The sequence below is a fragment of the Lysobacter silvisoli genome (genome assembly GCF_003382365.1).
Classification (GTDB): Bacteria; Pseudomonadota; Gammaproteobacteria; order Xanthomonadales; family Xanthomonadaceae; genus Lysobacter; species Lysobacter silvisoli.
Genome location: NZ_QTSU01000003.1, coordinates 228712 through 623154 on the forward strand (window position 1 = coordinate 228712; position 394443 = coordinate 623154).

The following is a 394443-nucleotide window of genomic DNA, read 5'->3' on the forward strand; positions in this document are numbered from 1 at the left end:
CTTCCACGAATGCGGATCGATGTCGTACAGGTGGACCTCGCCCAGGTGCCCAGGCTGCGACTGCACGCGCGCGATCCAGGCGCGGAACTGCGGATACGGCGCCAAGTCCAGACCCGCGTCCTCGGCGCGGCCGGCATAGGCGTACAGCGCGATGTCGGCGATGCCGTAGTCCTCGCCGGCCGCGAACGGGCGCAGGCCGAACTCGCGCTCCAGGATCGCCAGCGACTTCAGCGCGCCGTTACGCTTGGCTTCCACCAGTGCCGGATTGCGCTGCGGCAGCTTGCCGGTCAGGGTCCAGTAGCGCAGCGAACCGATGGTCATCTCCACGTACTGCTGCTCGAACGACAGCCACTGCCGCACCTTGGCCTGGCCGTAGGCATCGGCCGGCAGATAGGCCGTGCCCTGCGCCAGGTAGTCGAGAATCGCGTTGGACTCGGCCAGCGTGCGGCCGTCGTCCAGTTCGATCGCCGGCACCGCGCCGGTGGGGTTGATGCGGCGGTACTCCTCGCGCCGGCCCTCGCCCTCGAAGATGCTGACGATCCGGCTGCGGTAGGGCCGCTGCAGGTGGGCCAGCAGCTGGCGGATCTTCCAGGCGTTGCGCGAAGGCAGGTAGTCGTAAAGCGTGATCATGGTGCGGACCGTTGCGGCGGGAAGCGCAGTCTCCGCCGCCGCGCCGGGCGCCGATATCCGATCCTTGCGCATGCCGACGGCGCGCCGGCCGCATAGGCGTAAAATGCGCGCATGACCCAAGAACTGCCGCTCGGCCGCCACGTCGACTACCCGCGCCACTACGACCCGGCGCTGCTGTTCCCGATCGCCCGCGCGCTGGGCCGCTCGCACATCGGCCTGTCCGACCGGGCCCTGCCCTTCGTCGGCGTGGACCGCTGGCATGCCTACGAACTGAGCTGGCTGGACGGCCGCGGCAAGCCGCGCATGGCCACCGCCACCCTGACCGTGCCGGCGCACTCGCCCCACCTGGTCGAATCCAAGTCGCTGAAGCTGTACCTGAACTCCTACAACGCCTCGCGCTACGACAGCGACGAGGCCGTGCGCACGCAGATCGCCGCCGACCTCAGCGCCGCCGCCGGCGCGCCGGTCGAGGTCGCCTTCGGCCTGCCGCCGGTGCAGGGCAGCGCCGCGCTGTCGCTGGACGAACAGGACCTGACGGTGGACGACTACGGCCCACCCAACGCCGCCCACCTGGCCGCCGACCCAACCGTGGTCGTCGAGGAAACCCTGAGCAGCGGCCTGCTCAAGTCCAACTGCCCGGTCACCGGCCAGCCCGACTGGGCGCGCGTGGACATCGCCTACCGCGGCCCGCGCCTGGACCGCGCCGGCTTGCTGCGCTACCTGGTCTCGTTCCGCGACCACGCCGAGTTCCACGAGCAATGCGTGGAACGGATCTTCGCCGACCTGATGCGCGTGGCCGCGCCGCAGTCGCTATCGGTGGAAGCGCGCTACACCCGCCGCGGCGGCCTGGACATCAACCCCTGGCGCGCCACGGCAGATTTTTTGCGCCCCCTGGCACACCGCGACGAGCGCCAGTAAATCCCCGCGCCGGCGTTCACGCCGGCGCAATACGATTTTAACAATCGGCATGTCATCGTGAATCCGCCAATGATTGGCAGGAGCACGCTAACCCATGACTACCCCGGACAAGAAAGCCGATTTCTCCGACGTGCAGAGCAACGTCGACAGCACCGAACAGGTAACGAAGCGGGCCGATTTCAGCGACGTGCAATCTTCGGTCAGCTCCACCGAAGAGATCACGGCGTCGACCGCGCCCACCGATCAGACCTACACGGTGGAAAAGGGCGACACGCTGTCGCATATCGCCAAGCAGTTCTACGGCAAGGCGAACAAGTGGAATACGATCTTCGAAGCCAACCGCGACCAGCTCGACGATCCCGACAAGATCAAGCCGGGCCAGGTGCTGAAGATCCCCGCGATCAACGATTGACCCCAACCACGGGAGCCGCCGCCTGCGCTGCGCCGACGGCCGCGCTCCAACGCCTGTTCGCACGTCTTCCAGGAGAAACACCATGATGATCCGCAACCGCATGCACTACGTTCTGGCCGCCGCCCTGGTCGCTTCCATCGGACTGGTCGGCTGCAAGAAGAAAGAAGAGCCCGTAGCCACCCCGGCGCCGGCGCCGACCCCGGTCGAGCCGGTCGCACCGACCCCGCCGCCGGCGGCCGCCACCGCCAGCGTCACCGCCGTGGACCTGGGCAGCGCCGTGGGCGCCGACAAGAAGGTCACCACCGCCACCACCACCTTCAAGCCCAAGGACACGATCTACGTCGCCATCAGCACCAGCACCTCCGACGCGGCCGCGACCGTGCCGGCCAAGCTGGGCGCGAAGTGGACCTTCCAGGACGGCCAAACCGTGAAGGACGACAGCGCCGACGCGCAGCTGATGGGCGCGGGCGTGACCAACTTCAGCATCAACAGCCCCAAGGGCTTCCCGACCGGCAAGTACAAGGTCGACGTCTCCCTGGACGGCAACGTGGTGCAGTCGAAGGAATTCGAGGTCAAGTAAACGACTCTCTCCCCGCCTGTTGGGCGGGCAAGCCCGGGCGCGGTTCTCCAGGACCGCGCCCTTTTTTTGTCCGTGCGATGCGTGCGCGCGGTTGCGTAAGCGCGCGGCGGCTCAGCCGTTCGGGAAGCTTCCGTCCAGGTAGGTCCAGCGGCCGTGCTCGCGCAGGAAGCGGCTGAGTTCGTGCAGCCGCACCGCCGAGCCGCCGCCCACGCGGTAGCGGGCCACGAACTCCACCGTCGCGCGATCGCCCTGCGGCCGGTGCGCGCGCACCTCCAGGCCCAGCCAGCGCGTGGCGCCAGGCGCGCCCAGCTCCAGCGTTTCCGGCCGGGTGCTGGGGTGCCAGCTGGCCAGCACGTAGTCGGCCAGGCCCAGGGCATAGGCGCTGTAGCGCGAGCGCATCAGGGCCTCGGCGTCGGCCGCGGGCGCGCCCTGGTGCAGGCGGCCGCAGCAGTCGGCGTAGCGTCGGGCGGGGTCGCAGGGGCAGGCGGTCATGGGGTCGGAGGCCGGGGTCGGAAGGCGAATTCTCGGCGAGCGCACGCCGCTGCGACTACCATGCGCGTCCCGACCCGCCACGCGACCGCCCATGAAAGCCCCCGCCTACCTAGACGACGCCCAGATCGAACGCCTGGCCGACCTGCTCGACCAGCGCGCCGTTCCCCACAAGGGCTTCAACCTGGAGGCGCTGGACGGCTTCCTCTCGGCCCTGGCGGTGGCGCCGGAGACGGTGCCGGCCGAGGAATGGCAGCCCGTGGTCTGGGGCGGCCGCCCGCCGCGCTGGAGCGACGAAGCCGAGGCGCAGCAGGTCGACGCCCTGCTGCAGGGTCACTGGAACATGGCCAGCGCGCGCGTGCGCCACGGCGACGACGACCTGCCCGACCACCTGGCGCCGCTGCTGTGGCTGCCCGAGGACGTGGAAGTGGACCAGGGCGACGACCTGGACGTGGGCCGCGACTGGGCCTTCGGCTTCTTCCGCGCCGTGGAGCTGCGCGAAGCCGCCTGGGACACCTGGCTGGACGAAAACGAGTGGATCGACGAGATCTTCGTGCTGTTCGACCGCCTGGCCAGCGGCGAGATCATGGGCGAGGACCCGGAAGCGCCGGGCACCCCGGTCAGCTACCGCGAGCGCCTGGAGATCGTCTCCGGCCTGCCCGGCATGCTCGCCGACCTGCACCACCACCGCATCGACGCGCTGACCCCGCGCGAACCGCGCCGCGTGGCCGCGGCACCCGACCGCAACGGCCCCTGTCCTTGCGGCAGCGGCAAGAAGTACAAGAAGTGCTGCGGCGCCGCCTGAGCGGCGCCGCTTCCCTTCGTTAGCTACTCCGCAATCGGCGATGACGGCTCATCCCTGCCAGCAGTGCGGCGCCTGCTGCGCCCACTTCCGCGTCGCCTTCCATTGGAGCGAAACCGACGCGGCCACGCCGGCCGGCACGCCGGTGGCGGCGACCGAAGTCCTGGACCCGCACCGCGTGGCCATGCGCGGCACCTACGGCGGAGCGGCGCTGCGTTGCCAGCAGCTGCATGGCGAGATCGGCACCGCCGCGCACTGCGCCATCTACGCGCAACGCCCCTCGCCTTGCCGCGAGCTGCGGGCCGCCTGGGAACACGGACAGCCGAGCCCGCAATGCGACCGCGCACGCGCCGCGTACGGCCTGGCACCGCTGACGCCGCAGACGTGGGACATCGCCTAACCGCTGCCGCGTTTCTGGGGGTAGGAGCGGCGCAAGCCGCGACCACGCCAACACGATCCACCGCGCAGCGTCGGTCACTGTGAAGGCGATCCAAGGCGTCGCCGACACCGTCGTGGGGTAGGAGCGGCGTGAGCCGCGACCGCCATGCCCCGGCTGTCGGCGTTGACACGGCCGCTCGCTTTGTCGCGTCGCGGCTCACGCCGCTCCTACCCCACAGCCATCGGCGCCGCGCGCGCGGAAAACATCATTCCATCCCGCGCCCCCGTCATGCCCCCGCGGCCTTTGCCTCCCCCGGCCCGAACCGCGACAATGGCCGGCCGGGCCGCAGCGATGCCGCGTCCCGCCAGCACCCTGCTTCGCGCCCATGCGCCCGCGCACGGGACGGCCCCACTGGAGACCGTAATGACCGAGTTCGTAGCGACGCCGCCCGCAGGCGGCGCCAAGATCACCAAGACCCCGACCGGCCTGAACGTGCCGGATCGCCCGATCATCCCCTTCATCGAAGGCGACGGCACCGGCCCGGACATCTGGCGCGCTTCGGTGCGCGTGCTCGACGCCGCGGTGGCCAAGGCCTACGGCGGCCAGAAGAAGATCGAGTGGATGGAGGTCTACGCCGGCGAGAAAGCCAACAACACCTACGGCACCTGGCTGCCCGACGGCACCGTGCAGGCCTGCCGCGATTATCTGGTGAGCATCAAGGGCCCGCTGACCACGCCGGTCGGCGGCGGCATCCGCTCGCTCAACGTCGCCCTGCGCCAGATGCTGGACCTGTACGTCTGCCTGCGCCCGGTGCGCTGGTTCGAAGGCGTGCCCTCGCCGGTGAAGAAGCCCGGCGACGTGGACATGGTGATCTTCCGCGAGAACACCGAGGACATCTACGCCGGCATCGAATGGGCCGGCGGCAGCGCCGACGCGCAGAAGGTGCTGGACTTCCTCAATAAGGAATTCCCGCAGGCCTTCGACAAGATCCGTTTCGGCACCGCCGAGAAGAACGCGGCGTGGCTGAAGGAACTGCAGGCCATCGGCGCGCCGGCGCGCGAGCTGCCGGTGGAAGTCGGCATCGGCATCAAGCCGGTCAGCCGCCTGGGCACCGAGCGCCTGGTGCACAGCGCCATCGCTTACGCGATCGAGAACAAGCGTAAGTCGGTGACCCTGGTGCACAAGGGCAACATCATGAAGTTCACCGAAGGCGGCTTCCGCGACTGGGGCTACCAGGTGGCGCGCGACTTCTTCGGCGCGGTCGAACTCGACGGCGGCCCCTGGCACGTGATCCCGGAAGGCAAGCCGGGCGCGGGCATCGTCATCAAGGACGCCATCGCCGACGCCTTCCTGCAGCAGATCCTGCTGCGCCCGAAGGAATACGACGTCTCGGCCACGCTCAACCTCAACGGCGACTACCTGTCCGACGCCCTGGCCGCGCAGGTCGGCGGCATCGGCATCGCGCCGGGCGCCAACATCAACTACGTGACCGGCCACGCCGTGTTCGAGGCCACCCACGGCACCGCGCCGAAGTACGCGGACCTGGACAAGGTCAACCCGGGCTCGGTGATCCTGTCGGGCGAGATGATGCTGCGTTACATGGGCTGGACCGAAGCCGCCGATGCGATCATCGCTGCGATGGACAAGGCCATCGGCTCCAAGCGCGTGACCTACGATTTCGCCCGCCTGATGGACGGCGCGACCGAGGTGAAGTGCTCGGAGTTCGCCGACGAGATCATCAAGCATCTCTAAGGCGGCCTGGCCCACCAGGTACGACGGACGAAGGGCGCTGCGGCGCCCTTCGTTTTTTGGCGGGCCGGAAGTCGCGCATTCAGGCCGGTGAAACCGCGGCCGGCGCGGGGCTCACTTGATAGCTCCACGGAAAGCTGGCAGTTTCCTGGCGACCAGCGCACAGGAAAGGATTTCCGATGGCCGACCCCGTCCAGCCCACGCCGCTACTGCCCTTCGACGCGGCCCACCCCGATCACGCCCGTTACCAGAAGGTGTTCGATGGCGTGAAAGCCACCGGGCAGTGGAACGACGCCGAGTCGCGCAACGTCGCCGCCGGCCTCTACGACCAGCTCCGGCGCAACCCGCAAATGGGCGACTTCGACCGCATCGTGGTCGGCAAACCCGACGCCGCGGTGCCCTCGGTGTTCGCGATGAAAGGCGCCGGCAACCCGCCCGACGCGCAGCCCTGGGTCAGCGTGCCCACGGCCATGAGCAAGACCGGCGCCGACCAAACCCTGGCCGCCTACGCGCACACGCCGCAGGTGGGCAAGGACGGTTACCTGGTCGATCCCGACATCACCAGGAAGCCGATCCCGGCGCTGGAGAAGGGGCCGCTCAAGGACATCAACGCGGTCGTCATGCACCGCACCGAGGGCTCCAGCGCGCAAGGCGCGTTCAACTCCTTCAAGACCGGTACCGGCACCCACTTCCTGATCGACAAGGACGGCACGATCTACCAGACCGCCAGCCTCAACGAGCACACGCAGCACGTGGGCAAGATCCGCGGCCGTTGCATGGAGGAAGGCACCTGCTCGAAAGAGGAAAAGGCCTTCTTCGACAAGACCGGCTGGAACCCCAAGGCCATCCACGACCACGAGAAGGCCAAGCCCTACCCCGAACGCTTCCCGATGAATTCCGACAGCGTCGGCATCGAGGTGGTCGGCAGCTACAACGCCAAGACCAAGACCTGGGACGCGCCGACACCCGAGCAGACCGCGTCGATCAACAAGCTGGTGGGCATCTTGCAGAAGGAATACGGGCTCAATGACAAAGACGTCTACAAACACGATGCCATCTCGTACAAGACCCAGGGCGAAGGCGCGGATCTGTACGTGCCTAACCGCACTCCCCCTGCTCCTGTCGTGCAGCCATCCGGGCCCAGCCGCTGATCCCCAGGCCGGCGCGGGCACCGCGATCGCGGTCGTCCGCGTCGACCGCGCCGTGTTCGACGCCGCCGCCGGCAAGGACGCCGCGCTCAAGCCCACCTGCGAAGCCTGGAACCTGACCCCGCAACAGGTCGAGCGCTATTTCACCGCCGCCCGCGAATATCCCGACGGCACCCGCGACGCCTATTACTGGGTGCCCTGCTCGATCAAGGGCCGCCTGCGCACGCAGGGACAGGATTGGGAGTTCGAGATCAACGGAGCTTCCACCGCCACCTGGACCAGCGGCGATACCGTGCGCAAGTGGGGCTGCGATGCGAAGGTGTGCGAGTCGCTGGTGTTGATGATGCCGGATGGCAACGATCCCTGACCGCACCATCGCCTTCAATGCGTAATCCGATGATGTGGCTGACCCCGCATCCTTATCTGCTGGGCTACGGATTTACTCCTGTGAACAAGCCCGCCGCATCGTCGGCATAAAACTTCAGCAGGTACGACAGCGACATCGCAGCCCGCTCCTAGTCTTTGATGGGTGGGTTTTGTGGACTCTTGGGTACCGTGAAATGGCGAACGCCTACGATCACCCACTTTCCGTCCACGTACTTCATGTCCGTGATGGTGACCGTGCAGGTATCTGCACCGAGCGCACAGTTGATGATACGTGTGCCATGGGTATTCCCCCTCCCGATTTGCAAGCGCATTCTGCGCCTGCGCACATAAAATAACGGCCATCATTGCTGCCATGATGAGAACCCATCCAAAGCCGCACTTTGCCCCGGCGACGGCATTTTCGTCAGAGTAGGGTGGAAACGACGAACATCTTCGCGCCTCCGTAAGGTTGCTCAGTCCCGTAGATGCGTAGCCGCCGCATACGGAGCGGAGCAGCTGCGCAGCACTCTTTCAGGGAGCGAGCAAGGGAAGGCTGATTGTAGGTCCCTGTTCTGCGTTAGGCGGGACATCAGCTGTACGTACCCTGCGATCAACTGCGAGACAGGAAGACGTCAGCCAAAGTTGGACCGTGCTTCTCGACTGTGCTCAAAGCCGCGCTTGGCAGGTGGAGTGACGCCCGATCATAGTCATCCAGGGAGATAGGGGGGGACGCCGAGTCGGGAACCAAGCGCATCACGCGCTCGGCCCCCAACAAAAGCTTCGCTTGACCGAGCGCGTTCTGGGATTGGAATGCGATTGCACCGTCGATGACAGTTCGCCAGGAAAACAGGCCTCCCCAGCGCATCATGGCATCAGACACTTTGTAAGGCTCATCTCCGCAGCCAAGGCTAAGGACACGAATGCGATGACGGTCAATGTCGAAGGCCGTCATCGCGTCCACAACCCCCACCATGATAGGATTGTTGGCCCAGATGCCCCCATCAACGAAGCGATATCCGCCCGCCGGCAACGGCTGGAAAAATGTGGGTGCAGCAGCCGTAGCCATCGCAACCGTTGTCATCGGCTGGACCGCATCCTTGACGAAGTCAGGATGGTGCGGTGTCTTGAAGATGTAGACGTCACCAAACGTGCCGTCACACGAAGGAATACACAGCCGACTTGTAGTCTGGCCGAAGCGGGTGTCCCCGAAGGTTTCCGCAAGCAAGCTGGCAAGTGCGGCGCGGTCGTAGCGATGGTAGGCAAGGTTGCGCATACGAGCCCATGCGCGACCCAGTTTGCCAAACCGAGGCTCAGGAAAGATTGTCTTACCGTGATCGAGATAGAGGTTCGCCATCTCACGGGCCCGGATGCGCATGGACAGACCGAGCGCGATGATCCCGCCGGTAGACGTGCCGGTAATCATGTCGAAGTGGTCGGCAATCGACTCGCCACCGAGATGCTGTTCTTCTAGCTCGGCCAGGACGCTGGCCGGATAGATGCCCTTAATGCCACCGCCGTCGATGGACAGGATCTTGAACTCACGGTCTGCGGGCCAAGGCTGCGGCACGCGACGGCGCGTCAACGCGCCCCGGGAGCGTGGCTCGACGTCCATGGTCATTTGGCCACCACCGGATGACGCCCGCCGCCGGTCCAGATGCCCGTGGCCCGCCAGCCTTCGTAGCTCGCTAGCCAGTCAATCGTCCAAGGGATGATGGTATCGGCCAAGGCCATGTTGCGTGTCCATTCATCGGTGGCTGGGTCGAACAGGCAAAGGCGGGACTTAGTCGGCGTGTTCTGGCTCCAGTAGAGATGGGGCGTTGACTCGCCGGGCGCAAAATCGCTGGTCAATTCGAGCTCGGGCGCGACGAGCGTTACCTGGGCACCGCAGGTGCCAAGAACGCGCAGGTTGTCGATCTGTCGCGGCTCCACCGCATTGACGCGCACCCAGTAAGTGCGCGCCAGCGGCCGGAGGGGTCCTTCCCACACCACATGCCAGCCGCCGTTGAAGACGACCTCAAACGCCGGGAACTGCTGGTGCATCCGACGAATCTGCTCGCTCATGTGCATCATGCGCAGGGCTCATCGCCGAAGTGCGTGTGCTTGGGGGTGGCGCGCACGATGCCGGGCACCGCCGCCACGCCAAGGGCGGCAACTTCGGCTGCGGTGGGCAGCACGATACGGCCGCTGCCGGGGGTATGGCGCGACTGCCCGTAGACAATCTGCTGGCCAGTGCGCTCGTTGAACTGCTTGACCGCCTCGATGGTGGCCCGCTCGCCGAACATTGTCGCCAAGGTCGCCTGCATCTGCACCAGGTCGACATCGCCACGCAGCTGCTGCAGCTTCTCGATGAACTCGTCCAGGTCACCGATGAACACCTGTTGTGCCATCAGCGTGTCCGGCCAGCGGTCGGTAAATACGTCCGGCGCACAGGCTGGATTGGCTACGATGACCGTGCGCCCCCGGTCCTGAGCCTCCTGCAGCACACCCCGCAGCTGACCGGCTTGCAGCAGCAGTTCTTCCGAGAGCGTGCCCGTATGGCCCGCGTTGTCCGCAACCACTTTGGCCATCATCACCGACGGCGGGCACCGGACATCACGTTGGTCGTAACGCACATTGCGGTAGCGTTTGAGCAGCTGCAGCGCGATGACTGCCATGGACTTGGCATGCATGGGTTCCTGCTCGGGCACTTGCTCCACCTCCGCCTGTGCCTCAACCAATAGGTGCGCCGTCTCGAACTCGCGCGCGCGAGCCATGAAGGCCGCCTCGAACAGTACATCCTTGGGCGTGTGCTCGATGAAGTGCTGGGCGAAGCCCCAAGGATTTGCAACGATCTTGGTGTCATCGTCCGTGGCGTGCCTTTTGGGTGCGTGATAGATGTACCCGCACTTTTCCGGCATGGTCTCGATGCGCACCATGGGGGTGACGTCCAGATGCATCCCATCGGCATACTGGACTTGGACGCAGCGGGTGCACCGGGTGGTCTTGCCGTAGTAGCGCGAACCCGGCTCGCCAGCGATGGCTTCTTCCAGCAGGTCGAGCATGCGGTGCGGCGGCGTGTCAGACGGCAGGTCGAGCGTGGCGATTAGGTCGATATCGAACTCATCGTTCTCCAGCTTCGAGGAAATGGTCGCGCCGATGGCCATCGACCCCTGGGCATAGACCAAGGTGACCAAGTCATGCAGCGGGCTGTCCTCGCGCTGGATGTATTCCTGGATGGCGTGGAAGCGGGCGACCGCCTTCTTGTAGTTGCTCTCGCTCAACTGCACGCGAATGGCGATGTCGGCCAACAGGGCGTCCAACGGTTCGGCGAAGGGGGGTGGGAGGGACTGCAGATGCTTCATTTCTGTCTCCGGGAGCGGGACCGCATCGCGGCCGGCACGGGGGTACCGGCCGCGACGGGGCTTACTTGGTCTTGGTGGGGTCCACCAAGGTGTAGGTCTGGCCCGGCTTGGGCGTGGGCGGCATGGGCTCGTCGCGGACGACCGTCCGCTCCGGACCCTGGCCACCACGCGGGCCGTTGATCTGGTACTGGCCGGACTTCGGGGCCGGCTGCCCGGGCTTGAGCCCGCTCGTCTTGCTGGTCATGCGTGTAGTTCTCCGAATGAACCCAGGGCCAGGGACCCCGGGCAGGTTGCCGCCCCGTGCGACGCCGCCCAATCGGCACCTGCAACCGATCAGTTAAGTTAGTTTAGCCAAGTTATACTACATGTCAAGTAACTAATGGTGTGATAGGCTTGCCGCTGTCCCTACAGGTCGCCCCATGGACGCCCCCTCTTCCTCCCCCACCACGTCCCCGCGCTGGGGGCAGGTCCGTCGCCTGGCCTTCATCGACCTGCGCCTGCAGTACGACGGGAAGATCAACCGGACCGATCTGACGACCTTCTTTGACGTGTCGTCTCCCCAGGCCTCAGCCGACTTACGCCTCTACGACGACATGGCCAAGGGCAACATGTCCTATGACGCCAGCGCGAAGGCTTACGTGGCGCAGCCTGGTTTCACGCCGCAGTTTGGACAGGCCTCTGCGACCAGTTACCTGAACGAGCTCTACCGACTTGCATGTGGCGTCATCAAGCGCGATGAGAGCTTTGTGGGCTTCGTTCCCCCCACCGGTATCGTCGCGACGCCGGCGCGCAAGATCTCCTCGCCTGAGGTTGCGTCGTGGGTTCAGGCCATCCGCGATAGACGGGCCGTGGCTGTTGAATATCAGTCAATGGAGCAGGACACGCCGGCGGCGTTGATCCTCAGCGCGCACGCAGTGGGCTTCGATGGGCTGCGCTGGCACATACGTGCTTGGTGCCACAAGCGCCTAGCCTTCCGGGACTTCGCGATCGGTCGTTTAGTGGTCGTCGATGATGATGTTGCCGCACCCCAGATAGACCCGAGCAATGACTTGGGCTGGGAGACCAAGGTCAATTTACACTTAGTGCCGCACCCTGGCTTGACGCCGAGCCAGCGCGAAGTCGTCATGAAGGACTACAACATGGACGATGGGAAATTGGTTCTTCCCTGCAGACAGGCCATGCTGTTCTACACGCTTCGCCATCTCAACCTGCTCTCCCTAGAACAGGAGAAAGATCCAGCGCGTCAGCATGTGGTCGTGGACAATCCAGACCAAGTGCGCGAGTGGCTCAAGCAAGATCGCAAGGCTTAACTAGAATCAGGCCCGTTCAGGTCAGTGTGTTGTCCAAGTGGCTGGGGAAGGAGCCGACGATGACGCGCTTATCTTCGTGCCAATGGAAGTAGAGACGGAAATGGAATCTGGGATTCTTATCCGTTCCGCGCTTCACGTGCATGTCTAGCGTGACGCGGCGATTCATATACGTCGTTGTGTAACTGTCTTTAAAGCGTCGATGTTCCGCGCCCAGGCCGACTTCGGATATAGCAATGCGAAGGCGCGCCTTCTCTGCCTCAAGTGTGGCGTTATCTACCTCGCCGCGCCGACAGGGTACGTACGTTGAAGCCAGAAAGTGCAGCACCTCATAGGCGAAGGAGACATCCTCGAATTCTGAGTCACGAGCGGCACGGATGGCCTTAGGCGTTACGACAACGGCGTCACCAAGGTAGTCTGCGCACCAGCTCTCCAAGTCATCCCAGCTATTTGGAAAAGGCACCGTCGTGAGCGGGACGTTGTCACTGTGTTGCAACGCGCTAATGCGGCTCTGCAGTCGAAAGCTTTGTGCCTTGAGCTGATCTCGCTCATCGCGCAGAGCATCGCGCTCGCGACGCGCCTGCTTCAATTGCTGGTCCAGCGAATGGCTTTCGCCTTCAAACATCTGGCGTAGCGACTCTTCATCAGCCAACTGCTTGCGCAGCGCCTGCACGATCTCCTCGCTGTGCATGCCTGCTCTGGAGGCCTGCGACTGCGCAATGGCTCTGGCGTCATCGATCTGCCGGCGCAAAACGCGCTCGCGAATTCGATCGAACGGTGGAACCGCATCCTCACGATCTTGCGCTTGCAGTGAGGCGTATGCCGCCTCCCGAAGGAGGTACTGCTCGATCAAGTTGAGGGTCAGACCCTCGGACTTGAGCGTCGAAGGTTCCCAAACAGGGTGGTGCTCAGGTGGGTCGTCCGCTGAAAACCCGGGGCGGAACAGGCGCACGCATGCACCTGCCACAGCGAAGCGTTTGCTAAGTGCGTCGGTCAGGCGCCAGCTCATTTCCCGAGAGATGACGTAAACCTTGGCCAGGCCGCGTAATCGCTTAAGCCTGGCAGGGTCCAGGAAGGTGACGGGCCGATTGTCGCGCAGATAGGTCGACAAGACGATCGCAGGCCGGTGACGGCGTGGAGATTCCAGCGTTTCCAACATCGCCTTCAGCGCCGAAACGCTGTCGACCATCGTTGCCTCGGAGAACAACTGCTCGTTTGTCTCTGGATCCAGGAGTCCAACGTCGGCTAGTAGATCCGACACCAGACCGGGCACGCTGATTGGCGGAGGCGGTTGGTCCGCCGGCGAGATGGCAGTGAGACGGATAGCGACGCCTGGTGTAGGTTGGGCTTGCACCAACACCATTTCCACGCGCCAACGACGCCCCGGAAGGACGTTGTCAGCGGTTTCGACTTGCAGGGCCCAGATGCCGGCCCATGCCACTGCAATTGCGGTGTTCTTGCCGTCGTTGGAGCGGGCCTCAAAGCCGTCTTGTCCGTTGCCCGGAACCTTTATCCCTTTCCGGACAAGCCACTTCATCGCAACGGTGCGCGCCCGCTCAAAGCTGTCTGGCAATGCCAAGCGCCCTTCAAGTGCCATCACCGGATCGGCGCGCGTCGAGTGAGTCGCGGCGAGGGACGTGGGAGGCAGCTTGCGCCAGCTTGCCTTCCTGGTTGCCGGCGCGGTAGGCAGCGCTTTAGTGATGCCTGCGGGGATCTCGTCACCCGCCTCTATCGGCTCAGACGCCGGCTCAAGCCGCAGCCGCAGTGCAGGCGCGGACGTCTGCACCAATCCTTGGATCGCATGAGCCAGTGGATGCCGAGCGAACTTGACCGCATCGGCGGTGTCGGCCGACGCCGGGCTATAGATGCCTTCCCACAGCGTGCGATCCAACCTTAGGCGACGCCGGGCGTGGCGTGTCTGTCGCAGCTGCAATTGGAACCGCTGCAGACGCCTAAGCAGTGAGCTCTTGCCGTTCCAGGGTACGTTTCGAATACGCTGGGCGAGCTGAACTGACTGGTGGGCCCACTGCTTGATCGTCGCCTCCGTGGGAGGAAGCGCCGAAGATTCCCGATCGAAGTGCGCAATGAGCTCGTCCAGCTCGCGCGTCAGTGCAGCCTTAGCCGCCTTGGGGTCGGCGGCGTTAGGGACAATCTCCAAGGCCTCGCGCCCTCGCCAGTGACTGGTATCACAAGATCATAGTTGCTTCCGGGCCTTGTATCTAAGTATTTTGTCTCGCGCTGCATTGAGACGCGCCTTGGCAAGCGCCAGCAATGTAGATGAATGCCGCACACCCCACACGATGCTGAGCGGCGACAACCGTCGAAGAGTCGGACCCAGTATCGAGGGAAGGGCCCAATAGCCCTCTTGTCTCGTCTTAGCGCCATGTTGGCGAACTACACGGCCCGCTGCTCTCAGGTTTGTAGTCGTTTGCGGATTGAGAGACGCAATGCAGGATAGAGATCACGCGTAATAGCAACTTTACCTCCCTTGGCCACAAACGCCATGGGTTCACTAGTTGAACACCACCGTCCTTGCGATTGCCTTAAACAAAGCAGCAGGTTTCTCGTCAGATGGTTATGACCAAATAGACGATCTACTCGCCAAGCGCTTCTAGGCGCTATCGACTCTGGATGAACCCACACCTCATGCAAGGATAGTGCTCGGTCTATGGCGGCGAGGTCGCCTCGCATTACTTCGATTTATTCAGCCAAGCTAGATGCCCGAAATGCCGATGCTTTAGCCTCTTTAGCATCTCGCTCAAGGTCGTAAGCTAGCCTTGCACGACGGTCCACCAGCTACTTTAATGAGGGAGGGATCTTGGTTCGCATGACCCAATCCTAGCCATTGGCGCACCTACCTTCATTGGGCAGGTGCGCCTTCATGGCGCATTGAAATAAAAAGGGCGCCCTGTAGGCGCTCTTTTTATTGCCTTGGATGATGCGGGTCCGACTCAAGGTTTGGCGCTCTTCGCGACCGGCGGCGCGGTCGGCGGCCCGCCCGCCAACACCTGCGCGTCGCCGTACGGGCCGCGGCCGAGCTTGCCGGTCTTGATCCAGTCCAGCTGCATGCGGAAGTAGCCGTCGGCGATGCGGATCGGGGTGCGGCTGCCGTCGGCGGCGGTTTCGAACTTGAGGATGCCGTGGTCGGTCTCGGGGAAGACCGCCACGCTCAGCGGACGGCCGGCGGCGACCACCGACATCAGGCGATCGCGGGTTTCCTCCGGCGGCGCCTCGGCGTCGGCGCCGGCCAGCATCCACAGCTGCGGCTGCTTGAGTTCGCGCAGCACCGGCATGGGGTCGTAGTCCCAGGTGGTGCCCTGCTCCAGCTCGGCCTGCTTGGCCCTGAGCTGGTCGGGCGTGTGCGAGACCACCAGGCCGGTGAACTCGCCCTTCATCGCCTTCCACCACGGCTCCTCGCCGTACTTCTGGCGCACGGCGGTGAGCGCGTCCCAGCCGTCCTTGCCGCGCGAGGCGACGATGGTGCCGGTGGCGTCGGTGACTTCGCGCGCCTTGGCCTGCACGTCTTCGCCGTAGCCGGCGTTCTTCAGGTCCAGCGCGACCTGGCTGGCGTCCTCGCCCAGCGGGCTGATCGCCATGCCGTAGCCGACCACGACGAAAGCCGCCTCGGGGGTCTTGCTCGCCGCCAGCGGCGCGACCCAGCCGGCCTGGCTGCCGCCGAGGTAGCCGATGCGGCTGGCGCGCTTGCCGGCCAGGCGCTTGGCTTCGCGCAACGCGGCGCTGGCGTCGTCGGACAGCAGGTAGAAGTCCTGGGTGTACTTGCCGCCGGACTCGCCGGTGCCGCGCTTGTCGTAGACGAACACGCCCACGCCGTTGGCCGGGTACAGGTTCTGCATGTGGTAGCGGTCGACGCCGGAATAGCTCTCCGAGCCGTGCACGGTGACGATCACCGGCACCGGGCCGGCGCCGCGCGGCATGACCAGGCGGCCGCGCAGGTTGACGCCGTTGCCTTCGAAGCGGGTCTCGGTGATGTCGAACTGCAGCTTGCGGCCGTTGACGCCTTCGAAGCTGATCTTGTCCTGCTGGCAGCTGCCGAAGCTGACCTTGACGTTGTCGGGGCGGTCGGTCCAACCCAGGGTGCTGGTCCACGCGCCGTCGCGCTCGCTGAGGCGGCCGGTGCGGCCGTCGATCAGGCGCCAGCGCAGCGCGCCCTTGTCGGCGTTGGCCAAGTCGACCATGCGGCCGTCGTCGAGCTTGTAGGCGCCGGCGTAGCAGCTGTTGGAATCGGTGGCGTTGGAGGCCAGCGCCATGGGGCTGATCAGCGCGGCGGTCAGGGCCAGGACGAGCGGAAGACGGGCGTGAGGCATGGTGCGGTCTCGGTGGGTGCGGCGGATGCCGGTGGCGGTCCTAGGGGTCGATGCGCTGGCGCGGCCTGGGGTTGCATTGCCGATGCTGCACTGCTGCGCTCTCCTGCTTCAAGCGGCGGAACGGCGCGTCTTGCTCGATGCGAAAAGCAAATCCTCCCCAGCCCTCCATTTTTCAAAGGAGGGAGCAGAGCATATCTTGCCGGCGCGCGCGGCGCCGGGGCCTGGGTCACGCGCGCCGCGGCGGCGGCGTCAGTGCGCGGCGGCGTCGGGCGCAGCTTGCGCCTTGGCCTGCTCGGTGGCGATGTAGCGACGCATCTCCCGCTCCATCACCGGCAGCGGCACCGAGCCCAGGTTGAGCAGGGCGGTGTGGAACGGCGCGGGGTTGAAGCGCTCGCCCAGCGCGGTCTCCGCTTCGCTGCGCAGCCCGCGGATGCTGCGATAGCCCAAGTAGTAGGCCAGCGCCTGGCCGGGCCAGCTGATGTAGCGGTCGATCTCGGTGCGGATATCGTGCGGCGCCAGCGCGGTGTGCTGCGACAGATAATCGATGGCCTGCTGCCGGGTCCAGCCGTATTCGTGCAGGCCGGTGTCGATGACCAGGCGCGCGGCGCGCCACATTTCGAAACTGAGCCGGCCGAAATCCTCGTACGGGGTTTCGTATACGCCCAACTCGATGCCCAGCCATTCGGTGTACAGGCCCCAGCCTTCGCCGTAGCCGGAGAAATAGGTCTGGCGGCGGAAGTCGGGGCGGTCCGGCGCCTCCAGCGCCATCGCCGCCTGGTGGCTGTGGCCGGGCACGCATTCGTGCAGGGTCAGCGCGGCCAGCGTGTACAGCGGGCGCGAGGGCAGGTCGTAGGTATTCATCAGGCACGAGTCCAGCCCGCCGCGGCCGGAGGTGTAGATCGGCGCGATGTCGGCCGGCACCGCCAGGATGGTGAAGCGCTTGCGCGGCAACTGGGTGAACAGGTCCTCGAGCCGGCCATCGACCTTCTTGGTCACGTAGGCCGAGTACGACAGCAGCTCGCGTGGGGTCTTGGCGTAGAACTGCGGATCGCTGCGCAGATAGGCCAGGAACTCGGCGAAGCTGCCCTTGAAACCGGCCTTGCGCATGACCTCGTGCATTTCCGCCGAGATCCGCGCGACTTCCTGCTTGCCGATCTCGTGGATCTGCGCAGCGCTCAACGGCAGCGTGGTGTATTCCAGGATCTGGCTGCGATAGAACGCCTGGCCGTCGGGCAGGTCGCGCGCGGCGGTGCTGGTGCGCGCCTGCGGCAGGTATTCCTCGCGCATGAAGCGCAGCAGCTTGGCGTAGGCCGGCGCCACCTCGTCGCGGATGGTGCGCTCGGCCTCGGCCTGCAGCGCGCGGCGGGTGTCTTCGCCCAGGTGCGCGGGAATGGCGGCGAAGGTGGCCGAAAACGGGTTGTCGGCGCCGGGCTTGGCGTAGGGCTCGATGGTCTTGTCGCGGCCTTCGATGGCCACGCGCGGCACGCTGTAGCCGCGCTTGAGACCGGCGCGCATGTTGGCGATGTTCTCGTCGAAGTAGCGCGGCAGGTCGTGCAGGCGGCCGAGCAGGCGGCGGTACTCTTCGGCCTTCTGGTACGGACGGCGCGGGTTCAGTCCGCCCCAGAAGAAGGTGTCGCTGTTGAACGGCGCTTCATAGGTGCGGAAGCGCGCGTTGTTGAGCTGGGCCGCGACCGACGTGCGGAACACGGCGGCGTTGATGCGCTCCTCGTCCGACAGCTCGGCCTCGGGGATCGCGTCCAGGCCGGCCATCGCCTTTTCCCAATAGGCGATGCGCGCCTGCCAGGCCTGCGGCGTGACGCTGGGCATGCGGTCGCCGTCTTCCCAGCGCCCGTCGGGCTCGCGCACCTGCACGAACTCGCGCTGGCGCCACTGCCACTCCGCTTCGTACAGCGCGCGCAGGCGCTGGGTGGCGGCGTTGGGCGCCGGCCGGGCGGCCGCCTCGGTTTGTGCCGGTGCCGCCGCATGCGCGACGGGCAGCAGGGCGAGCAGGACGGACAGGCTCAGCGCACCGAATTTCATGCGGGGTTCCTAGGCAGCGGCGGAAGACCGAAGGATACGGGCGCGCGCGCCGGCCGGCATCTGCCGCTCAGGCACGCGCCACGTCGGCGACGGTCCACACGCCGTCGATGCAGCGCTGCACTTTGCCGGGATTGGCGTCGCGCAGTTCCGCCGGCAGGCGGTCGTCGCGCACCTGGTCGTAGCTGTGCAGTTGCGCGTAGCGGCGGATCGCCGCGGGCATGCCCACCGAGGTGAAGCCGGCGTGGCTGGTGCTCGGGTAGGGGCCGCCGTGCTGCATGGCCGGACTGACCGCCACGCCGGTGGGCCATTTGTCGTCGATCAGGCGGCCCACGCGCGGGCGCAACGCGGCGGCGATGCGCGCGTAGGCCGCGTCGTCGCTGCCGTCGGCGGCCGAGTGCAGGCTGCCGGTGAGGTTGCCGTCGAAGGCGCGGGCGACCGCCACGGCTTCGGTGGTGTCGCGGTAGCGCACCAGCAGCGACACCGGCCCGAAGGCTTCTTCCTGCAACGCGTCGGCCGCCGCTACGAATGAGTCGGTATCCACCGTCAGCAGCGTGGGCGCGTAGCGCGCGCCCGGACCGGCGCTTTGCGCGGCGCCCGCGACCACCTGCGCGCCGGCCGCACGCAGGCGCTCTACCGCGTCGGCCAGGTGGCGCTGCACGCCCTGCGAGAACAGCACCGCGGGCGCGGCGTCGGCGAACCGCTGCGCGGCCGCCGCGACGAAGGCATCGCCGTCGGCGCCTGCGGACACCGCGACCACACCGGGATTGGTGCAGAACTGGCCGCTGCCCAGCGTGCACGAGGCGAAGAACTCCTGGGCCAAAGCGTCGCCGCGTTCGCGCAACGCGCCGGGCAGCAGGAACACCGGGTTCACGCTGGACATCTCGGCGTAGATCGGAATGCCGGCGCGGTCGGCGGCGGCTTTCAGCGCCATGCCGCCGGCACGGCTGCCGGTGAAGCCGATCGCGCCCAGGCGGCGGTCGCCGGCCAGCCGCAGACCCCGTTCGCTGTCGAAGTCGTACAGCAGCTGCACGGCGGCGGCCGGCAGGTCGTTGGCCAGCAATGCGGCATGCGCGATGCGCGCGAGCAACGCGCTGGTGGCCGGGTGCGAGGGATGCGCCTTGGCGATGACCGGATTGCGCGCGGCCAGGCTGCTGGCGAAATCGCTGCCGGCCACCGCGTTGAAGGCAAACGGAAAGTTGTTGGGACCGAAGATCAGCACCGGCTTGTGCAGAGGCGCGTAATGCGCGCGCAGGCCGGCCTGGGTGTCGATGACAGGATGGGTCCAGGCGTAGGCACGGACCGCGGCGGCGGCCTGTCGCAGCTGGTTGCAGGTACGCGGCAGTTCCACCGCCGACAGGCGCGGCGCGGTGGGCAAGGCGGTTTCGGCGTGGGCGGTGGCGACCAGCGCGTCCGCTGCGGCTTCGATGCCGGTGGCGTAGGCGTCGAGGAAGTCGGCGATGCGGGCGGGAGCGGCGGCGGCCAGTTCGTCGGCGATGGCGCTGGCGGCGGCTAGCGCGGCTTCCAGGTCTTGCGGACCCGAGCGCGGGAACTCCGGACCGATGGCTTCGCCGCTGCCGGGCGCGACGGCGCGGAAGCCGCCCACTGGGTCGCGGCTGGGTTGCCATTGGCCGGCGATTAGGATCGGTTCCATGGGCAAGTTCTCCTACTGATTCGAGGCGGCGCTGGCGGCCTGGATCCCCGCGTTCGCGGGGATGACGGTGTTGGAAGTCGCGACGCAACTTGGCCCGTGATCCCCGCGAACGCGGGGATCCAGGGCTTTCGTGCGAACGACTCTCAACACCTCGACCCGTCGGCCTTAAAGCTTCGGCCGCGTAGCGATCGCATGATCGATCACCGCCAAGGCCTGCGCCCGCTCCTCGCCTTCCACCACCAGGCGCGGCGCGCGCACGCGCTCGTTGCCCATGTCCACGCGCTGCTGCATCAGTTTGATCAGCTGCACGAACTTGGGCACGGTGTCCATGCGCAGCAGCGGCAGCAGCCAGGCGTAGAGTTCCATCGCCGCCTTGGCGCCGCCGTCGCGGGCCTGTTCGAACACGCGCACCGATTCGGCCGGGAAGGCGTTGACCACGCCGGCGATCCAGCCCACCGCGCCCATGCACACGCCTTCGACGATCGCATCGTCCATACCCACCATCAGCTCCAGGCGATCGCCGAGCAGGGCCTTGATCGCGGCGAAGCGGCGGATGTCGCAGGACGATTCCTTGACCGCCTGCAGGTTCGGGTAGGCCGCGGCGAGTTCGGCGATGCGCTCGGGCACGAAGTCGGTCTTGTACGCGACCGGGTTGTTGTACAGCAGCACCGGCAGGTCGGTGGCTTCCAGGATCGCGCGCATGTGCGCGCCCATCTCGCGCCAGTCGGTGGAATAGACGTAAGGCGGCAGCGCCATCAGGCCGCGCGCGCCCAGGCGCTGCGCTTCCTGGGCCAGGCGCACGGCCTCGGCGGTGGACAGCGCGGCGATGCCGGGGATCACCGGCGCGCGATCGCCCAGCGCCTCGACCAGGGTGGCGATGATCGCGCGCTTCTCGTCGAAGCTCAGCGTCGCGCCTTCGCCCAGCGAGCCCAGCGGCACGATGCCGGTGCAGCCGACGTCGATGAGCTGGCGCGCGTGCTGGGCCAGGAAGGCATGGTCGACCGTGCCGTCGGCGGCGAACGGCGTGGTGATGGCGGGCACGACTCCGCGCCAGAAGGCGGCATTGCTCATGGACGGTTCCTGTATCGAAGCGTTGAAAGAAGAGGGGGCGGCGGCCTATTCCGGCCGCACGCCCCAGGCAAAGGGGTCGTCTTGCTCGATCAGCAGCCGGCCTTCGGCCATCAGGTGCGCGCGGCCGGCGATGCGCGGACGGATGCGGCCGGCGTCACCGGCTTGGTAACTGCCTTCGAACACGCTGCCCAGCACGCTCTCCATGCGCGTGACCGCGCCGGGTGCGAGCGCGCCGTCGGCGGCCAGGCAGGCGAGCTTGGCCGAGAAGCCGGTGCCGCAGGGCGAGCGGTCGTAGGCCAGGCCCGGGCAGAGCACGAAGTTGCGCGCGTCCACGCCCGGCGTGGCCGATTCGCCGTTGAGTTCGATGTGGTCGATTTCGGCGCCGTCGGCGCCGCAGATGCCGGCGCTCTGCAGCGCGCGGCGGATCGCCTCGGTGTAGGCGGTCAGCTCGCGCCAGTGCGCCACCGTCAGCGCAATCGCGCAGTCGCGGCTGATGAAGAACCAGTTGCCGCCCCAGGCCACGTCGCCACGCACCAGGCCGTGGCCGGGCACCTGCACCGTCACGCCCGCGGCGTGACGATAGCTGTCGACGTTGTCGATCGACACCAGGCCGTCGTCGTGCAGTTGCGCGATCACCGTGCCCACCGGCGTGTCGATGGCGTGGCGCCCGGCCTGGATGCGGCCCAGGTGCGCGAGCGTGCGCACCAGGCCGATGGTGCCGTGGCCGCACATGCCCAGGGTGCCGACGTTGTTGAAGAAGATCGTCGCCGCGACCGAGCCGGCGTTGTGCGGCGGCAGCAGCAGCGCGCCGACCATGGCCTCGGAGCCGCGCGGTTCGCAGGCCACCGCGCTGCGCCAGCGGTCGTGCTGCGCGGCGAACGTCGCGCGCTGCTGCGCCAGGTCGCCCGCGCCCAGCTCGGGCAGGCCGGACAGCACCACCCGCGTGGGTTCGCCGCCGGTATGGCTATCGATGTAGTCGATGCTGCGCATGGGGCTCATCGTCCGCTCGGGCGCCGCGACGGGTCTAGCCGGCATGCGTCCGACTCGATGCGGAAATCGGCACAAACGCGGCGATCGTGTCCATAATCCGGCGATGCCTTCCGCGCCGCACACCCTGGTGGATGCCGACCTGTTGCAGGGCCTGTTCGATCGCCTGCCGGACGTGGTGTTCTTCATCAAGGACCAGCAGGGCCGCTACACCCACGCCAACCAGACCCTGGTGCAGCGCCTGGGTCTGGGCGAGCGCGAAGCGGTGATCGGGCGCAGCGCCAGCGAACTGTTCCCGCCGCGGCTGGGCGCGAGCTACGCCGCGCAGGACCGGCGCGTGCTGGCCGGCGCGCGCATCGAGGACCAGTTGGAAGTGCACGTGTTCCAGAACCGCGCCGCCGGCTGGTGCCTGACCAGCAAGCAGCCGCTGTGGCGCGAGGGCGCGATCCACGGCCTGATCGGCATCTCGCGCGACCTGGCCCAGCCCGACGGCCGCCATCCGGGCTATGCGCGCCTGCGCCGCGTGCTCGACCACATGGAAGCGCATTACGGCGAAGCCGTGCGCATGCAGGCGCTGGCGCAGCTGGCCGGACTGTCGCTGTCGCAGCTGGAGCGGCAGTTCCGCCGCGTGTTCCAGCTCACGCCGCAGCAATGGCTGACCCGCCTGCGCATCGAGGCGGCCATGCAGCGCCTGCACGGCGAGGACACCATCGCCGCGATCGGCCACGCCTGCGGCTTCACCGACCAGAGCGCGTTCAGCCGCCAATTCAAGGCCAGCGTGGGGCTGACCCCGCGCGATTACCGCCGGCTCAAGCCCGCGGCGCCCGACGCGCGGACATGAGCATCTGCGCGGCGGCGACCAGCACCACCGCCACCACCAGCCAGCGCAACCATTCCAGCGGCAGCGATTTGACGATGAAGGCCGCCACCAACACGCCGGGAATGCCGCCCACGGCCAGGCCCAGCGCCGCGCGCAGGTCGTAGCGTCCGGAGCGCACGAAGGCGCCGCCGCCGACCGGCATCAGGAAGGCGCAGGCGCCCATCATCACCGGGAACGCGGCGATCGGGTTCATGCCCAACAGGCTGACCAGGATCAGGCAGGGCGCGTACAAGCCGATGCCCAGCATCATCAACGCGCCCAGCAGCAGGTTCACCGCGATGGCGAAGGCCAGGGTGCCGCCGCGCAGGCCCAATGCTCCGCCGCCGCCGGGCAACCAGTTCAAGTTCGCGGCCAGGAACAGACCCGCCGCCACCAGCAAGGCCACGCCCATGCCGATCTGGATCGCGCGCCGCGGCAGGCGCGCGACCACGCGCACGCCCAGCCAGGCGCCGAGCACGGCCGCGGCGATCATGCCCAGCAAAGTGGCCAGGTCCACTTCGACCACGGCGATGAAGATCAGCGCCTGCGCCACCGTCGGCAGCGCATGGCCCACGTTCAAGGTGCCGGGAATGCGGTCGTCGTCGATGCGGCCGCGCAGTTTGAACATGGCCGTGGTGGTGGCGAAGGAGCCGATGCCCAGGGTGTCGAAGAAATTGGCGATGAAGCCGGTGAGCAGGTCCGGCGCGCCGGGCCGGCGCGGCGCGGTGTCGGCGGCGGCGCGGCGGCGTTCGATCGCCCACCAGCGCCAGGCGTAAGCCAGCGCCAGCAGCGTCAAGGCGGACAGCAGCAGGGTGGTGCCGGCCTGGGTCGCGTTCATCGCCCGTCTCCGTCGCGCCTGAGGCGCCGCTGCGGCGATGGTCGGCGCGATGCGCACGCCCGGGCTTGTGCCGCTTCCGCGCGGCGGATGCGGATTATTGCGTAGTCGCCCTCGGTCGCCCGCGCCTAGCATCGTGGCATCACCGTCCCCGCAGGCGCGTTCGTGACTTCCAGCTCCGGTTCCAGCGTGCTCGTGATCGGCGGCGGCGTGATCGGCCACGCCTGCGCGCTGGCGCTGCAGGCGCGCGGCTGGCGGGTGCGGCTGACCGATCCGGACCGCGAGGGCATCGCGCCGTCCTGGGGCAATGCCGGCCACATCGCCACCGAGCAGGCGCAGCCGCTGGCCTCGCCGGCCACCTTGCGTTCGGCGCCGCGGCGGCTGTACGCCTTCGGCGGCCCGCTGGACTTGCGCGATCCGCTGCGCATCGCGCCCTGGGTGTTGCGCTATCTACGCGCCTGCACGCCGGGTCGCTACGAACACGGGCGGCTGGCGCTGCGCGGTCTGCTCGCGCAGGCGCTGCCGGCCTGGCGGCGCTTGGCGGACGCGTTGCAACAACCGCAGCTGCTGCGCGAGGACGGCCACTGGCTGTGCTGGGAGTCGGCGGCCAGCGCTGCGCGCGGCCGCGCCGCCTGGGCCGGCACCGACATCGGCGACACGCGTTACCACCCCTTGAATGCCGCGCACCTGGCCGATCTGCGCGCAACGCTGCGCGCGCCGGTGTCCGGTGCGATCGCGTTCTCCGGCACCGCGCAGATCGCCGATCCCTATGCCTTGGCCGCGGCACTGCGGTCGCGCTTCGCCGAGGGCGGCGGGCAGCGCTTCCACCACCGCATCGACGCGTTGCAGGCCGAAGGCGACGAATTGTTCGCGCGCACCGACGACGGCCAGGTCCTGCGCGCCGACCGCGTGCTGGTCTGCGCCGGCGTGCGTTCGCGCGCGCTGATGGCCTCGCTGGGCCTGCACGCGCCGCTGGTGGCCGAACGCGGCTACCACCTGCAATGGCGCGAGCACGATTGGCCGCAGCGGCCGCCGCTGGTGTTCGAGGACCGCTCGATGATCGTGACCCGCTTCGACGGCGGCCTGCGCGCGGCCGGCTTCGTCGAATACGCGCACGCCGATTCGCCGCCCGACCCGGGCAAATGGCGGCGCTTGCGCCAGCATGCGGCCGAGCTCGGCCTGCCGGTGCGCGGCGAACCGCGTGCCTGGTTCGGCGCGCGCCCCACCCTGCCCGACTACCTGCCTGCGCTGGGTCGCTGCCCACGCCATCCCAGCCTGTATTACGCCTTCGGCCATCAGCACCTGGGCCTGACCCTGGCCGCGGTCACCGGCGAGCGCATGGCCGCGACCATCGACGAAGGCGGCGAAGCGCCGGAGCTGGCTGCGTTCGACCTGCGCCGCTTCGCGCGCTGAGCGGCCCACTTCGTCGCCCACCCACAGTCCATCATTCCGGCGCAAGCCGGAACCCTTTTGACGCTCCGCTGTCATCCCTCGGCACACCTGGAGCCGAAAGCCGAGATCAACATGGGTTCCGGCTTGCGCCGGAATGACGGGATTGGGTAGCTCACGACACAAGTGCCACGCGCCGCGCTTAGACTGCAGCCATGGCCGCCCTAGCCGCCCCCACCGCCGACGCCGTCGCCGCGCAGATCCGCGATGCCTTCGCCGACTACCACGCGCGCTTCGCCGCGATCACCCGTCGCGCCAAACGCCGCTTCGAAACCTGCGACTGGAGCGGCGCGCGCGAGGACGCGGTCGAACGCATCGCCCTGTACGACCGCTGCGTGGCCGAATGCAGCCAGGCGCTGGAAGCGCGCCTGGGCGAAGCCGCGCACGAGCGCGCGCTGTGGACCGCGATCCGCGCCGGTTACGAGCAGGCGATCGATCCTCTGCTGGACCGTGAGCTCTACAAGACCTTCTTCAACACCCTGACCCGGCGCTTCTTCAAGACCCGCGGCGTGGACGCGGCGGTGGAGTTCGTGGCCCTGGACATCGAGCCCACCGACGCCATCACCCACCCGGTGGCGCGGCACAGCTACGCGGTGTCCGGCGACCGCCTCACCGAAACCCTGATGCGGGTGCTGGACGACTACCCCTTCGCCGTGCCCTACGCCCACCGCACGCGCTGCGCGGCCGGCATCGCGGTGCGCCTGCAGGACGATCTGCACCACTGGGGCCCCAATCCGGTGCGCGCGATCGAATTGCTGGACACGGTGTTCTACCGCGAGCGCCGCGCCTACCTGGTGGGGCGCGTGTTCGGCGAGCGCGCGTTCTCGCCCTGCGTGATCGCCCTGGTCAACGACGGCGGCGCGCTACGCGTGGACGCGGTGCTGACCCTGCGCGCGGACGTGGTCCAGCTCTTCAGCTATTCGCGCAGCTATTTCCACGCCGACCTGGCCACGGTGGGCGACGCGGTGGTGTTCCTGCGCACCCTGCTGCCGGGCAAGCCCATCGACGAGCTCTACACCGTGCTCGGCCGCGCCAAGCAGGGCAAGACCGAGCGCTATCGCACCTTCTTCCGCCAGTTCGCCGCGCAATCCGGCGAGCCACTGGTGCGCGCCGATGGCGAGCGCGGCATGGTCATGGCGGTGTTCACCCTGCCCAGCTACCCGCTGGTGTTCAAGCTGATCCGCGACCGCTTCGCCTATCCCAAGGAGATCGCACGCGGCGAGGTCGAGGCCAAGTACGCGCTGGTGTTCCACCACGACCGCGTCGGCCGCCTGGTCGACGCGCAGCCCTTCCGCTTCCTGCGCTTCCCGCGCGCGCGCTTCGCGCCCGAACTGCTGCAGGAACTGCTGGACACCTGCGCCGGCAGCATCACCCAGGACGGCGACGATCTGGTGCTGCACCTGTGTTACGTCGAGCGCCGCCTGCGGCCCTTGAACCTGTACCTGCGCGAGCAGCCGATGGAGACCGCGCGCGCGGCGGCCATCGACTACGGCCAGGCGATCAAGGACCTGGCCCTGGCCAATATTTTTCCCGGCGACCTGCTGCTGAAGAACTTCGGCGTCTCCCGCCATGGCCGCGCCGTGTTCTACGACTACGACGAGCTGTGCCTGGTCACCGACTGCCGCTTCCGCGATCTGCCGCCGGCGCGCAATCACGAAGAAGAGATGGAAGCCGGCGCCTGGTTCTACGCGGCCGGCAACGACGTGTTCCCCGAACAGTTCCCTCGCTTTTTGGGCTTGAGCCCGCCGCTGCTGGGCGCGCTGCTGCATGCGCATCCGGAGATCTTCCAGGTGCAATGGTGGCAGCGGGTGCAGGCGGCGATTCGAGAGGGGCGGTATACGGATGTGGCGCCGTATCCGGTGGATCGGCGGCTGCCGTAGGGCGGTCGGCTTCGACAGCGGATGCTTGCCGGTGTCTGTTGTTCCGCGTGCCCTCACCCCAACCCACGCCCCAGCCCGACCGCTAGCGGTTGGGCGTTCAGTGCAGCGCGAGCCAATGGCTCGCAAGCGCTGCCCTTCACCCCGCAAGCGGGAGAGGGGCTAAAGCAGCAAGCGGCGCCGTCGAATGTATTCCCTCTCCCGCGTGCGGGAGAGGGCTAGGGTGAGGGGGTGAGCGCGAAGCGCGAATGCTCTTGCTCCTCGCTCGGGTGCCGAACACGCCGTCACAAATGAAGACCCGGAGGGCGGCGCACAGGATGTGCGCCGTTTTTCGCTGGCACAGGATGTGCCATCGAAAAATCCCAGCACGCGCATCGCGCTCGCACGGGAGCTTTGGTGAAGCGTTTTTCTTTGGTGACTTTCTCTTGACGCTTATCAAAAGAAAGTTACCCGGCCGCTTGCGGACGGAAGCTGTTGCTGTTGCTTCTGAAGACACCCAAAGACCTTCGCGAGTTCGGAGCGGATCGCGGCTCACGCCGCTCCTACAGAGAGCATAGATCCCACAGAAACCGAAGCCTTCGCCGCAGGTGCGGTTTCGCGCTCGCAGCTTGCGCAGCTCCTACAGGGGTAGTCGTGGCATTCGTCGTGGTTGTGGATTCGCGGTCGCGGCTTACCCCGCTCCTACCCCGCAGCGGTGCGCGCGAGCGCTCAGCGCCAGCTCGACGGATCGACCGGCAGGTCCATACGCGGATCGTGCACCAGCAAGCGGTCGTCGGCGCCGAGCAGGTCCGGGTAGACCACCAGGTTCAGCCCGCCGATGCGGCGCGTGGACGGGAACACGATCGCCGCCAGGCCGGCCGCGCGCACGTCGTCGGCGATCACCCAGCTCGGCGGCTCGATCTCGTCCAGGAACGCCAGCCGCTTCCAGTTGCAGGACAGCTCCTGCCACAGCGGCGGCCAATGCGCGGGGTCGTAGCCGGCACGGAAATCCGCCACCTGCGCCAGCGTGATGCGATAGGCCACCAGGGTGCCCGGCCGCACCAGCGGATCGTCCTGGCGGAATTCCTCGATCGCCGTTTCCGGTTCCAGCGCCAGATACAGCGCATCGATGCCGGGCCGGTTGAGGCGGCCGCCGGAAATGGCCGCGCCGGCGCCGCTGAGCGGCTGGAACGACCAGCGCGGGGTGTGCATGCGGTACGCCGGGAGCTCCGGTCCCAAGCCCGCGACGATCATCCGGTGGCGCCGCCTTCCAGCGTGGCCAGATAACGGATCACCGCTTCGGACTTGCCGTCGCGCACCAAGTCGGCCGCGGTCTGGTAACCGAACTCGGCGATCGGGTGGTTGATGAACCAGAACAGGGTGCGCTCGCGGTCGTCGTTGACCCGATAGGCCGCGGCCAACACCTTGACGATGTCGCGCAAGGCGCCCTGCAGCTGCGAGGACTCCGGGTTGCCGGTGACCGTATTGCGGTGCACGCGGGCCAGGCCGGCCAGATCGCCCACGCCCATGTGCAGGGCCTGGGCCATGCGCACCGGCGACAGGGTCGGGCGCGAGGGTTCGCGCAGGGTTTCCAGGAAGGTGTCGAAGGCGGCAGCGGACACGGCGGCGCTCCAGGTGGGGCGTGACCATAATACGCCTATATTTTGCACAATCAACGCACGCAGGCGCCGGCCGCCCAAAAAGAAGGCCCGGACCAGCCGGGCCTTCAGCGGGGAGAGGGGGTGGCCCGGGGCCTCATGCGCAGCAGGCGCCCTGGGTGCAGGCCGAGGCGGCGCGGGCCTGGGCCGCCAGCAGCGGCTTGGGCCAGTCGCGAGCGGGCGCTTGGGCTTCGGGTGCCGCGACCGGGGCCGGGGGGTCGAAGAACCGGTCGTCGGTCAGATAGCCCTGCATGAACAGCAGGTCTTTGAAGATGCTCATGACGTGCTCCTTGGGTTCGGCGCCGGGCCCGGAATGGGCTGGCCACTTGAGTGATTCACAAGTTACGCTTAGCCCAGGTGTTGAAAAAGCGACATTTCTGCAAGCCAGACTTGAACTGGATTCAATATGAGCCGCCCACCCTTGCACGCCCTGCTGGGCTTCGCCGCCGCCGCCCGCAGCGGCAACCTGACCCGCGCGGCGGCGTCCATGCACCTCACCGTCAGCGCCCTGAGTCACCAGATCCGTGCCTTGGAGGAACGCCTGGGCCGGCGTTTGTTCGAACGCGGGCCGCGCGGGGTCAAGCTCACTGCCGACGGCGAGCGGCTGATGAACCGCATCGCCCCGCACCTGGAAGCGCTGGACCACGCGCTGCGCCCCTACGCGCCCTGCCGCGACGAGGTGCTGACCCTGAGCCTGATGGCCTCGATGGCCTCGGCCTGGCTGGTGCCGCGGCTGGGCGACTTCCTCGCCCTGCACCCGCAGCTCGAGCTCAACCTGCTGTCCAGTTCCAACCTGGTCGACTTCGGCCGCGAGACCAATGTCGACGCCGCCCTGCGCGGCGGTTACGGCGGCTGGCCGGGCGTGGTGATCGAGCACCTGTTCGACGAAACCCTGACCCCGGTGGCCAGTCCCAAATTGATCGCGCGCATGGGCGGGCTGCCCGCCCTGGAAGACCTGCAGCGCTGGCCGCTGCTCGGCGATCCGGCCGACCACTGGCGCGACTGGTTCGAGCATTACGGCGGCCGCGAGCCCAACCGCTACGTCGCCCACTTCGACGACTCGGAAACCATGCACCGCGCCGCGGTCGAAGGCATGGGCGTGGCGCTGGCGCGCATGGCGCGCACGCGCCTGCTGATCGAGAACGGGCAGCTGGTATCGCTGCGCCCGGAGCGCCTGCGCACCGACTACGCGCATTACCTGGTGTACCCGCAGCGCTCGGCCGATCACAGCGGCCTGCTCGCGTTCCGCGATTGGGTGCATGCGCAGGCGCGCGACTACGTGGCGCGCATGGAGCCGCTGCCCGACGACGACGGACCGCGCAAGGTGCGCAAGCACTCGCAGACCTGAGCGCCGGCGCGAACCCGGACGACCGGCACTGGCCAGTCATCGGGCGCGGGTTAGGCTGGGCGCCCCAACCCGTTCCGAGGCCGACGCATGACCGCCACTCCCCTGCACCGCCCGCTGCTGATCGCCGCCCTCGCCGCCGCGCTGAGCCTGGGCGCCGCCGCGCAGGCGGCCACGCCGGCCAAGTCCAAGCAGGCCGCGCCGGCCGCCACCTCCGCCGCGCTCGACGCCGCCGTCGCCGGCCAGTGGCGCGATCCCAAGAACCGCGCGCGCGACGGCTACCGCCATCCGGCGCAGACGCTGGGCTTCTTCGGTGTCAAACCGAACCAGACCGTCATCGAAATCACTCCGGGCGGCGGCTGGTACAGCGAGATCCTCGCGCCCTACCTCAAGGCCGACGGCCGCTACGTCGCCGCGGTGTGGGACGACGCGATTCCCGACCAGCCCAAGTACCGTTACAGCCTGAATACCGCGCTGCGCGCCAAGTTCGCGGGCAACGCCACGGTGTACGGCAGCCCCGACGTGCGCGTGTTCGATCCCAAGGCACCGGTGTTCGGCCCGGCTGGCGGCGCCGACGCGGTGCTGACCTTCCGCAATGCCCACAACTGGGTCGAAGAAGGCACCGCGCCGGCCTACTTCAAGGCCTTCTTCGACGCGCTCAAGCCTGGCGGCGTGCTCGGCGTGGTCGACCACCGCGCCAAGCCCGGCACCGACCTGGAGAAGATGAAGAGCTCCGGCTACCTGACCGAGGCGCTGGTGATCGAACTGGCCCAGAACGCCGGCTTCGTGCTGGACGAGAAGAGCGAGATCAACGCCAACCCCAAGGACACCGCCGACCATCCCAACGGCGTGTGGACCCTGCCGCCGAGCAACCGCCACGACGCGGCCGACGCCGCCAAGTACAAGGCCATCGGCGAAAGCGACCGCATGACCCTGCGCTTCAAGAAGCCGGGCTGAGCCTGGCCGCAGCGCGCCGTCGCGATCGCGGCGGCGCGCTACAGGGCGCGGCGTCTGGCTGCGCCCGCGTGCCTGCGCGATCATGCGCGCATGCTGATCGCGTTCAACAAACCCTATGGCGTGCTGTGCCAGTTCACCGACCGCAGCGTCCCGCCACGGCCGACCCTGGCCGGCTTCGGCCTGCCGCCGGACGTGTACGCCGCCGGCCGCCTGGACCACGACAGCGAAGGCCTGCTGCTGCTCACCGACGACGGCGGCCTGGCCCACCGCCTCACCGATCCGCGCCATAAGCAGCCCAAGACGTATTGGGTGCAGGTGGAAGGCCAGCCCGACGACGCGCAACTGCAGGCGTTGCGCGACGGCGTGGAACTCAACGACGGACTCACCCGCCCCGCGCGCGTGGAACGCCTGGATACGCCTACGCTTTGGCCGCGCGATCCGCCGGTGCGCTATCGCAAGACGGTGCCCGATGCCTGGCTCGCGCTGACGATTAGCGAGGGGCGCAATCGGCAGGTGCGGCGTATGACGGCTGCCGTGGGTTTGCCGACGTTGCGATTGGTGCGTGTGGCGATAGGAGCGCATCGCATCGACGGTTTGGCGCCGGGGGAGTGGCGGGAGGTTTAGGGTGGATGGCGTCGCGAGTTGCGGTTTCGCGTGCCCTCACCCCAACCCCTCTCCCGCGAGCGGGAGAGGGGCTAAAGCAAAGCGGCGTCGAATGCATCCCCTCTCCCGCTTGCGGGAGAGGGTTAGGGTGAGGGGGTGAGCGCAAAGCGCGAATGCTCTTGATCCTCGCTCGAGCGCCGAACTCGCCGTCCCAACAGTAGACCCGGAGGGCGGCGCACAGGACGTGCGCCGTTTTCCGCTCGGGCAGGAGGCCCGATCGGAAAATCCCCGCGCAAACTCCGATCTCGCACGGGAGCTCTGTCCAAGGACAGCGTTTTTCTTTGGTGACTTTCTTTTGACGCTTATCAAAAGAAAGTTACCCGGCCGCTTGCGGACGGAAGCTGTTGCTGTTGCTTAAGAGCAAAAGCAAATCCCCCTCAATCCCCCTTTTTCAAAGGGGGAAGACAAGCAGGGGCAGAAGTCGCGCAGTAGATGAGGATTCGCGGTCGCGGCTCACGCCGCTCCTACCCCAAGGCAGCGGTCAAGAGCGCGGGATCGGGACCGAGTTCGCGCCTGGGCGGGTCAGGATCAGCACGCCGCCCAGCACCACCGCGGTGCCGAGCACCTGAGTGACCGTGATCGCCTCGCCCAGCACCCAGCCGCCCAGGAACACCAGCGACACCGGCCCCAGCACCGACAACTGCGCTGCCGTGCCCGCCCCCAGGCGCGCCACCGCCGCCATGGTGAACGTCACCGGCAGGAACGTGCAGAACACCGCGTTGGCCGCGGCCAGCCCGTAGACCTGCCACGGCAGTTGCAGCAGCGGCGCGAAATCGCGCGCCAGCGCGTAGTGCAGCAGGGTCGCCGCGGTCGACACCATCATCGCGTAGGCGACCAGGCGCAACGACCCCACGCGCTGGATCAGCTGGCCCGACATGGCCAGGTACAGCGCGTAGCAGAACGCCGCCATCAGCACCAAGGCGCTGCCCAGCAGCACGTGCTCGCCTTCCACACGCAGGTTCTCGGCCATCACCAGGGCCACGCCGGCGTAGCTCACCGCCATCGCCACCCATTCCTTGCGCGCGACCTTGCGACCGAACGCGAACACGCCCAGCAGCAGCACGAAGGTGGGATTGAGGAACAGGATCAGCCGCTCCAGCGACACCGGCACGTATTCCAAACCCCAGAAGTCGAACAGGCTGGAGGCGTAATAGCCCAGCACGCCCAGCACCACGATCAGGCCCAGCTCGCGCCGGCTCAGCGCCTGCCCGCCGCCGCGCGCGCGTCGGGTCTCGCGCCAGCCCAGCAGCGCGAACAGCGGCAGCGACAGGCCCATGCGCAGCGCCATCACGTCCAGCGCGTCGATGCCGTAGCGGTACTGCAGCTTGGCCAGGATGGCCTTGGCCGAAAACAGGATCGCGCCGGCCGCGGCCAGCGCCAGGCCGATGCGCCGCGAGGCGGGGTCGTGGGAGGGGGTCACGGGGGGCTACGCCGACGGGGATTGCGGGTCCATGATAACGAGCGCCCGGTCTCCTACGCAGCCATGATGAATGGTTCAGACTAGGGCCGCCCTCAGGGCATTCCCCCAGTAAGGATTCTGTTAATTTGCCGCTTCACATGCACAGCGCCGACGTCTCCGAACCACAACCGGCCCCGCCGCAAGGCGACGCGACCGCGTCGTCGGACAAACCCGTGGCGCATGCCGGGCCGGCCAACCCGGACGCGTCCATGGGCCGGGTGCTGGTGGTCGACGACCAGGCCGCCAACCTGCGCGTGGTCGGCACCCTGCTGCAGCGCCAGGGCTACGAGGTCATCCCCGCCTCCAGCGGCGACGAGGCCCTGGCCCGCTACGCCGAATCCGAACCCGACCTGATCCTGCTCGACGTGATGATGCCGGGCATGGACGGCTTCGAGGTCATGGAGGCGCTGCGCGCCAAGGCGCCGCTGCGCGTGCCGGTGGTGTTCGTCACCGCCGCCCACGACCGCGACCTGCTGCTGCGCGCCTTCGACGCCGGCGTGGTCGACTACGTGACCAAGCCTTTCCTGCCCGAAGAATTGTTGGCGCGGGTCAACGCGCACATCGGCCTCAAGCTCACCCGCGACCGCCTGGAACGCGTGGCGCGCGAGCGCGAGGAACTGGTCAACCTGGTCGCGCACGATCTGAAGAACCCACTGACCAGCGTGCTGTTCGCCAGCGACATGCTGCGCAGCGACGGCTGCCGCCCCGAGCGCGTGCCGCGCTACCTGCAGATGATCCACGAGAGCGCGGACGACGCGCTGGGCTACATCCGCCACTACCTGGAAAGCAGCAGCGAAGGCCGCCGCCGCCACGGCGGCGAGCGCGCCGACCTGGCCCAGACCCTGGAATGGCTGGTGCATCGTTACGAAATGCAGTTGGACGCACGCGGCATCCGCATCGAAGTGGCGCCGCCGCTGGGCCGCGCCGAAGTGGCCATCGACACGCGCGTGCTGCGCCAGGTCAGCGAGAACCTGGTCACCAACGCCATGAAGTACGCGCCGGGCAGCGAGCTGCTGCTGGCCGCACGCCCGGGCGCGCCCGGCTATTGGCAGTTGATCGTGGCCGATCGCGGCCCCGGCATCGCACCGGGGCGGCAACGCGAACTGTTCAAGCCCTTCGTGCGCCTGCACGAGGCCGACCTGGACGACGGCCTGTCCAGCGGCCTGGGCCTGTCGCTGGCACGGCGCATCGTGGCCAACGTCGGCGGCCAGCTCTGGTACGAGGACCGCCGCCGCGGCGGCGCGCGCTTCGTGCTAGAACTGCCGGAAGCGCCGCCGGGCGACTGAGCGCACTACCGCCTTGTCTCAGCGCTTACTTCCCCCTTTGAAAAAGGGGGACCGAGGGGGAATGGCTCTTCGGCGCCACGACTAGCGCCGCGACCACCTCATTCATTCGCTAGCCGTCTCACCACCGTTCTGCGCACGCGCCCGGCTGCGCCGGCGCGGCGCGCCTTCGCCGCGGCGCGCGTCGATGCGCTTGGCGCTGCCTTCGATGGGCGCCTCGGCGCGCGCCTTGGCGCGGTGCCGCGCCGCCAGCCACAGCAGGCCGGCGCCGGCCACCGCAGCCACCGCAATCGCCGGGTTGCGGCGCACGAAACCGCCGGCCACGCGCGCGCCGGTCTTGACCGCGCCCAGGACCACGCCGGCCTCGAGCAACTTGCCGGCGCTGCCGGGCGCCTGTTTGAGACTCTCGCCCACCGCGCTGACGAGTTCCATGGCGCGTTCGGGCAGCGAATTGAGCTTGCTCATCGGATCCGATCCTGGGCTGGAATGCGGCGTCCAGTCTCTCTGCCGGATCGTTGAAACTGCGTGATCGGCACCGCGTATTGCCGGCCCGGGGCTGAATGCCGATCATGGCGGCACCGCGCCACCGACCCGCCGCCATGATCCGAGTGCTGTCCAATGTGCTCACCCCCGCCGAGCTGCAGGCGGTGCGTGAGCTGCTGCCGCAGGTGCGCTTCGGCGACGGCCGCGTCACCAACCCCGATTCCACGGTCAAGCAGAACCTGCAGGCGCCGCAGGAAGACCCGGCCAACGCGCGCATCGCCCAGATCGCGCGCGACGCCTTCATGCGCCACGCCGACCTGCGCATCTACGCCCAGCCCAAGCAGATGGCGCGGACCACGGTGGTGCGTTACGAGCCGGGCATGACCTACGGCTGGCACGTGGACGAGGCGCTGTTCCCGTCCAACCCGCCGCTGCGCAGCGACCTGTCGTGCACCTTGTTCCTCAATCCGCCGCAGGAATACGACGGCGGCGAGCTGACGATCGAACTGGGCGCGCAGCTGCTGACGTACAAGCTGGAGCCGGGCAGCGCGATCCTGTACCCGTCGACCACCATTCACCGGGTCAGCCCGGTCACCCGCGGCGTGCGCCTGGCCGCGATCACCTGGCTGCAAAGCTGGATCGCCGACGGCGCGCGGCGCGAGCTGATGGTGCAGTTGGACGAGGCGCGCGCGATCGCCGCGGCCCAGCCCGGCGGCCCGGACCTGCGCATGCAGGTGCTGCTGGAATCGCTGCGCACCAACCTGTTCCGGATGTGGGCCGATACCTGAGCCCGCGACGCGCAGCCGGGACCGCCTAGGCGCCCGTTACCGCCTGCAGCGCCGGCTCGCGGCGCAACGCTGCTTCCACCCAGGCCTCGCCTTCGGCGATATCGGCGCCGTGCCGTTGCAACGCGAGCGTGAGGTCGTGGGCGCGGTCGTTGCGGCTGTAGTCGTGGCTCTGCGCCTTGGAATAGCGGCCCCAGGCCGGTGAGGACAGCGCGCGCGGCACGCCGGCCGGGTCCAGCGACAGGTGCGCGGCGATCACGTGCAACGTGGCTTCCGGCTGTGCGAGCAAGGTTTCGAAATCCACGCGCAGCACGCGCGCGCCCTGCGCGCCGGCGGCGTGCGCGGCGTAGCGCACGCGCTCGGCCAGCCAGCCCATCGCGCATTGCTGCGGCAGGCTCAGCGCATGCAGGGCCACGCCCTGGGCGTGGCCGCGCGCCTGCAGGTCGCGCAGGCGTTCGCCGGCGGCGCTGGCGGCGTCGAGCACCGAATTCGGCGATTTCAGCAAGGTCGCCAGGTAGGGGCGCAGCGGCATGTCCAGCAGCAGTGCGCGCAACTGGGTGTGCGCGAGCAGCGGCGCGATCAGGCCGTTGCAGTTGCTGGTGGCCTTGACCACGCTGCGCCGCCACGGCAGTAGCGCGCGGCTCCAGTTCGACCACAGCGCGCGCAGCAGTTGCGGCGCCTCGGCTTCGGACAGGCGCGACTCGGCGCGGCCCAACTGCGGCCAGGCCTCGGCCAGGCTGCGCAGCGGCAGCGGTTCGCGCAGGCCCTGCAGCTCGGGCCAGGCACCGAGCACGCGGCTGAGCAAGGTGGAGCCGCAGTGGCCGATGTGGAAGATCGCATCGGCGGCGTCGTCGTGCGGCACCTCCGCCGGCAAGGAGGCCAGCGGCATCCAGCCGCCTTCGGCGTTGGCCGGCACGGCGCGGTCGTCGAGAAAGGCGGCCTCTTCGCGTTGTTGCGCGCTCAGGCGCAGCCACAGCACGCGGCGGCCGACCAGATCGAGCTTGAACGGCAGGAACTCGGGCAGGTCGGCGGGGCTGGCGCTCATGCGCGGCGGATCGGCGGGGACAGCGGGCAGTGTAGGCGATGCGGTGCGGGGGCTGGTGGGGCGTTAGCAGCGAAACAACGCAGGCGCTCTGGATCCCCGCCTACGCGGGGATGACGAGCAAAAGCCTCGCGAACCGCGACAACGCACATGGCCCGCGTAACCACACAACGTCATCCCCGCGAACGCGGGGATCCAGCATGCCGGCGTAGTGTCACGGCCGCAGGCCGGCAAGAACGTTGCCCTTGCCCACCTACCGCGCCGCTCACGTCCCCCGCGGCTTGGCCCGATGCGTCGCCGTCGCCGTCCACGGATCGTCCGGCCAGGGATGCTTGGGATAGCGCCCCTTCATTTCCTTTTTCACTTCCGGGTAGGTGCGCTCCCAGAAGCCCTTGAGGTCCTGGGTGACCTGCAGTGGACGGCCCGCGGGCGAGAGCAGGTGCAAGGTCAGCGGCACGCGGCCGTCGGCGATGCGCGGGGTGTCGGCCAGGCCGAACAGTTCCTGCAGCTTCACCGCCAGCACCGGCGCGGCCGCGCCGCTTTCCTCGTCGAAACCATAGTCGATGCCGCGCTCCATGCCGGAGGGCACCACGATGCGCAGCGGCGCCAGCGCGTCGATGCGCTGGCGCTGCGACCACTCCAGGCGCGAGCGCAGCGCCTCGCCCAGCTCGCTTTCGCTGAGCGCATCCAGCCGGCTCTTGCCGCTGAGCGCGGGCTTGAGCCAGTCGTCCAGCGTGGCCAGCAGCTGCGCATCGGACAGCTCGGGCAGGCCGTCGTCGCCGGCCAGTTCCGGCAGCCAGGCGCGCAGGCTGCGCACGCGCGCGCGCCACTGCCGCAGCGCGGGCGTCCACGGCAGCGCGTCCAGGCCGAGCTGGCGCACGGCATCGACCAGGGCGTCGGCGTAGCGCGCCGGGTCCGGCCGCGCCAGCGCGCGGCTGTCGAGCACGATGCGATCGAACCGGCGTTCGCGCACCGCGGCGATCGCGCGCGCGCCGGCATCCCAGACCACGCGGTCTTCGCTGACGAAGCGCTGCGGGAACTCGCGCTCCAGCCGCGCCTCGTCCAGCGGCGCGGCGCGCAGCACGCGCGCATCGCGCGGGTCGTCGCGCAGTTCGCTGATCGCCAGCCAGGGTTCGCCGTACAGCGCGCTGTCGTCGAACAGGCGCGCGCTGCGGCCGTTGGCCAGCTGGTAGCGATACGGATCGCTGGGGTGCTGGCGGGCGATGCGATCGGGAAAGGCGTGCAACAGCAGATCGCCCAGCGCGTGCGCGGGCGCCTGGGTGGGCGGCGCGGCGTCCACGCGCAGACGGCGCCGCCACTGCTTGCTGGCCTGGTCCAACGCGGCCAGCGCCGAACGCGAGGCCTCGGCCGGCGCGCGGCCGGCGCGGAACGCGGCCAGCGCCTGCCAGCGCGCGGCCAGCGCATCGCCGCCCATGCGCAGCGGATCGCGCGCTTCCAGCAAGGCGGCCAGGTCGCAGGCCAGCGCGCGCTCGCCGGGATCGCTGGGCGCGAGCAGCATCGCCGCCAAGCGCGGGTGCGTGCCCAGCGCCAGCATGCGCCGGCCGAACGGGGTGATCGCGCGGCCGTCCAGCGCGCCCAGGCGTTGCAGCAGTTCGCGTGCCGCGGCCAGCGCGCCGCTGGGCGGCGGGTCGGGGAAGCGCAGCGGCGCATCGCCCCAGGCCGCGAGTTCCAGCGCCAGTCCGGCCAATTCCACTTGCGCGATCTCGGGCCGGCGCTGCGGTTCCAGCCGCTGCGACTCGGGCCACAGGCGATAAGCCCAGCCTTCGGCGACACGGCCGGCGCGGCCGGCGCGCTGGTCGGCCGAGGCCTGGGCGATGGCGACCACGTCCAGGCGGGCGAAGCCGCTGTTGGGGTCGTAACGCGGTTCGCGCGCCAGGCCGGCGTCGACCACCGCGCGCACGCCCGGCAAGGTCACGCTGGATTCGGCGACGTTGGTGGCCAGCACCACGCGGCGGCGGCCGTCGGGATCGGGCTGCAGCACGCGCGATTGCTGCTCCACCGGCAGCTCGCCGTGCAGCGCGAGCACGTCGACGCCGCGCACCGCCTCGCTGCCGGCGAGCGCGGCGTCGGCGCGCGCGATCTCGCGCTGGCCGGGCAGGAACACCAGCACGTCGCCGGGGTGCTGGCTCAGCGCATGCTCGACCGCGCGGCGGGTGTGGTGTTCGAGCTTCTCGTCGCGGCGCGCGGGGTAATGGGCGATCGACACCGGATAGCTGCGGCCCGCGCTGCTCAGGCGCGGCGCGTCCAGGAACTGGGCCAGGCGCTCGCCGTCCAGGGTGGCCGACATCACCACGATGCGCAGGTCCTCGCGCAGCGAGGCCTGCACGTCCAGCGCCAGCGCCAGGCCCAGGTCGGCGGCCAGGTGGCGTTCGTGGAATTCGTCGAACAGCAGCGCGCCCACGCCGTCCAGGGTCGGGTCGTCCTGGATCATGCGGGTCAGGATGCCTTCGGTGACCACCTCGATGCGGGTGCGCGCGGAGACCAGGTTTTCGAAGCGGATGCGGTAGCCCACGGTCTGGCCGGCGGCTTCGCCGCGCTGGCGCGCCATGAACTGCGCGGCCGCGCGCGCGGCCACACGGCGCGGTTCCAGCATCACGATCTTGCGGCCGGCGAGCCAGGGTTCGTCGAGCAGGGCCGGCGGCACCTGGGTGGTCTTGCCGGCGCCGGGCGGCGCTTCCAGCACCAGGCGCGGGTGCGCGGCGAGGCTGTCGCGGATGCGCGGCAGCAGGGCGTCGATGGGGAAGGCGGGGGTGCTCACGCGGGTAAGGATACGCGGGCGGGGTTGGGGCAGATGCGGATCTTCGTTGGAAGTGCAAGGCGATCTTGGGGTCATCGCGGCTTACGCCGCTCCACAAAACACCGCTTCCGTGGCTCTTGCTCAGCCGACGGATGGCGGCTTGCTAAACTGCGCGCTTTGCAACTCGGCAAGCCGCTCATGCAACTGATCGACATCGGCGCCAACCTCACCCACGACAGCTTCGACCACGACCGCGACGCCGTGCTGCAGCGCGCGCGCGAGGCCGGCGTGAGCCAGCTGGTGGTGACCGGCGCCAGCCGCGAGCATTCGCCCAAGGCGCTGGCGCTGGCGCGCAAGCACCCCGGCCTGCTCTACGCCACCGCCGGCGTGCATCCGCATCACGCCACCGAATACACCGCCGAATGCGACGCCGAAATGCGCGCCCTGCTGTCGCACAGCGAGGTGGTGGCGGTGGGCGAATGCGGGCTGGACTACTTTCGCGATTTCTCGCCGCGGCCGGCGCAGCGGCGCGCGTTCGAGCAGCAGCTGCAGATCGCCGTGGACACCCGCAAGCCGCTGTTCCTGCACCAGCGCGACGCGCATGCCGACTTCATGTCCACCATGCGCAACTTCGACGGCCGCCTGGGCGCGGCGGTGGTGCATTGCTTCACCGGCACGCGCGAGGAACTGTTCGATTACCTGGACCAGGACTGGCACATCGGCATCACCGGCTGGCTCTGCGACGAGCGCCGCGGCCAGCACCTGCGCGAACTGGTCAGGAACATTCCGGCCGACCGGCTGATGATCGAGACCGACGCGCCCTACCTGCTGCCGCGCACGGTCAAGCCGGCGCCTTCGCACCGCCGCAACGAGCCTATGTACCTGGCCCACATCGTCGAGGAACTCGCGCGCGACCGCGGCGAGGACGTGGCCGTCACCGCCGCCAACAGCAGCGCCACTGCGCGCGCGTTCTTCCGCCTGCCGGCGGCCTGAGCCGCTCGCCGCTTCAGCGCAGCGCCTGCGCTTCCGGCCGCGGCGCGGTCGGCGCGATGCGGCTGTGCGTCTGGGTCTGGGCGACGCCCCGGTGCTCGCGCGCCGACGCCGCGGTGGCGGCGTTGTTCAAGGCCACCACCACCGCCAGATCGATGGCCGGATCGTAGGCCGACGGCGCCGGCGGCAGGCCCAGGCCGGCCAGCGCGAACGCGGCCAGCCCCAGCCAGGGCACGCGCCGCGACGGCGCGGCTTCAGCGCTGGTCGAAGTCACCGCAGCCGTACCAGTTGGCGGTCTTGGCCGCGCCCGCGATCAGGGCGTAGTCGTGCGGCTTGCCGGCCGAATCCAGGCAGGGCTGGCCGGCCGGGGCCTTGGCGATGCGCACCACCAGCTCGCGCGCCTGGCCGCCGACGTTGACGCGCCCGATCAAGGCGTGGCGTCCGAGCTTCGGCTCGACCTGCGGGTCCGGCGCCAGGCTGCCGTAGGCCACGCCGACCAGTTGCGGCACCACCAGGTCGTAGCGCAGCGGCGAGCTGCGGGTGTCCACCACCAGGCCCCAGCCGGCGTTGCCGCCGCGGAACACCGGCGCCGGGTAGCCGCTGCTGCCCGGACCGGCGGAACGTACGTTTGCCGGCCAGGCGGCTGACACGGCGGCCAGGGCCACGGCGGCGGCCGCAACGGAGTAAGCGCGCATGGACGGCTCCTGCAGACGGCGACGGCGGTTTGCCGTCTATCGCTACAACGCGCGAGCGCGGCCGGCGTGAAGTCGCCTTCGTGACATCCGCCGTAGTGAATCCGGCCGGCCGGCGCTCAGGCCAGCGCGGGGGCGTCCAGCGCGGCCAGCTTGTCCGGGTTGCGCATGATGTAGATGCGGCTCAGGCGGCCGTGTTCGTCGTAGGCGAACGACAGCGCGGCCTCGACCTGGCCGTCGTGCTCCAGGATCGCCCCGCGCGCGCCGTTGAGGTCGGCCGGGCGCCAGTGGTACTCGCCCCAGAACTGGCGCAGCGCGCCCATGACGAAGTCCAGCACCTGCTCGCGCCCGCGCATCACGTCCAGGCGCGTGGGCACCTTGCCGCCGCTGTCGGCGCGCAGTTCGATGTCGTCGGCCAGCAACGCGGCGAAATCCTCGGTGCGGCCGCTGGCGATCGCGCGCTCGAACGCGCCCAGCAGTTCGTCCTGGCGCTGCAGCGGCGTGGCGTGACGCACGCCGGCGCGTTCCACGTGCGCCTTCGCGCGCGAGACCAGCTTGCGGCAGGCCGGCTCCTGCATGTCCAGGGTGCTGGCGATCTGCGGGTACGGCAGGTCGAAGATCTCGTGCAGCAGGTAGGCCGCACGCTCCTTCGGCGTCAGCCGTTCCAGCAGCAGCAGGAAGGCCGTGCTCAGCGAGGATGCCAGCGACAGCGCCGCTTCGGGATGGTCCTCGCTGGCGCTGTGGATGGGCTCGGGCAGCCACGAACCCACATAGTCCACGCGGCTGCGGTGGGCCGAGCGCAGCAGGTCGATGCTGCGCCGGGTGCACAGGGTGGTCAGCCACGCGGCCGGGTTGTCGATGGCGGCGTGGTCGGCCTCGCGCCATTTCAGGTAAGTGTCCTGCACCGCGTCCTCGGCATCGGCACGCGAGCCGAGGATGCGGTAGGCCAGCCCGGTCAGCAGGCCGCGCTGGCTTTCGAACACGGCCGCGGCCTGCTGGGTGTCGGCGACTTTGGCCATCAGTGCCTCGACACCTGGATCCGGTTCCACAGATTGATCATCGCCACGTTCGACGTCAGCGCACCGATTTCATTATCGTTGAAGTGCTGGCGCAGGCGCGCGCGCAGCGAGCCCAGCTCGGTGCCGGGCTGCAGCCGGGTCAGGGCTTCGGTCCAGGCCAGCGCCGCTGCTTCGCGTTGACTGAACTCGGTGCAGGCGTCCCAGCCGGCCAGCGCCTGCAGGCGCTGTTCGCTCTCGCCGTCTTCCAGCGCTTCGCGGGTGTGCAGCTTGATGCAGTAGTCGCAGCCGTTGAGCTGCGAGGCGCGCAGCTGCACCAGGTGGCGCAGGCCGCGCTCCAGGCCGTGGTCGTCGATCACCCGGTGCACGCCGCCCAGGGCCTGCAGCACGTCGGGGATTTCGCGCTGGTAGTTGATCGGACGCGCGGCGGTGGCGGTGTCGTTCATGTCGGTCTCCGGGGCTGACGGATCATTCCGTCTTACCGGGTCGACGATCCGGCCCGCGGCGCTGTGACATGCCGCGGACTCAGGCCTCAATACACCGCCAGGTCGCCGCAGCCCTGCAGCACGTCCATGCCTTCCACCAACACGCGCACGCTGTGCTGATGCGGGCGGTCGGCGTCGTCGATGCAGTCCTTGCGCGCGATCTCCACGGTCATGGACTTGGCGCCCTGGGCGGTCTCCAGGCTGCCGTTGAGCAGGATCAGCGAGCTGGGCGCGTCGGCCGGCTGACCCAGGTAACGCGCATGGCCGCTGGCGCGGTGGCTGCCGCTGCCCCAGACCAGGGCCACCGTGTGGTCGTCGTCGCCGGTGGCCTGGATCTCCACCGACCAGTGCTCGCCGTAGCCCTTGAACGCCGGCACCGGGCTGACCTTACCGACCTGGCCCGGCGCGATCTTGGCCGACGGGCCTTCGCTGCTGGCCACCGGCTTGGGATCGGCCGGCGGCGCGACCTTGTCGGCGTCGGTGGCGGCGCAGGCCGCCAGGCTCAGGCTGAGGACGGCGGTGCTGAGGACTGGACGCATGCGCGGGCTCCGTTCGCGGATCGGGGCGCCCAGTAGACCGCAGCTTGGGTGGCCGCTGGATTAACGCGCGGCGACCGGCGGCGCGGCGGCCGCCGCCGGCTGCGACACGATGCGCACTTGTTGTGTCCCGGTGCGCTGGCAGGCGCGCGCGGCCTGCGCCATCAGCCGGCTGCGCACGGCATAGGCCTGGCCGAGGTTGTCGATCCCGGTCAGCTGCGCCAGCGCCTGCTGGCGCGGCAGCGCGGGGCGCTGGCAATCGACGGTGAGCGCGGCCGGCGGCGCGGCCAGGGCAGGCAGCGCGGCCAGGGTCAGCACTAGTAGCGGGGCGAGGGTACGCAGGTTCATGGCGTGGGGCCGGTGGCGCCGGACGTCCCGGCGCGCCCAGGCTCGCGCCGCCGCCGCCGCCGGTCTTGAGGCCCCCATGAGGAAGGTCACTGGGAAGGCTGAGGACGCAAACCTAAGCTTGGGAAACGCTTAGGCCGGGTCATCGCCGGCTGCGCGTAACCGTTAATGGCCCGTCCCCCCACCGGTCCCCGCCCGCCGCATGAACTCCGACGCCCCCGCGCCGATCGCCTTCGGCGACATCCTGATCGATCGCAGCGGCCGCCGCCTGCTGCGCGGCGGCCAGGTGCAGGCGCTGGAACCCAAGGCCTACGCGGTGCTGGCACTGCTGGCCGAGTCGCCGGGGCGGGTCTACGCGCGCGACGAGATCCTGGACGCGGTCTGGGGCCACCGCCACGTCACTCCCGGGGTGTTGAACCGGGTCATGACCTTGCTGCGCCATGCCCTGGGCGAGGACGCGCAGTCGCCGCGTTACCTGCATACGGTGCATGGCTATGGGTACCGCTTCGATCTGCCGGAGGGGGCCGATACGCCGGCCGACCCGGCGCCCATGGCCGACCCGCCGCTGCGCCGCGAAAACCACCCGACCCCGGCGCGATCCGGCGTCCGCCGCCAGTGGCTGATGGCTGCCCTTGCGGCGCTGGTGCTGGCCGCCGGCGCCCTGGCCTGGTGGCGCTACGGCGGCAGCGCCACCACGCCGCGCGTGGCCGATCCCGCATTGCGCAGCGAAGCCATGCCGGTGCTCGCGGTGCTGCCGCTGCGCGCATTGGGCGAGGACCGCCGCAGCCAGGATTTCGCCGACGGCCTGAGCGAGGAACTGATCGGCCTGCTCGCGCGCATCGACGGCCTGCGCGTGACCTCGCACACCTCCACCGTGCAGTTCCGCGACACCCGCCTGCCGCTGGCCGAAGTCGCGCGCCGCCTGCGCGCCACGCACGTGCTGGAAGGCAGCGTGCGCCAGGACGGCGAGCGCCTGCGCATCAGCCTACGCCTGGTCGAAGCGGCCAGCGACCGCACCCTGTGGACGCAGGACCTGGACCGCGAGTTCCGCGACATCTTCGTGATCCAGCGCAACATCGCCTACGCCATCGGCAACGCCATGCAGCGTCAGCTGAGCCAGCCGCCGCCGTCGCCGCCGGCCGACGAGGACCCGGCGCTGTACCAGCGCTACCTCATTGCGCGCAACGCCTCGCCCGGCGGCCTGCGCAACACCAACGCCGCTAGCCTGCCGTCGGAAACCGCGCTGCGCGCCTTGCTGCGCGAACACCCGGACTACGCCCGCGCCTGGGGCGCGCTGGCGGCCAAGCTGTGGCTGCGCTCGCTGGCCACCGAGCCCGGCCGCGAAGCCTTGCGCAGCGAGGCCGAGCAGATGGCCGCCACCGCCCTGCGCCTGGACCCGCAGCAACCCGACGCCCTGGCGGTGATGGCCAACCGCGCCTGCCGCCAGCAGCGCTGGCAAGACTGCCTGAGCCTGTCGCAGCGCTCGATCGCGCTGACCCGTTCGGAAGTGGGCTGGCGCGGCGCGCACGCGCAGCGGCTGGCGACCATGGGCTACGTGGACCAGGCCCTGCGCGAGATCGACGACACCCTGCTGATCGCGCCCTACGAGCCCTCGCTGCATTTCTGGCGCGGCCGCCTGCTCGACACCCTGGGCCGGCACGAGGAAGCACAGTCGCACCTGGCCATGGCCGACCCGGTGATGGCCCAGACCGCGCGCTACTTCAACGCGGTCTGGCGCCGCGACTACGCCACCGCCGCGCGCGTGGCCGAGTCCCTGCCCTCGGACCTGCCCTGGCGCGGCTCGGAAATCGCCGCCGCCGCGGCGCTGCGCGACCCCGCGCTGTGGCCCGCGGTACAGCCGGCCATCGACTACGCCGAACGCAACCCACGCTACGGCCAGGTCCATTACGACTTCACCCGCCTGCTGCTGCCCGTGCGCGATTACCCGCGCGATATCGCCGGCTTGGACGCGGTGCAGCGCGAAGGTTACGCGTCCTATCAGTGGGTGCTGTGGCAGCCCGAGTCGCGCGAGCTGCGCCAGAATCCGGCGTTCGCGCAGTACCTGCAGCGCAGCGGCCTGCTGGCGTTCTGGCGCGAGCACGGGTGGCCGCGGCTGTGCAGGGCGGAGGGGCGGGAGGGGGTGGTGTGCGATTAGGGCTCGCGGCGATTTGCGGCTTCGCGTGCCCTCACCCCAACCCCTCTCCCGTAAACGGGAGAGGGGCTAAAGCAGCAGCAGCGTCGGATGTGTTCCCTCTCCCGCCTGCGGGAGAGGGCTAGGGTGAGGGAGTGAGCGCGCAGCGCGAATGCTCTTGATCCTCACGCATACACCGAGCTCGCCGTCCCAAAAGAAGACCCGGAGGGCGACGCACAGGATGTGCGCCGTTTTTCGCTCGGGCAGGGATGCCCGATCGGAAAATCCCCGCGCACGCATCGATCTCGCACGGGAGCTCTGGTCAAGCGTTTTTCTTTGGTTACTTTCTTTTGACGCTTATCAAAAGAAAGTGACCCGGCCGCTTGCGGACGGAAGCTGTTGTTGTTGCTTCAACCAGCACACCCACACACCTTCGCGAGTTCGGAGCTAATCGCGGCTTACGCCGCTCCTACCCCAAGGCTGAAGAGGGAACTAGCTGCGCAGGCCTACGCCGCGCTTGAGCAGCCACAGCCCCAGCGCCGCCAGCGCCGCCACGAAACCCAGCATCAGCGAGTACGCCACCCACAGCGGCACGTCGCTGCTGCCCAGCAGCCCGTAGCGGAACGCGTTGACCATGTAGAAGATCGGATTGGCGTGGGTCAGCGTCTCCGCCCACGGCGGCAGCAGCTTGACCGAATAGAACACGCCGCCCAAATAGGTCAGCGGGGTCAGGATGAAGGTCGGCACGATCGCCACGTCGTCGAACTTCTTGGCGTAGACCGCATTGACGAAGCCGGCCAGCGAGAAGATCGTCGCGCCCAGCAGCACCGTGGTCAGCGTCACCAGCGGATGCGGCACCGCGACCTTGGTGAAGCACATCGCGATCAGCAGCACGATCGCGCCCACCATCAGACCGCGCAGCACCGCGCCGGCCACGTAGCCCCACAGGATCACCCAGTTCGGCATCGGGCTGACCAGCAGCTCTTCCACATGGCGGCCGAACTTGGCGCCGAAGAAGCTGGAGGAAATGTTGCCGTAGCTGTTCTGGATCACGCTCATCATCACCAGGCCGGGGACGATGAACTCCATGTAGCTGACCCCGCCCATGTCGCGGATCTGCGAGCCGATCAGGCCGCCGAAGATCAGGAAGTACAGGGTCATGGTGATCGCCGGCGGCACCAGGGTCTGGCCCCAGATGCGCAGGATGCGCGCGACCTCGCGGCGGACGATGGTGCCGAACGCGGTCAGGTTGCGCTGCGCGTTGGACGGCGCCGGGGCGTTGACGGCGGTGTCGCTCATGCGCTTTGCTCCGGTTGCGCGGGCACGCTGTTGCCCAGCGGGCCCTTGTCGGCGTTGTCGCTGGTCAGGCGCACGAACAGCTCTTCCAGGCGGTTGGACTTGGTGCGCATGGAGCGCACGCGGATGCCGGCCTGGCCCAGCACCGCGAACACGCGGTTGAGGTCCATCTCGCGCGGCATCTCCAGGTCCAGGGTATGGTCGTCGGTGGCGCTGAGCGTGGCGCCTTCGATCGTCGGCAGCGTCGCCGGCAGCACGCCGTCGATATCGAACAGGAAACCTTCCACGTCCAGCTTGGCCAGCAGCGCCTTCATCGGGCCCTGCTCGACGATGCGGCCGTGGTCGATGATGGCCAGGTTGCGGCAGAGGCTTTCGGCCTCTTCCAGGTAGTGCGTGGTCAGGATGATGGTGGTGCCGGCGGCGTTGATCTCGCGCAGGGTCTTCCACATGCCGCGGCGGATCTCGATGTCCACGCCGGCGGTGGGTTCGTCCAGGATCAGCAGCTGCGGCCGGGTCATCATCGCGCGGGCGATCATCAGCCGGCGCTTCATGCCGCCCGACAGCGTGCGGCTCATCATGCCGGCCTTGTCCCAGAGCTGGGCGCGCTTGAGCTCCTCTTCGGCGCGCTCGATCGCCACCGACCGCGGCACGCCGTAGAAGCCGGCGTAGTTGACCAGGATGTCGAGCGGCTTCTCGAACATGTTGAAGTTCAGTTCCTGCGGCACCAGGCCGATCAGGCGCATCGCGTCGTCGCGGCGCGTGGCCAGGTCGGTGCCGAAGATCCGCACCTGGCCTGCGCTGAGGTTCACCAGCGAGCTGACGATGCCGATCAGGGTCGACTTGCCGGCGCCGTTGGGGCCCAGCAGGGCGAAGAAGTCGCCCGGGGCCACGTCCAGGGACACGCCCTTGAGCGCTTCGACGCGGTTGTCGTAGGTCTTGCGCAGGTCGCGCACGGACAGCGCCGGCACCGGGCCGGCGCCGTCGGCCGCCGCCGGCGTTGCCGCGGCGGCCGTTCCAGCTAGGTTCTGGGTCATGGGGTCGGGTATCGGCGGTGGGCCTGCGCCGCGAGCCGCGCGGCGATAACCGGTAGTATAGGCGTCCCCGTGGCCGCGCTTGAGCCACAGACTGTTGCAGGTTTGTCGGTAACCGTGGCCATCCAGCATTTTCCCCTCAAGCTCGTCTCGCGCCGCATGCTGGCCCCCACCGTGGGCCATTACGCCTTCGTCCGCGACGACGGCCAACCGCTGGACTACATCCCGGGCCAGTTCATCCAGGTCCATTTCCAGTACGCCGACGGCACCGCGACCAAGCGCAGCTATTCGCTGGCGACCATCCACGACCACGCCCTGGGCGCGGGCGAAGAGGTCGAGATCGCGGTCAGCTACGTGCCCGGCGGCGCCGCCACCGCGCTGTTCGAGAGCCTGGCCGAAGGCGGCACGATCAACGCCAGCGGCCCGTTCGGCCGCTTCTGCCTGGCCCCGAACGACGCCAACCGCCGCTATCTGCTGATCGCCACCGGCACCGGCGTGACCCCGTACCGGGCCATGCTGCCGCAGCTGGAAGCGCAGATCCGCGATCGCGGCATCGAGGTGGTGCTGCTGTTCGGCGCGCGCACGCCGGAAGAGCTGCTCTACGGCGACGAGTTCCGCGCCTTCGCCGATCGCGTGCCCGGCTTCCGCTTCGTGCCCTGCTTCTCGCGCGAGCTGCCCGCCGACCCGCACCCGGACGTGCGCCACGGCTACGTGCAGCAGTTCCTGGCCGAATTCTCGCCCGACGGCGCGAACGATATCGCCTACCTGTGCGGCAACCCGAACATGGTCGATGCCTGCTTCGAGTCGCTGAAGGAATACGGCCTGCCGGTGCCGGCGATCCGCCGCGAGAAGTACGTCAGCAGCAAGTGAGCGTGGCGGTGCCTCAACGGGCCGGCGCGAGATAGAACTCGGCGATCTTCGGCACGAACCGCTGCGGCTGGGCGCCGGCCAGATTGGTCAGCACGATCACCGCCAAGTCCTGATCCGGATACACCACGAACGCCGCACGCGCGCCGCCGATACCGGCGACCTGGCGCTGCGGCGCGGCTTGCAGCACGGGCCAGCCCAGACCCCACTCGCCTGCGGAGCCGTCGTTCAGTCGCTCCGGCGTCCACATGGCGCGCAAGGCCGGGGCGCCGATCAAGCGTCCCTCCGACAGCGCGATCAGCCAGCGCGCCAGTTCGTCGGCCGTGGTCTGGATGCCGCCGCCGGCCCACAGGCTGTAGGGAATCTCGTAGGCCCAATGCGACAGGCGCGTGGTTTCGCCGTTGCTCAGCGGCTGGCGCGGCGTGTACGCGTAGACCGTGGCCGCGCCGGCGATCAGCTCGTAGCTGTCGCCGAAGCTGGTGCGCGGCATGCCAACCGCGGAGAACTGATGGTCGCTCAGATAACGCTCGTAGCTGTGGCCCGTGACCTTGGCGACGATCTGTGCGAGCAGGCCGTAGTTGGTCTGGTTGTAGGCGAATCGGTCGCCGGGACCCGCGGTCGCCGGCAGCGCCTTGACCGCCTGCCAGGCGTCGGCTTCGCCGCTTCTGATCATCGCGCCGTTCGCATCGACGATATCGGGCAGACCCGAGGTGTGCGCCAGCAGCTGGCGCACGCGGATGCCGCGCCAGGCCTCGGGCAAGTCGCTCAAGTACCGCGAAACCGGCGCGTCCAGTTCCACCTGCCCGGCTTCGACCAGCTGCATCAGCGCCACGCCGGTGAAGGCCTTGGTCGCGGAGTTGATCGGGAATCGCGTTTGCGCGGTGACCGGCACGCGGTTCTCGACGTTGGCCCAGCCATAGCTTTCGCTGAGCACCACGCGGCCGTTGCGCACCACCGCGACCTGCAGGCCGGGGATGCGCTGCTGCTCCAGGGTTTGCTGCACGAACTGCCGCGCGCGCGCGTTGGCTCGCAGCAGCGCCCGGTCATCGCCCGCGGCGCAGGGAAACGACAGCAACGCGGCGAGCGCTACGGCGGCGGTACGGAGCTTGGACCATCGCATGCGACCTCCAGGAACGGATGACGGAGCCGAGCGTCTGTGATGCGCCCTGCACCGCCGAGGTTTAATCCCCGCAGCGCTCTGCACCTGGGCTCCACGCCGATGCCGCCACCATGACCCTCCCGCCATCTTGGGAACGGTCATGAGCATGCAAGCCGGGTTCACTCGCCTCGCCAAGGCGGCCGCGCGCTTCACCGGGCGGCCGCTGTGCTTCGCCATCGCCTCCGGGCTGGTTCTGGTGTGGCTGATCAGCGGACCCTTGTTCGGTTTCAGCGACACCTGGCAGCTGGTCATCAACACCGGCACCACCATCATCACCTTCCTGATGGTGTTCCTGATCCAGAACACCCAGAACCGCGACACCGAGGCCATGCAGATCAAGCTCGACGAACTGATCCGGGCCACGCGCGAGGCACACAACGCTCTGCTCGATCTGGAGGAGTTGGACGAGGCCGCCCTGGATAAGTACCGCGGCCGCTACCAGGCCTTGGCCAAGTCGGCGCGCGACCGCGGCGAAAGCGAAGACCTGGAGCCGCCGGATCGCTAGCCCCCGGGGGAGGAGCTGCGCAAGCTGCGACCGCGAATCCGCAGCTACGCCGAAACCCTGTTACAACAACAACAGCTTCCGCCTGCTGCGCATGCGGGTCACTTTCTCTTGCTTGCCCAAGAGAAAGTAACCAAAGAGAAGGGCAATGTTATTTCGACGCCGTGCGCGGCGAGTTTGGAGCTTGCGCGGTGATTTTTCGATAGGCCATCCGTGGCCTAGCGAAAAACGGCGCACATCCTGTGCGCCGCCCTTCGGGTCTTCCGATTAGGACCGCGAGGGCGATAACGGCGTTTTAGGTCAAGAGCATTCGCGCTTTGCGCTCACTCCCTCACCCTAACCCTCTCTCGTAAACGGGGTGCGGGTTGGGGTGAGGGCGAGCGCAGCGACAAGCTGCCGCCGTCAAAACAAGCCGCCCTCCTCCGCGTTCTCATATCCGAGAACGCAGCAGCCACTGCCTACCCCCTCTTCGGTCACATTTTTCCGCCAGCCCCCGTCTGTCATCCTGAAGGCGCATCGCCTTAGGACGAGAGGGATTCATGCGTATCACCCCACCCCTGGTGGCCGCGCTGGCGGCTGCCGTGTTGCTGGCCGGTTGCGGGCGCGAGCCGGCGGCGCCGGCCGAGGCCGGTGTCGGCCAGCGCCTGTACGGCCGCATCGCGTTCAAACCCTGTTCGCTGACCAGCCCGTTCGCGGCCGATTCCATCGCCGCGCAGTGCGCGCGTTTCGCCGTGCCCGAGAACCCGGCCCAGCCCAAGGGTCGCCAGGTCCAGCTCAACATCGCCTGGCTGCCGGCCACCGATCAGGCCGACATCGCCGCCGACCCGGTGTTCTTCCTGGCCGGCGGCCCCGGCCAGGCCGCGACCGAGGTCTGGCCGACCCTGGACGCGGCCTTCCGCGAGGTGCGCAAGCACCGCCACGTGATCCTGGTCGACCAGCGCGGCACCGGCCAGTCCAACCCGCTGATCTGCCGCAACGCCAAGGGCGACAGCGCGGTGATGGAGGACGAGGCCACCAGCACCGAGGCGGTGGTCAAGTTCGCCGCCGACTGCGCGGCCAAGCTGCAGGCCGATCCGCGCTACTACACCACCACCGACGCGGTGCGCGACCTGGACAGCGTGCGCGCGGCGCTGGGCGCGGCGCAGATCGACGTGGTCGGCGGCTCCTACGGCACCCGCGTGGCGCAACAGTATGCGGCGCGCTATCCGCAGCACACCCGCGCGGTGGTCATCGACGGCGTGGTGCCCAACGAACTGGTGCTGGGCTCCGAACACGCGCGCAACCTGGACGCGTCGCTGGCGCTGCAGTTCGAGCAGTGCCGCAAGAACCCGACCTGCCGCCAGCGCTTCGGCGACGACCCGCGCGCGCAGTTGCGCAAGCTGATGGCGCGGCTGAAGGAACAGCCGGTGGAAGTCGAGTACCGCGACCCGACCACCGGCGAGCTCAAGCGCGACACCGCCACCGCCGGCGCGGTGGCCGGCCTGACCCGCATGTTCGCCTACGCGCCGCAGGCCGCCGCCCTGCTGCCGCTGGTGCTCAACGAAGCCGACCAGGGCCGCTACGCGCCGCTGATGTCGCTGGCGCAGCTGATCCAGGGCCAGGTCAGCGAACAGATCATGCACGGCATGCAGCTGTCGGTGATCTGCGCCGAGGACGCCGACCTGCTCAAGGACGATCCGGCCGATGCCGACACCGTGATGGGCAGCGACCTGTCCACGGTGCTGGTGGCGCAGTGCAAGGTCTGGCCGACCGGCAAGCGCCCGGCCGACTTCCACGCACCGTTCCGATCGCAGCTGCCGACCCTGGTGCTGTCGGGCGAGTTCGACCCGGTCACGCCGCCGCGCTACGGCGAGCAGGTGCTCAAGGGCCTGCCCAACGGCCGGCACCTGGTGCTGCGCGGCCAGGGCCACGGCAGCTTCGCCTCGGGCTGCATGCCCAAGCTCATGGGCCAGTTCCTGGAGAGCGCCGACGCCAAGTCGCTGAACGCCAAATGCCTGGACTCGCTGGGCTACGTGCCGCCGTTCGTGTCCTTCAACGGTTGGGAGCCGTAGGTACTGGGGACGAACTGCGACGGTCAACATCGCCTCGATCCGTCATCCCCGCGAAGGCGGGGATCCAGGGCTTTATCCAGACAGGACGCTGAAGTTTCTGGATCCCCGCTTTCGCGGGGATGACGAGCAAAAACACGATCCGCATCGTTTAGCCATTCTTGAGCCCAATCACCATGATCACCGCTAACGATCTGCACAAGAGCTTCAAAACCAAGACCGGCGTGGTCCACGCCGTCGAGGGCGTCGATTTCGAGGCCCGCGACGGCCAGATCACCGGCCTGCTCGGCCCCAACGGCGCCGGCAAGACCACCACCCTGCGCATGCTCTACACCCTGATGCAGCCCGACCGCGGCGAGATCCGCATCGACGGCATCGACGCGCGCCGCGATCCGGCCGCGGTGCGCCGCGCGCTGGGCGTGCTGCCCGACGCGCGCGGCGTGTACAAGCGCCTGACCGCGCGCGAGAACATCGCCTACTTCGGCGAGCTGCACGGCCTGTCGCGCGCGGCCATCGAAGAGCGCACGCGTGCGCTGGCCGCGGCGCTGGACATGGACGACATCCTCGACCGCCAGACCGAAGGCTTCTCGCAGGGCCAGCGCACCAAGACCGCGATCGCGCGCGCCCTGGTCCACGACCCGCGCAACGTGATCCTGGACGAACCCACCAACGGCTTGGACGTGATGACCACGCGCGCCATGCGCGGCTTCCTGCGCAAGCTGCGCGACGAGGGCCGCTGCGTGATCTTCTCCAGCCACATCATGCAAGAGGTCGCCGCGCTGTGCGACCGCATCGTGATCGTGGCCAAGGGCAAGGTGGTGGCCGCCGGCAGCGCCGACGAACTGCGCGCGCAGACCGGCGAGGCCAACCTGGAAGACGCCTTCGTGCGCGTCATCGGCAGCGACGAGGGCCTGCACGCATGAAGACCTCCCCGAAGACCTCCTGGATGACCGCCACCTGGGCGGTGGTGCGCAAGGAATTGCGCGACATCGGCCGCGACCGCCGCACCCTGGCGCTGGCGCTGCTGCTGGGCCCGCTGCTGTATCCGCTGCTGATGCTGGGCATGGGCTCGCTGGCCGAGAAGCGGGCCAAGACCCAGTTGGACCAGACCCTGGAAGTGCCGGTGCTCGGCGCCGAGCGCGCGCCCAACCTGGTGGCCTACCTGGCCACGCGCGGCATCGTCGCGACCCAACCGCCGGCCGACCTGGACCAGGCGATCGCGCGCCAGGACGTGGACGTGGCCCTGCAGATCGGCGCCGACTACGGCAAGCAATGGAAGGAGGGCCAGCCGGCGCTGGTGGAGATCGTGCAGGACAGCACGCGACGCGACGCCGAGATTCCCAGCGCGCGCCTGCGTTCGGCGCTGGAGGCCTACAGCCAGCAGGTCGGCGCGCTGCGCCTGCTCGCGCGCGGCCTGTCGCCTGCGATCGCGCGCCCGGTCAATGTGGGTACGCGCGACCTGGCCACGCCCGAGGCCAAGCGCGGGCTGATGCTGTCCTTCATGCTGCCGTACCTGCTGATCTTCTCGTCCTTCATCGGCGGCGCGGCCCTGATCCTGGACGCGACCGCGGGCGAGCGCGAACGCCAGTCGCTGGAACCGCTGCTGGCCACGCCGGCCGCACGCGGCGCCATCGTCAGCGGCAAGATCGCCGCCGCCTGCCTGCTCGGCCTGACCTCGCTGCTGCTCACGCTGCTGGCGTTCAAGCTCAGCGCGCAGATGGGCGGCGGCACCATGCGCATGCTGGACGTGAGCTTCATGGCGATCGGCAAGATGCTGCTGATCCTGCTGCCGATGCTGTTCATCGGCACCGCCCTGCTCACCTACCTGGCCGCCGGCGCCAAGAGCATCAAGGAAGCGCAGAGCCACATGACCTGGCTGATGCTGATGCCGATGGTGCCCACGGTGATCCTGATGGTGAACCCGCTCAAGACCCAGCTGTGGCAGTTCATGGTGCCGTTCCTGGCGCAGAACCAGCTGCTGCTGAAGGTGATCCGCGGCGAGTTCATCACCATGCAGGTGTGGATGATCTATCTCAGCGCGGGCTTCGCATTGGCAGCGCTGCTTTGGTACGCGGCGGTGCGGCGCTATCACAATGAGCGCTTGGCGATTTCGGGTTGAGGGATCGCCGCTATCGTGCAATACGAAAAGCCCGGCCTGGTGCCGGGCTTTTCTTTGACGGGGCGGGTGTATCGGTGCGTTCGCGGTCATTCGGTTTTCGCGTGCCCTCACCCCAACCCCTCTCCCGCAAGCGGGAGAGGGGCTAAAGCACAAGCAGCGGCGTCGGATGTGTTCCCTCTCCCGCTTGCGGGAGAGGGCTAGGGTGAGGGGGTGAGCGCAGCGAATGCTCTTGACCCTCGCTCGGGCACCGAACTCGCCGTCCCAATAGAAGACCCCGAGGGCGGCGCACAGGAGGTGCGCCGTTTTTCGCTGGCACAGGATGTGCCATCGAAAAATCCCCGCGCCAACTCCGCTCTCGCACGGGAGCTCTGGCCAAGCGTTTTTCTTTGGTTACTTTCTTTTGACGCTTATCAAAAGAAAGTAACCCGGCCGCTTGCGGACGGAAGCTGTTGCTGTTGCTTCAACCACCCCACCCACACACCTTCGCGGGTTCGGAGCAATCGCGGCTCACGCCGCTCCTACCCCAGAGCGGGCGGCGACGGATTCCACAAACGACAACGCCCGGCCGGAGCCGGGCGTCGCGTTGGCTGCGGCGGGTCCCCTGTGCGCGTGCGCACTCCCGCCGGGTCCGGGCTTAGCCGCCCGGATTGAAGCCGATGGTGCGGCGCGTGGTGACCGGCGAAGCCACCGGCTGGAAGCGCCACTTGCGCACCGCGTTGACCGCTTCGCGGTCGAAGATGCGCGCCGGGTTGGAGCGCACCACGCGCGCGGCGGTGACCGAACCGTCGGTGCCCACCGTGAACTCCACCTGCACCTCGCCCGACTGGCCGGCGCGCAGCGCCTCCGGCGGGTAGCGCGGGGCCGGCGTCGACACCGCGCGCAGGTCGGCGCCTGCGGTCGGCGTGGCGGACGCGGCCTGGCGGGCCTCGGCGGCACGCTGGTCGGCGGCGCGCTGATCGGCCGCACGCTGGTCCGCGGCGCGCTGGTCGGCCGCACGCTGCTCGGCCTCGCGGGTCGCCGCCGCCTGCCGCTCGGCGGCCTGCGAGGCGGCCAGCTGGGCGGCGGCCTGCTTCTGCTGCTGTTCCTGCTGGGCCAGGCGCTGCTTCTCGAGCTCGGCCTGCTTCTTGACCTGTTCTTCGGCGGTCAGCGCCTGCTGCTCGGTGCGCTTGGCCACTTCCTGCTGCTTGGCGGTGATGCTGGCCTTCAGGCGCGCGAGCGCCGGGTGCTGGGCATCGGCCTTTTCCAGCAGCGCGGACAGGCGCTGGGCTTCGGCGAAGTCCTCGCGGCCCACGCTCTGTTCGGTCGCGATGACCGTCATCGGCAGCAGGTCGGTCAGCGCGCTGGACACCGCGGCGTCGGCCGGGGCCTTGTCGCGCAGGGCCAGGTAGTACTCGACCGCGTTGTCTTCGGCCGGGGCGTACAGACGGTTCTCGGCGTAGGCCTTACGGGCGGCCTCGCGGAGCTGGTCGGCGGACAAGGCCGAGACCTTGGCCGAAACGGCGGTTTCCGGCGTCACCGCCGGCGCGGCGGTGGCCGTGGCGTCGGCGGCCGGGTCTTGGGCGGCGGGATCCTTGCCGCCGCATGCGGCCAGGGCGCCGGCCAAGGCCAGAACCAGAGCGGCATGCGAAACGATGGATAGCCGGCGTGTACGCCGGTCGTTTTGATTCACAGTCATTGGTTAAAACTCCCCTGAAGTGCGCCGTAGCGAGCACACGCCGGATAGGACGCGCTAGCGAGCCGCGTTTGTCAAGCGCCGGGCCGCAAAAAACGGGCCAGGCCGGCTGAACCGGGGATTGTGACCGATCGCGGCCGCAACGGTTCCCGGCAGGCGCTTGGTTTGCCGATCCTACTTGCCGATGCAGAAGCTGGAGAAGATGTGGCCCAGCAGGTCGTCGGCGCGCACCCGGCCGGTGATCTCGCCCAAGGCGTCGTGGCCCTGGCGCAGGGATTCGGCGGCCAGGTCCAGGGCTTCGCGGCCGATCTGCACGCGCGCATCGGCCAGTTCGGCCTGTGCCCGGCGCAGGGCGTCGACGTGGCGGGCCCGGGCGGTGAAGGCGCCCTCGGCCGCGTCGCCGGCCTCGCCCTGGGCCAGCGCGCGCAGGCGCGCGTGCAGGGCATCCAGACCCTGGCCGGTGCGGGCGGACAGGGTTAGGCGGTCCTCGCCGTCGGCTACGGCGGCTGGCGCGTCCAGCAGATCGGCCTTGTTATGCAGCCACAGCCGCTGCGGCACCGCGGCGATGGCGTCGGCGACCGCGGCGCGGCCGCCGTCGGGGTCGCGCGCGTCCAGCACCACGATGGCCAGGTCGGCCCGGGCCAGTTCCTCGCGGGCGCGGCGCATGCCCTCGCGCTCGATCGCGTCGCCGCCGTCGCGCAGGCCGGCGGTATCGACCAGGGTCAGCTCGACGCCGTCGGCGCGGATGGTCTCGTGCAGCAGGTCGCGGGTGGTGCCGGCGATGTCGGTGACGATGGCGCGGTCGCTGCCGGCCAGGGCGTTGAGCAGGGAGCTCTTGCCGGCATTGGGCGGACCCACGATCACCGCATGCAGGCCGTCGCGCAGGCGGCGGCCGCGCTCGGTCGCCGCCAGCAGCGCATCCAGGGCCAGGCTGAGCGCGTCGAAACGCTGGCGCAGGGCGGCGCCGCCCAGGGTGTCCAGCGGTTCGTCGGCGAAGTCGATGGCCGCTTCCACGTGCACGCGCACCGCCAGCAGGTCGTCGGCCAGCGCATCCACGCGGCGCGAGAACTCGCCGTCCAGCGCGCGCCGCGCCGCCCGCGCCGCGCGCGCGTCGGCGGCGGCGATCAGGTCGGCCACGGCCTCGGCCTGAGCCAGGTCCAGGCGCCCTTCCAGGAACGCGCGCTCGCTGAATTCGCCCGGCCGCGCGCGCCGCGCGCCCAGCGCGCCGCAGCGTTCGACCAGGGCCTGCAGCACCGCGGGGCTGCCGTGCGCCTGCAGCTCGACCACGTCCTCGCCGGTGTAGCTGGCCGGCGCGGCGAAATACAGGGCGATGCCGTCGTCGATGGCCGCACCGTCGCCGTCGACGAAGCGCACGTGATGCGCGCGCCGCGCCTGCAGACGCCGTGCGGCGATGCCTTCGCCGATCTCCCGCGCCCGCGGCCCGGACAGGCGCACGATGCCGACGCCGCCCGCGCCGGGCGCGGTGGCGATCGCGGCGATGGTGTCGCGGTCGGGGGTGGGGGCGTGGGTCATGTGGGGGGTGCGGGTTGGGGAGTGTCAGGGTAGCGCGGGATTGTGGGGTTGCGCCGTGGGTTGCTGCTTGCGCGTGCCCTCACCCCAACCCCTCTCCCGCAAGCGGGAGAGGGGCTAAAGCAACAGCGGCGTCGAATATGTTCCCTATCCCGTTTACGGGAGAGGGCTAGGGTGAGGAGGTGAGCGCGCAGCGCGAATGCTCTTAGCCACCACAAAAAAAGAAGCCCGCCTTGCGGCGGGCTTCGTCGTGTTCGGTGAGAACCGATCAGCTCTTGGCCGCGGCCGGCGCCTCGGCGTAGCGCTTGGTCATCCACCACTGCTGCAACAGGCCCAGGCCGCTGTTGGTGATCCAGTACAGCACCAGGCCGGCCGGGAAGAAGGCGAACATCACGCCGAACACCAGCGGCATCAGCTGCATCATCTTCTTCTGCATCGGGTCCATGCCCGGCGTCGGCGTCAGCTTCTGCGTCGCCCACATCACCGCGATGTTGATCAGCGGCAGCACGAAGAACGGATCGCGCGCGGTCAGGTCGTGTATCCACAGCATCCACGGCGCGTGGCGCAGCTCCACCGACTCCAGCAGCACCCAGTACAGCGCCAGGAACACCGGCATCTGCACCAGGATCGGCAGACAGCCGCCGACCGGGTTGATCTTCTCCTTCTTGTACAGCTCCATCATCGCCATCTGGAACTTCTGCTTGTCGTCCCCGTAGCGCTCCTTGAGCTGCTCGATGCGCGGCTGGAACTTGCGCATGCGCGCCATCGAGCGGTACTGCGCCGCCGACAGCGGGTACATGGCCAGCTTGATCAGCACCACCAGGCCGATGATCGACCAGCCCCAGTTGCCGAACAGGCCGTGCAGTTTTTCCAGCAGCCAGAAGATCGCGTTGGCCATCGTCGCCATGACGCTGTAGCTGCTCCAGTCCACCGCGCGCTCCAGGCCCGGCACCTGCTCGGCCTTCATCGACTCGACCAGCTTGGGGCCGATCCACAAACGCGCCGTGGTCTGCGCCTTCGCGCCGGGGGCGACGGTCACGCCGGGGCCCACATCGCGGATCAGGTATTGAGTGGCGCCGCCAGCGGCGCTGGCGGTGGCCAGCGAGAACGTGCCCGGATCCTTCGCGCCCGGAATCCAGGCGGCGAAGAAGTGGTGCTGCAGCATCGCAATCCAGCCACCGGTGGCCTTCTGGTCCAGCGTGCCGTCTTCGACGAACGCGTCGTACTTGCGCTTGTCGTACTTCTCGGCGTCCGTGTACCAAGCCGCGCCCTGGAAGCTGTACTGCTCGGCGTTCATCGGGCCGCTGCGGGTCAGCGCGCGCGGCACGCGCGCAAGCTGGCGGTAAATGGTGCCCTGCCACGGCGCGGCGCCGGCGTTGATCACTTCGTCGCGCACGGTGACGGCATAGCCACTGTGCTGGAACACGTAGGTGCGGCGGATGGTCAGGCCGTTAGGGCCGGTCCAAACGAAGGGCACCGCGATTTCCTTGGCGCCCTGGGCCAGCACGTAGTCGCGCTGCGCGGTCTCGGGGACGAAACCCGATTCATGCGTCGGCGTGGCGCCGCTCTGGCTGACCCAGCCGCTCTGGGCGACGAAGTAGTTGTTGGCGTCTTCGGCCAGCAGGCGCACCGGCGCGCTGTCGTCGGCCGCCTCGCTGGGGTACTTGAGCAGGTCGGCACGGTGCAGGGTGCCGCCGTCGAGCACGACCTTGAGCACGTCGGTGGTGACGGTGACCGTGGCGGCTGCGCCGGAGGCGGCCGGCGCGGCAACCGCGGCGGTGCCCGGCATGGCCGGTGCGCTGGGCACCACGCCCGGCGCGGCGGCGCTGGCCGCGGCGGCGGCGTTGGGCACGGTGCTGCCGGTGGCCGTGGCGGTCACGGCCGGCGCCGGCGGCGGCGCGGCTTGTTCCTTGCCCCACTCCATCCACAACAGTGCCGCCACCATCAGCCAGGCGAAGATCAGGAATATGCGGGTCTGGTTCATGGGCAGCAGGCGGGCTCAGCCGGGACCGGAGTCCGGCAGTGGTTTAAGGAAGGGGATCGGCCGGCATTGTGCCGGGCACCGCAGGTGCGGGCAACGCGCCGGCACGCTTGAGCAGACCCAGAAAGGCCTGATCGAGTTCCGCGCGCGTGCAGCGCGCGGCGCCGGGGCGGGCGACCACGACGTAATCGCCGGGCGCCAGCTCGGTGCGCAGCTTGCGGAAGGTGTCGCGCAGGGCGCGCTTGATGCGGTTGCGGCCGACGGCGTGCGGGTCAACCTTGCGCGAGACCGCCAGGCCCAGGCGCGGGTCCTGCTCGGCGGACTGCCAATGCAGGGCCATCACCGGCAGCGCCACGCGGCGGCCATGCTGGAAGATGCGGTCGAAGTCCGAACGCGCGCGTACCCGCGCGGTGCGCGGGAAGCGGGTCGACGTCATGGGGTCGGTACCGGCGAGTGCCGGACGGCCGCCCGGTTCCGCGTCAGCGGAGGGCGGCCGGGGCGACGCTTAGGCGCAAAGACGCTTGCGGCCCTTGGCACGACGACGGGCGAGGACCTTACGGCCATCGGCGGTCTTCATGCGGGCACGGAAGCCGTGGTCGCGCTTACGCTTGAGGTTGCTGGGCTGATAGGTGCGCTTGGTGGCCATGGTCCGGCTCTGCGTGATTACGGCGGAAAAGACCGGAGACTATAGCGGCCCTTCGGCGGGCGGGTCAAGTCGGGGGTGCATGGGGAATCGAGGGCGCGCGGTAGGCGCGGGGTCGCGGCCGCAGCTCACGCAGCGCCTGGATGGGGGGTACGAAAGCAGCGCGTCGTTTGTGGATTCGCGGCGGTGGCGCGTGCGCTCGTGGCCCCGGAAAGCCCGTCAGCATTGACGCGCAAGCCGTCGCGGCCGGCGGCGCTAACCGGCCCGCGCCTGTGGACTACCTGTGTCCAGGCTTGTGGACAAGTCCTGTTCCGGACCCGGTCGCGGTGATAGTCTGGCCGACCCCCCAGCCCCGTTCGCCGCGACCCACCCCTCGCGCGGCCGGTGGCGTTTCGCCCGCCGCAGCGACGCGGCGGCATCAGTAGACCGCTGCATTCAAAGACCCGCCGACCCGATGGAAGCCTGGCCCCGCTGCCTCGAACGCCTCGAAGCCGAATACCCGATCGAGGATGTACACACCTGGCTGAAGCCGCTGCAAGCGGCGCAGCGCGACGACGTGACGGTGCTGTACGCGCCCAACGCCTTCGTCGTGGAACACGTGCGCGAGCGCTACCTGGGCCGCATCCGCGAGCTGCTGACCTATTACGCCGGCAGCGCCGAGGTCAGCCTGGAGATCGGTTCGCTGCCACGCGCCGCCGCGCCGCGCGAGGAGGCCCCGGTGGCCGCGCGCCCGGTCGCCGCGGTGCCGGCCGAGCCCTTCCAGGGCAACCTGGACACCCATTACACCTTCGACAACTTCGTCGAGGGCCGCAGCAACCAGCTCGGCCGCGCCGCCGCCTGGCAGGCCGCGCAGAAGCCCGGCGAACGCGCGCACAACCCGCTGCTGCTGTACGGGGGCACCGGCCTGGGCAAGACCCACCTGATGTTCGCGGCCGGCAACGCCATGCGCGAGGCCAACCCGGCCATGCGGGTGATGTACCTGCGTTCGGAGCAGTTCTTCAGCGCGATGATGAAGTCGCTGCAGGACAAGACCATGGACCAGTTCAAGCGCCAGTTCCAGCGCGTGGACGCCCTGCTGATCGACGACATCCAGTTCTTCGCCGGCAAGGACCGCACCCAGGAAGAGTTCTTCCACACCTTCAACGCGCTGTTCGACGGCAAGCAGCAGATCATCCTGACCTGCGACCGCTACCCGCGCGAGGTCGAGGGCCTGGAGCCGCGGCTGAAGTCGCGCCTGGCCTGGGGCTTGTCGGTGGCGATCGAGCCGCCGGACTTCGAGACCCGCGCCCAGATCGTGATCTCCAAGGCCAAGGAACGCGGCGCCGCGATCCCCGAGGAAGTGGCCTTCCTGCTGGCCAAGAAGATGCGCTCGAACGTGCGCGATCTGGAAGGCGCGCTCAACACCCTGACCGCGCGCGCCAACTTCACCGGCCGCCCGATCACCGCCGAGTTCGCCCAGGAAACCCTGCGCGACCTGCTGCGCGCGCAGCAGCAGGCGATCGGCATTCCCAACATCCAGAAGGTGGTGGCCGATTACTACGGCCTGCAGATCAAGGATCTGTTGTCCAAGCGCCGCACCCGCTCGCTGGCCCGCCCGCGCCAGGTGGCGATGGCGCTGACCAAGGAACTCACCGAGCACAGCCTGCCGGAGATCGGCGACGCCTTCGCCGGCCGCGACCACACCACGGTGCTGCACGCCTGCCGGCAGATCCGCACCCTGATGGAGACCGACGGCAAGCTGCGCGAGGACTGGGACAAGCTGATCCGCAAGCTCAGCGAGTGAGCCGCGCGAGCCCGCACCACGCGACGAACGGCGCCGGTGCGGGTACTCTTCGAACAAAGCCGTGCATGACGCGGGCACAAGCTGTGGACAGATTCGCTCCGGCACCCGGCCGCGAAACTTATCCACAGCTTCTACCGCAGCTCCCGGGGCGGTTCTACCGGGGTTTGCTCTGGCAATAAATCTTTACGAATCAAAGCGTTAGTAGTGTTTTCCCGGCTTTTCGGCGCTACCACCGCCACTAGGCTTTTGATTTATTCCACTCTTTTGTATTGGGCGTTGCCGCCCGAACCGATTAGGGGCTAAGGGGTCCGCATGCGTTTCAGCCTGCAACGAGAAGTGTTTCTCAAGCCGTTGGCGCAAGTCGTCAACGTGGTCGAACGCCGGCAGACCTTGCCGGTGCTGGCCAACCTGCTGGTGCAGGTCCGGGACGGGCAGCTGTCGCTGACCGGTACCGACCTGGAAGTGGAAATGGTCTCGCGCATCCTGGTCGAGGACGGCAAGGACGGCGAAACCACCATTCCGGCGCGCAAGCTGTTCGAGATCGTTCGCGCCCTCCCCGACGGCAGCAAGGTCACCGTGACCCAGACGGCCGAGAAGATCACCGTGCAGGCGGGGCGTTCGCGCTTCACCCTGGCCAGCCTGCCGGCCAACGACTTCCCGTCCATCGACGAGGTCGAAGCCACCGAGCGCGTGCGCATTCCGGAAGCGTCCTTGAAGGAGCTGATCGAACGCACCGCGTTCGCGATGGCGCAGCAGGACGTGCGCTACTACCTCAATGGCCTGCTGTTCGACCTGCGCGAAAGCAGCCTGCGCTGCGTGGCCACCGACGGCCACCGCCTGGCCCTGTGCGAGACCGCCTACGAAGGCGGCGGCCAGACCAAGCGCCAGATCATCGTGCCGCGCAAGGGCGTGCAGGAACTACAGCGCCTGCTGGAAGGCGGCGACCGCGAGATCGAGATCGAGATGGGCCGCGGCCACATCCGGGTCAAGCGCGACGATGTGACCTTCACCAGCAAGCTCATCGACGGGCGCTTCCCCGATTACGAAGCGGTGATTCCGATCGGCGCCGACCGCGAAGTGCGGATCGAACGCGAGATTCTGCGTGCGGCCCTGCAGCGCGCGGCGATCCTGTCGAACGAGAAGTACCGCGGCGTGCGCATCGAGGTGTCGCCGGGCCAGCTGAAGATCAGTGCGCACAATCCGGAACAGGAAGAGGCGCAGGAAGAGGTCGAGGCCGACACCAAGGTCGACGACCTGGCCGTGGGTTTCAACGTGAACTACCTGCTGGACGCCCTGACCGCGTTGCGCGACGAGCATGTGATCCTGGCCCTGCGCGACGCCAACTCCTCGGCCCTGGTGCGCGAGGCGGCGAACCAGAAGTGCCGCCACGTGGTGATGCCGTTGCGGCTTTGAGCGGCGGCGGTTTCACGTGGAACACGAACGCCCGGCTTGCCGGGCGTTTCGTTTTGAAGGCTTTTAGACCCCGCCTTTGCTCTGCTCCCTCCTTTGAAAAAGGGCGAGGGCGTGCGCTTGCGAACCGCAGGTTCGCGCACGAACGAACGCCGGCAAGCTGTGCTTGCCGGCTGGGCGGGCTGGGGAGGATTTGCTTTTGGCTGGCTGCACAGCGCAATTGGCCCCAAAAGCAAATCCCCCTCAATCCCCCTCAACAAAGGGGGGAAGCCGTAACTCCCGTCCTATCCCCCTCCCCCACCCTCCTGCCATTATTCCCCCATGCACGTAACCCGCCTGGACGCGCGCGGCCTGCGCCGTTTCGCCGATGTCAGCCTGTCGCCTGCGCCCGGGATCAACCTGATCACCGGCGACAACGGCGCGGGCAAGACCAGCCTGCTCGAGGCCCTGCATCTGATGGCCTACGGCCGCAGCTTCCGCGGCCGGGTCCGGGACGGGCTGGTCCGGGCCGGCGACGCCGCGCTGGAGGTCTTCGTCGAATGGCAAGAGCGTCCCGCCGGCACCCGCGTGGCCGAAGGCCCGGGCCGCAGCCGCAAGGCCGGGCTGCGCCATAGCGGCCAGGAATGGACCGGCCGGCTGGATGGCGGGCCCGTGGCCCAGCTGGGCGAGCTGTGCGCGGCACTGGCCGTGGTCAGCTTCGAACCGGGCAGCCATGCCCTGATCACCGGGGGCGCCGAAGCCCGCCGCCGTTACCTGGATTGGGGCCTGTTCCACGTGGAACCGGATTTCATGGGCTTGTGGCGCCGCTACACCCGGGCCCTGAAGCAGCGCAACGCCCTGCTCAAGGCCAGGGCGCGCGACGGTCAGCTCGATGCCTGGGATCGGGAGCTGGCCGAGGCCGGCGAACCCCTGAGCCGCCGCCGCCAGCATTACCTGGAAGATCTGCAGCCTACCTTCGCCGCGCTGGCCGACGACCTGGCCCCCGCCCTGGGCGGCACCCAGCTCGAATACCAGCCCGGCTGGCGCCGCGACGAACTGCCCCTGGCCGATGCCCTGCTCCTGGCCCGCGACCGCGACCAGCTCGCGGGCTACACCTCGGTGGGCCCGCACCGGGCCGATTGGCGCATCCGCTACGGCGCCCTGCCCGGGCGCGAGGCCCTGTCGCGCGGCCAGGCCAAACTCACCGCCCTGGCCGCCTTGCTCGGCCAGGCCGAGCACCACGCCCAGGCCCGCGGCGAATGGCCGGTGATCGCCCTGGACGATCTGGCCTCCGAACTGGACCGCCAGCACCAGCGCCGGGTGCTGGAACGCCTGATCGCCAGCGGTGCCCAGGTCTTCATCACCGGCACCGAGGCGCCGCCCGCCCTGGCCGGCCTGGACGCCGACATCACCAGGTTCCACGTGGAACAAGGCGAGTTGCGCGCCGGCTAAATGTTCCACGTGGAACATCCGGTGCCACCCTGCCGCAACCGAATGCCGCCGTGTCGCAGCCAGCGCTGCGATATCTGGTCGGCGCCAGGTACGCTTACGGCGACAACGGCCTGGTCGACAGCATCAAATATTCCAAGCCGCCGCCGGTGGCGCCGGGCGAGGTCACCGTGGCCGCGCTGCTGCAGGCCCCGCTGGCCACCGGCGCTCCGATGAACTACGACGCCCGGCGCGAGCACCGCGCTGTGCCGATCGCGCCCACGTCCAAGCCGCCCGCGCCCCGGTTCAATGACGCCGGCCACCCCGGCCCGGGTTCTACAGCCAGGCCCTGGCCGGCCCGAAGCAATCGCCCAACATCTCGCCCGGCACCCTCAGCGGCCGCGAACTGGTCCAGGCCGCCGCCAGCGTGGCCACCCAGCCAGCCCCCGCCCGGCGGCAAGCTCGGGCGCATCGACCGGGTGATCCACAGTCGCGACCAGGACAGCCTGCTCGCGGTCCAGGGCCGCCTCGACGCCCCGGCCGGCCGCAGCCCGGCCGCGGTGCCCGCGGCCCGGGCCCCGGCGACCGCGCTGGAGACCTCTTCCCCGGCCCTGCAGGGCTATCGCACGCCCGAGCCGGCACCACCCCGGGGCCTGGCCCGGGAACCGCAGCGCAGCGCGGCTCCGGCGCGGTTCTGAGCGCCGGCCAACGGCGCCCCGGCGGGGGGCGCCCGGGCGAGGTATAATCGGCCTCAGTCCCTAACAGCTAATGTGTCGCGTCCACCGGCCCCCGCGGCCGGCCCGCGGCGGCCTACAGCGCATGTCCGAAAACAACGACTCGTCCCCCGGCCAGACCCCCGCCCAGAACTACGATGCCAACAGCATCACCGCGCTGGAGGGCCTGGAAGCCGTCCGCAAGCGCCCGGGCATGTACATCGGCAACGTCAACGACGGTTCCGGTCTGCATCACATGGTGTTCGAGGTGGTCGACAACGGCGTCGATGAAGCGCTGGCCGGCCATGCCGATGCGGTGCGGGTGATCATCCACGACGACGGTTCGGTGTCGGTGTGGGACAACGGCCGCGGCATTCCGGTCGGTCGCCACTCCAAGGAAAGCGAAAAGCAGGGCCGCGACGTCTCCGCCGCCGAGGTGGTGATGACGGTGCTGCACGCCGGCGGCAAGTTCGACGACAACAGCTACAAGGTGTCCGGCGGCCTGCACGGCGTCGGCGTGAGCGTGGTCAACGCGCTGTCGGAAAAACTCCTGCTCGACATCTGGCGCGACGGCCACCACTTCCAGCAGGAATACCGTCACGGCGAGCCGGTCTATCCGCTCAAGCAGCTCGAGGCCTCCGACAAGCGCGGCACCGAGGTGCGCTTCTGGCCGTCGGCGGTGGCGTTCAACGACAACGTCGAATTCCATTACGACATCCTGGCGCGGCGCCTGCGCGAACTGAGCTTCCTCAACTCCGGCGTGCGCATCGAACTGATCGACGAGCGCCCGGACGGCAAGCGCGACATCTTCGAATACGAAGGCGGCATCCGCAGCTTCGTCGAGCACCTGGCCCAGCTGAAGACCCCGCTGCACCCCAACGTGATCTCGATTTCCGGCGAGCAGGACGACATCGTCGTCGACTGCGCGGTGCAGTGGAGCGATTCCTATCAGGAAACGATGTACTGCTTCACCAACAACATCCCGCAGAAGGACGGCGGCACCCACCTCACCGGTTTCCGCGCCGCGCTGACCCGCACGCTCACGCGCTACATCGAGCAGAGCGGCATCGCCAAGCAGGCCAAGGTCGCGCTGTCCGGCGACGACATGCGCGAAGGCATGATCGCGGTGCTGTCGGTCAAGGTGCCCGATCCGGGCTTCTCCTCGCAGACCAAGGAAAAGCTGGTCACCGAGCCGGTGCGCGCGGTGGTGGATGCGGTGTTCGCCGCCAAGCTCGAGGAATTCCTGCAGGAAAACCCGAACGAGGCCCGCGCGATCGCCAGCAAGATCGTCGACGCCGCGCGCGCGCGCGAAGCCGCGCGCAAGGCCCGCGACCTGACCCGGCGCAAGGGCGCGCTGGACATCGCCGGCCTGCCCGGCAAGCTCGCCGACTGCCAGGAAAAAGACCCGGCGCTGTCGGAACTGTTCATCGTCGAGGGCGACTCCGCAGGCGGCTCGGCCAAGCAGGGCCGCAACCGCAAGACCCAGGCGATCCTGCCGCTCAAGGGCAAGATCCTCAACGTCGAGCGCGCGCGCTTCGACCGCATGCTCGGCAGCGCCGAAGTCGGCACCCTGATCACCGCGCTGGGCACCGGCATCGGCAAGGACGAGTACAACCCGGACAAGCTGCGCTACCACCGCATCATCCTGATGACCGACGCCGACGTCGACGGCTCGCACATCCGCACCCTGCTGCTGACCTTCTTCTACCGGCAGATGCCGGAGCTGATCGAGCGCGGCCACATCTACATCGGCCTGCCGCCGCTGTACAAGATCAAGCAGGGCAAGAACGAGATCTACCTCAAGGACGACGCGGCGCTGGACGCCTACCTGGCCGGCAACGCGGTCGAAGGCGCGGCGCTGATTCCCGCCAACGGCGAGCCGCCGATCAGCGGCACCGGGCTGGAGGAGCTGCTGCTGGCCTACGCCCGCGCGCGCGAAACCATCGCCCGCAACGCCCACCGCTACGACCCGGCGGTGCTGGAAGCGCTGATCGACTTCACCCCGCTGGACACCGCGCACCTGCTGGCCAACGTGGACGAGCGCGCCGAGCTGGACGAACTGGAACGCCGCCTCAACCGCGGCGGCCTGGGCAAGCCGCGCTACGCGCTGCGCCTGCACCCGGCCACCGAGGCGCGCCAGGCCGCGCTGCTGGTCACGCGCACGCACATGGGCCAGGAACTGACCCAGGTGCTGCCGCTGTCGGCGTTCGAAGGCGGCGAACTGCGCGCCCTGCGCGAGGCCGCCTCGCTGCTGCACGGCCTGGTCCGCGAAGGCGCGCAGATCGTGCGCGGCAACCGCGCCCAGCCGGTGGAGAGCTTCGCCCAGGCGCAGACCTGGCTGCTCGACGAAGCCAAGAAGGGCCGTTTGATCCAGCGCTTCAAGGGCCTGGGCGAAATGAACCCCGAGCAGCTGTGGGACACCACGGTCAATCCCGAAACCCGCCGCCTGCTGCAGGTGCGCATCGAGGACGCCGTGGCCGCTGACCAGATCTTCTCCACCCTGATGGGCGACGTGGTCGAACCGCGCCGCGACTTCATCGAAGAGAACGCGCTCAAGGTCGCCAACCTCGACGTCTGAGCGCGGCGCCGTGTCGGCCCTGGACCCCGCCGTCGCACCTGCGCCCTTGCCGCGGCCGCGCACCGCGGCCGTGGTCGCGCACTCGCTGCTGGACCTGATCCTGGCCGCGGCGCTGATGCTGGCGCTGAGCCTGGCCGGCATGCTGGCGTGGAGCTTCTGGCGCGGCCTGGACGTGGCCATGCGCCAGCCCGGTCTGGCGCCCGAACGCGTCGCCGCCGCCATCGGCCAGCCCGGCCCGCTGGCGCAGATCCTGGTCTCGCTGCTGGCCATGGGCGGCGCCGCCGTCGCGGTCTACCTGTTGCGCCGCCGCGCCAACCGCGAACAGCGCGCCGCCGCCTGGCAGGCGCTGCGCCGCCCCGCCACCTGGGGCTGGGCGCTGGGCACCGGCCTGGCCACCTTCGGCCTCAGCGCGGCGCTGAGCGAACTGGGCCGCGCGCTCGGCGCCGAACCGGTGCCGACCAACGTCGAAATGATCCAGGCCGCGCTGCGCAGCCATCCCCTGCTCACCCTGCTGTTCGCCGTCGCCCTGGCGCCGGCCTACGAGGAACTGCTGTTCCGGCGCGTGCTGTTCGGCCGCTACTGGGCCGCCGGCCTGCCCTGGCTGGGCATCGCCTTCAGCAGCCTGGCCTTCGCCCTGCTCCACGAGCTTCCCGGCATCAGCCAGAACGGCCCCGGCGCCATCGTCCTGCTGTGGCTGACCTACGCCGCCATCGGCGCGGCCTTCGCCTGGGTTTACCGCCGCACCGGCAGCCTGTGGGCGGCGGTGCTGGCCCATGGCACCAACAACCTGCTGGCCTGCGCATTGCTGCAGTGGCAAGGCTGAACGGTCCGGTCCGGACTTTGCCGTGTTTGACGAAACATTAATCCGAACAAGGCTAAAACGCGTTCATAGTCCTGGGGAAACCGCAACGTGAAACCGCTCCTGCTCGGTCTGGCCACGGCCCTGGCCCTGGTCGCCTGCGCCACCACCACCTCGCCCACCGGGCGTCGCCAGAGCGTGGGTGCGGTGTCGCAGGAACAGCTCAACCAGATGGGCGCGCAGGCCTTCGTCGACGCCAAGTCCAAGGGCAAGCTCAGCGCCGACGCGCGTCAGAACGGCTATGTGCGCTGCGTGGTCGACAGCGTGACCCGGCAGCTGCCCGCCGGCTGGCAGGCGCAATGGGACGTGGCCGTGTTCGTCGACAGTTCGCCCAACGCCTTCGCCCTGCCCGGCGGCAAGGTCGGCGTGAACACCGGCATCTTCACCGTGGCCAAGAACCAGGACCAGCTGGCCGCGGTGATCGCGCACGAAATCGGCCACGTGGTCTCGCGCCACCACGACGAGCGCATCACCCGCCAGATCACCGCGCAGACCGGCTTGAGCATCGCCGGCGCGCTGCTGGGTTCGCGCTACGGCGAAGGCGCGGCCAACGCCACCAACCAGTTCGGCGGCGCCGCGGTGCAGGGCCTGTTCCTGCTGCCCGGCTCGCGTACCCAGGAAACCGAAGCCGACGTGGTCGGCCAGCAACTCATGGCGCAGGCCGGTTTCGATCCGCAGCAAGCGGTCAATCTGTGGCAGAACATGATCGCCGCCAGCAGCAGCGGCAGCCGTCCGCCGCAATGGCTGTCCACCCACCCGGACCCGCAGTCGCGCATCCAGGAACTGCGCGCTCGCGCCGGTGGGCTGATGCCGGCCTACCAGCAGGCCCGGGCCGCCGGCCGTACGCCCAAGTGTGGATGAACGAGAAGCATTAACCGCAGCCAAACCCCGTATCGCGCCGCCCCGCGTTTCTGTTAGCGTGACGGCCCCCCGGCCCCTAGCGGCCATCGTCCCGACCGCTAGCGCGGCCCCGACCGAGGTGACCATGATCAAGCTCAGCTTTCGCCACCGCACCGTGCTGACGGCCGCCATCGGCGCCGTGCTCGCGCTGGGCACCGTCGCCCAGGTCCATGCGCAGTCGGCGATGGACCGGGCCGAAGAGCGTCGCCAGCGTCACGCCCAGAAGGGCGAGGACAAGAAGTCCTCCTCCAGCACCGCCTCCAAGAACGACTACCCCAACGCCACGCGCAAGTCGCCCGACGCCAAGGCCTCGGCCAAGGTCACGCCGAAGCTGAAGAAGATGATGGACTTCTACGACGACGATAAGGGCGCCGAAGCGCGCGCCGTCGCCGACGAGATCATCGCCAACCCGGCCGCCAACGCCTACGACCACGCCTTCGCCGCGCAGATCGCCGCCCAGCTGGCCTACGACGCCGACGACTCCGCCGCCGCCGTGGCCTACCTGAAGAAGGCGCTGGAATTCGACGGCCTGGACAACAACGGCCACTACGGCGCCATGTTCATGATGGCCCAGCTGCAGCTGCAGGAAGACCAGTACGCCGAGTCCCTGGCCACCATGGACCGGTTCCTGGGCGAAACCAAGAGCACCAAGCCCGAGCACCTGATCGTCAAGGGCAACGCCCTGTACCGCCTGGAGCGCTACAAGGAAGCCGCGCCGATCATCAAGCAGGCCATCGACGCCTCGCCCGAGCCCAAGACCGACTGGCAGCAGCTGCTGATGGCCGCCTACGCCGAGTCCGGCCAGGGCGGCGAAGCGATCAAGATGGCCGAGGCCGTCGCCTCCAAGAATCCCAGCGACAAGCGCGCCCAGATGAACCTGGTCGCCGTGTACCTGCAGGCCGACCAGTACGACAAGGCGGCCGCGGTCATGGAAAAGCTGCGTTCGGCCAACCAGCTGGGCGAGGACAAGGATTACCGCCAGCTGTACTCCACCTACCTCAATATCGACGGCCAGGAGAAGAAGGCCGCCGAGGTCATCAACGACGGCCTGGCCAAGGGCGTGTTGAAGCCGGACTTCCAGGCCTACCTGGCCCTGGCCCAGTCCTACTACTTCTCCGACCAGATCAATCCCGCGATCGACGCTTACAAGAAGGCGGCGCCGCTCGCACCCGATGGTGAGACCTACCTCAATCTCGCCCGTGTCTTGTGGCAGGAAGACCGCATCCCCGAGGCTAAGGAAGCCGCCAAGCAGGCGATCGCCAAGGGCGTTAAAAAGCCCGACGACGCCAAGAAGATTCTCGCGCTGCCGGGCAAGTAACGGCGCTCGAAATGCAAGCTGCGGCCTTGGAACCAGGGGCGCAGTTTGGTATATGCTAGGAGGTTCCCGCGACTGGAAACGGTTGCAGGAACCGAACGACGGCCCGCGGCGCCCTTGCGTCCGGAAACACTTCCCGAGCTGACGGCATGACGCAAGACCTCGAACTCCACGCTAAGAAAGATGACGACCGCGAAGGGCTGAACTGGGCGCGCATCGCCGGTATCTCCTCCGCGATCGCCGTGCATGTCGCGGCGCTGCTCTTGCTGCTGGCACCCATGACGCCTCCTCCGACCGAAAAGGCGGAAGAGCAGGTCACGGTGGTGAACCTCATCAAGCCGCCGCCGCCGCCTCCCCCGCCGCCGCCGCCGCCGCCGGAACCGCCGCCGCCGCAGCAGATCCGCCAGCTGGCCGCGCCGCAGCCCACCCCGCTGCCGCCGCCGCCGGAAGAGCCGCCGGTGGTGTTCGACGAACCCAGCCCGGTCGATACCCAGGTCGAGCCGCCGTCGCCGTCGCCGGAACCGCCGGCCACGACGATCAGCTCCAGCGTCGACCCGTCGTCGCGCCGTCTGAATCCGCCCAAGTACCCGCCGACCGAGGCGCGTCAGGGCATCGGCGGTACGGTGGTGCTGATCATCACCATCGACGGCGAAGGCAACGTACAGGACGTGGCCGTCGAGAAGTCCAGCCGTAACCGCAACCTCGACCGCGCCGCCATGGATGCCGCACGGAAGTGGAAGTTCAATCCGGAAATGCGCAACGGCGTGGGCGTGCCCAGCAAGGTTCGCGTTCCGGTCGATTTCAAGCCGCCGACCTGATCGGGGTCACGGCTCGATAGTCCGCACCACGTAATACCTCTTTCCTTATCCACGACATTCAAAGGTAAGCGTCATGCTGCAGGAAACCACCACCGCTGCTACTGCCGGGGGCTCCAACGCCGAAGCCCTTCAGCAGATGAGCTTTGCGCATCTGTTGACCAACTTCGACATCGTCGGCTGGGTCGTGTTCATCACCCTGGCTGTGATGTCGGTCCTGTCGGTCTACTGGATCGTCGTCAACTTCGTGAAGAACGTGCGCCTGCGCGCCAGTTCGGACCGCGTCGTCAGCACGTTCTGGGAAACCCCGAACGCGCAGGACGCCATCCGCTACATGGAAGAGCAGGGTCGTAGCGAGCCGTTCTCCAAGATCGCGCTCGACGCCGCCCAGGCCGCCGCCCACCACCAGCGCCACGAAGGTTCGCGCCTGGTCGAGTCGCTGAACCGTTCCGAGTTCGTGGACCGCGCCCTGCGTCAGGCCGTGACCCGCGAGAGCTCGCGTCTGGAAAGCGGCCTGACCGTGCTCGCCACCGTCGGCTCGACCGCTCCGTTCGTCGGTCTGCTCGGCACCGTGTGGGGCATCTACCACGCCCTGATCCGCATCGGCGCCACCGGCCAGGCCTCGATCGACGCCGTCGCCGGTCCGGTGGGCGAAGCGCTGATCATGACCGCCATCGGTCTGTTCGTCGCGATCCCGGCCGTGCTGGCTTACAACTTCTTCGTGCGCCTGAACCGCGTCACGAACAGCAAGTTCGACACCTTTGCGCACGACCTGCACGACTTCTTCGCTACCGGTTCGCGCGTCGGCGAACTGGCCGCTAAGCGCTAAGTCGCGTTTGAACGACGTCTTCACTTTCTTGCAGTAGTTGGAGTTCGGACATGGCCTTCAGTGCAAACAGCGAAAGCGGCGGCCCTATGGCCGAAATCAACGTCACGCCCCTCGTGGACGTGATGCTGGTGCTGCTGATCATCTTCATGATCACGGCGCCTTTGATGTCGCATAAGGTCAAGGTTGACTTGCCCGAGGCTAGCCTCAACAAGCAGCCCAACACTCCGCTCCCGACCCCGCCGATCACTCTGGCGGTCCGGGAAGACGGTTCGCTGTTCTGGAACGACGAACCGATCACCAAGGACCTGCTCGAAAGCCGCCTCTCCATCGAGGCGCAGAAGACGCCGCAACCGCAGATCAACGTGCGTGGCGACAAGACGACCAAGTACCGCATCGTCCAGGACGTGGTGAAAATCGCACAGGGCCAGGGCATGCGCAAGGTCGGCTTCGTCGCGATCAAAGAACGCTAAGGCAACCGGAGACTACTTATGGCATTCAGTTCTGGCTCCGGCGCAGGCGCTCCGATGGCTGACATCAACGTCACGCCCCTGGTGGACGTGATGTTGGTGCTGCTGATCATCTTCATGGTGACGGCGCCCGTGATGTCTTATCCGATCGACGTGAATCTGCCGCAGCGCACGACCACGCCGCCGCCCCCGACTCCGCCGAAGGAGCCCGTGCGCCTGCGCGTGGACGCCTCCGGTCAAATCTTCTGGAACGACACGCCGCAACCGATCACGGCGCTCCAGAGCATGATGGAAGTCGAAGTGCAGCGTGATCCGTCCAATCAGCCGATGCTGGAAATCGACGTCAGTTCCGACGCCGACTACGGCATCCTCGCCAAGGTGCTGGCGAAGGCCAAGAACGCCAATATGGAAAAGATCGGCTTCGTGCAGAACGAGTGACCGATTCAATAGCTTGACGCTTACCGTCGTGAAAACGCCGCCCCCGGGCGGCGTTTTTTTTGCGCCCTTGCCAACCGCCCCGTTCCGGGTTTAGCGTGAAACCGGACCAACCGAGCAGGGGGTAGTGCAATGGCCGTCTCCGCGTATTTCGAGTCCTCCCGGCGCAACGCCGGCCCCGTCGCCGAAATGAACATCACCCCCTTGGTGGACGTGATGCTGGTGCTGCTGGTGATCTTCATGGTCGCCGCGCCGGCGATGACCGGCACCCTGAACTTGAAGCTGCCCGGTCCCAGCAAGGCCGAACCGCAGCCGGCGCCACGCTCGCAGCTGTCGGTACAGATGGACGGAAGTTACGTGCTCGATGGGCGCGCGATCGCCGCCGGTTCGCTGCAGGACGCCTTGGACACCCTGGCCGGCGACGCTCCGCGCACGGTCCTGCAGATCGATTCCAACGCCGACGCCGACTACCAGGGCTTTGCCCGCGCGGTCGCCGCGGCGCAGGAGTCGGGCCTGAAGAACATCGCGCTCCAGTAAGCCAGCGAGGGCAGGGCGGGGTGGTCGCGCGATCGCCCCGCCGCATCTGATCGCGCTGGCGCAATGCGGCACCTGCCCTCAGGCGCACCAACCGCTTGCGTGCGTGGCGGCGTAAGCTCTCGGCCAGCAGCGGCGCCGCCGCCAGCCCAGGCCAGGACGCCGCCGCCATGAACCCGACCTTCGCTTTGCTGTTCGCGCTCGCGGCGGCGGCGCCCCAGGAGCCCGCGGTGCCGCCTCACGACGATCACTACAAGCCCGGCGAAACCTTCGAAGAGCACTTCTGCGGCGAAGCCATGGGCGTCCACCTGCCCAAGCCGCAAGGCACGCCCGCGCCCAACATCGAGCTGTTGAACTTCCAGTACCACAGCCCCGACGACCGCTGCGGCCGCAACGTCGAGACCGACGAACTGATGCGCCTGCACGCGGGCGTCAAATCGGCCGCCGCGGCGACGCTGGCCGACAGCAGCGGCGCCTACTCGGTGATGGTGCGCTACACGCTCACTCCGGACCGTCCCGCCGAGTTCGACATGAAAGTCAAAGACGCCAGCGACGCCGACGACGCGCGCCTGACCGCGTTCTACCACGCCTCCGCCGCGCTCAAGGACTATCACTCCCGCAGCGGCACGACCTACGTGGTGTTCCAGTACCGGGTGTCGCCGCAGGCACCCGCCGAGCCGGCGAAGTGAAGTGGCTTTGAGCAACGCACGATATCGAGGCACGTGATGAGCGACTCACTCCTGGACTGCCAGGGATCGACGATCCGCGCAGGCGACAGCGTGCGCGTGATCGGCGTGCCCGACCTGTCCGGCATGGCCCAGCCTTATCGCGAACAATCGCTGCGCGTGTTCCAGCACATCGTCGGCAGCTACAAGACCGTGGCCGAGATCGACGAGGACGGCCAAGTCTGGCTGCGCTTCGGTATCCGCAAGGGCCCGCTCAGCGGCTGGCATTCGCTGGGCATCGAGCTGCATTTGCTGCGATTACGGCGCTCGCGAACCGTATCGGCAAATTGAATCCCCACATCGACGCAAGCCCGACATGACCCGGCCCGGAGACGCCACATGCGAAGTGACTGCTGCAGCTTTTTGATGTTGGTTTTGCTGATGTTCTCCGGCGCAGCCAGCGCGCATAGTTGTGTGTTGCCACTACCCGACGGCGGCGAAGATCATCCGTCACCGCCTTCGCTGAAGGGAAAGATCCTGAGCGCGTCGCCAAAGCAGGTCGTTATCCAGACGACAGACGATCGCGTGCCCAGGCCAGTGAACATCGCTCTCGACACTGAGTTGTACACCGTCTACGGAGGCGGCTTCGAGCCGGAGGCGTTGCGTGCCGGACAGCATGCGATCATCTGGTTCCGCGGTTGCACCAAGCCGAAAGAGGGCACCCCAGTGGCCGCGGTGCTACAGCTGTGTTCGCTCGCAGCCGAACCCTGCTCAAGTTGAAGCTAGCGCGTCGTAGGGTGTGGTGAGCCTCAAGCGAACCGCACCATCGCGGCCTCCATGCATGCGCGCCGGTGCGGTTGGCACCGCACCCTACCTCGAGCTGAAGTTTCACCGTCATTATCGAGCCGTATTTACTGCTATTGCGGCGTGTCTGTAGGTCTTGGAGGAGTCCGCGTGCAATCCGAAACGCCCGATTTGAGCCGTCGTAGTTTTATCGCGGCGCTGCCGCGTACGACGGTGGCGCGCGTACTGATCGCGCTGGCCCTGACCGGTGTGTTGTATCTCGCACTGAGCGCCTTGTGGCACGGTCGCGAGTTGATCGCCGTGGTTGCCATCCTGGCCTTGGCGTACGTGGGCCTGGACGCTCTCATAGCGATCGCACCGCTTTCGGAGGCGACGCGTGCGGCTATGGCGAAACGCCAGGCGTTGAACGAACTCTACCCGTCGCACCGTTACCGCTCGCTGCTATGGCTGGGGCTGGGCGTGTTTGCGAACAAACTGGTGCAGGCTTACCTAGGCGACGGCCTGGGTCCGCGCGATTTCATCGTGCCGATGCTGTTCGTGGTTTCCGGCCTGATAGCGATGCTGGTCTGGCGTTACCGCGATCGCAAGCGTGCGGGTGAGCCCTAAGACACGGGAGCCGCTAAGGGTGTGGTGAGCCGCAGGCCAACGCACCATCGCGGCTCTCGAGTGCTCGCGCCGGTGCGGTGGTAGTTGCCGCACCTACCCTGGAAACGAAGTTTCACCGTCATTCCGGCGAACGCCGGAACCCATCTTGATCTTCGCGGTTGAGCGGATAGGCAGCGAAGCAAAAGCAACATGGGTTCCGGCGTCCGCCGGAATGACGGATACGCGGGAGCCAAGACTGCGGACCGGCGCCTAGAGCAAGCGCAAGTACGCCTTCACCGTGGCGTCCAATCCGTCGTACAGGGCCTCGCTGATCAGCGCATGGCCGATCGACACTTCCAACACGTTCGGCACCGCGCGCAGGAACGCGGTCAGGTTGTCCTGGCTTAGGTCGTGGCCTGCATTCACACCTAAACCAACAGCCTGCGCGCGACGCGCGGCCTGCGCGAACAAGGCCAACGCCGCATCGGCGTCACCGGCGGCATGCGCCTCCGCGTAAGGACCGGTGTAGAGCTCGATGCGATCCGCACCGATAGCCGCGGCCTGTTCCAAACTGTCCGAACCCGCATCGGCGAACAGACTCACGCGACAGCCCAGCGCCTTGAGCTGCGCCACCAACGGCCGCAGTGCCTGCGCGTCGCGGGCGAAATCGAAACCGTGATCCGACGTCAGCTGCCCATCGCCATCGGGCACCAGGGTGACCTGCGCCGGCCGCGTGTTCACGCACAGTTGGATCAGGCCCGGATAACCCTCGCGCGGCGGCGCGAAGGGATTGCCTTCGATGTTGAACTCCACGCCGCGCTCGCGCGTGAGGTCGGACAGCGCGAGCACGTCGTAGTCGCGGATGTGGCGGCCGTCGGGGCGCGGATGCACGGTGATGCCGTGCGCGCCGGCCTTCAGGCACGCGTGCGCGGCGCGCAGCACATCGGGTTCCGCGCCGCCGCGCGAGTTGCGCAGCACCGCGATCTTGTTGACGTTGACGCTCAGTACGGTCATGCGTGCAGTTTAACAGGCCGCCGCCAGCGGCCCGTGCGCACGGCTAGCGCCTCAGCGCTGGGTGTCGGCCGACTGCGAGGCGGCCAGCTTGCGCGCTTCGGCCTGCTCGCGCAGGCGGCGCAGTTCGGCCGGGTCCAGCATCATGCCTTCGTCGCGGCTGCGGCTGCCGATGCGCGCCGACAGCAGGCCCAGCACCCAGGCCACGAAGCAACCCAGCGACGCCAGCAGGCAGATCAGCAGCACCAGGGTCGAGGAGGTCTTGAACGCGATCACGAGCGCGGCCAGGGCCAGCAGCAGAAACAGCCAGTACATCGCGGCGGTGCTCCGGGTTAGGGGGATGCTTTCGGCGCGAGTGTAGCGCGGCGGCCGGGCCGCGCGCCCCCGGCGGCGGCGCCGCGGCGACCGCCCGTCGCGAGCGCCGTGACCGGCTGCGCGGTTTCCGGGCCGCGCCTACAGCAGCGGCGAAACCAGCCGCGCCAGCGCCTCGGGCAGGCGCTGGCGCCACAGCGGCTGGGCCCGGTCGGCGCGTACGCGCGGGGCGTAACTGCATTCGGCCTGGATCAGCTGGGCCAGTTCGGCCGCCAGCGGGCGGTCGTGGAAGATCACCGAGATCTCGAAATTCAGGCGGAAGCTGCGGTGGTCGAAGTTGGCGCTGCCGACGATGGCCAGATCGTCGTCGCACAGCAGCGCCTTGGTGTGCAGCATGCGCGGGCCGTACTCGTGGATCTTCACCCCGGCCTCGAGCAGCTCGTCGAAGTAGGAGCGCGCGGCCAGGGTCACCAGCAGGCTGTCGCTGCGCTTGGGCACCAGCAGGCGCACGTCCAGCCCGCCCAGCGCGGCCGAGGTCAGCGCCATGCGCGCGGCCTCGCCGGGCACGAAGTAGGGCGTGACCAGCCACACCCGTTCGCGCGCGGCGTGGATCGCGCCCACGTGCACGCGATGGATCGCTTCCCAGGACGAGTCCGGCCCCGACACCAGCACCTGCGAGGCGATCGTGCCCGGCTGCGGCGCCGGGTGCGCCAGCTTCAGCGGCGGCTGGCCGGTGGCGTAGGCCCAGTCCTCCACGAACACCAGCTGCAACTCGCGCACGATGTCGCCTTCCAGGCGCAGGTGCAGGTCGCGGTAGGCGTCCTTGCGGATGCGCTCGTCTTCCTCGTCGGTGATGTTGATGCCGCCGGTGAAGCCGACGGTGCCGTCGATGACCACGATCTTGCGGTGGGTGCGCAGGTTCAGCCACGGCCGCTTCCACAGCCAGCGCAGCTTCATCGGGTGGAACCAGGCGACCTCGCCGCCGGCGTCGAGCAGCGGCTGCAGGAAGCGCCGCGAGGTCGAACCCGAACCCACCGCGTCCAGCAGCAGCCGTACCTGCACGCCGGCGCGCGCGCGCTCGACCAGCGCGTCGCGCAGCGCGCTGCCGCAGCCGTCGGGCTGGTAGATGTAGTACTCCAGGTGCACATGCTCGCGCGCCTGCGCGATCGCCTCCAGCAAGGCGGCGTACTTGGCGCCGCCGTCGATCAGCAGGTCGGCGCGCGTGGCCGTGGTCGGCGGCAGCCCGGTGGTGGCCTGGCCCAGCCGCGCCAGCTCGATCGCCTCGGCCGTGGGCGCCAGCCCGGGCGGCGGCGGCGGCAGCGCGGCGCGTGCGCGTACCCGGCGCAGGCGCTGGCGGTGGATGCGCTGCGGCCCGAACACGTAGTAGATGAAAAACCCCAGGTAGGGCAGGGCGGCCAGGCTGACCAGCCAGCTGATCGTGGCCACCGGTTCGCGCTTCTGCAGCACGATCCACAGGCCCAGGCCGATCAGATAGGCGGCCCAGCCCAGGGTCAGGTACAGGCCCAGATGGGGGATCGCGGTCAGCGCGTCCCAGGCCTGGGCTAGAGTGTCGGTCATCGTGATCTTCGCGGTCGCCGCCGCAGGTCGCAGCGCGCGTTGGGCCTAGCCTAAGTCGCAAACGGCGCATCGCAAAGCCGCACCGCTCTGGCGCATGCCGGCACGGACCCGCGCCGCTTTCTCGCGCTGCGCGACGCGGTCGGGCGACCATAATGGCTCCTCCGATACACAAGGATGCGTCCGATGAACCGCTGCTACCGAGTGCTGTGGAACTCAGCCACCGGAACCTGGGTGGTGACCTGCGACCTGGCGCGCGCGCGCGGCAAGCGCGGCGGCGGCCCCCGGCCGCGCGCCTTGGCCGTGCTGCTGGGCGCGGCCCTGCTGAGCGCCGGTGGCCATGCCGCGGCGCAGCAGCGCAGCCATTGGGACGGCGACGGCGCGGGCAACGCCGGCAACGGCCAGGTCGATGGCGGCAGCGGCACCTGGTCGGCGACGTCCACGAATTGGACCGGCGCGGATGGCGCGAGCAACGGCGCGCGTTCGCCGCTGCCCGGCGTACCGGTGTTCCAGGGCGCGGGCGGCACGGTCGCCGTGGACAACGGCCAGGGCGCCATCGACGTTGCCGGCATGAGTTTCAACGCCGACGGTTACCGGCTGCAGGGCGGCAGCATCGGTCTGGCCGATCCGCAGAGCCTGTTCCGCGTGGGCGGTGGCTACACCGCCACCCTCGCCACCGCGCTGACCGGCAGCGGCGGCCTGGTCAAGGCCGATGCGGGCACGCTGGCGCTCACCGGCGCCAACAGCTACACCGGCGGCACCACCATCCAGCAGGGCACCGTCGCCATCGGCGGTGCGGTCGGCGCCAACGGTCAGAGCAGCGCGTTCGGCAGCGGCCTGGTGCGCATGGCCGGCGGCACGGCGCTGCACTACGACGTCAGCGGCGGTTTCGTGAACTACCGCTTGAACAATGCGCTGGCCCTGGACGGCAACATCCAGGTGCGCGCGCTGGGCGGCAACGGGGGCGGAGTCACCTTCACCGGGCCGGTGTCGCTGGGCGACGGCCGGCGCAGCATCGACGCCGGTAACGGCCGCATCGCGTTCAACGGCGTGGTCAGCGGCAACGGCGGCCTGGACATCGTCGGCGGCACCGTCGAGTTCGGCGGACAGACCGCCATGGACAACACCTATACCGGCAGCGTGACCGTGCACAGCGGCGCGGTGGGCGATTTCCGCCGCGCGGGTTCGGTGGTGGTGACCGGCGACCTGCTGGTGCGCTCGGGCGGCGAAGCCATCGCCGACACGCTGTACGCCACGCCCGGGCCGTTCTTCCATTCGCCGCTCAGCCGCATTTTCGGCGCTAACTCCACCGTCACCATCGAGGCCGGCGGGCAGCTCACCATCGGCACGGGCGGCCCGGTCATTCCCAACCTGCGCGGCGACGGCCTGGTCGTGCTCAACGATCGCCGGCCGATCGCCGGCGCGGGCTTCGTGGTCGAAAGCGGCGATTTCGCAGGCAGCATCGTCGGCCGCGGCGGGGTGGTCAAACGTGGCGCGGGCACGCTGATCCTGCGCGGCAGGAACACGTATTCGTCCTCCTTCTTCAACGACGACCTGCGCATCGAGGAGGGCACGGTACTGGTCGAAGGCTCGGTGTCCAGCGGTGTACTCGCGCGCGGCGCAGGCTCGGTGATCGGCGGCAACGGCCGTGTCGGCAATCTGAGCGTGGCGGGGGGCGCCGCGGTCGCGCCGGGCAGCGGCCCCGGATCGATCGGCACGTTGACCGTCGATCTCAGGCTGGGTTTTGCGCCCGAAGGCCGCTACATCGTCGACATCGACGCCAGCGGCCGTTCTGATCTGTTGAACCTGGGCTATCTGGCCACGCTCGACGGTACCCTGCAGGTCGAAAAAGCGGCCAACCAGCGCTACCGCCCGGGCACCCGCTACACCATCCTCACCGCCGTCGCCGGCGTGTCCGGCCAGTTCCACACGCTGATCCAGAACTCGCCTTTCATCAATCTGGCCCTGAGCTACGATCCCAAGAATGTCTACCTGGACGTGCTGCGTAGCGCGATCGCATTTCCGGACGTAGGCACCACCGCCAACCAGATCGCCACGGCCACGGCTACCGAAGCGCTGGGCGAGGGCCATGCGGTGTACGACACCGTGCTCGGCCTGGACGAAGCGCAGGCGCGCGATGCGTTCGAACAGCTCAGCGGCGAAGTCCACGCCAGCCTGCAGAGCGCGCTGCTCGACGACAGCCGTTTCGTCCGCGATGCCTATAACGCACGCCTGCGCGATCCTGCCGGCGAAGGCCGGGTGCTGTGGGCGCAGGCCTACGGGTCCTGGGGCGGCTACGACGGCGACGGCAACGCGCGTGGCGTCGATCGTTCCCTGGGCGGCGTGCTGTTGGGCGCGGACACCGAGCTCGACGGCGGCTGGCGCCTGGGCCTGGGTGGCGGCGCCGGCCGCACCCAGCTGTCCACGCCGCAGCGTCATGCGCGCGCGGACGCCGACAGCTATCACCTGGGCGCATACGCCGGCTGGCGCAACGGCGGCTTCGGCCTGCGCTTCGGCGCGGCCTACAGCCGTCACGACGTCGACAGCGACCGCCGCGTGCAATTTCCCGACTACGCCGACCGCCTGGGCGCGCGCTACGACGCGTCCACCGCCCAGGTCTACGCCGAGGCGGGCTACGCGTTCGAGCGCGGCGCGCTGACGCTGGAGCCCTACCTCAACACCGCCTGGGTGCGCGTGCGCAACGAGGACTACGCCGAACACGGCGGCGACGCGGCCCTGCGTGTACGCAGCGGCGACGCCGAGGCCGGTTACGCCACCCTGGGCCTGCGCCTGGGCACCCACCTGGGGCCGCAACATGCGCCACTGCATTTCCGCGCCGGCCTGGGCTGGCGCCACGCCTTCGGCGACGGCGCGGCGCGCACGGTGATGGCCTATGCCAGCGGCAGTCCGGACTTCGCCGTGCAGGGCGTGCCGCTGGCGGGCGATGCGGCCGTGCTGGAGGCCGGCATCGCCGGCCCGCTGGGCGACCGCGTCACCCTGGGGGTGGGCTACCAGGGCCTGATCGGCGATGGGCTGGACGATCACGGCCTGCGCGGCGAACTGAGCTGGCGCTTCTGACCCTCCGCCCTGGCGCCGGACCTGCTTGATAATTAGTAGTAATACTAATAATCTGGCCTCCGGCGCCGTACGACGGCATCCCCAGCGCCGGCGGCCCGGCCGGTCCGGTGTCGTCGCGCCACCGGCCCATGGAAGACGCACGCAAACCCACCTCGCCGATCAAAGGCCGCGGCGCCGCCTCGCAGGTCCCGGGCCGCTATGCGGTCACCGTCGCCCAGGGCAGCGACGACGGCTGGGGCTCGGTGTACGAGGCGCTGGCCGAGGCGCCGCGGCCGCAGACCCAGGTCACCGAGGAACAGGCGCGCAGCATCGTCAGCCACAACGATTCGCCGGACGTGGGCTTCTCCAGTTCGGTCAATCCGTATCGTGGCTGCGAGCACGGCTGCGTCTACTGCTTCGCCCGGCCCTCGCACGCCTACCTGGACCTGTCGCCGGGCCTGGATTTCGAAACCCGGTTGTTCGCCAAGACCAATGCGGCCGAACGGTTGCGCGCCGAACTCGCGCGCCCGTCCTACCGCTGCACGCCGATCGCGCTGGGCATCAACACCGACGCCTACCAGCCGATCGAACGCCGCTACCGCATCACCCGCGCCTGCCTGGAAGTGCTGGCCGAAACCGGCCACCCGCTAAGCCTGATCACCAAGAACGCATTGATCGAACGCGACGTGGACCTGCTGGCGGCGATGGCGCGACGGCGCCTGGTCAGCGTGTACTTCTCGGTGACCACGCTGGACAACCGCTTGGCGGCGAAGATGGAACCGCGCGCCGCCGCGCCGCATGCGCGCCTGCGCGCGATGAAGCTGCTGGCCGAGGCCGGCGTGCCGGTCGGCGTGATGGTGGCGCCGGTGATACCGATGATCAACGACCGTGAACTGGAGCACATTCTGGCCGCGGCGCAGGAGCACGGCGCGCGCTCGGCCGGCTATGCAGTGCTGCGCCTGCCGCACGAGCTGTCCACGCTCTGGCGCGAGTGGCTGCAGCTGCACTACCCCGACCGCGCCGAGCACGTGATGAGCCTGATCCGGCAGATGCGCGGCGGCAAGGACTACGACAGCCGCTACGGCACGCGCATGCGCGGCGAAGGTCCGTTCGCGCAGCTGATCCAGCAACGCTTCGCCCAGGCCTGGCGCCGCCACGGCTACGGCCGCCTGCCGGCGCTGGACGTGAGCCAGTTCGTGCCGCCGCGCCCGCAGTCGCCGCAGGGCGAATTGTTCTAGCGGGGCAGGGCGCCCCGGCCGCCCGGGACTACCTGCACTGCGCCGTCACGGCCGCAACGGCTAAACTCACGCGTCCGTGACGCTCTTGAGCCCGTACCCGATGATCGACCCCGCAACGCCGGAGACGGGCGACGACCGCTTTCGTTTGGCGATGCAAGCCTCCGCCATCGGCATGGCGCTGGCCGATCTGCAGGGGCGCTGGATCGAGGTAAATCCCGCGTTCGAGCGCCTGCTGGGCTACAGCAACGCGGAAATGGCCGGCCGCAGCGCCGCCGAATTCACCCACCCCGACGACGTCGAACCCTCGCGCAGCCTGCTCGAAGGCCTGGCCGATGGCGCGTTTCCCTCGCTGGAAGCGCGCAAGCGTTATGTGCGCCGCGATGGCCAGGCGGTGTGGACCCACGTCAACGTGGCCCTGATCCGCGGCGCCGACGGCGCGCCGCGCTGCCTGGTGCTGCAACTGCGCGACATTGCCGAGCAGATGGCCGCCGAAGCGCAGGCACGCAACGCCGATCAGGCCGCGCTGGCGCTGGACGCGTCCAACCGCCACCTGCAGCTGTTCGCCGACGCCGTGGCCCACGATCTGCGCGCGCCGCTGCGTTCGATCGAGAGCTTCTCCGGGTTGCTCGCCGACCGCGCCAGCGAACGCCTGGACGACACCGACCGCGACTACCTGGACCGCATCCGCGCCGCCGCCGCGCGCATGACCGCGCTGCTGGCCGCGCTCAACGACCTGTCCCACGTCACCCGCACCGCCATGCGCGAAGCGCCGGTGGACCTGAGCCTGCTGGCCGACTGGGTCGGCGCCGAGCTGCTCGACGCCGACCCGCACCGCCGCGCCGACATCCGCGTGCAGCCGGGCCTGGCGGTGCAGGGCGACGAACGCCTGCTCAAGCTCATGCTCAGCCAGGTCATGGGCAACGCCTGGAAATTCTCGCGCGAGCGCGACCCGATCCGCATCGAGATCGAGGGCGAACGCGACGAGGACCGCCTGCGCGTGACCGTGCGCGACTACGGCAGCGGCTTCGACATGCGCTACGCGCACAAACTCTTCGAACCCTTCCAGCGCCTGCACGGCCCGGACCAGGGCGGTGGCCATGGCCTGGGGCTGGCGATCGCCAAGCGCATCGTCGAGCGCCACCGCGGCCAGATCCGCGCCCGCTCCGAGACCGACGTGGGCAGCACTTTCATCATCGAACTGCCCGCCGCCGCGGCAGGCGAGGAACTACCGCATGCATAAGGTCATCCTGCTGGTCGAAGACAACCCCGACGACGTCGAGCTGACGCGGCTCGCGTTCGAGGAGGCCAAGGTCGCCAACAAGCTGGTGGTGGTCGGCGACGGCGCCGAGGCGCTGGACTACCTGTTCGCGCGCGGCCGTTACGCCGACCGCGATGCCGGCGACCTGCCGTCGATCGTGCTGCTGGACCTCAACTTGCCCAAGGTGGACGGCCGCGAAGTGCTACAGGCCATCCGCGCCAACGAAGCCACCCGCACCCTGCCGGTGGTGGTGCTGACCACCAGCACCGAGCCCTTCGACGTGGAAGCCAGTTACGCGCTGGGCGTGAACAGCTACATCCAGAAGCCCGTGGACTTCGAGCAGTTCGTATGGGCGGTGAAGCAGGTGGGTTTGTATTGGCTGGTGTTGAATCATCCGCGTACGCCGTGACGGCGAGCGGAGCTTGCGCGGCGATTTGCTGCCCCGCGCGCCCTCACCCCAACCCACGCCCCAGCCCGACCGCTAGTGGTCGGGCGTTCAGTGCAGCGCGAGCCAATGGCTCGCAAGCGCTGCCCTTCACCCCGCAAGCGGGAGAGGGGCTAAAGCACAAGCGGCGCCGGATCAGTCCCCTCTCCCGCTTGCGGGAGAGGGCTAGGGTGAGGGGGTGAGCGCGAAGCGCGAATGCTCTTGATCCTCGCTCGGGCACCGAACTCGCAGCCCCAACAGAAGACCCGGAGGGCGGCGCACAGGATGTGCGCCGTTTTTCGCTGGCACAGGGATGTGCCAGCGAAAAATCCCCGCGCCTACTCCGATCTCGCACGGGAGCTCTGGCGAAGCGCTTTTCTTTGGTTACTTTCTTTTGACGCTTATCAAAAGAAAGTAACCCGGCCGCTTGCGGACGGAAGCTGTTGCTGTTGCTCCTAAAAAAGCACACCCACACACCTTCGCGAGTTCGGCGCTGATCGCGGCTCACGCCGCTCCTACCCCAAGGCGCCAGAGCAGACCCGACGCCGACCGAGGGCTTCGTCGTAGCTGCGGATTCGCGGTCGCAGCTTGCGCAGCTCCTACAGGAGTGGGCGCAGCGTTCGTCGTGGTTGTGGATTCGTGGCCGCGGCTCACGCCGCTCCTACCCCAAGGCGCCAGAGCAGACCCGACGCCGACCGAGAGCTTCGTCGTAGCTGCGGATTCGCGGTCGCAGCTTGCGCAGCTCCTACAGGGGTGGGCGCAGCGTTCGTCGTGGTTGTGGATTCGTGGTCGCGGCTTACGCCGCTCCTACCCCGAGGCCCTACTTGGCGCCGTACAGGCGCTCGGCGCGCTGAAACAGGATCCAGCTGGTCGCGATGTACTTGTCGCCGCCCTTAGGCCGGTTACCGCGATGCGTATGCGTGAACGCCGCCGGCGCGATCAGCAGATCGCCCGCGCGCGGCGCGATCTTGCGCTGCTGGTAGAGGAACTCGGTCTCGCCTTCCTCGAAGCCGTCGTTGAGGTAGATCGTCCACAACAGGTGCCGGTGCAGCGTTTCCGCGTGCGCATCGCGCGGGAACAGCTCGCAGTGCCAGTACGGATAGCCACCGCGGTTGGCGGTGTAGCGCTGCAGATTGATCGCGCCCGGCCGCAGCACCGCCTGCACCACGCCGGCCAGGGTCGCGTCGTCCATCGCCGCCACGCGTTCGGCCGTGAGCCGGTGCCGGCCTTGGCCGTCGGGGCCGGGCACTTCCAGCATCAGCGGCGCGATCAGGGTGTGCGGGTAACGGCGCAAGTAGCGCAGCAACCCGGCGAACACCGCGTTGTTCAACAGCGCCTCCACATCGCGCCAGGCCTCGCGCCCGCTCAGGGTCAGATCGCGGCTGTCCTTGAGCTCGGGCATCACCCCGCCGCCCACGCGCCCGGGTTCGGTCTCGGCGCTGGCGTCGAAGCGCTGCAGCAAGGCCGCGCAGGTCGCGCGGTCCAGCGCCTGCGGATAGACCTCGATGAAATCGTGGCGGGCGTCGTCGCTCATGCGGCCTGATGCGGATTCATGGAACGGGCCGCCATCCTCGCATGGCGGCGGACGTTGCATAAACGCAACAGCGCGCAAAACACCCCCGCCGTGGGCGCGTGCACGCGGTGTGAGTGGGCCCGCCTGCCGCGTATCCACATTCAGTGTGCCCCGCCGGTGTTCACGCCACCCGACGCATGTCTGGAGGCGTTGCAGCGGCGCAACGTTTACACCGCATTAACACCGCCGCGCCGCCCAACGGAAGCAAAAACTCATCCGCAGACAAGCACTTAGAAAGTTGGCACGGACTTCGCTTCGTCCCCTACGTCCGCCGCGCACCACGCCCGGCCGGACCGTCCCCCGACGGAGCTCCTCGCCATGCCTGCCCCTGCCCACGCCGCCGTCCGATCCTTGCCTGCGCGCTTGCTGCGCGCGGCGCTGGCCACCGCGCTCACCGCTGCGGCGCTGCTGGCCGGCAGCGCGCGCGCGCAACAGGCGTCGGAGCCCGGCGCGGACGAAGACCCCAACCTGATCGTCGCGCGCACCGTGCAGCCGCGCATCGCCTATCGCGGTATTCCCACCGAAGACAACCCGGTGATGGTGCGCGCGACCACGTTCCCCGCGCAGATCTTCCACGGCACCCTCAACGGCACGCTGGATCAGTTGCTCGGCGACGGCGATCTCGGTCAGCGCGGTTCCGCCGGCATGGCGGTCCACGCCGCGACCCAGGCGCTGACCGGACCCGCGCTGGGCAACAACGTCCTGCTCGGCCCCGGCGGCAGCGCCGGTGCGCCGCCGATGGGCCCCGGCGCGTCGGTCGGCGGCGCGATCGGCGCCGCCACCGCCGGCCTGGGCGATCTGATCACCCACAGCGTGATGCAAGCCGTCGCGCCGGCGGCCAACGGAGGCGGCAAGTGAACATCCGCCTGCGCGCCGCGGCGCTGCTGCTCACGATCGCGGCCGCCGTGCCGGCGCACGCGCAGGAGGCGGAGTCGGTGCCGCCGCCGCCGCCGTCGCTGGACCAGGCGCGTGCGGCCGACCGCGCCGCTCAGGGCGCGGTCGGCCGCACCGCGGTCAACCAGGCCGCCGGCCGCGGCAACGCCCAGGTCAACCTCGCGGTCATCGCGCTGTCGGCGCAAGGCCCGGGCCTGGCCGATGCGCGCAGCCGCCAGAGCGCCGGCGCCGGCGAGCGCCAGCGCGATGCGGTGGCGCGCATCGAAGGCCAGGCCTTCTCCGCCAGCAACGGCCTGCTGTCGCTGAACCAGGCCGCCGGCAGCGGCAACACCCAGGCCAACGTGTTCGTGCTCGGCAACGGTGGCGCGCTGCCGCTGGCCGTGTTCGACGGCGGCAAAGCGGCGCTGGACGACGACGCGCTCGCGTCGGTCGCCGGCACCCAACCCCTCGACGGACCTGCGGCCGCGCCGCGGTTGCGCCAGGCGCTGATCGCGGACGACGCGCTGCGCGGCGGACAAGGCGTGGTCCAGGTCAACCAAACGGCGGGCGTCGGCAATGCGACGACGAACGCGATCGTGCTCCGGTTGCCGGGGGGCACTCCTTAGCAAGCGCAAGGCAAGCGGCAAACCACAGCGGTACACACACCACCAGGAGAGAGAGTCATGAAAGTCCAGTACAGCCTGATCGCGATCGCCCTCGGCACCCTGTTCGCCACCTCCGCCTTCGCCCAGGGCGACGATGCCGACATCTACAGCAATACCTACATCAGCAACGACATCGACGTGTCCGGCAGCGTCAAGGTCAAGGGCAAGATCCGCGTGGCCAGCGAATCGGCCGCCGTCGTCGACCAGGATCAGGTCACCGAAGACAACTGGTCGCTGGGCGACGGCGATCACGATGCCGACCTGACCGACAACGCGCTCAACGCCGCGCAGGGCAACATCGGCGCCAACGTCGCCGCCGGTGTGGGCAACGCCCAGGCCAACGACACCGCGCTGTCCTCGGTGGACGGCGAGAAGGTGTTCGCCTCGGCGATGGTGTTCAGCAACCAGGCCTCGTACAACAACTTCGCCACGTCCAGCCAGCAGGACACCTACTACTCGGCCAACCTCGACGGCGACGCGCTCGCCGACGCCAAGGGCAACATCGGCGTGAACGTGGCCGCCGGCGTGGGCAATGGCCAGACCAATGCCATGGCTGCCTCGGTCAACAGCTCCGGCACCATCGCCAAGGCCACCGCCGACAGCGAGCAGGACGCCTGGTTGAACACCCTGGCCGCCGACTGCGACCTGGACACCTTCGCCACCCTGGGCGGCAACGCGCTGTCCAACGCGCAGGGCAACATCGGCGCCAACGTCGCCGCCGGCGTGGGCAACCTGCAGCACAACGGCCTGTCGATCGCGACCGCGTCCTGCGGCACCTGCGACTGAACACCGCCAACCAGGCCAGCGCCGCCGCCTGGCGGCGCTGGACCCTCCCGGGGAGCAAGCACATGAAACTGCACACCACTTTGCTGGCGATCGCCCTGTCGGCCGCCGTCGCACTGCCCGCGCTCGCGCAGGGCGACGATGCCGCGATCTACAGCAACACTTACATCAGCAACGACATCGACGTGTCCGGCAAGGTCCGGGTCAAGGGCAAGATTCGCGTCAGCAGCGAATCCTCGGCCGTGGTCGATCAGGACCAGACCACCCTGGCCAACCAATCGCTGGGCGACGGCGACCACGACGCCAGCCTGGGCGACGACGCGCTGTCCAACGCGCAAGGCAACATCGGCGTGAACGTCGCCGCCGGCGTGGGCAACGCCCAGGCCAACGACACCGCGCTGTCCTCGGTGGACGGCGAGAAGGTGTTCGCCTCGGCGATGGTGTTCAGCCATCAACAGTCGCTGGGCAACTACGCCACCACCAACACCGACCACACCTACTACGAGGCCAGCCTGGACGGCAACGCCTTGTCCGACGCCAAGGGCAACATCGGCGTCAACGTGGCCGCCGGTGTCGGCAACGCGCAGAGCAATGCCATGGCCGCTTCGGTCAACAGCTCCGGCACCATCGCCAAGGCCAGCGCCGACGCCGATCAGTACGCGTACTACAACACGCTGGACAGCGAAGGCCGCCGTATCAGCCTGGATCTGTACGCCACCTTGAGCGGCAATGCGCTGTCCAACGCGCAGGGCAACATCGGCGTGAACGTGGCGTCGGGCGTAGGCAACCTGCAGCACAACGGCCTGTCGATCGCGACGGCCGCGTGCCAGCTGTGCGCCCCGCCGCCGCCGCCGTGCTCCGGCGGTTGCAGCGACTGAGCCGCCGCGCCGCGGTGGCCATCCTGGTCCGGCCATCGCGGCGCCTTCCGTCCACCCCAGCGAATCAGCGGAACCGCCATGACTTGCCTGCGCACTTTGCCGACCGCCATCGCCATCGCCTGCTTATGGCTGGGCGCGGCGGTGTGCGAAGTACGCGCGCAGCAGGCGCAGAGCTCGGTGGACCTGACCCGCCTGACCGGACCGGGCACCACACCCGGACGCAAGACCCTGCGCTCGATGCGCGACCTGCGCTACCAGGACCTGATGCGGCAGCGCTACGACTTCAGCTGCGGCTCCTCCGCGTTGGCCAGCCTGCTGCATTACGGCTACGGCCTGGACGTGAGCGAGCCGGAGCTGATCAAGAAGATGATGGTCGGCGTGGACCCGCGCGAGGTGGTGAAGAACGGCTTCTCCATGCTCGACATGAAGCGCTACGTGGAAAGCATCGGCATGCGCGGCCACGGATTCCGCGTCGACGCCGATGCGTTGTACCGGCTGCAGATGCCGGTGATCGCGTTGCTGGATCTGCGCGGTTACAAGCATTTCGTGGTGGTGAAAGGCGCAGCCAACGGGCGCGTCTTCGTCGCCGACCCTGCGCTCGGGCATCGGGTGATGCTGGAGCGCGATTTCGTCAAAGGCTGGAACGGCATCATCCTGGCGGTGGTCGCCGACCGGCCGATGCGCACCGATTCCTATCTGGTCAGCAACCGCAGCTCGCCCGCGTTGCAGCGCCGCGTGGAGGCGCTGGACCGTGCCACCACGCCGCCGCGGGTGGTCGAGTTCGGCCTGGTGATCACCGACCTGTTCTGAACACCGCGGGCCAGGAACGGCCCGCGCCGCATCGAGGTGCCCGATGAACCGACAACCACTCCCCCGTGCCCTGTTCTCGGCCCTCGTGGCAGCGGCGGCCGCGGCGCAACCCGCGGCCGCCCTGCCCCCTCTCAAGGCGGAAATCGTCGACGACAGCACCTTGGCCACGCTCAGCGGAAAGTTCTACGGCGCCAACATGCTGGTCGGTTTGCGCATCGATCTGGTCTCGACCATGACCCTGCCCGATCAGAGCAGCGCCAGCGCCAGCGGCGCGCTGTCGATCCGGCGCGTGGGCAACGGCTTCGACGTGCGCGTGGACACGCGCGCCGACGCCAGCGCCGGCAGCGGCGGCTACGTGCCGCCGGACAACACCAGCGCCAGCGGCGGCGACAGCCTGCGCGTGAACGGCATCGGCCAGATCAGCCAGGTCGCCGGCGACGGCAACCGCCTGTCCAACCTCACCTCGATCAGCTTCGTTTCGGACCTGGGCAATGGCGCCTTCAATGGCCGCAGCGCGGCGCAGGCCAGCGCGGGCCCGGTCACGGCGCAGGTCACCTTCCTCGACGGCGGCGCGCGCATGGACATCAACGCGCCGGGCGCCCTGCTCAGCCAGCGTTTCAACGCCGGCAGCAACGGCGCCGACGGCCGCATCCTGCAGGTGGCACAGATCGCCGGCAACGACCTGGTCGGCGCCAATCGCATGCATCTGCAACTGATGACCGAATCGATGACGCAACAGATGCAACAGCAACTCGGCATCCAGCAAGTGCTGGCCGGGCTGCGCGCGTTGCCGCGTTGATCACAACACTGCGTCGTTCCGCTTCGGGGATAGATCCACATGCGCCTGGTCGCCACTCCGCTCTGCCTCGCCATCGCCCTGGTCCTGAGCGGCAAGGCGCACGCCGCCGGTACCGACGAAGCGGTGCTGGAACAACTGCGCAAGCTCAGCGAGCAGGTCGCCGCGCAGCAGGCCGAGATCGAACGCCTGCGCGGCCAGGTGCAGGAGCTGGAGCTGGCCGAACGCGGCCGCGGCCTGAGCGCGCCGCACGGCGCCGACGACCAGGACGACGCCCAGCGCCTGGCGCGCGACGCCAACCAGCAGGCCACCGACCAGCGCGCCAGCCAGGACGCGCGCGAGGAAGAGGAACGCCGGCAGCGCCAGGGCGACGCCACCGTGCAGATCGGCGAGAGCGGGCGCAAGGAAGAGGCGCAGCGCCGCGAACAGGAGAAGGCGCTGGTGGTGCGCGAGCACGCGCCCCTGTTCGAGCGCAAGTTCACCCTCGACGCGGGTTTCAGCTACAGCTACTACGACCGCCGCCAGCTGGCGCTGTCGGGCTTCCTGGCGCTGGACGCGATCTTCCTGGGCAGCATCAACCTGGACCAGACCAAGGCCACCGTCGGCACCCTGGACATCACCGGCCGCTACGGCCTGACCGACCGCTTCAGCGTCGAGGCCAGCCTGCCCTATGTCTACCGCGACACCCGTTTCGTCAGCGGCGGTGCGGGCGGCGCGTCCAGCATCGTGAGCGAAGTGCAGACGCGATCCAGCGGCATGGGCGACGCCTCGGTCGCGGCCTACTACCAGTGGGTCAAGGAATCGCAGCGCTGGCCCGACATCGTCACCAGCGTGCGCGTGCGTGCGCCCACGGGGCGCCACCCGTTCGGCCTGAAGCTGATCCAGCCCGACGCGGAGAACAACAACCTCAACGTGCCGGAGAACCTGCCCACGGGGTCGGGCATCTGGAGCGCGACCTTCAACGTGTCGGCGCTACGCACCTACGATCCGGTGATCCTGTTCGGCAACCTGGGCTACACCTACAATCAGCCGCGCAGCTTCGACGACATTTCGCCGGTACTGGATCAGATCTCGCCGGCCAAGGTCGCGCTGGGCAACACGGTGCAGCTCAGCGGCGGCATCGCGATCGCGCTCAACGACCGCTCGGCGGTGAGTTTCAGCGTGGCGGCGGCGGTGTCGGGCGCCACGCATACCACCGCGCCCGGCGAGAAGAAGCAACGCGTGCCCGGCAGTTCCAGCAACAGCACCACGCTCAACATCGGCGGCAGCTACGTGCTGCCCTCGGGCTGGACCATGAACGGTCAACTCGCCGCCGGCCTGACCCCCGACGCCCCCAACTTCGTCTTCGCCCTGCGCGCGTCCAAGTCCTTCTAACCCCCCGCTTCGGGGTAGGAGCGGCGTGAGCCGCGACCGCGAATCCGCAAGCACGACGAATGCCGCGACTCCCCTGTAGGAGCTGCGCAAGCTGCGACCGCGAATCCACAGTTGCGACTAAGCCCTCGGTCGGCGGGGGGCTGCACTGAAGCCTTGGGGTAGAAGCGGCGTGAGCCGCGATCCGCTCCGAACTCGCGCAGGTGTTTGGGTGTGCTGCTTTGACGCAACAGCAACAGCTTCCGTCCGCAAGCGGCCGGGTAACTTTCTTTTGATAAGCGTCAAAAGAAAGTAACCAAAGAAAAACGCTTGGCCAGAGCTCCCGTGCGAGAGCGGTGCGTGCGCGGGGATTTTTCGATGGCACATCCCTGTGCCAGCGAAAAACGGCGCACGTCCTGTGCGCCGCCCTCCGGGTCTTCTATTGGGTCTGCGAGTTCGGGGCCCGAGCGAGGATCAAGAGCATTCGCTGCGCTCATCCCCTCACCCTAGCCCTCTCCCGCAGGCGGGAGAGGGGATGCATCCGACGCCGCTTTGCTTTAGCCCCTCTCCCGCTTGCGGGAGAGGGGTTGGGGTGAGGGCAGCCGCCCCCCGAACCCGGATCAAGCCGCACTAAACCCATCCTCCATCTCCCCCACGCGCAGATCGTGCCGCAGCATCAGCCGGTACAAGGTCACCCGCGACACCGCCAACTCCCGTGCCGCATCCACCAGGCGCCCGCGATTGCGCTGCAAGGCGCGCACGATCGCGTCCCTGGTCGCCGCATCGCGCACTTCATCCAACGTCGGCGGCGGCGTGCTATCGGCATGGTCGATATGCAGATCGCCGGCGGTGATCAAACGGCCCTCGGCCATGACCACCGCCTGCCGCACCCGGTTGATGAGCTCGCGCACGTTGCCGGGCCAGGGGTGCCCATGCATGGCCTGGCGCGCGCAAGGCGAGAAGCCCTTGAGCGTGCGCTGGCCTTCCTGCGAATAGCGCCGCAGCGCGTGTTCGGCCAACCGGTCGATGTCGCCGCCGCGCTCGCGCAGCGGCGGCTGTTGCAGCCGCAGCACGCACAGGCGGTGGTAGAGATCGGCGCGGAAGCGGCCGTCGGCGATGGCGCTGTCCAGGTCGTGATGGGTGGCCGAGATGATGCGCACGTCGATGCGGACCTGCTCGTGCCCGCCCAGGCGTTCGATGCAGCCCTGCTGCAGGAAGCGCAGCAAGGACGCCTGGCTTTCCAGCGGCAGGTCGCCGATCTCGTCCAGGAACAGAGTGCCGCCGTTGGCGGTTTCGATCCGTCCCAGCTTGCGCTGCAGCGCGCCGGTGAATGCGCCGCGTTCGTAGCCGAACAGTTCCGACTGCACCAGGCTGTGCGGAATCGCGCCGCAGTTGATCGCCACGAACGGATGCGCGCTGCGCCGCGAATGCCGGTGCACCGCCATCGCCGCCAGTTCCTTGCCGGTGCCGGTTTCGCCGGCGATGAACACCGGCGCGTCGGTCAGCGCGGCCTTGCGCAGGGTGCGGAACAGCGCGCGCATCGCCGCGCTCTGGCCGATCATGCCGTCGAAGTCGGCCCCGCCCTCGTCCTCGCCGCGCTCGCAGGCCAGCCGCGCCATGCCGTGGGCGTGGCCGACCACCGTGTCCAGCACCGCCTCGGGGCAGGGCAGGGTCACGTAGTCGTAGCAATAGTCGCGGATCAGCTGGCGCACCGGCTCCTGATCGAGCTGCGATGCATCCACGCCCGCCACCCAGCCGGCGTTGGCCGCCGACAGCGCGCCGCCGAATTCGGCCAGATCGTGATGATCGAAGCCCTCGCGCAGGTCCAGCAGGGCGGCGTGCGGCTGGCGCGCATCGCGCTGCAGCAGGCGCAGGGCGCCGCGCGCATCGCTGACGCGGCGCAGGTTCCAACCCAGGGGTTGCAAGCGGGCCAACGGCAATTCGCGCCCGTGGCCGCCGCGGGCAACATAGATCAGTTCTCGCGACCCATAGGGCCTGGACGGGGCGTCGTGCATGGCCGCGTCCGTGCCTGCCGGGTCGCACTTGCCCGCGCCAGGAGCCTGCGGCTCGCGCGGTCCACCGTTGGCCATGTCCGCTCCCCGCCCTGGACGCATAGCGCGTCCGTGCCGATGGGCAGAATTAACTACGTCGCGGGTGACCGAAAGCGGACACCGCGATGACGACGATCGCGGTGTTGGGACGAACTGCCGGCCGTGGCGGAGCCGCCTGCCGGCGACTCACCTGGATGAATACGCGGTACGCGGCGGCCAGCGGCCAGTTCAGCCGCGGGCGTCGTGCTCGGTGTGGTAACGCACGGCCGTCTCGACCTCGCGCTTGCTGCCCAGGAACACCGGCACGCGCTGGTGCAGGCCGGTGGGCTGCACTTCCAGCATGCGCTGGCGGCCGGTGCTGGCCGCGCCGCCGGCCTGTTCGACCAGCAGGCTCATCGGGTTGGCCTCGTACATCAGCCGCAGCTTGCCGCCCTTGTCGGCGCACTTGGCGTCCAGCGGATAGCTGAAGATGCCGCCGCGGGTCAGGATGCGGTGCACGTCGGCCACCATCGACGCCACCCAGCGCATGTTGAAGTCCTTGCCGCGCGGGCCTTCTTTGCCGGCCAGCAGATCGGCCACGTAGGCCTGCATCGGCGGCTCCCAGTAGCGCTGGTTGGACATGTTGACCGCGAATTCCTTGGTCTCTTCCGGAATCGTCATGCCGCGCGTGGTCAGCACGAAACTGCCGACCTCGCGGTCCAGGGTGAAGGCGTGGGTGCCGTTGCCGATGGTCAGCACCAGCATGGTGCTGGGGCCGTAAGTGGTATAGCCGGCGCAGACCTGCTCGGTGCCCGGCTGCAGGAAGTCCTTGTCCTCGGCCTGGGTCACCCCGTCGGGCGCGCGCAGCACCGAGAAGATCGTGCCCACGGAAATGTTGACGTCGATGTTGGACGAGCCGTCCAGCGGATCGAACAGCAGCAGGTAGTTGCCGCGCGGGTACACGTCCGGAATCGGATGCGAGGTGTCCATCTCCTCCGACGCCAGCCCGGCCAGATGGCCGCCCCAGGCGTTGGCTTCGAGCAGGATCTCGTTGCTGAGCACATCCAGCTTCTTCTGCGCCTCGCCCTGAATGTTGCCGGTACCCGCATCGCCCAACACGCCGCCCAGCGCACCCTTGCCCACCGCGATCGAGATCGACTTGCAGGCCCGCGCCACCACCTCGATCAGCAGGCGCAGATCGGGACTGATGCGCCCGGCGCGCTGCTCCTCGATGAGGTAGCGGGTGAGGGAAATGGAGGTACTGGCGCTGGGGGCCTGGGTCATGGGGGCGGGGCGGGCGGTGGCGAAGCGGCCATTATCGCCGATGGGGCCCGTGCGGGCATGCGCAAAGCCCCGTGTCTGCCGTCAATACGCGGTATGTATCGACAATACCCAGACGAACAGTGCCGCCGCTCCCAGGCTGGCCACCGTGCGCACATGGTTCCACCGCGTCCACTGCCGCAGATAGCGCTGCCACACCGGCAGTGCCGCCTCGCCCGCGCCCTGCGCTGCCTGCAGCGCATTGTTCAGCGGCACGTTGAAGACCACGGTGCAGACGAACATGCCGACCAAGTAGAGCGTGCCGCCGGCCAGCATGGCGCCGGCGCCGGGGCCGCCGCGGGTCAGGGCCAGGCCGGCCAGGGCCAGCGCGGCCAGGGTGGTCGCCCAGAATAAGGGCATGAACAGCGAACGCAGGATCACGCGGTTGATCGCGTTCATCGCGGCGATGCCTGCGGAGGGGTCGATGCTGGCGAAGGCGCGCATGATGAAGGCGCTGAAGGCGAAGTAGAGGCCGCCGATCAGGGCGCAGCCGAGCGCGGCGAACCAGAGCAGGGCGACGGTCAGGGTGTCGAGCATGCGCAGCCTCCGATGATCGCGGCGGCCGGTTCCTAGCGCGGCGTGCGCTCCAGGACGTAGTCCACCGCATACAAATCCATGCCCAGCGCATCCGAGCGCCGCGCCGAGTACAGCAGGCGCGAGGGCCGCGACCAGTCGAGCATGGCGCCGTAGCTGTCCTGGCGCTCGTGGTTGATCGGCGCGGGCAGGCGGACGCCGGCGCCATAGTGCCCCTTGTGCGGCACGGCCACAAACAGGTCCACGCGCGATTGGCCGAAGTCGGCGGCGCGTGCGAACACGATGCTGCGGCCGTCGGCCAGGAAGGTGGGATCGAACTCCTGGGCGGCGGTGTTGAGTGCGCCCGGCAGGCGCTGCGCGCTGTCGAAGCGGCCGGCGCGCCAGCGCGCCGTGTACAGGTCATGCCCACCCGCGCCGCCGGGACGGTCGCTGGAGTACAGCAGCAGGCGGCCGTCGGGCGAGAGCATGGGCGCGAATTCGTTGCTCGTGCTGTTCACCGCCGCGCCCAGGGATTCGACCGGGCCGTAGCCCTGCGCCAGCACCGCGACGCGATACAGGTCGTCGCCGCCGAGACCACCGGGGCGGTCGGAGCAGAAATACAGGTAACGGCCATCGGCGGAATAGGCGGGGTCGAAGTCGCGGCCCGCGGAGTTGAACGGCAGCGGTGCGGCCGGTCCCCAGCCGTCGACGCTGCGGCGCGAGATCCACAAGTCGTAACCGCCAGCGCCGCCGGGGCGGTTGCGGCTGAACCAGACCGCGCTGCGGCCGTCGGGGCTAAGGGTGAGGCGGATCTCGGCGTATTGGGTGGAGGCGATGTCCGGTGCGAACAGCGTCGGTTCGCCCGACGCGCGCAGCGTCACCGTGTCATCGCCGGCAACGGCCGGTGCGCATGCGCTCGCGGCGATCAACGCCGCAAGGCTCAGATTGAGCGTACGTAAAGTCATGCGCGGGTCCGGCAGGGAGCGATCCCAGCATCATCGCGCCGCCCAACGCCGCCGACCACGCGAAGATCGCGCGCGAGGGCAAGCCAGACTTAGCCTGCGCTCAGCGGCAGCGCAGATGCCGTTCGGTCACGCCGAAGTCCTGCGCGACCTGGCGCAGGTGGGCGCCGCCGCGCATGGCCGAGCGCATGGCGATGCGGCGCAGGGCGATGAACACGCCCCAGGCCGAGGGCACTTCGACCGTGCCCGCGGCGCTGGCGTGCGCGAGCAGGCGCGCGTGCGACTCCGGCCCCAGCGCCACGCCCAGGCGTTGCTCGAAGCCCTGACGGTCGCGCGGCACGTACAGCCGGCGTCCGCCCAAGGCGCGTACGAAGCGCAGCATGGCGGCGAAGCCGTCGTGGCCGGCGATCTCCGCCGCCACCCAGGGCAGCGCGGCCAGCACCGCCACGCGGTGCTGTTCGCAGAACTCGCACAGCGCGTCGAAGGCCGCCGTGTCCGGCGGCGGCAGGCCCAGGAACAGGGCGGTCGGCGCCGCCGCGCTGGGCGGTGCGGCGGCGGCAAGGGACGGCGGCGCCAAGGTCGTGTGCATACCGACTAGAACGCCGCCACCGCGGCGCCGTGAAGGCCGCGCGCGTGAAGCCCCGGCGGCTGCGTGCGGCTTCCGCATGCCGCCGCGCGCGGCGGAAGCCTACAAGGACCACTCCAGCCCACCGTAGGAGCAGACCATGCCGTACACGATCAACGCCGGCGCCAATGCACTGGCCATCGCCGAGCGCGAATGGGCCGCAGCGGCCAACGTCGCCGCCGTCAACGGCGACACCCAGCCGACCATCCAGTTCACCGCCTTCACCTCCTGCATCGGCATCGCCGCGCGCAATGTCGCCGCCACCCAGGTCATCGGCATCCACCTGTCGATCTACGACGGCAACACCATCTTCACCGCGGCCGACGTGCCCAACGTGATCGCGATCCTGACCGCGCAGAACTACGACGCCAACAACGTCTTCATCATCGGTCAGACCTCGGCCTGGGAGGCCTCGGTCAACGCCGCCTACGCGGCCCTGGTCGCGGCGCTGCCCAACGCGCAGATCTACACCCTTGGCGACGGCACCTATGGCGCCGGCATCAGCGCCGGCGGCGCCTTGGAACCCACCTACTGAACCCTGTCAGCGGAGAACCCCGTATGCGCACGATCGCCGTATTCGCCGCCGCGTGGCTGGCCCTGTGGGTCCTGCCGGCGCGCGCCGAGGTCTGCACCAACCTGGTCACGGTGCAGATGAGCGCCATCCCCGAAATGAACGGCCAGAGCGGCGGCCATCTGGCCGCGCACGTACCCAACGTGACTCCGCCGCAGGGCTGGACCCAGCAGGGACGCACGCTGTTCTGGGACCGCCAGGCCTGGGAAGAGGCCTACGACCAGCTCGCCCGCCAGCAGGTGCCGCTGTACTGCGCCGACAACGCGCCCAACGGCTCGGAGGCGGCGCGCACGATCTATCGCCAGTACTTCGCCCATCAGTGCACGGCCGCCAACGGCCAGGGCGTGTGCACCCGCGCCAACGACGTGCAGGTGAATGCGGTGCAGATCGTGATGCGCCGGATCAACGACCGTTGGGTGGTGTACACGGCGTATCCGACGCCGAACTGAGCGGGTTGCTGGTGTAGTTCCCCCCCTTTGAAAAAGGGGGCTAGGGGGGATTTGCTTTCCGTCACTCGTGCGAGAAAAAGCAAATCCCCCGCGTAGCTGCGAAGTACAGACCTCGCGAGTTCGTCCAGCGCCGCCCCCTTTTTCAAAGGGGGCAATGGATCCGACGCCGAATCGAGCGGTTGCTGTTGCAGTTCCCCCCTTTGAAAAAGGGGGGCAGGGGGGATTTGCTTTCCGCCACGTGTGCGAGAAGAAGCAAATCCCCCGCGTAGCTGCGAAGTACAGGCTCCGCGAGTTCGCCCAGCGCCGCCCCCTTTTCCAAAGGGGGCAATGGAGATTCGTCGCACCACCGGGACTAGGGCGCGACCCGCTGCGCGCGCTAGCATGCGGCCACCCCACCGCGGCGCCGCCCGTGTCCGTCCCCAACCGCAAAGTCCTGCATGTCGACATGGACGCGTTCTACGCGTCGGTCGAGCAGCGCGACGATCCCGCGCTGCGCGGCGTGCCGGTGGTGGTGGCCTGGCGCGGCGCGCGTTCGGTGGTGTGCGCGGCCAGTTACGAGGCGCGCAAGTTCGGCGTGCGCTCGGCGATGCCGGCGGTGCGCGCCGAACGCCTGTGCCCGCACGCGGTCTTCGTGCCGCCGGATTTCGTGCGCTACAAGGCGGTCTCGCGCCAGGTGCGCGAGATCTTCTCCCGCCACACGGACCTGATCGAACCGCTGTCGTTGGACGAGGCCTACCTGGACGTCACCGCGACCAAGACCGGCCTGCCCAGCGCCACCGCCACGGCCGAGGCGATTCGCGCGGCGATCCGCGAGGAGACCCAGCTCACCGCCTCGGCCGGCGTGGCGCCGAACAAGTTCCTGGCCAAGATCGCCTCGGACTGGCGCAAGCCCGACGGCTTGTTCGTGATCCGCCCGCAGCAGATCGAGGCCTTCCTGGCGCCTTTGCCGGTGGGCCGCCTGCCCGGTGTGGGCAAGGTGATGGAGGCCAAGCTGGCCGAGCTGGGCGTGCAGGTGGTGGCCGACCTGCGCGCGCTGGGCGAGCAGGCGCTGGAACGGCGCTTCGGCCGTTGGGGCCGGCGCCTGCACGAGTTGTCGCTGGGCATCGACGAGCGCGCGGTGGAGCCGGAGCGGCCGACCCTGCAGATCTCGGCCGAGGACACCTTCGAAACCGACCTGCGCCTGGACGAGATCGAACCGCACATCCGCCGCCTGGCGTCCAAGACCTGGGCCGGCTATCAGCGCGAACCGGGGCGGCTGGCGCGCACCGTGGTGCTCAAGCTCAAGACCGCCGACTTCCGCGTGCTCACCCGCAGCTTGACCCAGCCGATGCCGCCGGGCAGCGAGCGCGAGCTGGCCGACATCGCCTGCGCCTTGCGCGCGCGGGTGGAGCATGCGCCGGACACCTTGTACCGCTTGGTCGGCGTGGGGCTGTCGGGGTTCGTGGATGAGGACGGGTATCGGGCGCAGACGGATTTGTTCGCGTCTGAGGAAGCATCGCTGCCCCCCGATCGACTTCCCCCTTTGGAAAAGGGGGATTGAGGGGGATTTGCTCTTAGGGGCATTGGGAGCAAAAGCAAATCCCCTAGCCCCCCCATTTTCAAAGAGGGGAACAGAAACAAAGGGGGATCGACGCGACGGAGATCAACGCGACGCCGTGCGCCACCACGCTGCGGTCGGCGGCGGCGCGTGCAGGTCCACCGTCTGGCCCATCACCGGCGTCAGCGTGGCCACGTCGGCCGCTTGCGCCAGCGCGGTGATGCGCTCCATCGGGTCGGTCCAGGCGTGCATGGCCAGGTCGAAGGTGCCGTTGTGGATCGGCAGCAGGCGGCGGCCGCGCAGGTCCAGGTGCGCCTGCAGGGTCTGCTCGGGCAGCATGTGCACGCCCGCCCATTGCGGGTTGTAGGCGCCGCATTCCAGCAGGGTCAGATCGAAGGGGCCGTACTTCTCGCCGATCGCCTTGAAGCCGTCGAAGTAGCCGGTGTCGCCGCTGAAATACAGATTCAGCGACGGGCTGCGGATCACCCACGAGGTCCACAGCGTGGGGTTGTCGGCGAACATCGCGCGACCGGAGAAGTGCTGCGAGGGCGTGGCGACGAAGTGCATGTTGCCGATCTCGGCGCTCTGCCACCAATCCAACTGCTTGACCTTCGCCGCGTCCACGCCCCATTCCACCAGCAGGTCGCCCACGCCCAGCGGCGCGAGGAAATGCTCGGTCTTGTCCGCCAGCGCCAGCACCGCGGCCTTGTCCAGGTGATCGTAATGGTCGTGCGAGAGGATCACGCCCTTGATCGGCGGCAGTTCCTCGATGCGCATGGGCGGGGCGTGGAAGCGCTTGGGTCCGGCCCACTGCACCGGCGAGGCGCGTTCGGAAAACACCGGATCGGTCAGCCAGAACGCGCCGTCGAGCTTGAGCAGCACGGTGGAATGGCCGAAGCGCACCAGGGTGCCCTCCGGTGCGGCCAGCAACTGCGCCTGGGTCAGCGCCGACACCGGCGGCGCGGTGCTGGGCACGGTGTCGGCGGGCTTGTCGAACAGGAAGCGCCACAGCATGGCCGGCATTTCGCGCCAGCCCACGGTCTTAGGTTCGACCGGGTTGCGGAAGCCGCCGTCGCGGTATTGCGGCGAGTCGGGATAGGGGAGGGAGCGGCAGGCGCTCAGGGCGGTGGCGGTCATCAGCAGGCTAGTCGTCATCAGTAGGAACAGCGCGCGTCTCGCGCGCGGGCGGCGCGTCGCTCGCGCCGGGGAGGGCACGCGCACGGCGGTGCCGGGGATGGGATCGTGAGCGGCCATGGTTCAATGCGCGTCGTCGGCCAGCGGCAGCACGTAGCGCAGCGATTCGATCCGGGTCGCGCGCCGCGGCAGATCCAGCGCGCGCGCCGCCTCGCTCCAGGCCGGCGCATGCCATTGCAGGTTGGCGCAGCCGAAGCGGCGCGCGGCGGCCAGCGCCTGTTCGAACAGCAGCGCTTCCACCGCGCGCTCGCGCCAGTCGGGGCGCACGTACAGGCCGTCCAGGCTGAGGTGGTAGGCGCGTTCCAGCAGCGACAGGCCGACGCTGGCGCTGGCATAGCCCACCGGCTCCTCGCCGGCGTAGGCAATCCAGGCCCAGGCGCGCAGCGGCGGCTCGAACAGCGCTTCCTCCAGCTCCAGCAGGGTGTCGCGCGCGGGGCCGTAGGGCAGGCGTTCGAATGCGGCCTGGCCGGCGTGCTCGTCGCACAGGCGCAGCAGCGCGGGCAGGTCCTCGCGGCGCACCGCGCGGGCGATGGTCGCGGCCTGGCGCGAACGCACCGGGGCGATGGCTGGTGCGCTGTGCAGGGCGGGCGCGTTCATACCTCGGCCCCCAGGTCGACCGCGCCGGCATCGGACGGCGCGCAGCCCAGTGCGCTGCGGCGCTCGCGCACCAGCTGCAGGCGCCGCTCGGCCTCGTTCAGCGCCGAACCGGCGGCGGCGTAGCGCACGCCCATGGCCATCGGCAGCACCGCCTTCCAGGCCGACTTGCGTGCGTTGCGCGCGGCGTCGCGGCTGCGCTCGTTCAGGACCTGCTCCTGCGCCAGGCGCTCGCAATCCAGCTCGGCGAGTACGGCGATCGGGGTCTGGCTGCGCGGGATAGACGCGCAGCCGGCGAGCAGGGACGGGGTTAGGATCAGGACCAAGGCGGGATGGGGCGGGGCGTGCATGCGCTCTCCGTTCGGTCCGGCCCGTGGGGGAGGGCCGGCAACACGATGCTGCGCGGCGGGTTTTAAGAAGTTTTTAAACGCTTTAAGAACTTCTTAATCGCCTGCGCGCATGCTGTTTCCATGCCCTGCTCGCTTCAGCTCAGAACGCCCCGCTCATCACGCACGCACCGGTTGCCGCAATGAACATCCTGCTGGTCGAAGACGACACCATGCTCGCCGAAGCCGTGCGCGACGGACTGCGCCGCAACGGCTTCGAGGTCGACTGGGTCGGCGATGCCGCGCGTGCCAAGACCGCGCTGGTGGATCACCACTACGCCGCGGTGCTGCTGGACCTGGGCCTGCCCGGCAGCTCAGGCCTGAGCGTGCTGTCGACCCTGCGCGGCCGTTATGACGCCACGCCGGTGCTGATCCTGACCGCGCGCGACAAGCTCAGCGACCGCATCGTGGGCCTGGACGCGGGCGCCGACGACTACATCGTCAAACCGTTCCAGCCCGACGAGCTGTACGCGCGGTTGCGCGCGGTGATGCGCCGCAGCCAGGGCCGGGTGTCGCCGGTGCTCAGTTACGCCAACCTGGTGCTGGACCCGGCGCGACGCGAGGTCACCCGCGACGGCGAGGCGGTGGCTCTGAGCGCGCACGAGTTCCGCACCCTGATGCTGCTGATGGAGCGCCAGGGCCGCGTGGTCACCCGCGAGCAGTTGGAGGAAGCGGTGTACGGCAGTTCCGGCACCATCGAGAGCAACACCATCGCCGTGTACATCCACCAGCTGCGGCGCAAGCTCGGCGAGCACGTGATCGCCACCGTGCACGGCTACGGCTACCGCATCGGCGGGACCACGGCATGAGGACGCGGTCGCTGCGCTGGCGCCTGACCTGGGTGCTGCTCAAGGCCGTGTCGGTGGCCTGGCTGGTGTGGATGAGCTGCCAGATGTGGCAGCAGCGCAGCGAGCGCACCGGGCTGTGGGATGCGTCCTTGCACGTGATCGCCGACCAGATCCTGGGCTCCATGCCCGATGGCCTGGAGCGCCTGCCCGCGCCCGCGCCGCGCGCGCCGCAGCCGGGCACGCGCGACTGGAAAATGAGCTTCCAGGTCTGGGTGGGCGGGCGCAACGTGGTGCATTCGGCGGCGGCGCCGGCCGAGGCGCTCAAGCCCGACTTCCGCGACGGCTTCGCCACCCGCGAGATCGGCGGCGAGCGCTGGCGCGTGTACAGCCTGACCGATCCCAAGCGCGGCATCGTGGTCCAGGTCGGCCGTTCCAAGTACCAGATCATCGACGAAATGCGCGGCTGGATGGCCTGGAGCGCGATGGCCGCGGCGCTGCTGTTCGTGCTGTTCGGCATCGCCGTGTGGGTGGTGATCGGGCGCTCGCTGCGGCCGCTGACCGCGCTGCGCAAGACCATGCTGGAGCGCAAGCCGCTGGACCTGACCCCGTTGCAGGCGCCGGGCCTGCCCAGCGAATTCCGGCCGCTGGTGGATGCCTTCAATGCCCAGCTCGAGCGCGTGGACGCGGCCGTGCAGCACGAGCGCCGCTTCATCGCCGACGCCGCGCACGAGCTGCGCACGCCGCTGGCGGTGCTGACCGCGCATGCCGACCTGGCCCTGCGCGCGGATACGATCGAGGAAAAGAACGCGGCGCTGCAGCGCCTGAGCGCGGGCGTGCAGCGCAGCGCGCGCCTGTCGGAACAGCTGCTGGATCTGGCGCGCCTGGACGCGGGCGCCGACATTCCCACGCTGCGGCCGGTGCTGCTGTCGGAGCTGGTGGTGCTGGTGGTGCGCGACTTCGAAACCCTGGCCCGCGACCGCCGCCAGCGCGTGAGCCTGCTGTCGCAGCCCAGCACCATCCTGGGCGACGTCGACCAGCTCGGCATCCTGCTGCGCAACCTGATCGACAACGCGGTGCGCTACGCCGGCGAAGACGGCCAGGTGTCGGTGTCCTGCCTGCCCGCGCAACGCGACGGTGTGCACGGGGTGGAGCTGCGCGTGGCCGATAACGGCCCCGGGGTGGCCGCCGACGACCGCGGCCGCATCTTCGACCGCTTCTTCCGCGTGCCGGGCCAGTCTGCGCCGGGCCGCGCCGAAAGCGGCAGCGGCATCGGCCTGTCGCTGGTGGCGCGCATCGCCCAGATCCACGGCGCGCGCATCGAGCCCTGCGACGGCATCGACGGCCGCGGCTTCTGCATCGCGGTGTTCTTCCCGGCCGCGCCCGATCCGGGGGCGTGAGCCCGACCCAGGCGAAATCGCAATCCAGGCTACTGACAGGGCGCTGTCAGCAGCGCCCGCGCAGTCTGTGCCGGTGCGAACGGCACGGGCGGAGCGCGACATGGACCGGCAACGACGACGAATCCTGCAGTGGTCGCTGGCGGCCCAGGCGACGGCGTTGGCCGCCGCGCTGCCCGGCTGGCCGGCGCACGCCCACGAGCCCACTAACGGATCTACGCCCATGCCCAACGCACGCGACGGACGCCACGATTTCGACTTCTACCACGGCCGCTGGCAGGTCAAGAACCGGCGCCTGAGCCAGCGCCTGGCCGGCAGCGACGAGTGGATCGAGTTCGACGCCATCGACGAATGCAAGCCGGTGCTGGGCGGGCTGGGCAGCATCGACCGCTACACCACCGACTGGGGCGGCGGCATCGTCGGCATGGCCCTGCGCCTGTACCGGCCGCAGACCCGGCAATGGCATGTGTACTGGGCCAGCGATCGCGACGGCGTGCTGGAGCCGCCGCTGGTCGGCGCCTTCCACGACGGCGTCGGCGTGTTCGAAGGCCGCGAAGCGCACGAAGGCCGCCTGTTGCCCTCGCGCGCGGTGTGGTCGCAGATCACCCCCACCAGCCTGCGCTGGGAACAGGCGCTGTCGCCCGACGAGGGCAAGACCTGGGAAACCAACTGGGTCATGCACATGACCCGCCTGGCCTGAAGCCGCACCGCAGCGAGCCGCACGCATCCCCACCCCCGCGCCCGCCCGGGCGCAGCGAGAGACGTCATGAACGACAACCGCGCCAACGATGGCCGTCACGACTTCGATTTCTTCCACGGCCGCTGGCTGCTGCGCAACGAACGCCTGCGCCAGCGCCTGGTCGGTTCCGACGACTGGGAAACCTTCGCCGCCACCCAGAGCTGCGAACCGATCCTGGGCGGCCTGGGCAACCTGGACGACTTCGTCACCGACTGGGGCCGTCCGGGCCAGGGCGAGAAGTTCCTGGGCATGACTCTGCGCCTGTTCAATCCCGAAACCCGGCAATGGAGCCTGTACTGGGCCGGCAACCACGACGGCGTGCTGGAGCCGCCGGTGGTGGGCGCGTTCAAGGACGGCGTGGGCACTTTCGTCGGCGCCGCCGAGCACGAGGGCCGGCCGGTGCTGGCGCGTTTCACCTGGGACCGCATCAGCGCCAACACCGCGCACTGGCACCAGGCGTTTTCCGCCGACGGCGGCAAGACCTGGGAGACCAATTGGCACATGTGGATGCGGCGCATGGACGAGCACGATCGCCTGGTCCACGACGACGCGGTGATCGAGCTGCGCCAGTACACCCTGCAGCCCGGTCGTCGCGAGGAACTGGAGCGCTTGTTCGACCGCGAGTTCGTCGAGCCGCAGGAAATGGTCGGCATGCACGTGATCGGCCAGTTCCGCGATCTGGACGACGACGACCGCTACGTCTGGCTGCGCGGCTTCCCGAGCATGGCCGCGCGCGCGGCCTCGCTGGACGCGTTCTACACCGGCCCGGTCTGGCAGCGCCACCGCGACGCGGCCAACGCGACCATGATCGACAGCGACAACGTGCTGCTGCTGCGCCCGGCGCGCGCGGGCTCCGGCTTCCGCGCGGCGCCGGCGGCGCGCGCGGCGGTGGACGGGGCGCGCAACCAGCGTTCGCTGTACGTGGCCGGCATCTGCTCGCTGAACTCGCCGGCGGAGGAAGGCTTCACCGACCTGTTCGACACCGCGTTCGCGCCGCTGCTGCGCGCCTCGGGCGCGGAGCTGGTGGCCACCTACCTTACCGACCCCAGCCCCAACACCTTCCCGCGCCTGCCGGTGCGCGAGGGCGAGCGGGTGTTCGTGTGGTTCGCGCGCTATGCCGACGAGGACCATTGGGCCCGGGCCACGCGCGCGCTGAACGAAGATCCGCGTTGGCGCGACACCCTGGTGGAGGCGATGTTGGGCGATCTCACGGCCGCGCCGACGATGCTGCGGCTGGGGCCGACGGTGCGGTCGGAGTTGGGCGATGCGGGACGCGTAGGCGCCACCACCGATGCTGGCCGCGACAATGACGCGGAGGCGGAGCTGGCCTACGCGGTGTGACTCGCATGCTTCGGGGTAGGAGCTGCGTGAGCTGCGACTGCGAATCCGCAGCTACGGCGCGACATCAAGAGCATTCGCGCTACGCGCTCACCCCCTCACCCTGACCCTCTCCCGTAAACGGGAGAGGGGACGCATCCGAAGCCGCTGCTTTAAAGTCCTCTCCCGCTTGCGGGAGAGGGGTCGGGGTGAGGGCCGCCCCGCCGCACCTCCACTCAAGCAAGGCCACCATGCCGACCACCCGCCATCGCCAGAACCCCGCCCCGCTTGAGACCCACCCCCGGGCGCGGGATCATGCGGCATGCGCCGCGCCGACCGACTGTTCCTGCTGATCCATGCCCTGCGCGGACGCCGTCAAGCGATCACCGCCCAGCAGCTCGCGCAGACGCTGGAGGTCTCGCTGCGCACGGTCTACCGCGACGTGGCCGATCTGCAGCGCTCCGGCGTGCCCATCGAAGGCGAGGCCGGCGTGGGCTACGTGCTGCGCAAGGGCTCGGACATCCCGCCGCTGATGTTCAGTCCCGACGAACTCGAAGCCCTGGTGGTCGGCACGCGCTTCGTCCGCGCCTTCGGCGGCGAGCGCCTGGGCGCAGGCGCCACCGCGGCCCTGCTCAAGATCGAGGCGGTGCTGCCGCCGGAGCTCAAGGAGCGCAGCCGCCGCACCCGGATCTTCGCGCCCAAGCTCGGCGACCGGATCGAAGCCAGCGGCCTGATCGACGTCCTGCACGAGGCGATTTCCGAAGGCCGGGTGCTGCGCATGACCTACCGCGACGGCGAATCGCGCAGCAGCCAGCGCGAGATCGAACCGCTGTGCCTGTCGTTCTGGGGCGGCAGCTGGACCTTGGGCGCCTGGTGCCGCCTGCGCGGGGATTTCCGCAACTTCCGCCCCGACCGCATCGTCGATCACGCCGCCACCGGCGAGCGCTTCCAGGACGGCGCCGAACGCGGCCTGACCGCCTACCTGCGCTCGGTCGGCGCCGATCCGGCCGCCGCCGAGCAGGTCTGAGCGCGGCGAACGAGCGTGGCGGCGAACGCGATTCGACAGTAGAACCGTGTTCGCCGGCGCACCGTTCCGCCGCACGCTGCGGCCCCAAAAGCCCGGTTTCCGCCACCGGTTGCTGTATGAAAGCGAAAAAAAGCGCTTTTTCGACCTTCCGACGCTTGGCGTGGCCGCGATGTTGCCCTACATTCCGCCTTGCCGAGGGGGTTTCCTGGCAACCCATCCATTCAATCGAGTACCACCGGGACATATATGGCGACGAAGAAGAAAGCTGTTGCGAAGAAGAAGGCCGCTCCGAAGGCTGCTGCCAAGCCGGCCGCCCCGAAGCCGATCAAGGAAGCCCTGAGCAAGTCGGGCCTGGTCGCGCATCTGGCCGAAACCACCGGCGTGGTCGCCAAGGACGTGCGCGCGATCCTGGGCGCGCTGGAAGGCGCCGTGCACGCTTCGATCAACAAGAAGGGCGCCGGCGCGTTCACCCTGCCGGGCCTGCTGAAGATCACGGCCGTCAACGTGCCGGCCAAGCCGAAGCGTAAGGGCATCAACCCCTTCACCAAGGAAGAGCAGTGGTTCGCCGCCAAGCCGGCGTCGGTGAAGGTCAAGGTGCGTCCGCTCAAGAAGCTCAAGGACGCCGCGGCCTGATCGCTGCGACACCTTGCGCGGAGCGCGGCGCCAGCCGCCTCCGCAGCACAAACGGGCCGCCTCTGCGGCCCGTTTGTTTTTGCGGCCCTGCCCCCAATCGGTGCCGCCTCGATCGCCCCTTGTAGGAGCGGCGCAAGCCGCGACCGCGCCAATGCGATCCACCGCGCCAGCCCGGCAGCCGAGACATCACGGTCGCGGCTCACGCCGCTCCTACCCCAAAGCCCGCGTCTCAATTCATCCGCAGCGTGATCGCCTTCAGCCGGCCGTGGACCTGCCGCATTTGCTCCCTGTAGGAGCGGCGCAAGCCGCGACCGCGCCAATGCGATCCACCGCGCCACTGCAGCCGGCCGAGACATCACGGTCGCGGCTCACGCCGCTCCTACCCCAAAGCCCGCGTCTCACTCATCCGCAGCGTGATCGCCTTCAGCCGGCCGTGGACCTGCCGCGTTTGCTCCCTGTAGGAGCGGCGCGAGCCGCGACCGCGCCAATGCGATCCACCGCGCCAGCGCCGCCGGCCGAGACATCACGGTCGCGGCTCACGCCGCTCCTACCCCGAAGCCCCGGCTCAAATCACCCGCAGCGTGATCGCCTTCAGCACCGCGCGCGTGCGGTCGCGGGTGTCCAGCTTCTCCAGGATCACCGACACGTAGTTCTTGACCGTGCCTTCGGCCAGGAACATGGCGCGGGCGATCTCCTTGTTGGAGTAGCCGCCGGCCATCAGCCGCAGCACCGAGACCTCGCGTTCGCTGAACAGCGCGCGCGGCGCGTCGTCGGCGTGGTAGCGGTAGCGCGCGCGCACCGGCTCGGTGCTGACCGGCTGCAACAGGGTGTCGCCGCCGGCCACGCGCACGATCGCCTCGTGCAGGTCTTCCGGCGCGGCGTCCTTGAGCAGGAAGCCCTGGGCGCCGGCCTCGGTCGCGCGCAGCAGCAGCTCGCTGTCGTCGAAGGTGGTCAGCAGCAGCACCGGGGTGCGGTCGCCGCGCTCGCGTAGCCGCTCCAGCGCGGCGATGCCGTCCACGCCGGGCATGCGGATGTCGCTGAGCACCACGTCCACCGGCGTGTCCTGCAAACGGTCCAGCAGGGCCTGGCCATCGTCGGCCTCGAACGCGATTTCCACGCCCTGGCGTTCCAGCAGCGCGCGCAGGCCGGCGCGGACCAGGGCCTGATCGTCGGCCAGGGCGATGCGCAGCGCGCTCATGCCGGCAGCTCCGCTTCGATGCGCAGCGCACCGTGCACCGTGCTGCTCAGCGCCAGGCGGCCGCCGGCGGCGGCCACGCGCTCGCGCATGCCGGCCAGGCCGTTGCCCTCGCGCAGCGGTCCGCGCAGGCGGCCGTCGTCTTCCACGCTCACGCGCAGCAGGCGGCCGTCGCGAACCACGGCCACCTGCACACGCTCGGCGTCGGCGTGGCGCGCGCTGTTGGTCAGCGCCTCCTGCACCAGGCGCAGGAGGGTCTCGGCCAAGGCCGGATCGGTGAGGTGCACGTCCTCGGCAATGGACAGCTCCAGCCGCGGCCGCGGCAGCGGCGCGGCCAGCGCGCGCAGGGCGGTGGCCAGGTCCAGGCCGCGCGAGTCGCGCATGGCCTGCACCACGTTGCGGATGTCGCCCAACAGTTCGGACGACAGGCGTTGGGCGATGGCGATTTCCGGCCGCTTGGCATAGTCGGGATCGGCAGCCAGCGCGCGCAGGTTCAGGGTCATCGCGGTGAGCTTGTGTCCGGCCACGTCGTGCAGCTCGCGCGCCACGCGCAGGCGCTCGGCGTCGCGCGCGCTGTCGGCCAGCAAGGCGCGCGTGGCCAGCAGATCGGCGTTGACGCGAGCGAGCTGGTCGCGCGCATCCTCGGCGCTGCGCGCATAACGCGCGACCAGCGCGGCGAAGGATTGGAAGCCGGCGAAGATCAGCACCACGATCAACGCCGCCCGGTGTTCGCCGGCGCGCAGCACCAGGTACAGGCCCAGGTCGATGGCCAGCACCGCGGCCACGGTCCAGCGCGCCGGATAGACCATGGCCAGCTGCGCGGCCAGGATCACCAGCAGCGCCGGCGCGGTGCCCGCGCGCGGCGCCAGTCCGGCCACGACCAGGGCGCTCACGGCCTGAGTCGCGAGCAGCAGAGCGCGCGCGGTGTGCTGCGCCGGGCGCAGGAAATCGCCGATCAGGAACGCCGCGGCGAAGCCGGCCATGGCCAGCCACACCGCCGGGGTGCCGCGGCTCTGCTCGAAATTCAGCGACAGCGCCACGGCCAGCCAGGTCAGCAGCGCGGGCAGGTTCAGCGGTTGGAACAGCACGCGCAGCACCGGCTGGCCGGCGGCGACGCGGCCCATGACGGAAAAGGATTCGGGGAGGGGCATGCGGCCATGCTGCGGCGCGCCGGCGTCCGCTGGCAACGGCCGCGCAGCGAAAAGTGACTTCCGGCAGGTCGCGGCGGTGACCGCGGGCACTGCGCTGCTCCGGCGTCGAAGCGGAGCCTGTGCTCATCCCAGCCGGAGCCGCCGCCATGACCGCCTACCAGACCCTAGTCGCCGTGCACGGTGCCGTCGGCACCCTGGCCCTGGCCACGTTCTGGACCGCCGCCGCCGCGCGCAAGGGCAGCGCGCTGCACCGTCGCGCCGGCCAGATCTATCTGCTGGCGATGGTCGGCATCCTGCTCACCGCCGTGCCGATGGCGCTGTGGCGCTACAGCCGGGGCGACGTCTACACCGCCGCATTCCTGGGCTATCTGACCGCGATCACCGCCAACGGCGTGTGGGCGGCGTGGCGCGCGATCCGCGACAAGCACGACGTGGTGCGTTACACCGGGCCCGTATACGTGGCCTCGGGCCTGCTCGCCTTGGCCGCCGGCATCGGCGTGCTCGCGCTGGGCCTGAAGGACGGCTCGCCGCTGTTCATCGGCTTCTCGTCCATCGGCCTGTACGTCGGCTACGACACCTTGAGCAAACGCCTGCGCCGCGAGCGCCTGGCCGCGCGCCCGCGCTGGTGGATGACCGAGCATTACAGCGCGATGCTGGGCAACGGCATCGCCACCCATATCGCCTTCCTCGCCATCGGCTTGCCGCGCCTGCTGCCGGCGGCGAACGGCACCACGCTGCATTATTTCGCCTGGTTCGGCCCGCTGCTGGTGGCGGTGATCGCCAAGCTGATGCTGGACCGCAAGTACGCCGCACCTCGACGTGCGTCGCCGGCGGCCGTCGTCGCTGCGCGTTCGACCGCGGTTTGATCGCGGACCTTTTCCTGCTACTCACAGAGCACCGATGCCATGAATCCGATCCAGATCCTGCAAGGCACGCCCGCGTGGGTGTTCGCATTGTTCGCTGTCCTGGCCTGGCTGGGCGCGCGCCGGCTCAAGCCGCAGACCCTGCCGCTGGCGCGTGTGTGGCTGGTGCCCGCGATCTTCGTGATCTGGGGGCTGGCCGGCTTGTTCGGCCATCGCGCCGCGCCTTGGGACACGCTCGCGTTCTGGCCGCTGGGCGCGGTCTTGGGCGCCGCGCTGGGCGCCAGCCTGGCGGTGCCGCTGCAAGTCGACCGCCAGCATGGCCTGGTGCGCCAACCCGGCAGCGTCGTGCCCTTGCTGCGCAATCTGGGCTTCTTCGGCGCGCACTACGTGCTGCAGGTGGCGATGGCGGTGCGGCCGGACTGGCGCGACCGCCTGCTCGGTTGGGACCTGGCGGTGTCGGGCTTCAGCCTGGGCTACTTCGCGGCGTGGTCGGCGCGCTTCGTGCAAGGCCTGCGCCGCGCGCCGCACAGCGACCTGCTGGTGCCGGCCTCATAACCTTGCGCTATGAGGGTCTGAAACTTGGTTGGGTGCCGCTCACGCGCCGCTAACCCCGGCTTTACCAATGCCCGCATCCGATCCACTAGAACAGAGCCTCCCCCCACGGAGGCGAGCGCATGCGGATCACGATCATCGGTGCCGGCTTCAGCGGCAGCGCCCTGGCGACCGAACTGGCGGCGCAAGCCGGACCCGGCCACGACCTGACCCTGGTCGGCGTGGCTGAGAGCTACGGCCGCGGTGTGGCCTACGGCGAGGCGCGGCCGGAACACCTGCTCAACGTGCGCGCGCGCGACCTGGGCGCCACGCCGGACTATCCCGGCGAATTCGCCGACTGGCTCAACCTGACCGAACGCGCGCGCCAGAGTTTCCTGCCGCGGCTGATGTACGGCGAATACCTGCACGCGCGCCTGCGCGCGGCCGCCGATACCAGCGACGCCGCGCTCAACCTGGTGGAACACGAAGCGATCGCGGTCGAGCGCAGTCCCGGCGGCTTTCGTGTGCACCTGGCCGACGGCAGCGACTTCTTCAGCGAACGCGTGGTGCTGACGCTGGGCGCATTGCCGCCGCAGCCATTGGCCGGCGTGGGTCCGCGCCTGGCCGTGCACTCCAGCTATCTGGGCTGGCCCTGGCAGGACGGTGCGATAGACCGCATCGATCCCGATGCGCGCCTGCTCGTGGTCGGCACCGGCCTGACCATGGCCGATGTGGTCGCGACCCTGCGCCGGCGCGGCCACCGCGGCCCCATCGACGCGTTGTCGCGCCACGGCCTGCTGCCGCGACGCCATCTGGACGAGGCCTGCGTGCCGGTGGCGCTACCGCCCACGGTGCTGCAGGCGCTGAACGCGCACGACCTGGGCCAGCTGCTGCGCGCGCTGCGTTCGCTGCTGCCGATCGTGTCGGACTGGCGCGCGCTGATCGACGCGCTGCGACCGTATCTGCAGGGCTACTGGCGCGGTCTGCCCGAGGCGCAGCGAGGTCGCTTCCTGCGCCACCTGCGCTCGCATTGGGAAAGCGTGCGCCACCGCCTGGCGCCGCAGGTCGCGGCCGAGCTGGACCTGCTCCAGGTCAGCGGCCAACTGCGCGTGCGCGCCGGCCGGCTGTTGCGCGCACGCCGCGGCGCCGACGCGGTGGAAGCGCTGATCCGCGAGCGCGGCCAAAGCCAGGTGCGCAGCGAGAGCTACGACGTGCTGATTCGCGCCACCGGTTTCGACACCGACATCGAATGCACCACCCACCCGCTGGTCGCGCACCTGCGCGAATCGGGCCTGATCAGCGCCGACCCGCTGGGTCTGGGCCTCAATACCTCGGAGCGCTACGAAGCGCTGGACGCCAACGGCGCGCCGGTGCGCGGCTTGTACTGCCTGGGCCCGCTGCTGCGCGGCCGTTTGTGGGAAATCACCGCGGTGCCCGAGTTGCGCGTGGCCGCGCGCGCCCTGTCGCGGCAGCTGCTGGCGGCGCCGGCGCAACGCGAGGACGAAGTGTCGCGATGGGCGGCCCGGGCCTGAGCCCGGGCTACTGCGGCGTCGGGCTCAGACGTCGCCGTCGTTGAGCCAGCCCTCGCCGGTGCCGCGCTGGTACACGCGGTCGCCGGCGAGCACTTCGCCGGCCGGCACCGAGCCTTGCGCGGCGAGCTGCGCGTACAGCGGGGTGAAGTCCGGCGAGGTCGCGTCCATCAACTGCTCGAAGCTGTCGATGACGAAGTAGGTCTTCTGGTAGGTGTCGATGCGGTAGCGCGTGCGCATGATCCGCTGCAGATCGAAACCGATGCGGTTGGGCGCGTCCGATTCCAGGCTGTAGATCGACTCGCCCTTGGACGAGACGATGCCGCTGCCGTAGATGCGCAGGCCGTCGGCCTGCCTGATCAGGCCGAACTCCACCGTGTACCAGTACAGCCGGGTCAGGTTGACCAGCGCCTCGGGCCCGATCGCGTGCGCCTTCACGCCGCCGCGGCCGTAGGCCTGCATGTAGTCGGCGAACACCGGGTTCATCAGCAGCGGCACGTGGCCGAACAGGTCGTGGAACAGGTCCGGCTCGCTGAGGTAGTCGATCTGCTCGGGCTTGCGGATCCACCAGGTCACCGGGAAGCGGCGGTTGGCCAGATGGTCGAAGAAGGTCAGCTCCGGCAGCAGGCCTTCCACGCCGATCAGCTCCCAGCCCGTGGCCGCGCGCAGCACCCGGTTGAGTTCGTCGAACTTGGGGATGCGGTCGGGCGACATGTGCATGGCGCGCTGGGCGATCAGGAACTCGTCGCTGGCGCGGCCGACCAGGATCTTCTGCTGGCGCTCGAACAGCTGCGCCCACACCGCATGGTCGGTGTCGCTATACGACGCCCACGGCTGCTCGATCACGGCCGTGGTGTAGACCGGCACGTAGCCCTTGTCGGTGAGCTGGTGTTCGACGCGCTGCGGCGTGGTGGCGTTCATGGCGGCGGCTGCGGAGCGGGGGTGATCCGTGACTGTAGCCCCGCAGCCGCGCAAGAAGCTTGCGTTGTTGCGTCCATTATGGGATTTGGCGCAATATTCTTGCGTTACGGTTGAAACTATTGCACGAATATGACCGCCATCCAGCTCGATCGCACCGACCTGTTGCTGCTGGCCGAACTCCAGCGCAGCGGCCGTCTGACCAATGCCGAGCTCGCCGAACGCGTGCACCTGTCGGCCTCGGCCTGCCTGCGCCGGGTGCAGCGGCTGGAACGCGAGGGCGCGATCGCCGGCTACCGCGCCGAGGTCGACGCCGAGCGTGTGGGCCTGGGCCTGCAGGCTTTCGTGCGCGTGCAGCTCAACCGCCACGATGCCGAGGCGGTGGCCGACTTCAGCCGCTTCGTCAACGACTGGGACGAGGTGGTGACCTGTCACGCGCTCACCGGCGACATGGACTACCTGCTGCTGGTGGCGGTGCGCGACCTGGAGCACTTCTCGCGCTTCCTGCTCGACCGCCTGCTCAACCAGGCCGGCGTGGCCGACGTGAATTCCAGCTTCGTGCTGCGCACGGTCAAGGCCTTCCGCGGGTTGCCGTTGCCGGGACGGTAGCGCGCGGTTAGCCGATCGACGCCAGTGCCGCCGCGCGCGCATGCAGCGCGGTGGTATCGAACGCCGGCACCTCCACGTCCTGCGGTCCGATCAGCAGGCCGATCTCGGTGCAGCCCAGGATCACGCCCTGCGCGCCGCGCGCGACCAGGCCGGCGATGATCCGTTGGTACTCGCGGCGCGATTCCTCGCGCACCGTACCCAGGCACAACTCGTCGTAGATCACCCGGTGCACGCGCTCGCGCCCGTCGGCGTCGGGCACCAGCACCTCCAGGCCATGCCGCTCCTGCAGGCGCTGGCGGTAGAAATCCTGTTCCATGGTGAAGCGCGTGCCCAGCAGGGCCACGCGCTGCAGCCCAGCGGCGAGTATGGCCTCGCCGGTGGGATCGGCGATGTGCAGCAGCGGCAGTCCGGACAAGGCCTGCACCGTGTCGGCCACCTTGTGCATGGTGTTGGTGCAGATCACCAGCAGCTCGGCGCCGCCCGCGCGCAGGCCGCGCGCGGCCTCGCCGAGCACGCGCCCGGCCTGCTCCCAGTCGCCGGCGTGCTGCAGGCGCTCGATCTCGGCGAAGTCCACGCTGTACAGCAGCAGCCGCGCCGAGTGCAGTCCGCCCAGCCGCTCCTTCACGGTCTGGTTGATCAGCCGGTAATAGGGAACCGTGGATTCCCAGCTCATGCCGCCTAGCAGGCCTAGGGTTTTCATAGGGTGAGTATAGGTGCGCGGGCGCAGCCTAAAACCGCGACGCGCCTGAGCAGCAGTTCTCCGGCACGGCGTAAGGACGCAGCAACCTGGCCCCCAGGCGCGAGCGCAGCGCGGGCTGCAAGGAGCGGAACAGATCCGACAGCTCGGCTTGGTCCACATCGCAGTCGATCGAGATGAACCGCCGCAGCGTCATCTGCGTCGTCGTGCCTGCGCTTTGCAGGTCGAACTCGGCCGTGACCGCGCAGTCGTGCCAGCGGAATACGAACGGGTAGCGTTCCGGATCGGCCAGTTCGCGGTCGCCGTCCGGATTGGAGTGCAACAGCAGTTGATCCGGCGCCAACGGCGCCAGGTAGACGACCGCTTCCTTGGGGACATTCACCATGAGCGGTGCCTTGCTGGTCGCGGTGAAGGCGATCAGCGAGATCGCCGCGACGCTCAGCGCCGGCCAGGCCGCAGCGCCTTGCGCCACGGGTTCCGACGAGCGCCGCAGCAGGTGCAGCGATACCGGCAGCACGACCAGGGCCCACAAGTCGCCGTAGTCGACCACACGCGCCACGTCGAACCACGGCAGCGCATTCCAAACCTCGATCGCGGCCGACGACCACGGCGACTTCCACCACACGAACGCGACGGCCACGGCGACATGAATCGCCAGCCGTGCGCGCCCGATCACCACCGACCAGAACCAGGCGAACGCGAACACGCCGGCGAAGTCCGACAACTTGCCGGTGAAGGCGTTGTGCCAGGCGGCCTTCAACACCGCGTCGTTGAGCATCAGCAGGCCCAACGCGAGCAGGAAGGGCCAGCGCAGCAACAGGCGACAACGATCGCGCGGATCAGGGCGCACGCGAGGGCTCCGCTTGCTTGATGGGGGCGGCAACGCCATAGCGCTGCCCGAAAAAGTCGCCCGCGTTCCAGGTAGGCGGCTGCGGTGCCTGCGCGATCAGCTCGGCCAGGCGCGCGTTGAGCCGCGCCAGGCGGGCGGCGTCGGCGTATTGGATGGGCTGGTCGGCGTCGTCGCTGGGCTGGTGGTAGCGCTGGCGCAGGTAGTCGCGTTGCGCGGCGAGCGGGTCGTCGCCGAAGCCGGCGCCGATCACGCCGGCGTTGAGGTAGGCGGCCGGCACCCCGGCTTGGACGAAGGCGTACTGGTCGCTGCGCACGAACATCACTTCCTGCGGCGCCGGGTCCGGCGACAGGGTGAGGCCGGTGTCGCGTGCGGCCTGCCGCGCCAGCGGCGCCAGGCTGGAATGCTCGATGCCCACGGCCACCGCGTCGCGGGTGGGCGCGAGCAGCAGCGGCATGTCCAGGTTGAGGTTGGCCACCAGGGTGCCGGGCGCGACGCTGGGATGGCGCGCGAACCAGCGCGCGCCGAGCAGGCCGTGCTCCTCGCCGGTCACCGCGACGAACAGCAGCGAGCGCCGCGGCTGCGGCCCGGCGGCCAGCGCGCGTGCGGCTTCCAGCATCACCGCCACGCCCAGCGCGTTGTCGACCGCGCCGTTGTAGAGGCTGTCGCCGTCCACGGCCGCGCCGGTGCCGATGTGATCCAGGTGCGCGCTGAACACCACGTGCTCGCTGCCGCGTTCGCCGCCGGGCAGGCGGGCGACCAGATTGTGCGACTCCAGCGCCGCGATGCGCTGGCGCGAGCTCAGGCTCAGCGTGCCGGGCAGGACGAAGCCGCGCAGGCGGCCGGCGTCGGTGTCGCGGTAGAGCCCGGCGGCGCTGCGGCCGTCGCCGGCGAGCAGGATGTCGGCGGCTTCGGCGCTGACCCGTGCGACCACGCGCAGCGAGCCGCGGCGCTCCAGCGGACCGCCGTCGGCGCCGCGCAAACTCAGGCCCGGGCGCTGCCACTGCGCGGCCGAGCGCGCCCACGGGTAGGTTTCCTCGTCGCCGGCGGTGGCCACGAACACCGCGCCCACCGCGCCGCGTTCGGCCAGCGCGCGCAGCTTCTCGTCGGTGCTGGCGTAATGCGCGCGCTGGTCCGGCGGAAAGCGCGCCGGTGCGCCGCCGAACAGCACCGCGACCTTGCCGCGCACGTCCAGGCCGGCGAAATCGTCCTGCTTGAGCTCCGGCGCGTGCACGGCCTGGGCCACGAACACCGCCGGCGCCGCCACCTGCGCCTGTTCGGTTTCGAAGTCCAGCAACGGCAGGAACTGCTCACGAAAACGCAGCGCCACCGTGGCGCCGTTGCGCTCCACCACCAGGGTGTTGCCCTCGGCCAGGCGCTGCGCGCGCAGCAGCGGCACGCGCTGGCGGTAGCCGCCATCCTCGCCGGCCGGCCGCAGGCCGATCGCCTGCATGCGCGCGATCGTGTACCGCGCGGCGCGCTCGTAGCCGGCGCTGCCGGTCTCGCGGCCCTGCATGCGGTCGTCGGCCAGCGCGCGCAGGTCGGCCTCGATGCGGCGCGCGGCCGCCGCGTCCTCGGGCGGGACGGCGCGCTGGCAGGCGGCCAGCGCCAGCAGCGCGGCCGCGGCTAGAACGAGGCGCATGGTCGATCCGGTAGGGGGGAACGCTGGCGACGCTAGCACGTGCGCGCCCGCGCCTGCACCGCCGCACCGCGCTTTGGGGTGGGTGCGGCGTGAGCCGCGACCGCGCCATCACGCCGGCCGGCGTTATCGCGACTCACGTCGCTCCCACAGAAAGCGGTGCTTGGCCGTTTGCGGGAGCGGCGTAAGCCGCGATTCGATCGGCGATCAGTCTCGTGCCGCAGCGGCCGCTCAGCCGCTGAGCTTGCGCCGCAGCTGCTCGGCGCGAACGCGCTGCACCGCGCCCGGCGGCAGGCCGGCGTCGTAGGCGGCGGTGGCGTGCTCGAGCAGCTCGCGCGCGGACCGGCGTTCGCCGCGCGCATGGGCGATCTCGGCGGCCATCAGCTGCACGTTGGCGATCATCAGCGGGTCGTAGGCGGGGCTGGCCGCGGCGGCGTCCAACGCCTGCCTGACCCGTTGCGAGGCCAGGGCCAGGTCGCCGCGTTTGAACGCCAGGTCGGCCTTGAGGGCGAGCAGGCCGGGGACGAAGTTCTTGTGTTCGGCAGGGCCTTTGGCGACCCGGTCTTCGGCCTCGTCCAGCAGTTGCTGCGCGCGCTCGTAGCGGCGCTCGCGAATCAGTGGGCGGACCATGCGCAGCTGGATGCTGATCAGTTGCTTGGAATCGGCGTGGTCGCGCGCCAGCGCCATGGCCGCTTCGTAGTCCGGCAGCGCGGCGGCGTCGCGCTTGAGCGTGACCAGGGACATGGCCCGCGCGCTGAGTGCGCGCATCCGCCACGGTTGCACGTCGGGCTCGTCGCCGTAGCCCTGCAGCCATTGCAGGGCCTGGTCCAGCAGTTCGATCGCGCGCTCGGGCTGGCCCATGCTTTCGCCGTACACCGAGGCCAGGTCGATCTGCAGCTTGGCCAGCAGGCGCGGGTCCAGACCCAGGTCGACGCCGATGCGCAGGGCGCGCTCGGAATGCTCCACCGCTTCGGGCAGCCGGCCCATCTGGTGGTAGATGCCGCCCAGTTCGTTCTCCATTTCCATGGTGTTGCGGCTGCGCTCGCCGAACGCGGTGCGGGCGATGCGCAGGCCTTCCTGGACTTCGCGCAGGGCTTGGTCATGGCGCAGCTGGCTGCCGCGCAACTGCCCGGCCAGGCGGTGCAGGATGAGACGGCCGGGATGATCGGCCGGCCATACCGGCGCGGCCATGGCGCGGGCGCGCAGCAGGTGGCGCTCGGCGCGCGGCAGGTCGCCGACGGCCAGCGCCGGCGAAATCTCGGCGATGGCCAGCTCCAGGCGCAGTTCCGGCGCCGCTTCGCCGGCGGCGTCCAGCACGGCGGTCGCGCGTTGGATCGCGCGCTCGACTTCCTGATCCTGGTTGGCTTGTATGGCCGAGGCGATGTACTGCACGTAGGCGCGGCCCAGGGTCGTCGCATCGGCGCCCTGACGCTGGCGCAGCGTCAGCAGTTCGCGATGCGCGGCCATGGCCTGCTCCGGCCGCTCCATGCCCTGCAGCGCCGAGCCGCGTGCGCCGAGCAAGCGTGCGCGCAACTCGGGGTCATCGGGGTCCAGTTGCGCCATCGCGGCGGTGGCCGCATCTACGGCGCGCAGGCTGGCCTGGGGGTCGCGGATGGCGTCTTGCACCTCGGCGATGGTCAGCCACGCGATCGCGCGGGTGCGCGGGTCCTGCCGGGTGTCGGCTTGCAGTTCGTCCGCGGCGCGCGCGAGCAGCGCCGACACGCTCACCGGCGCGCCGCGCACCTCGTCGGGCGCGGTTTCGGCCAGCACCGACTCCAGGAACTTGCGCGAGGCCTGGGTGTACTGCGTTTCCTGTTCGGCGCGCTCGCGTGCGGCCTGCGCGGTGCGCTCGGCTACCACGGCACGCTCGCGCTCGTCGTTCAAACGCCAGACGAAACCGCTGGCCATCAGCACCGCCAGCACGCTGGCGGCGGTGGCCAGGCGATGGCGGCCGATGAACTTGCGCAGGCGGTAGACGGTGCCGCCGTGCGCGGCCAGCACGGGCTGGCCGTCGAGGTGGCGCCGCACGTCGTCGGCGAGTGCGGCCACGCTGGGATAGCGCTCTCCGGGCGCTTCGGCGCAGGCGGTCGACACGATGCGGTCCAGGTCGCCGCGCAGGGTGCGCCGCAGCGCGCCGGCTTCGACGCTAGCGCTGGGTACCGGCACCGCAGCATCGCGGCCGCGCAGTTCCGACAGGCGCCGGCCGGTGACCAGGTCGAACAACAGGGCGCCCAGGCCGAACACGTCGGTGGCGGTGGTCGCGGCCTCGCCACGGCGCTGCTCGGGCGCGCTATAGCCGGGGGTGAAGGCCACGGTCACGGTGCGCGCGGGCCCGTCGTCGGCGTCGATCAGGGTGGCGATGCCGAAGTCCAGCAGCACCGGTGCACCGTCGCCGCGCACGATCACGTTGGAGGGCTTGAGATCGCGATGCAGCACCAGCCGCCGGTGCGCATGGTCGACCGCCTCGCACAAGCGCAGGAACAGCTGCAGACGCTCGCGCAGGCCGCCGGGCGCCTGCGTCAGATGCTCGTGCAGCGATGCGCCGTCGATGTAGTCCATGACCAGATAGGGCTGGCCCTGCTCGCTGGTGCCGCCGTCGATGTGCCGCGCGATCAGCGGATGGTCCAGGCTGGCCAGCAGGCCGCGCTCGCGCGCCATGCGTCGCTGCGCGGTATCGCCGGAGGGGCCGTGCAGCAGCTTCAAGGCCACTCGCTGCACGCCGTCGCCGGCCGCGCGTTCGGCCAGGTACACCGTGCCCATGCCGCCGCTGCCGAGTTCGCGCAGCAGGCGGTAGGCGCCGATGGTCTGCGGCAACGGCGTTTGCGGCGCTGCGGCCATGGCCCGCAGCGCTTCGGCCATGCGATCGCGCAAGGGATCGGACGGATCTTGCGTTGCGCAGTGCGCGAGCAACCGCTCCACCGCCGCGCGCACCTGCGGGTCGGGTTCGCTGCGCTGGAGAAACTCCGAGCGCTGATCGGCGGTCAGGGTCAGCGCCTCCTGGAAGCGCTGTTCGATGCGGGCGTGCTGTTCCGGCGTCATCGGGCTAGCTCCTCGCGCAGCCAGGCTTTGGCGAAGCGCAGGTCGCGCTCCACCGTGCGCACGTTGACCGCCAGCGCGTCGGCGATCTCGTGCTGTTTCAGGCCCACCAGATAGGCCAGCTCGAGGGTGCGGCACTGGCGCGGATACGGGCCCTCGAACGCGGCCAGCGCCGCTTCCACCTCCAGCCAGCGCTGATCGGGCATCGCGCCGTCCTGGGCCTGCTCCAGCGCTTCGTCGAAGCGGGTGATGATCGCGCCGCCGCCGCGCTTCTCGGCCTGGCGCTGGCGGATCAGGTCGATCAGGGTGTAGCGGATCGCGGTGGCGGCGATGCGGAAGAAATGCTGGCGGTTTTGCGCGTCGATGCGGTCGCCGAGCAGGCGCAGCAGCGCTTCGTTGACCAGTTCGGTCGGGTCCACGATCTGCCGGCCCATCGTCGCCAGGTGGCGCAGCGCGATGCCTTTGAGTTCGCCGTAGACCAAGCGGTACAGCGCGTCGCCGGCATCGCCGTCGCCCGCGCGCGAGGCCTGCAGCAGGGCGGTGACCTCGCCCTGGGTCTGCGGATCCGTCATCGCGCCCCCGTACCTGTCCTTGGTGGCGGCCAGCATACGCCGGTCGCCCGGCGCAGTCGCATGCCGATGTCGGGTTTGCGCCCCGGCTTACGAACTAGGGGTCACGGTCCGGCGATCGACGCCGCGCCCGCGATCACCCCCCTAGGAGACAAGGCGATGCAGGTACTGCAACCGCAACAACGGGCGGCCGTCGGCGGCGGCCGCGGCGTGGACGAACAGGGACGCGACTGCACCGATCCCAGCCACCTGCTCAAGCCCGTGCCGCGCGACGGCGGCACGCCTGGGCCCACCCCTCCGGCGTCGACGGCGCTGAGCGCGCGCTGACGCCGGATCGGCCGCGGACGCAGGGACGCGACCCGGTCATTCCCCGCAAGGAACGCAACCATCCCTACAGGAGTTAGCCATGCACACCTTGGACCAGCAGCAGCTGCAGCAAGTCGCCGGCGGCGGCGATCAGGACACCGTCCGCATCACCAAGCCGCAGACCCCGCCGCCCACGGACACGATCCGTCTGCCGGAAGTGATCATCATCGACCAGAAGCCGAAGAAGTAAGGGACGCGGCCATGAAGGAACTCGATCGCAAGGACATCGACGCCGTCGCCGGCGGCGTGATCACCGACCCGGCCACCGGCGGTACCTGCACCGAACCGCGTCCGCCGTTCCCGTACCCGCCCACCCAGCCGCTGCCGTTCCCGCAGCCGCCGACCAAGCCCGGCCCGCTGTACTGAGCCTGCGCGCAACGGGCGGCCTTCGCGGCCGCCCGTTGCGATTTTCGTCCGTTGCCCGAATTGCGCAGGCCCTTGCGTGAACGCTACGCGCGCCATCGTCCAATCCGAAGCCGCCGAATGCGGCCTGGCCTGCCTGGCGATGATCGCCGCGCATCACGGCCAGGCGATCGGCCTGCGCGAACTGCGCCGGCGTTACCCCATGTCGCTCAAGGGCGCGCACCTGGGCCAGCTGATCGATACCGCCGCGCAACTGGGCCTGCAGGGCCGGCCGCTGCGATTGGAACTGGACGAGCTGGAGCAGCTGCGCACGCCCTGCATCCTGCATTGGGACCTCAATCATTTCGTGGTGCTCACGCGCGTGCGCGGCGAGCGGGTGAGCATGCTCGACCCCGCGGTCGGCGAGCGCCGCCTCAGCCGCGCGGAAGTCTCGCGCCACTTCACCGGCGTGGCGCTGGAGCTGGCGCCCTGCGAGGGCTTCGAGCGCGCGCCGCCGCCGCCCGCGCTGCCGCTGCGCCAGCTGGTCGGCCGCGTGCGCGGCTTGTGGCGCTCGCTGGCGCTGCTGTTCGGTTTGTCCGCGGCGCTGCAGGTCTTCGTGCTGGTCGCGCCGTTCTTCATGCAGGGCGTGATCGATCAGGTGCTGGTCGCCTCCGACCGCGATCTGCTTGCGGTGCTGGGCCTGGCTTTCGCCGCCAGCGTGGTGTTCCAGGCCGCCATCGGTGTGCTGCGCGGCTGGGCCGTGGTGCACCTGTCCACCGCGTTGGGCCTGCAGTGGAACGGCAACGTGTTCCGCCATCTGCTGCGCCTGCCGATGGGCTTCTTCGGCAAGCGCCACCTGGGCGACGTCGTTTCGCGCATGGGCTCGGTGCACAGCATCCAGCATGCGCTGTCGACCAGCTTCGTCGAGGCCTTCATCGACGGGCTGATGGCCGCGGTCACCCTGGTCATGCTGCTGGTCTACAGCTGGAAGCTCGCCCTGGTCACGCTGTGCGCGGTCGCCGCCTACCTGGCCCTGCGCACCGCGGCGTTCGCGGCGATGCGCGACGGCACCGAGCGCCAACTGATCGCCGCCGCGCGCCAGCAGAGCTACCTGCTCGAATCGGTGCGCGGCCTGCAGTCGCTGAAGCTGGCCGGCCGCGAGGCCGCGCGCGAGGCCGGCTACGCCAACCTGATGCACGAGACCAGCAACCGCGAGGTCTGGCTGGCGCGGCTGGGCCTGGGCTTCAACGGCGTCAACCAGCTGCTGTTCGGCTTCGAGCGCGTGCTGGTGATCTGGCTGGGCGCGGGCATGGCCATGGACAACGTGTTCTCGGTGGGCATGCTGATCGCCTACCTCAGCTACAAGGACCAATTTTCCGGTCGCGTGGCCGCGCTGATCGACAAGGGCGTGGAGCTGCGCATGCTGCGCCTGCACGGCGAGCGCCTGGCCGACATCGTGCTGGAGCCGCCCGAGCGCGAGGCGCCGGCGCGCGCGCAGCGGGCGCTCCCTGCCGATGCGTCGATCGAAGTGCAGGGTCTGAGCTACCGCTACGCCGAGGGCGAGCCCTGGGTGTTGCGCGATTGCGCGTTGCGCATCGCCGCCGGCGAGTCGGTGGCCATCGTCGGCGCCTCGGGCTGCGGCAAGACCACCCTGGTCAGGCTGATGCTGGGACTGGCCGTACCGCAGGAAGGCGCGGTGCGCGTGGGTGGCCAGGACATCGCCGCGATCGGCCTGCGCGCGTACCGGGCGATGCTGGGCGTGGTGATGCAGGACGACCAGCTGTTCGCCGGCAGCATCGCCGACAACATCGCGTTCGACGAGGACGCCGATGCCGCGCGCGTGGAAGAAGCCGCGCGCCTGGCCTGCGTGCACGAGGACATCGCGGCCATGCCGATGGGCTACCACAGCCTGATCGGCGACATGGGCAGCAGCCTGTCCGGCGGCCAGAAGCAGCGCATCGTGCTGGCGCGCGCGCTGTACCGGCGCCCTGCGATCCTGTTCCTGGACGAAGCCACCAGCCACCTGGACGTGCGCAGCGAGCGCCTGGTCAACCAGGCCATCGCCGGCCTGGCGCTAACCCGCGTGGTGATCGCGCACCGCCCGGAAACCATCGCCAGCGCCGACCGCGTGCTGGTGATGGACGGCGGGCGCATCGTCGAGGAGTACCGGCCGCAGGAGCGCGTGCTGGCCTTGGCCGAACGGCGCGAGCCGGCCACCGCGGGAGCGCCGCGATGAGCGCGCCCGGGCTGTTCCGCGAGGAAGCGCTGCAGGCGCAGCGGGTGAGCTGGCTGGGCACGGTGTCGCTGTCGCAGCCGTTGCGCTTGTGGTCGCTGGCGGTGCTCGCCGTGGTCGTGGCGGCGGCGATCCTCGCCTTCCTGATCTTGGGCCAGTACACGCGCCGCGCCACCGTCAGCGGCGAGCTGGTGCCGGACCTGGGCCTGTCCACGGTGCTGGCGCCGGCCGACGGCGTGCTCGCGCGTTCGTTCCCGCAGGAAGGCGAGCGCGTGGCCGCGGGCGGCGCGCTGGCGCTGGTGCAGATTCCGCGCGCGACCGCCGCCGGCGCCGACCTGCATGCCGCCGCCGATGCCGGGATCGCCCAGCGTCTGGACGGACTGGATCGTCTGGACGCGGCGCAGGACGCGCAGGTCCAGGCGCAACGCGCGGGCCTGCTGCGGCAGATCCAGGCCCTGCGCCAGGAACAGGCGCAGACCGCCGCCGAACTGGCCACGCGCGCCGAGCAGGTGCGGATCGGCCGCGACACCGTCGGCCGCTATCGCGCGGTGGTGGAGCAGCGCTACGCCAGCGAACTGCAGCTGCGCCAGCAGGAACAGGCGCTGCTGGAACTGGTCGGCCAGCAGCAGGCGATGCAGCGCCAGGCCAGCCAGTCGCAGCGCGCGCTGGCGCAGCTGCAGCAGAGCCTGCTGGAATTGCCGGCGCAGCGCGCGCAGCAACGCGCCGAGCACCAGCGGCTGATGGCGCAGCTGCGGCAGGAGCGGCTGCAGCAGGACGCCAGCGGCGAATTGCTGGTCAAGGCGCCGGTGCCCGGCCTGGTCGCCAGCCGCTTGGTCGAACCGGGGCAGGCGGTGAAGGCGGGACAGCCGCTGATGAGTTTGCTGCCCAGCGGTTCGCAGCTGCAGGCGCAGCTGTGGGTGCCCAGTTCGGCGATCGGCTTCATCGCGCCCGGCGACCGCGTGCTGCTGCGTTACCGCGCGTTTCCGTACCAGAAGTTCGGCCAGCACCGCGGCCGCGTGCTGCGCGTCTCGCGCAGCGCGGTCGCCGCCGGCGCGGATGCGGCGCAGGGCGAGAACGCCTACCGCGTGGTCGTCGCGCTGGAGCGGCAGTCGATCCTGGCCTACGGCCGAGCCGAGGCGCTGCGTCCGGGCATGCGTCTGGACGCGGACATCCTGGGCGAGCGCCGCCGCCTGTACGAATGGTTGCTGGAGCCGCTGTATTCGGTGCGCGGGCGCATCGGCGCCTGAGCGCGCAAGCGCCGTGTCGGGTTCTTGCTCGCCGCTACGAACTGAATAACGGCCGATGTCGCCGGCGCGGCCAGCGCCGTGCTCGCGAACCAGGCCGCGTCGCGCAGGGTTGCGCGGCCGCTACCACTCAACGACAAGGATTACACCGATGAAGTCCATCGCCACGCAGGACCTGCGCCGCATCGCCGGCGGCCAGGGCATCGACACCACCATCCAAAAGCCCAAGCCCCCGGTCGACACCACCATCCGTCCGACGCCGCCGCCGCCGCTGCCCAACCCGATCCCCGCGCCCCCCGGGCCGGACAAGGAAACCGAAATCCTGAAGTAAGCCGCCGCGGGGTCGCCCGAGGTCCGCGCCGCACGTCCACGGGCGTGCGGCGCAATGACGTCCGGCCCACGCGGAACGCAGGTTTGCGCGTGCCGGCTGGGATCTTAGCGCTGCGACCCGCGCGCGGCCGCCCGCTCCACCCGATCGAACTGGATCTGCGCGCTGTCCACCGCGCGGATCGGCACGCCGAAGCTGACGATGTCCGACAAAGTCGCGTTGTGGTGCTCGCGGATGCGTGCGGCGGTCAGGTGCGGCTTGTCGTGGGTGGTGTGGGCGTCGGCGGCCAGCACCACCGGGTAGCCCAGCGCGGCGGCGCGGCGGGTGGTGGTGTCGACGCAGAAATCGCTGGCGTAGCCGCCGATCACCAACTGCTCCACGTTCAAGCTCACCAGCAGCGGCTCCAGCGCGGTGCGCAGGAAGGCGTCGGGCGAGGTCTTGCCCACGATGAGGTCGTCGTCGTGCACGTCCAGCTGGGCCTGGAACGCCCAGCCCGGCGCGCCGGGCTCCAGTGCGGTGCCGGGGCGTTCGTGGCGGACGAAGATCACCGGCGCGCCGGCATCGCGCGCGCGCGCGATCAGCGCGTTGAGACGCGCGATCACCGCGTCGGCGTCGTCCGGGCGGGGATCGCCGTCGAACAGGCCGCTTTGCACGTCGATCACCAGCAGGGCGGAAATCATCCGGGTCTCTCTAGGCCGTTGCCGTCAGGGCGCGCGCCAACTGCCGCCGGCGCTTTCGCAGCTGCTCCGGGTCACGGCCAGTTCCTGAGTGCTGCGAGCGTAATAGTACGTGCGCACCTGTCGTCCCATCGGGTTCACGCAGCTGCCCTGCGCACCGCTGGGGCAGGCCGCCGATACCGTCGCGCTGGCGCTACCCCCGGCGGACCGGATCGAGGCGATGTTGGATTCGCACTGCGCCTTGTAGTCGCTGTCGGGGCGGGCCGCGTCGACCTCGCTGCAGTCCTTGAACTTGGCGCCGTACAGCTCGCCCTGGATCAGGCAGGCACCCTTGGCGGCGGCTGGCGGGCTGGCCAGCGCGAACGCGAGCGGCAGCAGGGCGAGGGCGGCGGGGCGCATAGGCATCCAGAGCATGAGGCTGGACCTCACTCTAGCCTGTGCGGGCGCAACGGTTAAGCCGCGGCGTTCACGGTTCCCGGCGCGGCGGGAACTGCAGGACCACGCCATGCTCCGGATCGGGGCGGTTCCACAGCACCGGCACCTCGCGCGGGCTGGGCGGTTCCAGCTCGGCGTCCAGCGCGGCGATCTGCTCCTCTTCGTCCTCCCAGCTGTAGCGCTTGCGCGGCGGCAGCGGGTCGCTGAGACGGAACAGGAAGGCGGCGATCACGCCGGCCACCGCGCCGCCCAGGTGCGCCTGCCAGGACACGCCCGGCTCGCGCGGCAGGATGGTCAGCAGCATGCCGCCGTAGAACATGAACGCGATCATGGCCGCGGCGATGGAAGGCCGGTCGCGGCGCAGCAGGCCGAGCACGAACACCAGGAACATCAGGCCGTGGGTCAGGCCGCTGGCGCCCAGGTGGTGGCTGCCGGCGCTGCCCAGCAGCCAGGCGCCCAGGCCCGAGCCGATCCAGATCAGCGGCAGCGCGCGCAGGGTGGCGCGCGGGTAGACCGCGCCGGCCAGGGTGCCCAGGAACAGCAAGGAGATCGCATTGGTGGCCAGGTGCTCGATCGAGCCGTGCAGCAGCGGCGCGGTCAGCAGGCCGATCAGGCCTTCCAGCGACCAGGGCGTGACCGTCCAGGCCGACACGTCGAACTGGCCCTGCGCGCTGTAGACGGCCGCCAGCGCCAGCACGAAGGCCAGGCTGGCGTTGAGCGCGCGCATCAGCCGGCCGCGGTCGGCCTTGCGCTGGGCGGGGGTGTCGGGCGGGGCTTCGGGCGTGGGCAGGTGCATGGGAACCAGATTGGCACCGCCCGGAACGAATACAAGCCGGGAATCCCGGGCCGGTTTGTCCCGCCGATGGGACAGGACCCGGTTTTGCGCCCGGGCCGCGTAAAATGCGCGGATGAACAACGATCTGCCCACCGTACGCCTCAAGAACGCCTGGAAATCCACCCACCCCTGGATCTTCCAGCGCCTGGTCGACAAGCCCGCGCAGCGGCCCAAGCCCGGTTCCATCGTCAACGTCGTCGGCGTGGACGGCGAATGGATCGGCCTGGGCTTCTACAACGGCCATTCGCGCATCGCCCTGCGCATGCTCGAAAGCGACCCCGACGTGGCGGTGGACGCGGACTGGTTCGCGCGCAAGATCGCCGCGGCGGTGTCGCTGCGCCGCGACGTGCTCAAGCTGGACCAGGTCAGCGATGCCTGGCGCGTGGTGCACAGCGAGGGCGACGGCCTCAGCGGCCTGGTCGTGGACCGCTACGGCGACCTGCTGGTGGTCGAATACTTCAGCGCCGGCGCGTTCCGCCACCGCGAATGGATCTACGACGCGCTGCGCGCGCAGTTCCCCGGCTGCCGCTTCTACGCCTTCGCCGACGAGCACGTGCAGAAGCAGGAGAGCTTCGACTTCCGCGGCACCGAGCCGGTGTCGCCGGCGATCATCACCGAATACGGCATCCGCTTCCGCGCCGACCCGGCCGGCGCGCACAAGACCGGCTTCTTCGCCGACCAGCGCGACAACCGCGAATGGCTGTCGCAGCAGGTCGCCGGCAAGCGGGTGCTGGACTTGTGCTGCAACACCGGCGGCTTCGGCGTGTACGCCAAGGCGCGCGGCGCCGAGGAAGTGATCGGCGTGGACATCGACGCCGACGTGATCAACATCGCCAAGGGCAACGCCAAGCTCAACGGCGCGCACGTGAAGTTCGTCCAGGCCGACATCTTTCCCTACCTGCGCGACCTGGGTAACGCGGGCGAGCGTTTCGACGTGGTGATCCTGGACCCGGCCAAGATGACCCGCGACCGCGAGCAGGTGATTCCGGCGCTGAAGAAATACCTGGACATGAACAAGCTGGCGCTGAGCGTGGTCAAGCCCGGCGGCCTGTTCGCGACCTTCTCCTGCACCGGCCTGGTCAGCGAGGAACAGTTCCTGGACATGCTGCGCCGCGCCGCGTTCTACGCCGGCCGCACCGTGCAGGTGCTGCGCGTGTCCGGCGCGGGCGCCGATCACCCGTGGTTGGCGCAGGTGTCGGAGTCGCGTTATCTCAAGGCGGTGTTCTGCCGCGTGGTGGATTGAGCCGGCGCAGCGGGGATTCCAAAACGTCGCTGCTTTGGGGTAGGAGCGGCGTAAGCCGCGACCGCAGGCTGCCGATCTCGCGCCAGCAACCGCGGTATCTCGGTCGCGGCTTACGCCGCTCCTACCCCAAGGCACATGGCGCTCAGCGCAGCGCGAGCGCCGCCGCAGCGATGGCCAGCGCCACGCCCGCCGTCGCCAACGCCGCCAGGCTGACCGCACGCGCGCGGCGCAGGCGCTGCTCCAGCGCCATCGACGCTTCCTGCAAACCGGTTAGCGTCTTTTGCATCTCCGCCGCCAGGATCTTGATCGACTCGGCATTCTGCGCCGCCGCGTCCTGCAATTCGCCGATCTGCACCGCGACGATGTTCGCAGGCGGCAGCGCCTGCTGCGGCGCCTTGGTGAAGTAAGGCCGCGCCTGGCGCAGGATTTCGGGGATCAGCGGTGCGACTACGGTGAACCAGGCGGCCATGACGACTCCGGGCGGCGGTGCGAGGGCCGCGGCGATAACGGGGAAGACGTCACTGTAGCTTGCTGTGTGGGTTGCGGCGCGAGTATGTGTCTGCGCGTGCCCTCACCCCAACCCCTCTCCCGCGAGCGGGAGAGGGGCTAAAGCACAAGCGGCGGCGTCGGATGTGTTCCCTCTCCCGCTTGCGGGAGAGGGCTAGGGTGAGGGGGTGAGCGCAACGCGCGAATGCTCTTGATCCCCGCTCGGGCACCGAACTCGCAGTACCAATAGCAGACCCGAAGGGCGGCGCACAGGACGTGCGCCGTTTTCCGCTCGGGCAGGAGGCTCGATCGGAAAATCCCGGCGCCCGCACCGCTCTCGCACGGGAGCTCTGGCCAAGCGTTTTTCTTTGGTTACTTTCTTTTGACGCTTATCAAAAGAAAGTAACCCGGCCGCTTGCGGACGGAAGCTTTTGCTGTTGCTTGTAAGCAACAAGAGCAAAAGCAAATCCCCCTCAATCCCCCTTTTCCAAAGGGGGAAGACAAGCAACGGGGGAAGGGTGGGAGCGTAGGAAGCCAGCGGCGACGTCTGCATCGCCGCCAAAGACCCTTACTGCTTCGGCGCCACCATGCGCTGGTGGTAATCGATCCCCTGCCCCCAAGCGCCGCCATGCTGCTGCGCGATCGCCGTCACCTGCGCCGCGGTGCGCGCATCGGCCCAATCGCCCTGCCATTCCAGCATCACCGCCATCCAGGTCACCGGCACCGCGCCGGCCTGGATCATGCGCTGCACCGCCATCTCGTGCGATTCGCGGTTGACGTCGCCGCTGGCGTCCACCACCACGTAGACCTCGTAGCCGTCCTTCAGCGCCGACAGCACCGGCAAGGTCACGCAGCTGTCGGTCCACAGACCGCTGACCAGCAGCTTCTTGCGGCCGCTGCGCGCCACCGCCTCGCGCACGCGCGGGTCGCGCCAGGCGTCGATGCGGCTGCGGTCGAACGGCACCAGCGCCGGCTGCGCCTGGCCGAGCTGGCGGAAGAACGGGCCGCCGAAGCGCTCGGCGCTGATCGAGGTGTAGACGGTCGGCACCTCGAAGGCCTTGGCGGCCTTGCTCAGGCCTTCGGCGTTGTTGATCAGCTCCACCACCGGGATCGACTGCACCGAGAACACGAACTGCGGCTGGTAGTCGACCATCAGCAACACGCTGTTGTCGCGGGTCAGCGGTTCGCGCAGGTCGGCCTGCGCGGCGGGAACGAAGGACAGGGCGATCAGGGCGGTAAAGGCATAGCGGGCGAACTTGCGCATAACGGGTGGTTCCGTGGGTGAGGGAAGGAAGGGGAGCGGCAGGAATCAGCGCGCGGCGACCAGCGCGGAGGGAACGGCGACCGCGGCGGGGGCGGCGCGGCGGTTGGCCAGCACGATGCCGGCGAACACCAGCGCCACCGCCGGCACGAAGCTCCAGCCCAGGCGCTCGCCGAACAGCACCGCGCCCCAGACCACGCCGGTCAGCGCGATCACATAGCCGATCTGGCTGTAGGCCACGGAGTCGGCGATGCGCTGCAGCGCGGCGGCGGCGACGTTGGCGGCCAGGGTGACCAGCACCATCGCCAGCAGCAGCGGCCAGGCCGCGCCCAGTTCGGCGGCGCTGGCGCTTTGGCCGCTGACCGCGAGCAGCGGCAGCACCGCCAGGGTCTGTACCAGCATGGTCCCGGCGGTGGACATGGGCGCGCTAAGGCCGCTGGGCCAGTGACGGCTGCGGTAGACGTTGCCGATCGCCAGCAGCACCGGCACGCCCACGGCCACGCCCAGGGCCAGCGCCTGTTCGGCTTCCACCGAACGCGCGCGCGGCACCAGCACCAGCAGCACGCCGGCCAGGCCCAGGGCGGTGCCGGCCAGGGCGGTGGCGCTGGGCCAGCGGCGCTCGGCCAGGGCGTTGAACAGCGAGGTGAACATCGGCGACAGGGTGACCACCACGGTGTAGATGCCGGCCGGAATGCGCGCCAGCACCCAGTTGCCGAGCAGGGCCGAGCCGGCCACGGCGATCAGCCCGGCGACCAGGTAGAAGCGGCGGTCGGCCGCGGTCAGCGACAGGCGCTGGCCGCGCGCGGCCAACACCGACAGCAGCACCGCGCTGGCGCCGCCGGTCTGGATCAGGGAAACAATCAGCGGGCTGAGGCCGCGGCCCAGCAGCAGCTTGCCGATCACGAAGATGGCGCCGACCAGGCTGCCGGCGATCAGGGTCAGGGCTAGGCGGCGTGCGGTGGGGCTCATGGCGGCGGTCCGGAGTGGGAGGCGACGCGGCCAAGATACGGAGGCGGGCGCCGCGGATAATCGGCCCCGGGGTGGTTAAACTGTTTCCCTATGTCAACAATGCAGCAGGGCCGACTGCCCGTTCCCGACCTACCCGGCCTGCTCGCCTTCGTCCGCGTGGCCGAGCTGGGCAGCTTCGTCCGCGCCGCCGAGGCCCTGGGCCTGTCCAAGGCCGCGGTCAGCAAGCAGGTCTCGGCGCTGGAGCGGCGCCTGGGCGCGCGCCTGCTGCACCGGACCACGCGCCGGCTCAGCCTGACCGAGGCCGGCCAGGCCTACCTGCGCCATGCCCAATCGGCCTTCGCCGAAGCGCGTGCGGCCGAGGACGCCGTGGCCGGCACCGGCGGCGCGGTGCAGGGACGGCTGCGGGTGTCGGTGCCGATGACCTTCGGCGTGATGCACGTGGCGCCCTACCTCGGCCCGTTCCTGGCGCAGCACCCGCAGGTCGACCTGGACCTGCAGCTGGACGACCGCCCCACCGACCTGGTCATGGAAAGCCAGGACCTGGCGATCCGCCTGGGCCGGCTGGACGCGTCCAGCCTGGTCGCGCGCAGCATCGCCCACAGCCGGGTGTGGCTGTGCGCCTCGTCGGCCTATCTGGACCGCCGCGGCCGCCCGCAGCGCCCCGACGAACTGGGCGGCCACGACTGCCTGCACTTCAGCCTGGCCGCCACCGGCCGCACCTGGGAACTACGCCAGGGCGAAGCCGTGGTGCGCGTAGCGTTGGGCGCGCGTTTGGACGCCAATTCCTCCCTGGCGCTGAAGGCCGCGGTGCTGGCCGGCGCCGGCATCGCGCGCATTCCCGAATTCGCCATCGCCCAGGAGATCCGCGACGGCCGCATGGAGCGCGTGCTGCCGCAGTGGCAGCTGTCCGGCCTGGACGTGCACGCGGTCATGCCCGAGCGCCGCTACGTGCCGGCCAAGGTGCGCGCGTTCGTGGCGTTTTTGGAGCGTTGCTGGCAGGCCGATCCGGGTTGGCTGGGCGCCGGTGCGCATCGCGCTTGAGCGCGCTCAGTCCTTGCGCTCGTAACGCTCGCGCACGTGACGGCTGATGTAACCGCTCAAGCCGCGTCCGGCCACGGCCAGGCGCTGCATCTGCGCGACATGGCGCGCGCCGGCGCTGCGCTGCGTGTACAGGTAGCGCGCGCCGTCGACGAAGACCACCGCGATGCGGTCGTCGCCCAGTTCGTAGGCGGCCACGCCGGAGCGGCCGCTGAGGTTGCGATAGCGCTCCATCGGCCGCATGCGCAAAGCGGGGAATGCCGACGCTACGCCCGCCGCCGTGATGCGGCCGTTCTCATGGCTTGAGACGCCGCGGGCTACACTGCGCGCATGACCGAACCCACCCTGCTGCTGAGCCTGCTGCTGGTCGCCGTGATCGTGGCCGTCGTGCTGCTGGTGGTGCTGTTGCTGCGCAAGCCCGACGGCCGCCTGGAGCAGTCCCTGCGCGAGGAACAACGCGAGGGCCGCGGCGAGCTGCGCCAGCAGCTGGACAGTCTGTCGGCCGCGCAGGAGCACCGCATCAACAATTTCGGCGGCCGCCTGACCGACCTGGCCGAGCGCACCGACCAGCGCCTGGACGTGCTGCGCGAGGCGCTGACCGAGGACGCGCGCAAGGCGCGCGGCGAGGCCGCCGAGCAGCAGCTGCGTTTCGCCGAAGGCCTGGGCCAGCGCCTGAGCGAACTGACCCAGCGCAACGAGCAGCGCATCGGCGAGATGCGCGCCACCCTCGAGCAGCGCCTGCGCGAGCTGCAGGCCGACAACACCGCCAAGCTCGAGCAGATGCGCGCCACCGTCGACGAGAAGCTGCAGACCACGCTGGAAACGCGCCTGGGCGAATCCTTCCGCCTGGTCTCCGAGCGCCTGGAGCAGGTCCAGCGCGGCCTGGGCGAGATGCAGCAGCTGGCCAGCGGCGTGGGCGATCTCAAGCGCGTGCTGACCAACGTCAAGACCCGCGGCACCTTCGGCGAAGTGCAGCTGGGCGCGCTGCTGGAGCAGGTGCTGACCATCGACCGCTACGACAGCAACGTGGCCACCGTGCCCGGCAGCAGCGAGCGGGTGGAATACGCGGTGCGCCTGCCCGGCGCGGCGCCGGAGCAGCCGATCCGGCTGCCGATCGACGCCAAGTTCCCGCGCGAGGACTACGAGCGCATGCTCGACGCGCACGAGCGCGCCGACGCCGACGCGGTGGCGCAGGCGGCCGCGGCGCTGGAGCGCCAGGTCAAGGTCGAAGCCAAGCGCATCAGCAGCAAGTACCTGTCGCCGCCGCACACCACCGACTTCGCCCTGCTGTTCCTGCCCACCGAAGGCCTGTACGCCGAGGTGCTGCGCCGGCCCGGCCTGTTCGAGGCGCTGCAGCGCGACTACCGCGTGACCCTGGTCGGTCCGACCACGCTGCTGGCCTTGCTCAACAGCTTGCAGATGGGCTTCCGCACCTTGGCTATCGAGCAGCGTTCCAGCGAAGTCTGGCAGCTGCTGGGCGCGGTCAAGAACGAATTCGGCAAGTTCGCCGGCGTGCTGGAAAAGACCCGCAGCCAGCTGGACACGGTGCGCAACAGCATCGACGCCGCCGGCGTGCGCACGCGCGCGATCGAGCGCCAGCTCAAGGGCGTGGAGGCGCTGCCGGCCGAGGAGGCACGGCGGTTGTTGGGCGCGGAGTTGGATGCGGCGGGGGATGATGAGGATTGAGGCGGGCTGACCTCGCGTCGGCCCTCACCCCAACCCCTCTCCCGTAAACGGGAGAGGGGCTTCAGAGCGCAGCATCAAAACTTCTCCACCCGGCTTTAGCCCCTCTCCCGCTTGCGGGAGAGGGGTTGGGGTGAGGGCCGCCTCAGCGCTGGTAGTTCGCATCCGTAGGCATCAGCGGCATCGCATCGGCCGGCACGCTGGGGTTGCTGTCGTCGCGCAGGTAGTCCGGCAGGCCCTGGTCCTCGGCGTCCATGCGGTCGCCGAAGATCTGGTAGTCGCGGCGCTGCATCCACGAATCGCGGACCAGGGTGTAGTCGTCCTCGGCGCCTTCGCGCAGCGCGTCGGTGGGCATCAGCTGGGCGCGCACGTCGACCAGTTGCAGGCCCTGCAGCGGGATGCGGATGCGGTCGCTTTCGACCTGGCGCAGCGGGCTCAGCGGTGCGTCGCCGACCGCGCCGAAGGCATCGCGCACGGTGCGCGGGCCGAACAGCGGCAGCTCGAGGTAGCGCGAGCGCTTCCAGCCCCACACGCCCAGGGTCTGGCCGAAGTCCTCGCTGCGGTTGGGCAGCTTGGCGTCGCTGGCCGGATCGAAGATGCCGCCGATGCCGACCGTGGTGTTGAGGGCGAAGCGGCCCAGCGCCTGCGCGGCCTGCTTGGGCTTGCCCTGCAGCAGCGCGTTGACCGCGCTGACCGGCTGGCCCAGGTTGTTGAAGAAGTTGCTCACGCCTAGGCGCACCGGCCGCGGCACCACGCGCACGTAGGCGCGCGCCAGCGGCTTGGCGATGCCGCGGTCCACCGCGTTGTTGAAGCGGTGCATCTTGCGGTTGTAGCGCTCCCACGGGTCGTAGATCACCGGCACCGTGGCCGGCGCCGGCAGGGTGGAATCGGCGACCGGGTCGTACTGCGGCTCGCCGGTGCCGTAGAGCGCGTCGAAATCGCGCTCGGCTTCGGTGCGCGGATCGTCGCTGGGCACGGGCTCGGCCTGCGCGGCCGCGGCATCGGCCGGCGGCGTTTGCGCGGCGTCGCTGGCGGCTTGCACGGCCTGCGCAGGCTCGGCCGCCTGCGCCGCCGCTTCGGCGGCCAAGGCCGGCAGCGCGGCCAGCGCGGTGCCCGCATCGGTGCCGGTGACGGCCGGGGCCAGGCTCGCGGCCGCGGCGCTCAGCAGCGCCGGGTCGATGAGCAGATCGTCGCCGGCCAGGGCTTGCGCCTGGGCCGGAGCGGTGGCGGTCAGCAGGGCCAGGGCCAGGCCGACGGCGTAGGGGAGTGCGTGGGGGCGCATGGTCGCAGTCTATTCGCTAAGGGCGGCCTGGCCACACGCGCAAGGCGATGGCGACCGCAACGGTGTGTTCGGGATCAGCCGGCGTAGCCCAATCCCTCGTTCAAACGGTAGGCCGCACGCAGTTCGCCCAGGCCCGGCGGCGCGCCGACGACAGCGGCGCCAGCGCGTTCGGCCAGCTCGGCCAGCAAGGCCAGCCCGGCGCTGTCGACCGCCTCCACCGCGCCCAGCTCCAGGCGCCGCGCGCCGGCCAGCAGCGGCTGCGCCTGGCGCCACAGCGCCGCCACCGACGTGCGTTCCAGCGCGCCGGCGAACACCAGCGCCTCGCCCTCGCGGCGGACCGAGGCGGCCATGCTCAGTTGGCCTGCGCCTGCAGCTTGCCGGCCTTGATGTCGGCCGCCACCTGGGCGATCGACTTCTGCTTGAGCGGGGTGTCGAACTGGTTGCGGAAGGTCTGCACGAAGCTCACGCCTTCCACCATCACGTCGAACACCTTCCACTGCGAGCCGACCTTGCGCATCAGGTAATCCACCGGCACCGGCTCGCCGCCCTGGCGCAGGTATTCGCTGGACACCTTGACGATGGCGCCGCCGCGCAGCGGGGTTTCGGACTTGATCCGCACCTGCAGCTTGGCGTTGAAGTCCAGCAGCGAGGAACCGTAGCGCTGCATCAGGCTGGTGGTCAGCGCGTCGGCGAACAGCTTGACGTCGGCGTCGGAGGCGCCGCGGCCGTGCGTGCCCAGCACCAGGCGCGCCGCGTACTCGCGGTCGAAGGTCTGGTTGAACTCGCTGGCGATGAACTGGCTGAGCGCGGCGCGGTTCTTGCTGAACTCGGCGCGGCGCGACTCCAGCGTGCTCAGGATGCGGGTGCTGTTGGTGAGCACCATCTGGCTGGGCGAGCCGGCCTGCACCGTGGCGGCCGGAGCCGACTGCGCCAGCACCGCGGCCGGCGCGGCGGCCAGCAGCGCCGAGGCGATCAGGAGGGAGACGAGGTTGCGCTTCATGGCTTGCTCTCTTCTTGGGTGGGGGCGGCGTCTTGCGCGGCATCGCCTTGCAAATACGCCGGAACGTCGTTGGCAGGCGCGGCGGCGTCCTTCTTGTCGCCGCTCGCGGCGCCACCGCCGCTGAACATGTATTTGCCGACCAGCTGGATCAGGTCCACCGCCGGCTGGGTCAGGAAGATCTCGTCGCCGGGCTTGAGCGACTCCGGATCGCCGCCGGGGGTCAGGCCAACGTAGCTCTCGCCGAGCAGACCGCTGGTGAAGATGCCGGCCGAGGTGTCGGCGGGCAGGTCGCGGTACTGGCCGTTGATGGCCAGGGTGACCACCGAATCGAACTTCTTCGGATCCAGGCTGATGTCGGCGACCTGGCCCACGGCCACGCCGCCGATCTTCACCGGCGCGTTCGGGCGCAGCGCGCCGATGGTGCTGAAGCGCGCCTTCAGCGGGTAGCTGTCGCCGCCGAAGCCCCACTTGCCGTTGGTGGAGGCGATGGCCAGCACCAGCAGCGAGGCCAGGGCGAGCAACAGGAACGCGCCGACGGCGAATTCGATGCGGGGACTGCGGACGGACATGGGATGGGTCTCCGAAACTCGCTGCGTGCGCGTTACTTGAACAACAAGGCGGACAGGACGAAGTTGAACATCAGCACCAGCAGCGAGGCGTTCACCACCGCCTTGGTGGTGGCCACCGACGTGCCTTCGATCGTGGGTTCGGCGTGGTAGCCCACGTAGGCGGCGACCAGGGCCGAGATCGCGCCGAACACGCCGGACTTCAACAGCGCCACGCAGAAGTCGTCGACGAAATCGACGTTGTCCTTCAGCGCCGGCCAGAAGTAGCCCGGGTCCAGGCCGATCACGTGCACCGCCTCCAGGTAGCTGGCGGCGATGGCGAAACTGCAGAAGAAGCCGGTCAGCAGCGGCACGCTCAGCACCGCCGCCCAGAACCGCGGCGCCACCGCCTTGCCGACCGGGTCGATGGCCATCAGGCCCAGCGCGGTGATCTGGTCGGTGGCGCGCATCAGGCCCAGTTCGGCCGCGATCGAGCTGCCGGCGCGGCCGACGAACAGCAGCGCGGTCAGCACCGGGCCCAGCTCGCGGTACAGCGACAGGCCCAGCAGGGTGCTCAGCGAGTTGCTGGCGCCGAAGGTGGCGAGCGTGCGGTAGCCCTGCAGGGTCAACACCAGGCCCACGAACGCGCCGCCAACGGCGATGATCGGCAGCGAACGTGCGCCGATCTTGTAGATTTCGCGAATCAGCTCGCGGAAGAAATCCGGGGTTGGCTTGGACGCTCGGAACACCGACAGGGTGAACAGACCGGCGCGGCCGATCTCACGGGTGGCGGCGGCGAAGGGCATCAGGCCACCTCCGTGGCGCGCGGGGCGGCGTCGAACGCGATGGGGCCGTCGGGCTGGCCGCGCAGGAACTGCTGCACCAGCGGGTCGGCGCTGGCTTCCAGCTGCTCCGGCGTGCCGGAGAAGACGATGCCGCCGTTGGCGATGACGATGGCGTGGTCGGCCACCGGCAGGGTTTCGTGGACGTGGTGGGTCACCACGATGCTGGTCAGGCCCAGGGTGTCGTTGAGGCGGCGCACCAGGCTCATCACCACGCCCGAGGCGATCGGGTCCAGGCCGGTCAGCGGTTCGTCGTAGATCATCAGCGGCGGGTCCAGCGCCAGCGCGCGCGCCAGGGCCACGCGCCGGGCCATGCCGCCGGACAGCTCGCGCGGGTAGGCGTCGGCGGCCGCGCGCAGGCCCACCGCGTGCAGCTTCATCAGCACCAGCCGGCGGATCACCGCATCGGGCAGGTCGGTGTGCGCGCGCAGCGGCAGCGCAACGTTCTCGGCCGCGGTCAGGTCGGTGAGCAGGCCGTTGCCCTGCAGCAGCACGCCCAGGCCCTTGCGCAGCTCCAGCAGGGCGCGCGAGCGCTGCGGTACGTCGCGGCCCAGCACTTCGACCCGGCCCGAGGCCGGCGCGAGTTCGCCGGTCAGCGCCGACAGCAGGGTGGACTTGCCGCTGCCCGAGGGGCCGAGCACGGCGACGATGCTGCCGCGCGGAACGGTCAGGTGGATGCCGCGCAGCACGTCGCGCCCGCCGCGCGACAGGCGCAGGTCGGTCAGACGGACGATGGGCGTATCGGAGCTCATGCGTAGGCGGAGTCGGGTAGGGGCGGGCGGCCGAACGCGGCCGCAAGTTTCAGCAGCTTGGCGGGGTGAGGCTGAACGGGGGTGCAGCGCCATTGTCGCAGGTTAGGCAGACGGCCCGCGCAGTGTGGCGTCGCAGTGTCGCGATGCTGTCGGGTTGGGATTAAAACCTTTTTAAGGCGCGCGCCGGGTACGCGCCGGGTGCGGCAAGATGTCGCGATGCCCGGCCGTTCCGACTTCCGCCTCTACTACTCCAACGCCCTGGACGTGCTGGCCGGACTGCTCGCCGACGAGTTGCGCCGGCCCGCGCCCGGGCAGGCGGCGCTGGCGCCGGACACGGTGCTGATCCCGCAGGTGGCGATGCGGCGCTGGCTGCAGGCCGGCCTGGCCCAGACCTACGGCATCGCCGCCAACCTGGAATTCCTGACCCCGGGCGAATTCGTCCAGCGCGCGCTCGACGCCAACGTGCCCGGTGCCGAGGACGACGTGGGCGCCGACGCGCTGCGCTGGCGTCTTTACGCCGAGCTCTCGCAGCCGGCGCAGCTGCGCGACCCGGCGCTGGCGCCGCTGCGCGGCTACCTGGCCGGCGACGATCCGCTCAAGTCCTGGTCGTTGGCCGGCGAGCTGGCGGCGGTGTTCGAGAAGTACCAGGCCTGGCGCCGCGACTGGCTGATCGCCTGGGACCGCGGCCAGGACCGCTACGACGCCCAGGCCGCGCTGTGGCGCCGCGTCGCCGGCGGCCGCCGCTACCGCGCGCTGCGCATCGAGGATTACCTGGCGCGCCACGGCGGCGACGACACGCCGCCGCCGCAGGGGCTGCCGCCGCGGCTGTTCGCCTTCGCCACGGTCAACGTGTCGCCCGACGTGCTGCGGGTGATCGCCACCCAGGCACGCGCCGGCACCCTGCATTTCTATCTGCCCACGCCCACGCGCAAGTACTGGGGCGACGTGGCCGCGCATGCGCGGCGCTGGCGCCCGGGCGAGGCCGACCCGCAGGCCGACGACAACCCGCTGCTGCGCGCCTGGGGCGCGGCCGGCGGCGACTTCATCGCCGTGCTCGGCGGTTACGAAGTGGTCCACCCCTCCGGCGAGATCGAGGCCTACGCCGACCCCGAGGCCGATCCGGCCGACGAGCCCGCGCGCGACCGCCTGCTGCGCCGACTGCAGCGCGACCTGCTGCACCGGCGCGCCGCGCCGGCCGCGCCGTGGCGCGCGCAGGTCGAGCGCGACGATCCCAGCCTGCAGGTGCACGCCTGCCACACCCGCCTGCGCGAAGTGCAGGTGCTGCACGACCAGCTGCGCGGCCTGCTCGAAGACCCGCGCTTCGATCCGCCGCTGCAGCCACGCGAGATCGCGGTGCTGGCGCCGGACATCGATCCCTATGCGCCGCACATCGCCGCGGTGTTCGGCGGGCTGGCCGGGCGGCCGGGCTACATTCCCTATGCCCTGGCCGATGTCAGCCCCCTCGCCGCCGAGCCGCTGGCCGACGTGTTCCTGCGCCTGCTGGCGTTGCCGATCTCGCGCTTCGGCCTGAGCGAAGTGCTGGATCTGCTGGCCACTCCCGCCATCGCCGACGGCGCCGGCCTGGACGCGCCGGCGATCGAGCGCCTGCACGCCTGGCTGCACGAGGCCGGCGTGCGCTGGGGCCTGGACGACAGGCACCGCGCGCGCCACGACGCGCCCGCCGACGACGCCTACACCTGGCGCTTCGCCCTGGACCGGCTGCTGCTGGGCCATGCCGGCGGCGACGACGCCGAGCCCATCGCCGGCGTCGCGCCCTACAGCGAACTGGAAGGCAGCGCGCTGGATGCGCTGGATGCCTTGCTGCGTCTGCTGCGCGTGCTCGCACGTTACGAACGCGCGCTGGCCGAGGCGCTGACGCCCGCGCAATGGCGCGAGCGCCTGTCGGCGCTGTTGCAGGCACTGCTGCCGCGGCGCCCGCGCGAGTCCGCCGACCAGCGCACCCTGGAACGCCTGCGCATCGCCCTGGACGCGTTCGCGCGCGAGGCCGAGCAGGCCGGCTTCGACGCGCCGGTGCCGGCCGAAGTGGTGCGCGCGCATTTCCGCGCGGTGCTGACCGACGCCGACACCCGCGCGCCGCTGCTCACCGGCGGCGTCAGCTTCGGCCGCATGGTGCCGATGCGCTTGATTCCGTTCCGCGCGATCTGCCTGCTGGGCATGAACGACGGCGACTACCCGCGCCGCGATCCGGCCGGCGGCCTCAACCGCCTAGCCGCCGAGCTGGGCACGCGCGCGCGCCGCGCCGGCGACCGTTCGTTGCGCGAAGACGACCGCTTCCTGTTCCTGCAACTGTTCGCCGCCGCCGGCGAAGTGCTGTACCTGAGCTACCTGGGCGCCGACCCGCGCGACGGCAGCGAACGCGCGCCTTCGCCGCTGGTGGCCGAACTGCTGGACGCCGCCGCGCGTTACCACGCCGACGCCGACGCCGCGCGCGCGGCCCTGATCGTGCACGAGCCGCTGCAGCCGTTCGCGCCGGCCGCGTTCGGCGCCGGCGATGAACCCGGCGACGGCGACGAGCCGCGCCGCTACAGCTACCGCGAGCAATGGCGCCCGGCGGCGCAGGCCGGCGCCGAACCGCGGCGCGAGATCGGCGCCTGGGTGGACGCGCCCTTGCCGCCCGCGCCGGAACCGCAGCGCCTGGCCCTGGCCGAGCTGCGCGCGTTCCTGCGCGATCCGCCGCAGGCCTTCCTGCGCCAGCGCCTGCAGCTGCGTTTGCCCGAGGCCGAGGACGGCGCGGGCGCGCAGGCCGATGTCGAACCGTTGCTGTTGCCGCGCGCCGGCCTGCAACGTCATCAACTGCAGACCGCCGTGTTCGAGGCGCTGCTCGCCGACGCGGGCGCGGCACCGGCGCAACTGCAGCAGCGATTGCGCGCGCAGGCGTTGCTGCCCAGCGGCGCGCTGGGGCGGCGCCAACTCGATGCCTTGCTGGCGCAGGTGCGGCCCTATGCCGATGCGTTCGCGCGCTGGCGCGGGGTCGAGGCGCCACAGTCGCGCGCGTTCGAGCTGAACCTGGGCGCGACCGTGCTGCACGGTCGCATCGAGGAGCTGTATCCGGCCGGCCTGGCGCGGCTGCGCTTCGGCACACTGCACGGTCCGGCGCAGATCGCCCACGGCCTGGACTGGCTGGTGCTGTCGGCGCTGGCCGACGCAAGGCCGCTGGTGCAGTTCGCCCAGGACGGCGCCGACGTGGGCCCGGCCCTGCGCGCGCCGGTCGCGCCCGCGCAAGCCGCGGCGGCGCTGCGCGGCCTGCTGCGCCTGCGCGCGCACGGTCTGCGCGAACCGCTGCCGTTCCTGCCGCGCGCCGGCTGGGACTGGTATGCCGCCCAGGCCGGAGGCCGCGACGGCTGGTACGCGGCGGCGCAACGTTGGCACGGCGGCAGCCACGCCTGGGGCGAGGGCGAAGCCGGCGCCGCGCGCCTGGCGCTGCGCGGGCGCGATCCTTTCGCCGATGCCGAGCGCGGCGATGAATTCCGCGCGATCGCGAGCTTGGTGTTCGACGCCGTGGTGTTGGGCCGCAGCGACGAGGACGCGCAATGAGCCCGCACACCGGCGACCTGTTCGACGCCCCGCCGCCGCCCGCGCCGGTCGACGACGCCTACCTGAGCGTGCCGCTGCAGGGCTTGCGCCTGATCGAGGCCAGCGCCGGCACCGGCAAGACCTACACTCTGGCCACCCTGGTCGCGCGGCTGGTGATCGAGCGCGGCCTGCGCATGAGCCAGATCCTGGCCGTGACGTTCACCGATGCGGCCACCCAGGAACTGCGCGAGCGTTTGCGCAAACGCATGGTGCTGGCCCGGGACCTGATCGAAGGCGACCCAGACGCACCGGTCGACAACGACGGCGAACGCGCTTCCACGCGCGCGTTGATCCAGGCCCGCCTGCAAGAAGAATCGCGCGACTCGCTGCGCGCGCGTCTGCGCGATGCCGCGCTCGACATCGACCTGGCCGCGGTGGTCACCATCCACGGCTTCTGCGCGCGCGTGCTCGCCGAGCACGCGCTGGAAAGCGGCCAGCCGTTCCTGGCGCCGGAACTGATCGGCAGCGATCGCGAGCTGCGCGAGGAAGTGGCGGTGGACCTGTGGCGCGCGCTGGGCACCGACAGCGCCACCGCCGAACTGCTGCAGGCGCGTTGGCCGGCCGGTCCGCCGGCGCTGGCCGCCGACCTGGGGCCGCTGTTGCGTGCGCCACGCCTGCGTCCCGCGCCGCCGGTTGCGTCGCCCGATCCGCTGCCGCTGCTGCAGCAGCGCGCGCAAGCGCTGGCCGAGCAATGCGGCCGTCACGGCGCGCAGGCCTTCGCCGACCTGCAAGCGGCGATGGACGCCAAGGTGCTCAACGGCCAGACCTGGCGCGCCGAACTGCCCGGCGCACTGCGCCAGGCGCTGCAGCGCTGGTGCGCGCTGGGCGACGCCACCGCGCCGATCGAACCGCGCATCGACCGGCTCACGCCGCAGGCGCTGGCGGCGAAAACCAACAAGGGCAAGCAGGCGCTCACGCCGGCCTCGCCGCTGTTCGCGGCGGTCGCCGACTACCTGGACGCGCTGGCCGAACGCCAGGCCTGGCTGGCCGCGCAAAGTCTGGCCCTGGTCCATCGCGTGCGCGAGCAGGCGGCCGCGCGCATGGCCGAACTCAAGCGCCTGCGCCGCGTGCAGACCTACGACGATCTGATCGACGGCGTGGCGCGCGCGCTGGAAGGCCCGCATGCGCACGCCCTGGCCGCGCGCCTGCGCGCGCAGTACGCGGTGGCGCTGGTGGACGAGTTCCAGGACACCGATGCGCGCCAGTGGGCGATCTTCGAGCGCGTGTTCGGACCGACCGCGGACGATGCGGGTTCCTCGCCGATGCTGTTCCTGATCGGCGATCCCAAGCAGGCCATCTACGGCTTCCGCGGCGGCGACGTGCACACCTACCTGGCCGCGGCCGGGCGCGCCGAACCGGCGCCCGCGCTGGAGCGCAACTTCCGTTCGCGGCCGCGCCTGCTGCGCGCGGTGCAGTCGCTGTACGACCGCGCCGGCGATGCCGCCTTCGTCGATGCGCGCATCCGCTTCCTGCGCGTACAGCCCGGCGGCGCGGTCGCCGACACCGCGCTGCTGCGCAACGGCCGGATCGCACCGGCGCTGACCCTGCGCCAGCTGCCGCCGCCCGACGACGGCCGCGGCAAGGCGCAGTGGGGTTCGCCGGAATCGCGCGAGGCCGCCACCCGCGCCTGCGTCGCGGCGATCCACGCCTGGCTCAGCGACGCGCGCGACGATCGCGCCCGGATCGGCGAACGGCGCGTGCAAGCCGGCGACATCGCCGTGCTGGTGCGCAGCCACGACGAGGCCGCGCGCATCCAGCGCGCCCTGGTCGCCGCCGGCATCCCCGCGGTCGCCGCCGGCCGGCAGAGCGTGTACGCCAGCGAACAGGCGCAGGAACTGCTCGCACTGCTGGAATCCTTGCTGCAGCCCGGCGACAACGCGCGCCTGCGCGCCGCGCTGGCCACCGTGTTCCTGGGTCTGGACGCGGCCGATATCGCGCGCATGGACGCCGACCCGGCCTGGCAGCGCGATTGCCAGCTGCGCGCGCTGGAATGGCGCGAACGCTGGCAGCGCCACGGCCCGCTGGCCCTGGTGACCGAGCTGTGCGCGCAGCAGGCGCCGCGCCTGCTCGCGCTGGCCGACGGCGAGCGCCGCCTGACCAACCTGTTGCAACTGGGCGAAGCGCTGCAAGAAGCCGACGCGCAGGCGCTGGGCCTGCACGGCCTGGTCGACTGGCTGCGCACGCGCATCGCCGAGGCCGACGACAACGACGAGACCCAGCAGCTGCGCCTGGAGTCGGACGCGCGCCGGGTGCAGATCCTGACCCTGCACAAGAGCAAGGGCCTGGAATTCGGCCTGGTGTTCCTGCCGTTCGCCGCTATCGGCCGCAAACCGCGCGAGGGCCGGCTGCGCGAATACCCCGACGACGAAGGTCGCGTGCTGCAGCTGGAAGGCGAGCACCAGGACCCGCAGGCGCCGGCCTGGAGCGAAGCCTTGCGCCGCGCGCAGCAGGAAGAAGCCGCCGAGGACGCGCGCCTGCTCTACGTCGGCCTGACCCGCGCGCGCCACGCACTGTGGCTGGCCTGCGGCCCGCTGTACCTGAGCGCGGCCACGCCGCTGGCGCCGATGCTGGACGATCCGGCGGCGCTGGCGGCGGCTTCCGAGGGCGAGATCGCGCTCGACGCCGGCCCGGTCGAAGCCTGGCCCGCGCCGCTGCCGCCCGAGCGCGCCGCCGCGGTGCCGCCGGCGCGCACGCAGCGCCGCACGCTGTCGCGCGACTGGTGGGTGCACAGCTTCACCCAGCTCACCCGCGAGGACGGTGCCGGCGCGCGCGCGTCGGAGGAGCGCGGCGCCCAGGACGAGCCCGAACCGGCGCCGGTGCCGGTGCCTGGCGAAGTGCTGGACGTGATGGAACTGCGCTTCGCCGGCAGCCGTTTCGGCAATGCCGTGCACACCGCGTTGGAGCGCTGCGACTTCGCCGCCTGGCGCGATTGGCGCCGCCTGCTGTGGGTGCCCGAGGGCGAGGCGCCGGTGCTGCGCCAGGCCTTGCACGAACAGGGCTACACCGACGCCGACATCGACACCGGCGGCTACGACACGCTGGCGCGCCTGGTCGGCGCCACCCTGACCGCGGCCCTGCCCGAAGGCACCCGCTTGGCCGACCTGCCGCCGTCGGCGCGACGGCCGGAAATGGAATTCCATTTCGCCCTCAACGACGCCGCCAGCGCCGAACTGCTGGCGCTGCTGCACGCGCACGGCACCCTGCGCGAACGCCGCAGCTTCGGTGCGCGCCGCCGCCTGGACGGCCTGATGACCGGCAAGATCGACCTGGTCTACACCCATGAACAGCGCTACTACCTGCTCGACTACAAGACCAACCGCCTGCCGTCCTACGACCCGGCCACGGTCGCGCGGGCGATGGACGACAGCGAATACACCTTGCAGGCGCTGATCTATACCCTGGCCCTGCACCGCTGGCTGCGCTTCCGCCTGGGCGCCGATTACGACTACGAGCGCCACTTCGGCGGCGTGCGCTACCTGTTCTGCCGCGGCCTGGATCCGATGCGCGGCGGCGGCGAGGACGGCGGCGGGCTGTATGCGAACACGCCGCCGCGCGCGTTGGTGGAGGCGATGGACGCCTTGTTCGGAGGCGCGGCATGAGCCTGACCGACAACCTGCTGCGGCGCGGCCGCCTGCGCAGCGTCGACCACGCGCTGGCGCAATCGCTGCGGCGCCTGGAGCCGGCCACGCCGGACCTGGTGCTGGCCGGGGCCGCACTGGCCTCGCGCGCGATCGCCGACGGCCACGCCGCGTTCGAACTGGCCGCGACCGGCGAAGAAGACACGGGGCTGCTGGTGGAGCCCGCGCAGTGGCTGGCCGCGCTGCGCGCCTCGGCTTGGGTCGCGCAGCCGCAGGACGAAGCCGCCGCCGATCCGCAGCGGCCGCTGGTGCTGGAACGCGGCCTGCTGTACCTGCGCCGCTACCGCGAGTACGAGCGCCGATTGGCGCAACGGCTGCGCGCGCTGGCCGTGCAACCGCCGGCGGCCGTCGACGCGCCCGCGCTGGCGCCGGTGTTCGCGCGTCTGTTCCCGCAGGCCCGCGACGGCGACCGCCAGGCGCGCGCAGCCGCGCTGGCGCTGGCGCGCGGCCTGCTGCTGGTCACCGGCGGCCCCGGCACCGGCAAGACCACCACGGTCGCGCGGCTGTTGCTGCTGCTGATCGCGCAGGCGCGCCAGTGCGGTGCGGCCGTGCCGCGCATCGCCCTGGCCGCGCCCACCGGCCGCGCCGCCGAGCGCATGGCCGAAAGCCTGCGCGCGGCCGCGGCGCAGCTGCGCGCCACGCCCGGCATCGACCCGACGCTGTGCGACGCGCTACCGGTGGAAGCCAGCACCCTGCACCGCCTGCTCGGCACCGTGCCCGACCGCGCCTACTTCCGTCACGACGCACGCGAACCACTGCCGTTCGACGTCATCGTGGTCGACGAGGCCTCGATGGTGGACCTGCCGCTGATGTGCAAGCTGGCCGAAGCCGTAGCGGACGGCGCGCGCCTGATCCTGCTCGGCGACCGCGACCAGCTGCCGTCGGTGGAAGCCGGCGACGTGCTCGCGGCGATCGTCGATGCCGCCGGCGACGACGAAGCGCAGCCGTCCGCGGTAGCCGATGCGCTGCGGCCCTTGCTGGGCGACAGCCTGCCCGTGCGCGGCGACGACGCCTCGCCGCTGGCCGGCCACCGCGTGCAGCTGCAGCGCGGCTACCGCCAGGCCGACAGTCTGGATCTGGCGCCGCTGGCCGCGGCCGCGCGCGAAGGCGACGCCGACACCGCGCTGGCCTTGCTGCGCGAGGGCGGCCTGCGCGGCGTGGTCTTCCATGAAGACAGCCTGGATCCGCTGGCCGGCGCCGGCCGCGACGCGCTGCTGCGCGACTGGCGCGCCCTGGCCGACGCGCACGATCCCGCGCAGGCCTTGGCCTTGGCCACGCGCGTGCGCCTGCTGACCGCGCTGCGCGACGGCGCGCAGGGCGCGGCGCCGTTGAACGCGCGGATCGAAGAGGCCTTGGCCGGCGCGCACCGGCCCGCCTACTTCCATGGCCGTCTGTTGCTGATCACCGAGAACAGCTACCGCCACGGCCTGTTCAACGGCGATATCGGCGTATGCCTGCAAGGCGGCGACGAAGAAGGCCCGATCGCCTGGTTCGCCGGCGGCGGCAACGGCGTGCGCGGTTACTTCCCCGCCGCGCTGCCGGCCCACACCGGCGCATTCGCGATGACGGTGCACAAGGCGCAGGGCTCGGAGTTCGACCGGGTGTGGCTGCAGCTGCCGCGCCAGGACGTGCGCAGCCTGTCGCGCGAGCTGGTGTACACCGCGCTGACCCGGGCGCGGCGTGAGTTGCACCTGTGCGCGAGCGAGGCGGTGCTGCGCGCGGCCTTGTCGCGGCACGCGATGCGGGTGTCCGGGCTGGCGGCGCGGTTGCGGTAGTTGCGCGGCGGTTTGCTGCCCCGCGTGCCCTCACCCCAACCCCTCTCCCGCAAGCGGGAGAGGGGCTAAAGCAGCAGCGTCGAATCAGTCCCCTCTCCCGTTTACGGGAGAGGGCTAGGGTGAGGGGGTGAGCGCAGCGAATGCTCTTGATCCCCGCTCGGGCGCCGAACTCTCCGTCCCAACAGCAGGCCCGGAGAGCCTGCCCCCGCGAAGGCGGGGGGCGGCGCACAGGATGTGCGCCGTTTTTCGCTGGCACAGGATGTGCCATCGGAAAATCCCCGCGCCCACTTCGCTCTCGCACGGGAGCTCTGGGGCAGCGTTTTTCTTTGGTTACTTTCTTTTGACGCTTATCAAAAGAAAGTGACCCGGCCGCTTGCGGACGGAAGCTTTTGCTGTTGCTTCAACCAACACACCCACACACCTTCGCGAGCTCGGAGCGGATCGCGGCTCACGCCGCTCCTACCCCAAGGCGCCAGGGCAGACCCCACGCCGACCGAGAGCTTCGGCGTAGCTGCGGATTCGCGGTCGCAGCTTGCGCAGCTCCTACAGGGGTGGGCGCAGCGTTCGTCGTGGTTGTGGATTCGTGGTCGCGGCTCACGCCGCTCCTACCCCAAAGCCGAGCGGGCCAGGTTCAGACCAGCTCCGGATCCGGACTGTCCCGATGCTGCGCCCCAGCCACCAAGGCCTCCACTTCCACCTCCGGCATCGCCTTGGCCGGCCGCTGCTTGGCCACCTTGGCCAACTCCGCCGCGATCGCCGCCGACGCCTCTTCCGAAGCCTTGCGGAAACGCTGCCGGTCCGGGCACAGCACCTGCATGTAATCGGCGTCGAAGTTCAGCCGCTCGACCAGGAAGTCCACGAACGCCCGCACCTTGGGCGACTGCACCTGGCCGCGCGGGAACACCGCGTTGAAGTCCATTTCCGGGCCGGTCCAGCCGGCCAGCACGCGCTGCACGTAGCCTTGCTCGGCATAGGCCTTGACCGTCACGTCGCTGGCCAGCATCAGGCCCTCGCCGCACAGCAGCGCGCCCTTGAGCGCGCCGGGGTCGTTGGCCACCAGCACCGGGTCCACGCGGTAGTCGATGCTGCGTTCGCCGTCGCTGAGCGTCCACACATAGGTGCCGTTGCGGCGCGACTTCTGCATGGCCAGGGTGCGGTGGTGCTGCAGGTCGTCCGGGTGCAGCGGCTCGCCGTGGCGCTCCAGGTAGTTGGGGCTGGCGTAGACCTGGGTGCGGAACACCGACAGGCGCCGTGCGATCAGGTTGGAGTCGGGCAGATCGCCCACGCGCAGGGCGACGTCGATTTCCTTGTCGATGATGTCCAAGGGTTCGTTGGACAGCAGCATCTCCAGCCGCACCTCGGGATGGCGCGCATGGAACTCGCCCAGCAGCGGCGCGATCCAGGTGATGCCGACCGAATACGGCGCGGTGAAGCGCAGCCAGCCGCGCGGACCGCCCTGCAGCTGGCCGACCGCGCTTTCGGCCTCGTCCAGTTCGCGGGCGATGCGCTGGCAATGCTCGAAGTAGATGTTGCCGGCTTCGGTCAGGCCCAGCTTGCGCGTGGTGCGGTGGAGCAACTGCGCGCCCAGCCGGGTTTCCAGGTCCTGCACCTTGCGGCTGACCGTGGTCTTGGGGAGCCGCAGCGCGCGCGCCGCGGAAATGAAACTGCCGTGTTCGACCACCTTGACGAAGATCAGGGTGTCGTTGAGATCGCGAGCCATGGGGGACTCTCCGAAAAGTAGGGGCCTAAAAAGAGGGGCGAGGGGGGCCGTCTCGGGGCTGGCGGGAAGGCCGAGCCGGGCATTGGCCCTATTTCGGGACAATTATTCCCTGAATCAACGGCTAATCAAGTGCCGTTCGGCGGCCTAGTCTGTGCCACATCCTCCCCCCACCCCCTGCCGCCATGTTGACCGCGCGCCAAGCCCGCCTCGCCTACCTGCCGCTGATGATGATAGCGATGTCAGCCTTGATCGCGCTGGCCGCCATCGTGTTCCGCCAGGGCCTGGCCCAGGGCGCGGAAGAGGCCTGGATGCTGGCCTGGATCCTGGCCTTCACCGTGGCCCTGCCCACCGCCATGCTGGTGTTGCCGGCGGTGAGCGCGGTGCTGAGGCACTACACCCGAAATGAAATAATCCCGCTGATGGGAGAAAAAATCCCGGGAGCGGGACAATGAAATCCCCCCTGGTGATCCTGGGCGCCACCGGCGGCATCGGCCGCGGCGTGGTCCGCGCCGCGCTCAAGGCCGGCTGGCCGGTGGTGGCCGTGGCCCGTGGCAACCGCGAGCTCAAGGCCCTGCAGGCCGCCTACCCGGGCGCCGACCTGACCACCGTGGCCGGTTCGGTGGCCAGCGACGCCGAAGGCGCCAAGCTCGCGCGCGCGCTGCGCAAGCTCGCCCGCCCGCTGGGCGGCGTGGTCGCGGCGGTGTGCGGCAGCAACGAGCGCGGCCGCCTGCTCGATCACCCGGCCGCGTTCCTGCGCCGCAAGCTCGACGAAGACCTGCTGCCGCACCTGGCCGCGGCCCGCCACCTGCTGCCGCTGCTGGCCGAAGGCGACCGCGGCGGCAGCTACGTGCTGATCGGCGGCCCCGGCAGCGAGCACCCCTGGGCCGGTTACGGCCACCGCTCGATCGGCGCCGCCGCGCTGCGCATGCTGGCGCGCGTGCTGCACGACGAGGCCCGGCAGATGTCGGTGCGGGTGCAGCTGCTCGCCGTCGACGTGCCGGTGCGCACCGAATTCAACGACTGCCATGCCTGCCCGGAATGGCCCACCGCGCTGTCGATCGGACAGCGCGCGGTGGCCCTGATCGAGCAGGCCGAACTTCGCAGCGAGCCGCCGCGCGCCATCGTGACGTATGCGCGCGCGCCGGGCCCCCTCTCGCTGCCCCCTTATGCGGCCGACCTGTCCGACGACATCGACCGCGAACCCGCAAGGCCCGCGCCGTCCGCGCGGGCCCAGCCGCAGCCAGCGACCCAGACACCGGCGCCAGCGACCGTTGCACCCGAACCCGTCCCGGACCCGAACGCCGCGAGCGCAGGCTCGAATTCGGATAGCCCGGCCGACCCCAAAACGCAACGCTGTCTGCAGGACGCCCGCGCGCTGCTGCACGCGATCACCGCTACCAAAACCAACCAGGAACCCTCCCCCCAATGAGCCCTCGTAAAGTCCTCGCCCGCTCCGGTCGCGCCGGCCCCGGGCTCCCCCTGCTCGCGCTGTCGGCGAGCGTACTCATCGCCCTGACCATCGCCGGCTGCGGCAGCCAGGCGGCCACCCCCGAGGCCGGCGCCATGCCGCCGCCGCCGGAGGTCAGCGTCGCCCAGGTGCTGAGCAAGCAGGTGCGCCAGTGGGACGAATTCACCGGCCGCGTCGCGGCGGTGGAATCGGTCGAACTGCGTCCGCGCGTGAGCGGCTACGTAGAACGCGTCGTCTATCAGGAAGGCCAGGAGGTCAAGAAAGGCGACCTCCTGTTCGTGATCGACCAGCGCCGCTACCGCGCCGAACTGGCCCAGGCTCAGGCCCAGCTGGAGCGCGCCCGCGCCGAAGCGCGCCTGGCCCAGACCCAGGACGCGCGCGCGCAGACCCTGGTCGAAGCCAAGGCGATCTCGCGCGAAGAGTTCGAAACCCGCCGCGCCGCGGCCACCCAGGGCAACGCCGCCGTGCGCGCGGCCGAAGCCGCGGTGGCATCGGCCCAGCTGGATCTGACCTTCACCGAAGTGCGCGCGCCGATCAGCGGCCGCGCCGGCCGCGCCCTGGTCACCGTGGGCAACCTGGCCTCGGCGGACTCGACCCTGCTGACCACCCTGGTCTCGCAGGATCCGATGTACGTCTACTTCGAAAGCGATGAGCAGACCCAGTCGCGCTACAACGAACTGGCCCGCAAGGGCGAGCGTGCCGACAGCAAGAACCCGGTCCGCGTGGGCCTGGCCAGCGAAACCGGCTACCCGCACGAAGGCGTGGTCGACTTCACCGACAACCAGATCGACCCGACCACCGGCACCATCCGCGCCCGCGCGGTGCTGCCCAACCCGGACCGCCAGTTCATCCCCGGCATGTTCGCGCGCGTGCAGCTGGAAGGCAGCGGCGACTTCAAGGCCATGCTGATCGACGACAAGGCCGTGCTGACCGACCAGGACCGCAAGTACGTCTACGTGCTCGGCGGCAAGGGCGAGGCGGTGCGCAAGGACGTGGTCCTGGGCCGCATGATCGACGGTCTGCGCGTGGTCCAGTCGGGCCTGGCGGCGAACGACAAGGTGATCGTGCACGGCGTGCAGAAGATCTTCTTCCCCGGCATGCCGGTGTCGCCCAAGACCATCGCCATGGGCGCGCCCGCGCCGGTGCCGGGCCAGCCCGTCGCCAGCACGGCCGGAGCCAAGTGACCGGTACGACACGCTGAACCCTGGGATCCTCCGAAAGCCCTGATCCGTCATCCCCGCGAAGGCGGGGATCCAGGGCTCTTCGGGCGAGAACGCTAGACGCTCTGGGTTCCCGCCTGCGCGGGAACGACGGGCAAAAGCAGGGCGCGCTCGAAGGTTTCCGCAATCAAGGCCGTCGCTTTGGCGACGGCCGGGGACTCATGCGGCTGCAAGCCGCACCAAGGAATCCGTTATGGACTTTTCCAAGTTTTTCATCGATAGACCGATCTTCGCCGCGGTGCTGTCGATCGTGATCTTCGCCGCCGGCCTGATCGCGATACCGATCCTGCCGATCAGCGAATATCCCGAAGTCGTGCCGCCGTCGGTGATGGTGCGCACCGTGTACCCGGGCGCCAACCCGAAGGTGATCGCCGAGACCGTGGCCACGCCGCTGGAGGAAGCGATCAACGGCGTGGAGGACATGATGTACATCAAGTCCGTCGCCGGCTCCGACGGCGTACTGGCCATCACCGTCACCTTCCGCCCCGGCACCGACCCCGACGACGCGGCGGTACGCGTGCAGAACCGGGTCAGCCAGGCGCTGGCGCGATTGCCCGAGGACGTGCGCCGGCAAGGCGTGACGACCCAGAAGCAGGCGCCGGTGTTCCTGATGGTGGTGCACCTGACCTCGCCCAACGGCAAGTACGACACCCTGTACCTGCGCAACTACGCCCGCCTGCACGTCAAGGATTCCCTGGCGCGCCTGCAGGGCGTGGGCGACGCGCAGATCTTCGGCGGCGGCGACTACGCCATGCGCGTGTGGCTGGACCCGGACAAGATCGCCTCGCGCGGCCTGACCGCCGGCGACGTGCTGCGCGCCATGCGCGAGCAGAACGTGCAGGTCTCGGCCGGCCAGCTCGGCGCCGAGCCCATGCCCAACAGCGACTTCCTGACCCTGATCAACGCCAAGGGCCGCCTGCAGAGCGAGGAAGAGTTCGGCAACATCGTGGTCAAGAGCGGCAGCGATGGCGAGATCGTGCGCCTGTCCGACGTCGCCCGCCTGGAACTGGGCGCCGGCGACTACAGCCTGCGCTCGCAGCTGGACGGCAAGAACGCGGTCGGCATCGGCATCTTCCAGTCGCCGGGCGCCAACGCCCTGGAGATCCAGGAGCAGGTGATCGCCAACATGGATCGCCTGTCCAAGACCTTCCCGGAAGGTATCAAGTACGAAGCCGTGTACGACACCACCATCTTCGTGCGCGACTCGATCAAGGCCGTGGTCACCACGCTGCTGGAAGCGATCGCGCTGGTGGTGCTGGTGGTGATCCTGTTCCTGCAGACCTGGCGCGCCTCGATCATCCCGCTGCTGGCCGTGCCGGTCTCGGTGGTGGGCACCTTCGCCGCCCTGTACCTGCTGGGCTTCTCGATCAACACCCTGACCCTGTTCGGACTGGTGCTGGCGATCGGCATCGTGGTCGACGACGCGATCGTGGTGGTGGAGAACGTCGAGCGCAACATCGAGGAAGGCCTGACTCCGCTGGCCGCGGCGCACCAGGCGATGAAGGAAGTGTCCGGCCCGATCGTGGCGATCGCGCTGGTGCTGTGCGCGGTGTTCGTGCCGATGGCGTTCCTGTCCGGCGTGACCGGTCAGTTCTACAAGCAGTTCGCGGTGACCATCGCCATCTCGACGGTGATCTCGGCGATCAACTCGCTGACCCTGTCGCCGGCCCTGGCCGCGCGCCTGCTCAAGCCGCACGGCGCCGAGAAGGACGCCCCCTCGCGCCTGATCGACCGCTTGTTCGGCTGGATCTTCCGTCCGTTCAACCGCTTCTTCGCGACCAGCTCGCAGAAGTACCAGGGCGCGGTCAAGCGCACCCTGGGCAAGCGCGGCGCGGTGTTCGTGGTCTATGCGGTGCTGCTGGTGGCCACCGGCCTTATGTTCAAGATCGTGCCGGCCGGCTTCATCCCGCTGCAGGACAAGCTGTACCTGATCGCCGCGGTCAAGCTGCCGGAAGGCTCCTCGATCGCGCGCACCGATGCCCTGCTGAAGAAGGTGACCGACATCGCCGGCAAGATCGACGGCGTGCAGAACACCATGGCCTTCCCCGGCCTGAACGCGGTGCAGTTCACCAACACGCCCAACACCGGCGTGGCGTTCCTGCCGCTCAAGCCCTTCAGCGAGCGTAGCCGCAGCGCGGTGGAGATCACAGCCGAGCTCAACCAGAAGATCGGCGGCTTCCAGGAAGGCTTCACCTTCGCCCTGATGCCGCCGCCGATCCTGGGCCTGGGCAACGGCGCCGGCTACCAGATGTTCATCGAGGACCGCAGCAACCTGGGTTACGGCGCGCTGCAGAACGCGGTCAGCGGCTTCCAGGGCGCGATCATGCAGACCCCGGGCATGGGCTACGCCAACAGCACCTACCAGGCCAACGTGCCCCAGCTCGACGCCGAAGTCGACCGGGTCAAGGCCAAGGCGCAGGGCGTGCCGCTGACCGAGCTGTTCGACACCCTGCAGACCTACCTGGGTTCGGCCTACGTCAACGACTTCAACCAGTTCGGCCGCACCTGGCAGGTCATCGCCCAGGCCGACGGTTCGTTCCGCGACAGCGTCGAGGACATCGCCAACCTGCGTACCCGCAACGACCGCGGCGAGATGGTGCCGATCGGTTCGATGGTCAACGTCAAGCAGACCTTCGGCCCCGACCCGGTGCTGCGCTACAACGGCTACCCGGCCGCCGACATCGCCGGCGACGTGGACCCGCGCATCATGTCCTCCGCCCAGGCGATGGATGTGGTCAAGGACGTGGCCGCCAAGGTGCTGCCGCACGGCATGGAAATCGAATGGACCGACCTGAGCTACCAGCAGGCCAGTCAGGGCAATGCCGCGCTGATCGTGTTCCCGCTGGCCATCCTGCTCGCGTTCCTGGTCCTGGCCGCGCTGTACGAAAGCTGGACCCTGCCGCTGGCGGTGATCCTGATCGTGCCCATGTGCATGCTCTCGGCGCTGCTGGGCGTGTGGGCCACCGGCGGCGACAACAACGTGTTCGTGCAGGTGGGCCTGGTCGTGCTGATGGGCCTGGCCTGTAAGAACGCGATCCTGATCGTCGAGTTCGCCCGCGAACTGGAACTGCAGGGCAAGGGCATCATCGAGTCGGCGCTGGAAGCATGCCGCCTGCGTCTGCGCCCGATCGTGATGACCTCGATCGCGTTCATCGCCGGCACCGTGCCGCTGGTGCTCTCGCACGGCGCCGGCGCGGAGATCCGCTCGGTCACCGGCATCACCGTGTTCGCCGGCATGCTGGGCGTGACCCTGTTCGGCCTGTTCCTGACCCCGGTGTTCTACGTCGCCCTGCGCAAGCTGGCCGGCAGCAAGCCGCTGGTGAACCACTCGGCCGAGCACGCCACCGCCCACGCCTGAGCACCACATCGCCACCACGCCCGGCGGCGGATCGGTTCCGTCGCCGGGCAGACGCGGCCCGCGCCGCGTCCCCATCACGAATCAAGGAATTCCCCCATGGCTAACTCCAACGGCAACAAGATCGCGCTGGTCACCGGCGCCACCCGCGGCATCGGCTTCGAGACCGTGCGCCAGCTCGCCAGCCAGGGCGTGCACGTGCTGCTGGCCGGCCGCGATCGCGGCAAGGCGGTGGACGCCGCGCTCAAGCTGCAGTCCGAAGGCCTGCCGGTCGAAGCGATCGCGCTGGACGTGACCAGCGACAGCAGCATCGCCGCCGCCGCCGAGGAAGTCGCGGCCAAGCACGGCCGCCTGGACATCCTGGTCAACAACGCCGGCGTGTTCCGCGACGACGGCACGCTCAAGCCCTCGCAGCAAAGCCTGGACGTGTGGCTGGGCACCTTCAACACCAACCTGTTCGGCCTGATCGCCACCACCCAGGCCTTCCTGCCGCTGCTGCACAAGTCGCCGGGCGCGCGCATCGTCAACGTGTCCAGCATCCTGGGCTCGATCGCGCTGCATCAGGACCCGGCCTCGCCGATCTACAACTACAAGGTGCCGGCCTACAACGTGTCCAAGACCGCGGTGAACGCCTGGACCGCACACCTGGCCTACGAACTGCGCGAGACCCCGCACAAGGTCAACACCATCCACCCCGGCTCGGTGCTGACCGACATGAACGCGCAGGGCGATCTCAGCGTCGAAGACGGCGCGCGCACTAGCGTGCGCCTGGCCCTGATCGACGAAGCCGGCCCCAACGGCGGCTACTTCCACTTCGAGGAAACCCTGCCATGGTGATCCGTACCCTAGCTTTGGGCGTGGCGGCGGCCTTGCTGGCCGCCTGCGCGGTCGGTCCCGACTACGTGCGCCCGACCCTGGCCACGCCGGAAGGCTTCGCCCATGCCGGCGAAACCACGGCCGCGGCCGAGGCCGACGGCACCGCCGTGCCGGAGACCGACGCCGAGTTCTGGCGCGCGTTCAACGACCCGATGCTGACCCAGCTGGTCGAGGAATCGCTATCGGCCAACCACGATCTGCGCATCGCGCTGTCGCGTTACGACCGCGCCAATGCGTTGCTGCGCGGCGCCAAGTTCGACCGCTTCCCCACCATCACCGCCAGCGCCAACGGCCAGGACGCGCGCTCCAGCAGCGACCAGATGCCGGGCGTGGACCGCGCCGGCCGCGACAACGAAAGCTACAGCGCGGCGGCCAACGTCAGCTGGGAGCTGGACCTGTTCGGCCGCGTGCGCCGCAACGTGGAGGCGCAGCGCGCCGACACCTGGGCCAGCGCCGCCGACCTGCAGGCGCTGCAGGTCAGCATCGTCGGTGAGGTGGCCAGCACCTACGTCGACCTGCGCGGTTTGCAGGAACGTCTGCGCGTGGCCCGCGGCAATGCCGACAACCAGCGCGAGACCTTGCGCCTGGTGCAGGCGCGCTTCGACGCCGGCCGCGACAGCGAGTTCGACACCTCGCGCGCCCGCGCCCAGCTGGAAGCGACCCTGTCGCGGGTGCCGGCGCTGGAAGCGCAGGTGGCCGTGGCCATGCACCGCCTGGCGGTGCTGACCGGCCGCACGCCCGATGCGCTGATCGCGCAGCTGGACACCCAACAGGCCCTGCCGACGCTGCCGGCACGTCTGGACGCGGGCACGCCGGGCGACCTGCTGCGCCGCCGCCCCGACGTGGCCGCGGCCGAGCACCGCCTGCACGCGTCCACCGCGCGCATCGGCGTGGCCACCGCCGACCTGTTCCCGCGCTTCACCCTGGGCGGGCTGATCGGCAGCCAGGCCGTGGACACCAGCGCCTTGTTCGAACGCGCCAGCGAAACCCGTCTGGTCGCGCTGGGCATCGACTGGTCGTTCCTGGACATCGGCCGGGTGCGCGCGCGCATCGCCGCCAGCGACGCCGACGCCGCGGGCGAACTCGCGCGTTACCAGCAGACCGTGCTGCTGGCGCTGGAGGACACCGAGAACGCGCTGGTGCGTTACGGCCGCGCGCGGGTCGAGGACGGTCATCTGGAGCGCGCGGCGATCGACAGCTCGCGCGCGGCCCAGCTGGCGCGCGTGCGTTACGAGGCCGGCGCGGCCGACCTGCTGGAAGTGCTCGATGCCGAGCGCACCCAGCTGCAGGCGCAGGACGCGTTCGCCGACGGCCGCACCCGCAGCGTCAACGGCGCGGTCGCGTTGTACAAGGCGCTGGCCGGCGGCTGGTCGTCGCGCACGCCGCTGCGCGAGGACGTGGCTTCGCGTTGATCCGTGGTTTCGCGGCGGCCGGCCCGGCCGCCGCACGGCCCGCCTCCTGGTTGGCGGGCCGGCTTTTGCTTCCCTAACCCCTGATCGCCAGCGGTAGCGGGGTTGGGGCGAGGCGCGCGAAGCGACGATCGCGCGCCGGCAGTCGATTTCGTCCTCTTCGCCGACGGCTCGGCGAGCGGTGCAGGTCCCTCCCCTCGCATGCGCCGCCGCCGCTCCGTCGGTTTTTCTTTGCTTGCCGCAAAGCCGTGCGCTCACGCGCGCGCCGGCGGCAGACGCTAGACTGCCCGCGGTGTTTGCGGGGATGCGGGACGTGCGCAGGATCGTGTGGTCGGCATGGATGGTGTGGCTGCTGCTGTTCGGCTGGGCCGGAACGGCGGCCGCGCAAGCGGTGACCGTGGAACTGCTGGATGCGCCCGGCGCGCAGGCCGAAGCGCCGCGATCGGCGGCGGTGCTGGCGCGTTGGAGCGCGCCCGCGCCGGACCAGCCCACCCGCGTGGAAGTGCCGCAGCGCCCCACCGGCCACTGGCTGCGCCTGCGCGTGGACCGCGACATCGCCGCCAGCGAACAGCGCATGGTCGAAGTGCAGTGCGCGCGCTCTTATGGCGCCGCGCGCTACTACCCGCCGGGCTCTGCGCAGGCGCAGAGCATTCCGCTGGCCAAGGGCGATGAGCCCTCGCTGCTGTCGACGGCCTGGAAGCTGCCCTTACGCGAGGGCTGGCGGCGCGCGGATGCGGCCTACTTCCGCGTGCCCGCGCTGGTTTCGTGCGCGATGCAGATCGGCTTCACCACCCAATCCGAGGTCGCGCGGCGCGACGAAAGCGCGCGCCGCTTCGCCATCGGCGCCTACAGCGTGCTGCTGCTGATGACCCTGTTCGTGTTCGGGCTGTGGCTGGCGCAGCGCGATCCGGTCTATCTGTACTACTGCGGCTACCTGGTCAGCATCTCGGTCTACATGTTGGTGCTGTCGGGCTGGATCGTGATCCCCGAGCATTGGGGCAGCCCGCCGGCGCGGCGCAACGGCGTGGCCTGGTCCGCGGCCACCCTGGCCACGGTGTTCCAACTGCTGTTCACCGTGCGCTTCCTCGACTTGCCGCGCTGGCTGCCGCGCACGGCGCGGTTCCTGCGCGCGCTGGCCTGGACCAACCTGGCCTGGCTGGCGGTGCTGGTGCTGGCCTTCGAGCAGACCCGCGGTTTCTGGTACCTGGGCGGCAACGGCCTGCTGTTGCTGGCGATCCCGGTGCTGCTGTGGTCGGCGGTGATGGTGTGGCGCCGCGGCGGCGAATACGCCGGCTACTACCTGCTGGGCTGGACCCCGCTGATGGCGTTCGCGGGCATGATCGCGGCCAAGACCTTCGGCATCGGCCAGGCGTACTGGCCCGAGTACGGGCTGGTGCTGACCGTGGTGCTGGAGTCGGGGGTGCTGATGCTGGCGCTGACCCAGCGCGCGGCCGAGCGCCATCGCCGCGGTCAATAGCGCGACGCGCACTGCACTAGACTGTGCCCGCGATGGCGTCAGGAAGCCTGCGATGCGCGTGATAGGGAAATTCCTCCGGATTGCGGCCTGCCTGCTGTGGCTGGTCGCCTTCGCCGCATCGGCGCAGACGCTGACCATCGAGCGGGTGCAAGGAGCGGCGCGCGCCCAGCCCGGGCAGCTGCGATCGCAACCCGCATTGCAACGCTGGAGCGGTACGGCGGACGAGCTGCGACTGGCCTTGCCGCGCGATCCCGGCGGTTACTGGCTGCGGCTGAGCGTGGACCACGACCTGGCCGCGAATCAGCGGCGCGTGATCACTCTGACCGGCTCGCGCGTGTACGGCGGCGCCATCTACTTCGCGCCCGGTGCGCGGCGCGGTCTGCGCGTGGGCGACGATGCCCAGGAAGACGCCCGCCTGTTGCGACGCGGTTGGGCGCTGAAGTTGCCGCAAGGCTGGCCGCGCGCAGAGCCGGCTTATCTGTACCTGCAGCCGCGCATGAGCATGACCCTGACCGCGCAAGTGCTCGGCGCCACGGACTTGCAGCGGCAGCTGGATGGCGACCGCCGCTTCGCCCTGGTCGCCTACGCCATGATGTTGCTCATGACCCTGACCGCGGCCGCCTTCTGGTTGGCCTCGCGCGACTCGGTTTATCTGTATTACGCCGCCTACCTGGTCAGCATTTCGCTGTACCTGCTGCAGATGACCGGCTGGCTGCTGCTGCCGGCGGAGCGCTGGGGCCAGGTGCAGCTGCGCGATGTCGGCGCCTGGGTCGCCGCCACCCTGTCCACGATCTTCCAGCTGTGTTTCACCGTGCGCTTCCTGCAGCTGCCGCGGCTGGCGCCGCGCGCGGCCACGGCCTTGCGCGCGCTGGTCTGGGCCAACGCGGTCTGGCTGGCGGTGCTGCTGCTGGCCACGCGCCAGGTCTATCAATACTGGTATGTCGGCGGCAACGGCCTGCTGCTGCTGACCATCCCTGTGGTGATCTATGCCGCGATCGCAGCCTGGCGCCGCGGCGCCGAATACGCCGGGTACTACTTGCTGGGCTGGACTCCGCTGATGGTCTTCGCCGGGCTATTGGCGGCCAAGACCCTGGGCGTGGGCAGTGCCAGCTGGGCCGAACGCGGCCTGGTGCTGGCGGTGGTGCTGGAGTCGGGCGTGCTGATGCTGGCGCTGACCCAGCGCGCGGCCGAGCGCCATCGCCAGACGCAATGGGCGCAGCCCTCATCTTCCTGAACCCTACGCGCTGAACCGGTAGACTCCGGCGACAGGTTTGGGGAGCGCGCATGCGCGGCATCGCAACGGGCAAGCTCGGATTCGTCGCAGGCATCGCCTTGCTGTGGGCGCTGGCCTGCGCGTTCGCCGCGCCGGTGCAGGCGCAGGCGCTGAAGGCCGAGTTGCTGCTGACCGAAGGCGAGCTCGACGGCCCGCCGGCATCGGCGCCGGTGCTGGCCAGCAGCCACGCCGACAGCCCGGACGAGCTGGCCTACCTGACCATGCCGCGCCGCGACGCCGGCTACTGGGTGCGCCTGACCGTGGACCGCGACATCCAGGCGGGCGAAGGGCGGGTGTTGGTGCTGCGCGGCGCGCGTGCGCGCGGCCCGGTCACCTACTATCCGCCCGGCGCCGCGCCGCGGCTGATCAACGACGCCGAGAACGGCGGCCCGGTGCTGATGCGGCGCGGCTGGGTGCTGCCGCTGCCCAACGGCTGGACCCGCGGCGACGTGGCCTACCTGCGCGTGGGCGGCAACACCGCCGAGGCCATGAGCCTGCGTTTTTCCACCGTGCCCGAGATCGCGCGCCAGGAGCGCAGCGATTCGCGCTTCATGGTCGCCGCCTTCACCGCGCTGATGCTGATGGCGCTGGCGATGGTGGGAATCTGGTTCGCCTTCCGCGACCTGGTCTATCTGTTCTACGGCGCCTACCTGAGCTGCGCGGCGGTCTACCTGCTGCTGGTGTCGGGCGACGCGGCCGAGATGTGGGGCCTGTCGGGCATCGCCAGCGGCCGGCTCACGGTGAACTGGTCGGTGGCGACCCTGGCCACGATCTTCCAGCTCGGTTTCAGCCTGCGCTTCCTGGAACTGCCGCGCCTGCTGCCGCGGCTGGCGCTGATGGCGCGCACCCTGCAATGGGCCAACATCGTCTGGCTGGCGGTGCTGCTGCTGCTGCGCGAGCGCGTGCACGGCTTCTGGTACATCGGCGGCAACGTGCTGCTGCTGATGGGCATACCGCTGATGTTCGTGGCTGCGGTCATGGCCTGGCGCCGCGGCGCGCCCTACGCCGGCTACTACCTACTGGGCTGGACGCCGCTGCTGCTGTTCGTCGGCGTGCTCGCCGCGTATCCCTTCGGCGTGGGCCGGGCCGAATGGGCCGACCGCGGCCTGGCCCTGGCCGCGGTACTGGAATCGGGCGTGCTGGCGCTGGCGCTGAGCCAGCACGCCGCCAACCGCCACCGCCTGGCGCTGCTGGCGCGGCAGTCCGGCGACCGCGATCCGCTCACCGGCACGCTCAACGCCTCGGCCCTGCGCCTGCTGCTGGAAACCTGGTCGGCGCCGGGCAGCCTGGGCCTGAAGCGCCATGGCCTGCTGCTGCTGGACCTGGACGCCTTCGGCGAGGTCAACGCACGCTACGGCCGCGCGGTCGGCGACGCGCTGTTGCAGCAGGCGCTGTCGCGCATCCGCGGCGTGCTGCGCCCGGACGACACCATCGCGCGCATGGACGGCGACAGCTTCGCCGTGGTCGCCGAGTGCGAGCGGGTGGACTGCGAACTGCTGGGCCGGCGCCTGGCCGATGCGTTTTCGCAGCGCCCGTTCCGCATCGACGGCCACGAGATCGCGGTCAGCGCCAGCGTCGGCCTGGCCATGGCCCAGCGCGGCGAGCCGGTGCAGGCGCTGCTGGATCGCGCTGCGCAAGCCTTGCTCAGCGCGCGCCAGGCCGGCCGCAACACCGTGGGCGTGGCGCCGGCGGCGGTGCTGCCGGCCGAGGCCGAACCCGAGGCGGGCTGAGCGGCGCACGAACGCGGAACACAGCGTGTTTCCGGTGCCCGAGCGCAGTGGAGTAGGATGCCTGTCCCCCTTGCTATAGAGGCCGCGTCATGGCCGACGACCCGAACAAGCCGACCCGCGAACAAGCCGAGGCGGCGGTACGCACGCTGCTGAGCTGGGCCGGCGAGGACCCCACCCGCGAAGGCCTGCTGGACACGCCCAAGCGCGTGGTCGAGGCCTACGGCGACTGGTTCAGCGGCTACGACGACGACCCGCGCGCCTACCTGGCCCGCACCTTCGAGGAAGTGGCCGGCTACGACGAGATGATCGTGCTGCGCGACATCGAGTTCGAAAGCCACTGCGAGCACCACATGGCGCCGATCATCGGCAAGGCCCACGTGGGTTACCTGCCCAAGGGCAAGGTGGTGGGCATCAGCAAGCTGGCGCGCGTGGTCGAAACCTATGCGCGCCGCTTCCAGGTGCAGGAGAAGATGACCGCGCAGATCGCCCAGTCGATCCAGGACGTGCTGCAGCCGCTGGGCGTGGGCGTCGTGGTCGAGGGCGCGCACGAGTGCATGACCACGCGCGGCGTGCACAAGCGCGGCGTGAGCATGATCACCTCGAAGATGCTCGGCAGCTTCCGCGACGACGCGCGCACGCGCGCGGAGTTCCTGCGTTTCATCGATGTGGGGCCGGGGCGGTAACAGCGGCCCTCATCCGCCCTCCGGGCACCTTCTCCCGCCTGCGGGAGAAGGGACAGCATTAGCCGATGCTTCCTGAGCCCTCTCCCGCTTGCGGAAGACGGGAAAGCATTAGCTGCCGCTTTTTTGAGCCCCTCTCCCGCTTGCGGGGTGAGGGGCAGCGCTTGCGAGCCATTGGCTCGCGCTGCACCGAACGCCCGACCGCACTGCGGGCGGGCCGGGGTGCGGGTTGGGGTGAGGGCGGCCTTTGCCTCTACTCCCGCAGCAACGCCACGATCCCCGCCGCCGCCTCACGCCCCTCGTACGCCGCCGTCACCACCAGGTCGGCGCCGCGCACGCCGTCGCCGCCGGCGAACACGCGCGGGTGCGTGGTTTGGAACGGGCGCGTCGTCGCCGCCGCGGCGCCGCGCGACTTGCAGCCGCCCTTGTTCGGCACGCGGATGCGGCCGTCGCTTTCCAGTTCGATGCCGTGTTCGCTCAGCCAGGCCGGCGGATCGGGCTGGAAGCCGAACGCGATCACCACCACGTCCGCGTCCAGCACCGATTCGCTGCCGGGCACGATCTGCGCGCGGCGCCGGCCGCGCGCGTCGGGCGCGCCCAGCGTGGTTTCGGCCACGCGCACGCCGCTCACGCTGTCCCCGCCCAGCAGCGCCAGCGGTTGGCGGTTGAACAGGAAGCGCACGCCTTCCTCGCGCGCGTTGGCGACCTCGCGCGCCGAGCCGGGCATGTTGGCTTCGTCGCGGCGGTAGACGCAGCTGACTTCGGCCGCGCCCAGGCGGACCGCGCTGCGCACGCAGTCCATGCCGGTGTCGCCGCCGCCCAGCACCACCACGCGGCGGCCGCGCAGGTCGGGCACGTCGATGCGGTCTTCCCAGCCGGCGATGGGCCGGCCCTGCGGCTGCAGGCCGCTGACCACGCGCCCGTTCTGGACCAGGAAGGGCAGGGCCGGCAGCACATTGGCCAGGTCCTGTCCCGGCAGGCCGCCGTCGGTGTAGCGATAACTGCCCAGGCCCAGGAACACCGCGTCGTACTGCGACAGCAGCGCGTCCAAGCCCAGGTCGCGGCCGATTTCCACGCCCAGGCGGAATTCCACGCCCATGCCTTCGAGCACCTCGCGCCGGGTCGCGATCACCGACTTCTCCAGCTTGAAGCTGGGAATGCCGAAGTGCAGCAGACCGCCGATGTCCTCGTAGCGGTCGTAAACCACCGCATCCACGCCGGCGCGCGCCAGGCGGTCGGCGCAGGCCAGGCCCGCCGGCCCCGCGCCGACCACGGCCACGCGCTTGCCCAGGCGCTGCACCGCCGACAGGTCGGGGCGCCAGCCGCCGCTGAGCGCGCGGTCGACGATGTACTTCTCCACCGCGCCGATGGTGACCGCGCCGAAGCCGTCGTTGAGCGTGCAGCTGCCTTCGCACAAACGGTCCTGCGGGCAGACGCGGCCGCAGATCTCGGGCAGCGGATTGGTTTCGTGGCACAGCGCCGCGGCTTCGTCGATGCGGCCTTCGCGCGCCAGTTCCAGCCAGTTGGGAATGTAGTTGTGCAGCGGGCAGGCCCAGCTGCAGTAGGGGTTGCCGCAATCCAGGCAGCGCCCGGACTGCTTCTTGGCCTCGGCCTGATCGAAGCGCCCGTAGAGCTCGCCCCAGTCGCCGCCCTGGCGCAGCGCCAGCGGGATGCGCGCGGGCATCTCGCGCGGGGCTTCGCGGAATTGGAACACCGGCTTCTTGCTCATCCGATCCGGCTCCGCTGGTTGCATTGTCGTGCGCTAGAAGCAAATCCCCCCCGGCCTCCCTTTTTCAAAGGGGGGAGCAAGGCGGCCCGGGCTTTTCCCCCCTTTGAAAAAGGGGGGTAGGGGGGATTTGCTTTTGCTCTTGCCGCCGTCATGCCGCGCTCCTCAAGGTTTCCGCCAGCGACTCCAAACTCGCCGCCTTGGGTTTGACCAGCCAGAACTTGCCCATGTAGTCGCGCATCTCGTCCAGCAGGCGCCGCGCCCACATGCTGCCGGTGAGGGCGACGTGAGCGTCGAGCAGGTCGCGCAGGTGCGAGCGGTGGTGCTCGAAGCCGTCGGCGGAGATGCGCAGGATGTCGATCAGCTCGTGGTTGTAGCGGTCGACGAAATCGCGCTCCACGTCCAGCACGTAGGCCATGCCGCCGGTGAAGCCGGCGCCGAAGTTCAGGCCGGTGCGGCCCAGCACCGCGACCACGCCGCCGGTCATGTACTCGCAGCAGTGATCGCCGGCGCCTTCCACCACCGCGGTGGCGCCGGAGTTGCGCACCGCGAAGCGCTCGCCGGCGCGGCCGGCGGCATACAGCTCGCCGCCGGTGGCGCCGTACAGACAGGTGTTGCCCAGGATCGGCGTCTCGTGCGCGCTGTAGCGCGCGCCGGCCGGCGGGCGGATCACGATGCGGCCGCCGGCCATGCCCTTGCCGACGTAGTCGTTGGCCTCGCCTTCCAGTTCGAAGCGCAGGCCGCCGGCCTGGAACGCGCCGAAGCTCTGCCCGGCGGTGCCGTTGAAGCGCAGGGTCAGCGGTGCGTCGGCCATGCCGCGGTCGCCGTGCGCGCGCGCGATGCGCCCGGACAAGCGCGCGCCGATGCTGCGGTCGGTGTTGCGGATGCGGTAGGCGTGCTCGCCGCCGCGCTTGCCGGCGATGGCCTCCGCCAGTTCCTCGTCCAACTGCGCGGCCAGGCCCTCGGCCGCCGGCGGCGGCGCGGGCATGCCGCAGTGGCCGCCGTGGGCCAGGCCGGTGCCGGCCAGCAGCGGCGCCAGGTCCAGACGCTGCTGGCGCGTGCTGTCGCCCTCGATCTGGCGCAGCAGGTCGGTGCGCCCGACGATCTCGCCCAGCGTGCACACGCCCAACTGCGCCAGCCAATGGCGCACTTCCTCGGCGAGCAGGCGGAAGAAATTCTCAACGCGCTCGGGCAGGCCGCTGAAGTGGTCGCGGCGCAGCTGGTCGTCCTGGGTGGCCACGCCGGTGGCGCAGTTGTTGAGGTGGCAGATGCGCAGGTACTTGCAGCCCAGCGCGATCATCGGCGCGGTGCCGAAGCCGAAACTCTCCGCGCCCAGCAGCGCCGCCTTGACCACGTCCAGCCCGCTCTTCAGGCCGCCGTCGGTCTGCAGGATCACACGCTCGCGCAAGTCGTTGGCGACCAGCGCCTGGCGCGCCTCGGCCAGGCCCAGTTCCCAGGGCGTGCCGGCGTAGCGGATCGACGACAGCGGGCTGGCGCCGGTGCCGCCGTCGTGACCGGACACCGTGATCAGGTCGGCGCCGGCCTTGGCCACGCCGGTGGCGATGGTGCCCACGCCCGCGTGCGAGACCAGCTTGACCGAGATCAGCGCGTCGGGATTGACCTGGCGCAGGTCGTGGATGAGCTGGGCCAGGTCTTCGATCGAATAGATGTCGTGGTGCGGCGGCGGCGAGATCAGGCCGATGCCGGGCATGGCGAAACGCAGCCGCGCGATCAGCTCGTTGACCTTGTGGCCGGGCAGCTGGCCGCCTTCGCCGGGCTTGGCGCCCTGGGCGATCTTGATCTGCAGCACCTCGGCGTTGACCAGGTACTCGGGCGTCACGCCGAAACGGCCGGACGCGATCTGCTTGATCTTGGACACCTTGTCGCTGCGGTAGCGCGCCGGGTCCTCGCCGCCCTCGCCGGAGTTCGAGCGGCCGCCCAGGCGGTTCATCGCGATCGCCAGCGCCTCGTGCGCTTCCGGCGACAGCGCGCCCAGGCTCATCGCGGCCGAGTCGAAGCGGCGCACGATCGCCGCCACCGGCTCGACTTCGTCCAGCGCGATCGCCGCGGTGCCGGGCCGCAGTTCCAACAGGTCGCGCAGCGCCGCGGTCGGGCGTTCGTTGACCGCCGCCGCGTAGTGCTGCCAGTCGGCCCAGTCGCCGCTGCCGACCGCGCGCTGCAGGCGGGTGACCACGTCGGGGTTGAACAGGTGGTACTCGCCGCCGGGCGTGTACTTGAGCAGGCCGCCGATCTCCGGCAGCCGGTTGTGGTCCCAACCTTGTTCGGCCAGATGCGCGGCGTCGGCCTGCAGTTCGGCGAAGCCGGCGCCGCCGATGCGCGAGGGCGTGCCGGCGAAACACAGCTCGACCACCTCCTTGTCCAGGCCGATGATCTCGAACAGCTGCGCGCCGCGGTAGCTGCCGATGGTGGCGATGCCCATCTTGGAGATGATCTTGAGCAGGCCCTTCTTGATCCCGCGCCGGTAGCTGCGGCCGATCTGCGCAACCTCGCCGTGCTTGGTCTTGAGGATGCCGCGCACGCCCAGGTCGTGCAGGGTCTGGTAGGCCAGGTAGGGATAGACCGCGGTCGCGCCGAAGCCGACCAGGCAGGCGAAGTGATGCGGATCGCGCGCGGTGCCGGTCTCCACGATCAGGTTCGACTCGCAGCGCAGGCCGGTGCGCACCAGGTGCTGGTGCACCGCGCCGGTGGCCAGCAGCGCGTGCAGCATCAGCGCGTCGCGGCGCGGGCGGCGGTCGCTGAGGATCAGCAGCACGATGCCGGCGCGCGCGGCCGCCTCGGCCTCGGCGCAGATGCGCTGCAGCGCGGCCTTGAGCCCCTCGGCCGGGTCGTAGTTGAGATCGATGAAGCGGTGCGAGGCGTCGAACGGCGCCATCGCCAGCAACTGGCGCAGCTTGCGCTGGGCCAGCACCGGCGAATTCAGATGCACGTGGCCGACGTTGCCCGGCCCGTCCACGAACACGTTGCCCTCGCGGCCCAGCTGCACCGCCAGCGACATCACGCAGTCCTCGCGCAGCGGGTCGATGGGCGGGTTGGTGACCTGGGCGAAGGCCTGGCGGAAGTGGTCGTACAGCGGCCGCACCTGCTGCGACAGCACCGCCATGGGCACGTCGTCGCCCATCGAGCCGGTGGCTTCCTGCTCGGTCTCGGCCAGCGGCCGCAGCACCTGCTCGCGTTCCTCGCGGCTGAGCTGGAACAGCTTCTGGAAGCCGGCCAGGGTGTCGGGATCGAAGGGCTCGGCGGCCAGGTTGGGATCGATCAGCTCGCTGTGCAGGTAGGTCATGCCCTGCTTCAGCCAGCGCTTGTACGGCGCGCGCGCGCGGTTGATGCGGTCGATGGCCTCCGAATCCAGCAGCTCGCCCTGGTACAGGTCGGCGGCGATCATCTCGCCCGGGCCGAGCTTGCCCTTGGCTTCGATCTCGCTGGCCGGCAGCTCCCACACGCCGGCTTCGGAGGCGATCAGGAAATGGCGGTCGCGCGAACGCAGCCAGCGCGCCGGGCGCAGACCGTTGCGGTCCAGGGTGCAGGCGGCGTAGCGGCCGTCGCAGGTGACGATGCCGGCCGGGCCGTCCCAGGGTTCGGTGTTGAGCGCGTAGTACTCGTAGAACGCGGCCAGGTCCGCGTCCTTGTATTCCAGCGACTGGGTGGCCGGCGGAATCAGGATGCGCATGGCCTTGAGCAGGTCCATGCCGCCGGCCTGCAGCACCTCGAGCATGTTGTCTAGGCTCTGCGAGTCCGAACCGTCGGTGCTCACCACCTGGTCGAACTCGCGCAGGTCCAGCGTCGGCGTGCGCCAGGCGTGCGCGCGCGCCTGCGCCCAGGCGCGGTTGCCGGCGATGGTGTTGATCTCGCCGTTGTGGGCGAGCAGGCGGAACGGCTGCGCCAGCGGCCAGCGCGGGGTGGTGTTGGTGGAGAAGCGCTGGTGGAACACCACCGCGCTGGCCTGCAGATCGTCGCGCTGCAGGTCCGGGTACAGCTGGGTCAGCCGGTCGGGCAGGACCATGGCCTTGTAGCCGATGCTGGCCGAGGACAGGCTGACCACATAGAAGTCCGACAGCGCGCGCAGGCGCTGTTCGGCGCGACGCCGGGCCAGGAACAGCGAGCGCTGGAAGCCGGCCGGATCGAACGGCGCGGCGGCCTCGACGAAGACCTGCTCGATGCGCGGCATGGTCTTGCGCGCCAGCTCGCCGCAGGCGGCGGTGTCGGTGGGCACCTGGCGCCAGCCGGCCACGCGCAGGCGTTCGTGCGCCAACGTCTCGCCGAGCACGGCGCGCGCCTGCGCGGCCTGGGCTTGGTCGTGCGGCAGGAACACCAGGCCGGCGCAGTAGTGCGCGCCCAGCTCGATGCCGCTTTCGCGCGCGAGCGCGCGCAGGAAACCGTCGGGGTGGCGGATCAGCAGGCCGCAGCCGTCGCCGCTGAGGCCGTCGGCGGCGATGCCGCCGCGGTGGGTCATGCGCGCCAGCGCTTCCAATGCGCGATCGACCAGCTCGCGGCTGGGGCGGTCGTCCAGCTGCGCGATCAGGCCGAAGCCGCAGCTGTCCCGCTCGTCGCGAGGGTCGTACAACATCGTGCGTTGGTCGGCTTGCATCGCACCTCCGTCAACCGTGGGACCGGCCTGCGCCGGCATCGGATGGATCGCTTGCTCGCTGCGCGCGCGGGCAGACCTGCCATGGGCGAAGGACGTGGCGTCCCTCACCTTGCGTGTCGTAACCGAGCGTGAATCGACTAAATCACAAATTGTGCGATGCGGCAAACCACACCCGCGCAGGCCGTCGGGCCGGTCGGAGGGCGTGACGTAAGTGGCTGATCGGCGTGAAGAAATCGCGGCATTCGCGGGCAATTAGTAACGTTGGAAACCATCCGCCGCGCGGCTGGGCACGCGTGCCGCGCGAACGCGCACGCTAGACTGCGCGCACCGCTTCGTCCGACGCTCCCCACGTGACCGCATCCGTACCCGGCGCGCGCCGCGCCGCGCTCGTCTTTATTTTCGTCACCGTGCTGATCGACGTGCTGTCGTTCGGCCTGATCATTCCGGTGCTGCCGCCGCTGATCAAACAATTCGCCGGCGGCGACACCGAACACGCGGCCTATTGGATCGCGGCCTTCGGCACCACCTTCGCCGCCATCCAGTTCGTGTGCGCGCCGATCCAGGGCGCCTTGTCGGACCGTTTCGGGCGCCGGCCGGTGATCCTGCTGTCGTGCCTGGGCCTGGGTCTGGATTTCATCTTCATGGCCCTGGCCAACACCCTGCCGTGGCTGTTCGTGGGCCGGGTGATCTCCGGCATCACCTCGGCCAGCTTCAGCACCGCCAACGCCTACATCGCCGACGTGACCGCGCCGGAAGACCGCGCCAAGAGCTTCGGCATGATCGGCGCGGCCTTCGGCCTGGGCTTCATCGTCGGTCCGGTGATCGGCGGCCAGCTCGGTTATTACGACGCGCGCCTGCCGTTCTGGTTCGCCGCCGGCCTGGCGCTGCTGAACTTCCTTTACGGTTTGTTCGTGCTGCCCGAATCGCTGCCGCCGGAACGGCGCAGCCCCAAGTTCGATTGGTCGCACGCCAATCCGGTGGGTTCGCTGATGCTGCTCAAGCGCTATCCGCAGGTGTTCGGTCTGGCCGCGGTGGTGCTGATCGCCAACCTGGCCCACTACGTCTACCCCAGCGTGTTCGTGCTGTTCGCCGACTACCAATACGGCTGGCACGAAAAGCAAGTGGGCTACGTGCTGGGCGTGGTCGGCGTGCTCAGCGTGATCGTCAACGCGGTGCTGGTGGGGCGCGCGGTCAAGTCGCTGGGCGAGCGGCGCACCCTGCTGCTGGGCCTGGGCTGCGGCGCGGTGGGCTTCATGATCTACGGCTTCGCCGACGTGGGCTGGCTGTTCCTGGTCGGCCTGCCGATCAGCGCCCTGTGGGCGATGGCCGCGCCGGCGACCCAGGCCCTGATCACCCGACAGGTCGGCGCCGACGTGCAGGGCCGCGTCCAAGGCGCGCTGATGAGCCTGATCAGCCTGGCCGGCATCGTCGGTCCCAGTCTGTTCGCGGTCAGCTTCGGCTATTTCGTCGGCAAGTCCTCGCCGGTGCATCTGCCTGGCGTGCCCTGGTTCATCGCCTCGGCCCTGCTGCTGCTGGGCCTGGCGATCGCCTGGCGCTACGCGCGGGTACAAAGCGCGCCATCGAACGTGATCGCCGCCGAAACGGCATGACGGGAGGCTCTTGCCGCGGCGCCTTGCGCTGCGGCAAGGTCGGGCCTCGCCCCCAACCACGGAAACCCCTCATGACCCTGCGTCTTAGTCTGTTGGCGCCGCTGCTGCTGTTGGGCGCCTGCGCCAGCACGCCCGATTATTTGGATACCAACGCCGCGGTCGACGCGCGTCCGGAATGCACCAGCCAGCCCGACCGCCCTGGCGAACCGGTGCCGTCGTGGTGCGAGCGCAAGCAGGAAGTGCGCTGGAACGACAAGCAAGACAAGATCGACCTGAAGGGCAAGGACGAGAAGGACGATCGGCGCTGAGCCAAGCCCGGTGCGCCGCGTGCTGCGGCGTTCTCGACTCGACTGTCACCACTCCGTCATTCCGGCGAAAGCCGGAACCCATGTTGCTGTTGCTTCGCTCGCTGATTCGCGAGTTGTTGCAGCGAAAATCAAAATGGGTTCCGGCTTGCGCCGGAATGACGGATTCGTGAGATCCGCTGCAGGCTGGTTATGCCATCGCATCCAGACGTTCGGCCGGCAGCGGGAATAGCGCCCAGAACGGCTTGCGCTGTTCGGCCCACAGCGCCGAGCTTTCGTTGAGGATGTCGAGCAGGGTCGCCGGGTCGTCGCTGGCCTGAGCCTGCCAGTCCTGGGCGTGTTCCAGCAGCAGCAGATAGCCCGCGGCCGGCAGCCAGGACAGGTCTTCCAGCGCGTCGGCCAGGGCGTCCCAGTTGTGGCCGAACCAGTCGGGGAAAGCCAGCGCCGCGGCCGCGCGCATCAGCAGGTCGGCCTTGTCTCGGCAACCGCTCAGGTCGATGCGCACCACCGCATAGCCCAGCGCCGCGCCGGCTTCGGCCATGGCGTGGGTGTCGCGCGCGTCGACGAAATAGGCGCCGGCCTGGGCAGGATCGGCCAGCAGTTCGCGCAGCTGCTGCGGGTTCATCGCGCGCTCTCCGGCGGGTCGAAGCGGCGGAAACTGCGGTAGTGGTCGTCGGTGTACCAGTACTCGCGCGGCGGATCGCCGCCGGTGACGATGCGGCGCGCGCCGCGGTCGTCCGAGCCCGGGGTTTCCACGGTGTACTCGCGGTAATAGCCGCGCGGCTGGCTGGGCAGGCGGCGTTCGCGGTTCTGGAAGGTGCCGCCGTCCTGGCGGTGTTCGTACGGGCCGCCGCGGGCGATGCGCTGCAGCACGTCCCGCGCTTCGGCGGGCAGGAAGGCAGGGTAGGCCGCGGGATCTGAGCGCGTGACCGCTGCCGGAGCGCTGTCGCCGATGGCCACGCCGACAGGTGCCGGCGCCGGCGCGCGCGCATCCGGCGCGGCCGGCCGCTGCGACCAGGCCCACAGGCCCAGCAGGACGACGGCGGCGATCAACCAAGGCGCGCGGCGCATGCGGGGCTCCGATCCGGGTGGAGCTCGAAGTCTAGCAAGCCGCGCGGCGGGCACCGCGCGCATGCGCGCGCGGCGCGGGGGCGCTTAGCCGCAGCGCAGATCGACGATCACGTTCTTGTCGTCGACGTCGACGTTGAGCCGGCCCTCCATGAATTCCATGGTCACCATCTGGCCGGGCTTGAGCACGCGCGCGGCACTGGCGCCGGCGTCGCTGCGCGCCTTCTCGACGACTTCGGCGGTGGCCTGCTTGCCCAGCGCGGCCGACTTGGCGGCTTCGGCATTGCAGGTCATTTGTTCCGGCGGCAGCGGGCCGGCCATCTGCGGCGGATTGGCGCGGCTGGCGCAGGCGCTCAGCGCGGCGGCGGCCAGTACGGTCAGGGCGATGCGGGTGGCGGTCATGGGACGGTCCTGTGTCGGAGGCGCGCACAGCCTGCGCGCGGTCGGCTGTGCGGGAGATTAACCCGGGCCCGCGGCCGTTGTTTCGAGCCTGTGCGCACCGCGAAGCAAGGACCGCACGCTCCCGTCATTCCGGTGAAAGCCGGAACCCATGTCGCTATCGCTCATCGCTTCAGGGGCGGTCGTAAGCAAGATCAAAATGGGTTCCGGCTTTCGCCGGAATGACGGCGAGAAACTACGCTCGAGGTTGCGGCTCATACCCGATGACGGGTGGGGAGCGGCGCCTGGCGCAACCGCTCAGCCGCAGCGCAGGCCCGTGATCGCGCCGCGCTCGTTGACGTCGATGTTGATGCGGTCGCCGCGGTAGTCCATGGTCGCCGCCGAACCCGGCGTAAGCACGCGCGCGTCGCGGCTGCCGGTGTCGCGCAGGATGCGGTTGGTGGTGTCGTCGTCGACGCCGCGGCCGATCGCCCAGCGCGCGCCTTCGGCATTGCATTGGCCGCTGGGCGGCATCGGACCGCCGGCTTGCGGCGCGGTGGCACAGGCCGTGAGCGACAACAGCAGGGCAGCGGTCAGGACGAGGCGCGACATGGCACGGCTCCGGGCGGAAGGGTCGCCACAGCCTGCGGCGGCGCGCGTGTGCGCCGCATGAACGCGGCTCAGTACGGCGCGGGCTGCTGCGCCGACTCCAGCGCCTGCGCCTCGACCAGCCGCTGCAGCAGCTGGGCCAGGGTGACCACGTCCTGGTGGTTGTGCTCGCCCACGCGCCGCAGCAGGCCGGCGCCGCCGCCGCGCAGGTACTGCAGCCAGGCCGCGGGCGCCTGCGAACCGGGCAGGTCGTGTTCGCGCACGATGCGCAGCAGTTCGCGCTCAATCGTGGCCAGGCGGCAGTTCTCCCAGCGCCCGCGGTAGCGGCGCCGGGTCGGGAACAACAGATCGACGTGGTCCAGGCCGGCCAGCGGATCGGACAGCCGCGCCAGCCGGTAGCGCGTGCGCAGCAGCGGCGCGTCGTAGCAGCGGCCGTTGTAGCTGCACAGCACGGTGTCGACGCGCAGCCACTGGACGAAGGTCTGCAGCATCGCCGTCTCCGCCGCCAGCGAGGCGATCAGCAGCTGGCGCACGCGCAGGCCGTCGCCGTGCTGCGGGTCGCGGTGCCAGTCGGCCGCGCCGATCATGAAGGCGCGCGTGCCGGTGCCGCCGGCCAGGCCGGTGGTTTCGGTGTCGAAGAACAGCAGCCGGCGCGGGTCCACGCTTTCGCCGGGGCGACGGGCGAAGTCCAGCGGCAGCGCGTCGGCGGGGACCGCGCCGGGCAGGTGCGCTTCGACCAGGTGCAGGCCCGGCGCGATCTCGCGACCGGGCAGATGACGGTCCAACGGTGCGCGCGGCGCGGCGGCGACGGTGGGCAGGCGTTCGCGCACGCCGAGCAGGCGGCGCAGCGATTCCAGGCTGGTCTGCGCGTCCGGCACCGCCGGCGGCGGCGCGGGCGCGGGCGGCGCGATCGCGACGCCGCGCGCCTGGCGTTGCAGCAAACGCAGCTTGTCCACGCTGACGCTCATGCTTCAGCGTCCTCGCACAGCAGCGCCAGCACCTGCTGCGCCAGCGCCTTGGGCGTGGCCGCGCCGTCGGCTTCGTCGGCGGCCAGCGCCGGGCCCACGCAGGCCGGGCAGCCGGCGCGGCAGTCGCAGCGCTGCACCAGTTCGGCCGCGCGCTGCAGCAGTTCGGCCTGGCGCGTCCACAGCGGTTCGCTCAGGCCCACGCCGCCGGGGAAGTTGTCGTACAGGTAGACGGTGGGCACGAACTGCTGCACCTCCACCGGCGCCAGCGCATGGCCTTCGGTGCCGCGCAGCTGGCCGCGGCCGTTGCGGTCGGCGCTGGCGAACCAGGCGCCGTCGCCGTTGCCCACCGCCTTCTGCAGGTCGCGCGCGTCGGCCATGACCGCGACCGTGGCGACCACGTGCAGGGCGTGGCCGGCGCCGAGGAACCCGTCCAGCGCGTCCTGGCGCGAGGCGAAGGCCGAGCGCAGCACCGCCTGCGGCAGCTGCCACCACACCGCGGTGGTGTGCAGTTCCTGGTCGGGCAGGTTGACCGGGCCGTAGCCGATGTTCTCGTGGGTGTAGTAGCGGATCTTCTTGTAGCCGGCCACGCGCCGCACCACGTGCACTTCGCCGTGGTGGCTGTCGCCCAGGCCGGCGGCGGCGCCGTCGAAGCGCTCCAGCACCTTGAGCTTGGTGTAGTCGATGGAGTCGGTGTAGTAGTCGACGTGGGTGCGGGTGACGTAGGCCTTGCGCCCGTCCCAATCCAGCTTCTCCACCTGATAAGGCGTGGACTGGATCATGTGGATCGCGCCCTCGTACAGGGTCAGCGCGGCGGCCGAGTAATCGACCTCGGCGATGATCGCCTGGCGCCCGTCGCTGCGGTCGACCACGACGAAGTTGCCGTCGGCCACCGAGCGCAGGCTGACCGCGTTGGCCGGGTAGCTGTCGGCGATCCACTCCCAGCGCTCGCCTTCCTGGTGCAGCACGCCGGTTTCGCTCAGCGCCTGCAGGTACACCTGCGGGTCGATCGGGCCGTAGCCTTCGCCGGCGCGGAACGGCAGCTCGAACGAAGCGCAGCGGATGTGGTCGAACAGGATCAGCGGCTGGTCCGCGGCGATGCGCGCGTGCTCGGGCGGGCTGTCGGCGAAGAACTCCGGATGCCGCACCACGTACTGGTCCAGCGGCTGCGAACTGGCCACCAGCACGCCCAGCGAGGGCTGCTGCCTGCGCCCGGCGCGGCCGAAGCGCTGCCAGGTCGCGGCCACCGAGCCCGGATAGCCGTTGAGCACCACCACGTCCAGGCTGCCGATGTCCACGCCCAGCTCCAGCGCCGAGGTCGCCACGATGCCGTCGATGCGGCCGTCGCGCATGGCCCGCTCGGCCTCGCGCCGCTCGGTCGGCAGGTAACCGCCGCGGTAGGCGCGGATGCGTGCGGGCTTGCGCGGGTCATGATCGAACACGTCCTTGAGGTACTTGGTCAGCACCTCGACCATGAGCCGGGTCTGCGCGAACACCAGGATCTTGAGCCCAGCCTTGATCGCGATGCGGGCGATGCGGTTGCTCTGCGAACGCGCCGAGGCGCGCAGGCCCAGATCGGCGTTGACCACCGGCGGGTTCCACAGCAGCACGTGCTTGTCGCCGCTGGGCGCGCCGGATTCGACGATGGCGCGCACCGGCGCTTCGATTAGCGCCTGCGCATGCGCCTGCGGATTGCCGATGGTGGCCGAGCACAGGATGAACTGCGGGTTGGCGCCGTAGAACGCGCACACCCGCTTGAGCCGGCGCAGCACGTTGGCCACGTGGCTGCCGAACACGCCGCGGTAGGTGTGGATCTCGTCGATCACCACGTAGCGCAGGTTCTCGAAGAACTGCGCCCACTTGGTGTGATGCGGCAGGATCGCCTGGTGCAGCATGTCCGGGTTGGACACCACGATGTCGCCGTGCAGGCGGATGGCCTGGCGCGCGTCGCCGGGGGTGTCGCCGTCGAAGGTGTAGGCCTTGACCCCGAGTTCGCCGGCGCGGTTGAGGTCCAGCAGCTCGGCCACCTGGTCCTGGGCCAGGGCCTTGGTCGGGAACAGGTACAGCGCCTTGGCGCCGCCGGCCATGGCCGCCGAGACCACCGGCAGGGTGTAGCACAGCGACTTGCCCGAGGCGGTGGGAGTGACCACGGCCACGTGCTCGCCGGCGCGCGCGGCCTCCCAGGCCTGAGCCTGGTGGCTGTACAGGCGCTCGATGCCGCGCGCGTGCAGCGCCGCGCGCAAGGCCGCGGGCACGTCGTCGGGTATGGGCGCGTAGCGGCCCTCGCGGCCGGGCAGGGTGTAGTGGCCGGTGATGCGGTCGGCGTAGCGCCGGCCCAGGGCGCGCGCCAGCGCGTCGCCGTCGCCGCGCGTGCCCTGCGTCGGCGCCAGGCCGCGTTCGTCGTCGTCGTGACGCGCCAATGCCTGTGCCATGTCCGCTCCTGTCCGGGTAGAGCGGGGAGTTAAGCCCGTGGCCGTCTCAGCCTGTGAGACGTTCAGCAAGCCGGCTCGTGTCGCTACAGGCCGCCGGTTGGACCGCAGCGACACGGCCAATACGCGGCGCCATGGCTTCGACCCGCTAAAATGCGTCACCGTCCAGGTCCTGGCCCATGCTCCGACTCACCGACATCAAGCTGCCGCTGGACCACGCCGAGCCGGCGCTGGCCGACGCGATCCTGGCCCGGCTGGGCATAAGCGCGGATCAGCTGCGCGGCTACACCGTGGTCAAGCGCAGCTACGACGCGCGCAAGCGCGGCGCGATCGTGCTGATCTACACGGTGGACGTGGACACCCCGCGCGCGCCCGAGCTGCTGCAGCGCGCTCAGGCCGAGACCGCGTCCGCGCGCGGTGCGGGCTCGCCGATCAAGCTGGGCCCGGCGCCGGACACCACTTACAAATTCGTCGGCCGCGCGCCGGCGCAGCTGCCGCTGCGCCCGCTGGTGATCGGCATGGGCCCCTGCGGTCTGTTCGCCGCATTGGTGCTGGCGCAGATGGGCTTCCGGCCGATCGTGCTCGAGCGCGGCAAGGCGGTGCGCGAGCGCACCGTCGACACCTTCGGGCTGTGGCGCAAGAAGGTGCTCAATCCGGAATCGAACGTGCAGTTCGGCGAAGGCGGCGCGGGCACCTTCTCCGACGGCAAGCTGTACAGCCAGATCAGCGACAAGCAGCATCACGGCCGCAAGGTCCTGACCGAATTCGTGGCCGCTGGCGCGCCGGAGGAAATCCTCTACGTCAGCAAGCCGCACATCGGCACCTTCCGCCTGGTCTCCATGGTCGAGCACATGCGCGCGACCATCCAGGCGCTGGGCGGCGAGATCCGTTTTTCGCACCGTGTCGACGATCTGCTGGTCGAAACCGACGCGGCCGGCGTGCGCCACGTGCGCGGCGTGACCCTGGCCGGCGGCGAGCAGTTGCGCGCCGACCACGTGGTCATGGCGCTGGGCCACAGCGCACGCGACACCTTCGCCATGCTGCATGCGCGCGGCGTATACGTGGAAGCCAAGCCGTTCTCGATCGGGTTCCGGGTCGAGCATCCGCAGTCGCTGATCGACCGCGCGCGCTTCGGCCCGCAGGCCGGGCACCCGATCCTGGGCGCGGCCGACTACAAGCTGGTCCACCATTGCCGCAACGGCCGTTCGGTCTACAGCTTCTGCATGTGTCCCGGCGGCACCGTGGTGGCGGCCGCGAGCGAACCCGGGCGCGTGGTCACCAACGGCATGAGCCAGTACTCGCGCAACGAGCGCAACGCCAATGCGGCGATCGTGTGCGGGATCACGCCGGAGGATTACGCCGCTTATGGCGAGGGTCCGCTGGCGGGCATCGCCCTGCAGCGGCATTGGGAGGCGCTGGCGTTCGAACTCGGCGGCGGCGAGTACGAAGCGCCGGCGCAGTTGGTCGGCGACTTCGTCGCCAATCGCGCGTCCACCCAGTTCGGCGAAGTGAAACCCTCGTACACGCCCGGCGTGCGCCTGGGCAGTCTGGACGCCTCGCTGCCCGGTTACGCGATCGAGGCGATCCGCGAGGCGCTGCCGGCGTTCGATAAACAGCTGCGCGGCTTCGCGATGCACGACGCGGTCCTGACCGGTGTGGAAACCCGGACCTCTTCGCCGGTGCGCATCACCCGCGGCGGCGACGGCCAAAGCCTCAACACGCGCGGACTGTTTCCAGCCGGCGAGGGCGCGGGTTACGCCGGCGGCATCCTCTCGGCGGGCGTGGACGGCATCAAGACCGCCGAGGCGGTCGCGTTGAGCATGCTGACCGGCAGCGCGCGCGCTGGCGCCAGCGCCTGAGTCCCGGACGTTCCTCGCGCATGACCGATCTGCCCTACGCGCCGGCCTGCGACCGCAACCGCGACCCCATCCTCGAGGTGCTGCGCGCGCACCTGCCCGCGCAGGCGCAGGTGCTGGAGATCGGCAGCGGCACCGGCCAGCACGCGGTGCATTTCGCCGCCGCGGTGCCGGGCTGGACCTGGCAATGCTCCGACCGCGCCGAGAAGCTGCCCGGCATCCGCGCTTGGCTCGCGCACGCGTCGCTGGCGAACACACCGCCGCCGTTCGAGCTGTACGCGGTGACCGAGCCCGTGCCCGGGCTGATGCCGCCGCGCCCGCCGATCCCGCTGGACCCGGTGTCGCGGCGTTCGGGCTACGACGTGGTCTACAGCGCCAACACCTTGCACATCATGGGCTGGCCGCAGGCGCAGGCGCTGTTCGCCGCGCTGCCGACCCTGCTGGCCGACGATTCGCGGGTGGTGGTGTACGGCCCGTTCAAGGCCGGTGGCGAGTACCTGAGCCAGAGCGACCTGCAATTCGACGCGATCCTGCGCGAGCGCGACGCCGCCAGCGGGCTGCGCGATATCGAAGCGGTGCTGGCGCTGGCCGAATCGGCCGGCCTGCGCCTGATCGACCGCCGAGCGATGCCGGCGCACAACCACTGCCTGGTCTGGCGTCGCTGAGGCGGTGCGGATTCGACGCTCCCAGGAGCGTCGGGTCTATTACGCCTGAGCGTTCGCCGCCAGATCCAATAGACGCAATGCGCGTTCGCAAGAGCGGGCGATCTGGTCGACCAGCCGCGGCAGCACCGCATGTTCGACGCCCTCGTGGCGCAGGGCCTCGAGTTCTGCGGCCGCGTGGTCCGGCAACGTTCGCGCCATGGCGTGCAAGGCGGTCCAGGCGAAATCCGCTTCCAGGGCCATGTCCCTGGCCAGGTAAACCCAATCCCTGGGTTGGATCTCCTGCCAGCGATAGTGATGGCCGACTTTCATCGCCATCTTGATCCTGTGATTATCCAGTTGCGGATAGGGCAGCGCGCTGGATATGTCGTAGACCGGTGCCAGGCGGGCGGCGCCGTTTTCGCCCAGCAACAAGGAGTAATTCTTGCCGTGCGCGTCCGTGCCGGCGATGAGCCAGTTGAAGATCAGGCTCAGGAACAAGGTTTCGACGTCCGCACGCGGCATCAGGGAGTGCTGGCGCAGCAGCGAGGCCATGGCCTGTGGCGACGGTCCGCCCTCGTTCTGGTATTTGCGCTGCGGCAGGATGCCCAGCGCCTGGCAGAAATCCTCCTGGTGGATGCGAAGCCAGGACCCGTCCGGCCCCGGCTGGCGGTCGTAGCGCTCCACGCAGATCGCGACCTCGCCGTCGAAGTTCGCCACTTGCGATCGCGCGCACGGGAGTCCGATCCGGCTGGCGAGCCGAAGACAGAAATGCTCGTTCTCCACGTAGCCGTCGTACTCGCTGCCGGGCGGCTTGAGGATGTGGGTGGTGGGTATGCGGCCGCTAGGCACCGCCCATCGTCCGTCCTCGTGCAGCAAGGCGATTTTGGGCTGCGCGCCGGCCAGGCTGAATTGGCCTACGTCGTCCGGGTTACGCGCGGCGCCGCTGTCCTGCTTTAGCCTGCGCAAGCGATCGCCGACTTCCGCTTCGCTCAGCCATTCCTTGTGATCGTCGCGGCCTTCGAGCAGCGCCTCCAGGCGTTCCGGCCGAACGAGCTGGATAGCACCGGCGCAGTCCTCGCCCACGTGCGACAGCAGCGCCAGGGGATTGCGGGCGGAGACCTGGAAGCGGGCCGCCCAGCGTTGCAAGGTGTGCTCGTTATCGGGCAACAGGCCCCATAGCAGCGCGGACACGATGTCCGGGTCGTCGTGCCGGTCCTGGGTCAGCGGCAGGCTGAGCGAGATCGGCATGGCGGCCATAGAATCGCGCCAGCCGGGCGCGTATTCGAAGCGCAAGCGTCCGGGCGTATCGCTGAGGAAGCGTCCGACGAACGTCTGGTTCAGCAGCGCCCAGAGTTCCATCAGCGATCCTTCTTGGACTTGGCGCCCGTGGGCTTAGGCTTCTTGCTCGCCTTCTTGGGTTTGCTGGCGGCTCGATTCTTCTTTGCGGTGGTTGCCGGTTTGGAGCTCGTTGCGGGCGCATCAGGCGCAGTCGTGCGGCCTGCGAGCGGGCTCGTCAGGGCGTCGACAAGCCGGCTGGATGCGGAATCGGCCAGCGGCGTCAGTCGATTCGTCGATGCGGGTGGATTGAGCAGGGTGCTGTAGATGTGGGTGGAGGCGGGATCGGTGAACTGCGTCAATCGGCCGATCGATCCCGGCGGATTGATCAGGGCATCGTAGGCTTTGGTGGCCGTGGGCTTGGCGAACTGCGTCGACCGATCGATCGATCCGGTTGGATTGATCAGAGCGTCGTAGGCCTTGACGGAGGTGGCGTCGGCGAATTGCGTCAAATGGTGGATCGAAGATGGATTGATCCGGGCATCGTAGGTCTGGATGGACGTGGGATCGGAGATTCGTGTCAGCTGACCGATCGATCCAGGGGGATTGATCAGAGCGTCATAGGCTTTGGTGGACGTGGGATCGGAGAGCTGCGTCAATCGCCAGGGCGAGTGCTGGTCCACGATGCGATTGATGTTCGCCGCAGGCACCGTATTGCCGCGCGGGGCCTCCGCCGGCGTTTTCTCTGCGGGATTTTCGCTACGCAGCAACAAGCCCAGAGCGTGCAGCGCGCGCAGCGCCAGATCCAGCTCGGCGCGCGGCTTGCCCTTCTCGATATCGATCACCCACTGGCGGCTGACGCCTATTTCCAGCGCCAGCTTGGCCTGATCCCAGCCCAGCTCCTTGCGCCGGTTGCGGATGACCGTGCCCAGGTCCTTGGGGGTCTTGATGAGGGCCATGGCGGGCCTCCCAAGTAAGCGTATGGTGACATCAGTATAATGTAATCGAACGTTTACATCAACTGAATGTTGTCGATCGATTACTTTTTATGTGTCCGTTCGAACACATAAGATAAATGTGTTCGAACGCATACTTGGTGGCGCTTAGCCAGCGGCTACCCGTATCGTCGCGCGTCGCCGCCCTTGTCGCCGCCCCTGGAGTTCGCCGCATGCGCCTTTGGATCCTGTCCTTCGCCCTGGCCGCTGCCAGCCTGCCCAGCGTCGCCGCGCCTGCGCCGTCGGCAGCCGCGGTCGCGCGCTATGCCCAGCGCCAGCTGCAAACCAACTACGCGCAGCACGGCCCCGGCGCCGCGCTGCTGGTCGCGCGCGGCGATCAGGTGCTGTACCGCGGCGCGCTGGGCGAGGCCAGCGTGGAGCTGGGCGTGCCGTTGTCGGCCGAGCGCGTGTTCCGCATCGGTTCGGTGACCAAGCAGTTCGCCGCCGCCGGCCTGCTCAAGCTGGTCGAGGCCGGCAAGGTCGGCCTGGACGATCCTTTGTCCAAGTACCTGCCCGACTATCCCAACGGCGCCAAGATCACGGTGCGCCAGTTGCTCAACCACACCTCCGGGGTCAAGAGTTACACCGGCATTCCCGGGGTGATGGCCGGCCCGATCCGCATGGACCTGAGCACCGCGCAGCTGATCGACACCTTCGAGCATCTGCCTGTGGATTTCGCGCCGGGCGAAAAGTGGGCCTACAACAATTCCGGCTACGTGCTGGTGGGCGCGGTGATCGAAGCCGCCAGCGGCCAGCCCTGGCACGAGTATCTGCAGCAGGCGCTGTTCCAGCCGCTGGGCCTGCAGCACACGCGCTGGGGCGACGACCACGCGCTGATCCCCGGCCAGGTGCAGGGCTACACGCTCAGCCACGGCGCGCCGGCACCGGCCAACTACGCCAGCATGAGCCAGCCGCACGCGGCCGGCGCGCTGGTGTCCACGGTCGACGACCTGCTGCGCTGGAACCGCGCGCTGCACGAGGGCAAGGTGCTGCGATCGGATCTGTACACGGCGATGATCACGCCCGAAGGCGCGGCCAAGGCCGAGCACTACGGTTACGGCATCGAGCACGCCGGCTTTCGCAATGGCGACGCGCTCGCGCACAGCGGCGGCATCTTCGGCTTCCTCTCGTTCCTGATCTACGTGCCGGGCAGCGACGTCAGCGTGGCCATCGTCCAGAACAGCGACCTGGTCGCGCGGGGCAAGCGCAATCCCGAGGTGCTGGCGCGCAAGATCGCCGCCTATGCGATCGGCCAGCCCTATCCGGAACCGGTCGCGGCGCGGCCGATCGAGCCGCAGCTCAAGCCGCTGGAAGGCGTGTACCGCATGGACGCCAACACCGCGCGGGCGATGCGCGTGGTCGGCGGGCGCCTGGTTTCGCAGCGCATCGGCGGCCAGCGCGTGCCGCTGGAGGCCCTGGGTAACGACGAATTCCTGTTCGAGGACGGTTTGAGCCGCCTGCGCTTCGAGCGCGACGCGCAGGGCCGCGCTACCGGCGTGCGCTTCTACCCCGATGGCGAAGGCGAGGGCATCTATTCGCGGCGCACCGACGAGGCCCTGCCGATCGAAACCGCCGCCATCGCCCTGCCCGCGGCCGCGCGCGAACGCGTGGTCGGCCGCTACGCGCGCGAGGGCCGTGTGCTGAGCGTGTTCCAGCAGGGCGAGCAGCTGATGGCGCAGATGACGGGCCAGCCGCCGTTCGCGCTGGCGGCGACCTCGCCGCACCGCTACACCGTGGACGCGGTGGGCGCGGTGCTGGAGTTCGCGCCCGAGTCCGGCCCGGCGCAGACCCTGACCCTGCGCCAGGGCGGCGCGGTGCTGGAGTTCAAGCGCGAGCCCTGAGCGGCGCGGCTCGCCAGTTGTGCCGCCTCGGGCATTGTGCGGCCCGCGGCGGCGAAACGTGACCTATGGGAGGGGAGCGCGCGGCCGGCGCACGTAGGATGCGGGATCGTCCCTGTTTCGCCGGAGCCGCTCCATGCCGCAGCGTTCGTCGCCCGCCCTGTTGCCCTTGCTGATCGCCGCGCTGTTGCCCGCCGCGGCGGCGGCGCAAACCGCCACGGCCGTGGCCGAGCGCGACTACGCCGGCACCATGAGCGTCGAGGTCGACGCCAGCGACGTGGTCCACCGCGTATTCCGCACCCGCCAGCGCATTCCGGTGCAGGCCGGCCCGCTGACCCTGTGGTATCCGCAATGGCTGCCGGGCAACCACTCGCCCACCGGTCCGATCAACAAACTCGCCGGCCTGCAGATCAGCGGCAACGGCCAGCGGATCGCCTGGACCCGCGATCCGCTCGACGTCTACGCCTTCCGCCTGAGCGTGCCCGAGGGCGTGAGCGCGATCGAGGTCGCGTTCGACTACCTCTCGCCCACCGGCGGCGACCAGGGCCGCGTGGTCATGGGCCAGGACCTGCTGAGTTTGCAATGGAACGCGGTGGCGCTGTACCCGGCCGGCTACGACGCCGGCCGCATCGCGGTGTCGCCGTCGCTGAAGCTGCCCGCGGGCTGGGGTTCGGGCACCGCGCTGGAAGTGGAATCGCGGCAGGGCGACACCGTGCGCTACAAGCCGGTGTCGTTCGAAACCCTGGTCGACTCGCCGCTGTTCGCCGGCCGCCACTATCGCCAGGTCGACCTGGCGCCCGGCGCCCAGGTGCCGGTGCGTCTGAACGTGGTCGCCGACGCGCCCAAGTACCTGGAGGCCAAGCCCGAGCAACTGAGCGCGCACCGGCGCATGGTCGAGCAGGCGCTGCGGCTGTTCCGCTCGCAGCATTACGACCACTACGACTTCCTGTTCTCGTTGTCGGATCAGATTGGCGGCATCGGCCTGGAACACCACCGCTCCAGCGAGAACGGCGTGGACCCGGAGTACTTCACCGACTGGGACAAGAACCCGATCGGCCGCGACCTGCTCGCGCACGAGTTCGTGCACTCCTGGAACGGCAAGTTCCGCCGCCCGGTGGATCTGGACACGCCGCATTTCAACGTGCCCATGCAGGACAGCCTGCTCTGGGTCTACGAAGGCCAGACCCAGTACTGGGGCTATGTGCTGACGGCGCGTGCGGGCATGTGGAAGGAGCAGACCGCGCGCGATGCGCTGGCGATGACCGCGGCCACCTACGCGCTGGATCGCCCCGGCTTCGCCTGGCGCAACGTGCAGGACACCACCAACGATCCCATCATCGCCCTGCGCCGGCCGCAGGCCTACCGCAGCCAGCAGCTCAGCGAGGACTACTACGCCGCCGGCCAGCTGATCTGGCTGGCGGTGGACGCCAAGCTGCGCGAACTCAGCGGCGAGCGCCGCAGCCTGGACGATTTCGCCGCCGCGTTCTTCGGCGTCGACGACGGCAGCTACGCGGTCAAGACCTACACCTTCGACGATGTGACCGCCGCGCTGGACGGCGTGGCCAAGCACGACTGGGCCGCGTTCCTGCGCAGCCGCCTGGACGCCAATGCCGCGCCGCTGGACGGCCTGGCCGCGGCCGGCTGGCGCCTGGTCTACAGCGACCAGCCCAGCGACTACGTCAAGCAGAGCGAGGGCATGCGCAAGGTCACCGACCTGAACTGGTCGCTGGGCATGGTGGTGGCCAACAAGGACAACGCGGTGAGCACGGTGCGCTGGGACGGCCCAGCCTTCAACGCCGGCCTGGCGCCGGGCTGCAACCTGCTCGCGGTCAACGGCTACGCCTACGAGGGCGAGCGGCTCAAGGACGCGATCACCGCGGCCAAGGAGCAGGGCACGCCGATCGAGTTGATCGTCAAGCAGGGCGACGCGGTGCGCAGCGTGCGCATCGATTACCGCGAGGGGCTGAAGTATCCGAGCCTGGAGCGCATCCCCGGTACGCCGGATCGTTTGTCGAAGATCCTGGCGCCGAAGTGAGTGGCTCCGCGCGGCATTGCGCCGCCGTCTGGCGCTAGTTTCCGAAGCGCTGCAGCGCTTGCTCGATGCGTAGCGCGTTGCTCGCCGCCACCGCACGAAACGCTGGACCTATGCGCGTATCGTCCTGCGCGCGCCGCCACAGGTCCAGAGCGGCGCTGCCAGCCCATTGCCACGCCGCTAGGTCGCCAGTGGGCAGCGGCAATTCGTAGGGGCGTTGGTGCACGGCGCCGCCCGCGCCTGGGCGATAGTGCATCGGCAGCATGTCGTAGACCGGCGCCAGTGCCACTTGCAGCCGCTGCGGTTCGGTATGAAAGCTCAGGTTGCCGAAATGCATGTCGGTGTTGCCGATGAAACGACCGAACAGGTGCAGCCGGCGGATGCGTTCGGCATCGGCGGCGGAAACGATGCCTTCGCGTTGCAGTGCTGCCGCGGCGGCAGGCCATTGGTGTGGGTCGCTGCCGGTATAGGCCGCATCCAGCGCGCGTAGGGTGGTAGTGCCGCGGCGGCCGCGCTGAGGCGTGCGGTCGAAGCGCATGGATTGCAGAAAACGCCAGCCCTCGCTGTCGATCAGCTCGCTGGACGCGGCTGCGATTCCGTGTTCGGTCAGTACTTGTCCGGCCAAGTGTTCGCAAACCAGCAGGTTGACCCAGCGCCGCGCGGTAGCGTTGTCGGGATCGTGACGGGCGAACTTGACGATCACCGATATGCGCTCGCCGTTGTCGGCGTCCAGTTCAGCGGTGAACTTGGGTTGCTCGCCGCCGGCGGAGGAGCCGGCGATCTCGCCGGCCTCGGCGGCCAGCGCGCGCTGGGGATAGACGGCTGTACGTTGCTGCGGCGCGATCAAGGTGTCGAGGTTGTCCAATACCGTGTCCAACAGGGCCTGCTCCAACGCGGCCTCGCCCAGCACCAGGTCGCCGGGCAGGTCGTCGCCGCGACGCAACAGTGCGATCAGCACGTCGTCGGCGGTCCAGTCCTCGGGATTTTCCGGCACGCCCAGTTCGGCGGCATGGCGGCGCGCGAACGCGCGGCCCAGGAAGCCCTGCGGGCGCAGGTCGTAGAGGAACCAGGGCAGGTCCGTATATTGGCCTTCGTCGAACTCGCCGTGCGGGTACAGCGGCAGCGCGCGCGGCGAGCGCAGCAGCCAGCCTCCGTATAAGGCTTGCAACTCGCCTAAGGTGTCGGGGCGTCCTTTGAGGCCGATGCGGTACAGCGGCCAGCGATTGCCGGCACGGCCCACATCGCGCGCCAGCGCATAGCGGCTGGCGCGCGCGTGGCCTATGCGTACCAGCGCGGGGCCCAGGTCCGCCAATGCGCGCGAGACGGTGGGCTGGCTGATGCCCAACTGCGCAGCTAGGGCGGCGGCGGTGTGCGGGCCCCAGCGCAGTAAGGCTTCCACCGCTTGACTATGCCGGCTCATGGATTTTGAATCAATTTGTGAATAGATACACTACATCTAAAAGCACATGCTAATCAACAACTAAATCCCTTAGTCGGCCAAAACATCGACATATTTTGAATTGATTTTTGAATAGATATACTCACGGCACCCTGGCGCCGCGAAGCGGCGCCAGGGTGCCGTGACATGAAGATTTTGTCAATTCCGAAACGCTACCGCCGGGCGTTCGTCGATGCGTCAAGACAAAAGCCCCGCTCACGCGGGGCCTGTGTCGAACGTCGCTAACGCGCCCGCTTACGCCGCCTGCACGATCCGCAGCGGATTGCGGTACTGCTTGATCAGCTCCGCCTCGCGCTCCTTGGCCTTATGCAGGTGCGCTTCCTTGACGTGGCCGTAGCCGCGGATGTGTTCCGGGATCGAGGCGATCTCGGCGGCCAGGTCGACGTTGCCGCCGTCCAGCGTGGCCAGCAGGTCGCTCACGGTCTGCTCGTACTCGCCGATCAGGCGGCGCTCCATCTTGCGCTCCTCGGTGTAGCCGAAGATGTCGAGCTTGCCGCCGCGCAGCTTGCGCAGCTTGGCCATCCACTTGAACGCGGTGAACACCCAGGGGCCGAATTCCTGCTTGATCAGGCGGCCCTGCGCGTCCTTCTTGGCCAGCAGCGGCGGAGCGAGGTGGAACTTGAGGGTGTAGTCGCCGTCGAACTGCTGCTGCAGGCGGCGCTGGAACTCGCCGCTGGTGTAAAGGCGCGCCACTTCGTACTCGTCCTTATAGGCCATGAGCTTGAAGAAGTAGCGCGCCACCGCCTCGGCCAGGTCGGTGGAGCCCGGCGCCTTGGCCGCTTCGGCCGCGCGCACCTTGGCCACGAAGTCGCTGTAGCGCTTGGCGTAGGCGGCGTCCTGGTAGTCGGTGAGGAAGGCGATGCGGCGCGCGATCAGTTCGTCCAGCGAACGCGACAGGCGCAGGTCGTCCAGCGGCAGGAAGGCGACGTTGTCGCCCTCGGCGCTGGCCGGCACATGGCGCAGTTCGTCCTCGTTGCGGGTGCTGCGCGGGGCCGAGGTCGCGCCCCACTCGTTGCCTTCCCACTCGCCGGGCTTGAGGTGCGGCAGATCGCGCGGGGTGGCTTCGGCGCGGGTCGGCGCGTTGCGCACCAGGCCGGCGGCCTCGGCCACGGCGGCCGGGTCGACCACGGCCAGGCGGCCCCAGGCGAAGGCGGTCTTGTTCATTTCGATCGCCGCGCCGTTGAGCTCGACCGCGCGCATCAGCGCGTCGAACGCGATCGGCACCAGGCCGCGCTGCCAGGCGTAGCCCAGGATGAACAAATTGGTGGCGATGGCGTCGCCCATCAGCGCGGTGGCCAGCTGGGTGGCGTCGACCACGTGCGGGTCCTGGCCGCCCAGCGCGACCTTGACCGCGGCGACGATGTCGGTGGCCGGGAACTGCATGTCCGGGCGCGTGGTGAAGGTGCCCGGCATGGCTTCGTAGCTGTTGAGCACGACCGCGCTGCGGCCGGCGCGCACCTTGGACAGCGCCCAGTAGTCGTTGACCACGACCATGTCGCAGCCCAGCACCAGGTCGGCCTCGCCGGCGGCGATGCGCACGGCGTGGATGTCGGCCGGGGTCTTGGCGATGCGGATGTGGGTGGTGACCGCGCCGCCCTTCTGGGCCAGGCCGGTCTGGTCCAGCACCGAGGCGCCCTTGCCTTCCAGGTGGCCGGCCATGCCCAGCAGCGCGCCGATGGTGACCACGCCGGTACCGCCCACGCCGGTGATCAGGATGTTCCAGGGCTGGTCCAGCGCCGGCAGCTGCGGCAGCGGCAGGTCGGCCAGGCGATCCTTGGCGTTGCTGCCCTTCTTCTTCTTCAGCCCGCCGCCGTGCACGGTGACGAAGCTCGGGCAGAAGCCGTTGACGCAGGAATAGTCCTTGTTGCAGTTGGACTGGTCGATCTCGCGCTTGCGCCCGAACTCGGTTTCCTTGGGCAGCACCGACACGCAGAACGACTTCTTGCCGCAGTCGCCGCAGCCTTCGCAGACCAGGCTGTTGACCATCACCCGCTTCTGCGGATCGACCATCTTGCCGCGCTTGCGGCGGCGGCGCTTTTCGGTGGCGCAAGTCTGGTCGTAGATCAGCACCGACACGCCCTTGGTCTCGCGCAGGCGCTTTTGCACCTCGTCGAGTTCCTTGCGGTCGTAGAACTCCATCTCGCCCGGGAAGATCTCGCGCTTGCTCCACTTGGCGATGTCGTCGGACACCAGCACGATGGTCTGCACGCCCTCGCTGCGCACCTGGTGCGCGATCTGCGGCACCGACAGGGTGCCGTCGACGGGCTGGCCGCCGGTCATGGCGACCGCGTCGTTGTAGAGGATCTTGTAGGTGATGTTGACGCCGGTGGCCACCGACTGGCGGATCGCCAGCGAGCCGGAATGGAAGTAGGTGCCGTCGCCCAGGTTCTGGAACACGTGCGGCGTTTCGGTGAACGCCGCCTGGCCCGACCAGGTCACGCCTTCGCCGCCCATGTGGGTGAAGGTGTCGGTGCTGCGGTCCATCCAGGTCACCATGTAGTGGCAACCGATGCCGCCCAGCGCGCGCGAGCCTTCCGGCACCACGGTGGAGGTGTTGTGCGGGCAGCCCGAGCAGTAGTGCGGCACGCGCGGGAAGGCCGCGCGCGGCAGCGCCAGCTCGCTTTCCTTCTCCGCCATCCAGCGCAGCACGTTCTCCATCCGCTCGGAGTTGCTGCCTTCAACCATGTTGCTACGTTGGATGCGGCGCGCGATCACGCCGGCGATGCGCGCCGGGGTCAGCTCGCCGGTGGACGGCAGGATCCACTCGCCGCTCTCGTCGTACTTGCCGACGATGGACGGGCGTTCGCCGCCGCCCCAGTTGTACATCGACTCCTTCATCTGGCTTTCGATGAAGGCGTGTTTCTCCTCGACCACCACGATGTCCTGCAGGCCGCGCACGAACGCGCGCAGGCCCACCGGCTCCAGCGGCCAGGTCATGCCGACCTTGTACACGCGGATGCCCAGCTCCGAACACGCGCGCGCGTCCAGGCCCAGGTATTCCAGCGCCTGCAGCACGTCCAGGTAGCTCTTGCCGGTGGTGATGATGCCCAGGCGCGCGTTGGGCGAATCGATCACGGTGCGGTCGATCTTGTTGGCGCGCGCGAACGCCTGCGCGGCCTTGACCGCGTACTGGTGCAGGCGCATTTCCTGATCCATCGGCGGATCGGGCCAGCGGATGTTGAGGCCGCCCGGCGGCAGTTCGAAATCGTCCGGGGTGACGATCTGCAGCGCCAGCGGATTCACGTCCACCGAGGCCGAGGATTCCACGGTCTCGGCGATGGTCTTGAAGCCGACCCAGCGGCCGGTGTAGCGCGACATCGCCCAGCCGACCAGGCCCATGTCCAGGATGTCCTGCACGCCGGCCGGGTTGAGGATGGGCATCATCGCGCTGACGAACTCGCCTTCCGAGCCGTGCGGCAGGGTCGAGGAGCGGCAGGCGTGGTCGTCGGCGGCCAGCGCCAGCACGCCGCCGTACTTGCCGGTGCCGGCGGCGTTGGCGTGCTTGAACACGTCGCCGGTGCGGTCCACGCCCGGGCCCTTGCCGTACCACATGCCGTACACGCCCTCGACCTTGGCGCCGGGGAACAGGTTGGTCTGCTGGGTGCCCCAGACCATGGTCGCGCCCAGGTCCTCGTTGAGGCCGGGGGTGAACTTCACGCCGGCCGCTTCCAGGTGCTTGCGCGCGCGCCACAGCTCCAGATCGAAGCCGCCCAGCGGCGAGCCGCGGTAGCCGGAGATGAAACCGCCGGTGTTGAGGCCGGCGGCCTGGTCGCGCAGGCGCTGCATCAGCGGCAGCCGCACCAGCGCCTGCACGCCGGACAGATAGATGCGCCCTTCCTCTCGCGTGTACTTGTGTTCGAGGGTGTAGTCGGGGTCCAGGACGCTGTTGGTCAGGTCCGTGTTCGCCGACGAGGGCGAGCTGAGTTCGGCGGTGCTGGTCATGGGCGGGCTCTCGCGGCGGTGCCGCGGGTGGGCTGGCGGGGGGAGGGACGTGGGGCGTCCGCGCGCGGGGCGGCTAGGACCGGCTTCCGAGCAAAGACTCGGAATTATACCAACCGTGCCGAATCCGGCGGCTAGGCGGCTCCCGGGCACGCCCAGCGTGCGGCTGCGCGGGCCTGAAATCGCTTACGGGCGCGGTTTCCCAGCGCGGCGGAGGCGGGTTAAGGTCGCCGCATGCGCGTTTACCTGGACGACGAACGAACCACGCCGGAGGGCTGGCTGCGGGTGTACTGGCCCGACGAGGCCATCGCCTTGCTGCGCCAGGGCGGCGTCGTCGAACTCAGCCTGGACCACGATCTGGGCGACGATGCGCGCGGCACCGGCTACGACGTGGTCGCCTGGATCGAAGAGGCCGTGTTCCTGCACGGCTTCCGCCCGCCGAAGATCTCGGTGCACTCGGCCAATCCTTCGGCGCGGGCGCGGATGGAGGCGGGGATCGCGGCGATCGTGCGCCTGGCGGCGGAGGTCGAGGCCGGGCGGGGAGCGCCATCGTGAGCATGGCCGCGCGGTGGTTGCCGTATGCCTTGCTGGCCGCGATGGCCACCGCTGCAGACGCATCGCCGCCAGGTTGGCGTGCTCCGAGCGCTGCCGAGCTGGCCGATCCGGAGCGCAAGGCATCCACGACGGCCTACGCGCGCGCCGTGGCCGACTACAACGGCGACGGCCGCGACGATACCGCGGTGCTCCTCAAGCGCAGGCACGACGGAGCCCAGGCCTTATGGGTGCATTTGTCCGCGGCAGACGGCGCGATCTGGCTCAAGCTCGCTGAAATCGATTTGGGCGACGAGCATCGCGACGCACCCTTGATCATGGCCATCGACACGGCCAAGCCCGGCGTCGTCGCCTATGGCTGCTTCGACGGCGACGACGATTGCAATTTCGGTTTCGAAGCGCAGCGCCCCAAATTGCGCTTGAAGGATCCGGCGATCAACTACTACAAGTTCGGCAGCGCGGCGTCGCTGTTCTTCTGGAGCCGTTCGCGGCAGAAGTTCCTGCGTGTCTGGCTGAGCGACTGAGCGGCGCGCCCGGCCGCGGTCACTGGGCATGCGGCTGCCTGTGATGCAGTCGGCCGCTACGGCTCAGTCGAGCTCGGCGCGCGACAGCAGGTCGCGCAACGCGTCGTCGTCGCGATACACCGCGCGCATCGCCGCGCCTAGCGCTTCCAGGTCGGCGCGTTCGCCGGTTACCGACAGCATGCCGGCCTCCGGATCGAAGCGCAGCCGGCCTTGCAGCTGCGGCAGCCGCTCGGCCACCACGACCTGCGCCAGCGAGCCCCAGTCATAACCGTTACCGCTCCAGCCCTGATCTTCGCGTTCGGCGAACAGGTGCTGCTTGGCTTCCATGCCCGGCTCGGCCAACAGCAGCGAGCGGTGGCCGTTGCGGTCCATGAGGATGAAGGGGGCGTAGCTGCTGCGGTCGGTGCGGTCGTCGCTCATGTCGAATCCTTCGTCGGCGCGGTGCGCCCGACCGCGCTGGCGCGCAGACCGGCGGGCGCGCCGATCATAGCGCTCGCCGGCTTCAGCGCTGTCCTGCGATCCAGCTGTCGGCGACGCGCAGCTCGTCGTCCAGCGCCACCAGGTCGGCGCGATACCCCGGCGCGATCCGGCCCAGCTCGTGGCCCAGGCCGAGGAATTCGGCCGGGTACGTCGACGCCATGCGGCAGGCCTCGTCCAGCGGCAGGCCCAAACGTTCCACGGTGTTGCGCACCGCGGTGGCCATGTCCAGCGCCGAGCCGGCCAGGGTGCCGTCGGCGGTGCTGCACTTGCCGTCGCGGCAGGTCATGGTCTGGCCGTAGAGCACGAAGTCCTCGCGCTGGCCGCCCACCGGCGGCATGGCGTCGGTGACCAACAGGATCTTGCCGCGCGGCTTGGCGGCGATGGCGATGCGCAGCGAGGCGTCGTGCACGTGTTCGCCGTCGACGATCACGCCGCACCAGCTGTCGGCGTCGTCCAGCGCCGCGCCCACGCCGCCGGGTTCGCGGCTGCCCATCGGCGTCATCGCGTTGAACAGGTGGGTCACGCCGCGCACGCCGTTGCCGAAAGCGCGGCGCAGGCGTTCGTAATCGGCCGCGGTGTGGCCGGCGCAGACCAGCACGCCGCGTTCGGCCAGCGCGCGCAGGGTGGCGTCGTCGAAACGCTCCGGCGCCAGCGTCAACATGGTCTTGCCCACGCCCAGCGAGGCGATGCGGTCGAGTTCGGCTGCGTCCGGGGTGTGGAACTTGTCGGGGTTGTGCACACCCTTGCGCGCGGACGCCAGGTAGGGGCCTTCCAGGTGGATGCCGAGGATGCCGGGCACGCCCAAGGCGATGGCTTCGCGCACCGCGGCGATCGCGCGCAGCATCACGTCCACGTCGTCGCTGATCAGCGTGGGCATCAGGCCGGTGCTGCCGTATTGGCGGTGCGCCGACGCGATCGCGCGCAGGCCCTCCACGGTAGGCGCATCGTTGAACAGCACGTCACCGCCGCCGTTGACCTGGGTGTCGATAAAGCCGGGCACCAGGCTGCGCCCTTGCAGATCCACCGCCTGCGCGCCGGCCGGCGCGGGACCGGGCAGCACCGCGACGATGTGCCCGTCTTCGACGATCACGCTGAGGTCGGATTCGAAGCCGCGTTCGCTCAGCACGCGGCCGTTGACGAAGGCGGTGGCGGGCGCGGACATGTCAGACGGTCTCGGTGACCTTGTTCAAATGCGGCGGCAGATCGGGATTGTGCCCGCGCGCCACCGACAGCGCGTTGGCGGCCTTGTAGAAGCTGGCCACGGTCAGCAGCGGCGTCATCGCCGGATGCAGCGAGCGCGCCAGCGGCAGGCTGCCGGCGCCGCCGCGGCCCGGCGCGGCCAGCCACACCGGCGCGCCGCGCGAGCGGAATTCTTCGGCCACCGCCACCGTGCTGTCGCCGGTGCCGTCGTCCTGGGCGAAGGCCAGCACCGGGAAGCCGGGGCCGACGATGGCCATGGGTCCGTGCTTGACCTCGGCGCTGCTGAAGGCCTCGGCGTGCAGCCCGCAGGTTTCCTTGAATTTCAGCGCCGCTTCCTGCGCTGCGCCCAGGCCCAGGCCACGGCCGATCACGAACAGGTTGCGCGCGCCGACCAGGCCCTCGACCAGCGGCGACCAGTCCTGCGCGAACGAGGCGCGCAGCGCGTCGGGCAGTTCGTGCACGGCATTGAACAGCGCCGCGTCGTTGCTCCAGCGCGCGGTCAGCTGCAGCAGCGCGGACAGCGAACACAGATAGCTCTTGGTCGCCGCCACGCTGGTTTCCGGGCCGGCGTGCAGGCCCAGCACGGTATCGGCCAGGCCGGCCAGCGGCGAATCCAGCACGTTGACCAGCGCCAGCACGTGGGCGCCGGCGGCCTTGGCGATCTCGGCGTTGCGCAGCAGGTCCGGGCTCTTGCCCGACTGCGAGATCGCCACGAACAAAGCGCCGTCCAGCTGCGGGCGCACCGCGTAGACCGAGCCCACCGAGGGCGAGGCCGACGCGGTGACCAGGCCCAGCTGGGTTTCGAACAGGTATTTGCCGTAGGTGGCGGCGTGGTCGGAGCTGCCGCGCGCGCAGGTGACGATGAAGCGCGGCGGGCGCTGGCGCAGGTAGTCGGTCAGATCGTCGACCGCGTCGGCATTGGCGGCGAACTGCCGCGCGACCGCCTCGCCGGCTTCCTGCGCCTCGGCGTACATGCGCGTGGCGGTGGGGTCCAGCAGGGTCTGCGTGCTCACGGGGCGCTCTCGCTCTGCAATTCGGCGACGAAGTCGTAGGCGTCGCCGCGGTAGAAGGATCGGGTGAACTCGACCACGCGGCCGTCGTCCAGGAAGGTGCGGCGTTCGATGAACAAACCCGGGGCGCCTTCGGGCAGGCCCATCAGCCGCGCCTGTTCGGCGTCGAAGGCGATCGCGCGCAGGCGCTGCAGGGCGCGCGCGGGGCGGATGCCGAGCTGGGCGAAGGCTTCGTACAGCGAGTTCTCCACCAAGGCCGGATCGGGCAACACCGCCAGCGGCACCACGGTGCGCTCCAGCGCCAGGGCCACGCCGTCGGCGGTGCGCAGGCGGTAGTAGCGCACCACCGGTGCGCCCGGCGACAGGTTCAGCGCCATCGCTTCTTCCGGCGTGACTTCGCCGACGCCGCGCTCCAGGAAGGTCGAGCGCGGGTCCAGGCCGCGCGCGCGCAGGTCGTCGGTGAAGCTGGTCAGGCGCGAGAACGATTTGACGATGCGCTCGGCGACGAAGGTGCCCGCGCCCTGGCGCTGCAGCAGCAGGCCGTCCGCGACCAGGCCGGCGATGGCCTTGCGCACGGTCACCCGCGACAGGTCCAGCAACTTGCCCAGTTCGCGCTCGCCGGGCAGGGCCTGGCCGGCGGTGAGCTCGCCGTTCTCGATCGCGTGCTGCAGGGTCCGGCGCAGGTGCTGATAGGCCGGCGCACGGCGCGCCTGGGCCTGGCGGCGGAACTCGCTGACGAGGTAGGGCTCCATGACGCGAAAGATACCAGTGGCAGACCACTATCGGCAACAATCGCGGCATATGCTCATTTAAACCATTGATTCTAGGCCATGTTGCGAGACTGGTATCTCACTGGTATCGTTTCTGGTATGGTTCCTAGCAGACCAGTCCGAGTCCCCGCATGAGCGTCTACACCGTGCCCCATCCCGCCCAGGCCCCGCATTCGGCGCCGCTGGCCCCGTTCGACCTGGTGATCTTCGGCGGCACCGGCGATCTGGCCCTGCGCAAGCTGCTGCCGGCGCTGTTCCACCGCTATGCCGACGGCCAGATCGTCGCCGGTACCCGCATCGTCGCCATCGCCCGCGATACCCAGAGCGATGAGGACTACCGCGGCCGCGTGCGCGAGGCGCTGGCCAGGTTCGCCGCCGTCGACGCGCGCCAGGCCGAGGCCGTGGACGGCTTCCTCGCCCTGCTGCTGTATCGGCGCCTGGACCTGAGCTCGGACGCGGCCTGGCCGGAGTTCGCGGCCGAGTTCGCCGGCGACGAGCGCGTGCGCGTGTTCTACCTGGCGGTGGGCCCGGACCTGTTCGGCGTGGTCGGCGACCGCCTGCAGTCGCACGGCCTGGTCGGGCCGAAGACGCGGGTGGTGGTGGAAAAGCCGCTGGGCAAGGACGGTGTCAGCGCCGATGCGATCAACGACGCGCTCGGCCGGGTGTTCGCCGAAACCCAGATCTTCCGCATCGACCATTACCTGGGCAAGGAAACGGTGCAGAACCTGACCGCGCTGCGCTTCGGCAATGCGCTGTTCGAACCGCTGTGGAAGGCCGAGCACATCGACCACGTGCAGATCAGCGTGGCCGAAACGGTGGGCGTGGAATCGCGCGCGCCGTACTACGACAAGTCCGGCGCGCTGCGCGACATGGTCCAGAACCATCTGCTGCAGCTGCTGTGCCTGGTGGCGATGGAGCCGCCGTCCTCGCTGGCCGCCGACGCGATCCGCGACGAGAAGCTCAAGGTGCTGCGCGCGCTGCGCCCGATCGAGAACGGAAACGCCGCCCAGTACACCGTGCGCGGCCAGTACAAGGCCGGCGCGGTCGACGGTCATGCCGTGCCCGGCTACGCCCAGGAGCTGGGCGCGCAGTCGCTCACCGAAACCTTCGTCGCGCTCAAGGCCGAGGTGAAGAACTGGCGTTGGGCCGGGGTGCCGTTCTACCTGCGCACCGGCAAGCGCCTGGCCGAGCGCATGTCCGAGATCGTGGTGACCTTCCGCCAGGTGCCGCATTCGATCTTCGAGGAACTCACCGAACAGGACCCGTCCAGCCGGCTGGCGCCGAACAAGCTGGTGCTGCGCCTGCAGCCCGACGAGGGCGTGAAGCTGTGGCTGATGAACAAGGTGCCCGGCCCCGGCGGCCTGCGCCTGCGTCACGTGCCGCTGGACATGAGCTTCGCCGCGGCCTTCGGCGGCCGCCAGGCCGATGCCTACGAACGCCTGCTGATGGACGTGGTGCGCGGCAACCCGATGCTGTTCATGCGCCGCGACGAAGTCGAGGCCGCCTGGAAGTGGATCGACCCGATCCGCGCCGCCTGGGCCGCGGGCGCCGAGGCGCCGCGCCCTTACACCGCCGGCAGCTGGGGCCCCAGCGCCGCGGTCGCCCTGATCGAACGCGATGGAAGGACCTGGCATGAAGACGCAAGCTGAGCGCTGGCCGGTGATCGGGCCCTTGCCCCTGCCGTTGCACGAACGCCTGTTCGACGACGGCGACCAGCTCGCGCAGGCGCTGGCGCGCCAGGTCGCCGCCGACCTGCGCGGCGCGCTCGCGCGCCATGGCGAGGCCTGCGTCGCGCTGTCGGGCGGCAACACGCCCAAGCGCTTCTTCCAGGCGCTGTCGCTGCAGACCCTGGATTGGGCGCGGGTGACCGTGCTGCCGGTGGACGAACGCTGGCTGCCGCCCTCGCATCCGCGTTCGAACGAGAAGCTGCTGCGCGATCACCTGCTGCAGAACAACGCCGCCGTGGCGCGGGTGCTGCCGATGTACCGGCCCACCGAAACCCCGGAAGCGGCGCTGATGCCGGTGCTGACCCGGATCGCCAACGAAGGCCTGCCGCTGGACGTGGCGGTGCTGGGCATGGGCGAGGATGGCCACGTGGCCTCGCTGTTCCCGGACCTGGGCCGCGACAATCCGGCGCTGCGCGAGATCGGCCTGCAGCCGCAGGGCCGCGCGCCGGTGATCGCGGTGCGCACCCAGGCCATGCCCGAGCCGCGCATGAGCCTGACCTTGAGCGCGCTCTTCACCGCGCCGGCGCTATACCTGCACATCGAAGGCGCGAACAAGCGCGCGCTGCTGGACACCGCGCAACGCGACCCGCGCTGCACCCTGCCGATCCGCGCGGTGCTGTCCGGCGCGCCGGTACCGCCGACGTTGTACTGGAGCCCGTGATGCAACGCTACGAGCCCCCATCAATGCAGTTCCCCCCCTTGAAAAAGGGGGACTGGGGGGATTTGCTTTTGCCGTTGCTTCTCTCGGAATGTGTAGCCAAGAGCAAATCCCCCTAGTCCCCCATTTTAAAAGGGGGAACAAAACCGAGCACACGTGAACATCCAACTGCACCCCATCGTCGCCCAGGTCACCCAGCGCATCGTCGAGCGCAGCGCGCCGCGCCGCCAGGCCTACCTGGCTCGTATCGCCGCCGCGCAAGGCAACGCGCCGCAGCGCCGGCGCCTGTCCTGCGGCAATCTCGCCCACGGCTTCGCTGCCTGCGCGCCCGGCGACAAGCAGGCGTTGCGCAGCGGCGCCGCGCCCAACCTGGGCATCGTCACCTCCTACAACGACATGCTCTCCGCGCACCAGCCGCTGGAGCGCTACCCCGAACTGCTCAAGGCCGCCGCGCGCGAAGCCGGCGCCACCGCGCAAGTGGCCGGCGGCGTGCCGGCCATGTGCGACGGCGTGACCCAGGGCCGCGAGGGCATGGAGCTGTCGCTGTTCTCGCGCGACGTGATCGCCATGTCCGCCGCGGTGGCGCTGTCGCACGACATGTTCGACGCCGCGCTGTACCTGGGCGTGTGCGACAAGATCGTGCCGGGCCTGCTGATCGGCGCGCTGCACTTCGGCCACCTGCCCGGCATCTTCGTCCCGGCCGGCCCCATGACCTCGGGCCTGCCCAACGACGAGAAGTCGCGCGTGCGCCAGCGCTACGCCACCGGCGAGGCCACGCGCGAGGAACTGCTGGAAGCCGAAGCGCGCAGCTACCACGGCCCCGGCACCTGCACCTTCTACGGCACCGCCAACTCCAACCAGATGCTGATGGAGCTCATGGGCCTGCACCTGCCCGGCTCCAGCTTCGTCCACCCCAATACCCCGCTGCGCGACGCACTGACCGCGCAAGCCGCGCAGCGCGCGGCGCAGATCACCGCGCTGGGCGACGACTGGCGTCCGATCGGCCGCATCGTCGACGAGCGCGCCATCGTCAACGGCGTGATCGGCCTGCATGCCACCGGCGGCTCCACCAACCACCTGCTGCACCTGATCGCGATCGCCGCGGCGGCCGGCGTGGAGCTGCGCCTGGAGGACTTCGACGCGCTGTCGGCGGTGGTGCCGCTGCTGGCCCGGGTCTACCCCAACGGCAGCGCCGACGTAAATCATTTTCACGCCGCCGGCGGTCTGGCGTTCTTGATAGGCGAGCTGCTCGACGCCGGCTTGCTGCATGGCGATGTCGAGACGGTGGCCGGCCCCGGCCTCAACCGTTACCGCGTCGAAGCGCGGCTCGAAGGCGATGGGCGCATCGCCTATGTGCCGGCGGCCGGACGTAGCGGCGACCCCTCCGTACTACGTCCGGCCGCCGAGCCGTTTCGCGCCGACGGCGGCCTGCGCGTGCTCAGCGGCGCGCTGGGCACCGCGGCGATCAAGGTGTCGGCGGTGCCCGAAGACCGCTGGACGGTCCAGGCGCCGTGCCGGGTGTTCGCCGAACAGCACGAGGTCAAGCAGGCCTTCGAGCGCGGCGAACTCGACCGCGACGTGGTGGTGGTGGTGCGCTTCCAGGGCCCGCGCGCCAACGGCATGCCCGAACTGCACCAGCTCACGCCGACCCTGACCGTGCTGCAAAAGCGCGGCCACCGCGTCGCCCTGGTCACCGACGGCCGCATGTCCGGCGCGTCCGGGCAGGTGCCCGCGGCGATCCACGTGACTCCGGAAGCGGCGGTAGGCGGCCCCTTGGCCAGGCTGCGCGACGGCGACGTGCTGCGCGTGGACGCGGTGGCCGGCACGCTGGAAGTGATCGGCGACGCCGACTGGTCGGCGCGCGCACCGGCCGTGGCCGACCTGTCCACGCACCATGTCGGCATGGGCCGCGAACTGTTCGCCGCGTTCCGCGACTACGCCGCGCCGGCCGACCGCGGCGCGGGCGTGCTGCCGCCGCAGCCGTTATGAGACCCAGCTCGTCGTTCCCGCGAACGCGGGAACCCAGGGCTTCATCGCGACAGAAGTACCGATACACGGCGCTAAAGACTCTGGATTCCCGCGTTCGCGGGAATGACGGTCGGTAGAACGCCACTCCTTCGCATCCGCCGGAGCACCGCATGCCCGCCCCGCAACCCACCGCCTTCCTGTTCGACCTGGACGGCACCTTGGTCGACAGCGTCTACCAGCACGTGCTGGCCTGGAAGCAGGCGCTGGACGCCGACGGCATCCCGCTGTCGGTGTGGCGCATCCACCGCAAGATCGGCATGAGCGGCGGGCTGTTCACCAACATCCTGCTGCGCGAAACCGGTATCGACATCACCCCCGAGCGGGTCGAGCGCCTGCACCGCCTGCACGCGCAGGCCTATGCGGCGCAGGCCGCGCAGATACGGCCGCTGCCGGGCGCCGTGGAGTTGCTGGCCTACCTCAGCGACAGCGGCATTCCCTGGTCAATCGCCACCAGCGGACGCATGGAAACCGCGCGCCACAACCTCACCGCGCTGGGCGTGGACCCGGCGGTGGTGCCGGTGATCACCCGCGACATGGTCCGCCATGCCAAGCCCGACCCCGACCTGTTCCTGGCCGCGGCCGACAAGCTGGGCGTGGACATCGAGCATTCCATCGTGGTCGGCGACAGCATCTGGGATCTTCTGGCCGCGCGCCGCGCGCGCGCCCTGGGCGTGGGCCTGCTCTCGGGCGGCTACGGCCAGGACGAACTGGAACGCGCCGGCGGCTTCCGCGTCTACGAAGACCCGGCCGACCTGCTGCGCCATATCGACGAAGTCGCCGCGCGCGCTTGAGCGCGCAGCCACGGCAAGGCTAGCCTGCGCAATTCGCGCCGCACCGTCCTAGGAGTACGCAATGAGTTCGATCGACGAATCGCAGCAACGCATCGGCGCCGTGCTGGCGCTGGCGCCGGTGGTGCCGGTGCTGGTGATCGACGAGCTGGCGCTGGCGGTGCCGCTGGCGCGCGCGCTGGTCGCCGGTGGGTTGCCCGCGATCGAGGTGACCTTGCGCACGCCGGTGGCGCTGGAGGCGGTGCGTGCGATCGCCGCCGAAGTCGAAGGTGCCGCGGTCGGCGTGGGCAGCGTGCGCCGGCCGCAGGATTTCGATGCCGCGCGCGCGGCCGGCGCGACCTTCGCCGTCTCGCCTGGGGCCAGCCCGGCGCTGATCGCCGCGGCTCCGGACAGCGGGCTGGCCTGGCTGCCCGGCGCGGCCACCGCCTCGGAGGCGATGGCGCTGGCCGAGCACGGCTATCGCTACCTCAAGTTCTTCCCGGCCGAATCCATCGGCGGCGCCGGTGCGCTGCGCAGCATCGGCGGACCGTTGCCGGAGCTGCGCTTTTGCGCTACCGGCGGCATCGGCCTGGGCAATGCGCGCGACTACCTGGCGCTGGCCAACGTGCCTTGCGTCGGCGGTTCCTGGGTCGCGCCGTCGGCCGCCGCCCGCGCCGGCGATTGGGCGCAGATCGAAACCCTGGCGCGCGAAGCCGCCGCATTGCGCGGCTGAGCATCAGCTTTGGGGTAGGAGCGGCGTGAGCCGCGACCGCGCAACTCCCACCGCCGACGCAATCGCGACTCACGTCGCTCCCACAAAAGGCGGTGCGCCTGGCTTTTGGGGATTAGCCTGATCAGGAGTTGCGCCGGCCAGCGAATTGTCGCGGTCGCGGCTTACGCCGCTCCTACCCCAAAGCCGTGGTGCGTCGGTCTTCTGTGGGAGCGGCGTCCCACGGGGATTTCCTTCGGTCATAAGCCACGACCGCGTTGGTGAGCGAAGTGGCGCGGACGCGGCTCACGCCGCTCCTACCCCAAAGCGATTGAAGCGCTCAGGTCGCGGTGTTCGCCGCGCCCTGTGCCGGCCTGGGCGGCGCGGTCGAGCCGCGTACCACCAGCATCGGGCTGAAGCCTTCGTTGGCCGGCATCTGCAGCGGCTGGTCGGTTTCGCGGCGCAGCTCGGCGATCAGGCGGTAGGCCGCGTGCCGCGCGATCTCCTCGGTGGCCTGGCGCGCGGTGGTCAGGGTGGGCCAGGACTGCTTGGAGAACGGGCTGTCCTCGAAGCCGGCGATCGACAGGTCGTAGGGCACGTGCATGCCCGAGGACTTGGCCGCGGCCAGCACGCCGGCGGCGATTTCGTCGTTGCTGCCGAAGATCGCGGTGGGCCGGTCGGGCAGGGCGAACAGGCGGCGGGCGCCGCGGAAGCCGTCGTCGAAGGAATAGTCGCCCGGCAGCACCAGGGTCTCGTCCTCGGCGATGCCGTAATCGCTCAGCGCCTGCGCATAGCCCTTATAACGTTCCCAGCTGGAACGGTGCGACTTGCCGCCCCAGAGGAAGCCGATGCGCTGGTGGCCGAGCTGGATCAGGTGTTCGGTGATGTCGTAGGCCGCGTCGCGGTCGTCCACCCACACGCAGGGCGCGCCGTCCTTGGGGTCTTCGGCGGCCGAGACGATGCGCACCAGGCGGATGCCGTGCGCGACCAGTTCGCTGACCAGCTCCATGCGCTCGGACATCGGCGGCGCCAGCACCAGGCCGGCCAGGCGCGCCCCCTGCACCAGATCGATCAGGTCCGCCGCCAGCAGCGGCGAGGACGAATCGCAGGGATGGATCTGCAGGCCGTAGCCGGTTTCGCGGCAGGCGGCGAGCACGCCGTTCTGCACGCTGATGATGTAGTAGGGATTGGGGTTGTCGTAGACCACGCCGATCGCGTACGGCTGCGCGCTGCGCAGGCTGCGTGCGGACGGGTCGGGGCGGTAGTCGAGCTCGGCGATGGCCTGGTTGACCCGCGCGCGGGTGCGGGCGCGCACGCTGGGCTCGTCGTTGATGACGCGCGATACGGTCTTGAGCGAGACCTGGGCGCGTTCGGCGACGTCTTTGATCGTGGGTCGGCGCACGCGGCCTCGGTCGTGGTTCGGGCCGCGGGCGCGGCATGGGTCTAGCCTACTCGGGTGCCGCCGCTAAGCAAGCGTTCGCGCGCAACCGCCAAACGCCGCGAGGACCGGGCACGCGCCCGGTCCCCGGCCGCGATCAGCCGCGCTGTGCCGCCGCCGCGCCGACCGCGGCGCGATGGCGCTGGCCGGCGCGGTGGCCGCGCACGGCGAAGTACAGGATGTACAGGTAGCAGGGGATCATCAGCAGCGCGAACACCGCCTGGAAGTCGTACATCTGCTTCAGGTGCACGAACAGCTGCGGGATCACCGCGCCGCCGGAGATGCCCATGATCAGCAGCGCCGAGCCCTTCTCGGTCAGCCGGCCCAGGCCCTGGATCGCCAGCGGGAAGATCGCCGGCCACATCATCGCGTTGGCGAAGCCCAGCGCGGCGACGAAGCCCACCGAGACCATGCCCTGGGTGAGGTAGGCGCCGATGGTCAGCGCCACGCCCAGCACCGCCGACACGCTCAGGTAGCGCTCCTGCGAGATGAAGCGCGGGATCGCCACCAGGCCCACCAGGTAGCCGATCAGCATCGCGCCCAGGGTGAAGGAGGTGAAGAACTTGGTCTTGTCCAAGGGCAGGCCGAAGCCGTGGCCGTAGGTGCCGATCGCATCGCCCGCCATCACCTCGGCGCCGACGTAGACGAAGATGCACAGCGCGCCCAGCCACACGTGCGGGTACTGCATGAGCCCGCCCTTGCCGCCGCCGGCCGTGTCGGCGCTTTCGGCGTTGACCTGCTCGGCGCGGATTTCCGGCAGCGGCGAGAACAGGATGCCGACCGCGAGCAGGGCCAGCAGCCCGGCCATGAGCATGTAGGGGTCGTGGATGCGCGCGGCGAAGGCGTTGAGCACCGCGTCCTTGGTCGCCGCATCGGCGCCTGCGACCTGGCTGGCCACGTCGCCCATGCCGTGCATGACCAAGGTGCCGATCACGTAGGGCGCGGCCCAGCCGGCGAGCTTGTTGCAGATGCCCATGACCGCGATGCGCTGCGCGGCGCCTTCGATCGGTCCCAGGATGCTGATGTAGGGATTCACCGCGGTCTGCAGGATCGCCAGGCCCGCGCCGATCACGAAGATGCCCGCGACCGCGCCGGGATACACGCGCTGCGTGGTGTATTGGCCGAACACCGCCGCGCCCACCGCCATCAGGAACAGGCCCAGGGCCATGCCCTTCTTCATGCCGGTTTTCTTGAGGATGGCCGAGGACGGCAGCGCCAGGCAGAAGTAGGAGATGTAGAAGGCGCTGGGAATCAGGAACGCCAGCGATTCGCTGACGTCGAAGGCCAGCTGCGCGAACGCGATCAGCGGCCCGTTGAGCCAGGTGACGAAGCCGAAGATGAAGAACAGCCCGCCGACGATGGCGATCGAGCCGAGGTGGCGCTGCGGCGGGCTGCCGCTGTTGGACGTGGACATGCGTGTGGACTCCCCTCCATAAGCAAGAGCGGGGCGCGCCCCGCGGCATCCCGGGTCGCCAATGACCTGCGCGACATCCGTTGGCTCAACGGTGTCACAACTTTGTCCGACAAGCCAGAACCCGGCCGCCGACGCGCCGGTCCTCAGCCCCGTCTCGGCGCGCCTTTATGTTGCGTTGCACCACAGGAAATGCCGTGATTTCGCAGTTTCCGTGGTTTCTTGGCCGCTCCATGACCGCTTGTTGACAACGTTGTCAAATGCTGGGCACTCTCGGCTCCGCCAGCGGGGGGCTGGCCGGGAATTCGTGGGAATCAGGGCAAGGGAGGGAACGATGCAGTCGGATTCGAACCGGGTCGTGGTGTCGTCCTGCGCGGCGCAGTCCTGCGCGCCGGGCCCGCGCCGCCCCGTGCGCTGCGAGCGCGCCGCATGAGCGCCGCCAGCAAGCTGGCCCCGGCCGCCGCGCCCTTCATCGCCGCCGATGTCGGCGGCACCCACACCCGCGTGGGCCTGGTCCGCGCCGGCGCGGCCGGCGAACACGCCGTGACCGTGCTCGCGCACCGCAAGTACGTCTGCGCCGACTACCCCAGCCTGTCCGCGATCCTGGCCGACTTCCTCGCCGGCGCGGGCGCCGGTGCCGGCGCCGACCGCGTGGCCATCGCCTGCGCCGGCGTGGTGCTGGACGACGCGGTGATCAATTCCAACCTGCCCTGGCGCATCTCGCTGTCGGAACTGCGGCGCGAGCTGGGCCTGCGCGAAGTGCAGTTCATCAACGATTTCCAGGCCGCCGCCCACGCCGCCCAGTGCATGGCGCCCGGCGACTCCACCCTGCTCACCCCGGGCGTGACCGAATCCGCGCCGGGCCCGGTGCTGGTGATCGGCCCCGGCACCGGCCTGGGCGCGGCGGTGCGCATTCCGTTCCGCGGCGCCACCGTGGTCCTGCCCACCGAATCGGGCCACACCGCCTTCGCGCCCGGCAACGCGCGCGAGATCGAGATCCTGCGCTGGATGCGCCAGCGCGGCGCGCACGTGTCCACCGAACACCTGGTCTCCGGCCCCGGCCTGGTCAACCTGTACGACGCGCTGTGCGCGATCGACGGCGCCGCGCCCAGCCTGCGCGCGCCGGCGGCGATCACCCAGGCCGCGCGCCGCGGCGACGCGACCGCGCGCGAGGCGGTGCTGACCTTCTGCGCCCTGCTGGGCGGCGTGATCGGCGACCTGACCGTGGTCAGCGGCGCCAAGTCGGTGTTCATCGCCGGCGGCATCCTGCCGCAGCTGAAGGATTTCCTCGACGCCAGCGAGTTCCGCGAGCGCCTGCTCAACAAGGGCGCCATGCGCCCGGTGTTGGAGCGGGTGCCGGTGCGCCTGATCGAGAACGAACAACTCGGCGTCATCGGCGCCGCCAGTTGGTACCTGGAGCACGCGCAAGGGGCCTGAGCCCAAGAGCGCGCTGCCCGATCCACCGCAATGCCCGGTGCGTCCCCACGACGGTACCGGAACGACGTACCAGGCTTCGCCCAATCGGCACAGATCGAGCGGCGGAGAGGACCACAGCCCGAGGGAGAGAACCCAATGAAAGTTCGCAAGACCATTCTGTCCGTCAGTATCGTCGCGGCTCTCGGCTTCGCCGGCCAGGCCGTGGCCCAGGACGCCGCACCCGCCAATCAGGACGCCACCGACCTCGACACCATCGTGGTCAAGGGCATCCGCGGCGCGATCGAGCAGTCGCTGGACACCAAGCGCGACGACGTCACCCGCGTCGAAGTCATCACCTCCGAAGACATCGGCAAGATGCCGGACAAGAACGTCGCCGACTCGCTCGCGCGCGTGCCCGGCGTCAACATCTCGGCGGCCAGCGCCAACGAGGGCGCGTTCGACGAGAACGACCGCGTCAGCATGCGCGGCACCAGCCCCAGCTTCACCCAGACCCTGATCGACGGCCACAACATCGCCAGCGGCGACTGGTTCGTGCTCAACCAGACCGGCACTGTGGGCCGCAGCGTGAGCTACTCGCTGCTGCCGTCGGAACTGGTCGACAAGGTGGTGGTGCGCAAGTCGTCGGAAGCCAAGCTGGTGGAAGGCGGCGCGGTCGGCAGCGTCGACATCGTCACCCGCAACCCGCTCAACTTCGAGAAGGGCTTCAGCATCTTCGGCTCCGTCGGCGCCGTCTATGCCGATCAGCCGAGCAAGACCGACCCGCAGATCTCGGTGCTGGGCAACTGGAAGAACGCGGACGGCACCTTCGGCATCACCGTGCAGGCCTTCAGCGAAGAGCGCCACCTGCGCCGCGACGGCCAGGAAATCCTCGGCTACGAGCAGATCGGCGCAGGCACCGCTGCCGGCGTGGCCCATCCGGACCTGGTCGGCGTGTTCTTCCCGACCATGATCGGCTCGGCCCTGTTCGAGCAGGAACGCAAGCGCACCGGCGGCATGTTCACCGCGCAGTGGAAGCCGGCCGACAACTTCGAACTGGAAGCCAACTACTTCCGTTCGGACATGAAGGCCGACAACTACAACCGCAATTATCTGATTTGGGGTGCGCGCATCATCAACGGCACCGCCGGCAACAACGGCCAGGTGCCGCTGCCGGGCTACGTGGTGCGCAACAACACCCTGGTTTCGGCCGATTTCGCGCCGACCCCGGGCGTGACCCCGTCCAACGCGTTCGGCATCTATGACCAGATCTCGCGTCCGGGCTCCAAGTCCAGCACCGAGTTCTTCAGTCTGTCGGGCAAGTGGGATGTCAGCGAGAAGCTGCGCCTGTCGGCTCAGGCCGGCACCTCCGAAGGCCACGGCGAAACTCCGGTGCAGGACGTGGCCGAGTGGGACGTGGGCCTGAACAGCGGCGGTCACTGGCGCCTCAACGGCGTCGGCGCGGCCGACTGGGGCCTGGGCAACGCCAACACCGGCGCGCCGGGCGTTCCCAACACCGATTACCGCCTGGATTGGATCTTCGGCTTCAACGACATCGACGTGGAAGACAAGGAAGACTGGGGCCAGATCGACGGCACCTACTTCCTCGACGGCGGCTTGGTCAGTTCGATCGACTTCGGCGTGCGCGAGGCGCGCCATGAGCGCAACCTGGACCAGGTCACCGCGCAGGGCCCGAACTTCGCGCTGCCCGAGGACCCGTTCAATCCGGCCACCTGGCCGCAGGGCTATACCAACTACCCGGGTGATTTCGCTAACGGTATCGGCGGCAACTTCCCACGCAACATCTGGTACTTCTCGCCGGAAAGCCTGTCCAGGTTCGCACGCCTGGCCAACCGCGATCCGGTCTCGCGCTTCTACTACCTGGGCGCCTACGGTCTGGAGGAGCGCAGCAGCGCCGCCTACGGTCAGCTCAACTTCCAGGGCGAGCGCTGGACCGCCAACCTGGGCATGCGCTATGTGCGCACCCAGGAGGAGGTGACCAACTATGTCCAAGCGACCAATCCCAACGAGCCGGGCGTAATCACCACGTCCGCATTCGGGCCCTACAAGCGGGAAGTCACCAAGAACACCTATAAGGACTGGCTGCCCAGCGCCAACCTCAAGCTGGACATCGCCGAGGACAAGGTGTTGCGCTTCGCCGCTTCGCGCACGCTGACCCGTCCGGACTTCTCCGCCATCGCCGGTGCGGTCTCGCTGCTTCCGCCGGCCGATGTCAACGGAGTGGGCAGCGGCACCGGCGGCAACCCGAACCTGGCGCCGATCCTGTCGACCAATCTAGACGCGACCTTCGAGTGGTACTACGGTGAGCGCGCGCTGTTCTCGCTGGGCGTTTTCAGCATGAACATCGACAACTACGTATCGCTGGCCAACGTGCGCCGTCAGTACATGACCATCGACGCGCAGCGTCCCAACGGCGTCCTGGTCGACTACGACATCACTATCCCGGTCAACTCCGGCGCAAAGGTCAACGGTTTCGAAATCGCCTGGGAAGGTCCGATCGGCGACTACTTCGGCGCGTTCGCCAACTACACCTACGCCGAAGGCGACACCGACGACGGCACCCCGATGCTGGGCACCTCGGAGAACACCTACAACGTCGGCCTGTGGTTCGAGAACGACAAGTTCAACGCCCGGGTGAACTACACCTACCGCTCGGAGTTCTTCAGCGGCCTGGATCGCGCCTCGTCCTTCTACCAGGACGACATCGACAGCGTGTCGGCGTCGTTCGGTTACAAGATCAACGACCACATGTCGCTGAGCCTGGACGCGATGAACCTCAACAACCCCAAGACCAAGTACTACGCCGAAAACAAGGACCGCCCGCGCTCGATCTACGAGAACGGCCGCCAGTACTACCTCAACTTCCGCTTCAACTATTGAAGCCGGTAGAGGGCTCCAGCCGGGTCCGGACCGCCCCCAGGGCGGTGCGGACCCGCGCAGCTGCGACAGCGGGCCCGGTTATGCCGGGCCCGCTTGTTGTATGAGTGGCGGTTGGGAATGGCATTCGGATACGACCTAGGGGGCGGGATGGGCAGCAAACGCATGGGGGCGGCGCTGGCCGCGGCGATCGCATTGGCGGCGGCTTTGCCCGCCTGCCAGCGCGCAGACGACGGCAAGGCCACCGCGGTACCGGCCGAAAACCGCGCGCAGACCACACCGGTGATTCCGCTGCCGGCGCAGATCCAGGCGCGCGAAGGCGAGTTCGTGCTCGACGCGGGCACCCGCCTGCAGGCCGCCGGCGGCAACGCCGAGGCCGCGCGCATCGCCGGCGATTTCGCCGCGCGCCTGCAGCGCCTGCGCGGCTTCGCCCCGCCGGTGGACGCCAGCGGCACCGCCCAAGGCGAGGCCAAGACCACGGTGGTGTTCGCCATCGACCCGCAGGCCGCGCTGACCAGCGACGAGGCCTACACCCTGGAAGTGGGCCCCGAGGGCGCGCGTATCCAGGCGCGCGCACCGGCCGGCCTGTTCTACGGCGCGGTCACCCTGTGGCAGCTGGCCACCGCCGACGGCGCGCGCGGCCCGGCGCGCATCGCCGCCCAGCGCATCGAGGACGCGCCGCGCTTCGCCTGGCGCGGGCTGATGCTGGACTCGGCGCGCCACTTCCAGAGCGTGGACCAGGTCAAGGCGCTGATCGACCAGATGGCGCTGCACAAGCTCAACACCTTCCACTGGCACCTGACCGACGACCAGGGCTGGCGCATCGAGATCAAGAAATACCCGCGCCTGACCGAAGTCGGCTCCTGCCGCATTCCGGCCGGCGCCTCCGGCCGCGATCCGGCCACCGGCGAACCCAAGCCGTACTGCGGCTACTACACCCAGGACCAGATCCGCGACGTGGTCCGCTACGCCGCGCAGCGCTACGTGACCGTGGTGCCGGAGATCGAAATGCCGGGCCACGCCCAGGCCGCGATCGCCGCCTACCCGGAGTTCGGCGTGAGCGACGTGCTCAAGGCGCCGCCGCCGGTCTCGCCCGACTGGGGCGTGCACACCTATCTGTTCAACACCGAAGACGCCACCTTCGTCTTCCTGCAGGACGTGCTGGCCGAAGTCACCGCCCTGTTCCCCTCGCGCTACATCCACATCGGCGGCGACGAGGCGGCCAAGGATCAATGGCAGGCCTCGCCCAGCACCCAGGCGCGCAAAACCGCGCTGGGGCTGAAGGACGAAATGGCGATGCAGAGCTGGTTCGTCGGCCGCATCGAGCAATACCTGGGCACGCACAACCGCCGCCTGGTCGGCTGGGACGAGATCCTCGAAGGCGGCCTGCCCGCGCGCGCCACGGTGATGTCCTGGCGCGGCACCAAGGGCGCGGTGGAAGCCGCGCGCGCCGGCCACGACGTGGTGCTGGCGCCGGCGCCGGATCTGTACTTCGACCATGTGCAAAGCGACAACGACGACGAGCCGCCGGGCCGCCTGGCCGCGGTCACGCTCAAGTCGGTGTACGAGTTCGAAGTGGTGCCGGCCGAACTGACGCCGGACCAGGCCAAGCACGTGCTCGGCGCGCAGGCCAACCTGTGGAACGAGCACCGCCGCAGCTTCGAGGCGGTGGAACGCGCGGCGTTCCCGCGTGCGGCCGCGCTGGCCGAGGCGGTGTGGTCGCCCAAGGGCGCGCGCGACTGGAACGGCTTCCTGCGCCGGCTGGTGCCGCAGATGGCGCGCTATCAGGCGCAGGGCTACAACGCTTCGGATTCGGCCTTCGCGGTGCGTTTCGCGGTCGAGCGCGATGGCCAGGGCCACCCGATGGTGGCCATGAGCAATCAGGTCGGCTTCGGCGAGATCCGCTACGTCGAGGGCAAGGGCACGTTGAGCGCGCAGTCGGCCGCCTACGCCTCGCCGCTGCCGCTGCGCCCGCCCACCGTGTTCCAGGCCGCGACCTACGTCGACGGCAAGCCGCTGTCGGCGCCGCGCCGCTACGCGCCGGCCGATCTGGCCGCGCTGACCATGCGCACCGCCAACCGCCTGCGCCAATGCAAGGGCGGCCTGAACCTGCGCATGGAAGACGACGCGCCCGCTGACGGCCTGGGCGGTCGCTCGCCGCGCGCGGGCTTGCTGGCCGACGTGTTCGACCCGTGCTGGATCTACGAAGGCGCGGCGATGGACCGCGTGGGCGCGATCGAGGTGCGGGTGGGCCAGGTGCCGTTCAATTTCCAGCTCTGGCACGACACGCCCAAGGTGGTCACGCGCCCGGCCAACGGCCCCGACGGCGCCCTGGAAGTGCGCGCCGGCAGCTGCGAGGGCACGCCCATCGCGGTGCTGCCGCTGGGCTCGGCCCGGCTCAACCCCGGCCTGACCACGCTGCGCGCCAAGCTGCCGCCGCTGCAGGGCAGCCAGGACCTGTGCCTGGTGTTCGCCAGCGGCAACCACGACCCGCTGTGGGCGGTGGAGCGGGTGACCTTGCTGCCGCGCTGAACGGGGAGAAGCAAATCCCCCCACCCCCCCTTTTTCAAAGGGGGGAACAGCAACACCAGCCTGCTCCAGATTTCCCCCCTTTGAAAAAGGGGGGCTAGGGGGGATTTGCTTTGCCTCCAAGCCCCCGTCCCACCGCGTAAACCGTGATGCCCGGCCCGCTCTTCACGCTACTCGGGTTAGCATGTACGCGTATCAGGGGGATCCACCGATCATGCGAATTCGTAGTTTGTTGTTGGCGGCCGCCATGGCCGTGTCCGGAACCGCCGCGGCGCAGAGCGCCGCCTCGCTGCCCAAGCCCGCCGAGTTCTACTTCGACGCCGACGCCAACACCGTCAAACCGGTGATCGTGGTGCGCGAAACCGGCGAAGTGGCGATGCAGAAGCTCAGCCGCATCCTCGAGCGCAAGGTCGGCGCCGACGCCGAAGCCGCGCAGCTCGCCCATCTGGCCATGGAAGCCGGCCGCACCGACCTGGGCCGCCAGCTCTACGCGCGCTCGCTGTCCGGCCTGGACGCCACCGACGGCATCTGGCGTTCGGTGGTGTGGAACTACGCCTGGGACCTGTATCGCAGCGGCGACCACGAAAGCGCGTTCCAGCAATGGCGCACCCTGCACGCCGCGCGCGGCGTCACCGCCAGCTGGATGCCGCCGACCCTGGCGCTGTCGCTGTGGTCGCTGGGCCGCAAGGACGAAGCCGTGCAGTGGTACGCCGCCGCCGTGCGCACCGAGCCCACCCAGTGGAACACCAGCGCGCAGTTCGCGCGCCTGCTGCCGGGCTGGACCGAGGCCGAGCGCAAGACCCTGGCCGAAGTGCAGGCCGCCTGGGCGGCCAATCCGCCGAAGTGGCCCTGAACCGACCCGCGCGCCGCTGGCGCGCACCGGATTAGAAAAGCGGAGCTTCGGCTCCGCTTTTTTTATGTGCACGGAATGCCGTTCGCGTGGGCTCAGGCGCAGCGCCTGCAGTAGGAGCGTGCCGGCCTGTCCCGCCGCCGCGACCGTTCGTCGGCGCCGTTCCCGTTGGACATCAGGCGCGGCTACAGTCGGGCCAACCACGGCCGCGGGACCGTAAGTGCTGGTAGGGGGCGGGTTCCGCGTCAGCAAGGAACGTCACCAGGGAACGGCATGTCGATTTCGACGCTCAGCGTCATGGTGGTCGAAGACCATGGCTTCCAGCGACGCATGGCGCTGCGCCTGCTCGCGGAGCTGGGCGTGGCGCGCGTGTTCGACGCCGCCGACGGCGAGGGCGCGCTGCGCCTGCTGGAAGAGGTGCCGCCGCCGGACGTGATCCTGGTCGACCTGGACATGCCGGGCATGGACGGCATCGAATTCATCGACCATGTGGCCCAGCGCCGGCTGGCGCGTTCGGTCGCGGTGGTCAGCGCGCTGGACCCGGCCCTGCTCAACACCGTGCAGACCATGGCCCGCGCCTACGGCCTGCGCGTGCTGGGCAACATCGAAAAACCGCTGACCCAGGCCAAGCTGCTGCAGGCGCTGCAAGGCTACGAACACGCGCTGCAGGCCGAAGCGGCCGAGGAGCCGGTCGAAGTCACGCCCGAGCTGCTGCGTCAGGCCCTGGACGCGGGCGAGATCGGGCCCTGGTTCCAGCCGCAGGTCGAATTCGGCAACGGCAAGCCGGTGGGCGTGGAAGCGCTGGCGCGCTGGCGCCGCAGCGACGGCCGGGTGGTGCGGCCGCAGCATTTCGTGCCGGTGATGGAGCGCGAGGGCCTGCTCGACCGCCTCACCGACCACATGATCAGCGAGGGCTGCCGCTGGAAGCGCGGCTGGGATCGCGAAGGCCTGCGTTTGAACCTGTCGATCAACGTCTCGCCGGCCACGCTGGCCGACAGCGGTGCCGCCGACCGCTTCCAGCACCTGGTGCGCGAGGCCGGGGTGGAGCCGGAGGAAGTGGTGCTGGAGATCACCGAGACCTCGCTGATGGCCGACGCAGCGCGCGGCCTGGGCGTGCTGGCGCGCTTGCGGCTGAAGGGCTTCGGCCTGTCGATCGACGATTTCGGCACCGGCTATTCCTCGCTGGCGCAGCTGTCGCAGATTCCGTTCACCGAACTGAAGATCGACCAGGGTTTCGTCTCCGGCGCCAAGGGTCAGCCGCGCAAGCGCGCGGTGATCGAGGCCAGCCTGGACCTGGCGCGCAAGCTGGGCCTGGACGTGGTGGCCGAAGGCGTGGAGACGGTGGAGGACTGGCAGATGCTGGCCGAGCTGGGCTGCGGCATGGCCCAGGGCCACCTGATCGCCGAGCCGGTGCCCGGCGAGGATCTGCCGGCCGTGCTCGGCCGCTGGCGGCGGCCGGAGTAGGCACCGCGCGTGCGCGCCTGGCTGGGCACGCTCAGCATCCGCCGCCAACTGTGGGCGCTGTTCGGACTGCTGCTGCTCACCGGCGCCACTGTGCTGGTGGTGGACGAGATCGCGCAGTACCGCGCGCGCGAAAGCCTGCTGACCCTGCGCGAGGATTCGCTGCAGGGGCTGCGCCATATCAAGACCGTGTCCGACGCCTACGGCCTGGACGTGGTCGACACCACCTTCCGCGTGCGCAACAACCTGGTGACCTGGCGCGAAGGCGTGGCCACGGTCGACGCCGCGCGCAAGCGCATCGACGACAGCTGGGCGGTGCTGCAGACCCTGCCGCGCACGCGCGAGGAAGCGGTGCACTTCCGCGCCGCCGGCGAGGCGCGGGTGGCCGCCGACGCGGCCGCGGCCGAGCTGCGCGCGATCCTGCTGCGCGAGGACATCGTCGCCCTGGGCGGTTTCGCCGACACGCGTCTCTACCCGGCGATCGATCCGGTGACCCAGCGCCTGAAGCTGCTCTCGGACCTGGCCCTGGTCCAGGCCGACGCGGTGGTGCGCGAGGACATCGCCCGCAGCCGCCGGGTCAGCGCGCTGCGCATCGGCCTGTCGGTGCTGGCGCTGCTGATCGCCGCGCTGATCGGCCGGCGCGTGCTGCGCAACGCCTACCGCGGCGTGGAGAGCCTGGTGTGGCTGGCGCGGCGCATGCGCGAGCACGACTACACCGCCGTGCCCAAGCACGAGCCGCGCGGCGAGCTGGCGATGGTGATGCAGGCCTTCCTGGAGATGCGCAGCAACGTGCTGGGCTTCGAGAACGAGCTCACCGATCAGTTGCTGCGCAACGAACGCACCCGCGCCGAGCTGGAGCGGCGCGAGCATTTCCAGCGCTCGTTGCTGCAGGCGGCGCAGACCGCGATCGTCGTGGTCGATGCGCAAGGCCGCTTCACCCAGGTCAATCCCTTCGCCGAACGCCTGCTGGGCTGGCCCGCGGCCGAACTGCTGGAGCGCCAGCATTTGCACGTGTTGTTCGAGGGCAAGGCGCTGCAGGCGCTGGCGGCGGAGCTGGGCGAAAGCCTGGGCCGGCCGGTGCTGGCCGACTGGACCGCGCTGCGCGAATTGGGCCGGACCCGCGCCGCGCCGCGCGAGGCCATGCTGCGCCATCGCAACGGCACCTGGGTGCCGGCGCTGGTGGCCATGTCGGCGCTGCGTGGCGAGGAGCGCGGCGACGACGGCGGCCTGCTGCTGGTGGCCGCCGACCTCAGCGCGATCCGCCGCCTGGAACGCGAACTGCGCGCGAGCGAGGCGCGCGCGCAGGAGGCCAGCCGGGCCAAGTCCTCGTTCCTGGCGGCGATGAGCCACGAGATCCGCACGCCCATGATCGGCGTGACCGGCATGATCGAAGTGCTGGCCCATTCCCAGCTGGACCCGGATCAGCGCCGCGCGCTGAACATCATCCAGCAGTCCTCGCAGTCGCTGCTGCAGATCATCGGCGACATCCTGGATTTTTCGAAGATCGAAGCCGGGCGGCTGGAGCTGTCGCCCACACCCAGCTCGCTGCCGGCGATGCTGCGCAGCACCGTGGCCAACTACGCCGGCGCGGCTTCGAGCAAGGGCCTGAACCTGCTGTGCGAGATCGACACGCGCGTGGGCCCGGCGCACCTGGCCGATGCGCTGCGGCTGCGCCAGATCGTGAGCAATTTCCTGTCCAACGCGCTCAAGTTCACCCACGAGGGCCTGGTCCAGGCCGCGCTGGAATGGCAGGACAGCGCCAGGAACGCCGACGGCGTCGTGGTCGACACGCTGTGCTTGCGCGTCACCGACACCGGCATAGGCGTGGACGAGGCGCAGCAGAAAAAGCTATTCCAGGCTTTCAGCCAGGCCGAGAGCGACACCACCCGCCGCTACGGCGGCACCGGCCTGGGCCTGGCGATCTGCCGGCGCCTGGCCGAGCTCATGGGCGGGCGCATCGAGATGGAAAGCCGGCCCGGTTTGGGCACCACGATGCGGCTCCTGGTCAGCCTGCCGCGCGCGCGCGCCGAAGACCTGCCGGCCGACGCCACCGGCGCCGGCAAGGCCGCGACGGTGGCGTTGCGGCCGCTGCCCAGCGTGGAGCAGGCGCAGACCGAGCGCAGCCTGGTGCTGCTGGCCGACGACCACCCCACCAACCGCTTGGTGATCGCGCGCCAGCTGGCCCTGGCCGGCTACGCCAGCGAATCGGCCGAGGACGGTTTGCAGGCGCTGGAGCGTTGGCGCAGCGGCCGCTACGCATTGCTGCTGTCGGACGTGCACATGCCCGGGTTGGACGGCTACGCGCTGGCGCGTGCAATTCGCGAAGCCGAGGACGAATCCGGCCAGGCGCGCACGCCCATCGTCGCGCTGACCGCGTCGGCGCTGAAGGGCGAAGCCGAGCGCTGCCTGGCCGCGGGCATGGACGACTACCTGAGCAAGCCGGTGTCGGTGGCCGCGCTGGCGCAATGCCTGCAACGCTGGTTGCCGCATACCGCGCCCGCGGCGGCGGGCGCCGCCGCGGCGAACGGGCCGGCCTTGCAGTTGCCCGGCGACGCCTTGCCGCAGCTGCGCGAGCCGCCCGCGCTGGACCGCAGCGTGCTCGATGCGCTGGCCGGCGGCTCGGCGGAGGAGGCGCGCGCGCTGATCGAGGACTTCTTGGCCTCGACGGTGCAGGACCAGCAGGCCCTGCACGCCGCGCGCGAAGCCGGCGATGCGGTCGCGCTCACGCGCCAGGCGCACAAGATCAAAGGCGCCGCACGCATGGTCGGCGCGGTCGAACTGGCCGACGCGGCGCAGGCGCTGGAGAGCGCGGGGCGCCTGGGCGAATGGCCGCCGCTGCCGCCGCGGGTGGCGGACCTGGACACCGCGCTGGAACGCCTGCGCCTAGCCGTGGCCGCCGCGATCATCTAAGACCCTCGATACCGTCATTCCGGCGCAAGCCGGAACCCATTTTGATCTTGACCTGCCAGCCGCCCACCCGCGGTTCCACGGAGCGAAAATCAACATGGGTTCCGGCTTGCGCCGGAATGACGGTGGAGGTGAGCGCGCGGCGCCAGCGCACCTCGCGCAATCGGTCGTCTCCCCCGTCATGCGCCACCCGCCCCAGGTCTGCGTTATCGTCGCGGTCCGATCCGCGGAGCCTCGCCATGACGTCTTCCCGCTCGTCCTCCCGCCGCCGGCGCCTGCCGCTGGCCGTGCTGGCCGCCCTGCTGGCGCTGGGCCAGGCCGCGCCCGCGGCGGCCGCCGACCGCATCACCGGCAAGCCCTTCGCCACCCGCAGCGAGGTCTACGCGCCGCACGCCATCGCCGCCACCTCGCATCCGCTGGCCACCCAGATCGCGCTGGACGTGATGAAGCGCGGCGGCAACGCGGTGGACGCGGCCATCGCCGCCAACGCCGCGCTGGGCCTGATGGAACCCACCGGCAGCGGCATCGGCGGCGACCTGTTCGCGATCGTGTGGGACCCCAAGACCGCCAAGCTCTACGGCTACAACGGCTCGGGCCGTTCGCCCAAGGCGCTGAGCCTGGCCGAATTCCGCAAGCGCGGGCTCAGCGATATCCCGCCGCACGGCCCGCTGCCGGTGACCGTGCCCGGCGCGGTCGATGGCTGGTTCGCGCTGCACGAGCGCTTCGGCCGCCAGTCCATGGCCGACAACCTGGCGCCGACCATCCGCTATGCGCGCGAAGGCCATCCGGTGCACGAGGTGATCGCCTACTACTGGAACGCCTCGGTGCCGCGCCTGTCGAAGTGGCCCGGCTTCAAGGAGCAGTTCACCATCGACGGCCGCGCCCCGCGCACCGGCGAGATGTGGAAGAACCCGAACCTGGCCGCGACCCTGGAGCAGATCGCCCAGGGCGGCCGCGACGCGTTCTACAAGGGCCAGATCGCGCGCACCATCGATGCCTACTTCAAGGCCAACGACGGCTTCCTGCGCTACGAAGACCTGGCCGCGCACCGCGGCGAATGGGTCGAGCCGGTCAGCACCAACTACCGTGGCTTTGACGTGTGGGAACTGCCGCCCAACGGCCAGGGCATCGCCGCGCTGCAGATCCTCAACCTGCTCGAACCCTACGACCTCAAGTCCTACGGCTTCGGCAGCCCCGAGCACGTGCATTTGTTCGCCGAAGCCAAGAAGCTGGCCTTCGCCGACCGCGCGCGCTGGTACGCCGACCCGGCCTTCGCCCAGCTGCCGGTGGAGCAGCTGATCTCCAAGCGCTACGCCGAGCAGCGGCGCAAGCTGATCTCGATGGACAAGGCCGCGCGCGAAGCGCAGCCGGCCACGCCCAAGGAGCTGGACGAGGGCGACACCATCTACCTGACCGTGGCCGACGCCGACGGCATGATGGTGTCGCTGATCCAGTCCAACTACCGCGGCATGGGCAGCGGCATGGCCGCGCCGGGCCTGGGCTTCATCTTCCAGGACCGCGGCGAGCAGTTCGTGCTCAAGGAAGGCCACCCCAATTCCTTCGCGCCGGGCAAGCGCCCGTTCCACACCATCATTCCCGCGTTCGTGACCAAGAACGGCAAGCCCTGGCTGTCGTTCGGGGTGATGGGCGGGGCGATGCAGCCGCAGGGCCACGTGCAGATCCTGCTCAACATGATCGACTTCGGCATGAACCTGCAGGAAGCCGGCGACGCGCCGCGCATCCAGCACGACGGCTCCACCGAGCCGGCCGGGCAGGCGGTGGCGATGAGCGACGGCGGCGAGCTGGATCTGGAAACCGGCTATCCCTACGAGACCGTGCGCGAGCTGATGCGCAAGGGCCACAGCGTGCGTTTCGCCCACGGCCCCTACGGCGGCTACCAGGCGATCATGGTCAATCCCAACGGCGGCTACGTCGGCGCCAGCGAATCGCGCAAGGACGGGCAGGCCGCGGGGTATTGAGCGAGTGAGTTCGACCGGTCCGCGCGCGTTGTCGCCCAGCGAACAGTCGCGCCTGATGGGCGAGGCCTTCGCCGCGCTGCAGCGCCGCGACGGCGCCGCCGCGCGCGCGGCCTGCGAAGCGGTGCTCGCGGCCGACGCCAGCGTGTTCGGCGCCTGGCGTTTGCTCGGCATGGCCGCGGGCCTGCAAGGCGATGCGGCCTGCGCTTTGCAGGCGGCCACGCGCGCGCAGGCGCTGCGGCCGCGCGATGCGGCCGTGGCCTTGGAACTGGGCACGCATCTGCTGCGCGCGGGCCGTGCCGGCGAGGCGATGGCGCCGTTGCGGCTGGCCATGGACGCGCCCGAGCCCGACATGCTCGCCGGCTTCCGCTACGGCCTGGCCGCGTTCCAGCTCGGCGACTACGAAGCCGCGGCCGCCGGTTTCGAGTTGGCCGTGCAACGCGACCCGTCGTCCGACGAAGCCTGGAACAATCTGGCCGCGGCGCTGGGCCGCCTGCAGCGCTATCCGCAGGCCATCGCCGCCGCGCGCAACGCCCTGCGCCTCACCCTGCAGGATGCGCAGGCGCACCAGACCCTGGCCGCGCTGCTGTCCAACTTGTTCGAGCGCGATGCGCTGGAAGAGGCGCTGCGCGCGGCCGAGCGCGCGCTGCAGCTGGACCCGGCGCTGGCCGCCGCGCACCGCGACGCCGCGGTGGTGCTGCGCAAGCTCGGCGATCCGCAGCGCGCGGAGGCACATGCGCGCCGCGCGGTGCAACTGGCGCCGGACGATGCGACCGGCATCGAGCTGCTCGGCGACCTGCTGGTCGCCAACCGCCGCAGCGGCGACGCGGTGGCGGTGTACCGCGCCGCGTTCGCGCACGGCGTTGACACGCCGGCGCTGCGCCGCCAGCACGGCATCGCCTTGCTGCGCGACGGCCAGCCCGCCGCTGCGCACCAGGCGTTGGACGCGCTGCTGCGCGAGCAGCCGCAGGACCAACGCGCGATCGCGCATCTGGGTGTGGCGCTGGCGGCCGACGGGCAGCTGGACGCGGCGGTCGAACGACTGGGTTTGCAGCGTCACATCCAGGCGATCGGGCTGCCGCTGCCCGCCGGCTTCGACGACGGCGCCACGTTCCACCGCGCGCTGGCCGACGACATCCGCCGCCACAGTCAGCAGCGCTGGGAGCCGGCCGGCCTGGCCGCGCGCGGCGCCTATCTCAGCGGCGACCTGCTGGCCGACCGCACGCCGGCGATCCTGGGTTTCGAGCAGCGTTTGCGCGAGGCCATCGACGCCTACATCGCCGCCTGCCGCGCGACGCCGGACGACGACTTCCTGCGCAACGCGCCCGAGCGTTATCGCTTGCATGTGTGGGCCACGCAGGCCGCCGAAAGCGGCTACATCGACACCCACATCCACGAGGAATCCTGGCTGTCGGGCGCGTACTACGTGGAGCTGCCGCCGGCCATCGCCGACGGCGATGCCGAGCACGCCGGCTGGATCGAATTCGGCCGCCCCTACGCCGGCCTGCCCGCCTGGCCGGAACACGCGCTGCGCCACGTGCGCCCGCAGGTCGGCACCGTGCTGCTGTTCCCGTCCTATCTGTTCCATCGCACCCTGCCGTACCGCGGCGACGGCGAGCGCATCAGCATTTCCTTCGACCTGGCCGCGGTCTGAGCGGCGCTCTGGAGTCCGCCATGACCGACATCGCGCTGTTCTCCTACGGCACCTTGCAGGACGAGGCGGTGCAGCTGGCGACCTTCGGCCGCCGCCTGCACGGCCAGGCCGATGCCCTGGTCGGCTACCGCCGCGGCCTGCTCAAGATCGAGGACCCGCAGGTGCTGGCCGCCAGCGGCCAGGACCACCACCCCATCGTCGAACCCAGCCACGACCCCGCCGACCGCGTCGCCGGCACCGTGTTCGCGATCAGCGCGCAGGAACTGGCGCAGGCCGACGCCTACGAAGTGGACGACTACGAACGCGTCGAAGCCCCGCTGGCCTCCGGCCGCCGTGCCTGGGTCTACGTGCGCCGCCGCCCTGCAGGGTAGGAGCGGCGCAAGCCGCGACCGCGAACCTTCGGCCACGGCGCCAATGAGCCGACTCGTCCGCGCAGCGCAGACATCGACGCCTTCGCTTGCCGCCCTCTGTGGGAGCGACGCGAGCCGCGATAGCGCACCTTCGGCCGCCCGTGGTCGCGGTTTGCGCCGCTCCTACCCCAAAGCAGATTCGCCGCCGCTTCAGTCCGCAGGCACGGTCCGCGACCGCGCCCAGCTGCGCAAGCTCTCCACCTGCTCGGCCATCAGCACCGACAACGGCCGGGTCTGCTTGAGCTCGCTGCGCAACTGGAAATCCGACAGCGGCGCGCCCGCCGCATGCGCCGCATACATCGCCGCCACGATCGCCTGCTCGATCTCCGCGCCGGAGAAACCCTCGCTGGCCTCGGCCAGCGCCGTCAGCTCGAAGGCCTCTGGATCCAGCGCGCGCTTGCGCAGGTGCAGCGCGAACAGCTCGATGCGCGTGGCCGCATCGGGCAGGTCGACGAAGAAGATCTCGTCGAAGCGCCCCTTGCGCAGCAGCTCCGGCGGCAGCGCGTCGATCTGGTTGGCGGTGGCCACCAGGAACACCCGCGACTTGCGCTCGGCCATCCAGGTCAGCAAATAACCCAGCACGCGACGCGACACGCCGCCGTCGCTGTCGCCGCCGTCGCCGGCCAGGCCCTTTTCGATCTCGTCGATCCACAGCACGCAAGGCGAGAGCTGTTCGGCCGAGGCCAGCGCCGCGCGCAGGTTCTTCTCGGTCTCGCCGTGGAACTTGTCGTACAGGGTGCCGAAATCCAGCCGCACCAGCGGCACGCCGAAACCGGCCGCCACCGCCTTGGCCAGCATCGACTTGCCGCAGCCCTGCACGCCCAGCAGCAGCACGCCCTTGGGCAGGTCCAGGCCCGGCGGCGGCTCGCCGCCCACGAACACCGGCCGGCGCTGCTCGATCCAGCGCTTGAGCCGGCGCGCGCCGGCCACATCGCCCATGCGCGCGCTGTCGTATTCGTAATGCAGATGCCCGGAGCGGTTGAGCAGCTCGAACTTGAGCTTGGCCAGCTCCGGCAGGTCGTCGGCGCCGATCGCGCCGTCGCGGAAGATCAGATGGCGCGCGATCCGGCGCGCGTCCACCGGGTCCAGGCCCTGCAGGTTGCGCACGATCTGCTTGACCACCTCGGCGTCGGCCTCGACCCGGCGGCCGCCGTGCTCGCGCATGTAGTTCTCGGCCTCCTCGCGCACCAGCTTGAGCAGGGCGTTGGCATCGGGCAGGCGCGGCGAATAGCGCACCGCCAGCGAGTCCAGGTCCGGCGGCAGCTCCACCTTGTGTCCGATCAGCACCAGCACGTGCGGCTGGCAGCCGCGGCGCTGCAGGATCTCGCGCAGCTGGCGCTGGGTGCTGGCATAGCCCAGATAAGGGTGGGCGTCGAACAGCAGGTAGATGCCGCGCTGGTCGGCCTCGCGCACCGCCTGCAAGGTGGTGGAGATGTCCGGCGCGACCTGGGTTTCCTCGTCGTCGCGGTCGAAGTCGACCCGGCGCAGGCCTTCGGTGATCGACCAGCGGTACAGCGCGCGCCACACCTGCATCAGCGCCTGCCGGAACAGCTCGATCACGCGCGCTTCGTCGCGGGTCTCGATCACGATCAGGGGGGTGTTGGCGCGGATCAGCGCGGTCAGGTCTTGCAGGTCGCTCATGGAATCGGTCTTCGGGGCCGGCGCCATCATATCGGGGCGCTTGAGCGCGCGCGCGGCAACCGCGACCATGACCGTCTCGCGCCCTGCGGCGCGCCGACCGCGGACCGCGATGGCTTTCGACGCCTTCGCCCTGGTGCTGGCCATGCTGGCCCTGGGCTACTTGTTCCAGCGCCTGCGCGCGCTGCCCGAGGGCGCCGCGCAGACCTTGAACCTGGTGGTGCTCTACGTCTGCCTGCCGGCGGCGGTGCTGCGTTATGCGCCGCGCCTGACTCTGGAGCCGGCCCTGCTGGGCGTGGCCGCGGTGCCCTGGCTGTTGCTGGGCGCCACCGTGTTGCTGGTGGGCCTGCTGGCGCGTTGGCTGCGCCTGCGGCGCGACGAGCACGCGGTGCTGCTGTTGACCGTGGCCCTGGGCAACACCAGCTTCCTCGGCTATCCGCTCACCCGCGCGCTGATCGGCGAGCACGCATTGCCCTATGCCGTGGTCTACGACCAGTTCGGCGCCTTCCTGATCCTGTCCACTTTCGGCCTGTGGGTGCTGGCGCGCTACGGCGGCGACACCGCGCCCAGCGCCAGCGACATGCTGCGCCGGGTGCTGCGCTTCCCGCCGCTGTGGGCCTTGCTGATCGGCTTCACCGTGATGCCGGCCGAGCCGCCGAGCTGGATCGCCGGCGGCCTGCAGCGCTTGTCCGACGCGCTGCTGCCGCTGGCCATGCTGACCATCGGCCTGTCGGTGAAATTGGCCCTGCCGCGCGACGAACTGCGGCCGCTGGCGGCGGGCCTGATCTTGAAACTCGCGCTGATGCCGGCGCTGGCCTGGGCGCTGGTGCCGCTGCTGGGCCTGCACGGCGAGATGGCGCGCACCACCGTGCTGGAGTCGGCCATGCCCTCGATGGTCACCGCCGGCGCGCTGGCCATCGCCCACCAGCTGGCGCCGCGCCTGGCCGCGGCCATGGTCGGCTACGGCCTGCTGCTGTCGCTGCTGACCCTGCCGCTGTGGGCGCGGGTGGCGGTGGGCTAAAAAAACGGCGCCGGATCCTTCCGGCGCCGTCGGCGAATCCCCGCGTCCACGAGATCGCGGGGACCGCACTTCGGAGAAGCGAACCTCAGTTCACCGCGGAGCAGGTCGCGCCGTTGGTGGCCTGCAGCTGGTCGTAGCTCGACTGGCCGGCCGGCAGCGGCGAGGCCTGCGCGGGCAGCAGCGAGCGGTAGGCCGGTGCGTACAGCGCCGACAGCACGCAGGCCTGCGACTGCGCGTGGAACCTCAGGCGGCCGTTGCCGAAGCCGCTGTCGAAGCCCGCAGCGCCCAGATCGTTGCCCTGGGTGCCGGCGACCAGGACCAGCGCGTCGTAGGTCGCGTTGGCCAGGTGGTTGCGGCGCTGGCTCAGCAGCGCGGCGCGGTCGGCCTTCTGCTGCGCGGTGGCGTTGGCCGGCAGCGCGGCGGGCTCGGTGGCGCTGGTCAGCTGGCGCTGGTGCTGCAGGCCCAACGCGGCCAGCGCGGCCACGTGCGGCGCCGCGGCGGAGGTGCCGCCGAAGCCGTTGTCGCCGTAGGACACCGTGTCGACGTTGGCGAAGCTGCCCACATCCGGCTTGGCGTTGCCCGCGGCCTGACCGGCCGGGCGCGCGCCGCCGGCGGCCAGCACCGGGCCGCGCGAGCTGTAGTTCTCCAGCGCCGAATCGGCCGCGTTCAAGGCCGCCACCGTGATCACGCTGGCCGAGTCGGCCGGGTGCAGGATCGAACGCTCGGCTTGCGCGTACTGCAACGGCAGCTTGCCGGTGGTGATGCGCAGGAAGTTGGCCGCCGCCGCGGTCTTGCGCACCACGCGCAAGGCGAAGATGCCGCCGCCGGAGATCGCCGCGCCGCCCAGGGCCAGGCCACGGTAGGCGTCGGCGCAACGCGCGGTGGCCATGTTCGACGACGGCACGAAGTTGAAGCCTTCCAGCGGCTCCTGCCCGGCGCCGCCGTTCTGCGCCTGGTCGGACTGCGTGGCCACGACCCAGCCGGCGGGCGTGACGATGTTGCCCCAGCGCCCGGTCACCGGATCGCGTCCGAACGCCCGCGTCTCATCGCGCCAGCGCAGCAGTTCCAGGCGGTAGTCGGTATCGACCAGATTGTTGTTGGACGCCCAATCGTTCCAGCTCAGGAAGGCGGTGATCGGCAGCTGGTTGGCCACGGCCGCGCCGCCCGCGCCGAACAGCGGATAGCACTGGGCGAAGGCCGCGCCCTGGCCGATGTTGATCGACAGGGTATTGGCGTCCTGCACGCCGGCGGTGGCGGTGTCGAAGTCCTGGTTCACGTTGGCCACCGCGGCGCCGTTGCTGTCGCCGTCCCAGTGCGCCTGGGCGTGGTTGCCGGCGGCGTTGATCACGATCACGCCGTTGCGGCTGGCCGCGTCGAGCGCGTCGTACAGGCCCTTGTACACGCCCGTGGTGGCGGTGCCGTCGCCCGGCGCGCCGGCGATGCCGCCCTGCGAGGCGGTGATGACCTGCGCGCGCGGTTCGCCCAGCGGCTGGTTCTGCGCGTCCAGGTTGGCCGCGTTCTGGATGCCGCGCACCCAGTCGGCGGTGGCGCCGGCGTCGTAGACCCTGAACTTGGCCCGCGGCGCGATGTCGTAGACGATCTCGGTGACCGCGTTGCCGTGCTTCTGCCCGCCCGCGCCGAACGCCTTGCCGGTGGGCGGCGTCAGCACCAGGTTGTCGGGCTCGGCCACGGTGTTGCTCGGCCATTCGCCCGCGGCCTGCAGCGCGGCGACCTGGCCGGCGTTGTCGGCGAACTGGTCCATGATCGCGATGGTCAGGCCTTCGCCCTGCAGATTGCGGCGCAGCGCCAGCGGCACGTCGGCCGAATTGCCCAGCGCGCGCAGTTGGTCGATGCCGCTGGCGGTGGCGCCGTCGGAGAACACCACCGTGTCGGCGATCTGCATCAGGTCCACGCCGGCCACGCCGTCGTGCCCGGCCACCCATTCCAGCTGCGCCAGCGGCACCAGCGCTTCCAAGCTGGGCGAACCCGGGATCTCGTGCGCGGCGATGCCGCCGGCGCGCAGGTGGGCGAGCAGGTGGGCGGCGGCCTGCGCGAGCCGGTTCGCGTCCTGGATGTCGGCGTAGTCCAGGGCCAGATCGACGTTGACCTTGACCTTCTCGCCTTCGCGCCAGCGCAGCGGAATGCCGGCGCGGTCCAGCGCGGCGATCTGCGCGCGCACCGAGGCGGCCTGCGCGGCGGGATCGGACGCGCCTGGGCGCGCGGCGGCACCGGCCGCCTGGCGCAGCTGCGCCGGCAGCGTCTGCACGGCTTGCAGCAGCTGGCCGGCGCCGAGCTTGGCCTGCACCGGCGTCTGCGGCACGGGCGCGGTGTAAGCCACGCTCAGCGAGGCCGGCGCCGCGCCCGGGCCGTTGCCCGCGGCTCGCGCGGCGGCGGCATCGGCGCCCGCGTACTGCGCCTGCGCAACCGGCGCCATGGCCGCATCGCGCTGCGACCACAGCAACACCGCGGTCACGGCCGCGGTCAGTGCGATGACGGTGTTCTTTCTGGTGAGACCCTTCTTCATGCGAGGTATTCCTGATGATTGGCCGTAAGGGATCGCTGCGCCGCACGTGAGTGCGCACAAGGGAGCAAGCGGATGGGCGTGGGCGATCGTCGGTGCCGTATGCGCCGCGCTTCGTCGCGATCGAAGCGCGGTGCTGCAATTCGGCACACTTTGTCTAACGCGATGAGGTAGCGCGCCCCTACCCCGATTTTTCTTTTTTTGAAATTTTTATGCGGGGGTCACACTTCTTCGCGCGTTTGATGCGTAGTGCATCCACGATAAAAGTGCAGGTGGACGCGGCCGTGCGGTGCGGGAGCCCCGTTCGCGGATCGGTCCTGCGGGGAACCTCCCGTCCCCGCGGTCCGAGTACGGCCCCCTCCCAGCGCGCTGATCCGTGATGACCGTATCCACGACCCCGGTGTACGCTGCGGCTTCCGCCCGGAGGGAGCTCGCATGAAGACCGTGCTGGTGGCCAGTTCCAAGGGGGGCGTGGGCAAGACCACCATCGCCACCCATCTAGCAGCGCAGTCGGCCTTGGACGGCCTGCGCACCGCGCTGGTCGACGCCGACCCGCAAGGTTCGTCCACGCGCTGGGCGCAACGCCGCGCCGGCCTGGACAGCGCGGTCCTGCCGCTGGACGGCACCCGCCGCAAGGCCTGGCGCAAGGCGCTGCCCGAGGACACCCAGCGGGTGGTCATCGACGCTGCGGCCGGGGCCATGGCCGACGACCTGGAGGCCTTCCTGGAGGTCGCCGACGCGGTGGTGGTACCGGTGCAGCCCTCCACCCTGGACATCGAGGCCACCGTGCCGTTCCTGGACACCCTGGCCAAGCACGCGCGCGTGCGCCGCGGCCAGCTGCGCGTGGGCCTGGTCGGCAACAAGCTCAAGCCCTGGACCAACGCCTCGCAGCAGGCGCTGGAACTGCTGCGCGAATGGCCCTACCCGCTGGTGGGCGAGCTGCGCGACAGCCAGGCCTACGTGGTCATGACCGCGCTGGGCAAGAGCCTGTTCGATTACCACTCGGCGCAGATCCGCGAACACCAGGCGGACTGGGAGCCCTTGCTGAAGTGGCTGAAGAAATAGGCGCGCCGCCTTCGCCGGCCGGGCGCCGCCCCGCCCGCCGCCCCCTACCCATCGCCGGGCCTGGCAGGCATGCTCTGTGCAGGCCCGCGCATGCGCCGGTTCTTCACTTTCCGACACAGGCTTCCGCCCCGCTATGCGCGAACTGATCCTGCTCCGCCACGCCCATGCCGAACCGGCCGCCAACGGCCAGGCCGACCTCGACCGACCGCTGTCCGCCGAAGGCCTGGCCGAAGCCGAGGCCGCCGGCCGCTGGCTGGCGGCCAACAAGCTGGTGCCCGACTGCGTGTTGTGCTCGCCCTCGCGGCGCACCCGCGAGACGCTGGAAGCGGTGCTGTCGGCGGTGGGCTACGTCGACCAGCGCATCGAGCCGTCGATCTACGAAGCCACCCCCGGCACCCTGATCGCGTTGGCCGACCAGCACGTGGAAGCCGAGCGGCTGATGCTGGTCGGCCACAACCCGGGCCTGGAGCGGCTGGCGGCGCTGCTGCACAGCGGCCAGTCCGGCGACTACCGCGGCATGCCGCCGGCCGGCATCGCGGTGCTGACCGTGCCCGCCGACACCGGCCTGGAGCCGGGCGTGGCCCAGCTCAGCGCCTTCTGGTGGCCGTGAGGCCGCCACGACCGGCCGCCGTACGCACCTACGCCGCGCTCGGCCTCGCTGTGATCGGCGCGGTCGCCGGCGCATTGGCCAGCGCGCCGGCACAGGCGTCGCAGGCGCCGGCCGTGCGCTCCTCCGGCTTCGACCCGGCCCACACCCGTTTCGGCTTCGAGTTGCGCACGCGCTGGGGCCAGCGCGTGGAAGGCCAGTTCCCCCGTTACGAGGGCGAGGTCAGCGTGCTCGCCGACGGCCGCCACCAGGTGCGCATCGCCCTGGCCACGGCCGCGGTCGAAGTGGCCGGTTCGCAGCGCTACACCGAAATCGCGCGCGGCCGCCGTTTCTTCGATTCGGCCCAGTACCCGCAGATCGAATTCCTGTCCGAGCCGCACAGCGGCGAGCTGGTCAGCACCGGCGGCCGCCTGCGCGGGCGCCTGACCCTGCACGGCGTGAGCCGCATGGAAACCTTCGTGCTCGCCCCGGCGGTGTGCGCGCGCCCGGGCCTGGACTGCGACGTGGTCGCCTACGGCAGCGTCAGCCGCGACGACTACCGCTTGGACGGCTGGCGCCTGGCCCTGGCCGACCGCGTGCGCTTCACCCTGCGCGTACGCCTGCGGAGCGCGCTGTGACGCGCTGGAAGACCCTGGCCGTCGCGCTGCTGGCGCTGAGCCTGTCGGCCTGCGCCGGGCTGTCGCGGGTGGAGCGCGAGCGCGCCACCGCGATCGTGCTGGCCGCGCGCCCGGCGCAGGTGGATTGCGACCAGCCCAACGCCTGCGCCCAGCCTTCGCCGCTGCGCGAGCTGGCCGCGCGCGCGCTGGCCGAGTCCACGCCCGAGGCGCCGCGCCACTACGCGCTGATCCTGGACCACGGCCCCGACGCGCTGCTGGCGCGCATCAACCTGATCCGCAGCGCGACCACCGCGATCGACCTGCAGACCTACATCTACGACGAAGACGACGCCGGCAAGCTGGTGCTGGACGAGTTGCTCGCCGCCGCGCGCCGCGGCGTGCGCGTGCGCCTGCTGCTGGACCAGCTCGCCGCGCTGCGCCGGATCGAAACCCTGGCCGCGCTGTCGGGCGCGCACGCCAATTTCGAAGTCCGCCTGTACAACCCGGTGCTGCGCCGCGCGCGCATCACCTACCCGCAGTACCTGCTGGCCGCGGCCTGCTGCTGGCGCCGGCTCAACCAGCGCATGCACACCAAGCTGCTGCTGGTGGACGGTGCGGTCGGCATCACCGGCGGGCGCAACTACCAGGACGACTATTACGACTGGGACGACGAGTACAACTTCCGCGACCGCGACCTGCTGGTGGCCGGCCCGATCGCGCAGGTCATGGACGAGGACTTCGTGCGTTTCTGGGAAGACCGCCGCAGCGTGCCGGTGGAGCGGCTCAAGGACGTGGGCGGCCAGGTGCTGCGCAGCGGCGTGCCGGCGCTGCCGCCGACCCAGTTCGAGCGGCCGCAGCGTGCCGAAGCCATGCGCCGCGACGCCGGCGATTTCGAGCGCGTGCGCGAGCGCCTGGCGTCGCAGGCCTTGTTGGTGGACGGCGTGCGCTACATCGCCGATTCGCCCGACAAGCACCGCGGCGACGGCAGTGGCGGCGCCCCGGCCTCGGATTCGCTGCGCGGGCTGATCGAGTCGGCGCAGACCGAAGTGCTGCTGCAAACGCCGTATCTGGTGCTGTCGGATTCGGCCCAGGACCTGTTCCGGCAACTGCGCAAGCGCCCGCAGCCGCCGCGGGTGATCGTGTCCACCAACAGCCTGGCCGCCACCGACGCCTTCATCGCCTATGCGCTGTCGTACAAGTACAAGCGCCGCTACCTGCGCGAGTTCGGTTTCGACATCTACGAGTACAAGCCGTTCCCCGCCGACGCCCCGATCGACATCGCCGCCACCGGCGCGGTGCTGCCGGACCTGGGCCTGCCCGGCCTGCCCGAGCCCGATCCGGAACTGCTGCGCGCGCAGCGCCCGGACCGCGCCAGCGTGGTCTCGCGCACCCAGTACCGCTCGCCGCTGTCGCGCGAGTACGCGGCCATGCGCTACGCGCGCCGACGCAGCAACGAACCGGTGCCGCTCAAGCGCGCCGGCGTGCGCATCGGCATGCATGCCAAGTCGATGGTCATCGACGAGCGCATCGGCGTGGTCGGCACCCACAACTTCGATCCGCGCGGCGACCACTACAACACCGAAGGCGCGGTGGTGATCGAGGACCCGGCGTTCGCGCGCGAACTAGCCGCGAGCATCCGTCGCGACATCGCGCCGGAGAACTCCTGGGTGATCGCGCGCCGCGACAAGCCGCCGGTGTTCTCGGGCCTGGAGTATTCGCTGGCCAAGATCTCCGAGCACCTGCCGCTGTTCGACCTGTGGCCGGTGCGCTACGCCACCAGCTACGAATTCGTGCCCGGCCCGGACTGCCCGCGTCCGCTGTACCGCAACCAGCCCGGCTTCCGTGCCTGCTACCGGCCGGTGGGCGACTTCCCCGAGGTCAGCATCGGGCCCAAGCGCCTGATCACGCGGATCTTCACCGCGTTCGGAGCGGGGCTGGCGCCGATTCTGTAGGCGCGTTGCGGGGCTGCGCGCCCTCAAAAGCAAATCCCCCCTCAACCCCCCTCTACAAAGGGGGGAGCCATAACCGTGGCCGCCCTGCACCCCCTACGAAACTGTTCCCCCTTTGTAGAGGGGGGGGGCTAGGGGGATTTGCCTTTGCTTTCGCCTTACCCCTCCGCCACCCCCGTCACATCCCCCCATCTAGGTCGTCAGTCATGCCACATCCAACGCAACCCTGCGGCCGCAAACCCCATCTGTATAGGCAAGTCCCAGTGTTGCAGCCCCCGCCCAGCTAGTAGGTCTTCGGTGGGGTGACTTCCGGCATATGGAACAAGCTGCCAGGTGTTGTAGTCTACCAACACACCGAAGCACTAACACTCCCACGACCCAGGAAACCGCCATGAACGTCTCCCGCCTGTTCGACCGCACCGTCTCTACTCCGAGTACCACCCCCCGCCCTGCGCCGGTCGCCCCGGTCCGCCACGTCCACCGCGAACGCGACTTCGGCGTCGGCTACGGCAACAGCAGCGGCTACGCCAGCAACCGCCGCTACAGCAACGACTGGGCGCAGCCGCGCTTCCGCTTCGGCTAAGCATCAAGGTGTCGCCCTGGTCGTGTGTCGGTACGCGCCATAAGCGCCGGGATCGGCGCGCTGCGGCCCTCTCCACGCAGCGTGCCGGTCCGAAGGCCCCCGCCTATCGCCGCCTAGCTTTCGCAACACCGTCCCCCTAGACGCAGGCAGCCCCCGGTCTCCGACCGTCCCCCGGCTGACCTGCGTTCTTTTTGTCCTGGCGCCGCCGCCCGGCTATCGTGGCGCGATGACCGCCCCCACCGCCCCGCGGACCGTGTTCCGCCGCCCCAGCACCCTGGACCAGCTCAACGCGCTCTCGCGCGGCACGGCCATGGAGCCGCTGGGCATCGTGTTCACCGAGATCGGCGCCGACTACCTGCGCGCGACCATGCCGGTGGACGCCCGCACCCACCAGCCCTACGGCCTGCTCCACGGCGGCGCCTCGGTGCTGCTGGCCGAAACCCTGGGCAGCAGCGCCGGCATGATGTCGGTGGGCGAAGGCCAGGGCTGCGTGGGCATCGAGATCAACGCCAACCACCTGCGCGGCGTGCGCGAGGGCACGGTCACCGGCACCGCCCGCCCGCTGCACGTGGGCGCGCGCACCCAGGTCTGGGAGATCCGCATCGAGGACGAGGCCGGGCGCCTGGTCTGCATCTCGCGCCTGACCCTGGCGGTGATCGAGCGCTGAACGCGGCCCCGGCGCGGCGCTCTCGCCACGCCGTCGGCGCTTCGGTATCGTGAGCGCAATGAATGCGCCGTCTCCCCACGCCGGCGCGGCCGCGCGCCCCGCTGCGCCGGCCGCGCGCGCGCTGCGTTACCTTATCCGCGTACCCATGCTGCTGTGGCACCTGCTGGTGCACCTGCCGCTGGTGCTGTTGCTGATCACGCCCCTGACCGGCGGTATCGCGGTGGGCGGCGAGCGCCTGGAACACCGTCTGATCCGCGCCTGGTCGGCCGGCCTGATGCGGGTGTTCGGTTTCCGCCTGCGCCGCTACGGCACCCCGCTGCCGGGCGCGGCCATGTTCGTGGCCAACCACGTCAGCTGGATCGACATCGAGGCCCTGCACAGCCAGCGCATGATGGGCTTCGTGGCCAAGCGCGAGATCTCCAGCTGGCCGGTGGTGGGCTGGCTGGCCGCGCGCGGCGAAACCATCTTTCACCACCGCGGCAGCACCGAGTCGCTGGGCGGCGTGCTGCACGAAATGCTCGCGCGCCTGCGCGCGGGCCGTTCGGTGGGCGTGTTTCCCGAAGGCGGCACCCGTGGCGGCGGCGAGATCGGCCCCTTCCATGCGCGCATCTTCCTGGCCGCGGTCGAAGCCGGCGTGCCGGTGCAACCGGTGGCGCTGCGCTACGGCGCCGGCGGCGACGCCCAGACCGTGGTCGCGTTCCAGCCGCGCGAAAGCTTCTTCGCCAATTTCCTGCGCCTGCTCGGCGAACCCGCGCGCATCGCCGAAATCCACTTCCTGCAGCCCATCGCCCCCGGCGATGCCGACGGCCGCCGCCGCATCGCCGACCTGGCGCGGCAGCGCATCGTCGATGCGATGACGGGCTGAGCCGCCGCGCCGTCCAGCGCACGCCGCCATGGCCGACACCGAGCCGACCGCCAACGACTACCGCCCGCCGCGCTGGCTGCGCAATGCGCACGTGCAGTCGGTGCTGGGCTCCAGCCCGCTGCGCCGGCGCAGCGCCGAACGCCGTTTGCAGGCCCTGGGCGCGACCACCACCGAACACCTGATCGACGGCGGCGACGGCGTGCGCCTGCAGGGCTTGCACAGCGCGGTGCCGGGGCAGAGCTCGCGCGGCCTGGTCCTGCTGCTGCACGGCTGGGAAGGCAGCGTCGATTCCAACTACATGCGCATGACCGCGGCGCAGCTGCTGGGCCGCGGCTTCGAAGTGTTCCGGCTCAACTTCCGCGATCACGGCGACACCCATCACCTCAACGAAGGCCTGTTCCACTCCAACCGCATCGGCGAAGTGCTGCACGCCGCGCAGGACGTGGCCGCGCGCTTCCCGCGCCGGCCGCTGGCGGTGGCCGGCTATTCGCTGGGCGGCAACTTCGCCCTGCGCCTGGCCCTGCAGGCGCCCGAGGCCGGGCTGCCGTTGGCGCACGCGGCCGCGGTGTGCCCGGTGCTGGACCCGGCCCGCACCATGGACTCGATGGAGCAGGGCCTGCCGATCTACCTGTGGTACTTCGAGCGCAAGTGGCGCGGTTCGCTGGCGCGCAAGCGCGAGCTGTTCCCGCAGTTCCACGATTTCGACGACCGCACCCTGGGCCTGCGCATGCGCCCGCTGACCCAGTGGATGGTCGAGCGGCACACCGACTACGGCACCCTGGACCGCTATTTCGACGGCTATTCCATCGCCGGCCCGCGCCTGTCGGCGCTGCAGGTGCCGGTGAGCATCCTGATGGCCGAGGACGACCCGGTGATCCCGATCCAGGGCTTCCGCGAACTCGATCTGCCGGCCAATGCCTGCTTGGAGATCGCGCCTTGGGGCGGGCATTGCGGGTTCCTGGAGAACGCGCGGCTGGACGGGTTCGCCGAGCGCTGGATCGCGGGGCGCTTGGCGGCGGCGCTGGGGTAAGGCGGAGCAAAAGCAAATCCCCCGGCCCCCCTTTTTCAAAGGGGAGAGCAGCATGGCGGGCGATTGGGGTGCACGCACTCCCCCAAATCGGGTTCCTCCTTTTGAAAAAGGGGGGGCAGGGGGGATTTGCTCTTAGCCCCCAAGCCCCCGTCAAAGCGCAAACCCGCCCGCCCCCCTACAATCCCCCTCTTATCCCAGCCCGAAGCAGATCCATGTACGAAACCACCCTCGACGCCCTGCGCCGCGGCGCAGCGGCGGAGGCCCTGGCCGCCGCCCAGGAACTGACCGCGGCGCAGCCGCAAGACCCGCACGCCCACCGTCTGCTCGCCGCCGCGCGCCGCGCCGGTGGCGACCGCGACGGCGCCCTGGCCGCCCTGGACCAGGCCCTGGCGATCGCGCCGGAAGACGCCAACCTGCACCTGGAGCGCGCCGGCCTGCTGCTGGACGCGCGCGAACTGGATCAGGCGCAGCGCGCGCTGGCCCAGGCCATCGGCCTGGATCCCAACCAATTCCCCGCCTACATCGTGCAGGCGCAGCTGGCGATCAGCCGCGGCGACCTGGACGAGGCCGAGCGCCTGGTGCGCACCGCCGCGCGCATCGCCCCCGATCACCCGCAGGTGGCCGCGGTCGAAGGCACCCTGCTGCTGCGCCGCGGCGATGCCGATGCCGCGCTGTCGCTGCTCAGCGGCGCGGCCGAGCGTTCGCCCGACGAACCGCAGCTGCGCCACGCGCTGGGCTTCGCCTACCTGGCCAAGGGCCATTACGCCTTCGCCGAACAGGCCTTCCGCGGCCTGATGGAACGCCACCCCGCGCAGAGCGCGTCGCTGCGCGTGCTCATCGTCGAGCTGATGCGCCGCCAGGGCCGCACCGTCGAAGCCGCCGACGAACTGACCCGGCTGGCCGCCAGCGACGACAGCCCCGGCCTGCAGCGTTGGCTGGGCGAGATCGAACTCGAAGCCGGCCGCACCGACAGCGCGCTGCCGCGCCTGCGCGCCGCGCTCGCGGCCGAGCCGCGCGACCGCCGCACCCTGTCGGCGCTGATCGAAGCCTGGCGCCGCCTCGGCGACGCCGACGACGCGCGCACCACCCTGGAAGCCGCGCTCGCCACCCATCCGCAGACCGACGACCTGTGGCGCGCGCGCCTGCTGTTCGAACCCTTCGCCGGCGACGAAGCGCGCGCGGTGGTCGAACGCTGGATGGTGGCCATGCCCGACTACATCCCGGCGCTGGAAGCGCGCGCGACCATCCACGATCAGGCCGGCGAGCGCGAACAGGCCGACGCCATCGCCCACCGCATCGTCGAGCTCAACCCGGGCGACACCCGCTCGGAGCTGCGCATCATCGACAGCCTGATGCGCAGCGACGCCGATGCCGCGGTCAGCCGCGTGGAAAGCCTGCTGGCGCGCGCGCAGGACGAACAGGTCAAGCTGACCCTGCGCCACCTGCTCGGACGCACCCTGGACAACGCCGGCCAGCCCGGCGCCGCCGCCGCGACCTGGATGGAACTGCAGACCGAGGCCGCGCCCAGCCGCCTGCCGCTGCCGCCGGTGACCACCCCGCGCACCAACTGGCCGGACCTGGCGCCGCTGCCGGAAGATCCCAAGGGCGTGCTGCTGCTGTGGGGCCCGCCGGGCTCGCTGGTCGAACGCATCGCCCAGACCTTCGACATGGCCCAGGGCCCGCTGCGCGCCGACCGCTTCGGTTCCAACCCGCCCAACGATCCGCTGCAGCGCTACGGCACCGCCGAGGCCCTGATCGACGGTTCGCTGGACCCGGCTTACGCGATCCGGCTGTGGCGCGCGGCGCTGCCCACGCGCGGCATCCACGACGGCGCGATCTTCGACTGGCTGCTGTGGTGGGACAACGCGCTGCTGTTGGCGCTGCGCCCGCACCTGCCCGAGGCGGTGCTGATGATCGCGCTGCGCGATCCGCGCGACATGCTGCTGGACTGGCTGGCCTACGGCGCGCCGGCGCCGTTCAAGTTCGAATCGCCGGAAATCGCCGCGCGCTGGATGGCCCAGGTGCTCAACCAGATCGCCGCGCTGCACGAGCAGGACCTGATGCCGCACCGTCTGATCAAGCTCGACGAGATTTCGCAAAGCCCCGGCGGCATCGCCCAGGCCATCGCCGACGCGCTGCAGATCACCATCAGCGCGATGCCCGACGAAGCAATCGGCCCGCAGCGCTTCGAGCCGGGCCATTGGCGCGCGTTCGCCGAGCCGCTGGCCGAGGCCTATGCACTGCTCACCCCGGTGGCCAAGCGCCTGGGCTATCCGGAAAGCTGAGCCCAAGCGGCCGTCGCGCCCTCGCGACGGCCGCTGCGGCAGCATCGGTTTTTTATCGCGTCAGTCCCCACACGCCACGGAGGCGGCATGCAGATCCATAGCGACAGTTTCGAACACCGCGCGCGCCTGTCCGCCGATTTCGCCGCCGGCCAGCCCACGGCCGACGGCTACGGCTTCGCCGCCAACCGCAATCCGCACCTGGCCTGGAGCGGCGCGCCGCAGGGCACGCGCTCGTTCGCGCTGCTGTGCCTGGACCCCGACGTGCCCACCGTGGGCGAGATGGTCGGCCGCGACGACGTGCAGATTCCGGTCGAGCAACCGCGCACCGATTTCTGCCATTGGGTCATGGTCGACATTCCCGCCGACGTGAGCGAGATCGCCGCCGGCAGCTGCAGCGATGGCGTGGTCGCGCACGGCAAGGCCGACCCGGCCGGCCCGCGCGGCGCGCGCCAGGGCCTGAACGACTACACCGGCTGGTTCGCCGGCAACGCCGACATGGCCGGCGACTGGCGCGGCTACGACGGCCCGTTCCCGCCGCCCAACGACCTGCGCCTGCACCGCTATTTCTTCCGCGTGTTCGCGCTCGACGTCGAACGCCTGCCGTTGCCCGAGCGCTTTACCGCCGCCGACGTGCAGCGCGCCATGCACGCGCATGTGCTGGCCGAAGCGTCGATCTACGGCACCTATTCGCTGAATCCGGCGGTGGCGTCCGCGTAAAGCGCCGCTGCGGCGCATCTGTGCGAGGCGCGCCGCGCCTCGCCGGCCGGTGGGTGTTGAGTGCCGCCATGCTCAACGTCACCACTCAATGGCTATCGTTTTGGCGCATTCCCATCCGGTATCCCTGCTGGCACCGCCGCAACCCTGCTAAGGTCGCCGCATTCCTGGGGGGGAACCGATGGACGAACACGACCCGTACCGCGCATCCAGCGCGGCGCTGACCGCGCCGCTGGAAAAGCTGGACATCGAGTCCACGACCAAGGTCCGCCGCTTCTTCAACTGGCTGATCGACAAGGCCGTGGGCTACGCCTGCTGGGCGGTCGGCGCCGCTGTCGCAGTCGTCATCTTGGGTGAGCCGGCGGTGCAATGGTTCGAGGAAATGTCGCGTTTGCTCGAACTAGTGCTCTCCGTCGTTTCGATGTTGGCCTACTACACCCTCATGGAAGGCGCGTTCGGCTTCACCATCGGCAAGCTGATCACCAACACCCGCGTGGTCGACGAATACGGCCGGCCGCCGGGCTTCGGCCGCGCCCTGCTGCGCAGCCTGTGCCGGTTCATCCCGTTCGAAGCCTTCTCGCTGTTGATGAGCGAGGACAGCGTGCGCCGCGGCTGGCACGACTCGCTGGCGCGCTGCTACGTGATCGACCGCCCCCGCAACGGCGCACCCGCCGGCCGCCCGCGCCATTCCATCAGCGATCAGTTCGCCGACGGCGTGCTGCCGCCGGCCAGGCCCGCCGCGGAATCCGCGCCCTAATCGCAGCGCCTCTTGGCCTTGGGGTAGGAGCGGCGTAAGCCGCGACCGTGATGCCGCCCTGACTGCGCAGCCCCGCCGCCGCTCGAATTTACGCGTCGCGGCTCACGCCGCTCCTACCCCAAAGCGGGCGATGCGTAGGCGGGCGCACCGCCTGCCGCCTGTGGGAGCGACGTAAGTCGCGATTGGTCCACTCGCCTTTCGGCCTTCCAATCGCGGCTCACGCCGCTCCCACAGACAGCAGGCAGCGCAGGCGCGGTACAGGCTAAGAACGTAATGCGCGCGCGCCCGTGAAAGCTGTGCCGCGACGCGCAATTCCGCATCGCGGCGCAGCCGCTACCGTAAAGCCGGCGGCGCTTACTTCGCCACCACTTCCGATTCGACCACCATATCCAGCACGTACGCCACCGACGAGGCATCCGCCGGCGGGTTCTTGATGTCGTACTGCTTCACCCGCAACACGTTGCGCACGCCGGCCTGGTGTTCGTAGCCCTCGATCTCCTGGTACAGCGGCTGCCAGGCGGCATCGGTCTTGGCGGCCACGCCGTTGGCGTCGTAGCTGCGCTCGCGCACCTGCAGGCACCGCATGTTCGGAATCAGCGGGTGCGAGCAGGGCGCGCGCTGCGCGGCCACTTCGAAGAACACGGTCTTGCCTTCGCCGCCGTAGCGCGTGGCCGGCGTGGGCGCGCCTTCGAAGCGCAGCTGGTCGCCGTTGGCGGCGGTCAGCAGCAGGCTGGGCGCGTCGCCGCCTTCGATCTTGGCCGGCAGGGTGCCGCGCAGGCGTTCGCCGACCGCGGTGTCCAGTTCCATCAAGCCGCGGTCCTGGCAGGCCATCAGGGTTTGCGCCATGTCGCCGAAGGTCAGGCCCTTGGCATCGCGCGTGTAGCGGCCGTTGGCGCCGTTGCAGCCGCCGCTGACGCTGACCCGGTCGCCCTTGAAGTCCAGCTGCAGCGGGCGCTGCGGGTTGGGCGCCAGCACCGCGATCGCCTTGCCCGACGCGTCCTGCGCGCTGGTCAGGCGCCAGTGGTAGGCATCGAGCTTGATGTCGGCGCTCGCATCGGCGGCGGTACCGGCCGCGGTCGTACCGGCGGCGGCACCCTGCTGCGGATCGGTCGAGGTGTTGGACGCGCAGGCGGCCAGGGCCAGGCTGAGCAGGGCGGGGGCGAACAGGGTCTTCATGGGGCGATCTTCCATTGCGAATAACGAACCGATGCGAACGCAGCGGGGCAGCCACTGGGGCTGCGCCTATTCAGGATCGTTCAGGCGGCGGAAAGAAAGCGTGAAAAAGCGGTATCGCGGGTTCAGCTGCCCGAGGGCATCAACAGCAGCAGCGCCGCGCCCAGGGCGAAGCGGTAATAAGCGAACGCAGTGAATCGGTGGCTCTGGATGTAGCGCAGCAGCCACTTCACCGCGATGAAGGCGGTCACCGCCGAGGCGACGAAGGCCACGGCCAGCGCGGTCCAGTCCTCGTTCGCCGCGGCCGGGGTGCCCAGCACGTCCAGGGCCTCGTAGGCGGTGGCGGCGAACATGGTCGGGATGCCGACCAGGAACGCGAACTCGGTGGCCGCCGCGCGGCTGGTGGTGCCGGCGAGCAGGGCGACGAAGATGGTCGCGCCCGAGCGCGAGGTGCCGGGGAACACGCCGGCGATCACCTGGGCCACGCCGACCAGGATCGCCACCGTCCAGCTGATGTGGCTGCGCTCGCCCAGGACCTGCGCGCGCTTGGCCGCGTAGTGCTCGGCCAGCAGCATCCAGATGCCGCCCAGCACCAGCGCCCAGGCGATCGGCAGCACCTTGTCCGGCAATTCGAAGCCCAGCTTCTTGACCGCGATGCCCAGCACCGCGGTCACGCCGAAGGCGACGATCAGCTTGAGCAGGTAGTCGCGGTTCTCCGGCTGCATGAAGCCGGTGGCCAGCTGCCACAGGCGCTGGCGGTAGATCAGCACCACCGCCAGGATCGCGCCGGCCTGGATCGAGATGTTGAACAGGTCCGAACGGTGACCGAGCCAGTGCTGGGCGATCAGCAGGTGGCCGGTGCTGGAGATGGGCAGGAATTCGGTGATGCCTTCGATGATGCCGAGCAGCAGCGCGGCGAGCAGATCGGTCATGGAGTGGGGCTGAGCCGGATGACGGGGACGAAATCGGGCTCAGGATAGCTCAAAGCGGGTTTGCACCTAAATGGTGCAAATCCATCCTCGGTTGCACCAACTGATCGCATTGCTGCGGTGCACCCAAGATTAATTCATTGAAAATCAATGTCTTGAGATTCTCCGAATGTTGGCACGTGGCTTGCTTTGTCTAGCCCAGGCAGCCACCACGCCGCGCAAGATCCCCTTTCCCTAGCCCACCGGATCCAGTCCATGTCCCTCGAACACGTCGAAAAGCTCATCAAGGACCACAAGATCGAATTCGTCGATCTGCGCTTCACCGACATGCGCGGCGTCCAGCACCACGTGACCTTCCCCAAGTCCATCGTCGAGCCGGCGCTGTTCGAGGACGGCAAGATGTTCGACGGCTCCTCGATCAGCGGCTGGAAGGGCATCAACGAGTCGGACATGATCCTGCTGCCCGACGCGTCCACCGCGTTCCTGGATCCGTTCACCGCCGATCCGACCCTGGTGCTGACCTGCGACATCCTCGATCCGGCCACCATGCAGGCCTACTCGCGCGACCCGCGCGGCGTGGCCAAGCGCGCCGAGGCCTACCTGAAGTCCAGCGGCGTCGCCGATCAGGCCTTCTTCGGTCCCGAGCCCGAGTTCTTCATCTTCGACTCGGTGCGCTACGCCAATGAAATGGGCCACACCTTCTTCCACATCGACTCGGAAGAGGCGCATTGGAACTCGGCCAAGGAATACGAAGGCGGCAACAGCGGCTACCGTCCGGGCGTGAAGGGCGGCTACTTCCCGGTCGCGCCGCTGGATTCGCTGCACGACCTGCGCGCCGAGATGTGCAAGACCCTGGAGCAGGTCGGCATCGAAGTCGAAGTGCACCACCACGAAGTGGCCAACGCCGGCCAGTGCGAGATCGGCACCAAGTTCAACTCGCTGGTCAAGAAGGCCGACGAGCTGCTGACGATGAAGTACATCATCAAGAACGTGGCCTTCCGCAACGGCAAGACCGCGACCTTCATGCCCAAGCCCATCGTCGGCGACAACGGCAGCGGCATGCACGTGCACCAGTCCTTCGCCAAGGGCGGCGTCAACCTGTTCTCGGGCGACGGCTACGGCGGCCTGTCGCAGCTGGCGCTGTGGTACATCGGCGGCGTGTTCAAGCACGCGCGCGCGATCAACGCCTTCACCAACTCGGGCACCAACAGCTACAAGCGCCTGGTGCCGGGCTTCGAGGCGCCGGTGATGCTGGCCTACTCGGCGCGCAACCGTTCGGCGAGCTGCCGCATTCCGTACGTGGCCAACCCGAAGGCGCGCCGCATCGAAATGCGCTTCCCCGACCCGATCCAGTCGGGCTACCTGACCTTCGCCGCGCTGATGATGGCCGGCCTGGACGGCATCAAGAACCAGATCGATCCGGGTGCGCCCAGCGACAAGGACCTGTACGACCTGCCGCCGGAAGAGGAGAAGGGCATCCCGACCGTGTGCCACTCGCTGGACCAGGCCCTGGAAGCGCTGGACAAGGATCGCGACTTCCTCAAGGCCGGCGGCGTGTTCACCGACGACTTCATCGACAGCTACATCGCGCTGAAGATGCAGGAAGTGACCAAGTTCCGCGCGGCCACTCACCCGCTCGAGTACCAGATGTACTACACCGTCTAAGCCCAAGCTCGCGCGCGCCGGGACGCGATCCCGGTGCGCGCATTCCACGCTGCCGCCAGGAGCACCGATGCAGATCCGCGCCGGACAACTGGACCATCCGCAGGTGATCGCGCTGCTGCGCGAACACCTGCAGGGCATGGCCGAGCTGTCGCCGCCGGAAAGCATCCACGCGCTGGACCTGGACGGTCTGCGGCGCCCGGAAATCAGTTTCTGGAGCGCATGGCAGGACGAGGACCTGCTCGGCGTGGGTGCGCTCAAGCAGCTCGACGCGGAGCACGGCGAGATCAAGTCCATGCGCACGGCCTCGCGCCACCTGCGCAAGGGCGTGGCCGCGGCGATGCTGCAGCACCTGCTGGGCGAGGCCGCGCGCCGCGCCTACCGGCGCCTGAGCCTGGAGACCGGATCGATGGACGGCTTCGCGCCGGCGCGCACGCTGTACGCGCGCTACGGCTTCGAGCCCTGTCCACCGTTCGCCGACTACGTCGACGACCCCAACAGCGTGTTCATGAGCAAACGGCTGTAACCCCCACGCGGCCCGCGGCGCAAGCCACGGGCCGCGTGCTTTTCCACCATCACCAGCACAAACAGGAGACCCAACCGACGGGCTACGCCCCGCCGCCAGGCGAGTGCGTCCCCGAAGAAACGCGGGCACCCAGCTACGTCCCGCTTTCGAGAGCACGAATGCAATGACCGGGGAGGGGCCACCGCTTATGAGGAGCCTGCGTCATGTCGTCTCGTACCAACGCCCGCAACACCGCGATCGCGCCTGCCGCGCTCGCCCTCGCGTTCGCCCTGTCCGCGAACGCGCCCGCGCACGCCGGTGCCTCCGGTTCGGTGAGCCTGAGCAGCGACTACGTCTTCAGAGGGGTGTCGCAGACCAACCAGGAACCCGCCCTGCAGGGCGGCATCGAGTACGCGTCCGACAGCGGTTTCTATGTCGGCGCCTGGGGCAGCAACGTCAGTTGGCTGTCCGACACCGTCGTCGTCGGCGACGACATTTCCAGCAGCCTGGAGCTGGACGCCTATGCCGGCTATCGCGGCAAGGCCGGCGAGCGTTTCGCCTACGACGTGGGCGCGCTGTACTACGGGTATCCCGGCGACTACCCGGGCGGCTTCAACAGCCCGAATACCGCCGAACTCTACCTGGGCGCCACCGTCACGCCGACCGACACGCTGTCGCTGGGACTCAAGGCCTCCTACGCCCTGACCGACCTGTTCGGCTACGCCGATTCGGACGGCAGCGCCTACCTGGACGCCTCGCTCAACTGGACCTTCCAGCCGACCTGGACCTTGAACCTGCACGGCGGCAAGCAGTGGATCGAGAACAACGAGGCCTTCGAGTACACCGACTGGAAGGTCGGCGTGACCAAGGCCTTCGACCACGGCTTCAGCATCGCCGCCGCCTACGCCGACACGGACGCCGAGCAGGCGCTGTACACCAATGCGCACGGCAACGACATCGCCGGCGACGCATTCACCCTCACCCTCAGCAAAGCGTTCTGACGCGCCGCTGCACCTACGGAGCTGCGAGATGAAACTGATCACCGCGATCATCCGCCCGTTCAAGCTGGACGAAGTGCGCGAGGCGCTCACCGAAGTCGGCGTATCGGGCATCACCGTCACCGAAGTCAAAGGCTTCGGCCGGCAAAAGGGCCACACCGAGCTGTACCGCGGCGCCGAGTACGTCGTCGATTTCCTGCCCAAGCTCAAGATCGAATGCGCGGTCCCCGACAGCCTGCTCGACGCGGCGCTGGAAGCAATCCAGAACGCCGCCCGCACCGGCAAGGTCGGCGACGGAAAGATCCTTGTGCTGCCGGTGGAGAACACGGTGCGCATCCGCACCGGCGAACTCGACGACGACGCCCTGTGACCCCTGACGCGAGTAACGATATGAAGACGCATGCATTGAAGTGCCGCTCGCGCGAGCGGTCGTTGCGAACCCTGGCCCTGGGCGCGCTGCCCGCGGCCGCGATGTTGGCGCCATGGGCGGCGCGGGCGCAGGAAGCGGCCGCGGCGGCCGAGCCGGTGGTGGACAAGGGCGACGTGGCCTGGATGCTGACCTCGACCCTGCTGGTGCTGTTGATGACCGTGCCCGGACTGGCCCTGTTCTACGGCGGCCTGGTGCGCTCCAAGAATGTGCTGTCGGTGCTGATGCAGGTGCTGGCGGTGTTCTCGCTGATCGTGCTGCTGTGGGTGGCCTACGGCTACTCGCTGGCCTTCGCCGGCGGCGGTGCGTTCATCGGCACGTTCGACAAGCTGTTCCTGGCCGGCGTGAGCAAGGACACCCTGGCGGCCACCTTCAGCGCCGGCGTGGCCTTGCCGGAGTTCGTGTTCGTGGCCTTCCAGTCCACCTTCGCCGGCATCACCGGCGCGCTGATCGTCGGCGCCTTCGCCGAACGCATCAAGTTCTCGGCGGTGCTGCTGTTCTCGGCGATCTGGTTCACCTTCGCCTACCTGCCGATCGCGCACATGGTCTGGTACGGGCCGGACGGCTATCTGTTCGCCAAGGGCGCGATCGACTTCGCCGGCGGCACAGTGGTGCATATCAACGCCGGCATCGCCGGCCTGGTCGGCGCCTACTTCGTCGGCAAGCGCGTGGGCTACGGGCGCGAGGCGATCAAGCCGCACAACGTGACCTTCACCATGATCGGCGCGTCGCTGCTGTGGGTGGGCTGGTTCGGCTTCAACGCCGGCTCCAATCTGGAGGCCACGGCAGGCGCCGCCTTGGCCTTCCTCAACACCTTGCTGGCCACCGCGGCGGCGGCCCTGGCCTGGAGCCTGGTGGAGAAGCTGATCAAGGGCAAACCCTCGATGCTGGGCGGCGCGTCGGGCGTGGTCGCCGGCCTGGTCGCGATCACCCCCGCCTGCGGCACGGTCGGGCCGATGGGCGCGATCGCCATCGGCGCGATCGCCGGCGCGGCCTGCGTGTGGGGCGTGCACGGGCTCAAGCGCCTGCTGCGCGCCGACGACGCGCTGGACGTGTTCGGCGTGCATGGCCTGGGCGGCATCATCGGCGCGCTGCTCACCGGTGTGTTCAGCGCGCCGGCGCTGGGCGGTTACGGCCTGGGCGCGGGCAACGACAGCATCGCCGCGCAGGTGGGGGTGCAGGCGCTGAGCGTGGGCATCACGGTGCTGTGGTCGGGCCTGGTGTCGGTGCTGGCCTTCGCTGCGATCAAGCTGCTGTTCGGCTTGCGCGTGGCCGAGGAAGCCGAGCGCGAAGGTCTGGACATCACCTCGCACGGCGAGTCGGCCTACGAGAGCTGATCGGGACGGGCCGGAGGCACGCCTCCGGCCCGGACACTGCCGTCTCTTCGCCGCAGCGGCGCGGGCCGCGCGCCGGTCTGCATAACGCCGTAGCGGGACGATCCGTAGTCGGCCGCACCCGCGCCGCTGCGGCGAAGAGCACGCCCGCTCCCGCCTCGGGGTAGGAGCGGCGTGAGCCGCGACCGCGAACCCTCACCTACGACGAGAGCCGCGCGCGCTCCGCGTAGGAGCTGCGCAAGCTGCGACCGCGAACCCACCGTTACGACCAAGCCCTCGGTCGGCGGGGGGTCTGCTCTGGCGCCTTGGGGTAGGAGCGGCGTGAGCCGCGATCCGCTCCGAACTCGCGAAGGTGTTTGGGTGTGTTGGTTGAAGCAACAGCAACAGCTTCCGTCCGCAAGCGGCCGGGTCACTTTCTTTTGATAAGCGTCAAAAGAAAGTAACCAAAGAAAAACGCTTCACCAAAGCTCCCCTGCGAGATCGAAGCGCGCACGGGGATTTTTCGATCAGGCATCCTGCCCGAGCGGAAAACGGCGCACCTCCTGTGCGCCGCCCTTCGGGTCTTCTATTGGAATGGCGAGATCGGAGTTGGCGTGAGGATCAAGAGCATTCGCGCTGCGCGCTCATCCCCTCACCCTAGCCCTCTCCCGCAAGCGGGAGAGGGAATCCATCCCACGCCGCCGCCGCTGCTTTAGCCCCTCTCCCGCTTGCGGGAGAGGGGTTGGGGTGAGGGCAGCGCGCATCCAGCAAACCGCCCATCGCCGATCCGTTAGCCAGGCAAAGCCCATGCTCCCCGCCGGTGCTAGCATCCCCCCATGTCCGTCACCCCGCTGCTGCAAGGCCCGCTCACCGTGGTGGACTACCGCTGCCAGGCCGGGCCGGACGACCGCCCCTTCCTCGAGCATCACGGCGTCTTCGCCGTTGCCTACGTGCGCCGCGGCAGCTTCGGCTACCAGTCCCGCGGTCGGCGCTACGAACTCGTGGCCGGTTCCGTGCTGGTCGGCCGCGCTGGCGACGACTACCTGTGCACGCACGAGCACCACCTGTGCGGCGACGAATGCCTGTCCTTCCAATTCGCGCCCGAGCTGGTCGAAGAACTGACCGGCACCCAGCATTGCGCCGCATCGGCCTGGGCCACCGCAGGCCTGCCGCCGCTGCCGGAACTGATGGTGCTGGGCGAACTGGCCCAGGCCGCGGCCGAAGGGCGCAGCGAACTGGGCCTGGACGAACTGGGCCTGCTGTTCGCGCAGCGCTACCTAAGCCTGATCGGCGGGCGCGATGCCTCGCAAGTGCGCGCATCGCTGCGCGACCGCGGCCGCGCGATCGAGGCGGCGCTGTGGCTGGACGCGCACGCGCACGAAGCGGTGGACCTGGAACGCACCGCCGCGCGCAGCAGCCTGAGCGCCTTCCACTTCCTGCGCCTGTTCTCGTCGGTGCTCGGCGTTACGCCTCACCAGTACCTGTTGCGCGCGCGCCTGCGCCGGGCGGTGCCGCTGCTGGCGGACGATACCCGGCCGATCACCGAGGTGGCCTACGACAGCGGCTTCGCCGACCTGTCCAACTTCGTGCGCACCTTCCGCCGCGCCGCCGGGGTGTCGCCGCGCGGGTTCCGCCGCGCCGCGCGCGGCGACCGCAAGATTCTCCAAGAACGCATCCGCGCCTGGGGCGCAGGCTGAGCCTCCCATCAAGGAGGTTTCCCCATGTACGACCATATCGGCCTGAAGGTCCGCGACCTCGACGCCAGCCTGCGCTTCTACGAAGCCGCGCTGGGCGCGCTGGGCCACCGCCTGGACTCGCGCTACGAAGGCGGCGCCGGCCTAGGCCCGGAAGGCGCGCCGGCGCTGTGGCTCAATGCCGACGCGCAGGCCCCGCGCGGCGCCGCCCATGTCGCCTTCCGCGCGCCCGACCGCGCCGCGGTCGACCGTTTCCATGCCGCAGGGCTGAAGTCGGGCGGCCGCGACAACGGCGCGCCCGGTCCGCGCCCGGACTACGGCCCGACCTACTACGCCGCGTTCCTGATCGACCCCGACGGCCACAACGTCGAGGCCGTCTGCCTGGATTGAGCCGGCCCGCGCGCTCGGGCTCAGGCCAGGCGCGCGTTGCTGCGCACCAGCTCGATCTCCGAGCGCGGCGGCGCGCCGAACAAGCGCTTGTACTCGCGGCTGAACTGCGACGGGCTTTCGTAACCCACCTTGTGCGCGGCGGCGACCGCCTCGATGCCGTCCATCAGCATCAGCCGCCGCGCCTCGTGCAGGCGCAGCTGTTTCTGGAACTGCAGCGGCGACATCGTGGTCACCGCCTTGAACTGGTGGTGCAGCGAGGACGTGCTCATATGCACCGACTGCGCCAGCTCCTCGATGCTCAGCGGCAACAGATAGCGCTGGCGCAGCAACTCGACTGCACGCGCAATGCGGTGCGGGCGGCTGTCGGCCATGGCCAGGTCGCACAGGCGATGGCCCAGATCGCCCACCAGCACCCGGTAGTGGATTTCGCGCAGCGCGATCGGCGCCAGCACCGGCAGGTCCTGCGGCGTTTCCAACAGCCGCATCAGCCGAAGCACCGCGTCCAGCAGCGGCGCGTTCACGCGTGCGGCATACAGGCCCAGGTCCAGGCCGGGCGAGGGCGCACGCGGACCGGCTTCCAGGATCAAGGCGGCGATCTGCTCCGGATCGATGTCCAGGCGCAGGCACAGGTAGGGCTGTTCCGGCGTGGCCTCGATGACCTGGCCGATCATCGGCAGGGTCACCGACACCACCAGGTAGTTGAGCGGGTCGTAGCGGTAGGTTTCGCCGGCCAGCATGGCCACCTTGCTGCCCTGGGCGACGATGCACAGGCGCGGCTCGTACAGGGTCGGCTGACAGGGCGTGGGCGCACTCATGCGGATCAGCTGCAGCGAGTTCACCGCGGTGTCGTGTACACCGTCGCTAGGGGTCAATCGGGCAATCCGCTCGGCCAGCTCGGCCTGCGCCGCGCAGAACCCCTCGCGGGCGGCCGATTCGACGAAAGTATTGGTGTTCATGGCTCTCAGCGGGCAGGGGGCTGGCTGGGATTATGTTTACCGAATCTGCCGTTCGGCGTGCCGGATCGGCCGAATTGCAGGATCGGGCAATGATTCGACAGCAATGTACTAACCGGACGGGGTCCGGGGAGACGACCATAAGCCGCTCTCCCCCGACCCGTCCGGGCCCGCCCCGGCGTGGCGCCCGCGCGCCCCCGCCGAAGACGCTCCGGCCGAGTTTCCCTCCCCACGGGACTCGTCGCGATGTGGATCGTCCAATACGCGCTCAACCGCCGCTACACCATCGGCGTTCTTGCCATCCTGATCCTGCTGTTCGGTCTGCAGTCGGCGCGGCGCATGCCCACCGACATCCTGCCCGAGGTCGGCATCCCCTCGGTCAACCTGGTCTGGACCTATAGCGGCCTGCCGGCCGCGGACATGGCCGCCAAGCTCACCTCGTTCTCCGAGGTGGCGATCATGAACACGGTCGACGACCTCAAGGAAGTCCGCTCGGAGTCGATCAACGGCGCCAGCATCGTGCGCATCGACTTCCAGCCCACGGTCAGCCTGGACCGCGCCCTGGGCCAGATCACCGCGGTGTCGCAGACCATCCTGCGGCGCATGCCGCCGGGCACCTCGCCGCCGCTGGTGGTGCGCAACAACGTCTCGTCCACGCCGGTGCTGCAGCTGGTGCTGTCCTCGGATTCGATGACCGAGGCGCAGCTGTACGACTACGCGCGCCTGCAGCTGCGTTCGCAGATCCAGACCATCCCCGGCATCCGCATGACCCTGCCTTACGGCGGTGCGCCGCGGCAGATCATGGTCGATCTGAATCCGTCGGCGCTGCAGACCTATGGCCTGACGCCCAGCGACGTGACCTCGGCGCTGGAGCGCGGCAGCCCGACCCTGCCCTCGGGCGCGATCCGCGAGGGCGGGCGCGAACTGCAGATTTCGCTGGACACCAGCCCGGCCACCGCCGCCGACTTCCTCGACCTGCCGGTGGCCTCGCGCAACGGCGGCGTGATCTACGTGCGCGACGTGGCCTCGGTGCGCGACGGCGCCGCGCTGCAGACCAACGTGGCGCGCATGGACGGCGCCAGCGCGGTGTCGGTGGCGCTGATCAAGCTAGGCGGCGCCTCGGCGGTGGAACTGGTGCGCGCCGTGCGCGAGCGCCTGCCCGAAATCGAGGCCTCGGCGCCGCCGGGCATGCGCATCGTGCCGATCTTCGACCAGTCGGTGTTCGTCGATCAGGCCATCGGTTCGATCCAGCACGAAGCGCTGCTGGTGGGCCTGCTGGTGGCGCTGGTGGTGCTGGTGTTCATCGGTTCCTGGCGCTCCAGCCTGATCGTGCTGTCGGCGATCCCGCTGGCGCTGCTGGCCTCGGTGGCCATGCTGCATCTGCTGGGCTACACCTTCAACGTGATGACCCTGGGCGGCCTGGCGCTGGCGATCGGCATCCTGGTCGACAACGCGGTGGTCGACGTGGAGAACACCAACCGCAACATCGCCCTGGGCAAGGACGTGCGCACCGCGATCCTGGACAGCGCCAGGGAAGTGGTGTTCCCCGAGTTCGTGTCCACGGTGGCGATCTGCATCGTGCTCACTCCGATCCTGCTGATGACCGGCTTGTCGGCCTGGGTGTTCACGCCGCTGGCCCTGGCGGTGATCTTCGCCATGGCCGCCTCGTTCCTGCTCTCGCGCACCCTGATCCCGGTGCTGTGCTACCTGCTGCTGCCGGCCGACATCGACAGCCGTGCGCGGCCGCGTTGGCGGTTCGAACGCGCGCTGCTGGCGGTGAACCACAAGGTCGAACACAGCCTGGACGCGTTGCGCGAACGCCACCACGCGCTGCTGCTGCGGCTGGGCCATCACGGCGGCGTGCTGGCCCTGGCCGCGCTGCTGACCGTGGGCGTGGGCGCCTCCGCCGCGCTGATGCTGGGGCGGGAGTATTTCCCGCAAGTCGACGCCGGCCAGTTGCGACTGCAGGTGCGCATGCCCTCGGGCCTGCGCCTGGAGGAAACCGCGGCGCGGGTCAGCCAGATCCAGCGCGAGATCCGCCAGATCGTGCCGGCGCAGGAACTGCAGACGGTGTACGAGCAGATCGGCGTGCCCGACGCGGTCAACCTGGCCCTGGTCGACAGCGCGGTGGTCGGTTCGTTCGAGGCCGAGGTGATGCTGCAGCTGCGCGCGCCGCACGGCCCCAGCCGCGTGTATCTGCAGCAGATCCGCGAGCGCATCGCGCAGAAATTCCCCGAGGTGCAGGTGTTCGAGCGCCCGCCCGACGCCACCAGCCGCACCCTGGCCGGCTCGGCCGCGGCCGCGTTCGAGGTGCGCCTGATCGGCCGCGACACCGCCGGCAACCTGGCCCTGGCGCGCGAGATCGAAACCCGCCTGCGCCAGGTGCCCGGCGCGGTCGACGTGGCCCTGCGCCAGGTGCTGGACCTGCCCGAATACCAGGTGCGCATCGACCGCACCCGCGCCGCACAATTGGGATTGGACGCGCAGCAGGCCAGCCGCGCGGTGCTGGCGGTGCTGGGTTCGGCCGGCACGGTGTCGCCGGTGTACTGGACCGACACCGTCAACGCCATCGCCTACACCGTGCAGGTGCAGGCGCCGCCGGCGCAGCTGGGCGACATCGACACCCTGCTCAATCTGCCGCTGCGCATCGGCGCCAACGGCCAGCCGGTGCTGTTGCGCAGCATCGCCACGGTCACCCCGCGCACCGTGCCGGCCAGCATCGGCCGCACCACGCTGGCGCCGACCATCAGCGTGCTGGCCAATGTGCAGGGCACCGACCTGGGTTCGGTCTACGACCGCCTGCGCGGAATCACCGGCGAACTCGAAGGCCGGCTCAAGTCCGGCAACCGCATCGAGATCGCCGGCCAGGCCGGCGAAATGCAGAGCGCCTACAGCGAACTGGCCGCCGGCCTGCTGATGTCGGCAGTGCTGGTGTTCCTCGTGCTGGTGGTGAACTTCCAGTCCTGGATCCAGCCGCTGGTGGCGATGTCCGGCTTGCCGTTGGCGATCGCCGGCGCGGCCATCGGACTGTTCGTGACCGGCACGCCGCTGAGCGTGCCGGCCTTGATGGGCGTGATGATGGTGATCGGCGTGTCCACGGCCAACAGCGTGCTGGTGACCAGCTTCGCCCGCGGCCTGATCGCCGAAGGCCACGATCCGGAACTGGCCGCCTACGAATCCGCCGCGGTGCGCCTGCGCCCGGTGCTGATGACCGCCAGCGCGATGGTGCTGGGCATCGTGCCCATGGCCATCGGCCTGGGCGAGGGCGGCGAACAGAACGCGCCGCTGGGCCGTGCGGTGATCGGCGGCCTGCTGCTGGGCACGCCAGCCACCCTGGTGCTGGTGCCCTCGATCCTGGCCGTGCTCGGCCGCCACAGCAAACGGCGCGCGGCCGGTCATGCCGCTGCCGCCGCCCCCATCGAAGATTCCAACGCTGCCGGCGCCGCCGGCGCAGGAGCCCTGTGATGCGTTCCGTCTCCCTCAAGCCTTATGCCGCGCTGGCCGCGGCCATTGCCGTGGCGGTCGCCGCCGGTTGCGGCCGCAGCGACGCGGTCGAACCGCCACCGGCGACGGTACCGGAAGTGACCACGGTGGCCGCCGAGCCGGCCGAGGCGCAGCTGGAACTACGCCTGCCCGCGCGCGCCTTAGCCGGCGAATCGGCGCAGATCTACGCCCGCGCCACCGGCTTCGTCCGCGACCGCCGCGTGGATCTGGGCGACAAGGTCGAAGCCGGCCAAGTCCTGGCCGTCATCTCCGCGCCCGAAGTCGAACAAGCCGTGCGCGAGGCCGAGGCCGACCTGGGCCAGGCCAGCGCCGACCAGGAGCTGGCCAAGGTCAACTTCGACCGCGCCCAGGTGCTGGTGGGTTCCGGCGCGATCTCCAAGGAGATGTACAGCGACCGCAAGGCCAACCGCGATGCCGCCGCCGCGGCGCGCGCGGCCGCGCAGGCGCGCCTGACCAGCGCGCGCGAGCGCAGCGGCTTCCAGAGCGTGCGCGCGCCGTTCGCCGGCGTGGTCGCGGCGCGCAACATCGAGCGCGGCGATCGCGTGGTGGCCGACTCGGCCGCCTCCGCCCTGCCGATGTTCGAACTCAACGCGCTGGACCCGCTGCGCATCGTGATCGACGTGCCGCAGAGCGCGGCCTTGCAGGTGCGCCCCGGCCTGCAGGCCGAAGTGCGCTTCCCCGAATTGCCCGGCGAGACGTTCAAGGCCGAAGTCGCGCGCAGCGCGCAGAGCCTGTCGCGCGACCTGGGCGCGATGCGCGTGGAACTGCGCCTGCCCAACCCCGAAGGCCGCATTCCGGCCGGCATGGTCGGCGAAGTGCGGCTGCAGGTGCCGCGCACCGCGCCGGCGGTGCGGGTGCCGGTGTCGGCGGTGCTGCAGGGCGGCGCCGGTCCGCGCGTGGCCGCGCTGCGCCAGGATTCGACCCTGGAATTCCGCAGCGTGGCGCTGGGCCGCAACCTGGGCGGCGAGATCGAGATCGTCTCCGGCCTGGCCGCGGGCGACACCGTGGTGCGCGCGCCCAATTCGCTGCTCAGCGAGGGCGCCAAGGTCAAGGTCCGGCCCACGCCGCCGCCGCGCAAGTCGTAAGGCCGGGCCGTACACATCGCGCTAACGCCACGACGCGATGGCCTTAACCCGGTGCCGCCTAGGCTGGCCCATGCCCGCCTCGAGGCGATACCGGGAGTACGGCATGGCGATCTGCGACGTATGCGGCAACGACTACGACAAGGCGTTCCGCGTCGAACAAGGCAGCCGCAGCGGCACCTACGATTCCTTCGAATGCGCGATCCACGCGATGGCGCCGCGCTGCGCGCACTGCCATTGCGCGATCATCGGCCACGGCATGGAAAGCGGCAACGCGTTCTACTGCTGCGCGCACTGCGCCAAGCACGCCGGCGTGAGCGGCGTGGCCGACCGCGCGCCGGCCTGAGCCGCAGGCCCGGTGCCCGCTAGAGGGCGCTCCGTTTTGCCGCTACCATCGTGGGCAGTCGCAAGGACTGCGCGGGGAGCGGCATGGACGGTCGGCAGCGGACGGCGGCGGGCACGGAATTCGCGACGCCTGCGGCGGGGTTCGAACTTCAGGCGGCGCTGACGCCCACGCGCACGGCCTTGGTCGCCGGCGACCGCAGCCTGGACTATCGCGAACTCGACATGCGCGCCAATGCGTTGGCGCAGCGGCTGCACGCGCTAGGCCTTGGCCGCGAGGACGTGATCGCGGTATGGATGGAGCGCTCGCTGGCGCTGCCGATCGCGCTGCTGGCGGTGGCCAAGGCCGGCGCGGCGTATCTGCCGTTGTACGTGGGCGCGGCCACGGAGCAGCAGCGTCGCATGCTCGAGGAGACCGGCGCTCGGGTGCTGCTGCATGAGCGTGGCGTGGCGCCGCCCGCGTTCGCTCACGGCCTGCAGCTGCTCGCAGTCGATGCGGACGAATCGCTGCCCGCCGCCACCGCGCCGCCGCCGCGCGAGGACGACCCCGCGCAGCTGGCCTACGTGATGTACACCTCCGGTTCCACCGGTGAGCCCAAGGGCATCTGCACCACCGCCGGCAACATCGCCGCCTTCGCCCGCCACCCTCGTTGGCGCGAGGCGGCCGATGCACGCGTGCTGCTGCATTCCTCGCCCGCGTTCGACGCGTCCACCTACGAGCTGTGGACGCCGCTGCTCAACGGCGCCGCCGTGGTGGCGGCGCCGCCCGGCGCGCTGGATGCCGGCGCGCTGCGGCGTCTCATCGCCGAGCGGGGCGTCACCGATCTGTGGCTGACCGCGGGCCTGTTCCACGCGCTGGCCGCGGACGCCGCCGCCTGTTTTGCGGGCCTGCGCCAGGTGATCGCCGGCGGCGATGCGGTCTCGGCCGCGGCGGTGCGCCGGGTGCAGGCGCAATGCCCGGGCGTGCGCGTGGTCAACGGCTACGGTCCCACCGAGACCACTACCTTCGCCACCCTGTGCGAGCTGCCCGCGTTGCGCAGCGACGAGGACGAAGTGCCGATCGGCGCGCCCTTGGATGGCGCCTACCTGCGGGTGCTCGACGAACACAGGCAGGCCGTGCCCCTCGGCACGGTCGGCGAACTGTGGATCGGCGGCGCCGGCGTCGCCCGCGGCTATCTGCACCGGCCCGAGCTGACCGCCCAGCGCTTCGTGCCCGACCAGTTCGGCGCACCGGGCCAGCGGCTCTATCGCAGCGGCGATCTGGTGCGGCAGCGTGCCGACGGCCTGCTGTGCTTCGTCGGCCGCGCCGACCGCCAGATCAAGCTGCGCGGCTTCCGCGTCGAGCTGGGCGAGATCGAAACGCGCCTGGCGCAACTGCCGCGCGTGGCCCAGGCAGCGGTGCGCGTGCTCGAGGACCGGCCGGGCCACAAACGGCTGGCCGCCTACCTGGCGCGTGAGGATGCGCGCGACGACGATGCCGGCTGGCTGCGCGCCACCGCCGCGGCGCTGGCCGCGCACCTGCCCGATTACATGCATCCGTCGGCGTGGATGGTGCTGCCGCGGTTGCCGCTGACCGCCAACGGCAAGGTCGACCTGGCCGCGCTGCCGCTGCCGCAAGCGGCTGCCGCCGAGCCCGATGCGCAAACCCAGTGGTCGCCGCAGGAGCGCATCCTGGCCGACGTCTACGCCGCCGTGCTCAGCCTGGACGCCGGCGCCATCGGCCGCGACGACGACTTCATCGCCCTGGGCGGCGACAGCCTCAGCGCGGTGCGGGTGGCGGCACTGGCGATGCGCGAAGGCGTGGCGATCTCGGCGCGGCAGGTGCTGCAGCACCGCAGTCCCGAGCGCCTGAGCGCCGTGGCCGGCCAGGACGACAGCGACGCGCGCATCCAGTGCGAGATTCCGCCGTCGCTGCTGGTGCCGGTGCTGCGCATCCGCGAAGGCGCGCATCCGGCCCTGTTCTGCTTCCACCCGGGCAGCGGCCTGAGCTGGCCTTACCGTCGCCTGGCGCGGCACCTGAGCGGCGACTATGCCGTCTATGGCCTGCAGGCGCGCAGCCTGCGCGAGCCCGGCTACCTGCCCGCCTCGGTCGAGGCCATGGCCCAGGACTACGTGCGCGAGATCCGCGCGCTGCAACCGCAGGGCCCGTACCGGTTGTTGGGCTGGTGCCTGGGCGGCGCCACCGCCAGCGCCGTGGCCGCGCAACTGGAAGCGCTGGGCGAGACCGTGTCGCTGCTGTGCGTGGTCGATTTCTTCCCCGGCCAGTTCGAAGCCGAGTCCGAACCGGCGCTGGTGCCCGAGCTGGAAACCGACGGCGCGGCGGAGCCTGAAGCGGACGAAAGCGCGCCCGCGGCACCGCCGCGCGTGATCGCCGAAATCGAAGACGGTTACTACGACATCTCTCCGATCCTGTTCGACCCCGACACCGGCGCCAACACCTTCGCCATCGCCGACCGCTACCGGCCCGCGCCGCTGCGCTGCGGCCTGCTGCTGGTGCGGGCCGCGCCGCCGCGCGGACCCGCACCGCACTCCACCGAGTATTGGACGCCGTACGTGCGCGGCCCGCTGCAGGTCCACGACCTGGCCTGCGACCACGCGCTCATGCTCAACCTGCGCTACGCCGAGCAGCTGGCGCGCATCGTCGACGCGCACTTGCTCGAACGCAAAGACGAGGCCGCGGTCATCGCGAGCGCCGACAGTTGACCTAGGGCCCCGGTTCGGGCGTCAATCGAACGGCGGGCCCACCATCACGTGCAGGGGTAAGCAGGTATGCAGGACAGCCAGTTATTGCAGGTGCTGTTGCCGATCGCGATCGCCTTGATCATGACCGGCATCGGCATGTCGCTGACGCCCGCGGATTTCCTGCGCATAGGCGAGCGGCCCAAGCCGGTGCTGGTGGGCGTGCTCGGTCATTACCTCTGGCTGCCCGCGCTGGGCTTCTTCGTCGCCTGGGCCTTTTCCTTGCCGGCCGAATACGCGGTCGGCCTGGTGCTGGTGGCCGCCTGCCCCAGCGGTTCCTCGTCCAATGCGCTGACCTACCTCAGCCGCGGCAACGTCGCCCTGGCCGTCAGCCTGACCGTGATCAGCGGCCTGATCACCTTCATCAGCGTGCCGCTGCTGGTGAATCTGGCCCTGCACGTGTTCGCCGGCGAGCGTGCCGATCTCAGCGTGCCGTTCCGCAGCACCGCGCTGCACCTGGCGGTGCTGGTGTTGATCCCGATCCTGGTCGGCATGGCCGTGCGCCGCCTTGCGCCGCGCGCGGCGCTCAAGATCGAAAAGTGGACCGGCGTGTTCGCCGTGCTGGTGCTGCTGGCCATCATCATCGCCCTGGTCGTGCAGCAATGGGCGCAGCTGCCCGCGCTGTTGCGCGGCGTCGGCCTGCCGGCCTTCGTGCTTGCCTGCGGCGCCACCGCTGGCGGCGTGCTCCTGGGCCGCTGGCTACGCTTGGACCTGCCCGACGCGCTGACCGTCGGCATCGAAGTCGGCGTGCAGAACGCCACCCTGGCCGCACTGATCGCGCTGACCCTGATGAAGTCCGAACAGATCGCGGTGCCGGCGCTGATGTACGGCATGCTCATGTACATCCCGGCGGCGATGGTGGTGCTGTACGGTCGGCGCGCCGCGCGGCGCCGGGCCCAGGCGGCCGCGTGAACCTGCTGGTAGGCGAGGCCTTCTCGCCGTGGACGATCAAGGCGCGCTGGGCCTTGGATCGCTGCGGCGTCGCCTACGCCTATCGCGAATACACGCCCGGCCTGAGCGAGCCGTGGCTGCGTTGGAAGCTGGGCCGCTGGCGCCAGCCGGTATCGGTGCCGGTGATGCTCACGCCCGGTCGCGCGCTGCTGGGTTCCTGGGAAATCGCGCAGTACGCCGGGCAGCAGGCGGGCGAGGAATGCCTAGGAGCCTTCGATCAGATCCAGCCCTGGGACCAAATCAGCGAACACGGCCTGGCGGCCGCGCGCACGCGCGTGGTCCGCGCGGTGCTCGCCGACGACCGCACCCTGGACGAAGCGGTGCCGTTCCTGCCGGCCGGGGCGCGCTTCCTGCTGCGGCCCGTCGCCCGCAACGTGGCCGGCCGCCTGGACCGCAAATACGCCGCACTCGCCTTCGCCGACGCCCATCGCGACGCGTTGCTCGCGGTGCGTTCGGCGCTGGCGCAGTCCGGCACCGGCTTCGTGCTGGATCGCTTCAGCTACGCCGACATCAGCCTGTCGGTGTTGCTGGAGGCGGTGGTGCCGCAATCCGGCCCCGCCGTTCTCGGTCCGGCGCATCGCGCCTGCTGGCATCACGCCGCGCTGGCCGCGGAGTTCGCCGATCTGCTTGAATGGCGCGCAGGCTTGCAGCGCGACTACGGGCCGTGATGCTTCCGTGCTCAGCGCCACCGCCGATCAGAACCCTAAGCACCGGCCACCTGGAGTTTCGATGAAGTACGCGCTCGCTCTCGCCCTGTTCGCCTTGGGTCCAGCCACGGCCGCCGAGCCGGCCACACCCGCGCCGTCGCTCGAACAGCTCGTGCTGGCCCAGGACCAGGCTGTCTTCGCCGCGTTCAACGCTTGCGACGTCGCCGAGTTCCGCAAGTATTTCGACCCGGCGGTGGAGTTCTACCAGGACAACGACGACGTGTCCGTCGGCGTGGACGAACTGGTCCAGTCCTTCGACGGACGCTGCAAGGACGGCAAGTCGAACCTGCGCCGCGAACTGGACGCATCAGCGGTGGAGGTGCATCCGATCCAGGGCTACGGTGCGGTCCAACTGGGCGCGCACCGCTTCTGGATCGTGGCCGACGGCGAGGCGGACGAACTGGCCGCGCAGCCGCGCTTCGTCCATCTGTGGAAACGCCAGGGCGAACGCTGGGTGATCACCCGCGTCATCAGTTACGGACACTGACCCGAATCGCCGGAGGGCCAGACCCAGGAGTGGCGCGATGAAACTTGCTCTAGTGTTGGCGGCTCTCATCCTGACCGGTTGCGCTAGCCGCGGTCCCATCGGTGGCCCGCTTAGCCTGACCGGCACCTACCAGCTCCTGGGCGACGGCCAGCTCTGCTTGCTTCCGTCGCCCGGCTCCGCAAAGCGCCTGCCCCATTGGAAGGCCGGCGCGAGGCTCTGCTTCGCCAACACCTCGGAAGCGATCGATCTGCTCGGCGCCAGGGAGGCCTTCCAGAAAGTCGGCTACTCGCATGTCTGCGGATTCGAAGGCGAGGCGAGCGTCACCGCGACGGATTTTTGGCTCAACCTGGGCCAGGTCGGCGGGGAAGACTGGCGGTACCAGGCGCGGCTGGTAAGCGTCGAGCAGGTACGGCCGTCCAAACTCATTTCCTGCGAGCGCTGATTCCCTTGCGTTCGCCCATTCGCCGCTTCGTATTCAGCAGCGTTCCATTCAAGACCTGGGTCGAGTAGACACCATGCCCACCATCGATTTCAGCAAAGACGAAAAATCCATCCTCGTCCGCAAGCTCCAGCTTTACTTCAGCGAAGAGCTCAAGCAACCCATCGGCCAATTCGATGCGGAGTTCCTGCTGGACTTCATCTCCAGCGAACTGGGCGCGTACTACTACAACCGCGGCTTGTACGACGCCCAGGCCGCTCTGTCGGCCAAGCTGGAGGATGTGCAGGACGCCATTTACCAGCTTGAGCAGCGCACGGACTTCAAACGGTAGTCGGAGCATGTCCTACTCGAGCCATCGAAGGCTGGCGCTAGATGAGAGCATCCCGATTAGTCATCGGGTGTCGCACGTTCGTTCTTGCGCTCTGCATGTGGCACAGAAGTTGGGCGTACCGCGCTCGGAATTGCTCGACCTGATAGGCATTTCGGATAGCTACGAGGATCAAGACCTGCCATCCATGACGCAGCTGGAGCAGGCCGTTCATTCGCTCGATGCTATCCGGCTTGCAGGTGGCTCCGGTGGAGCCCTGCCACCGCGCCGGGTGCCTTAGCGGCAAAGCCCGACCTGCGGCGCAAACACCCACTGGCCCGCCCCCGCGCGCCTCGCTAAGCTGCCCCCATCACCGACCGCTGGACAGGCATGGACTCCTGGGCGCTAGCGCTGATCTTCGCCGGTCTCTCGCTCTCGCTGCTGGCCTGGTACGCGGGGCGGCGCCATGAGCGCGGCAGGCAGTCGCGGCGGCTGGCCGCGGTCCTGGGCGCCTTGTCGGCGCCGATGCCGGTGGCCTTCGTCGCCTGGGCGCCGCGATCGGGCGTGGTGCTGTGGAGCACCGCCGCCGAGCGGCTGTTCGGCGTGGATGCGACGCTGATGCTGGGTCAGGCATTGCCGGCGGAGCTGGAGGCCTTGCGCTGGACGGAGGTCGAGGCGGACAGGGCCCGGTCCGGCGCGCGCCTGCAGCTGCGCGGTGCCAACGGCGCGGTCGATGCCATGGTCTGGATGGCCACCGAGGCCGACGGCCTGGTCGTCGTGGCTATCGAGGATGTGCACTCCAGCGCAGCCAACGCGCGCGCCGCCGAGGTTGCGCGCGCGCAGCGCGACGCCCTGGTGCGCGAGGTGCATCACCGGATCAAGAACAGCCTGCAGGGCGTGGCCGGCTTGCTGCGCCAGCATCTGTCCGACAAGCCCTTGCTCAAACCGCTGCTGGAAGCCGCCTCCGCCCAGGTCTCGGCGATCGCCGCGGTGCACGGGTTGCATGGCGAAGCCAAGGACGGGCGGATCGACCTGCGCATGCTGATCGTGCGGGTGGCCGCGTCGATCTCCGGCATCATGCATGTACCGATCACGGTGTCGGAACGGTGCGTGGTGCTGGAGCGTTTCAGCGTCAACGAAGAGGAGTCCGTGCCGGTGGCGATGGTGCTGAACGAGCTCATCATGAACGCGGCCAAGCACCGCTCGCGTTCCGGCGCCAACGGCATCGTCGCCATCGATGCGGTCGCGCAGGCGCAGCGCGCGCAGATCCTGGTGAGCAATCCCGGGTTCCTGCCGGCGAACTTCGACTTCGGCGCGGGCGCCAACCTCGGCAACGGCCTGGGCCTGATCCGCTCGCTGTTGCCGCGGCGCGGCGCCAGCATCGCGCTGGCCGAGGAAGGGCGGCGCGTGGTGGCCACGCTGGTCCTGCACGCACCCGATGTACTCAGCGCCACCCCCCAGGATGAGGAGGCGATCGCATGAACGGCGCACACCGCTTGCTGGTGGTCGACGACGACCGATTGGTGCTGGCGACGATCTGCCGCGGCTTGCAGGCCGCGGGCTATCGGGTCGAATCCGCGCAATCGGTGGACGAAGCGATCGCGCTGCTCGACGCCGCGCGCCCGGATCTGGCCTTGCTGGACATACGCATGGGCGAACGTGGCGGCTTCGAACTCGCGCGCGAACTGCTGGCGCGCGACGGCATTCCCTTCATGTTCCTGTCGGCCTACGGCGACGAGGCCACGGTGGAGGAAGCCACCGAACTGGGCGCGGTGGGCTTCCTGGTCAAGCCGATCGACATACCGCAGATCATTCCGGCGGTGGAGGCGGCGCTGAAACGCGCCGCCGATCTCAGCCGTCTGCGCAGCACCGGCCGTCAGCTGGAGCAGGCGCTGGACCAGCAGCGCGGGATCAGCGTGGCGATCGGCATCCTGATGGAGCGGCATCGCTGGTCGCGCAGCGAAGCCGAGCTGCGCCTGCGCGACACCGCCCGTTCGCAGCGGCGCAAAATGACCGACCTGGCCGAAGGCATCGTGTTCGCGGCCGACGCTCTGGCGGCCTCGGCGTTGGGCGGGGACCGTTCGGATTAGCGACGGGCTCGGCCTTGCACTGAGTTGACAAGCCCTCGCGATTGGTTTTAGCGTCTGTACCAGCCCCGGCGCCCCGCAAGCGCGCCCCGGCCGCAGCGACTGCCCCGACCCGGCAGCTCATCCGTTCCATTCGGCCCCGCACCCGCCGATCGCAGCAGCGATACGAGGGCTTGCGCGCCGATGAACACAGACGCTCTTTTCGAACCCGCGCCCCACGCCGTGGCGCACGAGCGCGACGCCGTGCCCTTGCGCCTGCTCGTCGACGGCCTGGAGCCCGACGAACGCGCGACGCTGGATGCGATCCTGAAGGTGGTGGGCCCCAAGTCCCTGCGCGGCTGGGCCTGGGCCGAAGGCACGGAGACCGACCTGTACCTGCACACGCGCGCCTTGCGCCGCCCCGGCGTGCACGCCGGCGTGTCGGGCCTGCTGCTGCGCGAACACGAAGCGGCGGCACCGCCGGAGGCGTTGACGTTGGCGGTGCCGTTCCGGGTGATGGCGGTGCTGGAACTGTTGGACGGCGCGATCGACCGCTTGCAGCGCGAGCGGCTCGCGGCCCCGGCCGAAGCGCCGGAAGACGACAAGACCCTGGCCTCGTCGCTGGCGCGTCTGCTGGCGCGCCCGGTCGATCACACCTTGCGCGTGCGCGTGCTGGGTCATGGCACGGTCTATCTGTGCACGCGCAGCCGCATGTACTGCATGGACTTCGCCCAGGAACAGTTGGGCAAGGCGCTGGAATCCAAGCGCTTCGTGCTCACCGCGATCGCGCCGGACTCGCCGGAACTGAGCGCCGAGCGCGATCACGGCTCGCCGCTGGACGAATTGCTGTGGCCGATCGGGCTGATGACGCCGCGCGAACAGGCGACGCGGCAGGAGCGCCATCGCCTGCGCCAGTGGCCGGACTTCGCGCGCCTGCCGCACGAGCCCCGCCATCTGCAGGCCTGCGCCGTGCTGGCAGCCACGGCGATGGATGCGCGCGAACTGGCCGCCGCCACCGGCCTGAGCGACACCGAAGCCGACCATTTCCTGCACGCCTGCGAGTTGTGCGGCGTATTGGAAGCGGCGGCCGCCGAACCGCCGCCGCCCGCGCCCACCCCAAGCAAACCCACAGGCGGTCTGTTCGATCGCCTGTGGCGGCGCTGGCTGAAATAGGGAGAGTCCGATGCCCCGCGAATACATCGTGCTGGTGGCCGGCCCCATGGGCGCCGGCAAGACCACCGCCATCGCCGCGCTCAGCGAAATACCGGTGGTGCTCACCGAGGCGGTCAACACCGATCAGGCGCGCCATGCCAAGGCCACCACCACGGTGGCGCTGGATTACGGCGAGATCTCGCTGGGCGACGGCGACAAGGTGCGGCTCTACGGCGTGCCGGGGCAGGACCGCTTCGATTTCATGTGGCGCATCCTGGAAAAGCGCTCGCTGGGCATGATGCTGCTGATCGACAACGGCGCCACCGACCCCTTGTCCGATCTGGAGCGCTATCTGCATCACTTCGACACGTTGGGCGCGCGCAGTGCGCTGGTGGTCGGCGTGACCCGTCGCGACCAGGGCGGCACGCCGCCGATGGAGGCCTACCACGCGCGCCTGGGACGGCTGGGCCGGGTGCTGCCGGTGTTCTCGGTGGATGCGCGCAACGCCGCGCAGGTGCGCACCATGCTGGGCGCGCTGATCGCCATGGTCGAAGCCAAGGCCGCCGCGCGTGCGCACGCGGGGGCCGTCGCATGAGCGCGCACGATCTGCATTCGCCCTGTCGCGACGTGCTGGAAGCGCTGGTGACCCAGACCCTGGGCGTGGACTCGGCGGCGGTGGTCACCGGCGACGGTTTCGAGGTCGCCGCGGTGCTGCGCGAGGGCGTGGCCGGCGAGCGCCTGGCGGCGATGGTGAGTTCGCTGCTCGCGCTGAGCGAAGCGGTGGCGCTGGAGCTGGGCATGAACGGTTGCCGCAACGTCATCGTCGAAACCGAGGCCGGCGCGGTGGTGACCCTGCGCATTCCGGCTTCAGGCCGCGAACTGCTGATGAGCGTGCTGTGCAGCGACGCGGCCAGCCTGGGCTCGGTGCTGTACGCCGCGCGCGACACCGCGCGCACCCTGGGGCAGCGCCTGACGACCTGATCCGCATAACGGCCGCGGACGTCGCATCGGGTCCGCCGCCGTCCACTGTCCGGTGCGAAAGGGAGGAGTAGGGGCCATGGGCAATCTGACGCAATCGCTGGAAGAACTGATGCAGATCGACGGCGCGGCCGCCGCCGCGGTGGTGGATTCCAACAGCGGCATGGTGCTGGGCAAGGCCGGCGGCGGCGTGGACCTGGACGTCGCCGGCGCCGGCAACACCGAAGTGGTGCGCGCCAAACTCAAGACGATGAAATCGCTGGGCCTCAAGGACAACATCGAGGACATCCTGATCACCCTGGGCAAGCAGTACCACGTGATCCGGCCCATGGCCGAGCGCTCGGGCGTCTTCATCTACCTGGTGCTGGACAAGGCCAAGTCCAGCCTGGCGCTGGCGCGGATCAAGACTGCGGAAATCGAGGCGGGGATGTCGCTGTAGCCGCTGTCTTCTGGGCTCCCGGCGCCGGGTGGCCGCCGGGGGGCCAGTCGCGGCGGGGGGCCGCGGCGGCCAGTTGAGATTCGCCGGTAAGGGCGTACATTCTGTGCCTACATGCCACGCTCTGGGGGCTGGACATGCAGCACAGGGATGTCGCTGCGGCGCGTAGCGCGAACTGGTACGCGACGCCCGGCAGCAAGAAGGCGCCATGGCGCGTCTGGCTGGGTTTTGTCGCCCTGGTGTTCGCCGCGGGGCTGGCCACGGTGATTTCCGCCGCCGTGATCGAGATCCAGGCCGGCGCCACCGCCTATCTGGTCGGCGAGGGCCATTGGTCGCGGGCGCGGCTGGAAATCGTCTACCACCTGGACCGCTACGCGGCGCGCGGCGATCCGCGCGAACTGGCGTTGGCGCGCAAGGCGCTGGAAGTGCCCATGGGCGATCGCGCCGGACGACTGGCGCTGGAGCGCAGCCCGCCGGACCTGCAGGCGGCCGCGCAGGGCTTTCGCGCCGGCCGCAACGCCGAGGCGGATATCCCGCGTCTGATCTGGGTGTACCGCAATTTTTCCAAGGCGCCGTTCTTCGCCGACGCGGTCGCGATCTGGCGCGAGGCCGAACCGCACATCTTCCGGCTGCAGGCCATCGCCGATCAGCTGGAAGCGCACTGGCGCCAGCCGGGCGCCGGCGCCGCCGGACCGCAGGTGCGCGCGGAATTGGACCGCATCGGCCGAACTCTGCAGCCGATGGAGCGGCGCTTCGCCGACACCCTGCTCGACGGCGTCGCGCAGGTGCGGGTGATGCTGCTGCTGGTCAGCGGCGTGCTGTTCGTGGTCATCGCCGCGCTCGCGGTGCTCGCCTACTACTCGTCGCTGCGCCGCATCCGCGCCACCGAGAGCCGCTTCCGCGCCGCCTTCCAGCAGGCCAGCGTGGGCATGGTCAAGCTCAACACCGATGGACTGGTGCTGGCCGCCAACGAGGAACTGGCGGCGATGCTGGGCCATTCCGCCGAGTACCTGGTGGGCACGCGCTTCAGCGACCATCTCAACGACGGCGGCGCGGCCGACGACAGCTGGATGAACGCCACCGCGCCGGTGGAACACCGCGTGCGCCGCGCCGACGGCAGCCAGTTCTGGGGCCGCATCACCACCTCCAACGTACAGGTGGAGCATGGCGACGGCCGCATCTTCCTCATCGTCGAGGACGTGTCCGAGGCGCGCGACCTGACCCAGATCCTGACCTTCCAGGCCAGTCACGACGGCCTCACCGGCCTGATCAACCGGCGCGAGATCGAGCAACGCCTGGACGGTCTGCTCGCGCAGGCGCACGCCGACGGGCGCCGCCACACCCTGTGCTTCCTCGATCTGGATCAGTTCAAGCTCATCAACGACACCTGCAGCCACGCCGCCGGCGACGAAGTGCTGCGGCTGATCGCGACGACCCTGCCCGGCCATCTGCGTCCGCAGGATTGGATGGGCCGCCTGGGTGGCGACGAGTTCGCGGTGCTGCTGCACGACACGCCGGTCGACGCCGCGACCGCGCTCGCCGGCCGCATGAACCAGATCCTGGCCGATACCTGCCTGCTGTGGGAGGGCCACCATTTCGCCCTGACCGCGAGCATCGGCCTGGTCGAGATCAACGCCGAAAGCCCGACCGTGGCCTGGCTGCTGCGCGCGGCCGACACCGCCTGCTACCTGGCCAAGGACGGCGGCCGCAACAGCATCCAGGTCTATGCCGAAAGCGACGCCGAGGTCGCCCAGCGCCACCGCGAGATGCACTGGATCGACCAGACCCGGTCGGCGATCGCCGAAGACCGCCTGCAGCTGTACGCGCAGCGCATCGTGCCCTTGGATCCGGCCGCGGGCGGACTGCAGTACGAGATCCTAGTTCGCCTGCGCGACCACAACGGCAACCTGTGCCAGCCCGGCGCGTTCCTGCCGGCGGCCGAGCGTTACGGCCAGGCCAGCATGATCGACCTGCAGGTGCTGACGCTAACGGTGCAGGCCTTGTCGCGCAACCGCGCGCACCTGAACCAGCTGGAGCTGTGCCACGTGAACGTGTCTGGCCAGTCGGCGGCGTCGCGCGACTTCTGCCGGCGCGCCGAAGCGCTGCTGACGGCCAACCCCGAGGTGGCCCGCAAGCTGTGCTTCGAGCTGACCGAGACCGCGTCCATCGACCGGCTGTCGCAAGCGCGCGCCTTCATCGAGACCGTGCATGCGCACGGTTGCCTGGTGGCGCTGGACGATTTCGGCAGCGGCCTGTCGTCGTTCGCCTATCTCAAGAGCCTGCCGGTGGACATCCTCAAGATCGACGGCCTGTTCGTGCGCGACATCGATCGCAACGACCTGGACTACGCCGTGGTCCGCGCGATCACCGAGGTCGCGCGTTCGCAGGGCAAGCGCACCGTGGCCGAATGGGCCGAGACGCCCGCCGTGCTGCAGCGCCTGCGCGACATCGGCGTGGATGCCGCCCAGGGCTATGCCATCCACGAGCCCTGCCCGCTGCAGGAACTGATCCGCCAGGTCGGCCCGGCCGCGCCGACATCCCACGTCGCCTGATCGCGCCAAACTAGTGGCCCGGCCTCAGCCTGGTGCCAGACGTAGTCGGCACCCGGCAGATTTGCACTAAGATGGTGCAATGTCGCCCGAATCGCCTCCCGCACCGGCCCTGGACGGCCTGACCACGCCGCTGGCCTGGAGCGACGCGGGCGGTGCGATCCTGGGCTGCAACCTGGCGTTTTCGCGCTGGCTCGGGGTCAGCGCGCGGCGGCTCAACGGCTGGCCGCTGGCCGGGCTGGACGCGGGCGACGGCCGCCTGGCCGCGGCGCTGACGCGCACCGCCGCCGACGAGTCGCTGCGGCTGCGCCGCATCCGCCTGCGCTACGCCGACGGCGACGAGCGCTTCGCCGACCTGTGGCTGAGCCGGCACGGCGAAGGCGGCTGGCTGCTGGAGGCGCATCCGGTGGACGAGTTCCCCGGCGACGATCCGGCGCTGCTGCTGCCGTCGGCCTTGTCGGCCTCGCTCAAGGGCCTGGCGCACGAGCTGCGCAATCCGCTGGCCGGCGTCAAAGGCGCGGCGCAGTTGCTGGCGCGGCGTCTGGACGCGGGCAACGGTCACAACGGCGATTCGCGCGAGCTGGTCGAACTGATCGACAGCGAAGTCGATCGCCTGACCGCGTTGCTGGACCGCCTGCTCAACCCGGCGCCGCCGCGCGCGCATGCGCCGCTCAACATCCATGCGGTGCTGGAGCGCGTGCTGCGCCTGGCCGAAAGCGAAGCGGGCTGGGCGCTGCGCCTGGTGCGCGACTACGACCCCAGCCTGCCCGAGTTCGCCGGCGACGCCGACCGGCTGATGCAGGCGCTGTGGAACCTGGTGCGCAACGCCATCGAGGCCGGCGCCAGCCAGGTCAGCCTGCGCACGCGCGCTGAGCACGGCGTGCGCATCGCCGAGGCGATCCACCCGATCGCGCTGCGCCTGGAGATTTCCGACGACGGCCGCGGCGTGCCCGAGGAACTGGCCGAGCAGCTGTTCCTGCCGCTGGTGTCCGGCCGCGCCGAGGGCAGCGGCCTGGGCCTGGCGCTGGCGCAGCAGGTCGCGCGCGAGCACCGCGGTTCGCTGGCCTACCGCTCGCGCCCGGGCCACACCGTGTTCACCCTGCTGCTGCCGATGCACATCGAAGAGGGGGCGCCGCCCGCATGAACGCCAGCTCGGCAACGCCGGCGCGCGTGTGGGTGGTCGACGACGACCGCAGCGTGCGCTTCGTCCTGGCCACCGCGCTGCGCGAGGCCGGCTACAGCGTGGACGGCTTCGAAAACGCCGACGACGTGCTCGCGGCGCTGGCGCTGCGCGGCGCGCCCGACCTGCTCTACACCGACGTGCGCATGCCCGGCGACGACGGCCTGGTCTTGCTGGACAAGCTCAAGGCCGCCGCGCCGCGCCTGCCGGTGATCGTGATGAGCGCCTACACCGACGTGGCCAGCACCGCCGGCGCGTTCCGCGGCGGCGCGCACGAGTTCCTGTCCAAGCCCTTCGATCTGGACGATGCGGTGGCGCTGGCCGCGCGCGCGCTGGGCACCGAGCACGGCGCCGCTGCGCCCGCGGCCGAGGCCGCGCCGCCCGCCGATACGCTGATCGGCGACACGCCGGCCATGCGCACCTTGTTCCGCGCGATCGGCCGCCTGGCGCAGGCGCCGCTGTCGGTGCTGATCACCGGCGAAACCGGCACCGGCAAGGAACTGGTCGCGCGCGCGCTGCACCGCGAATCGCCGCGCGCCGCGCGCCCGTTCGTGGCGCTCAACACCGCGGCGATCCCGGCCGAGCTGCTGGAAAGCGAATTGTTCGGCCACGAGGCCGGCGCCTTCACCGGCGCGCAGCGCCGCCACATCGGCCGCTTCGAGCAGGCCGACGGCGGCAGCCTGTTCCTGGACGAAATCGGCGACATGCCGCTGACTTTGCAGACGCGGCTGCTGCGCGTACTGGCCGAGGGCGAGTTCTTCCGCGTCGGCGGGCGCGAGCTGATCCGCGTGGACGTGCGTGTGATCGCCGCCACCCACCAGGACCTGGAAACTCTGGTCGCCGAGGGCCGCTTTCGCGCCGATCTGCTGCACCGGTTGGACGTGGTACGCCTTCGCCTGCCGCCGCTGCGCGAACGCCGCGCCGACATCGCCCAACTGGCCGAGCGCTTCCTGGCCGCGGCCGCGGCCAAGTTCGCGGCCACGCCCAAACGCCTGTCCAAGCCCGCGCTGGAACGGCTGCTGGCGCACGACTGGCCCGGCAACGTGCGCGAACTGGAGAACGTGTGCTGGCGCCTGGCCGCGTTGGCGCCGGCCGACAGCATCACCCGCGCCGACCTGGACGAAGTGCTGGCCGCCTCCGGCCCCGCGCGCGCGGCCGACGACGACTGGGACGCGCGCCTGTCGGCCTGGGCGCGCGCGCAGCTGGCCGAAGGCGCGCAGGACCTGCACGCGCATGCGCGCGAACGCTTCGACCGCGCCCTGCTGGAGGCGGCGCTGGAGCACACCGGCGGCCGCCGCACCGAAGCCGCCGCGCGCCTGGGCCTGGGCCGCAACACGCTGACCCGAAAACTGGGCACGGGGCGCAAGCGCAGCTAGCGATCCGCGCACACCTGCGCGGGTCGCGGCGACGGCCCGACGGCGGTGTGCGGACTCTGCTTGGTTTCACCGTTGCTGAACCGGCCGCGCGCTAGCCTCGTATGCTTGGACTTACAGCATCGACCTCATGCAAGGAGCCGCCATGAACGCCGCCGCCCGCACCGCACTGATCGCCGCCGCCGTCCTCGCCCTGAGCGCTTGCGGTTCCGCGCCGCCCAAGACCAAGGCGCCGCCGCCGGCACCCAAGCCGGTGTCCACCGCGCAGTCCGGGCAGGCGATCCTGGCTTCGGCCTCGGGCAGCCTGGTCAGCGGCAAGCTGAAGCTGACGCCCACCGCCGACGGCGTGCGCCTGACCGGCGTGATCGGCGGCTTCGCACCCAACAGCGTGCACGCGATCCATATCCACGAGAAGGGCGATTGCAGCGCGGTCGACGCCAGCAGCGCCGGCGGCCATTTCAATCCCGGCATGAGCGCGCACGGCAAGGCCGACAGCGGCACCCATCACGGCGGCGACATGGACAACATCACCGCCGATGCCGAAGGCGTGGCCCAGGTCGACGCGCATGCGCGTGCGGTGACCTTGGGCGGCGGCGCCAGCAACGACGTCGCCGGCCGCGCGGTGATCGTGCATGCCGCGCCCGACGACTACGTGACCCAGCCGACCGGCAACGCGGGCGCACGCCTGGCCTGCGGCGTGATCTCCGTGTCGCACTGACATGTCGCGACTGCGAATTCGCCCCGCCGAGCCCGGCGACCGCGACCTGATCGCCGGCTGGATGCTGGCGATGGCCTGGGAAACCGAGCACAAGCGCCTGGACCCGGCGACGGTGCACGCCGGCGTCGAGGCCGGGCTGCTGGACCCGTCCAAGGCCCGCTACTACGTGGCCATGCGCGAATCGGAAGTGGCCGGGCGCGAAACCATCGCCGCGGCCGCGGGCACGCTGATGCTCACGCGCGAGTGGAGCGACTGGCGCAACGGCGACTGGTGGTGGATCCAGAGCGTGTACGTGGCGCCCGAACACCGCCGCCAGGGCGTGTACCAGGCCTTGCACGGCCATGTCGCCGCGCTGGCGCAAGCGACGCCCGGCGTCATCGGGCTGCGCCTGTACGTGGAGCGCGGCAATACTGCCGCACAAGCCACCTACCGATCATTGGACATGGTCGATGCCGGCTACGCGATCTTCGAAAGCGAATTCATCCAATCCGAGCATTGAGCATGTCCCTGCGAGCCCTCGTAGTCGCTTTTTCCTTGTGTTCAATCGTGTATTCGGCACCCGCGATTTCGGCCGTGCCTGCGCAATCTCCATCTGTAATGTCGGCCAAGACCGAGCACCAGGTGCGCGATGACATTTCTGCGCAGGCGACGAAGCTCTTGTGGAACGATGGCTCGTTCGTCGAGGTCGACCGCGCTTATAGGGGTTACCTTTCGCGCGGCGACCGTACTCCTAGCGGTCTTTGGGTTCACGGCGTGTTCGCCAACGCCGTGATCGGCAGCCTGACCCAGCTCTATCGGCCCGCGACGGATAAGGATTGGGAGCGGGTGGAGGCGAAGACGCTGGCCTGGACCCGTTCGGCGCCGAAGTCCTCGCTCGCCCGGATCGTGCATGCCGAGTCGATCCGGCAGCGCGCCTGGCGCATACGCGGCAGTGGTTACTCCAATACGGTGCCAGCCACGGCTTGGAAGCCGTTCTACGCGCATATCCTTCGTGCTCGCGCCTACCTAACATCGCAACAGGCATTGCTGGCCGACGATCCGAATTACTATGCGACCCAAATTGGGCTGATCCGGGAATCGCCGGGCGGCGCCGATCCGACTCCGATGTACGAGGCGGGCATCAAACGTTTCCCCGCCTACTACCCCATCTACTTCTCGATGCTGGATCATCTGCTGCCGAAGTGGCACGGCGACGCCGAGAGCATCGAGGTCTTTGCCCAGGCGGCAGCAAAGCGCAGCCGCGCCACCGAGGGGCGGGGTTTGTATGCCCGCATCTACTGGTACGCGTCGCAGATCAACTACGGAGACGATCTGTTCGCCGAATCGAAAGCTCGATGGGGCGCGATGAAGGCGGGCTTCGACGATGTAGTGGAGCGTTATCCCGACCAATGGAACTTGCAGAGCTACGCAAAGTTCGCCTGCGACGCAGGCGATCGCGCGACGCTCGCGAAGCTGTTGAAGCGGATTGGGACGAACTATGAAGACAGAGCCTGGGGCAGTCGGGCGAAGTATGAGTCTTGCCGGCGTATGGTTTCCGTTTCCAAACGCTAGTTGCCGCTGGGGCCGCTAAGGGCTCAAAGCTGATCGCGCACCTGGGTGCCGTCGTCGCAATGCACGAACGTCACCGGCACGCCATGCGCGCCCAGCACCGCAGCGATCTGGCGCAGGCGCGCCTCGAAATGCTGGTAGCGCCGATTGAGCTTGTCGCGGCAGTCGTCGCTGTCGCAGGGCGCTTCGGGTGCGTAGCGCGCATGCCAGGCCGCGGGCGAGAACAGCGCCACGCGCGCTTCGCCTTCGGCGTAGCGCACCAGCGGTTCCGGCGGCGCGTCCAGCCATTGCTCGGCCTCGGGTTGCAGCAGCGCGGTCTCCAGCAACGGCCATAGCGGCGCCAGGCCGGCGTGCTCGTACTGCAGCGCCATCATCGCGGCCAGGTCGTGCACGGTCAGGTAGCGCGCGTGTTCCACCTGCAGGCCGAAGGCTTCCTGCGCGGCCAGCGCGGTCTCGGCGCCGGCCATGCCGCGCTCCAGCAGGGTGGTTTCGAAGATCTCGCCCACGCGCGCGGCCACTTCGGGTTCGCCGCCGAGCACGAAGGGCAGCAGCCGCAGCGGCCCGCCGGCGTAGTCCGGCGAGGGCGGCAGGGTGCCGGGCAGCCGCTCCTGGTGGGCGCCGAAGGCGATGATCCGACCGCCGCCTTCGTGGCGGCCGGGGGCGCGCGCGGCCAGCTGGTCCAGCTCGTGGTGCAGCGGCCAGCCCGGCCGCAGCACCTCCACCGGGTCGTACAGGGCGCCCACCGTGGTCAGCTCCAGGCGGGCGGCCTCCGCGGCGAAGCCGGCCAGGTCGCGGGCGATCAGCTCGGCCAGGCGGCCGGCGCCGGCCTGGTCCAGAGCGTTGCGCGCCACCGGGGCGTCGCCGCGCAGTTCCAGGGCGAGCGCGCCGAGCACGTGCAGCGGGGCGGGGGGCGCGGAGCGGGGGCTGGGGTCGGTCATTCGGGGGCTGGGCTGGCTTGGATACGCTGGCGTATTGGTTGCGCGCGGAGGCGGCGCTACACTGGGTCCCATTATGCCCGCGGCCGCGTTCAGCGCCGGTCGTCGTCGCCCCTTCCGCTCCCGTCCGCCCGAGGTATCCGATGCGTCCTGCCCGTCCCGTCGCCGTGCTCGGTGGCGTCCGCATTCCGTTCTGCCGCCAGAACACCGCCTACGCGGACGTCGGCAACCTCGGCATGTCGGTACGGACCCTGGGCGCCCTGGTCGAGAAGTTCGGCCTGCACGGCCAGCAGCTGGGCGAGGTCGCGATGGGCGCGGTGATCAAGCACAGCAGCGACTGGAACCTGGGTCGCGAAGCCGCGCTGTCCTCGGGCCTGTCGCCGCTGACGCCGGGCATCACCCTGCAGCGCGCCTGCGGCACCTCGCTGGATTCGATCATCACCGTGGCCAACAAGATCGCCGCGGGCCAGATCGAGGCCGGCATCGGCGGCGGTTCCGACACCACCTCCGACGTGCCCATCGTCTACGGCCGCCGCCTGCGCCGCCGCCTGCTCGAGGCCGCGCGCGCCAAGACCACGCGCGACAAGCTGGCGGCGTTCAAGGGCTTCCACCTGCGCGAGCTCAAGCCCGAGTTTCCGGGCGTGGCCGAGCCGCGCACCGGCAAGTCCATGGGCGACCACTGCGAGGACATGGCCAAGGAGTGGAACATCTCGCGCGACTCGCAGGACGAATGGGCGCTGTCCTCGCACCAGAAGCTGGCCGCGGCCTACGAGCGCGGCTTCTTCGACGATCTGGTGGTGAGCTTCCGCGGCGTCTCGCGCGACAACATCCTGCGCGCCGACAGCACCCTGGAGAAGCTGGCCACGCTGAAGCCGGCGTTCGACAAGACCTCCGGTCGCGGCACCCTGACCGCGGCCAATTCCACTCCGCTCACCGACGGCGCCGCGGCCTGCCTGCTGGCGTCGGAGGAATGGGCGCAGGCGCACAACCACGAAGTGCTGTGCTATCTGCGCGACGCGCAGGTGTCGGCGGTCGACTTCGTCCACGGCGAGGGCCTGCTGATGGCGCCCACCGTGGCGGTGCCGGAGATGCTCAAGCGCAACGGCCTGACCCTGCAGGATTTCGATATCTACGAGATCCACGAGGCCTTCGCCGCGCAGGTGCTGTGCACGCTGCGCGCCTGGGAGAGCGAGGACTACTGCAAGAACCGCCTGGGCCTGAGCGCGCCGCTGGGCCGTATCGATCCGGCCAAGATCAACCCGCTGGGTTCGTCGCTGGCCGCCGGCCACCCGTTCGCCGCCACCGGCGCGCGCATCGTCGCCACCGCGGCCAAGCAGCTCAAGGAACGCGGCGGCGGCCGCTGCCTGATCTCGATCTGCACCGCGGGCGGCATGGGCGTGGTGGCGATCCTGGAACGCTGACGCCCGCTTCTGCCCCAGGGTAGGAGCTGCGCAAGCTGCGACCGCGAATCCTCAGTTACGACCAAGCTCTCGGTCGGCGTGGAGTCTGTTCTGACGCCTTGGGGTAGGAGCGGCGTGAGCCGCGATCTGCTCCGAACTCGCGAAGGTGTTTGGGTGTGTTTGTGGAAGGAACAGCAACAGCTTCCGTCCGCAAGCGGCCGGGTCACTTTCTTTTGATAAGCGTCAAAAGAAAGTAACCAAAGAAAAACGCTACGCCAGAGCTCCCGTGCGAGCGCGATGCGCGCGCCGGGATTTTTCGATGGCACATCCTGTGCCAGCGAAAAACGGCGCACCTCCTGTGCGCCGCCCTCCGCGTCTGCTGTTGGAGCTGCGAGTTCGTTGCCCGATCAAGAGCATTCGCGCTTGCGCTCACCCCCTCACCCTAGCCCTCTCCCGCAAGCGGGAGAGGGGACAGATCCGACGCAATTTGCTGCTTTAGCCCCTCTCCCGTTTACGGGAGAGGGGTTGGGGTGAGGGCGCGCGCAGTCGCGAATTCGCGCCGCAGCGTTCGAACTCTCGCCGCACTATCCCCAACCCCACACAGTCCTTATGCTGCCCATCAGTGCAGGGGATCTCGACGCGCGGCCGCCACGGGCCCACGTTCGCGCAGGGGAAGCGATGGACACCTTCAATCCGTATCGGGCGCCGAGCGCGCCTCTGTATGTGGCGCCCGTGCGCCCGCGGCCGTCGGGCGCGTGCTGGCGCGAAGGTGCGGTGCTGCGCGTGCGCGGCGAAGGCGAGTTGCCGGCGCGCTGCGTCAAATGCAACGCGCCGGTGCCCACGCCGATGCAGCGCCGCAGCTACTACTGGCACCACCCGGCGCTGTACCTGCTGTTGCTGGTGAATTTCCTGATCTATCTGGTCGTGGCCCTGATCGTGCGCAAGCAGCTGCGCGTGGCCGCGGGCCTGTGCGACGCGCACCGCCGGCGGCGCAGGCATTGGCTGGCGCTGGCCTGGCTGGGTACGTTCGCCGGCATCGGCACCGTGATCGCGGGTACCGGCAACGAGCACGGTGCGACGATCCTGTTCGGCTTCGTGCTGCTGTTGTCGACCCTGGTCGCCGGTCTGATAGGCGCGCGCATCCTCTCGGCCAGCCGCATCGATGCCGACGGCGCGCGCTTCAAGGGCTGCGGCGAAGCGTTCCTGGCCGGCCTGCCCGGCGCCGAGGCGAAAACCGGCTAGCTAGCGCGCCCGTGTCCAGGGCGTGGTGAACCGCAGGAGACCGCAGCAGCGTCCCGCCAGGGCGCGGTGGTGCGGTCGTCATCGCACCCTGGGGCTCAGCCGCGCAAACGCGGCATGCCGTGTTCGTCGCGTTCCTCGACGACCGCTTCGTCGAAGATCTTCTGCCGCAGGTCGCGGCCGGGCAGTTCGGTCGTGGCCTCGCCGCGCGCGGCATGCAGGGCGTTGGCATAGCTCAGGCGCGCGCGCGCATCGTCGCCGGCTTCGGCGAAGCCGTGGCCCAGTTCCTCCCAGGCCTCGCTGTTGGCGCCCTGTGCGAGCGCGCGGTGCAGATACGCCTCGGCCTGCGGCCATTGGCCCTGCGCACGCGCGATGCGCGCCAGCGCGACCAGCAGCGCGGGGCTGCCCGGGTGCGCCTGCAGCCAGCGTTCGGCGTTGCCGCGGCGCACGTCCAGGCGGCCGATCGGCAGGCGGCCGTAGAGCGCGGCCAGGCCCTCGTCCCAGCGCGTGTCCACGGCCTGTTCCAGGCTGCGCGCGGCGGCTTCTTCCCAGCGCAGCGCGGCGGCGCGCTCGGCGTAGGCGGCCACCGCGGCCGGTTCGCTCTTGAGCGGCTTGGGCAGCGCTTCCCAGCGGTCGGCCAGCACGTTGGCGTCGCCGGCTTCGCGCAGCGCGGCTTCGGCCCACTGCGCTTCGAGCAGGTTCAGTTGCGCGGCCGGGTAGGCCTGCTGCTGGCGCAGCGCGCCGAGCAGGCCATAGGCCTCGCCGGCACGGCCCAGCGCGGCCAGCGCGCGTGCGCGCAGGATCAGCCCGCGCGGCGGCAGCGGCTGCGCGGCCGGCGCGTCCAGCGCGCTCAAGGCATCGGCGGCGCGTTGCTGTTCCAGCGCCAGTTCGGCGGCGGCCAGCGCGCGCGCGGTCGGGTGCTGCGCGCTCAGCGCATCCAGGTACTGCGCGGATGCGGCCTCGTCGCCGCGCGCGGCGGCGGCGCGCGCGGCACCGACCTGGGCGATGGCGGCGACCTCGTCGCTGCGCGCGGCCAGCGCCAGCGCTTTCTCGGCGCGGTTCCAATGGCCCTGATGCAGCGCGTCCAGACCGTCGATCAAGCGCGCGCGCGCCTGCTTCTTGCGGTGCCGGCGCACCGCCGCGAACGGCAGCGACAGCACCTTCCAGGCCAGCCACAGCGCCACCAGCACGCCCAGCACCAGCAGCACCGCCTTGGGCACGTTGGTGGTGTAGTCGTTGCCGCCGTAGCGCACCAGCACATAGCCCGGGTCCTGCACCAGCAGCTGCGCGACCAGCGCGCCGGCCAGGGCCAGGACGATCCAGAACAGCAGGTTGCGGAACAGATTCATGCCCGGCCCTCCTAGTGCGCGGTGCGTAACTGGCGCAGTTGCTGCAGTGTGCTGCCCAGGGTCGGAACCGACAGTGAAAGCGGTAGGGCGGTCAGCGATTTCAGCGTGGCGCGCTGGCGTTCGCGCGCGGCCGAGTCCGGCATCAGCCGCTGCAGCCAGCCGTCGGCGCGGGTCAGCGCGGCGCGGTAACCGGCGTCGTCGCGGCGCTCGGCGGCGGCGCGCGCCAGCGAGATTTCCAGCTGCAGGCCGGCCAGCGCCACCGCGCGGTCGGCAGGGCGCAGCGCCACGGCGCCATCGCTGGGTTGGATGTCGAGGATGTTGCCGAACGCGCGCTCCCACCACGGCGCGCGCAGCGCCGGCGCCTGCGCATCGGCCACCGGCGCCAGGTTCAAGGTGCGCGAGTACGCATCCAGCTGCGCCATCGCGCGAACGCGCGGGTCGATGCCCAGCGCGTCCAGCGCGGCGCGTTCCTGCATCAGGGTCTGGCGCAGGCTGAGGTAGGCCGGATCGTCGATGCCGTCGAGCACGCCGCCGGCCAGCGCATAGGCGCTGCGCGCGCCGGCCAGGTCGCCGGCGATCTGCAGGCGCTGCTGGCCCAGGGTCAGCAGCAGCTCGGTTTCGTCCAGGCGCATGGCCTGGGCGCCGTGGCGGTCCGGATCGGCCAGCTTGGACACGCTGTCTTCGATCAGGCTGGCACGGGTGGAGATGCCGTGCAGCTCGTCGCGCAGCACGCGGTTGGTGCTGTCGGCCTGCTGCAGGCGGCGGTTCTGCGAACGCTGGTCGTTGCGCAACGCGTTGATGCGCTCGTCCAGCGCGTCCAGGCGCAGGTCGGCGTCGGCCACCGCGGCGCGTTCGCGCGCCTCGCGCACCTGCATCTGCCGCCAGGAATGCCAGCCGATGTAGGCCAAGACGGCCAGCACCGGCAGCCACAGCAGCCAGGCATAGGAACGGCGGCGGACGGGCGCGGACGCGGCGGGGGCGGTGCGCGGGGATTGCGGGGTCGGGGCGGGCGAATCGGGGGAGGCGCTCATGAACCGTCATGCTACCGGAACGCCCGCGCCGGCACGGCATTTTCAGGTCGCCGTCAGCGCACGTCCGGCGACCGTTCGGGCAACGCGGCCAGCAATTGCGGCGGCCGCGGGCCGGCGGCCACACGCACGCGCTCGAAGCCCAGCTCGCGCGCCAGCGCGGCCAGGCGTTCGCTCGCGGCCAGCACCCAGGCGCCGCGCAGCGTGCGTGCGTCGGAGTCGGACAGGGATTGCAGGACGTGCTGCAGGGCTTCGCCGCTGGACAGGGCCAGCGCCGCCGGCGCATCCAGATCGCGCAATCGTGCCAGCGCGCGCGGCGAGGGCGCGATCGGTTCGCGCCGGTACAAGTCGGCGCGCAGCACCTGCGCGCCGCGCGCCTGCAGCGCCGGCGCCAGCACGCCGCGGCCGCCCGGGGCGGTGACCAGGCCGATGCGGCCGCGGTCGCGGCCGTCGGCGGCCAGCAGCGCGAGCAGGCCTTCGCTGTCCATGCGCTCGGGCGCGCGCACCGTGCGCACGCCGGCGCGGCACAGGGCCGCGGCGGTGCCGGCGCCGACCGCGTACCAGGCGCGCGCGTCGCCGTCGCGCAGGGGCCGCAAGGCGCGCGCCGCGCGCGCGGCTTCGGGGCTGGTGAAGATCGTGCAGTCCGCGCCCAGCGCGGCGTCCAGGGCGGCATGCACCGCCGCACCGTCCAGGCGTTGCAAACGCCAGGGCGACAGCGCCAGCAGGCGCGCGCCGTGTGCGGCCGCGGCGCGGCGCAACCCGGCATGGCCGCCGCTGGGACGCAGCGAGATCACGTACCATCGCGGCGGCTGTGGCGGTGTGTGCGGACGCATCCGGGCAGCTTGGCACAGCCGCGCGCGACGCGGCATCCCGTCCGTGCAGACTGCCCCCGCCATGAGCCTAGACACCGCCCTGCAACGCCTGCTGCACCACTACCGATCGATGCCGCCGGTGGCGACGATGGACCTGAGCATCGGCGGCTACGACGGCCAGCGCCTGCGCCTGCACGCGCCGCTGTCGCGCCACGTCAACGACAAGGGCTGCGCCTTCGGCGGCAGCCTGGCCTCGATGATGACCCTGGCCTCCTGGGGCCTGATCTCGCTGCGCCTGGAGCTGGCCGGCATCGACGCCGACGTGTACGTGGCCGACAGCCAGATCCGCTACCTGGCGCCGCTGTACGCCGACATCGACGTGGACGCCGAACTGGCCGCCGACGCCGACTGGGACGCGTTCCTGGCGACCCTGCGCGAGCGCGGCCGCGCCCGCACCGGCCTGGTCGCGCGGGTGCGCCTGCCCGAGGGCGGGGTGGCCACCTACTTCACCGCCCGCTACGTCGCCATCGTGCGGGGTTGAGGCATCCGTTCAACCTGCGCGCCGCGAACCGGCTAGCATGTCGGCCGACGCGGTCCCGACGGAGACACCCGATGCGCCAGCTCCTGATGCGCTTGCCCAAGTTCCTGCTGGTGCTGTGCCTGCTGGCGCTGGCCGGCGGCGCCTGGGCCAGCAAGAAGTCCAACAACCTGGAGCGCAACCAGTACACCTGGTCCGGCGCGATCCGCTGGGGCGAGTTCGAGCAGGCGCAGAACCTGATCGACGCCGGCTACCGCAAGGAGCACCCGGTCAGCGCGCTGGAGTTGGAGCGCTACAAGCAGGTCCAGGTCACCAGCTACCGCGACGTGGGCTCCAGCATGGACGCCAAGGCCGGCATCGCGGTGCGCGACATCGAGATCGGCGTGATCAACCGCCACACCCAGGCCGAACGCACCGTGCGCTACCGCGAGCAGTGGCGCTGGGACCCCGAGTCCAAGAACTGGTGGCTGCACTCGGGCCTGCCGGACTTCTGGGACGGCATGTAGGCGGGGCCGACGGGGGCCTTTTTGCGCCGCCCGCCGCGCTGGGCGACAATCGCGCCCCCATCCGCCGCCCCGCACGTGATCCCGTGAGCTTAGAAGAACTGCTGGCCTTCGCCGGCCGCCACATGTTCCTGTCGATGGGACTGGTCGGCCTGACCGTGGCGCTGGCCTACACCGAGGTCTCGCGCCTGTTCCGCGGCTACAAGGCCCTGCGCCCGGCCGAACTGACCGGCCTGATCAACCGCGAGAACGCCCTGGTGGTCGACCTGTCGGCGATCAACGATTTCGAAAAGGGCCATATCGCCGGCAGCCGCTCGGTCGCGCCCAGCCAGTTCGATCCGGAAAACAAGCTGCTGGCCAACGCCAAGGCCTTGCCGGTGGTGATGGTCTGCCGCACCGGCCAGGCCTCGGGCGACGCCGCCAAGCGCCTGAAGAAGGCCGGCTTCCAGCAGGTGTACTGGCTGGACGGCGGCATTCAGGCCTGGCAGCAGGCCGACCTGCCGCTGGTCAAGGGCCGCGCCTGATTCGCATCCGGGGGGCTTGCGCCGGGCCCGGCGCGTCCCCACGCCTTAACCCGGGGACGGTCACAGGTGCATGCCATAATCGGCCCTTTCCGGCCTTAACGGCCACGTATTCCACCGCAACGACCACTACTTACACCGCTGGAGTCATCCGATGTCCGAAGAAAACGTCAACGGCGCCGTCGCGCCCGCCGAAGCCGCCGGTCCGGCGTTCACGGTCGAAAAGATCTACGTGAAGGACGTTTCCTTCGAGGTTCCCGGCGCGCCGGCGGTGTTCAACGAAACCGCCCAGCCGCAGCTGCAGATGAACCTCAACCAGAGCGTGCAGCGCCTCAACGACGCCGCGTTCGAAGTGGTCCTGGGCATCACCCTGACCTGCAACGCCGGCGACAAGCCGCTGTACCTGGTGGAAGTGAAGCAGGCCGGCGTGTTCGGCCTGAGCGGCTTCGACGAGGCCACCCTGGACGGCATGCTGGGCACCCATTGCCCGAACGTGCTCTACCCCTACGCGCGTCAGCTGGTCAGCGACCTGATCCAGTCCGGCGGCTTCCCGCCGTTCTTCCTGCAGCCGATCAACTTCGACGCCCTGTACGCCGAAGGCCTGCGTCAGCGCGCCGCGCAGCAGGGCGGCCTGGCCGACGCGGAGACCGCGGGCAACGCCTGAGGCGCGCCCGCGATCGCAGCCATGGGCGCCGACGCGACCGCCAACTCGCCCGCCGCCGCGCCGCCTGCGGTGGCGGTGCTGGGCTCCGGTTCCTGGGGCACCGCGCTCGCCGCCCTGATCGCCCGTAACGGGCACCGCACGGTGCTCTGGGGCCGCGACGCCGACGGCGTCGCGGCCATCGACGGCCGCCACGAGAACCCGCGCTACCTGCCGGGCATTCCGCTGCCGGAATCGCTGCACGCCACCACCGACCTGGCCGCCGCCCTGCGCGGCGCCGACCTGGTGCTGGTGGTGGTGCCCTCGCACGCCTTCGCCGAAACCTTGCGCGCGCTCGCGCCGCACCGTCCCGCGCATGCGGGCGTGGCCTGGGCGACCAAGGGCTTCGAGCCGGGCAGCGGCCGTTTCCTGCACGAAGTCGCCGCCGAAGTGCTGGGCGAGAGCGTGCCGTTGGCCGTGGTCACCGGCCCGTCCTTCGCCAAGGAAGTCGCGCAGGGCCTGCCCACCGCGCTGACCGTGCACTCCGACGACGCCGACTTCGCCCAGAGCGTGGCCGGCGCCCTGCACGGCCCGACCTTCCGCGCCTACACCGGCGACGACATGCTCGGCGCCGAACTCGGCGGCGCGATGAAGAACGTGCTCGCGGTGGCCACCGGCGTGGCCGACGGCATGCAGCTGGGCCTCAACGCCCGCGCCGGCCTGATCACCCGCGGCCTCAACGAAATGCTGCGCCTGAACCACGCCATCGGCGGCCAGCCCGAAACCCTGATGGGCCTGGCCGGCCTGGGCGACCTGGTGCTGACCTGCACTGGCGACCTGTCGCGCAACCGCCGCCTGGGCCTGGCCCTGGGCCGCGGCCAGTCGATCGAGGACGCGGTGCGCGAGATCGGCCAGGTGGTCGAGTCGGTGCAGACCGCCGACGAGGTCATGCGCCAGGCCCAGCGCCACGGCATCGAGCTGCCGATTTCCAGCGCGGTGCAAGCCGTGCTGCACGGTTCGATCACCCCGGCCGATGGCCTGCGCCAGTTGCTGGCGCGCGAGCAGAAGCCCGAGTACCCGCACGAACTGTTCGGCTGAGGTGCCGCCTTGGCGTCGCCGTGAAGCGCGGCGACACTAGGCGTCCCTCACAGCGAAACGGACTTCCGATGCGCGCGCCCCTGGCCGCATGGCCGCTGCTGCTTTGCCTGCTGGCCGCGCCCGCGGCCGCCGCGGTGCCGCCCTGCGGCGAATACGCGCCCGACGACGACTACGCGCCGCTGCTGAGCTTCGCCGGCAACCGCGTCAGCGCGCACGACCGCGCCGGCAACCTCGACCCCGCCGCCTGGCGCTACCGCATCGATGGCGACCGCCTGAGCATGCGCCGTGCCGACAGCGACCTGCTCGACACCTACCGCATCCATGCCGATGGCCGCCTGGTGCTGGAGCCGGACGAATTCCGCAAGGAGCCGTTGACCTATACCCGCCGCGACGAGGCGGTCTGCGTGCCCACGCTGGGCGCGGGCGTCGCGCTGGCGCCGCCGGGCACGCCGGAGCAGGGCCGCCGCGCCGCCGCCTGTGCCGGTGGTGATGTGCAGTCCTGCGTGGCGCAGATGATGATCGATCCCGAGGGATCGCCGCAGCAGCGCAGCCAGCGCCTGCAGACGTATTGCCGCCAGGAACGCAGCCCCTACGCCTGCGAAGCCTGGGCGGAATCGCTCAAGCCCGACGACCCCACCGCGCCGCTGTACCTGTTCCGCACCGTCGCCCTGCCCGCGCCGGTGCTGGCCGCGCTGCGCGTAGGCTGCCGCGAAGCCGACGCGCCCAAGGCCTGCACCCAGTCGGCCGAACAGGACTGGATCGCCGGCCGCTTCGCCAGCGCGCGCGAGACCCTGCGTTACGCCTGCGAGCGCCGCCTCGGCGGCGATGCCTGCAAACCGCTGGCCGACCTCAACGACCTCGCGCTCCGTGACGACGCGCCCGCACGCACGCCGCAGCAACCCTGCGGCACCTATGCCAGCGCCCAGGAAAGCCTGTTCGACGTGTTCCGCTTCGGCGACGCGCACGCGGCGGCCGTAGGCAACGACGGCGAGCTGAGCCTGCTGTACCGCCTGCGCGACGACCAGGTGCTGGTGCGCCACGACAAGGGCGACGATTTCATCCTGCGCTGGTTCGACGGCGACACCCTGCTGGGCATGGACGACTGGACCCGCTACACCGTCTACCGCCGCGGCGTGCCGGCGCAGTGCGCGGCGGTGAAGCTGCCGATCCCGGGGGCGCGCGCCATCGAAACCCCGTACCGCGTGGACACCTGCGCGCTCAGCGATCCCGGCGGCGCCGAGGCCTGCTGCCGCCGCGGCTCCCTGTCCGCCTGCATCGGCGCCGGCCACAGCGCGGCGCTGTCCGGCGACTGGAAGCGCGCGGCCGGCTACTACGACCGCGTCTGCGCCCAGCACGTGCGCGAGGGCTGCGGCAACGTGGTCGCGGCCTACCACAACAGCGGCGACGAACGCCTGCTCGCCGGCATCCGCCAGGTCTGCAAGGACGAACCGCGCTCGGTGGCTTGCGAGGAACTGGAACTGGCCAGCGCCGCGGCGGTCACGCGCAAGCAACTGGAGCGCGAGGTGGCGGACTCGCTGCAGCAGCTGTTGCAGGGTGTGCCGGCGGAGGACAAGGCGCCGAAGGACGAGGAGTGATCGATCGGCCGGCCTGGCTTGCGGCGCGAACTTGTGGCTGCGCGTGCCCTCACCCCAACCCCTCTCCCGCAGGCGGGAGAGGGGCTAAAAGCAGCAAGCGGCGTCGGATTTGTTCCCTCTCCCGCTTGCGGGAGAGGGCTAGGGTGAGGGGATGAGCGAAGCGAATGCTCTTGCTCCTCGCTCGGGCACCGAACTCGCCGTCCAATGGAAGACCCGGAGGGCGGCGCACAGGAGGTGCGCCGTTTTTCGCTGGCACAGGGATGTGCCATCGAAAAATCCCCGCGCACGCAATGCTCTCGCACGGGGGCTCTGGCCAAGCGTTTTTCTTTGGTTACTTTCTTTTGACGCTTATCAAAAGAAAGTAACCCGGCCGCTTGCGGACGGAAGCTGTTGCTGTTGCTTCAACCAGCCCACCACACACCTTCGCGAGTTCGGAGCGGATCGCGGCTCACGCCGCTCCTACCCCAAGGCGCCCGAGCAGACCCCACGCCGACCGAGGGCTTGGTCGTAACTGCGGATTCGCGGTCGCAGCTTGCGCAGCTCCTACCGGGGTAGGCGCGGCATTCGCCGTAGCTGCGGGTTCGCGATCGCGGCTCACGCCGCTCCTACCCCAAAGCACGGCTGACGGCGCAAAAGAAAAAAGCCCGGCGAACCGGGCTTTTTTCTGCTGCTGCGGCTTCCGAAGGATCAGAAGCTGGCGCGAGCGCCGAGCATGAACTGGGTGGTGTCCTCGATGAACTCCACTTCGCCCACGATGCCCCAGGTCTGGTTGAACTTGTACTGGCCGCCCAGCGTGCCCACGAAATCGCCTTCGAAGTCGCCGCCGTCGATGTAGCCGGCCTTGACCCAGCCTTCCAGGTTGTCGGTCATCTCGCCGCGGATGCCGAGATTGAGCTTGCCGCCCTTGGCTTCGCCGTTGACGCCTTCGATGTCGATTTCCTGACGCAGGTACGACAGCTCGGCGATGAAGTCGGCGCGGTCGCTGATGTCGGCGTGGTAGCCGAAGCCGATCTCGGCGGTTTCGAAGTCGGTGTCGAACTTGTTCACGAAACCGGAGACGCGCACGTCGTCCTGGGTCTTGCTGTAGCTGCCGAACACGGTGAAGTTTTCGCCCAGCTCAGCCGAACCGCGGATGTAGCCGCCGTCCAGTTCCGGATCGAAACCGGACACGCCGGTGTCGACGTTGATGCGGGTGTAGCCGCCTTCGACGTAGGAGTAGCTCAGGCCCTCGGCCGAGGCGACGAACGGGGCGGTGGCCAGCAGCGCTGCCAGCACGAGTTGCTTCTTCATGGAATCTCTCTCGATCCTGATTTTGTGGTTTGCGTCCTTGCCGCATTGCGGCGGCGCGCACGGTAACGAAAATTTCACACCGCCACAACTGTCTTCCGACACGCATTGTGTGCCCTGTTCAGGCGCGATCCGCTCTAGGAGGAGTTAAACCGGTTCGGCGCAAAAAAAGAGCCCGGCCGGGGCCGGGCTCGATCGCGACGTTCGGGGGAGAGAGAGATCGCGATGGGTGCTGCGTTGTGCGGTCTGGGCCGCTTAGAAGCTGACGCGCGGACCGACGAAGAACTGGGTGTCGCCGTCGATGAACTTGACGTCGCCGTTGATGCCCCAGGTCTGGTTGAACTTCACCTGGGCACCGAGGCGGCCGTAGAACTCGCCGTCGGCCTTCTCGTAGTCCTCGTAACCGGCCAGCGCGTAACCCTCGAAGTTCGGGGTCAGCGCGCCGCGGACGCCGGCTTCGACGCTGTAGCCGTTGAAGTCCAGGCCCTGGCCGGCATCGAACTTCTCGTAGGCCACGCGGGTGAGCAGGTCCACGCGCGAGTTCAGCTCGTGGTTGTAGCCCAGGCCGACGCGCCACTGGTCGAAGTCGATGTTGGTGTTGTCGATCTCCTGCTTGCTGTAGCCGCCGAAGATGTGGAAGTTGTCGGCGATGGCGCCCGAGCCGTTGATGGCCCAGCCGTCGGCGTCGCCCGAATCGGTGTTGGTCTTGGCGTAACCGCCTTCGACGTAGTTATAGGACACGCCCTCGGCCGCGGAAGCGGCGAACGGCAGGGCGGCCAGCAGGGTCAGGGCAAGCAAAGTGCGCTTCATAAGGTCTCAGCCTCTTATTGATCTTGTCCGGAGCGCGTCGCCTCGGGGTGGGGCGGCCGGCGATCCGGTGTGGCGCAGTATCCAAGCGCCGATTCAATCGAAGCTGAATTTTGTACCGGAAAGTATAGGAACTCTGCGTTCCGGGCGTGGTCGCGCCAAAAGTCATGCGCGTTAAATGCTTGTAAACAAAGGGTTTGCGCGAAATCGCCGAAGGCAACGGCGGATGAATGCGTGCCGGTAACGTTTTCCGAAGTCGCCGTCGTTGCTGGCTAACGCGCTGCGCTCACTCGCTGCCGCCGCCGCCGCGCACTTGCTCCCAATCCAGACCGAACCGGGCCAGGTATTTGCGCAGGCGGTCGGCGTCGTTGGTGCTGGCGCGCTGGCTGCGCGTGTACGCGAACAGCTCGCGCCCGGCCTGCGACAGCGAGCGGGCACGCGCGCAGACCCGCACCACCTCTTCCAACTGCACCCGATCGAAGCGGTCCAGCTCGCCGCTGCGTTCGCCCAGCAAGGCGTCCAGCGGCGAGGCCGCCTGCGCCCCGTGCCAGGTCGCGCGCAGGCGCTCGATTTCCTCCTGCACCAGATCCAGTTGGATGCGGCCACCGACGGCCAGCGTGGCCAGGCGCATCACCGAGGCGCCCAGGTCGCGGAAATTGCCGCTCCAGGCCGCCTCGCCGCTGGTGGCGAAGCGCAGGTAGCGTTCGCGCGCCTCACGGTTGAAGGTCACGCGCTGGTGCTGCTCGCGCGACCAGCGCTCCAGCTCGAAATCCAGATTGGGCTCGATGTCCTCGACCCGGTCGGCCAGGCCCGGCAGGCGATAGGTCCACAGGTTCAGGCGCGCAAGCAGGTCGTCGCGGAACCGGCCCTGCGCCACGGCCTGCTGCAGGTCGCGATTGGTGCCGGCGATCAGCTGGAAGTCGCTTTCCACCTCCTTGTCGCCGCCCACGGGCAGGAAGCGCTTTTCCTCCAGGGCGCGCAGCAGCATGGCCTGCTCGTCCTGGCCCAGTTCGCCGATTTCGTCCAGGAACAGCAGCCCGCGATGGGCCGAGCGCAACAGGCCGGCGCGATCGCCGGCGGCGCCGGTGTAAGCGCCTTTGACGTGGCCGAACAAGGTGCTCATGGCGCCGTCGCCGCGCAGGGTGGCGCAGTTCACTTCCACGAACTGGCCCGGCAGCTGGTGCTTGAGCTTCTTCAGCTCGAACACGCGCTTGGCCAGCTGGCTCTTGCCGGCGCCGGTGGGGCCCATCAGCAGCATCGGCGCCTTGGAGCGGGTGGCGACGGTTTCGATCTGCTCGATCATGCGGTTGAACGCGGCGTTGCGGGTGGCGATGCCGCTCTTGAGCAGGTCGCGGTCGTGCAGCCGCTGCTGCTGGAAGCGCTGCGCGATCAGGTCGTAGCGCGACAGGTCCAGGTCGATGACCGCATAGCTGCCCGGATCGCCGCCGCCCTGTTTGCGCGGCGGCGAGGTCTGCAGCAGGCGCCCCGGAAAGTGCCGGCTTTCGGCGAGCAGGAACCAGCAGATCTGGCTGACATGGGTGCCGGTGGTGATGTGGACGTAGTAGTCCTCTTCCTCGGTGCGGAAGTCGTAGCCGCTGAGGAAGTCGTGCAGGGTCGCGTACACGCCCTCGAAGTCCCAGGGGTCGGCCAGGTAGGTGTCGTGCACGCGCAGCTCGGTCTCGGGCGAGGCCTGGGCCAGGTCCGCGCTCACGACCGAGGCCAGCTTGGCGTAGCGGCGCGCGTCGACCAGCAGTTCCAGGCGGCCGAGCAGGAAATCCTCGTGCATGCCCAGCGACACGGTCGGCCGCCACTTTTCCCAGCGCCCCGGACCCACGCCGGCATCGAGCTGGGTGCCCAGCATGCCGATGACGACCTGGCGCTTGCTCATATCGGTTCCTATAAATTCTTATTCAATGATATACGAAATGCGGATAGGTTCTGGGGCGCGGCGAACGGGCCGTAGGGTTATTTTCCTTTAGTAACAATAAGATGGCTGCATCGGCCGAACTTGGCACGGAGGTTGCTCTAAGCAACTCGGGGCAAACACAAAGCGCCCCGCCGGCAACGGGCCCTCAGGGCCGGGCCGGCGCAACGCCCGGCTGGCAATGGGGCCAGCCGGGCCGACGGCCGGGACGCGCAACGCCGGGTCCCGGCCACCTAACGCAGAGCAAGCACCATGACCACGCATAACTACGACGTCATCCAAGACCCCGGTTCGGTTCCGATCAAGCTGTGGACCCGCGGCGTGCCGCTGGAAGACGAGGCGCGCAAGCAGCTGCAGAACATCGCCAAGCTGCCCTTCATCCACCGCTGGATTTCGGTGATGCCCGACGTGCACCTGGGCAAGGGCGCGACCGTGGGCTCGGTGGTGCCGACCATCGGCGCGGTGGTGCCGGCGGCGGTGGGCGTGGACATCGGCTGCGGCATGATCGCCGCGCGCACCACGCTGACCGCCAGCGACCTGCCCGACAATCTCGGCGAGGTCCGCAGCGCGATCGAGCGCGCGGTGCCGCACGGCCGCACCGCCGGCCGCGGCCTGCGCGACAAGGGCGCTTGGCAGAACCCGCCCGAGCGTTCGATCGAGGGCTGGTCGCAACTGGTCGGCGACTTCCAGCGCATCTGCGAGCGTCACCCGCGCCTGAAGAACACCAACAACCTCAACCATCTGGGAACCCTGGGTACGGGCAACCACTTCGTCGAGGTCTGCCTGGACGAGGAGCAGCGCGTGTGGTTCATGCTGCACAGCGGTTCGCGCGGCGTGGGCAACGCGATCGGCACGCACTTCATCGAGTTGGCCAAGCAGGAGATGCGCCGCTGGATGATCAACCTGCCCGATCAGGACCTGGCTTACCTGCCCGAGGGCAGCCAGCACTACGCCGATTACGTGTTCGCGGTGGACTGGGCGCAGCGTTACGCGCGCATGAACCGTGAGATCATGATGGGGCATGTGGTCGCGGCCGTGCGCAAGGTCATCGATAAGCCCTTCGAAGCGGCGGCCGAGGCGGTGAACTGCCACCACAACTACGTCAACCGCGAGCACCACTACGGCAAGGACGTGCTGGTCACGCGCAAGGGCGCGGTGAGCGCGCGCGCGGGCGAGCTCGGCATCATTCCGGGCAGCATGGGCGCCAAGAGCTTCATCGTGCGCGGCCTGGGCAATGCCGACAGCTTCCACAGCTGCAGCCACGGCGCGGGCCGCGTGATGAGCCGCACCGAGGCGCGCAAGCGCATCAGCCTGGACGAGCACGTCAAGGCCACCGCGCACGTGGAGTGCCGCAAGGACGCGGACGTGGTCGACGAGTCGCCCGCTGCGTACAAGCCGATCGAGGCGGTGATGGCCGCGCAGAGCGACCTGGTCGAGATCGTGCATACGCTGCGCCAGGTGGTCTGCGTCAAGGGTTGACGCAGACCTGCGGCAACGCGGACACAACGAGGAAAGGAACGGGCGCGGCCTCGGCCGCGCCCGCTGCATTGACGGACACATGAAGATGGACATGATCGAAATAGACGGGCAGGCCGGCGGCGGGCAGTTGCTGCGCAGCGCGCTGAGCCTGAGCCTGTGCACCGGCATCGGTTTCAGCATGCAGCGCATCCGCGCCCAGCGCTCGCGCCCGGGGTTAATGCGCCAGCATCTGACCGCGGTGCTGGCGGCGGCCGAGATCGGCCGCGCCTACGTCGACGGCGCGCAGCTGGGCGCGATGTCGCTGCGCTTCGAGCCGGGCACGGTGACGGCGGGCGAATACCGCTTCGCCACCGGCACCGCCGGCTCCACCACCCTGGTGCTGCAAACCCTGCTGCCGGCGCTGTGGCGCTGCGCTACGCCGTCGCGCCTGCTGCTGGAAGGCGGCACCCACAATCCGATGGCGCCCAGCGCGGACTTCATCGCCGACACCTACCTGCCCTCGCTGCGCAAGCTGGGCGTGCAGGCCAGCCTGCGTTTGCAGCGCCATGGCTTCTACCCGGCCGGCGGCGGCGTGCTGCACGCGGACGTGGCGCCGTCGCAGCTGCGCTCCATCGTCTTGAACGAGCGCGGCGAACGCGTGGGCGTGGAGGGCGTCGCCCTGCTGTCGGCGCTGGCGGCCGGCATCGGCCGGCGCGAGCTGGCTGTGCTGGGCGAACGGCTGGGCCTGGGCGAGGACGCGTTGAAGCTGGAGCCGGTGCGCGCGCCGGTGGGCCCCGGCAACGCGGTGCTGGTGCGGGTGCGCCATGACGCGCACGAGGAGACCTTCGCCGGTTACGGCGAGCGCGGCATGCTGGCCGAACGCGTCGCCGAGAACGTGGCGGCACAGGCCGCGGCGTATCTGGATTCGACCGCCTACGCCAGCGAGCACCTGGCCGATCAGCTGTTGCTGCCGATGGCCCTGGCCGGCGGCGGCGAGTTCACCACCACCACGATCAGCGAGCACCTGAGCAGCAATGCGCGCCTGATCGAGAAGTTCCTGCCGGTGGAGATCGACTGGCAGCCGCTGGCGCCGCAGCTGTGGCGCGTGAGCGTGAGTTCCTGATCGACGCAGCGGCGGCCGCGACGGCCGCCGCTGTTTTTTGCGTGTCAGCCCATCGCCAAGGTCGGCGTGGCCGACGTCGGCAACGGCCGCGGCGGCGCTTCGCCGCGCGGCTGCCGCAGCAACACCCACAGGCACAAGCCCAGGGCCACGAACTGGCTGAGCGTGGACAGGGTCAGGCGGCCGATCAGTTCGGGCATGGGCAGGCCGCCGAACGGCAGCACCGCGGTCAGCGCCAGCCAGCCCATGGCCAGCAACAGCAGATTGCGCGGCGACAGGCGCGCGCCGGCGGCGATCAGCGCCCACAGCCAGATCGGCGCGAACAGGCCGTTGTGGTCGGGCACGAAGGGGCTGCGGTAGGCGGCCAGGGCCAGCAGCGCCAGCCAGGCGCCGACCAGTTCCAGCCGCGACATGCGCGGCGCGCGGCGCGCGCTCAGGATCGCCAGCGCGAACACCGCCAGGGTCCAGACCCAGGACACTGCCTTCTCCGCCGCCGGGGTCATGCCGGGCACGCCCAGCAGATCCAGCTTGAGCACCAGGCCGGGCACGGAATCGTTGATCGCCACCACCGGCTCCAGGCCGTCCAGCCACAGGAAGGCCCAGGATTCGTTGCTGAGGATGCGCGGCGCCTGGAAGTCGAAGAAGGCCTGGTACGGCGCCCAGCCCAGCCAGGCCAGCGCGATCAGGCTGTACAGCGCGGCGAAGGCGATGGTCCAGGCCGCTTCGCGCCAGCGCCGCGCGGCCAGCAGGTACAGGCCGAGCAGGCCGGGAAACAGCTTGAACACGGCGAAGCCCAGCAGCGCGCCGCCCAGCACCGGGCGTTGGCGCCAGAACAGCATCATCGCCAGCAGCGACATCGCGATCGCGGCGATCTGGAAGTTGCCCAGCTGCAAGGTCAGCAGCACCGGCGTGCTCAGCCACAGCACCGGCAGCAGCAGCGCCAGACGGCGGCCGGCGGCGCCGCCGATCCAGCGCGCCAGCGCGAACACGCCGAACGCGAGCAGCGCGCCTTCCAGCGCGAACCACAGCGCGCGCAGCGGCAGGAAATCCGCGCCGAGGGCCAGGCCCGCGCGCGGCAGGATCAGGAACTGCGGCAGGTACAGGAAGTCGTCGAGCTTGAAGCGGCCTTCCATGCCGGTGTAGTGCTCGGGGTCGTAGACGTTCTCCACGCCCTGCGCGGCCAGGCTGGCGGCCTTCCACATGCCGGAGAAGCAGTTGTGGCGCACGTAGAACTCGTCGAACCAGTAGGCCGAGGCCTGCGCCTGCTGCGCGTCGACCATGAACAAGGCCACGCCGGCGGTGCGCGCGATCGCGGCCAGCGCCAGCAACAGCCACAGCGCGCTCAGGCCCGGATGCGCGCGCGCGGCGCCGTCCCAGTCCGAGGGCAGGCGCCTGGCCAGCCAGGGACAGGCGAGCAGGCCCAGCACAAGGCTCAGGCCCAAGGTCCACAGCGGTGCGTGCGGCAGCTGCAGGTGCGCCATGGACAGCAGCGCGACCGCGGCCACCGCCGGCAGCATCGCCAGCAGCAGCGACAACAAGGCGGCGATGGTCCAGCGTTCCAGCGAGGGTGCGGCGGCAGGGTTCATGCGTTACGGCTCCGTGAGAGTCGAAGGCGGCGCGCGATCACTGCCGCGCCCAGCCTTCGACCTTGCCCGAGAACAGATAGCGGTTGAGTTCCTCGAAATCGTCGAACTCCAGGTCCGGAGCGACGTCGCGGCCGTTGCCGTTGCGCGCGCGGTCCACGCGCAGCAGGGTGGTGATGCCGAAGCGGCGTGCGCCGGCGATGTCGCTGGCCGGGTCGTCGCCGATCATCCAGATCTGCGCCGGGTCGATGCCGAGCTTGTCGATGGCCAGCTGGAACGGCGCTTCCTGCGGCTTGTCCGCGCCGGCTTCCTCGGAGGTCACCACGTAGTCGAAGCAGTCGTCCAGGCCGAAGTAGATGATCTTGCGGAATTGGATCTGCGAGGTCAGGTCGGTGATGATCGCCGTGCCGATGCCGCGGTTGCGCAGGGTCATCAGCAACTCGCGCACGCCGGGGAACAGCTCGCAATGGGCCAGGAAGGTGCGCCAGTAGGTCTGCTCCAGGTCCAGGGTGATCACCAGCTGGGTCTTGCGCCCCAGCAGCTCGATGCCGCGCTGGAAATACAGCAGGCGGCTGTGCGAGCTGGCGGTGCGGCCCAGGCGCTGCTTGACCTCCTGGCGCGCCTGCGCGAACGCGCGGCGCACGTCGTCGACCTGGCAGCCCAGCAACCGCACCGCCTTTTCCTCGGCGGCGGCGGTGGCCTGCGCATGCGGATGGCCGTAGGCGTAGAGCGTGTTGTCGGTGTCGAAGATGATCGCCTGCGGCGCGCGCAGGGACAGGTCGGCGGTATGGAATGAGAGGCTCATTGGATTCGGTTCTTCAGGGCTTCTTCGATCTGCACCAGGACCAGCAACTGCATGATCCCGCTCATGCCGTCCTCCCAGGCCGGGCGGACGTCCAGCATTTCCTGCAGGCCCGGCGCCAGGCTGCGCGCGGCCAGGGCGATGTCCTCGGCGGCGACGTCGCCTTCGATGCTCATCTCCACCTCGCCGGAGTCCTCGGCCAGCTGCACGTCCAGGTGCAGGCCGCACACGCCGATGAGGATGCGCGCCACGCGCTCGTGGTAGCTGCCGTTGCGGATCAGCGCGACCAGCTTCAGCCGCGCGTGTTCGGGCGATTCCAGGCGTTCGAGCTGCTGCGCGTTGACCGGCTGCAGGCTCAGCACCAGGCTGGCCGCAGCCTTCTGCGGATGGATGTAGCGCTGCGAATCCGGCGCGCGCCGCTGCAGCGAACCCGATACGGTTTCCAGCGAATGGCCGCGCTGGTGCACGTCGCGGTGGATCTTCCAGGCCCGGCGCAGGCGCTCGTCCACGTCCAGGTACACGCTCACGTCGTAGCGCCGGCGCAGGCGCGGGAAGTGCAGCGCGTGCAGGCCCGAGGCGATGATCACGTCGTTCTTGGGCAGCAGGCTGGGCGCCTCGAAGCGGCCGGCGCCGTGGTCGTAGCGGCGGCAGACGATGGCCTTGCCGTCCATCAGCGCGAGCACGTCGTCGTTGAAGCGCTGCAGGTCGTTGGCGCGCGGGTTCAGATGGGTCAGGCCCTTCCACATCGGCGCGTAGCGGTCCCAGATGTGGTAGTCGTCGCCGGACACGTGCACCACCGAGTGCTCGCCGAACATGCCGGCCAGGGCGCGGCTGAGGGTGTCCTTGCCCGAACCCGAGTCGCCGGCGATGCCCAGCACCAGCGGCTTCTGCGCGATGCGGTAGTAGTCGTTGCGGGCGATGCGCTCGCGCAGCATCTGCACGATCAGCACCAGCCCCGAAGCCACCACCAGGGTCATCCACAGCGAATGCACGTGCGGGTCGATGCGCGCGGCTACCGCGGCCACGGCCGGTGCCGGGTTCCAGCCCAGCAACGGCGCGGTGGCGCCGCTGGAAATGAACACGTGCATGGCGATCAGCAGCAACGAGAAGCCGCCGGCGAGCACGCGCGCGCTGCGGTCGCCCTGCAGCTGGTGCGCGACCAGGAACGGCACCAGCCACAGGTACCAGCCCGGCGGTGCCGGCGTGCCCAGCACCACCAGGAAGAACGAGAGACCGGTGCTGGCGATGAGCAATTCGAAACTGATGCGGCGGAAACGCCACGCGGCGTAGGCGGCGAGCAGGTACAGGGTGGGGGTGAGGTAGAGCTTGAGTTCCTCGCCCACCGGCAGGGCCAGATCGAACACGCGGCCGAATTCGCGCGAGCCCAGCACCATGCTCATGAAGCCCTGCGAGGCGGTCCAGGGCAGGGTCAGCGCGGCGGCGACCACGGCGCAGGCGGCCGCGAACGGCGGCAGCATCGAGCGCAGGCGCTTGTTGCGCCACAGGTAGATCGCCATGAACGGCGCGGCCAGGGCCATGCTGAGCTTGGCCGCGAGCGCCAAGCCCAGTACGCCGCCGCTGGCCGCGGCGCGATCGCGGCGCAGCAACAGCAGCGCGCCCAGCAGCAGCGCGATCGGCACCAGGTCGGTCTGGCCGTTCCAGTAGGTCACGAACAGCACGATCGGCGACCACCAGTACAGCCACAGCAGCAGGCGCGGGCGGTCGCTGGGCAGCAGGCGGCGCAGCAGCAACAGGCAGGCCAGGTCGGCGCCGAGCAGGCCCAGGCGAAAGCCGATGCCGAGGAAAGCGTGGCCGCCGGTGGCGGCGTCGGCCAGCCAACCCAGCAACGCGCCGGGCAGGTGCGCGAGCAGCATCACCGGCCCGTAGGGATAGGCCAATGCGCTGCCGCCGGCGGCGAGGAAGCTAGACCACGGGTCCAGGCTGGGCGTGCCGATGGCGTGATCGAGGAACGGCAGGAACCACTCCTGTTGGATCTTGGGCACCAGCAGCACGATCAGGGCCAGGCGCAGCAGCAGGCCGACGCGGAACGCCGGCAGGCGCAGCATCGGGTCCTGCCAGGGGCGGGGCGGGGTCAGCGCCAAAGCGCGGTCTCCTTGGTGCACACCGCATCGGCGACGATGCCCTCGCGCGCGAGCTGCGCGCGCAGTGCGGGAATGCTGTCGGCGGCGGTGCGGCCCTGCAGTTCCGGCGACACCAGGCACAGGCGGAAACCGGCCGCATGCAGGCGGTCGGCCTGGTCGCGGTCCAGCGGGAAGCGGGTGAAGCAGTCCACCCACACCCAGCGCACGCGCCCGGCCAGGGCCAGCGCGGTGTCGATGGATTCGAATTCCGATACGCGCACCGCGCAGCGCGGCTCGCCGCGGTTGGCGGTGCGTACCAGGAACGGGAAGGACTGGTCGAGGAAGAACCAGTCCTCGATGCCGTAGGCGCGCATCAGCGCGATCAGCCGGTCTTCCAGGCCCTCTTCCTTGACGTTGAGGATCAGCAGGCGGTGGCGGTAGTCGCGCAGCCAGTCCTCCAGCCGCTCGCCCTCGGCGAAGGGGTCGTGGTGCACGATCAGCGCGTCGCCGCGGCTGCGGATGTCCAGTTCGATGCCGTAGTCGGTCGAGGTTTCGCGCAGCTGTTCGCGGGTGTTGCGGCGGTGGCGGACGATGATCATGCGGAGTGGGAGAGGTCTTTGCGCAGGCGCAGGCTGAAGTCCACGGTGCGGCGGATGAAGCGCGCCTTGGCGCGCCAGTTCACGTTCCAGTGCGAAACGCCGTGCGCGCGCTGTCCGAAGCGCACCGGGAAGCGGCGCACCTGCAGGCCGTCGCGGCGTGCCTGGTAGTAGGCGTACAGGTCCAGCGAGAAATCGTGCGGCGGATCGCGCCAGCGCTCGAAGAACGCGCGCGGAAACAGGGTGGGCTGGGCGTTGATGTCCCACAGGCGCCGGCGCAACAGCGCGGTTTCGAACAGCGACATGCCCACGGTGAAGGCCACGTCGGCCGCGGGCCGTCCATAGCGGCGGCCTTTGACGAACAGGGTCGAGGGATCGGCGCCGTCGAACAGCGCCAAGCCTTCCAGCGCGTCGGCCGGGTCGGTCTGCATATCGGCGTGGGTCCAGCCCACGATCAGGCCGCGCGCGGCGCGCAGGCCGGCGAGGATGCCGTAGCCGTAGCCCTGGTTGCGCTCGACCCGCACGCTGCGGATGCGCGTGGCGCCATCGAGCAGCTGCGCCAGCACCGCCGGACTGTCGTCGGTGGAGCCGTTGTCGACCAGGATGGCTTCGACGTCGTCGCGCACGAAGCACTCGCGCAGCCGCGCCACCAGCAAGGGCAGGTTGCGGGCTTCGTTGTAGCAGGGGATCACCAGGGACAGGCGCAAGGACATGGTCACGGCGTTTCGATCTTCCTCAGCACGACCGAGCGGCCCATCGCGAACACCGAAGGCATCAGCTTGACCAGGGCGCGGTCGGTGGCATCGATCGCGCGCAGCATCCAGCGCGGCAGCTCGACGGTCTTGGCCTGCACCACCACGCCGCCGGAGACCAGGAACACGAAGCACTCGTTGAGTTCGTTGCGTTCGATCGCCAAGCCCGGCAGGCGGCGGCGGAACGCGTCCTCGTCGCGGAACAGCAGCAACGGAATCGCGCAGTTGGCCGACCAGGGGTCGCGCGGGTCGTTGGCCACCACGTTCTCGTCGAACACGTCGATGTCGTAGGACCAGCCCTCGTGGCGCATCGCGCGCAGCGCCAGGCGCAGCAGGAAGCAGGTGTTGAGATCCTGGATCAGGATCAGCCCGCCGGGCGCGAGTTTGCGCTGCATGACCTCGAAGAACTGCACCGGGCTGGGCAGGTGGTGGATCATGTGGCTGAACACCGCCACGTCGATGGAGCCATCCGGGTAGGGCGGGTCCATGGCGTCGGCGACGTCGTCGATCCACGGCCGCGGCTCCACATCGGTGATGCGGAAGTTGTCGTGGCGGATGAACTCCTTGCTGAAGCCCGAGCCGGCGCCGAATTCGACCACGCGCTGGCCCGGCTTGAGGTAGGCGTTCATCCAGTCGTAGCGGTTGCGCAGCAGGTATTCCAGGTTGCGCGGGCGGTGCTTGAGGAAGAACTCGCGCGCCAAGCCGACTTCGCCTTCGCGCGCAAAGCGGTTTTCCTCGTGCGTGGGGAAGTAGGTGCTGGGCAAAACCATGGGGCGGATCTCCAACGGGCGGCGCGGTCGCGCGATCAGGCCAGGACGGGAAGGCGGTAGCGTTGCGGCGGGCGCAGGCGGTAGCGCTCGGCCAGGGCCGCGCGCGCCTGGGCCGGCACCCGCGCATCGCGCTCCAGCCGGTAGGGATGGCTGTCCCACTTGTGCAGGCAGGACTGCCAGTATTCGAACGTGCGCAGATCGTCGGGCGTGCCCCAGCACAGGTATTGCGAGACCTCGAAGCTGCGCACGTTGAGGCCGGCGGCGATGGCGTCGTTGATGCAGCTGTCGACGTAGTACTCGCCGTTGACCCGGCCCTCGCGCGCGATCAGCGCCTGCGCGGCGGCGGCGAAGTCGGCGCCGCGGCGGAAGCTGAAGGCGCCGATCACGATCGGGTCGCGTGCGGGATCGGACAGCGGCTGCTTCACCGACACCGACAGCACCCGGCCGTCGACCTCGTCGATCCAGCCGTAATGCGCCGGCCGCCGCGCCGCGCCGGGATAGCCGCGCGCGGTCCAGACCACCACGTCCACGTCCTCGTCGGCCAGCAGCGCGGCCAGCGCCGCGCCGTCGTAGACCGCGCCGTTGTCGCAGGCGCCGATGGTCAGGGGTTGGTCCAGGTCCAGCCCTTCCAGGCCGAGCAGGCAGGTGCGCGCCTGGCCGTCGGTGACGCCGTCGAGTTCGACCAGGGCGCAGCCGGGGAAGCGCTCGCGCAGCGCGTCGGCGATGCGCGCGGCGTCGGCCAGATCGCGACGCAGCACGAACACGCGCTGCGCCGGCTGCGGCAGGTCGCGCGCGGCCTGCACCGCCATCGGTTCGCCCGACACCGGCACCAAGGGCTTGGGCTCGCGGTAGCCGGCGTCGGCGTAGCGCGAGCCCAGGCCGGCCATCGGCACCATCACTGCGCCGCGTTGGCGCGGCGCGTCCTGCGCGCGCGCCGGATCGGCCAGGCCGCGGAAGGCGTCGGACCAGTAGCGGTATTCCTCCAGGTCCTGCGGCGTGCCCCACTGCATGAAGTGCGCCAGTTCGTAGACCGACACGTTCATGCCGTCCTCGAGCAGCGGCTTGTAGGCCAGGCTCGCGTAGTACTCGCCGCCCAGGCTCAGGTCCGGGCGCGCGACGGTGCGGCGGAAGGCGTCGAGCATCAGCGCCGCGCTGCGGAAGTAATAGCTGCCGCTGGAGGCGTACTCGCGCCAGGGCTGGTCGGTCCAGGGCCGCTTTTCCTGGATGTCGAGCACGCGCGCGCCGTCGTTGCGCACGTAGGCGTAGTTGGTCGAACCCAGCATGTGCGGGTGGAAGCCGGTGTAGCAGGGGATCGCGCCGTCCACGCCGCTCTCGGCCACGGACGCCTTGAAGTCGCGGTAGTCCCAGACGCAGCTGAAGTCGCAGTAGTTGACGATGGTGGGGCGCTCGGGATCGAGCAGGTCGGCCGCCTGCAGCGCGGCGTGCACCGGCCCCAGCTTGTGCGGTTCGATCGCCAGCACGTGACCGCTGGGACAGTAGCGCTCCAACTGCTCCTGCATGCGGTATTCGGCCCGGGCCAGATGGTCGCGGTTGCAGACGAAGACGAAGTCGGTCTCGCCGGGGAACAGGTCCACCACGTGGGCGATGATCGGCTTGCCGTCCACTTCGATCAGCGGCTTGGGCACGGTGTAGCCCGCGCGGCGGAAGCGCTCTCCGAAGCCGGACATGGGGACGACGATCTGCATGCTTCCTTCCGTGGCACCTGTCGTTGCGGGGTTAGTGTTCGGGTTGCGGGTGTTCGGGGCGCGCCTGTTGCGAGCGCGCCAGCGCGCGGCGGTAGGCCTCGGCCTCCCAGCCCGCCAGCGCGGCCACGTCCTCGTCGCCCAGGTAGGACAGCACTTCGTCGCCGCGCAGGCGCAGCGCGACCAGAGCCAGGCAGTGCAGCATCGCCTGCGCGCCCGCCGACAGGCCCGGCGCGACCAGCACGCCGGCGCCGCGCACCAGCGCGTAAACCGGTGCGGTGTCGCCGATGCCGGCGCGCGCGACCGCGGCCGACAGCGTGTCGCCGGGCTCGACCACGGCCGCGCGCGCGCCCAGGAACACGGCGTGATCGGGGTAGAGCGCGCCTTCGCGCGCGATCGCCAGCGCCACCGCGTCGGTGGCCAGCGCATCTACGGATTCGTCGCTGGGACGTTCCCAATTCAGGTCGTTGACTGCGCGCAAACGCGCAAGATCGGCGCCCGCGGCGCCGCGTTGCGGCAGCGCCAGCCGCCGTTCGACCTCGGCCAGCAAGGCATCGGCGCCGGCACAATCGGCCGCGCCCACGACCAGGCCATGGTTGGCCAGCACCAGCACGTCGGCCGCGCGCTGCGACAGCGCCTCGCGCACGGCCTGGGTCAGCGGATAGCCGGGGCGCCGGTACGGCACCCAAGCCCAATTCATGTCGCTCAACAGGGCATCCAGCCGCGCCCGCGCGTCCGCGCGCACCGCCCACGCGATGGTGTTCACCGCGTGCACGTGCGCGACCACCGCGTGCGGCAGCAGCGCGTGCAACGAGGTTTCGATGGACGGGCGCAGCGCGCGCGGATCGGCCAGCTGGGTCAAACGCGCCTCGCCGTCCTGATGCTGCAGCGCGGCGCGCACCGCTTCCAGCGGCAGCGGGACGAAGATGTCGCGCTCGCGCGCCTGCGCGAGCCAGGTGCCCGAGGCCTTGACCCACAAGGTGCCGTCGCGCTTGCACGAGGTATTGCCGCCGCCGCCTTGCACCAGCAGCGGATCGGCGCCGATGCGCGCCGACAGCGCGACCAGCGCATCGGGCGCGGTCGCGGCCACGCTCATGGCGCGCCCGCCCGGGCCAAGCCCCGGCTGACTGCGTTGTGCTGCGGGTACGACCGATCCATCAGTCCCCTCTCCCTGCCCTGTAACGCTCCTGAAACAGCTAGAACTCGTTTCGGGCGCGAAACCGGCCGCCCTGCAAACGATTTCCAGCACCGCCCGCACCGGCTTCCCCTGCCTGGGCACTGGACGTCCCGGCAACCGATGTGGTCCGCTTTCGCCCCCCGACCGCGTTATGTGGATAGGATACGGACAGGGGAACCACGGATGGAAAGCCAAGGATGAGCGCGAACCCGGTTCGCGTGCAAGAGCGTTGCCTTGGTTGTGCGCTAGGGATGCGCGGGGATGCCGACAGGATCCGGTCGGCCGGATGTTCGTAGTCAAGGAAGTCATGGATGAGTGACATCGATCAGCGCGTGGCGGAGCTGTCGCCTGCGAAACGTGAGCTGTTGCGTCAGCTGGCCGCACGCCAGCGCGGTGGCGCCCAGCGTATTCAGCCGCGTCCGCGCCCCGAGCGCGTGCCGCTGACCTTCGGCCAGCGCCGGCTGTGGTGGCTGCAGCGGCTGCAGCCGGACAACATCGCCTACAACCTGCCCGTCGGCCTGTGGCTGGACGGCGACGTGGACCGCGCCGCCTTGCGCGCGGCCCTGCAGGCGCTGATCGACCGGCACGAGCCGCTGCGCACGGTGTTCCTGGCCGAAGACGGCGAGCCGTATCAACACATACGCGCGCACGCGGAACTGCCGTGGCGCGAAACCGATGCCGGCGGCGACGCCGACGCGCTGCGCCAGGCGCGCGACGAGATGGCGCGCCCGTTCGCGCTGGACCGCGACGCGATGCTGCGCGCGACCCTGATCGCGGTGGGCGAACGGCGCCACCTGCTGCTGCTGAGTTTCCACCACATCGCCATCGACGGCTGGTCCACCGGTGGCCTGCTCGACGAACTGCAGCGCGGCTACGACGCGCTGCGCGCCGGCGCCGCGCCCGACATCGCGCCGCCGCTGCTGCAGGTGGCCGACGTGGCCCTGTGGCAGCACGAAACCTACGGCGGCGAAGGCCTGCAACCGCAGCTGGATTACTGGCGCGAACGCCTGGACGGCGCGGTGTCCAGCCTGGACCTGCCCGCCGATCGCGCGCGGCCGGCGCTGCAGGGTTTCCGCGGCGCGTTGCATCTGGGCGAAGTGCCGGCGCCGCTGTACGCGCGCCTGGAACAATTCGCGCGCGAACGTCAGGCCACCTTGTCGATGGTGTTCCTGGCCGCCTACCAGGCGCTGCTGTCGCGCTACAGCGGCCAGGACGACATCACCGTGGCCATGGGCGTGGCCGGCCGCGCGCGGGTGGAGCTGGAGCCGGTGATCGGCTTCTTCGTCAACACCCTGCCGCTGCGCACGCGCCTCGACGGCGATCCGAGTTTCGCCGACTTGCTGGCGCGCGTGCGCGAGCAGGTGCTGGGCGCGATGGAGCATGCCGAAGCGCCGTTGGACCGCGTGCTGGAAACGCTGCGGCTGCCGCGCTCGGCCAGCCACACCCCGTTCGCGCAGGCGATGTTCTTCTTCCAGAACTACCCGGCGCACACCCTGGCGATGCAGGGCCTGCAGCTGCGCCAGGAGCACTTGAACGCACTGTCGCCGGGCAGCGCGCAGGGCGACCTGAGCCTGTTCGTGAACCAGCACGGCGAACGCGAGCTGATGCTGGAATACAACACCGACCTGTTCGATGCCGCGCGCATCGAGCGGCTGTGCGGTCACCTGCTGCAACTGCTGGACGCGGCCACGGCTCGCCCCGATGCGCCGCTGGCGGAGCTGGCCTTGCTGACCGCCACCGAGCGCGAGGAACTGGCGCGCTGGAACGCGACCGCACGCGAGCTGCCGGCCGATCCCACCGTGGCCGCGCTGGTGCAGGCGCAGGTGCAGCGCTCGCCCGATGCGATCGCGCTGCGCCAGGGCGACCGCGCGCTGAGCTATCGCGAACTCGGCCGCCGCGCCAACCAGCTCGCGCACCGCCTGCGCGCGGCCGGCGTCGGCCGCGGCCAGCTCGTGGGCCTGTACGTCGAGCGCACGCCGGAGATGCTGATCGGCCTGCTGGCCATCCTCAAAGCCGGCGGCGCCTATGTGCCGCTGGACCCGACCTATCCGGCCGACCGCCTGGCCTACATGCTCGAGGCCTCCGACGCGCGCGTGCTGGTCACCCAGCGCGCGCTGGCGCAGCAGTTGCCGGCGCAGGTCGATCACGTGCTTTGCGCCGACGCCGACGAAGCGCTGGACGCCAGCGCCGAACACGCGCCCGACGGCGGTGCGCAGGCCGGCGATCCGGCCTATGTGATTTTCACGTCCGGTTCCACCGGCAAGCCCAAGGGCGTGGAAATCGCCCAGCGTTCGGCGGTGAACCTGCTGCGTTCGGTCGCGCGCGAGCCCGGCCTGGAAGCAGGGCAGACGCTGTGCGCGATCAGCACCCTGTCCTTCGACATCGCCCTGCTGGAACTGGTGCTGCCGCTGACCGTGGGCGCGACCATCCTGCTGGTGGACCGCGACACCGCGCGCGACGGCATGCGCCTGCGCCGCCTGGTCGACGGCGAAGCCATCGACGTGATGCAGGCCACCCCGGCGACCTGGCGCATGCTGCTGGAGCTGGATTGGGACGGTAAGCCGGGGATGAAGATCATCTCCACCGGCGAAGCGCTGCCGCGCGAACTCGCCGACCGCCTGCTGCCCTGCGGGCGCGAGCTGTGGAACCTGTACGGCCCCACCGAAACCACGGTGTATTCGGCGCTGTGCCGGGTCGAGGCCGGCAGCGGTCCGATCCTGGTCGGCAAGCCGGTGGACAACACCCAGATCCACATCGTCGACCGGCGCATGAATCTGCAGCCGGCGGGCGTGCCGGGCGAATTGCTGATCGGCGGCGACGGCTTGGCGATCGGCTACCGCGGCCGCCCCGATCTGACCGCGGAGAAGTTCATTCCCGATCCCTTCGGCGCATCGCCCGGCGGCCGCCTGTACCGCAGCGGCGACCTGGCGCTGTGGCGGCGCGACGGCACCATCGAGGTGATCGGCCGCATCGACCACCAGATCAAGCTGCGCGGTTTCCGCATCGAGCTGGGCGAGATCGAATCGGTGCTGGCCCAGCACCCGGCGGTGACCCAGGCGGTGGTGCATTGCCGCGAGGACCGGCCCGGCGACAAGCGCCTGGTCGCCTACGTCACCGTCGACGGCGACGCCACCGGCGCGGCGCTGCTGCGCGACCACCTGCGCGCGGCCCTGCCCGATTACATGGTGCCCAGCGCCTACGTGCTGCTGGAGCGCTTCCCGCTCACCCCCAACGGCAAGGTCGACCGCCGCGCGCTGCCGGCGCCGGAGGACGTGGCCCAGCGGGAGGACGGACCCGAGCACGCGCTCACGCCTGAGCAGCAGGCGTTGGCCGCGATCTGGCAGCAGCTGTTGGGCCCGCGCCGGATCGCGCGCGAGGACAACTTCTTCGATCTGGGCGGGCACTCGCTGTTGGCCACGCGCCTGCTCGCGCGCATCCAGCAGCAGTACGGCGTGGAGCTGCCGCTGCGCGCGCTGTTCGAGGCGCCCACGCTGGAGCGATTGGCCGAGCGCGTGGCCGAGGAGTGCGCGCTGCTGCCCGACGACGACCTGGAATCGCTGCTGCAAAGCCTGGAGCACCTGAGCGACGAGGAAGCCAGCGCGCGCCTGGCCGCCGCGCTGCCCGGAGGGGCGCATGGCTGAGTTGAACGAACGCCTGGCCGGCCTGTCGCCGGAGAAGCGTGCGCTGCTGCTGCAGCAGCTGGCGCGCAAGACGCCAGCGGCGCCGCGCGCCGAGATCGGCCGGCGGCCGCGTCCGGCGCGGATCCCGCTGTCGTTCGCGCAACAGCGTTTGTGGATCCTGGATCGGTTGGACCCGGGATCGGCCGCCTACAACGTGCCGACCTCGATGTGGCTGCAAGGCGAGATGGACGAAGCCGCCTTCGCGCGCGCGCTGGACGAGATCCTGCGCCGCCACGAAAGCCTGCGCACCGTGTTCGCCGCCGACGACGAAGGCCCGCACCAGCGCGTGCAGCCGCCGATGCCGATGCCGGTGCAGCACGAGGACCTGCGCCACCTGCCCGCGGCGCAGCGCCAGGACGCCGCGTTCGCGCTCGCCCGCAGCGAGGCCGCGCGACCGTTCGACCTGAGCCAGGGCCCGCTGCTGCGCGGCCTGCTGGTGCGGGTGGACGAGCAGCGCCGGCTGTTCACCCTCAACGCCCACCACATCGCCGTGGACGGCTGGTCGCTGGGCCTGCTGCACGAAGAGCTGCGCCAGCTCTATGCCGCCTACCGCAACGGCCGGCCCTCGCCGCTGCCCGAGCTGCCGGTGCAATACATCGACTACGCGCTGTGGCAGCGCGAGTTGCTGGAAGGCCCGACCTTGCGCACCCAGCTGGACTATTGGCAGCAGCGCCTGTCCGGCCGCCTGCCGGTGCTGGAACTGCCGGGCGACCGCCCGCGTCCGCCGGTGCAGAGCTACCGCGGCGACGTGCGGCGCAGCCGCCTGGACGCCGACACCTGGGACGCGATCAAGCGCCTGAGCCGGCAGGAGGGCGCCACGCCCTTCATGACCGTGCTCGCCGCCTACCAGACGCTGCTGATGCGCTACTCCGGCCAGCACGATCTGATCGTGGGCGTGGGCGTGGCCAACCGCCAGCGCGAGGAGCTGGAATCGCTGGCCGGCTTCTTCGTCAACACCCTGGCGCTGCGCAGCGACCTGTCGGGCGATCCGACCTTCCGCGAGCTGCTGGCGCAGGTGAAGGAACACACCCTGGGCGCGTACTCGCACCAGGACCTGCCGATCGAGCGCCTGCTGGAAGAACTGGAGCTGGACCGCGCGCTGAGCCACTCGCCGCTGTTCCAGACCATGCTGTTCTTCCAGAACTTCCCCGGCGGCGACACCGACCTGGACGGGCTGACCCTGTCGCCGGTGGACTTCGACACCGTCAATCCCGGCACCGCGCGCTGCGACCTGGCCCTGTTCGCCAGCGAGGAGCCCGGCGGCCTGGCCTTGTTCTTCGAATACGCCAGCGACCTGTTCGACGCGCAGACCGTGGACGCCTTCGCCGGTCACCTGCGGCAGCTGCTGCGCTCGATCGCCCAGGACCCCGGCCAGCGCCTGAGCGCGCTGGAGATCCTGCCGCCGGAGGAGCGCCGCCAGTTGCTGCACGGCTGGAACGACACCGCGCTGGACGCGCCGGTGGACACGCCGCTGCACGTGTTGTTCGAACGCCAGGCCGAACGCCGTCCCGACGCGGTGGCGGTGCAGGGCGATGGTCGAACCCTGAGCTACGCCGAACTCGATGCGCAGGCCGATGCCTTGGCGCGCGCGCTGGTCGCGCGCGGCGCCGGACCCGGCGACCTGATCGGCCTGTTCGTCGAGCGCAGCCCGCGCATGCTGGTCGGCCTGCTCGGCATCCTCAAGGCCGGCGCGGCCTACGTGCCCATGGACCCGGGCTACCCGGCCGAGCGCCTGGGCTACATGCTGGAAGACGCGCAGGCGCGGCTGATCGTCAGCGAAGGCGCGCTGCAGGCGCAGCTGCCGCGCAACGATTGCGAGGTGCTGCTGCTGGACGCGCTGGACCTGGGCGCGCGCGGCGAGCGCGTGGCCAACCGCGCCGGGCCGGAAGACCTGGCCTACGTGATCTTCACCTCCGGCTCCACCGGGCGGCCCAAGGGCGTGCAGATCCCGCACCGCGCGGCGGTGAATTTCCTGGCCGCGGTCGCGCGTGAGCCCGGCATGGACGAGCACGACACCGTCTGCGCGGTGACCACGCTGTCGTTCGACATCGCGGTGCTGGAACTGCTGCTGCCGTTGAGCGTGGGCGCGCGCATCGCCCTGGCCGATCGCGCCACCGCCGCCGATGGCGCCGCGCTGTCGCGCTTGATCGACGCCTGCGGCGCCAGCGTGATGCAGGCCACCCCGGCGACCTGGCGCATGCTCCTGGACGCGGGCTGGCACGGCCGCGCCGGCCTGCGCATCCTGTGCGGCGGCGAAGCGCTCAGCCGCGAACTCGCCGATCGTTTGCTCGATGCCGGCGCGCAGCTGTGGAATCTCTACGGCCCCACCGAAACCACGGTGTGGTCGGCGGTGGAGCGGGTGCTGCCCGGCAGCGAGCCGATCAGCATCGGCCGGCCGCTGGCGAATACCGAAATCCACCTGGTCGACACGCGCGGCCGCCTGCTGCCGGTCGGCGTGCCGGGCGAGCTGCTGATCGGCGGCCTGGGCGTGGCCCGCGGCTATCTGGCGCGGCCGGAGCTGACCGCCGAGAAGTTCATGCCCGACCTGTACGGCCCGCGCCCCGGCGCGCGCCTGTACCGCACTGGCGACCTGGCGCGGCGCCGCCGCGACGGTCGCATCGAAGTGCTGGGCCGCATCGACCACCAGGTCAAGCTGCGCGGTTTCCGCATCGAACTGGGCGAGATCGAATCGGTGCTGGCCGCGCACCCGCAGGTGCGCCAGGCCGTGGTGATCTGCCGCGAGGACCGCCCGGGCGACAAGCGCCTGGTGGCCTACGTACTGGCCGACGGCGGCATCGACGCCGCCGAACTGCGCGCGTTCGCGCGCCAGCGCCTGCCCGACTACATGCTGCCCTCGGCCGTGGTCGCGCTGGCGCAGTACCCGCTCACGCCCAACGGCAAGGTCGATCGTAAGGCGCTGCCCGCGCCCGAGGCCGGCGCCGCCGAAGCGCAGGCCTACGTCGCCCCGCGCAACGGCGAGGAAGAGACGCTGGCGCGGCTGTGGGCCGAGGTGCTGGGCCTGGAGCGGGTCGGCATCCACGACGATTTCTTCGACCTGGGCGGGCACTCGCTGCTGGCCACGCAATTGGTCGCGCGCGTGCAGAAAGCCTTCGGCGGCGAGATCGCCTTGCGCACGCTGTTCGAGGCGCCGACCGTGGCCGGCTTCGCCGAGCTGCTGTTGCGCCAGCGCATGGACGGCGTCGACGCCGACGCACTGGCCGGCATGCTGGACCAGTTGGAGGGCCTGTCCGACGAGGACATCGCCTTGTTGCTGGCCGGCGAAGGAGCCACGCCATGAGCGGCGGCGACGAGCGCGCCGCCGGCGCGATGGCCGAGCGTTTGGCGCGGCTGAGCCCGCAGCAGCGCGAACTGCTGCGCCGCCGCCTGGCCGCACAGGACACCGAAACGGCGCCGGCCGGCATCGTCCGCCGCGCCGATCCCGCGCAGCCGCTGCCGCTGTCGCCGGCACAGCAGCGCATGTGGTTTTTCGAGCGCCTGCAGCCCGGCACCGGCGCCTACCACGTCTACAGCCACTACGTGCTGCGCGGCGCGCTCGATGCCGACGCGCTGCAGCGCGCCCTGGCCGAAGTGGTGCAGCGCCACGAAGCGCTGCGCACCGGCTTCAGCGAAACCGGCGGCGAACCGCAGCAGACCGTCGCCGCGCAGGTGGACCTGCCGCTGCCGCTGATCGACCTGCGCGCGCTGGAACCGCTGGAGCGCGAGGCGCAGGCGCGGCGCTACGCCCAGGACGACGCCGGGCGCCCGTTCGACCTCGCCCGCCCGCCGCTGCTGCGCGCGAGCCTGGTGCGGCTGGAGGACGAAGAGCATCTGCTGCTGGTGACCATGCACCACATCGTCTCCGACGCCTGGTCGCGCGGCCTGTTCCTGGACGAAGTCGCGCGCTGCTACGAAGCGCAGCTGGACGGCGTGCCCTCGGGCCTGCCGGAACTGCGCGTGCACTACGGCGACGCGGTGCTGTGGCAACGCGAAGACGCGCAGCTGCAGCGCGAGACCGCGCAGCTGGACTACTGGGTGCGCACCCTGGCAGGCGCCAACGGCCTGCTCGACCTGCCCACCGACCGGCCGCGCAATCCGTCGCCGACCGGCCGCGGCGGCCGCCACCATCTGCGCATTCCGCTCAGCGTGGCCGCCGGCCTGGCCGACCTGGCCCGGCGCGAGCACGCGACCTTGTTCATGGCCTTGCTGGCCGCGTTCCAGACCCTGCTGTCGCGGCACAGCGGCCAGGACGACATCGTGGTCGGATCGCCGGTGGCCAACCGCGGCGACGACGGCGTGGCGCCCATGGTCGGCCTGTTCGTCAACACCCTGCCGTTGCGCGGCGACCTGTCCGGCGATCCCAGCTTCCGCGAGCTGCTGGTGCGCACACGCGCCCACTGCCTGGACGCGTTCGAACATGCGCAGGTGCCGCTGGAACGGGTGATCGACCGCCTGCAGCTGGAGCGCGTGCCCGGCCGCACGCCGCTGTTCCAGAGCTTGTTCGTGATGCAGAACGCGGTGTCGGCGCCGCCGTCGCTGCGCGGCCTGACCGCCGAATGGCGCGAACCCGACGTGCACACCGCGCGCTTCGAACTGACCCTGTCGCTGGGCGCTTGCGAGGCCGGCCTGGACGGCGTGCTCGACTACGACAGCGACCTGTACGACGCGGCCAGCATGGCGCGCCTGGCCGACCAGTACGGCGTGCTGCTGCTGCGCGTGCTCGCCGATCCCGATCTGCCGCTGTCGCAGCTGTCCACGCTGGATCTGGACGCGGTGCACGAGGTGCTGGCGCTGGGCGACGGCGGTCCGGCGCCCGACGCGCCAGAACCGACCCTGCACGCGCTGTTCCAGGCGCAAGCGCTGCGCACGCCCGACGCGGTGGCCATCGTCGAGCCCGGCCGCGAGCTGAGCTATCGCGAACTGCGCCGCCGCGTGAACGGCGTGGCCCAACGCTTGCGCGCATTGGGCACCGGCGCGGAAACGCGCGTGGCGGTGTTGGCCGACCGCTCGGCCGAAGCGCTGATCGGCGTGCTCGGCGTGCTCGCCGCCGGCGGCGCCTACGTGCCCATCGATCCGGCGCATCCGGACGAGCGCATCGCCTACCTGCTGAGCGACGCGCAGGCGTTGGCCCTGGTCACGCCGCCGGCCCTGGTCGCGCGCGCCGACGCCGTCGCCGGCGCCTTGCCCTGCGTGATCACCGACAGCGTGCCGCCGGCCGAACAGGCGCCGGCCGACGTCGCCGACGCCGGCCACGCCGCCTACGTGATCTACACCTCCGGCTCCACCGGCGCGCCCAAGGGCGTGGCGGTGGAGCACCGCGGCGCGGTCAATCTGACCCTGGGCTTCCTGGCGCGCCACGATTTCGTCGCGCAACGCCTGCTGATGATCCCGCCGTTGATCTTCGACGCCTCGGTCGGCGACGTGTTCCCGGCGCTGGCCAGCGGCTCGGCTCTGGTGCTGCATCCGGCGCCGCAGGAGCTGGGGCCTTACGAGCTGGAAGCGTTCTGCCGCGACTACGGCGTGACCGCCATCGATGCGCCCGCCGCGCTGTGGCGGCGTTGGTCGGAAGGCTGGTTCGCCGCCCAGCGCGCGCGCCCGCTGCTGCCGGCGCTGCGGCTGATGATGATCGGCGGCGAGAGCGTGCCGTTGGAACAGGTGCGCCGCTTCGCCGCGGTCACCGGCGGCCGCGTCGCCCTGGTCAACCATTACGGCCCCACCGAAACCTCGGTCTGCGCCAGCGTGCTCAGCACTCGCGACGGCGGCGAGTTCGAAGGCCTGGAGCTGCCGATCGGCACGCCGCTGCCGGGCGTGCGCATGTACGTGCTCGACGCGCAGCTGCAACTGCTGCCGCGCGGCGTGGTCGGCGAGCTGTGCATCGGCGGCGCCGGCATCGCCCGCGGCTATCTCAACCGGGACGCGCAGACCGCCGCCGCCTTCGTGCCCGACCCGCACAGCGACGCGCCCGGCGCGCGCCTGTACCGCACCGGCGACCTGGCGCGCTGGAACACCGACGGCACCCTGCAGTTCCTCGGCCGCCGCGACCAGCAGGTCAAGCTGCGCGGCGTGCGCATCGAACTGGGCGAAATCGAAACCGCACTGGCCGCGCATCCGCAGGTGCAGGCCGCAGCCGCGGCGCTGCGCGAGGATCGCCCCGGCGACAAGCGCCTGGTCGCCTACGTGGTCGCCGAATCCGCGCTGGACCCGCTGGAGCTGCGCGACTTCCTCGCCCGCCGCCTGCCCGACGCGATGCTGCCGTCGTTGTTCGTGCCGCTGCCGGCCTTGCCCTTGAACCGCAACGGCAAGGTCGACCGCCATGCGCTGCCCGCACCGGCGGCCTCGGCCGCGCCGGCGCGGCGCCTGCAGGAGCCGGCCAGCGACACCGAACGCGGCGTGCTCGCGGTCTGGCGCGAGGTGCTGGGCCGCGAGGACATCGGCACCGACGAAGATTTCTTCGCCCTGGGCGGCGACTCGCTGGCCACGCTGCCGCTGGCGTTCAAGCTGCACGCGGCCTTCGGCGTGGAACTGCCGCTGTCGGCGGTGTTCGCCGCGCCCACGGTGGCCGGGCTGGCGCGTGCGATCGACGCGCGCCTGGCCGGCGACGGCGGCGCGCGCCTGGATTTGCACGCGCGCGCGGCGCTGCCGGAGGACATCGACCCGCGCGGCGCGCTGCCGCCGGCCTCGCGCGCGCAACCGGCCTCGGTGCTGATCACCGGCGCCACCGGCTTCCTCGGGGCCTATCTGGTGCGCGAACTGCTCGACGCCAGCCAGGCCGAACTGCTGTGCCTGGTGCGCGCCGACAGCGACGCCGAAGGCCTGCGCCGCATCCGCGCCAACCTGGACAGCTACGAGCTGTGGCGGCCCGGCGACGAGCAGCGCATCGTGCCGGTGCGCGGCGACCTGGCCGAACCGCGCCTGGGTCTGGACGAAGACGCCTTCGACGCCCTGGCCAGCCGCGCCGAAGCGGTGTTCCACAACGGCGGCCAGGTCAACTTCCTCGCGCCCTACGAACGCCTGGAAGCGGCCAACGTGCACGGCACCATCGAAGTGCTGCGCCTGGCCGCGAGGGCCCGGGTCAAGCCGGTGCACCTGGTCTCGACCCTGGGCGTGTACCTGACCGAGCGCCACCTGGACCGGGTGGTGCGCGAATCCGATCCGCCGCCCGATGCCGACGGCCAGTACGGCGGCTACAACCAGAGCAAGTGGGTCGGCGAGCAACTGGCGCTGGCCGCGCGCGCGCGCGGCCTGCCGGTGACGATCTACCGCCCCGCGCGCATCACCGGCGACAGCCGCCTGGGCACCAGCAACGTCGGCGACTACTTCAACGCCTGGATCCGCGGCTGCGTGCAATTGGGTTACGCCCCGCACCTGCCCGAAGAATCCTTCGACATGGCGCCGGTGGACTATGTCGGCCGCGCGATCGTGCGCCTGGCTTTGGGCGCGAGCGACGGCAACGGCCAGTACCACTTCTACAACCCGCAGCGGCTGCCGATCAACGAGGCGGTGGAGGTGATGCGCGACGCCGGCCTGGCGGTGGAGTCGATCGACTACCACGCCTGGCGCAAGCGCCTGCAGGAGGTGGCGGCGGTATCGCGCGAGAACGCGCTGGCGCCGTTCGCCGGCCTGTTCCCCGAGCAGCCCGACGCGCGCGAGCCGCGTTTCGACTGCAGCGCCACCGCGGCCGCGGCCGCCGCCTACGGTTTGTCGTGCCCGCCCGCCGACCGCGTCCTGTTCGCGACCTACCTGGATTTCCTGCGCAACCGCGGCGCGCTGCCGATGCCGGTGGAGGAGGAGGCGTGAGCCGTTACGCCGGCCTGCGCGATTTCCTGCTGGTCTGGACCGGGCAACTGGTCTCGGGCGTGGGCTCGCGCCTGACCTCGTTCGCGCTCGGCATCTGGGTCTACCAGACCACCGGTTCGACCACGCGCTTCGCCCTGATCTTCGTCGCCATGGCGGTACCGGCGCTGCTGATCTCGCCGATCGCCGGGGCCTTGGTCGACCGCTGGGACCGGCGCCGCACCATGATCGCCTGCGAGCTGGTGTCGGCCGCGACCATGCTGGCGCTGGCCGCGCTGTACGCGACCGACACGCTGTCGCTGTGGCACGTCTACGCCGGCGTCGGCATCTCGGCCCTGGCCAACGCCTTCCTGCAACCGGCCTACGCGGCTAGCGTGCCGCTGCTGGCCAGCCAGGATCAGCTCACCCGCGTCAACGGCCTGGTCCAGACCGGTTTCGCCGTGGCCCAGGTCGGCGGTCCGCTGCTGGCCGGCGTGCTGGTCAGCGCGATCTCGATGCAGGGCGTGTTGCTGGTGGACGCGCTGACCTTCGTGGCCGGCGCGATCGCGCTGTGGCTGGCGCGGGTGCCGCGCCCGGCGCGCAGCGAACACAGCGAGGAACAGGGGCTGTGGCAGGAAGCGGCCACCGGCCTGCGCTACGTGCGCGACCGCCCCGGCCTGTACGGCCTGCTCAGCGTATTCGGCGCCACCAACTTCCTGTTCGGCATCGCCAGCATCGCGATCACCCCGCTGGTGCTGTCCTTCGCCAATGCCGCGCAACTGGGCGTGCAGATGGCGGTGGGCGGCTGCGGCCTGCTGCTGGGCGGCGTGCTGATGAGCACCTGGGGCGGCCCGCGCCGGCGCATCCACGGCGTGCTCGGCTATTCGCTGGCGGCCGGCGTGCTGCTGGCCGTGCATGGCCTGGCGCCCTCGTTCGCGCTGGTGCTGGTGGCCGGTTTCGGCTTCTTCCTGACGTTACCCATACTCAACGCCAGCAATGCCGCGCTGTGGCAGAGCAAGGTGCCGGCCGATCTGCAGGGCCGTTGTTTCGCGATCCAGCGCGTGCTGTCGGAAGCGGCCATGCCGCTGGGCTACTGCCTGGCCGGCCCGCTGGCCGAACGCGTGTTCGAACCGCTGATGGCGCCCGGCGGCGCGCTGGCCGCCACGGCCGGCGCGTGGATCGGCGTCGGCCCCGGCCGCGGCCTGGGCCTGATGTTCATCGTGCTTGGTGTCCTGATGACGCTGGTCGCGGCGTGCGCCTATGGCGTGCGCGCGATCCGCCGCATCGAGGACGAACTGCCCGACGCGCCGGTGCTGGCGGCGGGCGCCGCGGCGGAGGCACGCGCCGCGGCTTGATCTGGGTGTTTCAGAAGGAGGCGTCATGCAAGGAGAAGAGACGGATCTCGGCAGGTACCGCGTGCTGGTCAATCATGAAGACCAGTACTCGATCCTGCCGGCGGCATATGCAGTCCCCGAGGGCTGGCGCGACGCCGGCTTCGAGGGCTCGAAGGACGATTGCCTGGGCCACATCCGCGACCGCTGGACCGACATGCGCCCGCTCAGCGTGCGCGATACCGGTCATGGCGGCTAGGCCGGGCACAAGGAGCAAGCAGCGATGAGCGCAGACCACGATTCCCTGCAACTGCCCGACCCGGACGCGGCGATGATGGCCGCGCGCGCGCAGCTGGTGAGCGCCGGCCCGGCGGCGCGCGGCCAGCTGTTGCGCGCTTCCGACGTCGTGCGCGAGCAACCGGCGCATGCGCCGCTGCCGGTCACGGTGGCCTGGGTGCGCGAGTTTCTCGCCCGCCCGCATCCCGAGCTGGGGCGCAGCGGGCCGGTGTGTCCGTTCACGCCGCTGGCGCTGGACCTGGACACGATCTGGCTGAGCGAAGTCGCCGACGCCGAGTTGGACATGGGCCGCATCGGCGAGCTGGTCGCGCACTACCGCGACCTGTTCCTGGAGCTGGAGCCGCGCAGCGGCGGCGCGGCGATCAACAAGGCGATCCTGCTGGTGTTCCCCAACCTGGGCAGCGACGGCGCGGCGCTGATCGACGCGATCCAGGCCGCGCAGAAGGGCGGCTTCGTCGAGCAGGGCCTGATGCTGGGCGAGTTCCACGCCCACAACCTCAGCCCCGGCCTGCGCAATCCGCAGTTCCTGCCGCTGCGCAGCCCGGTGCCGATGCTGGCGATCCGGCACATGGTCGAATCCGACCTGCCGTTCCTGCGCCGCGACAGCGATCCGGCGGACGTGCGCGCGGCCTTCCTGCGCTCCTACCTGCGCCGGCTCGGTCCGAACCTGCGCCGCAACAACTTCGAGCAGGCGATCGAGGCGCTGGTGCAGGCCGAACTCGAACAGCGCCTGGCCGCGGCGGCCGACGACGGCGCGCGCCGCAGCGACACGCGCAGCGCGCGCCCCGCACGCACGACGGTGGCCGACGATGCCGGTTGAGGCCGTCGCCATCGACGCTAGCGCGCCCGCGCCGCGCATCGCCGTGGTCGGCGGCGGCCTGGCCGGCGCGCTGCTGGCGCTGCGCCTGGCCGCGCAGGGCCACGGCGTGGACGTGTACGAGCGCCGCTCCGATCCGCGCCTGGGCGGCGCCGACAGCGGCCGCTCGATCAACCTGGGTCTGTCCAAGCGCGGCATCCACGCACTGACCGAAGCGGGCCTGATCGGCGAAGTCATGGCCATGACCGTGACCATGGCCGGCCGGGTGATCCACGCGCCCGACGGCAGCACCCGCTTCCAGCCTTACGGCAAGGACCGCGGCGAAGTGTTGCACTCCATCGACCGCAACGAGCTCAACCAGCTGCTGCTGGACCGCGCCGAAGCGCATCCGCAGGTGCGCCTGCATTTCGGCCATCGTCTGGTCGGCGCGGACAAGGCCCGGCGCACCCTGGAATTCGAAACCCGCGACGGCGCGCGCGTGCAGGCGCAGGCCGCCTGGGTGGTGGGCGCCGACGGCGCGTTCTCGCGCGCGCGCCGCGAACTGCAGCGCGGCGAGCGCGCCGACTACCACCAGGAATACCTGGAGTGGGGCTACAAGGAACTCACCCTCAAGCCGCTGGCCGACGGCCGCTCGGCGATCGAGCTGGAAGCGCTGCACGTGTGGCCGCGCAGCCACGGCCTGTTCGTCTCGCATCCCAACCGTGACGGCTCGCACACGCTGACCCTGTTCCTGCCGTTCGAGGGCCCGGACAGCTTCGCCACCACGCGCAGCGAGGACGAGGTGCGCGCGCTGTTCGCCAAGTACTTCCCCGACCTGGTGCCGCTGCTGCCGCAGCTGGTCGAGGAATGGATGGCGCATCCGGTGGGCGCGTTGATCACCACGCGCACCGCGCCCTGGAGCCGCAGCGACTGGATGGTGCTGGTGGGCGATGCCTGCCACGCCGTGTATCCGTTCTACGGCCAAGGCATGAATTCGGCCTTCGAGGATTGCTCGGCGCTGATGGCCGCGCTGGCGCGGCATCCGCAGGACCGCGCCGCCGCCTTCGCCGACTACGAACGCTCGCGCCGCCCGCACACCGACACCCTGGCCGAGCTGTCCAAGGCCAACTTCGTCGAACTGCGGCAGAAGGTGCAGTCGCCCTGGTTTCTCGCGCGCAAGCGCCTGGACGTGGCGCTGAACCGGCTGCTGCCGCGCGCCTGGCTGCCGCTGTACACCATGATCGCGCATACCACCATGCCTTACGGCGACGCCTTGGCGCGCGCGCAGCGGCAGGAACGCATCCTGGTCGGCGCGGGCGTGGGCGCGCTGGCCGTGGTCGGCTTAGGGGCGTGGCTGGTGCTGGCGGTCTAGCGCCGCGGGGGCGGCGGGTCGCATTCGCGGCGCAGTTCATCGCGCAGGCATTGCGGCCGCGCCGCCCACCCTCTCCACATCACCGCGGCCGCACGCGCACCCCCCGCTGCGCGTCACCGCGACCGCAGACGCATCCCCTCTGTGCATCACCGCGGCCGCAGACGCATCCCCCTCTGCGCATCCCCAATCCCCATCCCCGTCATTCCGGCGAAAGCCGGAACCCATTTTGACTTTCGCCGCCCGATCCCCGTAACGGTCGTTGCGCGCGCAGCAGCCCCGCTTCCCGCCGCCATCGGCACGACCAGCACAGCGCGCAGCGACCCTCCTTCTAGCCCGTGCGCCGCGCCGGCGGCGCGGCGCTGCGTTCGTGCACCGTCACGTCGGGCGAGGCCGCGGCCTGGACCAGGCTGCGCAAGGTCTCGCTCATCGCCAGGCCCATGTCGCGCACCGGACCGTCCAGGCCGTGGCGCTGGATCAGCCAGTCCAGGTCCAGCGTGCCCAGGCGGGTGCCGCCCTCTTGGTCGCGCCAGGCCAGCGCCTTCATCGGCACGTCGATGGCCAGACTGGGGCGCTCCAGCATGGCCACGGTGGAGCTGAGCGGATTGCCCAGCAGCAGCAACTGGGTCGGCGGCATATACAGGCCGCGTTCGCCGGCCAGGCGGGCGTGGTCGATGCGCGCGTAGACGTGCAGGCCGCGCGGCTCCGCCAGCGCGGCCAGGCGGTCCAGGGTCAGGGACACGGAATAGTGGCTGCGCAGCACGGTCATGCCGGTGGGCGCGGCGAAGTAGGACACGGTTTGCTTCATCAGGCGGGTTCTCGGCAGCGTCGGTACGTCCGGCCGGTCGTGCGGCGGGCGGGCCGCTGTCGTGCGCGGCCGCCCCGCAGCGGCTGGGGCTGGCGGTGCGGGCGATGCCTGCCGCGGCGAAGGCCCGGCCGGCCCTCCCTGTCCGTCATTGATAGAGATCGCGACGCTACGGCGGAAGCGGACGCGCACCGCGGGCCTCGCGGAAAGGCGACGAATGTCTGCGAAACTGCATCTATCTTGCCGGCTAGACCGCGGCGGACCACTCACTCTCCGCCTGCGAAACCCGCTTGCCGCCAGGCCTCGAACACCACCACCGCCACCGCGTTGGACAGGTTCAGGCTGCGGTTGTGCGGCCGCATCGGCAGGCGCAGGCGCTGCGGCTCCGGCACCGAGGCCAGCACGTCCTCGGGCAGACCGCGGGTCTCCGGACCGAACAAAAAGGCGTCGCCGGCACGGTAATCCGGGCGGTCGTGGCGCGTGCGCCCGCGCGTGCTCAGCGCGAACAGCCGCGGCGGCGCGCCCTGGTCCTGGGCGATCGCGGCCAGCGCCGCGTCCAGGCTGTCGTGCACGCGCAGGCTGGCGTACTCGTGGTAATCCAGGCCCGCGCGCTTGAGCTGCTTGTCTTCCAGGGCGAAGCCCAGCGGCGCGATCAGGTGCAGGCGTGCGCCGGTGTTGGCGCACAGCCGGATCGCGTTGCCGGTGTTGGGCGGGATCTCGGGTTGGTAGAGGATGACGTCGAACATGCCGCCATTATGGGCGGCCGCGCCCCGGCCGGGCTGGCACCAAAAGTACGCAACGCAAGCGCGGGGCGCCCCCCTACCTAACTTGTGGCCTAGTGCCGGCAGGGCCGGGCGGCGACTAGGATGCCCCTTCGCCCGCGCGGCGCCGCTGGAGGCGGCGGCCGCGCTTTCGTCCGTTCCGCCGTTCCTGGAGCTTCGCCCTATGTCCTCTTCGTTGCCGACCTCGCGCGCCCGTCCGCGCGCCGCCGCTCTCGCCCTGGCCCTGGCCGCCGCCCTCGGCGCCGGTGCCGCCGCGGTGCCCGCCTACGCCGCCGGCGCGTCCGCCGAGGTCTCGATTCCCTACGAAGAGTTCACCCTGCCCAACGGCCTGCGCGTGATCGTGCACACCGACCGCAAGGCGCCGATCGTCGCGGTCAACCTGTGGTACCACGTGGGCAGCAAGAACGAGCAGCCCGGCCGCACCGGCTTCGCCCACCTGTTCGAACACCTGATGTTCCAGGGCTCGGAAAACCACCACGGCGAATTTTTCGCTCCGTTCGAACTGGTCGGCGTGACCGACCAGAACGGCACCACCAATCAGGACCGCACCAACTACTTCCAGAACGTGCCCACCACCGCGCTGGACATGGCGCTGTGGATGGAGTCCGACCGCATGGGCCACCTGCTCGGCGCGATCGACCAGAAGACCCTGGACGAGCAGCGCGGCGTGGTCCAGAACGAGAAGCGCCAGGGCGAGAACCAGCCCTACGGCCGCCGCATCAACGCCAAGATGTTCGAGGCCCTGTACCCGGCCGGCCACCCCTACCACTGGCAGACCATCGGTTCGATGGCCGACCTGGACGCGGCCTCGCTGGACGACGTGAAGACCTGGTTCAAGAGCTGGTACGGCCCCAATAACGCGGTGCTGGTGCTGGCCGGCGACATCGACGCCAAGACCGCCAAGGAAAAGGCGCTGCGCTACTTCGGCGACATCCCCGCCAGCGCCACGCTCAAGGACATGGCGACCAATATTCCCAAGCGCACCCAGGACACGCGCGAGATCGTGCCCGACCGCGTGCCGCAGGTGCGCATCTACCGCGCCTGGCCGGTGGCCGAGAACGGCAGCAAGGATTCGACCCTGCTGACCCTGCTCAGCCAGGTGCTGGGCGGCAGCGCGTCCTCGCGCCTGGACACGCGCCTGGTGCATCAGGACAAGCTCGCCGACAGCGTCGGCACCTCGGTGTGGAACAGCGAGATCAGCGGCACCTTCTTCATCACCACCACGGTCAAGGAGGGCGTGGACCCGGCCAAGGTCGAGGCCATCGTCGACGAGGAACTGCAGCGTCTGCTCAAGGACGGCCCGACCGCGCAGGAGCTGGAGCAGGCCAAGACCGCGATCCGCGCCGACTTCGTGCGTGGCGTGGAACGCATCGGCGGTTTCGGCGGCAAGTCCGACGTGCTGGCCGAGTGCGCGGTGTACAGCGGCAAGCCCGACTGCTACCGCGAGGAACTGGCCACGCTCAAGGCCGCCACGCCGGCCAGCGTGCGCGATGCCGGTCGCCGCTGGCTGGGCGTGGGCTCGCACACCCTCACCGTCCAGCCCAGCGACAAGCCCGCGTCCTCGCTGCCGGAAACCGCGCAGGCCGCGCCGGCGTCCAAGCCCGCCGCGGTGCCGGCGGCCGATCCCAAGTTCAAGACGGTCAAGTCCGACGTCGACCGCAGCGCCGGCGTGCCCAAGACCGCCAGCTTCCCGGCGCTAAGCTTCCCCACGCCGCAGCGCGGCAAACTGTCCAACGGCATGGAAGTGGTGCTGGTCGAGCGCCACGAGATTCCGGTGGTGCAGCTGCTGATGGAATTCCCCGGCGGCTACACCGCCGACCAGGGCCGCAAGCTCGGCACCGCCAGCTTCGCCATGTCGATGCTGGACGAGGGCGCCGGCGACTACGGCGCGCTGCAGCTGGCCGCGCGCAAGGAGGCGCTGGGCGCCGAACTCGGCGCCGGCGCCAGCCTGGACAGCGCCTCGATCAGCCTGTCGGCGCTGACCGACAAGCTCGAGCCCTCGCTGGATCTGTTCGCCGACGTGGTCCGCCGCCCGCGCTTCGACGCGGCCGAGATCGAGCGCGTGCGCGCGACCTGGCTGGCCGGCATCAAGCAGGAGAAGGCGCGTCCGCAGACCGCCGCGCTGCGCGTGCTGCCGCCGCTGCTGTACGGCGCGGGCCATCCCTATGCGATTCCGTTCACCGGCAGCGGCACCGAGGCCTCGGTGGCTGCGCTGACCCGCGACGACCTGGTCGCTTTCCACCGCGACTGGCTGCAGCCGGACAAGGTGCGCATCGTCGTGGTCGGCGACACCACGCTGAAGGCCATCGTGCCGCAGCTGGAAAAGCGCTTCGGCGACTGGAAGCCAGCCGCCAACGCGCCGGCGCTGCCGGCCGTGGCCGACGCACCCGCGCGCACCGCGCCGCGCGTGTTCCTGGTCGACCAGCCCGGCGCGATCCAGTCCAACATCTACGTCGGCCAGGTGGTGCCGCCCACCGCCAGCGCCGGTTCGATCGATTTCGATTTCGCCAACGGCGTGCTCGGCGGCGAGTTCAGCTCGCGCCTCAACATGAACCTGCGCGAGGACAAGCACTGGGCCTACGGTTCCTACAGCGGCGCCAGCAACACCAAGGGCCAGCGCCCGTGGATCGCCTCGGCCGCGGTGCAGAGCGACAAGACCGTGGATTCGATCAAGGAGCTCAAGCGCGAAATCGCCGAGTTCACCAGCGGCCAGAAGCCGATCACCGACGCCGAAGTGACCAAGATCCGCGCCAGCAACACCCTGAGCCTGCCCGGCGCCTACGAAACCGGCGCCGCGGTGCTGGGCCAGGTCGCCGGCAACCTGCGCTACGGCCGCCCGGACGATTACATCGTGCAGTACAAGGCGCGCAACGACGCCATGACCCCGGCGCTGGCGCAGGCCGCGGCCAAGACCATCGAGCCCCAGGCCGCGACCTGGGTGGTGGTGGGCGACCTGTCCAAGATCGAACAGCCGATCCGCGACCTGCAGCTGGGCGAGGTGCAGGTGGTCGACGCCGACGGCAAGCCGGTGAAGAAGTAGGCGCCGTGCGCACGTAGCCTTCGGCCATAGGGCGAGGGCTACGTGCGCGGTTCCGCACCACGAGCCCGCAAGGATGTCAGCGCCGTGCCTTGGGATAGGAGCCGCGACCGCGGATATCCGCTTACGACGGACCTCATGATGCCCCCTGTAGGAGCTGCGTGAGCTGCGACCGCGAATCCGCAATGACGACGAAAACCTCGGTCTGTGGAGGGACTAGCTTTCTGTGGGAGCGGCGTGAGCCGCGATCTTCTCCGAGCTGCGAAGGTGTATGAGTGTGCCTGTAAGCAACAGCAACAGCTTCCGTCCGTAAACGGCCGGGTTACTTCCTTTTGATAAGCGTCAAAAGAAAGTAACCAAAGAAAAACGCTTCGCCAGAGCTCCCGTGCGAGAGCGGTGTGGGCGCAGGGATTTTCCGATCGGGCATCCTGCCCGAGCGAAAAACGGCGCACATCCTGTGCGCCGCCCTTCGGGTCTTCTATTAAAACTGCGAGTTCGGCGCCCGAGCGAGGATCAAGGGCATTCGCGCTGCGCGCTCACTTCTGCGCGGGGAGGAGGGCGGGCCAGCGGGTGGCGCGCTTAAGCCATGTGCGCATCCAGTCCTCCCCAATTCACCTCGCACCGGCGAGAATCACCCCAACCCACGACCGCCCCGCCGGAGCCACCGCATGAACCGACTGCTCGCCGCCGCCTCGCTGACCTGCATCCTGGCCGCTGCCGGCTGCACCTGGGTGCAGATGGCGCCGGGCGCCAGTTCGGTGCGCGTGCTCGGCCCGGGCGCCGCGCCCTCGTGCGAAAAGCGTGGCGAAGTCGCGGTGTCGGTGAAGGACAGCGTGGCCTTCTACGAGCGCAACGCGCTGCGCGTGCAGGAGGAACTGGAGACCCTGGCCCGCAACGAGGCGCCGGGGCTGCAGGCCGACACCATCCAGGCGCTGGCGCCGCCGGCCGACGGCCAGCAGCGCTACGCGGCTTACCGCTGCGCCGGCGCCCGCGGCGACACGCGCGGCGCCGCCCCGGCGGCCCAGACCTACCCGGTCAGTCGCTAAGTCCCCGTTCTTATTGAGGTTTGGCACCATTTAGGTGCCGCCAAGCACCCGCTGTGTGAGTCCCCACCGGCCTGAATCCTTCAGCCGGCCACCCCCGTTCAGCCCCAAATCCGCGCCCACTTAATGCAGGGCGGTCGGGAACCCGTTAATCTTTCGTGTTTCCGCTCACGGTTCGCCGCCCATGCTGTTCCAACATGTCGCCATCGCCGGCCTCGCCCACATCGACGCGCCGCGTCGCCTGAGCTCGGACGAGATCAACGAACGCCTCAAGCCGACGCTGGACCGGCTCGGCATCAAGGCCGATGTGCTCAAGGACATCGCCGGCATCCACGCGCGCCGTCTGTGGGACGGCGACATGCTCGCCTCCGACGCGGCCACCCTGGCCGGCGTCAAGGCGCTGGCCGATGCCGGCATCGAACCCGATCGCGTCGGCCTGCTGGTCAACACCTCGGTCAGCCGCGACTACCTCGAACCGTCCACCGCCAGCATCGTTAGCGGCAACCTCGGCCTGGCCGAGCACTGCCAGAATTTCGACGTCGCCAACGCCTGCCTGGCCTTCATCAACGGCATGGACATCGCTGCGCGCATGATCGAGCGCGGCGAGATCGACTACGCCCTGGTCGTGGACGGCGAGACCGCCGGTCTGGCCTACGAGAAGACCCTGGAGCGCCTGACCTCGCCGGACGCCACCGAGGAGCAGTTCCGCAACGAGCTGGCCACCCTGACCCTGGGCTGCGGCGCCGCGGCCATGGTGATGGCGCGCGCCGAACTCGCGCCGGGCGCGCCGCGCTACCGCGGCGGCGTCACCCGCGCCGCCACGCAGTGGAACAACCTGTGCCGCGGCAACCTGGACCGCATGGTCACCGACACCAAGATGCTGCTCAGCGAAGGCATGAAGCTGGCCCAGCGCACCTGGGTCGCCGCGATCGGCGCACTGGGTTGGGTCGCCGACGAACTGGACGAGTTCGTGATCCATCAGGTCAGCCAGGTCCACACCCAGGCCTTCATCAAGGCCTTCGGCATCGACCCGAAGAAGGTGCTGACCATCTTCAACGAGCACGGCAACATCGGTCCGGCCTCGGTGCCGATCGTGCTGAGCAAGCTGCGCGAGATGGGCCGCCTGAAGAAGGGCGACCGCGTCGCGCTGCTGGGCATCGGTTCGGGCCTGAACTGCTCGATGGCCGAAGTGGTCTGGTAAGCGCCATCGCCGCATGATTCCGCGAAAGCCCGCGCACTGCGCGGGCTTTTCGTTTGTGCGGCATCAGGAATGCTCGCAGGGATAGCGGGCGCACGACGCGGCGTGAGTGCGCCGCTCACGGAATCGCGGTTATGGTGGCCGCCCGTCCGCCGCACGCGGACCGATGCAGACCGAAGGAGCCTTCATGACCACCCCCAAGAGCCACCTCGAAATCGCCCTCGCCTCCATCCCGGTGTTCACCAACGACGGCGAACTGGACGCGCAGGAATTCGACAAGCTGCTCGCGCTGGCCCTGCGCGACCAGGCCATCGATGACGACGAGAAGCGCGTGCTCGGCAACGTGTTCAAGCAGGCCGAGCTGGGCGAGCTGGAGCCGGCGGTGAAAGAGCGCATCGCCCAGGCCCGGCGCCTGCACGGCATCGCCTGAATAGCGCGCCCCGCTGGCCCGTCGCCCGGCCGCGGCCGCGCGCCGCCGGACGCGGTTGAACTTTCACGCGCGCCTGCCGCAAGCTGCCGGCCATCGCCCCGCGCATGGAAGGACGTGGCATGTACAAAGCTTTGGGTTGGATGCTGGCGCCGCTGCTGGCCGCCTGCGCCTCGTCGGCGCCCGCCGGCGCGCCGGCGCGGCCGGATCTGTGCGCCCAGGTGCGCGCCTGGAAAGCGGCGGGCGACTACGACCGGCACCGCATCGCGCCCAGCGGCGGCAGCGACGAAGGCGGCCTGAACTACCGCTTCGATCTCAAAGGCCACGGCCTCAAGTCGGTGTCCGCGCAATGCGGCGCTGGCAGCTACTCCGAATGCGAATTCGAGGTGGAGCGCGCCGACGGCGGCCGTTACGCCTTCACCGAACTCTCGCGCTTCGGCCTGATCCGGGTCCAGGGTCGCCACTACCTGGTCTACGGCATCGTCGGCGACAGCAAGGGCAAGGACCCCAAGGCCCAGCGTGTGGTCGAACTGGCCGACCCGCCCAAGCCCGTGTGCGACCAGATCGGGGACTACGCCGATCTGATGTGAACCACCCGCAGTACCCGCGTCCCAGGAGGGACGGATCACCAGGAGCGATAGCGTCATGGATTACAACGAACTGACCCGAGAGCAATACAACGAGCTGGTCAAACGGCTGGTCAAGATCACCGAGTCGCTGCACGAGCGTTCGCAGGACGTCGGCGACGGCCGCGCCACGATCGGCTATGGCTATACCTTCAACCGTTCCAACAACGTCGAGATCTGGGAGCGCTCCGGCATCGAGCTGACCCGCGACGAGCGCGCCCTGCTGCAACGCATCGACGAGGCGCCCGCCGCCGACCGCACCCGGCTGGGCCTGACCTTTCCGCGCGCGCTGGACGCGGCCCAGTCCGACCGGCTGCTGGAGGCCTCGATTCCCGAGTACGAAGCGCCGGTCAACGCCCTGAACATGCCGATGTCGCGCGAGAAGGCGGCAGCGGTGTCGGTGGTCTACAACCGCGGCGTGGGTTCCTACAACCGCAACATGGAACCGTTCCGCGACGCGGTGGAGGCCGGCGATCGCGCCGAGGCCTGGTTCGAGCTGCGCTACAACTCCTGGGGTTCGCACGCTCCGTCCGAGGGCGGGCTGCGCAAGCGCCGTTACATGGAAGGCCAGCTGTTCGGCCTCTACGACGATCCGGCCAACGTCGGCGCCGACGAGGCGCGCGACGTCTACCGCAGCTTCCAGCTGCACCGCGACCGCATCGTCCGCGACGAGGCCAACTGGGGCGAGTCCATCGACGGCCGCGATGCCGCGCGCAACATGATCGACGCGGCCAACCGCGACTACAGCAACATCACCGCCGACTACGGCGAGGTGCAGACCATACGCGAATCGCTGGCGCCGGCGAAAAACGCCTTGCTCGCCGACCTGCGCCGCCAGCATCCCGATATCGCCGACCGTCTCAGCAACGAGGCCTTCGAGGCCGGCGCGATCTACCTCGATCCAGGCCGCAACGCCGCCACCGTGGCGGTCGACGCCGAGCACGCCGCCACGCTGGACGCGCGCCGCACGCGCAACAACGCCGAAGTCTCCAGCAACGACCTGCTGATCGGCGAGGGCGGCGACGACACCCTGCGCGGCGCGCGCGGCGACGACATCCTGATCGGCGGCGCCGGCCGCGACCGCCTGGAAGGCGGGCAGGGCTGCGACACCTATGTGGTCGGCGACGGCGATACCGTGCTCGACAGCGACCGCGACGGCGAGCTGCGCTGGGACGGCCGCCAGCTCACCGGCGGCGTGCGCAACGAGGGCGATCCGGCCAACACCTACCGCAGCGCGGACGGCCGCTATACCTACCAGATCGAAGGCACCGACCTGCGCATCACCGACCAGGCCGGCGCCACGGTCACGGTCAAGGAATTCCAGAGCGGCAACCTGGGCATCAGCTTGAACGACGCCAGCGTGCCCGGCGGCGGCGCGCGCAGCACCGGCGACGCGCCGGTGACCGCGCCGGCCGAGGGCGAGCGCATGCCCGCCGAGCGCACACCCGGCGGCCCGCGCGCCGATGCCGGCGACCACCCGATTTACCGGCAGGCGCTGGACCAGGTGCAGGCGCTGTACGACCGCCACGGCAAGAACGCCAGCGCCGAGGAGATCCAGCGCACCGCCATGGTCGTGGCCGGCGACGCCACCCGCGCGCGCATGACCGGCGTGGACCACCTGGTCTTCAGCCGCGACCCGCAGACCGGCGGCCCTGACCTCAACGGCAACCTGATCGCGGTGCAGGGCCGGCTGGACGATCCCGGTCACCGCCTCAGCGCCACCGCCATCAACGACGCCGCGCGCACCCCGCTGGCCGACTCGCAGCGGCGGCTGGAGCAGGCCGGGCAGGACGTGGCCCAGGCCCAGCAGCGCGAGCAGCCGCAGCTGGACCAGCAGGCCCTGGGCCCGCGCCGCCTGGGCTGAGTCCGGCGGCTGCCGCCGTCCCCGTACCCGCATTCCGCGGCCCGCTACGGCGGGCCGCGGTCGTTTTTGCGGGTGCGATCGGCCGGCGGGCGCTAAATAAGTGACTGTTTCTAAAAGGACTCAACCGGCTTGGCGCAAACTCGCCACCGCTCGTCGGTTATCACATGTCAGTCGTTGCAGTTGTTACATGTGATGCCGTAATCTGCTCGCATGGAACGCAAGTCCTCCGCCCACTACCAGCGCCTGCACCGCGATCGCCTGCGGCAGAAGGGGCTGGTCAAGAAGGAGGTCTGGATCCTGCCCGAGTACGGCGACGAGCTCGTGGCAGTGGAAAAGCGCATGCGCCAGCCGCGGGGCGCGATGGGTGCCCCGCCGGCGCGATCGGAGAAGGAGAGCGGTATGAGCGAAGCCAAGATGTGGACTGCGGCAGCCCTGTACGACGCGCTGGCGGCCACCGAGCAGTTCCGCAGCGGCGAGTCCCAGGTCGAGCTGATCGAGGGCGCCGAACCCAGCCTGCACGTGGTCATGTCCGAGTACGGCGACCTGCCGCTGTTCGTGGCCGTGGTCGGCGAGCAGATCGTGGTCGAGGCCATGCTGTGGCCGGTGGCGCAGGTCTACGACAGCGCCGCTTTCAACGAACTGGTCCTGCACGCGCACAAGCTGTTCCCGCTGTCGACCATCGGCATCGAGACCCTGGCCGACGGCGAGGCGGTCTACATCATGTTCGGCGCGCTCAGCGCGGCCTCGTCGCTGTCCAACGTGCTGTTCGAGATCGAGACCCTGTCGGACAACGTGATCAAGGCCACCGAGGCCTACGAAACCCATCTGCGCGAGGCCGCGTAAGCGGTCCAGGAGAGCAGGCATGAACATCTGGAACAAGCTGATGACCGCGCTGCGCGGCGGCGCCAACGAAATGGGCGAGTCGCTGGTGGACGGCCAGGCGCTGCGCATCCTCGACCAGGAGATCCGCGATGCCGACCTGGAGCTGCGTCGCTCCAAGGAAGCGTTGGCCGAGATCATGGCCAAGCACAAGCTGGCCGAGGAACGCGCGGCCAAGTCGCGGGCCAAGGTCGGCGAGTACGAGGCCTACGCGATCAAGGCGCTGGAAAGCGGCGACGAGGCGCTGGCGCGCGAGGTCGCGGCCAAGATCGCGCAGCTGGAAGGCAGCCGCGACGGCGACGAGCAGCAGGTGACCCAGTTCGCCGCCAGCATCGCCGACCTGCGCCGCGCCATCGCCCAGGCCGAAGGCAACATCCGCCGGCTCAAGCAGCAGGTGGACACGGTCAAGGCCACCGAGAGCGTGCAGCGCGCGCAGGCCACCGTGGCCAGCCGCTACAGCGGTTCGCAGACCAAGCTGCAGACCGCGGTGGAATCGCTGGAGCGGATCAAGGCCCGCCAGGCCGAGCGCGGCGCGCGCATGAACGCCGCCGCCGAGCTGGCGCGCGAGGAAGGTCAGGACGCGCTGGACACCAAGCTGCGCGAGGCCGGCATCATCGCCGACCCGGCCGGCGCCGACGCGGTACTGGAAAGGTTGAAGTTGAAGAGCGCCGGCTGACACCGGCCGCGCGCCGCGACATTAGGGAAGGGGGTCGCGATGTTCTTGTTCCTGCAAACGGTGCTGTCGTTTCCGACCGTGGTGTTCAGCGTATTGCTGGCCGCCGCGGTCCTGTATTGGCTGGTCGCCGCGCTGGGCCTGCTGGAAATCGACGTGCTCGACGGCTGGTTCGGCGGCGACAGCGCCGACGTGGACGCCGAGGCCATGGCCGGCCCGCTGATGCGCTACGGCCTGGGCGGCGTGCCGCTGACCCTGGTGCTGACGGTGCTGGTGTTCTTCGCCTGGCTGCTGTGCTACTTCGCCGAGCTGCTGGTGCTGCGCCACCTTCCGGGCGCGCTGCATTGGGCGCTGGGCCTGGGCGTGGCCGCCGGCGCGCTGGTGGTCTCGGCCTTCGCCACCGGCGTCGCCTTGCGCCCCGCGCGCCGCTTCTTCGCCAAGCTCAAGCCCGCGCCGCAAAAGTCGGTGCTGGGCCAGACCGCGATCGTGCGCAGCCCGGAGATCACGCCCAGCCTGGGCATGGCCAGCGTCGAGGACGGCGGCGCCGGCCTGATCCTGCAAGTGCGCGACGAAGGCGGCCGCTACAAGCGCGGCGACCGCGTCGTGCTGATCGAATACCTGCCCGAACAGAACGCCTACCGCGTGGTCGGCGAAGACGAATTCCAGGGCCTTTGAGCCTGGTACGCAACGTACGCAACACCATCGAGTCATAGCGGGTGGTCGAAGACCGCCCGATAGCGCGGCCAAGGATGGCCGCGACGGCGAGGCAGGCGCGCAGCGCCTGATTCGCCGTAAGCCTGTCCGGGCATGTACCGGACAGGCGACTATGAGAAGCGCGCAGGAAGCGCGCTTTTCAACCACCTGATAGGAGACGTTTCGATGCTCACCACCATCCTGCCCTTCCTGATCGGCCTCGGCGTGGTCTTCGCCGTGATCGTGGGCTTCTTCGGTCTGTTCAAGGCCTTCTACATCAAGGTGCCGCAGGGCACGGCGCTGATCGTCAACGATCTGTCGTCCACGCCCAAGGTGCACTTCACCGGCGCCCTGGTGTACCCGGTGATCTACAAGAAGGAGCTGATGCAGATCTCGCTGATCACCCTGGAGGTGGACCGGCGCGGCAAGGATGGCCTGATCTGCAAGGACAACATGCGCGCGGACATCACCGTGGCCTTCTACCTGCGCGTCAACGAGACCCAGCAGGACGTGCTGAAGGTGGCCAAGGCCGTGGGCACCGAGCGCGCCTCCGACCGCGGCGCGGTCAACGAGCTGTTCAACGCCAAGTTCTCCGAGGCGCTGAAGACCGTGGGCAAGAAGTTCGAGTTCACCGACCTGTTCGAGAACCGTCAGGACTTCCGCGACCGCGTGCTGGAAACCATCGGCAACGACCTCAACGGCTACCTGCTCGAGGACGTGGCCATCGACTACCTGGAGCAGACGCCCAAGGACTCGCTGGATCCCAACAACATCCTCGACGCCGAAGGCATCCGCAAGATCACCCAGCTGACCGCGACCCAGAACGTGATCACCAACGAGCTCGAGCGCAACGAGCAGCTGGCGATCACCAAGAAGAACGTCGAGACCCGCGAGTCCATGCTCGCGCTGGAGCGCCAGCAGGCCGACGCCGAGGCGCGGCAGAAGCGCGAGATCGAGACCATCAAGGCGCGCGAGGAGGCCGAGACGGCCAAGGTGCGCGAGGAAGAGCGGCTCAAGGCGGAGCAGGCGCGCATCACCGCGCAGGAACAGATCGACATCCGCGAAGAGAACCGCATGCGCGAAGTCGAAGTGGCGCAGCAGAACCGCCAGCGCGCGGTGGTGATCGAGGTCGAGAAGGTGACCCGCGCCAAGGACCTGGAAGTGGTCTCGCGCGAGCGCGAAGTCGAGCTGCAGAAGATCGACAAGGAAAAGGCCCTGGAGCAGCAGCGCAAGGACATCGCCAACGTGATCCGCGAGCGCATCGCGGTCGAGAAGACCGTGGCCCAGGAAGAGGAGCGCATCAAGGAAGTGCGCGCCGTGTCCGAAGCCGATCGCGCCAAGCAGGTGGCGGTGCTGGCCGCGCAGGCCCAGGCCGAGGAAGAGCTGGTGCGCCTGGTCAAGCAGGCCGAAGCCGACGAGGTCGCGTCCAAGCACAAGGCGGTGGAGATGACCACGCTGGCCCAGGCCGAGCTGGACGCCGCCGCCAAGCAGGCCGAGGCCAAGAAGAAGATGGCCGAGGGCATCGAAGCCGAGCGCGCCGCGCCCGGTCTGGCCGACGCGCGTGTGCGCGAAGTCACCGCCGGCGCCAGCGAGAAGGAAGGCCTGGCCGAGGCCCGCGTGGTCGAGGCGCATGCCGACGCCAAGCAGAAGCAGGGCCTGGCCGAAGCCAAGGTGCTGGAGGAGAACCTGTACGCGCAGGCCCGCGGCGAGGAGCAATTGGGCGCGGCCAAGGCCAAGGCGGCCAAGGACATGGGCCTGACCGAGGCCGAGGTGCTGCTGCAGAAGTTCAAGTCCGAGGCCGAGGGCCTGTCGCAGAAGTTCGGCGCGCTCGACGCGCTCAGCGACAGCGCCCGCGCCCACGAAGAGTTCCGCATGCAGCTGGAAAAGAGCTTCGCCCAGGCCATGGCGTCGATCGACGCCAACAAGGAAGTGGCCAAGGAGCAGGCCGACGTGCTGGCCGCGGCGCTGAGCAAGGCCAACATCGACATCGTCGGCGGCGAGGGCGAGTTCTTCAACTCCTTCGCCAAGGCGCTGTCGGTGGGCAAGGCGATCGAAGGCGTGGCCGGCAAGAGCCCGATCGTGCAGGACGTGCTGCAGAAGCTGCTGTCGCTGCAGGCCGACAAGGGCGGCAAGGCCGACGGCGCTTCGCTGGCGTCCTGACCGGCGCGACAGGTAGCGGCGGCGGGTTCGCCCGCCGCCCGCACACCCGCCGTTCCGGCTTGGGCCGGAATGGCGGCGAGAGATGCCGGCTTGAAGACCGCGGTTCACAGCACGCTCTAAAAGGATGCAGCGAAGATGTCGGACACTCCCCCCTCGCCGCAGGCGGACGCAGCCACCACCGTGCTAGACCAGGCCGTCGCCCAGGGCGGCGCCTACGAGGTGCTGCGCAAGCGCCTGGGCGAGCAGGGCGCGCGTTTGCGCGCGATCGCCGATGCGCTCAACGCCCAGCGTCTGGCCGAGTTCGGCGACAGCCGCATGGAAGTGGCCGGCCGCCTGCGCATCCGCACCGAGAACAACTGCGTCGCCCGCGACATCGTCCAGGTCGGCGACTGCCTGTTGTTCGGCTACAACGTCTTCATCGGGCTGAAGAAGGAAACCCGCATCGAGGACGTGTTCTCGCTGCACAAGCTGGTCGAAGGCGCCGAGGGCTTTGAGGTGGAGGCGGTCGACATGGCGACCAGCTTCCTCTCCCAGGGCAGCTTCCCGCAGGATTTCCGCGAGCTCTACGCCTATTACAAGAACACCCGCCTGCTGCAGCTGGAAGCGCGAGACGGCAAGCTGCTGGCCGCGTTCCAGATCGGCGAACGCCTGGACGACATCCGCGTGTTCCGCTGGCAGATCGAAGCCGACGGCCAGGCGCGCTACATCGACAATCGCGGCGAGCGCGACATCGCGCTGCCGGCGCCGTTCGACTTCGAGTGGACCCGCGCCACCCGCGAGATGGCGGTGCAGGGCCGCCACCCGCACCTGAACATCCTGGACGCCGTCTTCGTCGAAACCGTCGGCGGCGACCTGACCATCAAGGTCGAGGACAACACCGAAGACGGCCTGGGCATCTATCGCGAGCCGGTCAACGACCGCACCCAGTCGCTGGACGACGCCCAGGTCGAGTTCGCCCGCGTCGGCAGCCTGGTGCTGCTGCGCGTGCTGCCCTACCGCGAGGAGCAGTGGCGGCACCTGGTGTTCAACACCCTGACCCGCAAGGTCCAGCGCATCGACGCGATCGGCCAGGCCTGCGTGCAGCTGCCCGAGGACCACGGCATCGTGTTCCCCGGCGGCTACTACCTGCAGAACGGCGAGTACAAGACCTTCGATTCGTCCATGGACGGCATGCGCTTCCAGCGCAGCGTGCGTTCGCCCAACGGCGAGGACGTGCTGTACGTGTTCTACGAGCCGCAGGCCGGGCGCTCGGCGCTGTTCACCTACAACCTGATCCAGCGCCGCCTGCAGACGCCGGTGTACGCGCACGGCCACGCCCGCTACGACGACGGCCGCATGGTGATCTTCGTCGCCGAAAGCGAGGAGGCCACCCGCGTCCACCCCATGCAGGTGTGGAACACGCCGTTCTCCAGCGACGAATACGCCGCCACCAAGCCCGCCGGCAACAGCTTCATGGGCCGCATCGGCAACGCCGAGCTGGTGCGCGGCGTGTCCGACCTGCTCAGCCTGTGCCGCGAGATCGACGCCACCGAGGTCTCGGCCCAGCGCTATGCGTTGCTGAGCCAGAACACCCGCCGCCTGTTCGACATCCATCACTGGCTGGGCGACAGCCATGCCGGCGATGCCGCCACGGTGCTGCGCGAGATCGCCGCCACCAGCGAGTCGGTGATCGACGAGTACGACAAGGTCGAGGGCATCCGCAGCCAATCCGACCGCGCCTTGCGCGAGGCGCTGAGCCGGCACCAGGGCCTGCTCGCGACCCTGCTGCCCGATAGCTGGCAGACCGTGCAGGAACACGTGGAGGCGCTCAACGGCCTGTCCGCGCTGCGCGGCCACCTGCTGACCATCCGCGACTACCGCTACATCGACGTGGCCGCCATCGACGCGATGGAGGCCGAGTTGCTGGCCGCGCACGAACGCATCGGCGCGGCCACCGGCGCGTTCCTGGCCGGCGACAAGGCCCTGCTGCCCTACGGCGAGCGCCTGCAGGCGCTGGACGCGCAGGCACAGCAGGCCGCCAGCGTGGCCCAGCTGGCCGAGCCGGTGGCGCAGATGCAGGCCATGTCGGCCGACCTGGACATGCTGTCGCAGCTGATGGCCACGCTGCGGGTGGACGACGCGACCCAGCGCACCCGGATCGTCGAAGCGATCTCGGCGATCTACGCCCGCCTTAACCAGGCCAAGGCGCGCGCCGAGCAGCGGCGCAAGGGCCTGGGCTCGGCCGAGACCGTGGCCCAGTTCGGCGCCCAGTTCACTTTGTTCGGCCAGGGCGTGGCCAGCGCCTTGGCGCTGGCGCGCGATCCGGAGCAGTGCGACGAGCAGCTCTCGCGGCTGATGGTGCAGCTGGAGGAACTGGAGAGCCAGTTCGGCGAGCACGAGGACTTCCTCAACGACATCCTGGCCAAGCGCGAGGAATTGCTCGAGGCCTTCGAGACCCACAAGCAGGCGCTGCTGGACGAGCGCCAGCGCAAGGCGCAGTCGGTGATGGACGCGGCCGCGCGCATCCTGGAAGGCCTGGGCCGGCGCACCGCGCGCTTCGCCAGCGCCGACGAACTCAACGCCTTCTTCGCCGGCGACCCGCTGATCCTCAAGCTGCGCGAATTGGCCGAACGGCTGCGCACGCTCAAGGACAGCGTCAAGGCCGACGACGTCGAGGCCCGGCTCAAGGGCGCGCGCGACCAGGCGGTGCGCGCGCTGCGCGACCGCAGCGACCTGTTCGAGGCCGGCGGCGAAGTGATCAAGCTCGGCCCGCGCCACCGCTTCAGCGTCAACACCCAGGAACTGGACCTGACCCTGTTGCCGCGCGAGGACGGCCTGAACCTGCACCTGACCGGCACCGACTTCCTCGAGCCGCTGCGCAGCGAGGCGCTGGATGCGCTGCGCGACTACTGGCAGGTGAGCCTGGATTCGGAATCGCCCACGCTGTACCGCGGCGAGTACCTGGCCGGCCTGGTGCTGGACGCGGCCGCCGCCGGCCGCGACGGCCTGAGCATGGACGCGCTGCGCCAGCAGCTGGCCCAGCCCGAGGCGCTGGCGCGCAGCGTGCGCGATTTCGCAGCGCCGCGTTACCGCGAGGGCTACGAGAAGGGCATCCACGACCACGACGCCGCGCGCATCCTGGCCGCGTTGATCCCGCTGGCCGACAGCGCCGGCAGCCTGGCCTACGCCGCCGACGCGCGCGCCTTCGCCATCCTGTACTGGGCCCAGGCCGGCACCGGCGAGGACGCCGTGCGCTGGCCCGACCGCGCACGCAGCGCGCGCGACATCCAGCGCCTGTTCGGCAGCGACGCCGGCCTGCTCGCGCTGCGCGCGGAAGTGGCCGCGGCCATGGCCGCTTTCGCCCAGACCCAACCGCTGGGCCTGGACCCGGCCGAGCACGCGCACGCCGCCGAATACCTGGTGGCCGAGTTGTCGGCCGAGCATCCGCAGTTCGTGTTCAGCCGCTATGCCCAGCAGCTGGTCAAGGCGCTGCGCGAACGCCTGAGCGCGGCGCACCTGTGGGACGGCTTCGAGCAGACCCTGCGCCGCCTGGGCGATCGCCTGGACGCGCGCTGGTCGTTGACGCTGAACTGGATGGACGCGCTGTGCCGCGACCCGGCCCAGGCCGCGCTCGCCGGCTACGCGCGCGAGGCCGTGGCCTTGCTATTGCTGGACGAGCGCGTGCCGCACAAGGTCAGCGAAGTCGAGCTGCGCGCGAGCGTGGACGGCTTGCTGGGCGAGCACCCGCGCATCGCCCAGCAGCGCCTGGAACTGGGCGTGGACGATTACTACGCGCGGCTGCGCGCGCACCGCGAACGCTTCCTGCCCGGCGTGCAGCGCTACCAGGCGCTGCGCCAGGAAACCCTGCAGCGCGAGCGCGACAGCCTGCGCCTGGCCGAGTTCAAGGCGCGGCCGCTGAGTTCGTTCGTGCGCAACAAGCTCATCAACGACGTCTACCTGTCGGTGATCGGCGACAACCTGGCCAAGCAGATGGGCACGGTCGGCGAGGGCAAGCGCAGCGACCTCATGGGCCTGCTGATGATGATCTCGCCGCCGGGCTACGGCAAAACCACGCTGATGGAATACGTGGCCCACCGCCTGGGCCTGATCTTCATGAAGATCAACGGTCCGGCCCTGGGCCACGAAGTGCGCTCGCTGGATCCGGCGCGCGCGCCCGACGCCACTTCGCGCCAGGAGCTGGAGAAGCTCAACCTGGCCCTGGAGATGGGCAACAACGTGATGCTGTACGTGGACGACATCCAGCACACGCATCCGGAGTTCCTGCAGAAATTCATCTCGCTGTGCGACGGCACCCGCCGCATCGAGGGCGTGTGGAAGGGCCGCACCAAGACCTACGACCTGCGCGGCAAGAAGTTCTGCGTGGTCATGGCCGGCAACCCGTACACCGAGTCCGGCGAGGTGTTCAAGATTCCGGACATGCTGGCCAACCGCGCCGACATCTACAACCTGGGCGACGTGCTCGGCGGCATGGAGGACGCGTTCAAGCTCAGCTACCTGGAAAACTCGCTGACCTCCAACCCGGTGCTGGCGCCGCTGGCCACGCGCGATCTGGCCGACCTGTACCGCTTCGTCGACAAGGCGGCCGGCCGCCCGTTCTCGGCCAACGAACTCAGCCACGCCTACGGCGCGGCCGAGGTCAACGAGATCGTCGCCACCCTGGAGCGGCTGATGCGCGTGCGCGAGGTCGTGTACCGGGTCAACCAGCAGTACATCGCCAGCGCCGCGCAGGCCGCGCAGTACCGGGTGGAGCCGGCGTTCAAGCTGCAGGGCAGCTACCGCAACATGAACAAGCTGGCCGAGAAGATCTCGCCGGTGATGAACGAGGCCGAACTGCAGCAGCTGATCGCCGACCACTACCTGGGCGAGGCGCAGCTGCTGACCGCCGGCGCCGAGGAGAACCTGCTCAAGCTGGGCGAGCTGCGCGGCACCCTGGACGCGGCGCAGACCGAACGCTGGGCGCAGATCAAGCGCGACTTCCTGCGCAACAAGGCCATGGGCGCGTCCGATGCCGACGTCGGCGGCCGCGTGGTCGCGCAGCTGGCCGACCTGGTCGAAGGCGTGCGCGCGCTGGATGCACCGCGTGAGGCGCCCGCTGAGCCGCCCGCGCCGCCGGCCGCAGCGCCGTGGCCGCAGATCCTGGCGTTGCTGGAACGCGCCGCGGCCGCGCAACGCGCGCCTGCGCCTGCGCCCGAGCGCGATCCGCAAGCCCTGCTCGACGGCCTGCGTGCGGCCTTGGAGGCCGCGCTGCAGCCGCTGATCGGGCGCCTGGGCGACGGCGCCGAACAGCAGGCGCAGTTGCAGCAACGCCTGGTCGAGGCGATCGCCCACCTGGGCGAACGCGGCGAGGTCGCGACCGTGCATGCGCAGCACGCCACCGAGCAGCAGCTGCAACTGCAGCGCGCGCTGTCGGACTTCGCCGAACGCCTCAACGAACGCACCCGCCGCTGAGGCCGCCATGAGCATCGGTATCGATTACGCGCAACTCGACCGCACCCTGCGCGAAAGCGCGGCCGACCGGCGCCTGGACAACGACGAGAAGTTCGAGCTGCGCGAACTGGGCGCGCGCCTGGACCCGGACCGGGTGCGCTACCTGCGCAATCGCGCCTTCGACATGGCGCGCGAACTGCTGGGCGAGCGCCCGGAGCAGTCGCTGGATGCGCTGCGCTGGCTGGAGCAGGTGGTCAAGACCCTGGACGTGGTCGGCGCGGTGCCGACGGTGGAATCCAGCGCCCACTTCACCCCCGGCGACGACTGCCTGCGCGCCCTGCGCGGACTGTGCGCCAGCGCCAAGCGCAGCGCCGACATCTGCGTCTACACCGTTTCCGACGACCGCCTGACCGAGGCCATCCTGGCCTGCCACCGCCGCGGCGTGGCGGTGCGCGTGCTCACCGACAACGACAAGCGCCACGACGACGGCAGCGACATCGAGCACCTGCGCGCGCAGGGCGTGGCCGTGCGCATCGACGACAGCCCCTTCCACATGCACCACAAGTTCGCCCTGTTCGACGGCCGCATCCTGGCCAACGGCAGCTTCAACTGGACCCGCAGCGCCAGCACCAGCAACGAAGAGAACCTGGTGATCACCGACGATCCGCGCCTGGCGCGCAGCTTTGCCGGGCAGTTCCAGGCGCTGTGGGACAAGTTCGCGCCGGGGACGCAGGTGCCGGGGTATTAGGGGCTCAGGGGCAAGAGCATTCGCGCATTGCGCTCACCCCCTCACCCTAGCCCTCTCCCGCAAGCGGGAGAGGGAACGCATCCGACGCCGCGGGTGTTAGCCCCTCTCCCGCTCGCGGGAGAGGGAACGCATCCGACGCCGCGGGTTTAGCCCCTCTCCCGCTCGCGGGAGAGGGGTTGGGGTGAGGGCCCGCAGGCCAACAACCTCGCGCCGCCAGCCCCAAATCCCCACACCCGCCGCAATGCGGCCGATAATGGCGCCCCCGTCCGCCCGGCCCGCGCCCCTGCGCCGGCCCCGCCCGAGCTCCCGATGCCGTCGATCCGCGATCTGCCCGATTACCCGTTCCAGCCGCAGCGTTTCGAGGTCCGCCCGGGCATCTCGATGAGCTACCTCGACCAGGGCCCGCGCGACGGCGAGGTCGTGGTGATGCTGCACGGCAACCCGTCCTGGAGCTATTACTGGCGCAAGCTGGTGCTGGGCCTGCGCGACCGCTACCGCTGCATCGTGCCCGACCATGTCGGCATGGGCCTGTCGGACAAGCCCGGCGACGATCGCTACGCCTACACCCTGCAGTCGCGCGTCGACGACGTGGAACGCCTGCTGCAATACCTGCGCATCGACGGCCCCATGACCCTGGCCGTGCACGACTGGGGCGGCGGCATCGGTTTCGGCTGGGGCCTGAAGCATTCCGAACAGATCAAGCGCCTGGTGATCACCAACACCGGCGCCTTCCCGCTGCCCTCGGCCAAGCCGCTGCCCAAGCGCCTGCGCCTGGGCCGCGATTCCCGCCTGGGCACCGGCCTGATCCGCGGCTTCAACGCCTTCGCCGGCGGCGCCGCGCGCATGGGCGTGGTCACGCCGATGCCGCGCGCGGTGCGCCGCGCCTATCTGGCGCCGTACGATTCCTGGGCCAACCGCATCGCCACCTCGCGTTTCGTCCAGGACATTCCGCTGGGCGAGGGCGACGCCGCCTGGCCGCTGGTGCAGGCCATGGGCCGCAAGCTGCCCGAGTACGCCGACCGCCCGGCCTACATCGGCTGGGGCCTGCGCGACTTCGTCTTCGATCGCCACTTCCTCCAGGGCTTCACCGACGCGCTGCCGCAGGCGCAGGTGCGCGCCTTCGAGGACGCCGGCCACTACGTGCTGGAAGACAAGGCCGACGTGCTGGTGCCTGAGATCCGCGCCTTCCTCGACGGCCACCCGATCGGCTGAGCTCGCGCATGAGTGCCGCCGCCGCCGAACCCTGCAACATCGCCGCCGCGCTGCCGCGGCGCGCCGCGCAGGCGCCGGAGCGCGTCGCCATGCGCTGCCCCGGCAGCCGCGGGCCCGACGGCCTGCCGCGCTACGACCAGACCCTGAGCTACGCCGAGCTGGACGCGCGCAGCGACGCCATCGCCGCGGGCCTGGCCCAGCGCGGCATCGTCCGCGGCACCCGCACCGTGGTCATGGTGCGGCCGTCGCCGGAGTTCTTCCTGCTGATGTTCGCCTTGTTCAAGGCCGGCGCGGTGCCGGTGCTGGTCGATCCCGGCATCGACAAGCGCGCGCTGCGCCAATGCCTGGACGAGGCCGCGCCGGAGGCCTTCATCGGCATCCCCTTGGCGCACATCGCGCGCGTGGTGCTGGGCTGGGCCCGATCCGCGCGCATCCGCATCACCACCGGCGCGCGCGCCTGGCTGGCCGACGCCACCCTGGCCCAGGTCGAACGCGACGGCGCCGGTGCGGGCAGTCAGCTCGCCGACACGCGCCCGGACGACGTGGCCGCGATCCTGTTCACCAGCGGCTCCACCGGCGTGCCCAAGGGCGTGGTCTACCGCCACCGCCATTTCGTCGCCCAGATCGCGATGATGGGCGAGGCCTTCGGCATCGCCCCCGGCGGCGTGGACCTGCCGACCTTCCCGCCGTTCGCGCTGTTCGACCCCGCGCTGGGCGTGACCTCGGTGATCCCGGACATGGATCCGACCCGGCCGGCGCAGGCCGATCCGCGCAAGCTGCACGACGCGATCGCGCGCTTCGGCGTGGATCAGCTGTTCGGCTCGCCCGCGCTGATGGCGGTGCTGGTGCGCCATGGCGCGCCGCTGACCGGCCTCAAGCGGGTGACCTCGGCCGGCGCGCCGGTGCCGCCGGACACCGTGGCCGCGCTGCGCGCGTTGCTGCCCGACGACGCCCAGCTGTGGACGCCCTACGGCGCCACCGAATGCCTGCCGGTGGCGGTGATCGAGGGCCGCGAACTGCAGTCCACGCGCACGGCCACCGAATCCGGCGCGGGCACCTGCGTGGGCCGCGCGGTCGCGCCGAACGAGATCCGCATCATCGCCATCGACGACGCGCCCATCGCCGACTGGGCGCAGGCGCGCGTGCTCGCGGCCGGCGAAGTCGGCGAAATCAGCGTGGCCGGCCCCACCGCCACCGATACTTATTTCAACCGCGAAGCGGCCACGCGCGCGGCCAAGATCTGCGAGACCCTGGCCGATGGCGGGCAGCGCATCGTCCACCGCATGGGCGATCTGGGTTACTTCGACGAACAGGGCCGCCTGTGGTTCTGCGGGCGCAAGACCCACCGCGTGGAAATCGCGCAAGGCCCGCTCTACACCGAGCAGGTCGAACCGGTGTTCAACGCCCACCCGCAGGTGCGGCGCACGGCCCTGGTCGGCGTGGGTGCGCACGGCGCGCAGCGGCCGGTGCTGTGCGTGGAATTGGCGCAGGGTGTGAGCGCGCGCGAGTGGACGCGGATCGAACGCGAGCTGCGCGCGCTGGGCGCCGCGCACGCGCACACTGCGCGCATCGCCGATTTCCTGCGCCACAAGCGCTTTCCGGTGGACATCCGCCATAACGCCAAGATCGGCCGCGAGAAACTCGCGCTGTGGGCGGCCAAAGTAGGAGCGTGGGCATGAGGCTGTTGGTGACCGGCGGCGGTGGTTTTCTCGGCCAGGCCCTGTGCCGCGGCCTGGTCGAACGCGGCTACGAGGTGATCAGCTACAACCGCGGCCATTACCCGGCGCTGGACGCGCTGGGCGTGCGTCAGGTACAGGGAGACCTGGCCGACCGCGACGCGCTGATCGCCGCCGCGCGCGGCTGCGAGGCGGTGTTCCACAACGCCGCCAAGGCCGGCGCCTGGGGCAGCTACGACAGCTACCACCAGGCCAACGTGGTCGGCACCGACCACGTGCTCGCCGCTTGCCGCAGCCACGGCATCGGCAAGCTGGTCTACACCTCCACGCCCAGCGTCACCCACCGCGCCACCCATCCGGTGGAAGGCGGCAGCGCCGACAGCGTGCCTTACGGCGAAGGCTTCAAGGCGCCGTACGCGACCACCAAGACCATCGCCGAAAAGGTGGTGCTGGCGGCGAACTCGCCCGAGCTGGCGACCGTGGCATTGCGCCCGCGGCTGATCTGGGGCGTGGGCGACAACCAGCTGCTGCCGCGCCTGGTCGCGCGCGCCAAAGCCGGCCGCCTGCGCTTCGTCGGCGACGGCCACAACAAGGTCGACACCACCTACATCGACAACGCCGCGCAGGCGCATTTCGACGCCTTCGATCACCTCGCGCCCGGCGCGGCCTGCGCCGGGCGCGCCTACTTCATCAGCAACGGCGAGCCCAAGACCATGCGCGAGACCCTCAACGGCCTGCTCGCCGCGGTCGGCGCGCCGCTGGTGGAAAAAACCTTGCCGTTCGGCGCGGCCTACGCCATCGGCGCGGTCTGCGAAGGGCTGTGGCATGCGCTGCCGCTGAAAGGCGAGCCGCCGATGACGCGCTTTCTGGCTGAACAGCTGGTCACCGCGCATTGGTACGACATGGGCCCGGCGCGGCGCGATTTCGGCTATGTGCCCAAGGTGAGTTTTCACGAAGGTCTCACCCGGCTGAAGGCCGCCTGCACGTAAAACCGCATCCTCACCTCGCGGCCACCGCCCGTGGCCGAGCATCGGCGTAAGCCCACGGACCCCCGTTGCGGCGAACGCGTTAGGAGGAACCGATGCTCAGCTATGCCGTGATCTTTTTCATCATCGCCATCGTCGCCGCCGTGCTCGGCTTCACCGGCATCGCCGGCGCCGCCACCAATATCGCCTGGATCCTGTTCGTCGTCTTCGTGATCCTGGCCATCATCTCGCTGCTGCGCGGCCGTCGTCCGGTCTGACGCAAGCCGCCGGCCCCTTCGCGGGCCGGCGGCCGCGGCGGGCGCGGGGCTACAATGACGGCATGACCCCCTCTGCCGACGCCCTGTTCCCGTTCTCGCTCAAGGTCATGGCCGGCGGCGCGCTGGAAGGCGCGCTCAACCGCGCCCTGGCCCTGGACCCCGATACCCAACAGGCCCTGCGCACGCTGGACGGGCGCCGTCTGGCCCTGCACCTGGCCGCGCCGCCGCTGGCGCTGCAGATACGGGTGGACGGCGAGCAGCTGCGGGTGGGGCCGGTGGAGCCCGGCGAGGAGCCGGACCTGTCGGTGCGCAGCACCCTGGCCGGGCTGGTCTCGCAGCTCCCGTTCCTGCGCAACGAGGACGCGCCGCCGGTAGGCAAGCTGCGCATCGAGGGCGACGCCGACCTGGCCCGGCGCCTGCAACGCCTGGCCGAGCGCTTCGATCCCGATTGGCAGCGGCCCTTCACCGGCGTGTTCGGCGACATCCTCGGCGTGCAGATCGCCAACGGCCTGGCCGGCGGCCTGCGTCACGCACGCGGTGCGGCCGGCGCCTTTGCCCAGAACGCGGCCGAATTCGTCACCGAGGAATCGCGCGACGTGGTCGCGCGAGACGAGCTCAACGCCTTCCACGACGACGTGGATGCCTTGCGCGACGACGTCGAGCGCGCGGCCGCGCGGGTGGCGCGCCTGCGCGCGCGCGCCGGGAGCGGCGCATGAAGTCGGCGCTGCGCGCCTGGCGCATCGGCCGGGTCCTGCTGCGTTATCGCTTGGACGACCTGCTCGACGACACCCCCGCCGAGCGCTGGCTGCGCCTGGCGCGGCCGTTCGTGCCGCGCGCTTCGGCCGAGATCGCCGCGCTGCCGCGCGGCGCGCGCTTGCGTCTGGCGCTGCAGGAACTGGGCCCGATCTTCGTCAAGTTCGGCCAGATCCTGTCCACCCGCCGCGACCTGGTGCCGCCGGACATCGCGGTGGAGCTGGCGTTGCTGCAGGACCGGGTGGCGCCGTTCGACGGCCAGGCCGCGCGCGCCATCGTCGAGACCGCGCTGGAGCGCAGCATCGCCGAGGCGTTCGAGACCTTCGACACCACGCCGCTGGCCTCGGCCTCGATCGCCCAGGTGCACGCGGCCACCCTGGCCGGCGGCCGCGAGGTCGTGGTCAAGGTGCTGCGCCCGGACATCGAGCGCAAGATCGCCGGCGACATCGCCCTGCTCAAGGCCATCGCCAGCGTGGTCGACCGCGCCCATCCCAGCGCCGACAAGATCCGCCCGCGCGAGATCGTGGCCGAGATCGAGAGCACCCTGGCCGCCGAGCTGGACCTGCAGCGCGAGGGCGCCAACGCCAGCGTGCTGCGCCGCTTCTGGAAGGACAGCGAAGACCTGTACGTGCCCGAAGTGATCTGGTCGCACACCGCCGAGCGCGCGCTGACCCTGGAGCGCGTGTACGGCATCCCGTCCGACGACATCGCCGCGCTGGACGCGGCCGGTATCGACCGCGCCGCGCTCTCGGCCAAGGGCGTGCGGGTGTTCTACACCCAGGTGTTCCGCGACAACTTCTTCCACGCCGACGCCCACGCCGGCAACATCTGGGTCGACAGCGATCCGGCGCGCAAGTCCAACCCGCGCTTCATCGCCCTGGACTTCGGCATCATGGGCCAGCTCTCCGACGAGGATCAGTACTACCTCGCCGAGAACTTCATGGCGATCTTCAACCGCGACTACCGCCGCATCGCCGAGCTGCACGTGCAGGCCGGCTGGATGCCAGCGCACATCCGCATCGACGAGCTGGAAGCGGCCACGCGTGCGGTCTGCGAGCCGTATTTCACCCGCCCGCTCAGCGAGATCTCGCTGGCCGAGGTGCTGGCCAAGCTGTTCCGCACCGCGCAGCGCTACGAGCTGACCCTGCAGCCGCAGCTGATCCTGCTGCAGAAGACCCTGCTCAACATCGAAGGCGTGGGCCGTTTGCTGGACCCCAAGCTGGACATCTGGGCGGTGGCGCGGCCGGTGCTGCAGCGCATCCTGGTGGAGCGCTACAGCCCGCAGCGCCTGGCCAGCGAGTTCCGCAAGCGCCTGCCGGAGCTGGTGACCCACGCGCCGGAAATGCCGCGGCTGCTGCATGCCTGGCTGAGCCAGCAGGTGTCGGGCGGGCACGAGCTGAAGATGCGCTCCAACGATCTGGCCGAGCTCACGCGAACGGTCAAGGACGCGCAGCGGCGCACGGTCGCGGCGATTCTGGGCACGGGGCTGCTGATCGTGGCGGCGGTGCTGTACGGTCTGGAAGCCGGAGGCCCGCGCTTCTGGTCGGTCCCGGCTTCGTCGTGGATCGCCGGCATCGGCGGCATCTGGGCGCTCCTGGCCGCCTGGCCCCGCCGCAGCAGCTAACCCGCTTTCGCTCCGGGGTAGGAGCGGCGTAAGCCGCGACCGCGAATCCGCACCTACGACGAAAGCTGCGCATCCCCTGTAGGAGCTGCGCAAGCTGCGACCACGAGCCCGCAATTATGACGAACGCTTCGGTCTCTGCGGGATGTGCTTTCTGTAGGAGCGGCGTAAGCCGCGATCAACTCCGAACTCGCGAAGGTGTCTGGGTGTGCTGGTTGAAGCAACAACAACAGCTTCCGTCCGCAAGCGGCCGAGTCACTTTCTTTTGATAAGCGTCAAAAGAAAGTAACCAAAGAAAAACGCTACGCCAGAGCTCCCGTGCGAGATCGGAGCGTGCGCCGGGATTTTTCGATGGCACATCCTGTGCCAGCGAAAACGGCGCACCTCCTGTGCGCCGCCCCCCGCCTTCGCGGGGGCAGGCTCTCCGGGTCTTCTATTGGGGCTGCGAGTTCGGTGCCCGAGCGAGGATCAAGAGCATTCGCGCGTTGCGCTCACCCCCTCACCCTAACCCTCTCCCGCAAGCGGGAGAGGGGATGCATTCGACGCGGCTTGCTGCTTTAGCCCCTCTCCCGCTTGCGGGGTGAGGGGCAGCGTTTGCGAGCCACTGGCTCGCGCTGCACCGAACGCTCGACCGCTATGCGGTCGGGCCGGGGTGTGGGTTGGGGTGAGGGCCCACGAAACCGCAACGACCGCGCAAGCCGATTCAGCGCCGAAGCCACCCCCACCGCCTCACGGCCGAGCCGCCTCCGCCGAGCTCTTCGCCTTGGCCTTCGCCGCCGCATTGGCGAGATCGCCCGCGATATAGAAGCTCAGATCATCCGGCCGGAAATGCTTGCGGATCGCCGCATTGACCTCAGCGGCGGTCAAGGCCTTCAGCTTCGCATCCAGATCGGCCTGGAACTGCATGCTGCGGTCCAGGTACAGATTGCTCGACAGCAGTCCGGCGATCGCTCCGTCGCTGGCGCGGCCCTGTTCGCGCTGGGTGATCAGGCCGGCGATCGCGTCGCGCAGTTCCTGCTCGCCCACGCCGTCGCGGATCCAGCGTGCGTATTCCTCGCGCATCGCCGCTTCCACCTTGTCCAGGTTCTCCGGCGCCGCGATCGCGCTCAGGGTCAGATTGCCGGCGTCGTCGCGACCCTCGCGGCTGGCGTCGGCGTCGAGTTCGCTGAAAGCGCCGTAGCTCAGGCCGTCCTTCATGCGGATGCGGTCGAGCAGGCGCGACTGGCCGCCGCCGCCGAGGATGTGGTCGGCGACCAGCAGCGCGGGGTAGTCCGCATCGCGGTCGTTGAGCGACAGGTTGACCCGCGCCAGCACGGTGCCGTTGGCCTTGTCCGGCGTTTCGAAGCGCTCGCGCTTGGGCGCGACCGGCTGGTAATGGGTGTCGATGGGAGCGAACGCGTGCGGCGCTCGCCAGTCCACGAACAGCTGCTGCAACTGCGCCTTCAGCGCCACCGGATCGAAGTCGCCGACCACGCTGATCTCGCCGACCGAGGTGCCGTAGAAATCGCGATGGAACGCGCGCAGGTCCTCGACCTTGGCGGCCTTGACGTCGGCGATCATCTGCTCGATGCCGCGCGAACGCAGCGGGTGCCCGACCGGCCACGGGTCGAAATCGCGACCCATGGCTTGCGCGGCGACCGCGCCGGGTTGCTTGCGCATGGATTCCAGGCTGGTGACGACCTGGGTGCGGTATTGCTCGAACTCGGCCTGCGGATAGTCGGGTTTGCGCAGGATCTGCGCGGCCAGCGCCAGGGCCTCGGGCAGCTGCTCGCGGCGGCTGGTCATGCCGATGGCGGCGCCCTGCAAACCGCCGCCGATGCCGGCCTCGGTCTTGAGCGCTTCGAAACGCTGGTCGATCTGCTCGCGGCTGAGCCCCGCCGCGCCGCGCATGATCATCGAGCCGGTCGCGCCGGCGACGACGCTGCGCCCGGTCAGCGAGGCCTCGTCGCCGAAGCGGAAGCGGGCGTTGAACACCACCGTGCCGCCGCGGGTCTTCTTCGGCAGCAGCGACACGCGCAGGCCTTCGCCCAGGGTGAAGGTCTCGGTGCGTGCCTGGATATTGGACGGCGTGGCATCGAACTGCTCGCCGGCGGCGACCGCGGCCTTGCCGGTGTAGCCGTTCACCAGCGCCGAGGCCGGCGGCGCCGCGCCGATCTCGGCGCGATCGGGCTTTTCGGTCGGAATGAAGCGGCCCAGGGTACGGTTGCTGGGCTTGAGGTAGGCACGGGCGACGCGGTTGACGTCGTCCACGCTCACCTTCGCGATTGCGTCGCGACGCACGAAATACAGGCGCCAGTCGCCGGCGGCCACCGATCCCGACAGCCCCAGCGCGATCGCATTGACGTTGGTGTAGCCCAGCTCGTAGCCGTTGGCGATGCGTTGCTTGGCCGCCTCCAGCTCGGCCTGGGTGATGGGCTGCCCGCCCAGGTTTTCCAGCTGCGCCAGCAGTACGGTTTCGGCCTTGCCCAGGTCGGCGTCGCGCGGCAGGCCGACCATGGTGGTGAACAGGCCCGGGTCGCGCAGGCTGTCGCCGCTGCTGCCGGCGCCCGCGGCCAGCTTGGTTTCGACCAGCGCCTTGTGCAGGCGGCCGCTGGGCACGTGGCTGAGCACGTCGGCCAGCACCTCCAGCGGCGGGTTGTCGGGATGGGTTTCTGCCGGTATGTGGTAGGCGCTGAACAGCAACTGCAGATCGCCGGTGCGGCGCACCACCACGCTGCGTTCGCCGTCCTGGGTCGGGTCCTGGGTATAGAAGGCGGGCAGCGGTGCGGCAGGCCGCGGCAACGGTGCGAACGAGGCGCTGATCAGCGCCAGGGTCTTGGCCGGGTCGATACGGCCGGCGACGATCACGGTGGCGTTGTCGGGGCGGTACCAGGCCTTGTAGAACGATTGCAGCCGTTCGATCGGCACGCCTTCCACGTCGCTGCGCGCGCCGATGGTATCGCGGCCGTAGTTGTGCCAAAGGTAGGCAGTGGAGCGCACGCGTTGCGAGAGCACGGCGGTGGGGCTGTTCTCGTTCTTCTCCATCTCGTTGCGGACCACGGTCATCTCGCTGTCCAGGTCCTTCTTGGCGATGTTGGAGCGGACCATGCGGTCGGCCTCCATGCCCAGCAGCCAACGCAGGGTGTTGTCGTTGGCGGGGAAGGACGCGTAGTAGTTGGTGCGATCGAAGTTGGTGGTGCCGTTGAAGCCGATGCCGCGCTTCTTCATCTCGGCCGGGATGTCGGCGTGGGTGGGCGTGCCCTTGAACAGCAGGTGCTCGAGCAGGTGCGCCATGCCGGTTTCGCCGTAGTTTTCGTGCATGGAGCCGACCCGGTAGGTCACGTTGACCGTCACCGTGGGCTTGCTGGCGTCGGGGAACAGCAGCACCTGCAGGCCGTTGCCCAGGGTGTATTCGCAAATGCCCTCTACGCAGGGGCCGGCGCTCGTGCCCTTGGGCAGTGCGGTTTGTGCGGCGGCGGGTACGGCCAGGGCCAGCGCCAGCGCCAGCACGGAGTAGGACAGGGCGGACGGACGGATCGTTGGCATGGGCTTCCTGCGTGGGAGGGGAAAGACGTAGAGACGGGCGTGAGCCGGCGCGGTTGACGCGCCTGCGCCCTGTATAGACGAAAATAGCCGGCCATTCCCGACGCGCCAATCAGCCCGCATGTCAGAAGCGTTCAGCGACGACCCCGCCGCACCCCTGTCGCCGCTGGGCGTGCTGTATGCCGACGAGCACCTGGCGGTGATCGACAAGCCGGCCGGGCTCATGGTGCACGACAGCGCACTGGCGCGCGGCGAGACCGACTTCGCCGCCGACCGCCTGCGCGCGCAGTTCGGCCGGCCGATCCATCTGGTCCATCGCCTGGACCGCGCCACCAGCGGCTGCCTGCTGCTGGCCTTCGACCGCGAGGTCGCCTCAGCGCTGGGCAAGGTGCTGATGTCGCGCGAGTTCGAGAAAGACTACCTGGCGGTGTGCCGCGGCTGGCCGGACGAGGCCTTCGTGGTCGATCACGATCTGGACGGCGGGCCTGGCAAGCCGCAGAAGAAGCAGGCGATCACCCGTTTCCGGCGCCTGGCCACCTGCGAACTCGCGCTGCCCTCGGCGGGTTTCGCGACCTCGCGCTACGCGCTGCTGCTGGCGCAGCCGGAGACCGGCCGCTTCCGCCAGATCCGCCGCCACCTCAAGCACCTCTCGCACCACCTGATCGGCGACACCAGCCACGGCGACGGCCGCCACAACCGCGCCTTCCGCATGATGGGCATCCACCGCATGCTGCTGCACGCGCAGCGCCTGGCCTTTCTGCACCCGGTCAGCGGCGAACGCATCGCCGCGGTGGCGCCGGCGGATGCGGAGTTGGCCAAGGCCCTGGCGTTGTTCGAGGAAGCGGCCCTCACCCCAACCCCTCTCCCGTAAACGGGAGAGGGGCTAAAAGCAGCAGCGTCGGATGCATCCCCTCTCCCGCTAGCGGGAGAGGGTTAGGGTGAGGGGGTGAGCGCAACGCGCGAATGCTCTTGATCCTCGCTCGGGCGCCGAACTCGCCGTCCCAATAGAAGACCCGGAGGGCGGCGCACAGGAGGTGCGCCGTTTTTCGCTGGCACAGGGATGTGCCATCGAAAAATCCCCGCGCACGCACCGCTCTCGCACGGGAGCTCTGGCGAAGCGTTTTTCTTTGGTGACTTTCTTTTGACGCTTATCAAAAGAAAGTGACCCGGCCGCTTGCGGACGGAAGCTGTTGCTGTTGCTTCAACCGCAGCCCAAAGCAAATCCCCCTCAATCCCCCTTTGTCAAAGGGGGAAGACAATCAAAGGCGGAAGCAAAAAGCCTGAGAGGCCAAAGTCTTACTTCGTCTCAGCCCCAGCGCTCTTATCCTTCACCCGCCCCTCGTGCGCCTCGGCTTCGATATCCCGCTGCAGGTCCTGCATCATCGGCACGATCAGCTTCTGCATCGCGTTCATGGTGTTCTGCATCAGCGACGGCATCTTGTCGAGCAGGTTCTGCCCGGCCGGGCTGGTGTAGAACGCGATCAGCGCGTCCATGTCCTCGCCGCTGAAGGTCTGCCGGTAGATGTCGCGGTAGATCGGCTCCAGCTTCGGCCAGGCCAGGGTCTTGCGCAGCTGCGCGCTGGAACGGGCGATGGTGCTCTCCAGGCCCTTGCGCTCCGACGCGCTGAGCTCGCGGCCGGCCATCATCTGCGCCACCATCTGCTGCTGCGAGGCCTCGATCTGCGGCAGCATGGCCTCCACGGTCTGGCGCGCGCGCATGACCTCCAGCAGGCGGTCCACCTGGGCGTCGCTGGGCGGCGCGGCCAGGGCGGCCAGGGGCGAGGCCAGCATCAGCAGAACGGCGAGGGCGTAGCGTTTCATGGGTCGATCCTCCGTGATTGGGCAGGCATCGTCGGGGCTGCGGCCGGCGCCGTCAACGCCGTGGCGCCGCCGCGGACTACAATCGGCGGCATGAGCCAGGCCCCCATCACTATCCCCGAGCAGGAACTGACCGAACGCTTCGTGCGCTCGACCGGGCCGGGCGGGCAGAACGTCAACAAGGTCGCGACCGCGGTGGAGCTGCGCTTCGACGTGGCGCAGTCGCCGTCGCTGCCCGAAGCCGTGCGCGAGCGCCTGCTGGCCAAGCGCGACCGGCGCATGACCAACGAGGGCGTGCTGGTGATCAGCGCCCAGCGTTTCCGCACCCAGGAGCGCAACCGCGAGGACGCGCGCGAGCGCCTGGCCGCCTTCATCGACAGCGGGATGCGCGCGCCCAAGCCGCGCATCGCCACCCGCCCCAGCCGCGCCGCCAAGGAGCGGCGCCTGGGCGCCAAGCGCGAGCGCAGCACCATCAAGCGCACCCGCGCGCAACGCGATTGGGACTGACGGAGCGCCCATGCCCGAGCCGGCCGACGACGACGTGGTGCTGCCCCTGCCGCCGAACGCGCCGCGGGTCCGGCCCAATCGCTTCACCCGCTGGATCGGCCGCAGCGTGCTGCGCCTGGGCGGCTGGCGCATGGTCGGACGGTTTCCGGACATCCCCAAGCTGGTGCTGATCGGCGCGCCGCATTCGTCCAACTGGGACGGGGTCTGGGGCTTCGCCGCCAAGGCCGCGCTGGGCCTGGACATCAAGATCCTGGGCAAGGACTCGCTGTTCAAGGTGCCGCTGCTGGGCTGGGTGCTGCGGCGCATGGGGGTGATCCCGGTCGACCGCAGCGCCGCGCACGGCGTGGTCGAGCAGGCTGCGGCGATGATCCGCGGCGCCGACCAGTTCTGGTACGGGCTGGCGCCGGAGGGCACGCGCAAGCCGGTGGAGCGCTGGAAGACCGGCTTTTGGAAGATCGCCAAGGCCGCCCAGGTACCGGTGCTGCCGGCCTATTTCCACTACCCCGACAAGGTCATCGGCATCGGCGAGCCGTTCCAGCTGGGCGACGACATGCACGCCGACATCGAACGCATCCGTGCCTGGTACCGGCCCTGGCAGGGCCGCCATCACGGCACCCCCTGACCCCTTCCGGCCGCGCTTTGCGTATGGCTACTACACAGGGGCGAAACGGTCGCAGGACGCGGCGCGTTCCCCGGTGAGGCCAAGGGGGACGGGATCGTGTCGGGGAGCAGGGAGCCACGCGGCGCGGCGCCGGCCGCCGCCGGCGTGAGGAAAGCGGGTGCGGCCACGGCCCGCACCGCAGCGTGGAGGCCGGACCATGCCAGCCCTGCCCTGGTTCGCGCTTAGCCCCAACGGGCTGCTCAGCGCCGTGGGCCTGTGGCGCGGCGCGGAAGAAACCGTGCCCACGCCGGTCGAGGATTGGCGCCAGGCCGTGGTCGACGTGGTGATCCCGGCGCGCCGGCAGCAGCGCGATATCGCCCATTGCCTGGCCGCGCTGCTGGCGCAGACCCTGCAGCCGCGCGCGGTGGTGCTGGTAGACGACGGCGGCACCGAGCGCGACGCCACCGCCGCGATCGCGCGCGAGTTCGCCGCCGCCAACGGCCTGTCGCTGCGGGTGATCGAGCGCATGTGGTCGATCGGCCGCGCGCCCACGATCAAGCGCCAGGCGCGCGAGTCCGACGCCGACGTGGAGTTCGTGCTCGACGGCGACGTGCTGCTGCATTCGGCCGACTACATCGAGCGCTGCGTGCGCGAGCTGTACGAAGGGGTGGGCATCGCCAGCGTCTGCGGCATGCTCCAGCCCATGCGCGGCGAGCACCGTCGCGCGCTGGAGCGCTCGCCCGCGTTCCAGCGCTGGCTGCACGGCGAAACCTACCGCGACCCGCGCGCGCGCCGCGGCTGGGGCCGGCGCGCCTTGCAATGGCTGGGCGACGTCTACCGCGAAACCAGCTGCCTGCTGCAGCAGCGTTTCATCAACCGCGGCCAGATGGCGCTGTTCGGCGGCGTGGCCACGCCGCGCGGCAACGCCATCGCCTATCGCCGCCGCTACGTGAAGGACCTGTTCGACCGCTATGAGCCGGTGCACGGCGATCAGTTCGATGGCGCCGAGGATCTGTACATCGCCCTGGCGCTGGCGCACGAGGGATACCGCAACGTGCAACTGGGCCAGGTGCTGGCGCACGCCGAACAGCCGGCGCTGGACCGCCTGCCGCGACAGAGCTGGCGTCAGGCGCAGGCCTTCCTCAGCGGTTGCCGCGAGTTCAACGCCTTGCTGCTGACGCCGTTCAAGGGCTGGCGGCGCTGGCTGCGCCGGCGCACGCGCGTGCCGGTGGAGCAGCGGCGGGTGCGCGAGGCCTACCGGCAGCCGTTCGGCGAACGCATGACCCACGAATACGGGCGGCCGATCGGTTGGGCGCTGTTCCTGACGGTGGCCGAGCGTCTGGCGTTTCCCTTGTTGCTGCTGCTGTTGCTGCTGCGCGGACAGTGGGGGTGGCTGGGCGCGATCGTGGCGATGGAGGTCGTGGCTACGGCAGCGGTGCTGGCGGCGGTGGCCGAGGAGCGGCGCGCAGCCACCGTGGGCAAGGGCCTGCTGTGCGCGCCGGTGCGCTACGCGATGCTGATGGTGCAATTGGCCGCCGCCGTCGCCTTCCTGTTCGCGCCGCGCTGGCGCTGCGGCGCCGACCGCTCGCGCTAGCGCCCGTCTTGGGGTAGGAGCGGCGTAAGCCGCGACCGCGAATCCACAACTGCGACAAACCTTTCGAGCCCCCTGTAGGAGCTGCGCAAGCTGCGACCGCGAATCCTCATCTACGTCGGGACCCTCGTTTCCCTTGCTTCCGCCTTTGCTTGTCTTCCCCCTTTGTTGAGGGGGATTGAGGAGGATTTGCCTTTAGTAGCAACAGCAACAGCTTCCGTCCGTAAACGGCCGGGTTACTTTCTTTTGATAAGCGTCAAAAGGAAGTAACCAAAGAAAAACGCTACGCCAGAGCTCCCCTGCGAGAGCGGAGCGTACGCCGGGATTTTTAGATGGCACATCCTGTGCCAGCGAAAAACGGCGCACCTCCTGTGCGCCGCCCTCCGGGTCTGCAATTCGGGCTGCGAGTTCGGGGCCCGAGCGAGGATCAAGAGCATTCGCTGCGCTCACCCCCTCACCCTAACCCTCTCCCGCAAGCGGGAGAGGGGATACATCCGACGCCGCTTGCTGCTTTAGCCCCTCTCCCGCTTGCGGGAGAGGGGTTGGGGTGAGGGCAGCCGCAAACCGCGGCGGCGGCTCACCGATCCGACTGCCCCGTCGCGTAGTAATCCCCGCGGTAGAACAAATCCGGCTGGATCAGTTCGGTGAACGCGCGCGCCTGCGGCGACAGGTATTTGCCCTTGCGCACCACCACGCCGTAGCTGCGCGAGGGGAAGTAGTCGGCCAGCGAGCGCGCGGACAGGCGGTTGCGGTCGGCGTCGGTCAGGCAGATCGCGGTGACGATGCTGATGCCCAGGCCCATGGCCACGTACTGCTTGATCACCTCCCAGCCGCCGACCTCCAGCGCCACGGTGTAGGGCACGCGATTCTGTTGGAACACCAGGTCGACCATGCGGTAAGTGGTCAGGCGCTGCGGCGGCAGGATCAGGCCGTAGGGGCTCAGGTCCTGCAGGCTCACGCTGTCGAGCTTGGCCAGCGGGTGGTCGCGCGGGGCGATCAGCATGGGCTCGAAGCGGTAGACCGGGGCGTAGCTGAGGTCGCCGGGCACGTCGAGCATGGAGCCCACGGCCAGGTCCACGCCGTCGGAACGCAACAGGTCCAAGCCGCTGGCGCCGGTCACGTTGTGCAGGGTCAGCCGCACCTCGGGGTGGGCGGCGCGGAAGGCTTCGACGATCTTGGGCAGCAGATACAGGATGGTGGAACTGCCGGCGGCCACGTGCAGCTCGCCTGCGTCCAGGCCGCGGATGCGCTCGCGGAAGGCGCCGTCCAATCCGTCCAGGCCCTCGACCAGGGGCCGCGCCAGCTCGTACAGCTCCTGGCCCTCGCGGGTCAGGGTCAATCGGCGGCCGCTGCGCTCGAGCAGACGCACGCCCATGTCGCGCTCCAGGGCCTGCAATTGCAGGGTGACCGCCGGCTGACTGAGGTAGAGCGCCTCAGCCGCGCGTGAGACCGAGCCCAGGCGAGCGGTTTGGCAAAACGCGCGCAGCGGCTTCAGCTTGTCGCTTTTGTAAGCAAAACGCGGACTTAGCGAGCGCGTCGAGGTCACGTGAATGCCATATATAAGCTAAGCAAATGATATGCATTGAAAAAACTTGATTGTCAAATACAAGACGGCGCCGCATGGTCTAGACCCAAGGGGCCGGCTCATCCGCAGCGGCCCCAAGCTTTCAGGAGTCGCAACGATGTCGGCAGTGATCGCGCAACGGCAGGACCTTTCCTCGCAACCCGGGCCGGACGGCGGCATCGAAGTGCTGGCCCGTCTGCCGGGCCAGGAGCAGCTGCTGACCCCGGCCGCCCTGGCCTTCCTGGCCGACCTGCACCGCCGCTTCGAACCCGCGCGCCAGGCGCGCCTGGCCGCGCGCCGCGAGCGTCAGGCCCGGTTCGACGCCGGCGAGCTGCCGGACTTCCGCGCCGACACCGCGCCCCTCCGCAACGGCGCCTGGCGGGTGGCGCCGCTGCCGGCCGCGTTGCTGGACCGCCGGGTCGAGATCACCGGCCCGGTCGACCCGAAGATGGTCATCAACGCGCTCAACTCCGGCGCCAAGGTGTTCATGGCCGATTTCGAGGACAGCACCTCGCCGACCTGGAACAACCTGCTCACCGGCCAGCGCGCGCTGAAGAAGGCCGTGGCCGGCACCCTGGACTGGATGGCGCCGGACGGCGCCAAGCACTACACCCTCAAGCCGTTCGAGCAGCAGGCGGTGCTGATGGTGCGCCCGCGCGGCTGGCACCTGGACGAGAAGCACCTGCGCGTGGACGGCGCGCCGATCTCGGCCAGTCTGTTCGACCTGGGCGTGTTCGCCTTCCACAATGCCGTCGCGCTCGCCGCGAAGGATCGCGGACCCTACTTCTACCTGCCCAAGCTGCAGTCCATGGAAGAGGCGCAGCTGTGGAACGAGGTCATCGACCGCGTCGAGCAGGCGCTGGGCCTGAGTCCCGGCCAGATCAAGGTCACGGTGCTGATCGAGACCCTGCCGGCGGTGTTCGAGATGGACGAGATCCTGCACGCGCTGCGCACGCGCATCGCCGGCCTCAACTGCGGCCGCTGGGACTACGTGTTCTCCTACATCAAGACCTTCCGCGCGCACCGCGACAAGGTCCTGCCCGAGCGCGGCCAGGTGACCATGCTGCAGCCGTTCCTGCGCGCGTATTCGGAACTGCTGATCCAGACCTGCCACAAGCGCGGCGCGCATGCGATGGGCGGCATGGCCGCGCAGATTCCGATCAGCGGCGACGAGGCCGCCAACGAGGCCGCGCTGGCCAAGGTGCGCGCCGACAAGTTGCGCGAGGTCACCGCCGGCCACGACGGCACCTGGGTCGCGCACCCGGCGCTGATTCCGCTGGCCATGCGCATCTTCGACGAGCGCATGCCCGGCCCGCACCAGCAGCACGTCAGCCGCGACGACGTGCTGGTGATCCGCGACGACCTGATCAAGCCCTCGCTGGGCACCATCACCCGCGCCGGTTTCGAGGGCAACGTCGAGGTCTGCGTGCGCTACCTGGCCGCGTGGCTGGACGGCAACGGCTGCGTGCCGATCCACTGGCTGATGGAAGACGCGGCCACCGCCGAGATCGCGCGCACCCAGCTGTGGCAGTGGCTGCATTCGCCGGGCCTGCACCTGGACGACGGCACGCCGGTGGATTACGCGCTGCTGGAGCGCGCGCTGATCGGCCTGCCCAGCAAGCTGGCCGAGCGCATGAAGCTGCCCGGCGGCGACCGCCTGGGCGAAGCCATCGCGATGCTCGACCAACTCACCCACGCCGACACGCTGGAGGAGTTCCTGACGTTGCCGGCTTACCAACGCATCGATTGATCGCGGCTCCCTGTAGGAGCGGCGCAAGCCGCGACCGCGACACCTCAGTCGCGACGCGATTGGGTTACCCCGCAGTCGCGGCGCGCGCCGCTCCTACAGTCGGATACCCGTCTCACCTAACCACCCCACGTCGTTACGACCCCACGCAAGGAACGAAGTCATGAGCCACACCCTGCCGACCGCCGAGCAACTCCGTCACGACTGGGCCAGCAATCCGCGCTGGGCCGGCATCACCCGCCCGTATTCGGCCGAGGACGTGGTGCGCCTGCGCGGCACGGTGCCGGTGGAGCACAGCATCGCCAAGCTCGGCGCGGCCAAGCTGTGGAACTCGCTCAACACCGAGGACTTCGTCAACGCGCTGGGCGCGCTGACCGGCAACCAGGCCATGCAGCAGGTCAAGGCCGGGCTCAAGGCGATCTACCTGTCGGGCTGGCAGGTGGCCGCCGACGCCAACATCGCCGGCGAGATGTACCCCGACCAGTCGCTGTACCCGGCCAACTCGGTGCCGCAGGTGGTGCGCCGGATCAACAACACCCTGCTGCGCGCCGATCAGATCCAGTGCGCGGAAGGTACCGGCGACATCGACTTCCTGCAGCCCATCGTCGCCGACGCCGAGGCCGGCTTCGGCGGCGTGCTCAACGCCTTCGAACTGATGAAGGGCATGATCGAAGCCGGCGCCTCGGGCGTGCATTTCGAGGACCAGCTGGCGTCGGTGAAGAAGTGCGGCCACATGGGCGGCAAGGTCCTGGTGCCCACCCGCGAGGCGGTGGAGAAGCTGGTCGCCGCGCGCCTGGCCGCCGACGTCATGGGCGTGCCGACCCTGATCGTGGCGCGCACCGACGCCGAGGCCGCCGACCTGCTGACCGCCGATATCGATCCCAACGATCAGCCCTTCACCACCGGCGAGCGCACCACCGAGGGCTTCTACAAGACCCGCAACGGCCTGGACCAGGCGATCAGCCGCGGCCTGGCCTACGCGCCCTACGCCGACCTGGTGTGGTGCGAGACCGGCAAGCCGGACCTGGAGTTCGCGCGCAAGTTCGCCGAGGCCATCCACGCCCAGTTCCCGGGCAAGCTGCTGGCCTACAACTGCTCGCCCAGCTTCAACTGGAAGAAGAACCTGGACGACGCGACCATCGCCAAGTTCCAGAAGGAAATCGCCGGCTACGGCTACAAGTTCCAGTTCATCACCCTGGCCGGCTTCCACAGCCTGAACTACGGCATGTTCAACCTGGCCCACGGCTATGCGCGCCGGCAGATGAGCGCCTTCGTCGAGCTGCAGGAGGCCGAATTCGCCGCCGCCGAGAAGGGCTTCACCGCGGTCAAGCACCAGCGCGAGGTCGGCACCGGCTACTTCGACGCGGTCACCCAGACCATCCAGGGCGGCCAGTCCTCGACCGTGGCGCTGAAGGGCTCGACCGAGGAAGAACAGTTCCAGCACGACCGGGCCGCGGCTTGATCGCGGCCGGCCGCGCGGCGCGGGGTTGGGGGATTTCGCGCCGCCGCGGCCGGCCGGCTGGGCCTGGCGGGGCCCGTCCGGCCGCCGGCCGGGGCTGACCGGGCTACGCTTCCTGGCACGTTGGAGGTTGAGGTGAGGTGCTATCCTGCCTCTCCAGCCTCTGAAGGAGCCGGGGATCCGGGGGTCGTGGGATGAATCGCGATGGCGCTGCGCCGACCATGAAGGGCGGCCAGTTCAATACGGATCCGATCGCGGCGCCTAACGAAGCGGCGACGGCCGCGCTTAGCCAGGCGGAATTCGAACTGTTCGCCGAGCTCGGTCGCCCGCGCGCGGTCGAAGCCGGGCAGGTGCTGTTCCGCCGCGGCGAACTGGGCACCACCATGTTCATCGTCGCCAGCGGCGCGATCGACCTGGACTTCGGCGACGACCTGGTCACCAAGCGCCTGGGCCCGCGCGAGTTCTTCGGCGAACTGGGCCTGCTGATCGGCGACCACGCCCGCAGCGCCGACGCCATCGTCGCCGGCGCCGGCCTGCTGATCGAACTGCGCCACGAGGAGTTCCAGCGCCTGGTCGACCGCAATCCGGGCCTGGTCTGCCATTTCCTGCGCCGCGCGATCATGCGTGTGGTGCTCAACGAGCAAGGCCTGATCCGGCGCCTGCGCCGGCGCAACCAGGACCTGGAGGCCGCGCTCGACAGCCTGTACGCCACCACCCACCAGCTCAACCAGACCGAAGAGCTGATCCGCACCGACGAGCTCACCGGCCTGTACAACCGCCGCGGCCTGACCCTGCGCCTGCAGGAAAGCCGCGCGATCGGCATGCCGGCCTCGCTGGGCCTGGTGCTGGTGGACTGCGACCGCTTCAAGCAGGTCAACGACGACCACGGCCACCTGGCCGGCGACCGCGTGCTGCAGGCCGTGGCCAGCATCCTGCGCTCGGTGGCCGGGCCCGAGGACGTGGCCTGCCGCCTGGGCGGCGACGAGTTCTGCCTGCTGGTGGCCTCCAGCAACGCCGGCGACGTGATGCGCTTCGCCGAGTTCATCGTCGCCACCGCGCAGAACCTGATGCTGATGCCGCAATCGCCGCCGGCCATGTGCCCGGTCAGCGTGGGCGCCTGCATGGTCGACCCGCGTGCGGACTGGAACGACTGGTATGCGCGCGCCGACGAGGCGCTGTACCAGGCCAAACGCAAGGGCGGCAACCGCGTCCACTGGCAGGACGCGGCCCTGGAACCGGTCTGAGCCGGCGCGCGAAGAACAAGGACGACAGCTCGCGATGAACGATGCACACCGCCCCCATCCGGAAGCGCCGCAGCTGCGCACGCTGTTGCTGACGGACCTGTGCGACTCCACCACCCTGGTCGAGCGCATCGGCGACGCCGCGGCGGCCGAGCTGTTCCGCGAACACGACCGCCTGGTGCTGCGCCTGCAGCAGCAATGGCGCGGCCGCCTGATCGACCGTTCCGACGGCCTGCTGCTGTTGTTCGAACGCCCGATCGACGGCCTGGGTTTCGCCCTGGATTACGAACGCGGCCTGCGTGAGCTGGGCCGCGAGCGCAAGCAGACCCTGCTGGCGCGCGCCGGCCTGCACGTGGGCGAAGTGCTGACCTGGCGCAACAGCGACGAAGCCGTGCAGGTGGGCGCCAAGCCGCTGGAAGTCGAAGGCCTGGCCAAGCCCATGGCCGGCCGGCTGATGGCGATGGCGCGCCCCGGCCAGATCCTGCTCTCGGCCGTGGCCGAGCCGCTGGCGCACCGCGCCGCGCGCGAGCTGGGCGAGCGTGGCCAGCAATTGCTGTGGAAGTCCTACGGCCGCTGGCGCTTCAAGGGTGTGCCCGACCCGCAGGAAATCTACGAAGTCGGCGAGCCCGGCATCGCGCCGCTGCGTGCGCCGCCGAACTCGCCCAAGGCCTGGCGCGACGTGCCGCTGTGGCGGCGCCCGGCGGCGCTGGCGGCCGAGGTCGCGGTGCTGGCGGTGGTGGGCGTGGGCGTGTGGTTCGTGACCAAGCCGCAGCCGGCCATCGCCTTCAACGAGCGCGACTGGGTGGTGGTGGGCGACCTGCGCAACCTCACCGGCCAGAGCGTGCTCGACGATTCGCTGGAACAGGCTTTCCGCATCAGCCTGGAGCAGTCGCGCTACGTCAACGTGCTGTCCGACCTGAAGGCGCGCGACACCCTGGCGCGCATGCAGCGCAAGCCCGACACCTTCCTGGACCGCGCGGTGGCCTCGGAAATCGCGCTGCGCGACGGCGCGCGCGCGGTGATCCTGCCGACCGTGGCCGAAGTGGGCGGGCGCGTGCGCGTCAGCGCCGAGGTCATCGACCCGCACACCCAGACCACGGTCTACGCCGAATCCGTCGACGGCGTGGGCGCCGGCTCGGCGCTGTCGTCCATCGACCAGGTCACCGCCAGCCTGCGCAACAAGCTGGGCGAGGCGCTGAAGTCGATCGACAACGACTCCGCGCCGCTGCCGCAGGTGACCACCAAGAACCTGGACGCGTTGCGCGCCTATGCGCTGGGCACCAAGGCCTACGCCAAGCGCCAGTTCCCCGAGGCGCTGCAGTACTTCCAGCGCGCGCTCGAACTGGACCCGAATTTCGCCCTGGCCCATATGGGCGTGATGCGCGTGTACGTGAGCAACGCCGACAACGCCGCCGCGCGCCCCTCGCTGCTCAAGGCGGTGGCGCTGCGCGACCACCTGCCGCCGCGCGACGCGTTGTACCTGGACGCGTGGGCCGCCGAATTCGGTCCGCAGCCTTCGCGCCGTGCCGCGCCGAAGTGGAAGCTGCTGGCCGGCCTGTACCCGGACTACTACGCCGGCCAGAGCCGCCTGGCCTGGTTCGAGTTCACCTCCGGCCGCTACGACGCCGCCCTGCGCGGCGCGCAGGCGTTCTCGGCGCCGCAGAACGCGCTGCGCGACATCGCCATGGAGCTCAAGGGCCGCGTCTACCTGGCCCAGCAGAAGCCGGCGCAGGCGCTGGAAAGTTTCAAACAGGCCGAAGTCGCCGGTCAGTACTCGCCCACCCGCCGCCACGCCGCGGCCCTGGCCACCCTGCAGCGTTATCCCGAGGCCGAGAAAGTGCTCGCCGCGCTGCCGGCCAACGACCGCAGCCTGGGCGCGCTGGTCAACGAATTCGAGCGCATCTCCATCCCGCTGGATCAAGGGCGTTTGGGCGAGGCCCAGCGCGTGGCCGATCGCGCCTCGGCCGCCGCGCGCGAGGCCAACCCGCTGCTGCGCCACCCGTTCCAGATCGCCGACTACTGGACCGACCTGCTGCGCGATCCGGCGTCGGTGCCGGCGGCCAAGATCGGCGCCCTGGCCGATGCGATCCTGGCCGATGCCGCCGCGCCTTCGGCCGATGCCGACCGCGACGATCTGCTGGTGATGGCGCTGGCCGCGGTGCGCCTGGGCCAGCGCGCCGGCGACGTCCGCATCGGCGAGCGTCTGCTGCCCAAGCTCGGCGAACTGGTGCAGCAGTCCGGCCATATCGGCGCGGGCAAGCTGCTGACCGTGGTCAAGGCCGACCAACTGCGCCTGTCGGGCCAGCCGACCCAGGCCGCGACGCTGCTCGCGCGCGAGGTCGACGGCAGCGAACCCTTCCAATTGCACGTCGCCTTGCGCGACGCGCTGCGCGATGCCGGCAAGGCGGACGAAGCCTTGCAACAGGACCGCTGGCTGGCCGAACACCGCGGCCTGGCCTACATCGAACCGCTGGGCGGTCAGGCCCTGCAGGCCATGAGCGTGGCCGACGCCAGCCTGGCGCGGCTGAGCGCGGCCGAACGCCTGGCTGCGCTCGGGCGCCCGGACGAAGCGCGACGGGAAGCCGAGGCCTTCCGTCGCGCCTGGGCGGCCGAACCGCTGCCGCCTTACTTACTGCGCAGGCTGGATGCGACGCTGCCCGCTTCGAAGCAGTGAACGACCGTGTGCGTGTCGGTCGAGGTCAGGTAGGTCCGCAGTTCGCTGAGCGAGGCCTGGATCTCCTCCTTCGGCGCGATGTTGGTCACCATCATGCAGCTGGTGTCCGACAGCGCGGCCTTGGTCTGGGCCGGTGCCAGGCCCAATCCGCCCAATGCAGCGGCCGGATCCTGAACGAACAGGTCGCGGAAATGGTCGTCGTTGCCGAGCTTGTGCAGCAGCTTGTCGGCGACCTTCGGATCCAGGGGCGGATGCCCCTTGGCGTTGTCGTTGCCCATCGATACTCCCCCTAGCAGAGCCGGTTGTGGCCCCGATCGGCTGGAAATCTATCCTTGTCCCATTGGCGGGACAACCTCAAAACCATAAAAAACTGCTGCACGGGAGTGGAATATGCAGGTGAGGCGATGTGCGGTGGTGTACTTGGAGCCGCGCGAGGAAATCAGCTTCGATCTGCCCTCCTTGCTGCAAGGCGGCGCCGGCCTGCGCCGGCAGCGGCGGTGGCTGGCGTTGGCGCCTCATTTGGATGGCGAAATCGAGATCGACGCCGACGAGCGCGAACTGCTGGGCCGGCTCAGCCCGGGGCAGTGGAGCCCGCTCGAATCCCTGAGCGACGCGCCCGCGGCGGCCCTGCGGCGCCTGCTCGACACCGGCCTGCTGATCGGCGACGCCGAGAGCGACGCCGCCCACCGCGAGCGCGACCAGGCCCTGCGCGACGGCCACTGGTGGCCGCCGGCCGCGCTCGCGCACCGGCTGGCGCGCTGGCAGGGCGTGGACGGCGTGGCCGACATGGAGGCCAAGGACCTGACCACGGTGTCCGGCCTGCGCGACAAGCTGGGCGCACCGCCGCCGCCGGTGCGCGAGCGCGTGCCGGCCGCGCAGCGCATCGCCCTGCCCGAGATCGAGCCCGCCGACCTCGACGCCCTGCTCGCGCGCCGCGCCACCTGCCGCAACTTCGACCGCGAACGCGCGCTGCCCTACCGGCTGTTCGCGCAGATGCTGCAGCGTACCTTCGCCGCCCAGGCGCAGCTGCGCGTGGACGAGGATGCGGTGTTCCTGAAGAAGCACTCGCCCTCGGCCGGCGGCCTGCACCCCACCGAGGCCTATTTGATCGTGCAGCGGGTGGAGGGCCTGGCCCCGGGCCTGTACCACTACCACCCGATCGAGCACGCGCTGGAACCGCTGCCGCCGCCGCCGGGCGAACTGGCCGATTTCGTCCTGCGCGCCCTGGCCGGCCAGCACTGGTTCGCCGACGCTCCGGCGCTGGCGGTGCTGGCGCCGCGTTACGCGCGCTGCTTCTGGAAGTACCGCCACCACGCCAAGGCCTACCGCGCCCTGGTCCTGGACAGCGGCCACCTGTCGCAGACCCTGTACCTGAGCGCCACCGACCTGGGCCTGGGCGCCTTCGTCACCTGCGCCGTCAACGAGGTCGACCTGGAGCGGGCCTTCGGCCTGGACCCGCTGAGCGAAGGCCCACTGGCGGTGTGCGGGTTCGGCTGGCGCGCGCAGCAACAGCGCACCGCCGAGTTCGACCCGGCCGGCGAGGTCTGGGCGCCGGCGCGCTGAGCCGGACCGGCCACGGCCAGGCGCAGCGCGGGCACGGCCGGCCGCATCCCTGCCGGCGCCGCCGCCGCGTCCGGCCCGGCCGGGATCGCGCTGAACCCCGATTGCGCTGCGCCCGCGCCCCGGAGCCCGCTCCAGGCTTGTCCTGATCGGCCCCGTTTTGCTTAAAAAGGCGGGTTGAAGGTCACACTTAGGCGGCGTAACTTCCATGCTCCGCAATCGCGATCGAGGAGTTGCCCCCATGAAGTTGCGTGTTTGGGCCCTGAGCCTGTTGCTGGTGGCCCCGTTGTCCTACGCCTCGGTCGACCGCGGCGTATTGCAGTTCGAATCGATTCGTTCGCAGCAGTCCGAAATCCGTGCCGCGGTCAAGGCCGCCAACGGGCGCTACAAGGAAATGCCGCAGAACACCCGCGGCGAGTTGTTGGCCAAGCAGGACCAGCTGTTCCATCTGATGGACGGCAAGCAGTCCACCCAGGACCTCAACGAAGACCAGAAGACCGAGGTATTCAACACCTTGGAGTGGATCGAAGCGGCGATCAACAGCGCCGACGACGAACGCATGGTCTGCGAGCGCCGCCCGGTGCTGGGCAGCAACCGCAAGGAGCGCGTGTGCCGCACCGCCGGCCAGATCCGCGCCGAGCGCGAATCCGCGCGCGAACGCATCGAAAGCGGCGAAGTCCGCAGCAGCCAGTAAACGGCGCCGCCGCGTACGGGCGCCGTCGCGCGCACCGTACGCGGCGCGTCAAAACCAGGGGAAACGTCATGAAGCGAAGCATCGTGCTGTTCGCCGTACTGTCGTGCGCCGCGTTCGCGGCCGTGGCCAACGTCGGTCGCCTAGGCCAGATCCTGCAAGAGCAGCGCGAGATCCGCGCCGAGACCGAACGTCCCACCGGCGCCTACGCGCGCTTCGACCGCAACCAGATCGACAAGATGCAGCGCGCGCAGGACCGCATCTTCCGACTGCTCGATGGCGTCGACCAGGTCGAACAACTGGACCGCGAAAAGCAGGTCGAGCTGTTCAACTCGCTGGAGGAGGTGAAGGCGGTGCTGGCGGCCAACGAGAACGACCGCCAGATCTGCCGCCGCGAACGCAAGACCGGCACCACCCTGCGCGAAGTGCGCTGCGCCACCGTCGGCGAACGCACCAAGCTCACCAACGAAGCGCGCGATTGGAAGGGCGATTCCGGCGTGTGCGCGCCCGAGTCGGGTAGCACCTCCTGCGGATCGGCCCGGCCCTGAGCCGCCGCACCCGCATCGATTCCCTCCTTTGTTGAGGGGGGCCAAGGGGGCTGTTGCTGTTGTTGTGGCTTCAAGCCAAGAGCAAATCCCCCTCAGTCCCCCTCAACAAAGGGGGAGGCGAAACGCCGGAGCGCCAGCCTTCGGCACCTTTTGGGTGCCCACCCGCCACATAGGCCGAAAGCTCAGTCGACAGCCGCCCCGACGGCCACGTATGGTCGCGGTCCCCATCCACGGACCGAAGTCGATGAAGAAGTTTGTACTGGCCGCCTTGATCCTGGGCGCGCTGACCGCGCCGCAGGCGTTCGCGGCCGACTACGCCGCGCAGGAAGCCCAGGCCATCCGCAACCAGCAGGCCGAAATCCGCGCCGGCGTGGAAGCGCGCAGCGGCCGCTACAAGGACATGTCCGGCGAAACCCGCGCCACCTTGCTGACCAAGCAGAGCGAAGTGCTGCGCACCCTGGAGGGCAAGCAGTCCACCGCCGAGCTGACCGAACAGCAGAAGATCGACGTGTTCAACTCGCTGGAGTGGATCGAAGCGGCGATCAACAACGCCGACGACGAGCGCCTGGTCTGCGAGCGCCGCGCGGTGCTGGGCAGCAACCGCAAAGAGCGTGTGTGCCGCACCGCCAGCCAGATGCGCGCAGAGCGCGAGCTGGCACGCCGGCAGATCGAGCAGCAGAAGGGCGGCGACTTCGGCCGCGATTGACGCAGCGCAGGTCGTGCGTGCGAAGGGCGGCGCAGTGCCGCCCTTCTTCGTTTGGCGCGCATGCCGCGGCCACGGCGGTCCGCCGTCGCGGTGTTTCGGACGGACGGCGCTCCCGGCCGTTGTAGCCGCCAAGGCAGGGCGCGTAGTGTCTGGGTCGAGCCGTAGCCCCGATCCCGGTCCGCCTACGAGGAGCCATCGCCATGAAGCGTTTGCTGCCGTGTCTGCTTTTGCTGTGGACGCTGGGCCCGGCATGGGCCGACGAACCGGTGCAAGCCGGTGGCGCGCAAGACGACGGCCGCGACCGCCTGCAAGTGGTGCTGGAACAGCAGCGCGCGATCCGGGCCGACCTGGACGACGGCGGCATCGACGGCCTGAGCCCGCGCCAGGCCAGCGCGATCCGCAAGGCGCAGAAGGAGGTCTTCGCCGCCGCCGAAGGCAAGCAGCGACTGGACCAGCTGTCGATGGACGACAAGATCCGCCTGGACAACGCCCTGGAGCGCATCCAGGCCGAGCTCGGCGACAGCCGTACGGCGCGCGACGGCCAGGATGTGTGCTGGCGCGAGCGCGTCAGCGGCACCAGCATGAAGAAGACCCGCTGCGGCACCGAAGCCCAGCGCCGCGAAGCGCGCGAAGGCGCGCGCGACTATCTGGAGCGCCCGCGTACCTGCGGGCGCAATTGCGGCGGCTTGTAGACCGCCACGCGCGCCGGGCCGGACTGGCCCGTAACCGCACGCGCCGCCTCGTCACGCGGCCGCCAGACGCTCCATGCCAGCATGCGCATGCGACGCAGGCACCGCAGCGCATGAGACCGTTCGACAGGGCGCATGCAGCAGCGACGCGTGGCCGCGATCGGCCCGATCTCACGAGTCTTCATTCATGCCCGAACGATTAACGATAGAAGGCATTGACCTTGCGGTCCGACTGGCTGGCGAGCGCTCCGCGCCCGCGCTGCTGTTGATCCACGGCTTTCCCAGTTCATCGGCCACGTTTCGCAATGTGATCGCTCCGCTCGCGCAGCGCTGCTACGTGGTCGCACCCGATCTGCCCGGCTACGGCCAGTCCGACCCGATCGAGCAGCCCTCGTTCTCGCGCTACGCCGACATCATCGAAGGCCTGCTGACGCAGCTAGGCATCGATCGCTTCCACCTGTATCTGCACGACTATGGCGCCGCGGTGGGGCTGCATTTGGCTACGCGCGCGCCCGAACGTATCCGCGGCCTGATCGTGCAAAACGCCAACGCCCATGCCAGCGGCATCGGCCCGCAGTGGGCGGCGACGCAGGCGTACTGGGACGATCCCACCCCGGAACGCGAAGCCGAAGCCACCGCCCACCTGAGCTACGAGGGCACGCGCTACCAATACGTGGGCGACATCCCGCGCGACATCGCCGGGCGCATCGACCCGCAGCAATGGGAGGAGGACTGGCGGGTCATGTCGCAGACCGGTCGCCTGGAGCTGCAGCGCGCGCTGGTCTACGACTACCGCAACCACGTCGCGCGCTTCGGCGACATCGCCGACTACCTGCGTCGCCATCAGCCGCCGGCGTTGATGCTGTGGGGGCGGCACGATGCGTTCTTCAGCATCGACGAAACCCTGGATTGGATCAAGGATCTGCCGCGCATGCAGGCGCACGTGCTGGACGGCCCGCATTTGCTGCTGGAAACCCACGCGGCCGAATGCGCGAGGTTGATGGGAGATTTCATCGCGCGCGTGGAGGCTGGGCACGCCTAGGCATCGGGCTCGCTTCTGTCGTGCCGGATCGGGAAACGCCGGCCGAGCGACCGCTACGCGGCCTGCGCCGTCGCGCCGCGATCCGCACGCCGATAGCCGATGGCCTCGGTCAAATGCGTAGTCAGGATGCGTTCGCTGCCGGCCAGGTCGGCGATGGTGCGGGCCACACGCAGGATGCGGTGGGTGGAGCGCGCCGACAGTTGCAGCGTGTCGACCGCGCGTTCCAGCAGCGCCTGATCGCGTTCCTCCAGGCGACAGTGCGCGGTGGTGTCGGCCTGGCTCAGCTGCGCGTTGACCCGGCCTGCGCGGGCGCGCTGGACCGCGCGCGCCTGCAGCACGCGCTCGCGCACGGCGGCGCTGGGTTCGCCGGTGGGCGCGTCGGCGCGCAGTTCGGTCGGCGCCAGCCGCGGCACTTCGATATGCAGGTCGATGCGGTCCAGCATCGGCCCGGACACGCGTGCGCGGTAGCGGCGGATGGCCTCGATGCCGCAGTGGCAGCGGCCGCTGCGGTCGCCGGCCCAGCCGCAGGGGCAGGGGTTCATGGCCGCGACCAGTTGGAAGCGCGCGGGAAATTCGGCGCTGCGCGCCGCGCGCGCCACGGTGACCACGCCGGACTCCAGCGGTTCGCGCAGCACTTCCAGCGCGCGCCGGTCCCATTCGGGCAGCTCGTCCAGGAACAGCACGCCGTGGTGGGCGAGCGAGATTTCGCCGGGCCGCGGGTCGGCGCCGCCGCCGACCAGGGACACCGCGCTGGCGGTGTGGTGCGGGCTGCGGAAGGGGCGTTCGCGCCAGCGCGCGGGGTCCAGGCCGCGGCCGCTGACCGAGGCGATGGCGGCGGTCTCCAGGGCCTCGCCTTCGTCGGCCTCCGGCAACAGGCCGGGCAGGCGCGCGGCCAGCAGGGTCTTGCCGCAGCCGGGCGGTCCGATCAGCAGCAGGTGGTGGCCGCCGGCGGCGGCGATCTCCAGCGCGCGCCGCGCCTGCGCCTGGCCGCGCACGTCGGCCAGGTCGGGCCCGACCTGGCGCTGCATCGGCACGGCCTGCGCCGCCGGCAGGGTCTTGCGCTGGCTGAGCATGGCGCAGACCTCGAGCAGGGTGCGCGCGGTCATGGCTTCGACCCGGCTGGCCAGCGCCGCTTCGGCGCCGTTGCCGGCCGCCACCACCAGCTTGCGCCCGGCGTCGGCCGCGGCCAATGCGGCCGGCAGCACGCCGTCGATGGCGCGCAGCTCGCCGGTCAGGGCCAGCTCGCCCAGGAACTCGTAATCGCCCAAACCGTCCAGCGGAATCTGGCCGCTCGCGGCCAGGATCCCCAAGGCGATGGCCAGGTCGTAGCGGCCGCCGTCCTTGGGCAGGTCTGCCGGTGCCAGGTTGACGGTGATGCGGCGCGACGGGAATTCGAACTGCGCGCATTGGATGGCCGCGCGCACGCGGTCCTTGGCCTCGCGCACCGCCGCTTCGGGCAGGCCGACGATGGACATGGAGGGCAGGCCGCCGGCCAGATGCACCTCCACCCGTACTGCGGGCGCACGAACGCCCGTTCGCGCACGGCTGTGCACGAGTGCCAGATTCATGCTGGCGCGCTCAGTGCTGGGGCGGGGCGTTGTGGCCGAGCTGGGCTTCCAGTTCGGCGACGGTGCGCTGCAACTCGTCCAGCTTCTCGCGCGTGCGCAGCAGCACCGCGCGCTGGACTTCGAATTCCTCGCGGGTGACCAGGTCGAGCTTGGCCAGACCGCTCTGCAGCACGGCCTTGAAGTTCTGCTGGATCTCGTCGCGCCCCTCGCGCAGGCCCGGCGGCAGCAGGGTGCTGAGGCGGCGGGCGAGGTCGTCGATATGGTTCAGGTCGATCATGGGTGGGGCGCTCTATCCGGGGACGTGGCCAGCTTGGCCTCGTGGCCGGGGCGGCGCCGTCGGTGCGGGCCGCGCCGCGCTGTCGGAAAAATCCTATAGCGCGGCACCGCCATTACACCACGGCCGCACCGGTGCGGCGAGGCGTCCCATCCTTGGCCGGAGCCGGGCGAAGGCGGCGTGAATGCATGCGCCGCGGGCGGCCTGGGCTATGCTGCCGCCAGCGGACGCGCGGGCACTGCGCGGCGGAAAGATTCGGAGATCGACGATGAAGATGGTCATGGCGGTGATCAAGCCGTTCAAGCTGGACGACGTGCGCGAGGCCCTGGCCGAGGCGGGCGTGGCCGGCATCACCGCCACCGAGGTCAAGGGCTTCGGCCGCCAGAAGGGCCACACCGAGCTCTACCGCGGCGCCGAATACGTGGTGGATTTCCTGCCCAAGATCAAACTGGAAGTGGCGGTCACCGACGAGCAGGTCGACGGCGTGGTCGAGGCGATCATGAAGGCCGCCGGCACCGGCAAGATCGGCGACGGCAAGATCTTCGTCTGGGACCTGGAGCGCGCGGTGCGCATCCGCACCGGCGAGATGGACGGCGACGCGCTGTAGGCGCCGCGTCGCGCCGGCTCGGGTCGGCGGCGCCTGAGGCCGGGCCCGCACGCTACGGTCTTCGAAGTGGCGGTACGCGGCAAGGCTGTGTTGGCGTTGCATCCTTGATGACGCACGGCGCGGCCGGCGTGCGGTCTCGCAAGCAGGGCCAAAGGGCCGCTCAGTCGGGTTTGCGCCGCCGCGGCTGCGTATCCAGGGCCAGGAACGCGCGCAACGCCGGCGCGCGCGGGCGGTTGCGCAACTCCAGGCGATACAGCGGCCGGCTTGCGGCGCGCGCCTGGCCCGGCGGCGCGACCGTGCGCAGCCGGCCCATCGCCAGCAGGTCGGCGACCACCGTATCGGGCAGCAGGGCCAGCCCCGCGCCGGCCGCGACCGCCCGGGCGATGGCCTCGTTGCTGCCGATCTCGATCACGCGTGCGGGCGTGAGCGCCTGCGCCTGCAGCCAGGCCTGCGCGGCCTGGCGCGTGCCCGAGCCGGGTTCGCGCAGCAGCCAGGTGGCCTGAGCCAGCGTGGCCGCACTCATGCGCGCGGCGGCGCCGGCGGCGGCGACCAGGCGCAGGGGCTCGGTGCGCCACAGCGTGGCGGCGATGCGCGCGTCGCTGACTTCGCCTTCGACGTAGCCCAGATCGATCCGGCAGTCGACCAGCTCGCGGCTGATCTCGTCGGTGTTGCCGACGATCAGCCCGACCTGCAGGGCCGGATGTCGGCGCGAGAACTCGGCCAGCATGTCCGGCAGCCAATACGCGGCGACCGTGGTGCTGGCGCCCAGGCGCAGATGGCCCTGGCGCAGCTCGACCCGGTCGCGCACGTCTTCGCTCGCCGCGCGCGCCAGGGCGAAGATCGCGCGCGCATGTTCGAACACGGCGCGGCCGTGCTCGGTCAGGGCGATGCCGCGCAGCGACTTGCCGTCGGCGTCGCGCTCCAGCAGCGGCAGATCCAGCTGATGCTCCAGCTCGCGCACCGCCTTGGTCACCGCCGACTGGCTCACGAACAGCGCCTGCGCCGCGCGCGAGTAGCTCTGGGTCTCCACCACGGTCAGGAAACTGCGCAGCAGGTGCAGGTTCATGGGATATGAGTTCAATTCATCAAATCGGGAATTATATGTATTGGACGACCCGACGGGCCGCGCCTACCGTGGCGCCCATCGCGCCGCCGCTCGGCGCCGGAGTCGCCCATGTCGTTGGCCGTTCCCCGCCGTTCTCCCGCCGCCGCGCTGACGCAGGCCGGCGCCATGCATGCACCCGGCCTGGCTTTGGCCGCCGCGCTCGCCGCCGCATCCTGGGCCTTGAGCGCATGGGCGCCGCTGCGGGCTTTGGGCCTGAGCGCGCTGACCCTGGCCATGGTGCTGGGCATCGCGCTGGGCAATACCGGATTCGCCCGGATCGCGGCGGCCGCCGGCCCCGGCGTGGACCTTTGCCGCGGCCGCCTGTTGCGGCTGGGCATCGTGCTGTACGGCTTCCGGGTGAGCTTCCACGATTTGGCCGCGGTGGGCTGGGCCGGATGGGCGGTGGACGCGGTGGTGGTGGCCACGGTGTTCGCCACCGCCGCCTGGGTCGGCACGCGCTGGTTGAAGCTGGAACGCGAGACCGCGCTGCTGATCGGCGCCGGCAGCGCGATCTGCGGCGCGGCGGCGGTGATGGCGACCGAACCGGTACTGCGCGCGCGCGCCGAGCAGGTGTCGGTGGCGGTGGCCACGGTGGTGGTGTTCGGCAGCATCGCCATGTTCCTGTATCCGGCGCTGTACCCGCTGCTGGGCCTGAGCGAGCGCGCCTACGGCCTGTACGTGGGCTCGACCGTGCACGAGGTGGCGCAGGTGGTGGTGGCCGGGCGGGCCGTGGGCGATGTCGCCGCATCCACCGCGGTGATCGAGAAGATGCTGCGGGTGATGCTGCTGGCGCCGTTCCTGTTGTTGTTGTCGTTGCGCGCGAGCGGGCGCGGCGGCGGGCCGGCACGGAGCCGGCTCCGTCTGCCTTGGTTCGCGCTGGCGTTCGTGGCGGTCAGCGCCCTGCATCCGTTGCTGGGCTTGCCGCCGTCGTGGAGCGAGGCGATCGCCCAACTGGATACGGCGGTGCTGGCCATGGCGATGGCGGCACTGGGTCTGCGCACCCAACTGGGCGCGATCCGTCAGGCCGGTGCGCGGCCGTTGCTGCTGGCCGCGCTGCTGTTCGTGCTGCTGACGGTGGGTGGCTACGCGCTCAACTTGGCGGCGATGCGCTGGTCCGGTGTCGGCGCGTGAGCGCGGTGTAGTACCGTGCCCGCAGCCGGCGCATGGGGACGTTGGCGCCGGATCGGGCTGGCCGTACCGGCCGTGACGCAGGGGCAGGGATCATGAAAGCGATCGTGGTGTGGGCGGCCGGTCTGGTCGCGGCGACGGCGTTCGCCGCCGAGGGCGATCAGGAGCGGACCGTCAACGGTTTGAACCGCACGCATCTGGCCGACACGGCCGTCTGCCTGGGGCGCAGCACCATGTTCGTCGGCTATTCCATCTTGGCCGGGGGCGACAAGGACGGCGATCGCGCCGGTCTGAAAGAAAAAGCCTTGGCCGCCAACGCGGCCCTGCCGGAACGGCTGCGCGACCCGCCCGAGACGGTGCGTGCCGACGTCGAAGCGCTGTACGCAAATCCCCCGACCTCGCTGCCGGGCTTGGGTGCGCGGCGCATGGAGCAGTGCGTGCAGCGGCAGGCGATTCCGCTCGAGCCCAGCCGGGTGGGCCGCTGCTACGAATTGGTCGGTTTCCTCAACGCCATGCGCGCCACCATGGGCAAGAACCAGACCGCGGAGTCGTTCGCGGAACTGTGGGGCAAGCAGATCGCGCGCTCGCCGCAGGAGCTGGAGAAGCTGCGGCCGCTGCTGATCGAGCAATACGGCAAGGGCGCGATGGCGCCGCGCGAAGAACTGATCGCCTATCTGGGTTGCGCGATGAAGCGACCGGCCGATGCCGGCGCCGAACGGCCGGCCGACGAAGCGGCCGATGGCAAACCCGAGCCCGCGAATCGGTGGCTGGAGCGGTGGAAACAGTGAGGGCTGCTGGCCTGGGCGGGCATTGACGCAGAGCGAGTGTGCGCAGCTGCGGCGCGCATTTCCCATCCGTAGTTGCGGGTCCATGCACAAGCGGCATGGCCGAAGCGCGAATCTGTGATTAGCGGCGTCTTTCGGACCGAAAACGCGCTTGCCGCGACCTGCTGCGGCCGTTCGCCGCATGCCTAACTCAAGCCCGTTCGCGACGCTCAGGTCGCGCAGCGGCCCCAGCGCACGCGGCGATCGGCGACACGGCCACGAACAAGCCGGGCGGCGTAGCCGCCTTCACTTCTATTCGCTGCAGCGCTCTAAGGAGAGAACCATATGCGAAAGCACCTCTTGGCAGTGTCCATCGCCGGCCTGATCGCCGCCACCGTCAGCGCCGCGGGCGCGCAATCGGCGTCGGTGCCGGAATTGTTCCAGGCGCAGTCCTCACGCGTAGCGGCCGCTGCCGTGGCCGCCACGCCCGCCCACATCAACGGCATGCTGCGCGACAAGAGCGCGCATTGGGCCGCCGCGGTATCGGTCGACCGCAAGGCGCTGACCGGCGGGCAGCGCGAACTGATGCTGAGCATGCCCGAAGGCGCGCGCCTGCACATGCGCCTGGCCAAAGCCTACCGCAGCGCCAACGGCGACGTGATCTGGTCCGGCGCCGACCAGCTGCTGCCCAACGGCCAGCTCAAGCTCGGCGATCAGGCGCCGTCCACGGCGCTGTTCGTGGTGCGCGGCGAGCGCGTCACCGGCCAGATCGCCACCGGTTCGGGCGAAGTCTTCGAGCTGTTGACCTCGGAAGACGGCAAGCAGCAGTACCTGATCAAGCGCGATCCGGCCAGCCTGGAAGGCGGCGACGACACGCCGGCGCATAGCGATCTGCCGCCGCAGCCCGACCGCGGCACCGGCGCGCGGCCGCTGGCCAATGCGCTGCTGGCCAACACCATCATCCGCGTGCTCCAGGTCTACACGCCCGAGGCGGTGACCGAGCTGGGCGGGCAGAACTCGGCCAACGATCGCGCCGCTTTCTTCATCGCCCAGTCCAATACCGCCTTCACCAACAACGCGCTGGCCGTGCGCTTCGAGAGCGCCGGCGTGCGGTTCGCGACCCAGGGTCAGGCGACCAACGATTCGGGCACCCTGCTGTCGCGCATCCGCAACACCAACGACGGTTGGTACGACGCCTATTCGACCACCGACCGCAACAACACGGCCGCCGATCTGGTGACCCTGGTGGTGCGCGACGGCTTGGTGAGCAGCGGTTCGCTGCTGTGCGGCCAGGCCTATTCGATCGGCGCGACCGCGGCCAACGGCTTCTTCGTGCAGAACCACAGCTGCAGCACCTTCACCTTCGTGCACGAAGCGGCGCACCTGTTCGGCGCGCGCCACGACAACGATCCGACCACCACGCCGTTCTCGTACGGCCACGGCTACGTCAACAGCGCCGGCAACTTCCGCACGATCATGGCGGTGAACTCGAACCCGCAGCCGCGCATCGGCTACTTCTCCACCACCGACCAGAACTACGTGTCGGGCGGCGTGAGCCGGCCGCTGGGCACCAGCACCCGCAACAACGAGCGGGTGATGCGCGAGCGCGCGGCGGCGATGGCGGCGTTCCGCTAAGCGCGGGGATCGGCAACGAAAACGGCCGCGGAGTTCGCTCCGCGGCCGTTGGTGCATCGCTTGGGGCCGGGTGAGAATCCGGCCCTTTCGGTTTTCAGCCCAGCGCCGCGGCCACGAACGGCGGCAGGGTCTGCGCGCCGCGGTGGATGTCGGCGCTGTAGTACAGGGTGTCGAAGCCCTTGCCGCGCGCATCGTTCTCGCGGAAATCGAAACCTCCGGACTTGCGCGCCAGGGTCGCGCTCCACCAGCCGGTGGGATAGCACGGCTGCGGGAACGGCAGGGTCTGGAAGCTGGCGAAGCCGGCCTTGCCCATCTCGCCGCGCATTTCCTTGATCAGGTCCAGCAGCACCAGCGGCGACTCGGACTGCTGCACCAGGATGCCGTCGTCCTTCAGCGCACGGAAGCAGCTGTCGTAGAAGGCCTTGTTGAACAGGCCTTCGGCCGGGCCGACCGGATCGGTGGAGTCCACGATCACGATGTCGACGCTGCCCGGGGCGCAGTTGGCCATGTAGGCGATGCCGTCGTCGAACAGCAGCTCGGCGCGCGCGTCGCCGTTGCGTTCGCACAGCTCGGGGAACCACTTTTCGGCCATGCGCGTGACCTGCTCGTCGATGTCGCACTGCACGGCCTTTTCCACGCCCGGGTGCTTGAGCACTTCGCGCAGGGTGCCGCAGTCGCCGCCGCCGATGATGACCACGTTCTTGGGCGCGGCATGGGTGAACAGCGCCGGGTGCGACATCATCTCGTGATAGAGGAAGTTGTCGCGCGTGGTCAGCATCATCGCGCCGTCGATCAGCATCAGGTTGCCCCAGTCGGTGCTCTCGAAGATCTCGATCTTCTGGAACGGCGACTGGACCTCGTCGAGCTTGCGGACGATGCGGTAGCCGATGGCCGAGCCGGCGCGCTCGAAGTTTTCGTAATGCCAGGTGCTGTCGGTGCTCATGCGGGTGGTTCCGGAATGGTGGGTCGCGCCTTCCAAACTAGCCGCGGTCGATGACGGCTGCGCTGCGCCCGGGCGTGTGGGTGATGCGCCAGGACGGGGGCGGCATTGTAGCGGACCGGGCGTGAGGCGCCGGGGCCCGTTCTAGAATGGCGGCAAAACAGGGGGTCAGGGATGGCAACGGTCGCAAGGTACCAGGCACTGGTCGCGCGCCTGGAGCGCGAGGCGCAGCAGGCGCCTGGGCGTTACAAATTCAAGTTGGCCCTGCTGGCGGGGCTGGGGTTCGCGGTCCTGGGCGGCACGGTGCTGCTGGCGCTGGGCATGTCGGTGGGCTTGGTCGCGGTGCTGTTCGCGATCAGCCCGATCCTGCTGGCCAAGCTGCTCAAGGTGGTGTGGATCCCGGTGGCCTTCGGCGGCTTCGTGCTCAAGGCGCTGTGGGTGAAGTTCGAGCCGCCCGAGGGCCATGTGCTGGGGCCGGACGAGGCGCCGGAACTGCGCGCCGAGATCGAGCGCCTGCGCGCGCAGACCGGCGCGCCGCCGCTGCGGCAGATCGTGATCGACCCCGACCTCAACGCCAGCGCGGCCAGCGTGCCGCGCATGCTGGGGCTGCTGGGGCACACCCATTACCTGGTGCTGGGCCTGCCGCTGATGCAGCTGCTCAGTCGCGAGCAGTTCGCGGCGGTGGTGGCGCACGAGTTCGGCCATTTCGGCGGCGGCCACAGCCGTTTCGCCGGCTGGATCTACCGGGTGCGGGTGAGCTGGTACCGGTTGCTGCACGAACTGGCGCAGCGCGGTTCGATCATGGGCGCGCTGTTCGCGCGCTTCTTCAATTGGTATGCGCCCTATTTCGATGCCTACAGTTTCGTGCTGGCGCGCGCGCAGGAATACGACGCCGACGCCACCGCCGCGCGGGTGACCGGCGCACCGGCGATGGCGCAGGCGCTGCAGCGGGTGGGCCTGGGCGGCGAACGGCTGGGGCGCGAGTTCTGGCCGGCGCTGGAGGAGCGCATCCGCCAGCAGGCCGAGCCGCCCGCAGCCTTGCTCACCGAACTCAGCGGCAGCCTGACGGCGCCGGCCGAGGACGAAGCCGCGCGCCTGCAGCAACTGCTGGAGGCCGAGGCGCATCCCGGCGACACCCATCCGACCCTGAAGCAGCGCCTGCAGGCCCTGGCCCAGGAGCCGCAGGCGCCGGCCCCCGCGCAGCCCAGCGCGGCCGAGGCCCTGCTGGGGCCGCTGGCGGCGCAGTTGCAGGCACGCTTCAACGCGCAATGGCTGGAGCGCAACGGCGCGAACTGGCGCGACCAGCACCGCCAGCATGTGCAATCCAATGCGCGGCTGGAGGAGCTGGACGCGCGCGCGGACGGCCTGGTCGGCGCCGAGGCGGCCGAGTACGCGCAGCTGGCCCTGGCCCTGCGGCCCGACTTCGACCCCGAGCCCTGGTACCGCAAGGCGCTGGCGACCGAGCCGCTCGACGCGCTGACCCGCGCGCGCCTGGGGGCGTTGCTGCTGGAGCGCGAGGACGCGCGTTCGGCGGAAGGCGCGGTGGAACTGGAGCGCGCGATCGAGCTCGATCGCACCCTGCTCGGGCGTGGCCTGCACCTGCTGGAGCATCACTACCGCGAGAGCGGCAACGCCGCGGCGCATGCGGCCACGTTGACCCGGATCAAGGCCTGGCAGAAGCGCTGCGAGGCCGGCGAGACCGCGCGCAACACCCTGGACGACGATATCAAGCTGCAGCCGCACGGCCTGGAGCCGGAGGTGCTGGAGGCTGCGCTGGCGACTTTCCGCAGTATTCCCAAGCTCATCCACGTCTGGATCGCGCGCAAGCCGATCGACGACGACAGCGGCGTGCCGCATTACGTGGTGCTGGTGGACATGACCGGCGTGGCCCTGACCGCCGAGGGCCCGCTGAAGAAGGTGCGCGATCCGCTGGAGCTGCCGGGCAGCTTCACCGTGTTCTTCGCCATGCAGCAGCGCCAGGTGGCCAAGCGGGTCAAGGCGGTGCCGGGCTCGCAGGTGTACCTGCGCGACGGCAAGTAAGGCCGGCCCCAATTGAGGAGAGCCCTGGCGCGCCCGCCGGCCGCCGGGGCCGTTCAGGTAAGGGAAGGCCGGTAACGCCATGCGGGGGCGGTAGAATGCGCGTCCCTTTCGCCCCCGCTGGTGCCACGCCGATGTCCGACTGGTCGCTCGATCAGGCTCGCAAGACCTACTCGATCCCGCATTGGTCCGAAGGTTACTTCGACGTCGACGCGGCCGGGCGGATCTCCGTGCGCCCGCACGGCGAGCGCGGACCGGCCATCGCCCTGCCGGACGTGGTCGACGCGGCGCGCGCCAACGGCGCCAAGCTGCCGCTGCTGGTGCGCTTCCCCGACATCCTCGGCGACCGCCTGGGCAAGCTGCAGGCGGCCTTCGCCCAGGCCCAGGCCGAGTGGGACTACCCCGGCGGCTACACCGCGGTCTATCCGATCAAGGTCAACCAGCACCAGGGCGTGGCCGGCACGCTGGCCTCGCACCACGGCGAAGGCTTCGGCCTGGAAGCGGGCAGCAAGCCCGAGCTGATGGCGGTGCTGGCGCTCAGCCGCCCCGGCGGCCTGATCGTGTGCAACGGCTACAAGGACCGCGAGTACATCCGCCTGGCGCTGATCGGCCGCAAGCTGGGCATGGAAGTCTTCATCGTGGTGGAGAAGCCGTCCGAGCTGGCGCTGGTCATCGAGGAAGCGCAGGCATTGGGCGTGAAGCCCGGCCTGGGCGTGCGCATGCGCCTGGCCTCGCTGGGCGCGGGCAAGTGGCAGAACAGCGGCGGCGACAAGGCCAAGTTCGGCCTGTCGCCGCGCCAGGTGCTGGACCTGTGGAAGAAGCTGCGCGACGCCGGCATGACCGACGCGCTGCAGCTGCTGCACTTCCACATGGGCTCGCAGATTTCCAACGTGCGCGACATCGCCAACGGCATGCGCGAGGCCACGCGCTATTTCGTCGAGCTGTCCAAGCTGGGCGCGCAGGTGCGCTACATGGACGTGGGCGGCGGCCTGGGCATCGATTACGAAGGCACGCGCTCGCGCGGCTACTGCTCGATCAACTACGGCATCGGCCAGTACGCCAACAGCATCGTCCAGCCGCTGGCCGAGGCCTGCGCCGAGCACGGCCTGGCGCCGCCGCGCGTGGTCACCGAGTGCGGCCGCGCAATGACCGCGCACCACGCGGTGCTGGTGGCCAACGTGTCGGAAGTGGAGGAGGCGCCGGAAGGCCGCATTCCGCCCGCGCACGACGACGAGCCGGCGGTGGTGCGCCACCTGCGCGAGGTCTACGAGGAACTGGGCCGGCGCCCGGCACCGGAGCTGTTCCACGAGGCCCAGCACCACCACAGCGAAGGCCTGTCGCTGTACGCGCTGGGCCAGATCGACCTGATCCACCGCGCGCGCATCGACGATCTGTTCTACGCCATCGCCCACGCGGTGCGGCAGCGCCTGAACTACGACGAGAAGAGCCACCGCGAGCTGCTGGACGAACTCAACGACCGCCTGGTCGACAAGTACTTCGTCAATTTCAGCGTGTTCGAGTCGATCCCGGACGTGTGGGCGATCGACCAGGTGTTTCCGATCGTGCCGATCGAGCGCCTGGACGAGGCGCCGCAGCGCCGCGGCATCCTGGCCGACATGACCTGCGACTCCGACGGCACGGTCAAGACCTACGTCGAGAACGAAGGCCTGGACAGCTCGCTGCCGCTGCACCGGCTCAAGCACGGCGAAAGCTACCGCCTGGGCTTCTTCCTGGTCGGCGCCTATCAGGAGATCCTGGGCGACATCCACAACCTGTTCGGCGACACCGACGCGGTCGAAGTGCGCGTGGACGGCCAGGGCTACCGCATCGCCCAGCAGCGCCGCGGCGACACCACCGACGTGATGCTGGACTACGTGGGCTACCGCCTGGACGCGCTGCGCCAGACCTACCGCGACAAGGTCGCGGCGGCCGGCCTGCCCGAGGCGGAAGCGGCGAGCTTGAACGAGGCGCTGGAGGCCGGGCTGACCGGCTACACCTATCTCAGCGACGCGCCGCTGGCGTGAGCGCATCCGGAGACGCGGCGATGAAGCAGTACCTGGTGCTGGCGATGCGCGAGCCGGCGTTCGACGCCGCCGTGGTCGAGCCGCACCGCGTGTTCCTGGCCGACTTGCGCGAGCAAGGCCGGCTGGAACGGTCGGGTGCGTTCTCCGACAAGAGCGGCGGCGCCTACGTGCTGCTGGCGCCGGATCTGGATGCGGCCACGGCGCTGGCGCAGCGCGATCCGCTGCACCTGACCGGCGCGTCGCGGCTGACGGTATACGAGTGGCAGGTCTGAAACACCCAGGGGCATCCCCCATCTAGGCAGGGAAGGTTGAAATGAAAGTCGGATTCATCGGCCTGGGCGCGATGGGCGCGCCGATGGCGCGCTACGTGCACGGCAAGGGTTTGCTGACCGCGGTGGGCAACCGCACCCAGGCCAAGGCCGACGCGCTGGCGGCGGAGCTGGAAGTGCGCGCGGCGCGTTCGGCGGCGAACTTCGCCGACTGCGACGTGGTCGCGCTGTGCGTGTCGCTGGACGCGGACGTGCTGGAGAACGTGGCCGCGCTGGCCGACGTGCTCAAGGCCGGCGCGGTGGTGGTCGACCATTCGACGGTGGCGGTGGAAACCGCGCGCCGCTGCGCGGCGATGCTGGCCACGCACAACATCGGCTTCCTCGACGCGCCGGTGTCCGGCGGCGTGGAGGGCGCGCGCAACGGCAAGCTGTCGGTGATGGTCGGCGGCGAAGCCGAGAACCTGGAGCGCGCGCGCGCGGCGATCGAGGCCTACGCGGCCCGCATCAGCCACATGGGCGGCACCGGCGCCGGCCAGGCGACCAAGGCGGTCAACCAGGTGCTGGTGGCCGGCATTAACGAAGCGGTGTGCGAAGGCTTGGCGCTGGGCGAGAAGCTGGGCTTGGACCCGGAGCGCCTGCTGCCGACGCTGATGGCCGGCGCGGCCAACAACTGGTTCCTGGACAAGCGCGGCGCGACCATGCTGCGCGACGAGTTCGCGCCGGGCTTCAAGTGCGCGCACATGCTCAAGGACCTGCGCATCGTGCAGGCGATCGCGCGCGACACCGGCATCCGCACCGCCACCATCGACCAGGCCTTGGCCGACTACGCCGAACTGATCGAGCGCGGCATGGGCGAGTCGGACACCTCGGCGCTGATTTCGATCAAGCGGGGTTGAGCGGGGCTGCCGCTTTTGAATGGCGCGAAGAGCATTCGCGCTTTGCGCTCATCCCCTCACCCTAGCCCTCTCCCGTAAACGGGAGAGGGAACACATGCGTTTTAGCCCCTCCCGTAAACGGGAGAGGGAGCACAGGCGACGCCACTGCTTTTAGCCCCTCTCCCGTTTACGGGAGAGGGGTTGGGGTGAGGGCCGGCGCACCCAAGTGTTTGAGCGAAGGCGGCATTGCGCTCCTTACAGGAGCGGCGTTAGCCGCGACTGGATCAGGCCGAAGCCGTGTTCCCGCCGCGCGGCCAACGTGCGGCCAGGAACTGCCCCAGGCTCGCGCCCAGCCAGGCCGCCAGCAGGGTCAACACGATCGCCATGCCGTTGTACTTGAGCATGGCCGGCAGCGAGGCCAGCGGCGGCGGGCTGTCGGGCGAAATCATCGCCACCAGCACGGTCAGGATCGCCAGCCAGACGATGGTCACCATCAGCACGGCGACGGCGCGGAACTTGCGCCGCGCCACCGCGCCGCCGACGGTCATGGCCAGCAGCACCATCAGCACGTCGCCCATCGGCACCCGGCCCAAGGGGGTGTGCACGATCTGCGAGGCGCTGCCGGAGGCGCCGGCCAGTTGCGCGGCCATGCCGCCGAACAGCAGCACGGACAGTGCGGCGATGCAGCCCAGTAGTACGCGTTTGTCCATGCTTCACCCTGCTGCGAACGGGGCGAGTCTACCGCGCGGCCATGGCCGTCGCGGCGGCGGCGTGCGTGGGCTGTGATCGTGCTCGCGCTTGGGGCGCCCGCACCAGCGGGCTGAGGCTGGCGCAGTGCGGAGCGCCTAGCTGGCGATCGCGCTGTTGCTCGTCATCCCCGCGTAGGCGAGGGCGAAGCGCCGCTGCTTGCGAGCCATTGGCTCGCGCGGCGCTGAGCGCCATCGGGCTATGCCCGATGGCCGGAAGGAGAGACTTCAGCGCCAGGCTCCCATTTGGGCCCTAGCCCCCCGCCTGCGCGGGGATGACGGGTCGGGGTGTCCTCGCTTCCTGGCGCGCTTTGAGCCGCGCGCCCCGAATAGGCCCGGGGCGCGGGTCGGCAGACGAACCCGGTTTACTTGACCTTGATCGCCATGCCCGGCAGCCCGCCGCTGGCGAGCTTGCGCTTGGCTTCGGCCAGGTCGCTGGCGGTGCCGTAGGGGCCCATGCGCACGCGGTAGACGGTCTTGCCGCCGATCTGCGCCGATTCCACCCGCGCGCCCAGACCCAGCATCGCGATCTTGGCCTTCATTTCCTCGGCCTGGCCGGAGGCCTGGAAGGCGCCGGCTTGCAGCAGGTAGCGGGTGTTGTCGTCGGCAGCCGCGGCGGTCGCCGCGGCCGCGGTGGCCGTGCTGGCAGGCGTGGTCGAGGCGGCGGCTGCCGGCGTGGCGGCGCTGGCCGTGGCCGTGGGCGTGGCGCTGGCGGTTTCGATCGGCTTGGGCAGGGCGGCGTCGGGATTGGCGGCTGCCGGCGTCTGCGCCGTGGCGGCGGCCGGCGTGGCCGCGGCCTGCGCCTTCTGCTGCTGGGCCAGGCGTTGGGCTTCGGCGCGCTCGGTGGCGGCCAGCTCGGCGTCGCTCAGCGGCACTTCCTTGCCGGGCAGCAGGGTGTAGAAGTCGTATTCGGTGTCCTTGGGCGCGTCGGCCTTGTCCGGCTTGGGCGCGCTGCGGCCGTCGCCGGTGTCGGGGGCGACGGTCTCGTCCTCGGCCACGGCCACCGGCGCCGGCTGGGCGTCGGGGTTGGGCTTGGGGCGGAAGAAGCCGTCGCCGTCGGACTTGAGGAACTTCGGCGCGCCCAGGATCAGGACCACGCCGAGCAGGACGCCGATGACGCCCCAGGCCCAGCCGGGCAGGCCGCCGCTGTTGCCTTGATTGCGCTTGGCTTGCGATTTGCCGCGTCGTGCTGCCACTTACATCACCTCGGGGGCGTTGACGCCCAACAAACCCAGACCGTTCGCCAGCACCTGCCGCGTCGCCGTCGCCAGCGCCAGGCGCGCATTGCGCACGGCCGCGTCGTCGACCAGGAACTGGTGGTCGTTGTAATACGTCTGGAAGGCTTGCGCCAATTCCAGCAGATAGGCGGCGATCTGGTGCGGTTCCAGGTCGCGTCCGGCCAGCTCCACCACGTCGGGGTAGCGCAGCAGGGTGGCCACCAGCTCGCGCTCGGCCTCGTCGCCCAGGTCCAGCGGCTGGGCCAGGCCCTGCTCCAGGTCCACGCTCAGGCCGCGCTCCTTGAGCTGGCGCATCAGGCCGCACATGCGCGCGTGCGAGACCTGCACGTAGTAGACCGGGTTGTCCATCGACTGCGAACGCGCCAGGTCGATGTCGAAGGTCAGCTGCGAATCGGGCTTGCGCGCGACCAGGAACCAGCGCACCGCGTCGCGGCCCGCTTCGTCGATGAGGTCGCGCAGGGTCAGGTAGCTGCCGGCGCGCTTGGACAGCTTCACTTCCTCGCCGCCGCGCATCACCGTGACCATCTGGTGCAGCACGTATTCCGGCCAGTCTTGCGGAATGCCGGCGTCCAGCGCCTGCAGGCCGGCACGCACGCGCGCCAGCGAGCCGTGGTGGTCGGCGCCCAGCTCGGTGATCGCGCGCAGGTAGCCGCGCTGCCACTTGCTCAGGTGATAGGCCACGTCCGGCACGAAGTAGGTGTAGCTGCCGTCGGACTTGCGCATGACGCGGTCTTTGTCGTCGCCGAAGTCGGTGCTGCGCAGCCACAGCGCGCCGCCCTCTTCGTAGGTGTGGCCGTGCGCGATCAGCTCGCGCACGGTCTCCTCGACCTTGTCCTGCTCGTACAGCGAGCTTTCCAGGAAGTACACGTCGAAACCCACGCCGAACGCGTCCAGGTCCTGGTTTTGCTCGCGGCGCAGGTAGGCCACGGCGAACTGGCGGATCGCGTCGAGGTCGTCGATGTCGCCCTTGCCGGTGACGGCGTGGTTCTCGAACTCGACCGTGGCGCCGTCCAGGTAGGCGCGCGCCACGTCGGCGATGTAGTCGCCGTTGTAGGCGTTGTCCGGCCAGCCCTCGTCGCCGGGCTTGAGCCCGCGCGCGCGCAGCTGGGTGGAGATCGCCAGGTTGTTGATCTGCACGCCGGCGTCGTTGTAGTAGAACTCGCGCGCCACGTCCCAGCCGTTGGCGGCCAGCACGCGCGCGATGCAGTCGCCGATCACGCCGGCGCGGCCGTGGCCCACGTGCAGCGGGCCGGTGGGATTGGCGGACACGAATTCCACGCCGGCGCGGCGGCCGGCGCCGCTGGCGTTGCGGCCGTAAGCCTCGCCCGCGGCCAGCGCCTGGCCCAGCTGGCGGCGCCAGGCGGACTCGTCGATGTGGAAGTTGATGAAGCCCGGGCCGGCGATCTCGACGTTGGCGATGTCGGTATTGGCCGGCAGCGCGTCGACCAGCTTCTGCGCGATCTCGCGCGGATTGGCGCGCGCGGGCTTGGCCAGCAGCATCGCGGCGTTGGTGGAGTAGTCGCCCTGGGCGCGGGTCTTGGGGCGTTCGATGACGAAATCGGGCGTGGCCAGGTCGGCCGGCACGGTGCCGGCGGCGCGCAACGCATCGATGGCCTGCGCGACCTGCGCGCGGAGTTGGTTTTTCACGGAATTGAACGGGGTGATGCGGACCGGCCATTGTACGCGAGCGCGGCCCCCGCAGCGGGGCCGCTCCGCGCCGCCGCAGCCTCAAAACAGGCCGCGCGCGGCCATCGACACCGGCGGGCCGTCGCCGATCACGAAGTGGTCGATCAGGCGCACGTCCACCAGGTCCAAGGCCCGGCGCAGGCGCACCGTCACCGACTGGTCGGCGGTGCTGGGCTCGGGATTGCCGCTGGGGTGGTTGTGGCCGACGATCACCGCCACCGCGTTGTGGTGCAGCGCGCGCCGCACCAGCTCGCGCGGGTGCACCTCGGCGCCGTCGACGGTGCCGCGGAACAGTTCCTCGAACGCCAGGGCGCGGTGGGCGGCATCCAGGAACAGGGCGGCGAAGATCTCGTGCGGCTGCCCGCGCAGGCGCTGGGCGAAGTAGCGGCCGGCCGCCGGCGGGTCGGCGATGGCCTCGCCGCGCTCCAGCTGTGCCGACAGGTGCCGGCTGGCCAGTTCCAGCGCGGCCGCCAGCCTGCAGGCGCGCGCCGGACCCAGGCCGGGCAGGTCGCGCAGCTGCGCCGGCGGCCGTTCCAGCAGCGCGCGCAGCGGGCCGTGCGTGCTCAGCAGGCTGCGCGCGGTGGCGACCGCGTCGTGCCCGCGCAGGCCCGAGCCGATGAAGATCGCCAGCAGCTCGGCGTCGGAGAGGGCGCCGGCGCCGCGCGCCAGCAGTTTTTCGCGCGGCCGTTCCGCGCTGGGCCAGTCGTGTATACGCATGGCACCAGCCTGCGCCGGCGGCCGCGCCGCCTGCATCGGGGGCTGCGGAGGCATCGGGTAAGCTAGGGCCCCGCTGCGGGGTAGGGAATTTCCGAACGGAGGTCCCGGCGCCGCGCGCCCCACCGTGCAGGATCCGAAGCTGAACATGGCCCCAGACGCGCCCTCACCCCTGCAAGGCCAGCACGTGCTGCTTTGCGTCTGCGGCGGCATCGCCGCCTACAAGGCGGCCGAACTGGTCCGCCGCCTGCGCGACGCCGGCGCCGAGGTGCGCGTGGCGATGACCGAGAACGCCACCCGCTTCGTCGGCACCGCCACCTTCCAGGCCCTGTCGGGGCACACCGTGCGCACTTCGCTGTGGGACGCCGACGCCGAGGCCGCGATGGGCCACATCCAGCTCGCGCGCTGGGCCCAGCGCATCGTGATCGCGCCGGCCACCGCCGACATGATCGCCAAGCTCGCCCACGGCTTCGCCGACGACCTGATCGCCACGCTGTGCCTGGCCAGCGACGCGCCGGTGACCCTGGCCCCGGCGATGAACCACCGCATGTGGGCGCACCCGGCCACCCAGGCCAACGTGGCCGTGCTGCGCGAACGCGGCGTGCGCCTGCTGGGGCCGATGGACGGGCCCATGGCCGAGCCCGAATCCGGCCCCGGCCGGCTGATGGAGCCCGACGACATCGTCGCCGCGCTGGCGCAGGTGCCGGCATGAGCGCTGCCGATCTGCAGGGCCTGCGCCTGCTGGTGAGCGCGGGCCCGACCTATGAAGACATCGACCCGGTGCGTTTCATCGGCAACCGCAGCAGCGGCAAGATGGGCTTCGCCATCGCCGAGGCCGCCGCGCGCCGCGGCGCGCAGGTGCAGCTGGTCGCCGGCCCGGTGTCGCTGCCCACGCCCGCCGGCGTGCAGCGCCGCGACGTGCGCTCGGCCGCGCAGATGCGCGAGGCGGTGCTGGCCGGTCTGCCCGCCGACGCCTACATCGGCGCGGCCGCGGTGGCCGACTACACCCCGGTGCAGGTGGCGCCGGGCAAGATCAAGAAGAGCGAGGCGCACTTCGCTTTGGAACTGGTGCGCACGCCCGACATCCTGGCCGAAGTCGCGGTCAGCGTGCAGCGCCCGCGCCTGGTGGTGGGCTTCGCCGCCGAAACCAACGACGTGGAGCACTACGCGCGCGGCAAGCTGGAAAAGAAGAAGCTGGACCTGATCGCCGCCAACCGCGTCGGCCAGCCCGGCAGCGGTTTCGAGAGCGACGACAACGCGCTCACCGTGTATTGGGCCGACGGCGAACGCGCGCTGGGCCCGGCCCCGAAGACGCAGCTCGCCGACGAGTTGCTGGACCTGATCGCACAGCGGCTGCGCAACGCATGAACCACACCCTGGAACTGAAGATCCTCGACTCGCGCTTCGGCCAGGAATGGCCGCTGCCGCAATACGCCACGGCCGCCAGCGCCGGCCTGGACCTGCGCGCGGCGCTGGATCAGTCGCTGGTGCTGCACCCCGGCGACACCGCGCTGGTGCCCTCGGGCCTGGCCATCCACCTCGGCGATCCCGGACTGTGCGCGGTGATCCTGCCCAGATCGGGACTGGGTCACAAAAACGGCATCGTGCTGGGCAACGGCACCGGCCTGATCGACGCAGACTACCAAGGCCCCTTGCTGATCAGCGTGTGGAATCGCGGCCGCGAGGCTTTTACGATGCAGCCGGGGGATCGCATCGCGCAGTTGGTCGTGTTGCCTATCGTGCGCGCGACGCTGCAGGTGGTGGACGAATTCGAAACCAGCGCGCGCGGGGCCGGCGGCTTCGGCCACACCGGCGTGCGCTGAGCATAAGGACGGAACGATGGTGGATTTGAAGATAGAGCGGCCGAAGCTGTCGGCCGACCAACTCAAGCCCTTGCGCCCGGTCGCGATCGCGGTGCTGGCGCTGTTGGCGGCGTGGTTCGCCTGGAGCGGCTGGCAGCAGCAGCGCGACAACGCGCGCCGCGGCGGCATCGAGCGCGCGCGCGACGCCGCGGTGGAAGCCGCCAAGGGCGGCCTGGCCGCCGAACTCAAGCGCCTGGACGAGCGCCTGGCCTCGGCGCCGGTGCAGACCGCGCTGGGCGCGGCCGACCTGGCCGGCGCGGCGCGCGAGCTGAGCAAGGACTGGCCCGGCGCCAGCGACGCGGCGGTGCTCGCACCCGACCTGGCCAGCGAATATGCGGCTCTGCCCAAGGGCGGTTACGGCCGCCTGGCGGCGATGGAAGCGGCGATCGCCAACGACAAGGCCGTGGCCTGGGTCGCGCGCGACGGCGCCCAGCCCTCGCTGGCGCTGGCCGCGCCGGCGCGCGTGGGCAAGCAGACCGTGGGCGTGGCGTTCCTGCGCCTGCCGCTGCAGCGCGTGAGCCAGGGCGTGGAAGGCGCAGCGGTATCCGGCGACAGCTACCTGGCCCTGCGCCAGGGCGGCTACAGCGTGGTCGAGCGCGGCGATGCCACCTTGTCCAACGGCGCCGAAGCGTTGGCGGCGAAGATTCCCGACAGCGACCTGCGCGTGGCCGCGGCCGTGCCCGACGTGGCCGGCGGCCCGCTGGGCCTGGGCGCGATCGGTTGCTTCGGCGTGGCCGCGGTCATGGCCCTGCTGGCCCTGCTGGCCTGGCGCGCGCCCAAGCTGCGCCGCGGCGCGGCGGTGGCGACCGAAGAAGAAGGGCCGTCGCAGACCCTGTCCGAAGCGCTGCAGCAGCAGCCGGCGCCCGAGCCGGTGGAACTGCCGGTGGACGTCAAGTCGCCGCTGCCGGCCAAGGCCGTGGCGATCGACCGCAGCATCTTCCGCGCCTACGACGTGCGCGGCGTGGTCGGCCAGACCCTGGACGCCGGCGTGGCCGAACTGATCGGTCAGGCGGTGGGTTCGCTGATGCACGAGCAGGGCCTGACCGACATCGTGGTCGGCCGCGACGGCCGCCTGTCCGGCCCGGCCATGGTCGAAGGCCTGATCGCCGGCCTGCGCAAGGCCGGCCGCAACGTCATCGACATCGGCATGGCGCCCACGCCGGTGATCTATTTCGGCGCCTACCACCTGCGCGCGGGCTCCTGCGTGTCGGTCACCGGCAGCCACAACCCGCCGGACTACAACGGCTTCAAGATCGTGGTCGGCGGCACCACCCTGTCGGGCGACGCCATCACCGACCTGTACGCGCGCATCGCCGACGACCGCCTGCACCTGGGCGACCTGGGCTCGCTGCAGGAGCGCGACATCGGCGAGGACTACGTGCAGCGCATCGCCTCGGACGTGCAGATCGACCGCCCGCTCAAGGTGGTGGTGGACGCGGGCAACGGCGTGGCCGGCGACATCGGCCCGCGCGTGCTCAGCGCGATCGGCGCCGAAGTCACGCCGCTGTACTGCGACATCGACGGCCACTTCCCCAACCACCACCCGGACCCGAGCGAGCCGCACAACCTCGCCGACCTGATCAAGATGGTGCAGCGCCTGGACGCCGACCTGGGCGTGGCCTTCGACGGCGACGGCGACCGCCTGGGCGTGGTCACCCGCGACGGCCACAACATCTTCCCCGACCGCCTGCTGATGCTGTTCGCCGCCGACGTGCTGGAACGCAACCCCGGCGCGATGATCATCTACGACGTGAAGTGCACCGGCCGCCTGCCTGGCCACATCCTGCGCCACGGCGGCAGCCCGCTGATGTGGAAGACCGGGCATTCGCTGATCAAGGCCAAGATGCGCGAGACCGACGCCGAACTGGCCGGCGAGATGAGCGGCCACTTCTTCTTCAAGGAGCGCTGGTTCGGTTTCGACGACGGCATCTACGCCGCCGCCCGCCTGCTGGAAATCCTGGCCGGCCGCCCGCAGACGCCCAGCGAAACCCTGGACGCGCTGCCCGACGGCGTGGCCACGGCCGAGATCAAGGTCGAAGCGCCCGAAGGCGACCCGCACAGCTTCGTCGAGCGCTTCCGCGCCCAGGCCCAGTTCGAGGGCGCGCGCCTGTCCACCATCGACGGCCTGCGCGTGGACTACGCCGACGGCTGGGGCCTGGTGCGCGCGTCCAACACCACGCCGATCCTGGTGCTGCGCTTCGACGCGGATTCGCGCGACGCGATGGGCCGCATCCAGGCGGTGTTCCGCCAGCAGCTGCTGGCGGTGGACCCGGATCTCAACTTGCCGTTCTGAAATCCGCCGTTTGAAGCGACGCCGGCCTGGCCTGGGATGCGACGCGAGTTTGCGGGCCCGCGTGCCCTCACCCCAACCCGCACCCCGGCCCGCCCGCATAGCGGTCGGGCGTTCAGTGCAGCGCGAGCCAATGGCTCGCAAGCGCTGCCCTTCACCCCGTAAGCGGGAGAGGGGCTAAAAGCGACAGCGTCGGATCAGTCCCCTCTCCCGTTTACGGGAGAGGGCTAGGGTGAGGGGGTGAGCGCAAAGCGCGAATGCTCTTGACCCTCGCTCGGGCCCCGAACTCGCAGCCGCAAATGAAGACCCGGAGGGCGGCGCACAGGATGTGCGCCGTTTTTCGCTGGCACAGGGATGTGCCATCGAAAAATCCCCGCGCCCACTCCGCTCTCGCACGGGAGCTCTGGCGAAGCGTTTTTCTTTGGTTACTTTCTTTTGACGCTTATCAAAAGAAAGTGACCCGGCCGCTTGCGGACGGAAGCTGTTGCTGTTGCTCCTAAGCAAGAGCAACAACAAAGGCAAATCCCCCTCAATCCCCCTTTTCCAAAGGGGGAAGAAAGCAAAGGGGAAGTGGGGGAGGCGCAGGGCGCACGGCCCGTACGGGCCTGCGCCAACAAAAAGGCCGGCATTCGCCGGCCTCCTGCGTACTGGAACCAGCGTGCCGCTCACCCGCCCGCGTTCCGCGCCGCCTCCGCCGCCTTCATCGCGTTGTAGCGCTCCAGCGCCGCGGCCAGGTCTTCGTCGATGGCCGCGCGTTCGATTTTCTGCTGGGCCAGGATGTTCTGCTGGCGCAGCAGTTCGGCGTGCTGGTTGCGGATGTTGTCGGACAGCCCGCTGCCCACGGGCTTGCCGTTGAGTTCGTTTTCGCCGGCCTTGCGCAGCAGGCTGATCAGGCTCTGGCGGCGGCCTTCCACGCCCAGCTGCGAGGCCTTGACGGTTTCATCCAGCACCGCGATGCGTTCCTGGAACGCGCGGCGCAGGTCGGACTCGGTGGCGTAGGACTGGGCCATGGCGATGTCGCGGCGCGCCTTGGCCTCGGCGGCCATCGCCGCCAGGCGGTCGGTCTCGGCCTGGGTCGCGGCGGCGGCGCGCTCCTCGGCGGTCAGCGCGCGGTCGACCCGGGCGGTGGCCATGCCGCTCTTGGCGCTGAATTCGGTGCGCGCGCTGTTCACGGCGCTGGCGGGCAGGGCGTCGCCGCAGACCTTGCGGCCGTTTTCCTGCCAGCAGTACAGCTTCTTCTTGGCCGTGTCCTGGGCCGGCGCGGCGCCGGCCACCAGCGCCATCAGCGCGGCGCCGGTGAGGATGGTGAGGGTCTGGTTCATCTCGGCTCCCTGCCTGTGCATGGCCAGGCGTCTCTGGGCAAAGCGTATCTGAGCAAAACCCACGCAAGAGTCGCGCCATCCCAGCCCCCGGCGCGTGCAACCGGCGTCACGATTCCGACAACGCGGCCGCAGGGCCGCGCCCGGCCATCGCGCTCAGTCTTGCGCCTGGCTGCCGTAGCGCGCGCGGTAGTCGAGCAAACGCGAGCGCTGCGCGGCCCATTCGGGGTCGTCCGTGGCCGCCGCGCCGGTGTAGTCGAGCAGGTCGGCCAGGGTCGCCACCGCGATCACCGGCAGGCCCTGTTCGATTGCGACAGTTTCTGCCGCCGAGCGTCGGGTAGTGGCCGGGTCCACCGCCTCCTGGCGGTCCAGCGCGATCACGATGCCGACCGCGCGGCCGCCGGCGCCGGCGATGATGGCCAGCGCCTCGCGGATCGCGGTGCCGGCGGTGATCACGTCGTCCACGATCAGCACCCGGCGGCCGTCCAGCGGCGCGCCGATCAGGCTGCCGCCTTCGCCGTGGGTCTTGGCTTCCTTGCGGTTGAACGCCAGCGGCAGGTCGCGGCCGCGGCGCGCGTATTCGCAGGCCAGGGCGCTGGCCAGCGGGATGCCCTTGTAGGCCGGCCCGAACAGCAGGTCGAAGTCCAGGCCGTGGGCGTCGATGGCGTCGGCGTAGCAGCCGGCCAGCTCGGCCAGGGCCGCGCCGGAGTCGAAGCGGCCGGCGTTGAAGAAGTAGGGGCTGCTGCGGCCGGACTTCAGGGTGAAGTCGCCGAAGCGCAGGGCGTCGGCGCGCAGGGCCAGTTGCAGGAAGCGGGAGCGGTGGTCGGTCATGGGGGGCTCAGTCGGTGGAGGGCGGCTGCAGCCGGCGCAGCATCAGGTGCTGCGGGCCGGCCTGGCCGCCCAGGTAGAGTTCGCCGGTGTCGGCGAAGCCCGAGCGCCGATAGGCGGCGATCGCGGCGTGATTGCGGCAGTTCACCGTCAGCGCCAGCAGTCGCAGCTGCGGGTGGCGGCGTTGCAGGTCTTCGGCGCAGGCGTCCATCGCGGCCGCGCCGTAGCCGCGGCCCTGCTCGCGGCGGTCGATGACCACCGCGCGCAGGCCCACGCTGGGCTCGTCGAAGGCGCGCCCGCCCACCGCTTCGGCACGGAAGTCCAGGCGGTAGAAGCCGATCACCCGCTCGCCGGCCAGCACCGCCATCGCCTCGCTGTGCGGGTCGCGGCGGGTGTCGTCCAGGTTGAAGGCGGTGTCGCCCACGTACTGGATCTGCTCGGGCGCCACTTCCAGCGCGCGCACCGCGGCGGCCAGCGCGTCGTCGACGGGGACGACGCGGACGGCGGCGGGCGCGGCAGGGTCGGTGGGCATGCCGCCATGATACGGCCACCGGCGCCCGGGCCATTGCTATGATCGCCCGCACCACGCCCCGGAGTGCGCATGCGCATCATCAGCTTCAACGCCAATGGCCTGCGCTCGGCGGCCAGCAAAGGCTTCTTCGACTGGTTCCGCACCCAGAACGCCGACGTGCTGTGCGTGCAGGAAACCAAGGCCCAGGAGCACCAGCTCGCCGGCCCCGAATTCCTGCCCGAGGGCTACCGCGCCTACTTCCGCGACGCCATCACCAAGAAGGGCTACAGCGGCGTGGCCATCTACACCAAGCGCGAGCCCGACGAGGTGCGCACGGCCATGGGCTGGGCGCCGTTCGACGACGAGGGCCGCTACATCGAGGCGCGCTACGGCGACCTCAGCGTGGTCTCGTTCTACATCCCCTCCGGTTCCTCCGGCGAGCTGCGCCAGGGCTTCAAGTTCGAGGTCATGGACTGGCTCAAGCCCAAGCTCGACGAGTGGCTGCGCAGCGGCCGCCAGTACGTGCTGTGCGGCGACTGGAACATCGTGCGCAGCCGCCTGGACATCAAGAACTGGGCCAGCAACCAGAAGAACTCCGGCTGCCTGCCGCCCGAGCGCGACTGGCTCAACGGCCTGTGCGCCGACGAAGGCGGCTGGGTCGACGCCTACCGTTCGCTCAAGGCCGAGGGCCAGGACTACACCTGGTGGAGCAACCGCGGCGGCGCGCGCGGCAACGACGTGGGTTGGCGCATCGACTACCAGATCGTGACCCCGAACCTGCGCGATCGCTTGCGCGCCTGCGCGATCCAGAAGGAGCCACGCTACTCCGACCACGCGCCTTTCATCGTCGACTATGAGCTCTGAGGCCGCGGCCAAGCCCAAGACCGGCTGGCGGCTGGTCCTGAGCAGCCTGCGCCAGCCCAAGGTGCTGGTGATGCTGATGCTGGGCTTCAGCTCCGGCATCCCGATCTACCTGGTCGGCAACACCCTGGGCTACTGGATGCGCGAGAACGCGATCGAGCTGTCCACGATCGGGTTCCTGTCCTGGGTGGGCCTGGCCTACTCGTTGAAATTCCTGTGGGCGCCGCTGGTCGACAAGACCGACGCGCCGCTGTTCGGCCGCTGGCTGGGGCGCCGGCGCGGCTGGATGCTGCTGACCCAGTTGGTCGCCGCCGCGGCCCTGCTCGGCATGGCCCTGCTGGAACCGCGCCACGGCGGCCTGCACCTGGGCGGCGTGCAGGTGAACCAGCTGCTGGTGTTCGGCGCCATGGCGCTGGTGGTGGCGCTGGCCTCGGCCACCCAGGACATCGTGATCGACGCCTGGCGCATCGAGTCGGCGCAGAGCAACGAGGAACAGGGCCTGCTGACCGCGAGTTCGGCGCTGGGCTACCGCGCCGCGCTGCTGGTCACCGATTCGCTGATCCTGATCCTGGCCGCGCGCGTGGGCTGGGTGGTGTCCTACGAAATCATGGCCGCGTTGTTGGGCGTGGGCATGATCGCGGTGTTCTTCGCCCGCGAGACCCGCGCCGCGAAGGCCGAGCCGGCGGTGGACATCGCCGACGACGGCCAGCCGCTGGGCGTATCCGACGCCATGGTGCTGCGCTGGCTGGCGGCGCTGGTGCTGGGCGTGGCGGCGGTGGTCTACGAGCTGGTCGCGCACAACCTGTGGAATGTCGATTGGAGCCTGCGCGACCTGGTCTTCGCCGTCGGCGTGCCGCTGATGCTGTGGCTGCTGTTGCGGCGCGAGGAAGCAGGCCGGCCGGTGTCCGAAGCGACGTGGTCGCGGCCGCTGGTACGCCCCCTGTTGCGTTTCTTCGACGCGGTGGTCGGCCCGCTGCTGGTGTTCCTGCGCACGCACGGCAAATGGGCGCTGCTGATGCTGCTGGCGATCAGCCTGTACCGCCTGCCCGACTTCGTGCTCGGGCCCATGGCCAATCCGTTCTACGCCGACCTGGGCATGGATAAGGGAGCCGTGGGCGTGGTGCGTGGTTCGATCGGCATGGTGGCGACCATCGTCGGCATCGCCGCGGCCGGCCTGAGCGCGGTGCGCTTCGGTTTCGTGCCCACCCTGCTGCTGGGCGCGGTGCTGGGCCCGGGGTCCAACCTGGCCTTCGCCTACCTGGCCGTGCACGGCAACGACCCGGGCGTGTTCGCCGCGGTCATGGCCATCGACAACTTCAGCAACGGCTTCGCCGGCGTGGCCCTGATCGGCTACATGTCCAGCCTGACCAGCGTGGGCTACACCGCCACCCAATACGCGCTGCTGAGCTCGTTCTATGCCATGCCCGGCAAGTTCCTCAAGGGCCTGTCGGGCGTGGCGGTGGAGCAACTGGAAACCGGCCGCAGCCTGCTCGAGGCCTATTCGCTGTTCTTCATCGGCACCGCCCTGATCGGCATTCCAGCCTTGCTGCTGTGCCTGGTGCTGGTCATGCGCAGGCCGGTGGCCGCGCCTGCGGCGGCCGCCTGAACGCGCGCGACGTCATTCACGATTCGCCGACGTTCATGCACAAATCCCGCGCTTTGCTGAGGTAAAGTGCGGCAATGACCGACATTGTCCTGCACGATATCGACCCGGTACTGGCCGAGCGCATCCGCCGCGTCGCCCAGCTCCGCGGCTGGAGCCTGCAAGACGCGCTGATGCATTTGCTCGAGCACGGCCTGTTCGCCTGCGAGGCGGAAATCGCCGCGCGCTTCAACGACACCGACTCGCAGGCCCTGCAGGCCGCGATCGCGGCGATGGAAGGCATTCCCAGCGACCCCGGCTATTCCCTGATCGGCCGCGCGGCGCGCCCGGTGGACGAGGGCGAATGGGGCTACCAGGGCGACAGCCAGATCGACGCCGATCTGCAGAAGCTCATCGACCAGGTGCCGGCCGGCCGCAACCAGCCGGGCTGAAGCACGGCTACCGGCTCCATCGGTTCGCCTCCGCTCAGTTCCTCCCTTTGAATAAGGAGGGAAGCGCAATGCTCAACCCGGGTAAATCGCCCCCAACACCCGCGGCCCGCGCGCACCCGTCACGCTCGGCAAATTCCCTGGCAATCCTGCCAGGGTCTGCCGCGCCAGCCAGGCGAAGGCCATGGCTTCGACGAAATCCGGGTCCAGGCCGTAGTCCGCGGTGGACTCCACCACCGCCTCGGGCAGCTGCGCGGCGATCGCCTGCAGCAGCCGCGCATTGCGCACGCCGCCGCCGCAGGCCAGCACCCGCCGGGTGCCCGGTTGCTGCGTGCGCAGCGCGTCGGCCACGGTGATCGCGCTGAGCTCCAGCAAGGTCGCCTGCACGTCCTGCGGCCGCTCGCCGCCGGCCAGGCGCTGGCGCACCCAGTCCAGGTGGAACTGCTCGCGGCCGGTGCTCTTGGGCGGCGGCAGCGCGAACCAGGGCTCTTCCAGCAGCCGCGCCAGCAGCTCCGGATCGATCTCGCCCTGGGCCGCGTAGGCGCCGTCGGCATCGTAGGCGCCGCCGCGCTGCAGCTGGTGCCAAGCGTCGAGCAGGCAGTTGGCCGGCCCGGTGTCGAAACCGCGCACCCGGCCCTGGGCCGGCAGCAGGGTGTAGTTGGCGATCCCGCCCAGGTTCAACACCGCGCGGTCTTCGGCGTCCGAATGCAGCAGGGCCGCATGGAAGGCCGGCACCAGCGGCGCGCCATGGCCGCCGGCGGCCACGTCGCGGCGGCGGAAGTCGGCCACGGTGTCGATGCCGCAGCGCTCGGCGATTCGGTGGCCGTCGCCGAGCTGCCAGGTGAAGGGGTGGCGGCCGTCGTACAGCGCGCCTTCGGGCCGGTGGCGCACGGTCTGGCCGTGCGAGCCGATCGCCAGCACCTGCCCGGGCGCCACGGCGGCCTCGTCCAGCAGCGCCAGCGTCGCCTCGGCGAAGGCATCGGCGATCTGCACGTCCAGGGTGCCCAGCTCTTCCAGCGACTGCGCGTCGCCGCCCTGGCCCAGGGCCACCAGGCGGGCGCGGATGGGTCCGTCCCAGGCGTAGGTGCGGCCCAGGACGAGCTCGCAGCCCTTGTCGGCGTCGAAACGCACCAGCGCGGCATCGATGCCGTCGGCGCTGGTGCCGGAGATCAGTCCTACGAACAGCCCCGCGGCGGGGGCCTGCGCGGCTGCCGGCACTTCAGGCCTTGGACTTCTTCTTGGGCGCGAGCGCGCGCGACAGCGGGCTGGGGCCCGGCGCGGCGTCGGCGTAGATCACGTTCTCGACCTGGCGGATGCGCGCCAGCGCCACGCCCGTCTGCGAGCGGAACTGGGCCAGGGCCGCGCCGCTGAGCGGCTCCGGCGGCGGCATGGTCACCGACAGCGGATTGCGGTGCACGCCGTTGATGCGGAATTCGTAATGCAGGTGCGGGCCGGTCGACATGCCGGTGCTGCCGACGTAGCCGATCACCGTGCCCTGGCCGATGCGCTGTCCGGCGCGGATCTTGGCGATGCGCGACATGTGGCCGTACAGGGTGGTGTAGCCGCGGCCGTGGTCCAGCACCACCGCGTTGCCGTAGCCGCCCATCCAGCCGGCGGATTTCACCCGCGCGTCGCCGGCGGCCATGATCGGCGTGCCGGTGCCGGCGGCGTAGTCCACGCCCTTGTGCATGCGCATGCGGCCCAGCACCGGATGGCGGCGCGCGCCAAAGCCCGAGCTCAGGCGCGCATAGGGAATCGGCATGCGGATGAAGCTCTTCTTCAGCGGGCGGCCGTCGCCGGTGAAGTACTCGGCCTTGCCGTCGCGCTGAAAGCGGAAACCGGTGTGCAGCTTGCCGCCGCTGGTGAAGGTGGCCGCCAGCACCGGACCGGTGCGGACCAGCTCGCCTTCGCGCCAGATCTGTTCGACCACCACGCTGAAGCGGTCGTTGGCGCCGACGTCTTCGTTGAAGTCGATGTCGTACTTGAAGATGTCGTCGGTCAGGGTGTTGATGTTGGCCGGGGTCAGGCCGACCTTGCGCGCCGAGCGGAACAGCGAGGAGCCGACCTTGCCGCTGAGCACCACGGTGCGGGTCACGCTGGGGCGCTCGACCACCTTCTGGAAGGCCTTGCCGCCGGCGAAGCTGATCTCGACGCGATGGTCTTCGTCGCGGTCGTAGCGGAAGCTGCGCAGCTCGCCGTTGACCGGCATGTCGAAGCCCAGCTCGGTGCCGGGCTTCATCTTGGTCAGTGCCTGGCGCGCGCCGGGCTGGTCCAGCACCTGCTGCAGGGTCGCGGCCGGGATGTCCATCTTGGCGAACACCGAGCCCAGGGTCTGGCCGCGGTCCACGCGCACCAGCTGCCAGCTGTCGCCGCTGTGGCCCTGCGCGCGCGACAACGGCAGCGGCGGCAGCGCGAGTGCCAGCGACTGGCGCGCGGCGTGCACGGGCTTGGCATTGGACGTGCCGAAGCCCGGCACGATCGCCAGCACCAGCATGCCCATGGTGGCGAACAGGCTCGCCTGCACCCACTGACGGCGCGACCAGCGGCCGTTGAATCCATCGGACAGATGACGCGCCAACACCGGTCGGTGCAGAGCGGCTTCGCGCAGGGCTTTCAGGCGTTCGCGCCGATCCGGACCGGAGACGGGAGCAGTCATCGATGGAATCCCCTGCGCAAAGGTGTGAAGGCCGTGTAGCGGCGTTACCATAGTGTTGCGAGCAACGTGCGTCAAACCCTTGACCTGAATAGGGTTTTTGTCCGCGTCCCAATGCGGTAACTTTTAACCCTCTGTTAACTCCATTCATTGATTCCGGTCGCAGTTCCGGGCCGGGTCCGCCACGCGAGCCTCCCCTTGTCCGCTTCCAGCCCCGCCTCCGTCCAAGACGCCCTAGCCCTGATCCGCCGCGGCGCCGATGAGATCCTCAAGCTCGACGAGCTCGAGGCCCGTCTGAAGCTTGGCCGCCCCCTGCGCATCAAGGCCGGCTTCGACCCCACCGCGCCGGACCTGCACCTGGGCCACACCGTGCTGCTGAACAAGATGCGCCAGTTCCAGGACCTCGGGCACCAGGTGATCTTCCTGATCGGCGACTTCACCGGAATGATCGGCGACCCCACCGGCAAGAACGTCACCCGCAAGCCGCTGACCCGCGAGGACGTGCTGGCCAATGCCCAGACCTACGCCGACCAGGTGTTCAAGGTGCTGGACAAGGACCGCACCGAGGTGCGCTTCAATTCCGAGTGGTTCGGCAAGATGGGCGCGGCCGACATGATCAAGCTCGCGGCCCAGCACACCGTGGCGCGCATGCTCGAACGCGACGATTTCGCCAAGCGCTACGCCGCCCAGCAGCCCATCGCCATCCACGAGTTCCTCTACCCGCTGGTGCAGGGCTACGACTCGGTGGCCCTGGAGTGCGACGTCGAGCTCGGCGGCACCGACCAGAAGTTCAACCTGCTCATGGGCCGCGGCCTGCAGGAGCATCACGGCCAGCCGGCCCAGATCGTGCTGACCATGCCGCTGCTGGAAGGCCTGGACGGCGTGGCCAAGATGTCCAAGTCGCTGGGCAATTACATCGGCATCAACGAGCCGGCCGTGGACATTGTGCGCAAGGCGATGACGATCGATGCGGGGAGCCTGTTGTGGCGCTGGATCGAATTGCTGAGCTTCGATATCGGTCCGGCCGAGGCGCGCGAATTGCAGGCGCAGTACCAGGCGTTGGCCGGCGATCCCAAGCAGAACGACTTCGCCAATGAGGTCAAATTGCGCCTGGCCGAGGAACTGGCGGCGCGCTTCGATGGCGCCGAGGCGGCGCAGCGCGCCGTTTTGGCTTGGAAGAGCGTCTATGCCGCCCGTGGCGCCGGCACCGCGGTGGACCGCGATCTGTTCGAAGCCAAGGAAATTCCGGTCCCGACCGAAGGGTTGCGTGTGGCGGCCTTGTTCTCCGCGGCCGGGCTGACCGCCAGCAACTCCGAGGCAAGTCGCAAGCTCAAGGAGCGCGCGCTGCAGGTCGACAATGAGGTGGTGGATGATCCGCAGCGGCTTTTCATCGCCGGTTTCGACGGCTTGCTTAAGCTCGGCAAGCGCGTGGTGCGCGTGCGCCTGATCGGCAACTGAAGCGTTCGCGAAAAAAGTTTCGCGCGAACGCGATTTCGCTCTTCCCAAACGCGTTGTGCATGTGCACAATGCGCGCCCCGCCAAGGTGCATTCGATGACCGGGCGGGGCGCAGCGAAAGCGGTGTCGGAACTTCAACAAAAACGGTTGACGGCTTCCAACTCTGCTGTAAGATGCGCGGCCCGATCGACGGGACGGCCCAAGGGCCCGAACGGCAGGATCGGGAAGCTTCAAAAAGGTTTCGCAAGGTGTTGACGGACGCGAAATCTGCTGTATAGTGTGCGGCTCCCTCGGGCACTTTGGTGACGGGGCGGAAACGAGGCGCTGAGGCCGGTTTCCCTGATCTTTGACAGTGTGCGCAGGTGACTTGTGCGGGCGTCTGGCCGGTGGCGTTGTCCATCAGCAGACGTTCGTAAC

General features: G+C 70.0%; 338 protein-coding genes and 1 pseudogene (1 of these 339 only partly in view). 213 read left to right on the top strand and 126 right to left on the bottom strand.

Annotated elements, in window-relative coordinates:
* Positions 1–630, bottom strand: the 5' portion of a protein-coding gene (locus tag DX914_RS16065) for a glutathione S-transferase family protein (protein ID WP_115860601.1). Its footprint begins 9 nt before the window's first position; only the first 630 of its 639 coding nucleotides appear in the window; it begins with the start codon at positions 628–630; its stop codon lies off the left edge, out of view.
* 111 nt (positions 631–741) lie between these two features.
* Here DX914_RS16065 and queF point away from each other — a divergent pair, with 111 nt between their 5' ends.
* The 3 genes from queF (at position 742) to DX914_RS16080 (ending at position 2540) form a co-directional block, all read left to right on the top strand.
* A complete protein-coding gene (gene queF / locus DX914_RS16070; protein ID WP_115860603.1) occupies positions 742–1548 on the top strand; it encodes an NADPH-dependent 7-cyano-7-deazaguanine reductase QueF in 807 nt (268 codons plus the stop codon).
* A 94-nt stretch (positions 1549–1642) separates the two neighbouring features.
* Positions 1643–1960: a LysM peptidoglycan-binding domain-containing protein gene (locus tag DX914_RS16075; protein ID WP_115860606.1), complete on the top strand. Its 318-nt coding sequence runs from the start codon at positions 1643–1645 to the stop codon at positions 1958–1960.
* Positions 1961–2042: 82 nt separating this feature from the next.
* Positions 2043–2540 carry a hypothetical protein gene (locus tag DX914_RS16080; protein ID WP_231118304.1) on the top strand — a complete coding sequence of 166 codons (498 nt, stop codon included), beginning with the start codon at positions 2043–2045 and terminating at the stop codon, positions 2538–2540.
* Positions 2541–2651: 111 nt separating this feature from the next.
* Here DX914_RS16080 and DX914_RS16085 read toward each other — a convergent pair whose 3' ends face one another.
* On the bottom strand, positions 2652–3032 hold the full coding sequence (locus tag DX914_RS16085) for a YchJ family protein (protein WP_115860608.1): 381 nt from the start codon (positions 3030–3032) through the stop codon (positions 2652–2654).
* 91 nt (positions 3033–3123) lie between these two features.
* Here DX914_RS16085 and DX914_RS16090 point away from each other — a divergent pair, with 91 nt between their 5' ends.
* From DX914_RS16090 to DX914_RS16110, 5 genes are all read left to right on the top strand, one after another.
* Positions 3124–3834: a UPF0149 family protein gene (locus tag DX914_RS16090; protein ID WP_115860610.1), complete on the top strand. Its 711-nt coding sequence runs from the start codon at positions 3124–3126 to the stop codon at positions 3832–3834.
* 40 nt (positions 3835–3874) lie between these two features.
* Positions 3875–4231 carry a YkgJ family cysteine cluster protein gene (locus DX914_RS16095; protein ID WP_115860612.1) on the top strand — a complete coding sequence of 119 codons (357 nt, stop codon included), beginning with the start codon at positions 3875–3877 and terminating at the stop codon, positions 4229–4231.
* Between the two features lie 402 nt (positions 4232–4633).
* Positions 4634–5962: an isocitrate dehydrogenase (NADP(+)) gene (gene icd / locus DX914_RS16100; protein ID WP_115860614.1), complete on the top strand. Its 1329-nt coding sequence runs from the start codon at positions 4634–4636 to the stop codon at positions 5960–5962.
* Positions 5963–6138: 176 nt separating this feature from the next.
* On the top strand, positions 6139–7110 hold the full coding sequence (locus tag DX914_RS16105) for a peptidoglycan recognition family protein (protein ID WP_115860616.1): 972 nt from the start codon (positions 6139–6141) through the stop codon (positions 7108–7110).
* 52 nt (positions 7111–7162) lie between these two features.
* Positions 7163–7474: a hypothetical protein gene (locus DX914_RS16110; RefSeq protein ID WP_115860618.1), complete on the top strand. Its 312-nt coding sequence runs from the start codon at positions 7163–7165 to the stop codon at positions 7472–7474.
* Positions 7475–8083: 609 nt separating this feature from the next.
* On the opposite strand, the gene DX914_RS16115 is transcribed toward DX914_RS16110, so the two are convergent.
* From DX914_RS16115 to DX914_RS16130, 4 genes are all read right to left on the bottom strand, one after another.
* Positions 8084–9091 (bottom strand): CBASS cGAMP-activated phospholipase, encoded by a 1008-nt coding sequence (locus DX914_RS16115; RefSeq protein WP_115860620.1) that lies wholly within the window; start codon positions 9089–9091, stop codon positions 8084–8086.
* Complete coding sequence (locus DX914_RS16120; protein WP_147300704.1) at positions 9088–9534, bottom strand: type II CBASS E2 protein; 447 nt, start codon at positions 9532–9534, stop codon at positions 9088–9090. Before DX914_RS16120 ends, DX914_RS16115 begins: the two co-directional genes overlap by 4 nt.
* 5 nt (positions 9535–9539) lie before the next feature.
* Positions 9540–10814, bottom strand: coding sequence for a nucleotidyltransferase domain-containing protein (locus DX914_RS16125; protein ID WP_115860624.1), 1275 nt, complete (start codon positions 10812–10814; stop codon positions 9540–9542).
* 61 nt (positions 10815–10875) lie between these two features.
* The gene (locus DX914_RS16130; RefSeq protein WP_115860626.1) at positions 10876–11058 is read right to left on the bottom strand and encodes a hypothetical protein; all 183 of its coding nucleotides are present in this window, start codon (positions 11056–11058) and stop codon (positions 10876–10878) included.
* Positions 11059–11233: 175 nt separating this feature from the next.
* On the opposite strand from DX914_RS16130, the gene DX914_RS16135 reads away from it, so the two are divergent.
* Positions 11234–12124 carry a BrxR family transcriptional regulator gene (locus tag DX914_RS16135; protein WP_231118305.1) on the top strand — a complete coding sequence of 297 codons (891 nt, stop codon included), beginning with the start codon at positions 11234–11236 and terminating at the stop codon, positions 12122–12124.
* A gap of 16 nt (positions 12125–12140) precedes the next feature.
* Here the strand turns inward: DX914_RS16135 and DX914_RS20095 are convergent, their stop codons facing one another.
* The 6 genes from DX914_RS20095 to DX914_RS16165 form a co-directional block, all read right to left on the bottom strand.
* On the bottom strand, positions 12141–14279 hold the full coding sequence (locus DX914_RS20095; protein ID WP_147300705.1) for a hypothetical protein: 2139 nt from the start codon (positions 14277–14279) through the stop codon (positions 12141–12143).
* Positions 14280–15072: 793 nt separating this feature from the next.
* Complete coding sequence (locus DX914_RS16145; RefSeq protein ID WP_115860630.1) at positions 15073–16446, bottom strand: alpha/beta hydrolase family protein; 1374 nt, start codon at positions 16444–16446, stop codon at positions 15073–15075.
* Positions 16447–16695: 249 nt separating this feature from the next.
* A complete protein-coding gene (locus DX914_RS16150) occupies positions 16696–18486 on the bottom strand; it encodes a DUF885 domain-containing protein (RefSeq protein ID WP_115860632.1) in 1791 nt (596 codons plus the stop codon).
* Positions 18487–18553: 67 nt separating this feature from the next.
* Positions 18554–20137: an aldehyde dehydrogenase family protein gene (locus DX914_RS16155; protein ID WP_115860634.1), complete on the bottom strand. Its 1584-nt coding sequence runs from the start codon at positions 20135–20137 to the stop codon at positions 18554–18556.
* 165 nt (positions 20138–20302) lie between these two features.
* Positions 20303–21208 (bottom strand): dihydrodipicolinate synthase family protein, encoded by a 906-nt coding sequence (locus DX914_RS16160; protein WP_115860636.1) that lies wholly within the window; start codon positions 21206–21208, stop codon positions 20303–20305.
* Positions 21209–21253: 45 nt separating this feature from the next.
* On the bottom strand, positions 21254–22198 hold the full coding sequence (locus DX914_RS16165; protein WP_115861241.1) for a proline racemase family protein: 945 nt from the start codon (positions 22196–22198) through the stop codon (positions 21254–21256).
* Positions 22199–22301: 103 nt separating this feature from the next.
* Between DX914_RS16165 and DX914_RS16170 the strand changes: the two genes are divergently transcribed.
* On the top strand, positions 22302–23036 hold the full coding sequence (locus DX914_RS16170) for an AraC family transcriptional regulator (protein WP_115860638.1): 735 nt from the start codon (positions 22302–22304) through the stop codon (positions 23034–23036).
* Here DX914_RS16170 and DX914_RS16175 read toward each other — a convergent pair.
* The gene (locus tag DX914_RS16175; protein WP_115860640.1) at positions 23005–23892 is read right to left on the bottom strand and encodes a sulfite exporter TauE/SafE family protein; all 888 of its coding nucleotides are present in this window, start codon (positions 23890–23892) and stop codon (positions 23005–23007) included. The two genes, DX914_RS16170 and DX914_RS16175, sit on opposite strands and share 32 nt — an antisense overlap.
* 162 nt (positions 23893–24054) lie before the next feature.
* Between DX914_RS16175 and DX914_RS16180 the strand changes: the two genes are divergently transcribed.
* Positions 24055–25302 (top strand): NAD(P)/FAD-dependent oxidoreductase, encoded by a 1248-nt coding sequence (locus tag DX914_RS16180; protein WP_115860642.1) that lies wholly within the window; start codon positions 24055–24057, stop codon positions 25300–25302.
* Positions 25303–25493: 191 nt separating this feature from the next.
* Positions 25494–27218 (top strand): bifunctional isocitrate dehydrogenase kinase/phosphatase, encoded by a 1725-nt coding sequence (aceK, locus tag DX914_RS16185; RefSeq protein WP_115860644.1) that lies wholly within the window; start codon positions 25494–25496, stop codon positions 27216–27218.
* A gap of 705 nt (positions 27219–27923) precedes the next feature.
* Here aceK and DX914_RS16190 read toward each other — a convergent pair.
* The 3 genes from DX914_RS16190 to DX914_RS16200 all read right to left on the bottom strand — a co-directional run bounded on the left by DX914_RS16190 (position 27924) and on the right by DX914_RS16200 (position 29132).
* Complete coding sequence (locus tag DX914_RS16190) at positions 27924–28406, bottom strand: RES family NAD+ phosphorylase (RefSeq protein WP_196778941.1); 483 nt, start codon at positions 28404–28406, stop codon at positions 27924–27926.
* A 38-nt stretch (positions 28407–28444) separates the two neighbouring features.
* On the bottom strand, positions 28445–28816 hold the full coding sequence (locus DX914_RS16195; protein WP_115860648.1) for a DUF2384 domain-containing protein: 372 nt from the start codon (positions 28814–28816) through the stop codon (positions 28445–28447).
* A 133-nt stretch (positions 28817–28949) separates the two neighbouring features.
* Positions 28950–29132 carry a hypothetical protein gene (locus tag DX914_RS16200; protein ID WP_115860650.1) on the bottom strand — a complete coding sequence of 61 codons (183 nt, stop codon included), beginning with the start codon at positions 29130–29132 and terminating at the stop codon, positions 28950–28952.
* A gap of 126 nt (positions 29133–29258) precedes the next feature.
* Here DX914_RS16200 and DX914_RS16205 point away from each other — a divergent pair, with 126 nt between their 5' ends.
* The 3 genes from DX914_RS16205 to DX914_RS16215 all read left to right on the top strand — a co-directional run bounded on the left by DX914_RS16205 (position 29259) and on the right by DX914_RS16215 (position 31778).
* On the top strand, positions 29259–30200 hold the full coding sequence (locus tag DX914_RS16205; RefSeq protein WP_115860652.1) for a LysR substrate-binding domain-containing protein: 942 nt from the start codon (positions 29259–29261) through the stop codon (positions 30198–30200).
* 87 nt (positions 30201–30287) lie between these two features.
* On the top strand, positions 30288–31154 hold the full coding sequence (locus DX914_RS16210) for a class I SAM-dependent methyltransferase (RefSeq protein ID WP_196778942.1): 867 nt from the start codon (positions 30288–30290) through the stop codon (positions 31152–31154).
* 90 nt (positions 31155–31244) lie between these two features.
* Positions 31245–31778, top strand: coding sequence for a pseudouridine synthase (locus DX914_RS16215; protein WP_115860654.1), 534 nt, complete (start codon positions 31245–31247; stop codon positions 31776–31778).
* A gap of 520 nt (positions 31779–32298) precedes the next feature.
* On the opposite strand, the gene DX914_RS16220 is transcribed toward DX914_RS16215, so the two are convergent.
* Positions 32299–33237, bottom strand: a complete 939-nt coding sequence (locus DX914_RS16220) for a DMT family transporter (protein ID WP_115860656.1) — start codon at positions 33235–33237, stop codon at positions 32299–32301.
* Between the two features lie 137 nt (positions 33238–33374).
* Between DX914_RS16220 and DX914_RS16225 the strand changes: the two genes are divergently transcribed.
* Positions 33375–34562, top strand: a complete 1188-nt coding sequence (locus DX914_RS16225) for a hybrid sensor histidine kinase/response regulator (RefSeq protein ID WP_115860658.1) — start codon at positions 33375–33377, stop codon at positions 34560–34562.
* Positions 34563–34664: 102 nt separating this feature from the next.
* On the opposite strand, the gene DX914_RS16230 is transcribed toward DX914_RS16225, so the two are convergent.
* Positions 34665–35024, bottom strand: a complete 360-nt coding sequence (locus DX914_RS16230; protein WP_115860660.1) for a hypothetical protein — start codon at positions 35022–35024, stop codon at positions 34665–34667.
* 134 nt (positions 35025–35158) lie between these two features.
* On the opposite strand from DX914_RS16230, the gene DX914_RS16235 reads away from it, so the two are divergent.
* On the top strand, positions 35159–35830 hold the full coding sequence (locus DX914_RS16235; RefSeq protein ID WP_158549364.1) for a Fe2+-dependent dioxygenase: 672 nt from the start codon (positions 35159–35161) through the stop codon (positions 35828–35830).
* Positions 35831–35855: 25 nt separating this feature from the next.
* Here DX914_RS16235 and DX914_RS16240 read toward each other — a convergent pair whose 3' ends face one another.
* Positions 35856–36872, bottom strand: a complete 1017-nt coding sequence (locus tag DX914_RS16240; protein WP_115860664.1) for a hypothetical protein — start codon at positions 36870–36872, stop codon at positions 35856–35858.
* 262 nt (positions 36873–37134) lie between these two features.
* Positions 37135–39648 carry an ATP-dependent helicase HrpB gene (gene hrpB / locus DX914_RS16245; RefSeq protein WP_196778943.1) on the bottom strand — a complete coding sequence of 838 codons (2514 nt, stop codon included), beginning with the start codon at positions 39646–39648 and terminating at the stop codon, positions 37135–37137.
* Positions 39649–39825: 177 nt separating this feature from the next.
* On the opposite strand from hrpB, the gene DX914_RS16250 reads away from it, so the two are divergent.
* Entirely contained in the window at positions 39826–40620 is a 795-nt protein-coding gene (locus DX914_RS16250; RefSeq protein WP_115860668.1) for a TatD family hydrolase, read from the top strand.
* A 13-nt stretch (positions 40621–40633) separates the two neighbouring features.
* Here the strand turns inward: DX914_RS16250 and DX914_RS16255 are convergent, their stop codons facing one another.
* From DX914_RS16255 to DX914_RS16280, 6 genes are all read right to left on the bottom strand, one after another.
* Positions 40634–40891, bottom strand: a complete 258-nt coding sequence (locus DX914_RS16255; protein WP_147300706.1) for a hypothetical protein — start codon at positions 40889–40891, stop codon at positions 40634–40636.
* Positions 40872–41312 carry a hypothetical protein gene (locus DX914_RS16260; RefSeq protein WP_115860672.1) on the bottom strand — a complete coding sequence of 147 codons (441 nt, stop codon included), beginning with the start codon at positions 41310–41312 and terminating at the stop codon, positions 40872–40874. The genes DX914_RS16255 and DX914_RS16260 overlap by 20 nt, the downstream gene beginning before the upstream one ends.
* Before the next feature lie 116 nt (positions 41313–41428).
* Entirely contained in the window at positions 41429–42328 is a 900-nt protein-coding gene (gene sigJ / locus DX914_RS16265) for an RNA polymerase sigma factor SigJ (protein ID WP_115860674.1), read from the bottom strand.
* A complete protein-coding gene (locus tag DX914_RS16270) occupies positions 42328–42771 on the bottom strand; it encodes a carboxymuconolactone decarboxylase family protein (RefSeq protein ID WP_115860676.1) in 444 nt (147 codons plus the stop codon). Before DX914_RS16270 ends, sigJ begins: the two co-directional genes overlap by 1 nt.
* A gap of 86 nt (positions 42772–42857) precedes the next feature.
* On the bottom strand, positions 42858–43349 hold the full coding sequence (locus DX914_RS16275; RefSeq protein WP_115860678.1) for a hypothetical protein: 492 nt from the start codon (positions 43347–43349) through the stop codon (positions 42858–42860).
* 60 nt (positions 43350–43409) lie between these two features.
* Positions 43410–43694, bottom strand: a complete 285-nt coding sequence (locus tag DX914_RS16280) for a hypothetical protein (RefSeq protein ID WP_147300707.1) — start codon at positions 43692–43694, stop codon at positions 43410–43412.
* 199 nt (positions 43695–43893) lie between these two features.
* On the opposite strand from DX914_RS16280, the gene DX914_RS16285 reads away from it, so the two are divergent.
* Complete coding sequence (locus DX914_RS16285; protein ID WP_115860682.1) at positions 43894–45846, top strand: winged helix-turn-helix domain-containing protein; 1953 nt, start codon at positions 43894–43896, stop codon at positions 45844–45846.
* 468 nt (positions 45847–46314) lie between these two features.
* Here DX914_RS16285 and DX914_RS16290 read toward each other — a convergent pair whose 3' ends face one another.
* Together DX914_RS16290 and DX914_RS16295 are read right to left on the bottom strand one after the other, a co-directional pair.
* The gene (locus DX914_RS16290; protein ID WP_115860684.1) at positions 46315–47121 is read right to left on the bottom strand and encodes an ABC transporter permease; all 807 of its coding nucleotides are present in this window, start codon (positions 47119–47121) and stop codon (positions 46315–46317) included.
* Positions 47118–48071 (bottom strand): ABC transporter ATP-binding protein, encoded by a 954-nt coding sequence (locus DX914_RS16295; RefSeq protein ID WP_231118317.1) that lies wholly within the window; start codon positions 48069–48071, stop codon positions 47118–47120. Before DX914_RS16295 ends, DX914_RS16290 begins: the two co-directional genes overlap by 4 nt.
* Before the next feature lie 150 nt (positions 48072–48221).
* Between DX914_RS16295 and DX914_RS16300 the strand changes: the two genes are divergently transcribed.
* The gene (locus tag DX914_RS16300; RefSeq protein WP_425480699.1) at positions 48222–49019 is read left to right on the top strand and encodes a ferredoxin--NADP reductase; all 798 of its coding nucleotides are present in this window, start codon (positions 48222–48224) and stop codon (positions 49017–49019) included.
* Between the two features lie 13 nt (positions 49020–49032).
* Here DX914_RS16300 and DX914_RS16305 read toward each other — a convergent pair whose 3' ends face one another.
* A complete protein-coding gene (locus DX914_RS16305) occupies positions 49033–50136 on the bottom strand; it encodes a serine hydrolase domain-containing protein (protein ID WP_115860690.1) in 1104 nt (367 codons plus the stop codon).
* Positions 50137–50275: 139 nt separating this feature from the next.
* Here DX914_RS16305 and DX914_RS16310 point away from each other — a divergent pair, with 139 nt between their 5' ends.
* From DX914_RS16310 to DX914_RS16325, 4 genes are all read left to right on the top strand, one after another.
* Positions 50276–50680 carry a low affinity iron permease family protein gene (locus DX914_RS16310; protein ID WP_115860692.1) on the top strand — a complete coding sequence of 135 codons (405 nt, stop codon included), beginning with the start codon at positions 50276–50278 and terminating at the stop codon, positions 50678–50680.
* 536 nt (positions 50681–51216) lie between these two features.
* Entirely contained in the window at positions 51217–52728 is a 1512-nt protein-coding gene (locus DX914_RS16315; protein ID WP_115860694.1) for an alpha/beta hydrolase, read from the top strand.
* 173 nt (positions 52729–52901) lie between these two features.
* Positions 52902–53648, top strand: a complete 747-nt coding sequence (locus DX914_RS16320) for an ABC transporter ATP-binding protein (RefSeq protein ID WP_115860696.1) — start codon at positions 52902–52904, stop codon at positions 53646–53648.
* A complete protein-coding gene (locus tag DX914_RS16325; RefSeq protein WP_115860698.1) occupies positions 53645–54844 on the top strand; it encodes an ABC transporter permease in 1200 nt (399 codons plus the stop codon). The genes DX914_RS16320 and DX914_RS16325 overlap by 4 nt, the downstream gene beginning before the upstream one ends.
* A 634-nt stretch (positions 54845–55478) precedes the next feature.
* Here DX914_RS16325 and DX914_RS16330 read toward each other — a convergent pair.
* From DX914_RS16330 to rpmH, 5 genes are all read right to left on the bottom strand, one after another.
* Positions 55479–56519 carry an energy transducer TonB gene (locus tag DX914_RS16330; RefSeq protein WP_115860700.1) on the bottom strand — a complete coding sequence of 347 codons (1041 nt, stop codon included), beginning with the start codon at positions 56517–56519 and terminating at the stop codon, positions 55479–55481.
* A gap of 171 nt (positions 56520–56690) precedes the next feature.
* Positions 56691–58049, bottom strand: coding sequence for a tRNA uridine-5-carboxymethylaminomethyl(34) synthesis GTPase MnmE (gene mnmE, locus DX914_RS16335; protein WP_115860702.1), 1359 nt, complete (start codon positions 58047–58049; stop codon positions 56691–56693).
* A 265-nt stretch (positions 58050–58314) separates the two neighbouring features.
* Positions 58315–60030, bottom strand: a complete 1716-nt coding sequence (gene yidC / locus DX914_RS16340) for a membrane protein insertase YidC (RefSeq protein ID WP_115860704.1) — start codon at positions 60028–60030, stop codon at positions 58315–58317.
* Positions 60031–60073: 43 nt separating this feature from the next.
* Entirely contained in the window at positions 60074–60463 is a 390-nt protein-coding gene (gene rnpA, locus DX914_RS16345) for a ribonuclease P protein component (protein ID WP_115860706.1), read from the bottom strand.
* Between the two features lie 69 nt (positions 60464–60532).
* Complete coding sequence (gene rpmH / locus DX914_RS16350; RefSeq protein ID WP_024868391.1) at positions 60533–60673, bottom strand: 50S ribosomal protein L34; 141 nt, start codon at positions 60671–60673, stop codon at positions 60533–60535.
* Positions 60674–61124: 451 nt separating this feature from the next.
* On the opposite strand from rpmH, the gene dnaA reads away from it, so the two are divergent.
* The 17 genes from dnaA (at position 61125) to DX914_RS16430 (ending at position 76790) form a co-directional block, all read left to right on the top strand.
* Positions 61125–62453 (top strand): chromosomal replication initiator protein DnaA, encoded by a 1329-nt coding sequence (gene dnaA / locus DX914_RS16355; protein ID WP_115860708.1) that lies wholly within the window; start codon positions 61125–61127, stop codon positions 62451–62453.
* 312 nt (positions 62454–62765) lie between these two features.
* Positions 62766–63866 carry a DNA polymerase III subunit beta gene (gene dnaN / locus DX914_RS16360; RefSeq protein WP_115860710.1) on the top strand — a complete coding sequence of 367 codons (1101 nt, stop codon included), beginning with the start codon at positions 62766–62768 and terminating at the stop codon, positions 63864–63866.
* A 318-nt stretch (positions 63867–64184) separates the two neighbouring features.
* Positions 64185–65294 (top strand): DNA replication/repair protein RecF, encoded by a 1110-nt coding sequence (recF, locus tag DX914_RS16365; protein ID WP_115860712.1) that lies wholly within the window; start codon positions 64185–64187, stop codon positions 65292–65294.
* A 50-nt stretch (positions 65295–65344) separates the two neighbouring features.
* The gene (locus DX914_RS20100) at positions 65345–65968 is read left to right on the top strand and encodes an XVIPCD domain-containing protein (RefSeq protein ID WP_147300708.1); all 624 of its coding nucleotides are present in this window, start codon (positions 65345–65347) and stop codon (positions 65966–65968) included.
* 121 nt (positions 65969–66089) lie between these two features.
* Positions 66090–68561 carry a DNA topoisomerase (ATP-hydrolyzing) subunit B gene (gene gyrB, locus DX914_RS16375; protein WP_115860716.1) on the top strand — a complete coding sequence of 824 codons (2472 nt, stop codon included), beginning with the start codon at positions 66090–66092 and terminating at the stop codon, positions 68559–68561.
* 10 nt (positions 68562–68571) lie between these two features.
* Positions 68572–69384 carry a CPBP family intramembrane glutamic endopeptidase gene (locus DX914_RS16380; RefSeq protein ID WP_115860718.1) on the top strand — a complete coding sequence of 271 codons (813 nt, stop codon included), beginning with the start codon at positions 68572–68574 and terminating at the stop codon, positions 69382–69384.
* An 87-nt stretch (positions 69385–69471) separates the two neighbouring features.
* Entirely contained in the window at positions 69472–70281 is an 810-nt protein-coding gene (locus DX914_RS16385; protein WP_231118307.1) for a M48 family metallopeptidase, read from the top strand.
* Positions 70282–70408: 127 nt separating this feature from the next.
* Positions 70409–71638: a tetratricopeptide repeat protein gene (locus tag DX914_RS16390; RefSeq protein ID WP_425480702.1), complete on the top strand. Its 1230-nt coding sequence runs from the start codon at positions 70409–70411 to the stop codon at positions 71636–71638.
* Positions 71639–71784: 146 nt separating this feature from the next.
* Positions 71785–72453, top strand: a complete 669-nt coding sequence (locus DX914_RS16395) for an energy transducer TonB (protein WP_115860720.1) — start codon at positions 71785–71787, stop codon at positions 72451–72453.
* Positions 72454–72526: 73 nt separating this feature from the next.
* On the top strand, positions 72527–73279 hold the full coding sequence (locus DX914_RS16400; RefSeq protein WP_115860722.1) for a MotA/TolQ/ExbB proton channel family protein: 753 nt from the start codon (positions 72527–72529) through the stop codon (positions 73277–73279).
* 50 nt (positions 73280–73329) lie between these two features.
* Positions 73330–73749 (top strand): ExbD/TolR family protein, encoded by a 420-nt coding sequence (locus tag DX914_RS16405; protein ID WP_115860724.1) that lies wholly within the window; start codon positions 73330–73332, stop codon positions 73747–73749.
* Positions 73750–73767: 18 nt separating this feature from the next.
* The gene (locus DX914_RS16410; protein ID WP_115860726.1) at positions 73768–74184 is read left to right on the top strand and encodes an ExbD/TolR family protein; all 417 of its coding nucleotides are present in this window, start codon (positions 73768–73770) and stop codon (positions 74182–74184) included.
* Positions 74185–74313: 129 nt separating this feature from the next.
* On the top strand, positions 74314–74718 hold the full coding sequence (locus tag DX914_RS16415; RefSeq protein ID WP_115860728.1) for an ExbD/TolR family protein: 405 nt from the start codon (positions 74314–74316) through the stop codon (positions 74716–74718).
* Positions 74719–74885: 167 nt separating this feature from the next.
* On the top strand, positions 74886–75404 hold the full coding sequence (locus DX914_RS16420; protein ID WP_115860730.1) for a hypothetical protein: 519 nt from the start codon (positions 74886–74888) through the stop codon (positions 75402–75404).
* A gap of 36 nt (positions 75405–75440) precedes the next feature.
* Entirely contained in the window at positions 75441–75731 is a 291-nt protein-coding gene (locus DX914_RS16425; RefSeq protein ID WP_115860732.1) for a hypothetical protein, read from the top strand.
* Between the two features lie 75 nt (positions 75732–75806).
* The gene (locus DX914_RS20105; protein ID WP_158549366.1) at positions 75807–76160 is read left to right on the top strand and encodes a hypothetical protein; all 354 of its coding nucleotides are present in this window, start codon (positions 75807–75809) and stop codon (positions 76158–76160) included.
* Between the two features lie 174 nt (positions 76161–76334).
* The gene (locus DX914_RS16430; protein ID WP_147300710.1) at positions 76335–76790 is read left to right on the top strand and encodes a hypothetical protein; all 456 of its coding nucleotides are present in this window, start codon (positions 76335–76337) and stop codon (positions 76788–76790) included.
* Between the two features lie 249 nt (positions 76791–77039).
* Here the strand turns inward: DX914_RS16430 and DX914_RS16435 are convergent, their stop codons facing one another.
* The 3 genes from DX914_RS16435 to cls form a co-directional block, all read right to left on the bottom strand.
* Positions 77040–77783, bottom strand: coding sequence for a pyridoxine 5'-phosphate synthase (locus DX914_RS16435; protein WP_115860736.1), 744 nt, complete (start codon positions 77781–77783; stop codon positions 77040–77042).
* Positions 77784–77834: 51 nt separating this feature from the next.
* Positions 77835–78095 (bottom strand): hypothetical protein, encoded by a 261-nt coding sequence (locus DX914_RS16440; RefSeq protein ID WP_115860738.1) that lies wholly within the window; start codon positions 78093–78095, stop codon positions 77835–77837.
* Positions 78096–78233: 138 nt separating this feature from the next.
* Positions 78234–79670 (bottom strand): cardiolipin synthase, encoded by a 1437-nt coding sequence (cls, locus tag DX914_RS16445; protein ID WP_115860740.1) that lies wholly within the window; start codon positions 79668–79670, stop codon positions 78234–78236.
* Between the two features lie 183 nt (positions 79671–79853).
* Between cls and DX914_RS16450 the strand changes: the two genes are divergently transcribed.
* The 4 genes from DX914_RS16450 (at position 79854) to DX914_RS16465 (ending at position 85629) form a co-directional block, all read left to right on the top strand.
* Positions 79854–82745: an autotransporter domain-containing protein gene (locus DX914_RS16450; RefSeq protein WP_158549368.1), complete on the top strand. Its 2892-nt coding sequence runs from the start codon at positions 79854–79856 to the stop codon at positions 82743–82745.
* Between the two features lie 128 nt (positions 82746–82873).
* On the top strand, positions 82874–83962 hold the full coding sequence (locus DX914_RS16455) for a PA0069 family radical SAM protein (RefSeq protein ID WP_115860744.1): 1089 nt from the start codon (positions 82874–82876) through the stop codon (positions 83960–83962).
* Positions 83963–84062: 100 nt separating this feature from the next.
* Entirely contained in the window at positions 84063–85202 is a 1140-nt protein-coding gene (locus tag DX914_RS16460; RefSeq protein ID WP_115860746.1) for a sensor histidine kinase, read from the top strand.
* Positions 85195–85629 (top strand): response regulator, encoded by a 435-nt coding sequence (locus tag DX914_RS16465; protein WP_115860748.1) that lies wholly within the window; start codon positions 85195–85197, stop codon positions 85627–85629. Before DX914_RS16460 ends, DX914_RS16465 begins: the two co-directional genes overlap by 8 nt.
* 835 nt (positions 85630–86464) lie before the next feature.
* On the opposite strand, the gene DX914_RS16470 is transcribed toward DX914_RS16465, so the two are convergent.
* Complete coding sequence (locus DX914_RS16470; protein ID WP_115860750.1) at positions 86465–87178, bottom strand: 2OG-Fe(II) oxygenase; 714 nt, start codon at positions 87176–87178, stop codon at positions 86465–86467.
* Positions 87179–87535: 357 nt separating this feature from the next.
* On the opposite strand from DX914_RS16470, the gene DX914_RS16475 reads away from it, so the two are divergent.
* The 7 genes from DX914_RS16475 (at position 87536) to DX914_RS16505 (ending at position 93396) form a co-directional block, all read left to right on the top strand.
* Positions 87536–88075: a hypothetical protein gene (locus tag DX914_RS16475; RefSeq protein WP_196778944.1), complete on the top strand. Its 540-nt coding sequence runs from the start codon at positions 87536–87538 to the stop codon at positions 88073–88075.
* Positions 88072–88716 carry a hypothetical protein gene (locus DX914_RS16480; RefSeq protein ID WP_115860754.1) on the top strand — a complete coding sequence of 215 codons (645 nt, stop codon included), beginning with the start codon at positions 88072–88074 and terminating at the stop codon, positions 88714–88716. The genes DX914_RS16475 and DX914_RS16480 overlap by 4 nt, the downstream gene beginning before the upstream one ends.
* A 57-nt stretch (positions 88717–88773) precedes the next feature.
* Positions 88774–89541: a hypothetical protein gene (locus DX914_RS16485; protein ID WP_115860756.1), complete on the top strand. Its 768-nt coding sequence runs from the start codon at positions 88774–88776 to the stop codon at positions 89539–89541.
* A 62-nt stretch (positions 89542–89603) separates the two neighbouring features.
* Entirely contained in the window at positions 89604–90416 is an 813-nt protein-coding gene (locus DX914_RS16490; RefSeq protein ID WP_115860758.1) for a hypothetical protein, read from the top strand.
* A 78-nt stretch (positions 90417–90494) separates the two neighbouring features.
* The gene (locus DX914_RS16495; RefSeq protein WP_115860760.1) at positions 90495–91226 is read left to right on the top strand and encodes a C39 family peptidase; all 732 of its coding nucleotides are present in this window, start codon (positions 90495–90497) and stop codon (positions 91224–91226) included.
* A 43-nt stretch (positions 91227–91269) separates the two neighbouring features.
* Positions 91270–92025: a hypothetical protein gene (locus DX914_RS16500; protein ID WP_147300711.1), complete on the top strand. Its 756-nt coding sequence runs from the start codon at positions 91270–91272 to the stop codon at positions 92023–92025.
* 39 nt (positions 92026–92064) lie between these two features.
* A complete protein-coding gene (locus tag DX914_RS16505; RefSeq protein WP_115860764.1) occupies positions 92065–93396 on the top strand; it encodes a transporter in 1332 nt (443 codons plus the stop codon).
* 596 nt (positions 93397–93992) lie between these two features.
* Here DX914_RS16505 and DX914_RS16510 read toward each other — a convergent pair.
* The 5 genes from DX914_RS16510 to DX914_RS16530 all read right to left on the bottom strand — a co-directional run bounded on the left by DX914_RS16510 (position 93993) and on the right by DX914_RS16530 (position 98786).
* Positions 93993–95387, bottom strand: a complete 1395-nt coding sequence (locus DX914_RS16510) for a sigma-54 dependent transcriptional regulator (protein WP_115861249.1) — start codon at positions 95385–95387, stop codon at positions 93993–93995.
* Between the two features lie 264 nt (positions 95388–95651).
* Positions 95652–96686, bottom strand: a complete 1035-nt coding sequence (locus DX914_RS16515) for a class 1 fructose-bisphosphatase (RefSeq protein WP_115860766.1) — start codon at positions 96684–96686, stop codon at positions 95652–95654.
* Positions 96687–96767: 81 nt separating this feature from the next.
* A complete protein-coding gene (locus DX914_RS16520) occupies positions 96768–97259 on the bottom strand; it encodes an anthrone oxygenase family protein (protein ID WP_115860768.1) in 492 nt (163 codons plus the stop codon).
* A gap of 32 nt (positions 97260–97291) precedes the next feature.
* The gene (locus DX914_RS16525) at positions 97292–98200 is read right to left on the bottom strand and encodes a TolB family protein (protein WP_115860770.1); all 909 of its coding nucleotides are present in this window, start codon (positions 98198–98200) and stop codon (positions 97292–97294) included.
* 100 nt (positions 98201–98300) lie between these two features.
* Positions 98301–98786: a hypothetical protein gene (locus DX914_RS16530; RefSeq protein ID WP_115860772.1), complete on the bottom strand. Its 486-nt coding sequence runs from the start codon at positions 98784–98786 to the stop codon at positions 98301–98303.
* 136 nt (positions 98787–98922) lie between these two features.
* Here DX914_RS16530 and DX914_RS16535 point away from each other — a divergent pair, with 136 nt between their 5' ends.
* The 3 genes from DX914_RS16535 (at position 98923) to dinB (ending at position 101382) form a co-directional block, all read left to right on the top strand.
* On the top strand, positions 98923–99357 hold the full coding sequence (locus DX914_RS16535; RefSeq protein WP_115860774.1) for a hypothetical protein: 435 nt from the start codon (positions 98923–98925) through the stop codon (positions 99355–99357).
* A 23-nt stretch (positions 99358–99380) separates the two neighbouring features.
* A complete protein-coding gene (locus DX914_RS16540; protein ID WP_115860776.1) occupies positions 99381–99842 on the top strand; it encodes a hypothetical protein in 462 nt (153 codons plus the stop codon).
* A gap of 409 nt (positions 99843–100251) precedes the next feature.
* Positions 100252–101382 carry a DNA polymerase IV gene (dinB, locus tag DX914_RS16545; protein ID WP_115860778.1) on the top strand — a complete coding sequence of 377 codons (1131 nt, stop codon included), beginning with the start codon at positions 100252–100254 and terminating at the stop codon, positions 101380–101382.
* A gap of 102 nt (positions 101383–101484) precedes the next feature.
* On the opposite strand, the gene DX914_RS16550 is transcribed toward dinB, so the two are convergent.
* The 3 genes from DX914_RS16550 to DX914_RS16560 all read right to left on the bottom strand — a co-directional run bounded on the left by DX914_RS16550 (position 101485) and on the right by DX914_RS16560 (position 103517).
* Complete coding sequence (locus DX914_RS16550) at positions 101485–102534, bottom strand: MBL fold metallo-hydrolase (RefSeq protein ID WP_231118308.1); 1050 nt, start codon at positions 102532–102534, stop codon at positions 101485–101487.
* Between the two features lie 102 nt (positions 102535–102636).
* Positions 102637–103170, bottom strand: coding sequence for a GNAT family N-acetyltransferase (locus DX914_RS16555; protein WP_115860780.1), 534 nt, complete (start codon positions 103168–103170; stop codon positions 102637–102639).
* A complete protein-coding gene (locus tag DX914_RS16560; RefSeq protein ID WP_147300712.1) occupies positions 103167–103517 on the bottom strand; it encodes a hypothetical protein in 351 nt (116 codons plus the stop codon). Before DX914_RS16560 ends, DX914_RS16555 begins: the two co-directional genes overlap by 4 nt.
* Positions 103518–103696: 179 nt before the next feature.
* On the opposite strand from DX914_RS16560, the gene DX914_RS16565 reads away from it, so the two are divergent.
* The 6 genes from DX914_RS16565 (at position 103697) to DX914_RS16595 (ending at position 109451) form a co-directional block, all read left to right on the top strand.
* Positions 103697–104362 (top strand): response regulator transcription factor, encoded by a 666-nt coding sequence (locus DX914_RS16565; RefSeq protein ID WP_115860784.1) that lies wholly within the window; start codon positions 103697–103699, stop codon positions 104360–104362.
* A complete protein-coding gene (locus DX914_RS16570; RefSeq protein ID WP_115860786.1) occupies positions 104359–105738 on the top strand; it encodes an ATP-binding protein in 1380 nt (459 codons plus the stop codon). Before DX914_RS16565 ends, DX914_RS16570 begins: the two co-directional genes overlap by 4 nt.
* 100 nt (positions 105739–105838) lie before the next feature.
* A complete protein-coding gene (locus DX914_RS16575; protein ID WP_196778945.1) occupies positions 105839–106435 on the top strand; it encodes a hypothetical protein in 597 nt (198 codons plus the stop codon).
* Between the two features lie 66 nt (positions 106436–106501).
* On the top strand, positions 106502–107815 hold the full coding sequence (locus DX914_RS20425; RefSeq protein WP_196778946.1) for an NIPSNAP family protein: 1314 nt from the start codon (positions 106502–106504) through the stop codon (positions 107813–107815).
* Positions 107816–108113: 298 nt separating this feature from the next.
* Positions 108114–108818: a helix-turn-helix transcriptional regulator gene (locus DX914_RS16590; RefSeq protein ID WP_115860790.1), complete on the top strand. Its 705-nt coding sequence runs from the start codon at positions 108114–108116 to the stop codon at positions 108816–108818.
* Positions 108819–109064: 246 nt separating this feature from the next.
* Positions 109065–109451, top strand: coding sequence for an HU family DNA-binding protein (locus DX914_RS16595; RefSeq protein ID WP_115860792.1), 387 nt, complete (start codon positions 109065–109067; stop codon positions 109449–109451).
* Between the two features lie 565 nt (positions 109452–110016).
* On the opposite strand, the gene DX914_RS16600 is transcribed toward DX914_RS16595, so the two are convergent.
* Positions 110017–110649, bottom strand: coding sequence for a response regulator transcription factor (locus DX914_RS16600; protein WP_115860794.1), 633 nt, complete (start codon positions 110647–110649; stop codon positions 110017–110019).
* On the bottom strand, positions 110646–111797 hold the full coding sequence (locus DX914_RS16605) for a sensor histidine kinase (RefSeq protein WP_115860796.1): 1152 nt from the start codon (positions 111795–111797) through the stop codon (positions 110646–110648). Before DX914_RS16605 ends, DX914_RS16600 begins: the two co-directional genes overlap by 4 nt.
* 146 nt (positions 111798–111943) lie before the next feature.
* Here DX914_RS16605 and DX914_RS16610 point away from each other — a divergent pair, with 146 nt between their 5' ends.
* The 3 genes from DX914_RS16610 to DX914_RS16620 all read left to right on the top strand — a co-directional run bounded on the left by DX914_RS16610 (position 111944) and on the right by DX914_RS16620 (position 114723).
* Complete coding sequence (locus DX914_RS16610) at positions 111944–112663, top strand: DUF2306 domain-containing protein (protein ID WP_115860798.1); 720 nt, start codon at positions 111944–111946, stop codon at positions 112661–112663.
* A gap of 39 nt (positions 112664–112702) precedes the next feature.
* Positions 112703–113215, top strand: coding sequence for a DUF6622 family protein (locus DX914_RS16615; protein ID WP_115860800.1), 513 nt, complete (start codon positions 112703–112705; stop codon positions 113213–113215).
* A 119-nt stretch (positions 113216–113334) separates the two neighbouring features.
* Positions 113335–114723 carry an FAD/NAD(P)-binding protein gene (locus tag DX914_RS16620; RefSeq protein ID WP_115860802.1) on the top strand — a complete coding sequence of 463 codons (1389 nt, stop codon included), beginning with the start codon at positions 113335–113337 and terminating at the stop codon, positions 114721–114723.
* Positions 114724–114747: 24 nt separating this feature from the next.
* Here DX914_RS16620 and phhA read toward each other — a convergent pair whose 3' ends face one another.
* A complete protein-coding gene (gene phhA / locus DX914_RS16625) occupies positions 114748–115641 on the bottom strand; it encodes a phenylalanine 4-monooxygenase (protein WP_115860804.1) in 894 nt (297 codons plus the stop codon).
* Positions 115642–115770: 129 nt separating this feature from the next.
* Here phhA and DX914_RS16630 point away from each other — a divergent pair, with 129 nt between their 5' ends.
* Positions 115771–116247, top strand: coding sequence for an Lrp/AsnC family transcriptional regulator (locus tag DX914_RS16630; RefSeq protein WP_115860806.1), 477 nt, complete (start codon positions 115771–115773; stop codon positions 116245–116247).
* Positions 116248–116254: 7 nt separating this feature from the next.
* Here DX914_RS16630 and DX914_RS16635 read toward each other — a convergent pair whose 3' ends face one another.
* From DX914_RS16635 to DX914_RS16655, 5 genes are all read right to left on the bottom strand, one after another.
* The gene (locus DX914_RS16635) at positions 116255–116947 is read right to left on the bottom strand and encodes an aspartate/glutamate racemase family protein (protein WP_115860808.1); all 693 of its coding nucleotides are present in this window, start codon (positions 116945–116947) and stop codon (positions 116255–116257) included.
* Between the two features lie 28 nt (positions 116948–116975).
* Positions 116976–117794: a hypothetical protein gene (locus DX914_RS16640; protein WP_147300713.1), complete on the bottom strand. Its 819-nt coding sequence runs from the start codon at positions 117792–117794 to the stop codon at positions 116976–116978.
* Positions 117784–119433 (bottom strand): M20/M25/M40 family metallo-hydrolase, encoded by a 1650-nt coding sequence (locus tag DX914_RS16645; RefSeq protein ID WP_115860812.1) that lies wholly within the window; start codon positions 119431–119433, stop codon positions 117784–117786. The genes DX914_RS16640 and DX914_RS16645 overlap by 11 nt, the downstream gene beginning before the upstream one ends.
* Before the next feature lie 228 nt (positions 119434–119661).
* Entirely contained in the window at positions 119662–122469 is a 2808-nt protein-coding gene (locus DX914_RS16650; protein ID WP_115860814.1) for a serine/threonine-protein kinase, read from the bottom strand.
* A complete protein-coding gene (locus DX914_RS16655; protein WP_158549370.1) occupies positions 122466–123038 on the bottom strand; it encodes an ECF-type sigma factor in 573 nt (190 codons plus the stop codon). The genes DX914_RS16650 and DX914_RS16655 overlap by 4 nt, the downstream gene beginning before the upstream one ends.
* 156 nt (positions 123039–123194) lie before the next feature.
* Here DX914_RS16655 and DX914_RS20290 point away from each other — a divergent pair, with 156 nt between their 5' ends.
* The 6 genes from DX914_RS20290 (at position 123195) to DX914_RS16670 (ending at position 127551) form a co-directional block, all read left to right on the top strand.
* On the top strand, positions 123195–123362 hold the full coding sequence (locus DX914_RS20290; RefSeq protein WP_158549372.1) for a hypothetical protein: 168 nt from the start codon (positions 123195–123197) through the stop codon (positions 123360–123362).
* A gap of 79 nt (positions 123363–123441) precedes the next feature.
* On the top strand, positions 123442–123591 hold the full coding sequence (locus DX914_RS20295; RefSeq protein WP_158549374.1) for a hypothetical protein: 150 nt from the start codon (positions 123442–123444) through the stop codon (positions 123589–123591).
* Between the two features lie 11 nt (positions 123592–123602).
* Positions 123603–123767 (top strand): hypothetical protein, encoded by a 165-nt coding sequence (locus DX914_RS20300; RefSeq protein ID WP_158549376.1) that lies wholly within the window; start codon positions 123603–123605, stop codon positions 123765–123767.
* A gap of 76 nt (positions 123768–123843) precedes the next feature.
* Positions 123844–125979 (top strand): peptidase domain-containing ABC transporter, encoded by a 2136-nt coding sequence (locus DX914_RS16660; protein WP_269204255.1) that lies wholly within the window; start codon positions 123844–123846, stop codon positions 125977–125979.
* Positions 125976–127223 carry an HlyD family secretion protein gene (locus DX914_RS16665; protein WP_115860816.1) on the top strand — a complete coding sequence of 416 codons (1248 nt, stop codon included), beginning with the start codon at positions 125976–125978 and terminating at the stop codon, positions 127221–127223. Before DX914_RS16660 ends, DX914_RS16665 begins: the two co-directional genes overlap by 4 nt.
* A 148-nt stretch (positions 127224–127371) precedes the next feature.
* Positions 127372–127551: a hypothetical protein gene (locus DX914_RS16670; RefSeq protein ID WP_115860817.1), complete on the top strand. Its 180-nt coding sequence runs from the start codon at positions 127372–127374 to the stop codon at positions 127549–127551.
* Between the two features lie 104 nt (positions 127552–127655).
* Here DX914_RS16670 and DX914_RS16675 read toward each other — a convergent pair whose 3' ends face one another.
* The 3 genes from DX914_RS16675 to DX914_RS16685 form a co-directional block, all read right to left on the bottom strand.
* Positions 127656–128228, bottom strand: coding sequence for a cysteine hydrolase family protein (locus DX914_RS16675; RefSeq protein ID WP_115860818.1), 573 nt, complete (start codon positions 128226–128228; stop codon positions 127656–127658).
* Between the two features lie 24 nt (positions 128229–128252).
* Positions 128253–128624 (bottom strand): hypothetical protein, encoded by a 372-nt coding sequence (locus DX914_RS16680; RefSeq protein WP_115860820.1) that lies wholly within the window; start codon positions 128622–128624, stop codon positions 128253–128255.
* A gap of 67 nt (positions 128625–128691) precedes the next feature.
* Positions 128692–129456: a rhomboid family intramembrane serine protease gene (locus DX914_RS16685; RefSeq protein ID WP_115860822.1), complete on the bottom strand. Its 765-nt coding sequence runs from the start codon at positions 129454–129456 to the stop codon at positions 128692–128694.
* 112 nt (positions 129457–129568) lie between these two features.
* On the opposite strand from DX914_RS16685, the gene DX914_RS16690 reads away from it, so the two are divergent.
* Complete coding sequence (locus tag DX914_RS16690; RefSeq protein WP_115860824.1) at positions 129569–130738, top strand: class I SAM-dependent rRNA methyltransferase; 1170 nt, start codon at positions 129569–129571, stop codon at positions 130736–130738.
* Between the two features lie 142 nt (positions 130739–130880).
* On the opposite strand, the gene DX914_RS16695 is transcribed toward DX914_RS16690, so the two are convergent.
* The 3 genes from DX914_RS16695 to DX914_RS16705 all read right to left on the bottom strand — a co-directional run bounded on the left by DX914_RS16695 (position 130881) and on the right by DX914_RS16705 (position 133454).
* Positions 130881–131207 carry a hypothetical protein gene (locus DX914_RS16695; RefSeq protein WP_115860826.1) on the bottom strand — a complete coding sequence of 109 codons (327 nt, stop codon included), beginning with the start codon at positions 131205–131207 and terminating at the stop codon, positions 130881–130883.
* A gap of 585 nt (positions 131208–131792) precedes the next feature.
* Positions 131793–132488: a hydrolase gene (locus DX914_RS16700; RefSeq protein WP_115860828.1), complete on the bottom strand. Its 696-nt coding sequence runs from the start codon at positions 132486–132488 to the stop codon at positions 131793–131795.
* A 45-nt stretch (positions 132489–132533) separates the two neighbouring features.
* Complete coding sequence (locus tag DX914_RS16705) at positions 132534–133454, bottom strand: DMT family transporter (RefSeq protein WP_115860830.1); 921 nt, start codon at positions 133452–133454, stop codon at positions 132534–132536.
* A 99-nt stretch (positions 133455–133553) separates the two neighbouring features.
* Between DX914_RS16705 and DX914_RS16710 the strand changes: the two genes are divergently transcribed.
* The gene (locus DX914_RS16710) at positions 133554–134495 is read left to right on the top strand and encodes a LysR family transcriptional regulator (protein WP_115860832.1); all 942 of its coding nucleotides are present in this window, start codon (positions 133554–133556) and stop codon (positions 134493–134495) included.
* 6 nt (positions 134496–134501) lie between these two features.
* Here the strand turns inward: DX914_RS16710 and DX914_RS16715 are convergent, their stop codons facing one another.
* Positions 134502–134726: a hypothetical protein gene (locus DX914_RS16715; RefSeq protein WP_115860834.1), complete on the bottom strand. Its 225-nt coding sequence runs from the start codon at positions 134724–134726 to the stop codon at positions 134502–134504.
* Positions 134727–134879: 153 nt separating this feature from the next.
* Here DX914_RS16715 and DX914_RS16720 point away from each other — a divergent pair, with 153 nt between their 5' ends.
* Entirely contained in the window at positions 134880–136178 is a 1299-nt protein-coding gene (locus DX914_RS16720; protein WP_196778955.1) for a DNA recombination protein RmuC, read from the top strand.
* A 142-nt stretch (positions 136179–136320) separates the two neighbouring features.
* Here DX914_RS16720 and DX914_RS16725 read toward each other — a convergent pair whose 3' ends face one another.
* The 6 genes from DX914_RS16725 to DX914_RS16750 form a co-directional block, all read right to left on the bottom strand.
* Positions 136321–137457: an MlaA family lipoprotein gene (locus DX914_RS16725; RefSeq protein WP_115860838.1), complete on the bottom strand. Its 1137-nt coding sequence runs from the start codon at positions 137455–137457 to the stop codon at positions 136321–136323.
* Positions 137458–137531: 74 nt separating this feature from the next.
* Entirely contained in the window at positions 137532–137807 is a 276-nt protein-coding gene (locus DX914_RS16730; protein ID WP_115860840.1) for an STAS domain-containing protein, read from the bottom strand.
* Positions 137808–137809: 2 nt separating this feature from the next.
* On the bottom strand, positions 137810–138457 hold the full coding sequence (locus DX914_RS16735) for an MlaC/ttg2D family ABC transporter substrate-binding protein (RefSeq protein ID WP_115860842.1): 648 nt from the start codon (positions 138455–138457) through the stop codon (positions 137810–137812).
* Complete coding sequence (mlaD, locus tag DX914_RS16740; protein ID WP_115860844.1) at positions 138454–139026, bottom strand: outer membrane lipid asymmetry maintenance protein MlaD; 573 nt, start codon at positions 139024–139026, stop codon at positions 138454–138456. The genes DX914_RS16735 and mlaD overlap by 4 nt, the downstream gene beginning before the upstream one ends.
* Positions 139027–139058: 32 nt before the next feature.
* A complete protein-coding gene (locus tag DX914_RS16745; RefSeq protein ID WP_115860846.1) occupies positions 139059–139808 on the bottom strand; it encodes an MlaE family lipid ABC transporter permease subunit in 750 nt (249 codons plus the stop codon).
* Entirely contained in the window at positions 139808–140596 is a 789-nt protein-coding gene (locus DX914_RS16750; protein WP_115860848.1) for an ABC transporter ATP-binding protein, read from the bottom strand. Before DX914_RS16750 ends, DX914_RS16745 begins: the two co-directional genes overlap by 1 nt.
* A 216-nt stretch (positions 140597–140812) precedes the next feature.
* Between DX914_RS16750 and recC the strand changes: the two genes are divergently transcribed.
* Genes recC through recD form a run of 3 tightly spaced genes read left to right on the top strand, consistent with a single transcriptional unit; the run spans position 140813 to position 149603 of the window.
* Positions 140813–144151 carry an exodeoxyribonuclease V subunit gamma gene (gene recC / locus DX914_RS16755; RefSeq protein ID WP_115860850.1) on the top strand — a complete coding sequence of 1113 codons (3339 nt, stop codon included), beginning with the start codon at positions 140813–140815 and terminating at the stop codon, positions 144149–144151.
* Positions 144148–147789: an exodeoxyribonuclease V subunit beta gene (gene recB / locus DX914_RS16760; RefSeq protein ID WP_115860852.1), complete on the top strand. Its 3642-nt coding sequence runs from the start codon at positions 144148–144150 to the stop codon at positions 147787–147789. The genes recC and recB overlap by 4 nt, the downstream gene beginning before the upstream one ends.
* Positions 147786–149603, top strand: coding sequence for an exodeoxyribonuclease V subunit alpha (gene recD, locus DX914_RS16765; protein WP_115860854.1), 1818 nt, complete (start codon positions 147786–147788; stop codon positions 149601–149603). Before recB ends, recD begins: the two co-directional genes overlap by 4 nt.
* Before the next feature lie 631 nt (positions 149604–150234).
* Here recD and DX914_RS16770 read toward each other — a convergent pair.
* Positions 150235–151323 (bottom strand): LysR family transcriptional regulator, encoded by a 1089-nt coding sequence (locus tag DX914_RS16770; protein WP_115860856.1) that lies wholly within the window; start codon positions 151321–151323, stop codon positions 150235–150237.
* 182 nt (positions 151324–151505) lie between these two features.
* On the opposite strand from DX914_RS16770, the gene DX914_RS16775 reads away from it, so the two are divergent.
* The 10 genes from DX914_RS16775 (at position 151506) to folE (ending at position 164814) form a co-directional block, all read left to right on the top strand.
* Positions 151506–151775: a DUF2798 domain-containing protein gene (locus DX914_RS16775; RefSeq protein ID WP_115860858.1), complete on the top strand. Its 270-nt coding sequence runs from the start codon at positions 151506–151508 to the stop codon at positions 151773–151775.
* Positions 151772–152752 (top strand): SDR family NAD(P)-dependent oxidoreductase, encoded by a 981-nt coding sequence (locus DX914_RS16780; protein WP_115860860.1) that lies wholly within the window; start codon positions 151772–151774, stop codon positions 152750–152752. Before DX914_RS16775 ends, DX914_RS16780 begins: the two co-directional genes overlap by 4 nt.
* A complete protein-coding gene (locus DX914_RS16785; protein ID WP_115860862.1) occupies positions 152749–153975 on the top strand; it encodes an efflux RND transporter periplasmic adaptor subunit in 1227 nt (408 codons plus the stop codon). The genes DX914_RS16780 and DX914_RS16785 overlap by 4 nt, the downstream gene beginning before the upstream one ends.
* 229 nt (positions 153976–154204) lie before the next feature.
* Positions 154205–157369 (top strand): efflux RND transporter permease subunit, encoded by a 3165-nt coding sequence (locus DX914_RS16790; protein WP_115860864.1) that lies wholly within the window; start codon positions 154205–154207, stop codon positions 157367–157369.
* A 96-nt stretch (positions 157370–157465) separates the two neighbouring features.
* Positions 157466–158203, top strand: a complete 738-nt coding sequence (locus DX914_RS16795) for an SDR family oxidoreductase (RefSeq protein ID WP_115860866.1) — start codon at positions 157466–157468, stop codon at positions 158201–158203.
* Positions 158197–159654: an efflux transporter outer membrane subunit gene (locus tag DX914_RS16800; protein ID WP_115860868.1), complete on the top strand. Its 1458-nt coding sequence runs from the start codon at positions 158197–158199 to the stop codon at positions 159652–159654. The genes DX914_RS16795 and DX914_RS16800 overlap by 7 nt, the downstream gene beginning before the upstream one ends.
* A 310-nt stretch (positions 159655–159964) precedes the next feature.
* On the top strand, positions 159965–161128 hold the full coding sequence (locus tag DX914_RS16805; RefSeq protein WP_158549378.1) for a 7TM-DISM domain-containing protein: 1164 nt from the start codon (positions 159965–159967) through the stop codon (positions 161126–161128).
* Between the two features lie 52 nt (positions 161129–161180).
* Positions 161181–162362 carry a 7TM-DISM domain-containing protein gene (locus tag DX914_RS16810; protein ID WP_115860872.1) on the top strand — a complete coding sequence of 394 codons (1182 nt, stop codon included), beginning with the start codon at positions 161181–161183 and terminating at the stop codon, positions 162360–162362.
* A gap of 50 nt (positions 162363–162412) precedes the next feature.
* Entirely contained in the window at positions 162413–164131 is a 1719-nt protein-coding gene (locus DX914_RS16815; RefSeq protein ID WP_115860874.1) for a sensor domain-containing diguanylate cyclase, read from the top strand.
* Between the two features lie 89 nt (positions 164132–164220).
* Positions 164221–164814 (top strand): GTP cyclohydrolase I FolE, encoded by a 594-nt coding sequence (gene folE, locus DX914_RS16820; RefSeq protein ID WP_115860876.1) that lies wholly within the window; start codon positions 164221–164223, stop codon positions 164812–164814.
* A 250-nt stretch (positions 164815–165064) separates the two neighbouring features.
* On the opposite strand, the gene DX914_RS16825 is transcribed toward folE, so the two are convergent.
* Positions 165065–166540, bottom strand: coding sequence for an FAD-dependent oxidoreductase (locus DX914_RS16825; protein ID WP_115860878.1), 1476 nt, complete (start codon positions 166538–166540; stop codon positions 165065–165067).
* 148 nt (positions 166541–166688) lie between these two features.
* Positions 166689–171143, bottom strand: coding sequence for a glutamate synthase large subunit (gene gltB / locus DX914_RS16830; RefSeq protein ID WP_425480700.1), 4455 nt, complete (start codon positions 171141–171143; stop codon positions 166689–166691).
* 350 nt (positions 171144–171493) lie between these two features.
* Between gltB and DX914_RS16835 the strand changes: the two genes are divergently transcribed.
* Both DX914_RS16835 and DX914_RS16840 read left to right on the top strand, forming a co-directional pair.
* The gene (locus DX914_RS16835) at positions 171494–172753 is read left to right on the top strand and encodes a TCR/Tet family MFS transporter (protein WP_115860880.1); all 1260 of its coding nucleotides are present in this window, start codon (positions 171494–171496) and stop codon (positions 172751–172753) included.
* A 71-nt stretch (positions 172754–172824) separates the two neighbouring features.
* Positions 172825–173061, top strand: a complete 237-nt coding sequence (locus DX914_RS16840) for a hypothetical protein (protein ID WP_147300714.1) — start codon at positions 172825–172827, stop codon at positions 173059–173061.
* A gap of 187 nt (positions 173062–173248) precedes the next feature.
* Here DX914_RS16840 and DX914_RS16845 read toward each other — a convergent pair whose 3' ends face one another.
* The 6 genes from DX914_RS16845 to DX914_RS16870 all read right to left on the bottom strand — a co-directional run bounded on the left by DX914_RS16845 (position 173249) and on the right by DX914_RS16870 (position 178510).
* Positions 173249–173683, bottom strand: coding sequence for a barstar family protein (locus tag DX914_RS16845; RefSeq protein WP_115860884.1), 435 nt, complete (start codon positions 173681–173683; stop codon positions 173249–173251).
* The gene (locus DX914_RS16850) at positions 173680–174129 is read right to left on the bottom strand and encodes a guanyl-specific ribonuclease (protein WP_115860886.1); all 450 of its coding nucleotides are present in this window, start codon (positions 174127–174129) and stop codon (positions 173680–173682) included. Before DX914_RS16850 ends, DX914_RS16845 begins: the two co-directional genes overlap by 4 nt.
* An 84-nt stretch (positions 174130–174213) precedes the next feature.
* Positions 174214–174528 (bottom strand): I78 family peptidase inhibitor, encoded by a 315-nt coding sequence (locus DX914_RS16855; RefSeq protein WP_115860888.1) that lies wholly within the window; start codon positions 174526–174528, stop codon positions 174214–174216.
* 294 nt (positions 174529–174822) lie between these two features.
* Positions 174823–175116: an I78 family peptidase inhibitor gene (locus tag DX914_RS16860; RefSeq protein WP_115860890.1), complete on the bottom strand. Its 294-nt coding sequence runs from the start codon at positions 175114–175116 to the stop codon at positions 174823–174825.
* A gap of 68 nt (positions 175117–175184) precedes the next feature.
* Positions 175185–176081 carry a ribonuclease H-like domain-containing protein gene (locus tag DX914_RS16865; protein ID WP_115860892.1) on the bottom strand — a complete coding sequence of 299 codons (897 nt, stop codon included), beginning with the start codon at positions 176079–176081 and terminating at the stop codon, positions 175185–175187.
* Positions 176078–178510, bottom strand: a complete 2433-nt coding sequence (locus DX914_RS16870) for a DEAD/DEAH box helicase (RefSeq protein WP_115860894.1) — start codon at positions 178508–178510, stop codon at positions 176078–176080. The genes DX914_RS16865 and DX914_RS16870 overlap by 4 nt, the downstream gene beginning before the upstream one ends.
* A 176-nt stretch (positions 178511–178686) precedes the next feature.
* Between DX914_RS16870 and DX914_RS16875 the strand changes: the two genes are divergently transcribed.
* Together DX914_RS16875 and DX914_RS16880 are read left to right on the top strand one after the other, a co-directional pair.
* The gene (locus DX914_RS16875) at positions 178687–180366 is read left to right on the top strand and encodes an NAD(P)/FAD-dependent oxidoreductase (RefSeq protein WP_115860896.1); all 1680 of its coding nucleotides are present in this window, start codon (positions 178687–178689) and stop codon (positions 180364–180366) included.
* 20 nt (positions 180367–180386) lie between these two features.
* Positions 180387–181028 (top strand): DUF938 domain-containing protein, encoded by a 642-nt coding sequence (locus DX914_RS16880; RefSeq protein ID WP_115860898.1) that lies wholly within the window; start codon positions 180387–180389, stop codon positions 181026–181028.
* A 39-nt stretch (positions 181029–181067) separates the two neighbouring features.
* Here DX914_RS16880 and DX914_RS16885 read toward each other — a convergent pair whose 3' ends face one another.
* Both DX914_RS16885 and DX914_RS16890 read right to left on the bottom strand, forming a co-directional pair.
* Positions 181068–182366 carry a type II toxin-antitoxin system HipA family toxin gene (locus tag DX914_RS16885; RefSeq protein WP_115860900.1) on the bottom strand — a complete coding sequence of 433 codons (1299 nt, stop codon included), beginning with the start codon at positions 182364–182366 and terminating at the stop codon, positions 181068–181070.
* Entirely contained in the window at positions 182366–183241 is an 876-nt protein-coding gene (locus DX914_RS16890; protein ID WP_115860902.1) for a helix-turn-helix transcriptional regulator, read from the bottom strand. Before DX914_RS16890 ends, DX914_RS16885 begins: the two co-directional genes overlap by 1 nt.
* 209 nt (positions 183242–183450) lie before the next feature.
* Here DX914_RS16890 and DX914_RS16895 point away from each other — a divergent pair, with 209 nt between their 5' ends.
* The gene (locus DX914_RS16895; RefSeq protein WP_158549380.1) at positions 183451–185118 is read left to right on the top strand and encodes a serine hydrolase domain-containing protein; all 1668 of its coding nucleotides are present in this window, start codon (positions 183451–183453) and stop codon (positions 185116–185118) included.
* Positions 185119–185251: 133 nt separating this feature from the next.
* Positions 185252–187150, top strand: coding sequence for a M61 family metallopeptidase (locus tag DX914_RS16900; RefSeq protein WP_115860906.1), 1899 nt, complete (start codon positions 185252–185254; stop codon positions 187148–187150).
* A gap of 34 nt (positions 187151–187184) precedes the next feature.
* Here the strand turns inward: DX914_RS16900 and yjjJ are convergent, their stop codons facing one another.
* Positions 187185–188567, bottom strand: a complete 1383-nt coding sequence (gene yjjJ / locus DX914_RS16905; RefSeq protein WP_115860908.1) for a type II toxin-antitoxin system HipA family toxin YjjJ — start codon at positions 188565–188567, stop codon at positions 187185–187187.
* Positions 188568–188840: 273 nt separating this feature from the next.
* The gene (locus tag DX914_RS16910; RefSeq protein ID WP_425480703.1) at positions 188841–192500 is read right to left on the bottom strand and encodes an indolepyruvate ferredoxin oxidoreductase family protein; all 3660 of its coding nucleotides are present in this window, start codon (positions 192498–192500) and stop codon (positions 188841–188843) included.
* Between the two features lie 279 nt (positions 192501–192779).
* Between DX914_RS16910 and DX914_RS16915 the strand changes: the two genes are divergently transcribed.
* Both DX914_RS16915 and DX914_RS16920 read left to right on the top strand, forming a co-directional pair.
* Positions 192780–193100, top strand: a complete 321-nt coding sequence (locus DX914_RS16915) for a cyclic-phosphate processing receiver domain-containing protein (RefSeq protein ID WP_115860912.1) — start codon at positions 192780–192782, stop codon at positions 193098–193100.
* Positions 193097–193621 (top strand): hypothetical protein, encoded by a 525-nt coding sequence (locus DX914_RS16920; RefSeq protein WP_147300715.1) that lies wholly within the window; start codon positions 193097–193099, stop codon positions 193619–193621. Before DX914_RS16915 ends, DX914_RS16920 begins: the two co-directional genes overlap by 4 nt.
* A 63-nt stretch (positions 193622–193684) precedes the next feature.
* Here DX914_RS16920 and DX914_RS16925 read toward each other — a convergent pair whose 3' ends face one another.
* From DX914_RS16925 to DX914_RS16940, 4 genes are all read right to left on the bottom strand, one after another.
* Positions 193685–194041 carry an Imm51 family immunity protein gene (locus DX914_RS16925; protein WP_115860916.1) on the bottom strand — a complete coding sequence of 119 codons (357 nt, stop codon included), beginning with the start codon at positions 194039–194041 and terminating at the stop codon, positions 193685–193687.
* 82 nt (positions 194042–194123) lie between these two features.
* Positions 194124–195263 carry an N-acetylglucosamine-6-phosphate deacetylase gene (gene nagA, locus DX914_RS16930; RefSeq protein ID WP_115860918.1) on the bottom strand — a complete coding sequence of 380 codons (1140 nt, stop codon included), beginning with the start codon at positions 195261–195263 and terminating at the stop codon, positions 194124–194126.
* 1 nt (position 195264) lies between these two features.
* Positions 195265–196275: an SIS domain-containing protein gene (locus tag DX914_RS16935; RefSeq protein WP_115861257.1), complete on the bottom strand. Its 1011-nt coding sequence runs from the start codon at positions 196273–196275 to the stop codon at positions 195265–195267.
* Between the two features lie 35 nt (positions 196276–196310).
* Positions 196311–197063, bottom strand: a complete 753-nt coding sequence (locus DX914_RS16940; protein WP_115860920.1) for a GntR family transcriptional regulator — start codon at positions 197061–197063, stop codon at positions 196311–196313.
* Between the two features lie 149 nt (positions 197064–197212).
* On the opposite strand from DX914_RS16940, the gene zwf reads away from it, so the two are divergent.
* The 5 genes from zwf to eda all read left to right on the top strand — a co-directional run bounded on the left by zwf (position 197213) and on the right by eda (position 202994).
* On the top strand, positions 197213–198730 hold the full coding sequence (gene zwf, locus DX914_RS16945; RefSeq protein WP_115860921.1) for a glucose-6-phosphate dehydrogenase: 1518 nt from the start codon (positions 197213–197215) through the stop codon (positions 198728–198730).
* A complete protein-coding gene (gene pgl / locus DX914_RS16950; RefSeq protein WP_196778947.1) occupies positions 198714–199469 on the top strand; it encodes a 6-phosphogluconolactonase in 756 nt (251 codons plus the stop codon). The genes zwf and pgl overlap by 17 nt, the downstream gene beginning before the upstream one ends.
* Positions 199470–199628: 159 nt before the next feature.
* The gene (gene edd, locus DX914_RS16955; protein ID WP_115861261.1) at positions 199629–201455 is read left to right on the top strand and encodes a phosphogluconate dehydratase; all 1827 of its coding nucleotides are present in this window, start codon (positions 199629–199631) and stop codon (positions 201453–201455) included.
* Between the two features lie 149 nt (positions 201456–201604).
* Entirely contained in the window at positions 201605–202285 is a 681-nt protein-coding gene (locus DX914_RS16960) for an HAD family hydrolase (protein WP_115860923.1), read from the top strand.
* A gap of 61 nt (positions 202286–202346) precedes the next feature.
* Entirely contained in the window at positions 202347–202994 is a 648-nt protein-coding gene (eda, locus tag DX914_RS16965) for a bifunctional 4-hydroxy-2-oxoglutarate aldolase/2-dehydro-3-deoxy-phosphogluconate aldolase (RefSeq protein ID WP_115860925.1), read from the top strand.
* 316 nt (positions 202995–203310) lie between these two features.
* Here the strand turns inward: eda and DX914_RS16970 are convergent, their stop codons facing one another.
* Together DX914_RS16970 and DX914_RS16975 are read right to left on the bottom strand one after the other, a co-directional pair.
* A complete protein-coding gene (locus DX914_RS16970; RefSeq protein ID WP_115860927.1) occupies positions 203311–204372 on the bottom strand; it encodes a LacI family DNA-binding transcriptional regulator in 1062 nt (353 codons plus the stop codon).
* A 133-nt stretch (positions 204373–204505) separates the two neighbouring features.
* Positions 204506–205822 carry a sugar MFS transporter gene (locus DX914_RS16975; protein ID WP_115860929.1) on the bottom strand — a complete coding sequence of 439 codons (1317 nt, stop codon included), beginning with the start codon at positions 205820–205822 and terminating at the stop codon, positions 204506–204508.
* A 426-nt stretch (positions 205823–206248) separates the two neighbouring features.
* On the opposite strand from DX914_RS16975, the gene DX914_RS16980 reads away from it, so the two are divergent.
* The 6 genes from DX914_RS16980 (at position 206249) to DX914_RS17005 (ending at position 217880) form a co-directional block, all read left to right on the top strand.
* Positions 206249–207256, top strand: a complete 1008-nt coding sequence (locus DX914_RS16980) for a glucokinase (RefSeq protein ID WP_115860931.1) — start codon at positions 206249–206251, stop codon at positions 207254–207256.
* 135 nt (positions 207257–207391) lie between these two features.
* Positions 207392–210133 carry a TonB-dependent receptor gene (locus DX914_RS16985; protein ID WP_115860933.1) on the top strand — a complete coding sequence of 914 codons (2742 nt, stop codon included), beginning with the start codon at positions 207392–207394 and terminating at the stop codon, positions 210131–210133.
* 147 nt (positions 210134–210280) lie between these two features.
* Positions 210281–212662 carry a family 20 glycosylhydrolase gene (locus DX914_RS16990; RefSeq protein WP_158549381.1) on the top strand — a complete coding sequence of 794 codons (2382 nt, stop codon included), beginning with the start codon at positions 210281–210283 and terminating at the stop codon, positions 212660–212662.
* A gap of 244 nt (positions 212663–212906) precedes the next feature.
* A complete protein-coding gene (locus DX914_RS16995; RefSeq protein ID WP_231118309.1) occupies positions 212907–213512 on the top strand; it encodes a tetratricopeptide repeat protein in 606 nt (201 codons plus the stop codon).
* 270 nt (positions 213513–213782) lie between these two features.
* Positions 213783–214973 (top strand): EAL domain-containing response regulator, encoded by a 1191-nt coding sequence (locus tag DX914_RS17000; RefSeq protein WP_115860937.1) that lies wholly within the window; start codon positions 213783–213785, stop codon positions 214971–214973.
* 9 nt (positions 214974–214982) lie between these two features.
* A complete protein-coding gene (locus tag DX914_RS17005) occupies positions 214983–217880 on the top strand; it encodes a hybrid sensor histidine kinase/response regulator (protein ID WP_115860939.1) in 2898 nt (965 codons plus the stop codon).
* Here the strand turns inward: DX914_RS17005 and DX914_RS20110 are convergent.
* The gene (locus tag DX914_RS20110; protein ID WP_147300716.1) at positions 217873–218118 is read right to left on the bottom strand and encodes a hypothetical protein; all 246 of its coding nucleotides are present in this window, start codon (positions 218116–218118) and stop codon (positions 217873–217875) included. The genes DX914_RS17005 and DX914_RS20110 overlap by 8 nt on opposite strands.
* Here DX914_RS20110 and ggt point away from each other — a divergent pair.
* Genes ggt through DX914_RS17020 form a run of 3 tightly spaced genes read left to right on the top strand, consistent with a single transcriptional unit; the run spans position 218117 to position 221878 of the window.
* Positions 218117–219856, top strand: coding sequence for a gamma-glutamyltransferase (gene ggt, locus DX914_RS17010; RefSeq protein WP_115860941.1), 1740 nt, complete (start codon positions 218117–218119; stop codon positions 219854–219856). The genes DX914_RS20110 and ggt overlap by 2 nt on opposite strands.
* A gap of 4 nt (positions 219857–219860) precedes the next feature.
* A complete protein-coding gene (locus DX914_RS17015) occupies positions 219861–221507 on the top strand; it encodes a putative 2OG-Fe(II) oxygenase (protein WP_115860943.1) in 1647 nt (548 codons plus the stop codon).
* A 20-nt stretch (positions 221508–221527) separates the two neighbouring features.
* Positions 221528–221878: a gamma-glutamylcyclotransferase family protein gene (locus DX914_RS17020; protein ID WP_115860945.1), complete on the top strand. Its 351-nt coding sequence runs from the start codon at positions 221528–221530 to the stop codon at positions 221876–221878.
* A gap of 189 nt (positions 221879–222067) precedes the next feature.
* Here DX914_RS17020 and DX914_RS17025 read toward each other — a convergent pair whose 3' ends face one another.
* Positions 222068–223558 carry an AAA family ATPase gene (locus tag DX914_RS17025; protein WP_115861265.1) on the bottom strand — a complete coding sequence of 497 codons (1491 nt, stop codon included), beginning with the start codon at positions 223556–223558 and terminating at the stop codon, positions 222068–222070.
* Between the two features lie 109 nt (positions 223559–223667).
* Here DX914_RS17025 and DX914_RS17030 point away from each other — a divergent pair, with 109 nt between their 5' ends.
* Positions 223668–224576 carry an AEC family transporter gene (locus DX914_RS17030; protein WP_115861268.1) on the top strand — a complete coding sequence of 303 codons (909 nt, stop codon included), beginning with the start codon at positions 223668–223670 and terminating at the stop codon, positions 224574–224576.
* An 85-nt stretch (positions 224577–224661) separates the two neighbouring features.
* Here DX914_RS17030 and DX914_RS17035 read toward each other — a convergent pair whose 3' ends face one another.
* The gene (locus tag DX914_RS17035) at positions 224662–227100 is read right to left on the bottom strand and encodes a S8 family serine peptidase (protein WP_115860947.1); all 2439 of its coding nucleotides are present in this window, start codon (positions 227098–227100) and stop codon (positions 224662–224664) included.
* A gap of 432 nt (positions 227101–227532) precedes the next feature.
* Here DX914_RS17035 and DX914_RS17040 point away from each other — a divergent pair, with 432 nt between their 5' ends.
* The 11 genes from DX914_RS17040 to DX914_RS17090 all read left to right on the top strand — a co-directional run bounded on the left by DX914_RS17040 (position 227533) and on the right by DX914_RS17090 (position 238215).
* The gene (locus DX914_RS17040; RefSeq protein WP_115860949.1) at positions 227533–228162 is read left to right on the top strand and encodes a ParA family protein; all 630 of its coding nucleotides are present in this window, start codon (positions 227533–227535) and stop codon (positions 228160–228162) included.
* A gap of 133 nt (positions 228163–228295) precedes the next feature.
* Positions 228296–228772 (top strand): SixA phosphatase family protein, encoded by a 477-nt coding sequence (locus tag DX914_RS17045; RefSeq protein WP_115860951.1) that lies wholly within the window; start codon positions 228296–228298, stop codon positions 228770–228772.
* Positions 228769–229386: a YceI family protein gene (locus DX914_RS17050; RefSeq protein WP_115861270.1), complete on the top strand. Its 618-nt coding sequence runs from the start codon at positions 228769–228771 to the stop codon at positions 229384–229386. Before DX914_RS17045 ends, DX914_RS17050 begins: the two co-directional genes overlap by 4 nt.
* Complete coding sequence (locus tag DX914_RS17055) at positions 229383–231317, top strand: phospholipase D family protein (RefSeq protein ID WP_231118310.1); 1935 nt, start codon at positions 229383–229385, stop codon at positions 231315–231317. Before DX914_RS17050 ends, DX914_RS17055 begins: the two co-directional genes overlap by 4 nt.
* 388 nt (positions 231318–231705) lie before the next feature.
* Positions 231706–231897 (top strand): hypothetical protein, encoded by a 192-nt coding sequence (locus DX914_RS17060; protein ID WP_115860953.1) that lies wholly within the window; start codon positions 231706–231708, stop codon positions 231895–231897.
* A gap of 226 nt (positions 231898–232123) precedes the next feature.
* Positions 232124–232564 (top strand): hotdog fold thioesterase, encoded by a 441-nt coding sequence (locus DX914_RS17065; RefSeq protein ID WP_115860955.1) that lies wholly within the window; start codon positions 232124–232126, stop codon positions 232562–232564.
* 58 nt (positions 232565–232622) lie between these two features.
* Entirely contained in the window at positions 232623–233429 is an 807-nt protein-coding gene (locus tag DX914_RS17070) for a lysophospholipid acyltransferase family protein (protein WP_115860957.1), read from the top strand.
* Between the two features lie 28 nt (positions 233430–233457).
* On the top strand, positions 233458–234459 hold the full coding sequence (locus DX914_RS17075; protein WP_115860959.1) for a YheT family hydrolase: 1002 nt from the start codon (positions 233458–233460) through the stop codon (positions 234457–234459).
* A gap of 212 nt (positions 234460–234671) precedes the next feature.
* Positions 234672–236744, top strand: coding sequence for a tetratricopeptide repeat protein (locus tag DX914_RS17080; protein WP_115860961.1), 2073 nt, complete (start codon positions 234672–234674; stop codon positions 236742–236744).
* An 87-nt stretch (positions 236745–236831) separates the two neighbouring features.
* On the top strand, positions 236832–237461 hold the full coding sequence (locus DX914_RS17085; protein ID WP_115860963.1) for a YbhB/YbcL family Raf kinase inhibitor-like protein: 630 nt from the start codon (positions 236832–236834) through the stop codon (positions 237459–237461).
* Between the two features lie 178 nt (positions 237462–237639).
* A complete protein-coding gene (locus tag DX914_RS17090; protein WP_115860965.1) occupies positions 237640–238215 on the top strand; it encodes an RDD family protein in 576 nt (191 codons plus the stop codon).
* A 354-nt stretch (positions 238216–238569) separates the two neighbouring features.
* Here the strand turns inward: DX914_RS17090 and DX914_RS17095 are convergent, their stop codons facing one another.
* On the bottom strand, positions 238570–239391 hold the full coding sequence (locus DX914_RS17095; protein WP_115860967.1) for an META and DUF4377 domain-containing protein: 822 nt from the start codon (positions 239389–239391) through the stop codon (positions 238570–238572).
* Between the two features lie 122 nt (positions 239392–239513).
* The gene (locus DX914_RS17100; RefSeq protein WP_115860969.1) at positions 239514–240320 is read right to left on the bottom strand and encodes an undecaprenyl-diphosphate phosphatase; all 807 of its coding nucleotides are present in this window, start codon (positions 240318–240320) and stop codon (positions 239514–239516) included.
* Between the two features lie 252 nt (positions 240321–240572).
* Between DX914_RS17100 and glnA the strand changes: the two genes are divergently transcribed.
* From glnA to DX914_RS17135, 7 genes are all read left to right on the top strand, one after another.
* Positions 240573–241982 carry a type I glutamate--ammonia ligase gene (glnA, locus tag DX914_RS17105; RefSeq protein ID WP_115860971.1) on the top strand — a complete coding sequence of 470 codons (1410 nt, stop codon included), beginning with the start codon at positions 240573–240575 and terminating at the stop codon, positions 241980–241982.
* Positions 241983–242049: 67 nt separating this feature from the next.
* A complete protein-coding gene (locus tag DX914_RS17110) occupies positions 242050–242505 on the top strand; it encodes a GNAT family N-acetyltransferase (protein WP_115860973.1) in 456 nt (151 codons plus the stop codon).
* Positions 242506–242708: 203 nt separating this feature from the next.
* On the top strand, positions 242709–243485 hold the full coding sequence (locus DX914_RS17115) for a TorF family putative porin (protein ID WP_115860975.1): 777 nt from the start codon (positions 242709–242711) through the stop codon (positions 243483–243485).
* Positions 243486–243513: 28 nt separating this feature from the next.
* Positions 243514–243852 carry a P-II family nitrogen regulator gene (locus tag DX914_RS17120; protein WP_115860977.1) on the top strand — a complete coding sequence of 113 codons (339 nt, stop codon included), beginning with the start codon at positions 243514–243516 and terminating at the stop codon, positions 243850–243852.
* Between the two features lie 101 nt (positions 243853–243953).
* Complete coding sequence (locus DX914_RS17125; protein WP_115861274.1) at positions 243954–245246, top strand: ammonium transporter; 1293 nt, start codon at positions 243954–243956, stop codon at positions 245244–245246.
* Between the two features lie 812 nt (positions 245247–246058).
* Positions 246059–246919, top strand: a complete 861-nt coding sequence (locus tag DX914_RS17130) for an AraC family transcriptional regulator (RefSeq protein WP_115860979.1) — start codon at positions 246059–246061, stop codon at positions 246917–246919.
* Between the two features lie 24 nt (positions 246920–246943).
* On the top strand, positions 246944–247306 hold the full coding sequence (locus DX914_RS17135) for a VOC family protein (protein WP_115860981.1): 363 nt from the start codon (positions 246944–246946) through the stop codon (positions 247304–247306).
* A gap of 20 nt (positions 247307–247326) precedes the next feature.
* Here DX914_RS17135 and DX914_RS17140 read toward each other — a convergent pair whose 3' ends face one another.
* On the bottom strand, positions 247327–248262 hold the full coding sequence (locus DX914_RS17140) for an AraC family transcriptional regulator (protein ID WP_115860983.1): 936 nt from the start codon (positions 248260–248262) through the stop codon (positions 247327–247329).
* Between the two features lie 243 nt (positions 248263–248505).
* Between DX914_RS17140 and DX914_RS17145 the strand changes: the two genes are divergently transcribed.
* The 21 genes from DX914_RS17145 to DX914_RS17245 all read left to right on the top strand — a co-directional run bounded on the left by DX914_RS17145 (position 248506) and on the right by DX914_RS17245 (position 270820).
* Complete coding sequence (locus DX914_RS17145; RefSeq protein ID WP_115860985.1) at positions 248506–251724, top strand: efflux RND transporter permease subunit; 3219 nt, start codon at positions 248506–248508, stop codon at positions 251722–251724.
* A complete protein-coding gene (locus tag DX914_RS17150) occupies positions 251724–252848 on the top strand; it encodes an efflux RND transporter periplasmic adaptor subunit (protein ID WP_115860987.1) in 1125 nt (374 codons plus the stop codon). Before DX914_RS17145 ends, DX914_RS17150 begins: the two co-directional genes overlap by 1 nt.
* Positions 252849–252951: 103 nt before the next feature.
* Positions 252952–253191, top strand: coding sequence for a hypothetical protein (locus DX914_RS17155; protein ID WP_115860989.1), 240 nt, complete (start codon positions 252952–252954; stop codon positions 253189–253191).
* Positions 253192–253274: 83 nt separating this feature from the next.
* A complete protein-coding gene (locus DX914_RS17160; protein WP_115860991.1) occupies positions 253275–255890 on the top strand; it encodes an amino acid adenylation domain-containing protein in 2616 nt (871 codons plus the stop codon).
* A gap of 66 nt (positions 255891–255956) precedes the next feature.
* Complete coding sequence (locus DX914_RS17165; protein WP_115860993.1) at positions 255957–256838, top strand: bile acid:sodium symporter family protein; 882 nt, start codon at positions 255957–255959, stop codon at positions 256836–256838.
* Positions 256835–257545 carry a glutathione S-transferase N-terminal domain-containing protein gene (locus DX914_RS17170; RefSeq protein ID WP_115860995.1) on the top strand — a complete coding sequence of 237 codons (711 nt, stop codon included), beginning with the start codon at positions 256835–256837 and terminating at the stop codon, positions 257543–257545. Before DX914_RS17165 ends, DX914_RS17170 begins: the two co-directional genes overlap by 4 nt.
* A gap of 61 nt (positions 257546–257606) precedes the next feature.
* Positions 257607–258071: a nuclear transport factor 2 family protein gene (locus tag DX914_RS17175; RefSeq protein WP_115860997.1), complete on the top strand. Its 465-nt coding sequence runs from the start codon at positions 257607–257609 to the stop codon at positions 258069–258071.
* Between the two features lie 37 nt (positions 258072–258108).
* Complete coding sequence (locus DX914_RS17180; protein WP_115860999.1) at positions 258109–258513, top strand: hypothetical protein; 405 nt, start codon at positions 258109–258111, stop codon at positions 258511–258513.
* Between the two features lie 73 nt (positions 258514–258586).
* Positions 258587–258841, top strand: coding sequence for a DUF2164 domain-containing protein (locus tag DX914_RS17185; protein ID WP_115861001.1), 255 nt, complete (start codon positions 258587–258589; stop codon positions 258839–258841).
* 366 nt (positions 258842–259207) lie between these two features.
* Positions 259208–260299, top strand: coding sequence for a sensor histidine kinase (locus tag DX914_RS17190; protein ID WP_115861003.1), 1092 nt, complete (start codon positions 259208–259210; stop codon positions 260297–260299).
* Positions 260296–260907 (top strand): ANTAR domain-containing response regulator, encoded by a 612-nt coding sequence (locus tag DX914_RS17195; RefSeq protein ID WP_115861005.1) that lies wholly within the window; start codon positions 260296–260298, stop codon positions 260905–260907. The genes DX914_RS17190 and DX914_RS17195 overlap by 4 nt, the downstream gene beginning before the upstream one ends.
* Positions 260908–261087: 180 nt before the next feature.
* Entirely contained in the window at positions 261088–262056 is a 969-nt protein-coding gene (locus DX914_RS17200; protein ID WP_115861007.1) for a hypothetical protein, read from the top strand.
* Between the two features lie 10 nt (positions 262057–262066).
* Entirely contained in the window at positions 262067–262630 is a 564-nt protein-coding gene (locus tag DX914_RS17205) for a GTP-binding protein (protein ID WP_115861009.1), read from the top strand.
* A complete protein-coding gene (locus DX914_RS17210; RefSeq protein WP_115861011.1) occupies positions 262627–263016 on the top strand; it encodes a roadblock/LC7 domain-containing protein in 390 nt (129 codons plus the stop codon). Before DX914_RS17205 ends, DX914_RS17210 begins: the two co-directional genes overlap by 4 nt.
* Before the next feature lie 76 nt (positions 263017–263092).
* Entirely contained in the window at positions 263093–263452 is a 360-nt protein-coding gene (locus DX914_RS17215) for a hypothetical protein (RefSeq protein WP_115861013.1), read from the top strand.
* A 134-nt stretch (positions 263453–263586) separates the two neighbouring features.
* Positions 263587–266001: a putative bifunctional diguanylate cyclase/phosphodiesterase gene (locus tag DX914_RS17220; RefSeq protein ID WP_115861015.1), complete on the top strand. Its 2415-nt coding sequence runs from the start codon at positions 263587–263589 to the stop codon at positions 265999–266001.
* Between the two features lie 79 nt (positions 266002–266080).
* Positions 266081–267142 (top strand): two-component system sensor histidine kinase NtrB, encoded by a 1062-nt coding sequence (locus DX914_RS17225; protein ID WP_115861017.1) that lies wholly within the window; start codon positions 266081–266083, stop codon positions 267140–267142.
* Positions 267139–268554: a nitrogen regulation protein NR(I) gene (ntrC, locus tag DX914_RS17230; RefSeq protein WP_115861019.1), complete on the top strand. Its 1416-nt coding sequence runs from the start codon at positions 267139–267141 to the stop codon at positions 268552–268554. The genes DX914_RS17225 and ntrC overlap by 4 nt, the downstream gene beginning before the upstream one ends.
* A gap of 142 nt (positions 268555–268696) precedes the next feature.
* The gene (locus DX914_RS17235) at positions 268697–269269 is read left to right on the top strand and encodes a superoxide dismutase family protein (RefSeq protein WP_115861021.1); all 573 of its coding nucleotides are present in this window, start codon (positions 268697–268699) and stop codon (positions 269267–269269) included.
* 1 nt (position 269270) lies between these two features.
* Positions 269271–269768 (top strand): GNAT family N-acetyltransferase, encoded by a 498-nt coding sequence (locus DX914_RS17240; protein WP_115861023.1) that lies wholly within the window; start codon positions 269271–269273, stop codon positions 269766–269768.
* A gap of 98 nt (positions 269769–269866) precedes the next feature.
* The gene (locus tag DX914_RS17245) at positions 269867–270820 is read left to right on the top strand and encodes a hypothetical protein (protein WP_158549383.1); all 954 of its coding nucleotides are present in this window, start codon (positions 269867–269869) and stop codon (positions 270818–270820) included.
* Positions 270821–270843: 23 nt separating this feature from the next.
* On the opposite strand, the gene DX914_RS17250 is transcribed toward DX914_RS17245, so the two are convergent.
* On the bottom strand, positions 270844–271755 hold the full coding sequence (locus DX914_RS17250; RefSeq protein WP_115861027.1) for a hypothetical protein: 912 nt from the start codon (positions 271753–271755) through the stop codon (positions 270844–270846).
* 140 nt (positions 271756–271895) lie between these two features.
* Here DX914_RS17250 and DX914_RS17255 point away from each other — a divergent pair, with 140 nt between their 5' ends.
* Positions 271896–273173: an acetyl-CoA C-acetyltransferase gene (locus tag DX914_RS17255; protein ID WP_115861029.1), complete on the top strand. Its 1278-nt coding sequence runs from the start codon at positions 271896–271898 to the stop codon at positions 273171–273173.
* 657 nt (positions 273174–273830) lie between these two features.
* Positions 273831–274394, top strand: coding sequence for a hypothetical protein (locus DX914_RS17265; RefSeq protein ID WP_115861031.1), 564 nt, complete (start codon positions 273831–273833; stop codon positions 274392–274394).
* Between the two features lie 95 nt (positions 274395–274489).
* On the opposite strand, the gene DX914_RS17270 is transcribed toward DX914_RS17265, so the two are convergent.
* From DX914_RS17270 to DX914_RS17280, 3 genes are read right to left on the bottom strand one after another with little or no spacing between them, the layout of a single operon-like run.
* Positions 274490–275740 carry a heme biosynthesis HemY N-terminal domain-containing protein gene (locus DX914_RS17270; protein WP_115861033.1) on the bottom strand — a complete coding sequence of 417 codons (1251 nt, stop codon included), beginning with the start codon at positions 275738–275740 and terminating at the stop codon, positions 274490–274492.
* A gap of 11 nt (positions 275741–275751) precedes the next feature.
* Positions 275752–276771, bottom strand: coding sequence for a uroporphyrinogen-III C-methyltransferase (locus tag DX914_RS17275; protein WP_115861035.1), 1020 nt, complete (start codon positions 276769–276771; stop codon positions 275752–275754).
* A gap of 53 nt (positions 276772–276824) precedes the next feature.
* Positions 276825–277601, bottom strand: a complete 777-nt coding sequence (locus DX914_RS17280; RefSeq protein WP_115861037.1) for a uroporphyrinogen-III synthase — start codon at positions 277599–277601, stop codon at positions 276825–276827.
* A 61-nt stretch (positions 277602–277662) separates the two neighbouring features.
* Between DX914_RS17280 and DX914_RS17285 the strand changes: the two genes are divergently transcribed.
* From DX914_RS17285 to DX914_RS17310, 6 genes are all read left to right on the top strand, one after another.
* Positions 277663–278121 (top strand): YiiD C-terminal domain-containing protein, encoded by a 459-nt coding sequence (locus DX914_RS17285; RefSeq protein ID WP_115861039.1) that lies wholly within the window; start codon positions 277663–277665, stop codon positions 278119–278121.
* 71 nt (positions 278122–278192) lie between these two features.
* Positions 278193–278624: a hypothetical protein gene (locus DX914_RS17290; RefSeq protein ID WP_231118312.1), complete on the top strand. Its 432-nt coding sequence runs from the start codon at positions 278193–278195 to the stop codon at positions 278622–278624.
* A gap of 83 nt (positions 278625–278707) precedes the next feature.
* Complete coding sequence (locus DX914_RS17295) at positions 278708–279145, top strand: rhodanese-like domain-containing protein (protein ID WP_115861041.1); 438 nt, start codon at positions 278708–278710, stop codon at positions 279143–279145.
* A gap of 151 nt (positions 279146–279296) precedes the next feature.
* Positions 279297–279806, top strand: coding sequence for a protein-export chaperone SecB (gene secB, locus DX914_RS17300; RefSeq protein WP_115861043.1), 510 nt, complete (start codon positions 279297–279299; stop codon positions 279804–279806).
* A gap of 21 nt (positions 279807–279827) precedes the next feature.
* On the top strand, positions 279828–280880 hold the full coding sequence (locus DX914_RS17305; RefSeq protein ID WP_115861045.1) for an NAD(P)H-dependent glycerol-3-phosphate dehydrogenase: 1053 nt from the start codon (positions 279828–279830) through the stop codon (positions 280878–280880).
* 68 nt (positions 280881–280948) lie between these two features.
* Positions 280949–282475 carry a hypothetical protein gene (locus tag DX914_RS17310; RefSeq protein WP_115861047.1) on the top strand — a complete coding sequence of 509 codons (1527 nt, stop codon included), beginning with the start codon at positions 280949–280951 and terminating at the stop codon, positions 282473–282475.
* Positions 282476–283162: 687 nt separating this feature from the next.
* Here DX914_RS17310 and DX914_RS17315 read toward each other — a convergent pair.
* The 3 genes from DX914_RS17315 to rtcR all read right to left on the bottom strand — a co-directional run bounded on the left by DX914_RS17315 (position 283163) and on the right by rtcR (position 286457).
* A complete protein-coding gene (locus tag DX914_RS17315; RefSeq protein ID WP_115861049.1) occupies positions 283163–283765 on the bottom strand; it encodes an outer membrane beta-barrel protein in 603 nt (200 codons plus the stop codon).
* Between the two features lie 252 nt (positions 283766–284017).
* Positions 284018–284572, bottom strand: a complete 555-nt coding sequence (locus DX914_RS17320; protein ID WP_115861051.1) for an OmpO family porin — start codon at positions 284570–284572, stop codon at positions 284018–284020.
* Between the two features lie 283 nt (positions 284573–284855).
* Positions 284856–286457, bottom strand: coding sequence for an RNA repair transcriptional activator RtcR (gene rtcR / locus DX914_RS17325; RefSeq protein ID WP_115861053.1), 1602 nt, complete (start codon positions 286455–286457; stop codon positions 284856–284858).
* Between the two features lie 288 nt (positions 286458–286745).
* Here rtcR and DX914_RS17330 point away from each other — a divergent pair, with 288 nt between their 5' ends.
* Entirely contained in the window at positions 286746–287972 is a 1227-nt protein-coding gene (locus DX914_RS17330) for an RtcB family protein (protein ID WP_115861055.1), read from the top strand.
* 79 nt (positions 287973–288051) lie between these two features.
* Positions 288052–289074: an RNA 3'-terminal phosphate cyclase gene (gene rtcA / locus DX914_RS17335; RefSeq protein ID WP_231118313.1), complete on the top strand. Its 1023-nt coding sequence runs from the start codon at positions 288052–288054 to the stop codon at positions 289072–289074.
* A 44-nt stretch (positions 289075–289118) separates the two neighbouring features.
* Here the strand turns inward: rtcA and DX914_RS17340 are convergent, their stop codons facing one another.
* Genes DX914_RS17340 through DX914_RS17375 form a run of 8 tightly spaced genes read right to left on the bottom strand, consistent with a single transcriptional unit; the run spans position 289119 to position 298454 of the window.
* Entirely contained in the window at positions 289119–290657 is a 1539-nt protein-coding gene (locus tag DX914_RS17340) for a glycosyltransferase family 87 protein (protein WP_115861057.1), read from the bottom strand.
* A 37-nt stretch (positions 290658–290694) separates the two neighbouring features.
* Complete coding sequence (locus DX914_RS17345) at positions 290695–291459, bottom strand: HAD family hydrolase (RefSeq protein WP_115861059.1); 765 nt, start codon at positions 291457–291459, stop codon at positions 290695–290697.
* Positions 291456–293558, bottom strand: coding sequence for a hypothetical protein (locus tag DX914_RS17350; protein WP_115861061.1), 2103 nt, complete (start codon positions 293556–293558; stop codon positions 291456–291458). Before DX914_RS17350 ends, DX914_RS17345 begins: the two co-directional genes overlap by 4 nt.
* Positions 293549–294136 (bottom strand): phosphatidylinositol-specific phospholipase C/glycerophosphodiester phosphodiesterase family protein, encoded by a 588-nt coding sequence (locus tag DX914_RS17355; protein ID WP_115861063.1) that lies wholly within the window; start codon positions 294134–294136, stop codon positions 293549–293551. The genes DX914_RS17350 and DX914_RS17355 overlap by 10 nt, the downstream gene beginning before the upstream one ends.
* The gene (locus DX914_RS17360) at positions 294133–294846 is read right to left on the bottom strand and encodes a glycosyltransferase family 2 protein (RefSeq protein WP_115861065.1); all 714 of its coding nucleotides are present in this window, start codon (positions 294844–294846) and stop codon (positions 294133–294135) included. Before DX914_RS17360 ends, DX914_RS17355 begins: the two co-directional genes overlap by 4 nt.
* A 2-nt stretch (positions 294847–294848) precedes the next feature.
* Positions 294849–295655: a class I SAM-dependent methyltransferase gene (locus DX914_RS17365; protein ID WP_115861067.1), complete on the bottom strand. Its 807-nt coding sequence runs from the start codon at positions 295653–295655 to the stop codon at positions 294849–294851.
* A 35-nt stretch (positions 295656–295690) separates the two neighbouring features.
* Positions 295691–297361 (bottom strand): NTP transferase domain-containing protein, encoded by a 1671-nt coding sequence (locus DX914_RS17370; protein ID WP_115861069.1) that lies wholly within the window; start codon positions 297359–297361, stop codon positions 295691–295693.
* Positions 297362–297392: 31 nt separating this feature from the next.
* Complete coding sequence (locus DX914_RS17375; protein ID WP_115861071.1) at positions 297393–298454, bottom strand: class II aldolase/adducin family protein; 1062 nt, start codon at positions 298452–298454, stop codon at positions 297393–297395.
* 392 nt (positions 298455–298846) lie between these two features.
* Between DX914_RS17375 and DX914_RS17380 the strand changes: the two genes are divergently transcribed.
* Genes DX914_RS17380 through DX914_RS17410 form a run of 7 tightly spaced genes read left to right on the top strand, consistent with a single transcriptional unit; the run spans position 298847 to position 313781 of the window.
* Positions 298847–302176: a non-ribosomal peptide synthetase gene (locus DX914_RS17380; protein WP_115861073.1), complete on the top strand. Its 3330-nt coding sequence runs from the start codon at positions 298847–298849 to the stop codon at positions 302174–302176.
* Positions 302169–305513, top strand: coding sequence for a non-ribosomal peptide synthetase (locus DX914_RS17385; RefSeq protein ID WP_115861075.1), 3345 nt, complete (start codon positions 302169–302171; stop codon positions 305511–305513). Before DX914_RS17380 ends, DX914_RS17385 begins: the two co-directional genes overlap by 8 nt.
* Positions 305510–310009, top strand: a complete 4500-nt coding sequence (locus tag DX914_RS17390) for a non-ribosomal peptide synthetase (RefSeq protein ID WP_115861077.1) — start codon at positions 305510–305512, stop codon at positions 310007–310009. The genes DX914_RS17385 and DX914_RS17390 overlap by 4 nt, the downstream gene beginning before the upstream one ends.
* Positions 310006–311340 (top strand): MFS transporter, encoded by a 1335-nt coding sequence (locus DX914_RS17395; protein WP_158549385.1) that lies wholly within the window; start codon positions 310006–310008, stop codon positions 311338–311340. Before DX914_RS17390 ends, DX914_RS17395 begins: the two co-directional genes overlap by 4 nt.
* 25 nt (positions 311341–311365) lie before the next feature.
* The gene (locus DX914_RS17400; RefSeq protein ID WP_115861079.1) at positions 311366–311575 is read left to right on the top strand and encodes an MbtH family protein; all 210 of its coding nucleotides are present in this window, start codon (positions 311366–311368) and stop codon (positions 311573–311575) included.
* Between the two features lie 24 nt (positions 311576–311599).
* The gene (locus DX914_RS17405; RefSeq protein ID WP_115861081.1) at positions 311600–312433 is read left to right on the top strand and encodes a DUF6875 domain-containing protein; all 834 of its coding nucleotides are present in this window, start codon (positions 311600–311602) and stop codon (positions 312431–312433) included.
* Positions 312423–313781, top strand: coding sequence for an FAD-dependent oxidoreductase (locus DX914_RS17410; RefSeq protein ID WP_196778949.1), 1359 nt, complete (start codon positions 312423–312425; stop codon positions 313779–313781). The genes DX914_RS17405 and DX914_RS17410 overlap by 11 nt, the downstream gene beginning before the upstream one ends.
* A gap of 328 nt (positions 313782–314109) precedes the next feature.
* On the opposite strand, the gene DX914_RS17415 is transcribed toward DX914_RS17410, so the two are convergent.
* Positions 314110–314586 carry a DUF302 domain-containing protein gene (locus tag DX914_RS17415; RefSeq protein WP_115861083.1) on the bottom strand — a complete coding sequence of 159 codons (477 nt, stop codon included), beginning with the start codon at positions 314584–314586 and terminating at the stop codon, positions 314110–314112.
* A 263-nt stretch (positions 314587–314849) separates the two neighbouring features.
* Positions 314850–315329: a tRNA (cytidine(34)-2'-O)-methyltransferase gene (locus DX914_RS17420; protein WP_115861085.1), complete on the bottom strand. Its 480-nt coding sequence runs from the start codon at positions 315327–315329 to the stop codon at positions 314850–314852.
* A 199-nt stretch (positions 315330–315528) separates the two neighbouring features.
* Here DX914_RS17420 and DX914_RS17425 point away from each other — a divergent pair, with 199 nt between their 5' ends.
* From DX914_RS17425 to ubiB, 18 genes are all read left to right on the top strand, one after another.
* Positions 315529–318405, top strand: a complete 2877-nt coding sequence (locus tag DX914_RS17425; protein WP_115861087.1) for a M16 family metallopeptidase — start codon at positions 315529–315531, stop codon at positions 318403–318405.
* Between the two features lie 665 nt (positions 318406–319070).
* Positions 319071–319448 (top strand): DUF4156 domain-containing protein, encoded by a 378-nt coding sequence (locus DX914_RS17430; protein WP_115861089.1) that lies wholly within the window; start codon positions 319071–319073, stop codon positions 319446–319448.
* Between the two features lie 181 nt (positions 319449–319629).
* Entirely contained in the window at positions 319630–320646 is a 1017-nt protein-coding gene (locus DX914_RS17435) for a 3-oxoacyl-ACP synthase III (RefSeq protein WP_115861091.1), read from the top strand.
* A gap of 184 nt (positions 320647–320830) precedes the next feature.
* Positions 320831–321073, top strand: coding sequence for a hypothetical protein (locus DX914_RS17440; RefSeq protein ID WP_147300718.1), 243 nt, complete (start codon positions 320831–320833; stop codon positions 321071–321073).
* A gap of 119 nt (positions 321074–321192) precedes the next feature.
* Positions 321193–321660, top strand: coding sequence for a hypothetical protein (locus DX914_RS20625; protein ID WP_231118314.1), 468 nt, complete (start codon positions 321193–321195; stop codon positions 321658–321660).
* A gap of 55 nt (positions 321661–321715) precedes the next feature.
* Positions 321716–323560, top strand: coding sequence for an XVIPCD domain-containing protein (locus tag DX914_RS17450; RefSeq protein WP_115861095.1), 1845 nt, complete (start codon positions 321716–321718; stop codon positions 323558–323560).
* Positions 323561–323770: 210 nt separating this feature from the next.
* A complete protein-coding gene (gene bacA / locus DX914_RS17455; RefSeq protein WP_115861097.1) occupies positions 323771–324403 on the top strand; it encodes a biofilm formation regulator BacA in 633 nt (210 codons plus the stop codon).
* 19 nt (positions 324404–324422) lie between these two features.
* On the top strand, positions 324423–325115 hold the full coding sequence (locus DX914_RS17460; RefSeq protein ID WP_115861099.1) for a PspA/IM30 family protein: 693 nt from the start codon (positions 324423–324425) through the stop codon (positions 325113–325115).
* 39 nt (positions 325116–325154) lie between these two features.
* Positions 325155–325787: a hypothetical protein gene (locus tag DX914_RS17465; RefSeq protein WP_115861101.1), complete on the top strand. Its 633-nt coding sequence runs from the start codon at positions 325155–325157 to the stop codon at positions 325785–325787.
* A 204-nt stretch (positions 325788–325991) separates the two neighbouring features.
* Complete coding sequence (locus tag DX914_RS17470; RefSeq protein ID WP_115861103.1) at positions 325992–327965, top strand: flotillin family protein; 1974 nt, start codon at positions 325992–325994, stop codon at positions 327963–327965.
* 135 nt (positions 327966–328100) lie between these two features.
* Positions 328101–333413 (top strand): DNA repair ATPase, encoded by a 5313-nt coding sequence (locus DX914_RS17475; RefSeq protein WP_115861105.1) that lies wholly within the window; start codon positions 328101–328103, stop codon positions 333411–333413.
* A gap of 7 nt (positions 333414–333420) precedes the next feature.
* The gene (locus tag DX914_RS17480; RefSeq protein ID WP_196778950.1) at positions 333421–334140 is read left to right on the top strand and encodes a phospholipase D-like domain-containing protein; all 720 of its coding nucleotides are present in this window, start codon (positions 333421–333423) and stop codon (positions 334138–334140) included.
* Positions 334141–334458: 318 nt separating this feature from the next.
* Positions 334459–335352: an alpha/beta fold hydrolase gene (locus DX914_RS17485; RefSeq protein ID WP_196778956.1), complete on the top strand. Its 894-nt coding sequence runs from the start codon at positions 334459–334461 to the stop codon at positions 335350–335352.
* Between the two features lie 8 nt (positions 335353–335360).
* Entirely contained in the window at positions 335361–337031 is a 1671-nt protein-coding gene (gene oleC / locus DX914_RS17490; protein WP_115861109.1) for an olefin beta-lactone synthetase, read from the top strand.
* Complete coding sequence (gene oleD / locus DX914_RS17495; RefSeq protein ID WP_115861111.1) at positions 337028–338017, top strand: 2-alkyl-3-oxoalkanoate reductase; 990 nt, start codon at positions 337028–337030, stop codon at positions 338015–338017. The genes oleC and oleD overlap by 4 nt, the downstream gene beginning before the upstream one ends.
* A gap of 92 nt (positions 338018–338109) precedes the next feature.
* Positions 338110–338271 carry a DUF1328 domain-containing protein gene (locus DX914_RS17500; protein ID WP_115861113.1) on the top strand — a complete coding sequence of 54 codons (162 nt, stop codon included), beginning with the start codon at positions 338110–338112 and terminating at the stop codon, positions 338269–338271.
* A gap of 62 nt (positions 338272–338333) precedes the next feature.
* The gene (locus tag DX914_RS17505; RefSeq protein WP_115861115.1) at positions 338334–338987 is read left to right on the top strand and encodes a ubiquinone biosynthesis accessory factor UbiJ; all 654 of its coding nucleotides are present in this window, start codon (positions 338334–338336) and stop codon (positions 338985–338987) included.
* Complete coding sequence (gene ubiB, locus DX914_RS17510; protein ID WP_115861117.1) at positions 338984–340648, top strand: ubiquinone biosynthesis regulatory protein kinase UbiB; 1665 nt, start codon at positions 338984–338986, stop codon at positions 340646–340648. Before DX914_RS17505 ends, ubiB begins: the two co-directional genes overlap by 4 nt.
* A 726-nt stretch (positions 340649–341374) precedes the next feature.
* On the opposite strand, the gene DX914_RS17515 is transcribed toward ubiB, so the two are convergent.
* Positions 341375–344170: a M16 family metallopeptidase gene (locus DX914_RS17515; protein WP_115861119.1), complete on the bottom strand. Its 2796-nt coding sequence runs from the start codon at positions 344168–344170 to the stop codon at positions 341375–341377.
* Between the two features lie 118 nt (positions 344171–344288).
* Here DX914_RS17515 and DX914_RS17520 point away from each other — a divergent pair, with 118 nt between their 5' ends.
* Entirely contained in the window at positions 344289–345038 is a 750-nt protein-coding gene (locus DX914_RS17520; RefSeq protein WP_115861121.1) for a pseudouridine synthase, read from the top strand.
* A 425-nt stretch (positions 345039–345463) separates the two neighbouring features.
* Here DX914_RS17520 and DX914_RS17525 read toward each other — a convergent pair whose 3' ends face one another.
* Positions 345464–345988: a DUF2059 domain-containing protein gene (locus DX914_RS17525; RefSeq protein WP_115861123.1), complete on the bottom strand. Its 525-nt coding sequence runs from the start codon at positions 345986–345988 to the stop codon at positions 345464–345466.
* A 90-nt stretch (positions 345989–346078) separates the two neighbouring features.
* Between DX914_RS17525 and arfB the strand changes: the two genes are divergently transcribed.
* The 3 genes from arfB (at position 346079) to DX914_RS17540 (ending at position 348687) form a co-directional block, all read left to right on the top strand.
* Complete coding sequence (gene arfB / locus DX914_RS17530) at positions 346079–346492, top strand: alternative ribosome rescue aminoacyl-tRNA hydrolase ArfB (protein ID WP_115861126.1); 414 nt, start codon at positions 346079–346081, stop codon at positions 346490–346492.
* A gap of 10 nt (positions 346493–346502) precedes the next feature.
* Complete coding sequence (locus DX914_RS17535; protein WP_115861128.1) at positions 346503–347114, top strand: lysophospholipid acyltransferase family protein; 612 nt, start codon at positions 346503–346505, stop codon at positions 347112–347114.
* A gap of 196 nt (positions 347115–347310) precedes the next feature.
* Positions 347311–348687 (top strand): glycosyltransferase, encoded by a 1377-nt coding sequence (locus DX914_RS17540; protein ID WP_115861130.1) that lies wholly within the window; start codon positions 347311–347313, stop codon positions 348685–348687.
* Between the two features lie 574 nt (positions 348688–349261).
* Here the strand turns inward: DX914_RS17540 and DX914_RS17545 are convergent.
* Complete coding sequence (locus DX914_RS17545) at positions 349262–350230, bottom strand: LysR family transcriptional regulator (protein WP_115861132.1); 969 nt, start codon at positions 350228–350230, stop codon at positions 349262–349264.
* Positions 350231–350366: 136 nt separating this feature from the next.
* Here DX914_RS17545 and aceB point away from each other — a divergent pair, with 136 nt between their 5' ends.
* The 4 genes from aceB to DX914_RS17565 all read left to right on the top strand — a co-directional run bounded on the left by aceB (position 350367) and on the right by DX914_RS17565 (position 357369).
* Positions 350367–351998 (top strand): malate synthase A, encoded by a 1632-nt coding sequence (gene aceB / locus DX914_RS17550; protein ID WP_115861134.1) that lies wholly within the window; start codon positions 350367–350369, stop codon positions 351996–351998.
* A 160-nt stretch (positions 351999–352158) separates the two neighbouring features.
* On the top strand, positions 352159–353457 hold the full coding sequence (gene aceA, locus DX914_RS17555; RefSeq protein WP_115861136.1) for an isocitrate lyase: 1299 nt from the start codon (positions 352159–352161) through the stop codon (positions 353455–353457).
* A gap of 218 nt (positions 353458–353675) precedes the next feature.
* Positions 353676–354698 (top strand): GGDEF domain-containing protein, encoded by a 1023-nt coding sequence (locus DX914_RS17560; protein WP_231118322.1) that lies wholly within the window; start codon positions 353676–353678, stop codon positions 354696–354698.
* A gap of 34 nt (positions 354699–354732) precedes the next feature.
* Positions 354733–357369 (top strand): putative peptide modification system cyclase, encoded by a 2637-nt coding sequence (locus DX914_RS17565; RefSeq protein WP_115861140.1) that lies wholly within the window; start codon positions 354733–354735, stop codon positions 357367–357369.
* Here the strand turns inward: DX914_RS17565 and DX914_RS17570 are convergent.
* Positions 357321–357647 carry an NHLP-related RiPP peptide gene (locus DX914_RS17570; protein ID WP_115861142.1) on the bottom strand — a complete coding sequence of 109 codons (327 nt, stop codon included), beginning with the start codon at positions 357645–357647 and terminating at the stop codon, positions 357321–357323. The two genes, DX914_RS17565 and DX914_RS17570, sit on opposite strands and share 49 nt — an antisense overlap.
* Positions 357648–357759: 112 nt before the next feature.
* Between DX914_RS17570 and DX914_RS17575 the strand changes: the two genes are divergently transcribed.
* The 6 genes from DX914_RS17575 to DX914_RS17600 all read left to right on the top strand — a co-directional run bounded on the left by DX914_RS17575 (position 357760) and on the right by DX914_RS17600 (position 362605).
* Positions 357760–358932, top strand: coding sequence for a putative peptide maturation dehydrogenase (locus tag DX914_RS17575; RefSeq protein ID WP_115861144.1), 1173 nt, complete (start codon positions 357760–357762; stop codon positions 358930–358932).
* Positions 358933–359170: 238 nt separating this feature from the next.
* Positions 359171–359623, top strand: a complete 453-nt coding sequence (locus DX914_RS17580; protein ID WP_115861146.1) for a hypothetical protein — start codon at positions 359171–359173, stop codon at positions 359621–359623.
* A 68-nt stretch (positions 359624–359691) separates the two neighbouring features.
* Positions 359692–360168, top strand: coding sequence for a hypothetical protein (locus DX914_RS17585; protein ID WP_115861148.1), 477 nt, complete (start codon positions 359692–359694; stop codon positions 360166–360168).
* 244 nt (positions 360169–360412) lie between these two features.
* Positions 360413–360874 carry a hypothetical protein gene (locus DX914_RS17590; RefSeq protein ID WP_115861150.1) on the top strand — a complete coding sequence of 154 codons (462 nt, stop codon included), beginning with the start codon at positions 360413–360415 and terminating at the stop codon, positions 360872–360874.
* Positions 360875–361074: 200 nt separating this feature from the next.
* Positions 361075–361566 (top strand): hypothetical protein, encoded by a 492-nt coding sequence (locus DX914_RS17595; protein ID WP_115861152.1) that lies wholly within the window; start codon positions 361075–361077, stop codon positions 361564–361566.
* 184 nt (positions 361567–361750) lie between these two features.
* Positions 361751–362605: an alpha/beta fold hydrolase gene (locus DX914_RS17600; protein WP_115861154.1), complete on the top strand. Its 855-nt coding sequence runs from the start codon at positions 361751–361753 to the stop codon at positions 362603–362605.
* A 53-nt stretch (positions 362606–362658) separates the two neighbouring features.
* Here the strand turns inward: DX914_RS17600 and DX914_RS17605 are convergent, their stop codons facing one another.
* Together DX914_RS17605 and ubiK are read right to left on the bottom strand one after the other, a co-directional pair.
* A complete protein-coding gene (locus tag DX914_RS17605) occupies positions 362659–364173 on the bottom strand; it encodes a YifB family Mg chelatase-like AAA ATPase (RefSeq protein WP_115861156.1) in 1515 nt (504 codons plus the stop codon).
* Between the two features lie 10 nt (positions 364174–364183).
* Entirely contained in the window at positions 364184–364450 is a 267-nt protein-coding gene (ubiK, locus tag DX914_RS17610; RefSeq protein ID WP_115861158.1) for a ubiquinone biosynthesis accessory factor UbiK, read from the bottom strand.
* Between the two features lie 265 nt (positions 364451–364715).
* Between ubiK and DX914_RS17615 the strand changes: the two genes are divergently transcribed.
* Positions 364716–365054, top strand: coding sequence for a P-II family nitrogen regulator (locus tag DX914_RS17615; protein ID WP_056176848.1), 339 nt, complete (start codon positions 364716–364718; stop codon positions 365052–365054).
* Positions 365055–365214: 160 nt separating this feature from the next.
* Here DX914_RS17615 and DX914_RS17620 read toward each other — a convergent pair whose 3' ends face one another.
* Positions 365215–366120: a LysR family transcriptional regulator gene (locus tag DX914_RS17620; protein WP_115861160.1), complete on the bottom strand. Its 906-nt coding sequence runs from the start codon at positions 366118–366120 to the stop codon at positions 365215–365217.
* Positions 366121–366228: 108 nt separating this feature from the next.
* On the opposite strand from DX914_RS17620, the gene DX914_RS17625 reads away from it, so the two are divergent.
* From DX914_RS17625 to DX914_RS17635, 3 genes are all read left to right on the top strand, one after another.
* Positions 366229–367290 (top strand): YeiH family protein, encoded by a 1062-nt coding sequence (locus tag DX914_RS17625; RefSeq protein ID WP_115861162.1) that lies wholly within the window; start codon positions 366229–366231, stop codon positions 367288–367290.
* A 92-nt stretch (positions 367291–367382) separates the two neighbouring features.
* Positions 367383–368075, top strand: coding sequence for a hypothetical protein (locus DX914_RS17630; RefSeq protein WP_115861164.1), 693 nt, complete (start codon positions 367383–367385; stop codon positions 368073–368075).
* A 321-nt stretch (positions 368076–368396) separates the two neighbouring features.
* Positions 368397–369686, top strand: coding sequence for a M12 family metallo-peptidase (locus DX914_RS17635; protein ID WP_115861166.1), 1290 nt, complete (start codon positions 368397–368399; stop codon positions 369684–369686).
* A gap of 94 nt (positions 369687–369780) precedes the next feature.
* On the opposite strand, the gene speE is transcribed toward DX914_RS17635, so the two are convergent.
* Complete coding sequence (speE, locus tag DX914_RS17640; RefSeq protein WP_115861168.1) at positions 369781–370629, bottom strand: polyamine aminopropyltransferase; 849 nt, start codon at positions 370627–370629, stop codon at positions 369781–369783.
* Positions 370630–370800: 171 nt separating this feature from the next.
* On the opposite strand from speE, the gene DX914_RS17645 reads away from it, so the two are divergent.
* The 4 genes from DX914_RS17645 (at position 370801) to DX914_RS17660 (ending at position 375852) form a co-directional block, all read left to right on the top strand.
* Entirely contained in the window at positions 370801–372666 is a 1866-nt protein-coding gene (locus DX914_RS17645; RefSeq protein WP_115861170.1) for a M48 family metalloprotease, read from the top strand.
* A 131-nt stretch (positions 372667–372797) separates the two neighbouring features.
* Positions 372798–374687, top strand: coding sequence for an arginine decarboxylase (gene speA, locus DX914_RS17650; RefSeq protein ID WP_115861172.1), 1890 nt, complete (start codon positions 372798–372800; stop codon positions 374685–374687).
* Entirely contained in the window at positions 374684–374959 is a 276-nt protein-coding gene (locus tag DX914_RS17655) for a YciI family protein (RefSeq protein ID WP_425480701.1), read from the top strand. The genes speA and DX914_RS17655 overlap by 4 nt, the downstream gene beginning before the upstream one ends.
* Before the next feature lie 41 nt (positions 374960–375000).
* A complete protein-coding gene (locus DX914_RS17660) occupies positions 375001–375852 on the top strand; it encodes an NAD(P)-dependent oxidoreductase (RefSeq protein ID WP_115861177.1) in 852 nt (283 codons plus the stop codon).
* 263 nt (positions 375853–376115) lie between these two features.
* Here DX914_RS17660 and DX914_RS17665 read toward each other — a convergent pair whose 3' ends face one another.
* The 4 genes from DX914_RS17665 to radC all read right to left on the bottom strand — a co-directional run bounded on the left by DX914_RS17665 (position 376116) and on the right by radC (position 380218).
* Positions 376116–376541 carry a hypothetical protein gene (locus tag DX914_RS17665; protein WP_115861179.1) on the bottom strand — a complete coding sequence of 142 codons (426 nt, stop codon included), beginning with the start codon at positions 376539–376541 and terminating at the stop codon, positions 376116–376118.
* A gap of 401 nt (positions 376542–376942) precedes the next feature.
* The gene (locus DX914_RS17670) at positions 376943–377773 is read right to left on the bottom strand and encodes an SPOR domain-containing protein (RefSeq protein ID WP_115861181.1); all 831 of its coding nucleotides are present in this window, start codon (positions 377771–377773) and stop codon (positions 376943–376945) included.
* A complete protein-coding gene (gene argS / locus DX914_RS17675; RefSeq protein WP_115861183.1) occupies positions 377774–379462 on the bottom strand; it encodes an arginine--tRNA ligase in 1689 nt (562 codons plus the stop codon).
* A gap of 81 nt (positions 379463–379543) precedes the next feature.
* Positions 379544–380218: a RadC family protein gene (gene radC, locus DX914_RS17680; protein ID WP_115861288.1), complete on the bottom strand. Its 675-nt coding sequence runs from the start codon at positions 380216–380218 to the stop codon at positions 379544–379546.
* Positions 380219–380363: 145 nt separating this feature from the next.
* Between radC and coaBC the strand changes: the two are divergent.
* The 3 genes and pseudogenes from coaBC (at position 380364) to DX914_RS17695 (ending at position 384370) form a co-directional block, all read left to right on the top strand.
* Positions 380364–381583: pseudogene (gene coaBC / locus DX914_RS17685) on the top strand (bifunctional phosphopantothenoylcysteine decarboxylase/phosphopantothenate--cysteine ligase CoaBC).
* On the top strand, positions 381580–382038 hold the full coding sequence (gene dut, locus DX914_RS17690) for a dUTP diphosphatase (protein WP_115861185.1): 459 nt from the start codon (positions 381580–381582) through the stop codon (positions 382036–382038). Before coaBC ends, dut begins: the two are co-directional and overlap by 4 nt.
* A gap of 16 nt (positions 382039–382054) precedes the next feature.
* Entirely contained in the window at positions 382055–384370 is a 2316-nt protein-coding gene (locus DX914_RS17695; RefSeq protein WP_115861187.1) for a phosphomannomutase/phosphoglucomutase, read from the top strand.
* 662 nt (positions 384371–385032) lie between these two features.
* Here the strand turns inward: DX914_RS17695 and DX914_RS17700 are convergent.
* The 3 genes from DX914_RS17700 to DX914_RS17710 all read right to left on the bottom strand — a co-directional run bounded on the left by DX914_RS17700 (position 385033) and on the right by DX914_RS17710 (position 387046).
* Positions 385033–385689, bottom strand: coding sequence for a hypothetical protein (locus tag DX914_RS17700; RefSeq protein ID WP_115861189.1), 657 nt, complete (start codon positions 385687–385689; stop codon positions 385033–385035).
* 153 nt (positions 385690–385842) lie between these two features.
* A complete protein-coding gene (gene pyrE, locus DX914_RS17705) occupies positions 385843–386517 on the bottom strand; it encodes an orotate phosphoribosyltransferase (RefSeq protein ID WP_115861191.1) in 675 nt (224 codons plus the stop codon).
* Between the two features lie 7 nt (positions 386518–386524).
* Entirely contained in the window at positions 386525–387046 is a 522-nt protein-coding gene (locus DX914_RS17710; RefSeq protein ID WP_115861193.1) for a GNAT family N-acetyltransferase, read from the bottom strand.
* Positions 387047–387115: 69 nt separating this feature from the next.
* Here DX914_RS17710 and DX914_RS17715 point away from each other — a divergent pair, with 69 nt between their 5' ends.
* The 3 genes from DX914_RS17715 to DX914_RS20780 all read left to right on the top strand — a co-directional run bounded on the left by DX914_RS17715 (position 387116) and on the right by DX914_RS20780 (position 389920).
* A complete protein-coding gene (locus DX914_RS17715) occupies positions 387116–387889 on the top strand; it encodes an exodeoxyribonuclease III (RefSeq protein WP_115861195.1) in 774 nt (257 codons plus the stop codon).
* Positions 387879–389492, top strand: a complete 1614-nt coding sequence (locus DX914_RS17720; RefSeq protein WP_196778951.1) for an AmpG family muropeptide MFS transporter — start codon at positions 387879–387881, stop codon at positions 389490–389492. Before DX914_RS17715 ends, DX914_RS17720 begins: the two co-directional genes overlap by 11 nt.
* A 74-nt stretch (positions 389493–389566) precedes the next feature.
* Entirely contained in the window at positions 389567–389920 is a 354-nt protein-coding gene (locus tag DX914_RS20780) for a hypothetical protein (RefSeq protein WP_231118316.1), read from the top strand.
* Positions 389921–389992: 72 nt separating this feature from the next.
* Here DX914_RS20780 and DX914_RS17730 read toward each other — a convergent pair whose 3' ends face one another.
* Together DX914_RS17730 and DX914_RS17735 are read right to left on the bottom strand one after the other, a co-directional pair.
* Positions 389993–391135, bottom strand: a complete 1143-nt coding sequence (locus tag DX914_RS17730) for an anhydro-N-acetylmuramic acid kinase (protein WP_115861197.1) — start codon at positions 391133–391135, stop codon at positions 389993–389995.
* Between the two features lies 1 nt (position 391136).
* Positions 391137–392573 carry a M23 family metallopeptidase gene (locus DX914_RS17735; protein WP_115861199.1) on the bottom strand — a complete coding sequence of 479 codons (1437 nt, stop codon included), beginning with the start codon at positions 392571–392573 and terminating at the stop codon, positions 391137–391139.
* A gap of 195 nt (positions 392574–392768) precedes the next feature.
* Between DX914_RS17735 and tyrS the strand changes: the two genes are divergently transcribed.
* Positions 392769–394028: a tyrosine--tRNA ligase gene (gene tyrS, locus DX914_RS17740; RefSeq protein WP_115861201.1), complete on the top strand. Its 1260-nt coding sequence runs from the start codon at positions 392769–392771 to the stop codon at positions 394026–394028.
* Positions 394029–394443: the final 415 nt, after the last annotated feature.

Coding starts and splice junctions, on each gene's coding strand:
- DX914_RS17660 (WP_115861177.1), top strand. CDS start 375,001: ATGAAAGTCGGATTCATCGGCCTGGGCGCGATGGGCGCGCCGATGGCG.
- DX914_RS16425 (WP_115860732.1), top strand. CDS start 75,441: ATGAGCGACTCACTCCTGGACTGCCAGGGATCGACGATCCGCGCAGGC.
- recC (WP_115860850.1), top strand. CDS start 140,813: ATGCCCGGCCGTTCCGACTTCCGCCTCTACTACTCCAACGCCCTGGAC.
- DX914_RS16880 (WP_115860898.1), top strand. CDS start 180,387: ATGACCGATCTGCCCTACGCGCCGGCCTGCGACCGCAACCGCGACCCC.
- oleD (WP_115861111.1), top strand. CDS start 337,028: ATGAGGCTGTTGGTGACCGGCGGCGGTGGTTTTCTCGGCCAGGCCCTG.
- DX914_RS16825 (WP_115860878.1), bottom strand. CDS start 166,540: ATGAGCAAGAAGCCGGTGTTCCAATTCCGCGAAGCCCCGCGCGAGATG.
- DX914_RS17245 (WP_158549383.1), top strand. CDS start 269,867: ATGTCGGCCAAGACCGAGCACCAGGTGCGCGATGACATTTCTGCGCAG.
- DX914_RS17200 (WP_115861007.1), top strand. CDS start 261,088: ATGAACACAGACGCTCTTTTCGAACCCGCGCCCCACGCCGTGGCGCAC.
- DX914_RS16225 (WP_115860658.1), top strand. CDS start 33,375: ATGCACAGCGCCGACGTCTCCGAACCACAACCGGCCCCGCCGCAAGGC.
- aceB (WP_115861134.1), top strand. CDS start 350,367: ATGTCGGCAGTGATCGCGCAACGGCAGGACCTTTCCTCGCAACCCGGG.
- rtcA (WP_231118313.1), top strand. CDS start 288,052: ATGAAGATGGACATGATCGAAATAGACGGGCAGGCCGGCGGCGGGCAG.
- DX914_RS17180 (WP_115860999.1), top strand. CDS start 258,109: ATGAAACTTGCTCTAGTGTTGGCGGCTCTCATCCTGACCGGTTGCGCT.
- DX914_RS16215 (WP_115860654.1), top strand. CDS start 31,245: ATGCTGATCGCGTTCAACAAACCCTATGGCGTGCTGTGCCAGTTCACC.
- DX914_RS16475 (WP_196778944.1), top strand. CDS start 87,536: ATGCCTGCCCCTGCCCACGCCGCCGTCCGATCCTTGCCTGCGCGCTTG.
- DX914_RS16530 (WP_115860772.1), bottom strand. CDS start 98,786: ATGCACACGACCTTGGCGCCGCCGTCCCTTGCCGCCGCCGCACCGCCC.
- folE (WP_115860876.1), top strand. CDS start 164,221: ATGGCCGACGACCCGAACAAGCCGACCCGCGAACAAGCCGAGGCGGCG.
- yjjJ (WP_115860908.1), bottom strand. CDS start 188,567: ATGAGCCGGCATAGTCAAGCGGTGGAAGCCTTACTGCGCTGGGGCCCG.
- DX914_RS17715 (WP_115861195.1), top strand. CDS start 387,116: ATGCGCATCATCAGCTTCAACGCCAATGGCCTGCGCTCGGCGGCCAGC.
- DX914_RS16865 (WP_115860892.1), bottom strand. CDS start 176,081: ATGAGCGTCAGCGTGGACAAGCTGCGTTTGCTGCAACGCCAGGCGCGC.
- DX914_RS17405 (WP_115861081.1), top strand. CDS start 311,600: ATGAGCGCAGACCACGATTCCCTGCAACTGCCCGACCCGGACGCGGCG.
- DX914_RS17385 (WP_115861075.1), top strand. CDS start 302,169: ATGGCTGAGTTGAACGAACGCCTGGCCGGCCTGTCGCCGGAGAAGCGT.
- dnaN (WP_115860710.1), top strand. CDS start 62,766: ATGCGTTTCAGCCTGCAACGAGAAGTGTTTCTCAAGCCGTTGGCGCAA.
- DX914_RS17045 (WP_115860951.1), top strand. CDS start 228,296: ATGCGCGAACTGATCCTGCTCCGCCACGCCCATGCCGAACCGGCCGCC.
- rpmH (WP_024868391.1), bottom strand. CDS start 60,673: ATGGCCACCAAGCGCACCTATCAGCCCAGCAACCTCAAGCGTAAGCGC.
- DX914_RS16715 (WP_115860834.1), bottom strand. CDS start 134,726: ATGGAGCGCTATCGCAACCTCAGCGGCCGCTCCGGCGTGGCCGCCTAC.
- DX914_RS16995 (WP_231118309.1), top strand. CDS start 212,907: ATGGCCGTGTCCGGAACCGCCGCGGCGCAGAGCGCCGCCTCGCTGCCC.
- nagA (WP_115860918.1), bottom strand. CDS start 195,263: ATGTCCGCGCCCGCCACCGCCTTCGTCAACGGCCGCGTGCTGAGCGAA.
- DX914_RS17215 (WP_115861013.1), top strand. CDS start 263,093: ATGGGCAATCTGACGCAATCGCTGGAAGAACTGATGCAGATCGACGGC.
- DX914_RS17500 (WP_115861113.1), top strand. CDS start 338,110: ATGCTCAGCTATGCCGTGATCTTTTTCATCATCGCCATCGTCGCCGCC.
- DX914_RS17270 (WP_115861033.1), bottom strand. CDS start 275,740: ATGAATCTGTTCCGCAACCTGCTGTTCTGGATCGTCCTGGCCCTGGCC.
- DX914_RS16800 (WP_115860868.1), top strand. CDS start 158,197: ATGGTGATCCGTACCCTAGCTTTGGGCGTGGCGGCGGCCTTGCTGGCC.
- DX914_RS16400 (WP_115860722.1), top strand. CDS start 72,527: ATGCTGCAGGAAACCACCACCGCTGCTACTGCCGGGGGCTCCAACGCC.
- DX914_RS16115 (WP_115860620.1), bottom strand. CDS start 9,091: ATGACCATGGACGTCGAGCCACGCTCCCGGGGCGCGTTGACGCGCCGT.
- DX914_RS17115 (WP_115860975.1), top strand. CDS start 242,709: ATGTCGTCTCGTACCAACGCCCGCAACACCGCGATCGCGCCTGCCGCG.
- bacA (WP_115861097.1), top strand. CDS start 323,771: ATGGAACGCAAGTCCTCCGCCCACTACCAGCGCCTGCACCGCGATCGC.
- DX914_RS20780 (WP_231118316.1), top strand. CDS start 389,567: ATGACCGACATTGTCCTGCACGATATCGACCCGGTACTGGCCGAGCGC.
- DX914_RS17505 (WP_115861115.1), top strand. CDS start 338,334: ATGACCCCCTCTGCCGACGCCCTGTTCCCGTTCTCGCTCAAGGTCATG.
- DX914_RS16470 (WP_115860750.1), bottom strand. CDS start 87,178: ATGAGCGACGACGCCCGCCACGATTTCATCGAGGTCTATCCGCAGGCG.
- DX914_RS17185 (WP_115861001.1), top strand. CDS start 258,587: ATGCCCACCATCGATTTCAGCAAAGACGAAAAATCCATCCTCGTCCGC.
- DX914_RS17575 (WP_115861144.1), top strand. CDS start 357,760: ATGCAGGTGAGGCGATGTGCGGTGGTGTACTTGGAGCCGCGCGAGGAA.
- DX914_RS16870 (WP_115860894.1), bottom strand. CDS start 178,510: ATGGCACAGGCATTGGCGCGTCACGACGACGACGAACGCGGCCTGGCG.
- DX914_RS16845 (WP_115860884.1), bottom strand. CDS start 173,683: ATGAACCCGCAGCAGCTGCGCGAACTGCTGGCCGATCCTGCCCAGGCC.
- DX914_RS17515 (WP_115861119.1), bottom strand. CDS start 344,170: ATGCCAACGATCCGTCCGTCCGCCCTGTCCTACTCCGTGCTGGCGCTG.
- DX914_RS17305 (WP_115861045.1), top strand. CDS start 279,828: ATGGGCGCCGACGCGACCGCCAACTCGCCCGCCGCCGCGCCGCCTGCG.
- DX914_RS16670 (WP_115860817.1), top strand. CDS start 127,372: ATGAAGTCCATCGCCACGCAGGACCTGCGCCGCATCGCCGGCGGCCAG.
- DX914_RS17710 (WP_115861193.1), bottom strand. CDS start 387,046: ATGCCCACCGACCCTGCCGCGCCCGCCGCCGTCCGCGTCGTCCCCGTC.
- DX914_RS16415 (WP_115860728.1), top strand. CDS start 74,314: ATGGCCGTCTCCGCGTATTTCGAGTCCTCCCGGCGCAACGCCGGCCCC.
- DX914_RS17120 (WP_115860977.1), top strand. CDS start 243,514: ATGAAACTGATCACCGCGATCATCCGCCCGTTCAAGCTGGACGAAGTG.
- DX914_RS17415 (WP_115861083.1), bottom strand. CDS start 314,586: ATGAAGCAAACCGTGTCCTACTTCGCCGCGCCCACCGGCATGACCGTG.
- DX914_RS17030 (WP_115861268.1), top strand. CDS start 223,668: ATGGCTTTCGACGCCTTCGCCCTGGTGCTGGCCATGCTGGCCCTGGGC.
- DX914_RS16500 (WP_147300711.1), top strand. CDS start 91,270: ATGAACCGACAACCACTCCCCCGTGCCCTGTTCTCGGCCCTCGTGGCA.
- DX914_RS16165 (WP_115861241.1), bottom strand. CDS start 22,198: ATGCGCAGCATCGACTACATCGATAGCCATACCGGCGGCGAACCCACG.
- DX914_RS16655 (WP_158549370.1), bottom strand. CDS start 123,038: ATGACGGATCCGCAGACCCAGGGCGAGGTCACCGCCCTGCTGCAGGCC.
- DX914_RS16935 (WP_115861257.1), bottom strand. CDS start 196,275: ATGTACGCCGAGGCGCAGGAAGCCGGCGAGGCGGTCGCGCGGCAGTTC.
- DX914_RS17695 (WP_115861187.1), top strand. CDS start 382,055: ATGGTGGATTTGAAGATAGAGCGGCCGAAGCTGTCGGCCGACCAACTC.
- DX914_RS16485 (WP_115860756.1), top strand. CDS start 88,774: ATGAAAGTCCAGTACAGCCTGATCGCGATCGCCCTCGGCACCCTGTTC.
- DX914_RS17400 (WP_115861079.1), top strand. CDS start 311,366: ATGCAAGGAGAAGAGACGGATCTCGGCAGGTACCGCGTGCTGGTCAAT.
- DX914_RS16175 (WP_115860640.1), bottom strand. CDS start 23,892: ATGAACGCGACCCAGGCCGGCACCACCCTGCTGCTGTCCGCCTTGACG.
- DX914_RS17570 (WP_115861142.1), bottom strand. CDS start 357,647: ATGGGCAACGACAACGCCAAGGGGCATCCGCCCCTGGATCCGAAGGTC.
- yidC (WP_115860704.1), bottom strand. CDS start 60,030: ATGAACCAGACCCGCATATTCCTGATCTTCGCCTGGCTGATGGTGGCG.
- DX914_RS16190 (WP_196778941.1), bottom strand. CDS start 28,406: ATGCACACCCCGCGCTGGTCGTTCCAGCCGCTCAGCGGCGCCGGCGCG.
- DX914_RS17225 (WP_115861017.1), top strand. CDS start 266,081: ATGTCGCCCGAATCGCCTCCCGCACCGGCCCTGGACGGCCTGACCACG.
- DX914_RS16900 (WP_115860906.1), top strand. CDS start 185,252: ATGCCGCAGCGTTCGTCGCCCGCCCTGTTGCCCTTGCTGATCGCCGCG.
- dut (WP_115861185.1), top strand. CDS start 381,580: ATGAACCACACCCTGGAACTGAAGATCCTCGACTCGCGCTTCGGCCAG.
- recD (WP_115860854.1), top strand. CDS start 147,786: ATGAGCCTGACCGACAACCTGCTGCGGCGCGGCCGCCTGCGCAGCGTC.
- DX914_RS17285 (WP_115861039.1), top strand. CDS start 277,663: ATGAGCCTAGACACCGCCCTGCAACGCCTGCTGCACCACTACCGATCG.
- DX914_RS16125 (WP_115860624.1), bottom strand. CDS start 10,814: ATGAAGCATCTGCAGTCCCTCCCACCCCCCTTCGCCGAACCGTTGGAC.
- radC (WP_115861288.1), bottom strand. CDS start 380,218: ATGCGTATACACGACTGGCCCAGCGCGGAACGGCCGCGCGAAAAACTG.
- DX914_RS16890 (WP_115860902.1), bottom strand. CDS start 183,241: ATGGCCCTCATCAAGACCCCCAAGGACCTGGGCACGGTCATCCGCAAC.
- DX914_RS17265 (WP_115861031.1), top strand. CDS start 273,831: ATGGACACCTTCAATCCGTATCGGGCGCCGAGCGCGCCTCTGTATGTG.
- DX914_RS16460 (WP_115860746.1), top strand. CDS start 84,063: ATGATCGACCCCGCAACGCCGGAGACGGGCGACGACCGCTTTCGTTTG.
- DX914_RS16940 (WP_115860920.1), bottom strand. CDS start 197,063: ATGGAGCCCTACCTCGTCAGCGAGTTCCGCCGCCAGGCCCAGGCGCGC.
- DX914_RS17035 (WP_115860947.1), bottom strand. CDS start 227,100: ATGAAGAAGGGTCTCACCAGAAAGAACACCGTCATCGCACTGACCGCG.
- DX914_RS16540 (WP_115860776.1), top strand. CDS start 99,381: ATGCGCACGATCGCCGTATTCGCCGCCGCGTGGCTGGCCCTGTGGGTC.
- ubiB (WP_115861117.1), top strand. CDS start 338,984: ATGAAGTCGGCGCTGCGCGCCTGGCGCATCGGCCGGGTCCTGCTGCGT.
- DX914_RS16590 (WP_115860790.1), top strand. CDS start 108,114: ATGCGCCGCGCCGACCGACTGTTCCTGCTGATCCATGCCCTGCGCGGA.
- DX914_RS17625 (WP_115861162.1), top strand. CDS start 366,229: ATGTCGTTGGCCGTTCCCCGCCGTTCTCCCGCCGCCGCGCTGACGCAG.
- DX914_RS17290 (WP_231118312.1), top strand. CDS start 278,193: ATGCGCCAGCTCCTGATGCGCTTGCCCAAGTTCCTGCTGGTGCTGTGC.
- DX914_RS16570 (WP_115860786.1), top strand. CDS start 104,359: ATGAGGACGCGGTCGCTGCGCTGGCGCCTGACCTGGGTGCTGCTCAAG.
- arfB (WP_115861126.1), top strand. CDS start 346,079: ATGAGCCAGGCCCCCATCACTATCCCCGAGCAGGAACTGACCGAACGC.
- DX914_RS16745 (WP_115860846.1), bottom strand. CDS start 139,808: ATGCCCTTCGCCGCCGCCACCCGTGAGATCGGCCGCGCCGGTCTGTTC.
- DX914_RS17535 (WP_115861128.1), top strand. CDS start 346,503: ATGCCCGAGCCGGCCGACGACGACGTGGTGCTGCCCCTGCCGCCGAAC.
- DX914_RS17020 (WP_115860945.1), top strand. CDS start 221,528: ATGACCGACATCGCGCTGTTCTCCTACGGCACCTTGCAGGACGAGGCG.
- DX914_RS16635 (WP_115860808.1), bottom strand. CDS start 116,947: ATGAAAACCCTAGGCCTGCTAGGCGGCATGAGCTGGGAATCCACGGTT.
- DX914_RS17235 (WP_115861021.1), top strand. CDS start 268,697: ATGAACGCCGCCGCCCGCACCGCACTGATCGCCGCCGCCGTCCTCGCC.
- DX914_RS16080 (WP_231118304.1), top strand. CDS start 2,043: ATGATGATCCGCAACCGCATGCACTACGTTCTGGCCGCCGCCCTGGTC.
- DX914_RS16155 (WP_115860634.1), bottom strand. CDS start 20,137: ATGGAACCGATCCTAATCGCCGGCCAATGGCAACCCAGCCGCGACCCA.
- DX914_RS17475 (WP_115861105.1), top strand. CDS start 328,101: ATGTCGGACACTCCCCCCTCGCCGCAGGCGGACGCAGCCACCACCGTG.
- DX914_RS16075 (WP_115860606.1), top strand. CDS start 1,643: ATGACTACCCCGGACAAGAAAGCCGATTTCTCCGACGTGCAGAGCAAC.
- DX914_RS17025 (WP_115861265.1), bottom strand. CDS start 223,558: ATGAGCGACCTGCAAGACCTGACCGCGCTGATCCGCGCCAACACCCCC.
- DX914_RS16490 (WP_115860758.1), top strand. CDS start 89,604: ATGAAACTGCACACCACTTTGCTGGCGATCGCCCTGTCGGCCGCCGTC.
- DX914_RS17210 (WP_115861011.1), top strand. CDS start 262,627: ATGAGCGCGCACGATCTGCATTCGCCCTGTCGCGACGTGCTGGAAGCG.
- DX914_RS17085 (WP_115860963.1), top strand. CDS start 236,832: ATGCAGATCCATAGCGACAGTTTCGAACACCGCGCGCGCCTGTCCGCC.
- DX914_RS17255 (WP_115861029.1), top strand. CDS start 271,896: ATGCGTCCTGCCCGTCCCGTCGCCGTGCTCGGTGGCGTCCGCATTCCG.
- DX914_RS20105 (WP_158549366.1), top strand. CDS start 75,807: ATGTTGGTTTTGCTGATGTTCTCCGGCGCAGCCAGCGCGCATAGTTGT.
- DX914_RS16120 (WP_147300704.1), bottom strand. CDS start 9,534: ATGAGCGAGCAGATTCGTCGGATGCACCAGCAGTTCCCGGCGTTTGAG.
- DX914_RS16200 (WP_115860650.1), bottom strand. CDS start 29,132: ATGAGCATCTTCAAAGACCTGCTGTTCATGCAGGGCTATCTGACCGAC.
- DX914_RS16790 (WP_115860864.1), top strand. CDS start 154,205: ATGGACTTTTCCAAGTTTTTCATCGATAGACCGATCTTCGCCGCGGTG.
- DX914_RS16405 (WP_115860724.1), top strand. CDS start 73,330: ATGGCCTTCAGTGCAAACAGCGAAAGCGGCGGCCCTATGGCCGAAATC.
- eda (WP_115860925.1), top strand. CDS start 202,347: ATGAGTTCGATCGACGAATCGCAGCAACGCATCGGCGCCGTGCTGGCG.
- queF (WP_115860603.1), top strand. CDS start 742: ATGACCCAAGAACTGCCGCTCGGCCGCCACGTCGACTACCCGCGCCAC.
- DX914_RS17440 (WP_147300718.1), top strand. CDS start 320,831: ATGACCACCCCCAAGAGCCACCTCGAAATCGCCCTCGCCTCCATCCCG.
- DX914_RS16455 (WP_115860744.1), top strand. CDS start 82,874: ATGGAAGACGCACGCAAACCCACCTCGCCGATCAAAGGCCGCGGCGCC.
- DX914_RS17470 (WP_115861103.1), top strand. CDS start 325,992: ATGCTCACCACCATCCTGCCCTTCCTGATCGGCCTCGGCGTGGTCTTC.
- DX914_RS16150 (WP_115860632.1), bottom strand. CDS start 18,486: ATGAAATTCGGTGCGCTGAGCCTGTCCGTCCTGCTCGCCCTGCTGCCC.
- DX914_RS16850 (WP_115860886.1), bottom strand. CDS start 174,129: ATGCGCCGCGCGCCTTGGTTGATCGCCGCCGTCGTCCTGCTGGGCCTG.
- DX914_RS17635 (WP_115861166.1), top strand. CDS start 368,397: ATGCGAAAGCACCTCTTGGCAGTGTCCATCGCCGGCCTGATCGCCGCC.
- DX914_RS17420 (WP_115861085.1), bottom strand. CDS start 315,329: ATGTTCGACGTCATCCTCTACCAACCCGAGATCCCGCCCAACACCGGC.
- aceA (WP_115861136.1), top strand. CDS start 352,159: ATGAGCCACACCCTGCCGACCGCCGAGCAACTCCGTCACGACTGGGCC.
- DX914_RS17100 (WP_115860969.1), bottom strand. CDS start 240,320: ATGACCGATCTGCTCGCCGCGCTGCTGCTCGGCATCATCGAAGGCATC.
- speE (WP_115861168.1), bottom strand. CDS start 370,629: ATGAGCACCGACAGCACCTGGCATTACGAAAACTTCGAGCGCGCCGGC.
- aceK (WP_115860644.1), top strand. CDS start 25,494: ATGGCCGCCCTAGCCGCCCCCACCGCCGACGCCGTCGCCGCGCAGATC.
- DX914_RS16410 (WP_115860726.1), top strand. CDS start 73,768: ATGGCATTCAGTTCTGGCTCCGGCGCAGGCGCTCCGATGGCTGACATC.
- DX914_RS17410 (WP_196778949.1), top strand. CDS start 312,423: ATGCCGGTTGAGGCCGTCGCCATCGACGCTAGCGCGCCCGCGCCGCGC.
- secB (WP_115861043.1), top strand. CDS start 279,297: ATGTCCGAAGAAAACGTCAACGGCGCCGTCGCGCCCGCCGAAGCCGCC.
- DX914_RS17060 (WP_115860953.1), top strand. CDS start 231,706: ATGAACGTCTCCCGCCTGTTCGACCGCACCGTCTCTACTCCGAGTACC.
- oleC (WP_115861109.1), top strand. CDS start 335,361: ATGAGTGCCGCCGCCGCCGAACCCTGCAACATCGCCGCCGCGCTGCCG.
- DX914_RS17615 (WP_056176848.1), top strand. CDS start 364,716: ATGAAGATGGTCATGGCGGTGATCAAGCCGTTCAAGCTGGACGACGTG.
- DX914_RS16105 (WP_115860616.1), top strand. CDS start 6,139: ATGGCCGACCCCGTCCAGCCCACGCCGCTACTGCCCTTCGACGCGGCC.
- DX914_RS16620 (WP_115860802.1), top strand. CDS start 113,335: ATGCGGATCACGATCATCGGTGCCGGCTTCAGCGGCAGCGCCCTGGCG.
- DX914_RS16770 (WP_115860856.1), bottom strand. CDS start 151,323: ATGGCTCGCGATCTCAACGACACCCTGATCTTCGTCAAGGTGGTCGAA.
- DX914_RS16520 (WP_115860768.1), bottom strand. CDS start 97,259: ATGCTCGACACCCTGACCGTCGCCCTGCTCTGGTTCGCCGCGCTCGGC.
- DX914_RS16260 (WP_115860672.1), bottom strand. CDS start 41,312: ATGCGCGCTTACTCCGTTGCGGCCGCCGCCGTGGCCCTGGCCGCCGTG.
- DX914_RS17315 (WP_115861049.1), bottom strand. CDS start 283,765: ATGAAGAAGCAACTCGTGCTGGCAGCGCTGCTGGCCACCGCCCCGTTC.
- DX914_RS17735 (WP_115861199.1), bottom strand. CDS start 392,573: ATGACTGCTCCCGTCTCCGGTCCGGATCGGCGCGAACGCCTGAAAGCC.
- DX914_RS17000 (WP_115860937.1), top strand. CDS start 213,783: ATGTCGATTTCGACGCTCAGCGTCATGGTGGTCGAAGACCATGGCTTC.
- DX914_RS17080 (WP_115860961.1), top strand. CDS start 234,672: ATGTACGAAACCACCCTCGACGCCCTGCGCCGCGGCGCAGCGGCGGAG.
- DX914_RS16510 (WP_115861249.1), bottom strand. CDS start 95,387: ATGCACGACGCCCCGTCCAGGCCCTATGGGTCGCGAGAACTGATCTAT.
- DX914_RS17480 (WP_196778950.1), top strand. CDS start 333,421: ATGAGCATCGGTATCGATTACGCGCAACTCGACCGCACCCTGCGCGAA.
- DX914_RS16855 (WP_115860888.1), bottom strand. CDS start 174,528: ATGACCGCCACCCGCATCGCCCTGACCGTACTGGCCGCCGCCGCGCTG.
- DX914_RS17460 (WP_115861099.1), top strand. CDS start 324,423: ATGAACATCTGGAACAAGCTGATGACCGCGCTGCGCGGCGGCGCCAAC.
- DX914_RS16860 (WP_115860890.1), bottom strand. CDS start 175,116: ATGTCGCGCCTCGTCCTGACCGCTGCCCTGCTGTTGTCGCTCACGGCC.
- rnpA (WP_115860706.1), bottom strand. CDS start 60,463: ATGACGTCGACCCGCTTCCCGCGCACCGCGCGGGTACGCGCGCGTTCG.
- DX914_RS17645 (WP_115861170.1), top strand. CDS start 370,801: ATGGCAACGGTCGCAAGGTACCAGGCACTGGTCGCGCGCCTGGAGCGC.
- DX914_RS16775 (WP_115860858.1), top strand. CDS start 151,506: ATGTTGACCGCGCGCCAAGCCCGCCTCGCCTACCTGCCGCTGATGATG.
- DX914_RS16310 (WP_115860692.1), top strand. CDS start 50,276: ATGAGCATGCAAGCCGGGTTCACTCGCCTCGCCAAGGCGGCCGCGCGC.
- DX914_RS16270 (WP_115860676.1), bottom strand. CDS start 42,771: ATGAACGACACCGCCACCGCCGCGCGTCCGATCAACTACCAGCGCGAA.
- DX914_RS16330 (WP_115860700.1), bottom strand. CDS start 56,519: ATGACTGTGAATCAAAACGACCGGCGTACACGCCGGCTATCCATCGTT.
- DX914_RS17065 (WP_115860955.1), top strand. CDS start 232,124: ATGACCGCCCCCACCGCCCCGCGGACCGTGTTCCGCCGCCCCAGCACC.
- DX914_RS17590 (WP_115861150.1), top strand. CDS start 360,413: ATGAAGAAGTTTGTACTGGCCGCCTTGATCCTGGGCGCGCTGACCGCG.
- DX914_RS16235 (WP_158549364.1), top strand. CDS start 35,159: ATGATCCGAGTGCTGTCCAATGTGCTCACCCCCGCCGAGCTGCAGGCG.
- DX914_RS17140 (WP_115860983.1), bottom strand. CDS start 248,262: ATGAACACCAATACTTTCGTCGAATCGGCCGCCCGCGAGGGGTTCTGC.
- DX914_RS16725 (WP_115860838.1), bottom strand. CDS start 137,457: ATGCGCCCCCACGCACTCCCCTACGCCGTCGGCCTGGCCCTGGCCCTG.
- DX914_RS17525 (WP_115861123.1), bottom strand. CDS start 345,988: ATGAAACGCTACGCCCTCGCCGTTCTGCTGATGCTGGCCTCGCCCCTG.
- DX914_RS17435 (WP_115861091.1), top strand. CDS start 319,630: ATGCTGTTCCAACATGTCGCCATCGCCGGCCTCGCCCACATCGACGCG.
- DX914_RS16085 (WP_115860608.1), bottom strand. CDS start 3,032: ATGACCGCCTGCCCCTGCGACCCCGCCCGACGCTACGCCGACTGCTGC.
- DX914_RS20625 (WP_231118314.1), top strand. CDS start 321,193: ATGTACAAAGCTTTGGGTTGGATGCTGGCGCCGCTGCTGGCCGCCTGC.
- DX914_RS16785 (WP_115860862.1), top strand. CDS start 152,749: ATGAGCCCTCGTAAAGTCCTCGCCCGCTCCGGTCGCGCCGGCCCCGGG.
- DX914_RS16205 (WP_115860652.1), top strand. CDS start 29,259: ATGAGCCGCCCACCCTTGCACGCCCTGCTGGGCTTCGCCGCCGCCGCC.
- DX914_RS17280 (WP_115861037.1), bottom strand. CDS start 277,601: ATGCGTCCGCACACACCGCCACAGCCGCCGCGATGGTACGTGATCTCG.
- DX914_RS16565 (WP_115860784.1), top strand. CDS start 103,697: ATGAACATCCTGCTGGTCGAAGACGACACCATGCTCGCCGAAGCCGTG.
- DX914_RS16925 (WP_115860916.1), bottom strand. CDS start 194,041: ATGAGCGACGACCGCACCGACCGCAGCAGCTACGCCCCCTTCATCCTC.
- gltB (WP_425480700.1), bottom strand. CDS start 171,143: ATGCAAGCCGACCAACGCACGATGTTGTACGACCCTCGCGACGAGCGG.
- DX914_RS16700 (WP_115860828.1), bottom strand. CDS start 132,488: ATGCGCAAGTTCGCCCGCTATGCCTTTACCGCCCTGATCGCCCTGTCC.
- DX914_RS16130 (WP_115860626.1), bottom strand. CDS start 11,058: ATGACCAGCAAGACGAGCGGGCTCAAGCCCGGGCAGCCGGCCCCGAAG.
- DX914_RS16305 (WP_115860690.1), bottom strand. CDS start 50,136: ATGCGATGGTCCAAGCTCCGTACCGCCGCCGTAGCGCTCGCCGCGTTG.
- DX914_RS16575 (WP_196778945.1), top strand. CDS start 105,839: ATGGACCGGCAACGACGACGAATCCTGCAGTGGTCGCTGGCGGCCCAG.
- DX914_RS17390 (WP_115861077.1), top strand. CDS start 305,510: ATGAGCGGCGGCGACGAGCGCGCCGCCGGCGCGATGGCCGAGCGTTTG.
- DX914_RS17340 (WP_115861057.1), bottom strand. CDS start 290,657: ATGAACCCTGCCGCCGCACCCTCGCTGGAACGCTGGACCATCGCCGCC.
- DX914_RS17130 (WP_115860979.1), top strand. CDS start 246,059: ATGTCCGTCACCCCGCTGCTGCAAGGCCCGCTCACCGTGGTGGACTAC.
- DX914_RS17585 (WP_115861148.1), top strand. CDS start 359,692: ATGAAGCGAAGCATCGTGCTGTTCGCCGTACTGTCGTGCGCCGCGTTC.
- DX914_RS16525 (WP_115860770.1), bottom strand. CDS start 98,200: ATGACTTTACGTACGCTCAATCTGAGCCTTGCGGCGTTGATCGCCGCG.
- sigJ (WP_115860674.1), bottom strand. CDS start 42,328: ATGGCCAAAGTCGCCGACACCCAGCAGGCCGCGGCCGTGTTCGAAAGC.
- DX914_RS16915 (WP_115860912.1), top strand. CDS start 192,780: ATGCGCGTTTACCTGGACGACGAACGAACCACGCCGGAGGGCTGGCTG.
- DX914_RS16555 (WP_115860780.1), bottom strand. CDS start 103,170: ATGAACGCGCCCGCCCTGCACAGCGCACCAGCCATCGCCCCGGTGCGT.
- pyrE (WP_115861191.1), bottom strand. CDS start 386,517: ATGACCGACCACCGCTCCCGCTTCCTGCAACTGGCCCTGCGCGCCGAC.
- speA (WP_115861172.1), top strand. CDS start 372,798: ATGTCCGACTGGTCGCTCGATCAGGCTCGCAAGACCTACTCGATCCCG.
- DX914_RS17275 (WP_115861035.1), bottom strand. CDS start 276,771: ATGAGCGCCTCCCCCGATTCGCCCGCCCCGACCCCGCAATCCCCGCGC.
- DX914_RS17150 (WP_115860987.1), top strand. CDS start 251,724: ATGCGTTCCGTCTCCCTCAAGCCTTATGCCGCGCTGGCCGCGGCCATT.
- DX914_RS16840 (WP_147300714.1), top strand. CDS start 172,825: ATGACCCTGCGTCTTAGTCTGTTGGCGCCGCTGCTGCTGTTGGGCGCC.
- DX914_RS16250 (WP_115860668.1), top strand. CDS start 39,826: ATGCAACTGATCGACATCGGCGCCAACCTCACCCACGACAGCTTCGAC.
- ggt (WP_115860941.1), top strand. CDS start 218,117: ATGACGTCTTCCCGCTCGTCCTCCCGCCGCCGGCGCCTGCCGCTGGCC.
- DX914_RS17595 (WP_115861152.1), top strand. CDS start 361,075: ATGAAGCGTTTGCTGCCGTGTCTGCTTTTGCTGTGGACGCTGGGCCCG.
- DX914_RS17620 (WP_115861160.1), bottom strand. CDS start 366,120: ATGAACCTGCACCTGCTGCGCAGTTTCCTGACCGTGGTGGAGACCCAG.
- DX914_RS17175 (WP_115860997.1), top strand. CDS start 257,607: ATGAAGTACGCGCTCGCTCTCGCCCTGTTCGCCTTGGGTCCAGCCACG.
- DX914_RS16710 (WP_115860832.1), top strand. CDS start 133,554: ATGCAGCAGGGCCGACTGCCCGTTCCCGACCTACCCGGCCTGCTCGCC.
- DX914_RS17250 (WP_115861027.1), bottom strand. CDS start 271,755: ATGACCGACCCCAGCCCCCGCTCCGCGCCCCCCGCCCCGCTGCACGTG.
- DX914_RS16210 (WP_196778942.1), top strand. CDS start 30,288: ATGACCGCCACTCCCCTGCACCGCCCGCTGCTGATCGCCGCCCTCGCC.
- DX914_RS17720 (WP_196778951.1), top strand. CDS start 387,879: ATGAGCTCTGAGGCCGCGGCCAAGCCCAAGACCGGCTGGCGGCTGGTC.
- DX914_RS20295 (WP_158549374.1), top strand. CDS start 123,442: ATGCACACCTTGGACCAGCAGCAGCTGCAGCAAGTCGCCGGCGGCGGC.
- DX914_RS17375 (WP_115861071.1), bottom strand. CDS start 298,454: ATGAGCGTGGCCGCGACCGCGCCCGATGCGCTGGTCGCGCTGTCGGCG.
- DX914_RS16320 (WP_115860696.1), top strand. CDS start 52,902: ATGATCACCGCTAACGATCTGCACAAGAGCTTCAAAACCAAGACCGGC.
- DX914_RS16595 (WP_115860792.1), top strand. CDS start 109,065: ATGGCGACGAAGAAGAAAGCTGTTGCGAAGAAGAAGGCCGCTCCGAAG.
- DX914_RS20425 (WP_196778946.1), top strand. CDS start 106,502: ATGAACGACAACCGCGCCAACGATGGCCGTCACGACTTCGATTTCTTC.
- DX914_RS17195 (WP_115861005.1), top strand. CDS start 260,296: ATGAACGGCGCACACCGCTTGCTGGTGGTCGACGACGACCGATTGGTG.
- DX914_RS16750 (WP_115860848.1), bottom strand. CDS start 140,596: ATGAGCTCCGATACGCCCATCGTCCGTCTGACCGACCTGCGCCTGTCG.
- DX914_RS16600 (WP_115860794.1), bottom strand. CDS start 110,649: ATGAGCGCGCTGCGCATCGCCCTGGCCGACGATCAGGCCCTGGTCCGC.
- DX914_RS16985 (WP_115860933.1), top strand. CDS start 207,392: ATGAAAGTTCGCAAGACCATTCTGTCCGTCAGTATCGTCGCGGCTCTC.
- DX914_RS16980 (WP_115860931.1), top strand. CDS start 206,249: ATGAGCGCCGCCAGCAAGCTGGCCCCGGCCGCCGCGCCCTTCATCGCC.
- DX914_RS16795 (WP_115860866.1), top strand. CDS start 157,466: ATGGCTAACTCCAACGGCAACAAGATCGCGCTGGTCACCGGCGCCACC.
- DX914_RS17370 (WP_115861069.1), bottom strand. CDS start 297,361: ATGCAGATCGTCGTCCCCATGTCCGGCTTCGGAGAGCGCTTCCGCCGC.
- icd (WP_115860614.1), top strand. CDS start 4,634: ATGACCGAGTTCGTAGCGACGCCGCCCGCAGGCGGCGCCAAGATCACC.
- DX914_RS16230 (WP_115860660.1), bottom strand. CDS start 35,024: ATGAGCAAGCTCAATTCGCTGCCCGAACGCGCCATGGAACTCGTCAGC.
- DX914_RS16495 (WP_115860760.1), top strand. CDS start 90,495: ATGACTTGCCTGCGCACTTTGCCGACCGCCATCGCCATCGCCTGCTTA.
- DX914_RS17540 (WP_115861130.1), top strand. CDS start 347,311: ATGCCAGCCCTGCCCTGGTTCGCGCTTAGCCCCAACGGGCTGCTCAGC.
- DX914_RS16395 (WP_115860720.1), top strand. CDS start 71,785: ATGACGCAAGACCTCGAACTCCACGCTAAGAAAGATGACGACCGCGAA.
- DX914_RS17190 (WP_115861003.1), top strand. CDS start 259,208: ATGGACTCCTGGGCGCTAGCGCTGATCTTCGCCGGTCTCTCGCTCTCG.
- DX914_RS17600 (WP_115861154.1), top strand. CDS start 361,751: ATGCCCGAACGATTAACGATAGAAGGCATTGACCTTGCGGTCCGACTG.
- DX914_RS17345 (WP_115861059.1), bottom strand. CDS start 291,459: ATGAGCCTCTCATTCCATACCGCCGACCTGTCCCTGCGCGCGCCGCAG.
- DX914_RS17430 (WP_115861089.1), top strand. CDS start 319,071: ATGAACCGACTGCTCGCCGCCGCCTCGCTGACCTGCATCCTGGCCGCT.
- DX914_RS16610 (WP_115860798.1), top strand. CDS start 111,944: ATGACCGCCTACCAGACCCTAGTCGCCGTGCACGGTGCCGTCGGCACC.
- DX914_RS16145 (WP_115860630.1), bottom strand. CDS start 16,446: ATGCCTCACGCCCGTCTTCCGCTCGTCCTGGCCCTGACCGCCGCGCTG.
- DX914_RS20110 (WP_147300716.1), bottom strand. CDS start 218,118: ATGGCGAGGCTCCGCGGATCGGACCGCGACGATAACGCAGACCTGGGG.
- DX914_RS16630 (WP_115860806.1), top strand. CDS start 115,771: ATGACCGCCATCCAGCTCGATCGCACCGACCTGTTGCTGCTGGCCGAA.
- DX914_RS16650 (WP_115860814.1), bottom strand. CDS start 122,469: ATGACGCCGGAACAGCACGCCCGCATCGAACAGCGCTTCCAGGAGGCG.
- recB (WP_115860852.1), top strand. CDS start 144,148: ATGAGCCCGCACACCGGCGACCTGTTCGACGCCCCGCCGCCGCCCGCG.
- DX914_RS16090 (WP_115860610.1), top strand. CDS start 3,124: ATGAAAGCCCCCGCCTACCTAGACGACGCCCAGATCGAACGCCTGGCC.
- DX914_RS16960 (WP_115860923.1), top strand. CDS start 201,605: ATGCCCGCCCCGCAACCCACCGCCTTCCTGTTCGACCTGGACGGCACC.
- DX914_RS16095 (WP_115860612.1), top strand. CDS start 3,875: ATGACGGCTCATCCCTGCCAGCAGTGCGGCGCCTGCTGCGCCCACTTC.
- DX914_RS16435 (WP_115860736.1), bottom strand. CDS start 77,783: ATGACCGTACTGAGCGTCAACGTCAACAAGATCGCGGTGCTGCGCAAC.
- DX914_RS20290 (WP_158549372.1), top strand. CDS start 123,195: ATGCAGGTACTGCAACCGCAACAACGGGCGGCCGTCGGCGGCGGCCGC.
- DX914_RS16645 (WP_115860812.1), bottom strand. CDS start 119,433: ATGCGCCTCGTTCTAGCCGCGGCCGCGCTGCTGGCGCTGGCCGCCTGC.
- DX914_RS17700 (WP_115861189.1), bottom strand. CDS start 385,689: ATGAACCAGACCCTCACCATCCTCACCGGCGCCGCGCTGATGGCGCTG.
- DX914_RS17560 (WP_231118322.1), top strand. CDS start 353,676: ATGAAGGGCGGCCAGTTCAATACGGATCCGATCGCGGCGCCTAACGAA.
- cls (WP_115860740.1), bottom strand. CDS start 79,670: ATGACCGACACTCTAGCCCAGGCCTGGGACGCGCTGACCGCGATCCCC.
- DX914_RS16615 (WP_115860800.1), top strand. CDS start 112,703: ATGAATCCGATCCAGATCCTGCAAGGCACGCCCGCGTGGGTGTTCGCA.
- DX914_RS17155 (WP_115860989.1), top strand. CDS start 252,952: ATGGCGATCTGCGACGTATGCGGCAACGACTACGACAAGGCGTTCCGC.
- DX914_RS16240 (WP_115860664.1), bottom strand. CDS start 36,872: ATGAGCGCCAGCCCCGCCGACCTGCCCGAGTTCCTGCCGTTCAAGCTC.
- DX914_RS17070 (WP_115860957.1), top strand. CDS start 232,623: ATGAATGCGCCGTCTCCCCACGCCGGCGCGGCCGCGCGCCCCGCTGCG.
- DX914_RS17090 (WP_115860965.1), top strand. CDS start 237,640: ATGGACGAACACGACCCGTACCGCGCATCCAGCGCGGCGCTGACCGCG.
- DX914_RS17665 (WP_115861179.1), bottom strand. CDS start 376,541: ATGGACAAACGCGTACTACTGGGCTGCATCGCCGCACTGTCCGTGCTG.
- DX914_RS16675 (WP_115860818.1), bottom strand. CDS start 128,228: ATGATTTCCGCCCTGCTGGTGATCGACGTGCAAAGCGGCCTGTTCGAC.
- DX914_RS17145 (WP_115860985.1), top strand. CDS start 248,506: ATGTGGATCGTCCAATACGCGCTCAACCGCCGCTACACCATCGGCGTT.
- DX914_RS17580 (WP_115861146.1), top strand. CDS start 359,171: ATGAAGTTGCGTGTTTGGGCCCTGAGCCTGTTGCTGGTGGCCCCGTTG.
- DX914_RS17095 (WP_115860967.1), bottom strand. CDS start 239,391: ATGAAGACCCTGTTCGCCCCCGCCCTGCTCAGCCTGGCCCTGGCCGCC.
- DX914_RS17380 (WP_115861073.1), top strand. CDS start 298,847: ATGAGTGACATCGATCAGCGCGTGGCGGAGCTGTCGCCTGCGAAACGT.
- DX914_RS16465 (WP_115860748.1), top strand. CDS start 85,195: ATGCATAAGGTCATCCTGCTGGTCGAAGACAACCCCGACGACGTCGAG.
- DX914_RS17365 (WP_115861067.1), bottom strand. CDS start 295,655: ATGGTTTTGCCCAGCACCTACTTCCCCACGCACGAGGAAAACCGCTTT.
- DX914_RS17125 (WP_115861274.1), top strand. CDS start 243,954: ATGTTGGCGCCATGGGCGGCGCGGGCGCAGGAAGCGGCCGCGGCGGCC.
- DX914_RS17630 (WP_115861164.1), top strand. CDS start 367,383: ATGAAAGCGATCGTGGTGTGGGCGGCCGGTCTGGTCGCGGCGACGGCG.
- dnaA (WP_115860708.1), top strand. CDS start 61,125: ATGGAAGCCTGGCCCCGCTGCCTCGAACGCCTCGAAGCCGAATACCCG.
- DX914_RS17320 (WP_115861051.1), bottom strand. CDS start 284,572: ATGAAGCGCACTTTGCTTGCCCTGACCCTGCTGGCCGCCCTGCCGTTC.
- DX914_RS17165 (WP_115860993.1), top strand. CDS start 255,957: ATGCAGGACAGCCAGTTATTGCAGGTGCTGTTGCCGATCGCGATCGCC.
- DX914_RS17520 (WP_115861121.1), top strand. CDS start 344,289: ATGTCAGAAGCGTTCAGCGACGACCCCGCCGCACCCCTGTCGCCGCTG.
- ntrC (WP_115861019.1), top strand. CDS start 267,139: ATGAACGCCAGCTCGGCAACGCCGGCGCGCGTGTGGGTGGTCGACGAC.
- DX914_RS16550 (WP_231118308.1), bottom strand. CDS start 102,534: ATGACGACTAGCCTGCTGATGACCGCCACCGCCCTGAGCGCCTGCCGC.
- DX914_RS17330 (WP_115861055.1), top strand. CDS start 286,746: ATGACCACGCATAACTACGACGTCATCCAAGACCCCGGTTCGGTTCCG.
- DX914_RS16990 (WP_158549381.1), top strand. CDS start 210,281: ATGGGCAGCAAACGCATGGGGGCGGCGCTGGCCGCGGCGATCGCATTG.
- DX914_RS16605 (WP_115860796.1), bottom strand. CDS start 111,797: ATGCCCCTCCCCGAATCCTTTTCCGTCATGGGCCGCGTCGCCGCCGGC.
- DX914_RS16290 (WP_115860684.1), bottom strand. CDS start 47,121: ATGAGCGACACCGCCGTCAACGCCCCGGCGCCGTCCAACGCGCAGCGC.
- DX914_RS16815 (WP_115860874.1), top strand. CDS start 162,413: ATGCGCGGCATCGCAACGGGCAAGCTCGGATTCGTCGCAGGCATCGCC.
- DX914_RS16160 (WP_115860636.1), bottom strand. CDS start 21,208: ATGAGCAATGCCGCCTTCTGGCGCGGAGTCGTGCCCGCCATCACCACG.
- DX914_RS16315 (WP_115860694.1), top strand. CDS start 51,217: ATGCGTATCACCCCACCCCTGGTGGCCGCGCTGGCGGCTGCCGTGTTG.
- DX914_RS16665 (WP_115860816.1), top strand. CDS start 125,976: ATGAGCGCGCCCGGGCTGTTCCGCGAGGAAGCGCTGCAGGCGCAGCGG.
- DX914_RS17450 (WP_115861095.1), top strand. CDS start 321,716: ATGGATTACAACGAACTGACCCGAGAGCAATACAACGAGCTGGTCAAA.
- DX914_RS17110 (WP_115860973.1), top strand. CDS start 242,050: ATGCAGATCCGCGCCGGACAACTGGACCATCCGCAGGTGATCGCGCTG.
- DX914_RS16885 (WP_115860900.1), bottom strand. CDS start 182,366: ATGGAACTCTGGGCGCTGCTGAACCAGACGTTCGTCGGACGCTTCCTC.
- DX914_RS17205 (WP_115861009.1), top strand. CDS start 262,067: ATGCCCCGCGAATACATCGTGCTGGTGGCCGGCCCCATGGGCGCCGGC.
- DX914_RS17135 (WP_115860981.1), top strand. CDS start 246,944: ATGTACGACCATATCGGCCTGAAGGTCCGCGACCTCGACGCCAGCCTG.
- DX914_RS17565 (WP_115861140.1), top strand. CDS start 354,733: ATGAACGATGCACACCGCCCCCATCCGGAAGCGCCGCAGCTGCGCACG.
- DX914_RS16680 (WP_115860820.1), bottom strand. CDS start 128,624: ATGCGCCCCGCCGCCCTCGCCCTGCTGCCGCTCGCGTTCGCGCTGGCC.
- recF (WP_115860712.1), top strand. CDS start 64,185: ATGCACGTAACCCGCCTGGACGCGCGCGGCCTGCGCCGTTTCGCCGAT.
- rtcR (WP_115861053.1), bottom strand. CDS start 286,457: ATGAGCAAGCGCCAGGTCGTCATCGGCATGCTGGGCACCCAGCTCGAT.
- DX914_RS16170 (WP_115860638.1), top strand. CDS start 22,302: ATGCCTTCCGCGCCGCACACCCTGGTGGATGCCGACCTGTTGCAGGGC.
- DX914_RS16560 (WP_147300712.1), bottom strand. CDS start 103,517: ATGCACGCCCCGCCCCATCCCGCCTTGGTCCTGATCCTAACCCCGTCC.
- DX914_RS17310 (WP_115861047.1), top strand. CDS start 280,949: ATGCGCGCGCCCCTGGCCGCATGGCCGCTGCTGCTTTGCCTGCTGGCC.
- DX914_RS16505 (WP_115860764.1), top strand. CDS start 92,065: ATGCGCCTGGTCGCCACTCCGCTCTGCCTCGCCATCGCCCTGGTCCTG.
- DX914_RS16975 (WP_115860929.1), bottom strand. CDS start 205,822: ATGTCCACGTCCAACAGCGGCAGCCCGCCGCAGCGCCACCTCGGCTCG.
- DX914_RS17425 (WP_115861087.1), top strand. CDS start 315,529: ATGTCCTCTTCGTTGCCGACCTCGCGCGCCCGTCCGCGCGCCGCCGCT.
- DX914_RS16685 (WP_115860822.1), bottom strand. CDS start 129,456: ATGCACCTGCCCACGCCCGAAGCCCCGCCCGACACCCCCGCCCAGCGC.
- DX914_RS16810 (WP_115860872.1), top strand. CDS start 161,181: ATGCGCGTGATAGGGAAATTCCTCCGGATTGCGGCCTGCCTGCTGTGG.
- DX914_RS16450 (WP_158549368.1), top strand. CDS start 79,854: ATGAACCGCTGCTACCGAGTGCTGTGGAACTCAGCCACCGGAACCTGG.
- DX914_RS16280 (WP_147300707.1), bottom strand. CDS start 43,694: ATGAACCTGCGTACCCTCGCCCCGCTACTAGTGCTGACCCTGGCCGCG.
- DX914_RS16895 (WP_158549380.1), top strand. CDS start 183,451: ATGCGCCTTTGGATCCTGTCCTTCGCCCTGGCCGCTGCCAGCCTGCCC.
- DX914_RS17465 (WP_115861101.1), top strand. CDS start 325,155: ATGTTCTTGTTCCTGCAAACGGTGCTGTCGTTTCCGACCGTGGTGTTC.
- DX914_RS16440 (WP_115860738.1), bottom strand. CDS start 78,095: ATGTACTGGCTGTTTCTGCTGCTGGCCCTGGCCGCGCTCGTGATCGCG.
- DX914_RS17355 (WP_115861063.1), bottom strand. CDS start 294,136: ATGATCATCGTCCGCCACCGCCGCAACACCCGCGAACAGCTGCGCGAA.
- DX914_RS16780 (WP_115860860.1), top strand. CDS start 151,772: ATGAAATCCCCCCTGGTGATCCTGGGCGCCACCGGCGGCATCGGCCGC.
- DX914_RS20300 (WP_158549376.1), top strand. CDS start 123,603: ATGAAGGAACTCGATCGCAAGGACATCGACGCCGTCGCCGGCGGCGTG.
- DX914_RS17075 (WP_115860959.1), top strand. CDS start 233,458: ATGGCCGACACCGAGCCGACCGCCAACGACTACCGCCCGCCGCGCTGG.
- glnA (WP_115860971.1), top strand. CDS start 240,573: ATGTCCCTCGAACACGTCGAAAAGCTCATCAAGGACCACAAGATCGAA.
- DX914_RS16325 (WP_115860698.1), top strand. CDS start 53,645: ATGAAGACCTCCCCGAAGACCTCCTGGATGACCGCCACCTGGGCGGTG.
- DX914_RS16730 (WP_115860840.1), bottom strand. CDS start 137,807: ATGGCCGCCTCGGTCCGCCGCGAGGGCGAGGCGCTGGTGTTCGCCGGC.
- gyrB (WP_115860716.1), top strand. CDS start 66,090: ATGTCCGAAAACAACGACTCGTCCCCCGGCCAGACCCCCGCCCAGAAC.
- DX914_RS17220 (WP_115861015.1), top strand. CDS start 263,587: ATGCAGCACAGGGATGTCGCTGCGGCGCGTAGCGCGAACTGGTACGCG.
- DX914_RS16515 (WP_115860766.1), bottom strand. CDS start 96,686: ATGACCCAGGCCCCCAGCGCCAGTACCTCCATTTCCCTCACCCGCTAC.
- DX914_RS16690 (WP_115860824.1), top strand. CDS start 129,569: ATGAACAACGATCTGCCCACCGTACGCCTCAAGAACGCCTGGAAATCC.
- ubiK (WP_115861158.1), bottom strand. CDS start 364,450: ATGATCGACCTGAACCATATCGACGACCTCGCCCGCCGCCTCAGCACC.
- mnmE (WP_115860702.1), bottom strand. CDS start 58,049: ATGACCCACGCCCCCACCCCCGACCGCGACACCATCGCCGCGATCGCC.
- DX914_RS17360 (WP_115861065.1), bottom strand. CDS start 294,846: ATGTCCTTGCGCCTGTCCCTGGTGATCCCCTGCTACAACGAAGCCCGC.
- DX914_RS16275 (WP_115860678.1), bottom strand. CDS start 43,349: ATGCGTCCAGTCCTCAGCACCGCCGTCCTCAGCCTGAGCCTGGCGGCC.
- pgl (WP_196778947.1), top strand. CDS start 198,714: ATGAAGACGCAAGCTGAGCGCTGGCCGGTGATCGGGCCCTTGCCCCTG.
- DX914_RS16420 (WP_115860730.1), top strand. CDS start 74,886: ATGAACCCGACCTTCGCTTTGCTGTTCGCGCTCGCGGCGGCGGCGCCC.
- DX914_RS17160 (WP_115860991.1), top strand. CDS start 253,275: ATGGACGGTCGGCAGCGGACGGCGGCGGGCACGGAATTCGCGACGCCT.
- phhA (WP_115860804.1), bottom strand. CDS start 115,641: ATGAACGCCACCACGCCGCAGCGCGTCGAACACCAGCTCACCGACAAG.
- mlaD (WP_115860844.1), bottom strand. CDS start 139,026: ATGTCCGTCCGCAGTCCCCGCATCGAATTCGCCGTCGGCGCGTTCCTG.
- DX914_RS16535 (WP_115860774.1), top strand. CDS start 98,923: ATGCCGTACACGATCAACGCCGGCGCCAATGCACTGGCCATCGCCGAG.
- DX914_RS16875 (WP_115860896.1), top strand. CDS start 178,687: ATGCTCCGACTCACCGACATCAAGCTGCCGCTGGACCACGCCGAGCCG.
- DX914_RS16705 (WP_115860830.1), bottom strand. CDS start 133,454: ATGAGCCCCACCGCACGCCGCCTAGCCCTGACCCTGATCGCCGGCAGC.
- DX914_RS17605 (WP_115861156.1), bottom strand. CDS start 364,173: ATGAATCTGGCACTCGTGCACAGCCGTGCGCGAACGGGCGTTCGTGCG.
- DX914_RS17040 (WP_115860949.1), top strand. CDS start 227,533: ATGAAGACCGTGCTGGTGGCCAGTTCCAAGGGGGGCGTGGGCAAGACC.
- DX914_RS16695 (WP_115860826.1), bottom strand. CDS start 131,207: ATGGCCGCCTGGTTCACCGTAGTCGCACCGCTGATCCCCGAAATCCTG.
- DX914_RS17240 (WP_115861023.1), top strand. CDS start 269,271: ATGTCGCGACTGCGAATTCGCCCCGCCGAGCCCGGCGACCGCGACCTG.
- zwf (WP_115860921.1), top strand. CDS start 197,213: ATGAGCGTCTACACCGTGCCCCATCCCGCCCAGGCCCCGCATTCGGCG.
- DX914_RS16135 (WP_231118305.1), top strand. CDS start 11,234: ATGGACGCCCCCTCTTCCTCCCCCACCACGTCCCCGCGCTGGGGGCAG.
- DX914_RS16285 (WP_115860682.1), top strand. CDS start 43,894: ATGAACTCCGACGCCCCCGCGCCGATCGCCTTCGGCGACATCCTGATC.
- DX914_RS16735 (WP_115860842.1), bottom strand. CDS start 138,457: ATGAAGCGCAACCTCGTCTCCCTCCTGATCGCCTCGGCGCTGCTGGCC.